At 43.1% G+C, this 461,373-nt stretch carries 388 protein-coding genes, 4 tRNA genes, 1 other RNA gene, 1 pseudogene and 1 riboswitch (2 of these 395 running past the window's edge); of the genes and pseudogenes, 184 read left to right on the top strand and 210 right to left on the bottom strand.

Going from position 1 to position 461,373, the window contains the following annotated elements; genetic code table 11:
• The 3 genes from Q6344_06330 to cysE all read left to right on the top strand — a co-directional run.
• Positions 1 to 373, top strand: partial view of an RNA methyltransferase gene (locus tag Q6344_06330; protein WLG14946.1) — the 3' portion only. 521 nt of this gene lie to the left of the window's left edge; only the last 373 of its 894 coding nucleotides appear in the window; the start codon falls outside the window, past its left edge; its stop codon occupies positions 371 to 373.
• Positions 374 to 488: 115 nt separating this feature from the next.
• Positions 489 to 932 (top strand): YtoQ family protein, encoded by a 444-nt coding sequence (locus Q6344_06325; GenBank protein WLG14945.1) that lies wholly within the window; start codon positions 489 to 491, stop codon positions 930 to 932.
• 149 nt (positions 933 to 1,081) lie between these two features.
• On the top strand, positions 1,082 to 2,023 hold the full coding sequence (cysE, locus tag Q6344_06320; protein WLG14944.1) for a serine O-acetyltransferase: 942 nt from the start codon (positions 1,082 to 1,084) through the stop codon (positions 2,021 to 2,023).
• 110 nt (positions 2,024 to 2,133) lie between these two features.
• Here the strand turns inward: cysE and Q6344_06315 are convergent, their stop codons facing one another.
• On the bottom strand, positions 2,134 to 2,679 hold the full coding sequence (locus Q6344_06315; protein WLG14943.1) for a DUF924 family protein: 546 nt from the start codon (positions 2,677 to 2,679) through the stop codon (positions 2,134 to 2,136).
• A gap of 174 nt (positions 2,680 to 2,853) precedes the next feature.
• On the opposite strand from Q6344_06315, the gene Q6344_06310 reads away from it, so the two are divergent.
• A complete protein-coding gene (locus Q6344_06310; GenBank protein WLG14942.1) occupies positions 2,854 to 3,588 on the top strand; it encodes a glucose 1-dehydrogenase in 735 nt (244 codons plus the stop codon).
• Between the two features lie 138 nt (positions 3,589 to 3,726).
• Here Q6344_06310 and Q6344_06305 read toward each other — a convergent pair whose 3' ends face one another.
• From Q6344_06305 to pheA, 6 genes are all read right to left on the bottom strand, one after another.
• On the bottom strand, positions 3,727 to 4,290 hold the full coding sequence (locus Q6344_06305) for a 2-amino-4-hydroxy-6-hydroxymethyldihydropteridine diphosphokinase (GenBank protein WLG14941.1): 564 nt from the start codon (positions 4,288 to 4,290) through the stop codon (positions 3,727 to 3,729).
• On the bottom strand, positions 4,283 to 4,693 hold the full coding sequence (folB, locus tag Q6344_06300; GenBank protein WLG14940.1) for a dihydroneopterin aldolase: 411 nt from the start codon (positions 4,691 to 4,693) through the stop codon (positions 4,283 to 4,285). Before folB ends, Q6344_06305 begins: the two co-directional genes overlap by 8 nt.
• Positions 4,694 to 4,743: 50 nt before the next feature.
• On the bottom strand, positions 4,744 to 5,706 hold the full coding sequence (rarD, locus tag Q6344_06295; GenBank protein ID WLG14939.1) for an EamA family transporter RarD: 963 nt from the start codon (positions 5,704 to 5,706) through the stop codon (positions 4,744 to 4,746).
• Positions 5,707 to 6,013: 307 nt separating this feature from the next.
• Complete coding sequence (locus Q6344_06290) at positions 6,014 to 8,326, bottom strand: bifunctional prephenate dehydrogenase/3-phosphoshikimate 1-carboxyvinyltransferase (protein WLG15161.1); 2,313 nt, start codon at positions 8,324 to 8,326, stop codon at positions 6,014 to 6,016.
• 180 nt (positions 8,327 to 8,506) lie between these two features.
• Complete coding sequence (hisC, locus tag Q6344_06285) at positions 8,507 to 9,649, bottom strand: histidinol-phosphate transaminase (protein WLG14938.1); 1,143 nt, start codon at positions 9,647 to 9,649, stop codon at positions 8,507 to 8,509.
• A 154-nt stretch (positions 9,650 to 9,803) separates the two neighbouring features.
• Entirely contained in the window at positions 9,804 to 10,985 is a 1,182-nt protein-coding gene (gene pheA, locus Q6344_06280; GenBank protein WLG14937.1) for a prephenate dehydratase, read from the bottom strand.
• Positions 10,986 to 11,560: 575 nt separating this feature from the next.
• On the opposite strand from pheA, the gene Q6344_06275 reads away from it, so the two are divergent.
• Together Q6344_06275 and Q6344_06270 are read left to right on the top strand one after the other, a co-directional pair.
• Positions 11,561 to 12,502 carry a transaldolase gene (locus Q6344_06275; GenBank protein WLG14936.1) on the top strand — a complete coding sequence of 314 codons (942 nt, stop codon included), beginning with the start codon at positions 11,561 to 11,563 and terminating at the stop codon, positions 12,500 to 12,502.
• Between the two features lie 142 nt (positions 12,503 to 12,644).
• A complete protein-coding gene (locus Q6344_06270; protein ID WLG14935.1) occupies positions 12,645 to 13,121 on the top strand; it encodes a hypothetical protein in 477 nt (158 codons plus the stop codon).
• Between the two features lie 98 nt (positions 13,122 to 13,219).
• Here Q6344_06270 and Q6344_06265 read toward each other — a convergent pair whose 3' ends face one another.
• Complete coding sequence (locus Q6344_06265) at positions 13,220 to 13,789, bottom strand: adenine phosphoribosyltransferase (GenBank protein WLG14934.1); 570 nt, start codon at positions 13,787 to 13,789, stop codon at positions 13,220 to 13,222.
• 355 nt (positions 13,790 to 14,144) lie between these two features.
• Between Q6344_06265 and Q6344_06260 the strand changes: the two genes are divergently transcribed.
• Together Q6344_06260 and Q6344_06255 are read left to right on the top strand one after the other, a co-directional pair.
• Positions 14,145 to 14,309: a rubredoxin gene (locus Q6344_06260; GenBank protein WLG14933.1), complete on the top strand. Its 165-nt coding sequence runs from the start codon at positions 14,145 to 14,147 to the stop codon at positions 14,307 to 14,309.
• A 27-nt stretch (positions 14,310 to 14,336) separates the two neighbouring features.
• Positions 14,337 to 15,365 (top strand): alpha/beta hydrolase, encoded by a 1,029-nt coding sequence (locus tag Q6344_06255; protein WLG14932.1) that lies wholly within the window; start codon positions 14,337 to 14,339, stop codon positions 15,363 to 15,365.
• Positions 15,366 to 15,497: 132 nt separating this feature from the next.
• Here Q6344_06255 and Q6344_06250 read toward each other — a convergent pair whose 3' ends face one another.
• The gene (locus tag Q6344_06250; protein WLG14931.1) at positions 15,498 to 16,499 is read right to left on the bottom strand and encodes a WG repeat-containing protein; all 1,002 of its coding nucleotides are present in this window, start codon (positions 16,497 to 16,499) and stop codon (positions 15,498 to 15,500) included.
• Positions 16,500 to 16,903: 404 nt separating this feature from the next.
• Here Q6344_06250 and Q6344_06245 point away from each other — a divergent pair, with 404 nt between their 5' ends.
• Positions 16,904 to 17,836, top strand: coding sequence for a DMT family transporter (locus Q6344_06245; GenBank protein ID WLG14930.1), 933 nt, complete (start codon positions 16,904 to 16,906; stop codon positions 17,834 to 17,836).
• 133 nt (positions 17,837 to 17,969) lie between these two features.
• On the opposite strand, the gene Q6344_06240 is transcribed toward Q6344_06245, so the two are convergent.
• Positions 17,970 to 19,403, bottom strand: coding sequence for a solute carrier family 23 protein (locus Q6344_06240; GenBank protein WLG14929.1), 1,434 nt, complete (start codon positions 19,401 to 19,403; stop codon positions 17,970 to 17,972).
• Between the two features lie 540 nt (positions 19,404 to 19,943).
• On the opposite strand from Q6344_06240, the gene Q6344_06235 reads away from it, so the two are divergent.
• On the top strand, positions 19,944 to 21,377 hold the full coding sequence (locus Q6344_06235) for an L-serine ammonia-lyase (protein WLG14928.1): 1,434 nt from the start codon (positions 19,944 to 19,946) through the stop codon (positions 21,375 to 21,377).
• Between the two features lie 191 nt (positions 21,378 to 21,568).
• Here Q6344_06235 and Q6344_06230 read toward each other — a convergent pair whose 3' ends face one another.
• The 3 genes from Q6344_06230 to xthA form a co-directional block, all read right to left on the bottom strand.
• Complete coding sequence (locus Q6344_06230; protein WLG14927.1) at positions 21,569 to 21,967, bottom strand: DUF4377 domain-containing protein; 399 nt, start codon at positions 21,965 to 21,967, stop codon at positions 21,569 to 21,571.
• 465 nt (positions 21,968 to 22,432) lie between these two features.
• On the bottom strand, positions 22,433 to 23,656 hold the full coding sequence (argJ, locus tag Q6344_06225) for a bifunctional glutamate N-acetyltransferase/amino-acid acetyltransferase ArgJ (protein ID WLG14926.1): 1,224 nt from the start codon (positions 23,654 to 23,656) through the stop codon (positions 22,433 to 22,435).
• 127 nt (positions 23,657 to 23,783) lie between these two features.
• A complete protein-coding gene (xthA, locus tag Q6344_06220; GenBank protein ID WLG14925.1) occupies positions 23,784 to 24,608 on the bottom strand; it encodes an exodeoxyribonuclease III in 825 nt (274 codons plus the stop codon).
• 221 nt (positions 24,609 to 24,829) lie between these two features.
• On the opposite strand from xthA, the gene Q6344_06215 reads away from it, so the two are divergent.
• The 5 genes from Q6344_06215 to Q6344_06195 all read left to right on the top strand — a co-directional run bounded on the left by Q6344_06215 (position 24,830) and on the right by Q6344_06195 (position 31,851).
• Positions 24,830 to 25,420: a thioesterase gene (locus Q6344_06215; protein ID WLG14924.1), complete on the top strand. Its 591-nt coding sequence runs from the start codon at positions 24,830 to 24,832 to the stop codon at positions 25,418 to 25,420.
• 72 nt (positions 25,421 to 25,492) lie between these two features.
• Positions 25,493 to 26,371 carry an ATP-binding cassette domain-containing protein gene (locus Q6344_06210; protein WLG14923.1) on the top strand — a complete coding sequence of 293 codons (879 nt, stop codon included), beginning with the start codon at positions 25,493 to 25,495 and terminating at the stop codon, positions 26,369 to 26,371.
• Positions 26,372 to 26,471: 100 nt separating this feature from the next.
• A complete protein-coding gene (gene fetB, locus Q6344_06205; protein WLG14922.1) occupies positions 26,472 to 27,263 on the top strand; it encodes an iron export ABC transporter permease subunit FetB in 792 nt (263 codons plus the stop codon).
• A gap of 552 nt (positions 27,264 to 27,815) precedes the next feature.
• On the top strand, positions 27,816 to 29,513 hold the full coding sequence (locus Q6344_06200) for an AMP-binding protein (protein ID WLG14921.1): 1,698 nt from the start codon (positions 27,816 to 27,818) through the stop codon (positions 29,511 to 29,513).
• Between the two features lie 637 nt (positions 29,514 to 30,150).
• Entirely contained in the window at positions 30,151 to 31,851 is a 1,701-nt protein-coding gene (locus Q6344_06195) for an AMP-binding protein (protein ID WLG14920.1), read from the top strand.
• A 126-nt stretch (positions 31,852 to 31,977) separates the two neighbouring features.
• Here the strand turns inward: Q6344_06195 and Q6344_06190 are convergent, their stop codons facing one another.
• The 5 genes from Q6344_06190 to sohB form a co-directional block, all read right to left on the bottom strand.
• Entirely contained in the window at positions 31,978 to 32,679 is a 702-nt protein-coding gene (locus tag Q6344_06190) for an SDR family oxidoreductase (GenBank protein ID WLG15160.1), read from the bottom strand.
• A 406-nt stretch (positions 32,680 to 33,085) separates the two neighbouring features.
• Positions 33,086 to 33,838, bottom strand: a complete 753-nt coding sequence (locus Q6344_06185; GenBank protein WLG14919.1) for a histidine phosphatase family protein — start codon at positions 33,836 to 33,838, stop codon at positions 33,086 to 33,088.
• Positions 33,839 to 33,906: 68 nt separating this feature from the next.
• Positions 33,907 to 35,184 (bottom strand): phosphotransferase family protein, encoded by a 1,278-nt coding sequence (locus Q6344_06180; protein ID WLG14918.1) that lies wholly within the window; start codon positions 35,182 to 35,184, stop codon positions 33,907 to 33,909.
• Positions 35,185 to 35,337: 153 nt separating this feature from the next.
• Positions 35,338 to 36,588 (bottom strand): acyl-CoA dehydrogenase family protein, encoded by a 1,251-nt coding sequence (locus Q6344_06175; GenBank protein ID WLG15159.1) that lies wholly within the window; start codon positions 36,586 to 36,588, stop codon positions 35,338 to 35,340.
• Between the two features lie 245 nt (positions 36,589 to 36,833).
• Positions 36,834 to 37,814 carry a protease SohB gene (gene sohB, locus Q6344_06170; GenBank protein ID WLG14917.1) on the bottom strand — a complete coding sequence of 327 codons (981 nt, stop codon included), beginning with the start codon at positions 37,812 to 37,814 and terminating at the stop codon, positions 36,834 to 36,836.
• 368 nt (positions 37,815 to 38,182) lie between these two features.
• Between sohB and aspS the strand changes: the two genes are divergently transcribed.
• The 11 genes from aspS (at position 38,183) to Q6344_06115 (ending at position 49,579) form a co-directional block, all read left to right on the top strand.
• On the top strand, positions 38,183 to 40,009 hold the full coding sequence (gene aspS, locus Q6344_06165; GenBank protein WLG15158.1) for an aspartate--tRNA ligase: 1,827 nt from the start codon (positions 38,183 to 38,185) through the stop codon (positions 40,007 to 40,009).
• A 67-nt stretch (positions 40,010 to 40,076) separates the two neighbouring features.
• Positions 40,077 to 41,036 (top strand): lysophospholipid acyltransferase family protein, encoded by a 960-nt coding sequence (locus Q6344_06160; protein ID WLG14916.1) that lies wholly within the window; start codon positions 40,077 to 40,079, stop codon positions 41,034 to 41,036.
• 299 nt (positions 41,037 to 41,335) lie between these two features.
• Complete coding sequence (locus tag Q6344_06155; GenBank protein WLG14915.1) at positions 41,336 to 42,136, top strand: glycosyltransferase; 801 nt, start codon at positions 41,336 to 41,338, stop codon at positions 42,134 to 42,136.
• A 16-nt stretch (positions 42,137 to 42,152) separates the two neighbouring features.
• On the top strand, positions 42,153 to 43,154 hold the full coding sequence (locus Q6344_06150) for a capsular polysaccharide biosynthesis protein (GenBank protein WLG14914.1): 1,002 nt from the start codon (positions 42,153 to 42,155) through the stop codon (positions 43,152 to 43,154).
• A gap of 41 nt (positions 43,155 to 43,195) precedes the next feature.
• Entirely contained in the window at positions 43,196 to 44,362 is a 1,167-nt protein-coding gene (locus tag Q6344_06145; protein ID WLG14913.1) for a nucleotide sugar dehydrogenase, read from the top strand.
• On the top strand, positions 44,362 to 45,384 hold the full coding sequence (locus Q6344_06140) for an NAD-dependent epimerase (protein WLG14912.1): 1,023 nt from the start codon (positions 44,362 to 44,364) through the stop codon (positions 45,382 to 45,384). The genes Q6344_06145 and Q6344_06140 overlap by 1 nt, the downstream gene beginning before the upstream one ends.
• A gap of 45 nt (positions 45,385 to 45,429) precedes the next feature.
• Positions 45,430 to 46,194: a glycosyltransferase family 25 protein gene (locus Q6344_06135; protein WLG14911.1), complete on the top strand. Its 765-nt coding sequence runs from the start codon at positions 45,430 to 45,432 to the stop codon at positions 46,192 to 46,194.
• A 10-nt stretch (positions 46,195 to 46,204) separates the two neighbouring features.
• Entirely contained in the window at positions 46,205 to 46,972 is a 768-nt protein-coding gene (locus tag Q6344_06130; GenBank protein ID WLG14910.1) for a glycosyltransferase family 25 protein, read from the top strand.
• A gap of 54 nt (positions 46,973 to 47,026) precedes the next feature.
• Entirely contained in the window at positions 47,027 to 47,881 is an 855-nt protein-coding gene (locus tag Q6344_06125) for a glycosyltransferase (GenBank protein WLG14909.1), read from the top strand.
• Complete coding sequence (locus Q6344_06120) at positions 47,817 to 48,842, top strand: capsular polysaccharide synthesis protein (GenBank protein ID WLG14908.1); 1,026 nt, start codon at positions 47,817 to 47,819, stop codon at positions 48,840 to 48,842. The genes Q6344_06125 and Q6344_06120 overlap by 65 nt, the downstream gene beginning before the upstream one ends.
• Before the next feature lie 104 nt (positions 48,843 to 48,946).
• Positions 48,947 to 49,579: a YrbL family protein gene (locus Q6344_06115; GenBank protein WLG14907.1), complete on the top strand. Its 633-nt coding sequence runs from the start codon at positions 48,947 to 48,949 to the stop codon at positions 49,577 to 49,579.
• Between the two features lie 130 nt (positions 49,580 to 49,709).
• On the opposite strand, the gene Q6344_06110 is transcribed toward Q6344_06115, so the two are convergent.
• Positions 49,710 to 50,639, bottom strand: a complete 930-nt coding sequence (locus tag Q6344_06110) for a branched-chain amino acid transaminase (protein WLG14906.1) — start codon at positions 50,637 to 50,639, stop codon at positions 49,710 to 49,712.
• Positions 50,640 to 50,922: 283 nt separating this feature from the next.
• A complete protein-coding gene (gene glnE / locus Q6344_06105; protein ID WLG14905.1) occupies positions 50,923 to 53,802 on the bottom strand; it encodes a bifunctional [glutamate--ammonia ligase]-adenylyl-L-tyrosine phosphorylase/[glutamate--ammonia-ligase] adenylyltransferase in 2,880 nt (959 codons plus the stop codon).
• Between the two features lie 216 nt (positions 53,803 to 54,018).
• On the opposite strand from glnE, the gene tusD reads away from it, so the two are divergent.
• The 4 genes from tusD to Q6344_06085 all read left to right on the top strand — a co-directional run bounded on the left by tusD (position 54,019) and on the right by Q6344_06085 (position 55,672).
• The gene (gene tusD, locus Q6344_06100) at positions 54,019 to 54,420 is read left to right on the top strand and encodes a sulfurtransferase complex subunit TusD (GenBank protein ID WLG14904.1); all 402 of its coding nucleotides are present in this window, start codon (positions 54,019 to 54,021) and stop codon (positions 54,418 to 54,420) included.
• Between the two features lie 71 nt (positions 54,421 to 54,491).
• A complete protein-coding gene (locus tag Q6344_06095; protein ID WLG14903.1) occupies positions 54,492 to 54,815 on the top strand; it encodes a hypothetical protein in 324 nt (107 codons plus the stop codon).
• A gap of 114 nt (positions 54,816 to 54,929) precedes the next feature.
• A complete protein-coding gene (locus Q6344_06090) occupies positions 54,930 to 55,304 on the top strand; it encodes a hypothetical protein (protein WLG14902.1) in 375 nt (124 codons plus the stop codon).
• Positions 55,305 to 55,357: 53 nt separating this feature from the next.
• Positions 55,358 to 55,672, top strand: coding sequence for a TusE/DsrC/DsvC family sulfur relay protein (locus tag Q6344_06085; protein ID WLG15157.1), 315 nt, complete (start codon positions 55,358 to 55,360; stop codon positions 55,670 to 55,672).
• 92 nt (positions 55,673 to 55,764) lie between these two features.
• Here Q6344_06085 and Q6344_06080 read toward each other — a convergent pair whose 3' ends face one another.
• The gene (locus tag Q6344_06080; GenBank protein WLG14901.1) at positions 55,765 to 56,337 is read right to left on the bottom strand and encodes a tRNA (cytidine(34)-2'-O)-methyltransferase; all 573 of its coding nucleotides are present in this window, start codon (positions 56,335 to 56,337) and stop codon (positions 55,765 to 55,767) included.
• 302 nt (positions 56,338 to 56,639) lie between these two features.
• On the opposite strand from Q6344_06080, the gene Q6344_06075 reads away from it, so the two are divergent.
• Complete coding sequence (locus Q6344_06075; protein ID WLG14900.1) at positions 56,640 to 56,780, top strand: entericidin A/B family lipoprotein; 141 nt, start codon at positions 56,640 to 56,642, stop codon at positions 56,778 to 56,780.
• A gap of 114 nt (positions 56,781 to 56,894) precedes the next feature.
• Here Q6344_06075 and hemW read toward each other — a convergent pair whose 3' ends face one another.
• Positions 56,895 to 58,193: a radical SAM family heme chaperone HemW gene (gene hemW, locus Q6344_06070; protein ID WLG14899.1), complete on the bottom strand. Its 1,299-nt coding sequence runs from the start codon at positions 58,191 to 58,193 to the stop codon at positions 56,895 to 56,897.
• Positions 58,194 to 58,469: 276 nt separating this feature from the next.
• Between hemW and Q6344_06065 the strand changes: the two genes are divergently transcribed.
• The 5 genes from Q6344_06065 to accC all read left to right on the top strand — a co-directional run bounded on the left by Q6344_06065 (position 58,470) and on the right by accC (position 64,178).
• Positions 58,470 to 58,964, top strand: a complete 495-nt coding sequence (locus Q6344_06065) for an EVE domain-containing protein (GenBank protein WLG14898.1) — start codon at positions 58,470 to 58,472, stop codon at positions 58,962 to 58,964.
• A gap of 148 nt (positions 58,965 to 59,112) precedes the next feature.
• On the top strand, positions 59,113 to 60,153 hold the full coding sequence (locus Q6344_06060; protein ID WLG14897.1) for a hypothetical protein: 1,041 nt from the start codon (positions 59,113 to 59,115) through the stop codon (positions 60,151 to 60,153).
• Between the two features lie 462 nt (positions 60,154 to 60,615).
• Entirely contained in the window at positions 60,616 to 61,983 is a 1,368-nt protein-coding gene (locus Q6344_06055; protein WLG14896.1) for an MATE family efflux transporter, read from the top strand.
• 250 nt (positions 61,984 to 62,233) lie between these two features.
• On the top strand, positions 62,234 to 62,662 hold the full coding sequence (gene accB / locus Q6344_06050; protein WLG14895.1) for an acetyl-CoA carboxylase biotin carboxyl carrier protein: 429 nt from the start codon (positions 62,234 to 62,236) through the stop codon (positions 62,660 to 62,662).
• Positions 62,663 to 62,816: 154 nt separating this feature from the next.
• Positions 62,817 to 64,178 carry an acetyl-CoA carboxylase biotin carboxylase subunit gene (gene accC, locus Q6344_06045; GenBank protein WLG14894.1) on the top strand — a complete coding sequence of 454 codons (1,362 nt, stop codon included), beginning with the start codon at positions 62,817 to 62,819 and terminating at the stop codon, positions 64,176 to 64,178.
• A 111-nt stretch (positions 64,179 to 64,289) separates the two neighbouring features.
• On the opposite strand, the gene Q6344_06040 is transcribed toward accC, so the two are convergent.
• Both Q6344_06040 and leuA read right to left on the bottom strand, forming a co-directional pair.
• Positions 64,290 to 64,910: a hypothetical protein gene (locus Q6344_06040; GenBank protein ID WLG14893.1), complete on the bottom strand. Its 621-nt coding sequence runs from the start codon at positions 64,908 to 64,910 to the stop codon at positions 64,290 to 64,292.
• A gap of 256 nt (positions 64,911 to 65,166) precedes the next feature.
• On the bottom strand, positions 65,167 to 66,951 hold the full coding sequence (leuA, locus tag Q6344_06035; protein ID WLG14892.1) for a 2-isopropylmalate synthase: 1,785 nt from the start codon (positions 66,949 to 66,951) through the stop codon (positions 65,167 to 65,169).
• 218 nt (positions 66,952 to 67,169) lie between these two features.
• Between leuA and Q6344_06030 the strand changes: the two genes are divergently transcribed.
• The gene (locus tag Q6344_06030; GenBank protein ID WLG14891.1) at positions 67,170 to 67,658 is read left to right on the top strand and encodes an Lrp/AsnC family transcriptional regulator; all 489 of its coding nucleotides are present in this window, start codon (positions 67,170 to 67,172) and stop codon (positions 67,656 to 67,658) included.
• On the opposite strand, the gene Q6344_06025 is transcribed toward Q6344_06030, so the two are convergent.
• From Q6344_06025 to Q6344_06005, 5 genes are all read right to left on the bottom strand, one after another.
• On the bottom strand, positions 67,655 to 68,911 hold the full coding sequence (locus tag Q6344_06025) for a YbfB/YjiJ family MFS transporter (GenBank protein WLG14890.1): 1,257 nt from the start codon (positions 68,909 to 68,911) through the stop codon (positions 67,655 to 67,657). The genes Q6344_06030 and Q6344_06025 overlap by 4 nt on opposite strands.
• Before the next feature lie 94 nt (positions 68,912 to 69,005).
• Positions 69,006 to 70,358, bottom strand: coding sequence for an AarF/ABC1/UbiB kinase family protein (locus Q6344_06020; GenBank protein ID WLG14889.1), 1,353 nt, complete (start codon positions 70,356 to 70,358; stop codon positions 69,006 to 69,008).
• Positions 70,359 to 70,444: 86 nt separating this feature from the next.
• Positions 70,445 to 71,239: a HesA/MoeB/ThiF family protein gene (locus Q6344_06015; GenBank protein ID WLG14888.1), complete on the bottom strand. Its 795-nt coding sequence runs from the start codon at positions 71,237 to 71,239 to the stop codon at positions 70,445 to 70,447.
• A 35-nt stretch (positions 71,240 to 71,274) separates the two neighbouring features.
• Entirely contained in the window at positions 71,275 to 72,186 is a 912-nt protein-coding gene (gene prmC / locus Q6344_06010) for a peptide chain release factor N(5)-glutamine methyltransferase (GenBank protein ID WLG14887.1), read from the bottom strand.
• Between the two features lie 51 nt (positions 72,187 to 72,237).
• The gene (locus Q6344_06005; protein ID WLG14886.1) at positions 72,238 to 74,154 is read right to left on the bottom strand and encodes an MFS transporter; all 1,917 of its coding nucleotides are present in this window, start codon (positions 74,152 to 74,154) and stop codon (positions 72,238 to 72,240) included.
• A 739-nt stretch (positions 74,155 to 74,893) separates the two neighbouring features.
• On the opposite strand from Q6344_06005, the gene katG reads away from it, so the two are divergent.
• The 4 genes from katG (at position 74,894) to Q6344_05985 (ending at position 79,825) form a co-directional block, all read left to right on the top strand.
• The gene (gene katG / locus Q6344_06000; protein ID WLG15156.1) at positions 74,894 to 77,071 is read left to right on the top strand and encodes a catalase/peroxidase HPI; all 2,178 of its coding nucleotides are present in this window, start codon (positions 74,894 to 74,896) and stop codon (positions 77,069 to 77,071) included.
• A gap of 249 nt (positions 77,072 to 77,320) precedes the next feature.
• Positions 77,321 to 78,250: a LysR substrate-binding domain-containing protein gene (locus tag Q6344_05995; GenBank protein WLG14885.1), complete on the top strand. Its 930-nt coding sequence runs from the start codon at positions 77,321 to 77,323 to the stop codon at positions 78,248 to 78,250.
• 354 nt (positions 78,251 to 78,604) lie between these two features.
• Positions 78,605 to 79,606: an LLM class flavin-dependent oxidoreductase gene (locus tag Q6344_05990; GenBank protein ID WLG14884.1), complete on the top strand. Its 1,002-nt coding sequence runs from the start codon at positions 78,605 to 78,607 to the stop codon at positions 79,604 to 79,606.
• Positions 79,607 to 79,654: 48 nt separating this feature from the next.
• Complete coding sequence (locus tag Q6344_05985; GenBank protein ID WLG14883.1) at positions 79,655 to 79,825, top strand: hypothetical protein; 171 nt, start codon at positions 79,655 to 79,657, stop codon at positions 79,823 to 79,825.
• Between the two features lie 148 nt (positions 79,826 to 79,973).
• Here Q6344_05985 and Q6344_05980 read toward each other — a convergent pair whose 3' ends face one another.
• The 6 genes from Q6344_05980 to ispF form a co-directional block, all read right to left on the bottom strand.
• Positions 79,974 to 81,005, bottom strand: a complete 1,032-nt coding sequence (locus Q6344_05980; GenBank protein WLG14882.1) for an ornithine cyclodeaminase family protein — start codon at positions 81,003 to 81,005, stop codon at positions 79,974 to 79,976.
• 61 nt (positions 81,006 to 81,066) lie between these two features.
• Positions 81,067 to 82,026 (bottom strand): AEC family transporter, encoded by a 960-nt coding sequence (locus Q6344_05975; protein WLG14881.1) that lies wholly within the window; start codon positions 82,024 to 82,026, stop codon positions 81,067 to 81,069.
• A gap of 216 nt (positions 82,027 to 82,242) precedes the next feature.
• Complete coding sequence (gene mnmG / locus Q6344_05970) at positions 82,243 to 84,138, bottom strand: tRNA uridine-5-carboxymethylaminomethyl(34) synthesis enzyme MnmG (GenBank protein ID WLG14880.1); 1,896 nt, start codon at positions 84,136 to 84,138, stop codon at positions 82,243 to 82,245.
• 279 nt (positions 84,139 to 84,417) lie between these two features.
• Complete coding sequence (locus Q6344_05965; GenBank protein WLG14879.1) at positions 84,418 to 84,948, bottom strand: hypothetical protein; 531 nt, start codon at positions 84,946 to 84,948, stop codon at positions 84,418 to 84,420.
• A gap of 217 nt (positions 84,949 to 85,165) precedes the next feature.
• Entirely contained in the window at positions 85,166 to 85,516 is a 351-nt protein-coding gene (gene grxD, locus Q6344_05960) for a Grx4 family monothiol glutaredoxin (GenBank protein ID WLG14878.1), read from the bottom strand.
• Between the two features lie 216 nt (positions 85,517 to 85,732).
• Positions 85,733 to 86,236: a 2-C-methyl-D-erythritol 2,4-cyclodiphosphate synthase gene (gene ispF, locus Q6344_05955; protein ID WLG14877.1), complete on the bottom strand. Its 504-nt coding sequence runs from the start codon at positions 86,234 to 86,236 to the stop codon at positions 85,733 to 85,735.
• A gap of 374 nt (positions 86,237 to 86,610) precedes the next feature.
• Between ispF and mnmA the strand changes: the two genes are divergently transcribed.
• From mnmA to purB, 3 genes are all read left to right on the top strand, one after another.
• Complete coding sequence (mnmA, locus tag Q6344_05950; GenBank protein ID WLG15155.1) at positions 86,611 to 87,723, top strand: tRNA 2-thiouridine(34) synthase MnmA; 1,113 nt, start codon at positions 86,611 to 86,613, stop codon at positions 87,721 to 87,723.
• Between the two features lie 53 nt (positions 87,724 to 87,776).
• Entirely contained in the window at positions 87,777 to 89,633 is a 1,857-nt protein-coding gene (locus tag Q6344_05945; GenBank protein ID WLG14876.1) for a hypothetical protein, read from the top strand.
• A gap of 149 nt (positions 89,634 to 89,782) precedes the next feature.
• The gene (gene purB / locus Q6344_05940) at positions 89,783 to 91,174 is read left to right on the top strand and encodes an adenylosuccinate lyase (protein WLG14875.1); all 1,392 of its coding nucleotides are present in this window, start codon (positions 89,783 to 89,785) and stop codon (positions 91,172 to 91,174) included.
• 124 nt (positions 91,175 to 91,298) lie between these two features.
• Here the strand turns inward: purB and Q6344_05935 are convergent, their stop codons facing one another.
• The gene (locus Q6344_05935) at positions 91,299 to 91,493 is read right to left on the bottom strand and encodes an NF038104 family lipoprotein (GenBank protein WLG14874.1); all 195 of its coding nucleotides are present in this window, start codon (positions 91,491 to 91,493) and stop codon (positions 91,299 to 91,301) included.
• 156 nt (positions 91,494 to 91,649) lie between these two features.
• Between Q6344_05935 and Q6344_05930 the strand changes: the two genes are divergently transcribed.
• Positions 91,650 to 92,822, top strand: coding sequence for a cupin domain-containing protein (locus Q6344_05930; protein WLG14873.1), 1,173 nt, complete (start codon positions 91,650 to 91,652; stop codon positions 92,820 to 92,822).
• Positions 92,823 to 92,996: 174 nt separating this feature from the next.
• Here Q6344_05930 and Q6344_05925 read toward each other — a convergent pair whose 3' ends face one another.
• The 3 genes from Q6344_05925 to Q6344_05915 form a co-directional block, all read right to left on the bottom strand.
• Entirely contained in the window at positions 92,997 to 93,689 is a 693-nt protein-coding gene (locus Q6344_05925; protein WLG14872.1) for a 1-pyrroline-5-carboxylate dehydrogenase, read from the bottom strand.
• 11 nt (positions 93,690 to 93,700) lie between these two features.
• Positions 93,701 to 96,955 carry a bifunctional proline dehydrogenase/L-glutamate gamma-semialdehyde dehydrogenase PutA gene (putA, locus tag Q6344_05920; protein ID WLG14871.1) on the bottom strand — a complete coding sequence of 1,085 codons (3,255 nt, stop codon included), beginning with the start codon at positions 96,953 to 96,955 and terminating at the stop codon, positions 93,701 to 93,703.
• Positions 96,956 to 97,679: 724 nt separating this feature from the next.
• A complete protein-coding gene (locus Q6344_05915; GenBank protein ID WLG14870.1) occupies positions 97,680 to 98,975 on the bottom strand; it encodes an NCS2 family permease in 1,296 nt (431 codons plus the stop codon).
• 445 nt (positions 98,976 to 99,420) lie between these two features.
• Here Q6344_05915 and tolQ point away from each other — a divergent pair, with 445 nt between their 5' ends.
• The 4 genes from tolQ to Q6344_05895 all read left to right on the top strand — a co-directional run bounded on the left by tolQ (position 99,421) and on the right by Q6344_05895 (position 103,047).
• A complete protein-coding gene (tolQ, locus tag Q6344_05910) occupies positions 99,421 to 100,161 on the top strand; it encodes a protein TolQ (protein ID WLG14869.1) in 741 nt (246 codons plus the stop codon).
• Positions 100,162 to 100,165: 4 nt separating this feature from the next.
• Positions 100,166 to 100,624 (top strand): protein TolR, encoded by a 459-nt coding sequence (gene tolR, locus Q6344_05905; GenBank protein WLG14868.1) that lies wholly within the window; start codon positions 100,166 to 100,168, stop codon positions 100,622 to 100,624.
• Positions 100,625 to 100,699: 75 nt separating this feature from the next.
• A complete protein-coding gene (locus tag Q6344_05900; protein ID WLG14867.1) occupies positions 100,700 to 101,671 on the top strand; it encodes a cell envelope integrity protein TolA in 972 nt (323 codons plus the stop codon).
• Positions 101,672 to 101,745: 74 nt separating this feature from the next.
• Positions 101,746 to 103,047 carry a translocation protein TolB gene (locus Q6344_05895; protein WLG14866.1) on the top strand — a complete coding sequence of 434 codons (1,302 nt, stop codon included), beginning with the start codon at positions 101,746 to 101,748 and terminating at the stop codon, positions 103,045 to 103,047.
• Positions 103,048 to 103,190: 143 nt separating this feature from the next.
• Here the strand turns inward: Q6344_05895 and Q6344_05890 are convergent, their stop codons facing one another.
• From Q6344_05890 to Q6344_05880, 3 genes are all read right to left on the bottom strand, one after another.
• Complete coding sequence (locus Q6344_05890) at positions 103,191 to 103,823, bottom strand: cytochrome c (protein WLG15154.1); 633 nt, start codon at positions 103,821 to 103,823, stop codon at positions 103,191 to 103,193.
• A 104-nt stretch (positions 103,824 to 103,927) separates the two neighbouring features.
• Positions 103,928 to 105,529, bottom strand: coding sequence for a flavin monoamine oxidase family protein (locus tag Q6344_05885; protein WLG14865.1), 1,602 nt, complete (start codon positions 105,527 to 105,529; stop codon positions 103,928 to 103,930).
• Positions 105,530 to 105,694: 165 nt separating this feature from the next.
• Positions 105,695 to 107,164 carry a cytochrome c gene (locus Q6344_05880; GenBank protein WLG14864.1) on the bottom strand — a complete coding sequence of 490 codons (1,470 nt, stop codon included), beginning with the start codon at positions 107,162 to 107,164 and terminating at the stop codon, positions 105,695 to 105,697.
• Positions 107,165 to 107,805: 641 nt separating this feature from the next.
• Between Q6344_05880 and Q6344_05875 the strand changes: the two genes are divergently transcribed.
• Positions 107,806 to 107,991 carry a hypothetical protein gene (locus tag Q6344_05875; GenBank protein ID WLG14863.1) on the top strand — a complete coding sequence of 62 codons (186 nt, stop codon included), beginning with the start codon at positions 107,806 to 107,808 and terminating at the stop codon, positions 107,989 to 107,991.
• Between the two features lie 103 nt (positions 107,992 to 108,094).
• On the opposite strand, the gene Q6344_05870 is transcribed toward Q6344_05875, so the two are convergent.
• From Q6344_05870 to Q6344_05860, 3 genes are all read right to left on the bottom strand, one after another.
• On the bottom strand, positions 108,095 to 108,697 hold the full coding sequence (locus Q6344_05870; GenBank protein ID WLG14862.1) for a flavodoxin family protein: 603 nt from the start codon (positions 108,695 to 108,697) through the stop codon (positions 108,095 to 108,097).
• 86 nt (positions 108,698 to 108,783) lie between these two features.
• On the bottom strand, positions 108,784 to 109,746 hold the full coding sequence (locus Q6344_05865) for a polyphenol oxidase family protein (protein WLG14861.1): 963 nt from the start codon (positions 109,744 to 109,746) through the stop codon (positions 108,784 to 108,786).
• A 106-nt stretch (positions 109,747 to 109,852) separates the two neighbouring features.
• On the bottom strand, positions 109,853 to 111,106 hold the full coding sequence (locus Q6344_05860; GenBank protein WLG14860.1) for an RluA family pseudouridine synthase: 1,254 nt from the start codon (positions 111,104 to 111,106) through the stop codon (positions 109,853 to 109,855).
• 781 nt (positions 111,107 to 111,887) lie between these two features.
• Here Q6344_05860 and Q6344_05855 point away from each other — a divergent pair.
• The 17 genes from Q6344_05855 to yfaE all read left to right on the top strand — a co-directional run bounded on the left by Q6344_05855 (position 111,888) and on the right by yfaE (position 129,682).
• A complete protein-coding gene (locus Q6344_05855; GenBank protein ID WLG14859.1) occupies positions 111,888 to 113,087 on the top strand; it encodes an outer membrane protein assembly factor BamD in 1,200 nt (399 codons plus the stop codon).
• A gap of 208 nt (positions 113,088 to 113,295) precedes the next feature.
• Positions 113,296 to 115,470 carry a CHC2 zinc finger domain-containing protein gene (locus tag Q6344_05850; GenBank protein ID WLG14858.1) on the top strand — a complete coding sequence of 725 codons (2,175 nt, stop codon included), beginning with the start codon at positions 113,296 to 113,298 and terminating at the stop codon, positions 115,468 to 115,470.
• Positions 115,471 to 116,001: 531 nt separating this feature from the next.
• Positions 116,002 to 117,918, top strand: coding sequence for an RNA polymerase sigma factor RpoD (gene rpoD / locus Q6344_05845; protein WLG14857.1), 1,917 nt, complete (start codon positions 116,002 to 116,004; stop codon positions 117,916 to 117,918).
• Positions 117,919 to 118,096: 178 nt separating this feature from the next.
• Positions 118,097 to 118,303, top strand: coding sequence for a ParD-like family protein (locus tag Q6344_05840; GenBank protein ID WLG14856.1), 207 nt, complete (start codon positions 118,097 to 118,099; stop codon positions 118,301 to 118,303).
• Entirely contained in the window at positions 118,296 to 119,069 is a 774-nt protein-coding gene (gene map / locus Q6344_05835; protein WLG14855.1) for a type I methionyl aminopeptidase, read from the top strand. Before Q6344_05840 ends, map begins: the two co-directional genes overlap by 8 nt.
• A 202-nt stretch (positions 119,070 to 119,271) precedes the next feature.
• On the top strand, positions 119,272 to 120,198 hold the full coding sequence (locus Q6344_05830) for a bestrophin family ion channel (protein WLG14854.1): 927 nt from the start codon (positions 119,272 to 119,274) through the stop codon (positions 120,196 to 120,198).
• Positions 120,199 to 120,507: 309 nt separating this feature from the next.
• A riboswitch (TPP riboswitch) is annotated at positions 120,508 to 120,627 on the top strand.
• Positions 120,628 to 120,765: 138 nt separating this feature from the next.
• Positions 120,766 to 121,413, top strand: coding sequence for a thiaminase II (gene tenA / locus Q6344_05825; GenBank protein ID WLG14853.1), 648 nt, complete (start codon positions 120,766 to 120,768; stop codon positions 121,411 to 121,413).
• A gap of 163 nt (positions 121,414 to 121,576) precedes the next feature.
• Entirely contained in the window at positions 121,577 to 122,275 is a 699-nt protein-coding gene (locus Q6344_05820; protein ID WLG14852.1) for a class I SAM-dependent methyltransferase, read from the top strand.
• Between the two features lie 256 nt (positions 122,276 to 122,531).
• Positions 122,532 to 122,852 carry a DUF493 domain-containing protein gene (locus Q6344_05815; protein ID WLG15153.1) on the top strand — a complete coding sequence of 107 codons (321 nt, stop codon included), beginning with the start codon at positions 122,532 to 122,534 and terminating at the stop codon, positions 122,850 to 122,852.
• Between the two features lie 537 nt (positions 122,853 to 123,389).
• Positions 123,390 to 125,666 (top strand): class 1a ribonucleoside-diphosphate reductase subunit alpha, encoded by a 2,277-nt coding sequence (gene nrdA, locus Q6344_05810; GenBank protein WLG14851.1) that lies wholly within the window; start codon positions 123,390 to 123,392, stop codon positions 125,664 to 125,666.
• A gap of 39 nt (positions 125,667 to 125,705) precedes the next feature.
• Positions 125,706 to 126,080: a hypothetical protein gene (locus Q6344_05805; GenBank protein WLG14850.1), complete on the top strand. Its 375-nt coding sequence runs from the start codon at positions 125,706 to 125,708 to the stop codon at positions 126,078 to 126,080.
• 293 nt (positions 126,081 to 126,373) lie between these two features.
• Complete coding sequence (locus Q6344_05800) at positions 126,374 to 126,955, top strand: SEC-C metal-binding domain-containing protein (protein WLG14849.1); 582 nt, start codon at positions 126,374 to 126,376, stop codon at positions 126,953 to 126,955.
• A 210-nt stretch (positions 126,956 to 127,165) separates the two neighbouring features.
• The gene (locus Q6344_05795) at positions 127,166 to 127,417 is read left to right on the top strand and encodes a type II toxin-antitoxin system Phd/YefM family antitoxin (protein WLG14848.1); all 252 of its coding nucleotides are present in this window, start codon (positions 127,166 to 127,168) and stop codon (positions 127,415 to 127,417) included.
• A complete protein-coding gene (locus tag Q6344_05790) occupies positions 127,407 to 127,694 on the top strand; it encodes a type II toxin-antitoxin system RelE/ParE family toxin (protein ID WLG14847.1) in 288 nt (95 codons plus the stop codon). Before Q6344_05795 ends, Q6344_05790 begins: the two co-directional genes overlap by 11 nt.
• Before the next feature lie 40 nt (positions 127,695 to 127,734).
• Entirely contained in the window at positions 127,735 to 128,118 is a 384-nt protein-coding gene (locus Q6344_05785) for a hypothetical protein (GenBank protein WLG14846.1), read from the top strand.
• Between the two features lie 77 nt (positions 128,119 to 128,195).
• Positions 128,196 to 129,329, top strand: a complete 1,134-nt coding sequence (gene nrdB / locus Q6344_05780; protein ID WLG14845.1) for a class Ia ribonucleoside-diphosphate reductase subunit beta — start codon at positions 128,196 to 128,198, stop codon at positions 129,327 to 129,329.
• Between the two features lie 86 nt (positions 129,330 to 129,415).
• Positions 129,416 to 129,682, top strand: a complete 267-nt coding sequence (gene yfaE, locus Q6344_05775; GenBank protein WLG14844.1) for a class I ribonucleotide reductase maintenance protein YfaE — start codon at positions 129,416 to 129,418, stop codon at positions 129,680 to 129,682.
• A gap of 126 nt (positions 129,683 to 129,808) precedes the next feature.
• On the opposite strand, the gene Q6344_05770 is transcribed toward yfaE, so the two are convergent.
• Positions 129,809 to 131,137 (bottom strand): trypsin-like peptidase domain-containing protein, encoded by a 1,329-nt coding sequence (locus Q6344_05770; protein ID WLG14843.1) that lies wholly within the window; start codon positions 131,135 to 131,137, stop codon positions 129,809 to 129,811.
• Between the two features lie 317 nt (positions 131,138 to 131,454).
• Here Q6344_05770 and Q6344_05765 point away from each other — a divergent pair, with 317 nt between their 5' ends.
• On the top strand, positions 131,455 to 132,288 hold the full coding sequence (locus Q6344_05765; GenBank protein WLG14842.1) for a Nif3-like dinuclear metal center hexameric protein: 834 nt from the start codon (positions 131,455 to 131,457) through the stop codon (positions 132,286 to 132,288).
• 1,075 nt (positions 132,289 to 133,363) lie between these two features.
• The gene (locus Q6344_05760) at positions 133,364 to 134,572 is read left to right on the top strand and encodes a transglycosylase SLT domain-containing protein (protein WLG14841.1); all 1,209 of its coding nucleotides are present in this window, start codon (positions 133,364 to 133,366) and stop codon (positions 134,570 to 134,572) included.
• A 139-nt stretch (positions 134,573 to 134,711) separates the two neighbouring features.
• On the opposite strand, the gene Q6344_05755 is transcribed toward Q6344_05760, so the two are convergent.
• The 3 genes from Q6344_05755 to Q6344_05745 all read right to left on the bottom strand — a co-directional run bounded on the left by Q6344_05755 (position 134,712) and on the right by Q6344_05745 (position 140,285).
• Positions 134,712 to 137,711, bottom strand: coding sequence for a LysM peptidoglycan-binding domain-containing protein (locus Q6344_05755; GenBank protein ID WLG14840.1), 3,000 nt, complete (start codon positions 137,709 to 137,711; stop codon positions 134,712 to 134,714).
• 350 nt (positions 137,712 to 138,061) lie between these two features.
• Positions 138,062 to 138,556 carry a nuclear transport factor 2 family protein gene (locus Q6344_05750; GenBank protein WLG14839.1) on the bottom strand — a complete coding sequence of 165 codons (495 nt, stop codon included), beginning with the start codon at positions 138,554 to 138,556 and terminating at the stop codon, positions 138,062 to 138,064.
• A gap of 445 nt (positions 138,557 to 139,001) precedes the next feature.
• A complete protein-coding gene (locus tag Q6344_05745) occupies positions 139,002 to 140,285 on the bottom strand; it encodes a hemolysin family protein (protein WLG15152.1) in 1,284 nt (427 codons plus the stop codon).
• A 539-nt stretch (positions 140,286 to 140,824) separates the two neighbouring features.
• Here Q6344_05745 and yajC point away from each other — a divergent pair.
• The 6 genes from yajC to Q6344_05715 all read left to right on the top strand — a co-directional run bounded on the left by yajC (position 140,825) and on the right by Q6344_05715 (position 148,009).
• Positions 140,825 to 141,154: a preprotein translocase subunit YajC gene (yajC, locus tag Q6344_05740; GenBank protein ID WLG14838.1), complete on the top strand. Its 330-nt coding sequence runs from the start codon at positions 140,825 to 140,827 to the stop codon at positions 141,152 to 141,154.
• Positions 141,155 to 141,738: 584 nt separating this feature from the next.
• The gene (gene secD, locus Q6344_05735; protein WLG14837.1) at positions 141,739 to 143,616 is read left to right on the top strand and encodes a protein translocase subunit SecD; all 1,878 of its coding nucleotides are present in this window, start codon (positions 141,739 to 141,741) and stop codon (positions 143,614 to 143,616) included.
• Positions 143,617 to 143,625: 9 nt separating this feature from the next.
• Positions 143,626 to 144,879 carry a protein translocase subunit SecF gene (secF, locus tag Q6344_05730; protein ID WLG14836.1) on the top strand — a complete coding sequence of 418 codons (1,254 nt, stop codon included), beginning with the start codon at positions 143,626 to 143,628 and terminating at the stop codon, positions 144,877 to 144,879.
• A gap of 485 nt (positions 144,880 to 145,364) precedes the next feature.
• Positions 145,365 to 146,780 carry an MATE family efflux transporter gene (locus Q6344_05725; GenBank protein WLG14835.1) on the top strand — a complete coding sequence of 472 codons (1,416 nt, stop codon included), beginning with the start codon at positions 145,365 to 145,367 and terminating at the stop codon, positions 146,778 to 146,780.
• A gap of 142 nt (positions 146,781 to 146,922) precedes the next feature.
• On the top strand, positions 146,923 to 147,654 hold the full coding sequence (locus tag Q6344_05720) for an AzlC family ABC transporter permease (GenBank protein WLG14834.1): 732 nt from the start codon (positions 146,923 to 146,925) through the stop codon (positions 147,652 to 147,654).
• Entirely contained in the window at positions 147,644 to 148,009 is a 366-nt protein-coding gene (locus tag Q6344_05715) for an AzlD domain-containing protein (GenBank protein WLG14833.1), read from the top strand. The genes Q6344_05720 and Q6344_05715 overlap by 11 nt, the downstream gene beginning before the upstream one ends.
• 181 nt (positions 148,010 to 148,190) lie before the next feature.
• Here the strand turns inward: Q6344_05715 and purF are convergent, their stop codons facing one another.
• The 11 genes from purF to Q6344_05660 all read right to left on the bottom strand — a co-directional run bounded on the left by purF (position 148,191) and on the right by Q6344_05660 (position 159,553).
• Complete coding sequence (gene purF / locus Q6344_05710) at positions 148,191 to 149,726, bottom strand: amidophosphoribosyltransferase (GenBank protein ID WLG14832.1); 1,536 nt, start codon at positions 149,724 to 149,726, stop codon at positions 148,191 to 148,193.
• Positions 149,727 to 150,043: 317 nt separating this feature from the next.
• Positions 150,044 to 150,541 (bottom strand): CvpA family protein, encoded by a 498-nt coding sequence (locus Q6344_05705; protein ID WLG14831.1) that lies wholly within the window; start codon positions 150,539 to 150,541, stop codon positions 150,044 to 150,046.
• A gap of 136 nt (positions 150,542 to 150,677) precedes the next feature.
• Complete coding sequence (locus Q6344_05700) at positions 150,678 to 151,712, bottom strand: quinone-dependent dihydroorotate dehydrogenase (protein ID WLG14830.1); 1,035 nt, start codon at positions 151,710 to 151,712, stop codon at positions 150,678 to 150,680.
• A 185-nt stretch (positions 151,713 to 151,897) separates the two neighbouring features.
• Positions 151,898 to 152,443 (bottom strand): hypothetical protein, encoded by a 546-nt coding sequence (locus tag Q6344_05695; protein ID WLG14829.1) that lies wholly within the window; start codon positions 152,441 to 152,443, stop codon positions 151,898 to 151,900.
• A gap of 165 nt (positions 152,444 to 152,608) precedes the next feature.
• The gene (gene gspM, locus Q6344_05690) at positions 152,609 to 153,184 is read right to left on the bottom strand and encodes a type II secretion system protein GspM (protein WLG14828.1); all 576 of its coding nucleotides are present in this window, start codon (positions 153,182 to 153,184) and stop codon (positions 152,609 to 152,611) included.
• 65 nt (positions 153,185 to 153,249) lie between these two features.
• A complete protein-coding gene (gene gspL / locus Q6344_05685; GenBank protein WLG14827.1) occupies positions 153,250 to 154,506 on the bottom strand; it encodes a type II secretion system protein GspL in 1,257 nt (418 codons plus the stop codon).
• A gap of 130 nt (positions 154,507 to 154,636) precedes the next feature.
• Positions 154,637 to 155,095 carry a histidine phosphatase family protein gene (locus tag Q6344_05680; protein ID WLG14826.1) on the bottom strand — a complete coding sequence of 153 codons (459 nt, stop codon included), beginning with the start codon at positions 155,093 to 155,095 and terminating at the stop codon, positions 154,637 to 154,639.
• A gap of 84 nt (positions 155,096 to 155,179) precedes the next feature.
• A complete protein-coding gene (locus tag Q6344_05675; GenBank protein ID WLG14825.1) occupies positions 155,180 to 156,475 on the bottom strand; it encodes an NAD(P)H-dependent glycerol-3-phosphate dehydrogenase in 1,296 nt (431 codons plus the stop codon).
• Positions 156,476 to 156,659: 184 nt separating this feature from the next.
• A complete protein-coding gene (locus Q6344_05670; GenBank protein ID WLG14824.1) occupies positions 156,660 to 157,304 on the bottom strand; it encodes a nitroreductase in 645 nt (214 codons plus the stop codon).
• Positions 157,305 to 157,492: 188 nt separating this feature from the next.
• Positions 157,493 to 158,593: a cell division protein ZapE gene (zapE, locus tag Q6344_05665; protein WLG14823.1), complete on the bottom strand. Its 1,101-nt coding sequence runs from the start codon at positions 158,591 to 158,593 to the stop codon at positions 157,493 to 157,495.
• A gap of 300 nt (positions 158,594 to 158,893) precedes the next feature.
• Complete coding sequence (locus tag Q6344_05660) at positions 158,894 to 159,553, bottom strand: alpha/beta fold hydrolase (protein WLG14822.1); 660 nt, start codon at positions 159,551 to 159,553, stop codon at positions 158,894 to 158,896.
• Between the two features lie 314 nt (positions 159,554 to 159,867).
• Here Q6344_05660 and Q6344_05655 point away from each other — a divergent pair, with 314 nt between their 5' ends.
• From Q6344_05655 to Q6344_05645, 3 genes are all read left to right on the top strand, one after another.
• On the top strand, positions 159,868 to 160,236 hold the full coding sequence (locus tag Q6344_05655) for a hypothetical protein (GenBank protein ID WLG14821.1): 369 nt from the start codon (positions 159,868 to 159,870) through the stop codon (positions 160,234 to 160,236).
• Between the two features lie 213 nt (positions 160,237 to 160,449).
• A complete protein-coding gene (gene xseA / locus Q6344_05650) occupies positions 160,450 to 161,964 on the top strand; it encodes an exodeoxyribonuclease VII large subunit (GenBank protein ID WLG14820.1) in 1,515 nt (504 codons plus the stop codon).
• 62 nt (positions 161,965 to 162,026) lie between these two features.
• Positions 162,027 to 162,275: an exodeoxyribonuclease VII gene (locus Q6344_05645; protein ID WLG14819.1), complete on the top strand. Its 249-nt coding sequence runs from the start codon at positions 162,027 to 162,029 to the stop codon at positions 162,273 to 162,275.
• 7 nt (positions 162,276 to 162,282) lie between these two features.
• Here Q6344_05645 and pncB read toward each other — a convergent pair whose 3' ends face one another.
• From pncB to Q6344_05620, 5 genes are all read right to left on the bottom strand, one after another.
• On the bottom strand, positions 162,283 to 163,524 hold the full coding sequence (gene pncB / locus Q6344_05640; GenBank protein ID WLG14818.1) for a nicotinate phosphoribosyltransferase: 1,242 nt from the start codon (positions 163,522 to 163,524) through the stop codon (positions 162,283 to 162,285).
• Between the two features lie 283 nt (positions 163,525 to 163,807).
• Complete coding sequence (gene msrAB / locus Q6344_05635) at positions 163,808 to 165,622, bottom strand: bifunctional peptide-methionine (S)-S-oxide reductase MsrA/peptide-methionine (R)-S-oxide reductase MsrB (protein WLG14817.1); 1,815 nt, start codon at positions 165,620 to 165,622, stop codon at positions 163,808 to 163,810.
• Positions 165,623 to 165,911: 289 nt separating this feature from the next.
• Positions 165,912 to 166,823: an ATP-binding cassette domain-containing protein gene (locus tag Q6344_05630; GenBank protein ID WLG14816.1), complete on the bottom strand. Its 912-nt coding sequence runs from the start codon at positions 166,821 to 166,823 to the stop codon at positions 165,912 to 165,914.
• Between the two features lie 75 nt (positions 166,824 to 166,898).
• Entirely contained in the window at positions 166,899 to 168,830 is a 1,932-nt protein-coding gene (locus tag Q6344_05625) for a glycine betaine ABC transporter substrate-binding protein (protein ID WLG14815.1), read from the bottom strand.
• Positions 168,831 to 169,236: 406 nt separating this feature from the next.
• Complete coding sequence (locus Q6344_05620) at positions 169,237 to 170,670, bottom strand: coniferyl aldehyde dehydrogenase (GenBank protein ID WLG15151.1); 1,434 nt, start codon at positions 170,668 to 170,670, stop codon at positions 169,237 to 169,239.
• Positions 170,671 to 171,323: 653 nt separating this feature from the next.
• On the opposite strand from Q6344_05620, the gene lipB reads away from it, so the two are divergent.
• The 3 genes from lipB (at position 171,324) to Q6344_05605 (ending at position 173,519) form a co-directional block, all read left to right on the top strand.
• A complete protein-coding gene (gene lipB, locus Q6344_05615; protein WLG14814.1) occupies positions 171,324 to 172,160 on the top strand; it encodes a lipoyl(octanoyl) transferase LipB in 837 nt (278 codons plus the stop codon).
• 199 nt (positions 172,161 to 172,359) lie between these two features.
• Positions 172,360 to 172,890, top strand: coding sequence for an inorganic diphosphatase (locus tag Q6344_05610; protein ID WLG14813.1), 531 nt, complete (start codon positions 172,360 to 172,362; stop codon positions 172,888 to 172,890).
• 161 nt (positions 172,891 to 173,051) lie between these two features.
• Positions 173,052 to 173,519 carry a hypothetical protein gene (locus Q6344_05605; protein WLG14812.1) on the top strand — a complete coding sequence of 156 codons (468 nt, stop codon included), beginning with the start codon at positions 173,052 to 173,054 and terminating at the stop codon, positions 173,517 to 173,519.
• Between the two features lie 131 nt (positions 173,520 to 173,650).
• Here the strand turns inward: Q6344_05605 and Q6344_05600 are convergent, their stop codons facing one another.
• From Q6344_05600 to Q6344_05590, 3 genes are all read right to left on the bottom strand, one after another.
• Positions 173,651 to 175,234, bottom strand: coding sequence for an ABC-F family ATP-binding cassette domain-containing protein (locus Q6344_05600; protein WLG14811.1), 1,584 nt, complete (start codon positions 175,232 to 175,234; stop codon positions 173,651 to 173,653).
• 432 nt (positions 175,235 to 175,666) lie between these two features.
• Positions 175,667 to 176,059 (bottom strand): Cu(I)-responsive transcriptional regulator, encoded by a 393-nt coding sequence (gene cueR, locus Q6344_05595; GenBank protein ID WLG14810.1) that lies wholly within the window; start codon positions 176,057 to 176,059, stop codon positions 175,667 to 175,669.
• A 65-nt stretch (positions 176,060 to 176,124) separates the two neighbouring features.
• Positions 176,125 to 178,602, bottom strand: coding sequence for a heavy metal translocating P-type ATPase (locus Q6344_05590; protein ID WLG14809.1), 2,478 nt, complete (start codon positions 178,600 to 178,602; stop codon positions 176,125 to 176,127).
• 151 nt (positions 178,603 to 178,753) lie between these two features.
• Here Q6344_05590 and Q6344_05585 point away from each other — a divergent pair, with 151 nt between their 5' ends.
• Positions 178,754 to 178,948 carry a cation transporter gene (locus Q6344_05585; protein ID WLG14808.1) on the top strand — a complete coding sequence of 65 codons (195 nt, stop codon included), beginning with the start codon at positions 178,754 to 178,756 and terminating at the stop codon, positions 178,946 to 178,948.
• 141 nt (positions 178,949 to 179,089) lie between these two features.
• On the opposite strand, the gene cadR is transcribed toward Q6344_05585, so the two are convergent.
• On the bottom strand, positions 179,090 to 179,494 hold the full coding sequence (cadR, locus tag Q6344_05580; protein ID WLG15150.1) for a Cd(II)/Pb(II)-responsive transcriptional regulator: 405 nt from the start codon (positions 179,492 to 179,494) through the stop codon (positions 179,090 to 179,092).
• 158 nt (positions 179,495 to 179,652) lie between these two features.
• On the opposite strand from cadR, the gene Q6344_05575 reads away from it, so the two are divergent.
• Complete coding sequence (locus tag Q6344_05575; protein ID WLG14807.1) at positions 179,653 to 181,806, top strand: heavy metal translocating P-type ATPase; 2,154 nt, start codon at positions 179,653 to 179,655, stop codon at positions 181,804 to 181,806.
• A gap of 114 nt (positions 181,807 to 181,920) precedes the next feature.
• Here Q6344_05575 and Q6344_05570 read toward each other — a convergent pair whose 3' ends face one another.
• Positions 181,921 to 182,901, bottom strand: a complete 981-nt coding sequence (locus tag Q6344_05570; protein ID WLG14806.1) for a GlxA family transcriptional regulator — start codon at positions 182,899 to 182,901, stop codon at positions 181,921 to 181,923.
• A gap of 108 nt (positions 182,902 to 183,009) precedes the next feature.
• Between Q6344_05570 and Q6344_05565 the strand changes: the two genes are divergently transcribed.
• The 4 genes from Q6344_05565 (at position 183,010) to Q6344_05550 (ending at position 186,208) form a co-directional block, all read left to right on the top strand.
• Entirely contained in the window at positions 183,010 to 183,555 is a 546-nt protein-coding gene (locus Q6344_05565; GenBank protein ID WLG14805.1) for a cysteine hydrolase family protein, read from the top strand.
• Between the two features lie 40 nt (positions 183,556 to 183,595).
• Positions 183,596 to 184,510 (top strand): MBL fold metallo-hydrolase, encoded by a 915-nt coding sequence (locus Q6344_05560; GenBank protein WLG14804.1) that lies wholly within the window; start codon positions 183,596 to 183,598, stop codon positions 184,508 to 184,510.
• 89 nt (positions 184,511 to 184,599) lie between these two features.
• On the top strand, positions 184,600 to 185,667 hold the full coding sequence (locus Q6344_05555) for an LLM class flavin-dependent oxidoreductase (protein WLG14803.1): 1,068 nt from the start codon (positions 184,600 to 184,602) through the stop codon (positions 185,665 to 185,667).
• A 262-nt stretch (positions 185,668 to 185,929) separates the two neighbouring features.
• Positions 185,930 to 186,208 carry a peptidylprolyl isomerase gene (locus tag Q6344_05550; GenBank protein WLG14802.1) on the top strand — a complete coding sequence of 93 codons (279 nt, stop codon included), beginning with the start codon at positions 185,930 to 185,932 and terminating at the stop codon, positions 186,206 to 186,208.
• Positions 186,209 to 186,578: 370 nt separating this feature from the next.
• Here Q6344_05550 and Q6344_05545 read toward each other — a convergent pair whose 3' ends face one another.
• Positions 186,579 to 187,466 (bottom strand): SDR family NAD(P)-dependent oxidoreductase, encoded by an 888-nt coding sequence (locus Q6344_05545; protein WLG14801.1) that lies wholly within the window; start codon positions 187,464 to 187,466, stop codon positions 186,579 to 186,581.
• A gap of 189 nt (positions 187,467 to 187,655) precedes the next feature.
• Between Q6344_05545 and Q6344_05540 the strand changes: the two genes are divergently transcribed.
• Positions 187,656 to 188,045 carry a DUF1622 domain-containing protein gene (locus Q6344_05540; GenBank protein WLG14800.1) on the top strand — a complete coding sequence of 130 codons (390 nt, stop codon included), beginning with the start codon at positions 187,656 to 187,658 and terminating at the stop codon, positions 188,043 to 188,045.
• 50 nt (positions 188,046 to 188,095) lie between these two features.
• On the opposite strand, the gene dusB is transcribed toward Q6344_05540, so the two are convergent.
• The 3 genes from dusB to Q6344_05525 form a co-directional block, all read right to left on the bottom strand.
• Positions 188,096 to 189,127, bottom strand: a complete 1,032-nt coding sequence (dusB, locus tag Q6344_05535) for a tRNA dihydrouridine synthase DusB (GenBank protein WLG14799.1) — start codon at positions 189,125 to 189,127, stop codon at positions 188,096 to 188,098.
• 132 nt (positions 189,128 to 189,259) lie between these two features.
• On the bottom strand, positions 189,260 to 191,305 hold the full coding sequence (locus Q6344_05530; GenBank protein ID WLG14798.1) for a BCCT family transporter: 2,046 nt from the start codon (positions 191,303 to 191,305) through the stop codon (positions 189,260 to 189,262).
• A gap of 319 nt (positions 191,306 to 191,624) precedes the next feature.
• Positions 191,625 to 192,065 (bottom strand): HIT family protein, encoded by a 441-nt coding sequence (locus Q6344_05525; GenBank protein WLG14797.1) that lies wholly within the window; start codon positions 192,063 to 192,065, stop codon positions 191,625 to 191,627.
• A 258-nt stretch (positions 192,066 to 192,323) separates the two neighbouring features.
• On the opposite strand from Q6344_05525, the gene Q6344_05520 reads away from it, so the two are divergent.
• From Q6344_05520 to Q6344_05510, 3 genes are all read left to right on the top strand, one after another.
• On the top strand, positions 192,324 to 193,085 hold the full coding sequence (locus Q6344_05520; GenBank protein ID WLG14796.1) for a hypothetical protein: 762 nt from the start codon (positions 192,324 to 192,326) through the stop codon (positions 193,083 to 193,085).
• 205 nt (positions 193,086 to 193,290) lie between these two features.
• Positions 193,291 to 195,177, top strand: coding sequence for a dihydroxy-acid dehydratase (gene ilvD / locus Q6344_05515; GenBank protein WLG14795.1), 1,887 nt, complete (start codon positions 193,291 to 193,293; stop codon positions 195,175 to 195,177).
• 209 nt (positions 195,178 to 195,386) lie between these two features.
• On the top strand, positions 195,387 to 196,634 hold the full coding sequence (locus Q6344_05510; protein ID WLG14794.1) for a cation:proton antiporter: 1,248 nt from the start codon (positions 195,387 to 195,389) through the stop codon (positions 196,632 to 196,634).
• 18 nt (positions 196,635 to 196,652) lie between these two features.
• On the opposite strand, the gene Q6344_05505 is transcribed toward Q6344_05510, so the two are convergent.
• The 4 genes from Q6344_05505 to Q6344_05490 all read right to left on the bottom strand — a co-directional run bounded on the left by Q6344_05505 (position 196,653) and on the right by Q6344_05490 (position 201,730).
• Entirely contained in the window at positions 196,653 to 198,068 is a 1,416-nt protein-coding gene (locus Q6344_05505) for a serine hydrolase domain-containing protein (protein WLG14793.1), read from the bottom strand.
• A gap of 262 nt (positions 198,069 to 198,330) precedes the next feature.
• Entirely contained in the window at positions 198,331 to 198,873 is a 543-nt protein-coding gene (locus Q6344_05500; protein WLG14792.1) for a sulfur transferase domain-containing protein, read from the bottom strand.
• Positions 198,874 to 199,051: 178 nt separating this feature from the next.
• Positions 199,052 to 199,969 (bottom strand): MaoC/PaaZ C-terminal domain-containing protein, encoded by a 918-nt coding sequence (locus Q6344_05495; GenBank protein WLG14791.1) that lies wholly within the window; start codon positions 199,967 to 199,969, stop codon positions 199,052 to 199,054.
• Between the two features lie 360 nt (positions 199,970 to 200,329).
• Entirely contained in the window at positions 200,330 to 201,730 is a 1,401-nt protein-coding gene (locus Q6344_05490; protein WLG14790.1) for a 3-oxoacyl-ACP reductase, read from the bottom strand.
• 577 nt (positions 201,731 to 202,307) lie between these two features.
• Here Q6344_05490 and Q6344_05485 point away from each other — a divergent pair.
• Together Q6344_05485 and ppk2 are read left to right on the top strand one after the other, a co-directional pair.
• A complete protein-coding gene (locus tag Q6344_05485) occupies positions 202,308 to 203,885 on the top strand; it encodes an acetyl-CoA C-acetyltransferase (protein WLG14789.1) in 1,578 nt (525 codons plus the stop codon).
• A gap of 248 nt (positions 203,886 to 204,133) precedes the next feature.
• Positions 204,134 to 205,147: a polyphosphate kinase 2 gene (ppk2, locus tag Q6344_05480; GenBank protein ID WLG14788.1), complete on the top strand. Its 1,014-nt coding sequence runs from the start codon at positions 204,134 to 204,136 to the stop codon at positions 205,145 to 205,147.
• Between the two features lie 286 nt (positions 205,148 to 205,433).
• Here the strand turns inward: ppk2 and Q6344_05475 are convergent, their stop codons facing one another.
• The 10 genes from Q6344_05475 to rsmG all read right to left on the bottom strand — a co-directional run bounded on the left by Q6344_05475 (position 205,434) and on the right by rsmG (position 215,557).
• Positions 205,434 to 205,781, bottom strand: a complete 348-nt coding sequence (locus tag Q6344_05475; GenBank protein WLG14787.1) for a PilZ domain-containing protein — start codon at positions 205,779 to 205,781, stop codon at positions 205,434 to 205,436.
• 55 nt (positions 205,782 to 205,836) lie between these two features.
• Positions 205,837 to 206,973, bottom strand: a complete 1,137-nt coding sequence (locus Q6344_05470; protein ID WLG14786.1) for a DNA polymerase III subunit delta' — start codon at positions 206,971 to 206,973, stop codon at positions 205,837 to 205,839.
• An 84-nt stretch (positions 206,974 to 207,057) separates the two neighbouring features.
• On the bottom strand, positions 207,058 to 207,870 hold the full coding sequence (gene kdsB, locus Q6344_05465; GenBank protein ID WLG14785.1) for a 3-deoxy-manno-octulosonate cytidylyltransferase: 813 nt from the start codon (positions 207,868 to 207,870) through the stop codon (positions 207,058 to 207,060).
• A gap of 37 nt (positions 207,871 to 207,907) precedes the next feature.
• Positions 207,908 to 209,053, bottom strand: coding sequence for a tetraacyldisaccharide 4'-kinase (lpxK, locus tag Q6344_05460; protein ID WLG14784.1), 1,146 nt, complete (start codon positions 209,051 to 209,053; stop codon positions 207,908 to 207,910).
• A gap of 87 nt (positions 209,054 to 209,140) precedes the next feature.
• Positions 209,141 to 210,928: a lipid A export permease/ATP-binding protein MsbA gene (gene msbA, locus Q6344_05455; GenBank protein WLG14783.1), complete on the bottom strand. Its 1,788-nt coding sequence runs from the start codon at positions 210,926 to 210,928 to the stop codon at positions 209,141 to 209,143.
• A 94-nt stretch (positions 210,929 to 211,022) separates the two neighbouring features.
• A complete protein-coding gene (locus Q6344_05450; protein WLG14782.1) occupies positions 211,023 to 211,454 on the bottom strand; it encodes a biopolymer transporter ExbD in 432 nt (143 codons plus the stop codon).
• An 86-nt stretch (positions 211,455 to 211,540) separates the two neighbouring features.
• Positions 211,541 to 212,275, bottom strand: a complete 735-nt coding sequence (locus Q6344_05445) for a MotA/TolQ/ExbB proton channel family protein (protein WLG14781.1) — start codon at positions 212,273 to 212,275, stop codon at positions 211,541 to 211,543.
• Between the two features lie 85 nt (positions 212,276 to 212,360).
• Positions 212,361 to 213,506, bottom strand: coding sequence for a ParB/RepB/Spo0J family partition protein (locus Q6344_05440; GenBank protein WLG14780.1), 1,146 nt, complete (start codon positions 213,504 to 213,506; stop codon positions 212,361 to 212,363).
• 157 nt (positions 213,507 to 213,663) lie between these two features.
• Complete coding sequence (locus Q6344_05435) at positions 213,664 to 214,443, bottom strand: ParA family protein (GenBank protein WLG14779.1); 780 nt, start codon at positions 214,441 to 214,443, stop codon at positions 213,664 to 213,666.
• A 397-nt stretch (positions 214,444 to 214,840) separates the two neighbouring features.
• Positions 214,841 to 215,557 carry a 16S rRNA (guanine(527)-N(7))-methyltransferase RsmG gene (gene rsmG, locus Q6344_05430; GenBank protein ID WLG14778.1) on the bottom strand — a complete coding sequence of 239 codons (717 nt, stop codon included), beginning with the start codon at positions 215,555 to 215,557 and terminating at the stop codon, positions 214,841 to 214,843.
• A gap of 339 nt (positions 215,558 to 215,896) precedes the next feature.
• Between rsmG and Q6344_05425 the strand changes: the two genes are divergently transcribed.
• From Q6344_05425 to Q6344_05415, 3 genes are all read left to right on the top strand, one after another.
• A complete protein-coding gene (locus tag Q6344_05425; protein WLG15149.1) occupies positions 215,897 to 218,752 on the top strand; it encodes an ATP-binding protein in 2,856 nt (951 codons plus the stop codon).
• Between the two features lie 165 nt (positions 218,753 to 218,917).
• A complete protein-coding gene (locus tag Q6344_05420) occupies positions 218,918 to 220,036 on the top strand; it encodes a WYL domain-containing protein (GenBank protein ID WLG14777.1) in 1,119 nt (372 codons plus the stop codon).
• Between the two features lie 88 nt (positions 220,037 to 220,124).
• Entirely contained in the window at positions 220,125 to 220,772 is a 648-nt protein-coding gene (locus Q6344_05415; protein WLG14776.1) for a TerD family protein, read from the top strand.
• Between the two features lie 113 nt (positions 220,773 to 220,885).
• On the opposite strand, the gene Q6344_05410 is transcribed toward Q6344_05415, so the two are convergent.
• Entirely contained in the window at positions 220,886 to 221,869 is a 984-nt protein-coding gene (locus tag Q6344_05410) for an ion transporter (protein WLG14775.1), read from the bottom strand.
• Positions 221,870 to 222,710: 841 nt separating this feature from the next.
• Between Q6344_05410 and Q6344_05405 the strand changes: the two genes are divergently transcribed.
• Entirely contained in the window at positions 222,711 to 223,352 is a 642-nt protein-coding gene (locus Q6344_05405) for an OmpW family outer membrane protein (protein ID WLG14774.1), read from the top strand.
• Positions 223,353 to 223,518: 166 nt separating this feature from the next.
• On the opposite strand, the gene Q6344_05400 is transcribed toward Q6344_05405, so the two are convergent.
• From Q6344_05400 to aceE, 3 genes are all read right to left on the bottom strand, one after another.
• Positions 223,519 to 224,271 (bottom strand): IS5 family transposase, encoded by a 753-nt coding sequence (locus tag Q6344_05400; GenBank protein ID WLG14773.1) that lies wholly within the window; start codon positions 224,269 to 224,271, stop codon positions 223,519 to 223,521.
• Between the two features lie 169 nt (positions 224,272 to 224,440).
• The gene (locus Q6344_05395) at positions 224,441 to 226,177 is read right to left on the bottom strand and encodes a 2-oxo acid dehydrogenase subunit E2 (protein ID WLG14772.1); all 1,737 of its coding nucleotides are present in this window, start codon (positions 226,175 to 226,177) and stop codon (positions 224,441 to 224,443) included.
• A 25-nt stretch (positions 226,178 to 226,202) separates the two neighbouring features.
• Positions 226,203 to 229,016, bottom strand: a complete 2,814-nt coding sequence (gene aceE, locus Q6344_05390) for a pyruvate dehydrogenase (acetyl-transferring), homodimeric type (protein WLG14771.1) — start codon at positions 229,014 to 229,016, stop codon at positions 226,203 to 226,205.
• 630 nt (positions 229,017 to 229,646) lie between these two features.
• Here aceE and Q6344_05385 point away from each other — a divergent pair.
• From Q6344_05385 to Q6344_05365, 5 genes are all read left to right on the top strand, one after another.
• The gene (locus Q6344_05385) at positions 229,647 to 231,662 is read left to right on the top strand and encodes a hypothetical protein (protein ID WLG14770.1); all 2,016 of its coding nucleotides are present in this window, start codon (positions 229,647 to 229,649) and stop codon (positions 231,660 to 231,662) included.
• A gap of 273 nt (positions 231,663 to 231,935) precedes the next feature.
• A complete protein-coding gene (locus tag Q6344_05380; protein ID WLG14769.1) occupies positions 231,936 to 232,400 on the top strand; it encodes a hypothetical protein in 465 nt (154 codons plus the stop codon).
• 51 nt (positions 232,401 to 232,451) lie between these two features.
• The gene (locus Q6344_05375) at positions 232,452 to 234,590 is read left to right on the top strand and encodes a hypothetical protein (GenBank protein WLG14768.1); all 2,139 of its coding nucleotides are present in this window, start codon (positions 232,452 to 232,454) and stop codon (positions 234,588 to 234,590) included.
• 127 nt (positions 234,591 to 234,717) lie between these two features.
• Positions 234,718 to 240,051, top strand: coding sequence for an SdrD B-like domain-containing protein (locus tag Q6344_05370; GenBank protein ID WLG14767.1), 5,334 nt, complete (start codon positions 234,718 to 234,720; stop codon positions 240,049 to 240,051).
• Positions 240,052 to 240,217: 166 nt separating this feature from the next.
• Positions 240,218 to 240,991, top strand: a complete 774-nt coding sequence (locus Q6344_05365) for a hypothetical protein (protein WLG14766.1) — start codon at positions 240,218 to 240,220, stop codon at positions 240,989 to 240,991.
• Between the two features lie 141 nt (positions 240,992 to 241,132).
• On the opposite strand, the gene Q6344_05360 is transcribed toward Q6344_05365, so the two are convergent.
• From Q6344_05360 to glpK, 4 genes are all read right to left on the bottom strand, one after another.
• Positions 241,133 to 241,825: a TetR/AcrR family transcriptional regulator gene (locus Q6344_05360; protein WLG15148.1), complete on the bottom strand. Its 693-nt coding sequence runs from the start codon at positions 241,823 to 241,825 to the stop codon at positions 241,133 to 241,135.
• 238 nt (positions 241,826 to 242,063) lie between these two features.
• Entirely contained in the window at positions 242,064 to 243,092 is a 1,029-nt protein-coding gene (locus tag Q6344_05355) for an endonuclease/exonuclease/phosphatase family protein (GenBank protein WLG14765.1), read from the bottom strand.
• A gap of 248 nt (positions 243,093 to 243,340) precedes the next feature.
• On the bottom strand, positions 243,341 to 243,853 hold the full coding sequence (locus Q6344_05350) for a hypothetical protein (GenBank protein WLG14764.1): 513 nt from the start codon (positions 243,851 to 243,853) through the stop codon (positions 243,341 to 243,343).
• Positions 243,854 to 244,119: 266 nt separating this feature from the next.
• The gene (glpK, locus tag Q6344_05345; GenBank protein ID WLG14763.1) at positions 244,120 to 245,712 is read right to left on the bottom strand and encodes a glycerol kinase GlpK; all 1,593 of its coding nucleotides are present in this window, start codon (positions 245,710 to 245,712) and stop codon (positions 244,120 to 244,122) included.
• A 622-nt stretch (positions 245,713 to 246,334) separates the two neighbouring features.
• On the opposite strand from glpK, the gene Q6344_05340 reads away from it, so the two are divergent.
• From Q6344_05340 to Q6344_05320, 5 genes are all read left to right on the top strand, one after another.
• Positions 246,335 to 248,044, top strand: a complete 1,710-nt coding sequence (locus tag Q6344_05340) for a TolC family protein (GenBank protein ID WLG14762.1) — start codon at positions 246,335 to 246,337, stop codon at positions 248,042 to 248,044.
• 210 nt (positions 248,045 to 248,254) lie between these two features.
• Complete coding sequence (locus Q6344_05335) at positions 248,255 to 249,121, top strand: YihY/virulence factor BrkB family protein (protein WLG14761.1); 867 nt, start codon at positions 248,255 to 248,257, stop codon at positions 249,119 to 249,121.
• A 48-nt stretch (positions 249,122 to 249,169) separates the two neighbouring features.
• Entirely contained in the window at positions 249,170 to 250,354 is a 1,185-nt protein-coding gene (locus tag Q6344_05330) for an efflux RND transporter periplasmic adaptor subunit (GenBank protein ID WLG14760.1), read from the top strand.
• 12 nt (positions 250,355 to 250,366) lie between these two features.
• Positions 250,367 to 251,695 (top strand): ABC transporter permease, encoded by a 1,329-nt coding sequence (locus Q6344_05325; GenBank protein WLG14759.1) that lies wholly within the window; start codon positions 250,367 to 250,369, stop codon positions 251,693 to 251,695.
• Entirely contained in the window at positions 251,695 to 252,897 is a 1,203-nt protein-coding gene (locus Q6344_05320; GenBank protein WLG14758.1) for an ABC transporter permease, read from the top strand. The genes Q6344_05325 and Q6344_05320 overlap by 1 nt, the downstream gene beginning before the upstream one ends.
• Before the next feature lie 129 nt (positions 252,898 to 253,026).
• Here the strand turns inward: Q6344_05320 and sthA are convergent, their stop codons facing one another.
• The 3 genes from sthA to Q6344_05305 form a co-directional block, all read right to left on the bottom strand.
• Positions 253,027 to 254,676, bottom strand: coding sequence for a Si-specific NAD(P)(+) transhydrogenase (gene sthA, locus Q6344_05315; protein WLG14757.1), 1,650 nt, complete (start codon positions 254,674 to 254,676; stop codon positions 253,027 to 253,029).
• 81 nt (positions 254,677 to 254,757) lie between these two features.
• Positions 254,758 to 255,162: a hypothetical protein gene (locus Q6344_05310; GenBank protein WLG14756.1), complete on the bottom strand. Its 405-nt coding sequence runs from the start codon at positions 255,160 to 255,162 to the stop codon at positions 254,758 to 254,760.
• Positions 255,163 to 255,249: 87 nt separating this feature from the next.
• Positions 255,250 to 256,146, bottom strand: a complete 897-nt coding sequence (locus Q6344_05305) for a pyruvate, water dikinase regulatory protein (protein ID WLG14755.1) — start codon at positions 256,144 to 256,146, stop codon at positions 255,250 to 255,252.
• A gap of 595 nt (positions 256,147 to 256,741) precedes the next feature.
• Between Q6344_05305 and ppsA the strand changes: the two genes are divergently transcribed.
• The 6 genes from ppsA to Q6344_05275 all read left to right on the top strand — a co-directional run bounded on the left by ppsA (position 256,742) and on the right by Q6344_05275 (position 262,238).
• The gene (gene ppsA, locus Q6344_05300; protein WLG14754.1) at positions 256,742 to 259,126 is read left to right on the top strand and encodes a phosphoenolpyruvate synthase; all 2,385 of its coding nucleotides are present in this window, start codon (positions 256,742 to 256,744) and stop codon (positions 259,124 to 259,126) included.
• A gap of 129 nt (positions 259,127 to 259,255) precedes the next feature.
• Entirely contained in the window at positions 259,256 to 260,251 is a 996-nt protein-coding gene (locus tag Q6344_05295; protein WLG14753.1) for an RDD family protein, read from the top strand.
• Positions 260,252 to 260,531: 280 nt separating this feature from the next.
• Positions 260,532 to 260,936, top strand: a complete 405-nt coding sequence (gene rpsF, locus Q6344_05290; protein ID WLG14752.1) for a 30S ribosomal protein S6 — start codon at positions 260,532 to 260,534, stop codon at positions 260,934 to 260,936.
• Positions 260,937 to 260,952: 16 nt separating this feature from the next.
• Positions 260,953 to 261,183 (top strand): 30S ribosomal protein S18, encoded by a 231-nt coding sequence (gene rpsR / locus Q6344_05285; GenBank protein WLG14751.1) that lies wholly within the window; start codon positions 260,953 to 260,955, stop codon positions 261,181 to 261,183.
• Positions 261,184 to 261,209: 26 nt separating this feature from the next.
• Positions 261,210 to 261,719 carry a 50S ribosomal protein L9 gene (gene rplI / locus Q6344_05280; GenBank protein WLG14750.1) on the top strand — a complete coding sequence of 170 codons (510 nt, stop codon included), beginning with the start codon at positions 261,210 to 261,212 and terminating at the stop codon, positions 261,717 to 261,719.
• 270 nt (positions 261,720 to 261,989) lie between these two features.
• Positions 261,990 to 262,238 (top strand): hypothetical protein, encoded by a 249-nt coding sequence (locus tag Q6344_05275; protein WLG14749.1) that lies wholly within the window; start codon positions 261,990 to 261,992, stop codon positions 262,236 to 262,238.
• Positions 262,239 to 262,315: 77 nt separating this feature from the next.
• On the opposite strand, the gene Q6344_05270 is transcribed toward Q6344_05275, so the two are convergent.
• Genes Q6344_05270 through cobT form a run of 3 tightly spaced genes read right to left on the bottom strand, consistent with a single transcriptional unit; the run spans position 262,316 to position 264,832 of the window.
• Positions 262,316 to 262,867 (bottom strand): histidine phosphatase family protein, encoded by a 552-nt coding sequence (locus tag Q6344_05270; protein WLG14748.1) that lies wholly within the window; start codon positions 262,865 to 262,867, stop codon positions 262,316 to 262,318.
• A 37-nt stretch (positions 262,868 to 262,904) separates the two neighbouring features.
• A complete protein-coding gene (cobS, locus tag Q6344_05265) occupies positions 262,905 to 263,780 on the bottom strand; it encodes an adenosylcobinamide-GDP ribazoletransferase (GenBank protein WLG14747.1) in 876 nt (291 codons plus the stop codon).
• Positions 263,780 to 264,832, bottom strand: coding sequence for a nicotinate-nucleotide--dimethylbenzimidazole phosphoribosyltransferase (gene cobT, locus Q6344_05260; GenBank protein ID WLG14746.1), 1,053 nt, complete (start codon positions 264,830 to 264,832; stop codon positions 263,780 to 263,782). The genes cobS and cobT overlap by 1 nt, the downstream gene beginning before the upstream one ends.
• Before the next feature lie 226 nt (positions 264,833 to 265,058).
• On the opposite strand from cobT, the gene Q6344_05255 reads away from it, so the two are divergent.
• Both Q6344_05255 and Q6344_05250 read left to right on the top strand, forming a co-directional pair.
• Positions 265,059 to 266,417, top strand: coding sequence for a GntP family permease (locus Q6344_05255; GenBank protein WLG14745.1), 1,359 nt, complete (start codon positions 265,059 to 265,061; stop codon positions 266,415 to 266,417).
• A 20-nt stretch (positions 266,418 to 266,437) separates the two neighbouring features.
• Positions 266,438 to 267,574: a glycerate kinase gene (locus Q6344_05250; GenBank protein WLG14744.1), complete on the top strand. Its 1,137-nt coding sequence runs from the start codon at positions 266,438 to 266,440 to the stop codon at positions 267,572 to 267,574.
• A gap of 39 nt (positions 267,575 to 267,613) precedes the next feature.
• On the opposite strand, the gene Q6344_05245 is transcribed toward Q6344_05250, so the two are convergent.
• Together Q6344_05245 and Q6344_05240 are read right to left on the bottom strand one after the other, a co-directional pair.
• Complete coding sequence (locus Q6344_05245) at positions 267,614 to 268,510, bottom strand: tetratricopeptide repeat protein (protein WLG14743.1); 897 nt, start codon at positions 268,508 to 268,510, stop codon at positions 267,614 to 267,616.
• A gap of 188 nt (positions 268,511 to 268,698) precedes the next feature.
• Positions 268,699 to 269,568: a LysR family transcriptional regulator gene (locus Q6344_05240; GenBank protein ID WLG14742.1), complete on the bottom strand. Its 870-nt coding sequence runs from the start codon at positions 269,566 to 269,568 to the stop codon at positions 268,699 to 268,701.
• A 107-nt stretch (positions 269,569 to 269,675) separates the two neighbouring features.
• Here Q6344_05240 and Q6344_05235 point away from each other — a divergent pair, with 107 nt between their 5' ends.
• Both Q6344_05235 and Q6344_05230 read left to right on the top strand, forming a co-directional pair.
• Positions 269,676 to 270,176 carry a lactoylglutathione lyase family protein gene (locus tag Q6344_05235; protein WLG14741.1) on the top strand — a complete coding sequence of 167 codons (501 nt, stop codon included), beginning with the start codon at positions 269,676 to 269,678 and terminating at the stop codon, positions 270,174 to 270,176.
• A 202-nt stretch (positions 270,177 to 270,378) separates the two neighbouring features.
• A complete protein-coding gene (locus Q6344_05230; protein ID WLG14740.1) occupies positions 270,379 to 271,191 on the top strand; it encodes an enoyl-CoA hydratase in 813 nt (270 codons plus the stop codon).
• A 623-nt stretch (positions 271,192 to 271,814) separates the two neighbouring features.
• Here the strand turns inward: Q6344_05230 and Q6344_05225 are convergent.
• The 6 genes from Q6344_05225 to Q6344_05200 form a co-directional block, all read right to left on the bottom strand.
• Entirely contained in the window at positions 271,815 to 272,156 is a 342-nt protein-coding gene (locus Q6344_05225; protein WLG14739.1) for a RidA family protein, read from the bottom strand.
• A gap of 56 nt (positions 272,157 to 272,212) precedes the next feature.
• Positions 272,213 to 273,460: an FAD-binding oxidoreductase gene (locus Q6344_05220; protein ID WLG14738.1), complete on the bottom strand. Its 1,248-nt coding sequence runs from the start codon at positions 273,458 to 273,460 to the stop codon at positions 272,213 to 272,215.
• Between the two features lie 316 nt (positions 273,461 to 273,776).
• On the bottom strand, positions 273,777 to 276,131 hold the full coding sequence (locus tag Q6344_05215; GenBank protein WLG14737.1) for a DEAD/DEAH box helicase: 2,355 nt from the start codon (positions 276,129 to 276,131) through the stop codon (positions 273,777 to 273,779).
• Between the two features lie 28 nt (positions 276,132 to 276,159).
• The gene (locus Q6344_05210; GenBank protein WLG14736.1) at positions 276,160 to 277,482 is read right to left on the bottom strand and encodes an ATP-binding protein; all 1,323 of its coding nucleotides are present in this window, start codon (positions 277,480 to 277,482) and stop codon (positions 276,160 to 276,162) included.
• Between the two features lie 48 nt (positions 277,483 to 277,530).
• Positions 277,531 to 279,939, bottom strand: a complete 2,409-nt coding sequence (locus Q6344_05205; GenBank protein WLG14735.1) for a TerB N-terminal domain-containing protein — start codon at positions 279,937 to 279,939, stop codon at positions 277,531 to 277,533.
• Between the two features lie 127 nt (positions 279,940 to 280,066).
• Positions 280,067 to 282,259: an ATP-dependent helicase gene (locus tag Q6344_05200; GenBank protein WLG14734.1), complete on the bottom strand. Its 2,193-nt coding sequence runs from the start codon at positions 282,257 to 282,259 to the stop codon at positions 280,067 to 280,069.
• Between the two features lie 362 nt (positions 282,260 to 282,621).
• On the opposite strand from Q6344_05200, the gene ychF reads away from it, so the two are divergent.
• The 4 genes from ychF (at position 282,622) to Q6344_05180 (ending at position 286,650) form a co-directional block, all read left to right on the top strand.
• Complete coding sequence (gene ychF, locus Q6344_05195; GenBank protein WLG14733.1) at positions 282,622 to 283,713, top strand: redox-regulated ATPase YchF; 1,092 nt, start codon at positions 282,622 to 282,624, stop codon at positions 283,711 to 283,713.
• A gap of 185 nt (positions 283,714 to 283,898) precedes the next feature.
• Positions 283,899 to 284,366: a hypothetical protein gene (locus Q6344_05190; protein WLG14732.1), complete on the top strand. Its 468-nt coding sequence runs from the start codon at positions 283,899 to 283,901 to the stop codon at positions 284,364 to 284,366.
• Positions 284,367 to 284,446: 80 nt separating this feature from the next.
• Positions 284,447 to 285,865: a deoxyguanosinetriphosphate triphosphohydrolase gene (locus tag Q6344_05185; GenBank protein WLG14731.1), complete on the top strand. Its 1,419-nt coding sequence runs from the start codon at positions 284,447 to 284,449 to the stop codon at positions 285,863 to 285,865.
• 104 nt (positions 285,866 to 285,969) lie between these two features.
• Entirely contained in the window at positions 285,970 to 286,650 is a 681-nt protein-coding gene (locus tag Q6344_05180; GenBank protein WLG14730.1) for a TetR family transcriptional regulator, read from the top strand.
• A 57-nt stretch (positions 286,651 to 286,707) separates the two neighbouring features.
• On the opposite strand, the gene gspK is transcribed toward Q6344_05180, so the two are convergent.
• The 6 genes from gspK to Q6344_05150 all read right to left on the bottom strand — a co-directional run bounded on the left by gspK (position 286,708) and on the right by Q6344_05150 (position 291,869).
• On the bottom strand, positions 286,708 to 287,775 hold the full coding sequence (gspK, locus tag Q6344_05175; protein ID WLG14729.1) for a type II secretion system minor pseudopilin GspK: 1,068 nt from the start codon (positions 287,773 to 287,775) through the stop codon (positions 286,708 to 286,710).
• Positions 287,776 to 287,814: 39 nt separating this feature from the next.
• On the bottom strand, positions 287,815 to 288,669 hold the full coding sequence (gene gspJ, locus Q6344_05170; protein WLG14728.1) for a type II secretion system minor pseudopilin GspJ: 855 nt from the start codon (positions 288,667 to 288,669) through the stop codon (positions 287,815 to 287,817).
• Positions 288,666 to 289,157 (bottom strand): type II secretion system minor pseudopilin GspI, encoded by a 492-nt coding sequence (gene gspI / locus Q6344_05165; GenBank protein WLG14727.1) that lies wholly within the window; start codon positions 289,155 to 289,157, stop codon positions 288,666 to 288,668. Before gspI ends, gspJ begins: the two co-directional genes overlap by 4 nt.
• A 3-nt stretch (positions 289,158 to 289,160) precedes the next feature.
• The gene (locus tag Q6344_05160) at positions 289,161 to 289,988 is read right to left on the bottom strand and encodes a prepilin-type N-terminal cleavage/methylation domain-containing protein (protein WLG14726.1); all 828 of its coding nucleotides are present in this window, start codon (positions 289,986 to 289,988) and stop codon (positions 289,161 to 289,163) included.
• Positions 289,989 to 290,163: 175 nt separating this feature from the next.
• Entirely contained in the window at positions 290,164 to 290,847 is a 684-nt protein-coding gene (locus tag Q6344_05155; GenBank protein ID WLG14725.1) for a TetR/AcrR family transcriptional regulator, read from the bottom strand.
• A gap of 233 nt (positions 290,848 to 291,080) precedes the next feature.
• Positions 291,081 to 291,869, bottom strand: a complete 789-nt coding sequence (locus tag Q6344_05150) for a TatD family hydrolase (GenBank protein WLG14724.1) — start codon at positions 291,867 to 291,869, stop codon at positions 291,081 to 291,083.
• A gap of 212 nt (positions 291,870 to 292,081) precedes the next feature.
• Between Q6344_05150 and Q6344_05145 the strand changes: the two genes are divergently transcribed.
• The gene (locus tag Q6344_05145; protein ID WLG14723.1) at positions 292,082 to 292,747 is read left to right on the top strand and encodes an acyltransferase; all 666 of its coding nucleotides are present in this window, start codon (positions 292,082 to 292,084) and stop codon (positions 292,745 to 292,747) included.
• Positions 292,748 to 292,800: 53 nt separating this feature from the next.
• Here Q6344_05145 and Q6344_05140 read toward each other — a convergent pair whose 3' ends face one another.
• Both Q6344_05140 and tsaA read right to left on the bottom strand, forming a co-directional pair.
• Positions 292,801 to 294,588, bottom strand: coding sequence for a GspE/PulE family protein (locus tag Q6344_05140; GenBank protein WLG14722.1), 1,788 nt, complete (start codon positions 294,586 to 294,588; stop codon positions 292,801 to 292,803).
• Positions 294,589 to 294,688: 100 nt separating this feature from the next.
• On the bottom strand, positions 294,689 to 295,582 hold the full coding sequence (gene tsaA, locus Q6344_05135; GenBank protein WLG14721.1) for a tRNA (N6-threonylcarbamoyladenosine(37)-N6)-methyltransferase TrmO: 894 nt from the start codon (positions 295,580 to 295,582) through the stop codon (positions 294,689 to 294,691).
• A gap of 506 nt (positions 295,583 to 296,088) precedes the next feature.
• Between tsaA and Q6344_05130 the strand changes: the two genes are divergently transcribed.
• A complete protein-coding gene (locus Q6344_05130) occupies positions 296,089 to 296,862 on the top strand; it encodes a ferredoxin--NADP reductase (GenBank protein ID WLG14720.1) in 774 nt (257 codons plus the stop codon).
• A gap of 134 nt (positions 296,863 to 296,996) precedes the next feature.
• Positions 296,997 to 297,082: transfer RNA gene (locus Q6344_05125), tRNA-Leu, on the top strand.
• 65 nt (positions 297,083 to 297,147) lie between these two features.
• On the opposite strand, the gene Q6344_05120 is transcribed toward Q6344_05125, so the two are convergent.
• On the bottom strand, positions 297,148 to 297,393 hold the full coding sequence (locus Q6344_05120; GenBank protein WLG14719.1) for a hypothetical protein: 246 nt from the start codon (positions 297,391 to 297,393) through the stop codon (positions 297,148 to 297,150).
• Between the two features lie 508 nt (positions 297,394 to 297,901).
• On the opposite strand from Q6344_05120, the gene dinB reads away from it, so the two are divergent.
• The 7 genes from dinB to infA all read left to right on the top strand — a co-directional run bounded on the left by dinB (position 297,902) and on the right by infA (position 306,439).
• Complete coding sequence (dinB, locus tag Q6344_05115; protein WLG14718.1) at positions 297,902 to 298,987, top strand: DNA polymerase IV; 1,086 nt, start codon at positions 297,902 to 297,904, stop codon at positions 298,985 to 298,987.
• 166 nt (positions 298,988 to 299,153) lie between these two features.
• Positions 299,154 to 300,374, top strand: coding sequence for a tRNA preQ1(34) S-adenosylmethionine ribosyltransferase-isomerase QueA (queA, locus tag Q6344_05110; protein WLG14717.1), 1,221 nt, complete (start codon positions 299,154 to 299,156; stop codon positions 300,372 to 300,374).
• Between the two features lie 111 nt (positions 300,375 to 300,485).
• Positions 300,486 to 302,240 (top strand): peptigoglycan-binding protein LysM, encoded by a 1,755-nt coding sequence (locus Q6344_05105; GenBank protein WLG14716.1) that lies wholly within the window; start codon positions 300,486 to 300,488, stop codon positions 302,238 to 302,240.
• Positions 302,241 to 302,291: 51 nt separating this feature from the next.
• Positions 302,292 to 303,920, top strand: coding sequence for a FimV/HubP family polar landmark protein (locus Q6344_05100; GenBank protein WLG14715.1), 1,629 nt, complete (start codon positions 302,292 to 302,294; stop codon positions 303,918 to 303,920).
• A gap of 162 nt (positions 303,921 to 304,082) precedes the next feature.
• A complete protein-coding gene (locus Q6344_05095) occupies positions 304,083 to 305,183 on the top strand; it encodes an asparaginase (GenBank protein WLG14714.1) in 1,101 nt (366 codons plus the stop codon).
• Between the two features lie 73 nt (positions 305,184 to 305,256).
• Entirely contained in the window at positions 305,257 to 306,096 is an 840-nt protein-coding gene (gene truA / locus Q6344_05090; GenBank protein WLG14713.1) for a tRNA pseudouridine(38-40) synthase TruA, read from the top strand.
• Between the two features lie 121 nt (positions 306,097 to 306,217).
• On the top strand, positions 306,218 to 306,439 hold the full coding sequence (gene infA, locus Q6344_05085) for a translation initiation factor IF-1 (GenBank protein WLG14712.1): 222 nt from the start codon (positions 306,218 to 306,220) through the stop codon (positions 306,437 to 306,439).
• Positions 306,440 to 306,743: 304 nt separating this feature from the next.
• Here infA and Q6344_05080 read toward each other — a convergent pair whose 3' ends face one another.
• From Q6344_05080 to leuC, 6 genes are all read right to left on the bottom strand, one after another.
• The gene (locus tag Q6344_05080; GenBank protein WLG14711.1) at positions 306,744 to 307,940 is read right to left on the bottom strand and encodes a L,D-transpeptidase family protein; all 1,197 of its coding nucleotides are present in this window, start codon (positions 307,938 to 307,940) and stop codon (positions 306,744 to 306,746) included.
• 433 nt (positions 307,941 to 308,373) lie between these two features.
• Positions 308,374 to 309,477, bottom strand: a complete 1,104-nt coding sequence (gene leuB, locus Q6344_05075) for a 3-isopropylmalate dehydrogenase (GenBank protein ID WLG14710.1) — start codon at positions 309,475 to 309,477, stop codon at positions 308,374 to 308,376.
• A 301-nt stretch (positions 309,478 to 309,778) separates the two neighbouring features.
• Positions 309,779 to 310,540 carry a hypothetical protein gene (locus Q6344_05070; GenBank protein ID WLG14709.1) on the bottom strand — a complete coding sequence of 254 codons (762 nt, stop codon included), beginning with the start codon at positions 310,538 to 310,540 and terminating at the stop codon, positions 309,779 to 309,781.
• A gap of 141 nt (positions 310,541 to 310,681) precedes the next feature.
• Entirely contained in the window at positions 310,682 to 311,332 is a 651-nt protein-coding gene (gene leuD, locus Q6344_05065; GenBank protein ID WLG14708.1) for a 3-isopropylmalate dehydratase small subunit, read from the bottom strand.
• Between the two features lie 47 nt (positions 311,333 to 311,379).
• Positions 311,380 to 311,844 carry a hypothetical protein gene (locus Q6344_05060; protein ID WLG14707.1) on the bottom strand — a complete coding sequence of 155 codons (465 nt, stop codon included), beginning with the start codon at positions 311,842 to 311,844 and terminating at the stop codon, positions 311,380 to 311,382.
• A 25-nt stretch (positions 311,845 to 311,869) separates the two neighbouring features.
• Positions 311,870 to 313,288, bottom strand: coding sequence for a 3-isopropylmalate dehydratase large subunit (gene leuC, locus Q6344_05055; protein WLG14706.1), 1,419 nt, complete (start codon positions 313,286 to 313,288; stop codon positions 311,870 to 311,872).
• Positions 313,289 to 313,764: 476 nt separating this feature from the next.
• Between leuC and Q6344_05050 the strand changes: the two genes are divergently transcribed.
• Positions 313,765 to 314,637 carry a LysR family transcriptional regulator gene (locus Q6344_05050; GenBank protein WLG14705.1) on the top strand — a complete coding sequence of 291 codons (873 nt, stop codon included), beginning with the start codon at positions 313,765 to 313,767 and terminating at the stop codon, positions 314,635 to 314,637.
• Between the two features lie 477 nt (positions 314,638 to 315,114).
• A complete protein-coding gene (gene putP / locus Q6344_05045; protein ID WLG14704.1) occupies positions 315,115 to 316,614 on the top strand; it encodes a sodium/proline symporter PutP in 1,500 nt (499 codons plus the stop codon).
• A gap of 88 nt (positions 316,615 to 316,702) precedes the next feature.
• Here putP and Q6344_05040 read toward each other — a convergent pair whose 3' ends face one another.
• The 7 genes from Q6344_05040 to Q6344_05010 all read right to left on the bottom strand — a co-directional run bounded on the left by Q6344_05040 (position 316,703) and on the right by Q6344_05010 (position 330,851).
• Complete coding sequence (locus tag Q6344_05040) at positions 316,703 to 318,253, bottom strand: porin family protein (GenBank protein WLG14703.1); 1,551 nt, start codon at positions 318,251 to 318,253, stop codon at positions 316,703 to 316,705.
• A 139-nt stretch (positions 318,254 to 318,392) separates the two neighbouring features.
• Positions 318,393 to 322,355, bottom strand: a complete 3,963-nt coding sequence (locus tag Q6344_05035) for a transferrin-binding protein-like solute binding protein (protein WLG14702.1) — start codon at positions 322,353 to 322,355, stop codon at positions 318,393 to 318,395.
• Between the two features lie 676 nt (positions 322,356 to 323,031).
• The gene (locus tag Q6344_05030) at positions 323,032 to 325,029 is read right to left on the bottom strand and encodes a transferrin-binding protein-like solute binding protein (GenBank protein ID WLG14701.1); all 1,998 of its coding nucleotides are present in this window, start codon (positions 325,027 to 325,029) and stop codon (positions 323,032 to 323,034) included.
• A 242-nt stretch (positions 325,030 to 325,271) separates the two neighbouring features.
• Positions 325,272 to 326,660, bottom strand: coding sequence for a hypothetical protein (locus tag Q6344_05025; GenBank protein WLG14700.1), 1,389 nt, complete (start codon positions 326,658 to 326,660; stop codon positions 325,272 to 325,274).
• A 504-nt stretch (positions 326,661 to 327,164) separates the two neighbouring features.
• On the bottom strand, positions 327,165 to 328,571 hold the full coding sequence (locus Q6344_05020; protein WLG14699.1) for a hypothetical protein: 1,407 nt from the start codon (positions 328,569 to 328,571) through the stop codon (positions 327,165 to 327,167).
• A 406-nt stretch (positions 328,572 to 328,977) separates the two neighbouring features.
• Complete coding sequence (locus Q6344_05015; protein WLG14698.1) at positions 328,978 to 330,372, bottom strand: outer membrane protein transport protein; 1,395 nt, start codon at positions 330,370 to 330,372, stop codon at positions 328,978 to 328,980.
• 206 nt (positions 330,373 to 330,578) lie between these two features.
• Positions 330,579 to 330,851, bottom strand: coding sequence for a SlyX family protein (locus tag Q6344_05010; GenBank protein ID WLG14697.1), 273 nt, complete (start codon positions 330,849 to 330,851; stop codon positions 330,579 to 330,581).
• Positions 330,852 to 331,092: 241 nt separating this feature from the next.
• On the opposite strand from Q6344_05010, the gene Q6344_05005 reads away from it, so the two are divergent.
• The 6 genes from Q6344_05005 to Q6344_04980 all read left to right on the top strand — a co-directional run bounded on the left by Q6344_05005 (position 331,093) and on the right by Q6344_04980 (position 337,539).
• A complete protein-coding gene (locus Q6344_05005; GenBank protein ID WLG14696.1) occupies positions 331,093 to 333,036 on the top strand; it encodes an ATP-binding cassette domain-containing protein in 1,944 nt (647 codons plus the stop codon).
• Between the two features lie 471 nt (positions 333,037 to 333,507).
• Positions 333,508 to 334,092 (top strand): ubiquinol-cytochrome c reductase iron-sulfur subunit, encoded by a 585-nt coding sequence (petA, locus tag Q6344_05000; GenBank protein WLG14695.1) that lies wholly within the window; start codon positions 333,508 to 333,510, stop codon positions 334,090 to 334,092.
• A 22-nt stretch (positions 334,093 to 334,114) separates the two neighbouring features.
• Entirely contained in the window at positions 334,115 to 335,320 is a 1,206-nt protein-coding gene (locus Q6344_04995; GenBank protein ID WLG15147.1) for a cytochrome bc complex cytochrome b subunit, read from the top strand.
• Positions 335,320 to 336,036, top strand: coding sequence for a cytochrome c1 (locus Q6344_04990; GenBank protein WLG14694.1), 717 nt, complete (start codon positions 335,320 to 335,322; stop codon positions 336,034 to 336,036). The genes Q6344_04995 and Q6344_04990 overlap by 1 nt, the downstream gene beginning before the upstream one ends.
• 196 nt (positions 336,037 to 336,232) lie before the next feature.
• Entirely contained in the window at positions 336,233 to 336,847 is a 615-nt protein-coding gene (locus Q6344_04985; GenBank protein WLG14693.1) for a glutathione S-transferase N-terminal domain-containing protein, read from the top strand.
• Between the two features lie 254 nt (positions 336,848 to 337,101).
• On the top strand, positions 337,102 to 337,539 hold the full coding sequence (locus Q6344_04980) for a ClpXP protease specificity-enhancing factor (GenBank protein ID WLG14692.1): 438 nt from the start codon (positions 337,102 to 337,104) through the stop codon (positions 337,537 to 337,539).
• Positions 337,540 to 337,646: 107 nt separating this feature from the next.
• Here the strand turns inward: Q6344_04980 and dcd are convergent, their stop codons facing one another.
• From dcd to Q6344_04940, 8 genes are all read right to left on the bottom strand, one after another.
• Entirely contained in the window at positions 337,647 to 338,222 is a 576-nt protein-coding gene (gene dcd / locus Q6344_04975; GenBank protein WLG14691.1) for a dCTP deaminase, read from the bottom strand.
• A gap of 136 nt (positions 338,223 to 338,358) precedes the next feature.
• Positions 338,359 to 339,507 carry a DUF2804 domain-containing protein gene (locus Q6344_04970; GenBank protein WLG14690.1) on the bottom strand — a complete coding sequence of 383 codons (1,149 nt, stop codon included), beginning with the start codon at positions 339,505 to 339,507 and terminating at the stop codon, positions 338,359 to 338,361.
• A 105-nt stretch (positions 339,508 to 339,612) separates the two neighbouring features.
• A complete protein-coding gene (locus Q6344_04965; protein WLG14689.1) occupies positions 339,613 to 339,864 on the bottom strand; it encodes a hypothetical protein in 252 nt (83 codons plus the stop codon).
• A 176-nt stretch (positions 339,865 to 340,040) separates the two neighbouring features.
• On the bottom strand, positions 340,041 to 341,264 hold the full coding sequence (gene apbC / locus Q6344_04960) for an iron-sulfur cluster carrier protein ApbC (GenBank protein WLG14688.1): 1,224 nt from the start codon (positions 341,262 to 341,264) through the stop codon (positions 340,041 to 340,043).
• A 171-nt stretch (positions 341,265 to 341,435) separates the two neighbouring features.
• Positions 341,436 to 342,788: a magnesium transporter gene (mgtE, locus tag Q6344_04955; GenBank protein ID WLG14687.1), complete on the bottom strand. Its 1,353-nt coding sequence runs from the start codon at positions 342,786 to 342,788 to the stop codon at positions 341,436 to 341,438.
• A 171-nt stretch (positions 342,789 to 342,959) separates the two neighbouring features.
• On the bottom strand, positions 342,960 to 343,760 hold the full coding sequence (locus tag Q6344_04950) for a 3-hydroxybutyrate dehydrogenase (protein ID WLG14686.1): 801 nt from the start codon (positions 343,758 to 343,760) through the stop codon (positions 342,960 to 342,962).
• 61 nt (positions 343,761 to 343,821) lie between these two features.
• A complete protein-coding gene (locus Q6344_04945) occupies positions 343,822 to 344,451 on the bottom strand; it encodes a CoA transferase subunit B (GenBank protein ID WLG14685.1) in 630 nt (209 codons plus the stop codon).
• 176 nt (positions 344,452 to 344,627) lie between these two features.
• A complete protein-coding gene (locus tag Q6344_04940) occupies positions 344,628 to 345,341 on the bottom strand; it encodes a CoA transferase subunit A (protein WLG14684.1) in 714 nt (237 codons plus the stop codon).
• Between the two features lie 347 nt (positions 345,342 to 345,688).
• On the opposite strand from Q6344_04940, the gene Q6344_04935 reads away from it, so the two are divergent.
• The 6 genes from Q6344_04935 to Q6344_04910 all read left to right on the top strand — a co-directional run bounded on the left by Q6344_04935 (position 345,689) and on the right by Q6344_04910 (position 354,311).
• Positions 345,689 to 347,104 (top strand): GntP family permease, encoded by a 1,416-nt coding sequence (locus Q6344_04935; protein WLG14683.1) that lies wholly within the window; start codon positions 345,689 to 345,691, stop codon positions 347,102 to 347,104.
• A gap of 398 nt (positions 347,105 to 347,502) precedes the next feature.
• Positions 347,503 to 349,602: a methionine--tRNA ligase gene (gene metG / locus Q6344_04930; GenBank protein WLG14682.1), complete on the top strand. Its 2,100-nt coding sequence runs from the start codon at positions 347,503 to 347,505 to the stop codon at positions 349,600 to 349,602.
• A 313-nt stretch (positions 349,603 to 349,915) separates the two neighbouring features.
• A complete protein-coding gene (locus Q6344_04925; protein WLG14681.1) occupies positions 349,916 to 350,968 on the top strand; it encodes an ABC transporter substrate-binding protein in 1,053 nt (350 codons plus the stop codon).
• Positions 350,969 to 351,114: 146 nt separating this feature from the next.
• Positions 351,115 to 352,155 carry an ABC transporter substrate-binding protein gene (locus Q6344_04920; GenBank protein WLG14680.1) on the top strand — a complete coding sequence of 347 codons (1,041 nt, stop codon included), beginning with the start codon at positions 351,115 to 351,117 and terminating at the stop codon, positions 352,153 to 352,155.
• Between the two features lie 430 nt (positions 352,156 to 352,585).
• A complete protein-coding gene (locus Q6344_04915; GenBank protein WLG14679.1) occupies positions 352,586 to 353,485 on the top strand; it encodes an ABC transporter permease in 900 nt (299 codons plus the stop codon).
• 31 nt (positions 353,486 to 353,516) lie between these two features.
• A complete protein-coding gene (locus Q6344_04910; protein WLG14678.1) occupies positions 353,517 to 354,311 on the top strand; it encodes an ABC transporter ATP-binding protein in 795 nt (264 codons plus the stop codon).
• 100 nt (positions 354,312 to 354,411) lie between these two features.
• Here Q6344_04910 and Q6344_04905 read toward each other — a convergent pair whose 3' ends face one another.
• Together Q6344_04905 and Q6344_04900 are read right to left on the bottom strand one after the other, a co-directional pair.
• Positions 354,412 to 355,089, bottom strand: coding sequence for a response regulator (locus tag Q6344_04905; protein ID WLG14677.1), 678 nt, complete (start codon positions 355,087 to 355,089; stop codon positions 354,412 to 354,414).
• Between the two features lie 36 nt (positions 355,090 to 355,125).
• Positions 355,126 to 357,231, bottom strand: coding sequence for a PhnD/SsuA/transferrin family substrate-binding protein (locus Q6344_04900; protein ID WLG14676.1), 2,106 nt, complete (start codon positions 357,229 to 357,231; stop codon positions 355,126 to 355,128).
• 254 nt (positions 357,232 to 357,485) lie between these two features.
• On the opposite strand from Q6344_04900, the gene Q6344_04895 reads away from it, so the two are divergent.
• The 6 genes from Q6344_04895 to Q6344_04870 all read left to right on the top strand — a co-directional run bounded on the left by Q6344_04895 (position 357,486) and on the right by Q6344_04870 (position 364,299).
• Positions 357,486 to 358,862 (top strand): cytochrome c, encoded by a 1,377-nt coding sequence (locus Q6344_04895; GenBank protein WLG14675.1) that lies wholly within the window; start codon positions 357,486 to 357,488, stop codon positions 358,860 to 358,862.
• Positions 358,862 to 359,830, top strand: a complete 969-nt coding sequence (locus Q6344_04890) for a c-type cytochrome (GenBank protein WLG14674.1) — start codon at positions 358,862 to 358,864, stop codon at positions 359,828 to 359,830. Before Q6344_04895 ends, Q6344_04890 begins: the two co-directional genes overlap by 1 nt.
• Positions 359,831 to 360,063: 233 nt before the next feature.
• Positions 360,064 to 362,436: an FdhF/YdeP family oxidoreductase gene (locus tag Q6344_04885; protein WLG14673.1), complete on the top strand. Its 2,373-nt coding sequence runs from the start codon at positions 360,064 to 360,066 to the stop codon at positions 362,434 to 362,436.
• 85 nt (positions 362,437 to 362,521) lie between these two features.
• Positions 362,522 to 363,619, top strand: coding sequence for a formate dehydrogenase accessory sulfurtransferase FdhD (gene fdhD, locus Q6344_04880; GenBank protein ID WLG14672.1), 1,098 nt, complete (start codon positions 362,522 to 362,524; stop codon positions 363,617 to 363,619).
• A gap of 396 nt (positions 363,620 to 364,015) precedes the next feature.
• A tRNA-Cys gene (locus Q6344_04875) sits at positions 364,016 to 364,089 on the top strand.
• A gap of 123 nt (positions 364,090 to 364,212) precedes the next feature.
• Positions 364,213 to 364,299, top strand: a tRNA-Leu gene (locus Q6344_04870).
• A 502-nt stretch (positions 364,300 to 364,801) separates the two neighbouring features.
• Here the strand turns inward: Q6344_04870 and Q6344_04865 are convergent.
• The 17 genes from Q6344_04865 to Q6344_04785 all read right to left on the bottom strand — a co-directional run bounded on the left by Q6344_04865 (position 364,802) and on the right by Q6344_04785 (position 387,403).
• Complete coding sequence (locus Q6344_04865; protein ID WLG14671.1) at positions 364,802 to 365,782, bottom strand: hypothetical protein; 981 nt, start codon at positions 365,780 to 365,782, stop codon at positions 364,802 to 364,804.
• A gap of 50 nt (positions 365,783 to 365,832) precedes the next feature.
• A complete protein-coding gene (locus tag Q6344_04860; protein WLG14670.1) occupies positions 365,833 to 366,570 on the bottom strand; it encodes a hypothetical protein in 738 nt (245 codons plus the stop codon).
• A gap of 358 nt (positions 366,571 to 366,928) precedes the next feature.
• Positions 366,929 to 367,990 (bottom strand): hypothetical protein, encoded by a 1,062-nt coding sequence (locus Q6344_04855; protein WLG14669.1) that lies wholly within the window; start codon positions 367,988 to 367,990, stop codon positions 366,929 to 366,931.
• Positions 367,991 to 368,057: 67 nt separating this feature from the next.
• Complete coding sequence (locus Q6344_04850; protein ID WLG14668.1) at positions 368,058 to 369,260, bottom strand: hypothetical protein; 1,203 nt, start codon at positions 369,258 to 369,260, stop codon at positions 368,058 to 368,060.
• Positions 369,261 to 369,262: 2 nt separating this feature from the next.
• Positions 369,263 to 371,875 carry a T6SS effector BTH_I2691 family protein gene (locus tag Q6344_04845; GenBank protein ID WLG14667.1) on the bottom strand — a complete coding sequence of 871 codons (2,613 nt, stop codon included), beginning with the start codon at positions 371,873 to 371,875 and terminating at the stop codon, positions 369,263 to 369,265.
• An 18-nt stretch (positions 371,876 to 371,893) separates the two neighbouring features.
• A complete protein-coding gene (locus Q6344_04840; GenBank protein WLG14666.1) occupies positions 371,894 to 372,808 on the bottom strand; it encodes a hypothetical protein in 915 nt (304 codons plus the stop codon).
• 48 nt (positions 372,809 to 372,856) lie between these two features.
• Entirely contained in the window at positions 372,857 to 375,577 is a 2,721-nt protein-coding gene (locus Q6344_04835) for a contractile injection system protein, VgrG/Pvc8 family (protein ID WLG14665.1), read from the bottom strand.
• 91 nt (positions 375,578 to 375,668) lie between these two features.
• Positions 375,669 to 376,823, bottom strand: coding sequence for a type VI secretion system protein TssA (gene tssA / locus Q6344_04830; GenBank protein ID WLG14664.1), 1,155 nt, complete (start codon positions 376,821 to 376,823; stop codon positions 375,669 to 375,671).
• Positions 376,823 to 379,786 (bottom strand): type VI secretion system ATPase TssH, encoded by a 2,964-nt coding sequence (gene tssH, locus Q6344_04825; GenBank protein WLG14663.1) that lies wholly within the window; start codon positions 379,784 to 379,786, stop codon positions 376,823 to 376,825. Before tssH ends, tssA begins: the two co-directional genes overlap by 1 nt.
• A 287-nt stretch (positions 379,787 to 380,073) precedes the next feature.
• Positions 380,074 to 381,114 (bottom strand): type VI secretion system baseplate subunit TssG, encoded by a 1,041-nt coding sequence (gene tssG / locus Q6344_04820; protein WLG14662.1) that lies wholly within the window; start codon positions 381,112 to 381,114, stop codon positions 380,074 to 380,076.
• Complete coding sequence (tssF, locus tag Q6344_04815) at positions 381,078 to 382,901, bottom strand: type VI secretion system baseplate subunit TssF (protein ID WLG14661.1); 1,824 nt, start codon at positions 382,899 to 382,901, stop codon at positions 381,078 to 381,080. The genes tssG and tssF overlap by 37 nt, the downstream gene beginning before the upstream one ends.
• 77 nt (positions 382,902 to 382,978) lie before the next feature.
• Complete coding sequence (gene tssE / locus Q6344_04810) at positions 382,979 to 383,470, bottom strand: type VI secretion system baseplate subunit TssE (GenBank protein WLG14660.1); 492 nt, start codon at positions 383,468 to 383,470, stop codon at positions 382,979 to 382,981.
• Between the two features lie 100 nt (positions 383,471 to 383,570).
• Positions 383,571 to 384,074, bottom strand: coding sequence for a type VI secretion system tube protein Hcp (locus tag Q6344_04805; protein WLG14659.1), 504 nt, complete (start codon positions 384,072 to 384,074; stop codon positions 383,571 to 383,573).
• 52 nt (positions 384,075 to 384,126) lie between these two features.
• Positions 384,127 to 385,617, bottom strand: coding sequence for a type VI secretion system contractile sheath large subunit (gene tssC, locus Q6344_04800; GenBank protein ID WLG14658.1), 1,491 nt, complete (start codon positions 385,615 to 385,617; stop codon positions 384,127 to 384,129).
• 3 nt (positions 385,618 to 385,620) lie between these two features.
• Complete coding sequence (tssB, locus tag Q6344_04795; protein ID WLG14657.1) at positions 385,621 to 386,133, bottom strand: type VI secretion system contractile sheath small subunit; 513 nt, start codon at positions 386,131 to 386,133, stop codon at positions 385,621 to 385,623.
• Positions 386,134 to 386,154: 21 nt separating this feature from the next.
• Positions 386,155 to 386,895 carry a hypothetical protein gene (locus tag Q6344_04790; GenBank protein ID WLG14656.1) on the bottom strand — a complete coding sequence of 247 codons (741 nt, stop codon included), beginning with the start codon at positions 386,893 to 386,895 and terminating at the stop codon, positions 386,155 to 386,157.
• Positions 386,896 to 386,956: 61 nt separating this feature from the next.
• The gene (locus Q6344_04785) at positions 386,957 to 387,403 is read right to left on the bottom strand and encodes a hypothetical protein (protein ID WLG14655.1); all 447 of its coding nucleotides are present in this window, start codon (positions 387,401 to 387,403) and stop codon (positions 386,957 to 386,959) included.
• A 215-nt stretch (positions 387,404 to 387,618) separates the two neighbouring features.
• On the opposite strand from Q6344_04785, the gene Q6344_04780 reads away from it, so the two are divergent.
• Genes Q6344_04780 through Q6344_04765 form a run of 4 tightly spaced genes read left to right on the top strand, consistent with a single transcriptional unit; the run spans position 387,619 to position 394,280 of the window.
• Positions 387,619 to 390,618 carry a contractile injection system protein, VgrG/Pvc8 family gene (locus Q6344_04780; protein WLG14654.1) on the top strand — a complete coding sequence of 1,000 codons (3,000 nt, stop codon included), beginning with the start codon at positions 387,619 to 387,621 and terminating at the stop codon, positions 390,616 to 390,618.
• 51 nt (positions 390,619 to 390,669) lie between these two features.
• Positions 390,670 to 391,257 carry a hypothetical protein gene (locus Q6344_04775; GenBank protein WLG14653.1) on the top strand — a complete coding sequence of 196 codons (588 nt, stop codon included), beginning with the start codon at positions 390,670 to 390,672 and terminating at the stop codon, positions 391,255 to 391,257.
• Between the two features lies 1 nt (position 391,258).
• A complete protein-coding gene (locus tag Q6344_04770) occupies positions 391,259 to 393,610 on the top strand; it encodes a hypothetical protein (GenBank protein ID WLG14652.1) in 2,352 nt (783 codons plus the stop codon).
• The gene (locus Q6344_04765) at positions 393,576 to 394,280 is read left to right on the top strand and encodes a hypothetical protein (GenBank protein ID WLG14651.1); all 705 of its coding nucleotides are present in this window, start codon (positions 393,576 to 393,578) and stop codon (positions 394,278 to 394,280) included. The genes Q6344_04770 and Q6344_04765 overlap by 35 nt, the downstream gene beginning before the upstream one ends.
• A gap of 45 nt (positions 394,281 to 394,325) precedes the next feature.
• On the opposite strand, the gene Q6344_04760 is transcribed toward Q6344_04765, so the two are convergent.
• From Q6344_04760 to Q6344_04710, 11 genes are all read right to left on the bottom strand, one after another.
• Positions 394,326 to 394,763: an integrase core domain-containing protein gene (locus Q6344_04760; protein ID WLG14650.1), complete on the bottom strand. Its 438-nt coding sequence runs from the start codon at positions 394,761 to 394,763 to the stop codon at positions 394,326 to 394,328.
• 302 nt (positions 394,764 to 395,065) lie between these two features.
• Positions 395,066 to 395,614, bottom strand: a complete 549-nt coding sequence (locus tag Q6344_04755; protein ID WLG14649.1) for an integrase arm-type DNA-binding domain-containing protein — start codon at positions 395,612 to 395,614, stop codon at positions 395,066 to 395,068.
• Between the two features lie 383 nt (positions 395,615 to 395,997).
• Entirely contained in the window at positions 395,998 to 396,492 is a 495-nt protein-coding gene (locus Q6344_04750; GenBank protein WLG14648.1) for a glycosyl hydrolase 108 family protein, read from the bottom strand.
• Between the two features lie 64 nt (positions 396,493 to 396,556).
• Positions 396,557 to 396,949, bottom strand: coding sequence for a hypothetical protein (locus Q6344_04745; protein WLG14647.1), 393 nt, complete (start codon positions 396,947 to 396,949; stop codon positions 396,557 to 396,559).
• 51 nt (positions 396,950 to 397,000) lie between these two features.
• Positions 397,001 to 398,476 carry an SGNH/GDSL hydrolase family protein gene (locus tag Q6344_04740; GenBank protein WLG14646.1) on the bottom strand — a complete coding sequence of 492 codons (1,476 nt, stop codon included), beginning with the start codon at positions 398,474 to 398,476 and terminating at the stop codon, positions 397,001 to 397,003.
• Positions 398,477 to 398,530: 54 nt separating this feature from the next.
• Positions 398,531 to 401,392 carry a host specificity factor TipJ family phage tail protein gene (locus Q6344_04735; protein ID WLG14645.1) on the bottom strand — a complete coding sequence of 954 codons (2,862 nt, stop codon included), beginning with the start codon at positions 401,390 to 401,392 and terminating at the stop codon, positions 398,531 to 398,533.
• Positions 401,367 to 401,741 (bottom strand): hypothetical protein, encoded by a 375-nt coding sequence (locus tag Q6344_04730; GenBank protein WLG14644.1) that lies wholly within the window; start codon positions 401,739 to 401,741, stop codon positions 401,367 to 401,369. Before Q6344_04730 ends, Q6344_04735 begins: the two co-directional genes overlap by 26 nt.
• Positions 401,738 to 402,265, bottom strand: coding sequence for a DUF1833 family protein (locus Q6344_04725; protein ID WLG14643.1), 528 nt, complete (start codon positions 402,263 to 402,265; stop codon positions 401,738 to 401,740). Before Q6344_04725 ends, Q6344_04730 begins: the two co-directional genes overlap by 4 nt.
• Positions 402,265 to 402,741 (bottom strand): hypothetical protein, encoded by a 477-nt coding sequence (locus Q6344_04720; protein WLG14642.1) that lies wholly within the window; start codon positions 402,739 to 402,741, stop codon positions 402,265 to 402,267. The genes Q6344_04725 and Q6344_04720 overlap by 1 nt, the downstream gene beginning before the upstream one ends.
• Positions 402,738 to 406,085, bottom strand: coding sequence for a lytic transglycosylase domain-containing protein (locus Q6344_04715; GenBank protein WLG14641.1), 3,348 nt, complete (start codon positions 406,083 to 406,085; stop codon positions 402,738 to 402,740). Before Q6344_04715 ends, Q6344_04720 begins: the two co-directional genes overlap by 4 nt.
• Positions 406,086 to 406,222: 137 nt before the next feature.
• Complete coding sequence (locus tag Q6344_04710; protein ID WLG14640.1) at positions 406,223 to 406,900, bottom strand: hypothetical protein; 678 nt, start codon at positions 406,898 to 406,900, stop codon at positions 406,223 to 406,225.
• A gap of 109 nt (positions 406,901 to 407,009) precedes the next feature.
• Between Q6344_04710 and Q6344_04705 the strand changes: the two genes are divergently transcribed.
• On the top strand, positions 407,010 to 407,231 hold the full coding sequence (locus Q6344_04705) for a hypothetical protein (GenBank protein WLG14639.1): 222 nt from the start codon (positions 407,010 to 407,012) through the stop codon (positions 407,229 to 407,231).
• Here Q6344_04705 and Q6344_04700 read toward each other — a convergent pair.
• The 31 genes from Q6344_04700 to Q6344_04550 form a co-directional block, all read right to left on the bottom strand.
• Complete coding sequence (locus Q6344_04700; protein WLG14638.1) at positions 407,228 to 407,500, bottom strand: hypothetical protein; 273 nt, start codon at positions 407,498 to 407,500, stop codon at positions 407,228 to 407,230. The two genes, Q6344_04705 and Q6344_04700, sit on opposite strands and share 4 nt — an antisense overlap.
• A gap of 17 nt (positions 407,501 to 407,517) precedes the next feature.
• Positions 407,518 to 407,874, bottom strand: a complete 357-nt coding sequence (locus tag Q6344_04695; GenBank protein ID WLG14637.1) for a phage tail assembly chaperone family protein, TAC — start codon at positions 407,872 to 407,874, stop codon at positions 407,518 to 407,520.
• Between the two features lie 76 nt (positions 407,875 to 407,950).
• Positions 407,951 to 408,448, bottom strand: a complete 498-nt coding sequence (locus tag Q6344_04690; GenBank protein WLG14636.1) for a phage tail tube protein — start codon at positions 408,446 to 408,448, stop codon at positions 407,951 to 407,953.
• Between the two features lie 62 nt (positions 408,449 to 408,510).
• Positions 408,511 to 408,873, bottom strand: coding sequence for a DUF3168 domain-containing protein (locus Q6344_04685; GenBank protein WLG14635.1), 363 nt, complete (start codon positions 408,871 to 408,873; stop codon positions 408,511 to 408,513).
• The gene (locus Q6344_04680; GenBank protein ID WLG14634.1) at positions 408,870 to 409,373 is read right to left on the bottom strand and encodes a hypothetical protein; all 504 of its coding nucleotides are present in this window, start codon (positions 409,371 to 409,373) and stop codon (positions 408,870 to 408,872) included. The genes Q6344_04685 and Q6344_04680 overlap by 4 nt, the downstream gene beginning before the upstream one ends.
• Before the next feature lie 2 nt (positions 409,374 to 409,375).
• Entirely contained in the window at positions 409,376 to 409,732 is a 357-nt protein-coding gene (locus tag Q6344_04675) for a phage head closure protein (GenBank protein WLG14633.1), read from the bottom strand.
• Positions 409,733 to 409,737: 5 nt separating this feature from the next.
• The gene (locus Q6344_04670) at positions 409,738 to 409,974 is read right to left on the bottom strand and encodes a hypothetical protein (protein ID WLG14632.1); all 237 of its coding nucleotides are present in this window, start codon (positions 409,972 to 409,974) and stop codon (positions 409,738 to 409,740) included.
• A 32-nt stretch (positions 409,975 to 410,006) separates the two neighbouring features.
• Complete coding sequence (locus Q6344_04665; GenBank protein ID WLG14631.1) at positions 410,007 to 410,315, bottom strand: head-tail connector protein; 309 nt, start codon at positions 410,313 to 410,315, stop codon at positions 410,007 to 410,009.
• A gap of 2 nt (positions 410,316 to 410,317) precedes the next feature.
• Complete coding sequence (locus Q6344_04660; protein ID WLG14630.1) at positions 410,318 to 410,506, bottom strand: hypothetical protein; 189 nt, start codon at positions 410,504 to 410,506, stop codon at positions 410,318 to 410,320.
• A 30-nt stretch (positions 410,507 to 410,536) separates the two neighbouring features.
• Positions 410,537 to 410,848, bottom strand: a complete 312-nt coding sequence (locus Q6344_04655; protein WLG14629.1) for a hypothetical protein — start codon at positions 410,846 to 410,848, stop codon at positions 410,537 to 410,539.
• 123 nt (positions 410,849 to 410,971) lie between these two features.
• Positions 410,972 to 412,168: a phage major capsid protein gene (locus Q6344_04650; protein ID WLG14628.1), complete on the bottom strand. Its 1,197-nt coding sequence runs from the start codon at positions 412,166 to 412,168 to the stop codon at positions 410,972 to 410,974.
• Between the two features lie 8 nt (positions 412,169 to 412,176).
• Complete coding sequence (locus tag Q6344_04645; protein WLG14627.1) at positions 412,177 to 412,851, bottom strand: HK97 family phage prohead protease; 675 nt, start codon at positions 412,849 to 412,851, stop codon at positions 412,177 to 412,179.
• Positions 412,823 to 414,073 (bottom strand): phage portal protein, encoded by a 1,251-nt coding sequence (locus tag Q6344_04640; protein WLG14626.1) that lies wholly within the window; start codon positions 414,071 to 414,073, stop codon positions 412,823 to 412,825. Before Q6344_04640 ends, Q6344_04645 begins: the two co-directional genes overlap by 29 nt.
• Entirely contained in the window at positions 414,070 to 415,773 is a 1,704-nt protein-coding gene (locus Q6344_04635) for a terminase large subunit (GenBank protein ID WLG14625.1), read from the bottom strand. The genes Q6344_04640 and Q6344_04635 overlap by 4 nt, the downstream gene beginning before the upstream one ends.
• Before the next feature lie 70 nt (positions 415,774 to 415,843).
• The gene (locus Q6344_04630) at positions 415,844 to 416,062 is read right to left on the bottom strand and encodes a hypothetical protein (GenBank protein ID WLG14624.1); all 219 of its coding nucleotides are present in this window, start codon (positions 416,060 to 416,062) and stop codon (positions 415,844 to 415,846) included.
• A gap of 34 nt (positions 416,063 to 416,096) precedes the next feature.
• Positions 416,097 to 416,573, bottom strand: coding sequence for a phage terminase small subunit P27 family (locus Q6344_04625; GenBank protein ID WLG14623.1), 477 nt, complete (start codon positions 416,571 to 416,573; stop codon positions 416,097 to 416,099).
• 123 nt (positions 416,574 to 416,696) lie between these two features.
• Positions 416,697 to 417,041, bottom strand: coding sequence for an HNH endonuclease signature motif containing protein (locus tag Q6344_04620; GenBank protein WLG14622.1), 345 nt, complete (start codon positions 417,039 to 417,041; stop codon positions 416,697 to 416,699).
• The gene (locus Q6344_04615) at positions 417,022 to 417,204 is read right to left on the bottom strand and encodes a hypothetical protein (GenBank protein WLG14621.1); all 183 of its coding nucleotides are present in this window, start codon (positions 417,202 to 417,204) and stop codon (positions 417,022 to 417,024) included. Before Q6344_04615 ends, Q6344_04620 begins: the two co-directional genes overlap by 20 nt.
• Before the next feature lie 90 nt (positions 417,205 to 417,294).
• The gene (locus Q6344_04610) at positions 417,295 to 417,651 is read right to left on the bottom strand and encodes a hypothetical protein (GenBank protein ID WLG14620.1); all 357 of its coding nucleotides are present in this window, start codon (positions 417,649 to 417,651) and stop codon (positions 417,295 to 417,297) included.
• A gap of 71 nt (positions 417,652 to 417,722) precedes the next feature.
• Positions 417,723 to 417,796, bottom strand: a tRNA-OTHER gene (locus Q6344_04605).
• A gap of 103 nt (positions 417,797 to 417,899) precedes the next feature.
• Entirely contained in the window at positions 417,900 to 418,340 is a 441-nt protein-coding gene (locus tag Q6344_04600; GenBank protein WLG14619.1) for a hypothetical protein, read from the bottom strand.
• A gap of 181 nt (positions 418,341 to 418,521) precedes the next feature.
• Positions 418,522 to 418,704, bottom strand: coding sequence for a hypothetical protein (locus tag Q6344_04595; protein WLG14618.1), 183 nt, complete (start codon positions 418,702 to 418,704; stop codon positions 418,522 to 418,524).
• A gap of 14 nt (positions 418,705 to 418,718) precedes the next feature.
• Complete coding sequence (locus tag Q6344_04590; protein ID WLG14617.1) at positions 418,719 to 418,937, bottom strand: hypothetical protein; 219 nt, start codon at positions 418,935 to 418,937, stop codon at positions 418,719 to 418,721.
• 28 nt (positions 418,938 to 418,965) lie between these two features.
• On the bottom strand, positions 418,966 to 419,310 hold the full coding sequence (locus Q6344_04585; protein ID WLG14616.1) for a DUF1064 domain-containing protein: 345 nt from the start codon (positions 419,308 to 419,310) through the stop codon (positions 418,966 to 418,968).
• The gene (locus tag Q6344_04580; GenBank protein WLG14615.1) at positions 419,307 to 419,507 is read right to left on the bottom strand and encodes a hypothetical protein; all 201 of its coding nucleotides are present in this window, start codon (positions 419,505 to 419,507) and stop codon (positions 419,307 to 419,309) included. Before Q6344_04580 ends, Q6344_04585 begins: the two co-directional genes overlap by 4 nt.
• A complete protein-coding gene (locus tag Q6344_04575) occupies positions 419,504 to 420,289 on the bottom strand; it encodes a DNA cytosine methyltransferase (GenBank protein WLG14614.1) in 786 nt (261 codons plus the stop codon). The genes Q6344_04580 and Q6344_04575 overlap by 4 nt, the downstream gene beginning before the upstream one ends.
• The gene (locus Q6344_04570) at positions 420,286 to 421,803 is read right to left on the bottom strand and encodes a DUF1376 domain-containing protein (protein ID WLG14613.1); all 1,518 of its coding nucleotides are present in this window, start codon (positions 421,801 to 421,803) and stop codon (positions 420,286 to 420,288) included. The genes Q6344_04575 and Q6344_04570 overlap by 4 nt, the downstream gene beginning before the upstream one ends.
• Complete coding sequence (locus Q6344_04565; GenBank protein ID WLG14612.1) at positions 421,803 to 422,525, bottom strand: phage regulatory protein/antirepressor Ant; 723 nt, start codon at positions 422,523 to 422,525, stop codon at positions 421,803 to 421,805. The genes Q6344_04570 and Q6344_04565 overlap by 1 nt, the downstream gene beginning before the upstream one ends.
• A gap of 46 nt (positions 422,526 to 422,571) precedes the next feature.
• A complete protein-coding gene (locus Q6344_04560; GenBank protein ID WLG14611.1) occupies positions 422,572 to 422,769 on the bottom strand; it encodes a hypothetical protein in 198 nt (65 codons plus the stop codon).
• Positions 422,762 to 423,211: a phage regulatory CII family protein gene (locus tag Q6344_04555; GenBank protein WLG14610.1), complete on the bottom strand. Its 450-nt coding sequence runs from the start codon at positions 423,209 to 423,211 to the stop codon at positions 422,762 to 422,764. Before Q6344_04555 ends, Q6344_04560 begins: the two co-directional genes overlap by 8 nt.
• Before the next feature lie 54 nt (positions 423,212 to 423,265).
• Positions 423,266 to 423,490: a Cro/CI family transcriptional regulator gene (locus Q6344_04550; protein WLG14609.1), complete on the bottom strand. Its 225-nt coding sequence runs from the start codon at positions 423,488 to 423,490 to the stop codon at positions 423,266 to 423,268.
• Positions 423,491 to 423,627: 137 nt separating this feature from the next.
• Between Q6344_04550 and Q6344_04545 the strand changes: the two genes are divergently transcribed.
• Positions 423,628 to 424,353 (top strand): XRE family transcriptional regulator, encoded by a 726-nt coding sequence (locus Q6344_04545; protein WLG14608.1) that lies wholly within the window; start codon positions 423,628 to 423,630, stop codon positions 424,351 to 424,353.
• A gap of 164 nt (positions 424,354 to 424,517) precedes the next feature.
• Positions 424,518 to 424,739 carry a hypothetical protein gene (locus Q6344_04540; protein ID WLG14607.1) on the top strand — a complete coding sequence of 74 codons (222 nt, stop codon included), beginning with the start codon at positions 424,518 to 424,520 and terminating at the stop codon, positions 424,737 to 424,739.
• Positions 424,740 to 425,142: 403 nt separating this feature from the next.
• Here the strand turns inward: Q6344_04540 and Q6344_04535 are convergent, their stop codons facing one another.
• Positions 425,143 to 425,463, bottom strand: coding sequence for a hypothetical protein (locus Q6344_04535; protein WLG14606.1), 321 nt, complete (start codon positions 425,461 to 425,463; stop codon positions 425,143 to 425,145).
• Positions 425,464 to 425,633: 170 nt separating this feature from the next.
• Between Q6344_04535 and Q6344_04530 the strand changes: the two genes are divergently transcribed.
• The 12 genes from Q6344_04530 (at position 425,634) to Q6344_04475 (ending at position 433,046) form a co-directional block, all read left to right on the top strand.
• Entirely contained in the window at positions 425,634 to 425,924 is a 291-nt protein-coding gene (locus Q6344_04530) for a hypothetical protein (GenBank protein ID WLG14605.1), read from the top strand.
• Positions 425,924 to 426,559, top strand: a complete 636-nt coding sequence (locus tag Q6344_04525; protein ID WLG14604.1) for a hypothetical protein — start codon at positions 425,924 to 425,926, stop codon at positions 426,557 to 426,559. The genes Q6344_04530 and Q6344_04525 overlap by 1 nt, the downstream gene beginning before the upstream one ends.
• Entirely contained in the window at positions 426,556 to 427,533 is a 978-nt protein-coding gene (locus Q6344_04520; protein ID WLG14603.1) for a hypothetical protein, read from the top strand. The genes Q6344_04525 and Q6344_04520 overlap by 4 nt, the downstream gene beginning before the upstream one ends.
• Positions 427,526 to 428,323, top strand: a complete 798-nt coding sequence (locus Q6344_04515) for a hypothetical protein (GenBank protein WLG14602.1) — start codon at positions 427,526 to 427,528, stop codon at positions 428,321 to 428,323. The genes Q6344_04520 and Q6344_04515 overlap by 8 nt, the downstream gene beginning before the upstream one ends.
• Complete coding sequence (locus tag Q6344_04510) at positions 428,316 to 429,029, top strand: hypothetical protein (protein ID WLG14601.1); 714 nt, start codon at positions 428,316 to 428,318, stop codon at positions 429,027 to 429,029. The genes Q6344_04515 and Q6344_04510 overlap by 8 nt, the downstream gene beginning before the upstream one ends.
• Positions 429,029 to 429,226 (top strand): TraR/DksA C4-type zinc finger protein, encoded by a 198-nt coding sequence (locus Q6344_04505; protein WLG14600.1) that lies wholly within the window; start codon positions 429,029 to 429,031, stop codon positions 429,224 to 429,226. The genes Q6344_04510 and Q6344_04505 overlap by 1 nt, the downstream gene beginning before the upstream one ends.
• Positions 429,227 to 429,228: 2 nt before the next feature.
• On the top strand, positions 429,229 to 430,080 hold the full coding sequence (locus tag Q6344_04500; protein ID WLG14599.1) for a hypothetical protein: 852 nt from the start codon (positions 429,229 to 429,231) through the stop codon (positions 430,078 to 430,080).
• A gap of 2 nt (positions 430,081 to 430,082) precedes the next feature.
• Positions 430,083 to 430,667, top strand: a complete 585-nt coding sequence (locus tag Q6344_04495; protein WLG14598.1) for a hypothetical protein — start codon at positions 430,083 to 430,085, stop codon at positions 430,665 to 430,667.
• Complete coding sequence (locus Q6344_04490) at positions 430,651 to 430,875, top strand: hypothetical protein (GenBank protein WLG14597.1); 225 nt, start codon at positions 430,651 to 430,653, stop codon at positions 430,873 to 430,875. The genes Q6344_04495 and Q6344_04490 overlap by 17 nt, the downstream gene beginning before the upstream one ends.
• A gap of 192 nt (positions 430,876 to 431,067) precedes the next feature.
• On the top strand, positions 431,068 to 432,222 hold the full coding sequence (locus tag Q6344_04485; GenBank protein ID WLG14596.1) for a tyrosine-type recombinase/integrase: 1,155 nt from the start codon (positions 431,068 to 431,070) through the stop codon (positions 432,220 to 432,222).
• A 138-nt stretch (positions 432,223 to 432,360) separates the two neighbouring features.
• Positions 432,361 to 432,660, top strand: a complete 300-nt coding sequence (locus tag Q6344_04480; GenBank protein ID WLG14595.1) for an excalibur calcium-binding domain-containing protein — start codon at positions 432,361 to 432,363, stop codon at positions 432,658 to 432,660.
• Positions 432,633 to 433,046, top strand: a complete 414-nt coding sequence (locus Q6344_04475) for a hypothetical protein (protein WLG14594.1) — start codon at positions 432,633 to 432,635, stop codon at positions 433,044 to 433,046. Before Q6344_04480 ends, Q6344_04475 begins: the two co-directional genes overlap by 28 nt.
• A 197-nt stretch (positions 433,047 to 433,243) precedes the next feature.
• On the opposite strand, the gene ssrA is transcribed toward Q6344_04475, so the two are convergent.
• Together ssrA and Q6344_04465 are read right to left on the bottom strand one after the other, a co-directional pair.
• Positions 433,244 to 433,621, bottom strand: a transfer-messenger RNA (tmRNA) gene (gene ssrA, locus Q6344_04470).
• An 85-nt stretch (positions 433,622 to 433,706) separates the two neighbouring features.
• Entirely contained in the window at positions 433,707 to 434,378 is a 672-nt protein-coding gene (locus Q6344_04465; GenBank protein WLG14593.1) for a dienelactone hydrolase family protein, read from the bottom strand.
• A 363-nt stretch (positions 434,379 to 434,741) separates the two neighbouring features.
• Here Q6344_04465 and Q6344_04460 point away from each other — a divergent pair, with 363 nt between their 5' ends.
• The 3 genes from Q6344_04460 to Q6344_04450 all read left to right on the top strand — a co-directional run bounded on the left by Q6344_04460 (position 434,742) and on the right by Q6344_04450 (position 437,722).
• Complete coding sequence (locus Q6344_04460) at positions 434,742 to 435,536, top strand: response regulator (protein ID WLG14592.1); 795 nt, start codon at positions 434,742 to 434,744, stop codon at positions 435,534 to 435,536.
• Positions 435,537 to 435,605: 69 nt separating this feature from the next.
• The gene (gene creC / locus Q6344_04455; GenBank protein WLG14591.1) at positions 435,606 to 437,405 is read left to right on the top strand and encodes a two-component system sensor histidine kinase CreC; all 1,800 of its coding nucleotides are present in this window, start codon (positions 435,606 to 435,608) and stop codon (positions 437,403 to 437,405) included.
• A gap of 116 nt (positions 437,406 to 437,521) precedes the next feature.
• Complete coding sequence (locus tag Q6344_04450) at positions 437,522 to 437,722, top strand: hypothetical protein (protein WLG14590.1); 201 nt, start codon at positions 437,522 to 437,524, stop codon at positions 437,720 to 437,722.
• 139 nt (positions 437,723 to 437,861) lie between these two features.
• Here the strand turns inward: Q6344_04450 and aroC are convergent, their stop codons facing one another.
• Both aroC and prmB read right to left on the bottom strand, forming a co-directional pair.
• On the bottom strand, positions 437,862 to 438,965 hold the full coding sequence (gene aroC / locus Q6344_04445) for a chorismate synthase (protein ID WLG14589.1): 1,104 nt from the start codon (positions 438,963 to 438,965) through the stop codon (positions 437,862 to 437,864).
• 104 nt (positions 438,966 to 439,069) lie between these two features.
• Positions 439,070 to 440,236: a 50S ribosomal protein L3 N(5)-glutamine methyltransferase gene (gene prmB, locus Q6344_04440; GenBank protein ID WLG14588.1), complete on the bottom strand. Its 1,167-nt coding sequence runs from the start codon at positions 440,234 to 440,236 to the stop codon at positions 439,070 to 439,072.
• A gap of 365 nt (positions 440,237 to 440,601) precedes the next feature.
• Between prmB and Q6344_04435 the strand changes: the two genes are divergently transcribed.
• Entirely contained in the window at positions 440,602 to 441,966 is a 1,365-nt protein-coding gene (locus Q6344_04435; protein WLG14587.1) for a L,D-transpeptidase family protein, read from the top strand.
• A 100-nt stretch (positions 441,967 to 442,066) separates the two neighbouring features.
• Here Q6344_04435 and Q6344_04430 read toward each other — a convergent pair whose 3' ends face one another.
• Positions 442,067 to 442,279, bottom strand: coding sequence for a hypothetical protein (locus Q6344_04430; protein ID WLG14586.1), 213 nt, complete (start codon positions 442,277 to 442,279; stop codon positions 442,067 to 442,069).
• Positions 442,280 to 442,569: 290 nt separating this feature from the next.
• Between Q6344_04430 and Q6344_04425 the strand changes: the two genes are divergently transcribed.
• The 5 genes and pseudogenes from Q6344_04425 to Q6344_04405 all read left to right on the top strand — a co-directional run bounded on the left by Q6344_04425 (position 442,570) and on the right by Q6344_04405 (position 449,821).
• Positions 442,570 to 444,339, top strand: a complete 1,770-nt coding sequence (locus tag Q6344_04425; GenBank protein ID WLG14585.1) for a DUF389 domain-containing protein — start codon at positions 442,570 to 442,572, stop codon at positions 444,337 to 444,339.
• Positions 444,340 to 444,501: 162 nt separating this feature from the next.
• Complete coding sequence (gene alaS, locus Q6344_04420) at positions 444,502 to 447,174, top strand: alanine--tRNA ligase (GenBank protein ID WLG14584.1); 2,673 nt, start codon at positions 444,502 to 444,504, stop codon at positions 447,172 to 447,174.
• Between the two features lie 325 nt (positions 447,175 to 447,499).
• Positions 447,500 to 448,786, top strand: a complete 1,287-nt coding sequence (locus tag Q6344_04415) for an aspartate kinase (protein WLG14583.1) — start codon at positions 447,500 to 447,502, stop codon at positions 448,784 to 448,786.
• A gap of 369 nt (positions 448,787 to 449,155) precedes the next feature.
• A pseudogene (gene csrA / locus Q6344_04410) lies at positions 449,156 to 449,323 on the top strand (carbon storage regulator CsrA).
• A gap of 123 nt (positions 449,324 to 449,446) precedes the next feature.
• Positions 449,447 to 449,821 (top strand): HopJ type III effector protein, encoded by a 375-nt coding sequence (locus Q6344_04405; protein WLG14582.1) that lies wholly within the window; start codon positions 449,447 to 449,449, stop codon positions 449,819 to 449,821.
• A gap of 86 nt (positions 449,822 to 449,907) precedes the next feature.
• On the opposite strand, the gene Q6344_04400 is transcribed toward Q6344_04405, so the two are convergent.
• Together Q6344_04400 and Q6344_04395 are read right to left on the bottom strand one after the other, a co-directional pair.
• Positions 449,908 to 450,219 (bottom strand): DUF1315 family protein, encoded by a 312-nt coding sequence (locus Q6344_04400; GenBank protein ID WLG14581.1) that lies wholly within the window; start codon positions 450,217 to 450,219, stop codon positions 449,908 to 449,910.
• Between the two features lie 67 nt (positions 450,220 to 450,286).
• Positions 450,287 to 451,291, bottom strand: coding sequence for an NAD(+) kinase (locus Q6344_04395; GenBank protein ID WLG14580.1), 1,005 nt, complete (start codon positions 451,289 to 451,291; stop codon positions 450,287 to 450,289).
• 299 nt (positions 451,292 to 451,590) lie between these two features.
• Between Q6344_04395 and Q6344_04390 the strand changes: the two genes are divergently transcribed.
• Positions 451,591 to 452,313: a Bax inhibitor-1/YccA family protein gene (locus tag Q6344_04390; protein WLG14579.1), complete on the top strand. Its 723-nt coding sequence runs from the start codon at positions 451,591 to 451,593 to the stop codon at positions 452,311 to 452,313.
• 207 nt (positions 452,314 to 452,520) lie between these two features.
• On the opposite strand, the gene Q6344_04385 is transcribed toward Q6344_04390, so the two are convergent.
• Entirely contained in the window at positions 452,521 to 455,301 is a 2,781-nt protein-coding gene (locus tag Q6344_04385; GenBank protein ID WLG14578.1) for a heavy metal translocating P-type ATPase, read from the bottom strand.
• A gap of 458 nt (positions 455,302 to 455,759) precedes the next feature.
• Between Q6344_04385 and mrcB the strand changes: the two genes are divergently transcribed.
• The 4 genes from mrcB to Q6344_04365 all read left to right on the top strand — a co-directional run.
• Positions 455,760 to 458,237 (top strand): penicillin-binding protein 1B, encoded by a 2,478-nt coding sequence (gene mrcB, locus Q6344_04380; protein ID WLG14577.1) that lies wholly within the window; start codon positions 455,760 to 455,762, stop codon positions 458,235 to 458,237.
• Positions 458,238 to 458,272: 35 nt separating this feature from the next.
• Positions 458,273 to 459,082 carry a tetratricopeptide repeat protein gene (locus Q6344_04375; protein WLG14576.1) on the top strand — a complete coding sequence of 270 codons (810 nt, stop codon included), beginning with the start codon at positions 458,273 to 458,275 and terminating at the stop codon, positions 459,080 to 459,082.
• Between the two features lie 122 nt (positions 459,083 to 459,204).
• Complete coding sequence (prmA, locus tag Q6344_04370; GenBank protein WLG14575.1) at positions 459,205 to 460,131, top strand: 50S ribosomal protein L11 methyltransferase; 927 nt, start codon at positions 459,205 to 459,207, stop codon at positions 460,129 to 460,131.
• A 196-nt stretch (positions 460,132 to 460,327) separates the two neighbouring features.
• Positions 460,328 to 461,373: the 5' portion of a DUF3426 domain-containing protein gene (locus Q6344_04365; protein WLG14574.1), read on the top strand. 247 nt of this gene lie beyond the right edge of the window; the window shows 1,046 of its 1,293 coding nt (coding positions 1–1,046); the start codon lies at positions 460,328 to 460,330; its stop codon lies beyond the right edge, outside the window.

Raw genomic sequence — 461,373 nt, 5'->3', positions numbered from 1 at the left:
AATTGATGCCAACCCTGCTTACCCTGTACTCAATGTCGCGTCAGCCGTGCAAGTAATCGCTAGCTTTATTTTTGCTTACGCGCAATCACACACTCAGACAGCGGATAGTTTAGATACTGCTTTGAGCACTACTACTCAGCCAATGCTCGATGTACATTTACGTCAGCAATGGGATGAACCCGCGATTACTCAGCAACAACTGCAACAGCTAACTCATCGCACGACCGAACTGATGGTTCAACGAGGTTTAGCCGATAGTGAAAACTTGAAGTCATTACCATCGCGACTGTCACGACTGGGCTCACGCCTACAGCTTGATCAAAAAGAGTATCAGCTACTCAGTGCTTTGATTGCCAAACTTGCAAAAGACTAAAGATTTTAATGTGCAAGGTTTCTGGCGTTGAGTTGCTATTGCATTAGCAGCCGTAGCATCTACAAATGCTATGATTTTAAAAATGATAGGATTCAATAATAAAAAGGAATTGATGATGAATTGGAATGTTTATTTGTCCGGAGAAATACACACTGACTGGCGACAAAAAATCATGCAAGGCGCGAAAGACCAAGGTTTAGACATTACCTTTACCTCAGCAGTCACTGAACATGAAGCCAGTGATGCCGCCGGTGACGTACTCGGTAAAAATGACAATGGCTTCTGGCGCGACCATCAGTCATCAAAGGTAAATGCGATTCGCACCAAAAACATGATTCAAAAGTGCGATATTGCTATCATTCGTTTTGGTGATAAATATAAGCAGTGGAACGCTGCATTCGATGCCGGCTACTGCGCGGCTTTAAGCAAGCCGTACATTACCCTTCATGCTGAAGATATTATCCATCCGCTAAAAGAAGTCGATGCTGCGGCAATGGCATGGGCGCAAACGCCAGAGCAAGTTGTTGAACTGCTAAAATATGTTGTCAGTGATAGCTAAATCATAAATAATTGCCTATAGATAAATTGTCAATGACTGGCATTTTATCTGTCAGTCGTCTGTTTTTATTTATCGCTCATCGCTATATTTTGTGCTGCAAAGCTGCTATAACTAAATAGATTGTAATCAAAAATATGATAGGACAATTTATGTCATTGCCAACTGCCTTATTCAAATCACTTTCACGCATCAAAAAAGACCTAAAAGAAGATATCGATGCGGTATTTAACCGTGATCCTGCTGCGCGTAATAGTCTGGAAGTCATCTTGACTTATCCTGGCATCCACGCGCTCATACTACATCGCGGTGCCCATTGTCTGTGGCAAAACGAGCAAAAGCTTGCTGCGCGAGTGATTTCTTATGGCTCACGTATCATCACAGGTATTGAGATACACCCTGCTGCCAAAATCGGTCGACGGTTTTTTATTGATCACGGTATGGGCATCGTTATTGGTGAAACGGCAGAGATTGGCAATGATGTGACCCTTTATCACGGGGTCACGCTTGGCGGCGTCTCTTGGAACAATGGCAAGCGCCACCCTACTTTAGAAGATGGGGTTATCGTTGGTGCTGGTGCTAAAGTATTGGGGCCATTTACTGTCGGTAAAGGCGCTAAAATTGGCTCAAATGCCGTCGTAGTAAAGGCAGTACCAGCAGGTGCGACCATGGTCGGCAGCGCTGCTCGGATGATATCAGACCATCACGACGAAAAAGGCAATCCAATTGTCAAAAAAGTCGATGATGCCAAGCAGCAAGAAAAAGTAGCGCAAGCTGCTTCTACAGATAATGGCATAGATAAAAAGGCAGTAGATAAAAAATCAATAGATGAAAAAGCCACCAACCGCTCAGCACGCGAAACTGCTTTTCAAGCTTATGGTATCGATCCAACCTCACAAGATCCCGTTGCAGAGGCGTTTGCTAAAATGCTCGAACACATTCAGCAATCAGAAAATCGCCTCGATCAACTACAAACAGCCATGTGCAAAATCGATCCTGACTTTTGTAAAAAAGAGTATGATAAATTATGCTTAGAGGATATCGATGTGATTGGTCGTGCTGATATGAATGTAGCAGGTACTGAACAGAAATGATCTGCTAGCTATAATCGATGATGAATACAAAAGAGGCCAAATGGCTTCTTTTTACATTTTAACCAATTGATAAATAGCGCTTTACTGACTAGCCATTTGACAAACAATATTTATAAAAAAGACGAGTCAGGCTGCGTCAAAAACGCTATTTCTTCGCTACTCGAAACCCGCCCTAAGATGTCATTACGATACGGATAACGACCAAAACGATCCATAATCACTTTATGTCTAAGCTCAGCATCCACAGTATCTGCATTGGTATACTGCTTAAATAGCTTTTCTGCTTGTTGATGAATCAGTTTTGATTCGCTGTGCATATAAGGCATCAATAAAAACTTACGTTCATCCATCGTTTCAAGTGTCTCTAATGCACCGGCAGCCACTGCCTTTTGCGCGAGCGCGAGACTCATCGCATCTTGGGCAAAAGCTGCTGGCGTATCACGGTAAATATTGCGTGAAAATTGATCCAATATAATAATTTCTGCTAAACGCCCCTTTATGCTGCTTCGCCATGTATAAAACTCTGCATCCGTCGCTTGCTCAAGTATATCGCTGTACCGCTCTATTAATAATTGATCAAACGCTATGTCTTTCTTAAAAAACTTCTCACTACTCACCTTATCAAAACAGAAATTTAATATGTCGTTGTACATCATTTCCTCACTACATTATTTAAAAAAAGTCAGCCAAAAGCATTATTCAAAGCTATGTTTAAAACTATCTTTTAAAAGCATCAAGCATTGACTTTTGGTTTCATAATCACTAAGGAGCATTTAGCGATTGTGTCCTATACTCTTTCATTATTCATAACTAAAAAAATAGGAAAACTCATGGCGCGTTTACAGAATAAAGTTATTATTATCACAGGTGCCGCCCAAGGCATGGGCGAGACTCATGCACGTTTGTGTATGCAAGAAGGCGCTAAAGTCGTCTTGACCGATATTAATTCTGATAAAGGCGACGCATTAGCAAAAGAGCTTGGCGCTGATGCGTTATTTATCAAACATGACGTCACCAATGAAGATGATTGGGCGCAAGTCGCTAAAGAAACACAGGAAAAATTTGGTCGAATTGATGTACTGGTTAATAATGCAGGTATCACTACGCACAAATCTATTTTAGATACGTCAGTAGAAGCGTATCGCAAGATTCTAGAGATTAATCAGGTGTCGGTCTTTTTAGGCATGAAAGCAGTCATTCCAACGATGAAAGCCGCCAAACAAGGTTCTATTATCAATATCTCATCAATTAATGGCTTGGTTGGCGGCGCTATCGGCTATACCGATTCTAAGTTTGCGGTACGCGGTATGACCAAAGCGGCAGCATTAGAGTGTGCCCCTCATGGCATTCGCGTGAACTCCATTCATCCAGGCGTCATCGCCACACCGATGATTATGCAAGGCGATACCAAAGATGCGGTTGAAGCATTTGCTAAAACTATTCCGATGAGACGTGTTGCTCAGCCCGAAGAAGTCAGCGGCATGGTGCTATTTTTAGCGTCAGATGACTCAAGCTACTCGACGGGTTCAGAGTTTGTCGTTGATGGTGGTTTGACGGCACAGTAGGCGTCATAGTTAAACTTTTTAAATGTGATATAGGCTGGGCATTTTGCTCAGCTTTTATTTTGAGAGGTTTTAAGAAAAACACTTGAGCGTGTCCTCAATAACTTTTATTTATTTAGAATAGCATCTGGGCTGCTTCATTTAACCTTTTAAAAAATGACCTTTAATCAACTCCTCTACCCCTGCTCTTTCATGCGCTTTGAATGGGTAACGGTCTGCCATTACAATCCAATTAGACTTTTCAAAATCCTTATTTTTGCTTAGGCTATTTTCATCAGAAACAACTTCTATTAATAGCGTTTCTATCAATAGAATATCGATATCCATCGTAACTTTTTTTATTGGCGTCTGAGCTTCTGTTAGACGCTGCCTATGACAGTCACCTTCAAGATCTTTAAAAACCTGCTGTAACTGTTGCAGTGTCATGGGCTCTACTAAGCGCAAATAAACGCACTGATTGGTATAATCGGGCTTTGGTTGCGCTTCGGTCGATGTAAAGTCAGGATTTTCAAATGCAGTAGATAACTGTATTCCCCCTAGCGCCGCTAGATCCTTTCGGACAAGCGGCAGATAATGTTCAGCTTGATAATTACTGCCTAAAGCCAATAATACTGCCGTCACAGATTGTGTTTGCAACTGTTCAGGCGTCTGCTTTTTTAGCGTTTCAAGACTCAAATCAGCCAAATTTTTATGCATATTATGCATCATCGTCCTTGCTTACAACTGGCTTATCTTCAATGGCCGTTGCATAACGCGTGATCTGTACCCCAACCGCATCGGCCTGCTTGATAGCAGTGGGCTTAGCAATGCTTAAAGTGATTTTATGACAGCTATATTTGGCAAGCAACTTATCAGCGATTTGCCCCGCTAAATGCTCTAGCAACTGCGCTTTAATGGCTTGGCACCACGCGCTCACATCATCGCAAACCGCTTTATAATTCAGCGCATCATTGACATCATCTGAGATAGCCGCACGGCTGATATCTGTTTCAAGTGCTATATCAATCAGCAGCGGTTGCGTGATTGCGCGCTCCCACGCGTAAACACCGATGACTGCTTCTACTGTCAAGCCTTTAACGAATATTACATCAGATTCGGTATGAAACATGCTCTCATCCTTGTTTGCTAAATTTTAATTAGATTTTGAACTCAGGTTTTTTAATTGGTTTTCTGCAATGCCTCTTCACATAAACGCGCAGCTTTTAGCGCTTTACTAGGGCGATGACGCCATAAGTCAATGCTGAATAATAACAGACCAAACCAAATCAGACCAAACACTGCAAGACGCTGTAAATCAAATGGCTCGTTATAATAGAACACCGCTAAAAAGAAAATAAAGGTCGGCGTCAGATAATTCATAAAACTTAAAATGCTATAAGCAACGAGCTTGGTAGATTTATTGAACAATAACAGCGGTATCAAGGTAATCGGCCCTGCAATCATTAGTAGCCAAATATTCGGACTAAACCAAAAACTCAATTGACTACTGACCACATCTGCTTGCCAGAACCACCATAAGCAAATCGGCACCAACATCGTTGTTTCGACAAACATGGCATCGACAGCTGTCAAAGGCGTCTGCCGTTGAATGGTGCCATAAGTACTAAAACTAAAGGCTAAAATCAGTGATATCCATGGCAAGCTACCAATCATAACTACTTGAATGACCACGGATAATAAGGCGAAACCGATGGCAACCCATTGCAGCGTACGTAAGCGCTCTTTGAATAAAATCATCGATAGCGCAACGCCCACCAATGGTCCGATAAAATACCCCAAACTGGCTTCGAGAATACGGTCGTGATTGACGGCCCATACATAAGTGAGCCAGTTGGTGGCAATAATCAAACCCGATATAAATGAGAACGCGATCCATCTCGGGTTTTTCTTTAAGGTATCGATCCACTGCCAGCGCTTGGTGACTACCAACACAATAAGCAAGCAAGCAAACGTCCAAATAATACGGTGACCGATAATCTCGGTCGCATCGTAGGCGGCCAATTGTTTAAAATATAATGGAAACCCACCCCAGATAAAAAAGGCAATGAGAGCGGTGATGATGCCACGTCTGGTTGTTTTAATGGGCGTAACTGGTTTTTTGATGACGTTTTGGGTGGTCATAGTACAGTACAACTTTTTAGAGCAAAGCGCACTCTTGCCCCATATTAATTTCTATATCAATTCAATGGCAAAAGCGCAGGGTCACTACAGATAGGATACAAGTTAAAAAGCAATGCACTCATGCCAATATAGGCATCAACACATTGCTAACGATAACAACTTTAAAAACAACATTTACATCAAGGCTAACGAGTAACTTTTTAGACTTTATTGAATGCTGTAGCCAGCATTTTACAAGTCAGTATTTTACAGCTCAGTGTTGCAAAAGCCAATAATACTATTCAGCAAGTTAATAGAGTTTGTGGTATTAAACCGCAGCATTATCAACTTTAATAGACATTCCAATGTGATTGGCAAGCTCTGCAAATCCTGGGAAACTGGTATTGACGGTCTCAACACCTTCAATAGTAATTTGCTTGGATGCACGTAAGCTGGCAATGGCAAAACTCATGGCAATGCGATGATCATGGTGCGAGGTAATATGACCGCCACCAAAGACAGGCTGGCTATTATTGATATTGCTATTTTGACCCTCAATACCTTCGCCTTCAATGCCCTTACCTTCAATAATCAAACCATCTTCCGTCACCGTACAATCAATACCCAGTGTTTGTAATCCTTCTGCCATGACTGCAATACGATCAGACTCTTTTACGCGCAGCTCTTTGGCACCAGTCAACACCGTACGACCTTGCGCACAGCTGGCAGCAATGAACAATACTGGGAATTCATCAATCGCTAATGGCACTAAATGCTCTGGGATTTCAATACCTTTTAGGCTTGAGCTACGAATAGTGATATCAGCGACTGGCTCGCCACCGACATGTGTCTCATTACTTAAGCTGATATCTGCTTGCATTAATTTTAAGATATCGATAATGCCCGTGCGTGTCGGATTAATACCTACTTGCATCAAGGTCAGCTCGCTATTTTGGCTGATCGCAGCAGCGACCATAAAAAATGCCGCAGATGAGATGTCAGCAGGGACAGCGATATCACCACCTGTGAGTTGCCCGCCACCTGCTACACTGATGCGGTTGCCATCGACCGTTACTGGATAACCAAAAGCTGAAAGCATACGCTCGGTATGGTCACGACTGACTTCCGGTTGGGTAACGGTTGTGGTGCCTTCTGCCCAAAGTCCAGCCAACAATAAGCAAGATTTAATCTGCGCAGAAGCCACAGGCATCTCATAATCGATACCTTGTAATGGCTTACCGATAGTCGCTCGACCAGTGATACTAAGTGGCGCCGTACCACTATGACCCGTACTTTGAATGACTGCACCCATCTCGCGTAAAGGTGCGGCTACACGCTCCATTGGACGCTTGTTCAGGCTGGTATCGCCTGTCAACACGCTGTCAAATGATTGCGCCGCCAAAATACCAGCCAGCAGGCGCATGCTAGTACCTGAGTTGCCCATATACAATGGTGTTTTACTCGGTTTCAGACCGTTCATACCCACGCCATGAATGGTCAATTTTCCGTTATCAGGCCCTTCAATGGTCACGCCCATATCACGGAATGCTTGCAAGGTGGCAAGCGCATCTTCCCCTTCTAAAAATCCAGTGACATTGGTCACGCCTGTCGCAAGGCTGCCCAGCATAATGCTGCGATGCGAGATAGACTTGTCACCAGGAATGGCAATAGTGCCCAATACAGTATTGCTAGGAGTAATATTATAAGAAGCTGACATGGCAGAAGTATCCGTATAAGGAGTGCTGGCTAACATATGGCCAAAATGTCGCCGTGCGGCTTGCGCGCGGCCCAAAAGTCCCATCAGGGCGGTTGAATCTTTATCGATGATAAGCTGACGCATAGTCTGTAGGTAAACGCCATACTCATCAAGGGCGCTAACAATCGCGCTTTCGTTGGCAAAAAATATATCGTGCCACATTTTAGGGTCACTGGCAGCGATACGGCTAAAGTCACGAAAGCCGCCCGCTGCGTAGCGAAACATATCTAAATTGTCATCATGGCTTGCCAGCTGCTCGACCAAATTAAAAGCGAGTAGATGTGGCAAATGACTGGTGTGCGCCAATATACGATCGTGGTGTTCCGCATCCATTGATATAACGTTTGCACCCACCGCTTCCCATAACTGCTGCAGCTTGGTAATCGCTACATTGCTTGTAGTAGGTAGCTCGCAGATAATGACACTATGATTAACAAACAATGTCGCGCGTCTGGCATGATATCCTGAATTCTCAGCACCCGCAATCGGATGTGCAGGCACCAATCCTGTCGGCAACGCACCAAACACCGCTTGAGCCGCATTAATAATATTGACCTTGGTGCTACAAACATCAGTAATGATGCAATCAGTAGCAAGTTGTCCATTATCCATCGCTGCTTTGATATCGACAAATACGGCGTGCACCGCTTGTACTGGTACGGCGATAACAATTAAATCACTACCAAACACTACCTCACTTAAGACAGCACTACCAGCGTCTAATAAGCCGTGCTGAATGGCTTCGTCGATGCTTGGTACATGTCTATCAACCGCCACCAAGCGCTCACTTAAACCATTGTCTTTAATGGCTTGGGCAAGGCTCGCACCGATAAGCCCTAGACCAATCACACAAATCTGTTTAAATAACGGCGGCTGAGTATTCATAGACTGCATATTATTGTTTTGATTGCTTATGTTTTGATTGCTTATATTGTTTTGCTGGCGACTCACGGCTTTTCTCGTTAAACAAACTAGCGTCAGAATGACTAAAACAAGCCGACGCTAGTGTCAGAAAAATGATTAATAAATTATTTACTTATCCAAAACGACCTAACATACTTCTGATCAATTATCAGTCAAGATTGAGCGCAGTGTATCAATCAGGCGCATATTTTCTTCTGCTACCCCTACTGTGATACGTAGCCAATGAGGTAAGCCATAGCCCTCTAATGGACGGACGATAACACCCTGCTCTAGCAATGCTTGATGAATAGAAGCAGCGGTGATGTCTTCCATCTCAACGGCTATTTCTACCATAATAAAGTTGGCATGAGACTTAATGAAACCCAACCCTAACGCGTCAAACTGCTTTTCTAACCAGCGCATTTGCTCATCATTCATCAGACGAGTTTTTTCGATAAAGTCTGAGTCAGCAAGTGCAGCCGCCGCCGCCGCTAAAGCCACCCTACTCACGTTAAATGGCTGACGGATTCGGTTGAGTAAGTCCGCGACAGCCACTGAGCTAAGCGCATAACCGACACGTAAACCCGCCAGTCCATAAGCTTTGGAAAAAGTGCGCACGATGACGACATTATCAAATTCATCTAACAACGCCCTATTATTACTTTCAGGGCTATATTCGATATACGCTTCATCTAATACCACCAATACCGAGCTTGGTATACTAGCCATAAATGCTCGTAACTCTTGAGGCTCAAGCTGCGTGCCAGTTGGATTATTAGGATTGGCGATAAAGACTATTTTAGTATTGGGGTTGTCTTGAACCGCTTGACTCATTGCTTTTAGATCATGCCCAAAGCGATGGGCAGGCACTTCTATACCTGTGGCCCCTTGTATTTTAGCCAACATCGCATAAACGATAAAGGCATATTGACTGTAAACGATAGCATCGTCAGCACCAGCAAAACTACGCGCTAAAATATCAAGCAAATCGTCAGAGCCATTACCCAAAGTAATCTGCTCCACACTGACATCATTGAAGTCAGCCAGTGCTTGTTTTAGATAGTAACCGTTGCCATCAGGATAACGTGCCAACTGACTCAATTGCTCAGTAATCGCTAGCGTGACGTGCGGTGAGCAGCCTCTTGGGTTTTCATTACTGGCAAGTTTTACCACATCTGAGACGCCATACTCACGCGTCAACTCTTCAATCGGCTTGCCCGTTTGATAAGGCACCAGCTCTAAAATACTATCGTAGGCAGGTACAAGCGGTGATAAATTTGACTCTACTGAATGAGATGACGGCATGATTTATCCTTAGATATGATTTTGGCAAGTGATGTGACCCATTCGGCGTTATATCGTTGGTTCAATTTCAAAGCGAGTCAAGGGTAACCAAGTGCAGATGATTATGTGATACTTCACACGAGGTAAACGCCATGACTCTTTTACAGTAGAGGGACTATAGCACTGCTTTTGGATAAGAACCTAGAACACGCACATCTTTTACCAACGGACGGATATCAGCGATAGCAGCGCTGACGTTTGGCTCGTCAATATGACCATTCATGTCGATGAAAAACACGTAAGCCCACTTATTCGGACGCTCAGGACGGGTTTCGATACTGGTCATCGACACGCCATGATAAGACAAAGGCTTCAAAATCTCGATCAATGCGCCCGCTTTGTCATGTGCTGATACGACGATAGACGTTTTATCCTGACCTGATGGCGCAATCGCTTCGTGACCGATGATAAGGAATCGCGTGGTATTACTCGGGTTGTCTTCGATATTTGAATATAGCTTATGCAAGCCATATTCAGCAGCAGCCACATCACCTGCAATTGCTGCTGAATGCCATTCATTTTTCAAGCGGCGGGCAGCTTCGCCGTTGCTCGATACCGCCACGCGCTCGACATTAGGATAATTTACATCGAGCCAATGACGACACTGCGCTAGTGACTGCTGATGCGAGTAAATACGGCTTAAACCATCAAGTTTGGTATGCTCAGCGACCAAGAAATTCTGATGAATCGGCAGCTCAACTTCTCCAATTATCTTTAAGGTAGAAGACAAAAAGCCATCTAACGTATGGTTGACCACACCCTCAGACGAGTTTTCGACTGGCACCACACCATACATCGCTGTGCCTGCTTCAACTTCACGGAATACATCAGTGATGGTGGTCATTGGTACGGTATCAGCGGCTTTACCGAAATGTTTGAGCGCAGCAGCATGAGTAAAAGTACCTACTGGTCCCAAGAAAGCAATGCGCTGCGGTGCCTCTAAGTCAAGGCAGACCGACATGATTTCACGGAACAACCGCGCCATTTTGTCATCAGCGATCGGACCTGTGTTACGTTCCATCACCGCTTTTAGCACTTGCGCTTCACGCTCAGGGCGATAAAAAATAGGATTGCTATTGTCGGCAGTCGGGTTATTGACAATGTGTTGTTTCTTTACTGCGGCCACTTGCTGAGCCAACTTGGCACGGTTATTAATCAGTGTCTGGATTTCGCAGTCTACTGTATCAATACTTTGGCGAATATCGTCCAAAAACGCTTTTTCAGTTGCAGTATCGTTAGCCCCTGCGATGGCTTGATTTAGCTTATCCATGTTTTGCTCTGATGACTGCTCACTCATTACCGCCTATCCTTTTTCTAAAATTATTACTGAGTTTTTTACTAGTTAGGTACTGCTTTTTTAACTTTGAAGGCTTTAAATATTGCTAATTATCGACAACCAATCATCTCATTATTAAATCAGCACTCAATGAAGGTCAAAGGTGTCAAGCATACTAGCAATGATATTCGATAGAAATCACACTAAATAGCAGATAGTTTCTCAAAATACCCTGCACGGCGAGCGCTATCGTCTACTATTGCCGTATGTTAGTCACACACACCAGCATGCAAATGTAGCAGCCAGATCGCTGACCCGCTCTACTATAACAAAAACTATCGACAGTGCCCATGTGTAAATGCGCGTAAATTCGTCAATATTGGCAAACAGAGGCAATATGGCAGCGATGTACGGCAAAACTATGAAGGAACATCCACTCAAAACTATGTTACAGTCTGAAACTGATAGCAAATAGCAAATAGCAAATAGCAAATAGCAAATAGCAAATAGCAAATAGCAAATAGCAAATAGCACTATAAAGTAGAAAATTACCACGTAACTGAACACAACCTGTTTTTGATAAAAAAGGATATCTGATGAGCGCATTACAACAGCTTCGTACCATGACCACCATTGTCGCTGATACTGGTGACCTTGCCGCCATTGCGCGCTTAAAACCTATCGATGCGACCACCAATCCAAGCCTCATTACCAAAGCACTCCTCCATCCTGACAACCAAGGCATGCTGTCAGAAACCATGAGTCGTCATAATGGCAATATAGATGCAGTGATTGACGCGCTGACCATTCAGGTTGGCTGTGATATTTTAGAGCTTATCCAAGGCCGCGTCTCTACCGAAGTGGATGCTCGTTTGTCTTATGACACTCAGGCGACGATTGATAAAGCCTTAGCATTTATGGAAGCTTACCAAAAAGCAGGGGTTAACTCAGAGCGCGTATTAATTAAGATGGCCGCGACATGGCAAGGTATTGAGGCAGCACGCTATCTTGAAACCCAAAATATTCACTGCAATTTAACGTTGTTATTTGGACAGCATCAAGCAATTGCCTGTGCCGATGCAGGTGTGACATTGATATCGCCTTTCGTTGGTCGTATTTTAGACTGGCAAAAACGCCAACAAAATCGTCAAAACGTGCCTGCTTCTGATGATATGGGCGTGCAGTCTGTGAAGCGCATTTATCAATACTACAAGCAGCATAACTATAATACGCAAGTGATGGGCGCAAGCTTTCGCTCGACTGAACAGATATTGGCGCTAGCAGGGTGTGATCTATTGACCATCGCGCCTGACCTTATCGACGCGCTGGCAGCGATGGATACTGAGGTGATACAGCAACTGTCACCTAGCATGTCATTAGATGTAGCCGACATGAAACGCGTGAGTCTAACGCGAGAGGAATATAGTAGCGCCTATCAACAAGACACGGTTACACAAGATTTATTACCAAAAGGTATCGATGGCTTTATTGGTGCTCGTGATGAGCTTGCTCAGATGTTAGCAGCGATGCGTCATTGATACGAGCGTCGAGCGATATAAACGGTGATGAATATGATCAACACTTTACAAACCTCAGTCGCAGGTTATAAAAGAAATTTGCCTGCTAATAGTAAGTTGGCTATCATGGCTCACTTCTCACAACAAGAAGCAAGGCTTGATTATGAAACGGCTATCAGTGTTATTAGTGGGTGGTGTTCTAGCAGTCAGCACGCATGCAGTGAACTGGTCAAAAATATCAGAAAGTCCTACTGGATCAATTTTTAGCTTAGACTTGGACTCTATTGAAAGCTCCGACATCAATATCATAGACGAAAAAAGTGTCGAAAACATCACTGTATCTATCCGCAGAACATACCCTGCACAAAAAGATGAAACAAAAGTAGATAAGGAAGGTCAAGAAAAAGCGATTCATCATAGCGATCAGCAATTGCTCATCTCTTGTAAAGACGCCAGTTACTATAGACGCGCTTACGTTAACTATGATGCCAATAACAAGGTGTTAGAATCTTGGCAATCAGAAAAACCCATATTAACCACCAAAGATTTTAAGATAACCAAGCCAAAAACGATCAGTCGCATGCTAATAGAACAGGCGTGTAAAACTTACCTTACCAGCAAGACAAGCAACGTACGTTAAGACAAAGCAAATACAGGCAATCAAAAAAGCGCGCTAAATTCATTCAGCGCGCTTTTTTGATTGCTTCATTTCACGCTATTCACTAAGCGTTGCCAGTTTTAAGCCTTTAAAACCGTATAGACAGGCACTGGAAATTCGCCATGCAAATCAACCAAATCTAGCAATACTAACGCCCCAACCACGGTATGGTCTGCCGATTTACACAGCTCATAAGCGGTGGTTAAAGTGCCGCCTGTGGCTAAAATATCATCGACCAATAGCACGCGCTCTGGCGGTAGATTGTTTTGCATCTCAAGCGTGTCTTTACCATATTCTAGAGCATACGCTTTATTGGCAACGGGCGGTGGCAGCTTACCGGGTTTACGTAGCAAAATCATCCCTTTTCCCAATCGACCTGCGAGCAAACTTGCAAAGACAAAACCACGCGCTTCAACTGCACCCAGACAATCTACCTCATCCATCACCCCTTCAGGCAGTGCGGCGAGCAATGCATCTATCACCTCATTAATATGACTGCGCAGTAACGGCGTAATATCATAAAAATCAATGCCGACTTTCGGGAAGTCTGGTACTGTGCGAATCACTTGCCAAAAGGGATGATCCGTATTGAGCTTATTAGACGACTCATTTTCGACATTTTTAGATGTAGCGGCAGCATTAATGCTCATGGTAACCCTTAGCGTATATGACTTAGATAATGTAATTTAGATAATAATATATCAACGATAAATGATGGCTAATACTGTGAATTTAGCGGCGCTTATTATAACATAATTGATAGAAATATCGCAGTTGAGCACGTAAGCGTACAGGTGCTTACTGACAGACAGAAGACCTAAACCCCTTGATAAAAACCAATCAATCTCAATATACAAGTGTAAACTTAACGACGAAAATCACGGTTATATGCTAAACTATGTGCGCTTTTACAGTCTCATCTAACGCCTATGATTGTAAATATGAACGTCAAAAACACCCTGTAACACGGATTATAAACACTGATAATGCTCGATAGGACTATTTATGAAACGTTATGAATGTATCGTCTGCGGCTGGATATATGATGAAGCACTCGGCTGTCCCGAAGAAGGGATTGCCCCAGGCACCAAATGGGATGACATCCCTGATGATTGGACCTGCCCAGAGTGCGGTGTGGGCAAGCTTGATTTTGAGATGCTTGAGCTGTAATAGACGACCCTCTAATTAGGACACTTCATGACAACATCGAATGACATCAAACCATCGGCAACCCTACAAGAAGACTTAGGTGGCTACCCTACTCCTGAGTGGCAAAAGTTTGGCGCGCACCAATGGCGAGACTCTGACCTTAGCAAGCATCTGTATCAATCAATGATTGATATCGGCGATGGCATTGAGCTGTGTGTTGAGGCAGGTGGCAATCCTAATAATCCACCACTGCTCATGATTATGGGACTTGGCTCACAGATGATATTTTGGCCAGATAATTTTATCAAGCGCCTTATTGATGCCGGGTTTTTTGTCATTCGTTTTGATAATCGTGATATTGGTCTGTCTTCTAAAGTGCAGATTGATGGACTACCGCGTATCAGTCAGCTAAAAATGATGATGCGCCTGCAAACGGGGTTGTCCAATAAAGGTACGCAAGTTGCTTATAATTTAACGGATATGGCAGAAGATACCGCTCGTTTGATTAAGGCATTGCAGTTGGGCAAAACCCATCTGATTGGCGCTTCGATGGGCGGCATGATTGCGCAAATCGTAGCGGCACGTTATCCAAGTTTAGTACAGCGCATGGCGTTGATGTTTACCACGACCAACCGTGCATTTTTAAAACCACCAAAACCTAAGCAGCTATATACCCTGATCAACCGCCCTGAAAGTCATTCTGAGCGCGATATCGTGCGCCATAGCGTGTGGTTTATGAAGACAGTCGGTACGCCTGGGCATGTCAACGTACGTATGGTGCGTGAAATTGCCAAATTGCGTTATCAGCGCAACTTTCATCCGCTCGGCACGGTACAACAGCTCAATGCTATCTTAGCGTCAGGCTCTATCAGCCGGTTTAGCAAGCAAGTCAAAGCACCTACTATCGTACTGCATGGTAGCGCAGATGGACTACTGCCCGCCTCACAAGGTCGCGTGGTTGCCAAGACCATTCCGAATGCCAAGTTTCATTTAATCGAAGGCATGGCGCATGATATTCCTGAATACTATCAACCTTATATGGTTGATTTAATCAGCAATCATTTATTAGACAAATAGTTTTAGTTGTCACACAATCCATAAAAAAGAGCATAAACCCTACTACTGACTCATAGGTTTTACGCTCTTTTTTATGCTGGTATTTTACCTAGGTCATTAGATCATGTAGGTCTTTAGATTTGGACGCGCCGCTTAATCACAGCCCACTCCTGTGCCCTCTTTGTCGATACACATTTTATTGCCGTTTTTTAGATTGCCAATCCACGCTTTACCACCAGTAAAGGTAAAGGCGGGTTTGCCTTGATAAAGATCACCAGCTGACACACCGCTATTGGCAAAGCGAAAAGGAATCACCAACTCGCCACCAAGATTAACAAAGCCCCAGTTTTCATCGATGCGCACGCCAGCCAAGCCTTCGGCAAAGGGACGCACCTCGTCAAAAGAATAGGTAATCATGGTCACATTATTGTCATCGATAAATCCCCATTTGCCATCTTGCTGACGCGGTTGTAGCATCGTAAAACGATTGGGAAGTGTCTGGTTGGATGAGGATGCATTGCCATTAGCGCTGGCAGGTGCTCGTGGCGTCGTGGATTGCTCGTTGTTACTACCATTTGGGTCACTGGTCGTTTTGCCGTTTTCATCAATCCAACTGATCGCTTGATTTTTACGTACACGGGCGATACCATTTTGGTAATCATCAATATCATTAATCGCGGACGAAAACGGCACGATGGTTTTATTACTAGTAGTAATGACCCCATATTTACCATCCTGCTTTACCACGATACGCCCATTAGAGACGGGACGCGCCCAACCCTGTCCTTCTTTAAGCACATCATACATCGCAGGCACTACTTCACGACCTTGCATATTAAGATAACCGACATGACCATTGCGCAGTACAGGCAGTAAACCTGCCGATATCTTACTGGCATCGACTTTTTGATAACGTGATAAATCAACGACGCTTTTGCCCTTACTATTAATCAAAGCAACTGGCGCGCCGAAATCTTTTGTCGCCAAAAAATAGCCGCTATTTGCCGTACAAGCCACGTTTTTATAATAACTTTTTGGAATTTTGCAACTGGCCGCTTGTACGCTTGGCGCCATAAATAGCGTAATAGCAAAGATGGCGATAGCAAAACCAGATATCAATGGTCGTTGTTGTAGGGATAATGAATGTCGCAACATAGATGAACCTAGGCTAATGATATTGAAGTACTTGATGTAAAGACTAATAAGAAACTATCCTGTTTTATTGTGCCACTACAGTGATTATAAACCACTAGATTAACAAATAGTGATATCCACGCCAACATCGTTCCTGTAAGAGTGTCTCCACCATATATTCGCATTGTTATAGAGGTTCTCTTATGTGAGCGAAGCTCAAGGGCGTCATTGACTTTATCCCTAATTTATAACGCGATAAAACCTGATACAGCAATAATAAATCAAACAATAAGCATAAATGATGGTTTGACCATTTCATTTTAGCGTCAAAACCTAGACAATACGGCTTGTATTAGCGTCAGTATTCATTGGCGTCATCGTTGATACAGTAAGATAAAATAATAATATGGATATAAGGACATTGTATGGCGATTGCTTCTTCACGCTCTGCCTCTACTGGGTTGGTCATTGGTTGTATTATCTTTGGTCTGGGTAGTTTGATTGTCGCTCACGTTGATATTGGCGGTTGGGCAATGGCATTTTGGCGCTTGGCTATTTCAGGTGTCGTATTCGCTGTATTGGCCAAAATCATGGGACAGCGTCTACCCCGCTCAAGGCGCGCTATTTTTTATGGTTTATTATCAGGTGTCTTTTTAGGCTTAGATCTGGCGCTCTGGCACGAGAGTATTTATGCGGTCGGCCCTGGCATCTCAACTTTATTGAATAGCCTACAGATTTTCTTTTTAGCCGCCATTGGGTTTTTATATTTTAACGAACGCCAATCTATATTGCAGCTCATCAGTTTGTTTTTAGCCATGTTTGGTGTGGCCATGATAGGCAGTCCTGAGTTTGCGCATAATAGCGCCGCCACTTGGGGGTTCATCACTGGTATCGTTTCAGGGGCAATGCTAGCGGCATCGATGACCTTTATCCGTAAGACCCATGATACTGAACCCACACCCATATTTATGCTGATGCAGCTGATTAGTATCGGTGGTGTATTGGCGATGATTATTCCTATGTTTGTGTTTGATATGGGTCATATTTTGCCAAATACTTGGTCTGAGATTGGCTGGGTGCTCATCTACGGCACAGTGATGCAGTGCTTGGCGTGGGGGCTAATTGCCTATTCCATTCCTAAGCTGTCTTTGGCGTTAACTGGGTTATTATTATTGACCGAACCGATTGCCGCACTGGTCATTGATTATAGCTGGCTGGACAAACCGATTAATAGCTTACAGTGGAGCGGTGCTCTGCTGACTATGTTTGCAATCTATTTGGGTTCACTGAAACCTAAGCCGCGCGCCCTACGACGTTATCGGTTTTTCTCAAAATTTTACAAGCGAGACTACAAGTAGCTTTTATTCTGCATTTGTTGCCACTCCATAAAAAGCACCCATGCTATCGGTAGCATGGGTGCTTTTTATGGAATGAATATGCTGTTACCATCATTAACTGATAGGTTTAAAACCTCAGCATCATACAAGCTGATTATTTAGCCAATGATTGATGAGCGGCCTTTGCTTCAGATCCTTGGTTAAATAACGCATTTAAGACAATCGCTGCTAAAGTCGCCGTACCGATACCGCCCAAATCAAAGCCGCCTAAATGCAAACTAAAGTTACCGGTACCCATAATAACGGTCACAGCCGCGATAATTAGGTTACTGTTTTTGCTAAAGTCGATACGACTGTCTATCCAAATTTTGACGCCTGCAATAGCAATCAAACCGAACACCACAATGGACGCACCGCCCAATAAAGCGGCTGGTATCGTCTGAATGATGGCACCAAATTTCGGTGATAGTCCCAATAAAATAGCCACCACACCTGCCACGACAAATATTGTTGTGCTATACACCTTAGTCACCGCCATCACACCGATGTTTTCAGCATAAGTCGTCACACCAGTACCGCCAAATCCTGCTGAAAAAGTGGTTGCCAAACCATCAGCAAAAAATGCTCGACCCATATAAGGCGTTACACGAGCTTTGGTCATACCTTCGACAGCCTTAAAATGCCCTAAGTTTTCAGCCACCAAAATAAAGGCCACAGGCGCAATCAGAATAATAGCACTCATCTCAAAGCGAGGCGTATGGATACTAGGTAAGCCAAACCACGAAGCAGCTGCCACACCACTAAAGTCAATCGCCGTACCAAAACTCATGACGTTGGTCATGATAAAATAGGCAAAATAGGATAATATTAAACCAACCAGTAATAGCAGACGACGCAGCATACCACGTGTAAAGACAGCCACACCACTGATGAGTAATACGGTCAAGGTAGCCATCCAAGCATCAAACTGATTGGCAGACACCCCTTGAATGGTCACTGGTGCTAAATTAAGACCAATGATCATCACGATAGCACCGGTAACGATAGGCGGCATCAAACGCTCAATCCAGCCAGTACCCGTTTTCATCACCAGCAGCCCAATTAACGCATAAATGATACCGCAAGCCATGATGCCGCCCAAAGCGACATTCAAATTACCATTGAACCCTGCGCCTGCATAAGCTGTCACAGCGATAACGGGACCAATGAAAGCAAAACTTGAGCCCAAATAGCTCGGCATGCGCCCACCAGTGATCATAAAGAACATCACCGTACAGATACCTGACATCAAAATGGCTAAGTTGGGATCAAAGCCCATTAACAGCGGCGCAAGCACGGTCGCACCAAACATCGCAAAAGTATGCTGTACACCTAATAGCACGCTTTTTGACGGTGGCAAATATTCATTGATACCGACCGGATCACGATCTAAATCACCTTGATAAGGACGCCATGTCGGAAACCAGCGTCCATTTTCAAAGTCTGGATTGTACGGAGGACTGATCGCCGCAGCCTCTAATCCATGTTCAGCAGATGGTGCTTGAGTGCTGTTTTCTAAAGGCGAGGAAGGGTCTTTTTGAGAGGGCATACACGCTTGTCCTATGTAAACTGGGCTAAAATAATAGACAACAGTAAATGAAAAATAAAAATTGAGTTAAATCAGAGCACCAATCGGCAAGAATATGTGGCTAGAAATTACGATAACGAGTAAAATCCGCATCTTTTCATTTATAATATGTCGCTCTGACTCATTCATTTATGTTGCAATATGGCAAACCAAAAGTATTATTTGGTATGATGACCATGTTTTGGTAGATGTATGTGGTCGGATATGTTTAACTAAAAAAATGGTTATGGTCGCTTATGACTCAGTGTACTCTGCAGCGACAATCAACTTACAGGATGTTACATAGCCATTAGCTCCGAGCATGATAGCGGAGTTTCAAAACAAATAAAAGTTATTATTCAATCACCATTTTTCCTCTTTTGCGTTAATACTTCCATGGGCGGTGCTTCCTCTACACCTTTGTCGGTGCTATAAGCGAGAGCTGCCTGTTATATTCTCAATGAAAGTGCATAAAGCAGCTATACAACATGTTAGTGCACTTAAAAAACTTGGTAAGTTATTATGATTAGTGTTTTTGATTTATTTAAAATTGGTATTGGCCCATCAAGCTCACACACGGTAGGACCCATGGTCGCCGCCAACCTTTTTTTGGGCTCATTAACCAAGCAAACAGAGCTGACGGCTATTACAGGCGTTGAAATTGAGCTTTATGGCTCTTTGGCAGCCACAGGCAAAGGGCATGCAACCGATACTGCTATATTGTTAGGGCTGCTTGGGCATGCTCCTAGTACGATCGATACCCGTTTGACCAGTCAATATTTGTCACCGATTTTTTCAGACAAACAGCTCAATATAGCAGGCACGCATGTTATTGCCTTTGAGACAGAGCGCGATATTCATTGGTATGACGAAACCGTTTTACCCTACCATCCTAATGCCTTGACTATCCGTGCATTATTGACCGACGGCAGTCATTATCAACAGACCTATTATTCGGTAGGTGGCGGCTTTGTTATCAATGAAGAAGATGCCACCAATCCGGATGAAGATAACGCCACGCCGACCATTGACGCCATTCCTTACCCCTTTAATAGCGCCGCAGAATTGCTGGAGCAATGTCGTCAACACCACTTAAGCGTGAGTGAATTGGTGCTGGCGAATGAATGTCATTACCGCAATCAATCAGAAGTTTTTGCTTATTTAGACTCTATTTGGGAGTCAATGCAGGACTGCGTGACGCGAGGCTGTCAAAACAGTGGCATATTGCCTGGAGGCTTGGATGTAAAGCGCCGTGCTCAAGCATTACATCTACAATTGTGCGCCGAGAAAAACCAACCCATTACCAAAAATGACAAACTCGCCGCCATGGACTGGATTGATTTATATGCCTTGGCGGTCAATGAAGAAAATGCCAATGGCGGAAATGTCGTCACTGCCCCCACCAACGGTGCAGCAGGTATTATTCCTGCAGTCATGCATTACTATCGCGACTTTTTATCAAGCTATAGCCAAGATGGTGCACGCAAGTTTTTGTTAAATGCGACTGCTATTGGCAGTTTAATCAAACAGAATGCCTCCATCTCTGGCGCTGAAGTTGGTTGCCAAGGTGAAGTGGGTTCTGCTTGTGCCATGGCAGCTTCTGCATTGGCAGAAATCTTGGGCGGTGATCCAGCTAAATGCCTTAATGCGGCCGAAATTGGTATTGAGCATAACTTAGGTCTAACATGCGACCCTGTAGGCGGTCTAGTGCAAGTGCCTTGTATCGAGCGCAATGCCATGGGTGCTGTCAAAGCTGTCAATGCGGCACGACTTGCTTGCCGCGGTAATGGACAGCACTTTGTCTCTTTAGATAAAGTGATTGAAACCATGAAAGTCACTGGTGCGGATATGCTAGATAAATACAAAGAAACCTCACGAGGCGGTCTTGCCGTTTATGCAGACAATCGTATCCCTACTGCCACTCATGGCGTCAGTGTAAAATATAGTCAGTGCTAGAGCGTTCTCTAAATTCGATTGACTGTTATCTAAATGGGGATACGTTCTAACATAACGATTGTTTAATATAGCTTATCCTGACATCACATTCCCAAGTATTTGCTAAAATAAAAAAGACCCCTAATACAGAATTAGGGGTCTTTTTTATTTTGGTCAAATATGCTCATTAACTAGACATGCTCAATGATTCATTACTCAGCTGTTTTTGAAACCACTTCGTTTAGAATCCAAACTGGCTTGGCCATGTTAGTATTTTCATCCATCATTACTTCTTGGCGAACATCTAAAATATAACGATAGTTTGGCTCATAAGTGAAGCCCTGAATATTGCCGTTTAAAGGTGTGTAGTTTTTCTGATAAGTCTGACGATACTGTAAGCATTCTGCTTCAACTTTAGTACCCTCAGCTGTTGACAGCTCACAGACAGCTTTCAGTGGTGCTACTTCTATTTCAAAACTTGGAATGTTAACCACTTTAACATTCATAGGTTGCCCATCGACAACCATGGTACGTTCGTTATCCATACCCATGGTAGAACAACCTGACAAGGCAAAGGCGGTCATTACTGCTGCAAGTACTAATTTTTTCATTATTAAATCCTCAGTTAATGGTTATAAATACATTATTGATGGTTTGAGATTATTGTTTTGGACACATCATGCTGGTAAATATATTTTAAAAATATCAGTCGATTTTTGCGATGGGTGTAATACTGGTGTAATGCTACTGTCGATATTGAGCCAAGCAAGAGTGTTCACTCTGATTTAGCTTTACCGGATAAATCTATTAAGTCTCAATAATGTCGTCTATTGTTTGTTTACTGAGATCAGTATAGAGCGCAACTCGTCTTCTGCTCTATAACTGCTTTGTAAAGTAACGTCAGCTTTTGCAACTGATGTTAATGGAACGTATGAAATAACAGGGTAAATTGATACATACTTATTGACACATAATTAATATGCACAATAAAAAGCCAGAGCGATACATGCTCTGGCTTGATAATAAATAGACCAAAAAAATGATTGGCTTTAGTTTTTAATAATTATCAATAGTTTTTAGCTGCGATAATCCGCATTAATTTTAACGTAGTCATAGGACAAATCACAAGTATAAACTGTGTCACTGGCATCGCCGCGAGCAAGATCGATATGAATGGTAATCTCAGGACGGCTCATGACGGTCTTACCCGCCGCTTCCGTATAACTAGGCGCGACGCCACCATTCTGGCAAATCATGACTTCATCTAGATAGACATCCACTTGTTCCGTATCCAAGTCTTCGATACCAGCATAACCAACCGCCGCTAAGATACGACCCCAATTGGCATCGCTAGCGAAGAACGCGGTTTTGACCAACGGTGAATGCGCGACTGCATATGCCACATCGCAGCACTCTTGCGTTGTCTTGCCACCAGTGACGTTGACGGTCATAAACTTGGTAGCACCCTCGCCATCACGTACGATTAATTGCGCCAGACGAACAAACACCTCGGTCAAAGCCGAAAATATAGCCTGATAATGCGAATGTTCTGGACTATCAATGATATCTGAGCTGGCAGCACCCGTGGCGATCAACACACAGCAATCATTGGTTGAAGTGTCGCCATCGACAGTGATGCGGTTAAAAGACTGTTCATTGATGGCACTTAGCATTTCTTGTAATAGGTCAGCAGCGATATTGGCATCAGTTGCCACATAGCCCAGCATGGTTGCCATATTAGGGCGTATCATGCCTGAGCCTTTCGACATACCTGTCACATGATAGCTGACACCCGCTACGTCGATTTTTTGGCTAGCGAGCTTCGGAATCGTATCTGTGGTGCGAATACCATTCGCTGCGGCAAGCCAATTATCAGCCCCCAAATTGGCAAGTGCATTATCTAAGCCCGCGATGACCGCATCGCTATTTAATGGCTCGCCAATGACACCGGTCGAGAATGGCAATATTGCATTACTATCCACGCCAGCCTTACTCGCCAGAGCGGCACAGATATCAACGGCGCGACGTTTGCCATCAGCGCCCGTCCCAGCATTAGCATTACCCGTGTTAGTGACCAAATAGCGCGGACTGGCCTTGGTAAAATGCTCGCGCAATACCCGTACAGGTGCTGCACAAAAGGTGTTTTTGGTGGTCACAACCGCAGTGGTCGCGGTATCAGCGATCTCAATCACTACTAGATCATCTCGGTCTTTATAGCGTACACCTGCGGCAGTGGCGCTTAGCTTGATTCCTTCGATAGGATAAATAATATCAGGTACTGCAACATTTCCGACTGCCATGGTTCAATCCTTATTGTAAAATTTTTATCATTATTTATAACAGATGATGCGGTAAATACTAAGATGCGTTGAGCGTTCAACCATGACGCTACTGCTAGTGAAATGCTAAACGCGACCTATGTAAATATTACCGTTTTTTTAAATCAAATGCCGACCAAATTGGCGCATGATCAGACGGTTTTTCCATCGCCCGTAGCTCATAACTAATCCCAGCATCAACACAGGCCTCAACAAGATCCGAGCTGCACAAAATATGATCGATACGCAAGCCACGTTTCGGCTCATCATTGAACCCACGGCTTCGATAATCAAACCAGCTATATAGCTCTGTGCTCTCTGGATAATGTAAGCGATAGGTATCTGTCAGCTCGCGTGACATCAGCGCCGCATACCACTCGCGTTCTTCTGGTAAAAACGAGGTCTTTCTATTTTTCAACCAGCGCTTAGCATTGACGTCGCCAATGCCAATATCAGTATCTTCTGGGGCAATATTCATATCACCCATGATTATGAGCGAGCGACCTTCTGCTTTTAGGGTATCGATATACGCCATTAAATCTGCATAATAAGCGCGCTTCATCGGGAATTTGGTCGGATGATCTTGGCTTTCGCCTTGTGGAAAGTAACCATTGAGCACATCAATTTCACGACCCTCAAACTCATATCGTGCATGAATAAAACGCTTCTGTGCCTCGACATCTTCACCAGGAAAACCCTTTTGCACAAATATAGGTGCAACCTTGGATAGTAGCGCCACACCATAATGGGCTTTTTGTCCAAAGTACTCTACGTGATAGCCCAGACTCTCTATGTTTTCCAGAGGAAACTGTTCATCATGTACTTTGGTTTCCTGTAGACCCATCACATCAGGATCGATCACTTCTCGCACGGCCTCAAGCTGATGTTGACGAGCGCGAATACCATTGATATTAAAACTGACAAAACGGGTCATAAATTATCCTATACTAATTGATGAAAATACGGTGCTAATATAAAGAAATGGGCTATGAAAGTGCATAATCCACTATCATAACAGACGTCGACCGACCTAACTGTTGCGCGCCCTGATATCTTAAGCTAGAGTAGTTGTGGTTAATATGACTGCTATCAAATTTTGGCCATCGAATCATGAACATCGAACAATATTTATTAAAACAATGACCGAGCATCTTTATGATAAAAAATAACAGCAAAAATACAAACACAGTGGCAAGTGTAGACGGCGAATATACGCCATTGTTTACCAAAAATTATAATGTCTATATTAACCATACTGATGCAGGCGGTATAGTCTACCATGCCAATCATTTGGTGTTTTTTGAAAACTGCCGCCGTGATTGGTTTGGGGAACTGAATTTAAATGGGTATTTTTTGCAGACTGACGATGGTGAAATCCAGCATTTTGTCGTCAGTCAAGCAGACTTGCAATATAAAAAAGCTATTTTGTTAGATGAAGTCATCAGTGTGCGCATCGATAAAGTCGAGTTAAAACCTGCCAGCATTATCTTTTACCAGAGCATTCATCGTCACAGCCCAGACAGCCTTTCTCCTGATCATGCTAATAGCAATGACAATGCTAGCAGCTTATTAAGTAGTGGCAAAATCGTCATTGCTTGTGTGCAAAACCAAGTCAAAACCAAACCGCTATCCAATAGTAAGGCAGATACTGCGGTTGCTAGTACCACGCCCATGCGCCCTATTCGTGTTCCAAAGCATTTACGCGATGCCATTGAGCAAGCGATTTACGAGCAGCTGAATGCTTAGTGGTTGGATAGTTAGTAGTTAGATACTTAATGATTGGATACTTAGTGGCTGAATAATTAGCGATAATGACTTATGCATCTCCATAATAACAAACCGATACTGATATTCGAGAATATTCAGGTGCACAGTAAACGCGCAGCCAGCATACCTGCCTGTAATGATAACAAGGTTGGCGATAAAAGTATTAATAACAAAAATATGGAAGCCATAGAAGCCACAACATCTGCGCTATCTACCATTTATCAAAGATGGATCAGCAAACTAAGACCAAACACTGTCTCTCAGCCAATCATACCTGTACATCAACGATTATTAATCGATGGTGCCACAGGCAAGCTGTTAGCAGGTCAAGTAACCGTGTTGACAGGCGCTTCTGGCAGTGGTAAATCGGTATTATTACGGGTATTGGCTGGACTATTGCCCATGAGCGGCGGCAATGTGCGTTTGCGCTCTGATGACCAATCAACCAGCAGTGCTTACTATAGTATCCATGATACTGCACCGATACAGTGGCGCATGAATGTTGCCCTACTCGCACAGCACCCACAATTATTAGAAGGCAGTGTACTTGAGAACTTGCAAATGCCTTATCAGCTACAAGCGCATCAGCACCTTGACTTTGATATCGACTGGCATATCGCACAGCTTGAGCAATTGCAACGCAGCGCTGACTTTTTGCAGCAAGAAGTCTATCATCTATCGGGCGGCGAGCAGCAACTGGTCAACACGTTACGCCTCTTACAATTGAACCCACGGGTGTTGTTACTAGATGAGCCTACTGCGGCCCTAGATAGTGACACATCAGCCCAGCTCGTCAATCTACTCATGGACTGGTTACAGGCAGATAAGCAGCGTACATTACTGTGGGTAACTCACGATACACAAGACATCATGCCGTTAGCCGATCAGCATTGGCAGATGCAAGCAGGGATATTAACTGAGATATTCTAACGTTGAGCTAATCCTGTCATGTCACTCTTTAAGATGACTTTTTCTAACAAATTCGCATTAACGTCTATCTTATATTCGTCAGTTTATATAATGAGCCACTATGAGCGGTACAGATGATATACAAGTATTTTTAACTTACGGTGATATTGCCCTTGCCAGCAGCTTAATTATCATCGTTCTTATTATCTCTTGGCGGCTACGCTTACAGCTGACCAAAACGCTGTTAATCGCGGCTATCCGCACGGTGCTCCAGCTTAGTTTTATCGGTTTAATATTGGCATGGATTTTCGCTCGTGAACAATGGTATGAAGTCCTGTTAATTTTGACCATCATGACCTTGATTGCAGGCGCTGCTGCCAAAAATCGCGTCAAACGTAGCTATAAAGGTTTGTTAACTGACACTTTGCTGGCAGTAAGCGCTTCGGCTATATTAGTCACTGCGATAGCCATCATGATTATTTTAAAAGTACAGCCTTGGTACACACCACAATTCGTTATTCCTATATTGGGGCTAATATTGGGCAATTCGCTCACCGCTATCTCATTGACCAGCAACCAGTTGATTGAATCCTTTCATGAGCAGCAAGGACGTATAGAGATGATGCTCAGCCTATCTGCTCGCCCATTTGAAGCAGTGCATGAGCCAATACGCGCCGCCATTGTCAATGGCATGACTCCAACGCTGAACTCTATGCTAGTCGTCGGTATCGTTAGCTTGCCCGGAATGATGACGGGTCAAATATTGGCTGGCGCTGACCCCACTCAAGCGATTCGCTATCAGATAGTCACTATGTTTTTGATATGTGTGAGCAGTACGCTCGGCTGTACGATCAGCGCTTTACTCATTTATCGACGCTTTTTTAATAAAAACAAGCAGCTGATATTACCTTAATAATTGAGCATAACTACATTCAGTTGGAGTGCTGACAAATCTCTAGTTGATATATTGATGTTGGCTATGATAAATTTTTTCTTAACTCATTCATTTCTATACTTATTAAGCGGCGAATAGCGTATCTTAAGTGACAAACAGCGCATCTATCTAATCACGTGAAATTCCATAAAAATCATATTTTTCAGCTTTATTTATGCACTGCTCAGTATTTCATATTAGTATAATATTTGATGATATTCATGCTACTGTATTGCTTAAATGTATCATTATTTTCTGATACCTTAGTGTTAGATAACAGGTAGAGCTTATTTAAGAGTAAAAATGCTCTTATGATTAAGCGATCTGTTCGTTCAATTGACGTCATTATCCTTTAATAATGATTAAGTCGTTTTGTACGATAGCAATAAAATCTAGCAGCCAGTCAATAGATAAGGATATTATCACGCTCAGCGGCAAACGATTTACGTCAGCGCTGATGTGTTTTATTGACACGGATATGACTGCTTTACGACAGAATTCACCCTATTTTAAACTTCAAGGACGCTGACTATGACGCCGAATAAACCTTGGCTTGCCCATTATCCTAATGGTGTACCAAAAACTATCAACCCCGATAGATATAGCAGCATCATGGAGCTGTACGAAGAATGCTTTGAGCGCTTTCGTCTGCACCCTATGAGTATCTGTATGGGCGTGACCCATACCTACGATGATGTTGATAAAGCTTCGATTGCCGTTGCTGCATGGTTGCAGGCGCAGGGGCTGCCTCAAGGCAGTGTGGTTGCACTCATGATGCCAAACGTGCCGCAATATCTGCCAACGATGATTGGTATTTTGCGGGCAGGTTATGTATGTACCCCTGTTAACCCACTGTATACTGGTCGTGAATTACGCCATCAATTAAATGATTCTGGCGCTCAGGTTATTTTTGTAGTTGATAACTTTGCTCAAGCGCTCGAACAAGTCATTGACGAGACCAATATTAAGCGTATTGTCCTCTCGAAAATGGGCGATATGATGGGCTTAAAAGGTATTTTAGTGAATACCATCATTCGTCAGGTCAAACGCTTAGTGCCTAAGTACAAGTTAAATGACCCTAAGCACGAAGTGACCAAGTTTCCTGATGTGCTGAAGAAAGGCCAAAGCCTTCCTTTCCACAAACCAAAAATGCAGTTAGATCAAAAAGCATTTTTACAGTATACAGGTGGTACAACAGGACTATCTAAAGGGGCTATCTTAACGCAGCGTAATATCGTCGCCGCGGCGATGCAATCAGAAGCATGGACCAAACCGATTACGTCAGAGATTAATGAGGTCTATATCAATATGGTGATGGCGTTACCGCTCTATCATATTTTTGCCTTTATGCTCAGTCTACTTGGCATGCGCTCAGGCTACACCTTTATCTTGATACCTAATCCACGTGATATACCAGGATTTATTAAAACGCTGTCAAAACAGCCGTTCCATATATTACCAGCGGTGAACACCTTGTTTAAAGGCTTACTTGATCATCCAAACTTTAAAGAGTTAGATTTTAGCTCATTACGTATCTCGCAAGCAGGTGGTATGGCAGCAACTGAGCAGACAGCTGCTCGCTGGTTGGAAGTCACTGGTTGCGCCATGATTGAAGGTTGGGGTATGACAGAAGGTGTCGCTGTAGGTACCGCTAACGTCATCACTGATCGCAAGTTTAACGGTACGATTGGCGTCCCTGTTCCTAGTGTCGATGTCATTGTCATCGATGATGAAGGCAAGCGCGTTGGTGTCAACGAAGCTGGTGAGATGTGTGTAAAAGGTCCTAACATAACCTCAGGTTATCTTAACAGAGACAGTAGTGATGACTTTACGGCAGATGGCTACTTTCGCACTGGTGATATCGTCAGCATGGATGAAAAAGGATACTTTAGATTATTAGACCGTAAAAAAGACATGATTTTGGTTTCAGGCTTTAATGTCTTCCCAAATGAGGTTGAATCAGTGATGCTAGATTGTGATGGTATTATTGATTGTGCGGTGATCGGTATTCCCGATGAGCATCAAGGTGAAGCAGTCAAAATTTATATCGTCCCTGCCGATAACAATGTCACTAAGGATGTCATTAAAGAATTTGCATTGGACAATATGACTGGCTATAAATGCCCGCGTCATATCGAATTTGTCAGTGAGTTGCCAAAGAGTAATGTGGGTAAAGTATTACGTCAAAAACTGCGTGAAAAGCATATGTCTGACAACCCACAATTATAAATAAAGACATCATTATCAAAAAGCGTTTTACATCATATGTAGAGCGCTTTTTTTATGTGAACCTATGATTCTTATACAGAAAATCATTGCTTTGTAACTATAATGTTAATGCTTTTACATATTAACTTTTTCTACAAACTAGATGATTCGTATAATAATTCACAAATTTCCAAATAAAATGCCGTTCGCACCTTGTTGCTAACCGCTTATCCTCTATATAGTTACAACATATATTTTTTGCTTTATCAAACTTAATTATAAACTATCGAGTTCTTGTATAAAAACAACAATATCAATTGTAGTTATGTTAATGTGTTGCCAAAATAAGTCACGCTATTTTTTATTAGTGTGAGTCGATAGTCGTTCAATTCAGATCAGTTTATGAGCAAGTGGTGCTTTTCTTAGTAAGGATAATAGTAACCAGCTGTTTACTGTATTTAGAGCACTGCTTTTTATAGTGAAATGAGCTTGTAGTTAAATAATTTATATAAAGGTCACCGTATTTTAGCAGTCTGTGAATCGATAGGATAGCACGCGACAATCCATTGCTCTCAAGGCGATGATTTATATTGTTGACAAGGATGTGACTACTCTTTTATAGAACCTTAACGTATCACAACATTTAAGGACGCTAAGTATGACAGTAGATAAGCCTTGGCTGGCGCAATATCCAGAAAACGTACCCAAGACCATTAATCCTGATCAATATGAGAGCCTCATAGAGCTGTATGAGGAATGTTTCAATCGTTTTCGTATGCATCCTATGACTATTTGTATGGGTGTCACTCATACTTATGGTGATGTGGATAAAGCCTCACTGGCCGTTGCCGCATGGTTACAAGCGCAAGGCATTCCTAAAGGCAGTGTGGTCGCACTCATGATGCCAAACGTGCCGCAATATCTGCCAACGATGATTGGTATTTTGCGAGCGGGCTACGTTTGCACTCCAGTTAACCCACTTTACACTGGTCGTGAGCTGCGCCATCAATTAAATGATTCTGGTGCTCAGGTTATTTTTGTGGTTGATAACTTTGCTCAAGCACTCGAACAAGTCATTGAAGAAACCGACATCAAACGTATTGTCCTCTCGAAAATGGGCGATATGATGGGGCTAAAGGGTATTTTGGTTAATACGGTTATCCGTCAGGTCAAACGCTTAGTGCCTAAATATAACCTGAATGACCCTAAATACGATGTGACCAAGTTTCCTGATGTGCTGAAAAAAGGCAAAAACTTGCCTATCCAAGCACCAAAAACCACACTGCAACAAAAAGCAATTTTGCAATATACCGGTGGAACGACTGGTTTGTCGAAAGGCGCTGTTTTGACTCAGCGTAACGTCGTCGCCGCTGCGATGCAGTCAGAAGCTTGGTACCGCCCTATCACCTCAGATATTAATGAGGTCTATATCAATATGGTCATGGCGTTACCGCTTTATCATATTTTTGCCTTTATGCTGACCCTGTTAGGCATGCGCTCGGGTTACACCTTTATCTTGATTCCTAACCCACGCGATATGCCGGGTTTTGTTAAAACGCTGTCAAAACAGCCGTTCCATATATTGCCAGCAGTGAATACTTTGTTTAAAGGCTTACTTGACCAGCCAACCTTTAAAGATTTGGACTTTAGCTCACTACGCATCTCACAAGCAGGTGGTATGGCAGCAACTGAACAAACAGCGGCGCGCTGGTTAGAAGTTACTGGTTGCCCGATGGTCGAAGGTTGGGGTATGACTGAAGGGGTTGCAGCTGGTACCGCTAACGTCATCACTGATCGCAAGTTTAACGGTACGATTGGTATACCAGTCCCTAGCGTAGATATCATTGTCGTTGATGATGAAGGTAATCGTGTCGGCTTACATCAAGCTGGCGAGATGTGTATTAAAGGCCCAAACATTACCTCAGGCTATTTTAATAAAGACAATAGCAATGACTTTACCAGCGATGGTTACTTCCGTACTGGCGATATCATCAGTATGGATGAACAGGGCTATATCACTTTACTTGATCGCAAAAAAGATATGATTTTGGTTTCAGGCTTTAACGTCTTCCCAAATGAGATCGAGTCAGTCATGCTAGATTATAAAGGCATCATTGATTGCGCAGTGATCGGTATTCCTGATGACCACCAAGGCGAAGCAGTCAAAATTTATATCGTCCCTGCTGATAATAATGTTACCAAGAGTGATATTAAAGAATTTGCTTTGGACAATTTGACTGGTTATAAATGCCCACGTCATATCGAATTTGTCAGTGAGTTGCCAAAGAGTAATGTGGGTAAAATATTGCGTCAAAAGCTACGTGAAAAGCATATGTCCGATAACCCTCAAACCTTGTAGTGCATAGATTTTAGATTTTTAAAAAGAAGACAATAAAAAACCCTCAGCATTAAAGTTGAGGGTTTTTTATTGTCTTCTTTTTGACTTCATTGCTGTTGATACCAAAGCAATGAAGTCAACTAGTTACTAATTGACTTTATTGACCACTTGCAATGGCAAATGCTTCATTGCTTGACCGACAATCGACCACGGTAGACTTGGTACACAAGCTTCGTCGACTCCAGCCTCAATCGCTGCAACGATGGATTTGGTGCCCGTATCTGCATCCACTTCAAACGGTAGTGGTTTGGCATTTTCATTAATTTCAGTACGGATATAACCTGGATAAATGGTCGAGACTTTAATGGGCAATTTGGTTAATAACATATCAGCACGAATGCCTTCTGCCAGATGAGCCAGACCCGCCTTACTTGCGCCATAAGCGGTCAAATGCTTAGGCAGTCCACGCATTGCCGACATGCTTGATATCACCACCAGATGACCGCTGTTTTGTGCGCGGAATATATTCATCGCCGCTTCACATTGCGCGAGCGCAGAGACAAAATTAATCTCAACGGTGCGGCGGTTGGTATCGAAGCGCCCTTTACCAATACGGCGACTATCCCCGACGCCCGCATTGACCACCACACGATCGATATGACCAAAGTCAGTTGCGAACGCATCAAATACATCGAATATGGCATCATAGTCGCTGACATCTAATGCTCGATATTCAACACGAATATCAGGATACGCTGCCATTAACTCTGATTGTAGACTTTCTAAACGATCGGTACGACGCGCGCAAATCGCCAAATTATAGCCAAGCTTGGCAAACAATCTTGCCATGCCTTCGCCCAATCCTGAGCTGGCACCCGTGATTAATACTGTTTTACCACGACCAATCTGCTGCTTATTTAAACCTTTTAGGTATCGTGCGGGCTGAATTGCGCTAAATAGCTGATTTTTACTTTGTTTAGCGCTTTTGGTGACTAAATTGATCACTTTATTTTGCATAGAACGTCCTGTTTACATCCATATTATATGAAGTTGACAGTCTATAATATCGCAAATTGATAAGTGCGGCTTGTCTGTCATAAAAATACACAAAAAATACTCAACAATTATCATAGCCGATTTTAATAACATAAAAATCGGCTACGTGTTTAGAGTGATCATTTTATCCTGATGTTAATCACGGCTTAATCATTGCTGAATTATGACCTTGATGTCTCACCGGCCATCACATGCTATGTTATCGCCACGTCACGAAGCGTTTGCCATCAGCAAATAAGTGACTGTACTCATTTAAAGACAATAGCCGTGTACTCTGCGCTTTTAAAGTAATAGACGTCACGCCCGTATTAACCAAGCTTTTATTAATTTGATAGGCTGTTGAGCTGCCCTGCTGCAATAACTGCGCGGTAATAGCCGAAATAATGCCGCCCGAAGTAAACACCAGTACCGTACTATCACGCTCTAAATTCAGATTAGCCACTTGCAAACGCACTTGCTCAAGCGCTTGTTTTGCCCGCTCATTAAATTGTGACCAGCTCTCAACATAATCACTGTCATTGTCACCTGCATGCCAGCGCTGCATCGCAGCATCAAACAACTCCGCTAAACGCATAGATGGCACTTCTGCTTGCGCAATCTCAGCCGCAATAGCACCTTTACTCATAAAAGCAGGATTAGACTTTATAAACACGTCTTTATGATTAAATTCATCAAATTGTGGCAGTACATAGCTATCCGGCGCACTTATATCGATCGCAGGCTTACTAGAGATATCGCTATCAACAAATGACTGATAACGCTGCCAAAAATGATGTGCAGAGTCTTGCTGTCTAACCAAACTACCAGTAAAAATCGCATCGATTCGACGCTGAGTCGTCGCGTAATGCTGACCTAGCATCTGCGCTTGCTTGCCACCCAGCTCTGAGAGTTGATCGTAATTCTCTTGTCCAAATGACGCTTGACCATGACGGGCCAAAAGTATGGTTGTCATAAAATATTGCCTTATTAATCGCACTCTTATAATTTTTAAAAGCTCTAGATTTTTAATTTTTAATTTGCTTACTCTTCAGCTTTAGGTGCGCTTTGTTCAAAATAGCTCTTTGGCAAAATACCTTTAATAACAGCCTGTATAGGACTTGGCAACTGCTCAATCATCACAGCATCAACACCCATATCCTGTAGATGAGGCTGTACTCGGTTAGTAAATAGTGCCTCACCTTCATATTGAGCAATCAGTTTAAGACATTTGGCATGTAATACGTGCACAATAATCCAGAAATTTTTAAAGGCGGGATTGGTCGTTTGTTTATGATAGTAGCGGTAATAAATCTGCTGAACGATACCCGCTAGACGGAATAACCCAAACACTTCATAAAACGTCCAGTTGTCTATCTCTAGACCTGTCTGCTCAAGATAATAAGCAACCACCTCATCGCGAGTCATCATGCCTTTTAAATGGGTGGGCTGACGGCGTGACTGCTGCATAATGATGTTGTCATCTTCTTCAATCCAATACGCCAATGCGCTGCCCAAATCCATCAAAGGATCGCCCAAGGTCGCCATTTCCCAGTCGAGTACGCCGATCACCTTGGTCGGATCTGCTGCATCCAAAATCACATTATCAAAGCGCCAATCGTTATGAATGAGGCAAGTCTTACTATCAGCAGGCGTATGCTTACCGAGCCATTGACGGACTAAGGCAAAACTTGGGACGTTAGGTGTTTTGGCTTTGACATAACGCTTGTCCCAGCCAGTTACTTGACGTTCGCAATAACCTTCACCGCGTCCAAGATGGACCAAATCAGGATGCGCTTTATAATCGACTTGATGCAATTCAATCAAAGCATCAATAACATTGGTACATAATGCACGCGTTTGCTCTTCATTTAAATCGATGCCTTTTGGCAAATTGGCACGAGGAATGATACCTTCCATACGCTCCATGACATAAAAGTCTGCACCGATGACGGACTCATCCGTACATAGCGCGACCATTTTAGGTACATAAGGATAAGCATCTTTTAAGGATTTTTGAACCGTATATTCGCGCACCATGTCGTGTGCTGATTTGGCTTTGGTGCCTTTTGGTGGACGGCGTAAAATTAAATCTTGGCTTTTACCTTCGCCTTCATATTGCAAACGATAGGTCCAGTTTGATGCGCCACCTGAAAATTGAGTAACGGTAGGCTCGCCTTCTATATCGACGCCTTGAGCACGTAGCCATGAGCTGACCGCTTTGGCATCAAGCTCTTCGCCCTCACGAACCTCGCCGCCTTTATCTAGTAATTTATTAGATACTTCTTTGAAGGTAGTGTTGCTTTGATTAGCAGTTGCCATATGACATTCCTTATCGTGTGCTCAATTATGTTTTGTCAGTGAGTATAGGGCTGAAAATTCACTATTAACGGTGTAATAGTGAATTTCAATGAGAAATTAATTCAAGAAAATGCTCATTTAAACCAGTTTCTATACGATTATTGCCAATGAAAATTAGGCTTTCACAGGCTTTGAGGAACGGCTAAAACCTTGACGCTTTAATTCTAACTTAGCAATCATCGTTTTATGCACTTCATCAGGACCATCGGCTAAACGTAGCGCTCGAGCTTGGGCAAAGAATGCAGGTAGCATCGTATCTTGGCAAACGCCCATGCCACCATGAATCTGAATCGCCATATCAACCACTTCTTGTAGCACAGTTGGCGCAACCACTTTAATAGCAGAGATTTCAGTCAATGCTGCTTTTGTGCCTTGCGCGTCCATTTTTTGCGCTGCATATAGTGTCAATAAACGCGCTTGGTCAATCTTAATACGTGCCTCAGCGATACGCTCAAAATTACCACCCAGTTGTAATAATGGCTTACCAAAAGCGGTACGCTCCATGCCGCGCTTAACAGCCAGCTCTAGCGACTTTTCGGCAGCGCCAATACAGCGCATGCAATGGTGAATACGACCTGGTCCTAGGCGACCTTGCGCAATCTCAAAGCCCATACCGGCTCCACCAATAAAATGACTGACGGGCACACGTACATTATCAAAGCTGACTTCACCATGGCCGTGCGGCGCATCATAATCGCCAAAGACTTTGAGCATACGCTCGATGTTGACACCCGCTGTCTTTGCTGGGACCAATACCATCGAATGTTGATGATGACGATCTTTATTCTCATCAGGCGTATACGCCATCACAATCAAAATATCTACCGCAGGGTCACCCAGACCTGATGACCACCATTTACTGCCATTGATGATAATCTCATCGCCATCGACGACAGCCGTCGCCTGCATATTGGTGGCATCACTGGAGGCAACATCAGGCTCAGTCATACAAAATACCGAACGCGTTCTACCTTCTAAGATTGGCGTTAGCCATTTGTCTTGCTGCTCCTCTGAACCATAGCGCCATAAAAGCTCCATATTGCCGCTATCAGGGGCATTACAGTTAAAGACATAAGGCGCTAATAAACTGCGTCCAGTGAGCTCGGCAATCGGTGCATAATCGGTCACCGACAGCCCTGCCCCTAGCGTGTCATCTGGCAAAAATAAATTCCATAGACCGGCTTCGCGTGCTTGTTTACGCAAACTCTCGTATTTTTCTGGCCATTGCCAATTTTTCCAATTGCCGTCTGGGTTTTGCGTATGACAATCCGCCCAAAACTGCGCTTCTATTGGCTCAATATGGGTTTCGATAAATGCTTTGACTTTGGCATGCATGGTTTGACCATGTTCGGTGGCGGTAAACATCAATGTATTTTCAGACATAGCTGGCATCCTTTTCCTTGCTGATAGTTAATGATTTTCATCACATTCACATAAAACTTTTATAAAAAACGCAATGAAATTCTTATAGTGTACGTGCGTATACTCTGTTCTATACGCCACATTTATAACACAGCATTTATGAATAAACAGCAAAAAGGCGCGACCCGCTAGGACACGCCTTTTACAAAATACAAACAATGCTTCTATTTAGAGTGGAAAATTAAAAACTACTTTAGGATATTTAACCGACTATTAAAATCAAAACGTGCTAGCGCATCTGGTAGTTTATCAATAGCCATATTCACCGTTGCTTCGGCAGCTTGTGACAATCCCAACTTCTCGGCCAGCGTTGGCTTTTGACGTGAATGCAGCGCATAGACTTCATTGTCTTCCATACGCTCTAAAATATAACTGTCTGAGGTTTGCAGACTGTCAATTAAATTCAATTTTAGTGCATCTTCGCCATACCAATGCTCGCCTGTTGCTACTTTCGCGACATCCAATGCTGGACGATACGTGTTCACGAAATGTTTGAATAACTCATGCGTTTGCTCAAGCTCTTCCTGGTATTTGGCACGGTCGTCAGCGTCATTTTCACCAAACATAGTGACAGTACGTTTATAGTCACCAGCGGTAAACATCTCATAATCGACGTCATGATTTTTTAGCCATTTATGAAAGTTTGGTAACTGTGATACCACACCGATTGAGCCAATAATGGCAAATGGCGCAGCCACTACGTTATCTGCCACACAAGCCATCATATAACCGCCACTGGCCGCGACTTTATCGACACAGACTGTCAATTTTAAACCAGCCTCTTTTAGACGTGCCAATTGCGCTGCTGCCAAACCATAACCATGAACCAAGCCGCCGCCTGATTCAAGACGTACCACGACTTCATCGCCTTTATTTGCGCTGCTGATTAATGTGCTGATTTCTTCGCGTAAATGCTTGACTGCCGTGGCTTTGATATCACCGTCAAAGTCGAGAACGAAAACTTGTGATTTATTATCACTGTTTTTTTTCTTATTTTTGCTTTTTGCTTTCAATGCTTGCTTGGCTTTTTTAGCCATTACTTTTTTGAATTGCTTAAGCGCGGCTTTACCTTGAGTTGCCTCCATTAAGTCTTCACGGCGTTGTTCTTGGCTTTTATTTAGATGAACAACTTGTAGCTCAACAGGGTTCTTAGCAGGGTGAAAAAGCATGAGTAGCATTCCTTACATGATTAGAATAATTTTAATAAGATTTTATAAGTGAGCCTGATATGTGCACAGTGGCTGATATTTTCAAGCAAAATGACAATATTTAACCCAATGCAAATGTTACTGAATAAATACGCCCATTACTAATACTTTCCTACCCTTTGATTGGACGCCACTGGTTGTATAACAAGGGCAGATTAGGCATAATATGCGTTTACACCAAATTTTCTGTAGCCAACGTGATGACCATTTGTCTTAATCGCGTTATTTGTGCGTTTTTAGCGGATAGCTTGAATCGTACAGCAATGGCTGCATTATTGTATTTCGAATTGGGCTGACAACTGGATAATTATATTATGACGCAAAGCACTATGACGCATAGCGAATATCGAGACGAATATTGCGGAGCCGTAACCGAAAGCTTCATCGATCAAACCATTAGTATCGTAGGCTGGGTACATCGTCGTCGCGATCACGGTGGCGTGATTTTTTTAGACATGCGTGACCGCGCTGGTATCTTGCAGGTCGTCGTTGACCCTGATACACCAGAAGCCTTTGCTACTGCTGATGCGGTCCGTCCTGAATATGTGCTAAAAATCACTGGTCGCGTACGTCAACGCTACGCGGGTACTGAAAACAATAATATGACCAGTGGTCAGATTGAGCTGTTGGGCAAAGAAATTGAAGTATTGGCGAAATCTGAAACACCGCCTTTCCCATTAAATGATGAGAAAACCACGGTATCAGAAGACTTGCGTTTGAAATACCGCTATCTTGATATGCGCCGTCCGCAAATGCAAGAGCGTATGGTTTTCCGTGCTAAAGCCACGTCAGCCATTCGTCGTTACTTAGATGACCATGGTTTCTTAGACGTTGAGACCCCTATCTTGACTCGTGCGACACCAGAAGGCGCGCGCGATTACCTTGTGCCATCACGCACACGCCCAGGTAACTTTTTCGCCTTGCCACAATCACCACAGTTATTCAAACAGCTGTTGATGGTGTCAGGTTTTGATCGTTATTATCAAATCGCAAAATGTTTCCGTGATGAAGATTTACGTGCGGATCGTCAGCCTGAATTTACCCAAGTGGATATTGAGACTTCTTTCTTAAACGAAGAAGAAATCATGAACATCAACGAAGGTTTGATTAAGCATTTATTCAAAACCATGATGGATGTTGAGTTTGAGCAATTCCCACGCATGACTTACGCTGAAGCAATGCGTGACTATGCCTCAGACAAGCCTGACTTACGTATTCCATTAAGACTAATCGACGTTGCTGATTTAATGAAAGACGTTGATTTTAAAGTATTTGCCGGTCCTGCTAACGATCCTAAAGGTCGCGTTGCTGCCCTACGAATTCCTGGTGGCGCGTCATTAAGCCGTAAGCAAATCGATGCTTATACCAAATTCGTTAGCATTTATGGTGCACGTGGTTTGGCGTATATCAAAGTCAACGATGCGAGCAATATCAACAACGGCGTTGACCAAGAATCTGGTCTTCAGTCTCCTATCATCAAAAATATGACCGATGACGTATTGGTAAGCTTGATTGAGCGTACTGGTGCAGAAAGCAACGATATTATTTTCTTTGGTGCGGATAAAGCCAGTGTCGTCAATGACGCAATCGGCGCATTACGTCAAAAAATTGGTCTAGACCTTGAGATGACTACTCGTCAGTGGGCGCCACTTTGGGTCACTGATTTCCCAATGTTTGAGCAAACGGACGATGGTCGTTGGACGTCAATGCATCACCCGTTTACTAAACCTAAAGGTTCTGTTGATGAATTGAAAAACAACCCAGAATCTGCCCTCTCTATCGCTTATGATATGGTATTGAACGGTACAGAAGTTGGCGGTGGTAGCTTACGTATCAATACCTTTGATATGCAGCAAGCGGTACTTGATGCTTTAGGTATCGGCGAGCAAGAAGCTCAAGACAAGTTTGGCTTCTTACTTGACGCCCTAAAATTCGGTGCGCCGCCGCATGGTGGCTTGGCCTTTGGTTTGGATCGTCTGATTATGCTCATGGTAGGCGCAGACTCTATCCGTGATGTTATCGCTTTCCCGAAAACCAAAACTGCTGAGTGCCCACTAACTCAAGCACCTGCTGAAGTCGATAGCAAGCAGCTACGTGATCTTGGTATCCGTGTGCGCGAAAAAGCACAGGCTGACACCAACAAACCTGCGCAATAAATGGTCTAACGATGTCCGGATATTTTTTTCAGTACTTATTACGTGATTCATCACCGTGTGAATGGTTATGAATCCGTATCACATTTTTAAAATCGTGCCATTGTCTGTCTTGCAGATACTGGCACGTTTTGTTGCGTGGGTGATTATCAAGATACCCAATTTGAGTATCATGCGTACAGTCAGTATCAATATGGCGTTAATTGCTCCTAAGCTGACTGATGTGCAAAAACAAGTATTAACCAAAGAGATTATTTATCATCAGTGTTTGACCAGTATTGAATCGATCAAAAGCTGGGCCATGCCACCTGAGTGGAGTATCGCTCAGATTCGCGACGTTCATAATAAAGACATTTTATTAGAAGGACTTGCGAGTGCCAACGGCATGCTCGCTATCGTGCCGCATCTCGGTACATGGGAGATGATGAACGCTTGGCTCAATCAATTTGGTTCCCCAACCATTATGTACAAACCTGTTAAAGGTGACATTACCAACAACTTTGTGCTGCAAGGGCGTTCAAGACTTAATGCGACCTTAGTACCCACCGATGGTAGCGGTGTCAAAGCCATATTTAAAACACTTAAACAAGGTGGCTTTAGTATCGTCTTACCCGATCATGTTCCTGATCCTTCGGGCGGCGTGGTTGTGCCCTTTTTTGGTATTAAAACGCTAACCAGTACGCTTGCTTCTAAACTTGCTAGTAAAACCAGATGTGCGTTGGTCGGCTTATCTTGTATTCGCCGTGACGATGGTCGTGGATTTGACATCTATTGTTATAAGCTAGATGATCCAGCACTTTATGATCGTCATGCCGAGACCGCCGCTTATGCACTTAACCAAGCCATGCAACAGATGATTGAAGAAAAATGCAGTCACTATATGTGGGGCTATCGACGTTTCAAACACATTCCCACATTAGGGAATCCTTACAACGTTGATGAAGAAACTTTAGCCAAATTCATTCTTGACAACAAGCGGGCTCACGATCACAACGTTCATGATACAACCACACGCGCTGGCAATGAATAATGAACAATGACCTTACAATTAGCCAAACGTTTAGAGATATCGTGAATCCTAGCTGTGATAGTATTGGCTGACTTTTGTACCTTTAAACGTTACTAAGGCGTGTTCTCATTTCAATCGATCGTCCTATAAATGGATTAAAGATGGCTAAATTTTGCCAAATAGCGTCAAATAGTCAGTCAATAGCTCAATATTGTCTGCTCTATTTTTTCATTTGACGGCAATTTATCTCATTTTTATCACCATGTTAAAAATGAGAACACGCCCTAAATATTTTTTATTTATATTAATATGAGTGCATTATGGCAACTGACGTAACCAATACCTCATCGACAGACCACACGCATGCACGCAGCAGCACTGCTGAGCAGCGTTATGTTATCTGTATGAAATGGGGTGACAAATACGGCGCTGAGTACGTCAACCGTCTTTATAATATGGTCAGTCGCCATTTGACCTTAGACTTTCAAATGATCTGCCTCACTGATGATAGCAGCGGTATCGACCCTGCTGTGACTTGCCATCCTATTCCAGAGATGGATTTGCCTGCTGGGCCTGAGCGTGGTTGGAAAAAACTCACGACTTTCAAACCTGAACTATATGGTCTCAAGGGTGTGGCTTTATTTTTAGATATCGACATTGTTATTGTTGACAACATAGATGCCTTTTTTACCTATCAAGCTCAGCACAAAGACAGCGTGGTGATTATCCGTGATTGGAAAAAACCGTGGCGAATGATTGGTAATAGCTCTGTTTATCGTTTCAATATTGGCATGAACACCTATCCTGATTTGCTCGCAAACTTTGAGCGTAACTTTGCCACCATTCGTACCCAAGTGCGCCATGAGCAGGCTTATCTGTCTAACTATTTACGTGAGCATCATCATTTGGAGTATTGGGATAAAACGTGGTGTGTCAGCTTCAAGTACCAATGCATCGCCCCTATTCCCTTTAACTTTGTGCGCGCACCTACTCTGCCAGATGGTGCAAAGATTGTCATCTTTCATGGTGAGATTAATCCGCCAGATGCCATCAATGGCAGCGGCGGCAAGTGGTATCGTCATGTTAAGCCAAGCCCTTGGCTAAAAGATTATTGGCGATAAACCCATAGGAAATACCATGAAAGCAGATGATGAAAAGCAAATAGATATTGTGATTGCTTGGGTAGATGGTGATGAGCCACTGCTTAAAAAAAAGAGAGCGCTTTATCAGAAAACAACCAGCGCGGCATCTGATGCTATCAGCTCAACACGTTTCGCCAGTAACGATGAAATATATTACAATATTGCCTCCATCATAAAATACGTACCTTTCTGTCGACATATCTATATCGTCACCGACCAACAGCAACCGGCACTGATTGAAGCATTTGCTGAACAAGATATTTGTGCAAAAGACAAGATACATATCATCGATCATAAAGACCTCTTTGCGGGCTATGAGCAGTTTTTGCCTACTTTTAACACACGATCTATTGAAAGCATGCTATGGAATATCTCAGGTCTGTCTGATTATTTTATATACATGAATGATGATTTTTTCTTCAATCAACCTGCTGTTATTACAGATTTTTTAGATGACGACACGATTATCATTCATGGTCATTGGCGCAAGAATGCCCTTCTACAAGCCAAACTTCAATATCGAAAATCTCTACAAAAATTATCAGGCAAAAAAGTTCAACCCAAACATACAATTGCCCAAATGCTCAGCGCTAAAATCTTGGGGATGAATCAGTTTTTTGAAGTGCACCACTATCCCCATATTGTCGATAAGAATATTTTAAAAAACTATCTTTTGCATAACCCTCAGCTATTGATTGAGCAAATTCAATATAAATTTAGAGATGTGGCTCAGGTAAATCCCATCACCTTAATGAATCACCTAAAGATTCAACAAGGAAAAGCTTGTCTAAAGCCGCCCGTAGCAATCAACTATCTAAAAAATGAAGATGGTGTTGAGGATTTTTTAGCAGGTTTGCAAAAACAATCTGTCAAATATGGCTGCATACAAAGCTTAGACTTGCTGGACTCTAACTCCCGTAGCAATATTACCGAGGCGATGATTCAGAAGTTTTCCCAGCATCTGCCATCATCGTTATTGCTAAATCCCACTAAATAAAATTAATCTTATAATAATAAAAATATAACCTTGGAATTTTTATGAAAATAACAGTAGTAGGTACAGGCTATGTCGGCTTATCCAATGCTATGTTACTTGCCCAGCACAATAAAGTAATCGCTGTCGATGTCATAGCAGAAAGAGTGGAGATGTTGAATGCCAAGCAATCTCCTATTGAAGATCCAGATATTGAAGATTTTTTACTCAACAAACCCATCGACTTCACAGCCACTTTAGATGCCAAAGCAGCTTACAAAGACGCAGACTTTGTTATTGTTGCTACCCCTACAGATTACGACTCAAAGACCAACTATTTTAATACCCAAAGTGTTGAAAGCGTCATTAAAGAGGTGCTGAGTGTTAATAAAAATGCGCTAATCGTTATAAAATCAACAGTTCCCGTCGGCTATACCAATGACATTAGAAAACGATTTTTGACAGATAACATCATTTTTTCACCTGAATTTTTACGCGAAGGCAAAGCGCTATACGACAATCTTTACCCTTCGAGAATTATCGTCGGTGAGCAGTCGGAACGAGCTAGACAATTTGCAGATTTGCTTTTGGAAGGTGCGATAAAGAAAGAGGTTCCTCAGCTATTTACTGAATCTACTGAAGCTGAGGCCATTAAATTATTTTCTAATACTTATTTGGCGATGCGTGTTGCCTATTTTAATGAGCTGGATACGTATGCCCAGACTTTTGGGTTAGATACCAAGCAAATTATTGAAGGCGTAGGATTAGACCCGCGTATCGGCAATCATTACAACAATCCATCGTTTGGCTATGGTGGCTATTGTTTGCCTAAAGACACCAAACAGCTATTGGCAAATTATGATGAAGTTCCGAGCAACCTTATCAGAGCCATCGTTGACTCTAATAGCACTCGTAAAGATTTTATCGCTAATAAAATCATTGAAAAGCAACCAAAAGTCGTTGGTATCCATCGGCTAGTGATGAAAAGTGGTTCAGACAATTTCAGAGCGTCTGCTATTCAAGGCATTATGAAGCGTATCAAAGCAAAAGGTATCGAAGTGGTTGTCTATGAACCCGTGTTAAAAGAAGAGGAGTTTTTTAACTCAAAAGTCATTAAGGATTTGGACGCATTCAAAGCCATGAGCGATATTATCGTGGCGAACCGCTTATCTGCAGGCATCCAAGATGTGTCGCATAAAGTGTTTACTAGAGATTTATTTGGGAGCGATTAATGAAGATTTTAGTGACTGGTGCCGCAGGTTTTATTGGCTTTCATTTAATTAAAGCATTACTGGGCAATGATTGCTTTATTGTCGGTATTGATAACCTAAACTCGTATTATGAGGTCGCGTTAAAAAAAGACCGTCTCAAAATTCTAAGCGAACAATCAAACGAAGATACTTTTAGATTTATCACCTTAGATCTGGCTGACCGAGAAGCAATGGCCAGTTTATTCGCTGAACATGGCTTTGATATCGTGATTAATCTCGGCGCACAAGCGGGCGTGCGCTATTCTATCGAAAAGCCACATGAATACATTGATTCCAATGTAGTAGGATTTCTGAACGTGCTTGAAGGCTGTCGACAGACTCAGGTAAAACATTTGGTATACGCCAGCTCTAGCTCTGTATACGGTATGAATATCAAGCAGCCTTTTAGCACTGGAGATCGTGTAGATTATCCCATTAGCTTATATGCTGCGACCAAAAAATCTAACGAATTAATGGCACATACTTATAGTCATTTATACAACATCCCCACGACAGGGTTGCGATTTTTTACGGTCTATGGCCCTTATGGTCGCCCTGATATGGCCTACTTTTCATTCACCAAAAAAATACTGGCAGGCGAGCAGATAGATGTCTATAACAATGGTGAGATGCAACGTGATTTCACCTACATTGATGATATTGTCGAAGGCATCACTCGTATTATTGATAAAATCCCAGAACCACAACAATCTTTTGCGACCACAGCGATAGCGCCTTACCAAATCTATAATATCGGTAATAACCAACCCGTAACGCTGCGCCGCTTTATTACCGCGATTGAAAGTGCATGTGGTAAAAAAGCAAAAGAAAACTTGTTGCCCATGCAGCCAGGTGACGTCCCAGCGACTTATGCCGACATAGACGAGCTAACAGCCGACATTGGCTTTAGACCCGAAACCAGTATCGAAGATGGCATCTTGAAATTTGTAAATTGGTACAGAGCCTATTATTTAGAAGAACCAAAAGAATCACAGCAAGCATAAAACTCGATAAGTCGTAGAATAGATATAGCAAGGAAGAGTCAACCTATGAAGACATTGACATATTTGATTAATTTAGATGGAAGCGATACGCGTCTAGAGAGCGCAACTCAGCAGTTAGAGCAGATAGACTGGCCATTTGAAAGAATACCTGCCTTTGATGGTCGCGGCAAAGAGTTGTCTGATTTTGTAGATTATGATGACTCTCAAGCCAGAAAAAATCTAGGACGTGGCTTATTAAGCTCTGAAATCGGCTGTTATCTAAGTCATTACAATTGCGCTGAACAATTTTTGCAGACGGATGCTGACTTTTTGGTTGTACTAGAAGATGATATGACCTTGTCTACCAGCTTCAAGACAATAGTCAATGAAACCCTAGCGTTTTTATATGCTAATCCAACATTGGACTGGTACTTGATCAATCTTGCAGCAAAAAAGAAAAAGCTTGCTCGGGATATCGTTAGCTTCGATAAACATACATTATGGCACGCCTATTATTTTCCTATTCGTGGTCTTGGCCTCATTTGGTCACGTAAGGGTGCTGAAGCATTTATAGCAGCCGCCAAACCCATCTCCATGCCCGTTGATATATTTTTCCAACAATGGCTGAGTGACAATGGGAAAGGTTTAGGGATTTGGCCTGCATTGGTACAGCCCTTGGGGCTTGACAGCGATATCTTAGGAACCGAAGCTTCACAAAACATAAAACGCAAAGACAAAGAAAATCGAGACTTGTCCTATAATATAAAAAAGCAGAAAAGAATGTGGCAAAATAAAACCACAGCTGTTACCAACTTATACCTAAACAAGTAGTTTATATTTTATGAAAAATATCGTTATCAGTTTAGAATCTGCGGCAGAGCGCAGAAAACATATCACTAATGAATTTCAAAAAAACAACGTCGACTTTGAATTCTTCAATGCCTTAACACCAGACTTGGCTCATACTTATGCTCAAACTTTGCCCATTGATTTAGAAAATATCGATTTGACTGGTGGCGAATTGGCATGTTTTATGAGCCATGCTTCTGTTTGGCAACAAATGATTGATCAAAACATACCTTATTTAGCCATTTTTGAAGACGATGTATACTTAGGTGAAGATGCAGAAGCGCTATTAACCACCACGAGTTGGATACAACCTGAATGGCATATTATTAAAACAGAAGCCTTTTCTGAAAAAGTCTTTTTGTCCTCCAACTCCTCTGAGATTATCTCAAATAGGCGGCGCATTGCCCAATTAAAAGGGAAAAATTTAGGTACTGCCGGTTATATTTTGTCGTTGCGCGGTGCGCAAGTATATTTGGACTATATCTCAAAAAACAAACTGCGGCCGCTTGATGAGTTAATGTTTGACGATTTTATCAAACATGACGCTGAACCCGTCTATCAAATGACCCCTGCCCTATGCATTCAAGAAATGCTGTTAAATAAAGGCAATCCCTCGCTCCCAAGCGCCCTAATTACAGATCGTCAAGGTCGTATGAAGTCAGAGAAAAAACCTGCTATGTTTAAAGCGAAGCGCGAAATTAACAGGGTTACGATGAAACTTAAGAAATCCATATTTGCGACAGAAGTAGTTTTTAGATAGCATTTTTTATCGTTAAATATTTTATTATGATAATAATTTTGGAATGGGAAAGTAATGACGGAAGATAACAAACCATCTGTAGCCATATTATATATTGCCACTGGTCGATATACCGTTTTTTGGGATTACTTCTATTGCTCTGCTGAAAAACACTTACTTCCCAATAGTAACAAACACTATGTTTTATTTACTGACAACCTAGCATTAATCAGCAGGCAGACTGACTATCCGAATGTCACGATCATAAAACAGGAAGCTTTAGGATGGCCTTATAGTACATTGATGCGCTTTAAATTCTTTTTAGAGGCAAAGTCTATTATTGAAAAATATGACTTCATATTCTACTTTAATGCCAATACAGAGTTCCTTTCTGATATCACTGAAGATGAGTTGTTGCCCCTCGATCAGCATGAGGAGCTGAGTCTCGGCGTCCAGCCTCATATGTTTCATCTCAATAAACGTGCCTACACTTATGATCGTAACCCTCAATCACAAGCATATATTCCCTATCATAAAGGAAAATATTATTTCACAGGTGCGTTGAATGGTGGGAAATCTCATGCATATTTACAGATGTGCGAAACTCTCAACCAAAACACAGAATTAGATTTAAAAAATAACGTTATTGCACTATGGCATGATGAAAGTCAATTGAACAAATTTGCATTAGACCGCACAGATATCAAGGTTCTACCACCCTATTTCACACGTGGAGAGCACGAATACTGGAAAAAAAGCTCAAAAATAATGTTTTCGGATAAGACACATTACCGATTTGGCGGACATGCTTATCTAAGAGCTGAAACAAATGACAAAATTACAAAATCTGACTGGGAACAGAAGAATGGCAAACGTCGAAGAAAGCTCAACACTCGATTCAAGCAATATATCGCCTCACTTTTTTTCTGATAGTGAGAGCCATAAACAGCTTAAAAAGAAAAAGAAAAAGCCTTATCGTTATCTATATAACTTAATCACCCCTCACAGCAAACGCAAAGCGTTCGAAAAAGAGGCCAATCTTGAGCAACAAAACCAAGTAGCCACGTGTTGGGCATCTTTTATTGAGCTATATTACAGTGACAAGCTAGAATATTTTTCATTACAGCCAAAAAAAGAATTTGATGATGAAAAAATAATTTGGCAGTATTGGGGTCAAGGCATTAATGAAAGTCAGTTGCCTGAATCAGTTAAATTATATTTCAAATCGATAGACAAACACTGTCCAGACTATAAAATAATTCGGCTAGATGACAGCAATATTCATGAATATCTGGATCTACCTAAATTTGTTTGGGATAAAAAAACACTCTCGGGATTTAAACCGGCATTTTTTGCAGATTTATTACGCCTAGCATTACTTGATGTTTATGGCGGCGTTTGGTTAGATGCAACTATCTATCTCACCGAACCTTTGCCTAATATGTTAAAGGATAATGGTTTTTTTATGTACCAGCGCGCCACAGACGCACATAATAAACAACAATGGCATAAATTTAATAGCTACTATTTTAACTGGGATAGTAAGCACAAGGTAAACTTGCTGAATAGCGTTATCTTTGCTCACAAAAAAAATCCGGTCATTCATACGTGTTTGGATTTAATGTTAAACTTTTGGAGAACGCAAGAATATATTCCTCATTATTTTTTCTTCCAAATCTTATTTGACACGCTCATTAAGGGCAAACTTGCACAGTATCAATGCCCTATCATCGATGATACTAAACCTCATTTATTAGTTGCTACTTTGCATAACCTTTATGCTGAAGCCGATTATCAAAACATAGTCTCACAAGCTGGCATCCATAAAATGTCTTATATTAAACAAGTCAGACCTGATTCGTACTATGAATACTTATTAAAAAACACTTAAATACAGCTTTATTACTAATGCGGACTGTCACTATAATATAAATCACCTTTTTCTTTTGCTTAGACTATTCATTGAATTTTTTATATGACTAACTGAGATTTATTATGATTTTAATTCAAAATCTAAAAAGAATAGATGCAGGCACTCAGAAGTATATATATGAGCACCCATCTGATACTGATAAAATTATCAAAATAATGAAGCCTGAGCATACGACATATAATGGTGGTAGAAAGGGGCAGCATTACTTGCGCGGTCATCACTCTCAGGGCATATACAAACAGTTTCGCAGAGAGATATTGCAATATTTACAGCTTTGTAAGAATAACTATGGTCAGCAACGATTTACGTTTCCAATGGAAACCGTTTATGGCTTTATCGCAACGGATAAAGGGTTGGGTCTAGTGGCGGAAAAGGTCATAGACCCTAGCGGCTCAACCATGACACTTTATGAGCTTTCTAATACCAATATTTTTAATGACACACACGCAAAGGCGTTAAATAAATTTTTCGATGAGTGTTGTGAATTGCATGTGGTATTGGGTGAAGTTAATATTGCTGGCATTATGTATACCGAGCACAGACAAGGTATTCCTGAGTTTGTATTGGTTGATGGCATTGGTGAAAAATTATTCATTCCTTTTAGGGCAATGAGCAAAACGATTAATAGCCATAATGTTCGAAAGATTGAAAAAAAAATAAAATCCAAAATTAGCTATTATTCTACTAAGCATTAGAATTATAACCATGATAGTTATCAATGTGACCTTTATTTATTCGCAACCAATTTATAAATACAGCAAAAGACCCAAGACAACTAAGTTGTCTTGGGTCTTTTATTAAATTCTACTACCTCATGAATTAGTCTTAATCAATAAAACTTAACCAATCCATATACTGCTCATTGCGCCCATGAACCACATCAAAGTATAGGGTCTGTAGCTGCTCAGTCAAAGGTCCTCGGCCACCATTGCCGATAGTACGATCATCATATTCACGAATAGGTGTGACTTCAGCCGCCGTACCCGTCATGAATATCTCATCCGCCAAATAAAACTCATCACGAGTGATACGGCGCTCAACGACCTTGATGCCTAGATCATCGGCAAATTGAATGATAGTACGACGAGTGATACCGTCAAGTGCACCGCCCGCTAGATCTGGCGTATGCAATACACCATCTTTTACTAAGAATAAGTTTTCGCCAGCGCCTTGGCAGACGTAACCCTGCGGATCCATCAAGATAGCTTCGTCATAACCATTACGAGTAACTTCTTGGTTGGCCATGATGGACACTGGATAGTTGCTCGAGGCTTTTGCCTTACACATGGTCACATTGGTCATATGATGAGTAAATGACGAGGTTTTTACACGGATACCGTTTTTGATACCCTCTTCACCCAGATAAGCGCCCCAATGCCAAGCAGCAACCATTGCATTGATACTGTTATCACGTGACGATAAACCAAGCTTTTCTGCACCGACCCAAATTAGTGGGCGGATATAGGCTTCTGCCAAGTTGTTTTGCTTGACCACATCTTTGTGCGCCTGCTCCAGAGTCACTGCATCAAACGGTACATTCATTTGAAAGATTTTCGCGGAACCTAACAGGCGCTCGGTGTGCTCTTTTAGGCGGAAAATAGCCGTACGATTATCAGCAGTTTGGTACGCGCGCACACCTTCAAACACAGCCATGCCATAATGCAAGCTATGCGTCAGCACATGGACTTTGGCATCTGGCTGCTCAATCATTGTGCCATTCATCCAAAGCTTACCATCTTGTGTTGCCATATTCATTTTATAATCCTTATGTTAGCACTAACGGCTATTTTTTTAGGTATAGTCGACGCACGTATAAATGCTTCGACTAGAGGTTTTGTTTAATCGTATTTATCAACATCATATGATAACACCGCAGCGTCAAATTTTATTGCTAAAATATAGTGTTATCCTTACTCAGAAATAACCAACAACTGACAGATTTATCGTAATGTGTCGCCGATTATATCACTGGCGGTGCTAGCAAATGAAATCTTTTAGTTTGAGCATCACAGGCTATTATTTATAAGCAAAAACCTTTTTAAGAATTGGGCGAATCGTCATCTGCCAAATTAACACCCATCAAATGTTGCCATTGCGCTTGTACTAATGCTCGTGTTTCTTTCCACAGTGATTCATCAACCAATAGCGATTGCTCTGATAGTGCCAATTGATGAGTAGCAGCACGAATTCTGAGGTAGGCATCCGTTAAATCTTGGCAGACTTGCTCCTCCCAAATACCCAGTGATGCCACTTCTTCGAAAATACGAACGTTGTCGCTCCATTTGGTCAGGCTCGGATGCTCATGCGAATAAGCCAATACTGCAAATTGCGCTAAGAACTCAATGTCGATGATCCCGCCTGCATCTTGTTTAAGATGAAACTTACCTGCTTGTTGTTGCCATTGACTGGTACCCAGATGTTTTTGCATCTTAATACGCATACTGGTGACCTCTGTACGCACCTGCTCTATCGTGCGCGGTAATGATAATACGTCTCGGCGAATATCACAAAAGCGTGCCGTTACTCGTTTGTCACCGCAAATCGCTCGCGCCCGTACCAAGGCTTGATGCTCCCACGACCATGCCTTTTCTAGCTGATAGGTTTCAAAAGCATGACAAGACACCACCATCATGCCAGCATTACCTGAGGGGCGCAGACGCATATCAATCTCATAAGCGCGGCCATCTCGCGTTTGGGTGTTGAGATAGTTCATCAGCTTTTGTACCAAACGGGCAGCAAACTTCATACCGCTGACTGATTTTTCACCCGTGGTCATGCCCTGCTCTTTTATCTTATGCAAAAACACCAGATCCAAATCTGAAGAATACGACAGCTCTAGCCCGCCAAGCTTGCCATAACCAATGATGGCAAAACCGCAGTCTGCCTCGGTCACTGGGTCGCCATCTTGACCAATAGGATAGCCGTAGCGTTTGACAATTTCTGCAAAAGCCCGTTCTAATGCGGCTTCTAGTACTACCGCTGCGATATAAGTGAGAGAATCCGACACCTTCATAATCGGACGCTCAGCCAATACATCACTAGCGGCGACCGCCAACACTTGGTTCTTCTTAAATAGTCTTAATACGCTGAGCAGCTCTTCTTCGTCATTAGGCTCTACGCGCAATAGCTGTTGACGCAAAATATCACGCAACTCTGGCTTATCCGGCAAGTGGCGATAGCGCTGCTGTAAAAAAGTATCTAAGAGCACAGGATAATATGCCAACTCTTTGGCAATCCAAGGACTGGCCGACAGCATAGGTATCAGCTCAATCGTTGCATTGGGATTTTCTGCAATCATCACCAAATAGATAGAGCGACGACAAATCGCTTCGAGCAATGTAATGAGACGCGGCAAAGCGGTATTGGCCAATTGCTGCTGCTCTTGATGAGCGAGTAACGCATGGATAATCACAGGATAAGCATCATCCAACCGCTCGCGAGCTTCATCACTTAAGTTAGCAACCATCTTTGACTGCCAAAAATCTTGTAACAGCACTCGATTTTCTGCCGTTAACACATCATTCAATCGTGCAATCTGTTCATCAAGATGTTCGGGCTCAAGATCTGTGTCTTCATGATCCGGTACCTGACGTTCGGTCACCATACGCTCAAAGGGAACATTGACATTGTCTCGGTGGTGGTTAAGGGTATCTAACAGGGCGTTCCAATCGTCAAACCCAAGGGTAACTGCCAAGTTATACTGCCACTGCGGATCATGTGGCAGGCGCTGAGTCTGTTGATCATTAATCGCTTGAATGGCGTGTTCAAGCCGACGTAAAAAACGATACGCGGCTTGGAGCTCTTGATAAGTAGTCCTCTCTAGATACTCAAGTTTATGTAATACCTGCATTGCTTGTAAACAAGATTTCACCTGTAATTGAGGATGCCTGCCACCATAAATCAACTGAAAGGCCTGCACAATAAACTCAATGTCTCTGATACCACCAGCACCCAGCTTGATGTTATCCAAATCCTCCCGCTGAGCGACTTGGTTTTGAATAAGGGATTTCATCTCCCTGAGCGCTGAAAAAGCACTATAATCCACGTAATAACGGAAAACAAAGGGCTTGATGAGCGCTTGTATCTCATCATAAAACGGCTGTTCTAGCTGCCCGACTACTCTTGCTTTTAACCATGCAAAACGCTCCCATGCACGTCCATGTTGAGAGAAGTACTTCTGCAATGCGGATAAATGAATGGCCAAATCACTACCATCACCCCACGGTCGCAGACGCATATCGACCCGAAAGACAAAGCCATCAGCCGTCTTTTGATCCAATAATTTAATAATACCTTGACCAAGCCTTGTCATAAACCGCTTATTATCTATGCTGCGCGTGCCTTTTGATTTATCACCGCTGGTTACACCGCGAGCCTGATGAACAAAGATAAGGTCTATATCACTCGATAGGTTCAGCTCATGAGCGCCAAGCTTACCCATCGCCATAATCGCCATGTCATCAATTTGCACGTTACCTTTAGCATTGATAAAAGTCGGTTCGCCGTACTGTTTAATCAAATGCTGGTAGGTGTAATCTTTGGCAAATGAGATACAGCCGTCTGCAAACTCAGACAGCTCGTCGGTCAATTGCTCAAGTGCTATCAGTTGTAAGGCATCTTGCCAAATCCAGCGCATCATCAGCAGTGTACGTAGATGACGCAGGCCACTCATCACCTTCACTTCATCAGCAAGTTGGTAATTATCATCTAACGTATAATCTTGAATCAAATCATCGATTTGCTGCCGAGTTAAGGTTCGATCTAACGGGTAGCTGCGTAAAAACGTTTGGCATGAAACCGTTCGACTCTCCCAAATCTGATAAGCGAACTCGCTTGCCGTCTGCAATATTTGCAGCTGTTCGGTTGTATACTGACAATCTGTACCATGGGTCGCACGTGAAGGCATAGCGGGTGACATAGGGAACATAACTCCTTGCATAGAGTGATAAGACTACGTGAACTTAGAGCATAAGTTTATCGTTTTTTCTTACGAAGCAGTCACAGCATCAACTAACGATACGCAATATGTCAGTATTTAATATAAAACTACGTTTAATGACAGTGACCCTATTTGCTTTTGAGCGCTTTATGGTAGCATAAACAACTTTAGCGCAGATGATTGAAAAGAGCTCTTATGACAACCATAACCCCATTGCTTCTGATTACTGCTGATCCTAGCCACCCACTTGCCCATTTAGCGCTACGCTATGCACGCGCTTATCTCAAAAATACCGTCAATAATAAAGATACCTTAAACGTGTTTTTTTATGGCGATGCAGCTCATACTGCCAATGGTTTACGCTGGCAGTCGGCGGATCAAATTAATTTGACCAAAGAGTGGCAAACGCTCGCTGAGCAGTTCCAGTTAGCGCTGCCTGTCTGTGTCAGTACTGCACTCAGTCGCGGCATTAGCGACACGGATAACAGCAAACGCCATCAACTTAATGGTGACAACCTTGCCACCGGCTTTTCACTGGTCGGACTGAGTGAGCTGGCGATGATGATGCAAGGCGATTGCTGCTTGATGCAATTTTGATGACTTGCCGTGCAGACAGATTACATTTTATGATAATAACTATCAGCGACCAATTAGATTAGGAATTAACCATGAAATTATTAATTCAGCTGCTCACGCCGACTGAAATGGCCAGTTATGAAGGCTGTGCGCTTGCATTAACGCTAGCGACCTTTGGTCATGAAGTACAGCTGTATTTGGATGCGCCTGTTTTTGGCTTGTTGATGCAGCCTGCGTCGCGTTTGCATGGCATGATTCAGTCGCTTGAGCTATATGACATGCCAGCCGCTTGGCTACCTGACGATGTCTTTAGCGGGTGGGTCACGGGTATGCTGCCTATTGATTTGGCTTCACAATTGACATTGATACCTGAAGTGGTGAACGCTTCAGACTTTGAGCAAATACTACGCTTTTAGCCTCGCAAGTTTATTTGTAATACTTTAAATACTAGGGCTTGTCCTCATTTTAAAAATAGAGATGAGAATGAGGATACGCCTTATCCTAAATCTAGCAACGAATCGGACACTGTTATGGCAACTTTATATCAAATACACAGCACAATGGATATGCTCAGGCGCAGTGTCGATGAGATGTCACGGACATGGCGCACCGGTGACAGTATTCTCTTGCTTGGTAGCACCGTGGCTTTTATCAGTTGGCTTGATGCCTATTTGAGTGACAGTGAAATACAAGGCATCGCAAATATTTATGCCTTAGCCGATGATGTGGCGCAGCTGAGTACCAATACCAGTGCGAAGCTCAATCTAGAGACCAAGTTGAGTGGGCTGTTAACCGATGAAGAATGGGTCAATCTAACTCAGAATACCAATGCTAGTAATACCAGTGCTAATAATGCTGATGCTAATAATGCGGGGTTTGACAAAGTAGTGACCATCGCCCTATGAATAACGATAATACGATCAATCATGATATAACCAATCATGATATAACAGCGGCAATCAACGTTGAATTAGATCAAGACGGTCATTTATGTGACCATAATATCTGGACCCCTGATGTCGCTCAGCAATTGGCCAACACTCTAGAGGTGCATCTAGAAACTGAGCATTTACAAATTTTACAACAGGTACGGGCATTTTTTACTCAGTTTAATCACGCACCAGCCACGCGCCCACTGATTAAATGGTTACAGAAAACCTTGCCAGAGCATGATATCAGCAATCAGAAACTACAGCAGTTATTCAACACTGGCTTGGTTGCCCGCCATGTCAATCGCCTTGCCGGTCTGCCCAAACCACCCAACTGTTTATAAGATATATGGGATATATGATTGCTAAGGTGTTATGAATAGCGATGAATACCTGAATGTTGGATCATCGCCTGCAATCAGTAAAAAATGCACGGCTATTTTGGATCATATACCGTTAAGGTTTCATAACCGATACTACGACCTTCATCACCAGTGAAGCCTTGCTGACGCCATACCTCATACAGACATATCGCCACACTATTCGATAAGTTCAAACTGCGTGAATCAGCCAGCATAGGCAATCGCAACCAGTGATCAGCGCCGATATCTTCACGTATATCATCTGCCAAACCTGCTGTTTCAGAGCCAAATACTAAGGCGACATTAGGTATCTGCTCAGGCATCAGAGCACGATCAGATTCGGCAGCCATCTGTTGCCCACTAAAGTCATAGTCATAAAAAGGCTTGCTCAGTTTGGTGGTCAATGCTGTGACAATATGACAATCCGCTGCCTGTAGCGCCAGTTTTGCTGCCGCCCAATCATCATGTACTTGTAGGTGCGCATATTCATGATAATCCAAACCTGCACGCCGTAGCTTTTTATCATCAAGCTCAAACCCTAATGGCCTGACCAAGTGTAGCTGCGCGCCCGTGTTGGCACATAAGCGGATAATATTGCCCGTGTTACTAGGCATTTTGGGCGCTACCAACACAATATGGGTGGTCATATCGACTCCTTAAGTCGTCAAATCTGCGTATTATCGTCGATCCGAGATAACGTGGACAGACTCTACTAAAATGATGGTTATTTGAATTTCTGAGCAAAAGGTAATTAAAAGTTACAGTTTACTGCCAATAATTACATTTTGATACTTTGCACAGTTTTTAACTTTCACTATGATGTCTCTAACGGATATCGAGATAGTATTTATCAATTATTATCTTATCCAATAACCCCTCAGTGAGGCTTAAGCCTAATGCTTAGCATCACTGTTATTATTTATAACGACCCATTTTTGAGGATTCTATTATGAAAAAATTAATCATCGCATCTTTAACTGCTATGTTTGTTCTAACTGGTTGCAACACTTTTAAAGGTTTGGGCCAAGACGTATCAAGCGCTGGCGAAGCTGTTACTGGCGGCGCACAAGACGTACAAAATAAAATCTAAGTATTGATTTTTTTGCGTATTTGAAAGGCTTATCATTTATGTGATAAGCCTTTTTTTATGACTTTATTTTTCGATTGTGAAGACTGACATTAAAGACGCCGTGAATATCTCCAATTATAAGAAAGCTCGCAATATCTGATTGAGATAACGTTGACCCAATAGCGTTGGCTGTAGCCGCTCAGTATTGTCTACTAGTAATCCCTGAGCAATCAATTGCGCCACTTGTACAGCAATATCATCATCACTAAGCCCTGTCCTTGCGGTAAACATCGACCAAGCGACACCGTCATGTAGACGTAGCGCATTCAGCATAAACTCACTGACCAACTCCTCACTGTCAATTTCCTGCCAACCCACCATTTTTGGTGCGCTTTGTTTAACAGAAGAATCAGTGTTATCTTGATAATCCACATAATCTTTAGGCAGTCGTGACTTACTAAAACGATAAATACCAGAGTCTGCTAGCAAGTCATTCTTTAAGCCATTCTCTGTTAATGCTGATGCTTCATGAGCAATCGTTACTTTGCCATGCGCGCCCGCACCAATCGCTAGGTAGTCACCAAATTGCCAGTAATTAACATTGTGACAGCATGCCTGATCTGACGCGCCTGCCCACGCGGATACTTCGTAATTGCGGTAGCCCAACTGCTGCAACAACGCTTGACCTGCCTGCTCAATATCTGCCAAGTTATCCTCATCTGGTAAAATCGGCTGGCTACGGTAAAATACAGTATTGGGCTCAATCGTTAATTGATACCAAGAGATATGTGTCGCCCCAGCATCATGCGCCATCTGGATATCGTTCAGCGCCTCGTTCATCGTTTGCTGCGGCAGCCCATGCATCAAATCGACATTGACTCGCTCAAACCCAGCCTCGCGCGCCGCACGAATCGCTGACAATGCTTGTGCAGGGTCATGTATGCGACCAAGGGTTTTGAGCTTATCAGCCGCAAAACTTTGTACACCTATCGACAAACGATTGATACCCACCTCTAAATATTGAGCAAAAGGCGCATGCTCAAGCGTGCCCGGATTGGCTTCCATGGTCACTTCAATGCCATCAGCAAACTTAAAGATGTTACGTAGGCCAGTAAACAATCGCTGGTATTGTACAATGGGTAGCAGTGAAGGCGTACCACCACCGATAAAAACCGAACTGATTTCACGCTCTCGGGTTAACGACTGCTGCATGGCGGCATCTGACAGCAGCGCATCCACATATTCGTCATACATAGATAGCTGCATATCCATCGGCAGCTCATGCGAATTAAAATCACAATAAGGGCATTTTTTGACACACCACGGGATATGAATATAAAGCGCCAGTGGGATGGCGCTTACCTGTATCCCACTCGCAGTATTATTAGAGATGCTGAGATTATCAGAAAAATGAGCAGGTGTAATATTTGACATAAACGAAGGTATCTATAAAAAAGGTTACATAAATGGATGACTGCTGTCACTAGCAGAAAGTAGCGCTAGGATAACGGCTAATGTGATTAAAAAAAAGGCTATCTTAAAGAAAAGCCGATCAATAACAAAACCAGTCACAAACATCCATGTTAACCCTGTACTTTTATAGGCAAAATAGTGAAGAATGATGGCATAAAATGACATTGTATTAAATGACATTGCATATAGTGATATTGCAAATAATGAATGGCTGAGAATGATAAATAGGATAAAGATATGGCTTATTGGTTAATGAAGTCCAACCCCAAGTTTTTTGGTATTGGTGATTTGCAACGCCTAGAGACCGACAGTTGGGATGGTGTGCGTAATTACCGCGCTCGTAACTTCATGCGTGACGAGATGCAGGTCGGCGACAAGGTGTTCTTTTATCACTCTAGCGCTAAGCCGTCTGGCGTCGCTGGCATCATGACGGTAAGCGAAGCAGGCTACCCTGACCCTTGCCAGTTCCATCCTGAGCACCGTCATTACGATCCTATTGCCACCGAAGATGAGCCACGCTGGTATATGGTAGACGTCACTTTTGAGCAAGCATTTATTGATATTCTACCACTATCAGCCCTTAAATTTTTACCCGCACTTGAGGATTCATTATTAATGAGAAAAGGCTGTGAGCAACTTACCGTGATTCCACTAGACGCCAAACACTGGTACGCCATTATGGATATGGCAGAAACCCTTCATCTGCTATCTGAGCAACCAGTGGTTAGATAGTAACGATTGAGTAAGGTTTTTAGTGTTATCAACGAACATTTATTGATGCGCTGTCTGCAAAAAATTTGCTATATTTGCGATTTATGCTCAACAATTCATTTCTCGATTTTCTTTATCACACCTTTATCCCCATTATCAGGACCCGCTTATGAGCGCACCCAAACTACTATTATCTGTATTAACTGTCAGCATGTTCAGTCTGACCCTTAGCGCCTGTGGCAGTGACGGGGACAAGGTCAAAGAGGAATATGACCGAATAGAAGATCAGGTGAAAGATGAATATGATCGTGTGGAAGACAAGGTCAAAGAGAAGTATAAAGAAGTCGAAGATAAGCTGAGCGATGACGAAAAATCCATGGCTGAGATTTTGGAGTCGGTATTTTTACCAGAAGAATCACTCGATAATTTCTTGGATAAAATAACCCCAGAAGGCGGTCGCGGCGGTTTATATGTCGGACACTTTATTGAGATTGACGATGGTGACAGCGACGATATCGATATCGGTGCCGTCTACTTTGATATCAGTAAAGATGGCGCTGGCAGCGTCGATGGTAGCGTTAGTTATCAGCAGCAAGCCTGCCAAGAAAATAACACTTTGGGTATCAACTCAGCCATCAAGGTTGACAACTATATCGCGGGTAAAATAACAGGCAGTCTCGATACGTTAGCATTCTTAGACATTAAGTATGTCAATGATTTGGGCGTAGAAACACCAAACTTATTAACCACTTTTGCGGGGAGCTTTGAGGAAAAAGAAGCAGGATCACCTTGGAGAGGTAGCTTTGAGTATCAGGATGGCCTCGGCGGTAAAAAACTAACCAGTAGCGAAAAAAATTGCAACGTCACCTACACCATCAGCGATCGCTCTAATTTTAAGACGTACCCACTTGATTATAGTCTGGGCAAAATGACTCTTGATGTCATCGGTAATGGCAGTCAAAAGACCGTCACTTGGCAAAATCCTGCCAATACCAAGTATTTACTGGTCAGCCAAATTGATGTCAACAAAGCCGAGTCTGGTGCCAACGGCTATGTGCAGAATGTGATATTAAGTAATCTTGAAACACAGTTTGCCCCTGTCATTCCAGCCATGTCCACCAATTACGTGATTGTCGTGCAAGCATTTGATGCCAATAATACCTTGATTGGCTATCAAGCGGTGGTGCAAGATTTACCTGAGTCGCTATAAATGCCTGCTGATGTGCCTATAAGTTAGAATGGTTATCTTCAAGTGCTCACTCTCTTGAATCGATTACCTTTCACAGTCAGTTTTTAAGATCAATACAACGCTTTTAAAGCGTTGACATCATAGCGTGGCTTCTTTACCATTCTATTTATTTATGACCTGTCAATCCACTGCTTGGATTGACGGGTTATTTTTATTTTTGTGCCTGACTTTTTTTTGCATACTCTGTCTATATAGGCTTGCTCATATTATTTATCGGAGTATTATCGTCGGCACCACTCCCCCTTTTACATCCATCCAAAAAACTGGATTGGCTTGGTTAAATTTGTTTAGGGCGTGTCCTCATTCTCATTTGCTTTTCTGCTCAAGTTTTTGGTCATGGTATGACCGTCTCGCTATTGTTTTGTTGATGGCAATATTTGCTCATCTATCATAATTACCGCAAAGAATAAAAAGTTGCTCACTATGGTTTTCCCATTATCTTTTAGAGATTTTAAAAGCTACAGCTTACGCTTAGGCGTGCTCGCGCTTCCTATTTTAATTACTCAGTTTTGCCAAGCAGCTCTTGGTGTGGTCGATGCTATCATGGCAGGTCAAGTCTCCGCGCTTGATTTGGCGGCCGTCGCCGTTGGCTCTGGTATTTGGCTGCCGCTGTTTTTATTAGCCACTGGTATTTTAATCGCCACCACCCCTCTTATTGGTGAGGCGATTGGTCAAAATAAGCACCATCAAGTACCGCATATCACGCAGCAGTCTTTATGGACCGCCAGTGTCATTGGTATTATGGGCTTTATCATCGTTAATTTAGCACCCAATGTACTTGGGGTCATGGGTGTGCCTGAAAATATCCAACCGATAGCAACACAGTATTTGCATGGCGTGTCGTTTGGTTTTCCCGCTCTGGCTGTCTATGCGGTACTACGCAGTTATTGCGAAGCACTTGGGCGACCTGAGCCGGTGACAGTGATTAGTATTATCGGACTACTTGCCGATATTCCTCTTAACTATATTTTTATCCACGGTCTGTTTGGCATGCCCGAAATGGGCGGCGCAGGCTGCGGGGTCGCAACGGCTATTGTGTTATGGATAAATGTTTTATTACTGGCGGCTTATACCAGCTTTACTAAGCGACAGCAGTTTGCCAGCACGCGCTTCTTTTATGCCTTTGCCAGTCCTAATCGTGAACAGATTAAAAAGCTCCTTAAACTTGGTATTCCGATTGGTATCTCTATCTTTTTTGAAGCCAGTTTGTTCAGCTTGGGCGCTCTTGTTATCAGTCCATTAGGTGAGCTAGCAACCGCATCGCATCAGGTGGCATTAGCAGTGACTTCCCAGCTGTTTATGATTCCGATATCGGTCGCGATGGCACTGACAATAATGGTATCCAATCGTTTTGGCGAAAAAAACCTCATGGCGTTACGTCAAGTGCAAGCCACTGGTCTTATCTGGACAGTATTGATTGCACTCACGTGTATGCTTGGTATTTGGCTATTTAGGCCGCAATTGGCAGCCGCATTCTCTGATAACCCAGCCGTTATCACGCAATCTATGCATTTACTTATTTTTGCCCTTGGTTATCAGCTGTTCGATGGCTGGCAAGTCAACGTCGCTGGTATATTGCGCGGCATGCAAGACACCACGATCCCAATGTGGGTCACATTGTTCTGTTACTGGCTGGTGGCATTGCCACTCGGTGTTTATTTGGTGCGCTTCACCGATATAGGCGCACAAGGGTTTTGGATGGCATTAATCACGGGTTTATTCTTATCGTCTATTCTACTTACCCTACGCCTGCGCTACCAACAAAAGCGTCTGACGGCGATGTGGGGTTAATGCATCAGCTATACTGATGTAAATGCAGTATCTACTAACCATGACTAGCGCTACATGGTCACATAGACTATGATAAATCATTAAGCATTTCTTACTCGTAAGAAATGCTTACGTCATAATATGTAAAAAAACTCAGTTAACAACTGTACATCGATTGCTCATTGCCATGAATATAGGTATCATTAGCAATTACCTACACAATATTTAGTTACACTATTTCTTGAAATTAGTAGAAGGCAAAATTAAAACTATGGATATTGAAAAAATACGCACCCTAATCGCCCTCATGGAAGAAAGTGAACTGGTTAATTTAGAAATCAGCTCAGATGATGAACACATCAGCTTAACTCGTCACTATGATGCGCCTGCACCGACCATGATGGCCGCACCTGCTGCTGGCATTGCCCCTATCACTGCTGAAGCAAAGCCAGCGGTAAAAGCGGGTAGCGTTGAGACATCGCCGATGGTTGGTGTTTATTACTCAGCACCTAGCCCTAATGACCCGCCATTCGTAAAGGTCGGACAAAAGGTGCAAGCTGGTGACACATTGGGCATCATCGAAGCCATGAAAATTATGAATCCTCTTGAGGCAACGCAAAGTGGTGTCGTTGACGAAATCTTAGTCGATAACTCTGAAGTGGTACAGTTTGGTCAACCCGTCATACGCTATAGAGCTTAACGACACTGTTTACCAACCTTTACCTCATTATGATAGAGATTTCGTTATCATTTGGCATTTTAGCTTGAGTTATTTTATCTTTATTGTAGCTCAATTTAATGGTGCCTAAAATAACGACTCTATCAATGACCGCCGCTTCGACAAGGATGACCCCATGATAAAAAAACTGCTCATCGCCAATAGAGGTGAGATTGCCCTACGTATCGTTCGAGCCTGCAAAGCCCTTGGCATAGAGACCGTCGGTGTCTACTCCACAGCTGATGCAAACTTGATGCACCTGCGCTTTGTTGATGAGGCAATCTGTATTGGCAAACCCAATGCCAATCAAAGCTATCTTGATATCAATACTATTTTAACCGCAGCTGAAATCACTGGTGCCGACGCTATCCATCCGGGTTATGGTTTTTTGGCTGAAAATGCTGAATTCGCTGAACGCGTCGAAGAAGCAGGTCTCACTTTCGTTGGTCCTAATGCTGACCATATTCGATTAATGGGCAATAAAGTCTCTGCCATTAATGCGATGAAAAAAGCTGGTGTACCGACCGTCCCTGGTTCAGTGGGCGCGGTAACGTTGCATAATGCTGAAGAGCAAGCACGCCATATCGGCTTCCCGTTATTGATTAAAGCCGCTTCTGGCGGCGGCGGTCGCGGTATGCGCGTGGTTGAGCGCTTCGAAGAAGTCATTGGTCAAGTACAGGCTGCTAAGCAAGAAGCTGAGCTGTGGTTTGGCGATGATACCGTGTATATGGAACGCTACCTACAAAATCCGCGCCACGTAGAGATACAAGTGCTTGGCGATGGCAACGGTAATGCCATTCACTTATATGATCGAGATTGTTCATTGCAACGTCGCCACCAAAAAGTATTAGAGGAAGCCCCTGCGCCTGATATCCCTGACGATGTACGTCAGCCTATCTTGGACGCTTGCGTCAAAGCATGTGAGTTGGTGAAATATCGCGGTGCGGGTACTTTTGAGTTTTTATTTGAAAATAATGAATACTTTTTTATTGAGATGAATACTCGTGTGCAAGTTGAGCATCCGGTAACTGAGATGATTACTGGCATCGACGTGGTCGTCGAACAGCTAAAAATCGCAGCAGGCTACGGTTTGTCTTATCGTCAAAGCGAGATTGAGATTCAAGGCCATGCCATTGAATGTCGTATCAATGCTGAAGATCCAGCCACCTTTATGCCTTGTCCTGGTACAGTCACTCAGTTATTTGCCCCCAGTGGTGCTGGTGTACGCTTTGACTCGCACCTCTACCCGGGCTACGAGATTCCAAGCTATTATGACTCATTGATTGGCAAGCTTATTTGCCATGGTCAAACGCGCCAGCAAGCTGTCTCTAAAACGCTACATGCACTCGATGAATTGGTGATTGAGGGTATTAAGACCAATATCCCGCTGCATCGCGATGTCATTTTGGCAGATGACAATTTTATTCACGAAGCACAAAATATTCATTACCTTGAAAGAGAGCTTCTAACTGGCAATAAAAAGAAGGCGGATGTATAACCTGCTTTGATTTTTGTCAAACATAAAAAAAACCGCTACCTATTTAGATAGCGGTTTTTTATGTTTCTATTTTAGAAAAAGTGGTTTTAAGTTTTATAAATAAAGAAAATGCTACGGTAACACTCTATTAAAATTCATAAAGCATTCATTACCATCAGGATCCGCACACCATTGCATTTGGTTGCCATCGTGATTTAAAAACGCAATCAACGCTTCGTCAGTTTGGTCGATTTGGTTACCTGAACAATCTACCTCGTTATTGTCATAGACTGTTTTTAGCGCAATAATGGGCAGCCCTTCTTCTCGGTGCGTGATTAGGTAACGACCATATGTCCACTCTTTGCCACTCACTGCCCACATCTCATTATCAGCCGCAAAATTATATAGCTCGCGGCACTGATTTGCTTTTTTGGCAGAGGCCGTTAACTGGTTGTTAGTATTTGGCTTAATATTAAGGACGCGCTTTTCACTTTGCACAAGGACACCGCCTTCTGTGCCCGCAGTCACTTCTGGCTCATCACTTTTTGTCTGTTTCAGCTCTTTTGCTGCAGCTTGTCTGGCTTTTGCTTCTTTGGTCATCGTGATACTACTGTCTAAGTCGATTTCCCATTGTCCTGCGATAGCTGGGCTGATATGAGTGGTAATAGTCGGTTTAGTGACCACCTCGCCATTTACTGGCAATGACGCCAAAATAGCAGCCAATGAAAATGAAGCAAGTGAGATAGGTTCCATAATTAACCTTTTGTTTATAATAATATAATATGAGTTATGTACATTAGCGTAAGTCTTAGACATCAAAAACACAAGTAACATTATGCTATTAGTCGCGATGCTTTAACCAACTGCAAGATAGGTGATAGTTATAAATGTCTACTTTCTGCATATAGACTGTCGTTTTTCATGCAAAAAATAACGCCATCGCTTTACTTGCCAAAGACAAGAAGCGACAGCGTTATAGCGACAAGTTATTAAGACGATCATAAAAACATTAAGCAGTGGCAGTACTCACTGCTTGAGCAAACGCTGATAATGCGCCTTTAAGCATTGCTGATACAGTACTACTGCAACTGCCAATACCAGAATAAACTTCACCATCTACATTTAGTTGGATATAAGCCGCCGCATTCGCATTAGTTTTGTTGTCATTATTGGTATCATCATCGATGCCATCACCGCTATTGTGCTGCGGATTAATCGCATGCTCAGCGTAGTTGATGACATGTATCGATTTACCAGTGTGCTGGGCAAGGCCGTCAATAAACGATGATAATGGACCATTACCAGTGCCATCAATATTAATAATGTCCCCATTCATTTGTACTTGACCAGTAAAGTAGACTTCACCGCCTTTATTATTGACCGTATAATCTAACAGCTCAAAACTGCCTTGCTGTAGATACGTATCTTCAAAGGTTTGTAAGATTTCATCATTCTGCAATTCACGAGCAGCTGATTCAGCTTGCTTCTGTACCACACCGCTGAAGTCAATTTGCATCCAGCGCGGCAAATTAAAGCCATAGTTGCGCTGCAAGATATAAGCCACACCGCCTTTACCAGACTGGCTATTGATACGTACCACATCCTGATAACTACGACCAATATGCGCCGGATCAATTGGCAAGTAAGCCACATCCCAAACGTTATCCGTCTCGTTTTGATGCTTTTCGTTATAATCGAGAGATTTTTTGATGGCATCTTGATGTGAGCCACTAAAGGCCGTAAAGACCAATTCGCCGACGTATGGATGACGCGGATGTAAGGGCAAATTGTTACATTCGCTGACCACTTGTACAATTTCGCTCATGTTACTAAAATCAAGCTCTGGATCGATACCTTGGCTAAACAGATTCATCGCCATGACCATGATATCCATATTACCCGTGCGCTCACCGTTACCCAATAGCGTACCTTCGATACGATCGGCACCCGCTAACATCCCAAGCTCTGCTGCTGCAACCGCACAGCCACGGTCATTATGTGTATGCAAGCTGATAATGACATGCTCGCGCTGGGCAAGATGACGGCAGAAATACTCCACTTGATCGGCAAAAACATTGGGCATAGACGCTTCAACCGTCGCTGGCAAGTTTAAAATCACTTCCTGCCCTTGTTGTGGTTGCCATACTTCACAGACCGCATCACAGACTTCTACTGCATATTCAGTTTCTGTTTGACTAAAGCTCTCTGGTGAATACTGGAATACCCATTCCGTCTCAGGATACTGTGCCGCATACTGCTGTAATAGCTTGGCACCAGTGATGGCAATTTCTTTAATCTCAGCTTTGTCTTTACCGTAGACCTTTTCACGTTGTACACGGCAGGTTGAATTATAAACATGGACAATCGCACGCTTCGCGCCTTTCAATGACTCAAACGTACGAGCGATCAAATGCTCACGAGCCTGTACCAATACCTGCAAAGTTACATCGTCTGGGACATGATTTTCTTCGATAAGTTTGCGAGCAAAATCAAACTCAACCTGCGCCGCTGATGGAAAGCCAATTTCAATCTCTTTAAAACCAACCTCAACCAACGTTTTAAAAAAACGCATTTTTTGTTCGATCGTCATCGGATCAATCAGTGCTTGGTTGCCATCACGCAGATCCACACTTGCCCAGATTGGTGACTTTTCAATCGTTTTGCTCGGCCAAGTACGATCTGACAGCGATGGCGCAAAAGCAAATGGACGGTACTTTTTATAATCAAAAGCAGCATTTTTGGGTGTAATCTTTGCAGTCGTTGAGGCTACAGTGCGTTTGGCTTGGTCAGACATAATCAATCCTTAGATGATATGGGAATTTATGTTTTTAGCTGGACGGCTGGTGATTAGATCAATGTTTATCATACGAGATAACCAATGTTTATACCATAATAATATCAGAGTTTATGCAATAGAAATCAGCTTTCTTTTATAATATATCGCGCTATTTTAGTGAAAAAGTACAATTTACTCAGTATAATTAGATGAATTCACTAATAAAGCAACAGATCATGCCAAACAGTCATCTGGATAGTCCACATTTAGCCGATATTGATGAGATCGATCGACAGCTCTTGCGCGTATTGCAAACTCAGGCACGTATGAGTATCACCGAGCTTGCCGAACGCGTCAACCTGTCAGCCACGCCTTGTGCACGCCGTATTAAACGCTTAGAAGATGCTGGTATTATCACGGGTTATCACACCAAAACGGATGCGCAAAAACTTGGCTACCCGCTCGCCGTCTTTATCGCGATTAGTATGGATCGCCATACGGCTGAACGCTTTGAGCAATTTGAGCGTAAGATTCAGAGCTTTGATGAAGTCATTAGCTGTAGCATTGTCACGGGTCGTACGGAAGACTACCTTATCAAGGTAAGAGTACGCGATATGGCACATTATGAGGAGTTTTTATTACATAGGCTCAATCGTATCGAAGGTGTCGCTCAAGTGCATACCAGTTTTGAGCTGCGAGAAATATTTAATCGTAGTGTGGTTTAAATGGTAGTCGGTGGCTGTCGACGAAACAATAGCAACAGCACCAATCCAACCATCAATCCAGCGGCGGCAACGAGTAACCCTGCATTGAAATTGTCGTCCTGCCCTGCCAATGCTACCGTCACCAATGGTCCCAAGAATTGACCCAATGCATAAGCCAAAGTTGCCAATCCTATCAGCAAATTTGAGTAAGCAGGATTGATATTTTTAATCAAAGTGAGCGTCATCGATACCATACCCACAAAGGTCAAACCTAAAATAGCAGCATTGCCGTACAAACCAATAGCGCCGCCGAACCATATGGGCAAGCACATCCCAAATGCTTGTAATATCGTTAAGCCTATTAACGTTTTAATTTCACCAATTCGCTTGGCAAGTGCGCCCCACAGTGGATTTGATAACATCGCAAACACACCAACGACTAGCCAAATGAGCAATCCAGCATACGTCTGCGTCGTGAGGCGCTGTGCTGCCATTACTGGCAAAAAAGTCGCAGAGGTAATATAACCAAAGCCTGCCAGTATATAGCTCGCTGATAGCAAAGCAATAGCCTTACGATGACCAGCAATGGCCTCATACAAAGCGCGCTTAAAGCTCAAATAGGTTTGATGCACTGACACGTGCTGTTTAGGATCAGTCCGCAGCGAGACGGAACCCTGTGCTTGTCTTGGTTTTACCGCATAGAGTAGCCATACCAGAGGTAAGCTTGTAAAGCCTGCTACTAACCAAATGACATCAAAATGATAGCCCAATATTAACAACCACCACGTCAGTATGGCAGAGGCACTGATGCCCACACCAATACCTGCGTAGTGTACTGCCGACAGTACAGAGCGGCGTTCAGGACTTAAGCTTTGAATCACAAACGATGAGCTCAAAATCATCGCTACCCCGCTTGCAATACCTGCGATTAGACGAATGAGATACCATACAGTTAATGACATATCAGGTACGACAAGTAGCATCGTTGTGACGACACTTACAATCGCCCACAGTGTCAGCGCTTGCCACGTCGAGCGCTGAGGCACAAACATGGCGATGAGGGCACCGATAAAATAACCGATGTAATTGATAGAGGCAAGCCAGCCTGCAATCGTCGTTGAAATCGACAGTTGCACCATAATATCGGGCAAGGTGGCAGTAAAGAGGAAGCGTCCATAGCCCATGACGACTGCCATGCAGTACATACCGATACAGGCAATGGCAGCTTCATTGGTAATATGAGGAAAAGCACGGCTTTTGAGAGCAGTCATCATGACAGAGCCATTTTTGCGGCAATTAGCACACAATCCTTTGTGTTAGAGCATTCAAGAGCAGCGGCGGATTAATAATCAAACATACAAGCGAAAACTACGATACGTTTACTGTTGGCGGCATGGTCACATCTGTTTCTGTGTGTCCTAGCATTTGTACGCGTTGATCACTAAACATATCCATATCAGGTGCCAGCGTACGCATAAAACGATCAAAATACAGCATCTGCTTGGTCAATAAAGCAAAGTCACGTGGGAAATGTATGCCATGGCGCTTACCGACTTCTACAATCTCAAGCATCATTTTATTTAGCTCATCGGCTTGCTCTTTACTATTAAAAGGCACACCACTGGTAAAGGATTTGTCCTCCGCCATAATAGTCTTCATCATACGCTGCAAATCATTACCCAATGCCACTACATCGACTTCATTGCCACCATGAGTCATTTCCATATCAATCATATGGCGCGCCATCGCTTGATAGTCACTGTCCTGCATGGCTTGCATCATACCCATGCACGCACGCCAACTCTCAGCTTTTAGCTTACCGACAATACCAAAATCCAAGAAGCCAATACGACCATCGGTTAATAGCATCAAATTGCCCGCATGCAGGTCAGCATGGAAACTGTTGCACAGCATGAGACTGGCAAACCACGTATTCAAGGTATCCGCCATGACTTGCGCAGGATCAGCACAATACTGACGCATGAGCGACTCATCGACCATAGATACGCCGTACAAGCGGCTCATAGTTAGTACACGCTTGGTCGTCAGCTCTTCATATACTTTGGGTGCTACCACGCGCGTATTACCTGATACGGCTAAGAACTGCTGAAAATCGCGGATGTTTTGTGCCTCAGCGATAAAGTCCGTCTCGGCAAGCATACGCAGACGAATCTCATCGATAATCGGTGCAATACTGGCAAACTTCATCGACGGCATCAGAATCTCAAGTAACTTAGTCACCCCATGCAATACGCCCAAATCCGTTTGCATAATGGTCTCGACGTCAGGCTTTTGCACCTTTAATACGACTTCATCGCCATTATGCAACCGTGCCGCATGCACTTGAGCAATAGAGGCTGACGCTAGTGGCTTTGAGTCGATATGGGCGAACTTATCATCAAGCGTCATGCCATCAACGGCCAACTCTTCTTTCAATACCTGCTCGATATAAGCGTAAGACAGTGGCGTGGTCTGATCCAAACAGCTCTGGAAAGCTTTTACATATTCGCGTGGAAACAGTGACGGCGTACTGGCGATAAACTGACCAATCTTGATATAAGTCGTGCCCAACTGCTCAAACGTTTCTTTTAATAATGTGGCATCAGGCTTTTCACCTTTTGCCACTCTCAGCGCAGATAAACCTGCCACGCTGGCTGTTTGGCGAACACGGTTCATGACATTGAAGGTATGCTTTAATAAATGCGGACGATGAATTTTCATAAAAAACAACTATAGTCATAAGAAAGGTTTTTGAGAATAGGCGATTGTAAATAATGACAAGTTACACAGCTACTAATGAACAATCACTAATGACTACTACAGACAGGACACGCAGCATCTTGGCGATAGCCCATTAGCCGCTGCTGCATATGGCTACCATCCCATATTAATAGCTTATTTGTCAGTGGATTTTTGGTTAATCCCAAATACTGCAGGGCAGCATTCGCTTGCAAATTACCCATGATAGCAGTGGTACTCGCTAGCACACCTGAGTTGGCACACGTACGCTCATCAGCCGCTGCATCAAGTACTACCGAACCAAACACGCAGTGATAACAACCATTGTCGAGCTGAGGTTCGAACAGTGCTAACTGTCCTTGCATCGCAATCGCTGAGGCAGATAATAGCGGGATTTTATAGCGCACGCTAATACGATTGATGACATCACGCGTAGCAAAATTGTCGGTGCAATCTAAAAGCAAATCAGGCTTGCCTGTCGCCATCTCGAGCAATTCATAAGCATTGTCTTCGCTTAGTCTTGCAACTGTACCGCGAGCGGTGATTAAAGGGTTAATACGCTCTAACATGTGCGCCGCTGTTTGCGCCTTAGTTTTACCGATATCTTCAGGTAAAAACAGCGTTTGGCGCTGCAAGTTGCTGGCTTCAATGATGTCATCATCTATCAGATGAATTTGCCCAAGTCCTGCACGCACCAGCGTCTCAGAAGCAGGACAACCAAGCCCGCCTGCCCCTATCATAACCAAACGAGCTGATTTTAAGCGTAGTTGAGCGTCAATATCCCAACCATCTAATAATATCTGCCTCGCATAACGCAGCAGCTCTTCATCCAACAACTGCCCTTTATCTGATGTGTGCGCCATATTTATTACCAATAACCTATTATTAAAGAAGTCTATTAACAAAAATCTGATGACTTAATTTGACCCAGCGTAACACGATCATTACCACCATAATCTTGTACTGTACGCACAGATTCAAAGTCACTGTCTACAAACAACTTGCGAACGGCATCACCTTGGTCAAAACCATGTTCGATAGCCAGTAGCCCACCGACACGCAAGTATTTCGGTGCCTGTGCTACGATATGCTCTATATCGGCAAGCCCATGATTGGTGGCACTTAAGGCACTAATAGGTTCGGCTACAAGGCGTGCTAAATGCTCATCTTCCTCATCGATATAAGGAGGGTTGGACACAATCACATCAAATAATAGCTCGTCATGACTGGGCAGCTCGTCATACCAACTGCTTTGTATAAACTTAATATCAGCAACATCATTGATAGCTGCATTATGCTGAGCAACCTTGAGCGCTTCTGGCGACATATCCACCGCAACGACTTGCCAGCTTTCTGCCTCACTGTCTGAACGCTGCGTATTTAACTCATGTGCAAGACTAATCGCAATACAACCTGAACCCGTCCCTAAATCCAATAACCGTTCTGGGCTGCTGACACTGTTTGGCTGAGATTTTATCCAAGTTAATACTTGCTCAATCAGTATCTCAGTATCAGGTCGCGGAATTAAAGTGTGCTCATTGACAGTAAATATCAGCGACCAGAACTCTTGCTGACCCGTCAAATACGCAAGTGGCATTCCTTGCTGCATCTTCGTTACACCTGCATTGAACTCCGAAAGCTCGCTGTCTGTTAGCTGGTAACCTTCATCCATCATTAAGAATATCGCAGGCTTATCGATGACATATAATAGCCAATCGGTGAGCCAAAATGACGGTAGCTTGCTATTTGCAGCCTCATTCGTCAACTGCTGAATGTACTGCTTGATTTGACGAATGGTCGATGCTGTCATAAGTAGCTCTTAAAAATATTATGAATCAATGAGAATAAAATACTGCTTAGCTTAATTTGACGCGCGGGGTGGTTCTTTGGTATCGGTCAGGTTTGGATTCGCTTTGGCCAACTTATCACTGCTTCCATTACCGCCGCTTCCATCATTATTGTCATCGCCATAAATATCATCGTTATCACCAATGACGATATGTTTATCAACAAAGTAAATCAATGCCAAAATCGGAATCCCAATAGCGAAAGTAAAGATAAAGAAAAATGGATAGCCCATATTATCGACGATAGCACCTGAATAACCACCCATCACCTTGGGAATGAGCGTCATTAATGAAGAGAAAATCGCATACTGCACTGCCGTAAAACGAATAGACGTTAGAGCAGATAAGAAAGCAATAAACACGGCACTCGCCAGCCCTGCTGCCAAGTTATCAAATATGACCGCAACATACATAAACGGCAAACTGCCTGGGTTGTAAGTTAGTAGTACAAACAATAAATTGGTCGCACACGCAAGAATCGCCCCAATCATCATGGCATGCATCATACGGAAACGCTGTGCCAATAGCCCACCTAAGAACCCACCTGCAATCGCCATAATCACGCCGACGAGTTTCACTGCATTGGCAATATCTGTTTTACTAAAGCCCATGTCTTGATAAAAAACGTTGGAAATAACGCCTGCCACAATGTCTGAAATTCGATATAGCCCAATGAGCGCCAATAGTAATAACGCCTTTTTGCCATAGCGTCTAAAAAAGTCCAAGATCGGCTCGACCCAAGTGGTCATGGCTACTTCTTTTTTCACCAACCCTACTTGTACCAATGCATAACCTGCTACTATCGCTACACCCAAGCTTATCAGCAGATGCAATGTTTCAACAAAGAAGCTAGGAAACGCCCCTTCGAACTCTGGCAATACTTGTCCCATTAATATATAAGCGGCGATAAAAGCGATCACAGAAAATACAAATAGCGCCACCAATCTCACATAATCTTCACGAGTTTCCGCAACCAATGGGGCTTTATTAATAATTTTTGGTTGATTGATGATGAAATACAACAGCAGCAACGGTGCGCAAGCGACCAATGCCAAAAAATAAAACTTAATCGCTGGCATGACCATTAACGGTATCATCGCCAATGTGCTATCGAACACTGTATTAATCAAAATATTGATCAGATAAATAATGCCAAAAATCAGACCTGGGATAAGTAATAAAGCAGAATAAATAAGAAATACTTTTAAATTGCCCTTTTGCTTTTTACTTTGCAACGTTTCAGCCGTTGGCTCATAGCTGGCAAACGTGGTTAATACCCCTAAAGTCATGACACCTGCCATAATGTAGTAAGTATTTCGCCATGCCTCATAACTATAAAAATTCTCATTCGAGCCAAAAAAATCTGCCAAATATAACGCGCCTGCCCCCGCGACGATCATGCCGATACGATAACCCGACACATAAATAGAGGATAGAATAGATTGCATCGATGGCGGCGCAAGCTCGATGCGGTAAGCATCAATAACGATATCTTGGGTGGCAGAAGAAAAGCCAAGCAAAACCGCAGCGCCTGCCATGTAAACTAAAACGTCTTCACTAACTGGATTAACATTTGCCATCAAAAAGATAGCAAATATGATAAGCAGCTGTGATACCACCATCCAACTGCGACGACGACCCAACCATTTAGTCAAAAATGGCACAGGAAGCGCATCTATTAATGGCGCCCAAATAAATTTAAACGAATAACCCAGTGCCGCCCAACTAAACATGGTCACAACACTACGATCAATGCCTGCCTCTCTAAGCCAAAGTGATAAACTTGAAAAAATAAGCAGTATAGGAATACCCGCTGAAAAGCCCAAAAACAACATGATAATGACACGAGGGTCTAAATAAGCCTTTGCAGCCTCTCCCCATGATTTTTTGACAGCTGGTTGATTGGGTGGCACAGATTTGACAGCAGACATAATCGCTCACTAGCACTTAAGAAAAAGAACACAACCGCGCACAATTTTTATCAATCATTAGCATCATCTATCGGTAACTGACACTGATAAATAGCACTGATAAACGGGATCGATAAAAATTGCTTAACGTTGCACAAATACAGCCATTACAACAAAATTGAATTATGGTACTTGAGAACGCTGACCTTGACTAGACATTCTAACGATATTTTTGCATTAACCTTTCTTTCTACTGGTTAATAAAACCTAGCTTATAGACTAGGGTTTGCTTTCATATTAAGAATGGGTATAAAAATAAGGAAAATATCGCATTTTGCATCATAACCGTTTTATATAAACCCCTTTCTCTTGTGATTAGCCAATCATTATCCTGATAAGTCATTAATAATTAATGCTTTAATAACCAAAACTTCTTGCTACATCCTTACTTTTATATATTTAAAAAATATTATTTTATTTGATATGTCATTTATTTTATAAAACAATGTGTTTGTATAAATTGGTTCCCTGAATCAATCATTATTCTATATGCTAGAGATGACAAATGATTTTTGCAAACAATAGTAAATAACACCCTCGATTGCCATTTATCTGATTACTGCCTAGGAGCCATATGATGACTAACTCAAACTCAACATCAGATGCTGCAAGTAACACCACTTACGATAAAGGAGATGGTCATGGACCAACCATTCATAGTGAAAATGTAGATACTTCGCACGAGCCACAACGTCCAAGCATGGGTGGCTGTCCTGTCATGCACCAAGCGCATACTACGAACGCCTCGGCAGCAACCGACTGGTGGCCGAATAGCTTAAATTTAGATATCTTGCATCAGCAGGATCACAAAACCAATCCAATGGATCCTGACTTTGATTATGCAGAAGCCTTTAAGCAATTAGATTTAGAAGCCGTCAAGCAAGATTTAAAAGATCTAATGACTGAGTCACAAGCATGGTGGCCAGCAGATTGGGGTCATTATGGTGGGTTGATGATTCGTATGGCTTGGCATTCTGCCGGTACTTATCGGCGCTCTGACGGCCGCGGTGGTTCTAACACTGGCAATCAACGCTTTGCGCCATTAAACAGTTGGCCGGACAATGTCAACTTGGACAAAGCACGTCGTCTATTATGGCCAATCAAGAAAAAATATGGTAACAAACTTTCTTGGGCAGATTTGATGATACTAGCGGGTAATATGGCTTATGAATCTATGGGCTTTAAGACGTTAGGTTTCGCTGGTGGACGTACCGATATTTGGCATCCAGAAAAAGATATCTATTGGGGTTCTGAGCGTGAATGGCTTGCGGCTACCAAAAATCGTTATGAAGATGATAATCAGCGTGAATCACTAGAGAACCCTTTAGCAGCGGTACAGATGGGCTTGATTTATGTCAACCCTGAAGGCGTCGACGGCAACCCCGATCCTATTAAAACGGCACAAGATATTCGTACAACTTTTGCGCGTATGTCAATGAATGATGAAGAAACGGTCGCCTTGACTGCTGGCGGTCACACGGTCGGTAAATGTCATGGTAATGGTGACGCTACCTTATTAGAAGATGAGCCAGAAGCGGCTGATATCAAAGAGCAAGGTCTAGGTTGGCGCAACCCTAAAGGTACAGGCAATGCTGACGACACCGTCTCAAGTGGTATCGAGGGCGCATGGACCACGCATCCAACCCAATGGGATTATGAATATTTCGAGTTATTGCTAAATCATGAGTGGGCACTGACTAAGAGCCCTGCTGGTGCTTGGCAGTGGGAACCTATCGATATCAAGGAAGAGGATCGTCCTTTAGATGCACATGATCCAAGTGTACGCCGCAACCCAATCATGACCGATGCTGATATGGCAATGATTAAAGACCCTGCTTACCGTAAAATTTCAGAGAACTTTCATCAAAATCCAGAATATTTCGATGAAGTATTTGCAAAAGCTTGGTTTAAGCTTACCCATCGTGATTTGGGGCCAAAATCTCGCTATTTAGGGGCGGATGTGCCAAGCGAGGACTTCACTTGGCAGGATCCAATTCCACAAGGCAATGTTAATTTGAGCGCTGATGATATTTCGATCTTAAAAGCACAGATACTAAGCAGTGGTATCGACCATCGCGAATTTATTATTACCGCTTGGGATAGCGCTCGTACATTCCGCGCCTCAGACTATCGCGGCGGCGCCAATGGTGCACGCATTCGTTTAGCCCCGCAAAAAGACTGGCTAGGTAATGAGCCTGAGCAATTGGCTCGTGTACTTGAGGCGCTCACTGCCATCCAGACGAACTTTGATAAAGACGTCAGCATCGCGGATTTAGTGGTACTCGCTGGTAACACCGCCATTGAAAAAGCAGCAGCTAATGCAGGTGTGCAAATTGAAGTGCCATTCGATGCAGGTCGTGGCGATGCGAGCGATGAGATGACTGAAACAGAGAGCTTCTCTGATTTAGAGCCACGACATGATGGCTACCGTAACTGGATCAAAGGCAGCTATGCCATATCACCTGAAGAGATGCTATTAGATCGTACTCAGCTGATGGGCTTGACTGCACCCGAAATGGTCGTTCTAATCGGTGGTATGCGTGTCTTGGATACCAACTACGCTCAGAGCCAACAAGGGGTCTTTACTGAGCGTGCTGGGACACTTAGCAATGACTTCTTTGTGAACTTGACAGACATGAGCTATTCTTGGCATCCCGTTAAGACAGACAATAATGACGTCCCTGCCCTCTATGAAGTGCGTGAGCGTGCTACTGGCAATGTAAAATGGCAAGCCAGCCGCGTAGACCTAGTGTTTGGCTCAAACTCCATACTACGCGCTTACGCTGAGCTTTACGCACAGGACGACAACCTAGAAAAATTCGTTCATGACTTTGTAAATGCTTGGAATAAAGTGATGAATGCGGATCGTTTTCGCTAAAACCCACTGAAATAGATACGCCTTTATCTTAAAAAAACCCTCTTTAATCGAGGGTTTTTTTATTGTAATGGTTTACTTCTAGCAACGGACAAACGACTTATTGTATATTCCAAATAAACATAAATAGATAACCATTAAGTATATACAAGAATAAACGCTTTGTTTTACACTACCTGCTTACTGCATATTTGTACATTTTCACTTTTGTATACAGACAGGGTTTGTATATTTATACAATAGGATTTAGTTATGGCAATCGACGTAGTAGTCAATCAGCGGCATTTACAGATCCAGCTCAAGCAGTTGGAGACAGTATGGCATACGGTGATTAATGGCTATAACTTAAGTCAGGCGGCGACCGTACTGCACACCAGTCAATCTAGCCTATCAAAACATATTGCGGCACTTGAAAATCAGCTCAAAACGGAAGTATTCGTCCGTCAAGGCAAACGCCTAACGGGTCTTACGACCATGGGCACAGCACTAATGCCGCATATCGAATCTATCTTCGCCGAGATCCGTACGATTGAAAACCTAAGTCTCGATTTTAATAATCCGAATATTGGCACGCTGACGATTGCCACCACTCACACGCAAGCGCGATATGTATTGCCGCAAGTCGTCAAAGAGTTTAAAGAGCGTTTCCCCAAAGTCAACCTAATACTACAACAAGCGGATCCAGAGACCATCGCACAGATGGTCATTCGCGGGCAGGCAGATATTGGCATTGCAACCGAGTCTTTACTTCATAACAATTATTTACGCTGCTATCGCTATTATGACTGGACGCATCGCGTCATTGTGCCAAGCGATCACGAACTGGCCAATCACGAGTCTGTGGATTTGCCGACCCTCGCCAGCTATCCGATTGTGACCTATCACGGTGGCTTTACGGGGCGCGGTGCAATTGACAAAACTTTTGAAGAAGCAGGATTGGAGCCAGATATCGTACTAGCAGCACTCGATGCTGATGTAATCAGTACTTACGTAGGTCTGGGCTTGGGTATCGGTATTATCGCAGAGATGGCGTTTGAGCCAAGCCATTATCAGAACTTAACTGCCATACCAGTCGATCATTTTGGACGATTTACCAGTTGGATGGCGGTACGGGATGATGCGGAAATTCGTCAGTATGGTCGGGCATTTATGGAGCTGTGTCAAAAACAATTTAGCCAGTAAAGAACCATTCATTCATATTTTCACTAAACGTCAATGGCATCGTTATCAACAGATAATGATGTCATTTTCTATTCTCATTTCTACTCAAAATCGACTGCCGCGCATGTGATTCTTATAACTCTATCCCATTATTAAGATTTGTTATCTTCTTAACTTATAACCTTTATATTCAATAGAATCGCCCCATTATATGAACTATTGAGCGACTAGTTACAGCAATATTGAATTAGCACTAGATTCTTGAGGTGCTGGTTTATCATTGCTGTCGCTAGTCTCTTTGATAACTAGAATCAAATACCAATATAACCATATAACCATGTCGTTGAAAGGCGGCATCATAAAAACAGGTGATTTATGAGTAACGCTATTCCCTTATCCTTTTTAGACCTAGCACCCGTGCCTGAGGGTAAAACCATCGCTGAAGGCATTGCCCAAACGGTTGAAACAGCACAACAAGCAGAAAAATTCGGCTTAAACCGTTATTGGATGGCAGAGCATCACAATATGCCAGGCATTGCCAGTGCAGCGACGTCGGTACTACTAGCGCATATCGGCAGCCAAACCAAGCATATACGTATTGGTGCTGGTGGTGTGATGCTTCCGAACCATGCACCGCTCGTCATCGCTGAGCAATTCGGCACTTTGCAGGCATTATATGGTGATCGCGTAGATTTAGGGCTGGGTCGGGCGCCGGGTACTGATGGCGCAACCTTTCAGGCACTACGCCGTCAGATGCAAGATGCTGATCGCTTTCCGCAAGACGTCCAAGAATTGATGTACTTTTTAGGGAACGGTACAAATAATAGCCCAGTACAGGCATTTCCTGGGGCAAAGTCAAACGTTCCTATCTGGATATTAGGCTCTTCTCTTTTTGGGGCTACGTTAGCGGCGCATCTAGGACTTCCTTATGTGTTTGCCTCACACTTTGCACCGCAAATGCTTGGGCAAGCGATTACAGCTTATCGTGAACAGTTCAGACCATCAGCCTATTTAGATAAGCCTTATGTCATGCTGGCAGCCAATTTATTACTCGCCGATGACGATGCTACTGCACAGTATCATTTTACCTCTGCGCAGCAAAGTTTCGTACGCTTGCGCCGTGGTGAAACAGGTCAAATGCCGAAACCTACTCACGATATGGACAGTATCTGGAGCCCTGCTGAAAAAATGATGGTGGATAGCGCATTGTCAGTGTCATTCATCGGTTCTGTGGAAACTGTCAAGCCGAGACTGGCGGCATTCCTTGCTCAGTATCAGCCAGACGAGCTGATTGTGACGGCTAACGTTTACGATCAGGCAGCGCGCATACGTTCACTGGAACTTACACCTGAGTTAAATTTATTTACTTTACAATGAAATCAGACACTTGCATAATTATTGATAAACCTTAGCTGGATGTTTGACATGGATGCAACTCCTATTATCGGTGCCTCACTGCTTATCGGCTCATCAATATTTATGTACATTGTTGCCTTTCTGGCGGTGATGGCTGTCGGTGGTTATTTGACCTATCGCACCAGCCCAAAACGTAAGCAGCGGCGCGAAGACCAACGTAATAAAGACAATCCAAATTAATAACCGCTCTAAAAATATGCTAGGGGCGTATTAATTTAACGTTTAAAGCAATATAAAAAGCCCTCTTTCTTATTTAGAAAGAGGGCTTTTTTTGGCTTGCTACATAATAAAAATACAGCAATCTTTACGTACTGTTATTCAGACGGCTTTACCATTCAATTGACGAGCCAAGATTTTTTTTTGCGGCTTGTTGTGCGACATATAGAGCGACTGCTGCATCAAAACTGGCTGCACCAACCGATTTAAATAACGTAACACCATGATTAGACTTAGCGGTTTTTTCTTGTAGCGCCCCTGTGACTAGCGCTTGTAAGTCACCACTGAGGTCGTCCCATGTCCATGCACAATCGACACTATCGTGAGCTTGGATTAAATCGCCCGCTTCATGACGACTGCCAACCAAATCATCGACAACGACCATGCGACTGTTTGCAATGACATCATTGCTTATCTCTTTCATTGAAGGCTGATAGGCGCCGACTGCGTTGATGTGTGCATCAGATTTAATATGGTTGAGATCAAACAAACCTTCTGTTGCGCGGGTTGCGACATTGATAACATCTGCATCACGGATAGCATCATTGATATTTTCGCAAACCGTTATAGTAACGTCCCATTGCGGATACTCACGAGTAAATTTCACTTTGAAAGTCTCAGCGCCTTCCCTGCTTCTATTCCATAAATATACTGTTTTAATCTCAGGACGTACCGTCAAAACCGCATGTAATTGCTCATAAGCCATGCCACCACAACCGACCACCGCCACACTTTGACAGTCAGCGCTTGCCATATATTTGGTCGCAATGCCTGACAATGCTGCCGTACGCACTTGGGTAATATAAACCCCATCCATAATTGCCAATATCTCACCAGTATCATTGTTTGACACGGTAATAATCGCCGTTGTGGTTGGTAAATTTCGGCTCGGATTATCAGGACAAATGGTGACCAATTTTACGGCGGTATACTCGTTCTTACCATCATACATCGTGGCTGGCATGGATAAATGCGAACCTGAGCTATGGGCGTCATCTTCACTAAAAGTTTCAATGACCAAACGTTCAGGCGCTTTGATCCAATTGGGATGCGCTGCCTGTTGATGTAACAATGCTTCTATCGCCCCAATGGCAGATTGCATATTGAGATGTTCGGTCACGATTGCTTTGTTTAGTAATTGCAATTTGAGTACTCCTATTTATAGATTTATTATTAGAACATGTTTTATCACGCCAAAACGGCTACTACATTAATCCCAACCCGCGTAATATTGCCGCACCAATCGCCATTCCAAACATACCTACCACGGTGGTAAAAGCCAAAATATTAGCAGCTAACACATCATTGCCACCCATGGCTTTTGCCATTACATAGCTGGCGGCGGCTGTTGGTGAGGCTGCCATCAAAAACAACACACCCATATGCACACCTGATAGACCAAATCCTAATCCAATAGCGATGGCAATCAATGGCGCAACAATAATACGTCCGATACTCGCCTGCATGGACAGCCCTGAAGGGTGCAACATCGACTTCAAATCAATACTGGCACCGGCGCAAATCAATGCTAAGGGTAATGCCACTGCGGCCAGTAGATCGCCAGTCGTATGAATCACACCTGTAATAGGCGGCAGCGGTGACGCCTTATAAGCAAATGCTGCTACCAATGCGATAATCAGTGGGTTGGTAAATAGTTTTTTGATAATCATGGTACTGCGACTGAGCCAAGTATCATCCACACTTTTGGACACACGGCTGAGAGTGATAACCGCTAAGATATTAAACAGTATCGTCACCACACCCATATAGACAGCACCGATGCTTAAGCCACGTTCTCCGTAGGCATTAGCAACCGTTGCCAGTCCAATAATAGCCATATTACTTCGAAATATCCCTTGTACAAACACCCCTTGATCAGCCGGTTTGCTCACAAAATATTTGGCGTAAATCTCTGCACCTATAAACAAGATGAATGTCACCAGAATACCAGCCATTATCAGCGTGATTTGTTTGCTGTAATCGACATCACTATCAACGACGCTAAAAAAAAGCAAACAGGGTAAACAGTAATTAAAGACAAAGCTCGATGCTTGATCAATAAAAGTCTGGCTCGCCTCACCGCGTCTCTGCATAAAAAAACCCAACCACATTAAGGCAAGGTTGGGCAAGACAATGGTAATAGCAAAGACAATAGCATCAATCATAAATAGGCTCAGTTCGTTGACAAGCCCATCATAATATGGACATCAGCGAGATAAATTGACAAGTAATCATTAAGTTTTCTAACCTAGTATAGAGACAAAATAGCAAGTAAGACAAGCGCCTGCTCTATTTTCTTTTAACAGCGGATGTATTATAAACAAACAAAAGCCCATAACGATATATCGTTATGGGCTTTTGTTATACTAGTTATACTACTATTACGAATCTAGCGCGGCCTTTGCTTTTTTCTGTTTCTTCACCGTCATGGCTAGCAACTGAATGGCGGCAGGCGTCACACCGCTCACGCGTCCAGCTTGAGCAAGCGTCGCAGGACGTACTTGTGTCAATTTCTGTACAATTTCATTCGATAATCCCGATACCACGCTATAATCAAAGTCCAGTGGCAGCGCCGTATTTTCTAGGCGCTTCATCTGATCAATGTCTTCTTGCTGACGATCAATATAGCCTGCGTACTTCACAGAGATTTCTATCTGCTCACCCACTTGGGCATCGACTTGCGAATCAGTGATGGCAGCGATATCAGCAAAATGAATCTGCGGACGCTTGAGCAAATCAAAAGCAGTCGATTCTTTTGACAGCACCTCGCCCGTTTGCTCTGTGACTTTTTTGCCTAGCGCGTTAGCAGGGGTTGCCCACATATCTTTGAGACGTGAGGTCTCTGTGGCAACTGCTTCCATTTTTTCTTGATAAGCCTGCCAGCGCACATCGTCAACTAGACCAAGCTTACGACCTGTTTCAGTTAGGCGTTGATCGGCATTATCTTCACGTAATAATAGACGATATTCTGCGCGGCTCGTAAACATACGATATGGCTCAGTCGTACCATGGGTAATCAAATCATCAACGAGCACGCCAAGATAGGCTTCATCACGGCGCGGTGTCCACACGTCAAAATCGCTGTTATTAGTCGTAACCAATGCCGCATTAGTACCTGCTAGCAAACCTTGCACGCCAGCTTCTTCGTAGCCAGTCGTACCGTTAATCTGACCCGCGAAGTACAAGCGATCGATGGACTTAGTTTCGAGCGTTGGCTTTAGATTTTGCGGATCAAAATAATCATACTCAATGGCATAGCCTGGACGAGTAATGTGCGCGCTTTCTAAGCCTTTCATACTATGAATAAACTCTAACTGCACATCAAACGGTAAACTTGTTGAGATACCATTTGGATATAGCTCATGTGTCGTCAGACCTTCAGGCTCGATAAAGATTTGATGGCTGTCTTTATCCGCAAAACGATGAATCTTATCTTCGATAGATGGGCAATAACGTGGACCCACGCCTTCGATTTTGCCAGAGAACATCGGCGAACGGTCTAAGTTTTCACGGATAATATCATGGGTGCGCGCATTGGTATGGGTGATGTAGCAATTGACCTGCTCAGGATGCATAGACACATCACCCATATAACTCATCACTGGTAGCGGCGTGTCGCCCGGCTGTACGGTCATCACACTAAAGTCAACGCTACGCGCATCAATCCGCGCGGGCGTACCTGTCTTTAGACGACCGACTGGCAGCTTAAGCTCACGCAAACGATCTGCCAACTTGATAGAAGGTTGATCGCCTGCGCGACCACCTTTTGAGCTTTCGAGACCAATATGAATCACACCGCCCAAGAAGGTTCCTGAGGTCAGTACCACCGTTTGCGTATTAAAGATAATACCCGTTGCAGTAACCACTGCCGTCGCACGACCATTTTCAACTAAGATATCATCAGCCGCTTGTTGAAATATATCAAGATTTGGCTGATTCTCAAGCGTATGGCGAATGGCGGCTTTATATAAAATACGATCTGCTTGCGCACGCGTGGCACGAACGGCAGCACCTTTACGGCTATTTAGTACTCGAAACTGAATACCTGATTTGTCCGTCGCTAGCGCCATTGCACCGCCAAGCGCATCAATCTCACGTACCAGATGCGATTTACCGATACCACCAATTGCTGGATTACAGCTCATTTGCCCAAGCGTCTCAATATTATGTGTCAATAGCAAGGTCTGCGCGCCCATACGTGCGGCTGCCAAAGCAGCTTCTGTGCCAGCATGACCGCCACCGATCACTACCACGTCGTAATTTTTTGGGTATTGCATATACGCCTCACTTGACTCATAACGCCGCTTTTAGCCAAAAACTATTATCACCAGAATGTTATGGCTAAATAGCATGGTCATCAGCAAATAAACGTCAGTCGGATTTAAAAAGTTAACGACTTGGAAAAGCCGCTAGATATTGGATTACTAACCCACCATTATAACAATTTTTTGATGCTTAAAAAACGCCGCAGTAGAAACTATTTACATTAAGTGTTAAGCATCATTTTTAAACTTAGTAACTAGCAACTTAATAAATAGCAACTTAATAACTAGTGCCTAGTTACCAGGGCTCAGCGGTACGATTTGATCTGATTGACCAGTGCTCAGCATATGCTGACTGCCATAACCTTCTGGATTGATCTGCAAATAAGCATTCATCAAGCCAATGGCATCGCCATCATTACTGGCCAGAACTTGCTCTTTAATCATGTCCACTGGCGGTAGCAGCAAGTTTTTTAGCAATGCCAAACGCTGCTGGTTATCGCCTTTATTAACGACCATCTCGATAAGTTGACGCGCATCGATGGGTAAATCTGGCGTATTCTGTGCCAATAATGCCAAATGATAAGCTCCCGCAGAATCTTGATCCGCAACGATACGCTGCTCAATCGCAATATAAGTGGCTTCTGTTGCGCCGCCTGCCACGCTAAGCTGATGAATACATTTCAGGGCTGAATGTGGCTCATTGCCAGCAATTTCAATGATGCGCGTGGATTCATTTTTTAAATGCTCACGGCGTTTTTCGATTACCGCTTGCTCAGCAGCTTCTTTTTGCACGTCCGGCTGTTCCGTTGCTTGACTATTCATAAAGCTCTCTCACTCGTATGATAATTATTATTTATATCGCTGATATCTTGCACACTATATGGGGGTAAATTCGATAAAAACAACGAAGCCTAAAGACACTAAAGCGTAAAGACAATAAAAAACCCAAATAGCCATTAACTGACCATTTGGGTTTACTGTGCTTTATCTTATCAAGTTTATTTGAATATCAAAGACATCCAAAGCATACTCTCAAGTATTAAGCAGCAGGGCTGTTTGCTTCAACCAATGGCTTAAGCTCGCCTGATTGATACATTTGCAAAATAATGTCTGATCCGCCCATCAATTCGCCGTCAATCCACAACTGTGGAAAAGTCGGCCAATTGGCGACTTCAGGTAACGTCGCACGGATTTCTGGGTTTTCTAAAATATTTACAAACGCAAATGGGCGACCGATTTGAGTAAGAACTTCAATCGATTTAGCAGAAAAGCCACACTGCGGAAATTGCGGCGTGCCTTTCATATAAATAATAACTTTATTGTCACGGATTTGATCACGGATCAATTGTTCAACGTCGTTTGCAGCAGTATTTGGGGTTTGCTCACTCATAAAAGCTCCTATTGATAAAGCGGTTCATTGAAAACAGTGATTGATATTACAAAATGATTGAGAAAAGAGATGGCTGATACATGGGGCAAGCGCCACGGTATTACAAGTACAAATCTATAGACTATATATATAAAATCTGCATATATAAAATCTGCGCTCAACTCACCAAGTCAATATGACTCGGAGTGCTCAAGCAGCGATGACACCCGATCCAAGCTATCTAGATTCGACAACATTAGGGACTAATAATACCACGGCATTGGCCATAATACCCTCTTGCCGACCGGTAAAGCCTAACTTTTCAGTGGTAGTGGCTTTAACGCTGATATTATTGACCGCCGTCTGCAAATCACTGGCAATATTATCACGCATGGCTTGACTGTGCGGTGCCAGCTTTGGACGCTCACACATCACAGTGATATCAGCGTTGCCTAGACTATAACCAGCCTCTTGCACTTTACTGTAGACATAACGTAGCAGCACCCGCGAGTCCAACCCTGCATGGGCAGCATCTGTATCAGGAAAATGCTGACCGATATCGCCAAGCGCCAATGCGCCGAGCAGTGCATCAGCAAGCGCATGCAGCACCACATCTCCATCAGAGTGTGCCAGCAAACTGTGCGTGTGTTCAATAGGCACACCTGCTAGCACCACATATTGCTGCTGCTGACCATTATTGTGAAAAGCGTGAACGTCGATACCTTGACCAATTTTTATCATTATTATTCCAAGATGAGTGAAACGTGATTAAAATAATTCAAAACCACTATCTAAATTTCTAAAGCGATTTTACCAATGCCTAGACACCATCGGTCGCCACCAGTTTCAATTAACTGGTATAATATGACGTTTATTTTATCATAATACCAGATCCAAAAGATAAGCTGACGTCGTTCTGCTAAGACTACCTATTGTAGCAATGGCATAATTTTTGGCGTCAATATCTATTTTGGAGAACGTACAAATAGTTGAGCCGCTTTATGTCAGCCATACAAGATACCTCAAGCATAGCCGTTTCTGAGTCTTTTACGCCTCATCGTCCATTAACACTTGCCGATATCGAAAATCCTAGCGCCAAGCACGTGATTGTCGGTATGTCAGGTGGCGTTGATTCTTCTGTATCAGCCGTTTTACTTCAACAAGCAGGCTTTAAAGTCGAAGGTCTGTTTATGAAGAACTGGGAGGAAGATGACGGCACCGAATACTGTACGGCAATGGACGATCTAGCGGATGCACAAGCGGTATGTGACAAAATCGGTATGAAGCTACACACGGCCAACTTTGCCATGGAATATTGGGATCGGGTTTTTGAGCATTTTTTAGCAGAATACAAAGCGGGTCGTACGCCCAATCCAGATATTTTGTGCAACAAAGAAATCAAGTTTAAAGCGTTTTTAGACTATGCTTTGACGTTGGGCGCAGATTATATCGCCACCGGTCACTACACGCGCCGCAGTATGAACTATACGAATGCTAACGGCACTGAGGTTGCGCAGCTATTACGCGGGCTTGATAACAATAAAGACCAAAGTTACTTTTTACATGCGGTTGGCGGCGATAAAATCGCTAAGACGCTGTTCCCAGTCGGTGAGCTTGAAAAGCCAGTGGTTCGTCAAATCGCTGAAGAACATGATCTTATTACCGCCAATAAAAAGGATTCAACGGGTATTTGCTTTATTGGTGAGCGCCGTTTTAAAGACTTTTTACAACAGTACTTGCCCGCTCAAAAAGGCGATATCGTCACGGATGATGGTCATATTATCGGTCAACACGATGGTTTAATGTATTATACCTTAGGTCAGCGTGGTGGTATTGGTATTGGCGGTGTCAAAGATCGCCCAGAAGAGCCTTGGTTTGTATTGGCAAAAGACTTGGACAATAACCGTTTGATCGTTGGACAAGGTCATGAGCATCCCATGATGCTGAGTAATGAGCTGCAAGCTTATAAGCTCGATTGGGTCGATGGTTTACCGCCTGCAGATATATTTAGCGAAGACGGCTTACGTTGTATGGCAAAATCGCGCTACCGTCAGCCAGACCAAGCGTGCCGAGTGTTTGCTCTTGATGATAAAGGTTTAGAAGTACGAGTGATATTTGATGCGCCGCAACGGGCAGTGACGCCCGGTCAATCAGCAGTATTTTATATCGATGAGGTTTGTTTGGGCGGCGGTGTCATTGCCTCTATTGACGCGCCTTGCGGGATTTGACATCTCATTTAACGTTAATTAATACAATGATTTGTCTTTTTTTAGGATACTGAATGACCGCTCGCCTTTTTGCCTTGCTGAATATCTCATTTTCTTGTTCGATATGGCTGAAGCGAGGTCTTACGCTTACTTTCATTACTGCGTCATTTAGTGCACAGTCAGCACCAGCAGAGATGGGTAGTATTACGGTTACCAGCTCTAATGCTTCGACTGGTAGTGCTTCTGGCACCTATATCGCAGCAGGTTCTGGTGCTACCGGTAGTTTTACTTTGGTGCGCAATGAAAATATTGGTTATAACAGTAATGCTGAGATAACACCATCTAGTGGTACGCGTACCAACGGTATTGAGATCAGGAATGATTCTAATACTAGTATTGATAAAGATAAGTTTAAGTACACTTTTACTATTACGCCTAATGATAACGCCTCTATACATACCATAAAAATTGGTCAAGCCAGCTATTCAATGGGTGGTAACTCAGAAATTGCACGTCAAACATTAAGTTTTACTCAAAATAGTCAAATCAGTATACCTGCGCAAGCCACTATCAAAAACAACCCAGATGTCCCCTATTACTATAATGCAATGGGCGACTACTTTATGGGCAGCAAAGTCAATAGTACCCAGCTGAATTCACAAAATGCTGTGTTCAACCCGCAGCTGCGTACCGATAGCTCAAATGTGAATGGTAGTGGTTTATTTTATTATAATATTACTAATCTAGCGGGTGCTACTGGTAGCCAAAATCCATATAGTCCTACCTTGAATACGAATAAACAAGTAAGCCTCAGTTCAAATAACGGAGTTTTACCACCGACGCCAACTTTTGAAAATATTATTAAAAGTATCAATAATGGCAGCACGTATTCTGCACTCTCATCTAATACCGCTATTTCCAATGGCGGTACTTATGTCAGTTATGGCATCGAAAACAGTCAAAGCAATTATGTTGTCGCGGTAAGAAATTCGAAAGCCGTGACTTTGACCTATGAAGGGATTATGAATGGTAATATCGGCATTGCGCGTAACGTAATCGGTGAAACCTATAACGAATGGATCAGCTTTGGGGTAGAAAGTGAACCGTTCAATTATGTCTTTTCAGGCACTGTATTCAATGATAATGGCGGTATAAATGATAGCGACATCAATGTCAAAAAAGATAACGCTACGATAGACAGCGGTATATATAACAATACCAACTTCTTCAATGGTACTTTTGACTCTGCTGAAAGCGGTATTGCAGGTAGCACTGTCAAGCTGGTTGATTGTACAACCAATGCTCCTCTTGAAACTATCAATATTCCTACTAATATTGTCGGTAAATATGAGATTAAAATACCTATCGCTTCTCTAACTCGCAAAAGTACTGTCTGCCTGATTGAAGAAAATAGTGGTAGCACTTATCCCATTCGTACTACTAATGAAAAAACGGTTATTTCCTTGACTACTAACAAGTATAACTATGAAAATAATAACTTTGGCAGAGTGATTGATAAAAACGCAGCTTTAGTCCTTGAAAAAGAACAAGCACTTAACGATTGCAAAATCTCCTCATTGTTACCAAATCTAGAAAACAAGCTTGCCTATAGTAAAGCCGCCCTATCTGAAGTAACTCCAGGACAATGTATTGCCTACAAAATTACTGCGACCAATCGAGCCAACCTTAGTATCAATCACTTTGTTCTACAAGATGTCTTGCAAGAAAAAAATGTGAATGGCGCAATAGTGACGTCAAAACTTGCGAATCCAATTCATCAAGCAAGCGAATATGCCGCAGACAGCGTCGCTATCGGCAATAACGGTACTGTCAAAACGGTAACCTCAATTTTAGATCCAAGGACAAAACGTAGTTTTTACTTTAATACTAAGTATGGCACCACACACTCTAATACACCCGATACCCCTTAATAATAGCGTTATATGCATATTTTGATTTTATCAACGGCTACATTTGCTACACTACCCGTATTTTTTTGACCACAGTCTTATATGATGTGTTCATTTGTGGGATTTCACAGTTTTCATCACTTTTACTTTTTTAATTTAAAGGCATTATTATGAACTTACTTACCGCACTCTCCCCAATCGATGGTCGTTACGCCTCTAAAGCTGACAGCTTGCGTCCTTATTTATCAGAATTTGGTCTCATTAAAGCCCGCGTCACTGTCGAGATTCGCTGGTTACAGTCATTGGCAGATAACAATGCGATTGGTGAATTGGCAGCATTTGATACCGATACCAATGCCTTTTTAAACAGCATCGTTGATGACTTTAGTGAAGCAGATGCCCAAGCCATCAAAGACATCGAGGCGACGACCAATCATGATGTAAAAGCCGTTGAGTACTTCATCAAAGACAAGTTCCGTGGTCAGGCAGCGCTTGAGGATTCATTAGAATTTATTCATTTTGCGTGTACCAGTGAAGATATCAACAACTTGTCTTATGCGTTAATGCTAAAAGACAGCCGCGAGATTGTGGTTGCGAAAATGCAGCAATTGATTGATAGCATCGTTGATTTGGCGATTACTCACGCCGACCAACCGATGCTATCACGCACCCATGGTCAAACCGCTAGCCCAACAACGCTAGGCAAAGAAATGGCAAACGTCGCTTATCGCCTAGCCCGTCAAATTAAGCAAGTCGGTCAAGTAGAGCTATTAGGTAAAATCAATGGCGCGGTTGGTAACTATAACGCTCATTACGCCTCATATCCTGACGTTGATTGGCAAACACATGCAGAACGCTTCATTGATGAAAGTCTTGAGCTGACTTTTAACCCTTATACCACGCAAATTGAGCCGCATGATTATATCGCTGAGCTATTTGATGCAGTCAAACGTTTTAACACCATCCTAATCGATTTTAACCGTGATATTTGGCAATACATTAGCTTAGGCTATTTTAAACAGCGCCTAAAAGATGGCGAAGTTGGTTCTTCTACCATGCCGCATAAAGTAAATCCGATTGATTTTGAAAACTCTGAAGGTAACTTGGGCGTTGCGAACGCGATGCTGGCTCATTTGGGTGAAAAACTGCCTATTTCGCGTATGCAGCGTGATTTATCAGACTCTACCGTACTTCGTAATATCGGTGTTGGTCTGGCACAAAGCATGATTGCTTATGATGCTTGTTTAAAAGGTGTCAGCAAACTTGAATTGAATGCCCAGCGCTTAAATGACGATTTGGATAATGCACAAGAAGTATTGGCAGAGCCGATTCAAACCGTCATGCGCCGCTACCGTGTTGAAAACCCGTACGAGAAACTAAAAGCCTTGACTCGTGGTAACGCCATGACTCGTGAAGCCATGCTGACATTCGTTGAAAGTGATGAGCTATCTGCGGTGAGCGATGCGGATAAAGCGCGCCTACGTGAGATGACGCCTGCCACTTATATCGGTAATGCGGCGGAGCAAGCGCGCACGATTAAAGAGTGGATTGCTAAGATTTAGCTGGTAACAATCTTATCTTTATAAAATGTAAAAAAGATATAAACGAGCATTCATTTATATCTTTTTAAAAAAACCTTACTCTAAACACTATGATTTTTTAAATACATAGTTAATGGGTGAGGTTTTATTCTTTATCGTCTTCATCTTTTTTATCACTGCTATCACCCGGTATAATCGCTTTGGTAACAGCAACAGTACCTTTAACGACGCCTTTAGTGGTTTTGTAGGCGACTTTTACAGGTACAGTGACGATTTTATGCACACAAGCTTGCAGCATAAACATACTGGCGATGATGACGATAAACTGTAATTTTTTCATAAATTTCCTACGGATAATGAGAGGCACTGATGGCTATATTTTGACCATCAGCTAGACGCTAATCATAAACCAATACACGTCAGCTATAAAGCACTGTTCTAGTTTTATATTCTGTCTACCTTGATATCCTTTCTACTTAAACACACGGATCTACCCATGACTTCTATACCGCTTTGTTTACCCGACTCTATCACGCCTGAGCAATTTTTAAGCGAATACTGGCAAAAAAAGCCACTCTTAATTAAACAAGGCTTACCACAGCTAATTGGCATGTTTGAACCTGACGACATGCTCGGTCTAGCCCTAGAAGAAGATGCCGCAGCGCGCCTGCTGACTCAAGCAGCAAGTAAAAAAGAAGGTCAGGCGCAGTGGCAACTTAAAAAAAGCCCATTGACTGAAACTGATTTCGATAACTTACCTGAGCAATGGACCGTACTGGTGCAGAATATGGAACAGTGGTCACCTGAGCTTGGTCAATTGTGGCAAGCCTTTGACTTTATTCCACAATGGCAACGTGATGACATCATGGTTTCTTATGCGCCAAAAGCTGGTTCAGTCGGCAAACACTATGATGATTATGATGTGTTTTTAGCACAAGGCTACGGCACTAGACGTTGGCAACTGGGCAAATTCTGTGATAAAGATACTGAGTTCGTCGCCGATGAGCCGATTCGCCTCTTTGATGACATGGGTGAGATTATTTTTGATGAAATATTAGAAGCCGGTGACGTGCTTTACGTACCGCCGAAGCTGTCGCATTTTGGTGTGGCACAAGACGATTGCTTAACCTTTTCATTTGGCTGCCGTCGTCCTAACTTGATGCAAATCATCGACAGCTTGGCTGATATTGCCACCAACGACAGCGATTTATTTATCCCAATGCTGTTGCCACAAGCGCTGCAAGCATCAGGTGAATTGCAAGCAAGCAGCATCAATGCGATCAAAGATCAGCTATTACAAATGCTACAGTCTGAGCGTGGTGATGATATCATTCGTCAAGCAGTTTCTGAAGTCGTCAGCAAACGCCAGTATGATGCGCTGATGCCAGAGGATACATTAGATACCGATGAGCTCATGCAAGCTCTAGCAGAAGGTGCCACCTTGCAAGCGGATTATAGCAATCGTTTGCTCTATAGCCAGACTAATGATGGCATTGTGCTATATGCCAATGGTCAGCGCATTGACGGGCTTGATGATACAGCAGTAGCGGTATTGGTGCGTTTGGCTAATGGCGAACACCTAAATAGTCAAGATGTCACCGATGTTGATGCAGATGATTTGAGCGAATGGCTAGAGAACGGCTGGGTGTGGATTGATATTGCTGAATAATATCTATTAATCAGACATTAATCAAATAACGCAAATAAAAAAACCGCTATCTGACAATTACTCAGATAGCGGTTTTTTCTTATACATCCTACTCGGTATTTATAGCTATACCAAACACTGCTTCGCACTTATCAAAACGGATATAAGAGCGAAGCGGGTTTGTAATTAATACAGTTATTCTGTACCAAGTTCAAGCAAGCTAGCATTACCACCGATCGCTGTGGTATTGATTGTTTTGACACGCTCAGTGACAAAACGATGCAAATAATCAGGCGTTAGCATCTCTGACAAGCCTTCCATATCAGTGACGCTGATGACTTGCGTTAAGATACCGTCTGTATTGGCAAGCTCTTGACTGATGGTCTGCACTTCGCTTCGATTACCAGAGACTGCAACCTGTGCCAGACGATCGATATATAAAAGCGTGACGGTTTGCGAGTCATTCGCCACACTCAATACATCTTCGCTGATACCTGTATCGTATAGTATCTTGGCAGCTTCATTGCACATCTCATCTTGGCTTGGGCAATGCAGGATGACTTCATTACCTGTCAATAGTGCGGCTACCAGCTGTCCTAATACTGCCATGGCTCTAGCAGATTCACCACCAATAACCATGGTCTTACCACGACCAGTGACATATAGATCGTTGGACTCACCAGTTGCACCAGTCATGCGATGCACCTCATCCAAGCTAGGCGCGGCGCTCAATAGATGATTGAACAAACGCTTTGCTTTATTGGCGTCACCAGTCAGCAGCGCCAATTTTGGAATAGCCGCTTGCAGATATGTTGCGCGATTCACTGCGCCAAGTAATCGCCAAGATTCACAAACCTGGGCATGATTTTTTTTGAATTCAGTCGCCATGTTGCTACTCCTTATGCGAGTTCTGTTTGAGTGGTGGTTTGGGTAGTAGTATTAGCAGTTGTCTGGTTTCCGCTATTTGACTCTGAGCTAAGCTGCATCAAACGTGCGACATAATGCGGGCCACCAGCTTTAGGACCCGTACCAGACAGACCACAACCACCGAATGGTTGTACGTTTACGACGGCACCGATTTGGTTGCGGTTGATATAAGTATTACCTACAAACGCACGGCGCTCGATGTGCTCAACGGTATTTTCGATACGGCTATGAATACCTAGGGTCAAGCCAAAGCCTGTCGCGTTGATGGCATCAATCAACTTATTCAGATCACGTGCTTGATAACGCAGTACGTGCAAAATTGGACCAAAATGCTCACCACCGATCACGTCGATACTTTTCACTTCGATCGCTGTTGGTAATACAAAGGTAGACTGTTCTTGACTGACAACTGAGCTTGAACTCATTGGCGTCTGTGCCAAGATAGTCGCCGTTGGCTCAGCGTCCATACGCTCGATATGCGCTTCAAGACTACGTTTGGCATCCGCATCAATCACTGGGCCCACATCTGTAGCAGCATATAAAGGATTGCCGACCGATAGCTCAGCCATATTACCTTGTAATAGCTCAATTAAATTATCAGCCATTTCTTCTTGCACGCACAATATACGACAAGCTGAGCAACGCTGACCTGCTGAACCAAATGCAGATAAGACAGCGTCTCTAACCACTTGTTCTGGCAATGCCGTTGAATCGACAATCATAGCATTCTGACCACCAGTTTCGGCGATAAAAACAGGTAGCTCACCACTGGCTTGTGCATGATCATTTAAGCTTTGGTTAATACGTTGAGCCGTTTGGGTTGAACCCGTAAATATCACACCTGCTATATTGTCAGCCGCTGTCAATGCACCACCAACATCGCCAGCACCGATCACTAACTGTAAGGCTTGTGTTGGTACGCCTGCTTGGTACATTAGCTGAGCACCAAAATGGGCAATCAAGCTGGTTTGTTCGGCAGGTTTCGCCACCACCGTATTACCTGCTGCTAGCGCCGCTACGATTTGACCCGTATAGATAGCCAATGGGAAGTTCCATGGGCTAATACAGACAAAGGTGCCACGTGCTTTATAAACTTGACGAGATTGCTTGCCAGCCAAATCGGTAAATTCATGCACGACGTCGTCTAAACGCTCTGCTTCATCGGCATAAAAACGGCAGAAATCAACCGCTTCTTTAATTTCATCAATACCGTCTTGAAGGGTTTTGCCCGCTTCGATTTGGCATAGCGCCATTAGCTCAGCGTAGTTTTCTTCATAGAGATCAGCTATCTTACGCAATATTTCAGCACGCTTAGCAGCTGATACTGCTTGCCAGACACTTTGCCCTGCCACTGCGGCATCGATTGCTTGACCAGCTATTTCAGCATTGGCATAAGTGACTTCACCAGCACTTACTTCGTGGTTCCAAGGTGCACGTACGGTTTGAGTCTCAAGCTTATGCGTTATGCCTTCTACTTCATATTCATCAATTGCTTTGCCATTGACGATTGACGTCGCTGACCAAGTTTTATGCAGATGGCTATCGATAGCAGATTTAAAGGGCAGCCATTGTGACTCTACGAATATATTAGGACCAAAACTGGCACGGCGCGCACCATAAATCTCTAACGGCAACGGAATCTCTGGATTGTGTAACGTCGCATTAGCCAGTAGCTTGTCATAAGGATGTACTGTTAGCTTCTCAATCGGATAAGACTTGTCTAGCAGCTGATGGACAAACGAGCTGTTGGCACCGTTTTCGAGCAAGCGACGTACCAAGTACGGCAGCAAGTCTTTATGCGCGCCAACTGGGGCATAGATACGTACCGGAATTTTATACGCTTGTAAGATATGATCATAAAGCGCATCGCCCATACCATGTAGACGCTGAAACTCAAAGTCTCTATGCTTACTCATGGTCATAATTGATGCTAGGGTGTGCGCATTGTGTGTCGCAAACTGTGGCCAAATCAAGCCGCGCAGATGATCTGACAATAAGAAACGCGCACAGGCAAGGTAAGCAGTATCCGTGCCTTCTTTGCGTGTCCAGACAGGATAGCCTGACAGACCTTTTTGCTGGGCAAGCTTGATCTCAGTATCCCAATAGGCGCCCTTTACCAGACGTACTGGAATACGATCTCCCACCTCAGTCGATAGCCGTGCCAACCACACCAAAATAGCGATGGCACGCTTAGAGTAACCTTGCACGACCAAGCCAAGACCATCCCAGTCAGCCGTCAAATTGTCACGGTACAAAGACTCAAACAGTTTTAAAGAAATTTCAAGGCGGTCGGCTTCTTCGGCATCGATACTAAGATCCACATTGACTTCACGTGCCGCTTCGATGAGCAGCAAGCAGCGTTGACGTAATAAACCCATGACTTGGGCTTCTTGCGTGGCTTCATAGCGAGGGTGCAATGCTGACAGCTTGATAGATACTGATGGCTTAGGCATGCCTTCTTTGACTTTAATACTGGCAGTGGCTCTGATCGCATGCAGGTAGTCATTGAAGTATTTTTCAGCGTCTTTATGCGCAATAGCCGCTTCACCGAGCATATCAAACGAATAGGTATAGCCTTTATTACGATAAGGTTGGCTATTTTTATTGGCGTCCTCGATGGTCTCGCCCAATACAAACTGATGACCCATGATACGCATGGCTTTTTGCATGGCACTACGAATAACAGGCTCGCCCATCTTTTTAGTCATGCGATCCAAAAAGCCTGATGCTGTGGTGCTACTATCAATACTGACGACACGACCTGTCATCATCATTCCCCATGTCGAGGCATTGACCATAAAACCGTTGTCATTTTTGATGTGCTTTTTCCAATCAGCCACACTCATTTTGTCATGAATCAAGGCATCAGCAGTATAATTGTCTGGCACTCGAATCAAAGCTTCTGCCAAGCTCATCAGCAAGATACCTTCTTGGGTATCAAGACTATACTCAAGCAATAACGAGTCGACCATCTTGACCGCTTTGCCATCATTACGTACATGCTCAACCAGCTGGCGCGTTTGCTCAGCAGCGGCGTCACGTTCTTCTGTGCTGGGTTTAGCAAGTGGCAATAATTTGGACAACCAGCGCTCTTCATCAACGCTATACAACGGCGAAATACGGGCGTGCAGAGTTTCTGCCGACTGGGCAATATAATCTGGCGATAGCAAATCGACAGGATTAAAAAAAATCGGCTCTTGCGGGGTAAACTGGTCTACTGGGTTCATAACAACTCCATAACTATCGTTTAAAAACCATCATAAATAGTGCTTTAGGAAGTCTGATCGTCTGGTATAACTAGCCATCACCATCATTCATTTAGATGATGGCTATCGATAGATACTTATAACAATAATCAAAAGTCCAAACGGCGCCATCACAAAACGAGAAAATCCAGCGTAGGCTGGAAGCGGTTAAGTAGGTCGTTCGACTGTTAAACGGGCTACGTTAACAATACAAAGGCAACAACGAACAGCTAAGCGGCATTAGTGCCTTCTTCTTGTTTGTAGTGAAAGGAGTGTGATGATCAGATATCGCTACATTAAAACGAAATAATCGCTTTAGCAAAAAAATCTGCCATCTTGGGTGCTGCTAATTCACTGTAAGAAAAACCTCTACGGCGTTGATTGAGGTGATGCGCTTAACTCGGCTATAATATCATGAAAAAAAATTTCAAACTAACGATATTGCTTATTTTCACAAATTAATATATTTCTAAAAAACAATCAGTTAACGGCACTTTATCCCTTATGACGCACTGGTTATACTTTTCTATTTACTATTGACGATTAATTGTTTTATTAAATCAAACACTTGAATAAATTTAGGGAAATTTGAGCCATTTTAAATCAAAAAAAACCCCTTTATCGTTTCCGAATAAAGAGGAGTTTAACGTAACAAAACTCAAAAACAGTAAAGTAATATCGAACGCTCACCGCATCCTAGTAAAACTTATAAAACCACCAACTTGGTCAGCAAAATAACGGTCAATACCCAAACTGGGATCGTAATTTCAGAGAATTTACCGGTCATCAGTTTTACCGCGGTAAAGGTGATAAAACCAAGCGCAATACCATCAGCGATAGAGTACGTCAGCGGGGTCAATAACAGAACAACCGCTACAGGAGCCGCCTCTGTCAAATCTTCCCAGTTGATTTCTTTTAGGGTAAATAACATCAGTACCGACACATAGAAAATCGCGCCAGCTGTGGCGTAAGCAGGAATCATACCAGCCAATGGTGCAAAGAAAATACTCAGCACAAACAATACGCCAACCGTCACTGCCATCAGACCTGTACGACCACCTGATGCCACTCCAGAAGCACTCTCAATATAACTGGTGGTCGATGACGTACCCAACATTGCACCAGCGACCGTAGCAGTAGAATCCGCCAGTAGCGCTTTGTCCATATTAGGAATATTGCCGTCTTTATCAATTAAACCCGCTTTATTTGCAATACCAACCAAACTACCTGTCGTATCAAATAAATCGACGAATAAGAAGGCAAAAATAACGCTGATCATACCAACGTCAAACGCGCCGGCAATATCAAGCTCCATCAATGTTGGTGTGATAGATGGCGGCGCAGACATGATGCCAGCAAACTGTGTATGGCCTGTCAACAAGCTAATCACGGTGATAACCAAGATACCAATCGTCACGGCACCTGGGACTTTTTTATAGACCAAACCAATAATAATAAAGAAACCCAAAGCAGCCATCATAGGCGCAAATGAGGTCATGTCACCTAGCATCACCAATGTCGCATCACGACCGACAATGATACCTGAGCTCTGTAGCGCAATAAATGCTAAGAAAGCACCAATACCTGCCACAATACCTTGCTTAAGACTGTTTGGAATGGCGTTGATAACCCATTCGCGAATCTTAAATAAACTCAAAATGATAAACAAGCAGCCTGATAAGAAAACAGCACCTAGCGCAGTTTGCCAAGCGTAGCCCATACCCAATACAACGCCGTAGGTAAAAAAGGCGTTCAAACCCATACCTGGTGCGAGTGCCACCGGCAGTCTGGCATAAATACCCATAATAAAGCAGCCTATTGCCGCTGCTAAACAGGTGGCAACAAATACCGCCCCTTTATCCATACCAGCTTCCGCCAATACGTTGGGGTTGACAAAGATGATATAAGCCATGGTCAAAAAGGTGGTTATACCGGCAAGGATTTCCGTTTTGACTGTGGTGTTTTCACCATTAATCCCAAAATAGCGTTCAATTGCATTCATAAGTGTCGCGCCCAGCTTGCTAGTGAAAGAACAAATTTATTGATGCCTAAAATAAATATGACGTCAGCCAATGGATGGCGACGTCATTATCAAAAGACAGCGGTAACAAGGTGCAACATTTTAGAGAAGTTGCGGTACAAATTCAATCATTACCAGTGCCTTATGGGTACAAACCCACCTTTTCAGTCAATTGAGACATAACAGCCAGACAATATTTCAGACATCCGCATATAAATTAACCTTATACTATGAATTCTACAAACAGCTGTTAATTATTTGGTATTTAACACTTTAACAAATGACCTTTTCGACATTTAGCAGTACACTAGGCGGCTGATAGCAATATGCATCATGACTGTCATATTATATTTTCGTTATTAAAGATCCTATCTGGTCTGCGTGTCGCGCCATGCCAGCTATTATTAATTACCCATGAGTCCCATACATGCCTGAATCATTAAATATTATCGACCTTATTACCCAAGCCAGTCTCTTGGTGCAGATTGTGATGGCATTATTGTTATTGGCGTCTTTAGTCAGTTGGGTAATTATCTTTCGTATGAGCGCGCGGCTTGGTACGGCCAAAAATTTCGATCAACAGTTTGAAACTTGGTTTTGGTCAGGTGAAGACTTAGCCAAGCTTTACCAAGGCGTACAAGGCTCGCCTGAACGCCAAGGACTTGAGCAAATATTTTATGTGGGATTTTCTGAATACTTAAGAATGCATAAAAAGCGCCAACCCAAAGATGACATCATCGATGGTGTTGAGCGCAAGCTACGAGTCGGTTTAGGACGTCAGCAGCAACTATTAGAATCAGGACTGACCACGCTAGCGAGCATTGGCTCAGTCGCGCCTTATGTTGGATTGTTCGGTACGGTTTGGGGCATCATGAACGCCTTTTTAGGGTTATCACAAACGGAACAAGCAACCCTCGCCTCTGTCGCACCTGGTATTGCCGAAGCACTAATCGCAACCGCTATGGGCTTGTTTGCAGCGATTCCTGCCGTACTGGCATATAACCACTTTACCGCCAAATCTAGTCGCTTGTACGATTCACGTGCTTTATTTTGTGATGAAATGACGGGCATGCTCCAGCGCGAGACAAGTGCAGAAAGCACTGTTGGTAGAGACAATATCGCTACGAGAGAAACGACATCTACAGCCAATCAGGCACAAGGACTATGAAATCATGAAACAGAGTCCCTATCGCCGTGAAAAAAAAGCGCTAAATGCGGAGATGAATGTCGTTCCTTATATCGATGTGATGTTGGTGCTGCTCGTCATATTTATGGTCACAGCACCCATGCTGATTACGGGCGTCGATGTTGACTTGCCAAAAGAGCAAACCAATACCATGAGCCAAAGCCAACTACCCGTCATTGTGTCCTTGACCGATAGTGGCGATATTTTTATCAGTTATGAAGACAATGTCGACCTGCCGATTAGTGAAACAGAGCTGATTGATACGCTCGCCAATCTGCAAAACCAAAGCAGCAATGTAGGTGCTCAGCCCGTACAAGTGATGATTAATGCCGATCAAAACAACCAATATGGCGCTATCATGACACTCATGGCCACCTTACAACAAGCAGGCATTCAAAAGGTGGGATTATTAACAGGCGCACCCTTGCCCACACCATCATTGTAATAAATCCTATTCCTCGCTCAGCTTGCTATAATAAAGTAGATAATTTGATGAACCTCGTCCTTGAGTATCTTTACCATGCATAATGCTCCTGTCGTTTACGTACCGACCCAACCTGAAGGCAATGGGCTAACATTGCCTACGCTACTTAGCGTGCTGGCACATGGTCTCGTGATTGGGATACTCGTTTATACTTATCAACATACTAAAACCGACACTGTGGAAAGTATTGAGACGGTCATGGTCTCCCCTGAGCAATTGGCTGAAATGCAAGGTCAAATCCTTGCCAATCGTGCAGCGGCAGCTAGCGCGATGCAAGCTGAAACTAGCACAAGCAGTGCATCGAGCACCTCATCATCAGAAAGTTTTAGCGATAGCGCCAGTCAGCCAAACTCGCAGCGTGTGCCTGTCTTTACGCGCTCTAACGATCCTGCCAGTCAACCAATGCTGATGAGTGAAGAGCAGCATCAACGCTTACTTGAGCAAAACCAAGACTACGAACGTCGAATGGCAGAGTGGGCAGCACAATTAGATGAGTCGGTGACAGAAGAGCATGGTCAGGTGGAGCAAAACAAAAAAGAGCAGCTAATAGAAGAACAAAAACAGCTGGGCGATTTCCGTAATAAACAAAATAACCCGCCAAAGATTACACGCCCGACTGCGACTGATAAAAATTTAAAGATTAATACAGGTGATTCTGGTAGCGCAGGTCAGAGATATGATCTAGAAGCAGACGGCAACTCAACAACATCTAATGGTGGTAGTAGCAGTACCTCTGGTTCTACTGGTGCTAGCGATAGTGATATAAAAGCACTAATCAAAAAGAATCTTATATCACCAGAAGGAGCTAAGGGGCAAACTGTCTTAGCAACTCTGACTATTACTGTTGATAGCAGTGGTATTATAACTGGTTACAATGCATCAGGAAGTAACCCAAAATATAACAAAGCACTAGAAGATGCAGCTAGGGTTACCAGAAAATTACCCATTGGTCCTGACGATCCTAAATACCCTACTTTTAGCATAGAATATATTGGAACAACTAAATAAAACTCAGTATATAAAAATCTCATTTCTTAAATTTTAAAAGTATCAAGATTCTTTATTAATTTTAGGAGAATAAATTGTACAATTATATTTACAAAAAAAAGCTGACAACTCTGTGTATTAGCGCATCATGTTTACTTGCTTCTACTAGTTTGTTTGCCAAAGAAATAGTCGTACTACAGGATAGTTTCGAAATTCCCGTTCAACAAAACCAAGTCGCGTTTGTGCCATTTGCTGGTGATTCTGTATTATCGCCGATTATTCTAAATGATTTAAGCAAAACAGAGCTAAAAGTGACTAGCAAGGATCTACCACAGCAGCCGCGCAGTAGCAGCGAGCTGGCAGGCACATTGCCAGTATGGCAAAGCATGGGGATTCCTTATCTAGTGGTCGGCAGCACCCGCAGCAATCGCGGTAAAATAGTAACCGATTACGAAGTGATTGACGTTAAATCTGGTAGAGTAATCGAAGGCAAACAAAGCTTAACGGCTGACAATAATAAAGAAAGCATGCGCTATGCTGGTCACGTCATCGCTGATAAAGTATATGAGCTAATTACTGGTACGCCAGGTGACTTTTCAGGGCGTATTGCTTATATTGAAGAGATTGGTGCTGGTAAAGAAAAAGTCTCACGTTTAAAAGTGATGGATGCCGATGGCGAAAATGCCAAAACCATTACTGAAGTAACCGGTTCTATCTTTTCACCAACATGGTCGCCAGATGGCAATCGCATTGCTTATTCCGTACAACGTGATAAATCTTATCCCGTTATTTATGTACAAAGTGTGAGCGGTGGCGGTGCAACCCCGTTAACGCCCTTCCCTGGCAGCAACCTCAGTCCATCATTTTCACCTGATGGCAGCAAGATATTATTTTCTAGCAGCTTTGAAGGCAGTGCCGATATTTATGAGATGAGTGCCAGTGGTGGTCAACCTAGAAGGCTTATCAATTGGCCAAGCAGCGAAGTGCAACCAAGTTATGCGCCTGATGGCAAATCCTTTGTTTTTGTATCAGACAAAACTGGATTTAACAAACCACAGATTTATCGTTATGAGTTTGGTTCAGGACGTACTACTAAGGTATCAAGTAGCGGTTATGCCACTAGCCCGCAATTTAGTAACGATGGCTCACAAATTGCATTTTTAAGTGGTCGCTCAGCGGCGATCATGAATAGCGGCGGCACGGTCACTACTAACTTGGGCAATACCGGTATCGATGAAGCGCCAAGCTTTTCGCCTAATGGTAAGCGTGTTGTTTACGCCTCAAAGCAAGGTGGCAAAGGCGTATTAACCATCAAATCATTGAATGGTGGCGAGTCGTTTGGTAAGTCTGGTCAAGGCACGATTCGCTCACCAGTCTGGTCATCTAGTCCTAAATAAATCCTCTTTCTTAATCCATAAAGTCTTGCTCATAAAAAAGCGCCTAATAAATAATTAGGCGCTTTTTTATATTGCGAAGCACGGTTAAATCATTTTGCTACTAGGATATATTGGACAATTATTGACTAAAATAGTAAACACGATTAATCATCACTCGGATCACCCGCTGATGGATTTGGATGCCGCAGTTTTGCCACATCTTCAGCAGTCACGGTATCGGTAAAACCATTTAAGTCACTGACCACATATTGAGTAACCGCCGCCATCTGCGCATCGTTCATCATCCCATGGAATGAGGGCATACCACGAAAGCCATTAATCAAGATATCGATGATGTAATACTTTGATTGCATCTTACTGTTATTCGCCAGTGGCGGATAATAGCCTGCACCGTAAGCACCCTCGCCTTTGTGCATGTGACAAGCCGCACAAGAGTCGTGATACAGCTTTTTGCCATCTGTCGTTACAAAGCCATTTGTGCCTTCAAACTTTGCGTCCCATTCAGTAATACTTGGGTCGTCTTCCATATTGGGCAATGAGCTGTCGTCGACAATATTGATAGCAGGTGCAGTAAGCTCTTCACGGCTCATATAAACGCCGCCCCATGCACCCGTATTTCGGCTTGCTTGATAGTCATTGGTTGTCAAGGAATCCTGATCTTGTACACTGGAAACCGTCACTTCATCATCTGACCGTTGACTACAGCCCAACAGTGCTGCACTGCTGATCCCACTCAGCAGCATCACCGTCAGCAGTTTGAGTGTCATTTTTTTCATGACTTTTTTCTTCAAGATTGCTTTCTCCACGATTGCCTTCTTCACAATTGCATTGTCCATGATAGCCTCTGAATCTTATAGTTATTTATATAACCCAAGCGTTATTAAACAAGCATTTTTGCTTTTTTATGTAGGCGCTTTGCGGCATCCATACCAGATAAAATAGCGCCTTCTTGCCATGCCGGAATATGTGAGCAATGCTCGCCCGCCAGCACAATACGATTATCAATACTGCACAAGGTATCGTAATGCTGACGACGGGTCGACTCATTCCAAATACCGTAACAGCCGAGCGTCCATGGGATGCGGTGCCAGACAACTGATGTCCCTGCACGGAATTCTTTTGGATACTGAGGATGGATGTATTTACCATAAGCAAGCGCAACATTAATACGCTCTTGCGGCGTTAAGCTATTAAACTTATAAGACGTCGGACCATAACCATACGCACCGAGTAGCACGCCCGTACCATCTTTAAACATATTTTGTGACGGGTAAGCAATCTGAGCAATGGGCATGTCGGTATAAGTCAGACCACCAAATATCCATTCATCCTCTTCCCAAAAGCGGCGGTTGAACTCTAGACCAACTTTATAAGAGGTTTCATAAGGCACGGCGGCCATCGCCTGCTTCATTGGTTTTGAGACATTGATATCCATCTGCGTCAATACAGTTAATGGAATATTGCACACGCACCAGTCTGCACGAATGGTCTTGGTGGCACCATCTGGGCTGTTGCTGTCTACATAATCGACAGTGACGCCACTGTCATCTTGATGAATTTTAGTGACCTTTGCATTAAACTCAATCATATCGCGGCATTCACGGGTGAACGCATCCCCAATTTTCCCCATACCACCTACTGGCTGAAACATCGTCGGTTGATGACCATAAGTCATATGGTTGCCATAAATATCTGCCCACATACCTGAATCTAGTATCTCACTAATCGGCAAAGGTTTTGATGGCGTCGCATCAGGCATCAAGCCACCACCCGGAAACACACTAAAGCCGCGATGTTTACTGGTTTCATTACTGGCGCGATAACGATAATCTTTATCTAGCACCCCCCAGCCTTTTAAACCTTCTAATAGCTTTTCTTTGTCCTCAGTATTGACCGAGCGATCAAGACCACCGACGTTAACTGATTTCGATAGCAGCTCCGCGACATGACCTTGGATATCGTTTTTCACATCACCCAAACGCTGCGGCACGCCGTCGAAATGAGTACTGCGATGCAGATAAGCACGATCATTGGTTTGAATAAAGGGCTGCATTTCAACGCCAAACTGTTTGCAATAATGGAAGACGGCATAATGATGGCTTGGCAGACGCCACGGTCCACCATTAAAATAATTGCCCTCTTCAAAATCACAAGTGACTTCTTCGCCGCCAAGCTCGGTATATTTGTCCCCACTGTTCAATGTCCAGCTACGACCGCCGCCACGATTTTGATATTCAAGTACTTTGACATCGTAGCCTGCTTTACGTAACTCATAAGCCGCGGTCAGCCCGCCAAGACCCGCACCAAGAATGACGATACTAGCGCCCGGAGGTGCACCTTTAAGATCCATGGTCTCTTTAAAACTCGACTCTGACGCAAATCCTAATGTCGTCATCGCCTGATACATCGCTGTTGCGCCTGCGGTTTTACCAATCATCGAGAGCAGTTGGCGCCGCGTTGGTGATTGAAGCATGTCTTTCATAATAATGTCCTTGAAGTAGACGTTCCTGCAAGACGGTAGGCATATATATCATTAATCAGCTCGACTTAGTTCTACGTCTGTTTTTCGAGCTGTTGTGCCTTACCATGTTGCCTGTAGATCTTGTCCTATAATAAATATGTAGATCGTCTTTATAGAATCAATGAATTAACGACGGCGCCTAGACCGCAAGATGGCTCGTATAATAAACACAATGATAATAATAGCCACGATGATACCGATTACTGCCAGTAAGCCCGCATATTTGATTAAGAAGGGCTTGTCAGTACCTGTCGTTGCGATACGGTCAACATCACTAGCACTCACCTCACTACTGTTGAGACCACCAAAATTCACACGCACATAATTGGTAATACCAGCGATTTGCTCGCTATTTAGCTCATCTGAGAACCCTGGCATGATAGGTGATGTGTTAGTCGCGCCTTCTACCCCATGAAGGATCATATTGACCAGCGCATCAGGTTTCTCACGGCGAATACTGCTGAGTCCAACGATAGGAGCGTAACGCGCATCAGGCTGACCATAACCGTCAACGCCGTGACAGCTACCACAGGCTGCCAAATATAGCGATTCTGGTGAATTGCTGCCATTACTCACCTGTGCTTTGGCTTGGGCTAAATAATCTTTTTGCGCCAGTAAATCGTGAGTGATAGATTCGCTAATGGGTGTTGGTAAACGCGAGACATCAACGGCTGCGACCTTATCATCTGTTTGGATAGCAGGCACCGCTTTTAGATAAGCAGCAATGGCATTCAAATCTTCATTTTTTAAGTAGCGCGTACTATGTGCAACCGCCTCACCCATAGGACCACCTGCATAGGCACGCTGGTCAAGCTCACCAGTACGCAGATAAGTGACGATATCTTGTTCACTCCAACTACCGATACCGCTCGACTCGTCAGGCGTGATATTTGGTGCATGCCAATGACCAAGCTGAGCACCTGATAGATACATTTTTTTATCGAAACCCATGGTGCTATTACGCGGGGTATGGCAAGTGCCGCAGTGCTCTAAGTTATTGACAATATATTCACCACGTTGCTGCGTCTCGGTGAGACCATCACGGTTTTCAGTAGACGGGACATTAAGAAAATTCCAGCCAATCATTAAGCTGCGAATGTTAAAGGGAAATGGCAGGTCAGTTTTATATTTCGGTGCTTCATCGATAGCAGGTACGGTTTGCAGATAAGCAAACAACGCACTGATATCTTCTTCTTTCATGCCACTATAAGAAGGATATGGCATGGCAGGGTAAAGCATATGGCTTGGCGTACGACCTTTTTGCAACGCGTTCTTTAGGTCCGTTTCGGTATAATCACCGATACCATAACGTTTAGACGGGGTGATATTGGTTGAGTAGATATCTCCCATCGGCGTTTCGATCGCTGTACCGCCAGTATAATCTTCGCCATGACATGCCATGCAATCGGCCGCACGGGCAATGTAAGCACCGCGATTGACAAGCTCGCTATTGGCTGGACTAATATTAGGTAAACTGGCATTAGGCAGGCTAGCATTCGCTAGGCTGGTATTGACGACGCTTGCGCCTTCAGCCATCGCAGCGCTGGAGGTCATACCGATGACGAGCATCGATAACATCACAGAAAGTGGCTTCATAATATCCTCATATAGCTGGCACCTAGGGTGTTGTAATTATTATTAGGATGAATGATTGAGATGAAAGATTTAATATTGAGCAAGCCTTAATGAGTGATGACTTGTTATACTCAATTGATAGTCCATTAAATGAGGTAGCAAATCATCCAGTAAATGCTTAATACAGTAGCGTGGTAAAAGTAATTTCATAAGCATAGTTACTAAATGATGTCTACTCACTCTACTAATGTAAGACTATTTCGCTACTATTACTTAGCGAGTAACGTATTGGTCTCAAATTTTTACAAAACGTAAAGAACTGCGTTATCATTATCAGTTTTTGATAACGTAATATATTTTTTTATATTATAATAATAGGTCATTTAAATAATACCTTTAAAATCAGTAACTAAAGTCCAATTTTTTGGGTGCGTATCTTTTATAAAAAAACCTATCATTGTAGATAGCTGTCAAAAATTTGCTTCATTTTTTGTCATCATCGATTTTAGTTGTACATAATAGATACATAGACTTAAGTTAGCACTCGCTTTTTTTACCAGTCATATTTTTATAATGCTACGAAACAAGCTATTGCACCGCACCATATTTTGTTTATGATAGGCGCTATTTCCACGTTGCCGATCGCCGCCTGAGACACCACTATGAAGTTACCGATTCTTGCTTATATACTTACATCAGCCCTGTTAATCACAGGCTGCCAATCATTTCAGTTTGTCGACAGCCCTATCCCTGTGAATACCACCCCTACCAATAGCATCTTGGTCAAAAATACGCCTGCCACTACTGTGCAGGTTCAAAATAATACCAGTACAAAAAATCAAAAATAGTGCCATCACACTCATAAAATAAGCAAAAAAAAGGCAGATATCGGTTTGATATCTGCCTTTAATGTTTAATAAATTACCTTGAATGACTCAATAGCCATTCATTTCAAGGGCGCGCCGCCGGCTGATGCTTGATAATTGTCTTGGCCAAATGATCGCCGAACCAAATAGCCGTATCAATATCTCCCCGTCCTGGCGTTTCCTCAGGGGGACCATCAAGCGACTGGGTCATCAAGCCCAAAAAGCTAGATAAACGGTTTAAATCATGAGCCTCATGACCTGTCGGCATCAGCGGTAATCCAATCCAGTTCATGCCATGCTGCATCGCATATAAAGAAATCTGCTGCAATACCGCCAGCTTATCACCGCTCAGCCCACCAGAGTTGGCAAAAGCGGCTGCCCACTTACCTTCCCATTTACGATGATACCAGCGCTTTGAGGTTTCATCCATAAAAGTCTTAAATTCAGCAGTGACACTACCCATATATACGGCACTACCGAAAACCAGCAAATCCGCCTGATCCAAATAATCCCAGTCGACCTTGTGGACATCAACGGCTTTGGCCTGTGCTGCTGGCAATTGCTGATGCGCCCCTTCGACGATCGCTTCAGCGACGCGCTTGGTATGACCGTAGTTGCTATGATAAATAACAGCAATAGATACAGTCGGTATGCTATCAGTAGTGGACGATTTGGCAGGTGTATTCATACAAACTCTAATAATGGCTATAAATGGTTAAATAAAAACAATATAAGTTCAACAGTTAATTGCGCGCAACAGCAAATAGCGTAATCCTACGCAGCGCCACGTACAATGACCAGCGCCATTCGACCCGTAGCAGGCTGCTGCAAATGCGTTTGACGCCGATAAGAGTAATAGTGGTCATCAGTATAACTACAGCTGCTAGATAAGGTGTCATCTACTATAACGCCCGACGCACTAAGCTGATCCGCTGCCAACTTTGGTAAATTTAGCTTGATTTTTCTCGCGTCAACTGTGTTACAGCTTGACCGCTTATCAACCGTATCCTGTACATGTTGAGTATTGCTATCGCCTTTAATAATAGCTACAGAATCTATGACATATAACGAATCAAAATGTTCAATACTTGCTGTGTTCAATAACTTATTTTCTGTGCAACCTTTCAATAATTGATTGCGAACTTGAGCGCCAACTTCATAGCTGTCTTGACTGATACAAACACCAATCCAAGCTTTGATTTGTCCTGATTGCGTAAAGCATTGCACAGTCGCTTGAATAACCCCGCAAGCCAGACCTTGCCAACCCGCGTGAATCGCTGCCATTTGACCACTAGCTGGCTGATATAAAACTATCGGCACGCAGTCAGCCGTCATTATCGAAAGCCCAAGCCCTTGTTGCCGACTGACCATCGCGTCAGCAGACATTGGCGTCATACCTAGCGCTGTGCCATCAATATCATGAATTTGCTTACCGTGAACTTGGTTAACCCAGTGTAAGCGTTTGATGGGTACGTGTTGGCATGTCGACGATAAGGGTGCAAGCTGCTCATTGATGGCAGATAATAAACGCATGCGATTGCTCAGTACTTTTGCAGCATCGTCATTGACATGCAAACCTAAATTTAGCTCACCGTAATTCGCTTGACGTTGCTGTCGTACTAGCTGTTCTGTGGGCTGGTCTTGTGAGTCAACATCATCGCTTGAAAAGGCAGCTGTTTGAAAAACAGCCACATCATCAATCTGTGCAAGCAATGTCATAGGAAACTGATGAGTCATGGCTGATTTACCGTCTTAATGAGTCATTTTTATATCATGGATCGCTATTTACTACTAGGCTCTGTTTTTTATAAGCGACTTTACGCTCTCGCCTACAAGGAGCGGTCTACTCGTCATCATAGCCATCACTTAGCACAGCCATTAACTGCTGCATATCTTCAGGCAGTGGTGTGGTGACTTCAATATCTTCACCAGTCGTTGGATGCACGAAACCCAATGTATAAGCATGCAAGGCTTGACGTGGAAAATTATTAATCGCTTGACGTTGTGCTTCTGTCAGTCCTGCCCGCAATTGACGACGACCACCATAGACACGATCACCCACTATCGGATAAGTAACATGACTTAAATGCACACGAATTTGGTGAGTGCGTCCCGTTTCAAGACCTACATCCAACAGGCAATAATTGCCATTAAGCGCGGTCACATTCAGTAAATGAGTCACAGCTTCGCGTCCTGCCGTCATTACCGTCATTTTAGTACGCTGGTTGCGGTGACGACCGATTGGGGCGTCAATACGGCGATGGCGCGATAGACTCGCTGCATCCCCTGCTACCACACACTGATAATGACGATAGACCGACTTGTCCTTTAGTTGCTCCATCAGCGCAAGCTGTGCTGGCTTGGTTTTACCAATCAACAATAGCCCTGAGGTATCTTTATCGATACGGTGCACCAGACCTGCACGCGGCAGATGGTGCTGCTGCGGATAGTGATACAGCAGTGCATTGACCAAGGTGCCGGTTTGGTTGCCCGCACCAGGATGCACTACCATGCCAACAGGTTTATTGATGACCAATACTTCATCATCTTCATAGACCACATCGATGTCTATATTTTCTGGTTGATCTTCACTATGCTGCTCTAATGTGGTGGTTAACTGCAGCACATCACCCGCTCTGACACGAATTTTCGGTTTTTGCACGCCACCGTTATACAGCAGGCTGCCATCACTGATCCAACCTTGTAATTGAACACGTGAGAAATCGGTAAATATTTTTGAAGCCAATTTATCAATACGTAAACCAGCTTCGTCTTCTATAACCGTATGCGTCATATTAATAATTACTGGCACCACTTGACCGGCGGCTGATGCTTCATCATCTTCGCTATCATCAATGTCGTCAGCATCTTCATCGCTGCTATCTATCATATCGTCGTCAAGCACATCACTATCTTTTAACATAGCTTCTTCTGACACAGCGTCTTCTAAAACATGATCGCTATGGCTTTGCTCATCAAGCATCGACTGATTATCGTCAGGTAATTCACTATTATTTAAAACGTCATTTGGCATCGGTGACTCTTGTGCTGATGAATCAGTCTGTCGTGATTGATTCGGTGGTAAATGGGTAGTCATAGCATTATTATTCATAGCAGATTTATATATGGCAAAGCGCCTGACATGGTTTTGAAAGGTAGCTTTTGAGAAATTTCTAATAAAGTATTAAGCGTAACGCTATAAAAAACAAAAGGCCATTCGCTATCAATCGCTTATCATAAAAGCGATCGTCGTCGAAAAAAGCGGAGGCAATACCGTGCTAGTGTATCACGCCAAGCGCCTAAGCCCTATAGAAGCTGTGTGTTATCTGTCATTTTTTGATTATACCGCAGCGAGCGTCAGCGCCGTACTTAACTCTCTAAAATATGACATTGCTGTAATTTACTGTATATTTATCAGTGTCAGCGACATTCGATATCGCTCGTGACAGCAGCTCATGTTAAAATGCCAAACTGACATGCGCTAGTGTACAGCTCATTGCGAGCAGCAGCATATCGTATATGCGTTGCAGTAGACTAATAACTGTACGATACTGACTCAAATCCGATGAGCACGATTGGATTAAGTACAATATAGATGGCGAAAAAATAGACGAAGCAAACGTTATTCTATAAAGTATAGCCATATTTTGCTGTATGCTATGCCACTGTATGCTTATCGAATTTTTTATTAAAAGCATTTGGTTTGATATAAACCCTATGCCATCAAGCGTTTTTTAATAACGATAACTGGTATGTCCGATGATTGACATAGTAGATGACAGACCACTATTGATGCCTACGCATCGTTTTTTATCATTAACCTAATATCTAGTATGATAGCGTCGCTGCTATTATACGTCTTGTGTCGGAGAAGAAGTATGCAAGCTGTTGGCAATACGTTTATCAAACTGTCCTCAATAACCCTACTTGCGCTAAGCGTAAACTTAGTGGGCTGTCAGACTTTCAAAAATCTGACTGGCGGTAAAGACGTCGATGCGGTAGAAACTGCCGAAAAATCAGAGCAGAACTATTATAACGACGCCATTACCCAGATTGATAAAGGCCGCTATACACAAGCCATCGAAGATTTGACCAATCTGCGCACTTTTTATCCTACTGGACAATACGCTGAGCAAGCATTACTCGACATGATGTACGCACAATATGCCAGTGGTAAGTATGAAATGGCCGCCGCCAGCGCTGAGCAATTTATTAACCTATATCCTTCTAATCCGCAAGTCAGCTACGCTTACTATGTGCGCGGCGTCGCCAATATGCAAGGCTCATCAGAAGGTCTAAAACTGTTTAAGCTCAATCAAGCTGAGCGTGATACCGCCTATTTACGTATTGCCTTCGCTAACTTTCAAGAGCTTATTAATAAGTACCCTAACAGCCCTTACGCGCCAGATGCCGCTCAGCGCATGACTTTCATTTACAATCAGTTTGCTGAAAGTGAGATGAGTGCCGCCAACTGGTATATCGAGCGCGAAGCTTATGTCGCTGCTGTTAACCGTGCCAAATGGGTGTTTCAATACTATCCACTTAGTGAATCCATCCCAGACGCAATCGCGGTCTTAGCTTATAGCTATGACAAATTGGGTATGTCTGATTTGGCAGCAGAATACAAAACTCTATTGCAGATTAATTATCCCAACATGTTAAGTGCTAATGGACGCGTTAAACTCGACACCAAACGTGAGCGTTCTTTCATCAACAAATTGACTTTTGGACAGTTAAGTCGTTTTAACAAAGATACTTCATCAGTTGCGACAGGCGACTATAACGGCGCGACCAAAACTCAGGTTATTCGTAACGCCAGTCAATTGAGACTGCCAAGCGATAATGCAGCAGCCAGTGCAGCGCAAGGTACTTCACCTGTGCGCGCCAATACTGGCATTAACGTCGGCTTGGGTCTGCCTGAAGCTTCCGCTGAGCGCATTACTAGCCAATCGAGCACTGGCTCTACGGCAAGAGAAGCCAATGTCGATCCGCAAAACACCAATCCTGTACGCCGTACGACATTGCCTGTTCAAGGGATTGATATCATGCCAGCAGATGTCGATATGAATGATGAATAAATGCGCTGGATTTGAGGCAACGTCTTTTCTTTAATTAAGAGAACGTTTCTTCTTTTTAGTACATCAACGCACATCATGAAAAAAATAAGGTCAACGACAGAGTTGGCCTTATTTTTTCTGTTTCTGTTTCATTATCTATGCCCAATATTGTTTGTGCCCGATATTGCCTATGCTTAAGATAATACACCTATGGTAAACTGTTTTTTGCATGAGTATTCCAAATTACATTCTCGACCAATTAAATAGCCAAGCTGACTTAATCAGTATCATTGGGCGTCATACTACGCTTAAACGTGCTGGTAGTGAGTTTAAAGGCTGCTGTCCGTTTCATGGCGAAAAATCGCCCTCTTTTTATGTCAATCCACAAAAAAACATCTATCACTGCTTTGGCTGTAGCGTCGGCGGTAATGCCATCAGTTTTTTACGCGATTATGAAAATTTAACGTTCATTGAAGCGGTCAATGAGCTATCAAAGCAGACGGGCATCGAAGTCCCAAAAGAAGAGCAACAAAACGTCAGCTACCAGCGCCGTGCACCAAAACCGATTGCACCACCGTCAATACCTAGTCCGACTATCGACGCTAAAAGTGACGCTAAAAGTTTGGCTCAAACAATTAATGCGCCTTCTATTAACGCTACTTCAGCTATTCAGCAACAAAACCAGTACGGCGATACCGATCAACCCGTTTATCACGATAGTAGCAACGGCTACGATGAGTATCCACCGCTAGATGCTTACGACTCAGCGCCTTATCCAGAAGATTCTTATGGCACAGACTACCAAGATAATAATAGCTATCCGCCAGCATGGTTGACAGGTGGCGATACTGATGCTGCGGCATTGTACGATGATCATAGCGTTTCCGATAAAGACGGTAACCTGTATGAGCTGTTAGAGCAAATCCAGCAGTTTTATCAGCACAATCTCACCCTTCATCCGCATGCTAAGCATTACTTTTTATCGCGTGGTATCACAGAAGACATCTTTGAGACCTTTGGCTTAGGCTATGCGCCCTTTGGGTGGCAGCATCTTGAGCATCAATTTCCACAGGATATTGAAGGGCTCAAAGCGTTAGGCTTAGTGCGCCAGTCCGAGTCTGGACGCGATTATGATCTACTGCGCGATCGGGTCATTTTCCCGATTCGAGACAATCAAGGCCGTACGATTGGCTTCGGTGGTCGAGCGCTGGATGATGAAGTAAAACCTAAATACATCAACTCCTCTGACTCACCCGTTTTTCATAAACAGCATGTGCTGTATGGCTATTACGAATCACGCCAACAACGTGCCGACAGCTGGCTGGTGGTCGAAGGCTATATGGATGTGATTGCCCTCTATCAAGCAGGTATCTATGGGGCAATCGCCTCGATGGGTACGGCGATCAATGAGAGTCAAATATCACGACTTTTAACATTAAACCCTACCCTAACCTTGAGCTTTGATGGCGATAGCGCGGGACAAAAAGCAGCTTGGCGTACTTTAGAGGTGGCGCTACCCGTGCTGGCCGATGACAAAGAGTTGCGGTTTTTGACCCTACCAAATAATCATGATCCTGATACGTTTATTAAGAGTCAGGGCGGCGATGCCATGCGTGAGCAAATCGCGAATGCCATGCCATTGTCACAGTATATTTTTGCCTATTTAAGCGAGCGTTACGATTTAACCTTGGCAGAAGGCAAAGCCAAGCTCATGTCACAAGTACGTGCCTTGACCACTGCATTACCTAAAGGCAGTAGCTTTCGCTATTTGCTGAACAATGACGTCTATCAGAAGCTGGGTGGTAAACGTAGCCAAAATAAAGATGCAAGAGATGCGCTGGTAGATTTTGATGGTGACATGACCATCAGTCAGCAATTGCAACTTTGTTTTTTGTTTCAGCCACGCGCCTTAATTGAAGACCCTATCGAAGCCATTTGGCAGCAGGCAGGTATTAATGATTTACAGCTGCCAGCACACATCAAGCAAAAAGCCGCGCCTGACATCTTGCGTCCGCTTGCTTGGGAAGATTTGCAAGATATCGCCTTGCTGGATATCGTTAGCACCATCAAACGCTGCCTGAATCATTTACCCAAAGATGCCAACGCCGCCGCACACTTTATATTGTCTAATGTCAAGCCAATCACCCAAGAGACACTTAGCCGTAGCTGGGGCGGATTTTATAAGACATTGATTGGCAGAAATATTTTGAGCTTGGATGAGTTGATCGAAAACTTGGTGATGCAGTTGCTCAAGTTACATCTGCAAAAAAAGATGCAAGAGCTCATCAAAAATCCTGATCATATCAAGCTGGCGATTGTCCGTAAGCAGTCGCAATTATTAAATGATTGGCTACGCGCGCAGCAAGCTGAGCAGTCAGCGCAGATGGTTACCGTCAAATCTTAACGTTTGCCATTATTTTTGCTAAAAAATCTCCAACCCTTTAAAAGTATAGCGGCTGCCCCCACTACTAATGATTATGCCCAATAGCATGTATTGCCATTTAATCATTTGGCTGATATAAAATAATCAGTAAAAAACGGTCGGTAGATATCACTACCTCGTGCTTGATTACGCTGGTGTGTGTTAAACTGTGTCGCTAACTATTTATAGCCCAATTTAATAGATGGCGATACTCCGCCTCATTAAGCACAAATTTTAGATATTATTTTGAAGTATCCGTTTTTAGGTACCGTTATCTTTATATATTATTTTTTAGATAATGTTATCTTGAAGACTTTTTAGCGTTACTAATTTCTAGCAGTTTTTTAGCATTGTAATTGTAGTATTTTGAGCCTTTATTCATATCAACTCATTTTTGATATTATTGACAACCTCTACGCCATATATTGATGAATCGATTGATTATATCAACGCACTGAGCGAGCGATAGCGCGTCACAATATAAAAATGTCCGATGCAAGTAAGCGAGTATTTATGAACGATAAGTCAGTTTCTAAGTCCACATCTCAACTGGCCACCTTAATCCAAATGGGTAAAGAGCAAGGGTATCTTACCTATGCTGAGGTGAATGACCAACTGCCCGACTCTATTACCGAAAGCGATCAGATCGAAGATATTGTGCAAATGCTGACCGACGTTGGTATCAAAATCTTTGAATCTGCGCCTGATGCCGATGACATCTTGATGAACGACGATTCAAGTGATGATGACATGGCAGCGGATGAGGCAGCGGCGGTATTGGCCTCTGTTGAGACTGAGCCGGGTCGCACCACTGACCCTGTGCGTATGTATATGCGTGAAATGGGTACGGTTGATCTATTGACCCGTGAAGGTGAGATCGCCATTGCCAAGCGTATCGAAGAAGGCATTCGTGACGTACAGCATGCGATGTCTTACTGGCCGGGTACCGTACAGTTCGTCCTTGATGAGTATCAAAAAGTACAAGATGGCGAAAAAAAGCTTTCTGACGTCATTACTGGCTTTTTAGATCCTGAGACCGAAGCAGACAAAATCGCTGCCCAAGAAGCAAAAGAGGCAGCAAAAGAAGAACGTGAACGCATAAAAGAAGAGAAAGAAAATCCACCTGTGATCAAAGCAAAAGCCAAAGCAGCGGCGCTTGATGATGAGGACGAGGATGAAGACGACGTTGAAGAGGAAGCTGAAGAAGAAACCAGCGGTATCGATCCTGAAGAAGTACGTCTGCGTCTAGAAGAAATCGAACACTTATTTATTAAAGCCAAGCAAGCCTTGCTAGATTATGGCCGTGGTAGCACAGAAGCAGATACTGCTTATGCTCTACTTGCCGAACGCTTTATGATGCTCAAGCTAAACAATCGCTTGTCAGATCAAGTCATGGCCATCATGCATGATGTCTATGATGATGTGCGTAAGCAAGAACGTCAAATCATGCGTTTGGTCATTCGCCGTGGTCGTATGCCGCGCGAAGAATTCCGTAAGACTTTCCCTAGCAACGAAACCAACGTTGATTGGCTGATTGAGCGCATCAAAGGCAAACCTGCATTTGCTGGTACGCTAGAAAAAGTCACTGATGATGTTATTTTATTGCAACGTCGCATTCGTGACTACGAGCAACAGCTCGACATGAAAATCCACGATATGAAAGACGTCGCGCGCCGTATGGCAGTCGGTGAAGCAAAAGCTCGCCGCGCCAAAAAAGAAATGGTCGAAGCTAACCTGCGTTTGGTTATTTCTATCGCGAAGAAATATACCAACCGTGGTCTACAGTTCTTGGACTTAATCCAAGAAGGTAACATCGGTCTGATGAAAGCGGTTGATAAATTTGAATACCGCCGTGGTTATAAGTTCTCGACCTATGCGACATGGTGGATTCGTCAGGCGATTACCCGCTCTATCGCTGACCAAGCGCGTACCATTCGTATTCCTGTACATATGATCGAGACGATTAATAAAATAAACCGTGTATCTCGTCAATTGCTACAAGAAATGGGACGCGAGCCAACACCTGAGGAATTAGGTGAACGCTTAGAGATGGACGAAGTTAAAGTCCGTAAAGTACTGAAAATCGCCAAAGAGCCTATTTCGATGGAAACCCCTATCGGTGATGATGAAGATTCACACCTAGGTGATTTCATCGAAGATGGTACTATCTCAAGCCCTGTTGATGATGCGACCGCAGCTGGTCTGCGTGAAGCGACTCGTGATGTATTGGGCAATCTGACTGAGCGTGAAGCACGCGTACTAAAAATGCGCTTTGGTATCGACATGCCAACTGACCATACCTTGGAAGAAGTAGGTAAGCAGTTTGACGTAACACGTGAGCGTATTCGTCAGATTGAGGCAAAAGCACTGCGTAAATTGCGTCATCCGTCACGTTCTGAGCATCTGCGTTCGTTCTTAGAGAATGATTAATCATAAAGCAAACTAAGCACCAATAAAAAAGCCGAGTTTATCTCGGCTTTTTTGTGTCATCGATTTGATGGCTCGAATGCTATAACTACATGTCTTCATCAAGGAATACAAGAACGAGCTTGCAATGGCACTATACAATATATATGATTCGTATATATTTCATATACTAGGTAAAACAATGGGTATTGTTAAAATTGATGATGCGCTACACGAAGAGCTTCGTAAAGCCAGTGCGGTAATGGTACGTTCGATTAACGCGCAGGCAGAGTATTGGATAAAGATAGGTATGTTGGCCGAGGCCAATCCTCACGCATCTTATACCGATATCATCAGCGAGCAGTTAAAACGAGCAGAGGTTAATATAGGAAATCTTATCGATGGCTAAAATCGCGCTAAAAACACCTGAAGAATTGGCCATCATGCGTGAGTCTGGACGCTTATTGGCATCGGTTTTTGCTTACCTAGATACGCACATGGTTGCTGGCATCTCCACAATGACTGTCAATGATTTAGTCGAGCGCTATATTGTGGATGTTTTGCAGTCACGACCTGCCAGCAAAGGTCAATACGGCTACCAATACGTTCTCAATACTTCTGTCAATCAAGTAGTTTGTCATGGTGTACCCTCAAGCAATCAAGACCTAAAATCAGGCGACATCATCAATGTGGACATTACTTTAGAAAAAGGCGGCTTTATTGCCGACTCTAGCAAAATGTATATGATTGGCGATGTGATGCCCTTAACAAAACGCCTCGTCGATAACACTTATGAGGCCATGTGGGCAGGTATCCGTATGGTCAAACCGGGCGCAACGCTCGGTGATGTCGGGCATGCCATTCAAAGCCATGCCGAACAGCACGGTTACTCTGTCGTTAGAGAATACTGCGGGCATGGTATCGGTCGCGAAATGCACGAACAGCCTGAAGTTTTACATTATGGTCGCGCAGGTACAGGCTTGGTTTTAAAACAAGGCATGACCTTTACTATTGAGCCAATGATTAATCAAGGCAAAGCCAAAGTAAAAATGAAAAAAGACGGCTGGACGGTGGTGACTGCAGACAAAAAGCTTTCTGCCCAATGGGAGCATACCATCGCGGTGACTGCCGATGGTTATGAAGTGCTGACGCTGCGTGAAGAAGAGACCCGTTAGAGCGTGCTTACAGTTTTCCTTGCTGCTGCGTAATACAAGAGTGATTCAAGTATTTAAGTATTTAAGTATTTAAGTATTTAAGTATCATCTTATTATTGCCATATTGGTAACTACTGATATCATAGGTCGCGATGATTTGAGTATACGCTGATTGATACCCTTGCCATCGCTTTTTTATACATGCCATCGATAGGAAACTGACATGATTGTCCGGCAAACCCCAAACGCTCTCAAGATACTTTTTACCCTGCACGGCTCTGTCATTCCAAAAATTTATCCGCAAATTTTGCTGATCGCGCTTCTCAGCACACTTATAACAATTATTCAGCACTGGCTTCCTGACTCTTTTCCTTATTATGGTATGGCTCCTTTTACCTTGCTAGGAATCGCGTTGTCGCTATTTCTTGGATTTCGTAACAATGCCAGTTATCAACGCTGGTGGGAAGCTCGAGGGCTTTGGGGTCAGTTGGTATATGATGCGCGTAGCTTAACCCGTCAAGTGCTTTCTTTTATAGATGCTGATACCGAAAATGGGCGCGAGACTGGGCGAACGATGGTTTACCTGACCATTGCTTTTGCGCATGCTGTGCGCCATCGCCTGCGCGGCTCGTCACCTTGGCATGATGTCGAGCCTTTTGTCGCATCAAAACACCATGATAGTATGCGCCAAGCGCGCAACCTCCCTGATTACATCATGCGCCTCATGGGTAAGCAGCTCGGCGACATTCGGCGTCAAGGACTGGTGTCAGAGCAAGTCATACAGAACATGGACGAGCGCCTGACGTCTATGACCATTGTATTGGCGGCCTGCGAACGCATTCATAATACACCGCTGCCGTTTGCTTATATGCTGCTGGTCCATCGCACGACCTATCTGTATTGCATCATGTTGCCTTTTGGCTTGGTGGCCTCGCTCGGTTGGGTGACCCCACTGATTTGTGCCGTGATCGCTTATACCTTTTTTGGTTTGGATGCCCTCAGTGAAGAGCTAGAAGAGCCTTTCGGCTTAGCCGCCAACAAGCTACCCCTGACTGCATTATCGCGTACTATCGAGATCAATCTGCGAGAAGCATTAGAAGAGGCAGATATTCCGCCTGAGATCACTCCTATCAATGGCTATTTACCATAAGCGTGTTGCCTTAATTTATCAGATATTTTTTAATATCCTACCGTTGGGTAGCTAAATAATACAGGCAATAGTAGAGCTTTTATTAATACAAAATGCATTTGAAAATAGTGATTTCTCTCGCCATTCTCGTGTTACTTGACCAGCTTAATAAAAAGTAAAATCTTGCCTATTTACGCTTGCAAGACAACCTTTATTCATGGTTTTTTGCGCATTACTTGCTAATGATGGCTGAATTCGTCTAACATAGAGCCGATTGCTTAAGTACGAGCAGTTTAAACTTATGTAAACTTTATATTTATTTCTGAAAAATAAACCTTGTCGGGGTTCTTTGATTTTTGATGCTTTAACTACAATTCAAAATCATGGCTGAGAGTTACCCGCGAACCTGATGCAGTTAGCACTGACGTAGGAAACAAGCGTGACATTTTATAGCACACCTCTTAAGCATCTATTGCTAAGCAAGCCTTGCCAGTTTATTCACATAATCTAGTAAGGTTTTTTTGTGCCTGCTTACTGATCACCTCCTACTCTTTGCTTACTCGTATTTTATAACAGTAAGTGAACACTATGAACTACCAAACATTACGCCATAATTGCCCAACTTGGGATGGCTATATTCAGCATGATTTTGTCAAACAGCTAACGGCAGGTACGCTCGCCGCTGACAGCTTTCGTCACTACCTTGTACAAGACTATTTATATCTTATTCACTATACCCGTGTGATGGCGTTGAGCGTGTATAAGAGTGATACGCTGGCACAAATGCGAGTCGGTCAAGCAGGCATCAACGCTATGCTCGATATGGAAATTGGCATGTATCTCGATTTATGTCATGAGTGGGACATCCCACTTAAAGAAGTAGAAAGCAACCCTGAATCTGCCGTGACTATCGCCTATAGCCGCTACCTATTGGACGCTGCGATGTCAGGCTCATTGGCTGAGCTTTATGCGGCGATTGCTCCTTGTTTGATGGGTTATGGCGAAATTGGCAAACGCATTAAAGAACAAGGTTTTGTCGCGGACAATCCTTACCAGCCATGGATTGATGTCTTTGCCAGTGACGAATTTCAAGCGATTACCGCGCAGAATGAAGCGCAGATTAATACGCTACTAGGACAGGCTAACCCCGCTCAGGCAGACAAATTCCAACAGTTATTTAATACTGCTTCACGTATGGAAGTGAATTTTTGGCAGCAGGCGCTTGATCTGTCCTAGCCCCTATGCAAAGTGCTAGCTTTATGGCAAATTTAACGTCACGTACTATTCAATATAATTGATTCAATTTAAAACAGTGATAAGGCAACCGAGTGCAGATGAACGCTGTCACTCTTTTATAGTGGATTAACGATACAACAAAAAATACTCAAGGAGAAACACCATGGCAGCATTCGATGAACACGCAAGCGCGTATGACAGCTGGTTTTTTGACAACCAAAACTTACTGACCAGTGAGCTAAAACTTGTCGCTCATTTCTTAAATAAGGACAGTGAGATATTGTCTATCGGCTGCGGTAGTGGACTGTTTGAGTCACTATTGACGCAGGATTATGATATCCATATCAGGCACGGCATTGAGCCTTCTAAAGACATGGCTGAAATCGCTAAAAAGCGCGGCTTACAAGTGGATATTAGTCCTGCCGAGACTTGCGATATTGAGCCAAATAAGTTTGATATCATCATGTTTAACGGCAGTGTCAGTTATATTAGCGATTTGGATATCTGTATTAAAAAGGCATTTGATGCTTTAAAAACGGGCGGCAAATTGATTGTTATCGATGTGCCAAAAGAAAGCGGTTTTGCGAGCTTATATAACTTGGCTAGCTCATTAAATACTTGGGAGCATCCGCTGCTTGCTCATATCTCTCCTGCTGACCCCTATCCTATTGAGCTGGTTAAATCAGCAAATTGGCGCACCTCTGATGAAAAAATCGCGCTGATGCAAGCCAATGGTTTTGTCGATTTTGAGTATGCACAAACCTTACTGACCCATCCTATGTATGCCAATGACAAAGTGCAAGAAGTCATCGAAGGCTATGACCGTGGGGATTACGTCGCTGTTTGTGCTTATAAAAAATGAGCTGATGTGTGTATTAGCATTTGATTATCATGGATGACTGAGCAAAATTTATGACAGATCATAGTGATCCATAGCATACTGTCATTGCCATTTTAGCACTTGAATTATAAGTTTAGTGCCACTATAAATGGTGAATAAAGCTCTTATGCTAATAGCTAACATTTAATAAAGCGAGGCACACATCATGACTGACGATCCAAAAGACAGCACCAATCAAAACAACAACCAAGCACCAACAAATGAAAAATCAGTAAAAATGACCAACCTAACGCCCAATCAAGGTGTGATAACAGGCAAAAGGACGGATATTCAAAATCCTGAGCTTTGGGACTTTCCAATGAACTATCCACTTAGCATCATTGGTCATGAAGGCGAGCGTGAGAACTTACTCAATGAAGTGAAGCTTATTTTGGGCAGTCAGTTCCCTGATTTTGATTTGGCCTCGATAGAAGTGAAACCGTCTAAAACGGGTCGCTTCCATTCAGCACGGGTCAATCTATATCTTACAGCAGCCGATCAGGTCAATGTGCTGTATGCCTCACTCGACGCTGCCAAAACAGTTCGTTTGGTCGTATAGACAGATAACTGTCGTTTAAAAAAAGCCAGCCGCTTTTCCGTCGAAATCGTCACTCGCTAGTAATCACATACGGGTGGCGATTTTTTGTGGTTTGCTGTACAATCTGCGCCCTCATTATTATTGTTCTATGTCCCCTTATTGGTGGGTCATTTACTCGCGAATGAAAAGCAAATGATCATACGATTTTTACAAAAAACTTATTATTTGAGTCAATCGCGTCTAACCCTTACCCCATCGTCCTTTGCTAAAATTCGGACACAGCACAACCTCACAGCAACATAGTTTGATCCTAAAATCAATATAGTATTTTCAAAATTTTCCCGCTATATTGTGCCTACCTACTAACAAACACGCTATATGTAGTACTCAGTGAATTTAATTGTCACTATGAGTAGCGGTAGATTTTTGCCTAAAAAAACACCTATCGCGGCGCAAGCATCGTAGCATTATAAAGAATGCCTGCCGTTTACTGACTGTGCAGCATCACTATAAGCAACATTATAAATAATTACCAAGTTATCAACTTAAGAGGGCAACATGACACACATCGACAAAATCAAAGTGACCAAACGTGACGGACGATTAGAGCTTATTGATTTGGATAAAATTCATAAGGTAATCGAGTGGGCAGCTCACAATTTGGATAATGTGTCTGTGTCGCAAGTTGAGCTAAAGTCGCACATTCAGTTTTATGAAGGCATCAAAACCCGTGATATTCACGAGACCATCATCAAGTCGGCAGCTGACCTTATCTCTGAAGAGACGCCTGACTACCAGTATTTGGCAGCGCGTTTGGCCATCTTCCATTTACGTAAAATTGCATATAATAAATTCACCCCGCCGCACCTGTATGACCATGTCAAAAAGCTGACTGAGGCTGGTAAATATGATGAGCATATCCTAGCCGACTATAGCCGTGCCGAATTTGATGAGTTAGAAGAATATCTTGATCATTGGCGCGATATGAATTTGGCTTATGCAGCCGTTGAGCAAATGGCAGGTAAATACCTCGTCCAAGACCGCGTTAATAAGACCGTCTTTGAAAGCCCGCAGTTCTTGTACATGCTGGTTGGTATGTGTTTGTTTAGCCGTTATGACAAGTCAGACCGTTTGGACTACGTAAAGCGTTTTTACGATGCGACGTCGCAATTCAAAATCTCGCTACCAACACCCATCATGGCAGGCGTGCGTACCCCATCGCGTCAGTTTAGCTCATGCGTATTGATTGAATGCGGTGATAGCCTAGACTCGATCAACGCCACCACCAGCGCCATCGTACGCTATGTGTCACAGCGTGCTGGTATCGGCATCAACGCGGGTCGAATCCGTGCCCTTGGTAGCCCTATCCGTGGCGGTGAAGCCCAGCATACTGGCTGTATCCCATTCTATAAATTGTTTCAGACAGCTGTTAAATGCTGCTCACAAGGCGGCGTCCGTGGCGGTGCGGCGACGTTATTTTACCCATTATGGCATTTAGAAGTTGAGTCATTATTGGTACTCAAAAACAACCGCGGCGTCGAAGACAACCGTGTGCGTCATATGGATTATGGCGTACAGTTAAACAAAACGATGTACACCCGCTTGATCAAAGGTCAAGACATCTCGCTATTTTCTCCAGGTGATACCCCTGGCTTGTATGATGCGTTCTTTGAAGATCAAGACAAATTCGAAGAGTTATACACCAAGTACGAAAATGACCCAAGCATTCGTAGCCGTCAAATCCCAGCAGCTGATTTGTTTAGCCTAATGATGCAAGAGCGTGCGAGTACGGGTCGTATCTACATCCAAAACGTCGATCATTGCAACACGCATAGCCCATTTGACGCGAGCGTTGCGCCGATTCGTCAGTCAAACCTATGTATGGAAATCGCCCTACCGACTAAGCCACTGGATAACATCAATGACGAAGAAGGCGAAATCGCCCTTTGTACGCTATCAGCAGTCAACTTGGGTAAAGTCGATAACGTCAGCGACATCGAAGAGCCAGCTGAGCTAATCGTCCGTGCGCTTGATGCCCTGCTCGACTATCAAGACTATCCAGTAAAAGCGGCTCAAAACGGCAGCATGCGTCGTCGTACGCTAGGTGTGGGCGTGATTAACTATGCTTATTACTTAGCTAAAAATGGCGTGCGCTATTCAGATGACAGCGCGCTTGGTCTAACGCATCAAACGTTTGAAGCATTGCAATTCTATCTATTGAAAGCGTCAAACAAATTGGCAAAAGAGCAAGGCGCGTGCCCTGCGTTCAATGAAACTACCTATTCACAAGGTATCTTGCCGATTGATACGTACAAGAAAGACTTGGATAAAATCTGCCAAGAGCCACTACATCTCGATTGGGAAACGCTACGTGGCGAGATCACTGAACACGGTCTACGCAACTCTACCCTAACCGCCTTGATGCCGTCTGAAACCTCTAGTCAGATCGCCAACGCGACCAACGGTATCGAGCCACCACGCGGTCTGGTCTCTATCAAAGCGTCAAAGGACGGCATCCTAAAGCAAGTCGTGCCTGAGATTGATAAGCTAAAAAATCAGTATGAGCTACTATGGCAAATGCCAAACAATGACGGTTACCTAAGGCTGGTCGCTGTAATGCAGAAATTCGTTGATCAAAGCATCTCTGCCAATACCAACTACGATCCCGTTCGTTATGAAGGCGGCCGTGTACCAATGAAGATATTGCTAAAAGATCTGCTAAACGCGTATAAGCTTGGCGTGAAGACGTTGTACTACCATAACACTCGTGATGGTGCGAATGATGCGCAAGCGGATATGGAAGATGATTGTGCTGGTGGGGCATGTAAGATCTAAAAAACTATAAATTCAACTATTAAAAAAATGAGATAGAAAATGAATAATATATTCAATGATGCAGAAAAAAAGATTACTATTCCTTCAACTTTAACCTTTAAAGATGATTCAGATGCTGAGTATGTAGTTACTAAAGAAAACTTCAACTGTGAGGCAGTTATGCACGACTACCCATTTGAAGATAAAATTCTTGCTATTAATATAACCGCTGAGACAGATGAAGGTACAGTTACTAACAACATTATACTTCATGATGAAATAGATCATAATAAGAAAAAAATAGTATCTACAGCACTGGCTAATGTTGGCTATTACAAAGAAGATCCTGATAGTAGTTATGATAACAGTTCATATGACACTGCTTTGACTCTATCAGAAAAAACTTTAAAGGGAATAAAAGTCAAACATAAATAGAGTTATAACCACTGTTGCTGCTTCTAAAAGTCAGCTTTTACGGATGAAAACGCTACTCAAAGATTTGTCGACGGCTTATAGAATGAGCGTGAAAACTTTGTATTACCATAACACTCGTGATGGTGCGAACGATGCGCAAGCGGATATGGAAGATGATTGTGCTGGTGGTGCGTGTAAGATTTAAGCAAGTGATGAATGGCGGGTTTGGCTTTTGAGTTAAGCCCGCTGTTTAGTAAAGTTTGCTTTAAATAATTATGCATTTATAAAGGCAATATTATAATTGGGTGTTTTATATGAATGTTCCAGCTGTTTGCGATAACTGTGGCAATATTTTTCCTTCAGGTTTTAGCGCAATTAATTCTACTAATATCTCTTTTAGTAATTGTCGCGCAGGACCATGTCCTGTATGTGGCGGTAAGGGACATATACCTGATGGTGTGTACAACTCTATTGGAAATACAATCGAATTTCTTAGCGGACCCGAAAGGAGTCTAATCGAATTAAAAAAGTTGGCTTCTATACTGGAACGTGCAAAGAATAACAATTTCGATTCAAAGTCTATAGGTAGAGAAGTAGATGAGGAAATTCCTGAACTTTCATCAATAAAAGATTTACTTCCAACAAACCGTTCCGAATTATATGGATTTATAACCATATTACTCACAATTATATCTTTGATAATGAGCCAAACTCAATCTAGTAGTTCTTCGAAGATTGAAATTAATACTGTTATCAACAATGTTTATTATCCAACATCAGAAGCTCAAAGCTCTAATAGCTCTACTCCTAAAGTTAAGGCGGAAAAAAAGATCGGTAGAAATGAGCTATGTACATGTGGTAGTGGGAAAAAATTTAAGAAATGTTGTTTACCTTGAGCATATAAATATACAAACTTAGTATAGCTTATACAAATATTTGATAAGAAAATCTAACTATACCCTAACAAGGCTTTTTAGCCCCAACTATAGCTATAGGCGGGATTGGCTACTTAAAACATTTAAAATTAATACAGTAACAAATATGACCTAATTTTCGTGCTAATATTGTCCCTATATTTAGAGCGTAATATTAGCGGAGAATGAATCATGCAACCGATATTTGCGACACAGACAGCCAGTATCTCAGAACTAAAGACCAACCCTTCGGCACTGATTAAACAGTCAGACGGTGAGTCTATTGCTATTTTAAACCACAATAAACCTGTGGCTTACTTGGTTTCCACAGATATGTTTGAGCGCATGATGGAAGCAATGGACGATATGGCATTAAGTCAAACCGTTAGCGCACGGATGAATGACGGTCAAACACCTATAAAGGTAACGTTGGATGACTTATAATCTTGAGTTTCATCCTCTCGCGTTAAAAGAATGGAAAAAGTTAGCGCCCAGTATTCAGCAGCAGTTCAAGAAAAAATTACAGCAGCGGCTAGCAAATCCGCGTGTTCCTGCGTCAAAACTCTCAGTACATACCGATGCCTATAAAATCAAACTACGCACCATAGGCTATCGTCTAGTATATACCGTCAAAGATGATGTAGTCGTGGTTTATGTATTAGCAGTAGGTAAAAGAGAGAATAACAAAGTATATGATGCGCTTGCGACACGCCAACCATAATTAAAACACAGACAGAATAAAAATGACGGAGGTCATAGACGTGCAATATACCGCAATCATCAAAGACGGTGGTTTGTTTATCCCAAACGTGTTTTCCGACCTAAACGATGGTGGCTCGCATATCGTACAAGTGGAAGTCGACATCGCAGACGTCCGTGAGCAATTAGGCGAAGGCATAGCAGAAAAACCAGAAGCATTAAAGAAAGTCGCCACAAAAGTATTGAAAAAACCAGTAAAGAGAGCGACTAAAAAAGACGTACAGAAAGAAATGCAGCAACTATCAGATGATGATGGCTTGAGTGCGCTGCGTAAGAGTGCGATCGATGAATTGGAAGGTTTGGACGATAGCGAGCTGAGTGAGATATTTAAAGCGTATATGAATGATGGACAGACGTCAGAACAGATATCTTTAGAGAACTTGTAATATAATCCTATCCAATAAAACCAAATCTAGTCAAAACCCTATAACTTAATAACCATATCAATGATAAAGGCAGTCTCATGACTTATTCGATTTTTTCCCAAACGCCAAACAATGCGCTAACAGAGCCGATGTTTTTTGGTAATCCGGTCAACGTGGCGCGTTACGACCAACAAAAGCACCCTATCTTTGAGCAATTGATTGAAAAGCAACTGTCGTTCTTTTGGCGTCCAGAAGAAGTCGATGTGTCACGTGATCGTATGGACTACGGCAATCTGTCGTCACATGAGCAGCATATCTTTATCAGTAATCTGAAGTATCAAACGCTACTCGACTCTATCCAAGGTCGTAGCCCAAACGTCGTGCTATTGCCACTGGTATCGATTCCTGAGCTTGAGACATGGATTGAGACGTGGACGTTTTCTGAGACCATTCACTCGCGCAGCTATACCCATATCATTCGTAATATTATCAATGACCCTGCTATCGTCTTTGATGACATTATGCAAAACGATCATATCCTAGAGCGCGCCGCAGACATCGCCAAGTACTACGATGACTTGTATTATAACTCATCGCTATACAACCTATACGGTGCAGGCACGCACACGATCAATGGTAAGCAAATTACCGTCGATTTAAAATCGCTGAAAAAGCAGCTTTACTTGTGCTTGATGGCAGTCAACGTCTTAGAAGCCATTCGCTTTTATGTGTCATTCGCTTGCTCGTTTGCCTTTGCCGAGCGTAAGTTAATGGAAGGTAATGCCAAGATTATTAAATTGATTGCTCGTGATGAGGCGCTACATTTAACGGGCACGCAGCATATTCTTAACCTCATGCGCATCGGTCGTGATGATCCTGAGATGGTCGACATTGCCAAAGAGTGCTATGAAGAAAGCATCGAGATATTTCGTAAAGCGGCTGAGCAAGAAAAAGAATGGGCAGGCTATCTGTTCAAAGACGGCTCAATGATTGGTCTCAATAAAGACATTCTGTGCCAATATATCGAATATATCACCAATTTACGTATGGAAGCGGTTGGCTTACCAGTCGCATTCCCGAATTCTAAATCAAACCCAATCCCGTGGATTAACACATGGTTGTCATCTGACAACGTACAAGTGGCACCGCAAGAGACGGAAATCAGCTCATACTTGGTGGGTCAAATTGACTCAGATTTATCAGACAGCGATTTTGATGATTTTGAGCTTTAGAACTTATGTGTTCATTTAAAAAATAGTTTTTGAAAGAGTATTGTTTAGAAAGTACAGAATGATAGGGAAACAAACAGGATAAGACTATGACTTGGGTAATGACGAGTAAGAAGCAATTTTACTTGCATGATGACGAAAGCTTGCTTGATGGATTGCTACGCACCGGACATGATATCAATTATCAATGTAAAGAAGGCTATTGTGGCAGCTGTCGCATCAAGCGTATCGCCAGCTCACACGTCATTGACTATCCGTTTGCGCCCCTTGCCATGATTGATGAAGACGAGATACTGCCCTGCTGTTGTCGTGTACAGGGTGTGATTTACATCAATCACGAGCCTACTATAGAGTAGTACTAACAAAAATAGTGCTAAAAAAGTCGAAACAAAAAGCGCGTTATCTTCAAGATAACGCGCTTTTTTATTGTCTATAAATCCTTCAAGCCATTTTGATTAAGCTTTATGTGATGAAGAATGACCTTATAAAGGCGCACCATCTCTTTCAAATAACTGCAACAGCTCTTCACGCATACGGTCACGCTCGGCTTCTGACATCATCGGTACGTCTTGTCTCTCACCTTGTAGATTTGGATCTTCTATACCACCAACATTTTCATCAAGAATCACAACCGGACGTTCCATCGGCTCTTGCGCTGGACGCTCTTCTAACAGTATTTTGACTTGCGCATTTTTACCACGGCGTAATATTTGCGCATTCAGCGTGGTATTCGGTGCTTTACGAGCGACATACTGAATCAAGGTATTGGCATCCGTCATCTCAACGCCGTCAATCGTCAAAATAATATCGCCGATACGAAGACCACTCTTCGCAGCAGGACTCTTAGGAACGACATTAAGCACTTCTACCCCAGTCGAGGTTTCAAGCTGAGTTGGGTCACGTAACTGTGACTGTATCTCAATCCCCAACCAACCACGGCTCACCTTACCATCTTTGATAATGGCATTCATCACTTGCTCAACGATAGCGGTAGGAATAGCAAAACCGATACCCATAGAGCCGCCAGAGCGTGAGTAAATAGCCGTATTAATACCAATTAATTCACCAAAAGCATCAACGAGTGCGCCGCCCGAATTACCTGGGTTAATCGCTGCATCGGTCTGGATAAAGTCTTCAAACTTGTTGACCCCAAGCCCAGTACGTCCTGTTGCTGAGATAATTCCTTGCGTTACCGTTTGACCGACACCGAACGGATTACCAATCGCTAATGCAACATCGCCAACTCGGATAGGTTCTTTACGGAAACCAAGTGGTGCCAAACCAGTCATATCTACTTTAATCACTGCCAAATCACTGTCTGGATCTGTGCCAACGATTCTAGCGCGGCTCTTACGACCATCATTAAATGCGACCGTAATTTCATCGGCTTTTTCGATCACATGGGCATTGGTCACGATATAGCCATCTTCTGAGACAATCACCCCAGAGCCTAAATTGGTATTGCCCTGCTCTTCTGACGGTGCACCATGGAACTCAAAAAAGCGGCGCAATACAGGATCATTCATATAAGGATGCTCTGCCATCGTTTGCGTGGTGTAGATATTCACGACTGATTGTGAGGCGCGAGCAACCGCATTATGATAAGAAGAAATCGCTGCAGGTGTATCAGAAACCGGTGCTGACGCTTGCTGCTCAGCAGGTGTGGTTCTGGGCGGCTCCCATGCCTGCTCTGATGCCGTCTTCATACTCGCAAACAACCAAATAAATGCGGCAATCACGACTAGCAATAAAACCCAAGGTAACCATTTTAATACAGACGCCTTGCTGCTGGTGTTCCGAGATGACGACATATAAAACCTCTATAAATTTGATACAAACAGACGAAGATAAATAAGGTAAGAAGCATGGTAGATATTAGGACGCATTGAGCAGCATTTACCAAACATTTACAGCCCACTGTATAGCTACTTTTTTATGCACTATCTGTACGGCACGCTTACATGTATAAATTATAACCGCCAATACTACCCAGTTGTAACGTATCGTGTACCATTTCAGTGAGTAGGATTATCTATCCTAGTGTAGCCACATGTTAAAATACTCATTATCAAAAGCCACATGTTAGCCATAAATGCTTGCGCCACTGAATCAATTATAAGGGAATACCATGACCACACACAATATCGCAACCGAGCCCTCAAACACCGCCATTACCGTTCAAGCGCTGACCACATTCTGTGATGACTATTTATCAGCAGATGCTTTTAAAGATTATGCCCCTAATGGTTTACAAGTAGATGGGGGTCGACCTATCAAACGAATCATCACTGGTGTAACGGCTTGTGAGGCGTTGATTGATGCAGCTATTGCTGACAATGCAGACGCCATTATGGTGCATCATGGTTATTTTTGGAAAGGCGAACCTGCCCCCATCACTGGTATGAAAGGTCAGCGTATCCGTAAACTTATGCAGCATGGTATCTCTTTGATTGGTTATCATCTGCCGCTCGATGCCCATCCCGTCATTGGTAATAATGCCAAGCTGGCTGACGCATTAAACATGACCGTTATCGGCGCTTTATACCCTAGTGAGTCTCATCCAGTGGGTAATATCGCCACTTGTACCCCGCAGAATGCTCAAAGCCTCATTACTCACATTACTCAGACGCTAGGACGATTGCCATTGCATATCTCTGCCAATTATAGCGCACCGAATAGTACAAGCGCTCATATCGATAATAACAGAATTATCGAACACGTGGGCATTTGTACGGGCGGCGCACAGGATATGATCGAACAAGCTGCATTGATGGGCTGTGACGCCTTTATCTCTGGCGAAATATCAGAACGTACCACCCATATTGCCCGTGAGCTGGGCATTGATTATTTCGCTTGTGGACATCACGCGACAGAACGCGGCGGTATTCAAGCACTCGGTCACATAGTTTCTCAAGCATTTGGCATACCCGTGACCTTTGTAGATATTGATAACCCTGCTTAAGCTGTGTCCTCAACTCTACTCATAGCTATCTAATAGCTATCTAAATTTAGAATAATTTTCAGAAAACAAGGCTAATAACAATCAGTATGGTTGTCCAATATACATAATTTTTGCGGCTTCAATTTTCAATAGTGTATCAATAATAATGGCCTTTTTAACCGTCTATAGCCCAATTGTTAAGTTTTATCGCTAATTTCTTAACCACACTTGAATAATCCAAGGAATATCCGCATATTAATATCCGAAGAAAGAATGTCTTGTCATGAGGCTTCCCATTTATTACAGCTTCCGGTTATGGTACTTAAATGAGTATAACCGCCTAAAATTTCACTATGTCGTATAGCTATTGACGTCATGTAGATAGCGAGGTTTTGGACGGTTCACTAATAGATACACTGTGCGTGATATATTTTCAGCAGCATGGTCTATCTTGATTTAAGTGTCGCGATACTGGGTTAGCAACCGCTGATTGATAGAATGTTTGAGTAAATTTTCTCTCATTTTTTTATTAATAATGAAAATAGCGACTTGCTTACCCTTATTGCTGGACAAAAAATTAATCACTGTTGACTCTATTACAAATGATTTAAAGAGGACATGGTCATTAATATCAGCACAGAAAAGCTGAGTGCATAAGCACCCCGCTCATTCTACGTTTTGTCTCAATAACTTAGTTCATGACCTTACCTATGTTTAATATATAGTTGTTTAATTCTTAGCCCTATCTATGCATCGATGAAGGAATCATCCGATTTATATCCTTCGCGGTGTTGTGCGTTCATCATTTTGTATTGATACTTTATATCGATGTTTTATATTGATATTTTGAGAGATTTTTTAGCCCTCTTACCTGATACGCCGAATACGCCAGTAGATAACCAGCTAATTAAAAACTGCACCGCTACATCTGATAAAAATTCATTAGCGGCACTATTATTAAGCAAGATGACGACGCACTTATCCTATTAAGAAGTGCGTGGTTGTCTAAAATGCGACATCGATGTATGACTACTTTATAAGCATACATTCATAAGCGTTTTACGGTAAGCAGGATGGCTAAAATCAGGAGACATCCATGCAGCGTATTACTTATCGTGTGAAAGTATCTGCGCAAGGGGCTAGACGCCGTATTTCTTATTTACTGCGTCCATCTAAACGCCTACCGAACACTGAAAGTAACATCGTTTCATCCGTTACCCCGACGACATCGAGTCGTTTTTCTAGAACCAAAAAGCTTGCGCAAATTTCTAGTATTGCCCTTCTCTCTTTACCTGCTGAGAGTCTGACGACGATGCGTGCGCCAGTGCCAGCCTATGATAACGTCATGCTAGAAAGCACGTTAACCATCGCTGCCGTCCCCGGTGACAGCACTTATTTTGCGACTGACGGTTTTCAACATGGCTTTGGTTTTGATTTGGTACGTACTTATGCTGACGAGCTTGGCGTTGATATCGATCTAAAAGCGTATGCCAATGAAGAAACTGCCCTAAAGGCGCTGAGATCGGGCGAGGTAGACATGGCATTAACAACGGCCAGTACGCAGTTAAAGAGCAAGTTTAACTTATCGTCTATCAACATCAGTTGCGGCTATGACGCCAGCTTAACAAAGAATGGTTTACATCCAAAAGTCAGTTGGACGTTCAATTCATCCAATGACCCATTATCACAAAAAGCCAGTTACTTTTTATGTGACAGTATTAAGCTGAAAAACACACAAAAACTTGCTGCCTTTTACAATCAAAACTTGCTAAAAGATGCCTATAGCCAAGATCATTTCCAAAAAACGTTGACCGAAAAACTGCCTGATTATCAATCGTCTTTTGAAGAGCAAGCACGCAATTATAATCATGATTGGGAATTATTGGTGGCCATGGGTTATCAAGAATCACACCTTGATGCCAATGCCGTATCGCCAACGGGCGTGCGTGGGCTTATGATGTTGACCAATAATACAGCCAAAGCAATGGGCGTCTCAGATCGCGTCGATCCCTACCAAAGTATCGGCGGCGGCGCGCGTTATTTAGAGCAAATGAAAGATGACTTTGCTGATGTGCCAAAGACAGATCGTATTTGGTTTGCGCTTGCCGGCTACAACATGGGACCAAATGCAGTAAAGAGTATTCAGCGTAAACTGCGAGATCAAGGTATTGATGATAAAAGCTGGGCGAACGTTTATGCGTACTTAGCTGATAATAAAGCTGCCAATAGTCGTTATGGTCAAGCGATGCATTATGTTAGCAATATTAGAAGTTATCTTGAGACTATAAAAACTCAAACCGTCTAGTTGATAAATATTATTAGATCTTTTGAGAATTGAATGTCACAGATAAAAAAAGCTGCTCTTATAAAGAGCAGCTTTTTTGTGCAGAATGATCTGTCTTAATCGTATTTACTTGGCTATTATTTCACTAAGCCACTTACTCTTAACGATTAGGTACGGTCAGGCGCTGACCGCGCTGTAGCATCGTATCCGCCGCGATATTATTCATCTCAGCCAACTCTTGCGTAGAGACGCCATATTTACGTGCTAAGCCAATCAAACTGTCTCCTGACCCAACGGTGTAACTCACTGTGAGCTTTGGTACTTTAAGCGTTTGCCCACGCTGTAATTGGGCATTGGTCGCGAGATCGTTGGTCGCAGCCAAGTCGTCTATCGAAACACCAAATTGACGTGCCAAAGCAATCAAACCATCACCAGATTTAACTTTATAGCTCTCGGTGTTGCCCAATTTTTTGCCACTGCTCGCTGTGCTAGTCGCGGCAGTGCTACTAGCCGAACTACTGCTTTGATTATTGCTACTAGAGGTCGTTACAACGCTGCCACTGGCAGGAATCGTAATCGTACGACCGAGTATCAAATTAGAGTTGGTTTTCAGGTTGTTCGCTGTTGCCAAGTCACTAAGACCGATATTATAACGTTGAGCCACGCCTGTTAACGTATCGCCTGATTTTACTTTATAACTGACAGTTTTATCATTTAGCTGACGATCAACCAATCCTTTAGACACGGGTACTTTGATGGTTTGACCACGTTGTAAGCGTGCTTTTGCATCAAAGTTGCTATTCACCGCCGCAAGCTCAGCTGGACTGATACCCACGCTATTGGCAATGCCGATCAAAGTATCGCCAGATTTTACTTTGTAATTGGTGGTTGCCACCGAACTTGAGCTACTGTTACGGCTACTAGAGCTTGAGGTGTTTGCTGCATCGAAATCGACACTTGCAGGTACTTTTAGCGTTTGACCAACATATAGTGAGCTTGTAGTGCTCATATTATTGAGGCTGGCAAGTGTATCAGTTGAAACACTAAACTGACGTGCGAGAGCAATCAATCCATCGCCCGCTTTTACTTTATAGTTCTTAGTAGCGGTGCTTGATTTACTTGGCTTGGTCGAGGGAGCGGCAGGTGTGGTCACTGGCGCAGTCACCTTACCTGGTATCAGCCATAGCTTTTGACCGCGTAGTAAATCCGCTCTACTACTCAAATTATTGTATGTTGCCAACTGAGTCACCGATAGACCAAAGCGGTTAGCAGTACCAATCAGCGTATCGCCACTTTGTACTACATAGCTCTCTGGTTGGCTTGCCGCGGTATTGTTAGCTGTGCTCAACGGTTCGATGGTTTTTGCATTATATAAGTATAAGGTACTGCCTGATAGCAGCTTAGAGCTGGCATCTATTTGATTCCATTCAGCGATATCGCGCCAACTGACACCCGCACGGCTGGCGATATTAGACAAGGTATCACCACGCTTGACGGTATAAGTGGTACGTGTACCTTGCGGTTTTGGCTTGCTTACTGATGTTTTTGCAAAGCTAAGCTTTTTCTCTTCGCCACTGGCTTCTAGAATAGACTGCTGTGTCTGTACTGCGGATAAATTAATATTACCATCAGCATTGATTACATTGGTTTCAGGCGTGTTACTGCGAATTTGATTGGCAATAAAATCACGCTCTTCTTTGCTCAGTGGTGGTTCTTGGACAATCGTATTATTCTGTGTAATCTGAGCAGAGGTGGTCGGTAGACTGTTGCTGCTTTTTAGCTCAGCATTGATCTTGTTGGTTTCTGCCGTGCTCAATGGTGGCTCAGTACGCACCGAGGCGTTATTACTGTAGACAGAGCTGCTAGTAGGCGTGGCTGACGGTGATATATAACTGGTCGTTTGCTGCGGCACACTAGCACTTGCAGCATAATCAGCCAAGGCGCTACCTGTCGATGGTAATGAGGAGCCAGTATAGGGTTTGTTGTTATAGCTTGGCGTCGTGGTCGTGCTACTTGGTGTGCTTGTATTACTCGATGCCAGTATATTGCCCGTACCATTGCCTCTCAATGAGCTCAATTTAGCATCGGTATTAAGACTCACATCATTAGGAATAATAATACGCTGGGGACCAGAAGAATCTACACGCCCTGACGTTAAGGCCGTATTTAACCTTTCTAATTCGTCGTAACTAACGCCTGTCATTTGTGCGACTTCAGCTAAGCTCACGCCATAATTCACTGGCACACTACGGAAATGCTGACGGTTGGCAATAGCAGGCAAGTAGACACCATATTGCTCAGGCTTAGCAACAATTTCTGCTACCGCCAAGAAGCGCGGCACGTAGTTCATCGTTTCAGTAGGCAATCTCAGAGACCAATAATCTGTCGGTAAACCCTGAGCTCTATTAGCATCAATGGCCTTTTGCACGCGACCAGGACCCGCATTATAAGCGGCCAATGCTAACTCCCAACTGCCAAACTGATTATGTAGTGCGGTCAAGAAGTCATAAGCGGCGCGAGTTGATTCGATGACATCACGGCGACCATCATAGGTACTGCTTTGATTCAAACCATAAATACGACCCGTACTTGGAATGAACTGCCATAAGCCTGCTGCTGCCGCACTACTGGTACCGCTTGGATCGTAAGAGCTCTCAATAACAGGTAATAAAGCCAGCTCTGTCGGGATATTACGACGCTCAGCTTCTCGTACGGTGTGATAGATATAGCGACTGGCACGTGCAGTCAAACGGTTTAAATAGTCTTGTCGACTGGTAAACCAGCTTTTTTGCCCTTCAATACGCTGATTATAAGTCGGCTGACCGCCATTCATACGATAGCCAGCACGTAAGCGACTCCATAAATCACCATACTGCTGAATAGCAAGTTTGTTGCCTTCCACCATAGTCATGTCAGTGGCTTCGAGTAAATCGGCTAACTCATCCAAGCTATCTGCATCTAAATATGCCGTTGAATAGTCCGTACTGCTGCTTGCTGCAGGCGCTTTAGTAGCTGGGCGTTTAGTAATAACAGATGAGCTATTGGTCGCACCCTTTTTTACCGCTGACGTATTGCTACAAGCACTGATAAGTAGAGTTGATACCGCAAGCGTCAATGGCAACGCAATAAATGAGCGAGATTTTGATAGCACAGTAGACATGATATTGGAAGTTTCCTAACGACAGAAAGTGATAAGATAAAGTTGCTTGCTAGTATAGTATGCAATGTGAAGCAAAGACCAGTCTAATATAAAAAGATAATCATCATAAGTTGAGTCGATTTTCAGACCATTCACGAAATGCAATCAATCATTTAATTATTCAACATTGTGAATCTGCATAGTTATTAATGATGGAATGCTTTGCCTTCGAAGAGCCTGATTAATGCACTATCTTTTTTGATCATCCACTGATAAAGACGTTTCTTAATCAATGCTTATCCATTAATACCTAATTGTTGATAATGACTAATTGCTGACTAGCTAGTACTGGGTTATTGGTCGAGTAACGATTAATTAATCGTTACTTGTGATACGGCACGTAGCAGCACCGCATTACCAGTCGATAACGTCAGCGTCACTCTTGAAGTGGTGACAAATGAGACATTTTTACCATCTTTTACCCAGCTCTCATTGGTCGTTACATTGGCTTTGGCCTGATCGCCCGTAATGACGATGTTATCCACAGAAATATCATAACGGTAATTAGAGGTGTTATTCCAACTATTTTGCAACAACTTCAAATAAGCATCTTTATCTAAACTGGTAGACTTACCTTTTCTAGATAATGAAATCAGTGCATCGTCAGAGACAAGACGCGCGACCTGATTGACATTTTGGCTATTCGCTGATGACTTCATTGCTGCTATATAGTTCTGCACCAAAGCTTCGGTCATGGCTGCCGCTTGTGCACTGATACTCACAGTACTTACAACGGCCACTACCGCCGCCACGCTGGCACTTTTTAGCAATAATGCCAAAAGCCCTTTTCCCCATAATCGTTTCATCATAATCCTTAGCAATGCTGTTATCGTTGTTGCCATCTTTTGATGACTAACGTTTTTTATTGATTAAATATAGTAGTCGTTTATTACTCATTAACATCATGATAAATGAAGCGAGCACTTGCTAGCGTGTGCCCTCTTCATTTTAATAGTAAAAAATATCTGTTTAATCATCACCTACTTATTAATGATGACAGCGTACTTTTACCATAGAGTGAGACTATCATTCAATTCTCACAGCTATGTGACACCCTGTGTAATTATTGCGAATACTAAAATACCAACCATATGGCACAATTATTTCTGAAAATATGAGTCACTGCCCATCGTTATCATAAATACAAAATATACTAACTGAGCCTCTTACGCAGTACACAGCTCAGTTTTTGCTCCAGTTTTGATTAACTTTCTGTCAATCTAATCTCAATTTAATAAGCCAAACGGAATCTTACTTAGCGTCCGTACTATTATCTTCGTATTGTTGTTCATCATCACTAAGCTTCATACCCAATCGCTCTACTCGTCTGTCCATCATTTGTCGAGCCAGTGCTTGCATGTCTTCGACGCGGTCTATTTCATCCACAATCTCAAGTCCCAATAAAGTCTCAAACACATCTTCTAAAGTAACCAAACCTTTGACTTCGCCATACTCACCGACTGTAATAGCGATATGAATACGGTTTTTTAGCATCAGCTCTAACAAATCAAACAGTTTCATTTTTGAAAAAACAAAAGTAATGTCACGTTTGAACTGAGTCAATGGCTTGTGCATCGCATGATTTACTTTTGCTAATAACATGTCTGTTTTTAATACAAAACCTGTGATGTTATCTAAGTCACCATCATAAATTGGCAGTCGTGAAAATGTCAATTTTGGGCGATCAACCAATAATTCAGCGACTGTTTTGTTTTCTTCAAACGCCAACATCACCGAACGCGGGGTCATGATATCTTCGACTTTAATCGCACCAAATGCCAGTAAATTGCGAATAATGCGCGATTCTAATGGGTCAATCTGTCCTGACTCTTCACCGATACTGGCAAGTGCCGCAAATTCACGACGACTGAATGCTTGGGGTTCTTTGCCACGTACTAGCAATTTGGTTAACTTTTCTGAGATCCAAATAAGTGGATACAACAGCAGGATAATGCCTCGCACGAAATAAGCGACCATACCGCTTAGTTGACGCCAGTATAGTGTCCCAAGCGTTTTTGGAATAATTTCAGATAAAAATAAAATCGCCAAGGTCATAATGGCAGAAAACAGTCCAAACCATGCACTACCAAACACAATCGTGGCTTGGGCACCAGCACCGATAGAACCTAATGTATGAGCCACTGTATTCAAAGTCAAAATAGCCGCCAATGACTGATCGATGTTATCAACCTTTAAGCGTCTTAGCATATTTGCTTTTTTCGGATTGCTTTCTTGAACATCAGCGATATAAGACGGCGTCATGCTCAGTAATGCAGACTCAGCCAATGAACAGACAAACGAGATACCGATGGCGACAACCACAAAAAGTATGAGTAATAACACACTGATCGCGGTCGGCTCTGCTAAAGCATCAGCGGCAAAAGCTGGATATGGCAATAGCAGCATCGCCGTCAGCGCTGATAACCCAGCAATTGAATTGGTACGACGAAGACGCTTTGAATAGCGTGATGTCGGAGGAGGTTTAGCAGACGCTTCTTTACAAGCGCGCGGACGACATAAACGAGGTACAAACATAAAAGTGGTAAACAAGTTAGGTAACCTAAACAGAAAAAAGTAAAAGGGATAATAATATAATGAGCAAACGATACTAAATCACTAAAAACAAACATGATTAACTAGCTATTAGTTATCTGCTAAAACGATGGTAACTCGCTGCTCAAAACTGATTTAGCAGCAGATAATAGGATCTATTATATACTAATAAACTGTGCGCTAAATGCAGGGGATTATTGCCATTTGATAGTAGCATTGATGATGCCATTTCACAATAAGACGCTATTGTTAAGTCTTTGTTTTTTGGTATCCTTGACCATACCTTTTGCTACGCTACTACTACCTAGCATCCATTCGCTGCTTGAATTTTGTTATACTCTCAGCGCTTTGGCGTCACTTATATGATGTGGTAAAAATATTGCTGCGAAAAGTAATGACCGCTAGCATGCCATTACCTTAAGAAAAACATACTCAGCCTATGATTAACAGTTACCAAGTCTGGGATTTTTTGTTACTATGCGTTTAATTTTATTATTATCTATGACTTACTGAGAGAAATTATGTTGTTATTTATCCAAGCTGCCCATGCTGCACCAGAAGCTGCTGGTGCGATGTCACTATTTAGTCAAATACTATTGCCTGTTGCTTTTTTTGCGATTTTTTACTTCTTAGTCATTCGTCCGCAATCTAAGCGTACCAAAGAACATCGTGCCATGGTCAATGCATTGACTGTCGGTAGCGAAATCATTTTTGCTGGTGGTTTGATGGGTCGTATCAAAGCCATTGAAGGTGACTATGCTGTGGTCAGCCTAAACAATAATACTGATGTCAAAGTACAACGTGCTTCTGTTATTTCAGTGTTACCTGCTGGCACAATTGAAAGCGTTTAATGATTGATTGAAATATTAGTCGCGTTTTATTGATGATTACTAGGGCATGTCCTCATTTTAAAAATGGTGGTAAAAATGAGATAAATTGCCGTCAAACAAGGAAAGTAGCGCAAATAATATCGAGATATTAATAAGCTATTTGACGATGTTTGGCAAAATTTAGCCATTTTTAGCCCATTTAGAGGATAATCAATTGAATTGAGGACACGCCCTCATCTGTCATTAATAAATATAGTGATTAATACAGTGCCTAAGAATGACCGTACCTTATTTACGGTCATTTTTCGCTATAGAGCAATGATGTAAAAACAGTCTCATAGAGTATAGACAATTTATGTTTATGCTTTTGACGATGCTGTCTTTATTGATTTTATCAGTGATATTTTGCTGACTATATATTTTTGATGACTATATAAAGATACGTCTGTATTATTTGCTCTACTGTTTTACTATCATCGCGGATGATCGCAATGGTGCATGATGACGACTGCTAGATACAGCACTCAACCATTGCTATCGCTAACTTCCCATCTGCTAACTTGTGGCCTACGTCGCCAGTCGTTTATCAACCTAAAGAAGTGATTATGCAATATCCCGCTTGGAAATACTTACTTATTGCCGTCGTGCTAATCATTGCCGGTCTATATGCTGCTCCTAACCTCTATCCTGATGAACCTGCCGTGCAGATTACAAGCGCCGCTGCAGGTACACAGCTGTCTGAAGGTATCTTGACTGAGTCTCAAAGCTTGCTTGAAGAGGCTGGCATCAATAACCACGATGGAACCTTTGAGGGCAACAGTGCGCTGGTACGTCTTGACAATCCAGTCGATCAGCTCAAAGCTCAGGAAGTACTGCGTCAAAACTTGGGCGAAGACTATGTCGTCGCGCTTAACTTGGCGCAAACGACGCCGCAGTGGCTACGTGATATCGGTGCAAAACCGATGAAGCTCGGCCTTGATTTACGTGGCGGTGTGCGTTTTGTACTAGAAGTCGATATGGATAAGGCGCTTGAACAGCGTTTGACCAGTGCCAGTCGTGACATGCGTCGCGAGCTACGTGCTGAGCGAATTGCGATCAAAGGCATTAAGACCGAAGATCGAAGTGTGGTATTACATTTCGCTGATACAGATACTCGTAACCGTGCACAGAATGTTTTGCAAGGCTCAATGGGCAATACGTTTAGCTTGCAATCCTCTATTGATGAGCAAGGTCCTGCACTGATTTTAGCGTACAACGATGCAACGCTTGATGAAATCAATAGCTATGCGGTTAATCAAAACTTGACCACCCTTCGCAATCGTATTGCTGAGCTTGGTGTGACTGAAGCTTTAGTACAGTCTCAAGGTGCTAGCCGTATTGTCGTTGAGCTTCCTGGCGTACAAGATACTGCTGAGGCAAAACGTGTCTTAGGGCGCACCGCAAACCTTGAGTTCCGTATGGTTGCTGAAGACAGCGAAAACTATACGGGCGGCATCCCTCCAGCGGGTACCGAAGCTTTCCCGTTTGAGACACTTGATGGTCCGCCGGTACTGCTTGAACGTCAAGCGATTGTCACTGGTGATAAAGTCACCAATGCTCAAACTGGTGTGGATGAAAGCGGCTCTCCTGAAGTCAGCATTACTTTAGATAGTGCTGGTGGTAAGCTCATGCAAAATGCCACTCGTACCGCCGTTGGCAAACAGATGGCCGTGTTGTTCATCGAAAACAAGCAAAGAATCACTTACGAAGAAGATCCGAAGACTGGCGAAACTGTCGAAGTTAGAACACCTTATGCTGAGACTAAAGTCATTAACCGTGCCAATATTCAAGCGGTCCTTGGCTCCTCTTTCCGTATTACTGGGCTAGATAGTAGCGCGGAAGCTGCCGAGCTTGCACTACTGCTACGCTCAGGCGCACTTGCCGCACCGATGTACTTTGTAGAAGAACGCACTATTGGCCCATCATTAGGTCAAGACAATATTGATAAAGGTCTATTCTCTACGCAAGTCGGGTATCTATTAGTGTTTGCGTTTATGATTATCTTCTATCGTCTATTTGGCGTGATTGCCAACGTGGCGCTGGCCGTGAACGTTATTATCATCATTGCTATTATGTCAATCTTAGGCTCTTCACTTACCTTGCCTGGTATTGCTGGTATCGTTTTGACCATCGGTATGGCCGTCGATGCCAATGTACTGATCTTTGAGCGAATACGTGAAGAGCTAGCAAACGGGGTACGGCCCAAATCCGCCATCGTGGCAGGTTTTGATCGAGCCTTTAGTAGTATTTTCGATGCCAACATCACCACCCTATTGATTGCTTTTATTCTATTTGCAATTGGCACGGGTCCGATTAAAGGCTTTGCGGTTACATTGGCTATTGGTATTGTCAGTTCACTGTTTACCGCTATTATGGTGACACGTGCGCTGGTACAGATTGCTTATGGTAAGCGTAAATCTATCAAACGTTTGAGCATCGGTTAGGAGAACATTATGACGATTGATAAGAACAATCCTTTAGAACAGCAGAATAATCCAGATCGAGATGGTTCAAGTGGCTCAAATGTTGAGGCAAGCACACACCGCCGTAAAAAACCACGCCGTGATGGGAAAGGTAGTAATACCAAAGCCAATAACCCAACTACCGCTAAATCAAAAAAAGACAAAGCTCTGAGCAGTGGTAAGGATGCGGGTAAAGGCAGTCAAGCACTGTCAGCCAATCCTGAGATAGAATCGGGTGATGCCGCTGATGATGCTGCTGCAATCGCTGAAGGCGGTATCAAAGCCGTTGGCAACCAGCGTATTATTCCGTTTATGAAGATAGAAAAGCCAATGGCACTTTTATCTCTATTGATGGTTATTGGTAGTATCATTGCAATTGCAGTAAACGGTCTAAACTTAGGACTTGATTTTACGGGTGGTGTGTCCGCAGATGTGCGTTACGAGCAGCCTGTTGAGCAAGTTGAAGTCGTACAAGCATTGGCCGATAATGGCTTTGATGATGCCGTGGTACAGTATCTTGGTACGCGAGAAGAACTCCTCGTACGCTTGCCACCACAGTCTGATAACGTAGACGGCCTAAATAGTAGCCTGACTAAAGCATTAACCCTGCCTAATAATAATGTTGAAATCAGTAACGTTAATATTATTGGCAGCCAAGTTGGTAATGAAATTTATCTAAACTCAGTCATGTCACTGGTATTAGCATTGGTCTGTATGTTGGGCTATGTTGCCTTACGTTTCCAATTTAAACTCGCTCTTGGTGCGGTATTATCGCTGTTTCATGATGCTATCGTGACCATTGGTGTTTTTGCCTTGTTTGGCTTTCCTTTCGACTTAACCGTCTTGGCGGCCGTCTTGGCACTGGTTGGTTATTCTATCAATGATACAATTGTTGTGTATGACCGTATTCGTGAGAATTTTCGTCGTGTCCGTGGTATCACACCTCGCCAGACCGTTGACCTGTCTTTGACCGAAACGTTGCGCCGTACCATTATGACCATTTCCACTGTTTTACTGGTTGTACTTGCCATGCTATTCTTAGGCGGCGATGGACTGTTCTGGTTCTCAGTAGCGCTCTTCATTGGTCTGCTTGCCGGTACTTACTCATCAACGTATATTGCAAGCTCGATTCCATTACGTATGGGTCTATCACGCGATGACTTTATTGTGAAAGTAAAACCTGAGTTTGAAGAAGAAATTGTCACTTTCAATGATCCAAAAATGTTTGAACAAGACAATGCTTAATAAATTTTATACTTTCTCAAGCTAATAACTAGGGTGTGTCCTCATTTTGAAAATGGTGATAAAAATGAGATAAATCGCAGCTAAACAAGGAAAATAGTACAGTTAATATCGAGATATGAACCAGCTATTTGACGCAGCTTGGCAAAGATTTAACCATTTTTAGCCCATTTAAAGTTTTATGCTCAGATTGAGGACATACCTTAGCTAAGATAGTATTTAAGCAAGCATCAAAAAAAGCACCTGACTCGTGAATAATGAGTCTAGGTGCTTTTGTCTTTGTAGCTATTTTTGCCTTGAATATCACACCTACTAGAGCTAACTCCATTTAAAACAGAGTCAAGGCAACAAAGTACAAATATATAATTCATACTTCAAGTAAGGTTAACGCCGTAACGCCTTTATAGTGAATTGACTATACGGTAATGTCATAGCGTTAATCACATTAATTCTGCCCTTCTTGTTTTTCAGCGATAAACGAGCCAAAAATGCCAATGACCACCTCGCCACCTAGTGCTATGCCACCGATTGATACTCGCTATACACGTATCATTGCTATTGCGTTGCCCGTGTTATTGGCCAACCTAGCTATGCCACTACAAAGCGTCATCGATACCGCGATCGTGGGTAACATGAATGACACGGCTAAACTTGCTGGTATGGGCTTGGCGATACAGTTATTGTCTTTATTACTCGTGAGTTTTAACTTTTTGCAATATGCCTCGTCTGGGCTATCGGCTCAAGCGCTAGGACAATCGGTCAATCATGCTGATAATCCTACTCATACCACCAAATCGTTAACCCCATCACCCCTACTATCAATCTTGCAACGTGCCTTGTTATTAGCGTTTGCTATCGGTAGCATTCTGTTATTGGCAAAGCCTTGGTTGATAGATTTTGGCTTGCAAGCTCTATCAGCCAACCCCGAAAGTGGGCAAGCGGCAAAGACTTATTTGGATGTACGCTTTTGGGGTGTCATCGCTGAGCTAATGAACTTTGCCTTTATTGGTTGGTTTGCTGGTCAAGGTAAGACTCGTTACATGCTTTACCAGCAAGGCTTTATCGCCATTCTGAATATCATTCTAACCTTGTTCTTTGTCTACGGGATGCAGATGGGATTGGTTGGGGTGGCGTTAGGAACCACTATTGCCTTTTGGCTAGGCGTGATACTAGCCTTGTGGCTCAGCCGTCAGCATTTGCAAATATCTTGGCAAGCCTTATTCACTGCCGATAAGCAATATTTTTCTAAAGAAAAAATGCTTAGGCTATTTTCATTAAATAAAGATATTTTTATCCGCACTCTAATCTTGACGTTGAGTTTCGCTTGGATTACCCGCTTGTCGGCTCAAAGTGGTGACGTCATCCTAGCCGCCAATGCTATTTTGCTTCAAGTATTAAGTATCTCAGCCTTTGCTCTTGATGGCGTGGCAGTATCAGCTGAGACGTTAAGCGGTCAAGCAGCAGGACGACGGGATTGGCCACGTTTTCGTATTATCATCAAGCGCACTGGTATCGTCAGTTATGGTCTAGCGATTACGTTAAGTGTGATATGGTGGCTTGCGATGCCAACATATTTGCAATTTATGACCAATATCGAGTCCGTTTTTACGTTGGCATATGAGTACCACCTTTATGCGGTGTTACTACCTCTCGTTGGCGTTGGTGCCTATTGGCTAGATGGTATATTTTTTGGCTTAACTGCCGGCAATGTGATTCGTAACGCAGCTTTGATACTCGCCGCTATCTTTTTTCCACTCAGCTGGTTGCTCTACCAACAGTGGGATATGACTGGTATTTGGCTAAGCGTGTGGTGTTTGTTATTACTTCGGCTGGTTATTTTGGGTGGCTTCTTGTACCGAGCTCATCAAACAGCCAGCTATGAAAAGCTCCAGCCGACTGTGTAATGTTCTTTAGATGAAGTGCATTTTTTCTAGGGTGTTTTTGCCATTGCTCGGGCTATGCTTCATTTTAAAACCAGTTTTCTAACATTAATCTTTCAGCAAAATATTAATAATAATCAAAAAACAGCAAAAATTAGGATGTCATGTGACTACTCATTCAAAAGAATTACATCAACAGCATGAGACCAGCTACGACTGGGCGGCGGGGCTCAAAAAAAGCCTACCTGTGGCGATGGGCTATTTACCTGCGGGTATCGCCTTTGGTGTGCTGGCACAAGTTGCCGGTATCCCTGTGTGGGCAACGATTATGCTGAGTGTTGTACTGTATGCGGGCGCCGCTCAATATGCTTGTTTGCCGATGCTGAGCGCTGGTTTACCGATTGGTAGCATCGCAACCAATATTGCCGCTATTAATCTACGTCATGTATTTTATGGTATGCCATTATTGCAATACCTACCAGAACATAAGCTTGCCAAAACCTATTGCCTATTTGCCTTGACTGATGAAACTTTCTCTGTTATGACTAGTTTACCCAATGAGTCAAGACAAGCGTTGATACTACCATTGAGCTTATTTAATCAAAGCTGGTGGGTACTAGCGAGCACGGTTGGTGTCATAATCGGCAGTACTCTGAGCGATTTGGTACCACATTTGGATTTTGCCTTAGTCTGTCTGTTTGCGATCTTAGCTTATGAGCAGTTCCAAAGTATCAAACGTTATTTCCCCATTGCTATTGCTGTCATTTCTTTAGCGGTGGCATCTTTATTTACTAGTAATTGGTTGTTATTGGTGGCAATCACCATCTGTATGCTATTGATTTTAGCTCGTGGGTTTTGGACGCAGCGTAATATGACAGGAGCCAACAATGACCAGTAGTTACCTTATTTTCGCAACCTTTGCGATGGCCGCCGTGACCTTTATTACCCGTGCGCTACCCGCCTTAATACCCAGAAAGCTGTTAGACACACCTTGGCTGCATCGGCTCAATGAGAGCTTGCCACTATCAGTCATGGTATTGCTTATTTTAACCAGCCTTTCTTATCAAAATTTATCGGCAACGACTAGGCTAAATAACGCTGAACTCCATTTATTGATGGCACAAATTGGTGCCCTTATTTTGGTGTTGTTCGTTTATCATATCAGCCGTCAATTATTGGTCAGTATGGTCGTTGGCATCGCTGCCATTAATGGCTTGCTATGGGTATTTACCAATTTTTTAAGTGGATACTAGGGCGTGTCCTAGAAAATTGATGAACACATGAATGGATGACAGCATATAGTTCATATGAATAATTTTAAACCCTGTAATTGAGCTATATTTAAAATAAAAAAAGGCTGGATTCTTATGAGAATCCAGCCTTTTACTTTCTAACAGTGCTGCAAAAAACTGATACTTTTAAGAAATTGATAACTTAAAGCTCTTCGACGCCCATCATATCAACTGGGGTATCAGCCACTATCTGTACGCCTTTTTTACCTGTTTTGGCAGTGTCATTGCGCTGCTCTTGTAAGTGCTCAAGATACGCTTCATTGATCTGCCCAGTGATGTAGCAACCATTAAATACGGCACAATCAAAACCTTCAACTTTGCTGTACTTGGTATCTTTTACCGCATCAATCAAGTCGTCCAAATCTTGGAAAATCAATCTATCAGCACCGATGATATCGCGTACTTCTTCTACCGTATGACCTGAGGCAATAAGCTCACTGCGTACTGGCATATCGATACCATAGACGTTTGGATATTTAACTGGTGGCGCGGCGCTAGCAAAAAATACTTTATTCGCACCAGCATCACGTGCCATTTGGATGATTTCATGGCAAGTGGTACCACGAACGATAGAATCATCAACCAACAGTACGTTTTTACCTTTGAACTCAAGTGGTACGGCGCTGAGTTTTTGACGAACTGATTTTTTACGTTGTTGTTGACCTGGCATGATAAAGGTACGACCGATATAGCGGTTTTTCATAAACCCTTCACGGTACTTAATATTCATTTTTAGTGCCAGCTCCATCGCTGACGTACGCGAGGTATCTGGAATAGGAATCACCACATCGATATCGTGATCTTCACCCCATTCAGCAAGGATTTTATCAGCCAGCTTTTCACCCATACGTAAGCGTGCTTTGTAAACTGAGATGTTGTCCATGATAGAATCTGGACGGGCAAAATACACATATTCAAAGATACAAGGTGTGTATTCTTGCTGCTCAACACACTGATGGGTATGTAATTTATGATCTAAATCAATGAATATGGCTTCGCCAGGTTTTACATCACGGATAATACTAAATCCTGATCCTGTCAGCGCAACTGACTCTGAGGCAACCATGTACTCGGTGCCGCCATTCGGTGCCATGCGCTTACCGAAAATAAGCGGACGAATACCGTTTGGATCACGAAATGCGAGCAAACCATGACCCGTAATCAAAGCGACCACGCCATAAGCGCCTTCGACGCGACCATATACAGCCGTGACTGCTTCAAAGATATCAGCAGGCGTTGCTTTGGTTTTACCCAAGTTTTGCATTTCATGGGCAAGTACGTTTAGCAATACTTCTGAATCTGAATCGGTATTAAGATGTCGGCGATCTTCGATGTATAAAGACTTGGCTAAACTCTCAGCATTGGTCAAGTTACCATTGTGTGCAAGGGTAATACCATAAGGTGAGTTGACATAAAATGGTTGAGCTTCGGCACTGCTTGACGTGCCTGCTGTTGGATAACGCACATGACCAATACCAAACTTACCAACCAATTTCATCATATGACGATTCATAAATACGTCACGTACCATGCCATTTTCTTTACGTAGATAGAGTCGTCCATCTTGCAAAGTGACAATACCCGCTGCATCTTGCCCACGATGCTGTAGCATCGTCAAACCGTCATAAAGAATCTGATTGACTGGTTCGTGAGCTGCAACTCCAATGACTCCACACATAATAGCTATATCCTATTTTGACTCATTAATTAGTACTACAATAGTGGCAAGACTGCTAACAGTAGATTATCAAAAATGCGTACTGTCACTCACCGACGACCTGATGATTGTTGTTCAGAATTTAACGAATATTTATCTTTTGACTATTAGAAAAATGCACTATTTATTGGCATTTGTGGTCTCTAAATGCGATTAAATAATTTTTTATCAAGGATAACTCACAAAGAGGATATGATAGAAGCGATAACCTCTAGCACCATAAACCCAAGCTATCAGCATCGAAGCATTGAGACATTAAAGGTTAACCGTAAAAATACTTACGATTGATTGACTTGATCCCAAGCCATACCTAACACATCTGAGACCAACGCTTTACCCATCGGGGCATAAGGCAATAGCTCAGGCGCGAGCACTGACGTTTGCCATTGTGGCATTTGCACCAGTAACGGCGCGCTGACGCTAAGCACAACTAAGACCATCAGTACATTTTTAGCAGCACCCAGTACACCACCTGCCATTTTGTCAACGACACCCAAGCGTAAGGTTTTAAGTACGCCTGAGAATACAAATGCCACTAAGTGCATGATGGCCAATATGATTATCACCACCAATAAAAATGCCATTGCCATTTGTAAAACAGGGTTTTGTACCATGCCTGATAGTTGCGGCGAAACCACTCCTGCCAAACGCGTGGCAGCAATCAAGGCAATAAACCAACCGACTAGACCAACGGCTGTTTTAATCAATCCGACTTGAAAGCCGCGCCATAAGCCGATCAAAACAACAATAGCAATCACGATATCCAGACCACTCATGTTCTACGCCTCATACCTTATTGATTTTTATCGGATGTTTACTTTCGTTTTCGTGACATATTAATTTTTGATGACTCAGCTCAAAATACAGTCGTCTTGTGCATCTGATAGGTAATGAGCTAGGAATACTGATCCGCTATAGCTCCATCGCGTCGTAATAGCCACCGATTGCTTGAATACAAGACTGTACCAGCCCAGGACCACGATAAATGAGCCCCGTATAGAGCTGCACCATATCTGCACCCGCTTCGATTTTTTTGACGGCTTTTGCACCACTGTCAATACCGCCGACGCCTATTAAAGCGACTTTACCATCTAGCTGATCGGAGAACTGTTGTAAAATTTGGGTACTAATGTGGCTGACTGGGCGACCGGATAGACCACCTGCTTGCTCACCATCAGGTAAATCTTCAACACCAACACGGCTCAACGTTGTATTGGTCGCAATCAACCCATCTATCTCAAAGTCGAGCAATTGCTGCGAGATATAATCCACTTGTAGCGGCTCTAGATCAGGCGCAACTTTCAATACCAGTGGCACATAAAAACCATATTCAGTGGCTAATTGGCTGTGACGATTTTTAATCGTATCCAAAAGCTGAGTCAATGCCTCGCCACTTTGTAAATCACGCAGATTCTTAGTATTTGGTGAGGAGATATTAACGGTGATATAGGAGGCATGCGGATAAGCACGCTCTAAACAATAGACATAATCATCGGCAGCTTGCTCTACTGGCGTATCGGCATTTTTACCAATATTAATCCCAATATTGCCTTTGTATTGGCAGCGCTTGACGTTTTCAATCAGATAATCGATACCTTGGTTATTGAAACCCATTCGATTGATGATAGCGTCTGCTTGCTTGATTCTAAACAACCTTGGCTTATCATTGCCTATTTGCAGTCTTGGCGTGACCGTGCCCACTTCTATAAAACCAAAGCCAAGCTCAGCCAACGCATCTATATAATCACCATTTTTATCTAGTCCTGCCGCTAGGCCGACCGGATTGGCGAATTGCAAGCCCATGCAGTCTGTGGGCTGCATTGATTGACCGTATACCAAACCTAAAACACGTGCTTTATGAGCTTTATCTAATAAAGATAAGGTCATCTCGTGGGCGTGCTCTGGATCCATCTTAAACAAAAAAGGGCGAAGTAAGGCATAAGACATAGTAATGGCAGACCCTGCTCGAAAGAAATAGTGAGTGAATAGTGCGAATAAAATCAAGCGCTGCGATTATATCAGCTTAACAGAAATAAGAGCAAAGTTTCATGCGCTAAATTTCTGTATTAGAGTACTACTAATAGCTATACCTACATATTGGCTAAGGAGCGGACAGATGTATTCTACTGCCCCTAAGGTACAGGACGACCATCCGTCAGGGCGATCCAACCACGGACGATACGATAAAGATGCCATATGAAGGTAAAAATCATGATTAGCAGGCCAAATACCGCTAACAATACCGAACCAATGGCAATATTATTGCTATCAGCCAGCATACTGATGCCAACACCCCCTAATGCAAAGGTAATGATAATAATACCTAAGAAGAAAAACACGATGCTATACCAAAAGGTCTTAATCTGCCAATCGAAATGCGTGGACAACCACGAACCCTCTGCGTCATGGCGCTTCGCATAGTTCATCACAATTGGTACAACCCACAGTAATCCAGCGGTAAAATAGCTGATTACGTATAAAAAATAAGTAATGTGATTATAAGTGATTAAAGAACGGCGCTTACCAGTGCTCATATTGTCACTCGCCCCATAGCTCTGCCTTTGCTGAGTCATTTCATGATCAAATGCAGCTTCAACTGACGCATTACTCTGGTGTTCAGCAGTTCTGGTCTGCTGATGGCTATGCGTGTCAGGTTTGCGATCAGAAGATTGATTCATCTTAAATATCCATCTCTGGCTGTGTGATAGTTAATTAATTGTGTCAAACGTGCAATTTTTCAATGATGCTAATGATAAATGGCTATTTTAGAAACTGATGATCAGTTAATTTGGGGCAATAGTAGATAAGGATTAAAATACTTCAAGTTTCCACAGCATATCGATTTATGAGGTGACAGTCGCTTGTACTTGAATGGCTTTGGTAACCAAGTCTTGCTGTATCGATAGCTGACTGAACTGCCAACCTTGTTGTTCGAGTTTGCCAAGTGCGGTGCTGACCACCGCTTGACTGGCATGATTGAAGCTCAGTTGCACGGCATCACCCGTCGCAACGACTTGGGCGTTGGCAATACCTGAGTTGTTTAACAATGCACTGATAGCATTGGCAGGTGGCATGGCGGCTTCACCATCCGCCGTGTTTGCCGCATTGATCGCATTACTATCGATATTGCCCGCTTGGGCACGCAACCAAAAGTAATCAGCCACTTGCTCTTGATAGTCGCGCTTACTGTCGTTTGCCGCTTGATGAATACTATAACCACCATAGCCACCAATGAACAATAATAAGAACATAGACAATACGGCCAATGCCAACTGATCACGCGGCGAAAGTGCCTGCCAGCGTAACGATAGCATCTGTTGAAAATTATTTACACGCGTTGACAGCACATTGGTTCCAATACTATTACTGGTCTCTGGCGTGATGTTATTACGTTTGGTGCGGCGCTGTAATCGTTTCATTTTCCAACCTTTTTGACTTTTATTACCACTGCCTATTTATTACCGTTGCCTAGTTGGCAAATAAATTATGATGCCGCTACATTGGTTTGCGTCGTGTCATTATTTTCTACGACATTCACCGTAACCTGACCACTAAACTGCCCTTGCTGATTACTGTTTACCTGTGCAAGCTTGGCATTTAAACCCTGCGCAACAAGTGTGCTCGTAAACTTATCAAGACTATTACGATCAGGGGCAATTAAGGTAAAGCTGAGTGCTGATGGCTGCATCACTAACGCTTGCGCCCGCAGTGAAGACTGCTTGATTAACGGGGATATGCGAGTCAATGCTGCCATATGAGAGGCTGGTGCTTGGCTGTCACTGCGTAGCTTTGGTTGCAATTGCACTTGCAGTTTGGTGCGCGAGCTTAATGGCTCATTTGGAAACCAAGCTTGATACTGCGCCGCAATCTCAGCTTTGGTCGCTACCGCCGCCTTATTATACTGATACCACTGCAGGCCATCGGTCGCCATCTGTAATACCAGTGCCGATAACGCGACCATCGCTGCCACACGCAAATACGGTGAGAGCTTTGAGTCCGTTGATTTAATAAAGAAATTAAGCGCGTGACGCTCAGGGCTGTCAACAGGCTTGGGCGGCGTGGTTAATGTGGTTAATAATAACTGATGATCTGCAACAAGCGCGGCCGTTTGTGCCATAAAGCTCGTGGGCATTGACGAATTTTTTGGCTTTGAAGAATCATCTAAAGCCGTTATGGGCGGCAATATATTCACTTCACTTAAATGCGGGAAACGTTCAAAAATCAAGGGCAAATAACTGACAGCCATACCCTGTCGCAATGACTGACGCAGTAGCATGGTTTGCTCATCTTGATACAGTGTTACTTGCTGACCTGCCCCTTCATCTGGCGTTGGTAGCAATAAAAAATCAGGCAGTAACGCCGTTATGCTCATGCCAGCGAGCTTAGCACTCTGCTGCCATGACTCGATATCGCTTTGCGCCAGTGCATACAGTTGGTGATTATCGGCTTCACTGATTTGCCGAATCGCCAATTGCTCAACAGGGGTCAAGGATGTCTCTTCAAACAAGTATTGCTTGCCGCTATTGCCCAGCTGTTTAAGCTGAGTCGCATTCAGCTCAGTATCTACCTGCAATATATGGCTTGATGGAAAATATAGACACAAAGTCTTCTGTGCATTGGTTTTATAATTACCATAGATTGTTTGCAGCTGTTGCCAACCATCAACCGTTTGCCATTGCTGAATATCTTCATGCCAGACAGCTAGCGGGCTATGCTGCGCTCGTAACCAAACATGTAACACTAAGCGTGTCCTTAATTATTAAAGCTGTTTTAAAGGTAGGATTCATACAATTTCATTCTTTAACCAGTTTAACACCACTAAGCGTCAATAGACTAAGTGTCAATAGTATCACTGACGATTCGACCTAATCTCAATACGGCTGCTCAGGCACAAAACGATCAATCTCTTTTGCCATACCTGCCATTACAAAGTCCATCTCAAACACCCTTGCTTCTGCAAGAGAAAATGATTCAGGATAATCGCCATTTAATAGACCAGCGAGATAAGCGACGATAGACATATGACACACCACTACCAGACACTCAGCGTCAATATCCGCAATATCTATTAAAGCCTGACGCGCATCATCAGAAGGCGTGATATTTTCCTGTACGATTACTGGAACCTTGGGCGCGCGCGTTTGAAATGCTGCTAGCGTCTGCTGCGCTCTATCATAGGGACTGACGACAAAATAGTCAGGATAATAGTGAGTCATCACATACTCTGCCGTCTGCATTGCTTGCTGTTGACCAAAGTCAGTTAACTGGCGCGCGCTGTCTGGACGTGATTCATCTTCTGCTTGACCATGACGTACTAGTATAATTTTCATAACCTTCCTTTATGCATTGTCATGATGACGTTGTTTGCAGAATAATCATTCTTAGAACAAAGTCATCATTTAACATTGGGGTTTTTACTGACTGTCAGTATCGCCACTTTCATCATCAATGCTATCGCTTGACGACTTCATCTGCGCAGTTAGCGCCGCATTACTATGATCATGTGCCATTACAAATTCAACGTCACTACGAAAGCCCGCTTCCATGAGATGTAACGCCACACCTAATGCTGCTTTATCTTCATAAATGACCGCATACAATGCATGGGTAATAGGCATGTAAATGCCTTGCTTGGTGGCTTTCTCATGCACTTGCTGAATGGTATTGACCCCTTCAGCCGTTTGACCGAGTTTTTTCACCGCAGCCTCAATACTCATACCGCGACCGAGCATGTTACCGATACGATAGTTGCGACTGAGCTCTGAGCTACAAGTGGCGTATAAATCACCCACACCAGACAATCCTAAGAAGGTAAGCGGATTCGCACCCGCCTCAACCCCAAAGCGGCTCATCTCTGCCAAAGCACGAGTCAATATCATCGCTTTGGTATTTTCGCCAACATCATAAGCCGCTGCCATTCCCATGGCAATCGCATAGATATTCTTTAGCGCGCCGCCAAGCTCCACACCTTTGACATCATCACTGGCAAACACTCGAAAAAACGCACTATGTAATGCGGCTTGTACGGCATGGCGCAATGGCTCAGACTCACTGGCGATAACGGTCGCCGATGGCATGTTTTTCATGATCTCTATCGCAAGGTTTGGCCCCGACATGACACCAAAATTCACTTCAGGTAGCTCATCTTTAATAATATCGCTCATCATGGCAAAAGTATCTTTCTCCATACCTTTGGTCAATGACACAATAGACTGACCACTGATAAATGGTGCAATATTTTTTAGGGTCTCACGAAAAGCCAAACCAGGCACCGCAATAAAAACGATATCTTTATCTTTGACGGCTGCTGCCAAGTCATGGCTGTATTTAAGGCTGTCATCAAGCTTATAACCTGGTAAATATTTTTTATTGGTCTGTGTTTTTACCATCGCCTTTACCGTACGCTTGTTACGTACCCACAGCGTGGTATCACAGCCATTGCGTGCAGCCAAGTTTGCCATTGCTGTACCAAAACTACCACCGCCTAAAAATGCCAAACGTAGCTTGGTAGGATTACTGTGAATATCCGCCATGTTTTTTGCCACTGCTGATTCTACCGCGCTAGGATTGAGTTTTTTACGACCAATACCCGATTTGGTAGCACGTTCGATGATACCTGCCAGCAGACTGTTTTGCTTTTCAGGGGCATTCGTATTCACCTCAGTATTATCGCTACTGATGTCTTTATTGCTATCATTAGGGCTGGTCATTTGCTGTTATCCGTATTGGCTGATTTATTATTAATAGAATTTATCATGGTTTATTTATCATGACTTATGACGCTTTAGAGCTTAGAGTATTGAGGCTATCTATCTTTTTGCTACACGACCGACTGTCTTTTTAGAGAGTGGTATTCGTCAAGAGAAAAGCGCCACTAAACAGCGCTTAGATATATTATGACTCAAATCGCACTAAAGACTCGATATCAATCGGTTTACGGGCGGGTTCATTTTTGGGGCTGGTGCCAGTATAAACAAAAGCCGTCACATAATCATCTGGACCAACGTCAAAATATGATTTAACAGCAGGTTCATTACATAGCAGTCCCGTACGCCACACTGTACTAAAACCTTGGGCTTTTAGCGCCAAAATCAGGTTTTGTACAGCCGCTCCCGCACTTAGCATTTGTTCAAAAGGAGGAACTTTTTTGTGCGCTTGTATTTTTGTGACAACCGTGATGATGACGGGCGCTCTTAGTGGCATGGCTTGAGTTTTTGCGATGTCCTTTTCGGACAGCGTTTCGTCCTCTTGCACCGCTTTGGCTTGAGCCGCTGCGACCAAGGCATTGCCTAATTCATGACGGGCGTCCCCCTGTGTCACTATAAAACGCCATGGACGCAGTTTTTTATGATCTGGCGCTGTCGCCGCACACTCAATCGCTGTTTCGATTTGGGTCTGTGTGGGTGCGGGCAAATCCAAATTACCCATACTGCGCCTTGAATTGATCCAGCCAATCATTTCTTCACTGCTAATCTGCATACTGTCTGTGGTGATATCTTGGGTCGACAGTTTTTTATTATTTTCTTCGGATGTAGTCATTACCGCTCCTTATTTATTATTATCTTTTATGCAAAAAACCAATGCTTTGGTTTACTCTCAATACTGTCAAAAAACACGTTATGTCAAACGAATATATATCAATATTGAGTGTGAGTGACTTGAATGGAAGACCATGAGTGTTTTAATCGACAACTTGTAGATTATCATCGGCTATGAAGAGGCTTTAATTATGCCGCATCATCGACCCGATGCTCCATGCGCAGATAATCCTCTGACTGCATCTCAAGCAAGCGCGAGCGTGTCCGTTCAATCTCAAACGCCAATTTCTCTCCTTGATATAGATCCAAAATCGACTGCTGCGCTCTAACCAGCAACTTAACACGGCGATCATAAAACTCATCAACCAGATAAATAAACCGACGGGTCGGATCCCGTAAGTCATCGTCTAAAGCAGGCACGGCATTGACCAATACTGTGCTGAACTGCTTAGCGATTTCGATGAAATCAGATGCTGATCGTGGCTCCATACATAAATGACGGAAATCACAGAATAAAATATCCTCAGTGCGAGCATTAATTCTAATTTCGCGACCATTAATCGTAATTGGCTCATTACTGATTTTTTGGTTATTGGATAAACTGGCAAAACGGTTGGCTAACCAATGATGATTCGCTTTCGTCATAGGCGACTCATATAGCTCTGCCTGCTGCAATACGCGCAAACGATAGTCGATACCAGAATCGATATTCATCACCTTAGTATGACGCTCCACTTCAGCGATAGCGGGCATAAAACGGTCACGATGTAAGCCGTCTTTATACAATCCTGATGGCTCAATATTTGAGGTGGCGACCAATGTAATACCACGATTGAATAGCATGGTGAACAAATCACCTAAAATCATGGCATCAGAAACATTAGAAACAAAAAACTCATCGAAACAGATAATAACCGCTTCTGCATAAATGATGTCGGCGACTTTTTCTAATGGGTCACTCTCACCTTGCAGCTTGTTTAGCTCTTGATGAACGCGCTGCATGAAATGATGAAAATGCAGACGCATCTTGCGATCAATGGTCAATGAATCATAAAACATGTCCATCATCCATGTTTTACCACGACCTACCCCGCCCCACATATACAAACCCGTTGGTGCTGTCGGCTTGGACTTTAGAAAGCTAAAAAAGCCTTTCTTCTGTGGCGCACTATTGATGAGCTGATGATGTATCTCATCAAGATAGCTCATGGCCTTAAATTGCTGCTCATCTCGAGTAAACTCATCTGTACTGACGGCTTGCTCGTAACGTTGCAATGGAGATAAACTCATAATACGACTCATCATTAGACAAAATAAATAGTAAGGTAATGGTTGATTCTGCATGAACTCGTCAAAATGAAGCGATCAGAGCTCATTACTTGATAGCGGTTCTCTATCCTAATATTACTAGGGTGTGTCATCAATTAGATTGTGAGGCTTAAAATGAGAAAAATTGTAGATAAACAAGGAAGCAATTGCCGTTAATATGAACATATTGACAAAATTGCTGACGATGTTTAGCAAAATTTAGCCATTTTAAGACCACTAAACGTACTAATGTGCTAATTGATGACACGCCCTAGGTAATAACTAAGAGTCGCTACCAAAGGTATGCTTTTCTAATAGGCCTTTCAACTCTGACAGACGTCCATGAAAAAAGTGCCCTGCGCCATCTACAACGCTGACAGCAATCCCTAATCGCTCCGCAAATACTTGCATATTATCAGGGTCAATCACTTCATCAGCATTGCCATAAATCTCAAACGTTTTATCGGCTGGTAAGCTTATGTCACTGCTGTCATTTTTTTCAACGGATGGAGCAATAAGGGCGATTTTAGTAATCTCAAAATCGCCTAGCCCCCAAATATGAGGGGCTTCAAGCACCTGCTCAGCCACCCGTGCTGTCACATAACCGCCAAAAGAGAAACCACCCAACCATAACTTGCGCGCATTGGTTTGCTCTGCAATCCATTGTAGCACGGTCATTGCATCTACGACTTCACCATACGCATAATCGTGCTCGCCAGTCGACTGCCCGACACCGCGAAAGTTAAAGCGTACCACGTGCATACCATTATCACGAGCAAAGCGATACATCGTCGTCACCACTTTATTATTCATCGTGCCGTCGAATAACGGATTGGGATGACACAGTAACGCCACTGTATCGGTATTTGGATTGTTAGGATTATCTTGTTGCCAAAGCGCGTCGACTTCGAGCACGCCAGCAGGAGCAGGAATTAATGGCATAAAATTACTTATTGATTAAAAATGAATAGGTCAATTATCCTAGATATGGTTTATATTTCAAGTGATTTGCTGTGTCATAGTACCGCTTATTTTCATTTTCGCTCATCATAAGTAAACGTCGCCCATGAATATATGATGAATATGTGCGGTCTCTGCAATACCGTACACAATAACCGACTAGACACCCCAGAGCCGAATAGGGTAGATTCATCATAGTTGTTGAGCCACCTATGGACGGATACGTGCATAGCGTATCCTCAATTTTGCTGTGATATTCAACTTTATGTATGACTGACAGACATTAGGAATCGTTTATGAATACTATTAATAAAACCGCTGCACTGACTGCTACTTTGGCGGCAGCACTCGCCCTAAGTGCTTGCCAAACTACGCCTTCATCACCAGTTATCCAGCGTGCCAACTCTATTTATGAGACGACTGGCATCGCCGATAGCAAAGTAAAAGCACAGCAAAATGCGATAGACAGCGCACAAAAAACTTGCAGAGGTAAGCAAGTTATTATCGTCGATGACAAAGTCACTTATAACGGTATTTTAGATGAAAATACCGGTCGGATGATTGGGCAAGCCAGTGCCGTCCTCGGTACGATCCTTGGTACGGGCTCGCCGAACTTATCACGTGACGACGATTACGAGTATAAAATCAACTTTCGCTGCCAATAAAATAATTATTATTTCATAAAGCACTTATTTGGCGGCTTGTTATTTAATAAAGTATTTAGCCAACCAATCAGCGATAAGAATATATTAGTCGCTGACGGGTTGGCTTCTCTTTTTGTGTGCTCGCTTTTGGGGTAAACTACCCTTTCTGATTTTTTATGACTCTTACTCTATAAACAGCCCGTTTTTAAGCTCCCTCACTTTTGGTCTATTATTATGCGCAAACCCAACCTGTCAAATATGAAACCAGCTAAGGTATTAGCGCCTGCTAAAGATTTAGCGACCTTGGAAGCCGAGTTAGCTGAGCAAGAAAATAATATTGAAGTCAATTTAGAAGATACCGTTCTGCGATTGAGTGACTATTTATCAGCCGTTGATATGGTTATCAAACAGACCTTTAACCACCGTGTATGGGTAAAAGCAGAGATTCGCAATCTATCTAGTAAAGGCGGGCATTATTACTTTGAATTGGCAGAAAAAGATGATGACGGTAAGGTCATTGCTAGCTGCCGCGGCAATCTTTGGCGCTTTAAAGCCGCGCGGGTATTAGCAAAATTTGAGCGCGCAACTGGCATGCCCCTTGATCGTGATTTGACAGTATTGCTCAAAGTATCCGCAGGCTTCCATGCGCAATATGGCTTCTCTCTCACTATTGAAGATATTGACCCTAGCTACACGTTAGGCGACTTGGCGCGACAATATGCAGAGATGGTCGATCGCTTGACGGGAGAAGGCTTATTAAACCTGAATCAACAGCTGCCTGTTCCGTTTGATATTGAGCATGTGCTGGTCATTGCCCCTGAAAAAGCCGCTGGATTAGGTGATTTTCAAGCCGACGCTGATCGCTTAGCGCGCACAGGTGCCTGTCATTTCCATTATCATAACGCGACCTTTCAGGGTAATCATGCGCCAAGCGAAATCCGCCAAGCAATCGTTAACGCCCAGCAGCAGTTTTTTGATACTTATGAGCGCCTGCCAGACTTATTAGTCATTATTCGTGGCGGCGGTGCGGTCGGTGATTTAGCCTATCTAAATGATTATGAATTGGCAGCATTGGTTGCAGAGCAGCCTATCCCTGTCTGGGTTGGCATTGGTCACGAGCGTGATAAAGTGATCTTAGATGAAGTCGCGCATACTAGCTTTGATACCCCATCAAAGGTGATTGCCGCTATCATGACGCATTTAGCCCAGCTCGTCACTCAAACGCTGCAATACCAAGCGCAAATCAAGCAAGCAGCCCAACGTCAATTAAACACCGCTGAGCAGCAAACGACACGCCAGTTGAGCCAAATACAATCGCAAACAATTGGTCAATTAACCGCTCTGCAAAAAGACAGTGATTATGCGTGGCGTAGTATTCAGCAAAGCGCTCAGCGACAGGTCAAGCAAGCCGCCAGACTCACCAGCGAGCTACGCACACAGACTCAAGCAGCGGCCTATCAGCAGTTAACAGTGGCTGCTAGTGCCAGTCAAAATAACCAAAAAACGATTATGCATTCGGCACAGCAGCAGTTAATACAAGCACAGCGTGATAGCGAACATCTGCGTGATATTGTGCTCCTGCATCGCCCTTCTCGGGTGCTCAAGCAAGGCTATACCATGCTTACTGATGCAAAAGATAAGCAAATACTGACCAGCGGTATGCAGCTCCATCCAGAACAAACGGTGCACATCCTCTTAAAGGACGGTAAAGCAAAAGCACAGATTATTGACGTAAACATTAATAAATAAGAAGTACAACCTACCGTCGATTCAACTTAATCAAAGACTTTATTTTAAAATTAGGAAACCTTATGACAACCCCTACTCGCAAACGCAAAAAAGCCGCCCCAAAAACCTTTAAGGCGGCTTATGATATTCTAAAAACCAATGCCGCTGAATTACAGCAACAAGATGAGCCAGATATTGATAATCTGATGACCACAGTGGAAGAGTCAATTGCTGCTTATCGCGTTTGCGAAACCCGTATCAATGCGGTACAGCAAGCACTAGATGCCGCTTTTGCTGAAGAAGAAGATAAAACAGAGAATAGCGACAGTTAAGTCAATTCTATTCAGGCTCGTCGACTTCAAATACTTGGCGCAAATAGGCAAGATACGTGTCGTTATTAATCATGGTCTTGCCTGGACTGTCTGACAGTTTAGCGACTGGCTGCCCATTGCATTCCACCAACTTTAAGACGATATTTATCGGGGTGATACCCATATCATTGGTGAGGTTGGTACCAATACCAAAGCTGGTCTTTATTTGACCTTTAAAATACTGATGTAAATTCCAAGCTTTATCCAAATCTAAGCCATCACTAAAGGTTAAAATCTTCGTTCTTGGGTCTATTTTAAGGTTTTTATAATGAGCAATCGCCTTATCACCCCAGATATACGGGTCGCCGCTATCGTGACGTAAACCATCAAACAGCTTAGCGAAATACAAATCAAAATCGCGTAAAAACGCATCCATGCCAACGACATCGGTCAGCGCAATACCCAAATCGCCGCGATACTCATGTACCCATGCTTCAAGCGCCGCTTTTTGTGAATCACGTAAACGCACATCCAAAGCCTGAAATGCCTGCATAAACTCATGTGCCATCGTACCGATTGGCGTCATTCCGAGCTTTTTCGCTAAATACACGTTGGAAGTACCGCTTACTATTTTTGGTTCAGCTTTATGCAAAGTCTCAACCACATGGGCTTGCCAAGCTTTGCTAAAACGTCTACGAGTACCAAAATCAGCGATGATTAATGGCGGCGTATTAGCATCACATTTTTCCTGCTCTGTCGCATATTGATGCAACAATGTGACTTTTTCATCCAATCTGCGCTGACCTTCTTCAATCACACTGGCATTCGATAGCGCATCAAAATACAGCTCATTAACGATGGCGAGTACAAACACTTCAAAGAACATCGCTTGAATCATCGGACCTTCGATGTCGATAAATAAGCGACCTTTATCATCCGTACTGACGGTAATAAAACGACGTTTCAACTTAAACAATTCTAGATAGTCAACGAAGTCTGAGCGCATAAAGCGCAAACCACGTAAGTACTCTAGTTCATCCTCTAAAAATCGTAATTCACATAAATTGTCTAACTGCTGCTCTAGATCATCCTTAATATCAGCCAATGGATACAGCGTGTCTTTATTATTACGGCAGCGAAAGCGATAAACACCATGTGTCTGTGGAAACTGATGCAGCATGGCTTGCAGCATCGTAAATTTATATAAATCATTATCGAGTAAAGAGGTAATAATAGGTTCAAAAGGTTTAGAGGTATGAGTAACGGTCATGTTACAGCCTTAAATACAAAAATGAAAAGCCGCCAAACAAATCCAGCGACGAAATAGGTATACATAACTATAAAAGTATTAATAATAGAAAACGCTCAGCTTTTGAGTATAACGAAGTTTGGTTGGTTTTTCATAATTCAACGGCTATAACAGCAAAAATACAACGATAATAAAACGAACCATCATGCTGTGATAGTAATTATGCTCAAGGCATCAATCATAAAAAAGACGCTAAGAATTATCTTAACGTCTTTTTTATAAAGTCGATTATCAGTATTAATAATTAAGGTTTTGCAGGCTTAACCAACTTCACTAATGGCGCATAGCCTGACTGCGGCATCACATCGACTGGAATAAACTGTAGCGCCCCGCCATTGATACAATAGCGCAGCCCGCCACGATCTTTTGGCCCATCAGGGAATACATGACCCAGATGTGAGTCTGCTACTCGCGAGCGAACTTCAGTGCGTACCATATTAAAAGCGGTGTCTTCATGCTGAGTAATGACTTGCATATCAATCGGCTTAGTAAAGCTTGGCCAACCACAGCCAGACTGGTACTTATCGGTTGATAAAAATAATGGCTCACCGCTCACCACATCGACATAGATACCCGGCGCAAATAAATTATCATATTCATGGCTAAAGGCGCGCTCAGTACCGGCATCTTGCGTGATATTGTACTGCGCTTTGGTCAAGGTGTTTTTGAGCGCGCCTTTATCAAATCCTGCGTAACGCTTAGGATTTAAAGTCTCAGCAACGGTACTTACAGGTGCAAGCTTGGTACGCGCAGTACCTTCTAGTTTATCATCGGCAAGGCTTAAATCAACATGACAATAACCGTTTGGATTTTTTGCCAGATAATCCTGATGGTACATTTCAGCTAAGTAGAAATTGTCTAGCGGCTCATTTTCTACCACAATTTTTTGTTTATACTGGCTTTGCACACGTTTGAGGGCAGCATCAATCACTGCTTTATCTTCTTTATCGGTGTAATAAACGCCTGATCGGTACTGCACACCGCGATCATTGCCTTGTTTGTTGAGGCTGGTTGGATCAATCACGCGAAAGTAGTATTTTAAGATAGTATCAAGGTCTGTTTTATCCGCATCGTAAGTGACTTTGACGGCTTCGGCATGACCTGAGCCACGAATCACTTGCTCGTAGCTTGGATTAGCCGTCTCGCCATTGGCATAACCTGATACAGCATCGACGACGCCTTCGACGCGCTCCATATAAGCTTCTACGCCCCAAAAACAGCCACCTGCCAAGTAGATTGAGCGCGTATTAATCGCTTTGCCTTTATCGTTATAATAAACGCCATCTTTTTGTTTGATGGTTTCAATCTTGCTGTTGTTGTCTAAGGTTTGCGCATTTGCTGGTTTAGCACTCCCTGCTTTAAGCTCAGCAAAATCATTATTGGCATTTTCAGCAAGGGCATAGGCTTGCTCTGCCGATATATTACCTTTTACCAAATGCACCAAGTTGCCGCTTTTATCAAGTATCGCCCAGCTTGGATAAACTTGCACACCAAGTTTATTAATCAGCTCGCCTGAAGCGTCAGACAATACTGGTAGCTTTGGATAGTCTGCTTGGACGCCTGCATACCAAGTGCTAAAGTCGCCATCGGCTTTTTCATTTAGATGGCCGGGACTGACAACAGTCACGACATTTAAATCAGCGAACTTGGGATCGGTGCGCCATTCTTCGGTTTCTGCCAACGTGCCCAAGCATAATGGGCACCAGCTTGCCCAAAATTTAATCAAGGTTGGTTTATTAGGATCAATGACTGCTGTGCCCGTGTCACCTAAGCCTTTTGTCAATTGCGGCAGCGCTCGCATTTGTCCAAGCATATCGGAAGGCAACATGTCACGTGAGCTAGTCACTCCACTGTTTTGCTTGGCTGATTTAGTCGTGCTACTTGCATTGCTCTCCGCACTACTCATCTGTCCACAAGCGACCAATATGCCAGCACTCAGCACTGTCGTGACACCAACGGCACTGATGCTCTTTAGCCAACGTGATGAATCACATGGTGAGTCTGTCGCTAACTTATTAGTATGACTACGATCATTATGGCGAATTTTCTTATGCGGCATGCGAGGTCCTTTTTACGAAGTCTTACGATCATAAACTGAGTTTTTATGCTCGCTCATGGTCTTCTTACGTGGTCAATGAAAGTAGATAAATCGAGATTTTAGCAAAGCTAATACACTATTAGAGTATCTTAATAGTATACATCGATGATGGAGTTTACTTTAATAGTAACTAATGGGTTGCTACACTTTTTTAACAACAGTGTAAGAATAATGATATAGACAGAAATCTATCATTTTGCAGGTGTAATTTATAAAACAACATTTAAAAAAACGTCGTGTCATTTTTAAATTAAATTTTAGCACCCATAAATTGAGCCACATACTCATCAGCTGGGTTGTGGCGCAATTCACTGGGTGTATCCGTTTGTACCAAACGCCCGCCATTTAAAATACTAATCCGCTGACCGACCTTAATCGCTTCATCGATATCATGAGTGATAAAGACGATGGTTTTGTTTAGCCGTGCTTGTAGCTCAAGTAGTTGGTCTTGTAATTGGGCACGAATGAGGGGATCAAGGGCAGAGAAAGCCTCGTCCATCAGCAATATCGGATTATCGGTTGCTAAGGCACGCGCCAGCCCGACACGCTGCTGCATCCCTCCTGACAGCTCATCAGGGTAACTTTTCTCCAAATTTGCTAGCCCAACTTCATTAAGCCAATGCCGAGCAACCTCGTGGCGTTCTTTGATACTCATTTTTCGCACTCGCAAGCCGTAAGCGACGTTTTGCAGCACCGTCATATGTGGCACCAAACCAAAATGCTGAAAAACCATACTGATTGTCTGCTGGCGATAATGCTGTAGCGCTTTATCATTTAGCTCTAAAATATTAATAGCAGGCGATGATTTTCCATTTTCTAATAAATCAGGAGAGAGTTTGGCATTAGTGGAGGGCTTAGTACTACTAGTAGACGGCTTGGCATTAATAGAAGTATCAACCCATATTTTACCGCTGGTTGGGTCAATCAAACGATTGATATGGCGTATCAAGGTTGATTTTCCCGAACCTGACAAGCCCATAATACAATGCAGCTCACCTGCTTTAACGCTCAAATTGATGTCATAAAGCCCGACCGAATAGCCTGTTTGTTCCTTTACCTGAATGCTATCCATACCTTCTGCTAATAATCCCAATGCAGACTTTGCTTGCGAGCTATTGGCATTATAAATCTTGCTGATATTTTCCAATTGAATATGATTCATGATGGCTCTCATTTTTATTTTTCTAGTTATCATTATGATTAGGGCATGTTGAACATTCGACCATGGCACTGATAATTAACCAGTGGGATGCCTACCCGCATCGATGGTTTTTTGCCGAGCACGCTTGCCTTGACCAAATGCTTGGGTGATACGGTCAATGATAATGGCAACGATGACAATCGCCGTGCCTGCTTGTAAGCCTTGACCGATATTAAGCGTTTGAATCGATTGCAACACATCTTCGCCAAGACCCGGTGCGCCAATCATAGAAGCGAGCACCACCATAGAGAGCGACATCATCACTGCTTGATTCACGCCCGCCATGATACTGGGTAATGCTTGCGGCAATTTAATCCAAATGAGCAGCTGCAAGTGTGTGCTACCGAACGAGCGCCCTGCTTCGACCATCTCGTGATTGACTTGGGTAATCCCCAATGTCGTCAGCCGAATCAGTGGCGGCAAGGCATAAATAATAGTGGCAAATAGCGCAGGCACTTTGCCAATCCCAAATAGCATCAATACGGGTATCAAATAGACAAAACTTGGCATGGTCTGCATCACATCCAGTATCGGCGTCACAACCTTGCGAAGAATTTTACTGCCCGACATAGCAATGCCAATAGGAATACCAATCACAATGGTCACCAACACTGATACGATGAGCAGTGCCAAGGTATCAATTAATGCGCCCCATAATCCAAATGCGCCAATGAGAAACAGTCCGGCGGCGCATGCCAGTGCAAACCAGATTTTACGGACGCCAAACCATGCCAATACGCTCACAAGCGCAATGATGAGCCAAGGCGGCATAGTGGTTAATAGACGCTCAATCGGCAGCAATAGATAGGTTAACGCCATGGTACTGACGGTACGAAACACATCGCCATAATTTTGGACAACGCTTGCCAATGTATTATTAAGCGGGTTTTCAAGTGACCAAGCAGGAAAGCTCGATAATGAGGTCGATCGATTAGTGCTAGAGGCGGTTGCATCCGCAGTAATAGCCTCGCCCGTTAAGCTGATGCCTAGCTTAGCCGCAAGGTTACTGGCTGCTTCATCAGACAACCATGCTTGCCAGACGCTCGGATATTTACGCAAAAATGCTAGTGCTTGCTCATCGCCACTACGTTTATTTTCACTCATCTCCAAGATAGCGCCATTGAGCTCATCGGAGCTAAACTGAACTTTTTTAAAGACATCAGCAAGCTCTGGATTGGATTTAATAAAGGGGGTAGATACTGCGATACCTAAAGGTGAGACAGGGAAACCAGACACACAATCGGCGGTGCCATCCGCTCGTAATAAGTCTTGCCAACAGGCATCTTTATGAGCAGGGAACTCTAATGGCGCAAAGTCATATTTTGCTATCAAGCCCGTAGGCTGCCAGTAATAAAATAGTAGTGGTTTATGTTGCTCAAAAGCAGAAGCAATCTCAGCGTCGAGCGCCGCCCCAGTACCGGGATGGGCATTGTTAAATATACTATCTAAACCAGTATTTTTCAGCAAGCGAGTATTGAAAATCTCACACGTCCAACCAGACGGACAATTCATAAAGCGTGATTTGCTAGGGTCTTCAGGATCTTTAAACAGCTCAGCATATTTAGGCAAATCTTGATAGCGGCGTAGACCTGGGTTTTCTTCTAATACATATTTGGGTACATACCAACCTTGAGTTGCACCGCCTTTGAGCGTATCACCGATGACTGCTACTTTATTCTGTTCGATGGCTTGTTCCATGATTGGCGAGCGTCCAACCCACTGCTCCCCAATCACTTGAATGTCGTTTTGTGACAATGCCGTTTCGAGTGCAGGACCAGCACCCGGCACTTCTTCAATTGTACAATCATAGCCATCTTCAGCGATGTACTTGAGCACCCCAGAGATAAACTGACCGCTCTCCCATGTCAGAGCGCCAAATTTGATTGGTGCATCACAAGCTGCTGATGCCGATACTGGCAGTAACAATACGCTCATGCATAGTAAACTTAACGCAATCCATTGGCGCATAAGATGTCCTATTTATAATTTTTATTATGGAAATTAACGCCCAAGTCAATAATATTATTGCTTTACGCCAAGCGTGTACTGCTTATGACTCATTCAGTCGCTGATGGCTCATTCAGTCGCTGATGGCTCATTCAGTCGCTGATGGCTCATTCAGTCGTTGAAGACTAGGCAACGTCTTCATCTAAAACTAATATTGCAATCGTTTAGACTCACTACAAAGTGTAGCGATTTATAGACAAGATGACAAATGCTCATTAATTTTTTATCGTTTACTTTTATACAAAAAAATAGCACCTATTGAGATAGATGCTATTTTTTGACGTTGCTTATATGATTGCTCACAATGATTAAGTATTTTTGTTTGCTTGAAAGAAAGCTATGTCAACTTTTCTCGCTTTAGCATTTGTTATTTTAAAAACATTGCCATGGCTTTTTTAAACAACCCGCCATAAGGTGGCAACAACAAATTCAACCCATTCAGCTTGGATTGTACAAATACTGGTTTCATATGGCTAAGACGCTCGAATCCCGCTTTACCATGGTAAGCCCCCGTTCCTGAATCGCCAACCCCGCCAAACGGTAAGTCATGCTGGGCAACATGTATCAGCACTTCATTAATACATAGGCCACCAGAGACCGTATTGTTACGTACTTTCTCTAAGGCGTTATAGTTATCACCAAAAACATATAGCGCCAGTGGGCGTGGTCGCTCGTTGACAAAATGAATGGCATCATCAAGCGTATCGTAATGCATCAATGGCAAAATCGGCGCAAAAATCTCGTCCTGCATCACATCACTATCAGGGGCAGGCTCACTCACGATGACAGGCGGCATTAGACGCGTTTCGATATTAGACTCAGCATCAGTAAGCTTATGAATCCCATCGCTCGATAATGCATCTAGATAGCCTTTGACACGCTTAAATTGCTCGCCATTGATAATACGTGAGTAATCTGGATTGCTCTCAATATTTGGATAGTGCTTTTCCATCCACTCTTTTGCTAAACGAATAAACTCTTCATGATATTGGCGCTGAATCAGTACATAATCAGGGGCAATACAAGTCTGACCCGCATTTAGTGTTTTGCCCATCATCACACGATTGACGGCGTTTTCTAAGTTTGCGCCCTCTAACACGACGACCGGTGATTTACCGCCCAGCTCGAGCGTGACGGGTGTTAAGTTAGGAGCCGCCGCCGCCATGACTTTTTTGCCCACAGCCGTAGAGCCCGTATAAAGCAGATGATCAAAAGGCAGCTCACTAAAAGCAACTGCAATGTCTACCTCACCCAGTACGACACAAATCATGTCTGGTGAAAAATAACGAGCAATCGCACTGGCAAATGCTTGGGCGAACTGCGGTGCCGCTTCACTCATCTTGATCATAACTCTGTTGCCAGCAGTGAGTGCATCAATCATCGGTCCTACTGCTAAAAATAGCGGATAGTTCCAAGGCACCATGATACCAACCACGCCCAATGGCTGAGGCTGGATTTCATTATGAGCTGGCATATACAGCGCTGAAATAGAAGCCCGCTGAACTTTCATCCATTTTTTACCGTGCTTTTTGGCATGACTGATACCAGTAAAGCTAGGAAACAACTCGGCAAACTGGGTCTCTGATTCGCTACGATAACCAAAGTCGGCACTGATCGCTTTGGCGAAACTGGCTTGGTTATCGCTAAGCATAACCTCTAGACTGTCTAGTTGGGTTTCACGAGTGGCCCAGTCATTGATTGGCTGCGTGCGACTGAGTGTTTGTAAGCGTAAAAATTGCGCTCGCATCTCATCAACCGTATGAGCAATACTAGGCGATTTTGGCACTGGTTGCTGCAACATATCCGTGTCGATTGAGGTCTGCTCATTCATGTTTTGATTATTATCTGTCATTTATCTTCCTTGTCATCTGCGTTGGAGTCAATATACTATATTGGGTTAGAGACTCTGTATTTCTAGGGCTTGTCCTCATTTTAAAGATGGTGATAAACATGAGATAAATTGCCGTCAAACAAGGAAAGTAGCGCAAATAATATCGAGATATTAAGAAGCTATTTGACGATGTTTGGCAAAATTTAGCCATTTTTAGCCCATTTAGAGGATAATCGATTGAATTGAGGACACGCCCTAGTCAGCGGGTTACATTGATGGCAACCCCTGAACATAAGTAATGCGATTCCATTCATTGCACTTTAATGTAGCGCATCAACGAATCAATGAACAGCACATTAAGTTGACTCCTGCGTCTGTATGAAATAACTGTCTATAAACACGCATCACAATGCTAGAAATTTCATATTAAGCACTGAGAAATTTTGCTTATTATGGCTACTCCGTTAGGGCATTTATCAGTGTTTTGATTGTTGAGTTTTACAGCGTGACCAGAGATAATCTTGGGTACCAATCGCAAAAACTGCTACACTCACTATCGATATCACGACTGAATATCAGTGATACACCTCTTCGAACCAGACCACAATAAGACTGCGACTCTCATGCAAAACACCACGCAACAGCTTAATGACACACTGATCAGCAAATCTCTAACAACAGCCGATTACGTTCCCACTCTCGATGCGATGCTAGCACGTACACTTGCGCGTATTGACTTAAAAAAACAGCAAGGACTGCGCACACCTGACGAATTATGGATTGTCGATCACAATGATGTCTATACTTTAGGGCAAGCAGGTAAAGAAGAGCATATCTTGCAACGTACCAATACGCCTATTATAAAAACGGATCGCGGCGGTCAAGTGACATGGCATGGTCACGGCCAGCTGGTTATTTATTGGTTGTTCGATTTGAATAGCTTGGGCTGGAGTGTGCGCAACTTGGTCTCGCATGCCGAGCAAGCAATCGAAGATGTCATTAATGACTGTTTGCAAAATCCTGCTTCATCAGACACAACAGCCATCAGCGCCCATGCGCGCCGTGACGCACCCGGTGTTTATCTATATGCTGATACATCTGTAGCGGATGACAATACCGATACCGATGCACCAGCCAACAGTACCTCCGTCGATGATAAAATTATGCTTGGAAAAATGGCATCGTTAGGCTTCAAAATTAAACATGGATTTAGCTATCACGGTATTGCGCTTAATTTAAATTGTGACTTGTCCGCATTTAATGCGATTAATCCGTGCGGCTATGCGGGGATGCAAATGTTACGGTTATCCGACTTTGTGGCTATGCAAAAAGAGTCAGATGAACAAACTGGTGAAGCCTTAAGCTATGAGCAAGTGACCCAAAAACTTATTGATAACATTGCTAAGCGTCATGCCGGACTCATTGAGCTACGTGCACTCGTACCCAAGTGGGTTCTTTGAGTCCATTTTTGCATAATCTTTTTTTGCATAATATCGTGCACGCTTAGACTTAAGCATTGTGAGAAAATTTGAGTCAAACTTGTTATAATCGCAGGCGGCACATATTGGGCACAGTGATAATATCGCAGTGCCGCGACGTTATTCTTTTATCATCACTTATTATTCAAGCACTTAAAACAAAAGCAAATTGGAGTACTTTATGGCAGATTTTAACAAAATTTTGGACGCAGGCGATGTAGACGGCGGCATTATCAACGTAGTAGTAGAAATCCCAGCTGGTAGCAGCCATAAAATTGAGTGGAATCGTGAACTGGCGGTATTTGAGCTTGATCGTATTGATCCACAGATTTTTGCCAAGCCTTGTAACTATGGTTTTATCCCGCAAACGCTTGACGAAGATGGTGATGAGCTTGATGTGTTATTACTGACTGAGCAGCCGCTACCAACTGGTATTTTCTTAAAAGCCAAAGTCATTGGTGTGATGAAGTTCGTTGATGATGGCGAAGTCGATGACAAGATCGTCGTCGTACCTGCTGACGACCGTGATACAGGCAATGCTTATAACAGCCTAGCGGATCTACCAAAGCAGCTAATCAACCAGTTAGAGTTCCATTTCAGCCACTATAAAGATCTGAAAAAACCAGGCACTACGGTCGTTGAATCTTGGGGCGATGTTGCAGAAGCAAAAGAAGTCATCAAAGAGTCTATCCAACGCTGGAAAGACCTATAGGCTATCAAAAATTGGCAGAAATACTAATAAAGGATAGCTATCAAAATACCGCAGTCATTATCGTGATTGCGGTATTTTTTTGATTGAATATTACTGCTGTAAAATGGTTATAATAATCAACACTATCGATACCTATTTTTCATATCGCCATAAGGACAGTCATGTTTAACCCCGACCCTAGCTCAAAACCAGTCAACCCAAAGCTGCCAAGAGACGTCATCATGATGATCGAAAAAAACAATTTAGTGATGGCGATCAAGGCTTTGGCGGCAGATGAAGGCATTAGTATGGATGACGCCAAGAATAGGATTGATGCCTATGAGACACAATTAAAGGTAAAGCAGCAGCAAAAACTCAACACTATCGCCAGCAAGCAAGGCATTCCTAACCATGCTATTAGCTTTGATAGAGAGCAAGGTGCTGAGGATGAAACTGGACAGCTGATCAAAAATCGCGTCAAAACGACTAAGCAAAGTCGAGGATTCAAGAGCCTGCAAAATGGTGTGGACAGCCAGCTTAATGATTTAGGCTATAAAAAACCGCTGATGCCCTATTGGCTGAAACGGCTATTGGTTATTGCCATCATTATGGCTGGATTATTTTGGATATTATGGCGGGTATTTGGTTAAATAGGACAGGAGGTTGTCGTGTTAAATTTTTTATAGTCTGTTATAAGTGGTTCCATTATAGCAGTCTATTTTAAGTAGTCTACTAATACGCATGAGGGCTGAAATAGCTGGTTCCCTTGGGGTATGCCATTCTAAACTGTATTCTCTAATTTTATGTAATCCATATTACCAATAGCTTCTATAAATTTTTCGTCATGAGAAACTAAAATGAGCGCGCCTGTGTAATCATGTAATGCTTGCTGAAGCAAATTTTTTGATTCTATGTCCAAGTGATTGTCTGGCTCATCTAATAGTAATAATGCAGGCGCAGTAGCACCACAAAATAAGCACGCCAAAGCGACTTTGAGTTGCTCACCACCGCTTAGGGTATGAACTGGTTTTATTGCAGCGTCACCTTTGATTCTAAGCTGTGCTAATCGAGTCCGATATAAGTCTTCTGTCCAGCCAGGTGATTGCTGATGAAAATTATCTAGTGCTGATAACTCCTTATCAAGAAAAGAAAAATTCTGATCCATAAAACGATAGGACTCAGTCACTGCTACTTCACCTTGCTTTGCCTCAAGCTGACCTGATATTACTTTTAATAGTGTAGATTTTCCGCTGCCGTTTTTACCAGTGATAGCAATACGTTCACCTTTATTCATAATTAGGCTAATAGGCGCTGTCGCACCAAACGGTAGAACGATGTTAGATAAATGCAAAAGAGGATTGCTAGCAGCTTCAGGGGGTGCGGTGACAATTGCTAGCGGCTCTATGATCTCTAGCTGAGCCTTAGCACTGGCTGCTTGATCAGCTGCATTTTGTGTTCGATCATCATGAAGCTTAGCTTTGCGTGATTGTGTAGCTTCAGAACGTCCTAATTCACGGTCTAAAAAAATTTTACTTTGATTGCTATCTTTGCGCTGATTTTTACCGCGACTTTGACGCTGTTCAGTTTTCTCTTGAGCAATTTGCTGATCACGTTTGGCTTGTTGCAACTCTTTTTTTGTTTGAGCTGCCTCTCTTTGAGCGCCTAGAAGCAATTGCTCCTGACTTTGTAGCCAATCATGCCAACCACCATGACTAACAGATAGTCCTGTGGGAGTTAGCTCATAAACAATCTGTACATGCTCTAGCAAGATGGTATCGTGCGTTATTAATAAAACGCCACCGCTAAAATTTTTTAACCACTGCGCAAGCCACGTACGCCCATCACGATCTAAATGATTGCTTGGCTCATCAAGTATTAAAAAATCACAACCTTGTTTTTTAAGTGCCAATAGCTTTAGACGTGTTTGTTCGCCACCGCTTAGCGTCTTAAACGGACGATCAAGTATATCTAGTGTTAGCTCCCCTTCTGCTAAAAGCGCTTCTGTTTCAACCTCCCAATTCCATTTATCATCCATAAAGCTAAAGTCTTCTAGTGTGCCTTTACCATCTAGGACTCGGTTGCTGATTTGCTGTATCTGACTTGTACCTAAAATATCACCTGCTGTTCCTGTTAATACTGTCTCACCTTGAGCCACATAACCTATATTGCAAAAGCGATGTACGCTTCCTTCACTAGGTTTTAATTTATCCGCTAATATTGCTGCTAAATAGGATTTTCCTACTCCATTTCTGCCAATAAGTGCTTGTAATTCATCAGTCAAGAATAGATCAATTCCTGAAAACAATGGCAAAGGCGAATCAGGGAAGTTTAAGCTTAACTGTTTTGCTTCGATTAAATTTTGCATTTTTACTCTATTTTTTAGAATTATAAGGTTTGTGACTGATAATATACCTATTATAATCAACGCCTAACATGCTTTTTGATAATTAACTACTGTCCAATCGCACCACATTAGTGTTAAAGCCTAACAGCTGAGCGCAATAAGCTATTGATGGGATACAATGATCTGACAAGAAAATAAGCTTCGCTTAACAGACGTTATGATAAATTAAAAGTAACTTGAAATACCCTCGAAAATCCCAATGCATGTACACACCGAAGTACACTTTAATTATCTAAATATCTCAAACCATTGTCATCTTTAAACTACAGCCGAGTGTTCAAGTCCTCACTAGGGAACCATAGCCTTAATTTTTTCTGAAAGTATTCTTTTAGACACATGTTTTTTCAGACTGAGATATGCATAAAAAACAGGTAAGATTATATCTAATTTATTTTATTTACTCTTTTCAAGATCTTTTAATATGGCACAATCTGCGTTTGCATCACCTGAGCAATGATCAGCTGAAATCTGTAGTGAGCTCACCATATCTTGCAATTGAGCTATTTTTTGATTTAAGGTTTCTATGTGTTTCAGTGTCAATTGTTTAACATCAGCACTCTGCCGATCTGTATTTTTCCGCAAATCAAGCAACTCTTTCATCTGTTTGGACGAAAAACCTAAATCACGAGCCTGTCTCAAAAAGCATAAGTCTTTTATATCTTGTGTAGAATAGATTCGATACCCTGAATTTGAGCGTTTTGCGGCATCAAGCAACCCGATCTGTTCATAATAGCGGATCATTTTGGGAGAGATTCCCGATTGCTCTGACGCTTGACCGATATTCATAACTTTGCTCCTGATATAAAAAGGGTTAAAGCCAAACGGCTACTTTAACCCTATCTTAATATAATCTATGCTTTAATCGTTGGCACCTGAAAATACTTTAAGCGTAAGGCATTACCTAGCACAAAAACAGAGGATAGCGCCATTGCGCCTGCTGCAAAAATAGGTGACAACAAAATTCCAAATGCTGGATATAAAACCCCTGCGGCAACTGGAATTAAAGCAATGTTATAGAAAAATGCCCAAAATAGATTTTGTCGAATATTTTTGATGGTGGCCTTACTTAAAGCAATCGCATTAGGAACCCCTTGTAAACTACCTGACATTAACACTACATCTGCGGCTTCAATTGCCACATCCGTCCCTGTCCCAATCGCCAGACCGACATCAGCTTGAGCAAGAGCGGGCGCATCATTAATACCATCACCAACAAAAGCCACTCGTCCATATTGTTGTTGCAGTTGATGTATCGCATCTACTTTTCCATCAGGCAACACTTCTGCGATCACTTGATCAATATGTAATTTTGCTGCAATCGCTTGCGCAGTATGCCGATTGTCGCCTGTAATCATGGCTACTTTTAAGCCCAGTTGATGTAAACCTGCAATAGCGGCATAAGTGGTGTCTTTAATAGGATCTGCAACGGCAATAATGGCTGCTAGCTTCTGGTCAATCGCGACATATATGGGGGTTTTAGCTTCTTGTCCTAAGTGCGCGGCTTCGTCTTTAAAGGAAGTAACATCAAGTCCTAATTGCTGCATATAACGATCAGCACCAATATGAACGGCTTGACCTGCCACTTCTGCTTTGATTCCAAATCCCGTCACAGAGTCAAAAGTAGTAATTGGTAATAAGCTAATATTTTGTTGCTCTGCGGCCTGAACAATGGCTAGGGCAATGGGATGTTCAGATTTTGCTTCAACCGATGCCACAATACGCAAGACTTGCTCACGTTCGAACCCTGGTTGGACATAAAAATCTGTTAAGGTTGGTTTGCCTTCAGTCAATGTTCCAGTTTTATCGACCGCAATGACTTGAACGTCTTGTAAAGCTTGTAATGCTTCACCTTTGCGGAATAAGACGCCCATTTCTGCACCGCGACCTGTCCCCACCATAATCGAGGTAGGGGTTGCCAAGCCCATTGCACAGGGACAAGCAATGATTAGGACGGCAACGGCATTGACGAGAGCAAACGTCAAAGCAGGTTCAGGACCAAAAATAAACCAGACTATAAAAGTTAGCATTGCCAAGAGCATGACTATGGGGACAAACCACATAGTGACTTTATCAACCAATGCCTGAATCGGTAATTTAGACCCTTGAGCCTGTTCAACCATGCGAATGATTTGCGCCAATACCGACGATTCTCCAATGGCAGTTGCCCGAAAATTTAAGTTTCCATTCTGATTGACCGTGCCTCCTACCACTTGATCACCGACTTGTTTTTTGACAGGAACGGGTTCACCTGTAATCATGGATTCATCAATATAACTTTGACCTTCAACGACTTCACCATCGACTGGAACACGCTCACCGGGACGAATCTCAACAATCGTTTCTGTGGTCACCTCTGCAATCGGCACTTCAATCACTTGCCCATTGTGGTGAACACGTGCTGTTTTTGCTTGCATACCCACTAGGTGTTGAATGGCTTGAGAGGTACGCCCTTTGGCTTTTGCCTCAAAATAACGCCCTAATAAAATTAAGCTCACAATCACAGCCGCCGCTTCGTAATACACATTCACAGTGCCCTCAGGTAGAACTTGTGGAATAAATGTTGCGACTAGCGAAAAACTATAAGCTGCCAGTGTGCCAACCGCCACCAATGAATTCATATCTGGGGCCAAGCGCCATAATGCTGGAATACCTTTTTGATAAAAACGTCGCCCTGGAAAGATAAGTACCAGCGTGGTCAAAACAAATTGAATCAGCCAGCTTTGTTGCGTGCCGATATTGTCCATAACCCACATATGAAAAGCTGGAATCATATGTGACCCCATTTCTAGAATAAAAACAGGCACGGCTAGAATTAAAGAGATCGCTAAATCTCGTTTCAGCTGCTGCTGTTCCGTGGCTTTTTTATCCTGTTGAACACGCGCATTCTGCTCAATCTGCTTAGCCGTGTACCCCGCTTTTTTAACGGCTTGAATCAAATCACTGCTCTGTACTTGAGCGTTGCCTTGTACCCATGCGCGTTCAGTAGCAAGGTTGACGTTTGCTTGTTGTACGCCCTCGACTTTTTTTAAGGCTTTTTCTACCCGTCCAACACAGGAAGCACAAGTCATACCTTCTATCGACAACTCAATCGGCTGAGAGGCCAAGACCTTATAACCGGCTCGTTCTACGGCTTTGGTTACTGCAATTAGATCTAAAGGTTGAGACGAGGAAATCATGGCGTTTTCAGTCGCTAGATTCACCTCAGCATTTTCAACACCTTCAACTTTTTTTAATACTTTTTCCACTCGTCCCACACAGGAAGCACAGGTCATACCCTCAATTGGCAATGTTTCATTGTAAAGATAAGACTTACTATTTTCTGAGTTCATAACACCCTCTATCATGTTCAATCTGTTATCAACAGCATAGAGGTTGACATGATGGTAAGGTCAAGCCTGTTTTTTTAAAATGTGTTTGACCTTACCATCATGACAAGGCTTAAGCTTAGTGATGAAATAAAAACTTATTTGGAGAAAGGCTATGAAACTATGGATTGTAAATATGAAATGTGGCGGCTGTGCTCGTGGTGTGACAGCAACCATTCACGATATCGACTCAAACGCCAAGATTGACATTGATTTAGTAGCCAAAGTGGTCAGTATCGAAACCATCGCAAGTGTTGAGCAGATGACGGCTGCTTTAGCAAAGGCTGGCTTCCCTGCACAAGTGCAATGAGTCAGTCTGATAGACGCGCAGTCTATACGATTAACAGAAAGGATTATGGGCTGAATCATTTTGAATTTATTGACCACGCGCGTTTGGTGATAGGTCTACTTTTACGTATAAAAAGTGGATAATGTTACCAAAATGAATACTTTATTTATGACAGGAGTTATCGGCAAGCGCATGCAATATTCCGCAGGATTCAGCCAGCGCTTCACTTGCGCATTTTTGCCGCAACGCTAGTAGATGTTGCTTTAACTGAACCAATTCTTCCATACGTGTTTCTACCGCATCGATATGCTCATCCAATAGCACATTGACCTCACCGCAGTTTTCATCAGGTTTGTCTCTATATTGAAGCAGGGTTCGTACTTCATCCAAAGTCATATCGAGCGTACGGCAGTGCAGGATAAATTGTAGACGCTCAAAATGCACCTCATTGTACAAACGATAATTGCCTTGGCTACGCGCAGGCTCTGGTAATAACCTCTCTTTCTCATAATAGCGAATGGTTTCGACCGTCGCCCCTGTGCGCGTGGCAAGCTCACCAATTTTGATTAGCATGTGTATCTCCTTAAATAGTATTTTCTATTATCTAAAACAATAAAGTAACTATAAGGTTTGCTGATAAAAAATCAAACCCCTTTGTCGTTAAAAGCCTTGACCCTGAAGCTACTATAGGGTTCATAATGTCTTTAATAAGAGGATAAATAACTATGCAATATCATATTGAAGGTATGGACTGTGCCAGTTGTGTTGGCAAAATTGAGCGGGCACTAACACGTATGCCTGGTGTCTCTGAGGTTCAGCTAAATTTTGCGACTCAAAAGCTAGAGTTAACCCTAGAACCTGATACGAGTACTGACGTTAAAGATATCGAAAAGACTATTAAGCGCTTAGGGTTTGGTATATTGGCGTTAACGAGTCAACAAAATGAGATAGGAATTGATGGTGGACCAGAAACAGTAAACGATCAGCGCTGGTGGCAAACCATAAAAGGCAAACAGGTCGTTGGTATTGGACTTTTGATGAGTGCCGCATATATGTTGTCTTTAATTTTCCCTGAATATGGCGCATGGGCTTTTATTGCCGCTGTGGCTATCGGAGTCCTACCATTTGCCCGTAAAGCTTTTGCACTGGCGTTAGTAGGCTCACCTTTTTCAATTGAAATGCTCATGTCTGTTGCGGCTATCGGCGCCCTTATCATTGGAGAGGCAGAAGAAGCTGCTGCCGTGGTCTTTTTATTCTCAGTTGGTGAGCTATTAGAAAGCGTCGCAGCTGATCGTGCGCGCGCTGGCATCAGAGCGTTATCATCACTAGTGCCAAAGACGGCTATTTTATTGGACGCGCAAGGACAACAATGTCAGGTGGCAGCGACTGCATTACAGATTAACGATAAGGTGCTTGTGCGTCCCGGTGATAGAGTTTCTGCTGATGGGGTGATTATTCAAGGGATATCTAGCCTTGATGAGTCACCTGTGACAGGAGAATCTGTTCCTGTTGCCAAGACCATAGGCGATGAGGTCTTTGCTGGATCTATCAACGTTGATGGGGTACTACAAATACGCGTAGAAAAGACAGCGGCAGATAATACGATTGCGCGTATTATTGAACTTGTAGAGCAAGCGCAAGCGTCTAAAGCACCGACTGCACGATTTATTGAGACATTCAGCCGCTACTATACGCCTATCGTGATGGCGATTGCGGCTTTAGTGATTATTATCCCACCTCTACTGATGGGAGCAGAATGGGGAATATGGCTATATCGTGGTTTGGCGCTATTATTGATAGCTTGTCCTTGTGCCCTTGTGCTGTCAACACCTGCTGCTATTGCCTCAGGTTTGGCGGTCGGCACGCGCCATGGACTGCTTATCAAAGGCGGTAATGTCATGGAGTTGGTGGGTCAGGTCAGTACTGTCGCTTTTGATAAAACGGGTACTTTGACTGAAGGAAAACCACGCGTAACCGATGTTATTGGTTTTAAAACAGCGCATACCGCTGCTGAGGGTCACGATAAACTACTGTCACTATTTGCAAGCGTCGATGCTGCTTCTAGTCACCCACTTGCTATCGCTATTGTGGATCATGCCAAAGCCGCTAAGGTAGTAATACCTGATGCCTCTAATGCTTTTGCTACGGCAGGCAAAGCCGTTCATGCCACTGTCGCTGGACGCTCTTTGGCCATCGGCTCACCAGTCTACGTCGCTGAGAAATTGATGTTGCCAACTGAGCAGCAGATTCAAATTGAGATGCTACAAAATGATGGTAAAACTGTTTCTATCTTGTTTGATGAGCAAACGAGGGAGGCGCTCGGATTGGTCGCTCTACGTGATGAGTTACGAGAAGATGCACAGCAAGCCATTGCCCACCTCAATAAGATGAACGTGCGCTCTGTCATGCTCACAGGTGACAATAGCCGTACGGCAAAAGCGCTTTCTAGTCAGTTAGATATAAAGTGGAAAGCGGAGTTATTACCTGAAGATAAGCTACGTCTACTCAGTGAGATGCAAAGCAATAGTAAAATAGCGATGATTGGTGATGGTATCAATGATGCACCCGCTTTGGCAGCGGCAGATATTGGCATTGCGATGGGCAGTGGCACGGATGTGGCGATCGAAACGGCTGATATTGCCCTATTAAAAAGCCGCGTGATAGACGTTGCTAACCTTATTGCCTTATCCCGCGCTACCATGAGAAATATCCATCAAAATGTCATATTTGCACTTGGGTTAAAAGGCATATTTCTGATAACCACTGTGCTCGGCGTGACAGGACTTTGGATTGCTGTGCTAGCGGATACTGGTGCTACAGTACTGGTGACACTTAATGCATTGCGTTTACTGCGTTTTAAAGGAGTGTCTTCCCGTTAATGATAGTTAAAGAATAAAACGGTTATGGCTACATCAGTGGCCGTTTTATTACATCTAACTCTTACCTATAAGCAGTCAATGTGCCTACCTTTAAAAAATCATTACCTAAACCTATCACGCCTTATTCGTATTAAATCTGCGTCGATACTCACTTGGCGTCAAACCAACAATGCGCTTAAATATTTTACGAAATGCACTGGCATCACTATAACCCACCTTCCACGCTATTTGCTCAACAGGAGATGACGAGAACTGTAGAAAGTCTTTTGCTTCTCCGATGCGTAATCTCTGACCGTATTCTGTCGATGTCATACCCGTCGCCTTATGAAAACGACGCAGAAAAGTACGCTCCTCTAACTGCGCACAATTGGCTAGTGTGGACAAATCAATATCTTGCGCCTCTGTTTTTTGCAGCCAATGCTGTACTTTCAATATGGCTGCGTCACCATGGGTGAGTATTGGCGAAAACGCGCTGTAATAGCATTGTTCACGCCTTGAAGGGTCAATTAATAACATACGAGCGGTCTCATTCATCACCTGAGAACCAAGAAAGCGATCAATCATCCTAAGCCCCAAATCTGTCCAAGCCATCGCGCCACCAGCGGTCACAATATCACCGTCTTCGATAATAATACGATCCACATCAAGCTCCACATCAGGGAAACGCTGCTTAAAATCCTCTGCATAACCCCAATGCGTGGTTGCCTTTCGCTTGGAGAGTAGTCCTGTTTCGCCCAATAAAAAAGCACCGGCGCAGACGGACGACAGTATCATCCCTGTCGAATGCTGCTCTTTTAGCCATTCTAGCCAAGGTTCTGCCACTTGCTTTGCAATCGGTGCTTCTAACGTGGGTGGAATGATGACGGCTGTTAATTTTCCTACGCTATCAGGATTGCTCGAAAAAGTGCAAGTAGGCTGCTGCTCAGCACCCTTAATCTCCCAGTGACTCACTTGTAGAGGCAGATCTGTTATATCTTGACGTTTGACGGCGATTTTACCGGCAACTGTTAATAAATCAGTTAGTCCAAGGACAGCGGCCATTTGTGCTTTCTCATAGACGATCAAGCCAATTTCAATCGCATGTTTTTGATTCATATGTCGTTATTAACCTCTTATGTGTCGATGTAGCCACTCGTTAGTGTAGCATAGTACTTGTAAAATATACGCCTATACAGTCACTTCCATAAACAAAAAGGAATTATCATGAACACACAAGCACTGATCGTTGTCGACATTCAAAATGAGTACTTCCCACAAAGTAACTTATCACTCGTAGGTATTAACGAAGCCGCTGATAATGCCGCTTTGGTGATTGCGGCTGCGAGAGAAAAAGGTCATACCGTCATTCATATCCGTCATGAAATGCCTGCTGATGCCCCGATCTTCACGCCTGGTACTGATGGTGTAGAGATCAATGAAAAGGTAAAACCGATAGAGGGTGAGGCTGTCATTACTAAGCACTATCCCAATTCGTTCCGTGAGACCGATCTGAAAGAGCTATTGGATAAAAAAGGTATCAAAGAAGTGACTGTGATTGGCGCCATGAGCCACATGTGTGTCGATGCCACCGTTCGTGCGGCAGTAGACTTCGGTTATACCACGACTACCGTCCATGATGCCTGTGCCACGCTTGATCTTGAATTTAATGGCACGAAAGTACCTGCAGCGCAGGCTCATGCCACCATCATGGCAGCGATTGAGTTTCTATATGGCGAAGTGATTGATACCCAAACGTGGATTGCGCGTTAATCCAAAGTCTTCAGACAGATTTATTGATAAGGTAATCATTATGAATATCGCAAAATCGCTGACCGGCACCACACTATTAAGTGGCATGATATTGTTAACGGTATGTACCACCTTTGCCAGTCCAGCAGCACATTCTAACGCTGTAAAAAAGACAGCGACCAATACCGTTGAATTTCAGCAAATCCGTAATGCCACGATCAAGCTTGATTATGACGGGACCACATTTTTAGTGGATCCGATGCTAGCGGCTAAAAACGCTTATCCAGGGTTTGATGGCACAGTAAATAGCCAAATACGCTATCCAATGGTCGATCTGCCAATGTCTGTTGCCGAAGTGCTTAAGGCGGATGCCATTATCTTGACGCATCTTCATGCTGACCATTGGGATGATGCCGCACGCAACCTCGTGCCTCGTGACATGCCAATTTTCACCCAAGATGCAGCCGATGCGGCAATCGTACGTAAAGATGGTTTTACCGATGTTAGAGTATTAACCGAGCAAGGCGTTGTATTTAAAGGTACTAAAATAAATAAAACCATCGGGCAGCATGGCACTGATGAGATGTATAAAGTAGCGCCATTGGCTGAACTGCTGTGCAAAACGATGGGGATTGTGTTCCAGAAACCAAACTATAAGACCGTCTATGTAGTAGGGGATACCATTTGGAATAAAGACGTAGAGAATGCACTCACTCGCTATAATCCTGATGCCGTCATCCTGAATACAGGCTATGCGAAGCTAACTACCTTTGTGGATGACTCGATCATTATGGGTAAAGACGATGTATATCGTGCGTATAAATACTCTCCTAACGCGCAGATTGTTAGCGTGCACATGGATACGGTGAATCATGCCACCCTCACAAAAGCAGAGCTGCGCCGCTTTATCGAAGAAAAGCACTTAGACAAGCAGCGTGCGCTTGTTCCTAATGATGGTCAGATCTATAAATTCTAGTGCTTGATGGCTGAGTCTTTAAATCTTTCTTATATGGCAATACCCAAGAGGTGTTATACCTCATTAATACGCTATAACTGCGATCGTTTATGAATATTCCAAATAATTCTGGCACTGCCCCTTTTGTTCTTTCGGTGCTCGACAATGCCTCCACCAGCGTTGGTCACACGGTAGAGGACACCTTTCAAGAGATGATTGCTCTTGCAAAACTGGCAGATAGTAGAGGCTTTCAGCGGTATTGGATGTCTGAACATCACGCCATGCCTGGTGCTTCGGTGCCTTCGCCGCAGATGATGGTGACTCGGCTTACTGGGGAAACTGAGCGAATTAGACTTGGTGCAGGCGGCATCATGCTACCGAATCATGTGCCTTTGGTCATTGCTGAACAATTTGGTATGCTCGATGCGATGGCGCCAGGACGAATTGATCTTGGTTTGGGACGGGCACTGGGTACGGATGGTGCAACGGCTTCCGCTTTGCGTCGGCATAAGGCAGCAAACGATGAATTTCCTCAGCAAGTCGCAGAGTTGTTGGGCTTTTTAGAAAACAGTTTTCCAAAAGACCATCCTTATAATGCGGTTCATGCGGTGCCAGGCCCATGGCAAGCCGAGCAAAATAGAGTACCCCCATCAAAGACTGCTGCGGATGTCTGGATCTTGGGGTCCTCGACTTACTCGGCGCATTTGGCAGCACAGCTTGGCAGACTATATGCGTTCGCTCTACAGTTTGGCAATGCTGATGTCTTAAGTGCCATGCGCATTTACCGAGAGAATTTCCGTCCTTCAAAAATTCTAGCCAAGCCATACTGCTTAGTCAGCATTGGCGCGATTGCGGATGAAGATCCTGTAGAGGCACGTCGCCAGTCAACATCCTCTGCCATGGCAATGTTAAGAATGTTTCAGCGTAAGCCTTTTGCTTTACTGCCTCCTGATGAAGTGGCCGCTTTTCAAGGCAATATGCAAGAGCGCCAGATTATTGAGCAGTATACCGATCAAACCCTTCATGGTACTGCTGATGAGGTCGCAAAAGGTTTAGAGGATCTTCAGGAGCAGACAGGGGTGGATGAGATCATGATAGTTGTTCAGGGTTATTCGCGCCGCGCCCAATCGCGCACTGTTGAGCTAATCGCAGATCACTATGGTATGCCAAGTCACTAGATCCTGCTGAGACTAACGATATTAAAAAGTTAGCAAAGCGCTTAATGCCTAACCATTAGGCTTGATTGGGCTCATAAACTACCCAAATGCATTGCACCGATGTAATAACAGCAACATTCAAAAGACACCGATTCTCATCCAAATAGTAGCCCCTGTGTAGATAATGACTTTTGAAAAAGTAGCGCATACAAGTGAAGTTAGCAACCAAGATAAGCCGTGATATAATGCCCCGATAATCGATATTTTATGAAAGGTTTACATTATGGCTCGTACAGCTAGCGCATTACACATTTTAGTAAAACACAAAGAGCAGGCTGAAGATATTATTGCCAAGCTTCAAAAAGGCGCTAAGTTCGATGTGCTGGCGAAACGACATTCAACCTGCCCATCAGGTAAAAAAGGCGGCAGCTTAGGTGAGTTTCAACAAGGCGATATGGTACCAGCATTTGATAAAATCTGCTTTAGCGGCAAACTCTTCACCCCACATTTGGTAAAAACCAAATTTGGCTGGCATGTGGTTAAAGTACTTTACAGGACATAAGTGTTAGAGACGGAGCTTTAATGATAAGCCGACTGACATATGCCTTAAACATTATCCTGACTCGTACAGGATCTAACATCATGGCAATCACGATTTGAGCTGCCATGATTGACTCATTTATGACCCGAAACGACTTATGACTTAATGTGAGTGCTAAATCTAAATTTGAGTTGAATAAACTTTAGTTCTCATAAGAATGATTATGGTAGACAGTTATAAATAGATTTTGATCATAATAAAGCGTTAAGAACAAAAGGCTGCTACTGCCCTCTCTCCTATTTTGCATCAACAATAATAATTTTTAAGGCATTAAAAAAGAACACTGCAGCGTCCTTTTTTATTCTAAATTAAGGCTCATACACAGCCTATTCTAATGATGCTCACCAGGAAGTATTCTGGCAAAGGCACGCTGAGCAAGGTTTGGCTTCTTATCAGTAGTCAGTCCAGCGCGGGTGCTTGGAAAAATACGATAACCCATCGACTGAATACCAACGTTGATTGCTGGTGCCAGTGAATAAGTAGCTGACGCAAATTTACCCATGTTGCTGGCAATACTGTTTGGTTTATGGACAATCGCTTTGGCAACCATCATCGCGGCTTCATCAGGCATTAACGCAGGCATGTAGCGGTACAACTTAGTAGGCTCAATCATAGGCGTACGCACCAATGGCATAAAAATATTGGTGATCGTCACATTATCGCCTTTCACTTCAGCAGCTAAGCAGCGGCTAAAAGCATCCAATGCCGATTTTGAGGCAACATAAGCGGCAAAACGCGGACTGTTTGCCAATACGCCAATAGAGGAGATATTCACAATTTGACCAGTCTGACGTTCAATCATCGTCGGCAAAAACCCAAGAACTATTTTAACCGCGCCAAAGTAATTGATATCCATAGTACGCTCAAAATCATGGAAACGATCAATAGACTCGTGAACCGAACGCCGAATTGAACGACCAGCGTTATTGACCAAGACATCAACATGTCCGAAATCTGCCAAAATTTGCGTGCTAACTTTTTCGATATCATCCATATTGGTCAAATCACAAGGGTAATAACTGGCATTGCCACCAAGCTCCTCGATACTTTCTTTAACGGCTTTTAGTTTGTCTTCGGTACGTGCTAATAAGATAACATGCGCACCGCATTCACTAAGTAAATACGCGGTACGCTCACCAATACCGCTTGATGCCCCTGTGATAATGATATGCTTATCTTTGACCGCTTTGTTGATTGCTTTTTTTGAGGGATTGGCCATAAAAAATCCTTTTTGTTGTTTCTATGCCTATGAATGTTCGATTACAGCATAGCAAAAAATTATGGCTTAAAGTGAACAAAACCGCCGTCTCAGCCAGATAATTTGCCGATTATAAGGATCGATAAACGTATAATCGCAGTATTGCTCAGACTTACGCTTTTCACCGAGCATCGATAAGGAGTATCTATTTTGATTGCAACTCTAGCTCATTACATTGATTTAATTGCTAAGATAGTCGAAATCATAGGTGTGCTTATTATGTTTTTTGGACTGTTTTTTGCTTTTTATCGAGGGATTCGCCTAACCAGTGGTTTTAATCACGAGACCTATATCGAAATCAGACAAACCGTCGGTAAATCTATTTTGTTAGGATTAGAAGTCCTCATCGCCGCTGATATTATGGCGACTGTCGTCACAGAACCGACGTTACGCAGCGTCCTAGTACTAGGTTTTATCGTACTCATTCGGACTTTTTTGAGCTTGTCACTACAAGTAGAATTAGAAGGCAAATTTCCTTGGCAAAAAGAAAATACCACACTCAAAAAAGAACCTCATACCGCTAAAGTGGACGAGCTTTAAAGCTTTTTTATCATTTAACAGACGCTTAGCATGAGCCGTTTGCTCACTTACTATTCGTGCGCCTGCAAAAAATCTTCGACCACGCGAAACTGTCCAGCGGTACTTTCTTCGCCATACATTGCTTGGCGAAAAGCATTAGAATTAGGAATGCCTGTGGTATACCAAGCAATGTGCTTGCGAGCGATACGGCAGCCAGAGTACTCACCATAAAAGTCATATAGCTCTTGCAAATGCGCCAGTACGATCTCTTTTATCTCACTGACGCTCGGTGCATCAAGACTCTCACCAGTGCGTAAGAAGTGCTCGATATCACGGAATATCCACGGTTGTCCTTGGGCAGCACGCCCAATCATCACAGCATCACAACCTGTCAGCTCATAGACACGCTGGGCTTTTTGCGCGCTATCGATATCGCCATTGGCAATGACGGGAATATTGATGCTTTCTTTGACTTCGCGTATCAGCTCATAACGCGCCTCGCCAGTGTACATATCCTCGCGCGTGCGCCCATGAATGGCAATCGCCGCAATACCTGCTTGCTCAGCACGCTTCGCCACACGCAAGATATTCTCACGACCGTTTTCATAACCCAATCGCGTTTTTAAGGTCACGGGGGCATTTACGCTATTTACCGCCGCATCTAACAAGCGCGCAACCAAATCTTCGTCTTGCAACAGTGCCGAACCTGCCAGCCTACGGCAAACTTTTTTGGCAGGGCAGCCCATATTAATATCAATAATTTGCGCGCCATTATCAATCTGATAACGTGCCGCCTCTGCCAATTTATCAGGCTCAGCCCCTGCAATTTGCGCTGATATAGGCGCAATTTCATTGTCAAAATTGGCACGATACAAGGACTTTTTGCGCGCGTAAAGCGCCGTGTCAGCGATAATCATTTCACTCACCGCATGACCGGCACCAAAGGATTTACACAATCGCCGAAAAGGATTGTCCGTCACGCCCGCCATAGGAGCAACCATGAGGCGGTTTTCAATCGTCAAGCCACCAATGACCAATGGCTGCAATAAAGGATGATCAGATACTGGTAAAGACGACGGTAAATCAGGAGAATCAGTAGACATAAAAAGCGGCTTGCCATTAATTAAAATAAGATAATAAAAACAAGCCGTTATTCTAAGGAATCGCACACATATTGCAAGCTATTAACGTGAATAACTTGCATTAAGAAACACGACTTTTTCAACAGTACACCCTTACTTATCAAACACACTGCCCTGCTCTAGTGTGATGTCCTCATCATGCTCCTGCATACGCCACGGCAAACTATCTGGCGACACATTTAAAAAGTGTAGATATTTTTCGAACTGATCAATAATATCGTTAATCACCGACTCTGATTGATAGCCATATAAATCATAGGTTTGGCCGCCACGACGCAAATATACCTCAGCACGATGATGGTGCTCTTGTGGTAATTCATTGGCCATATCTTCGGTATAATAATCAGGAATTTCATGCTCTGACAAACGAACTTCATACCAGAACTCTACATTATCACCGCGTCTCAATTCCAATACAGCACGGTTATTGACCTCATCATAGTTTACATCAGGCAACCAGCCTGTTTCGGCAAACTTCTCTGCCACCTCATGCATCGATGATAAAACCGTACCTTTGATATAACCCAGCACTTTTTCGCGCGTTGGTTGATTGGTGATATAGTCAATACGATCACGCCATGCGTCAAGCTTAAGTAGATGTGGCGGCAGATGGTTGTCATTGGCTAGGCTTTGATTGCGATGTCCTTCAATACGTAGTGCACGCCACATACCAAATGTCGAAATTAATATAATGATTGCAAACGGTAAAGCACTAACGATAGCTGCTGTTTGTAGTGCACTCAGACCGCCTGCGATAAGTAGAACCGCCGCGACCGCCCCTTCGGTTACCACCCAAAACGAGCGCTGCCACCAAGGCGTATCACTACGTCCACCCGCAGCGAGCGAGTCAATCACTAATGACCCTGAATCCGATGACGTCACAAAAAAGGTAATAATTAACAGTACTGTCAATGATGAGACAATCTGCGTGAATGGTAAATTCTCTAGCAATTTAAATAACGCAATCGCTTGGTTGTTTTGCACTTCGCTAATCAGCGCGTCGTAACCATCAACCATAATCATATGCAGTGCCGTATCGCCAAACACCGAAAACCAAAAGAAGGTAAATAGCGTTGGCACTAACATGACGCCCAATACAAACTCACGAATGGTGCGACCGCGACTGATTTTGGCAATGAACAGACCCACAAAAGGCGCCCAAGCAATCGTCCATGCAAAAATAAATAGTGTCCAACTACCGATCCAATCACTCGATTGATACGCTTGCAAGCTAAAAGTACGCTCAACGATATTGCCCAGATAGCTGCCCGTATTTTCCATAAAAGCATTGAGAATAAAAATCGACGGACCAACGATAAAAACAAATAACATCAGTGCCGTTGCCAATACCATATTTAAGATAGACAAGCGCTTGACGCCTTTGTCCATACCTGCCAACACGGACACCAAGGCAGCTGCTGTTACTAAAGCAATGATAATAACCTGCACGGTCGTATTAACTGGCACCATCTCTGGTAGCAAATAATTTAGACCCGCGTTAATTTGCGCCACCGATAGACCCAAACTGGTGGCGATACCAAACATCGTGCCCACGATCGCAAACACATCAACCGTATGTCCGATAGGGCCATAGATTTTGTCACCGATTAATGGATATAGCGTTGAGCGTACCGACAATGGCAAGCCATGACGAAAAGAGAAATACGCCAGCGACAAACCTACTACGCCATAAATCGCCCAAATATGGAAACCCCAATGGAAATAGGCAATTTGCATGGCTTCTTTAGCAGCTTCAATCGTCTGCGGCGTGGAAAGTGGCGGACTGGCAAAATGTAATACCGGCTCTGCTACGCCATAAAACAATAGCGCGATACCGTAGCCTGCGGAAAAAAGCATGGCGAACCATTCCAGAAACTTATACTCAGCCTCCGCATGGTCAGGGCCCAATTTAATACTGCCATAAGGCGAAAATGCCAAGGCGATGATAAACATCAAAAATATGGCGACTGCCAACATATAAAACCAGCCGAAAGTGTCGGTGGTAAATGCCAGCACTTTGCTGAACAGCTCGCCAGCAGCGTCAGGGTTGATGGCTGTACCGATCACCAATAACAGCATAATCGCTGCTGCCGGTACAAAAACCGGCAACAAAATAGTGGAGCGAGGTAATTTACTCATAGAAAGTGATATCCCCAAAAAGTAGCAATAAAAAATAATCTTCGATATCAAGATTAATAATCAGAAGGAGCAGTGCCTTTTTTATAAAAAGTTACTTACAAAGGCGAAAATGCATCAGTTATTATTAAACAAATACAATTTTTATCACACTATGTTCAAAAACCCCAGACAAGCGCCCAACTTGTAACATGACTTTAACGATTGTTACATGACTATTACCAAGTAATAAAAAAGGCCGCTTGTTAGCGACCTTTTTATTTTATTCTGGAACAATTTATGTTTTGCTTGTTAATTCGACAAATATCTCGGTTTTTTATTATTAAACAGTAATGGCAGCAGCAAGTTGCTTAGCCGTTTCAGCCAGTTCTGTGTGATCAGCTTGGGTCACTGCATGTCGACCGAGCTCATGAATACTCGATGGAATGAGATGCACGTGATAATGAAAAACGGTTTGACCCGCCTCGCTACCATTTAATTGCATCTGAATAATGCCTTCACGCGCAAACACTTGACGCTGTGCTTGCATGACTTTTTTAGCGGTCATTAACACCGCGGCAGCATACTCTGGTTCAAGATCCGCCAAATCAACGGCTTTTTGCTTAGGAATCACCAGCACATGCCCCTCTGCTTGTGGCATGATATCCATAAAGGCAAGGGTTTTATCATCTTCATAAACTTTGTGATAGGGAATGTCACCGTTTAGCATTTTGGCAAAGATATTGTTATCGTCATACGCGGCTTGCTCATTGGCTTGGGTCATTATTTTTTCCTTTACTTGTTTGATTATTGGTTGCTCAACAGCTTTTAGAAGGGATGAAATAGCCTGTAATATAGTGGACGAAATGTCGTTTAAGCACAAGTTGCGATAGCACTCGTTATTAAGAATTAGCAATACGTAAGCTAATCGCGGTAGCTCACTAATTTGGTTGGCGAGTCAGGCGCTTTAAATGTTATATTAACCCTCTACTTTAACAACACTACGTTTATGGATTCGTCTACTTTGCCAACTCAATCAAATATGAGTAACATTTATACAGAACCTGCTCAAGCAGCGCAAACGTCTGTCACAGCTGGCTCTGTATTCAATAATGAAAAACAACCAAGCAACACTGAGACTGAAAATGAGACTCAAGCCCCTACTCAAAGCATTGAACCTAACGCGCTCATTCTGGCCGAAGCACTGAGCGACAAGACGATTGGTTGGAAAATACACAATTGCAAAATCACTAAAAAGACGGTCACACAGGATTTACCATTACCGTTTTTATATCATTACGACAGTTTAAATGATGCTATTAAGCAAGCGAATCCGCTCACACCTGCCCTCCTGTCACAGTTCAATACGCCCATGAGCGCTCATGAAGCAGCCAAGCTGATTGGTATTAACGAAGCACTAATCATCAGCCCTTGGCATGTCAAAATCATCGGGTCATTGGTGGTTTTTAGCGAAGCGTTGCAGTTAGCCGTACGCTTGCATTGGACCAATACGGGCAAAGACACCCAACAACTTTATACTCAGAATGAAGCAGATGCTATTACAGCCGCTTTTAAAGATTGGCAGTTTTTTGGTCGTATCGATGTACTCTACAAAAATAATAAGCAAACCTTAATCAGTATAGATGAACAAGCTGAAGGCAATGAGCAACTACTTCGTATTGAAGCAAATGCTGATTATCAATGCTTGCCAGCGACTCATGCGTTAGTGGTTATCGCTAAATTGGAAGCGGACAAAACAGAGCTACCTTGGTTTGAGGCGGCGATAGTAGAGCGCGTCGAATAACACCTTATCTTCCAATTATTTACGATGTTATGACTACTATTGACTTGGCATTATCAATGAGTAGTTTTCAGTGACTCATATCTAATGGTATGGTAACGACCTAGTATTATTCACTAGTCCTCGCATTTTATAAAAAGCACACTATCAATATTAAAATTGAGGGTGCACATTTTCACAAACCTCGCCTATTTGTAAGGAATATCACATGGATTATCGCTCAAAAACCTCTACTGGCGGCCGTAATATGGCAGGCGCGCGCGCATTATGGCGTGCGACTGGCATGACCGATGGCGACTTTGGTAAACCAATCATTGCGATTGCCAACTCGTTTACCCAGTTCGTACCCGGCCATGTGCATCTAAAAGACTTGGGGCAACTGGTCGCACGTGAGATTGAACAAGCAGGCGGCGTGGCTAAAGAGTTCAATACCATTGCGGTCGATGATGGTATTGCCATGGGTCATAGCGGTATGTTGTACTCACTGCCAAGTCGCGATTTGATTGCCGACTCTGTAGAATACATGGTCAATGCCCATTGCGCAGATGCCTTAGTTTGTATCTCCAACTGCGATAAAATAACGCCGGGTATGTTGATGGCAGCCATGCGCCTAAATATTCCAGTAGTGTTTATTTCAGGTGGCCCAATGGAAGCGGGCAAGATTTTAGCCAGTACAGTTGGTAAGAGCCATAATACCGATGGTAGTGACAGTAGTGCCATTCGTAAGCTTGATCTTGTTGATGCGATGATGGATGCCGCTGACGACAGCATTAGTGATGCAGATGTAGCCGCTATCGAAGCCTCAGCCTGCCCAACTTGTGGTTCATGCTCTGGTATGTTTACTGCTAACTCAATGAACTGCTTGACCGAAGCGTTGGGCTTAGCACTACCAGGTAATGGCTCACTACTAGCGACTCACTCGCTGCGTCGCGAGTTGTTTTTAGAAGCGGGTCGTACCATTGTATCGCTTGCCAAACGCCGTTATGAACAAGATGACGATTCAGTATTGCCACGCTCAATTGCTAGCAAAGCAGCTTTTGAAAACGCGATGACCTTAGATATCGCCATGGGCGGCTCAACCAATACTATTTTGCATCTGTTAGCGGCTGCCAACGAAGCAGAAGTCGATTTCAAAATGTCAGATATCGATCGTCTAAGCCGCGGTGTACCTTGCCTTGCAAAAGTCGCCCCTGCCTCGCAGAAATACCATATGGAAGATGTGCATCGTGCTGGCGGTGTCTTTGCGTTATTGGCCGAGCTTGATCGTGCTGGGTTACTGAAGACTGACGTACCGACCATCCATAGTCCAACGATGAAAGCCGCGATTGATAAGTGGGATATCATGAACCCTGATAATCAAGAGGCTCGCGCACGCTTCCTTGCAGCACCGGGTGGCATACGTACCACTGAGGCATTTTCACAATCAAAAGAATGGTCGAACCTCGACGTCAATCGCGAGTCAGGTTGTATCCGTAGTGCCCAACATGCCTATTCTACAGATGGTGGATTGGCCGTATTGTATGGCAATATCGCTGAGCGTGGCTGTGTAGTCAAAACCGCAGGTGTGGATGACAGCATTCTAGTATTTACTGGACGCGCGCGCCTATTTGAGTCACAAGATGATGCTGTCGCTGCGGTATTGGCTGATGAGATCGTGGCAGGTGATGTGGTCATTATCCGCTATGAAGGCCCTAAAGGTGGCCCTGGCATGCAAGAGATGCTATATCCGACCACTTACCTTAAGTCTAAAGGCTTGGGTAAAGAATGCGCCCTACTCACTGATGGTCGTTTCTCGGGTGGAACATCAGGTTTATCCATTGGTCATGCAAGCCCAGAAGCAGCGGAAGGTGGCGCCATTGGCTTGGTTGAAGAAGGCGATACCATCCATATCGACATTCCTAATCGTACGATCAACATGCAAGTCAGTGATGCCGATTTGGCCACTCGCCGCGAGGCGATGGAAGCTCGTGGCCGCGATGCGTGGAAGCCTATAAGCCGTGACCGTCATGTGACCCCTGCGCTACGTGCCTATGCTGCTATGACTACCAGTGCCGATACTGGTGCGGTACGTGACGTGAGTCAAGTTGAGCGTTAAGCCTTCAATTATTAATCGTTAAAGTATATTGGTAAAAATCTATTAAGCCTGCGCTATGCAGGCTTTTTTTTCACCAAAAAACAACGCATATGTCGTTTTGATAACGATTTTTTGCGGTAATCATTATTTTTTAGCGTCATTATAATGGACTAGTAAATATGACCTCACTCTAACTTTTTAAGATAAACATAACAGCGTGCACCTACCTTATGATTGAAAACTACAATTTATTTTTATTGGTCTGCGGTATCGCTTTTTTACTGGGGGCGTTATTCCCCATTATATTTAAGCGCACGCCTATCTCTTTGCCTATGTTGCAGGTCAGCTTTGGGCTGCTGATGGGGTACTGGTGGACGACCTTATCATTTTTAGACCCTATGAATAACGGCTTAATTATCGAAAAATTAACCGAAATTGTGGTGCTCGTATCCTTGGTTGGTGCTGGTATCAAAATTGATACGAAGCTCTCTTGGCAATTGTGGCGGCCGACCGTGCGTCTGTTGCTTATTACCATGCCGATTGGCATCTTTGCGATGGCGGTACTGGGCTACTATGCATTTGGTCTCAGTCTGGGAGCTGCTATATTGCTGGGCGCAGTACTGGCTCCAACCGATCCCGTATTGGCTTCTAGTATTCAAGTAGGGCCACCCAATACAGGTCGCGAAGACACACCGCGCTTTACTTTGACCTCAGAAGCAGGATTGAATGACGGACTCGCTTTCCCATTTGTTTATTTGGCCATAAAAATAGCGGAAGCTTTTAGCCAAGGCAATTCCTTTACCCTCGAGATGCTCTGGTCATGGTTCACTCATGATGTCTTATGGAAAATTGGTGCTGGGCTGGTGGTGGGAATTGTCGTTGGTAAAATTATGGCCAAGCTGGTATTTTCAAAATACAGCCAAAACACCACTATTTCTCAAGGCTATGTGGTCATTGCGCTAACGTTAGTGGCTTATGGACTTGCCGAATTTGTACATAGTTATGGGTTTATCGCCGTATTTATCGCGGCATTTGCCTTTCGCCGCTCAGAACATGAGCACAGCTATCACCACAAGCTCCATGATTTTGCAGAACAATCAGAAGGCTTACTCATGTCTCTAGTGCTGGTCACTTTCGGCATGTTTCTTGGTCAAGGATTGCAGTCGGGCGTTGAGCTCACATGGCGTGTTTACATCGTCAGCTTCACCTTCCTCTTGTTGATACGTCCCATTGGTGGGTTTATTGCTTTATCAGGACTAAACATGGCACACACTGAAAAATATGCCATCTCTGCTTTGGGCATCCGTGGTATTGGTACGCTATATTATTTATCTTATGCGCTCAACCAAGGTTTTTTCGGTGATGAAGATGCGCTTAAACTGTGGGTCGTCTGTTCAATTGTCATTTTGGCGTCAATCTTTATTCATGGTCTTAGCGCCACAAGGTTGCTTAAAATGACGCCGAATAAATCACATTAACCTTACTCATAGAGCTATCTAGCGTTTTGAAAGCTCTGAATCGACTAAGTTAAGTACCGCTTCCGTTAGTGCAAACTGACGGACATCATTCAGCATCGTGGTGTCAAAATTATGAATAAAGGCAAATGACAACTGACGCTCTGGGTCACACCAAGCCACCGAACCGTTATAGCCCATATGTCCAAATCCTTGCTTGTTTGCATCAACTTTTTCATTGTCTGTATGCTGACAAAGACTAAATAACCGATGATAACCCAAGCGCCAATCCATGTTTGCTGGCATAACAGCATCTAGCCCTGTGACTTGCAGTTTGGATAGTTGCTCAAAAGTGGCGCTATTAATAAACGTGTGTCCTTGCCATGTTCCGCCATTGGCTAACATGGCATAGATGGTCGCCAATGCCTGAGCTGAAGCGACACCATTTGCTGCTGGAATAATGGCCTGTAGTGTCTCACGACTGTGATAATCGATCGCTTGTTTGCCAGCAGGTATGAGTGCTGCCTTATAATTTTTTAGATTAAGCTGACTGCTATTGAAATACAAACGATTAATATGAGCCGTGTCTAATATCGGTAAAGTGTTTTGCTCATCATCTGAACTTAGGTCTACCGCTTTGCCATCCATTAAAGCTTGCTGCTGCCAACAAGTGTAGCTAGGCAGACTAGCATAAGTACGTAAAGTACTTTGTGAGTCGGCTTTTAGCGTTGGTTTATGACGTTTATTACGCAGTTGTGAGCCAGCCTCATTTGATGCTTCGAAGTCTTTGGCCAGTCTTGCTACTTGGTTGACTTTATTCTCTGGTACACCAAAATAGCAACTATCGGCAATACCTAAAGGCTCAGTGAGATAATAGCGCAATGCCTCAGCTAAAGGCATTTCAGTAACGACTTCTATGACCCCGCCCAATACCCAACCATAGACCAGAGCACTATAAGCGCTGTCATATAGCTCGCCATGGTCTGGTGCTGTGATTGGCATCGCGGCAACTTTATTGAGCATTTGATCCCAATCAAGCAAAGCTTCGCTATCCGCATCGATACTCTGAATTGAGAATAAGTTGGCTTGATGTGACATCACGCTACGTAGCGTAATATTCCCTTTATTCTGTGCAGAAAATGCAGGCCAATAATGGGCAATAGGCTGGTCATAATCAAGCATCTGCTGCGAAACTAATATATGTACGAGCGTCGCCAATACACCTTTACCCGTCGAAAAGTTAATCGCCAAAGTATCAGGCTGCCACGACATCTCTGGACGTGCCATCCCCACACTCGCCTGTGCAATGCATTCTCCTGCCTGATAGACAACCACGGCACCCCCTGCTGGTACATCATCAAGCTGTAAGTCGGTGAGTATTTGCTGCAAACGTTGCTGCAACGTTATATTTATCTGATGATCAAACATCTGCGTAGTTTTATTATTATTGTCGATCATGGCTACCCTGCTCCATTTCTATAAAAAAGCTAAACAGTAAAAAACTATTTAGCCCCCAATATTAAGTGTTCATATGATAAAAAATACATTATTTGCTAAGGCGTAACTGTTCAATATCTCAATATTAGCAATTTATCTTTTCGTTTGCTTAGGGCGTGTCCTCATTTTTAAAATAACAACGCGCCTTAATAAAAAAGGCAACCTAGTGGTCGCCTCTCAGTCATTCAATGCTGCTCAATAATACGTTGTCATCTTTATGGTCTTAGCGCGGTACCAACAGACGATTATGAACTTCTTGCTCAAGCTTTGTTAAACCATGACTGCGCCCACGTTCCATAGCGGTGTCCATTTTACGTCCACGTAGCCATCCTGCGCGTAGCGCCATTGCGGCACCCACTCTATTTCCTGAGCCACAATGCACTGCTGTTTTTTTGCCATGATGTTGACGCAATATATTATCAAATGCCAATATATTGAGCTGCTTTAAGTCTGCAGCACCGTTAATAGGCAGATGCTCATAGTGCATGCCAGCTCGCTCGACCGCTGCGGCTTCATCAAAGCTCAATTCATCATCTGGCTGTAAGTTAATCACTAACTCAACCCCTGATTTCGCTAAGGCAACCACTTTTTCGTCATCGAGTGCACCGCATACAATGGTAGTGTCATCAGGACGAAAATAAGGCTCAAGAATAGTACTAAGATCAACGCCATTGTCTAAAACGCTATTGCCAGCATTCGATACTGTGTCAATAGCTACTGAATGATTCAGTTGATCTGAGTTTGGTACAGCGGTATGTGAAGTCATAATTATAAATTTGTTCGTTATATTGACTATGGTCAATTCCAGTTAAAATAAGTACAAAGCAACCGCGTGTCGATGTATAAGCAATACTTCAAGCGAGGTTAACGCTATCACTTTTCTATCAAGAAAAGTGACCATATTGGGATATTTTTTAGTTAAATGACAGTCGTTCTACTGGCTTTTACTCATTGCCACTCTGTAATTTAACCGTACCTGCCAAATGCGGCTTGTCATTTTTAGAGCTAAATAAGCCAAACTCACAGGTATCGTCTGTGTCTTTAAGTGCAGCTACCGGATCAGCGATCAGCTCTACTTCGGCTGGCAAAAAGATAGGCAGTTTAAATGACACATCAACCGTACACGCATCTGGCAACTCGTCCATCATAGCAAGGCATTTGGCCTTTGACCACATGCCGTGAGCAATCGCTTTAGGAAAGCCAAACGCACGCGCAGATAATGGATGGAGATGAATGAGGTTAAAGTCACCTGAAACAAAAGCATAACGACGTCCGATATCTTCTGGCACTTCAAAGATACTATGCACGCCTTCTGGGTTGACTGATGGCTTAACCGTTATTGGACGTGGAGTGCTTTTTTTGTCTTTGCTGCTGATTGGTTTTTTGCTACGTGACAGATACGTCGAAGTACCTTCCCAAATCACCTTATCTTCTGACTTGACCGTCGTCACAAAATCAAACTGCTGACCCTGAGCATGGTCACGCAAATTATCAAAGGTGACTGACAGAGCAACCGTTTCACGCTCACCGATAGGACGATACTGAGTCACACTATTATCGACGTGCACTAGACCCAACATAGCAAATGGAAATGGCTCTTTGACCATCATATTCATTTGCAGCGTTTGAGACAGCACTGAAAAGTAAGTAATAGGTACTTTGCCATTATCTGCAAAACCACAAATTTTACGATAATCGTTTAAGTTACTCTGGTCAATGTGCAAATCGTCCACATAGTAAGTCGCTTGCGGCAATTGGTCTTTACTGATTTTGCCGTTATTACCAATAGGCAATAAACTTTTAACGATATTGGCATAGGTCGTATGCGCTTTCGGCAACGCATCATAATGTTTGTCTGACATAATAAATCCTAAGTGGGGCTTGAGCAAATTTTCTTGGTGTATCTAAAGATGCTATGACATTAGTGGTTACAGCCTATCATTGAGCAATGCCACCAGTATTATGCCTAAATTAGGCACAATTCATAGGCGTGGTTTTAGACAATGTAAGCAACTCTCACAGCAAAAAATAATTTGGCTACTGGTTCTCTGTGTTTTTATCATAAAAAAGCCACCCTTGGGCAGCTTTATTACGATTTATGAGCAATTTTTTCGTAAGCATATGTGAGGAAAATTAAAAATACTGATTAATATCAAGCATTTATCATCATCTAAATCATCATTTACACTTACTTATAATTGACACTTACTTATAAAGTGATATTAAGCACCCAATAGGCTTTGACCACAAACGCGAACGATGTTGCCATTTAAGCCACCAGAAGCAGGTGATGCAAACCATGCGATGGTCTCAGCCACGTCTACTGGCAAGCCGCCTTGGCTCATAGAGTTCATACGGCGACCCGCTTCACGGATAGCAAATGGAATAGCTTCGGTCATTTGCGTTTCAATAAACCCTGGAGCAACAGCGTTGATCGTCATGCCTTTGGCGTTGTCTTCTAACTGCTTAGCAGTGGCATTCACCAAACCAATCACCCCTGCTTTAGAGGTGGCATAGTTGGTTTGACCCAAGTTGCCAGCGATACCTGAAATCGATGACACACAAACGATACGTGCATTGTCTTTTAATACGTCGTTGTCTAGCAAATAGCGGTTCAGCCTAGCAATACTACCTAGGTTAATATCGATAACCATGTCCCACTTTTTCTCGTCCATGTTTGCCAAAGTCTTATCACGAGTGACGCCAGCATTATGGATGATTGAATCTAAGCCGCCACGCTTTTGTGCAGCTTCGGCGATTTGTTTGCCAGCGTCATCACTGGTGATGTCGACGGTCAATACTGAGCCACTAATTTCGCTAGCGACTTTTTGTAGGTCTGCTTGCTGCTGCGGTACATCAAGGCAGATAACGTGAGCGCCTTCGCGAGCCAATACACGAGCAATTGCTTCACCAATACCGCGGCTTGCGCCAGTTACCAGCATGGTTTTACCGCCAAGAGGCTGTGTCCAATCGACATCAACGTTACTACCCTTACTAACGCGTACGACTTGTCCTGAGACATAAGCTGAACGAGCTGAGGTGAAAAAGCGTAAAGTCGAATCTAGATTTTGCTCTGCGCCGTCTTCCACATAAATAAGCTGTGCCGTAATACCGCGTTTGAACTCTTTACCGACAGACTTCACAAATCCTTCAAGCGCACGCTGAGCCAAAGCTGTATCAATGTCAGTGATATTTTCTGGTGGGCGACCAATAATAATAACGCGACCAGACTTTTCTACACGACGAGCCACAGTATGGAAGAACTCATACACTTCTTTTAATTGATCGGCATTGCTAATATTGCTGGCATCAAACAACAAAACTTTAAATTTATCATCGCCGCCCGTATTGGCTTTTGCTTCGACGCCTGCATCAGCAAGGGCATCTTTGATATCATCACTGCTGTTTACATAAACATCAGCATGTACGTCTGACAAAATTCGCGCCACAGACTCACTGACGCTTTTATCATCGCCATTAGCACGACCAACTAATACGCTACCACGTACTAAAGGCTCACCGCTTTCGAAGCGATCAAGGGTAACAGGTAACGGTAAACCCAAATTTTTGGCCACTTTTTTGCCAATAGAAGACTGAACAAAATCACCATAACGGTCTGACATAATATAATCCCTATAACGAACGGTTAGAATAATAGTAATAAATGTAATGTGCCTATTATATAGACTCAACAATCTCATAATTATTGATATTTAGTAAATGAGTCTAAAGCTGGCCTAACTATACACTGCCATCTTAAACAAGTCCAAAAACCGATAATGTCTACAACAATCTGTAAACAACTCAGTATACAAGACGGTCACTTTTTCTGGATTTAAAAATCACCACATTGTGCTAAAATCAGACCTATAAGTTATAGCAAATGCAATTATCGATAACAATATATTATCAAATCTATCGTTATGCAATGCCAATAATTGATACTAGCCAGTCTACGAAAGTCATATTGATGTCTTTCAAAGCTGATACCGACCTTAGATAAGCGTCACATAGTTTGCCAAAGATATACAGTAAGGTCGTAAAAACGTCTTATCATAAACAGTTATGCTGCGTAATAAGTGATAATATTTGCTTCTTGTTTATTTTCGATTATTGAATTACTTAATATAATCATTTTTATTATTAGCTTTACTATTGTTACCCTCTTTTCTTCTGCCCATATTTTTTAAGGATAATATTATGAGTAATAAAAACAATCACCCTGATAGCCCTGTTGTTGAAAGTACAGTGGTAAAAGCCAGTGCGTCAAAATCTACTGATAATAAATCAGAAAACGGTAAAACAGAAACGGCTGTTAAAAAAGCTAAAAGCACGACAGCAACAGACACGTCTAATAAAGAGTCTTCTAGTAATAAAGAGTCTTCTAGTAATAAAGAGTCTTCTAGCACCACAGAAGCGAATGATAAATCACCAGCTTCTACTACGAAAAAGCCAGCGTCTGCTGCCAAAAAAACCAGCAAAACCAAAGCCGTTGCTGGTCAAAATCGTGTGGCTATCTTAGGTGGCAACCGTATTCCATTTGCACGCTCAAACGGTTCATACGCTGACGTTAGCAACACCGACATGTTGACAGCTGCATTAGATGGCTTGATTGAACGCTATAACCTACAAGACGAAGTGTTGGGTGAAGTGGTATCTGGTGCCGTCATGAAACTAAGCCGTGACATCAACCTAACTCGCGAAGCCACGCTTAACACAGCGCTCAACCCACATACGCCAACTTACGATATCTCACAAGCTTGCGGTACTGGCTTGCAAGCGACTTTTGCTTCTGCCAATAAAATCGCACTGGGTCTTATCGATTCAGCGATCACTGGCGGCGTAGACACGACCTCTGATGCACCGATCGCGATTGGTGATGGTCTACGTAAAGTACTGATCAAACTGGGCGCGGCTAAAGACAACAAACAACGCCTAAAAGCGTTAATGGGTCTAAATCCAAAAGACTTAATCGATTCGCCACAAAACGGTGAACCACGCACTGGTCTATCAATGGGCGACCATCAAGCCATCACCACTCTTGAGTGGAATATCAGCCGCGAAGCACAAGATGAGCTTGCTTTTAACAGTCATCAAAACCTAGCGCGCGCTTATGATGAAGGATTCTTTGACGACCTAATCACTCCATACAAAGGTCTGACGCGCGATAACAACTTGCGTCCAGATACCACTTTGGAAAAACTGGCTAAATTAAAGCCTGTGTTTGGTAAAAAGAACGCCAAGCCAACGATGACAGCAGCCAACTCTACACCGTTAACTGATGGTGCCTCTTGTGTCCTACTAGGAACCGATGAGTGGGCAAAAGAGCGTGGTCTTAAGCCATTGGCTTATATCGTTCATCAAGAAACGGCTGCCGTTGATTTCATTGGTAAATCTGGCACCACAGAAGGCCTGTTAATGGCACCTGCTTATGCCGTACCGCGTATGCTTGAGCGTGCAGGTCTAACACTACAAGATTTTGATTTTTATGAAATCCATGAAGCCTTTGCATCACAAGTGTTATCAACACTAGCTGCTTGGGAAGATGAAAAATTCTGTGAAGAGCGCCTAGGACTAGATGCACCACTAGGCTCTATCGATCGTAACAAGCTAAACGTTAATGGCTCGTCGTTAGCTGCGGGTCATCCATTTGCCGCAACGGGCGGTCGTATCCTAGCCACTGCAGCGAAGCTATTGGATCAAAAAGGCTCAGGTCGTGCACTAATCTCTATCTGTGCAGCTGGTGGTCAGGGCGTGACTTGTATCTTAGAGAAATAACTCTTTGACTGCTATTATTTGATTGGTATCATCAGTCAATAGTTAGCATAGATACTTTAAAGCACTCTTTAATCGATGGATTAGAGAGTGCTTTTTTATGCCCATTCACTACTCAAAACTGGATCTTAGTCATTGTCTTGCTAACAACACAATAATGAAACGTAGCCAACGCATAGCTCTATCGGTAGTTATGCTAAAGTAAGAGGATAACCAATAAAAATCATAACAACACTGATTAGGAGTTTTTTATGGGTAAGATACCTTCGTCCATCAATCCCAAATCCCTCACGCCACAAGAGCGTCAGGAACTTAGCTCACCTGAACAACACAGTTTTATCGAGCGTATGGATAAGGAGGTTTTTAATGATCAGTTGCGTCGTAAGATGCACGAAGACCTCATCGATACTTATGATGAAGAGCTAGAAAATGAGATAGATGATTATGTGCGTGACTTTCGTTTTGATGGGCGCGAAATGAGTGAGCAAGAAAGACTTGATCGTCGTATGTACTTTCAAGAGTTGGTAAGGCTACAGCGCGAGCTTATTAAGTTGCAAGACTGGGTCGTTGATCGCGGTGAGCGTATCGTCGTCATATTTGAAGGTCGTGACTCGGCGGGTAAAGGTGGCGCTATCAAGCGTATCACGCAGCGCTTAAATCCTCGTGTGTGTCGAGTGGCTGCCCTACCTGCACCGACGGAACGTGAGCAATCACAATGGTATTTTCAGCGTTATGTCGCCCATTTGCCTGCTGCTGGTGAAATTGTTCTGTTTGACCGCAGTTGGTATAACCGTGTGGGGGTTGAGCGTGTGATGGGTTTTTGTACCGATACACAGTATGAAGAATTTTTTCAGTCGGTGCCTGAGTTTGAACGTATGCTAGTCCGCTCAGGTATTCGCTTGGTGAAGTACTGGTTTTCGATCACTGATGATGAGCAGCATTCACGCTTTATGAGCCGTATTCATGACCCGCTCAAGCAATGGAAGCTCTCAGCCATGGACTTACAGTCACGCCGCCGTTGGGAAGACTATACCAAGGCTAAAGAGACCATGTTTGAGCGAACGCATATCCCTGAAGCACCTTGGTGGGTGGTTGAAGGTAACAATAAAAAACGCGCAAGGCTAAACTGTATTGCTCATCTACTCGAACAAATTCCTTATAAGGAAGTGCCACGTGATGAGGTAGAATTACCCGATCGTAAACGTGATGACGAATACTATCGTGAGCCTATCCCAGATGATATGTATGTGCCACCGCGCTATTAAAAGATATGGTGGCTTTATTTAGGGTGTTTCCTCAATTCAATCGATTGTCCTCTAAATTATTTAATAATGGCTACATTTTACCAAACATCGTCAAACAGCTTATTGATATCTCGATATTATTTGCATTACCTTTATTGTTTGACGACAATTTTTATCACCATTTTTAAAATGAAGATACGCCCTAGTCTTATGCTCATAAAAAAAGCCACCTTATTGATATATAAGGTGGCTTTTTTTATACTGTTTATTTATCGTTTAATACTTATCAAAACCATTACAAGTACAATTACATGGTATAGGTGGACTGCAAACCATCTATTTTACCCGCCAATAATCGCTCAACTTCGTTTTTAATTCTTTGACCTGCAATATCAGTTCCAATCTGTACCGCAAAACCTGCCGGTCGACCACCTTGAGTTTTGGCGTTAATCCAAACCACTTTGCCATTCATAGGCAAACGCTCGCTAGAATTGGGTAAAGTGATGGCGATAAATACCTCGTTACCTAGCTGCTGAGCGTCATTGGATGGCACAAATAATGCGCCATTACTGACAAAGGACAAGTAGCTGGCATATAACATTTCGATATTTTCAATGTGGCAGGTTAATATCCCGCCGCGTCCTGGCATGGCCATAGTCAGCTTCCTTCATTAAGTTTGGTATTTTTATTTGCTATCAAGGCAGATTTTCTTATAAACAAGCCAATTCTTGCATTAGCTTATCATAGGCAAATTTTTCTTGCACATTTTGTTGCAGAGCGATTTTTGTCTGCTGTAAGCTATTAGAAAAAAGTGCGAGGCCATTATTATCAGGTGGATACTTTTCTAAGGCAGCGGATAGATTGACGTCTTTTTGAAGCTCATTCAGCCCTAAGCAAACACGGCGCATATCAAGTAGCATCAGCTCAGACAGCTGAATAAATTCTGTGATACTCAGTTGGTTTTGCCAATAGTCACTGGCTGCCACACTACTACGTTTACCACTACGCAATGCCTGCCACGTCGTCAACCATAATGCACGTTTGCTATACCATGGCGCTTGTGCCATGGCTATCGCTGCCAAAGGTGCGCCATTTGCCAATTGGATAAGCTGCTCAATCGCAGCCGTTCCGACCGCTTCACGATTGACCGTAGAGCCAAGTGCCTGTGTCACATAGTCAACGGCGATTACAGACTGAATGGTCTGTAATGGCAACTGCTGCACCCGACTTTTAATGGTGGGCAGTAATTGTGCTGGAGTATCGCTGATCAAAAATAAATGGACTTGAGCTTGTGGTTCTTCCAAGGTTTTGAGTAGCGCGTTGGCTGCGGCAATCGTCATTTTCTCTGCATGCTCTAACACACAGATACGCATCCCTTGACCACCTTGGTAGATAAAAGGCTGCAAGTTACGGATATCATCCACTTTAATCTTAAGAGCACTGTTATTGGCTGTTTTGGGTGATTTTTTATCCTTTGCAGCGTTACTTAATTTCTCTTTATTATCAGCATTGTCTGCACTGATTGGCATACTGATCAGTGGCAATACCTGTAAGCTTGGATGCGTGCCAGACCTTAGCCATTGGCAACTTTCACACGCGCCGCAAGCCCCTGTGGGATGGCTATCACGCTCACGGCATAACAACCAAGCGACCAAACGCCATACAAAAGCCCGTTTGCCCATACCTTGCATACCAGCAGCTAATAGTGCATGTGGCAAAGATTGCTGTGATGTCAAAACTCGCTTGGTCAATTGCGACCACAGATTTTGCTGCCATGGCAATAACGCGGCAAAATATATGTGGTCTGTGCTATCCATTGTGCCTGTATTTTGCGTCTTATCACTCATAGCTAACGTCCTATCACTTCGCTTGATTATTCAGGATATAGCGTGTTCATGACGCTTTAGATGAAATATTTTTGCTTAGGCTATTTATCCAGTGGGGCTCTGAAATTCACTCAAGCTCATCGCATTTAAGCGGTCTAAATCTTCTTGGGTATCGACCCCTGCAGGTAGCTGACAAGCGGCAACTGCAATAGCAATCTGCGCTCCATTTTCTAAAACGCGTAACTGCTCTAGGCTCTCAAGTCTCTCAAGTGGCGTTTGCGGCCAATGCACAAACTGCTGTAATAAACGGACGCGATAAGCATATAACCCTAAATGACGATAAGCATTTTTTGGTGGGTTTCTATGATCGCCATCGGACAATACGACATCACGGTCGCAAGGAATGGGTGCTCGGCTAAAATAAAGCGCACGTTGCAAGTCATTAGCGTGTTGACTGACAACCTTAACCACTGATGGACGCATAAAGGTCTCATAGTCATCGATAGGCTCACACAAAGTCGCCATCACGCTATCACTGTCTGCGACCAAAAGCGCCTTTACCTGCTCCAATAATAACGGTGGTACTAACGGTTCATCGCCTTGCATGTTGACCACGATATCATGGTCAGCCCACCCTTTGATGGCGGCAACTTCTGCCAAACGGTCAGTGCCTGAAGCATGCTCGCTACTGGTCATCACCACATCAAACCCTGCATCTATGCATATCTTGGCAATATCGTCATCATCTGTGGCAATACACATATCATCAGCGAAGTGCGCTGTTTGCGCCTTTTCAGCAACCCAAAGAATCATCGGCTTACCATGTATTTCTAATAATGGCTTGCCAGGCAGCCTTGTGCTCTTAAGACGAGCAGGGATAACAATATGAGTTTTGGCGGGCATAATCACTGACGACATGGGGTTTCCTATAGCAATTTTTATACGGTTTAAAGCATCATCTATTATTTGCTTTAGTATTATTATTGGTACTGTTATTGTCATTGTTTGCGATATCAATACCTAGCTTTTTTAGCTGCTGCTGCAGATTATCATAACAGCTGTCAGAGAGTTCGGCAGTTACTGGCAGCACCCATAGTCTGTTTATCAGCGTTTGATACTCATCATTTAACGCTTCATCAGTAGTGGCTTTCGATAGCAACGCTCTCATTTTTACCGCATCTTTACTGGTGACTACGATTGGATATTCGGTATACAGCAATAATTCCGCCAACTCAAAATCATAATGATCAGGATAAGCATGTCCAACGACATCGAAGCCAAGCGAATTTAAAGTATCAAAAAACCGCTGCGGATAACCAATACCGCTCACCGCATGCACTCTACAACCTTTTTTAGGCATATCAATTTGAGAATAAGATAAAGTAGGTTGCCATAAGAGTTGCAGAGCATCCGCCTCTAAGTGCATTGTCAAACGATGGGCTCGGTACAGATTGCTATTATTTTTATTCTTGTCCACTGAATCTGTTGTTAGTGGTTCATGGTAGATGACAGTTGCACCCTGCAACCGCGACATGGGTTCACGTAAAAACCCTGTTGGCAGGAGTTGCTGATTACCAAAGCCCCGTGCTGAATCGACCACAATCCATTCAATGTCACGTTGCAGTGCATAATGCTGCAAGCCATCGTCGGCAATAATGAATTGCAAGTCAGGATGGGCAGCTAACAAGGTCATAATTGCTTGCTTACGATCAGGACATACTGCCATGGGTGCATTTGTCATATTAACAATCAAACAAGGCTCATCCCCTACCACATTGGGCAAACTGGCGGCATCGACCAAAGCGGGCATTTGACTGGTGTCGCCACCGTAACCACGGCTGATAACCCCTACCTTTATTCCGCGTTCTTGTAGATAATCAACCAAAGCAATAATCAATGGTGTTTTTCCACTACCGCCCACGCTAATATTGCCGATCACCATAACGGGAACAGGCGCACGATAACTTGCTAACAGCCCAGCTTTATAAGCTTGACGACGCAGCGTGGTGATAAGTCCGTACAACCAACTAATAGGTAGCAATAGCCATAGCCAAGCGGCTTGACGTTGCCAGGCACGCGTCACTGTCGTTTCAATACTCATGATAATTTGACCACTTACCTATTCAGCTAAACTTTAACTTAGCACGATTTGAACGTCAGAGCTGCTCAAAAAAATAGTCCAATAATTTTATTCAAAGTCGCGTTCATACATTTGCGCATAATGACCTTGCAATTGCATAAGCTCATCGTGCGTGCCTAACTCAACGATTTGACCGCTGTCTAATACGGCGATACGATCGGCTGATTCAATGGTGGTCAGTCGATGTGCAATGACTAACGTGGTACGATCTTTCATCACATTATCAAGCGCTTGCTGAATGTAATACTCTGATTCATTGTCTAACGCACTGGTTGCTTCATCTAAAATTAAAATTGGTGCATCTTTTAATAGCGCACGAGCAATCGATAAGCGCTGACGCTGCCCGCCAGACAGCTGCAAACCTTCAGCACCAATTTCACTTTGATAGCCATTTGGCATTTTCATAATAAAATCATGAGCAAAGGCATCTTTTGCGGCACGCTCAACCTCCGCTTGGGTTTTATTGGCTAAGCCACCATAAGCAATATTGTTAAATACCGTGGTATTGAACAGGACTACTTGTTGATTGACCATCGCAATCTGCGCCCGTAAGCTCTCAAGCTTAATGTCTTCAATCGGTATACCATCCAAGGTAATTTGCCCAGAAGAGGTCGATAAGGTGCGCGTCAATAAATTTACTAAAGAGGATTTACCAGCACCACTTCGCCCTACCAATGCAACCGTCTCACCCGCTCTTACATCTAACGTAAAGTCACGCAAAGCGACCGTTGAATCAGGATAAACCAGACTGACATTGTCCAGCTTGATTTCGCCCGTCAGAGCAGGGCTAAGCACACCAGTATCTGTTTCTTCTGGCTCATCTAACAAGGCAAAAATAGACTCACCTGCCGCGATACCTTTTTGCAGTTTTTGATTGATGTCAGTCAATGAGCGTACCGGCTTGCTGAGCAAACCTGCAGCCGCGATATATGAGATAAACTCACCCGCTGAGATATTGTCTATCACCGATGGGCGTAGTGCGAGCCACACCACAACTGACATGGCTATAGCCATTAGCAGCTGTACTGCTGGCGTATTGATACTGTTGGTTACCACGACCTTCATGCCTTGGCGTAAGTTCTTTTTCGATGTTTTATCGAAGCGTGCGGCTTCGTATGCTTGACCACCATAGTTTTTGACAACCTGATAGCCACCAATCACTTCATTGGTAATATGGCTGACATCACCCATCGTCTCTTGAATACCCTTAGACAACTTTAGATAACGCTTTGAGGCGATGCGAATAAGCCACAATATTGGCGGTAGTACAACGAATAAAATCAACGTCAAACGCCAATTGCTATAAAGCAAGAAACCTATCAAGGCGACGACTGTCAGACCATCACGCAGTAGCGTCTTCATAGAGTCTGTACTAGCGGCGGTGACTTGCTCAACATCAAATATCAGCTTGGATGAAATGGTACCAGCAGGATTGGCTAAGTAAAAAGAGCTTGGCAGACGAAGCAATTTATTAAAGACTTCCACTCGCAGCTCATATACCAAATTACGTGAGACCAGAGCAGAATAATAATTACCCAAAAAGCTACCAACACCGCGGACAAAAAACAGACCAATGATTAATAATGGAAATAAATCCTGTTTGCTTTGATCGTTCTGATTAATGGCATCGGTAATGTATTGAAGTAATTTGGCAATCCAAATCTCTGTCGCCGCATTAATTGCAAAGCCCAAAACAGTAAGCATTAATGCCCACCAGTATGGTTTTAAATAACTCAACAAACGCAGCAAGGTCTTATGTTTAGGTATGTTTGACGGCTCTGCTGATAGTTTTTTAGCAGCAGTTTTTGCAGAGTCAGGTTGATATGCTTGGCTCATAAAAGCCTCAATTTGGGGGTCATCATATGAATGGACTGCGTTAAAATCACAGTTTTATAAGAGCATCTATCAATGGCATTAAAGTAGCTATAGGCTACTGCGGTAACGGCTGACCAAGTGGCACGACCGTACTGATATTAAGATTCAAAAATCCCAGTTTACCCGCAATATCCATCACTCGCACAACCGATTGATGGGTGGCATTGGCATCCGCAGCAATAACAAATAGCATGTCACGATTACTACCAGCTTCTTGTTGTAGCATACTGGTCAACTCTGCCTCATTGCTACTAGCAAGCGTAATACCGTTCACCAGATAACTGCCATCTTCTTGTACCGCCACTTCGATACTGTTTTTCTCTTCTGTCAGCGCGACACCTTCAGCTTCAGGAAGAATAATATTTAAACGACTAAAATGATTAAACGACGTTGCCAGCAGCAAAAACACAATCAAAAACAACAAGCAATCAATCATCGGGGTCAAGTTAATTTCGAGCGGCTCAACAGTCGGTTTTCTAAAGCGCATATCACTCTCTTTAATTTACTGAATACTCATGTGCTTGATGGATTATTATAGCGTGTTGAACAGTCACAAATACTAAGAAATAAATGCTAAGAAGTGACAGCAACACCATTATTTGAGCTTAATCCATCCACTGCATACTCATTATCTACAACGTCAGCCGATGGCGCACGATGTGCAGGCACATTCAATCCAGCAGTAGATGTATTTTCCAGCAAATGATAATCATACAACTCTTGAATCATGAGTCCCGCTTGCGTCTCAAATTGGGCATTAATATCGATAATACGGCGCTGAAAATAACGATAGGCAACCAGTGCTGGAATAGCCACGATCATACCAGCAGCAGTCGTAATCAACGCTTGTGACACACCAGCAGCAAGCATCGTTGGGTCTTGCATCGCCCCATCGGTAATCGCCAAAAATGACGAAATAATGCCTAACACCGTGCCTAACAACCCCAGTAGTGGCGCAATCGCCCCTATGGTCCCAAGCATATTGATGTTTTTTTCTAACTGATGCACTTGTACGCTAGCGCGGTTTTGCATATGCATCGTCATCGAGTCTAAGCCATATTGACGATACAGTAGCCCTGTCGCTAAAATATCTCCCAAAGGTGTTTTTTCTTTGACATTCATCAACTGTGTACGACCAATATCCCCATTCTCACGTAAGCGCGTGATTAGCTGTTCGCGCAATCTACTCGGAGCAACTTTATTAAACTGTAAGGTATGACTACGCTCGATGATGATAACCAATGCCAATATTGAGCACACCACGATAGGCGTCATCAACCAACCACCCGCTTTTACCAACTCCCACATATTGACTCTCTTTTATATTTTTATAAAAATAGCGGTTATCAAAATATCTTAAATTTACAGCATCATGACAAACTCGTTAGCGATATCAAGCCTGTGATTCTATGTGCTTAATCAAAGCTGCTAACTGATCTTGGTTATGGAAAAATATCTCAACACTACCTTGACCATCTTTTTTGTGTTTGAGTTTGACTTCAGCCCCTAACATATCTGTCAGTCTTTGCGTCAAGCGCTCAACCTCACGAGATTGCGTTTGCTCAGCACGATTGGCTTTCGGTGCAGGCTGCAAGATCGATTTAACCAACTTTTCAGCGTCGCGTACCGTCATACCGCCATCGATAATTTTTTGCGCGATAATCGGCTGCTGCTCAGAGGATAATGCCAAGAGCGTGCGCGCATGACCCATATCTAGGGCGCTATTTGCCAAATGGTCTTTAACTGTATCATGCAGCTGATTGAGGCGCAGCAGGTTTGATACGGTGGTGCGCGCCTTGCCAACGACTTCGGCAATCATCGCATGACTCATACCAAATTCAGTATGAAAGCGTTGTAATGCAGCGGCCTGCTCAATCACAGACAAGTCTTCACGCTGGATATTTTCAATCAAGGCCAGTGCGATGGCAAGCTCATCAGATAAAGCACGTTCAATCGCTGGAATAACGGCTTTACCTGCCATTTTTGCCGCACGCCAGCGGCGCTCACCAGCGATGATCTCATGGGTAACGAATGCTTCACTCTTGTCTTCATTGGCCAATAACGGACGGATAACGATCGGTTGCATAACGCCATGCTGCTCAATCGAAGAAGCCAGCTCTGCAAGCGCCGTTTCACTCATATCACGGCGCGGCTGATACTTACCCGCTTGCAAACGCGTGACATCTATTTGCACCAAACTGATCTGGTCTTCAGAGGCAATGGAATCTGTTCCATTAACACGACTTTTATTAGCCGTACCTTTATTCATCGTGCGCGGCGACCGTGTGGTTCGACTGCTGGCAGTGGTGTCAGAGGCAATAGGTTTGGTCGTTGGTTTTTCACTGGTCTTTTTATTATCAGATTGAGCGGGCGTGCTAATATCTAACCTATCAGCGTTTATCGTTTCAGCTGGCAAAGTACTCTCACGCGCCGCCATGTCGTCTTGCAAGGCAGAGGCGGTGATTTGCTTTTCTTTTTTGATTGACCCCAATAAGGCATCTAAGCCTCGATTGGCAGCCAACCCTCTTTTCTTCGCCATGATTACCTATCCTCTAACGCTAAAATAAAAGCCAAATAATTATTAATACAGCTTACTCATTACTCATAAATACAATATTCAATGTTCAATATCTGTTTGCACGCTTTTGCTTGCAGTCTATCATTGGTGCTAAAAAACATGCATACATGCATGCATATTAGTCACTTTGTTTCATGATTTCAGCCGCCAATTTTTGATAAGCGCGCGCACCTTTTGACCATCTCTCATAAGCGATAACTGGCAAACCATGTGCTGGCGCTTCTGCCAAGCGAATATTTCTTGGAATATGAGTTTTATACATAATATCGCCAAAGTGTGCTTCCAGCTCGGCAGACACGTCGCGAGCCAGTGTATTGCGTGCATCAAATAATGTTCTCACCACGCCGCGGATATATAGCTTTGGATTCAATTCCGTCAAGCGCTCAATCGTCTGCGACAAATCAGCCAAGCCTTCTAGTGCATAGTATTCACACTGCATCGGAATAATAACGCTATCTGTAGCAACTAACGCATTAATCGTCAACAAATTCAAACTGGGTGCACAGTCTATAACCACATAATCGTAAGCAGGTTTTTTAGCAGCTATCTGATCATTGACCAATGCCACCATTGCTGTTTTAAGCAGCTCATGACTATTGGTCTTATTCATTAGGGTGATATCCATGCCAGCCAAATCACGATTGGCACCGATCACATCAAACCCTGCTGGACTGGTAATAATAGCATCAGATAGCGATATTCCATCAAGCAACACATCTGCTATCGTCAGGGCTAGCTCGTTTTTGTCCACACCTGTACCACTTGTCGCATTACCCTGTGGGTCTAAGTCAATCAGCAGTACATGCTTGCGCTTCGCAGCCAAGCTGGCGGTCAAATTTACTGCCGTCGTGGTTTTACCCACGCCGCCTTTTTGATTCGCAATTGCTATGATTTCCATACACTCACTCAATTTAATTAGGGTCTATTACTGTTATTTTACTTTTGGCTTACACAATCAATTTTTCGCTAAACTTTGCATAGCATCATAGGGCGTGTCTTTAATTCACTCAATAGTCATCTAAATGGGCTAAAAATGGATAAATATTGCCAAACATCGTCAAATAGCTTGTTAATATCCCGATATTATCTACGCTATTTTTCTTGTTTGACGGCAATTTATCTCATTTTTATCTCCATTTTTGAAATGAAGACACGCCCTACTCATAAGTGTAAACAGTACGAGTATCTCTATACAATTAGCACTATCTGTATCACCATATTTTGAATATCTTGCCATTCAGATATCAACAAAACTATGTGTCACCGACACGTATCATTTAAAAGGTGTTCATAGCTTAGACATTTTTATAGGACAATTCAATTAAATGACGACTATCATGTAAACGAGGCACTTTAAGCTTAATCGTCTTAATATGCCAGTCATTGTCTAGTGCTTGTAGTTCTTCATCACTTGGTGCTTTGCCTTTCATCGCGCATAGGTAACCTGTTTCTGCTAAGCGCGGCTGAGCCACTTCGACAAAATCGATCAAACTGGCAAAGGCTCTAGAAGTCACAACGTCATAGCTGGCTTCATGCGCCTCGATACGAGAAGCGATTGGCTGCATATTATTCAAGCCAAGCTCGCTGCTGATTTGCTTAATAAAACGAATTTTTTTCTGATTACTATCAAGTGCGGTGCATTGACGCTCTGGCTGACAAATCGCGATGATAACCGCTGGCATCCCTGCCCCTGTGCCAATATCTAACAGTGACCCTGACGGTAAATGCGTTATAATAGCCAAACAATCGATTATATGTTTGATCAAAGCCTCTTCTGGATCAGTGATGGCGGTCAGATTATACGCTTTATTCCACAACAAAAGCTGGTCTAAGTACAATAATAATGTGCGCTGCTGCGTCTCACTCAAGGATAACTTGAGCTCATTGACTGCTTGTGCCAAGGTATTCGCCAGCGCTGGCAACTGTGCGCCAAGCTTTACAAAGCCAGTCGGATCAATACGGATATTGCCCGTGTGAGCAGAAGATGAAGATGTTTTAGTAAAGTCTGACATACAACGAGTTATCCAGTTTTGACATGTGAACCGTCTATTTTATCATGCAGTCTGCCCATTGAATAGTTGCAGATTGCGCCAATGTGAGACATCTTATACTATCTGAGCCTATATTGAGGCGTTATTGTTCTTTGATCGTCCTAAATGATAGTGAATGATTGCTTATCCATACATTTTTAACAGACCTTGCTAATGATACAAAACTGCTTTTAATGATTTATCTAAAGCATGGCTATATCTTGTAAAATATCTGTATTAATAATCAAGCTCAGTACTAAAAATTTAGCACAACAATCAATATTACCACGCCACTTTCTACAAACGATATACTTTATGCCTATGACCGAACAGCCACACATCCCTACCTCTCAATTATCAAGAGACGCTAATAAAAAAGACGCTAATAATATGGCAACACCCATCATTGAATTAAAAAGCACCAAATCAGCAACACCGAATGCACCGCATCCATGCTTTATTGATATCAAGCAGCGCTGCCTTGTCACCGCTGAGCAACTAAAACGCTATAGCGACCCTGATGAATTACCCTCGGATACTCGCACGGCACCAGATCTAGACGTTGGCTTTGGTCAGCAGCGTGCACTAAAAGCCTTACAAACAGCTTTAGATATCAAAGCCAGTGGCTATCATGTGTTTGCGGCTGGTGAAAATGGCTTGGGCAAACGCACCGTCATCAGCCGCTTGCTAACGCGTATTGCCGCCGATGCACCCACACCTGACGACTGGGTATATGTGCATAATTTTACCGATCCACGTACCCCTTTAGCGCTGCGACTACCTGCGGGGCAAGCCTCCTTATTGCAGCAGCAAGTCAATCAATTATGGCAACAAGCCAAAAAACGATTGAGCCAACGCTTTCGTAGTGACCAATATCAAAGCAAAATCGAAGCCATCAAAAATGACACACATCAAAAAGAAAGTCAGGCTTATGATGTGCTCAATGCAGAAGGCAAACAATATGATTTGGCGTTGACGTTTCGCTCCTTTGATAATAAAGCAGTGTTTGTACATCCCAGTCAACTCGCGACAGAAACTAGTGGTGGTGATGATAAATTATCTGCTAGCCATAAAAATAAATCCGTGAGCGATAATAGTAGCAAAGCGAGCATTTCTAGCACCGAGTATAACGATCCTACGAATGCAGAGCAGAATGAAAGCAATACTGAATACGGCAATAGTGAATACGAAGCTGAGTTAAATAACTTTGTTCAAAAAAACCATATGCAAAAACGCTTAAGTCAGTTGACCATCGCGTTAGAGCAGTTAGAAGACGAAGCCAATAATGCGATAGAAGCCCTGCATCGCAATATTGCACGTCGTGCACTGCAACCTTTATTTGCCCCTGTTTATGAGCAATTTGCCAGTCACCCGCTGGTCATTGATTATCTCAAGACCGTATTTGCCGACATGGTTACGCATGTCGAGCGCATCGTCAATGGCGATGACGAAGAGTTTGTGACAGCAGTTTTGGCCACAACCCCAAGTCGCTATGCGGTCAACGTCATTGTCAGTCACATGCCGGACGACGGTGCACCCGTCATCTTTGAAGACTTGCCAACGCATTTGAACTTATTGGGTCATGTCGAGCAAATCACCCAATTGGGCACGGTCACCACTGATGTCAGTATGATTCGAGCAGGTGCTCTACACCGTGCCAATGGTGGTTATTTACTATTAGAAGCGAGTCACTTACTTGAGCATCCGTATGCTTGGCAGGGTCTCAAGCGGGCGCTACAATCACGCAAAATCAAACTCTCAAGCCTTGAACAAATGCTAACCTTAACAGGTAGCTTATCGTTAGCACCTGCCCCCATTGACCTTGATGTTAAAGTGATTTTGCTTGGTGAAGCAGACTTATATTATGAGCTGTTAGAGCTTGAGCCTGAGTTTGATGCGGTATTTAAAGTACGTGCAGATTTTCACGATGATGTGCCTCGCAGCAGTGAGCATGAATTGGCGTTAGTCGCGAAAATGGCTGACATCATTGACTATGCCAATCTCTATCCGTTTGATCGTAGCGCGCAAGCTGCCCTACTTGAGCATTTAAGCTTACAAGCAGAAGACCAAGACCGCTTAAGCTTGCACAGTGATTTATTAATCAAGCTGTTGCATGAGTCTAACCGCCACGCGCATTTAAGCGGAAAAAACATTGTCAATGCCTATCATGTCACACAAGCCATCGATGATATGGACGAGCGTTCAGGATACCTGCGTGACCTCTATTGGGATGAGCTAAAAAACGGTCAGCAGCTTATTCAAACCACAGGCAGCGCGGTCGGACAAGTCAATGCGCTGACAGTGGTCAGCTATGCCGATAGCGAGTTTGGCATGCCCGCCCGCCTGACTGCCGTCATTCAACCAAATATCGGTACCGGTGAGATTCTCGATATCGAGCGTGATGTAGATTTGGGCGGTAGTTTACACGCCAAAGGCATGCTGATTATGACCAGCTATTTGCGCGCCTTATTCAGCCAACATCATGCGCTCAACTTTAGCGCCTCGCTCGCTTTTGAGCAAAGCTACGCCCACATCGATGGCGATAGTGCCACCGTCAGCGAAGGCTGTGCGCTGCTATCTGCCTTAGCAAACGTACCGATTGATCAATCATTTGCCATTACTGGCTCTATGAACCAATTGGGCGAAGTGCAAGCGGTTGGTGGCATCAATTCTAAAATCGCCGGATTCTTTGATGCATGCCGCGAGCAAGAATTGACTGGGCAGCAAGGCGTGGTCATTCCAATGGCCAATGTCAAACAGCTCATGCTGCGTGACGACATCATTGCTGCCGTCAAAGCGAACGAATTTCATATTTATGGTGTCTATACACTGAGCGAAGCCTTGACGCTGATGACTGGTTTACCTATCGATACCATGAACAAGAAAGGTCGCTATCGTAAAGACACGTTATTTGGCAAAGTTTTAAGTCGTCTGATGTTATGGGATGAAAATCAAGATAACAATGACGATGATATTAATGATAAAAAGTCCAAAAAGAAAGATAAAAAAAAGCAGAAAGCAAAACGTCAAAAAAAACGGGACAAGAGAAAAAAGGAAAAACACAAAGACAAGGCGGAGCACAACGAAGTCAGTATAAATGATGATCAAGGTATCAACCAAAGCATCAATCAAGGTATCGATAACAATGCCACTAAAACGCCCATTGACGCCATATAAGCTGATTTATAGTGAAATTTAGCCTTGTCAAAACCAATCAATAAGTCAGTGTGCTAATTTAAGACATGCCCTAGACGCTACGATGCTTTTCTGCGATGATGAATGGTTAATACTCCGCTAAGCTATACAAAAGCCAACTCGTAATTTCATAAAGGTTATCGCTTAATGACTGTACATTCTACTGACGCCGACCACTCTCATGCTCAAACGAGCTCTGTTGAGCAAGCTAATACTGTAGCGGCAGCGGACAGTCATGTCTCAGAAGATAATAACGATAATCGCCATGGCGCGGCGACGACAGCGCGCCAGTGGCAAGTGCTATCGCAACTACAGCGCAACCGCTGGGTGGGCACAACCCATATCTACGAGCAGCTGATGATGGCAGGCTTTGACATCAGCCTACGCACTGTCCAGCGCGACTTAAATGCGCTGGCAAAACGCTTTCCCATAGAAAAAAACAACGCCAACCCGCAAGGCTGGCGCTGGCGTGATGACGCGCCACTCCAAAGCTTACCGCACATGAATCTATCGCAAGCAGTCGCCTTTAATATGGTTGAAGCCAATCTAACTCAGCTACTACCACCTGTTATTTTAGATGAATTATTCCCGTGGTTTGACTTGGCAAGGCGGCAGCTAAAAAACAGTAAAGTCACCCATTCATGGATCGACAGAGTGCGTATCGAGCCTGCCACTCAGCCACTAATCGCGCCGCATATTGACTTGGATAGCAAAGACAATATTTACCATGCGCTATTTTATCAATTACAAATCAAAGCCAGCTATACCCGCAGCAATAAATCACAGGCCAGTGAATATCTTTTGAATCCCATCGCTATCATCCAGCGCGGTGTGATTATTTATCTGCTGGCAACTCGTACTGATGATCCAAACTTTACCATTCGTACCTTTGCCCTACATCGATTTGCTAGCGTTGACATTCTTGAAAGCGCCGCACAAACACCTGAGAGTTTCCAACTCGATACTTATTTGGATGCGGGTGGTATGGGCTTTAGCCATCCCTTATTCGGTGAGCTGCCTAATCATGGCAAAAACACCGCTATTGAGCTACAATTCACCAAACAAGCGGGCAAAAGCCTGACTGAAAGCAAGCTCAGTGACGATCAAACTGTTACGTTGGATGATGACACGCTGACCATTCAAGCCACTGTCAACCTAACGTCGCAACTGGTTTGGTGGTTGCGTGGTTTTGGCAATGGTTTATTGAATGCCAAACCAGCATTGTTACATCAAGCCGTATTGGATAAGTTTTTTGATCATAAATAACAACTGCGAGTAATGACGCTCAAATCTAACCGTATTCAGACGATTACCACTATTTAAAAATAAAGAACGAAAATAGATAAGGAATGTTATGCCGACCACTGCCTCATTGCCATTACTGTCAGACAGTTTAAGAGGACTGGGCTTAGATGCTGGAACCTTATTTTTTGCGCTAAACTATGAATTTACCAAGATTGAGCCAAAAGGCATGTTTAAGCGCTTTAAAAAAAACCAGAGCGCTATTGATATTGATTTGGCTTGCGTACTATATGACGAAAATTGCACCATCAGTGATATCGTTTGGTTCAAACAATTGCGCGATAAAGCGGAATCAGTGAAACATCAAGGCGACAGTCTCAATGGCAAAGATCGCGGCGAACAAGCGATGTATTTGGCACCTCTTGACCAAGAGCAAATCAGGCTTTACTTAGATAAAATCCCAGCACATATCACCCACATTGCTATGATAGCCAACTCTTACCACGGTCATCCGTTTTCAAGAGTCAAAAAAGGCGAGATTCATCTAAGCGATGATGAAGGCAATCGATGTTTTGAAGTCAATCTAAAGCAACTGCCACGTGATTGCACGACGCTTTGGGTGGCACATTTACGCCGAGAAGTGGATGATTGGCATCTCACACTGCAAAACTTACCCCTTCCTGCCGAAGATTTAGCAACGGCGGCGCAGCAAGTCGCCCATGAATTGGCACGTGCGCTACCCATTCCACAAGCTATCTAAATACCATAAACTATCCTTTTATTGCTAATAAAAAGGGTGCAACGTTCTGATCACGTTGCACCCTTTTCTTACATATCCATTTTTTGAAACCTAAAATAATTACTATAAAAGACTTACAGTGGTTCACCGCAATGTGGGCAAAAGTTCTTTTGTCGTTCTTCCACTTCTCTTTCGCGGCGCTCAAGCTCTTGTTCGCGTAATACCTGTAATACGATATTTTGCGCCTGCTCTTTATCCAGTCCCAGCTCACGGCGAATTTTATCGATCATCATCTGATTTTTCACCAAATCAAAATCACTATCAATCAACTGTGCTCGAAAGTCCTGTTCAAGCTCTTCACGGCGCTGAGCAAGCTCATTTGCCAAACCAGTCGCTAAAATACCTGCAGGTAATGCCGCCAGACCCACACCTAATATGGTAATAACCGCACCCAATATTTTACCCGCATTGGTAATCGGCGTAACATCGCCATAGCCCACCGTCGTTAGCGTCACCACCGCCCACCACATCGCTTTAGGTATCGACTCAAATTCTTCTGGCTGGGCGTGGTTTTCAACCAAGTAAATGCCGCTAGAGGCCGTCACAATCATAATTATTAAGATAAAAATAACCGCTTGGAACGAGCCTTTTTCTTTGCTAATGACCACCAATAAGATGCGTAACGAAGCAAAATAGCGGGTCAGTTTGAGAATTCGGAATAAACGTAAAATACGTAAGAAGCGTAAATCAATCGTAACAAAGAAATTCAGGAAAGCTGGCGCAATGGCGACTAAATCAATCAACGCAGAAGGACTTTTTAACCACTCCCAGCGCTGACGCCAAGTGGTGTTATCTGGCTTTTCCTCTGCCACACTCCACAAACGCAGCAAATACTCAATAGAAAACACCACGATAGAGAAATTTTCAAACCAAGTAAAATACTCTTGATAAGGGTAATACCAACTGTCAACCGACTCAGCAATGACCGCTGCTACATTGGTCATGATTAAAAATATTAAAAAATAGTCAACGCAACGGCTAAACAGCGTATCGTGCTCATCATTTTGCAGAATATCGTAAACGAAAAGACGCAAGCGCCGTATAGATTGGAATAGCATGCCGTCCCTATGCGGTGAAACACCGGTCTTATATTAATATAATAAAGCAGTCATCACAGAATATGACATTAATGCTCGGTCACCATCAGTATTTCATACCCATCACTACTTAGCGATTTAGTGCTCTTAGAGTATTACTAATGAAAGGACTGGCTTATTTAGTATGAATCATGATCGATGATTATACTAAATTTAAATAATACATGTAGGCAAACAAAATTAGTACCAGCACAATGGCGATGATAGCGAAGCGTAAGAATCGTTCATCAGCACGTAATTGCTCACTGATATCTTGAGCAGGCAGCAAAAATAAGTTGCATTCAGGACAGCAAGAGTCCATCCGATCCAATATCGTTACAGAACGTGCGTTTGTGCAGCGTAGAGGAGAATTACTACAATAGCCAAGCATAATATATTACCCCTCTTTTCCCACTCTCGTTATTCATTCGAAAAGTAATGAGACTATCATTACCGACTCTAAGCTTTTGACATTTTAACATTCTAAAAATATCAGCGAGAGTTTAGCATCATTGACTATCGACCAAATTCTAGCACCGCACCTCTGTGTAACATCGTATAATAGAATCTAAGTCCTGCCTCACAAATACTAACTGTCCTAAGTAATGTTTAATTACCTCAACAAATATACCTTTAACGGTAAATTTATGCCATAAAAGCCATTAATATGCGTTTAAAACCTTACAGTAAATATGGTTTTGTATTATAATGGCGTTGTAATGTTACAGGTTAGTCAATAATCATAACATTGTGTATCGGTACCTAATGTCATCCCTCGTTAGATAGCCACCGATAATCTTCTATCACGTTAAGGAATCAAATGATGAAACTACAATCCCTAGTTTTAGCCACTGCTGCTGCACTTACTATGACCACAGCATTTGCTGTACCAGCTGGTACTTGGTCTGTCGCTGCTGGTGCTCACATGGTTGACCCAAAGAGCGATAACGGTACACTTGCAGATGGCACTATTGGTGTCGACGTAGACAGTGATGTCCAACCAACCATTAGCGGCGAATATTTCGTTGCCAATAACATTGGTATTGAATTACTAGCGGCTACACCATTCCATCATGACATTACCTTAACTGCTGGCGATGCTACTATCGATGCTAAAACTCAGCATTTACCACCGACTCTATCGGTACAGTATCACTTCGATGGCTACAACATGCCTATGAATGTGAAACCATTTGTTGGTGTTGGTGTGAACTATACAACTTTCTTTAAAGAAAAAATCTATAGCGATGCTTTCGAAAAATTAGAACTTGATGATAGCGTCGGCGTTGCTGGTCACATCGGTCTTGACATACCTTTTGCCCCAACTGAATACTTCCGTATTGATGCTCGCTATATGGACATCAAAACAGACGCCAGCGTAAAAGCTAATGGTGAGACCATTGACCTTGGTGAAGTTGACATCAGCCCTTGGGTATATGGCGTTGCTTTTGTTAAGACTTTCTAATATAACATAAAGTAATGTGAATAAAAAAAGCTGGCTTAATCGCCGGCTTTTTTGTGCTTAAAGCTCAAGCGGTAATGATTATAGATAAAAAGATTATAGATAAAAACGATTGTGCTAAAGTCATTAACTGCTAAAAATTTGGTGACTATTAGGGCGTGTTGAACATTCATAATTTCAGCCAGATATAGGCACAAGCGAGAGCCACTGTGTTCTCATAACTTTGTTTGAGCTTATCAAATCTAGTTGCAACCGCCCTGTAGTTTTTTAACTTAGCAAAAGCATTTTCTACTAAGTGCCGAGCCTTGTACAAGTGCCAGTCCATATGGTTATTGGTGAACTTAGTATTCTGTTTTCTAGGAATATTATTGAAGCAACCCGCTTGTTCAATATGGTCTCGCAGCGGATCAGAATCATAGCCCTTATCGGCACATAGCATGTCTGTACCACTTAAATTAATCTTATCCACTAAATCTGGTGCTACCTTTACATCGTGAGTCGTGCCATCTGATAAGATAAAAGTAATAGGATTACCGTGAGCATCAACCGCTAAATGAATCTTGGTGGCGCGTCCTGCCACACTTTTACTAATGGCTTGTTCCACCTCATTGCTACCATTACTGTGCTGATGCGCTTTAATGTGTGTGCCATCGATAAATACCCATTCACAGTCTGAGTCTTTAATTAATAAAGCGAACAGTGCAATCAGTTTATTGCTACGAAACCAGCGCTGATAAGCCTTGTAGACGGTATTAGGCTTACCAAAGTAAGGTGGCAGATCACGCCAAGGACAGCCAACACGCATACGATATAATACGCCTTCGACTGTTTGTCTAAGATTTCCTTTGTCATAGATATTAAGTTCTAGTAATATAGGTCTTAGTCTTGTCCAGTGTTGATCTTTGAGCATTGTACGAGGCATAGCAAACGAGGTCTTTTTTGTGTGAGAACTTAAAGACTAACCGTTTGCTATTTTTTTGCCATCGTTTTATTCCCAATGTTCAACACGCCCTAGTATCAAATTTTAATCATAAAAAAAGACCATCCTAAGACAGTCTTCTTTTTTCAGAGCCTTTTAGTACAAACGATTCTTATAGCAAAATACGGCGCGGATCAGCCAGCAATGTTGCGATATAACGGGTAAATACGGCAGCATCTGCGCCATTAATCACACGGTGATCGTAAGACAGTGACAATGGCAACATGAGACGCGGCTCAAAGCTTTGCTTCTTAGCATCCCAACGTGGCTGCATGCTTGCCTCAGACACACCTAAAATACCCACTTGAGGCCAATTTACTAATGGCGTAAAGGCAGTGCCACCCAAGTTGCCTTGGCTTGATATGGTAAAGCTTGCGCCTTGCAAATCTTTAGTAGTGAGTTTTTTGTCACGCGCTTTTACCGCAAGCTCACCAATTTCAATGGCGATTTGCTTCAAGCCTTTATCCTGCACATTTTTGATAACAGGTACGATGAGACCATCATCCGTTGCCACCGCGATGCCCATATTGACGCTTTTACGCAAGATAACTTGCGTATTGTCGTCGCTTAAATGACTGTTAAAGCGTGGATGCTGCGTTAAAGCATAGGCCGTCGCTTTGACCACGAACGCTAAAATCGTGAAGCCGATACCTTCTGCTTTCATGCTACCTTTTAGCTCGCCACGCAGTTTTTCTGTCTCAGTGATATCAGACAAGTCAAACTGGGTCACTTGTGGCAACAAGGTATTGTAGTTGAGCTGCGGTATCGAGACTTTTTGTAGACGGCTAAGGTCTTGGGTTGTTGTTTCACCCCAAATCTCAATGTTGCTCATATTAGGTAAGCTTGGCAGGCTAGCGCTGGCTACATTGCCATTGGCAGGTGCCGCTTTTTGAGTGCTTAAGCTTTCTTTAACATGCGCAAACAAGTCTTCCTTTAAGATACGATCATTCAGCGCCGAACCATTCACTTGGGTGATATCGACACCTAACTGACGCGCCAGCTTACGTACGGCTGGACCTGCATATACGTCAACCAACTTTTCATTGACCTGTGCTTCAGTCAACTTGTCAGCTTGCTTACTAGCGACCCCATTAGGCGTTGTAGATTTTTCTGCCTGTTTTGGCTCACCCGTTGTTTTAGCAGCAGCTTTTTCTTCTGCTTTGGCTGGTGCTGAAGGCTTTGGCTCAGCGCTATCTGATGTAGACTCACTTTCATCAGCAGCATCTGTACCACTACTCATGATAACGATAAAGTCTTGACCATTAGCAACCATGTCACCTGTTTCAACCAGTATTTTTTCAATCTTACCAGCGACTGGTGCGGGTACTTCTACCGATGCTTTATCAGATTCAATCAATAGGATTGATTGATCCGCAGTCACGATGTCACCAACACTGACCATGATTTCAGAAACTTGCGCTTCATCAACACCTAAATCTGGCAATGCATGAGTGGTCGATTTACCAGCGTTAGACGCAGGCTTGTCATTAGAGTCAGACGAGGCTGATTCAGTTGCCGCAGGCTCAGCCTTTGTTTCTGGCTTAGCAGCCGTTTCATCTGCCTTTTGCTTCTCGTCAGCAGCGCTATTTTCTTTAGTGTCTACATTGCTTTCTGCACTGTCTTCTACGCTTTCAAGCTCGATAAGCACCATACCTTCACTGACCTGATCACCAACAGCAACGCTGATTTTGGTGACTTTGCCAGCAGCGGAACTTGGTACTTCAACCGAGGCTTTGTCAGATTCTAATAGAATGATGTTGTCATCTTTTGCGATGACATCACCCACTTCTACCATAATTTCGCTGACTTCGGCGCTATCAACACCCAAATCGGGGGCTTTAATATCCATGATTTATCTCCTAGTCTTATGATTATTATTCTTTGACATCACCGTTATTAAGTAAAGTCGCATCCGCTTGGTCTTCAGCTCGACCTTCATTACTGATTTCATCATCATCTTCAGCGACAAATTCAGGAACAGGATTTGGATTGACATTACCAGGTGCTGGTGCATCGGGAGAATGATCATAATAAGGCTGTTGTTGCCAAGCAGGTGGTTGATCCACATCGATGCCTAAACTTGAGATGGCATCTTTCACCAAACGCATCTCGACTTCACCCTCATCCGCTAGGCGTTTGAGCGTCGCAACCACGATATGAGCCGCATCAACGTTGAAGAAACTACGCAAATTTTCACGGGTATCAGAACGACCGTAGCCATCTGTGCCTAGCGTAGTATAAGGACGATTATCTGGCAACCAAGCACGGATTTGCTCCGAATAATTGCGCATATAATCCGTCGCAGCGACGACGATACCTTCATGCGGCGCTAACTGCTCAGTCACCCATGGCACCCGCTCTTCATCCATTGGATGCAAGCGGTTGTAGTCATCACAGACCATGCCGTCACGAGTCAACTCGTTAAAGCTGGTCACGCTCCAGACGTTGGAGGTGATATTGAACTCATCTTTTAGAATCTGCGCCGCTTTTTGTACTTCACGTAAAATAACGCCAGATCCTAATAGCTGCACTTGGGTTGAACCATTGTCTTCAAGCAAATACATACCGCGCTTGATGCCTTCTTCGGCACCTTCTGGCATCTCAGGTTGCTCATAGTTTTCATTCATGAGTGTTAAGTAATAATAAACGCGTTCGCCTTCACCATACATACGGCGTAGACCGTCATGCATGACGACTGCTAGCTCGTAACCGAAGCAAGGATCATAAGTCACACAGTTAGGCACAACGTTGAATAGAATCTGCGAATGACCATCTTGATGCTGCAAGCCTTCGCCGTTCAAGGTGGTACGACCAGCTGTTGCACCTAATAAGAAACCTTGTGCTTGACAATCACCTGCCGCCCAAGCCAAATCACCCACACGCTGGAAACCAAACATCGAATAGTAGATATACATCGGAATCATCGGTAGCGCGTTCACAGAATAACTGGTTGCAAGCGCAATCCACGTACTCATTGCGCCTGCTTCGTTGATACCTTCTTCTAACATGTGACCGTCGATGGCTTCTTTATACCCCATCAAAGCTTCACTGTCTTCTGGCGTATATTTTTGACCAACAGCTGAGTAGATGCCCAACTGACGGAACATACCTTCTAAACCAAAAGTACGCGCTTCATCAGGTACAATCGGCACGACGCGATCTTGGATGTCTTTGTTTTTGAGCATGGCTGACAACAAGCGTACGAATACCATGGTCGTCGACTGCTCTTTACCATTGCTGCCTTTTAATACCCGATCAAACATCGACAATTCAGGAATATTCAATGGGATATGACCACTGCGGCGATTTGGCAAATGACCACCTAGCGCTTCGCGGCGACCTTTAAGGTACTTCATCTCCGCTGAACCTTCTTCAGGGCGATAAAATGGTAGCGTCTCTAGCTGCTCGTCAGTAAATGGTAAATCAAAGCGATCACGGAAATACATCAACGCTTCTTGATCGAGTTTCTTAATCTGATGTGATTTATTGACCGCTTGTGTTTGAGCCGATAAGCCATAGCCTTTAACGGTTTTGACTAAAATAACGGTTGGCTGACCTTTGGTTTTCATCGCTTCACTGAATGCAGCATACACTTTCATTGGATCATGACCACCACGATTCAAGCGCGAGATATCCTCATCAGATAGCGCATCAGCCATCTCTTCTAACTCAGGATATTTACCAAAGAACTCTTTGCGAGTGAACTCAGCTGTACGGGCTTCGTATAGCTGATACTCACCATCGACCACTTCTTCCATACGATGTTTGAGCACGCCCGTTTTGTCATTGGCAAGTAAGCTGTCCCATTTACCACCCCAGATAACTTTAATCACCCGCCAGCCGGCACCGCGGAACACAGACTCTAGCTCTTGGATAATTTTACCGTTACCACGGACTGGACCATCAAGACGCTGTAAATTACAGTTGACGACCCAGATTAGGTTATCTAGCTTTTCACGACCAGCGAGAGAAATCGCACCCAAGCTTTCTGGCTCATCCGTCTCACCATCACCCAAGAATGTCCAAATCTTACGACCTTCTTTCTCTAGCAGACCGCGGTTTTCCATATAGCGATGTACATGCGCATGATAGATAGACATGATCGGACCAAGTCCCATCGATACGGTTGGGAATTGCCAATAATCTGGCATGAGGTACGGATGCGGATAGCTTGATAAGCCTTTGCCGCCGACTTCACGACGGAAATTATCCAGCTGATCTTCGGTCAATCGACCTTCTAAATAAGAACGCGCATAAATACCGGGTGCTGAGTGACCTTGATAATAAATCATATCACCACCGAAATGATCGCTGGCAGCACGGAAAAAATGGTTAAAACCTGTCTCGTATAGCGTGGCACTAGAAGCGAACGTCGCTAAATGCCCCCCCAAATCGTCGTCATTTTTGTTCGCGCGCATGACCATGGCCAATGCGTTATAGCGAATCAAAGCACGAATTTTGCGCTCAATGGTTAGGTCGCCAGGGTACATCGGTTCATCTTCAACGGCGATGGTATTGATATAAGCGGTATCAAGACGATTGAACGGCAGATCTTCTTGAACTGCCATATTGTATAAAGCTTTTAGCAGAAACTGAGCACGATCTTTGTCTGCATGTTTGATAACAGATTCAAACGCTTCCAGCCACTCTTGGGTTTCGGTGCTATCAGCATCCTTATAATAATTCATCACTATTGTCCTTTTTTATCAGTCAGTCCTGCCCGAAAACAGGATATTATTAAATCAAAGTGTTACTTCAATATTGTCGTGCGGGAATAATTTTCTCAATGACTTCCTTGTTAATTTTAAGAAGTGAGATTTATAGTAGGGTGCGGTTATGCAGCAGTATTTAACCGACTCATCATCTGGAGCAGCCTCACATAGCCAAAATAAAAACAGCGCTACTATCCATCGCATATGAACTGAGTATTTAAAAGTGGTTAGATAATAAAATGCCAACCCAACTTTTATATTCAATTATCAAATGATAATAACTCTTTATTATAGGCTTTTATGCTGCAGTTGTTTATAGCTGTAAAGAAATGGTGATATGACAAGTATTTTTGAAATAAATAATCATTAGTTTTTTTAGAAATGTTTCAAAGAAATATAAGGATTGTTTGCTAACGAGCTGACATCTATAACTAGATACTGTAGCTGGTCATGAAATATCTGCCATTCATCTACTTCGTAGGACTTTTACGAAATTATTGCTTAATATGTTAAGTTACGTAATATATACATTAGTTTAGTTAGTGAAATAATTAAGAACTAGTTAAACGCTTATAGCAAGTTTTAGCTTCTTATAGGGATAACCATATGCATAGAATGCCATACGTTCTAAATTCAATAATTTCACAACTATTCAGTGAACATATATATCGGGTGCTGGCATTGATAGCCGCTATGGGCTTGCTGTTGGTTAGTAATGGCGCCTTTGCGGCTGACCCTAATCCTTTTGAGTCTTCTCCAACTTCTGAGTTAGCAAGTTGCCCTGTGAATCATAAAATGTACTATATTGGAGCTAACGCCCCAGCCTCTACTCAAAGTAAGCCTGTAACCTCTCAAGCTCTTAATTGGACTCCTGGAAGTGATAATAGAACTTTTACTTTTACCGAGGGCTCAGGTAACAAAGAATTTGTCATTATTTTCCCTATACTCTTAGATTTAAATAATTTTTTTGCTAGCCCACCTTTTTATGGTTCTCTCAATGGCATTACCACTACAGCGATTAATCTAGATCATGATTCTCCTGGGGTCAAAACCAATCACAGTATGAATGTGAGTATAAATAGAGCAGTAAGTAAAGTTGGGTACAAGATACAAGATTTAGATTCTACAGTTAGTTCTAGACAAGTACCTTATATCGAAGAAGTTGATATTTCTGCTAATCAAGGACAGTTGACATTTAATACAAGTTTTCATACGAGAAATCTTGCTGGTAATGTTGTGACAGCTCGCTCAGGTCTTAACTGCGGTGTTGGAGAATGTACTATAGATGCTGCTTGGAACTACAATCTAGCTAATATTTCCCTTAACTTGAAGCATAACAATACTTTTACACAAAGAAACAGCCCTCACACTATTGGTTACTCCGACTTTTATTTTTGTCTAGCACCACCGAAACTCATTGTGAAAAAAGCGTTAACTGGTACTCGAATCAATGATACTAATACTAAACGCGATCAGTTTGAAATAAAGGTGACTGGCGGCTCCATAGCAGCCAATAGTTTTACCACGACGGGTACTGGATCTAATATCACCAGTGGTACCAGTTCATTACTGACCTTAACAGAAGGTAATAGCTACACGATTACTGAACAAGTTATGAATGGTACAACACTTGGCGAGATAGCAAATTATAATGCGACCTACGTTTGTACTAATGCAACGACTGGTAGCACCTCCAGCATGCCTTCTGGAAACACAAGCTCTTTTACGTTATCAAACTTAAATTATGGTGACGAGGTTACTTGCATTATTACCAACACACCAAAATCTTATAACTTTTCAGGAACCGTTTTTGATGACAATGGCGGAATTACTGCTGCAGACGCTACTAAACAGAATATCACTAGCACCTTTATTGGAAACAGCGCTTATTTTAATGGCATCTTAGATAGTAATGAGTCGGGAATATTCGATAGCGGTTTGCAAGTTACTTTAACAAACTGCAGTGGCGTTAGAGTTGACACAAGCTCAGCCAATCCACAAACAGTATCAAGCTCAGGTAAATACAATTTTGTTGTTCAATCAGGTGCACTGCCAGCCAGAGTCTGCTTAGTAGAAACCGAGCCAACTTCGTGGAGTTATAGTGTAGATACCACTGCTAATACCAGAGAAGTAACGCTTACTAATAACACATACATATATAATAATTTAGACTTTGGTGAAGTAAAAGCCGATAACACTGCATTGGTGCTTATCAAATACCAGTATGTGCATGAGTGTAATAGTAGTCTAAACTATACATCTATTACAAACACCTCAGACCCAAGTACAGGCTTTAGCACATCTGCTCCTAGTAGCAACGTAATTCCAGGAAAATGCATTGCTTATAAAATCGAAGCTTACAATCGCGGGCACATTAGTTTGACAGATATACAAATTTCTGATGTGTTACAGAACGTCAAAGTGAAATCCGAGTTTCATCTACCTAAAGCATTAGGAGTTCCTCCGTCGACATTTCAGTCAACAAATCAAACAGGGTCGATAGGGCAAAATGGAACTATTATTTCTGATAAATTTACCTTAAGCAATACTGTCTCAAGCACCACAACCTCGAAAGCAACTTTGTATTTCAATACCAAATATGGCACTACTGTGAATCCTTAGTAACTATTCCCCCTTGCTATATTATCAACTCTAAAAAATATTTTTTACTGACAAAAGCCCTATCTCTATAGATAGGGCTTTTACCGTTTGTGTACTCCAAAATACCATTTGTCGTTTTTGTGGTGAATATTTGTATTGTTTGCGTGACAATCACATTAAGGAACAATTCTAACTTTATCAGCATCTCTTATTCATAGTTGATTGCAGTTTTTACATTGCATGGGACGAAGTCAAGATTGACTTGATAATAATGGTTTAAGCAAGGAATACGATATGAAAGGTTTTAATTTTTTACGCAGTGCCATATTAGCAAGCTTAGCGTCGGTAATAGCATTAAGTGCCGCTCACGCCAATGATGCCTTAAAAATGGATTTAACAGCCAATCAAGTCACCAAAAACGCCGAAGGTAAGATCTCTTATCTACCAGTTCGTAATGCTCCAGCGGGTACGGTCATTCAGTACAAAGCAACCTATAGCAATATAATTAACAAAGATATCCAAGATCTGGCGGTCGTATTGCCTATCCCTGCCAATATGTCTTTCACTGGTGAAGCTAATCCTACTAGTGCTCAAGCCAGTATCGATGGCAGGAACTATGCCGATATGCCACTGATGCGTAAAGTCAATGGCAAAATGGTCAAAATTCCGTTTTCTGAGTACCGTACCCTGCGCTGGAATATCAAGTTATTACCAGCACAGAAGTCTGCCGCCGTGGCACTTAACACGATTGTCAACTAGCCCTCTCCTTCAACTCACAAAATATTGCTCTTCTAATTTTAGGATATCTATATGAAATCAAATAATTTTAATTATAGCCTGTTAGCCGTTGGTGTTGCTGCGGTAATGGGTATCTCTACTGGGGCTATGGCTGGAACCACTTCGGGAGCTACAAGCAACGGCGCAGCTGCTATCGAAAACCAAGCGACAGCAAGCTATAGCGTTGGAACTGTTGCCCAACCAACGGTCACTTCTAATAAAGTCATTGTTAATGTTACAGAGACAGCAAACTTCTCACTATTCGCCATTGATGGTGTCTCTGCTACTGACGATAAGAACGAAAATGTATCTACTACTCCAGGTAGTAACGTTGAATTTAAGCATGTATTGATTAACGAAGGTAATGTTAGTGACACCTATACTATCAATACTACTAGTAGTAACGATACTGCCATTGATACTGCCACGCCTAACTACACTCTTCCCGCCAATGTAGACGTCGCATTTGTTATTCGCCAAAAAGGTGGTGCTGCTTTAACAACTGCTCAATCACAAGCATTATCAGCAGCTGGGCAGGCTCAGAATGGAACTCTAACAGGCTCTAATAGAACGGTTAAATTATTACCAGGCTTAGAAGCAGGCCTTAGTTATACAACGACTACACCTAGCACACGTACTGGTGGTGACATTGCAGTTGGCACTTTAACTGCTACTAGTACTTTTATAACTAATGCAACTACAACTCCAAAGGTACCTACCCTAGTTAATGAAAACCAAACTATCGTTAGACTACCTACCTTCAAAATCGCCAAAACAGCGACTAGTAATGTCGATCTATCTGTTGCTAGTCCTCAGATTGATTATGGTATTACCGTGACTAACGTAACGACTGACTATAGTGATACTGCAACTAACTTCGTTATTAGAGATGTACTGCCTTCAGGCATGACATTGACTAGTGCTGGCGTTACAGCGAATGGTGCGACTGTTACCTCTACTGGTAGAACTGCTGATGGTCGCGTCATTATCGATATCGCAGTACCAAGTTTAGCGGTTACTGCCATTCAGAATGTTACTTTCAAAGTTAACGTTGATAAAGCTAAATATGCTGGAGCGAATGAATCTGCCACTAACAACGTGGTGGTTTATGATAAGTTTGTTGGTGCTGTTGGAACGCTACCTGTTAATCCTGTAGTTAATACCAACTACGATATCTTAGACAGCACAGTCACTGCCAATGATGTTACCAGAGTTCCCGGTACTGCTGATGAGACTGGCGGAGTTGGTGAAGATACTGCGGGAACAACTAGCTTTAGTAATCGGGCGCTTGTACTAAGCAATCCAACAACTAGAGAAATTGCCACAGCATCAGGTACTGCAAGTCAAGTTACACATACCACTATCATAACCAACAACGGTCAAGATGTTGAGGGTACTGACAATAGTCCACTGACCTTTACGATTGCTGATGGTGGTAACAATGCAAATGTCAGACCTGTTACTGGTCCTGTCAGTATCACTTATACACCACCTGGTAATAATCCGACACCTGTTACAACAACTATTACTCCTGTCAATAATGTATACACTATCAACAACGCTGCATTACCTGGTGGTATCGCAAAGGGTGGCACAGTAGCGATTAATTATAATGTTTCTTCGGGTAATGTAACTTCTCCTACAACTGTAGCTGATCGTGCAATTGAAGGCACCACTGAAACTACTGTCGTCACTTTAACGCCTACTGGTAATGGTGCACCTGCTGCTACTACAGTTACCGATACGACTAACGTTAAAGGGTTAACTTTAGAAAAGTTTCAAGCATTAGATAGCAATTGTAACGGTAGTGTTACAGATACAGGTGATATTGATTTCACTAAAAATGCAGTTGATGCAAAACCTGATCAATGTATTATTTATCGAATTGATGCAAAAAACACCTCATCTGCTATACAAACAACGAACCCTGCTAATGCTTCTGGATTTAACATTACAGGTTTGACTATTTCAGATGCGCGTTCACAGTTCGCAGCTGGAGCTGAGTACGTAAGTGGTACGGCTACTTCTTCTGCTACTACTAGCTCTTCTATTGGTAATGCCACTGCAAATGCTACTGCTATTGCAGCAGCCATGAATATTACTACTGATAAATTATCTCCTCAGGGTACAGCGACGTTAAGGTTTACAGTTAAAGTTAAAAATAACCGTTAATTTGAATGTCTATAAGCAGCAAAAGTTGCTTATAGATCCCCTCTAGCTTGACCTAATTCTTTTATATTAGCCAAGCTAGAGAATCTCTACCCTTACCCTCACTGATATTTTATTGGATAAGCGACATATGACTCTATCTACCATGACACCGTCTAATCGTACTGCATTGTGTTCAGCGAAGATCTCTGCGCTGTCATTGGCAATGTTGCTTATGCAATCAAATATCGCGATTGCAGCTGATGCAGCAAACCCTAATCTGCAAATCATCAACAATATTGCAAATGCTAGCTATAACGTCAATAATCAGACTGACGTCACAATATCTAGCACCTCAAACCAAGTACAAGTCAAAGCCTCAGACCTTCCTGAATACGGTATTGAACTCACTCAACAGCCGTTACTCACCGTTATGCCTAACGCCTTGGTTAACTGGGTAAACGTCCTAAGCAATACCAGCTATAGCAACCAGACTGTGGAGCTAACATTAGCTGTATCTCCAACGCTCTCAAACTTAAAAGTCTATCAAGATCTAAATAAAAACGGCGTCGTTGATAGTGGTGATACTGAAGTTATTTTCGATAATTTAAGCGCACAAATCAAACTTGGACACAGTGAAAGTATCCAGTTTATCGTGCAAGCTTTATCAGATGTTAACGGCAAAAGTGGCGATACTGCAGATATTAAAATTGGCGCTGTCGTTCTAGAAGACCCATCCGTATCGAGTGTCAACGCAACGGATAGACTAATCATCGTTGAGCCTGAAATCAAATTTACAACGCCTAAATTTGACGCAAACAAAACCACCTCACAAATCGAGGAAAACGTCTATATCGATGCCAGCTATGCGCAGTGTAACGCTCAGCTAGATAAGCCAGATCAAGTATGGGTCACGATTACCTCTTTGTTGACGGGTGACAAATACGCATTGAAAGCGATTGAGACGGGCAATAGTACTGGTAAATATCAGCTATCAGCACCAACACAAAACAATGCCAACGCTGTCAATGACAAATTTATTCAGACTCTAGCAAATGATACGTTGACTGCAAGTCTAGATGCCTGTATCGCGCCTTCTGTCGGCACTGGCGCTGAGCAGCTACCAAGTGAAGGTGACTTCACCGTACGTATCGATGACTTAGATACACAAATCAATATCGTCGATGATAGCCCAAGCTTAGTCGTCACCAAAGAAAGCGACGTTAAAAGCGCTGAATTTGGTGATTATGTTAGCTACACCATTAATATCACCAATAGTGGCAACTCTACCGCTTACGATGTACAACTAAAAGACGCCCTACCACGTGGTTTTGCTTATGTAGATGGTAGTGTACGTGTCAACCAAACTACTGATATCAATATCGACCAAGCGCAAACCACTGAGTTTAAAGCTGATGGTAAATATCAGGTGCTAAATTTAGGTAATATGGCAAATGGCGAAAGTAAAAAAATCACGTATCGTGTCTTAATCGGTGCTTCATCATTAGGCGGTGATGGCATCAACCGCGCGACTGCCGTTGCTAGCAATGAACAAGGTAAAAGCTTAGTTTCAAGAGAAGCACAGTGGAAGATTGAAGTAGAGCGCGGCGTCATGAATACTGATGGCATCATCATCGGTAAGGTCTACCACGATATCAACCGTGATGGCATTCAACAAAAAGAAGATGGCGAACTTGGCGTTGCAGGCGTGCGTATCTACATGGAAAACGGTAACTTTGTCGTGACTGATCCTGAAGGTAAATATAACTTCTATGGTGTCAGTGCCAAAACTCACGTCTTAAAAGTTGACCGCACCACCATCCCTCACTCAACCGAGATGGTCACCCAAAGTAATCGCAATGCTGGCGATGCTGGCAGCCGTTTCGTTGACTTAAAATATGGCGAATTACATCGTGCCGATTTCGGTATCGTGGTCGGTATGGGCGATAGCACTGAGCGTTTGAATACGGAGCTTGTCGCTCGTAGCAAATCAGTGAGCGCTAAGAATGATAGCCTTGAGCAAGCAGTAAAAACCGAGCTAACCCTAGATCCTGACTACAATCGTGACTACGATGATAATGTAGACGCCAGTGGCTGCAACATCAATGGCGACTTAGATCTGGGCAGCAACTGTGACTCTGCTATCGTCAATGAGATGATCAATCCAGCCGCCAATCGTGTTGATATGACCGTAACTACGGTAGCACCGCCAGTAGAAAAAGAGCTAGAAGAATATCTCAAAGAAGTGGCTAACAATGACGTGGCTTTTATCAATTTAAACGAAGGTCAACAGCTCAGCACTTATAAACAAATGGTACAGGTACAAGCGCCACTGGGTTCAATATTTACCCTATATGCCAATGGAAAAGCAGTATCAGAACAACAAATCGGCAAAACAGCTGAGCAAGAAAAACAGAATGTGACTGCCTTTGATTACTATGCCGTCGACTTAAAGCGTGGCAACAATACCTTGCGCGGTGTCGCTACTGATGTGAATGGCAAAATTATCTCTGAGCAAACCATTAAAGTATCAACGCCAGACAATTTACAAGCCATTGACTATCGCACTCAAGCGCAGCTAGTACCGGCAGATGGCGTTAGCGATTATCAAGTCGTTATTAGCCTAAAAGACCGTGATGGCCGTCCGTATATCGCCTCAACACCTATCACTATCGATACCAATATCGGCCGTATCAATCTTAATGACAGCAGTAAAGATCAAGCTGGTACGCAAGTTATTGTCTCAGGTGGTGAGCTACTCATACCCGTGACTGCACCGAGTGTACCGGGTAAAGGTGAGTTGGTCATCGACACTGGTAGCAGTAAACAGATTATCCCGTTACAATTTACCGCGCAATTACGTCCTCTCATTGCCGTCGGCATCGTCGAAGGCGCGATCTCACTTAAAGACTTTGATGGCAGCAGCATTACTGACGCCCAAGGCGCTTTTGAGCAAGAGCTCAATGATTTCGCTGGTAACGATGACTATACCGCTTCTGGTCGCGCCGCGATGTTCCTTAAAGGCAAAGTACGTGGCGATTATTTGCTCACTTTGGCTTATGACAGCGACAAAAAAGGCGAGCGTCTGTTCCGTGATATCGAGCCTGGCGAATACTATCCTGTCTATGGTGATTCATCAGCCAAAGGCTTTGATGCACAATCTACCAGCAAACTCTATGTGCGCTTGGACAAGGGTCGCTCATTTGCTATGTATGGCGACTTAAAAACTCAAATTGATAACGATGAAGGTATTAAATTAGGTCAATATAACCGTACGTTGACTGGCCTAAAAGCCCAGTATGAAGATAGCAATACTCGCATTACCGCCTTTATCGCGGAGACCAGTTCCAGCCAACGCGTCAATGAGACTCGTGGTCTTGGTATCTCAGGCCCTTATCCATTGGCTGAAAACTTTGACGCCGTATTAGAAAACTCGGAAACTGTCGAAGTGATCACTCGTGACGCCAACAATCCAGGCTTGATCATTAGCCGTGAGACCCTTACCCGCTTTGCCGATTATGAAATTGACCCTATCAGCCGCAGCTTATTTTTAAAAGCCCCTATCGCTAGCCAAGACATCGATGGCAACCCTATTTATCTACGAGTCACTGTAGAAGTAGACGAAGGCGGCGAAAAATACTTGGTCGGTGGCATTGCTGCCAAGCAGCAGTTGACTGATAAAATCGCCATCGGTGGTAGCTATGTCAACAGTGCTGACCCTCTTAACAAAGAAGAGCTGGCTAGCGTCAACAGCGTTATCAAGTTTAACGATAAGCTAAAACTGGTCGCTGAATACGCGATGAATAAAGCTGAGAATCCAAATTTTCAGCCAAGCAATCAAATCAATGCAACAGAATTAGACGGTCAAGACGCAGAAGGTAATGCCTTGCGTATCGAGCTTGACTTTGATAACAAGAAAAACACTCGTGCCAAAGCTTATTATAACGATACTGACGAAGGTTTCGTGACTGGTGCCTCGCCGCAGACTGCTGGGCGCGCTGAATCGGGCGTCGAAGTCACTCATTTAATTAATGACAAAAAGACCGCGCTAAAACTAGAAGGCGTACGCACTAAAGATCATACCACTGATGCTAACCGCCAAGGTGTCTTAGCCAGTATTGAACAGCGTTTGAGCACCAACATCGTTGGCGAGATTGGCTTACGTTATTATAAGCAAGATGCAACGGCAGCTTCACGCAATATCCAAGCGGTAACAGACGTCGTAGATGTGACTGACAACACCATGTTTAATGACGATATTATCAATCAATCGGCGCTAAATAATGTCAGTGATTCTGAAAAAGATATTGAAGGTACTACCGCCCGCGCTCGTATCACGGCACGGTTGCCCAAGCTCAATGACTCTTTAGTATTTGCAGAATATGAGCAAGATATTGATAACAGTAATCGTAATGCCACCTCCATCGGAGGCGAGACGCCGCTAGGTGGTTTAGGCCGCTTATACGCCCGTCATGACTTGATCAACAGTCTATCTGGTAGCTATGGTCTTGATGATACTGAAGAACGTCAGCGTACCGTATTTGGTTTTGACGCCAACTACATGAAAGACGGCAAAGTCTATAGCGAATACCGCATGCGCGATGCTATCAGTGCTCTCGAAGCGGAAGCGGCCATTGGTCTTAAGAACAAATGGTATGTCCAGCAGGGTTTAACCATCAATACTTTATTTGAGCGTGTTGAATCATTAGAGGGCGATACCGAAAACACCGCAACGGCAGCTGGCATTGGTGTAGAGTATCTTGCGAAAGAAGATTACAAAGCCTCAGCCCGTTTTGAGAAGCGTTGGGGTGAGACTAGTGACACATTGCTAGGTAGCGCTGGTATTGCTTATCGCTATACCGATGATGTGACTCTGTTGGCCAAGGACATCTACTCACGCGTCGATTATGACGATGGCAATCGCACGATTAATCGTTTCCAGCTAGGAGCTGCCTATCGTGATTATGATAGCAATCAGTTAGACATGTTAGCCAAGCTTGAGTATCGCTTAGATGATAACAGTACTGGCGATGACGCCTATCAAAAAGATGCCGTTATCTGGTCATTGAGTGGTAACTATCATCCAACGCGTCCGTTGACGTTGTCAGGTCGTTACGCGGGTAAATATACTCAGTTTGATGCTGATAATATCAGTAGCGACAATACAGCCCATGCGCTTTATGCTCGTGGTCTATATGACATCAGTGAGCGCTGGGATGTGGGCTTGCAAGCAGGCACTTATTGGAACAAACAAGCAGATGATATGTCTTATATGCTCGGTGCGGAAGTAGGCTATAGCCCAATGACCAATCTTTGGTTGTCACTAGGTTATAACTTCATGGGCTTTGAGGATGAAGACATCGCTTATGACGATAGCACTATGGAAGGCGCTTACTTTAGATTACGTTTCAAGTTTGACGAAGACCTATTCAAACGTGATGATCCACGTAAGAACCAGCGTTTGACGACTCACTCTACATTGTAATTTATCCCCATTGTCGTGTTATCATCTGACGACAATGCGGGCGTTATCGCGCTGTTCATCATATTATATGACAGATATATTTTAATAAGCGATGAGATCAGCGCCAAAAACCGCAAGTACCAATACCAATATTGATACTGATCCGCTTAATATGAGGTTTTGCATCATGCCTAATCCTGCCAACAAAGCAGCCTATTATAAACAGCCCATAAAGGCTTTATTATCAACCGTTTTCTTCCTGACAATGACCTCGGTTGCATCAGCGAGTCATCATACTCCTGAAGTGGCAGTAACCCATGACGCTACTCACTGTGCCAATGATGTTCAAACTCAGTCTCACCACCCAAAATACCAAAGTATGCGCCAACGTGCTATGAGCTGTATGTTGAAAGAGTTACAAGCGTATCAACAAAAAAACATGAGCGCACGTCAACAATACTTTGCCTATAAAGCTCAGGCTTGGCTTAACTACGCCATCCATCAAGACAGCATGAATAGTCGTTCACCTGCTGGACAGCAAGCCGCACAGGCGGCAGAGACGATTTTAACTACCTTAAAAAATGGCAAGGAACAAGATCTCAACCTTATTCAAGACATACCCTCAAACTCTGCTCTCATGCGCGCCGATCTATGGGCAACCTTAAGCGCGCTAAAAGATAGCGGTGGTATCGAGTCAGCACCACGAGAGATAGCTTTCAGCGAGGTCGCTTTAATTTGGGCCGCTACGAACCAATGCGAGCGCGGCTGGCGGGAATCAGGCATCCATTTTCGCATGGCAGATCGTTGGCTTGAACAAGCTCGCGAAGCATACGTCAATACCCATGATTCACAGACCAACGTCGCTTTGGAAGAGCTGATCGTCAGCTATTATAAGCAATATGAGACATTAGATGCGAGTGCTGATATTTGCCGTGGGCAAGTATTAACCCCTATCCGTTAAGTCTATTACTACCACTGCTCATCAATGCAGTAAATACAAAAAAGCCGACATATGATGTCGGCTTTTTTGTATTTGCTTAGCAGACATTAGGGCATCTTAATCACACTCTAATGTCTATACATCATCTAAATAGCGAAAAAACTAGCGATTCTTACGCGGTAGCTTTTCTGGTAGATAGCAACGCAAATAAGCGATAAACGCAGTGTTTGCTTCTTGGATATATTCATTGGTAATGCTTTGGTGACGACGATAAGACAATGTGAATATCGCATTAATAATGCTATAAGCAATCAATAGCGTGTCTTGAATATCGTGGAAACTCGGCATCTCATAGCGCTCTGATAAACGCTTATAAACCAAATCGACGATCTGATGATCGATATCTTCACCAAAACTATCACCTTCAAAATCAGGCGTGTTCGTGTCATAAATGAGCTTGGCTTTGGTTTCGTCGTTATGGAATATCGTCACACAATTATCAATAAGCGCCGTCAAATAGCCCTGCCATCTGTCATAATTACCAATATCGACTGTTTCTACTATTTCTAATATTTCGATAGCATTCAAAAAACGCAATGCTAAAAATATCGCTTCGATGTTAGGAAAAAAGTGATAAGCAGAAGCTCTTGGAATGCCTGCTTCTTCACATACAGCCGCCAAAGTAATGTCATTGATAGGTTGTGTTTCACTTAACTTCTTAGCACCAGCCAAAAGTTTTTGACGGCGCGCACGGCCTTGTTGGCTGGTAAACTTGAACTTATTCGGTACCAGTTTTTTTGCCAGTTCCGAATCTACCAACACATCTTCAATCTTTTCGTCTTTATTTTCGCTCATCATAAGTCTCTTAATGTTACACCCTATTTTATAAATATAATCTTCAATAGATAGTATTCGCCCTAAATTGAAGAATTACATCCTATTAGCTAATAATGTAGCACTGATATTAGCACTACTATGTCTAATGGAGAGGCATCATAAACGCTTGTACACTATCAAGCAAGGGAGATAAATGGGTTAAAAATTAATGTATAGGTCAACCGTTTAATAGCGTTAACCACGTAATGTAAAAAATTTAATCATTGAGTTTAATTTTCGCTCTTATAATACCATGATCGATGACTCTATCTGCATAGTCCCACTTTAAATGGTCATTGAAATAGTCTACTCTTTCAACCTGACCCAGTGAAAATTTACTATCAGGAAGAAACTCTTCTGAAACAAATAATTGATCAATCACTTCTGGCATACCTTGATATATATGGGTATATGCCACATCTTTCATCCATCCATAGCGTGCTTGGATACGCGCAGCATCGAATAATGCAACATCGCGCATGCCTTTGTCATAATTAACTTCACCAGTCTCAGCCATCAATTGGGTGGTGACGCTACCGGTGACATCATTCATATCGCCTAACAAAATCAATGGCTCACGAGTATGACGTAAGCGCTCTATAATAGACATGCGAATAGAGGCTGCTTCTGCGGCGCGCATACATAAGCTACGGAGCTTGGCACGGACTCGAATATTTGGATCGTCCATGTCTTCTAACAAATTGCCACTTTCATCACGCAAGAAAAATGCCCGTTTGCTTTTTAGATGCGCCGTAATAATCGTTATCGGTTGACCAAAGGCATCGACCCGTACTACTAATGGTGGACGATTAAAGCGCTGGTAAGGACCAATATCAGGGATATCAATCACCGCTTTTAGCGCAATATCTTCAAGCAAGCGGCTTTCTAATTGCTCAAAGCGACTAATAATACCAACGGCAGGAGTGTTTTGCGCCCCTTTGCCATGGGTATAAGGGCTTGAACGGTCGTTGCTTGCCAACGGAACAACAACATGCTCGGGGTTAAATCCCAACGACACCGCCAATGCTTCAAGCGCATTACTATCCCAGACTTCTTGCACCGCAATAATATCAGCATGTGCTTTTGCTAATAAATCGGTGATGCCGCTTAGCTTGTGCTCGTATTCATCGTTACTGTAAGCTGGCGCATTGTCATAATAAATTCGGTTAGGGTTGGCAAAATTGAGCAAGTTGGCAGTGGCAATATAAAATTGTCTGGCGCTTTTAGCTTCCGCATTATTGTTCATAGATTACCTATTATTTTTATTCTAGAATATTGCTTCCAAAGATGATTGGCTGCTTAATATATTCATACTTAGTAATATACAGCAAAAAAGCCTCCAAAGAAATCTTTGAAGACTTTAAAATAGCATAAATTGAAAGTATTTAGTCTATCAGCAGACCCAAGTCTACAATCAGACTAAGCGCAGTGATAAGGTAGTAAGCTTATATACTGTCTACTTACTTAAATCAAATGTGCTGTTAGTTTCGCTTATTACGATACACGATTCCATGCGTCATACGATGCTTTGCGTGCTTCTTCCCACTCCATGCGTGATTCACCTTTTACTTCATGCCATGAGCGCTCTAATTCAGCTTCATGGTCTTCAAAACGTGCATCCGCAGGATAACGAGCACGGTTGGCGTACCCTACTGCATAAGCTGGATGTAGATCACGGTCGAAGTCATAACCTTCTTCGTAATAATCGACATTTGCATATTCTGCACGCCAGTAAGCTTCTTCACGTGTTGGATCAATCGCTTCTGCTGCTGCATGTCCTGCACCGCCACCAACGATAGCACCAATCGCACCGCCAATGAGTGTGCCAAGTGGTCCTGCCATTGTACCGATTGCTGCACCCGCTGCTGCGCCGCCAAGACCACCAATAGCTGTGCCTACTGGATGCGAACCTGGCTCACCTGTGATGATATCAGCATTCAGATCCTGCTTAGCTTCTTTTGACATATGTTTTACTTCACTGCGATCAATACCGTCATAGTTACTCATAATTTTATCCTTAAATTAATTTGTTATATTTTAGATTTATTAAGTGCTAAAAATTAGCGGTCTTACTCGATTCATGTGTTACTTGAGTCGCCTAAAGTATAGAAATTTATGGATGACAACAGATAGATAGGTTGTGTAAATTGTGTCCAGATTGCGATTGCCTTGCGTTACAGCCTGTATCTTTATAATGATTTTGTAGGACAGTGAAGTGTTTTAAGTAATTTTTCATTGAGTTGTTACAATATTTTAATGTGTTTATTCAATACTTATAAGGATGTCAGTGCTCTATCGATGGCTCGTTGCCACTTATTAAGATGCTGTTCACGGATATCACTGGACATTTGGGGTTCAAAAACACGATCGACTTGCCATGATGCTTGCATCGTCCCTTCATCATATAACCCCGTTTTTAACCCCGCGAGTAATGCTGCACCTTTGGCAGTGATTTCTGTATCTCTGGGACGCAGGACAGGCACATCGAGTAAATCAGCTTGAAACTGCATCAATAAGTCATTGTTAGCCGCGCCACCATCTACTCTTAGCTCAGTTAATGGATGAGGACTGTCTTTTTGCATGGCAATGAGCACATCATAAGTTTGATAGGCAACTGCCTCTAACGCAGCACGAGCAATATGGGCTTTAGTCGTGCCGCGGCTCATACCAGTAATACTCGCGCTGATATCGGAGCGCCAATAGGGTGCTCCTAATCCTGTGAATGCAGGCAGTAACACCACCTCTTCACTGCTATCAACTTGGCGGGCTAAATCTTCGACTTCACTGCTTTGTTGAATCATACCCAGATTGTCCCGTAACCATTGGACAATAGCACCTGCCATAAAAACACTACCCTCCAAGGCATAAGTAACTTCCTTTCTGGGTGGCTGCAACATGCGTTTGCCTGACTGTACAATTTGATCGAACGATAAATTGTCTGGACGAGCCGATGTGGATTTTCGTTGCCAAGCGATTGTCGTTAGTAGTTTATGCTCGCTAAGTTTGGGTTTTTGACCAATATTCATCAGCATAAAACACCCAGTACCATAAGTGTTTTTAGCCATGCCAGCATCGAGGCAGCCTTGTCCAAAAAGTGCCGCTTGCTGATCGCCCAATACCGCTTGAATAGGAATTTGTTTGGCAAATAGTCCTTTTTTGGTTTTACCAAAGTCACCATCAGATGGTAGGACTTTAGGCAAAATATTCATGGGTATCGCAAAACGGGCGCACAGCTCTTCTGACCACTCAAGCTTGTGGATATCATATAATAAAGTACGGGAAGCGTTGGTCACATCAATGACATGCTCGCCACCGGTTAGCTTATATATGAGCCAACTGTCTATAGTACCAACCGCTATTTCTCCTCTGCTGGCTCGTACGCTCAATTTCGGATTGTGCTCTAGTAACCAAGCGATTTTGCTGGCACTGAAATATGGATCTAAACGTAGCCCTGTAATGCGTTGCACTTCGCTTGCCACATCATCATGGCTGTCATTCATCATGCAGCTGGCACCCTCAGCCGCGAGTGTTTTACAGTAGCTCGCCGTACGGCGATCTTGCCAAATGATGGCAGGGGCTAAAGGTTTACCCGTTTGCTTATCCCACATGACAATAGATTCACGCTGATTGGTGATCGCGATACTGGTGACGTCGGTAGCAAGTAGCCCTGCTTGATTAATCACATCATGGGCACAGCTAATCTGCGTTTGCCAAATTTGTTGTGCATCTTGTTCGACAAAGCCCGCTTTTGGGGTTTGTAAAGTGGTAGGCTGCTGTGCCATTTTTATCGGACGCGCACGATCATCGTACAATATCGCTCGACTCGATGTCGTCCCTTGATCCAAAGCCAAAATATATCCTGCCATTACTCACATCCTATTTTGTCGCATTCATTTTTTACAATTATATTTTATAGCTGAGTTTTGATTGATAGTACGTACTTTTTGCGAGTAACGCCTATCGCAATAGCCAGTTTTATTTACATTAGCACTGCGCTAATGAGCAACTGCCGACAGTTAAAATAAATGCCGTTCATTTTAATCTTGCTCAACGCTATAAGGTGCTGAAATATAGCACACACCACTATTATGTATAGTTTATAAGCTGCTTTGTAATACAACAATCATCACTAACCATCATTTTCGCTAAAAGCTTTTAAAAGTGATCTAAAATCGATTTAAGTGCTAATGACTTGATAAACCTTTTATTATTAATTAACAAATGATGTTATTATTTGTCTTAACACCCGACCTCTAACATAAAATCACGGCTTATTCAACGCACAGTAAGCAAATACTGAGCATTGACCCGTCACCATTGTGCCACTACAGTGTAGCGCTTGTTACCCATAACAAAATATTGGCTTCTGTTAATGGTTGCCCATATTGAACTGTTTGGACAGGGTTTGACCATAACAGTTGATATTTTTGATACTTTTTTGCCTGACTCTAAAATACTTTGCATTCTAATTAATGGCTTATGTGACTTATGAAATTTGCTTTATCGACTCTGTCTACTGCGGTGATGACGATTACGTTCATGGGTTTAGCGGCGCCTACTTTTGCAAGCGCTACTGATCATAATATCGAGTCACCGAATGAGGTCACAGCCGTTGCAGTGACGCAAATTATCGACGCTGACACTCAAAAAAGTACTCAAAGCAGCGTTCAAGACAGCGCTCAAAACAGTACTCAAAAAAATGAGATTCAAAATAGAAGGTCAACGACAGATACAGACATGGGTCAAGCCGAGCAAAAAACTGGCTTAACAACGCTTATCGATCCCATTACCCATAAAAGTATTGATAATAGTTATCCATTAGCAGTATCTAGCCTGTTAAGCCTTGAGCAAGCTCAAAATATTTTATTGCAAGTGTCACCGAAACTGGCCGCCAATCAAGCGGCGATTACTGCTAGTGAATACCAAACGGATGCGCTCAAAACCTTAGACAATCCATTGGTGTTTGCCCAACTATCAGCCAACGCTTACAACTTAGACGCGGATCTTGACTTATCATCATTGAAAAACGGTATTGTTAATGACGTTAACAATGGTGTCGATAATGTGATTCCGCCTATTCCACCGCTACCAGATTTGCCAAATTTTGGTGAATTGGTCGGTGAGCGTATCCCAGATTCTTATGAGTTAAAGCGCTCAGGCTCAACGGCTGGTGCAGGTCTGGGCGTGGTTTGGCCCATCTATACTGCTGGACGTACCAACGCTTTGACAGGTGCTTCCAATGCCCGTACCCAAGAAGCCGTCGCAGACAGTCTATTGGATAAAAACGAGCTTTATAACACCCTGATTGAGCGTTATTTTAAGGCACAGCTGGCCATCATTGCCGCTTATTTACGCGAAGATGCTTATGATACCTTGCAGCAGACTGACCATGTGGCGCAGCGGCTTTTTGAAGAAGGTTTTATCTCACGTGTTGATCGCTTAGAAGCACAATCTGCGCTTGCCGATGCAAAAAGTGAGTCCGTCAATGCCAATAACGATGCTCGTCTTGCGATGATGGCTTTACAGCGGCTATTGCGTACCGATTATCGTATCAAACCCACGACACCGTTATTCGTCTCTAGCCGTCCTTTACCCGATGTAAACTATTTTCAGAATTTATCACTCACCAATCACCCAGGTCTACAAAAAGTCGCCGCCAAACGCGCACAAGCTGAGCAGCTACACGCGCTATCAGATACTGGTCACAAGCCTACCGTCATGCTCTATGGCTACGGACAAATTGAAAAAGACCCCAGTTGGGTAGCCGGTATATCAGCCAGCTGGAAGCTGTGGGGTGGTCTTGATAAAAATGCATCACTCGCATCGAGCAATGCCAAAATACGCCAAGCGGATCTGTCTGAAATCGAAGTCAGTGACAATTTATTATTACTGGTCGAAAAAAACTGGCACGATGTTAATAATGCCCAATCTCGTTATCAGGCATTACAAAGCAATGTAGATCTGGCCGCAGAAGTATTGCGTTTGCGCCAGTTGGGGCTACAAGAAGGTGTAAATACACCGATTGAGGTAGTCCAAGCACAAACGCAGTCGCTTAAAGCACGTACTGAACAAGCGCAAGCGGCGAACAGCTATGTACAATCGCTGGCCGCACTCATGCAAAGCTGTGGTACACCTCTTGCCTTTAACGCCTATCTTAATGCTGCTGATATTCGATTACCGACTTTGTATACTGAGTAATGATTTAATTTGAAAATGATAGATAGTGTGGATAAGCGTTTATATAGTTGATTCAATTTGAAAGTATGACAAGGCAGCTGAGCGAAGATATATATTTGATACCTCAAGCGAGGTTAACGCCGCAATACTATTACAGTAGCCTGACCATACTAACTATCATGAAGCTGCCATTAACCATACTATTGCTAACTCTATTGTGAATACTGTTTTATGAAAAACCCGACTTCTAAATTAATAAGTAACTGGCTGCAGCCTTCATTAAAGACGTGGCGTATTGCGAACAACTCTAATGTTTGGGCACACTGCGCGAGCGTGGGATTTTTTGGTTTCTTATCAATTTTTCCAGTAATGGCGGTGTTTGTGCTGCTTTATGGTCTCGCGTTTTCACCAGCTGAGATGCAAGAGCAAATCTCGATTTTGCGTCCGTTTATACCTGATACGGTGTATGAAGTCCTCAATTCACGCCTAAGCGCATTGGTCTCTAATACCACATCCGCACTCACGTTCAGTCTTGTCTTATCGACCTTACTCGCCCTTTATGCTGGCTCTAAAGGTGTTAAATCTTTAATTATTCTTATCAATCTTGCCTTTCATATCACTCAAGAGCGTAACTTCATACAAGGTAATATTTTAGCAGTCAGCTTAACCTTTGGCGCGGTAGTAATCTTGATTATATCGGTCTCTTCTATTGCTATTATTCCTGTAGGGGCAGCCTATTTCCCCTTCCCGCAAATAGCTAAAACGATTGCGCTTTGGAGCAGGTGGCCTATATTGGCTGGTATCATATTTTTGAGCTTTTTAAGCCTCTATCGTCTAGCCCCAAACCGTGACGCCGTCGCGCTAAAAAAACTGGTGCCAGGAGCAGCTCTGGCGACCATTCTTTGGATTGTATTGTCTGTGCTATTTTCGATTTATGTGCAAAACTTTAATAACTATAGCGCTGAGTTTGGCGCGCTTTCAGCTGCCGTGGTCATTATGCTTTGGCTTTATTATTCAGCATTTATCGTCGCCTTTGGTGCGATTTTTAATTCTGAAGCCTTAGAAAGCGCCAAACCTTATGCTGTACGAATGTACTAATAACATACCCTTTATCCTCAATTTTGCTGCTTTAGGAATCTCACTGTCATGACTGAATCTACCAACGAATCAGACGACTCGCGCAAGTTAAACGACTCAGAGCAATCTACCGACTCAGTCAATAACCATAACGATCAAGCAACTGATGCTGAAAATGAGCAAGCAGTGCCTACTTATAAGCGCCATGCAGAAAAAGCGGATAAATCTGCCATGATAAAAAAGGCACTTCTGGCGCTATTGGTTCTGATTGTATTAGGTGTTATTGCCTATGGTCTATATAAAAGCAATCAGCATAGCGAGCCTGAAGTCGTGACTTTGCAAGGGCAAATGCAGATGCAGCAAACCTCCATCGCGGCAAAAGTGCCGGGACGTATTGCCAAAATTCTGGTCACAGAAGGTGATGCAGTGACAGTCGGGCAACAGCTGATTGAAATGGACTCGCCTGAGATTAACGCAAAGATCAATCAAGCGCTGGCTGGCAAGCAAATGGCACAAAGTCAGTTAGATAAAGCAGAAAATGGCGCCCGTCCACAAGAGATCGCTCAAGCAAAAGCGGCGTGGCAAGCCAACAAAGCTGCTTCTGATTTGGCAGAGAACACTTACCAGCGTGTCAACCGCCTTTATGAAGAAGGTCTTATGGCACGGCAAAAACGCGATGAGGCATATGCGCAATATCTGGCCACTCAAGATCAAACTGAAGCGGCGCGCTTACAATACGACTTGGCAAAAGAAGGCGCACGCAGTGAAGATAAATCAGCGGCGACAGCGCAAGTAGCGCAAGTCGATGCCCAACTAGAAGAAGCACTGGTGGCAAAAGAAGAAGCCAATTTAAAAAGCCCTATTGCAGGCATTGTGGACAATGTCATTATTAGCGCGGGTGAAGTCATCGGACAAGGCGTGCCTATCTTGACGTTGGTCAATACCGATGAGCAATGGGTCGTACTTAATGTCACCGAATCCTACTTAAACCAGTTTGCGATTGGTCAGAAATTTACTGGTACGATTCCTGCGCTGTCATCAGCAAATAAGCCTTATATCAAACAGTTTACCGTTTATGCTACGTCAACATTGTCTGACTTTGCCACTTGGCGCCCGACCAATAATGATGATGGATTCGATGTACGTACCTTTGAAGTAAAGGCACGTCCGACGACTCCCGATGCACGTATTCGCTCAGGTATGAGCGTTATTGTACGCGTCAATCCAGCACTTACTAATGCAAGCCAAGAGTAAGCCATGCACCCGATGAAGTTAAGTAAGGCTTTTTTACGTAGTGCTGCCTATGAGCGACGGTTTTTGACCAAAAATCCGTGGGACTTTAGTATGGTGGTCTGGATACCACTGGCAACCGTTTTACTGATTTGGTGGATATTTTCACAAACACAGATTACGGATTTGCCCATTGGGGTGATAGACCAAGACAATAGCACGATTGCCAATACCGCGGTACGCTATTTGGAAGCCAGCCCTACTCTAACGGTTAAACAGCTTTATTACTCAGAGGCTGAGGCAAAAGCGGCTATTTTGCAGCGTGATATTTACGCTATTGTCATTATCCCTGAAGATTTTTCTCGGCATATTTTATCTGGTAAGCCTGCTCCATTGATTTTACAAGTAAATGCTCAGTACGGCACACATTCGGGCATTATCCAAACCAGCGTTCAAGCGGTCGCTGGGACGTTATCGGCAGGCGTTGAGATACAACGTTTAGTCAAACAAGGCATGGCACCGTCGCAAGCTGCGATTGCTTACTCACCGATTGGCATACAGCGTATCAGCCTGTTTAACGCAGCCACTGATTATCAGCAGTTTTTGGCTTCAACCGTCATACCCGCGCTGCTGCATATTTTAGCAATGGTGATCGGTGCAACGACGATTGGTCGTGAGCTGCGGGATAAACGACTAGGCCACTGGTATCGCTTTATCAGTACAGGTCATCCTGATTTGACGCGAACCACGCAAAACGAGTCAACATCAGGGCAAATATTAAATGCCGTAGAAAACAACCAATACTTGAGCAAAAATGATCAAATCTCTGTCTCTAGCCATGCGAATGAAGATATGATGGAAAGGGCAAACGTTTTAGTATTATTGTTTGGTCTGTTGGGCAAATACTTTTGGCCGACATTGGCCTTTAGCATTTGGGCGATTTTGGCTCTATGGCTTGCCACGCCGCAAGAATCTGTTGCCATGAGCTCAGTGCTTGCAACTTATGCTGGTTTGATATTATTAATAATGCTATCGTTTTGGCTGGGTGCTATCTTTACCTTAGGCTCATTTTCATTACGCATGGGCTTGTCTGCTACTGGTTTTATTTCAGCACCTTCTTATGCCTTTGCTGGTGTGACTTTTCCTTATATTGCTATCAGTGACAGTGCTCGGCATTGGTCAGATGCACTGCCACTCACTCACTATCTAAAGCTGCACATTGCACAATTACAGATGCAAGCGCCTGTTGCTGTGTCATTACCGATCGTCTATGGTCTGGCTATTGCCACGACGATTGCGATGACCCTGACTACTTTATTAACCAAACGCGCGCTGGCGCATCCTGAACGTTGGGGGGCGCGCTAATGTCATTACCACCAAAAGACCATTTATCTTCGACAACGTCAGATTCAACCAAGCAGTCTTCAACACCAAGTTTCTTAGGTAGTTTTTTACAGACCATTAAGGACATCTTTTCTGATAAAGGTGTGCTATTACTCTTACTGATTGCCCCTATTATTTATGGTTTTTTTTATCCTTGGCCGTATTCGACAGAAGTGGTCAACCATGTACCTGTTGGTATCATTGATAACGACAATAGTAATCTAACACGAACCATCGTTCGCTATGCGAGTGCCAGTCCGCAGTTAGACACACAGCTTTTTCTCAACGAGCAGCAGGCTAAAGAGGCCATGTGGTCAGATGAAATCGCTGGGTACATGGTCATTCCAAGTGGGCTTGAGCAGCAAGTACTATCGGGAAAAGCGGCGAACGTCAGCGTATTGGGTAATGGCGGCTACTTTCTGTTAAATAAAAACGTACAGATGGGGTTTTTGAAAGCAGTCAGTACGGTATCAGCAGGGATTGAAGTCAAAAAAAATGTGGCACAAGGTGCTTATTCAGCAACAGCGGCTGCTAATACTCAAGCGGTGCCATTAGTAATTATCCCTTTATACAATCAAACGGAAGGTTATGGCGCTTACGTGGTGCCAGCGGTCTCTATTCTAATTTTGCAACAAACCTTATTAATCGCCACAGCGATGCTAATTGGTACATGGTATGAGCAGCGGCGACATGCGACGAGTATCCGTGGTTGGCTTGGGCGAATTGCTGCGCTCAGTATGTTTAGCTTCATTATTGGCTGCTTTTATTATGGCTGGACATTTGAGCTACACCACTATCCGCGCGGGCAAAACATGCTTGGCAGTTTACTGTTCCTTTTGTTATTTTGTCCAACCGTGGCGACACTTGGTTGCGTGCTTGGACTCTGGTTTCGCCAGCGCGAACGTAGTATGCAAATCCTAATTTTTAGCTCACTACCGATGTTTTTTGTCAGTGGTTATCCGTGGCCAGCAGATCAGCTGCCCACAGTTTTACAAATCATACGTTGGTTCGTACCCACGACACCGGGTATCAACACCTCCGTTCAGCTTAATCAAATGGGAGCTAGTATCTCCCAAGTTTCTACTGGATTTTATGCACTAGCCGCCTTATGGGTGTTTTACTTTGCGCTACTTATGTGGGTGCGCTGGCATGATGCGAATAAAGCACTTAAAACAGTGTCCTAAAGCAAAAGACGATTGCATGTCATTAGCGACTGCCATCAATAAAAGCCAAATCAATAATCCTGAATCAAAAAAAGCGCCTGCTAACATAGCAGACGCTTTTTTATTTATAACGTTTCAATATTCTATCACTTAAAAAACACGATTAAGACCATTTAGTGCCGCCACGCGATACGCTTCTGCCATCGTTGGATAGTTAAAAGTAGTATTCACAAAGTACTCAAGTGTATTATTACTCTTACACTTCATCACGGCTTGACCAATATGGATAATCTCTGATGCATGGTTACCGTAGCAATGGATTCCTAAAATCTCCAACGTATCACGATGGAACAAAATCTTTAGGACACCTGAGCGTTCACCAATGATTTGTGCTCGTGCCAAATGCTTGAAGAATGCTTGACCCACTTCGTATGGGACTTTTTCGTCGGTTAGCTCTTGCTCAGTTTTACCGATACAAGAAATTTCAGGAATCGTATAGATACCAGTTGGCACGCTTGACACTGGTTCCGCATCGCTATCACCAACCATAAAGGCCGCCGCACAGCGTCCTTGGTCATAAGCGGCAGAAGCCAAAGATGGCCAACCAATCACATCGCCTGCCGCATAGATATTTTCGATTTCAGTACAATAGGTATCATCAACTTTTAATTGACCACGGCTGTTTGCTTTTAGACCAATCGCTTCTAAGTTTAAACCTTCCGTATTACCTGAGCGCCCATTTGACCAAAGAATGGCATCAGATTTGATGCGCTTACCACTCTTTAGATGCAAGACGACATAATCGTCATGCGTTTCAAGATGATCAATCTCTTCATTACTACGAATCAATACGCCAAATTGTCTAAAGTCATGCGCGATAGCATCGCTAATCTCGCTATCGAGATAACTGAGCAATTGATTTTGGTTATTAATCAAATCAACCTTATAACCAAGACCTGTAAAGATAGAGGCATATTCACAACCAATCACGCCCGCCCCATAGATGATAATTTTTTTGACCACATAATCCATTTGCAAAATTTTATCAGAATCAAAAACGCGCGGATGGTTAAAGTCTAAAATTTCAGGGCGATAAGGACGACTACCAACCGTTACGATGGCTTTATTAAAGGTAATGGTTTCAAAGACATTGTCATCGGTTTCAACACGCAAAGTATGAGCATCAATGAAACTTGCCCAACCTTGAATCACTTCAATGCGATTGCGTTCATAGAATCGTGTGTGCGTACTAACCTGATTGCGAATGACTTTTCGAGCATTGGCAAGCACTCTATTTAGAGGAACTTGCTTGTACTCCATCGCCTTGGTAAACATAGGATCACGGCGAAAGTTAATGAGGTTAAATACCGATTGGCGCAGTGCTTTACTTGGAATCGTACCCACATGGGTAGAGTTACCACCTACCTGATCACGTGGATCAATGACCACCACTTTTTTGCCAGATTTAGTCAGTTTCATAGCTGCCGCTTCGCCAGCAGGACCTGCTCCTAAAACGACCGCATCATACTCATACTCGTGATTATCGCCTTTTAAGCGACGTGAATCTTTCGTATAACCAGACTTGATATCGATTCGCGTATCATCGAGCGGATTAATAAGATCAGGATGGTGCATGACATCATCAGTGACCTGCTCATGGGTTTGTTCAATATTTTGTTTTTTATTTTTGCCTTCAGTATGCTCAGGATTCGGCACGCGACCGCTTTCTTTATTCGATACTTCAGTATGAATGTCTTTACCAATATCATTGGTCGCGTCGCTTGGTTTTTTAATTCCCATCGTGTCCTCTTTACATTTACTTATTTATTTGATTTTTAGACTGTGTATGAATCAACAATTGCTTGAGTCAAAACCACACGACTAAGGCGTGCCCACCATACGTTGTGACACAATATTTTGCAGTGTCCAATGCCCAGTCGCGATTTTCTGACCCTCGTCAATCTGCGGACGCGCACTAATCACATATTCTGTGCCAAGGCTTGGTTTAAAGTCATCAATCCAATCATAAGGTACCTGAAACACGCTGCCATCTTTGCTTGATTTGGCCAGTAAACACTGCATCGGTAATGCCGAGGCGCAGGCCACACGATTGGGCATGATTGTTAGCGTTTGCGCTTCACCCAATACAATGGTTGGGATATAACGTGGCTCAGGCACTGGCTCACGTGAAAAAGGTGACGTTTGGCAAGCACTCAGTAAACTGACCGCACTCAGCAAGCTGGCCAATAATAAAGGGGTCTTGCTAGACTTATAAGATGAACTCATAATATTCTCTATGTGATAATGAGATGGTATTAAATGATGATTATTAATAATAGTGATGCTTTAAATACTGGTTCTTTTCATATTTTATTAGCCGATACGGCGTTTGAGACCCGTCATCTGCAAGATGCGCGTAGCGATTTCTTCAACAGACATCTCAGAGACATCAAGGCTTGGAATACCATGCGTGATATAAATCCCTTGTATCGCCCGTTGCTCTTGCTGACATTGCTGATAGCTCGAATAACGACTGCCCGCACGGCGCTCTTGACGGATTTTCACCAAACGATCGGTATCGATCAATAGACCAAACAGCTTGTCTTTGTGCTCGCGCAATGCTTTTGGTAATTGATTATCGTACAAGTCATCTTCGGTCAAAGGATAATTTGCTGCTCGAATACCGAACTGTAAGGCTAAGTATAAAGAAGTCGGTGTTTTGCCTGAACGTGATACGCCCACCAAAATAATATCGGCCGCATCGTAATGACGCGTACGCGCACCATCATCATTGTCTAAAGCGAAATGCACCGCGTCGATACGTTCTTTGTAAGTCTCAGAATCCACATCGTCGTGTGCATGACCCGAATGTCCGTCAGGCTCTACACCTGTTTCTTCAGCGACGCGACCTATCAAACCCTCATACATATCCAAGTTACAGCTTTGGGCAGAATTGATCTTTTCACGAATATCAGGGTTAACAATCGTATCAAAGACCAATGGCAACAAACCATCTCGTTGATACGCCATGTTAATTTGCTCAACGGCGTCTTCTGCACGCTCTAAGCTATCAACATATGGCAACACTCGTGTTTCAAAAGGTACTGAAGCAAACTGACTCAAGATAGCGCGGCCAAGCGTCTCCGCCGTAATCGCTGTGCCATCTGAGATAAAAAACGCGGTTCGAACGGCTTGAGAGCTGTCTAAGTTTAATGCGTTGCAATTTTGAATAGTGGGATTCAGTTGTTCAGCTGGATTACTTGAGTACATAACGTTGGCACCTCGATTGAAAACACAATGGTAATCTTCATTTGGCTTTTATTTTTGATCGGCTTTAGACTTGATTTTCAGACGTAATTTTCGTTTTGTATAAGCGCTAATATTGCACATTTATATCAGGATAAACCGCTACTATTTATGCTCTACATTATACGCATAATAGCGGCCTAATAGAAATCAATGTTACAGGCGTACACTTAGAAAGCCACAGTGCCCTTAATCTTATCATGCCGATTAATAACCATTATTGTGCTGACTGGTTACTCATACTAGCGCAGCATTACCTGCTATATATAAAAGGCAAATATTATAAGAATATCCTAAAGCTCTTCTGTTATTTATTTTAAATCCCCTATTTATCAACCGATTTATAAACATATCTTGATAATTAGAGTGATCTTTACTCGCATTTTTACGTCATCTCAAAAATAGAAAAATGAATAACCTTCTACTAATTATGTAGCAAAGCCCACAATTTGTATCTTTTTGACAAAAATATTGGTTCAACCCCTCGAAATTCTCCAAATATAGCGGTATAATTCACCGTTATAATCTTTACTAAATAACCTTATTTTCTGGAGTTATCATGGCAGCGCAATCTACAGCACTTGTAATTAATCTTGATCAGCTAGGAAAAGACGACATTGAAATGGTCGGCGGCAAGAACGCCTCATTAGGTGAAATGATCAGCCATTTGTCTGATTTGGGTGTTAGTGTACCAGGCGGCTTTGCCACCACTTCAAATGCATTCAACCGTTTTTTGAACGAAACTGGCTTGCTTGACAAAATCAACAACGAACTAAAAACGTTAGATGTTGATGATGTCAAAAAACTTGCAGAAACGGGTAAAAAGATTCGTACTTGGATTATTGAGCAAGAGCTGCCAAGTGATCTTGAGCAAGAAGTACGTCAATCGTTTGAAACGATGAGCGGCGGCGAAGACATCGCGGTTGCTGTGCGTTCTTCTGCTACTGCTGAAGATTTGCCAGATGCCTCATTTGCGGGTCAGCAAGAGACATTCCTAAACATTCGCGGCATTGATAACGTCCTAATTGCAATTAAAGAAGTATTTGCATCTCTTTATAACGACCGTGCCATCTCTTATCGTGTACACAAAGGTTTTGAGCATGAAGGCGTTGCATTATCTGCTGCTGTACAGCGTATGGTACGTTCAGAAACTGGCGCGGCGGGTGTGATGTTCACGCTAGATACCGAAAGCGGTTTTGATCAAGTGGTCTTTATCACCTCAAGCTATGGTCTAGGTGAAATGGTTGTACAGGGTGCGGTTAACCCAGATGAATTCTATATTTCTAAGCAATTACTAGCCAATGGCAAACCATCGGTGATTCGCCGTAACCTAGGCAGCAAGCATAAGAAAATGGTTTATGGTGATGAAGGTAGCACCACTAAATCAGTAAAAACTGTCGATGTTGAAAAGCAAGATCGTATGCAGTTCTCATTATCAACTGAAGAGCTAACCTCTCTTGCTAAACAAGCCGTAACAATCGAAAAGCATTATGGCCAAGCGATGGATATCGAGTGGGCAAAAGACGGCGATACCAACGAAATCTTCATCGTTCAGGCGCGTCCAGAAACGGTTAAGAGCCGCCAAGACAGCAATGTTATGGAACGTTATATCATCGACACGACTAACGCTAAAGTATTGTGTGAAGGTCGTTCAATCGGTCAGCGTATCGGTTCAGGTAAAGTCCGTATCGTTAGCAACTTAAATGAGATGGACAAAGTACAGGAAGGCGATGTATTAGTATCAGACATGACGGATCCGGATTGGGAACCAGTCATGAAGCGTGCTTCTGCTATCATCACTAACCGTGGTGGTCGTACGTGTCACGCAGCGATTATTGCTCGTGAACTAGGTGTTCCAGCCATTGTTGGTTGTGGTAATGCGACTGAGCTATTGGTTGATGGTCAAGACGTCACTGCTTCTTGTGCCGAAGGTGATACTGGCTTCATTTATGAAAGCCAAATCGACTTTGAAGTACAGACCAACTCTGTTGAGTCTATGCCAGAGCTTGCCTTCAAAGTAATGATGAACGTTGGTAATCCAGATCGTGCCTTCTCATTCACGCAAATGCCAAATGAAGGTATTGGTCTTGCGCGTTTAGAATTCATCATCAACCGTATGATTGGCGTGCATCCAAAAGCACTACTGAACATGAACAGCTTACCACGCGAAATTGCCCAAGCCATCCAAGAGCGTATTGCTGGTTATGCGTCACCGGTAGATTTCTACGTGGATAAGTTGGTCGAAGGTATCTCAACGCTAGCCGTTGCCTTTATGGATCAGCCAGTTATCGTTCGTATGTCAGATTTTAAATCAAACGAATATGCTAACTTGCTTGGTGGTAAATTATACGAGCCATCAGAAGAAAACCCAATGCTTGGTTTCCGCGGTGCCAGTCGTTATGTGTCTGACAACTTCCGTGACTGCTTTGAGCTTGAGTGTAAAGCACTAAAACGCGTACGTGATGAGATGGGCTTGACCAACGTCGAGATTATGATTCCATTCGTTCGTACCGTTGGCGAAGCCAAAGAAGTCATCGAATTACTTGAGAAAAACGGTCTAAAACGTGGCGAAAACGGTTTACGCGTTATCATGATGTGTGAGCTACCAACCAACGCCCTATTGGCAGATGAATTCCTAGAGCATTTCGATGGTTTCTCAATCGGCTCTAACGATTTGACTCAGTTGACACTTGGTCTTGACCGTGACTCAGGTATCGTCTCACATCTATTTGATGAGCGTGATCCTGCGGTTAAGAAGCTATTGACCATGGCGATTGATGCGTGCCGTAAAGCAAACAAATATGTCGGCATCTGTGGTCAGGGTCCATCAGACCATCCAGATCTTGCGTTCTGGCTGATGGAACAAGGTATCAGCTCAGTGTCGTTGAACCCTGATTCTGTACTAGATACTTGGTTCTTCTTAGCTGGTGAAGAAGCGAAGTAAGCCGTAACGTTCAGTCACAGCAGTAATTCACACAGTCATTAAAGAAACAATGATTAGGGTCTATTTGAAAAATATTAAATAGACCCTAATATTATGTATCATATATAGTGACTTAAGATATGACTAACTATGCAGGCAATTATGCAGATTTTCCTTGCTCGAAATAACGTACAAGCTGGTCCTTACAATTTGGAGCAGCTGAATATCATGTTGGCATCTGGTGAAGTACTGCTGGATGATTTGATGTGGCATGAAGGCTTAGACCAATGGCAGCGTGTCGGTAACTTGACCAATAATCAAACGGTTTATCGACCTACCAACTTTGGCAAGCCTAAGGTTAATGACTCTATTATCAATAATGTAACTGTTTTTCCTGAAGACAACGCTAGAAATAGCTCGGATAGCAAATCAGTTTCATTAGATAGATTGTATGGCAAGCCTGAACGTCCGAAAGACACGGATAAAAATGTGAAAGCTGACATGACCACCAATCGTCAGCACACACCGCACAATAATGTGTCACTAAACAAGGCTAATAGCAATCAGGCTGCGTCGAGCAAAGACAAAGTCGTCGGCAATGTGGTACTTGCACCGATTATGTCGCGAGTATTAGCAACAGCCATCAATGGACTACTCTATCTACTGGCTATTTTTCCGCTAGTGATGGCATTGACAAAAATGGACGTGGATTATACCAAATTCCAAAATATCCAAGACATGGATGCGGCTTATCAGTATTCAATGACACTGATGGAGAGTCTTCCTAGTAGCACATTGATGATGTCGCAAGTGATGGTATTTGGCTTGTTTGCGCTGCAATTGGTATTTATCACACTGCGTGGTCAGTCACTCGGTAAGCTGATTACGGGTATTCGCGTGGTGGATCAAACCACCCATCGGTTGCCCTCTTTTACCAAGCTTATTGGTGTGCGTACTTTGTTATTGTTTATTATTTATAACTTATTGTTCTCGTTTACCAGCTTCTTAGGGTTCGTGATTATTGCTATTCATTATTACATGGCATCGAAAAGCCCTGAAAATATCGGTTGGCATGACAAGTTGGCCAAAACCTTAGTGGTAAAAGCAGATAGCAGTCAGTTAGTGAAAGAACCAAAAATAAAATAGCTTGTTTATTAACAATCCATCTTATTATTTTGATAAAAAAGCAGCGCGATATCGCTGCTTTTTTATGAACCGAGCATTTTTAATTATTGTTATAATTTATTAACGGTGGCTCAGTGATTAACCTTTGTGTTAGTTGCCGAGTACTGTTATAATACGGCGCTTTATAAACTAAGCTTATTTCTTATTATTTTTTATAATAATAGCTAGAAATCGGGCTTACCTTATAAATCTCCTTGCTATTAACATAGGGTTAATAGCTACTAATCCGTAAGGAGTCATAATGCGACATTACGAACTGGTGTTACTTGTACACCCAGACCAAAGCGACCAAGTGGTCGGCATGGTTGAGCGCTACATCAAGTTAGTTCAAGACAACAACGGTGTTATTCATCGTTTAGAAGATTGGGGCCGCCGTCAATTGGCATATCCAATCAACAAGATTCACAAAGCTCATTACGTTCTTTTCAACATTGAAACTGACGGTGAAACTTTAGCTGAACTTGAAGAATTATTCCGTTATAACGACGCGATCATTCGTAGTCTAGTTATGCGCCGTGACGACGCTGTCACTGAAGAGTCGCAGTTAGCCAAGAATGCCGATGAAAAACGCGCACGCAAAGCAACTACTCGTCGTCCAGACAGTCGTGAAAACGATAATGACGACAACGACAACAGTGAAGACTAATTAAAGGAGAATACTCATGGCACGTTTCTATCGCCGTCGCAAATTCTGCCGTTTCACTGCTGAAGGCATCACTCACATCGATTATAAAGATGTTGAATTGCTAAAACAGTACATCAGTGATAATGGTAAAATCGTACCAAGCCGCATTACCGGTACATCTACTAAATATCAGCGTCAACTAGCTACTGCTATCAAGCAAGCTCGTTATTTATCGCTACTTCCATACACTGATAACCATCAGGGTTAACCGTTAATTTTAACTAGGAATGACTCATGCAAATTATTTTGTTACAGCGTATCGTCAACCTTGGTAAACTCGGTGAAACTGTCGATGTGAAACCAGGTTACGGACGTAACTTTCTTATCCCTTTGGGTAAAGCACTACCTGCTACTGCAGCTAACATTGAAAAGTTCGAAGCACGTCGTGCCGAGCTTGAAGCTGAAGAAGCGAAAGAAGTAGCTGTTGCTCAAGAACGTGCTGATGCGCTAACTGACGTTAATGTCATCATGCGTGCTAAATCAGGCGACGAAGGCAAGCTATTCGGCTCTATCGGTACTCGCGATATTGCTGAAGCATTGACTAACTCAGGTCTAGAAGTAGACCGTGCTGAAATCAAGCTTCCTGAAGGCACTTTACGTCAAGTTGGCGAATACAATGTTGATATTCAGCTACATCATGACGTTACCGCTACTATTCTAGTTACCATTCTTTCTGAAGATGGCGACAACGAAGAGTCAGCAACAGAAGTTGAAGACGAGAACGAAGATTATTCAGAAGAGTAATTTTTTGAATATCTAGATCTAGTCTAAAAAAGCCAGTAACGTCATGTTGCTGGCTTTTTTGCGTTTTGCTATCGCGTTTAATTTAAGATTTTATCAGGTATCTTGAACAGTGATATATTCTAGCAACTATTTGTAATAAATAGCTTGGAAAGCCTATACTTAACAATAAGATACTACCTATAAAGTCATCTTTATTATTGTCACCTGACTTGATATGCTCGTTGTATTTGATTGATAGATTTTATTTAGATAACGATAGGCTGCAATGACATGATAAATACTGACGACAAATTACGATGTACCCAAGGCAATCACTTTTATAGCGAAGGTGAAATTTATAAGGTGGGTAGAATCGTTAATAATAAATACTTTCAAATCCTAACTGATAATGATGCAGACCACTGGTATGCAACACTGGATGATAGAGGCATTTATGTGAGCTTTGATTCAAACCTAGGATTAGCAGAAAACGAGAGAGCCTACTTTGAAAAAATCGATGAGCTACAAGCTGAAAGCTAGCAGCCTCCTAAATTATTCAAAAGCACTCAAAAGCATTCAAAATTTAAAAACGGTCAACATAATGGCCGTTTTTTTAATTAAATATCAATACGATTACAGGATAGATATGCGACAGAGCGCGGCCACTCAGCGGCTGTTTTCGGCACTTCTTGGTCAGCAGCTATTATCTTGGCTGCATTTATCCAGCCTGTATGACCGATGACTAATACTGGGCTATCTTCTTGTTCAGCTGAAATCTTAACCAACCAACCTTCAACACGCTCAAATAGCTGCTGCAAGCTCTCTCCATGACTGGGGGCAAAATGTGCAAAATTATGACACCACTCATCAATCTCTTGCTTGGTGATTTGCGCCCACCGACATCCATCCCATTCGCCAAAATTAATCTCAGCCAATTCAGGTGCGACTCGACACTCAAAACCACGTTGCGCTAATATTTGCCCGACTTTTAGTGAACGTTGTAAGGGGCTGACCCAAATTGTTTTTGGCAATTGATGCAAACGCACAAAGCGCTCGATTTTATTGGCAAGACGTTTCAACTTACGTTTATCGACGCCGACATCAGTTTGTCCAATACAAATTCCTTCAGTATTCATCGGTTTGGGATGACGCCAAATATGAAAAATCATTTGCTGTTACTATCCTATTTTGAGCATCATTTTTATATCAGATAAACGGTATAGAAGCAGCCAGTCCGATATAAATAGCAATTTCACTAAGCTGCTGCGTCGCGCCGAGCCCATCGCCCGTGTAACCATCCAAGCGCCTGCGCAATAAACGTCGCATGTAGTCAGTGGCTATCAGCGCCAATATAAATGCTAACAACCATTGAGCAAGCCCAATCTGCTGCATCGTATTGGGAAATATAAGGGCGACTAAAATAATAGCCAATATTAGCCAGCCACTGCTATATAGCCCTTGTATTGGCGTCAACTGCTGCGCCATCGGTTTGGCTTTTGCGTGTTCTATCTCTCCACCATAAGGCAGTAAAGACAGCAGGCTAATGCAAAGTAAACGCGACGCGGTATGTCCTATGATAAGCGCGATGACAGCTATCGGTATGGGCATCGAGGCAAGTAAGCTAATTTTGAGTAATAGCGCCGACACCAAACCTAATACACCATAAGTACCTAGGCGTGAGTCTTTCATAATAGTCAGTGTGCGCTCGCGAGTCAGACCACCGCCTAGACCATCACAGCTATCCGCAAGACCATCTTCATGAAAAGCGCCAGTGAGCTTAATTCCAAAAGCTGTGCTCAGCACTGCAGCAACTAGGGGCGTAAATAACAGACTGCCCAGCCAAAACACGCCAGCACAGAGTAAGCCAACCAGTAAACCGACTGCGGGGAAATGGCGGCTACTCTGATGCAACCATTGCGGATCATAATGTTTAAATGGCGGTACTGGTAATCTTGTTAAAAATTGAACGGCGACCAGTAACAAGATCCATTCATGCTTTATCAATTGAACAAGGGTTCGTCTAGGCAAAGACGGTTTTGATGGCTCTAGCTGATTTGATGGTTTGTTTAATGATTGTGACATCAGTTGTTTTGCTCACTGATACCGGCGTCACTAAAACTTGCCATCTCATTGATAATGGCGCAAGCGGATTGCAACAATGGATACGCGAGCGCAGCCCCGCTACCCTCGCCTAAGCGCATGCCCATATTAAGTAAAGGCTCAGCATTTAGTGATTTCAATAAATGCGCGTGCCCCGGCTCAACAGAATGATGAGCAAAGACCGCGTATTGAGCAACACCGGGCGCTAGGCGTTCAGCCACCAATAATGCGCTACTGGCAATAAAACCATCAATCAGGAGAATACGCCGTTCACTAGCAGCCTGAATCAGCGCACCCGCCATCATAGCAATCTCAAGCCCGCCCAATGCAGCGAGTACATCAAACGGTGCTTGTGCCTGTTGATGACGCTCTAATACTTGCGTCAAAATATCCGTCTTATGCTTTAATCCTGCATCATCAAGTCCTGTACCGCGACCGATACAATCAGCAATAGACAAGTCGCCCAGTCTTGCGAGCAAAAGACTCGCTGCTGAAGTATTACCTATGCCCATTTCACCAACAATCAACAGATTGCCCGCTAGATTCTTGACGACTTTCATGCCGTTTTCTAGCGCTGCTAAACACTCTGTTTCTGTCATCGCAGGCTCTGTTAGCGCATCACGACTACCATGACGAACCTTGTAATCCAGCAATTTTGGATGAGGAGCAAAGTCGGCATCCACCCCAGCGTCAACAACCTTTAACTCAATATTATGCTGGCGTGCCAGTACGTTGATGGCGGCACCGCCTTGCAAAAAGTTATGAACCATTTGCGCAGTGACAGCACTAGGAAACGCTGATGTACCATGCTTAGTTAAACCATGGTCTGCCGCAAACACTCGTATTTGCGCTTGCTCAATATGCGGTGTGATCGTTCCTTGAATCATGCCCAACTGCACAGCGAGTGCCTCTATTCGCCCAAGCGCGCCCAGCGGCTTGGTTTTTAGGTCTATAATCTGCTGTAGCTGCAGACGTAATTCATCATTTTCTATATTGGCTATAGTAGGCGCGGTAAATATGGTCAAGGTAGGCATCCTGATAATGGTACGTGTGAAGCAAAAAGCACATACTAGCAGAGTATCTAAGCTTTACCATGAATAAAATCAAATATGAGCCGAATAGATTCCCTAGCAGCTTGGATTTACTATAGAATATGCCCCTTTAAAAATCCATATACCTATTGATGCTGCTATTAATGAAATAATAGCTCAGTAGCAGCATCCACAATTATCGCTATCAACCCTACATGTAGAGACAGTAATGATCGTATTTTGGCTTGTGCTGACCATTCTTTTTATTATTTTTGCCACAGCAAAGTTAAAGTGGCATCCTTTTTTAGTATTGATATTATCAGCCTTTTTAGTAGCGCTATTTTACCAAGTGCCGCTTAATACTGTTGCTAAAACCATCTCGGATGGCTTTGGCGGTATTTTAGGTTACATCGGTCTGGTTATTGTCTTCGGTACTATCATAGGGCTAATCCTTGAAAAAACAGGTGCCGCCATTGTAATGGCAGAAACGGTCATCAAAGTTTTGGGACCACGCTTCCCTACTTTGACCATGTCTATCGTTGGTGCTGTGGTTTCAGTGCCAGTATTCTGTGACTCTGGCTACATTATTTTAAACTCATTGAAAGAAACATTGGCCGAGCGTTTACACGTGTCCAGTGTGGCGATGAGCATTGCCTTAGCGACAGGCTTATACGCAACCCATACCTTTGTACCACCAACCCCAGGTCCAATTGCCGCAGCAGGTAACTTAGGGTTAGAGTCCAATTTAGGCTTGGTTATTATGGTCGGTGTGGTGGTGACAGCGGTTGCTGTACTGGCTGGCTGGTGGTGGTCTAATCGATTCTTAAATGTCGCTCCCGACAATATCGACGCACTGGACGCGCCAGCAGCGACTTTGCCTGAAAACATGAAGACACGCGACGACTATAGCAGCATGCCGTCAGCAACAATGGCGTTTTTGCCTATTATTGTCCCTATCCTATTGATTTGCTTATCGTCTGTTGCTAACTTCCCAAGTGCACCATTTGGCAGTGGCACGTTGACAGATATTTTAGTGTTCATCGGCAATCCACTCACGGCATTACTGATTGGTTTATTCTTGTCTTTCTTACTAATTAACACTGAGCAAAAAACACAGCAAATTAGCGACAGCATCTCTCAAGGTTTGGTTGTGGCAGCCCCTATCCTATTGATTACTGGCGCAGGCGGTGCATTTGGTGCCATGCTAAAGGTCACACCGATTGGCGACTATTTAGGTACGACATTGTCTGCGTTAGGGCTTGGTATTTTTATGCCATTCATTGTCTCTGCTGCGTTAAAAACGGCACAAGGCTCAACCACAGTCGCCTTGGTCACCACCTCTGCGATGATCGCCCCGTTATTGGATCAAATTGGTCTCGACAGTGAGCTTGGTCGCGTATTTTGTGTGATGGCCATTGGTGCAGGTGCCATGACTATCTCGCACGCCAATGACAGCTTTTTTTGGATTGTCAGTCAGTTTAGTCGTATGAGTGTGGCGCAGGCTTACAAAGCCCATTCTATGGCAACGGGTATTCAAGGCGTGACTAGCATCGTCTTTATCTGGTTATTAACCTTGGTATTTATTTAAAGAGATTCAAAGAGACATTCATGAAAATTTTAATTGCTCCCGACTCATTTAAAGAAAGCTTAGAAGCACTGGATGTTTGCCGCGCCATTCAGTCTGGTTTTAGTCAGGTGTTTCCAAACGCTGACTATACGTTATTGCCGATGGCAGATGGCGGTGAAGGCACCTCTGCGGTATTGTCTTATGTATTAGGCGGACGCTGGAAAGAAGTGGTGGTACACGACCCACTCATGAGATCGATAACGGCAAAGTATTTGTTATTGCCCGACGCTACGGCTGTCATCGAAGTTGCTCAAGCGTGCGGATTACATCTACTGACAAGCGATGAACGCAATCCTGTCATTGCTAGCAGTTACGGTGTCGGCGAGCTGATTGCTGATGCGTTAGAAGAAGGGGCTAAACGTATCGTGATTGGTCTAGGTGGTAGCGCAACCAATGATGCAGGTCTTGGCATGCTAATGGCATTAGGCATCACATTTCACGATATCGATAACACTCTACTCACTCATGGTGGTGGTGCACTTGCCAGCCTACATAGGCTTGATAATATAAATCTTCATGCAAAGGTATTAGACACAGTATTTGAAGTCGCTTGTGATGTGACCAATCCATTATGTGGTCTTTTGGGTGCGAGCGCAGTATTTGGTCCACAAAAAGGCGCTTGTCCAGAGCAAGTAAAAGCTTTAGATAAAGCACTCAGTCACTTTGCCACCATGTGCGGTCATCACGGTTATGAGGACTGCCAACATGTCGAAGGCGCTGGAGCAGCTGGTGGTCTTGGCTACGCGATGATGACGTTCTTTCAAGCTCAGCTAAAATCAGGCTTTGACACAGTTGCTGAGGTGGCTCATTTATCGCAGCATATCGCAGAGGCTGATCTCGTTATCACTGGCGAAGGTAAGCTTGATGCGCAGACAGCCATGGGTAAAGTTGCAGGTGGCATCAGTCAGCTTGCCAAAGCCAGCCATACGCCGGTCATTGCTATCTGCGGCAGTGTTGACGGACTCAAACCTGCGCAAACTAGCCAGTTCGAGGTCATCATGCCCAGTATTCAAAAAGTAGATACCATCGAAAACGTACTGAGTCAGGCTTATGACAATATTGAAACCACGGCTGTCAATATCGCTGCGGCTATGCGCTTAGGTATGAATATGAGATAGATGTTTTTATCATTTTAAAGCAGAACAGAGCCAAACCATTTAATCTGTTTTTTGGCTCCATTCTGTATACATATCACAATATTTCTGGATGCCAGTGTCACAGATACGCTTTAACCCTGCTAACCCACCTACTCTATCGCCATAGACACCATCACTTAGAATATAAATTTTTGCTAATTCGTTTTGCACGTCTTGATATCCTAGCTGACTATAGCTTTCAAACCAATGCGCTGCTTTGCTATAGTCTAATTTTACACCCTCGCCTTTATAATACATAAAACCAAGGTTAAACTGAGCTTCTGCCATGCCTTGCTTAGCTGCTTTTTCGAACCATTCAGCCGCTTTTGCGTTATTTTTAGAAACCCCTTGACCCTGCTGATACAGAACACCTAAATTAAATTGAGCACCAGCAACGCCTTGTTCAGCAGATTTTTTGTACCATTTAAACGCTGCTATATTATCTTTAGGGACACCTTTCGCATCGGCATAAGCAATGCCTAAATTAAACTGTGCTAACTTGTTATTTTGCTCAGCTGCCTGTTGCCAATGTTCAAGGGCGCTGATATCGTTTTGAACGACACCTTCACCTTTAGAGTAAAGATTACCAAGATTATATTGCGCTCTGCTATAGCCTTGTTTAGCAGAATTGCTATAGTAGGTAAAGGCTTTTTCATGGCTTTGTGGTACAGCTATACCTTGATTGTACATAACACCGATATTATATTGCGCTTCAGCTAATCCTTGACTGGCAGATTTATTCAACCACTCAAAAGCTTTGACATTATCTTGCTCAACATCTGAACCTGCTGCATACATAACACCCAAATTATACTGAGCAATAGCATTTCCTTGCCGTGCTAGCGACTCAATAGTAGCCAAATCACTTATCAACACTGAATCTTCGGCAATAGCAGGTATTGGTAGTCCAGCTATCATATAAATCATTACAATATTAAAGCATGTCTTTTTTAATAGCTGTATATTCATTATTAGTCCATAGATGTAGCATAAATCGAAAATATATCTAAATAAATTATGGCGTGTTTAACGTTCATATATAGATACTGTTGCTAGCCAAACTGTATTACAAACAAAATGTAAGGCTAATTATTCATGTATTAATGCTATAGCCATTTCGTTACTTCATCAATGACAGTATGCATTCTATTAGAGAGTGTATGCCGTCGTCTTACTGCAAGATATAGCGTCTCGCTAACTGCAACAGGCAGATGATGGCTCTTAATAAGCTCAGGCTTTGGATAAGCAGCCACTGCATGTGCAGGTAGCACCGTAAAGCCTATACCCCTACTGACTGGCTCTAAAATTAAACCAATCTGATTAGAAAAGCCTTTTTTCTCAAAGTCATTGATGTGCTGGAATTCAGGATAATTAGCGCTTAGCAGCATACCTGCATGGTGTGCACCATCTGGATGATCAATAAAACCAAGCTCGGTGAGATACTCCCAGCTCGGCTCTACCGTAGTTGCAGGTGTCACTAATATTAGCGCTTCTTGAGCCATAGACTTACAACTGACTGTCTCCTCATCTGAGACATCCGTCATAAAACCAATGTCAATCTCATGATTGGCAAGTGCCCGCTCTATATCAGCATTGGGTGCAAAGCGATAATCAATCACTAGTTTTGAATGCTGCTGCTGTAGTGTCAAAAGCTGCGGATATAGCTTGAGTCCCACACTACCAGGCGACATCAAACGTACCAACCCTTCATAATGAGGATCTTCACCGATGCGCTGCTCCAGATTTGATAAGCGCTGCAATATCTCCCCTGCTTCTTTATAGAGCTGTTCACCTGCATTGGTCAGTGAAAACTGCTTTCCTTGACGAATCAGTAAGTCTGTGTCCAACTGATCTTCTAGCTTACGTATATGCTGACTCACACCAGATTGGGTCATGTGTAAGCGTTCAGCCGTACGAGTAAAGTGCCCGAACTCGGCAAGCGCACAAAAAGTGCGCAACCATGTGATATTTATCATTACGATACATAATTATTTATATAATATTTGATAATTTTATATAATAATCGTATGTTTGTATACTGGCCTCATGTTAAATAAGAGTACAACTAACAGGAGCAAAAGCTATGAACAACGTTTATCCAAGGAGTTTTTCGCACATCGGCCTTTCAGTTCCCGACCTAGAAGCCGCCGTAAAATTTTATACTGAAGTAATGGGTTGGTACACCATCATGGAGCCAACAGAGATTGTTGAAGATAATAGCCCGATTGGTGAGATGTGTACTGAAGTATTCGGTTCAGGTTGGGGCAGTTTCCGTATTGCTCACCTATCTACTGGTGACCGTATCGGTGTTGAGATTTTTGAATTTAAAAATCAAGAAAACCTTGAAAATAACTTTGAATATTGGAAAACAGGTATCTTTCACTTTTGTGTTCAAGATCCAAATGTTGAAGAGTTGGCTGAGCGCATCGTTGCAGCAGGCGGTAAAAAGCGTATGGAAAAACCACGCTATTATTACCCTGGTGAAAAGCCTTACCGCATGATCTATATGGAAGACCCGTTTGGCAATATCGTCGAGATATACAGCCACAGCTACGAGCTTATTTATAGCGAAGGCGCATACTAAGTTCAGTGTAAATACAGCTTAATACAGCCTTGACTTGTATCTGACTGATAAACAAATAGCGACCTCAGAATATGAGATCGCTATTTTTATTTGTCTGCTTTCTACATGAGCAACCTATTATATAAGAGGTAAGCCATGCTACTATTTAGGTAGCTATACATAGCATCTACCAAATGAAACAACCCATTATCAAGGATGATAAATGACAAACTCTGACGTTGCCTTAGACATGGACGACTTTCCCGTTATTAGAAAAGACGATAGAAAAAGTGGTGTGGTCACTCTCACCTTAAACCGACCAAAGCAATTCAATGCCTTATCCGTTGAGCTACTCTCTGCGCTACAATCGGAACTGGACAGTATCGCTCAAGATGACAATATCCATGTAGTCGTCATTGCAGCAAATGGTAAAGCGTTTTGTGCCGGTCACAATCTAAAAGAGATGCGCGCACATTCAGATGAAGCCTTTCAGCGCGCCCTATTCCAACAATGCAGTCACATGATGCTCACTATTAACCGTATGCCACAAGTCGTGATTGCAAAAGTGCAGGGCATCGCGACAGCAGCAGGGTGCCAACTGGTCGCTGCCTGTGATTTAGCCGTTGCCGCTGATGAAGCCAAATTTGCCACTTCAGGGATAAACGTTGGGCTTTTTTGCTCCACACCTGCTGTAGCCGTCAGTCGCAATCTACCTCGTAAGCAAGCGTTTGAGATGCTGATTACTGGTGAGTTTATCGATGCACATACCGCCCTACAATATGGATTGATTAATCGAGTTGCACCATCAGAGCAATTAGAACAAGTCTTGCAATCGTTGATAACGGCGATTACTACCAAATCTCCAGTAGCGGTAAGAACTGGCAAAGATATGTTTTATAAGCAATTGAATATGAGCGTCGAAGATGCTTATGACTATGCCAGTGAAGTGATGACTTGTAATATGATGGCAGGCGATGTGAGTGAAGGTATTGACGCCTTTGTTGAAAAGCGCCAAGCGGTATGGAAAGGATGCTAACTGTTTGACGAAAATACTCTGACTAAAAAAAGATGACGTTGCTATTATTATGAAGCCATCAAAGCGCCCACAATCATAAATGCAACGGCTATGAGTGATCTCAAAAATGGTGAACTGCACTCTGCCCAGCGAGTGATAATAAAGTATAAATTGGCAAATGGAAGAAATAGATATAACAGCCCCCAGAGCACCGACTCTTGGAAGGCTATAATAATTAACTTAATGCTATAAATAATGCACATGATGCTTGCGATGACAAGTAAAATAACACCTATGAATTCCACGTGAATTTCCTCAAAATGTTCAATAAGAAACAAACTATTATTAATTTAAAAAGACATTGAAAATATAACTACCAGCAGTTTGCTTAGCCATCAATGCTAAAAAATGATGGTTTTGAGAGGCTGTTTATTATCTCAGAACTGTTGCTGGCGTATAATAACAGGTAACGTGAGAAAAACATAATATTATAAAACATAAGTTGAATAAATATAGCTTAATCTACTTTGATCGCTTATAAAAACATATTCACAACCAATCTATGAGAAAACAGGAAAACAAAAAAAGGCCATGATAGCGATATCATGGCCTTTTTTAAACAACTACTACAATCAATCTGTTACTTACTCAGCGGCGATGGCAATCATCTCAACCAACAGCTCAGGACGTGCCAATGCAGACTCGCCACAAGCACGAGCTGGCGGCTGAATGCCTTCAAACCACTGGTCATAAACTTCATTCATAGCAGCAAAGTCTGCCATGTCTTTTATCCAAACCGTTACTGACAGTAGTTTTGATTTATCGCTACCCACTTCTTCTAATAACGTTTGAATCTTTTCTAGACAAGTCAATGTTTGCGCTTTGATATCGTCTTCTGCATTACCTACCTGACCACATAAATAAATAGTCTGATTATGGATTACAGTTTTGCTCATACGTTGATTGCTATGCAGCTTCTTTATCATGTTATATACCTTCAATTTATTAATTTAAGTCTGTGCTAAATCTGTCAAATGCGCTGTTAATTAGAAAAACGCTGAGCACTGAATGGCGCAACATCTACTAATAATGGCTTGTCATGAATCATCTCTTCAACCAGACGCCCTGTCATAGGCCCTAAAGTAAAACCTTGATGACTGTGACCAAAGGCAAACCATAGTTTTTCATGCTTGTCTGCAGGACCAATAACTGGCTTCATATCAGGCATACAAGGACGCGATCCTGCCCATGCTTCAGACTCTACTGCATCTTCTAATGGTAAGATTTTTCTTGCCAGCTTCAGAACCGTTTTTAATTGACCAAAGTTCTTTGGTGCATCCATGGTAGTCATCTCAGCACCGGTCGTGATACGGATACCCTGCTGCATTGGCCCCATCACAAAGCCTTTGTCCATATCAAACATACTGTGATTGATGGTGTTCTTTTCTGTCACTTTGAAATGCTGATGATAGCCACGCATTGGGAACAATGGCAGATTATAGCCAAGTGGCTTGATCAAATCATTAGACCATGGACCTGCTGCGATAACCAACTTATCACTATAATAAGTGTCATTATCAGTAATGATTTTCCAACCTTCACCGTCTTGTACGATTTCTTTTACATCGCTCTCTTTAATCGTACCACCCATCTCTTGGAAATTTTTTGCATAGGCTTTTACGAGCGAGCTTGGGTTTGACACTTGCCAAGAGTTTTTCCAATGAATCGCACCAACGAAACCTTCAAAATTAGCGCTAGGCTCCATGGCTTTTAGCGCTTCAAGGTTCAATACGTTATGCTCAACTCCTTGATTGCGCGCATCAATGGCTGATGCTTGCGCTTCTTTAAACGTCTCTTCAGAACGATGCAGTTGTAACCAACCATCACGAGTAATTAGCTCGTCAGCACCAGATGCTGAAATCATTGTTTGATGCTCATTGGTACAATGCGCAATCAATGTCTGCCATTCTGATTCTATTTTTTTGACCGAAGCGGGCGTAGAGTATTTCCAATACTGCAACAACGCTTGGTGATAACGCAAAATTGCTGGGATACGATAACGAATATCAGTGCCTTGGTTCGGTAATACTCTGATCATTTCAGTCAATTGACGAGGAAAAGGATGGGTATGAATGGCTTCGCGCTGAATCAATCCTGCATTGCCATACGAGGTCTCTGAGCCTGGCAACTTCTTGTCTAACATCAGTACTTTTGAATTATTTTTTTGTAAATGCCACGCGACTGACGTGCCAACCATACCTGCACCGATAACGATCACTTCATAGCGCATAACCTATCCTTTTCTTATGGTGTTAATACAGAGTATCAAATATGAGGGTCTAACGGAATAAGGTGGTAATAGTAACGTATTGAGCTGAATATTAAACCCCAATCTCATAAATATTTTTGCTATTAAATACTTTTGGTTATGGGGTTTTTGAAAAGGTATTTTTGATAGGAATAATTTAATAAGTTAACGAAGGTTTTGTCTTTAAATTATTCTTTCTAAACTGAATATAGGTAATTCTAGTCGGTTATTTAGAAACGCTATTGAAGTAATAAACATATTTTACAAAAAGGTGGTGCGTTGCGTAGCTTCCAAAATTTTATTTGTAGTCAACTTCTCTTTCAAATAATAGCTGCAACCAGTCACTGAGACCATCAGTATCAAAAGCCTTTGCACCGTAGCCAAGATTTAATAAATCCTCAGGCAAATATTCATCAAATTTCTCAATCATCTTGTTGGGTACGTTTTCGGCAAGCTCAGTCGCAGACGGCATATTACTGGAGGCTAAATCTCTCAAAAACCTAATAACCTGAACCGAATTGACTTTATGAACACAGATAACTCCTGCATATACCTCAGTAGAGAAATCATGCTGCATAAGCAAAGCTGCTAGGGTATGAACGACTTTGTCTCCGCGCCATGTAAAAATATAAGTATTACCGTCTTGATCTATTATTGGCCGATGACGCAATTGACACCTATCAAAAGTCTCAATGCTTTCTGTAAACAATTCACGCGCCGTTTTATCAGCAAAATCGACTTTTTTATCGCCGACTGAAATACGATAGTCACCTTTAGTTAATATGTCATACATCTCTTGACGGACTCGGTCGTGTATCGACATATCTCCGCCGCCATCAAATTTTGGAGGCTGACCGCCGCCTTGGACAGCAACCACATAAATGACCTTTTTATCCATATCGATATCTTTGACTTGCCAGCGTATACCCGCAAAGATGATGTATTGTTCGGGTAGCAGCAAAGTAGTGACGGGTAATGTGCCTAGTGTTTTACTACCAGCCACAAGACGATATTCCTCTGGCGTTTTAAACACCGCATAAAAAGTATAATGACCAACGATACGCTCGCCTACTATCCCTAATACCAATTGCTGATTGCCAAGCTGAGTAATCAGTTGCATCGCGCCCATTTGTGATAATAAGGATTTAAAGTGAGTAGGCGTTATCTTTTGAAAAGGTCCTTGTCTACATAGCAAAGTATAAATTTGGTCGGCACGGATACCACCCCATTGACCGATAGTCGCGAGCACTTGATGAAGGAGCGTTGAGAAGTGATAGAGCGACGTATCGGCAGGCTCAAACCATCTGCTAGCGATAAGCAGTCTTATCATTGCTAATGACTGTATAAGCTGTAGTCGCAGTCTATCCACCAAACTGGTATCGATATCGATTTGCTTTTCGGTGATAAGCATACGCAGCACTGACGAACCACCGCGCCTACCCGAGCGCCCAAGCCGTTGCCGTAAGCTTGAAACTGAATGCGGAGCTGTCACTTGTACGACAGAATCAACTTTACCAATATCTATACCTAGCTCTAAAGTCATGGTACAGACGGCGGTAGTCGGCAAATCCTCTTTTTGCAAACGCTGCTCTAAACCTTCTCTTAATTCTTTTGCTAACGAGCCGTGGTGGGGGAAAAACTCATTGGGAACGATATTATGCTCACACTTGTCACTTAGCAATGCAGCTATGAGTTCAGTACGCTTACGGCTATTGGCGAATATAAGATGATTACCGCCACGGCAGAAGCGATATAAATCCGTGCATATTTGTGATTGAGCATCATGAGCAAGCTGATAACTATGAATTAGAGAATTATCATCCTTAAACTCACTAATCTGAGCACTTTCGCTTTTCGAATCAATAGCTATATAGCTCTCATCAATGTCATTATTATCATAATAGCTCTTAGACCCATTGCTTTGAAGCTTGTGCATTACTTGGTTAGGGTCTACATAACCTTTTAGCTGAACTTTGACGTTGGAAGTCGATTCAGTATCCTTAATAATGACACAAGGTAAAGAATTATTGGGGCGTAGTGATAAAGGCACAGTTTCTATATCGCCCAAAGTTGCACTTAATGCCACTCGTGGAATAGGCGCGTCTAGCCGTCCAGCTACATGCTCAAGACGGGTCAAAAGTGACAATAGATGCTGACCACGCTCGCTACCCAAGAAGGCATGAAACTCGTCAATGACAATATATTTGAGCTCGCCAAAAGCTTGTTTCACCCAGCCTGCATCTCGTATTAGTAGAGACTCAAGCGATTCAGGGGTAATCAAAATAATACCCGATGGCGACTTTTTCTGTTGCTTCTTTTTAGCTAGCGCACTGTCACCATGCCAAGGCGTCACTTGCATATCGAGCAGCTCTGCTAGACTTTGCAAGCGTCGATACTGGTCATTAATCAAAGCTTTTAACGGACTGATATAAAGAATACCAACGCCCTTGTCTTGATGAGCGATAGCGCTACAGGCAGGCAAAAAGAAAGCTTCTGTTTTACCCGCAGCGGTTGCCGCACTAATAAGCACATCCGTTTGCCCTGATAAAATGGGCGCAATGGCTTTGGCTTGTACTTCCCGGAGTCCATGCCAGCCTTGGTCAAATATCCAGCGTTGTATACGCTTATCAAGCTCAGTATGGGCATCTCTCAAATTAAATCTCTCAAAGTAGGCATTCGTCTTATAAGCTAAAGTCTGCTAGTCCATCATCTTCATCCATGTCACTAAGGTCGCTCATATCGATGTCCATATCTGAAGGTGTTTCAGGGTCGATAGCTACGGATTGAATCAGATGATTCCATGAGATAGTAGGATTTTGGTCGATGACAGCTAGCATATCTAAAAATGCCTTGATGGTATTACGTGGCGTTCTGAAGTAAGCATCGCCAATCGTTTGGCTACAGTGTTGCAAGAAAGCTTGTAGTGATTCATCAGGCACTAGATATGCAGACTCATCGCCGCCTGCATAAACATGACGTAGGTTTTTTAGCAAAATATACAGCTCCTCTGGCGTTAGGCTAGCCAAATGTAACGCTGGAGAAGAATAATCAATTACCCCTGCCTGCTTGGCAAAGCTGTTGTCCGCTAAGCGAGTTTGCAAAGCATCGTAGCTGTATAAGCCTTTGCGCGGATCGAGTAAAAACTCAGGCGTACCCCCTAATAAAAACCCTAAATGCTCAGCTGTACCTTGCAAACAATCATTTAAGATACGCAATATTTGCTCATAGTTACCTTGGCGCGCTTGAGTGCTGTTAAGCTTGTATAGATTGACCATCTCGTCCAAATTAACGAGCAATCCTTGATAACCAGCTTGACGGACGAATAAACTCATGATTTTTAAAGAGTCATAAAAGGATGAGTCGGAAATAATAGTGCGCACACCTAAGTCGCGTCTGGCATCAGTCTTAGTAGCGTATTCTGCACGTAACCAGCGAATAGCGTTGGCTTTTAACTCGTCATTACCTTCTTCGTGCCCTTGCCAATAAGCTTCAATGACTTTTGCAAAATCATAACCACCTACCAACTCAGTCAATTCAGCTAAATTTTGCTGGATAACGTCACTGATAGCCTCTCCGCTACTGTCCGCTTGTTTTCGTGCTTCGGTAATAAAACGCTCAACCACACTAGCAAGCCCATTGCCATCAGGCTTATTGCGCGTCGATAAGTTACGCATCAGCTCAGAATATAAATTCCTCGCTTGGCCTGACGATGCTTGAATGCGTCTGTCAGGCGATAAATCCGCATTCACCGTGACCAATTTACGCTCAAGTGCAATGGCGCGAACCACGCTCAAAAAGAAAGTCTTGCCCGACCCATATTCCCCAATAATCAGCCGAAACGCAGAACCGCCATCAGCCACACGTTCAATATCATCTATCAAAGCTTTGAGCTCATTAATACGTCCCACTTGGATATGCTGAATACCAACTTTGGGGGTAACGCCAGCCTTGAGCGACTGGATAATCGCGTCGCGTTCTTTGGCTCTAATTTTTTTACCACTCATCTTTATTCCTTTTTAATCCACTATTTTTAGTGTGCTAATTTTTATGTGCTATGAATTCAACGCTTTTAACTCGTCGACAATCTCAAAATCAACGACCACTTCATCATCATCTTCTAATACGGGTGCATCAACTTTATCGTATGCCCAGTCGTTAATGGTTTCGATAGCGCCATTTATCATTAGATTTAACGATTCGCATAATTCGTTGACGGCTTCACGTTGCCATACTTCGGCACTAATAAGCTCTTGATACAGTTGGCTGTGACTACGATCTAGTCCCTTTATGACCGCCTCATTACCTGAACTATGCTTGTTAACAGGCACGTTACTCTGATGCTCAGTCGCCGTCTTACTGCTTATTTTTAATAGTACACTATCTTTTATATCATCTTCGCTTTCTTCATCTTCTACAGCAAAGATCTTACTTAGCATCGCTTTAGCCACTGCAGTCTCACGTTCATGTAGCGCCAACAGTTCAGCATCAAAACTAAATGAACGGCTACTTTTGCTGCTATTATCTTTGGTTTCGGGCTCATTTTTTATGCCTATGTTTACTTTTTTATTCGTCGTTAGCTGATGAATATCACTAGTCACTAACGTTTTATCCAGACCTAAAGCTTGATATAATTTTTCGATTTGTTTGATTTGACTGGGTTCAATATTGCCATTCGCTAAAGCAACAGTAATGATAAAACGGCTGATAAAGCCAATATATTGCGCGTCAAGATCAGCCAATGTCGCTTTTAGACCTGCCATATTTGCTGGGGTATTTAACTGCCATAGCAAATAAGCGGTCAGCGATTCTTTTTCAATAGTGGTCAGTTGACTGTCTTGATTGAGCAGCGTCAATAGTGTATCCACTTCCCTTTTATCAACATAACCATTAATAGTCGCTACCATTGCCCCTAATCTCATAGCTAGACTGATTTGATAGAACGACGAGCTCGGTTCGAAACCTTCACAATGCGCATCATGATCGCAAACAAATAGCACGGCATAACCGTCCGATTGCAAGCGCGTCTGATGATAACGTTGGTCTGGAGCAATACCAAAACCAGCAAGCTCTACCAAATTAATAATCAGCTCATTTTGTTTTTTACTCAGCGCTTTGCTAGATGTTGGCGACAAAGTTTCATCCAAATATGCCCATAACTCTTTAGTCGTTGTCAGCCCTTCATCGTTTTCTATAATGGACTGTGCCCATGTTTTAAATTTTTCAATTGCAGGATGGTGATAGTTATGAAGCAAGGGTTTCGGCAGTAGCATAACAGCGGCAATATCATCAGCCGAGCGGCCTTCTTTTCCCAGATAACGACTGTAAGCATCTAAAGCATCATTGCATTGTTCAGCGATAGTTATAAGTTTTTTGACAGGTGCTCGCAGGATGCTTGGGTCTGGCAAGTCATCAAGTGTAAGATCTACGCTAATGATAGAACGACTAGCAGCGTTATAGATGAGCTTGAGCCTAGTTTTATTGGCAGAAACTACAAAACCGTTTGGATAAGCGTCATGGTAAAGAATTTTAAATAAATCTTTGAACGTATCTTCACAGCGCTTGGCGGGAGTTTTAAAATTGTATTCATTAGAATATACCAACCACTCCCATGCTAATGACGCAGGAATAGGCAATTGCAACGCTACCGTCTTTGCCAAATGCATCTTAAAGTTTAGGTTTTGGCTAGTGACAGGCGGTGGTAGTAAATGCCCTGTTTGCGCTTTGTCTTCAAATAACAAGGACCGAATAAGAGTCATAAATGCTAAAAAATGTGCTGAATAACTGTCGAACGAAGCAGACTGGCTGCCATAAATACGATTGAGTCGTGTCACTTCTTCATAGATAGCCATAAACTCAGTATCGGAGACAACATCATCGTTAATATGTTCAATGATACGGCGCTCAAAACCGCCAAAATAAATGAATACATAGCCAATAGGCGTACTTGGATGCGCGCGATTTGAAGCTAGCCAATCAAGATAAGCGCCTCGGCATTTAATGGACAAACGCTCATAACTTGGCCAATAACCAAGCGACTCATCATAATAAATTTGCGAAATACTGTGGATGATGTTTGGAGAGCTGGCAGGTAAACTGTCATCGACTAGCGAAGGTTCAATACCAAACCCCGTTAGCATTGTAAGCTGACCACCAACATAATAAAAACCGCGGTCAATAAAGCGTCCTTTAATATCAAAGGATTCATTTTCTTTGAACCAGCGTCCTAACTGCTTATTGGCTGAAACACCAGAAACATTGTTAGATTTACCAGATGAGATGATAAATGACGCGAAATCATCTGTATCATCATTTTGACTAGACTGACTTACTCTATGCCGGTTATCGGGCTTGATATCAGGTGGTAAGTCTATAAAGGCGGGCTTATTTGCTTTATTACCTTGAGCGTCGGCATCATATTTTTGTCTAAAAAGTGCCTTCACGTCGGCAATAAAATTCTTCATTAATGATAAAGTCCATGCTGAGTAGTACGAAGGTTGGTGTAAAGAATCGGTCGCCGATACCATTCTAACAACAAACGTGCATTATTTATGCCTGTATTTTTACATTATTTATCGATAAACAAAAAAATCACCACCACACTGGATCATCACTCTCTTCTCTCACTTGTTTAGAATTTTCTACCGTCACTTCATCAGCAGACAGCTCCGCGATAAACCGCGACGGCTTGTCAAAATACCCTGAATAACTGGCAAAGTAATCAGGTGCCGTTAGATACAGTCTGCTCTTGGCGCGACTACAAGCAACGTAGAATAATTTTCGTTCTTCTTCTAGCGCCTCAAAGTCATCCAAAGAGCGATAGTGCGGCGTGATACCATCGACCAATGAGTTAACAAACACCACTGGCCACTCTAAACCTTTGGCACTGTGAATGGTCGAAATCGTCACTTTATCTGTGTCATTATCTTCTGGTTTATCCATGGCTGCGACCGAATCATTGGGCGGATCGAGTGCCAAATTTTCTAAGAAGTTATCAAGGCTACTGTGTTCTATTGCCAAATTTTTGAGCACACGAAAGTCTTCGTTGCGCTCTCGCCAATTTTCTTCAATTGTTTTTAAGACAGGAATATAGAACTCTAAAATATGCTCAATGACCCTCTCGACGGATTCAGCCTGATTTGCCTTAGTCAGCGTATTATATAAAGGCTCAAGCTGTGCGCTTTTTTTAGCAAACTTTGGCGTGAGTAGTGGCTCAAAGGAGTTGTTATCGGCATTAATCGCTTGGGTCAAACACGTCGCGGTGACTATTCCCACGCCTTGGAATAAGGTTAAAATACGATGCCAAGCAATCGTATCATTCGGGTTATAGAGGACTTTAACAAAGGCCAAAACATCTTTGATATGTCGCCTTTCAATGAACTTGATACCGCCCACCACAATGAATGGAATATGACGCTCCATAAACTCTAATTGGACATAGTTAGATTGAAAAGATGTGCGGCACAGTACCGCAAAATCATCGTAGTCATGATCCGACTTTAGCTCGATGATTTTATCGGCGATATATTTCGCTTCTTTTGTCTCATTGCTTAGGCGGCTAAACACTGGCTTATGCCCACTTATCAATGCACCAGAGTACAATTGTTTTTGATACCCTAACGTGATTTGCGCGGACAATGCATTGATAAAATTTAAAACAGCAGGCGTACTACGATAGTTTTGCTCAAGTTTAATCAGGCTTGCTTCTGGATAGGTCTCACCGAAGAGCAAGATGTTCTCATAATTAGCACCGCGAAACGCATAGATACTTTGATTATCATCGCCAACGACCATCAGCGAGACCGACGCAGGTGCGCAAATCAGATCGATAAGCTGCTTTTGCGGAATATTGGTGTCTTGATATTCATCGACCATGATGTAGCGATATTGGTTTTGTAGCATTTGGCGAAAGGTATCATTCGTCTTCAAATGGCGCACGACCTGACTGATAATATCGTCAAAGTCGTAGAGATGATTGGCACGCTTGTACTCATGGAAATCAACTGCCAATTGTTCGATAATAGGAATATGCACAGCGATGTCAGGATAACTGCTTTCGATTAAATCACAGATGTGAATACGTCTATTCCGAGAGCTAGAAATGATATTTTGCAGTGTCTTTTTGCGCGGGAATGCTTGGCTCTTATTTTGCGCGGGATACTTTTTTTCTTTGTGAATTAAGTCGATGGCATCTTCACTATCGCCCGTGTCTAAAATCGTAAATCGCGGATTAATGCCCAATAAACCTGAATATTGACGCAGCAGCATATTGCAAAAAGAGTGAAAAGTACCACTGGTGATATCGTTGAGCCGTTTATCAGTTGGCAGCTTATCCTTTACCAAGTCTTCATCAGACTGTTTATCAAATAAGGTATTCGCAAGCAAAGACTTAGCTCTATCTTTTATTTCATTGGCGGCTTTACGCGTAAAGGTCAGTAGCAAGATGCTTTTGGGCGTGACCCCACTCTCTAATAAATAACTGGTACGATACGTAAGCGTTTTAGTCTTACCTGAGCCAGCTCCTGCTATAACCAAAACTTTGCCTTCGATAGTTGTGGCTGCTAATAATTGGTCAGGATTTAATTCACGAGCGTAGTCTACTTTTAACCCTAATTCACCATTCAGCCTTTCATTTAGTAGCTCAATACTTGCATCATTATTAGCATCGATTAAATTTTCCTCTAGCTTTTTAATGGCCTTTTCCAGACGCGCCAGCTTGGGCTTAATCTCGATGAAGTTCTGCGGATAATTGTAGTGGCGCGTGTCAAAGATCGTGGTAGTCATTATAAGGTTTTGCCTTTCATTTTATTTTAGCGGCCTATATCGATATGGCGTATTTATACATAGTGGTTTGCAGATTTTACTGAGAGCGCTTGGTATTCATAATGAAGATTACTCGTACAGTGTAACGAGTCGTAGGCGCTTACCTGTCATACACCTACAAGCCAAACTATCGTTTTATAGCACAGCTTACCATAATCGATAAAACAGCAAAATTGCCAGTCATGAGAAGAAGCAAAATCTCAGTATACAATACAACAACCTCACCCCTATTCAGGTAAATTTGCTACAATGTGCCCAATTTTGATTTATCATTTAACCAATCTTTATACCAACTGATTTTATTATTATATTGAGAGAATGTTATGGGTTTTAATTGCGGCATCGTCGGCCTACCAAACGTGGGTAAATCCACCTTGTTTAATGCGTTGACCAAAGCGGGTATCGCCGCTGAAAACTTTCCATTTTGTACCAAAGATCCCAACACAGGTATCGTACCAGTACCTGACCCACGCCTTAAAAAACTGGCTGATATCGTTAAGCCTGAGCGCGTATTGCCAACGACGATGGAGTTTGTGGATATCGCAGGTCTAGTCGCTGGTGCTTCAAAAGGCGAAGGTATGGGCAACCAGTTCCTAGCCAATATCCGTGAGACTGATGCGATTGCGCACGTCGTACGCTGTTTTGATGATGACAACGTCGTCCACGTTGATGGTCGCGTCAGCCCTATTGATGATATCGAAACCATTAATACTGAATTGGCATTGGCAGATTTAGAGGCCGTTGAGCGTGCCATCCACAACCAAACCAAAAAGGCTAAAGGTGGCGACAAAGACGCGCAAGCATTGCTTGATATCTTTAAAAAAGTTGAGCCTTTATTAGCCGAAGGTAAAGCGGCACGCGCAGCGAACCTAGATGCTGATGAGAAAAAACTCATCAGAAGTTATGGTTTAATCACCCTAAAACCAACCATGTATATCGCTAACGTCAGTGAAGATGGCTTTGAAAACAACCCTTACCTTGATGCGGTACGCAACTATGCGACTGGCGAAGATTCTATCGTTATCGCTCTATGCAACCAAATCGAATCTGAAATCGCTCAGCTTGATGAAGACGACAAAAAAGACTTCTTAGCTGAGATGGATATGGAAGAAGCCGGACTTGATCAAGTCATTCGCGGTGGTTATGATTTGCTAGATATGCAGACTTACTTTACTGCTGGTGTTAAAGAAGTGCGCGCTTGGACGGTTGCAGTTGGCGCAACGGCTCCGCAAGCAGCTGGCGTGATTCATACCGATTTTGAGCGCGGTTTCATTCGTGCCGAAGTCATTGCGTATGATGACTTTATCGAGTATGGCGGTGAAAAAGGCGCAGCTGCCGCTGGCAAATCACGCTTAGAAGGCAAAACCTATATCGTACAAGATGGCGATATCATGCACTTTAGATTTAACGTGTAACGTTAAGCGGTACATCCTGACTGATAGTTAATAAGCCGATGTTGGAAATTCTCCATCATCGGCTTTATTTTATCTTATAATTGTTATATTATAACATATCTTTATTTTACTATTTGAGGACTTATACTGTGACTGACTATTTCTCTTTTTCTAGATTTGCCAGTGTTGCGCTTGTAGGAAGTATCATGACAGGCTCTCTATTGGGCTGTCAGCCTAATAAAGAGACACCAGAATCTGAAAATGTAGTACAAATCGATGAGCATGAAACACATGAGCACGAAGAACACGAGGGAGAAGGACATGATGAGCACGATCACGAAGAACATGAAGGCCACGATCATGCAGAACATGCCAGCAACAGCACACCATTCTCTTGTGAGCCTACTGCTACTATCGGCGTGTCCTACCATGATGATACTACACCACAGACAGTGCACCTACTCATCGATGGTATCGAATACGATTTGACCGCTACCTCTGATAGCGACGCCAGTACCGAAAAAACTATCTATACCAGTGATATCGGATTGGATAACACCCATGGCATTATATGGCAGGTAAATGGTGACAAGGCAACGTTGCGAAATAAAACATTGGGCAGCAATGTAGCTATCGAAGAGGAAGAAGTGCTTTTCAACTGCCAGAAATCTTAATGTAGTTCTCTGACTATATATCTGTACCAAGGGCGCTATTTTGCTATGCTAGAGGCTCCCTTGGTTTCGGATGTTTCAATATGCTAACTACTCCAACCTCTTTGCCGTCTCCTACCACGCAATGGTCTCACCTTCTCAACTCACAGCGCCTTGGTGCTGCCAAAAAGCTTAACGCCAATACGAGTACTCGCTCTCAGTTTCACAAAGACTACGACAGACTGGTATTTTCGCACTCCTTTCGGCAGTTGAATCAAAAAACCCAAGTCCATCCATTAACCAATCAGCTCGGTATCCATACACGTCTGACTCATTCGCTTGAGGTCTCCTCTATTGGACGCTCTTTAGCAATGATGGCAGCAGAAAAGCTCCATGATAAATTAGCCAGCGGTCTACCAGCAGGCGTATCGCCAGCCGATGTCGGTGTCATTGTACAAGCCGCCTGCCTCGCTCACGATATTGGTAACCCGCCTTTTGGTCATGCGGGAGAGTATGCCATTCGAGATTGGTTTAGGCAGCCTGACACTCAAGCGATATTACAAAAGTTAAGTAGCAACGAGCGCTTGGACTTGCTGGCCTACGAAGGTAATGCACAAGGGTTTCGACTGTTGGCGCGTAATGAGCACCATCCTGATAAAGGTGGCATGCGTCTCACTTGTGCGACCTTAGGCGCTTTTATGAAGTATCCGTGGCTTGCCACTCACAGCAACGATGTCAATGATAAATACCATCAAAATGTACAAAAATTTGGCTGTTTTTATAGCGAAGCAGCTCAGTTAGAAGAGTTGGCAGCCTGTTTGCATTTACCACGTTCAACACAGCACGATGGTTTTGCGCGTCATCCGCTGGCTTATTTACTAGAAGCGGCAGACGATATTTGCTATGCCTTGATCGATTTAGAAGATGGTATCAATCTCAATATGCTGACCTATAGTGAGGTTGCCGCCATATTTTATGAGCTGATTGGTGAGCGCCCTAACAGTATCAATCTGCCCGTACACATGTCTGTCAGGCAGAGCTTAGCGTCATTGCGAGCCCGCGCGATGATGCGCTTGGTCAATACCGTGACCGATGCTTTTGTCGCCAACAGTGATGCATTGCTGGCTGGTACACTGCAAGGCAGTTTATTTGACCACTGTGATATCAGTGTGCAAAGTGGCATCAACCAAGCCAAACAGTTGGCACGTGAGAAAATATTCAATCACCCAAGCAAAGTCCGAATGGAGCTAATGGCCAATCAATGCTTGCATCGTTTATTAGATGCTTTTATGCCATTGGCTTGGACAGGTAGTAGAGCAACATCTGATCCTCAATTCATGTCCTTTGAGCAGCAGCGCCTACTAATGTTGTTACAGCCACATCTCGATGAGCATCGGCGGCTATTATCAGATAATGTCTATCACAATATTTTAAATATATTGGACTTTATCACTGGGATGAATGATCATGAGGCGTATCGATTGGCACAAGAGTTACAAGGCCATTGGGGTACAATGGTTTAACAAACCTATGCAGGTCTAGTAAATTAACACAAGTTGCGTATTTCAGTCGTATTTTTACGCTGAAATGAGTATGATAAACCCTTATTGGACAATTTTGAAATATTATGAGCAGTCGCGAACAAAAGAAACTTCAAACTCGGCACGCCTTTTTTAATGCCGTGCTTGATTTATGTATGACAGGGCAGTCTTTTAGCTCAATCAGCCTCCGGCAAGTAACGCGTGAGGTTGGCGTGGTGCCGACCGCATTTTATCGGCATTTTGATGACATGGAATCGCTTGGTCGAGCATTGGTGGTAGAAGAACTAGGCGGTACGCTGGCGATTCTAAGCGATAGCTTGCAAATTGGGCGTAAACGTAGCTTTGATCGCCAAATTGCTAAGAGCATTCAGCTGTTCTTGTATATGGTCAGTGATCAGCCTTATTACTGGCAATTTTTAGTCAGTGAGCGCTACGGTGGCTCAGAAGCTGTACGCAAAGCCATTAATGAACTTGTCAAAAAACATGCTCAAAGCTTGGCTGATGATTTAGCGCTACAGCCTGCTTTTACTCATATCAACGCCTATGACCGTCGCCTACTGGCTGAAGCTGGGGTAAATATGTTCTTTTCTTGGATTATCGATTGGTTGGAGCTGACTTATACTGAAGACCATGATGATGAAATCGATCTGAACGAGATTGAAGAAAATAAACAGCTGATGCTCCATAATTGTACTCGCCAAGCACAGATGCTGTTTTATGGGGCTTATAACTGGAAATCTACGGAAGAGACGCACTTAGGAGATTAAGTGGCGTCAGCTATTCTACCTCGGCACTGATTGAGACTCTTTTTAGGTGGCTCAACGTTAGAAACTGGGTCTAAATGCCCATAAACGTTGTGTCACCACTTTAATTTCTTTGGCTTTTTTATTATTGCCATTCTCATTATTACCATTATTATTGTTAGGCGTGCTGCTATTCGCATTACTCCCTGCTGCCGCGCCAGTATCAGTCGCAATTTTACTAATCAATACGGTTGCAAACCGTTGTCTTTGTTGACCAAGACTTGCACTATCCGTTGCGGTAATAAGCGCCATAAAGGCTTGGCTATCGACTGCGAGCAGTGGTTTTAACGCCTTTCGCTGATCATCATTTAAGCTGCTCAACATCGGCAATTGCCACACATCATCGATAGAGGCTAACGCCTGCTTTGCCCGCATATCGACCAATCCCTGCATCTGTTGGCTGGTTGCGCCATCTATCAGTGCAGCCAGCAAAACTGGACTGGCAGTATTGACATTAATAGGCACATAATAAGGAACCGCCGTAATATAAGGACGTAGTGCTGCTAGTACTTCAGCATTTACCCCTCGAATCTCTTGCAACTGATCGACACTCACCAATGCTTGATTGGGCAAAGTCTTACTCGCTGAGCCACTTGATTGCTGAGAATAAACCACACTCTCATCACCACCATCTTGATAAACGTCGCTATCCGTATCTTGATAATCAAGAACAGCAATGGCAATATCAGGTTCCAGATTTAATTGTGTCAATAGTCTTTGAAATATGGCTACAGCGGCGCTATCAACCGCGCCATTCTGATATAAATTATTAATATTAAAACGACTGGCTTCATCGCGCAATTCAATACTGATGCTATGATTGGCTAAAAGATAAGGCGGTAATGGCTGCGCCCAAATATCTTGCTCACTATCTGTGTCATTCAGCTTATCGTCAGCACGAATCATCGTGATGGCTAATTGCTGACCAGCATTGATATCTTGTGACAGCTGATTTTGATCAAACAATAAACCGCTACGCCTAATAGCAATCTTTTGACTGGCAAGCATCGCCCCCGCCACCACGGTAATACTGACCACCAATAGTAAGATAGTGAGCAGCGCTACTCCGCGCTGAGAGTGCGTTGTCATTGACTTAAGCCGCTTTTATTATTGACCCAGTTGTACATGTTAAATATTACTTCCTGCATTGTTATTTACATTACTATTCGGGTTGTCATTATTAGTATTATCACTACTATCGTTATTGCTACCATTGCCATTATTAGCAGCATTGTTATTGCTTTTGTTGGTATTGTTAATTGGTATTGGTTGGGGAGCAAGCGCCCACTGCCAAGTGATAGGCATATCCTGATAAGTAAAATTGACAGCAATACCTTTGGGCAATAAAACCACTGCCGGCTTGACGTTTATGGCATTGGCCGTCTGCCCAGAGGTTGTCTTTGTACTGCTATTGCCGTTATTACTGCTGTCTGCATCTGGGAATTTGGTGCTCAGTTCAGGTAAATATGCTTGCCAACGCCCTGCGGTGACGCCTTCTAGCAATACACTGTCTAGGCTGATGCTATCGCGCCCACCATCGATGCTGGTATATTGGCGGCGAATTAAACGCTCATCTGCAAAAATGTATTCGATATGCTGGACACTCATGCTACTTTGATAACGTGGATCGGGGTCGGCAAAACGAACAAAGCTGACATGCTCACCATCCAAGCTCATAAAAGGCTCAGGCACTGTTTCATTGGCTTGGGCGCTATTGTTTGTGCTATCACTGGCATTTGTACTGTTATTTGTCACACTGATATTTTGAGTATTTGGTATTTGATAAGGGATAATTTGACCCATGTCTTGCTGTAGCTGCAAATAAGCATATTGCAAAACAGCTAAGTTATCAGCATGAAATTGTGCACGTTCTCGGGCGCGGTTGACGCTATCAAACACTTGCCAGCCAGCCACCGCCAGCATCGCAAATATTGCCATGGCGACCATCAATTCAAGTAGCGTAAATCCACGCTGCGACTTCACGGATTGCCTCCAGACTGCCCTGCAATATCAGCACCCAAACTGCTTAAGTCCAAACTGCCAACGTCTTGCTCCGCATTGCTCAATATTACGTTGATATCAGTCACGGCGGTGCGCGTCTGTCCATCTATAATGGGTGCGACAGCGATATTCACCTCTTTTAAAGCAGGCGTAATGGCATCACTGACCGTCATCACGACTTGCCAATCACGCCCTTGAGCATTGATTGTTTGTGTGCGATTGGCCGTCAGCCAAGTCTCTTGAATACGCAAATCAGCGGCCGCATTCTGTGCGACAAAATGTGCCAGTGTGCGTGTGCGTAAGACATCCACTGAGCTGAGATAAGCACTACTGGCACGGCTAGCAGCCACAGCAACAACCGCTAAAATCGCTAACGCTACCATTACCTCAATCAGAGTAAAGCCGCTTTCATGCGATAGCATTGGCTTTTTGTTTATATCAGCAGATATAATGTCATCCTTATCTATCATCAGTTACAGTCCTTGTCCGATCGTCATACTACCATCAGGCATAATAGTAATGACCTCGCCCACCAGACGCGAATTGTGCAGCACCTCAATGGTGACGGGCGTTGCTTGCCCTGTACCAAACCATAATATCTGTGGGACTGCTTGATTAGCAAACCAAGGCTGCAATGTTTGCCCCTGTTCAGGCATTGATAGATTGCCAGCCTCCAAGCTTTGCACCCTTAAACTAACCCCAGCAGGTAACTCTGGCAAACTGACTTCTGGCTCAATCTCCCAGCTAGGCACTGGTTGTTGCTTTCCCATCGCCCCCGACCTACTTGTCAGGTCAGCAGACAATTCCATCGAATTTTTAGGCATGCTGTCCATGCTATTTGACGGGGTATCATTGGTCTGATAGGCAATATAAGGATTTGATAAAGTAACAATCACAGGAGCTACTTGACCTTGTTTATCCGCTTGTAAACTTAAACCCATCGGCTGCATACGCTCAGCAGACAACAACCGCACATAGCTCAGTGAATCCGTTAAATACTCATAAAAAGCACGGTTTTTACGCGATTCACTACTGCCCACCGACAAGCTCATCATGCCAGCAAAGATAGATAGAATAACGACCACCACTACAATTTCGACAAGGGTAAATCCCTGTTGTGCCTGAGCAAGGCTTGAGGATTTATAAGGGGAAACGTGAGCGTTTTGTACTAGAAAGGATTTATGCTGATAAACCAGAGGTAAGAGATATCTATCCGTGTTTTTATACTGCAAATATTGATGACTTAAGTGTGAATAGCAAGTGACCGCTGAGCTGGACGGAATCTTGGCAGTGACCGGCATATTGCACCTATAAACCTATGAGTAGGTTGTGGTATGAAGAATAAAACTATGATTGGGCGCTAAAGCTGGTAAGCATATACCCATTTTTAGCATGGATACACCGTGCTGCGATAATGAATATAGCAACACGAATTTAAAAAACTTGCGTTAAAAGACCATAAGTTGAATAAAGATATTAATAACTGGTATTACGGTGCTCTTCTGACTCAGTATCGATTTGCTCGACCAACTCCTGCATATCTTCATCCATCACCTCATCGTCAGCCGCAGGATAATGGCTCGGCAACTCAAGCATTTGCTGAACGAAGGCATAACGTAGGGTATCACGGCGACCCAAATACCGCTGGTAAAAGCTTGAATTTAATAGTCCAGCACCGCCCTGACCCATCGCCCAAATCGAGGACAAATAGTCGCGCGTGCTCAAACTACTATGCTGCTCTTGTAAATACGCACTGATAATGTCAATCAAGCGTTTCATACGCTGACGGCGAATATCATATAGCTCACCAAACAAGCGATTAAGACCCGTCACTGATGCCGCCAAACGCTCTTCGATTTGATTGAGCAACATGGCTTTTTGTGGATTAAATAACTGCTGAAAGATCATACGAGCAACGCCTGCTGATGGACAATCATCAATACGATTAATCTCAAACAGTTGTTCTTCATAGCGGATAATAATACGCAAATAGAGTTCATCTTTACTGGAGAAATGCTTATACAGTGTACCTTTAGCCAGATCCAGCTGGTCTGCCAAACTGTCTAAAGTAATATCACCATCGCCTGACTCAAGTAGCAATTGCTCTGCCATCGCTAAGATATTCTCTTCTCGTGCCTTGAACTGATGCTGACGACTCATAATCTCTCCTAAAACCTGACAAGATTAAGCATATGACCATCGTGTGGATGAATGCATCGGCGACAAGCGTATAACATCATACAAAGTCTGCTCGAAAACCACCAAAGGAGATATGCTTATGTTTGCTAAATAGTCATTGATAATCATAGGCTTACGCTCCACATCATAAATACAAATAACGTAAAGCAATAGGACTGTATCATAAATGACTGAGTGGTCATAGCATAACCATTTTAGTGATACTGTGCCAGTAAATTCTCAAAGTTTTTTGCAGTTAATGCCCCAACATCATTGCTACTACAGCCATACATCTCTGCCAGACAACTGGCGACATACGGTACGTAGGCAGGCTCATTCGGTCTACCACGCTTGGGCACCGGTGCTAGATAAGGGCTATCGGTTTCGATAAGCAGTCTATCTCTAGGCATGTTTTTTGCTGCATTTTTAATCATTTGAGCACTCTTAAAGCTAACAATGCCCGAAAATGAGATATAAAACCCTAAGTCAAGTGCACGCTTGGCCGTCTCCCAATCTTCGGTAAAGCAATGAATAATGCCATGTTCAGCGCCTTCTGATTTTAGTATATCAATCGTATCTTCTTTGGCATCACGCATATGAATGACGAGTGGCTTTTTCAGGCTTTGACTGGCATGAATATGGCGAGCAAGACTGGCTTGCTGCTCTTTTTTATTTTCCGTTGACCAGTAATAATCTAATCCTGTCTCCCCAATCGCCCATACATAGTCAGCATCAGCCGTTTCGATCAAACGCTCAACTGTCGCTGATTGCAAGACACTGATATCTTCACAAGGATGAATACCGACACTCATGCCAAGATTTAGCGCCTCATCACCATAAGTGCTGACAATATGAGCAATCTCATCATATTCGGCAAAATCACACATAATCGCCATTGCGCGGGTGACATTAGCAGTTTTCATCGCGTCAATCGCGCCAGACAATTTACCATCATACTTGGTTAAATCTAAGCGATTAAGATGGCAATGGCTATCAGTAAACATAAGTAATCTCGTTATTAAAAATGAATGAATAAAAAATATTGGGTTTAAAACCTTAGAGTATTGATTGCTCCAAAGGCAGCTGTTTTCAAGCAAAGTTTAGCTGTACACTATCAACACGCTCCTCAACCATATTTAAAACAGCCAATCAATCATAAAAGTCATCGCTAGTAAAAACATTACACCTTCTACTCACTTTTCATAAGCCCATCATTATGAACCATAAAAAAACCATCAGCCTTTCTCCGATTATAAAAACATTATTACCCAAACAGCTCTATAAAAAGCGGTTTTTATTACAAGACAAAGGGCTCAATAATCATATCAATATTGCCAAAGATGCACGCATCATTGGCAATTCGACCATTACCATTCGTAAAGGTCATGACAATCAAATTACTATCGGTAAGGGCGGCAAATTTAATCAGTTAAAAATTGACATCAACGGCAATCACAACCAAGTCACGATTGGAGAGCACGTTAAATTCTCGGGGCAATTATTGGTTGTCGGTAATCATCTGCATATTTATATCGGCAATCATACCACCGCTATTGATTGCTATATTTTGGCGCGCGATAAAAGTGTGGCCATTGGTCAATCATGCATGATATCACGTGGTATCGAAATTCGAGCGACTGACGTTCACAAGGTCTATGATATAGACACTAACGCGCGAGTGAATAAGGCACATACAGACGTCATTTTAGGAGACCATATTTGGATTGCCGCCAATGTGACCATTTCTAAAAATGTCTCTATCGCCAGTGGTTGTATCATTGCAGCAGGGGCATTTGTCAATAAACCAGTTGAGACGCCCAACTGCATGATTGCTGGTACACCAGCCAAAATTATTCGCCAAAATGTACGCTGGGAGCGTTAAAGAGTTAAGTTACAAGGCAACGTTTTGCTAAAGCAAGCACTGGCTATTTGACATCAATGCAATGGCACCACTCTCATTACTTCTTCTATGGTCGTTACCCCTTCACTAATACGCTTTGCGCCCGATAAGCGCAATGGCTGCACACCTTCGCGGTACGCTTGCTGCTTAAGCACATCTAAATTGGCATCGGCGGCGACCAGTTTTTTTAGCTCATTCGATAATGGCATGATTTCATATAAACCAACGCGACCTTGATAGCCCGTATGGCGACAATGCTCGCAGCCTTGCGCCGTATAAATTTGCGCTGGAGCGGGCGCACGCCAAGGCTGAACCAGTTCCTGCCACTGAACAGCAATTTCACTGTCTGGGACTACGTCTAGGGCTTTTTTGCAATGCGGACATAACGTGCGCAGCAAACGCTGCGCCATGACGCCTAATATCGTCGCTGAGGTCAAAAACGGCTGAATGCCCAAATCATGCAAGCGAGTAAGTGAGCTTGGTGCATCATTGGTATGCAACGTCGAGAGTACCAAATGTCCAGTGAGTGATGCTTGTACTGCCATATTGGCGGTTTCAGCATCGCGAATCTCACCGACCATAATGATATCTGGGTCTTGGCGCATCAAAGAGCGAATACCATCTGCAAAATGCAAATCAACCCCTGGATTGACCTGCATTTGGTTAAAAGCAGGCTCAATCATCTCGATGGGATCTTCAATCGTACAGACGTTAACTTGCTCGGTGGCGAGCTGCTTAAGCGTACTGTACAACGTTGTAGTCTTGCCTGAACCAGTCGGACCCGTAACCAAGATAATTCCATTTGGATGCGCGGTCAGCTCATGCCAAGTATCGAGCTGCTTACCTGACAAACCAAGCTGAGCAAACGAGCGCACCAGCACTTCAGGATCAAATACCCGCATCACCAGCTTTTCGCCAAAGGCAGTCGGCATCGTCGATAGGCGCAGCTCAGTTTCTAGACCCTTTGGAGTGCGGGTTTTCAACCTACCATCTTGTGGTTTGCGTTTTTCTGCCACATTTAGTCGTCCTAATATTTTAATCCGCGCCGTCACCGCGACAATGATTGCCAAAGGCATCTCATAGACGGTATGCAACACGCCATCGATACGAAAACGGACTTTACCCGTCTCACGGCGAGGCTCTAAATGGATATCACTGGCTCGCTGCTCAAAAGCGTATTGCAACAACCAATCGACAACTCTGACAATATGTTGATCGTTGGCATCAGGGTTGGTATTGTCGCCCAGTTGCAGTAATGCCTCGACATTGGTGACATCAGCCGCCGCCCGCTTATAGACACTATTTGCTCCTGCAATCGCTTGGGTGACTTGGTAAAATTCTTGACGGTAGCGATTGATTTGCTCAGGATTGATATAAACCGTACGATAAGTTTTAGACTTGATTAATTTTTCGATACTTGTCTGCCACTCAGTACAGAACGGCTGGTCTGTACCGATGACGACTTCATCATTCGTCACTTCAATGGGCAAAATATGCTGTGAGCGTGCATATTCAAAGGACATCAACTGAGTGACGGCTGGGACATCGACTTTTAACGGGTCAATACGGACAAGTGCCATGCCTGCTTTGGCAGCTAACCATTGATTCAACCATACCAAAGTCAATTTATGCTCAACATTTTTATCCAGTGCATGACCGTTTGGCAGACCAAATTCACTGATGGTCAGGAGTGGATGCTGCGCTTTATCACGGCGGCTCGTCATCACTAAATTGTAGCCACGCTGATCAATTACCTTATCTGCCAATAGTTCATCTAAGCACCAACGTAAATCAATCACGATTGAATATTTCTGAGCAGACATATTTTTCTTCTTTTATTATTGATGCATTATTTATTGATGCGTTATTTATTGAGGAGTGATTTATGGATAATTCATGCGGCAGTAATGGCGTCACTGGGCACTATAAGCTCACTTTGACAACAGCCGTTATCTGCAATTGCCCTGATTCTATCAACTGGAAGCTCACATCGACAGACTTATAACGCATGACAAACGGCGTATTTATCTCCGCGCGACGATAAGCTGGACGCGGGTCTTGTGCAATTAACGCTTTAATAGTCTCGATATCAGCAATGAGCAACTGCTCTTGCATTTGTTGAATAAGCGTCGCTACACTATTATTTTTTGCATGAATAGCTTTCTTATTATTTTTACTCTCAGTCTCAGTCTCAGTCTCATTGTCATTGTCATTTTTATCGCATCGTCCAGCATCAACCAACGTCATAAATTGCTCGTAAGCAGACTCCGCAATAATTACCTCTAATAAGTCTGGCGCAGTTGGCGCAAACCCGCTTTTTGCATTACTGAGCGCATCGCTATAAGCGACATAGGGCTTAATATCGATAATCGGCGTACCATCTATCATATCGGCACCGCTAATAATAAGTAACACGCGCCCATCGCAAACCTCGATACTTTCAAGCTTGACGACAGATAACCCAAGCGCTGAAGGTCGATACATACTGCGACTGGCGAATACCCCTATTTTTTGATTGCCACCGAGCCTTGGTGGGCGGACTTGCGCACGAAAGCCAGTGCCGCCTTTGCCAATATGAGTGTCTTTATTAGTATAGTTATGATGAAACTGCCAACTGATCCAGATATGGCTGAACGCGTCTAAACCGGCAAATGCTACTGGCGAGTCATAAGGCGCTATCATCTCAATGATACTGATGAGCGCAACCAAATTCGGCTGGCGTGGCGCACCAAATTTCTGTGATAGCGGCGCACGATGGTAGCCAATCATTGGCGCATGGTGGTAACCCGCCAAAGAGATATTATCATCGGACATCATGTTTCTCCAAAAAGCCGTTCAATAGTAAGCATCTGCTTTTATGAGAACGTTTAGCGCATATTATCCAGTGATACAAAATTACTCACTAACGATATTCCATTTTATCATGCCGCATCGCCGCTGCTAGACGGATTTTTATTTTAAATTTTGGTATTATGAGCCATAAATTCGATGAGAGCCTTTATTTTTCAACCCTTATAAGCCATCTACAGCAACAGCCATTGTCGTGGTTTGACAGGTGACAGATTCAGTCGTATCTATCCTTAGACCTTATCAGTCCCTCTCCTAATTTTAAATGCTTAATAAGGTGTTAGAATATCGCCCCATAACATTGGTTAAAACATCGGCTATGCTACTTACTTTGCATGATAGATGTTTTAAACGATTGGCTGTTCCAATAGTGATTGAAAATTTACTACCTTTCTATACCCTTTTTCATTGAAAATTTTAATTTAACACTCATTTAAACTTAATAAAACCGATAGCAACTTATTAACGAGGACTTTATGTCAAAACTTCGCACCGAAACGGTCACAGAGGTTCATCACTGGAATGACGCTCTATTTAGCATCAAGACAACTCGCGACGATGGCCTGCGCTTTCGTAATGGCGAATTTGCGATGATCGGGATCGTTGTCGATGGCAGACCACTATTGCGCGCTTATTCGATTGCTAGCCCGAACTACGAAGATCACTTAGAATTCTTTTCTATCAAAGTTCAAGATGGTCCATTAACCTCGCGCTTGCAGCATATTAAAGTTGGTGACGAGCTGTTGGTGAGCAAAAAACCAACGGGCACTTTGGTACTAGATGATTTACTGCCTGGCAAAAACCTTTATATGCTCTCTACAGGCACTGGACTGGCGCCATTTTTATCGTTGGCACGTGATCCTGAAGTCTATGAACGCTTTGAAAAAATCATCTTGGTACATGGTGTGCGCCATGTCGATGATTTGGCGTATCGTGATATGTTTGAAAATGAGTTACCTAACGACGAGATCTTTGGTGAATGGTACCGTGAAAAATTCATCTACTACCCAACAGTGACTCGTGAGGATTTCAAAAATCAAGGTCGCGTGACTGACTTAATGACCTCAGGAAAGCTCTTTGAAGACATTGGCTTACCACCGATGAATAAAGAAGACGACCGTGTCATGATCTGCGGTAGCATGCCATTTAATGCTGAAGTTTCAGCGATTTTGGATGATTTTGGTTTGACTGTTTCACCACGCATGGGTGTCCAAGCAGATTATGCCGTTGAACGTGCTTTTGTAGGCTAAACCAATTTAATTGAAAATTATATAAAATAATTCTTGACGGATAAAAATAGGCTGCTATAATACGCAGCCTATACAGAGTTAACCCTGTAGCCCAATTCGATAATCTCTATCTAATAGACCTTATCTTCTAACATGCCAGTGTGATGGAATTGGTAGACATGACGGATTCAAAATCCGTTGCCTAATAAGCGTGTCGGTTCGAGTCCGACCACTGGTACCAATATTAGTAACAAATCAGCCTCCTCATTAGGAGGTTTTTTTGTGCCGGTAATATTATTGCTTCACTTACTTCTCTATTTCAGATTGCAGCACCGCAATTATCTTAATGGGCACGGCAAACTCCCACGGCATGCCAGCATTACAATAAAAATGTCCGTCACGAAATGACACGATATAAGCCGTAAAATCATTACCACAATGATCCATCATTGCTTGCTCATCACTATCATCACAAACCGCACACCATACTTTTTTATCGCCGCGTGCTAGCATCGCCCTTGTTAAATCACTCCCTTTTAGTTCATTATTCATCATCAGCTCCTTAGTCATTCTAAACTCTCTAACATCAAGCTCTTAAAGAGTTAATTTTACCAAAACTCCATTTTCGACCTTGGCATGAGCGATAAGCAATGTCTTTTTTACATGGTCATAGAGGCGCACAAGGCATTACTTATTGTTTTACAGTCATCCATTAGCGCGGATACTATATTGTAAAACACCAGAATCAAAACTGTAACATCTAAATGTGAGATTTATGACAAACGGTGAGGTGGATACGACAGGTGGTGCAAGAGTACAAATGAGTTTGATTTACAGTAGACTTAGATAATTTAAGAGCAAAAATATGTTTGCTAAATGCGATTTTTTTGAATGAATACTACTGTTTATTATTAACTAACTCTATGATATATAAGATTTATGACATATAAAATTATTCATATATCATTGCTAGCGTCCTGCTAACCTAGCAAAGGAGTCTATCGATAAATCCAAATTTTGACACTCAATCAAAGCGCTTGAATCAGGTAAAATAGTGAGTATGACAACTTCTATAAATGCTAGCCCTCGTAAAATCATTCATATAGACATGGATGCTTTTTATGCCAGTGTGGAGCAGCGTGACTTTCCTGAACTGCGCGGTAAGCCACTGGTGGTTGGTGGCGATCCAAGTGGTCGCGGCGTGGTCGCGGCAGCCAGCTATGAGGTGCGTAAATTTGGTGTACGCTCTGCCATGTCTTGTTATGAGGCGCGTAAACGTTGCCCAGAAGTCATTTTTGTAAGGCCACGCTTTGAGGTTTATCGCGCAGTTAGTAGCGATATTCGCCAGATTATGTACCGCTTAACGCCACATGTTGAACCATTGTCTCTAGATGAGGCGTATCTCGATGTTACAGGGCTACAAGTCCATAAAGGCTCAGCGACCTTGATGGCGAACTGGCTAAGGGCACAAATACTAGCGCATACTGGATTAATGGCCTCAGCAGGTGTGTCGTTTAACAAGATGCTGGCTAAAATTGCCTCTGATATCAATAAGCCCAATGGTACGGCTATCATCACGCCAGCGGACGCTGATGCCTTTATCAGTACGCTACCTATCGAGCGCTTTCATGGTATTGGTAAAGCCACTGCCAAGCGCTTACATGCGATGGGTGTAAGTACTGGCGCGGATCTTAAGCGAATGCAAGCAGCTGTCTTGGTGCAGGAGTTCGGCAAGCGTGGGCAGTTTTATCACGATATTGCCCATGGGCGTGATGAGCGTGCTGTTAAATCTGAGCGCGCGCATAAATCTGTGGGTTCTGAGACCACATTCAAAGACAATCTAAGTGATAACCATGAATTACGTATACAAATTTATGAACAAAATGCCGATGCCTTTCATCAACTACAACAAAAACAGCTGGTCGCCTATACCATTACTCTAAAAGTTAAATACGCAGACTTCACTCAAATCACCCGCTCACACACGCTATCGACTGCCTTTAACAGTGCTGATTCTGCCCATTATTGGTTAGACAAACTGTTTTTAGACATTCCTCGTGAGCTACCTATCCGCTTAGTCGGTGTTACTTTCTCTTCATTGGCACCTGCCGCCCAATTGTTGCCGCAGTTAAATTTGTTTGAATAACATACTGACGCTCATTGCTTTTGTTAATTATTCATTCTAACAATTAATGTTTAGGCTATTTAATATACAAACCGTTTTGTGCGCATGAGTCGTTACTAAACTGTCCTTTCATGACATCGTTTCTGCTACAATTACGCCAAAATTTACATTCATTTAAAGATTGATTATGACCGATTTTCACACTATAGACTCTACTACTGCCGCCTCAATTGATGCCAAAAAAAACAACAATGGTTTGAATTATTTGAGCGTTGATGACTATGATTATGAGCTGCCAGATAGCCTGATTGCGCGCTATCCTCTCTCACAGCGTTCTGCCTCAAAACTTTTGTATTTGCCCGCCAATAATCAAAAAGACTCTACGCTTGTAGAAGATCGCTTATTCACTGAGTTACCTGAGTTATTAAATGAAGGTGATTTGATTGTCTTTAATGATACAAAGGTGATGAAAGCGCGCCTCTTCGGACAAAAGGATACTGGCGGTAAGCTTGAAGTATTGATTGAACGTTTGGTTGATATCTCAGATTTAGAGACAGCGACTTTATATGTAGAGGCTGAAAAATCTGTAGAAGCTGCAAATGACAAACCCGTGAATCAAGAACATATTGCACTTTGCCATGTTAAAGCCAGTAAAGCGCTCAAACTTGGACAACACTTGCAGCTTGCTGACGGTCATATGAAGGCGGTGATGATTGGTCGTCAAGACAACTTATTTATTTTAGCATTTGATGCGCCGATCTTGCCGCATTTAGAGCTTTATGGTGAGCTGCCTATTCCCCCCTACTTTGAACGTCATGCGGATGAGACAGACAATACTCGTTATCAAACGGTTTTTCATGATCCAACCAAGCTTGCGAGCGTGGCTGCACCGACTGCAAGCTTACACTTTGATGAATCGGTACTGAGCAAACTTGCGGCAAAAGGTATTCGTACGGCTTTTGTGACTTTACACGTTGGCGCTGGTACATTTGCGCCAGTAAAAACGGACAACTTGCTCAATCACACCATGCATAGTGAATATGCACATTTACCACAAGCAACTGCTGAGCTCATCAATCAAACCCATGCGAATGGTAAACAAGTCATCGCTATTGGTACCACGGTCACACGCGTGCTCGAAACGGCTTATCAAAAAACAGCCGTTAATGGGCAGCCTCTCTCCAGCTGGTCAGGTGATACCGATATATTCATTTACCCAGGGTTTAAGTTTGGTGTGATAGATCGACTGTTGACCAATTTCCATTTACCCAAATCAACGTTATTAATGCTGGTGTCGGCATTTTCGGGTAAAGATGCCATTGAGCATGCTTATCAACATGCGATTAAAGAACACTATCGCTTCTTTAGTTATGGTGATGCAATGCTGCTCGATAGAAAGCGCGATTAAACAATACTCAAACATTTTTTGTATTGTCCACAACAGTTGTGAAATAAACTGGTAAACTAAATGGTATTTTGTTATAACAGCACAGATAACTTATATCTTAAAGGTCTGCACATGTCTTGTCATTTATCTCATCGGTTGACTACGGTACATCGCGCGGTCTCGATGGCACTACTTTGTTCCGTAGGCTATGCGGCTCTCGTATCGAGTGCACAAGCTGCAACGATTGGTAAGACTGTAGTCACCTCTGCCCAACATGAGCCGCTAGCTGCGAGCATTGTGGTCAGTGATATTCGAGCCGCTGACTTTTCAGCAAGTTTGGCAAACTCTACTATTTATCAGCAAATGGGCTTGGCCCAAACTGATTCGATGACCGTACGTTTCAAGCCTACCTCAGCGACCAGCGGTCAAGTATTTATTACTACCTCAAAACCTGTATCTACACCTTTTGCTGATGTGGTTTTAAACATAAATGATAAGGGTCAACGCAACGTCATTCCCAAGACATTGTTGATGCCGCTCAATAGCCGTTTGCCCATTGACGCGCCTAAAGACATCGTTACTGGCGCAAAAAAACCGAATCTACCCAGCGTGTCCTCTAATACGGCTAAACCGTTGACTGTTAGAGAAGGTGCACCGCCGCCATTAACATTATCGCCCATACTAGCGACTACTCACTCGTCAACGAGCGAGTTGGTGGCGTCTAAATTGCCAGCACCTAATATCCAAGCACCTACAACGACTCCTACCTCGCAAGGCAACAATCTTGCTTATGCGCCTAGCCGGCTAGATAACGGTCGTTTAAACAACGTTAACAACACTCTTAACGCTAACGACAATAATCGTAATCCAACCAGTCGATTAGACAATGGTCGCTTGAGTGCAAATGGTAACGTTACCACAATAGGTAACAGCAATATCGACCTCAATTCTGCTAAGAATGTAGCGAATGGTACAGCCCTAGTCAATAACAACACCATGCCAATAGATAATAGTCTATCAGCTACAGCTGTCACTGATAAACAGCTCGATATTTTGAATATTCAAGTCACTCGCCAGATACAGCCGAGTAGCAAATCAGAAGCTGGCATGATGACTGCTTCTCCTATTATGCCAACGCCGAGTGACAACAAAGCGAGTACGCCAAAAGCCAGTCTTGATACCAGTAATACAGCTGTCGCCACTGTCCCATCTAGTGTCACCAACAACGCCTCTATCAGTACGGCAGCCCGCACTACTACTGCGTCCCAATATCAAGTACAGCGCAACGACAGTCTATGGGTTATTGCACAGCAAATTGCGCAAGAAAATGACTTAGACATTCAAACAGTAATGAAGCAGATTCAAACGCAAAACCCTGATGCCTTTATTAATAAAGACGCGGGTCAACTCAAAGCGGATGCCAAGCTTAGCTTGCCCAGTTACGATGTTGTACCATCACAACAAAAACTAGAAGCGGCTATTAAAGCGCAAAGACAATATAGCCGCAGAGCAAACACACCTGTGGTAAAAAAGGCTGCAAAAGCACCCTCTAAAAAACCGTCTGAAACAAATCAAGTCGCTAAACAGCGTAAAAAAACCATGATTACTAAAACGCAAACGCTGCCAAAAGCACAGTTTTCAGTGCTCGCACCTGGTCGTAATGGCAACGCAGATGGCACCCAAGCAACATCAGCAGCGACAACAGGCAATGGTCTCAGCACAGATATATTAGCCACGCTCAAGGCCTCAAGACAAAGTACGGCAGCTCAAGCTCAGCAGCTGTCAAAAACCAGCAGTGCACTTGATAGCTATACAAGAAAAATTCAATTACAAAACCAAAAACTGGCTGAGCTCCAAGCTCGTCTCAAAAAACTACGCAATCAATAATTGCCTAACTGATCAACGCAGTGTGCTGTGATCATAGGCGTGGGAGTAACTATGGACAATATGCTATATATCATCGCCGGATTGGTACTTATTCTAATAGTAGCCGGTTTACTATTGTACAAAAAGAAAGCGCAAAAGCCCTCAGCGCAGCCGGGAATGAGTACCGCTACGCCAGCTCCGATGCCAAAAACGGATCACAACACTCCTGCCCAAAGCCACAAAGATGATGACAATAAGTTTGATCATATTACGATTGCCCAGCGCTTCATGGATCAACAGCGTTATGACAAAGCCATTGAAACCCTCAGTCGCGGCCTAAGCGAAAAACCGAATGATGGTCAATTATCTGTTAAATTACTCAGCATATACGCGACTATTAATCAACCAGAGAACTTTAACAAGGTTTATGATGCCATCAAGACGCAAAGCGACCCAAAAAGTCTTGCGCTAGCTGATGAGTTAAAAGCTTTATTTTCGGAAGAGCAAAATCAAGTCGCAGCAAAAGAGGCACCCGTAGAAGATAATAGCCATTTTGAAAGCATAGATTTTGACTTACCGATTAATCAAATCGATAGTAAGAACGCGCTATCTGATCAGCCAGCAACCTCTGAAGATAACCGTAGTACGCTGATAGACGACAGCATGTCTAATTCGGCAGTAACAAATACATCTTATGAGGCCAGTCTTACTAGCGACAATGTAGAGGATAACTTTGATCTTACGCTGAGTGATTTAGAGAGTAATATTAGCGCATCTGAGGCGACTGATACGGCACCAGTCACATCACCATTAGAGATGATGGACGATGAAAGCCTGAACATTGCCAATATCGACATAACTGATAATGATGTCGCAGTGTCCGTAGAAGATAATGATCTCAATGATCTTAGTGATTTTGACTTCAGCTTTGATTCATCTGAAGACACTGATGCGCAGGCAACGGATTCTGTCATTCCAGAACGCCCTGATAGTATTAACGAGGAAATGACGCTAGAAGATGACTCGTTCATTTTAGACTTTGATGATCTAGCAACTGATGTCGATAAAGATATTGACGAAACTGCTGAAGCATTGTCTATCAACACTGTCCAGAATGACGAAGAAAATGATTTCACTTTGTCTTTAGACAGTCTCGATGCGCCAAACAACATAGAAACATTAACAGAAAGCGAAGCGCCTGTAATTGAAGAAAATAGTGATAATGATAACTTCATTATTGAAGAAGGTCGTTTCGAAACTGAGAGCTTTGAAACTGAAAGCTTTGAAAATATTAATCTCGAAGCACAATCGCTTGATAATAATGATTCAGAATATACTCTTGCTGAAGAATCTAGTGTCACACCGACAGCCCCGTTGCTATTCGATGATAACTCTTTATTAGACAATGAATTCGATACTCACTCTTCAACAGCACTCAGCCCAGTTGCTCCAATTGAGGACGAGTCTGCCCTTACAGCCGAAGATGCCGCTGAAACAGCAGAAGACTTTTCCTCACGCTTTGCGGCCGACTTTGACTTTGTGAAATCATTAGATAGCACTCAAGTTACGCTAGATTTGGCAGGCCAATATTTACAATTGGGTGAATACGACAGTGCCAAACGCTTATTGAATGAGGTATTAATTCAGGGCACTAGTGAGCAACAGAACCAAGCAAAAGTATTACTAGATCGTACTGCGTAAAAGCCCCATCGTTCTTTTGTCAGCAAGTATTCTATAACACTAAGAATACTTGCTGATTTTTTTTGCATTTAACCTTTATACTATTTATTATTACTGAGCGCTATTAGCATCCAACCTTAAACTCTCTTTTTTATCACATACTTCTTTATTACGGCTCATACTATGCCATTTTCTGCTATGACAAATACATTGTCCAATCCTGTCCAACTCATTTATGCTGGCGGTACTTTTGGTAGCTATGGACGACCCTTAGCACCGTTATCAGCAGAAGTATTCTTACCGACTTTACAAAAGCTATTGACTGACCAAGATAACGCTAACCACTTGCCTCAAATCTCATGGTTGGATAATTCCTTAATTAAAGACAGTAGCCAACTTACCCCTAACGACTTGGTACATTTTTATCAGCTTTTGCTAGCAGCCTATGCACAAGGCGACAGGCGTTTTGTGCTTATCACTGGTACAGATACTTTGAGTTATTTGGGTGCGTTTTTAGCAGAAGCGTTTGCTGGCAGTGATATTTGTATAGTCGTCACTGGTAGTATGCGCCCATTGTTAGACAGTGAGGTGATACATTCCTATGATATCGATGCCCATAGCGACGCATGGGATAACCTCAGCGATTCACTAAAAATGGCTGCTGCTGGTGAGTCAGGTGTGAAGATTGCTTTTGGCGGTGAGTCTTGGCCTGCGCAAACGGTACAAAAAATTCATAGCCATGATTTGATGGCATTTACGGGTCACTCCAGAGCTGCCTATCCTGCCAATAGTTATATAAAAAACTTACCGGATACCCGCCGCCAGCATTGGCTCGATGATCAGCAAGCAATGATTGACCATATTGAATCTCGAGCTAAGCAAGCACGCATTCATGCTTTATATTGCTTGCCAAACGACACTGAGGTAATGACTAGTCAGCTACAGGCATTATTATCACAGCCGCCATGTGGCATTATCCTATTAGGATTTGGCGCAGGTAATGTTCCTTATTCACAAGCACTAGCAGAGGCACTAGAGCTTGCTTATAGAAACGGTCACATGGTGATATGCGCTAGCCAATCTCCATTTGGCGGTGTCAGTGACAGCTATGCGGCTGGTAGTTGGCAATATGAGTATCATGTAATTGCTGGCGGACGCTTAACGATTCCCGCTATCTATGCACGATTATTATGGCTATTGCTGCGTTATGACAATCCCACTCGGCGCAGACAACGTTGGTTGAACAATGTCAATCAGGCGAGCACCACTATCAAAAAACGTTAGACTATCGTTAAATATGTTTACTTTATAAGAACCAATACGAAAATGTCCAATACCAACCATGTCCGAGATTAACATGTCCGAGATTAACAGCATCAATGCTGAAACGCCCCCAACCTATACATTAGCCATTGCAATTGAGTTTTTGGGCACGCGCTATCATGGCTGGCAGCGGCAACGAGAAGTATTAGGCGTACAAGAAGCATTAGAAGCCGCTATCGGTAAAGTTGCAAATGAGGCGGTAGAGGTCGTCGCGGCTGGTCGTACCGATGCAAGCGTCCATGCCAGCAATATGATTGCCCACTTTACGACACGTGCCTATCGTCCTACTCATAACTGGCTGCGCGGGGTAAACAGTCTATTGCCTGATGATATCGCCCTGCGGTGGATTCAACCTATGCCTGACGACTTTCATGCGCGTTTTGGTGCCATTGCCCGTCGCTATCGCTACATCACGCTGAATCAAGCACAGCGCCCTGCTATTTTGAATCACCAAGTCACTCATATCTATGAACCGCTCGATTTAGCAGCGATGCAACTGGCGGCGGCTGAGATCGTCGGTACCCACGATTTTAGTAGCTACCGCGCCGCTGCTTGCCAGTCTAATCAACCAGTACGCTCAGTCAGTCACGCAAGACTCTTTGCCCATGGTCAGTTTATCGTTTTTGACATTCAAGCAGATGGATTTTTGCATCATATGGTTCGTAACTTAATGGGCACCTTGTATGCCATCGGTCGACACGAGTTGCAACCAGAAGCCTTTTTAGATATTTTATCCAAAAAAGATCGTACTATCGCACCACCTACTGCCTCTGGTGATGGTCTATATTTTATCAACGCTTACTATCCTGAGCATTTTCAACAACGACTGCCAAATGCTCCTTTAACCCCCATTTGGCTAAATTTACCTGACTGAATAAATAGAAGTTGGCATACATAACGGTTACAGGCTGTCAAGTAAAAACCTAGTGCTGTATTGCTTTAATCCGCTAACTTACGTATAATATGGGCTTATTTTTAATTGATTGATACCAACTATGGCAAAAGACGATATTATTGAATTTGAAGGCGAAGTCATTGACACCCTTCCAAATACCCTGTTTAGAGTTCGTTTAGAAAACGGACACGAAATCATTGCTCACATCTCAGGTAAGATGCGTAAGCATTATATCCGTATCTTGACAGGTGATAAAGTTAAGGTCGAAATGACACCTTATGACCTATCAAAAGGTCGTATTACTTATCGTGGCAAAAACTAATTTCTTATAAACTAAAATGGTTATAAAAGCATTTATATAAATACAGCTGGTTGCTAAATGGCTTCTTTTCGCTGATAGCTGATATAGACGCTTGGGTGGTTTAACTGATAATAATAATGAAAATGCTAACCTGCTCATTATTGCCTATCAATATTTTAGTTATTCAGTCTTAGTTATTTGTTTTTATCATAAAAAATACCGCTAAATTTCAGCGGTATTTTTTTGTCTAAATTTTATGAGTTGACTTACTTTTAAATTTTTAAATCATGGTTAAGAAGTAGCATGGTTAAGAAATAGTGAGGCACTATTTAAACTCAACAGTCGCACCGTTTTGAATCACCCCTAGCAAAGCAAGTGCATCCCAATTTGTCAGGCGTATACAACCCGCTGAGGCTTGACGGCTGATACGATCAGGATCTGGTGAGCCATGAATACCATAAGAAGGCTTACTAAGCCCAATCCATACCGAGCCCACTGGATTATTAGGGCCAGGTGGAAGAATAGACTTGCTACCGTCTTTAGCAGTATAAGTATAATTAGGCTCATGCACCTTCACCTCTACCGTATGTGTCCCTGTTGGTGACGGTGTTGCCGTACTACCTACTGTGGTCGGATAGCTGGCAACTAAGTTGTCTTTATCATCATAGGCATATAGCGTTTCAGTGGCTTTATCAGCAACGACTCGACTGACAGGCTTGTTATTTGGGTTGCCAGGATTATAAACTGTGATGGTTTCACCCGCCCTAAAGCTACCCTTAGGGTTTAACGCTTTGAGATAGCTTTCACTGATATGGAATTTTTCTGCTAGCCCTTCTGTGATGCTCTCGTAATACAATCCCTCAAGTTTGGATTTGGCTTCAGCACCAGCTGGTATTTCTGTCATCTTAATATTAACATCCGCATCAGTTATCTGATAGCTGACTAGCACTGGCTGCACCGCGAGTTTTTCATTCTTTGTCAGCGCTTGCCATGTTTCGTTGTTTAGCGTGTCAGTGACTGCCAGACCATTTGCTTGTTGAAACGCTTGCATGGCCTTGCGGGTATTTTTGCCCCAATAACCATCAACAGGGCCTACACCATTGTGATGCCAATTTAATAAGGCTTGCAATTTAGTACCGATGACACGGTCGATACTCATCCCCTCTTTCCAAGTGGCATCATTCACCTTTTGCGCAGCAACTGATAAATTGTCTGTCGTATACTTGATAGTAGGTAGGAATTTGTTCGAAGCATTTGCGGTTTTGCTATCACGTGCTAGCTTTTGGCTAACGCCATTGGTCACAGGGCTGACTTCTTCAGCAGCATTCGCCTTATTAGCATTATTTTTGCTAATACTGGCTTCATCGTTATTGGTCGGTGTTTGGTTGTCAGAGTTATTGGTCGTTGCTTGATTGTTGGCATTTACACTATCCAGTGGTGCTGCAACGCTCTGCCCTATAAAAACTGCCGTAGAAAAACCAATCATCGCTACTGCCGTGCTGATTTTTTTTAATTGATACACCTCATGCTCCTAATTTTTTATAAAAATAATAAGTTTTATTTTATTATGTTGTCATCAAGGCTTGTTATTTTGAGTTTTAACGCCTTACTAACCAACTTTACTCAAACACCTTTTCATCAGCTCTCTTCTAACGTGAAAGTCTGTGGTTCTAGTGGTTTGTAAGCTGTTAATAGTGCCATATTACCTTGTGAGCATATAACAGCTTTATGTTAATAAAGCCCTTGTCCTACGGTGTCTGTGTTAAAACAAGTACTTTTTTACAACTATCTGGTTTAGTGTGTTACCGCTGGAAAGTGATTAAAATGAACATAAAAAAAACCCATAATTTGCTGAGCAAACTATGGGTTTAGAACGACGATACATGATAAAGATGAGAATTTTTCCCTATCGAAATAAAACAGGGGAAAATTTAATCTATATCACTATAGTAAGACTAGAGTAATTTAGCCAACACTGCTTGCCCCATCTCTTGGCACCCCACTTGCTTCAATCCAGCTTCACTACTGTCCAAGATATCAAGCGTACGCAAACCGTCATCAAGGACATCACTCACTGCTTGCTCAATAGCTTGTGCCGCTGCTTCTTGCTTAAAGGTATAACGCAGCATCATCGCAACCGATAAAATAGTCGCCAATGGGTTGGCTTTGTCCTGCCCAGCAATATCAGGCGCTGAACCATGACACGGCTCATACATCCCTTTGCCTGCTTCATCAAGACTGGCTGATGGCAACATACCGATAGATCCAGTGAGCATAGCAGCTTCATCAGACAAGATATCACCGAACATATTGCCTGTCACCATGACATCAAACTGCTTAGGATTCTTGATCAATTGCATACAAGCATTGTCAGCATACATGTGCGATAACGCCACCTCGCTATAATCTGCTTGCTGCATTTGAGTCATCGTTTGCTTCCACAGCTCGGTGACTTCTAATACGTTTGCTTTGTCCACTGAGCAAACTTTCGCTGCTGTACCTGCTGCTTGCGCACGGGTTTTTGCCAATTCAAACGCAACTTTACCGATACGCTGAATCTCGCTTGTGCTATAGACCATGGTGTTGTAGCCCTGCTGTTCACCATTCTCTAGTGTGCGGATTCCACGTGGCTCACCAAAATAGATACCACCGGTCAACTCACGAACGATAAGCAAATCCAAGCCTGAAATAATCTCAGGTTTGATACTAGACGCATTGACCAACTGCGGGTAAAGCTTTGCCACACGTAGATTAGCGAACAAACCAAGCTCACCACGTATTTTAAGTAAACCACGTTCAGGGCGCTTGCTGCGTTCAATACCATCCCATTTAGGACCACCGACCGCTCCTAACAATACCGCATCTGCTGCACGGGCACGGTCTAGCGTTTCATCTGGCAAGGGCTCACCCGTTGCATCAATGGCCACACCACCAATCAATCCAGATTCAAGTGTCAAATCTAACGCAAATTTCTTATTGACCGCATTCAGTACGCCAATGGCTTGAGTCATGATTTCGGGACCGATACCATCGCCCGCTAATGTTAAAATCGTTGCCATACTAATCCTTGTGGGTAGGTAGTTTTTTATTTATGTTAGGGCATATCCTCATTTTAAAAATGGTGATAAAAATTGCCGTCAAACAAGGAAAGTAGCGCAAATAATATCGAGATATTGATAAGCTATTTAACGATGTTTGGCAAAATTTAGCCATTTTCAACTCATTTAAAGGATAATCAATTGAATTGAGGACACGCCCTAATACTACAAATTTACGATATTTTCCTAAAAACGATTTTTAGTGCCTTCAATAGCACAAAAAACCGTGGTCTATTTGCTATTTTTAAAAATCAAATAGGCTTTAAGCTTTGGCTTTTACTTTCGATGACGCAGGCAATGCGTTCACAATACGAGTTTCTACAAACTCTCCTTGATGCTCAGCAGACAGCTCTTTACAAAAGCGGCGCTGTACAGTGTTGCCTTGATACAGGTCAACACATAGCGGCTGTGGTGAAGCGGTGTCTAATAAACTGCCAGAATTATCGTTAGACTTTTTCTGATAAGCCCGTAATTGATAAGTATCAGCGTCAATAAAATCGTGAATTAAAGTAAAACGCTCAACATAGCCCAGATTGTTTTCTGGATAGAAATTCACCTGTACTTCGCGTTTTGCAGGTTTTACCCGCGCATAATAATTGGTTAGACCTGGCATGCCTGAGGCAGACAAAGGTACAATTTTAATCTCATTTTTATGAGCGAGTGGTGTCATATCTATGTTTGCGTGCATTGATGTTTGTGCATGCTTATTGTTGGTATGACTGCTGGTATGACTTTTGCCCTTTGCACTCATATCTTTCATCGCGACCAGCATGGCAGGATTGATAGGCTCATGCGTATCAGCCCCTATCACTCGTGTCTTATCTATCCGTGCAATTTCACAATGATAAGTTCCTATACAGGCAATATTGACTTCACCCGCAATCGGTTGAATCTTACCTGCCCATGCTTTGGCGTTTTCTGCCTCATCTATTTTCTGATACCCAGTCAATAGCTGACAGCCTGACAACAATAAGCTTGCGGCAACAACCGTACTTGTCCATAAAGCATAACGTTTTTTATTCATAATGGCGGCTACTATTTATGAGAGAAATAATAAAATATCGTAAAAAAACTACCCTTCATTTTAGCCAGTTCACCGCCATAACTCAACGCTACATTATTACTGTTCAGCAGTTTTATAAGTAATGGCTTGCAGATTCATTATTTATGCTCGTACATCGTTAAATATCCATGGTGTTTTTTGCATCATCTTATGCTCATAATCTTTAATGGCATCGCTTTGCTGCAAGGTTAAACCAATATCATCAAGCCCATTTAACAAGCAATGTTTACGAAAAGCATCTACGTCAAATGCATATTCTTCACCTGTTGAGGTGACGACGACTTGGCATTCAAGATCTGCGGTTAGCTCATAGCCTTCATTAGCAAGCGTGTCTTTCATTAATGTATCTACAATTGCCTCATCCAAGACAATTGGTAGCATGCCATTTTTAAAGCAGTTGTTATAAAAAATATCGGCAAAGCTTGGCGCGATCACTGTACGAAAACCATATTCAGACAACGCCCAAGGCGCATGCTCACGACTAGAACCACAACCAAAGTTGCGGCGTGCCAGCAAAATAGTCGCGCCTTGATAACGTGGCTTATTTAGCACAAATTCTGGATTGATAACGCGGGTGCTATTGTCTTGACCCGGATATCCTTCGTCAAGATAACGCCAATCATCAAACAAATTGACGCCAAATCCTGTGCGTTTAATAGACTTTAAAAACTGCTTGGCAATAATTTGATCGGTATCGACGTTTGCGCGATCTAATGGGCAAACGATACCCGTTTGAGTGTTATAAGCTTGCATGGTTTTTCCTTAAAATATCGATTACTAACGTAAATTTTTTTGACGGTCTAATGAATCTTAAAAGAGCGTGCCATTTGTTTAACAATACTTGTCATTTTAGTTTTTTCACTTTCAGGATAGTTCAGATGTAATACTGCTTCCTGACCATCCTTAACTTTAATAACATGATAAAAAACTTGACCGTCTTTTCTATAGCCGCTTGCTGTATAGGTTTTATCTTTTAACAGCTCGTAAGTAACTGTCATGCCTGTTTTATATCGATGCTGCTTCTCTTTTAGATAATCGCTATCGGTATAAAAGAAAACAGTTGGTGTATTACTCCCAAAGACCAAAATAGTGGCATTAGAGTTGGGTAACTTAAAATGACGACCATCACCATTATCTGCCTCAGGCAACCATGTCAATTGATTTGGCACATCGACACAATAGGCAAATCTTCCATTACAGTAATCACGAGCCATTGCTAGCTGAGAGCTACCCAATAAGCAAAATAAAACAAACAGCCTTTTCATTTTTATGCTCTATAGAAATGCAAAGTTAAAACGTCCGTACATCGACAAAGTGACCCGCCAATGCGGCGGCAGCTGCCATTGCTGGGCTGACCAAATGGGTACGACCACCATTGCCCTGACGACCTTCAAAGTTACGGTTAGACGTTGAAGCGCAGTGTTCTTGTGGCTCAAGCTTATCCGCATTCATAGCAAGACACATCGAACAACCCGGCTCACGCCACTCAAAACCCGCCGCAGTAAACAAGGCATCTAAGCCTTCTGCTTCAGCCTGCAACTTCACTTGCCCAGAACCTGCCACAACGATGGCTTCTTTGATATTGTCCGCGACTTTACGACCTTTAATGACTGCGGCGGCATCACGCAAATCTTCGATACGCGAATTGGTACATGAACCAATAAAAATGCGATCAAGCTGGATATCGGTAATCTTTTGTCCAGCGTCTAAACCCATATAGGTATAAGCACGTAACCAGCCTTCTTCTTGTGCTTCATCTGCCGCTTGATCAGGTGTTGGTACAGATTGAGTGATATCGACAACCATTTCAGGAGAGGTTCCCCAAGAGACTTGTGGCGCTATTTGGCTACCATCCAACTCAACCACAGTATCAAATACCGCGTCATCATCTGAATATAGGGTACGCCAGTAAGCTTCCGCTTGCGCCCATTGCTCAGAGGTTGGCGCATAAGGACGACCTTTGACATATTCAATGGTCGTGTCATCGACTGCAACCATACCCACGCGAGCACCTGCTTCGATCGCCATGTTACAAACGGTCATGCGACCTTCCATACTCATGTCTTCAAATACTTGCCCAGCAAATTCGATAGCATGCCCTGTCCCGCCAGCCGTGCCAATCTTTGCAATGATAGCCAATACCACATCTTTTGAGGTCACGCCAGCACCAAGCTTACCAGTGACGCGAATTTGCATATTTTTTGATTTTTTCTGAATCAAGCACTGAGTTGCCAATACATGCTCAACCTCTGATGTGCCGATACCGTGCGCTAAGCAGCCCAGCGCGCCATGAGTAGCAGTATGAGAATCACCGCAAACAACCGTCATACCCGGTAACACCAAACCTTGCTCAGGGCCAACGACGTGTAAAATGCCTTGACGAGCATCATTAATCGTAAACTCAGCGATATCAAATTTGGCGCAATTTTCATCCAATGTCACTACCTGCAAGCGTGATACCTTGTCCTTGATACCAGGCACGCCTTCTAAACGCTCTTTAGTGACTGTGGGTACGTTATGGTCAGGACTGGCGATATTAGCCGACAGGCGCCACGGTGCTCTATTGGCTAACTCCAAGCCTTCAAATGCTTGCGGACTGGTCACTTCATGCAACAGATGGCGGTCGATATAAATCAGGCTCGAACCATCGTCACGCTTGGTGACTTCGTGAGCATTCCAAAGTTTGTCATATAACGTTTGACCTGCCATGTTGCTATCCTTTATTGGTTGCTAATTACTGGTTTTTTTACTTGCTTATAGTCATTCCACTATAAAATTATTACAGCGTTAACCTCGCTTGAAGTATTTAATATACATCTACACTCGGTTGCCTTGTACTACTTTTAAATTGACTCGACTATAGCCTATGGTAAAAATTTTATACGTCGCGATACTTTATCATCAGCGGCATCGTCAGCGGCGCTTGTATCAAAATCGATATTTTTATATTGGTGATTTTACATTGATGACCATTATCAGCGCTTAAAACCTGCGATGAGCTGCGAATAGTCAATTTAATAGAATAAATATGTCACAATACGTCTTGATGTCTTGTGATTATAGCAGGCTAATCCTATAATAATAATTGATGATTTTTGCCCAGACGCAAACTTTTATTTCTAATACATTGTGATTGGGTCAGCCAACTTTTATTTATAGCTCGCAAAGTAGCTAAGGACATCCGTTTGAACACCACAAACTTGACGACATTCGTTACCGTTATGCACACTGGCAGCATCTCAGGTGCCGCAGAAAAACTGTTCATCACACAGCCTGCCGTCAGTAAACGCATCAAAAATTTGGAAGATGAATTCAACATTACTTTGTTTGATACGGTGGGACGCGGCATTGTACCAACCCAAGCAGCCAATGAAATGCTGCCGCACGCCAAGCGTTGGCTAGAAGATTATGAGAATTTTAAGATTAATCTGCAACACTCTCAGCATATCGTATCTGGCAAATTAGTGATCGGTACCAGTCATCATATTGGCTTGCATCATTTAGCGCCTGTACTTAAGCATTTTATCCAAGCTTATCCTGCCGTACAACTAGAAGTACATTTCGTCGATTCAGAAAAAGCGCACAAAGCCGTACTCGATGGCGATTTATCATTAGCATTTTTAACACTGCCGCCCGTTTATGATAAGCGCTTGACCTATCATACGCTATGGTCAGATCCTCTTTACTTTATGACAGGTACGCTATCGCCTTTAGCGACCAAATCTAATGTAACACTAGAGCAATTGGCACGCTATCCTGCTATTTTACCGTCTGCCAACACCTTTACCAGTCAAATTACCTTGGCTGAATTCGCTAAGCACAATTTGAAACCTTATGCCACGATGAGCACCAATCCTCTTGAGTCTATTCGCATGCTGGTTTCTGTTGGTCTGGGATGGTCTGTATTACCGCAAACCATGATCAGTCAGGATTTAGAACGTATCGATATGGCAGACAATATAGAGTTACAGCGCTATTTGGGTGTGGTTATCAATCCGAAATTGACGCAATCTAGCAGCGTTACAGCTTTGTTAGACTTGTTAGCACCTATTGAATAAGACTCTCGCTAAATGAGGATTAGAGCGTGCTATGGGATATAAAAAGCACGCTATTCGCATTTACGACCCTCATGCGTTATAATACGCTTGACGTTGTTTTTATAACAAAAATTTACTATAAGAACACTGATAGTCATATATTGAACACTTCGAGTAATATATGATGGTTAACAGTAGGTTTAATGGTTTTAAATGATTGGTTATATAGGTGGCCGATACTGATAAATGAGTCGCAAATGCGAGCAATCGATATGATGTAATATGACATTCTTATTGATCTCTAAGCACTGCGAATTCGTATTAGCCCTAGAACAGCATCAATCATATAAAACTAACAGCAGATATTGAATAAAAGCCATTATGTCCTACTTAATGGCTTTTTTCGTCTTTAGATATTGTTTGGGACATCGTCTTATAACACTTAATCTTTATAGTTAAAATAATTACCGCCAACCATGTTGGTTAAGGACAATTTATATGAACGGAGTTTCTAGTGGCGTGCTGGTATCACTTGGCGCCTATTTTTTAGTGATGATTGGTATTGGCATTTACGCTTACTTTAAGCAAGCCAATGATACTGAAGGCTATATGTTAGGAGGACGCAGTTTAGGTCCAGCAGTCACTGCACTATCGGCAGGTGCATCAGATATGTCAGGTTGGTTACTACTTGGCTTGCCCGGCTATATGTATGCTGACGGTGTCGTGAGTATATGGATCGCACTTGGTTTGACACTTGGTGCATTTTTAAACTACCTTATCGTGGCACCGCGCCTTCGCGTTTATACCGAAGTGGCTGACAATGCCATCACTCTACCCGATTATTTCGCCAACCGCTTTGAAGATAAGTCGCATATGCTGCGTGTTATCTCAGCCGTGGTTATCATTTTATTCTTCACGGTTTATACTGCTGCAAGCCTAGTAGGCGGTGGTAAACTCTTCGAAAGCTCACTGAATCTTTCTTATAGCACTGGTCTATGGGTCACCGCTGGCGTTGTCGTTGCTTATACGTTATTCGGTGGTTTCTTAGCCGTTTCAATGACTGACTTTGTACAGGGTATCATCATGCTATTTGCGATGGTCATTGTTCCCGTCGTCGCTTTCACTGATCTGGGTGGTATTTCAGCCACCACTCAAGCGGTTAGAAATATCGATCCAAGCTTGCTTAACATTACTAATGGGATGAGTATCCTTGGTATTGTGTCATTGATGGCATGGGGTTTAGGTTATTTTGGTCAGCCACACATCATTGTACGTTTTATGGCCATTCGCTCAGTCAAAGATGTCCCTACTGCCCGTAACATCGGTATGAGCTGGATGATTGTCAGCCTTATCGGGGCACTGATGACAGGTTTTGCTGGTCGTGCGTATGTGCAAAAGACAGCGATGACTTTAGATGATCCTGAAACCATCTTTTTAGTATTTACGCAGTTTTTATTCCATCCATTGGTTTCAGGCTTCTTATTAGCTGCAATTTTAGCTGCGATTATGAGTACCATCTCATCACAGCTATTGGTGGTATCAAGCTCATTGACTAAAGATGTCTATAAGTTGTTTTTTGATCAAGATGCACCTGAGGCGCGTCAAGTATTGGTCGGCCGCATTTCCGTAATCATTGTCGCCGTTGTTGCCATTTTACTGGCTTCTAATCCAGAAAGCTCAGTATTGAATTTGGTTTCTAACGCTTGGGCAGGGTTTGGTGCCGCATTTGGACCGTTGGTTATTTTCAGCCTCATCTGGCGCGGTATGAACCGTAATGGTGCAGTTGCTGGTATGGTCGTTGGTGCATTGACGGTTATCCTATGGATTTACGGTCCTTTCCAGATGAATGGCATGGCACTCAATAGCTGGTTATATGCTATCGTTCCGGGCTTTATCTTAAGTACAATCGCCATTTTTGCGGTAAGTATCATGACAGGCGGTCCAAAAGCCTCTGTTACTGCGAAATTTAAAGAAATGGAACTTAATTTAAATAAATAAGCTTATCGATATAATTATCACTATAAAAAAACCTCGACATTATTGGCGAGGTTTTTTATTACTGGCTCAAAGCGTCAAATAGGTTACGTCAAAAGGTCTTTGTTAACAACACCGTTGCAGACTTTTCATCACGATCATCATAGTAAGCAAAGTTGCTTGAAGTTGTTTCATAATCAAAGACCAAACGCGGTGTCAAACCATACAAGGTAAAGTCACGTTTCCAGACTTGCAAACCTAATGAAGTGGATTTGTCTTCTCTGGTTGAGCCCGGCACGCCGCCTACCGCATTATAATAGCCTTTCCATGCGCCACTTCCTGCTGGATAAGCATCTGCAGGATCGTCATAGTCCTTGATACCATAACCTACTGTTGCTAATGTGGAGAGTCCACGCCTCCATTCACGACCCCAACCAGCGTTTACAGAATTACGATCATAGCTAATAATACTCGATTTGGGCACATCGTTTCGATAATTACCTACACCCCCATAAAAGTATTCCTTGGCATCCTTAATATAAAATGCATTTAAACCAAGGAATCTACCATCTGTTTCGCGATTTGCATTGCTATCATCTTCAAAGGTTTCTTTGGACAAAATACCAGTCGCTGACAGTTTTAGCTTTGGCTTAACCCAGCGTGAGCCGCTGACAGTTGCGCCTTTACGCAAACTATAGGGCGCTTCATCATAATAGCGTTTGGTGATAAATGGGGTCAAAGAAACGTCGTTTTTGGCATCATCGTAGCCGACTCCCGTAGAGGCAGTGAATAGATAATCGTTATAGTCAGGCTCATCCCAATATCCTTTTAGGGATGCATTACCACCCACTGTAGCATAGAAATTATTCGGTAAGTTAAAGCGTTTATTCGCGCTAGCAGACACCTGAAGGCCATTGGCTGATTTTTGCTCAATCGAGCGCCCTAAGTCAGATTGAATAGATGACGATGGCGCGTCATTAATATTAGTCTCTCTTACATAACTGGCAGAGGCATTGAATTGCCATTTTTCTGAACTATTGATCTGCGCCAATGAGTTTTGCACCCTAGCCATGACGGGTGCTGGTAACTCAACTGCCTGCAATTTTAGAAACTGCTCCTTTGCCGCCACATACTGCTTGTCTGCTTGCATGGCAATGGCCATATTCAAACGTACCGGATGAAAGTCTGGATCAGTTGCAAGCATGTCACGATAAATGGCAATGGCTTGTTTGTTTTTGGCTTCACTGCGATATATGAGCGCATCAGCGAATTTGATCAGCATTGGATCATTGGTTTTTAACGCTTTGTAATGCGGCAATAACTCTTTAACCGTTACCATATCTTGTGCAGACAATGCATCATTTAAATACTTGCTAAACGCTGCTGGATTGGCTTTTAGCGCTTCTAGATTATAAGCCGTTGCCTTGGCAAGTTGCTGACGACTTCTAATAGCATCTTGTGCTTCAGAATCTGATATAGCGGTAGAGGGTGCAGTAGGATCTGACACAGAAGTCTGATTTTCGCGTCTAAGCAACTCCGCAGCTTGATCAAGATCGGGTTTTATTTCTGGTAATTCTGGTGCTGCCATAACGGGTAGAGAAATCGCCATCATCGATAGTAAAACAGAAGCGGTGAGCGGTTTACGTATATATTGATTATTCATGGGTATCCTTACCTAAGTACGATCATTAACTTTCCAAACACTTTCCCAACTTTAGTCATCCTAAGGGATTTTAATGGTTTAATCGAGCAAAAAAGCGCCCTAGGACGCTTTCTCTTTTGTATCATACAGTCATATTATCTTATTGCTTTGCCGCACCGAACGTTCCTTGGAATTTAGTCCCCGTACCAGCTGCAGTTCCTTTTCCACCTTGATCAGATACATCTTGATAAATACCGCCTAAGAACTTCGCACCTTCACCATAGAAACCACCTGCGGTATCGATGCCATTTTTATTACCCACAAAAGTATTGCCCGCAATATCTGCATCAATTTTGATCTGATTGCCAGCAGGCATATATTTATAGTCCGTACCAGTAAATGATAATGTGCCATCGACTGAGCCATTGACAAAATCAACGTTGAAAGCAGAAGTACCATTAACTGGGGCTGTCGAAGCATTATCCGCTAAATGGATATTTTCAATATAAGTCGCACTGCCTGTATATTGAGCCTTACCATCATTAACACCTTTCAGACTGTCCATACCTGCTTGCGAGGTTAAGTAGCCTTGTACATATACATTGGCTGCACGTGAGACATCGCCTGCAAACGATGAGTTAAGATTGCCATATACATGACCAATCTGCATTTGATTGTCAAAGTTCTCATAAACAGCGCTGTATTGATAACTTGGATTAAGGTTACCTCTCCCTGCATCAACTGTGACTGCGCCAGTTGCATTGGTCAAAGACACCTCTATTGGTTTAAGGACCGTGTCTGGCTTAACCATATCAGCAAGTACTTTGCCTTTACTAAAGCTATTGAAATTGTTGCCTTTGCGATTGTCTATTGGGACATTAGAACCATCCTTAACGTTCGTTTCTGTCCATGCCGATTTATCATCTCTGATTTCCAAATAACCAATCGCGTCTACCAGTTGACCTTGACCCAATGGTAATGTTTTATTTTTGCTACTTAAGGCGGTAGATTGGAAGCCTGTCATTGTAGACTCTACTGGAGCAGGAGCAGCGCTTGGATCTACTTTGCTAGCGCCATAAGTGCCTTTACCACCAGAAACTTGATAAACACCACCTAATAGACCTGCATCTTCACCAAAGAAACCCCCTTTAGTATCAACCCCATTCCAATTACCAGCAAAGGTATTTCCAATAATCTCGGCTTTGATTTTCTTCTCACTGACATTAGAACCTTCAAATGATAACGTACCATCTATTTGACTGTCGACAAAGTCCACATCAAACTCAGAGGTACCTATAATCGGATTAACACCAATGATTTCTTGCTCACTATTACCAATATAAGTGGCATCACCTTTATAAGCTACTTTGCCATCATTAATACCATTATCAATATTGTATTGTGACAAGCCTTTCATGTACTGCATATCGTCAGTGCTTGTACTGTTACCTTGTACGTAGACATTAGATAAGGTGTCTAATCGAATTCCATTGTTTGTCGTTTTGAGATCACCGTATAAATGACCGATTTGCATCTGATCATTGTAGTTTTTATAAAAAGACGTATATTTGAAACGTCTGTTCAAATACCCTGCTGGCAATGAATATAAAGCACTCTTTTTAAATCCTGCTTCGTAGTCCTCATCACCTGCATCTCGTAACTTAAAGTTAGTAGTAGTATTTTTATCAAAACGTCCAGACCCAGTTTCTAATAAATTAACTTTAAGCGTATCGTAGTTAGCAGAAGTATTGGTATTGATAGCGCTATTGTCACTACCTGAGATCGTATTTTGGAAACCACTTATTGTTGCATTCACTGGAGACTGTGGATTGGTTGGTGCTGGTGGTAACTGCTGCGATGCTTCAAGAGCCTCTTCTGCAGCTTTTGCTCTAGCTTCTGCATCTGCTTTCGCTTGTAAAGCTTCATCAGCGCGCGTTTGAGCAGCAGCAGCTTGTGCTGTCGCATCTGCGGCTTGCTGATTGGCTTCTGCGACTTTTTTATCCGCTTCCACTTTGGCCTCACCAATCGCTTTGTCTGCAGCATTTTGTGCTGCTTGTGCAGCTTGTAATGCGGCGTCTTTTGCAGTCTCCGCAGCTTTTCTTGCAGCTTCTGCCGTCGACAAGGCTTGTAATGCAGCGGCTTCAGCCATTTCTGCTGCGGATGCACGTTCTAGGGCAGCAGCTAATTGCTTTTCACCATTACCAGCATTGGCTAGAGCGTCTTCTGCTCTTTGTAAGGCTTCTTGTGCTTTGACAGCGTCTGCTTGAGCTTTATCAGCAGCAGCTTTAGCAGCATTTGCCTGTGCCTGAGCATTAGCGATGGCAGCATTAGCAGCAGCTGCGGCTGCTTGAGCGTTTTTGGCAGACTGCTCAGCAGCGGTTTGTTTATCGCTGGTCGCGCCATAAGTTCCTTGGGCATTATTGCCAGCGTAAACACCGCCTAGGTACTGGGCATCACCACCAAAGAATCCACCTTCGGTTGTATAGCCTGCATTGTTAGCAGCAGTCCCTGAGAATTGGTTGCCATTAATGCTGGCGGTTAAACCAATTTTACCGGCTTTATTAAATGTGAGATCCCCTTTTACGTTTTTAGCCACAAAGTCTGCGGTGAATACTGATTTGCCAAATTCGATATCATTACCTAAACCAAGTTCACGATAAGTAGCATCACCTGTATAACCTACTTTACCTTCGGTTGGTATATTGGCAGCTTGAGTAGCATTACCAGTAACGACAACGCCATTCACAGGTAGGGTTGAGCCTAACAATGCTACTTCAGCGGCACCATCGATATGACCGATGCGCATGTCATCGCCAAAGTCTTTATAAGTTGAGGTGTAGTTAAGTGGTAAGGTTTGACCAATTGCTGCGACGATAATTTCAGTATCGCCTTCATAGGTTTTAAACCCGCTCTGAGTTTCAGTATCGTTGGCCCCTGATGTTACGATAGCGACTTTAGGTAGTAGACCAGGTTGATCTGGCGTGGAGGGATCTTGTGAAGCGATGTCAGCTCTAGCATCTACTGTGGAACCATCTGCGCTGATGTCAAAGTCGCGGGTGGTGGTATTAAATACACCCAATGATCCAGCGTTGATATTCAGCGACTGCACGCCAGATTTCTCTGCTTCAGGGGCATTCTTAATGGTGGCGGCAGCTAAGGCATCTTTAGCCGCTTGGGCGGAAGCTTGAGCCGCAGTTACTTGGGCGGAAGCTTGAGCAGAGGCAGCGGCTTGAGCTTGCTGAGCTGCAGCGGCTTGGGCATTAGCGGCGTCAAGAGCGACTTGGCGACGGTCAACTTCTGCTTGTAAAGCTTCGGTGTTGCCACCTGAGGCAAGTGCGGCGGCTAAAGCTTTCTCTGCAGCTGCTAGATCATCTGTTGCTTTCAATAAATCAGCTTTAGCTTTGTCTGCTTCGCCTTGGGCTTTATCTGCTTTTTGTTTCTCAAGCGCAGCTTGGATTTTGGCAGCTGTGGCTTGTTTTTCTGCTTGAGTTTTGGCTTCTTCTGCAGCTTTCAAAGATGTCTCAATCTCTTTAGCCTTGGCCTCTGCTACGGTTGCACGATTATCTGCGGCTTTAGCCTTTTCTTCAGCCGCTTTCACTTTGGCAACTGCATCGGCGGCGGATTTTTTAGCGGCTGTTATTTCCGTTTTAGAAGCTTTTGCAGCCGCTTCAATTTTTGTTACCGCCTCTACTCGAGCGGCTTCTGCAGCGAGCTTGGCCTTTGCAGCTTCATCTTTTGCAGCATCTATCGCTGTTTTAGATGCCACCATTACCTTCTCTGACTCTTTTCCAAAACTCTCTTGGGCTGCTTTAAGAGCATCTTGCGCAGCTTTGGTTTTTGCTTCTGCAACCTTGAGCGCTTCTTGTGCAGCTTTAGTTTTTGCTTCTGCAGCTTTGATAGCCTTTACTGCGTCAGCATTGCTGACATTGCCTCCACTACCAACATTTTCGCCACTTTCTGATCCTATTACAGGTGACGACTTAGGCGTAACCGTGCTATCACTACCGCTCGTTGAACACGAAGCTAAAATGACAGTGGTTAAAATAACCACGCTGGCTTTGAGCGGTGTCTGTAGTTTTTTTACGGCAGATATCGCTGGTATTGAATGATGATTAAATGACATTCGTCTTCCTCCATGAAGAACTGGTAATATTCCATTATTTACTAACTTAGACACAACATATATTCAGTGCCTTGAATAGATAAACAAATGTAATATAAAAAGTCAATTAATATTATTCAAATATTAATGCCAGTAACTTCTAGTTACTAAATAAATTTAATCAATAGTTTAAATGATATAAATCGTATTATATAAACAATAAACAACTAAATTTTAATATGATATACAAATATATTTTAGAAAAAATAAAAACGAGTTATCATTAAGTAAAATCCTAAAAAACTACCCTTAATATTCAATAAAATCATAATTTTAACTATAAAAACCACTAAAAATTTATTTCATTTTAAAAATTTTGATACCAGCGACAGATAGCGTTATTTTATTAAAATAGATAAAAAATAGAATATCAGCCAATAAATACATTAAAAAGTTATATTGATTATTAAAAAAACTACTTCAAAAATAATATCCTTAAATTTTATTATTATTATTTATATAATATAACTAAAATCTGACTATATAGACAAACATTAGTTAATCAATAAAATTCTTATCATTTTAGAAGAACCCTCTGCTCATCTTCACAGTCACAATATCAGGTATATAGATTCAGACATAAAAAAAGCACCCTAAGGTACTTTTTTTATGTCTGAATTAAGAATTTATATGATCTTTATTTGGAATTAGGCTGCTTCTCAGCACCAAAAGTACCTTGGAAAGTAGTACCTTCACCTGGCTGAGCACCTTTACCCCCTTGAGTTAGAGCCTCTTGATAAACGCCACCTAAGAAGTTAGCATCCTCACCGTAGAAACCACCTGCTGTATCGATACCATTCTTATTACCAGCGAAAGTATTTCCTGTAATATCTGCATTGATATCAATCTTGTTACCAGTAGGCATGTAACTATAATCACCTGCTGCAAAAGACAGCGTACCTGCAACTTTACCACCAACAAAGTCTACGTCAAATGCTGAAGTACCATCAACTACTGGTCCACCACGAACACCATCTTTTAGATGTAGATTTTCCATGTAGGTAGCAACACCGCCATAAGCCACCATACCGTCATTGATATTATTATCGATATCGTATTGTGCTAAGTCTTTCATGTACTGCATGTCGTCAAGATTGGTACCGTTACCCTGTACGTAAACAGTAGAAACACGAGCTAGGTCACCTAAACCAAATAGGTCAGTTCTAGGATCACCATAAACATGACCGATCTGCATTTGCGAATCAAAGTTCTTATAAACAGATGAGTAATTGAGGTCTAATGCTACAGGACCTTGAACTTTAGTAGACTCAGTATGCAACTTAAATCCATTACCGTAATCTGTGTCTGCGTCTCCACTTATATTGATTAAAACTTGCTCTTTCACAGAGTCAGGTTTGGTCATGTCAGCACGAGCTATGAATTTATCATAACCAGTGAAATTATTTCCAGCATGATTATCTACTGGCACCTTAGAACCGTCTACATCTACCGTTTCTTTAAAGTCAGACTTGTCATCACGTATTTCTGCATAACCAATGGCGTCAGCTGTAAAGTTACCTTTTTTACTACTTAACGTATTGCTTTGGAAGCCAGTAAACTCAGTATCCACTTTAGCATCTGGATTAATAGGCGCTGTTGGCGTTGGTGTTGGCGTTGGTGTTGGTGTTGGTGTTGGAGTCGGCGTTACAACCTTATCTTTTTCTGCCCCATATGTACCTTGAGCACCGTTACCTTCGTAAACACCGCCTAGGTATTGGGCATCACCACCGAAAAAACCACCTTCGGTCTTGTAACCATTATTAGCTGCTGCTGTGCCTGAGAACTCATTGCCTGTGATATCAGCGGATAAACCAATGTTTTTATCACTAAAAGTGAGATCGCCTTTGACGTTCTTAGCAACAAAGTCTGCGGTGAATGCTGAGGTGCCATATTCAATAGCTTTGTCTAGACCAAGCTCACGATAAGTTGCGTCTCCAGTGTAGTTGACCGTACCATCCATTGGCATGTTTTCAGCTGTGGTCGCATTGCCTGTGACGATAACGCCATTTACGGGTAATGTTGAACCTAAAGCAACGACTTCTGCTTTACCATCGATATGACCGATGCGCAGGTCATCGCCAAAGTCTTTATACGTTGAGGTATAGTCTAACGGTAGTGTTTGACCAAGAGCAGCAACAACTATATCGGTACTGTCTTTATGAGCTTTAAAACCATTTTGAAGCTCGGTGTCATTCGAGCCTGATGTGTTAATAGCAACTTTCGGTAGTAAACCAGGTTGGTCTGGTGTGGCTGGATTTTGTGAAGCAATATCTGCTCTTGCATCGACAGTAGAGCCATCTTCATTAATGGTGAAGTCTCGGGTAGTTGTGTTAAATACACCGAGTGAGCCTGCGTTGATATTTAGTGACTGAACGCCAGTTCTTGTGTCTTCAGGCGTTGGCGTTGGTGTTGGTGTTGGTGTTGGCGTTGGTGTTGGTGTTGGTGTTGGTGTTGGTGTCGGTGTGATTACTGGGCTACTACCATCAAAAATATCATTTAAGGTATATGAATCGCTTCCACTGCTTCCGCATGCGGACAAGATGACAGAAGTTAGTATGACAACACTGGCTTTTAAGGGGGTTTTTAGTTTCTTGGCTGTAGGTACAGCTGATATTGAATGACGGTTAGGTGACATTCGTCTTCCTCCATGGATGATTGATAGATATTCCTTTATCTACTAATTATAGAATTAGTATTTGGGCAATATTTGTAGATGACCAAATTTGATTCATACAAATTATTCATATTCGAACATGTCCTCGATTCAAACGATGAATGTTTAAATGATGACATACCCTAAATAAAGCTTACCTAACTCAATGGTTAAACAAGCTGTTTTCTAACATTTATTTTGAGAGGCTATAGTCAGATGATAAATTACTGGCTCTGATAAGAGAGTTTTACACCAGCGATGTAGCCATCGTTATCTTGAAACTTGCTAACGATACTACCGTTAGGTAGCTGTCCTGTAGCATCGCCAAATTTTAAATATTTTCCGCCCACTGAAACTGCCCATTCAGGTGTCACATTGTACTTAACACCACCACCAAGACTGTAATATCCATCAATAGTACCAAGTGAGCTTATAGGGTCACCTGCACCAGAGTCATAACCAACGACCACTGAGCCAGCTAGCTTCTCATTAAAACGTTTAGCTAAGCCAACATCCACTTTCCATTGGTCTTTATCATAAGATAGTAGAGGTAATCCCTCTGGAACAGCTGCTTTTGAGTAGGCATTGTAAAGTGGCGGCACAATAGAAAAATCACTCCACGGCACCCAACGTACATCCAACGTACCTAATAACTGATACTTTTGACTTAATCCAGTTTCAATATTTAAATTAACAGATTCTGGCGTAGTGACAGTAGCATCAGTCGTAGCATACTCACCAATCGATTTTCCAAGATCAGAATTTGGATCAATTCCAAGCTTATCTAGTACTACGCCTTTTAGAGGTGACCCTAATAGTGGCACTCTTTCACCTATTGGTGTCTCATGCTCGATTTCAGAGCGATACGTTAGTGCGGCCTTTAATGCAATCTCAGGTTTACTATAAGCAAGACCAGCTGCCCAACCATAAGCAGTATCGTTATTTACATTTGCATCATAGCCAGTCAATGGTCCATACGCCTGACCACGCAAGTGTACTTCCGCTTCCGCTTTTTGCAATACTGGACCACCATATACTTGGAAGCCATTAGATTTAAAACCAACCAAGCCTGTCCATGTCTCGGTATGGACGCGAACATTAGTATTTTTATCGTAGTCAGGATCTAGTACTGAAGGATTGATAACTTCATTTGGCACTGAAATACCTGAAGATGAGTCCGCTATGGTATCTTTTCCTGCTTGAGATACAAAAGTGCTGTTTCCAGTATATTCTACTTCTGCACCCCAAGGTTCATCATAAAATACACCGATACTAACGTTGTCATTGATATCCGTTTTTACACCGTAGCGCATAAAAGAATAGGTATCACCAGTAATATTACCAGTAGGCGCACCTTTCTCATATGAAGCTTCATCCGACGTTATGCCATTTCGTATTTCTGTAGTGGGAGAGGTACGAATAGCACCTGCATTATCGTTACCAGAAACATCACTATCAATATAAGCGTAATCAATTTCGGCATAAGTGCCAGAGTTAAAAAAGCCCTTAATATCTTGACCTGAACGATCAAGACCAGCCGCCTGCGTCAACGATGCAGCCGATAAGGTAATAAGAGCGAGAGTGAGTTTAGAGATAGGGAGCTGATGAGACACTTAGATATCCTCCATGAATAAAATAACTGGCAAGTAGCTTAGTTGCTATATAACGACTAGTCACTAAAGCTTATGCTGAGCAATCCTTTGCCAAACGACTTTTATACTTAACGATTGAATGTAACTATCGCTTACACGATCACACTTTCGTTGTTATCAGACATTTCTACTATGTAAGATAACGTAACTGATTTCAGTATCATAATTAAAGTTCAACACTATAGCAACACCCTTTTTAATTTTTTGTGAAGATAGATTTATGTTAACTAATTTAGTATTAAAATCATAATGATTTGGACTATGTAAACCATTATTTTCTATGAGCAGTCATTAAAAAAACTTGCATTTAGTTCTCGAAATCTATATAAAGCATTGATTAACAGTAGTATTTTTTGATAAAAAACAAAATTAAAAAAAAGCAGCCTCAAAGGGCTGCTCTTTTTCAATCGTGCTGAATACAATTTTATTAAAACAAGTGTTCACTTAATATTCGATATTTTCTCACTATTTAACATCTTGATAGGACAATTTCACACCAAATATGTATCCATCATTATCCTGAAAATCACCAACAATTTTACCACTTGGCAACACACCTTGGGCATCACCGAACCATAAGTATTTGCCACCCGCTGATACTGCCCAGTTTTCTGTCACGTTATACTTTGCACCCAAACCAGCGCTGTAATAACCTTCGATAGGACCTAACGAAGTGACAGGGTTGCCAGCACCACTATCCCAACCAACGGTACCACTAATTGCAAGTGCTGGTGCAACACGTTTGGCAAGACCAAGCTCAACTTGCCATTGATCCTCTTCGTACTCAACCAAGTTCAAACCATCAGGTCCATAAGATCTTTTACTAACTTCATTATATAATGGTGGCGTAATCTTAAAGTCACCCCAAGGTACCCAGCGCACTTTTGCAGTTGCTAAAGTTGTAGGGTTAATACCCGTTTGAAAATCAAAGTTTACGGATTTAGGAGTAGTAATTTCCATATTACTGGTACGATTGGCTGCAGCTGGATCACCAGCTAAAGCACCTGCAATCGGGTAGTTTTCAGCAATCTTCATGTTGTGGTCGATTTCAGAGCGATAGGTCAGCGCTGCTTTTAAGGCAATTTCAGGTTTGCTATAGGCAATACCAGCTATATAACCATAGTCCATATCAGGGCTGTTACGTGAGGTATAGCCAGTAGCAGGACCATAAGCCAAACCTCGTAATTTTACTTCAGACTCAATACGCTGAGCAACTGGACCACCGTATACTTGAAACTCTTTATTGGCACCAAATTTTGCCCCAAGAATAGCTGTCAGGCTGTTACTACGTACTTCAACATTAGTACCTTCCCCTGCATTAGCTGCTTCAGCATTTGCGATACCTACTGCTCCACGCAAACCATCTAACTGCGCTTGCTGTTCATCTGTCAAGACTCCAGCCGTTTCTCCTGGCGTGAGCGCACCTATTCCAGCCAAAGCTGCGGCATAAGTGGGAGCTTGATTGTTAGTAATGGCAGCGACAGAAGCATCAAGGTCGCCTTTCGACACAAAATTGTTGTCGCCAGTATATTGCGCTGCTGCGCCAAAGGGCTCATCATATAAGATACCAACACTAAAGGTTTCATTGATATCTGTTTTTACACCATAACGAAAAAAATCATAATACTCAGCGATATCGCCAGTCTTATCACCTCTAACATAGGTATTGTTGCTAGGAACGTTATTGGCACTATCATAACCACTAACGTCAGCATCGATATAGGTGTAAACAGCTTCAGCATAGGTGCCATCTTGGAGGAAGGCTGTGACATCTTGACCCGAACGATCAAGACCTGCAGCATTGGTCATAGTAGCTACAGAAATAGTAGCAATAGCTACGGCAAGAGTTTTTAAGTGAAAAGTAGCGCGCATTGTTTATCTCCAAACATCCCAGTTGTTTAACCATTTACATAAACTATAAGCGACATTAATAATCGCAAGATTGCTTTACATAAAAGGTGTCCTGCTTTCGATAGTAATGACTTTTCAATCGTAAAACAATATTTAAAAGAAATTATTTTATCTTTTATAATGTTATCGTTTTATCTTGTTAGCAATTATCTAAACAATTGTTTTACTATGAGCCGAGGCATAAACACTTATATACAACAATTAAACTATAGTTCATTAATTTTAGCCTCTGAGAATGCCCAATATATTCAATAAAAAACTCTCTAAGTCGAAATTGCTTTACTTTAGGCATAAAAAAGCGACCCAATCAGGATCGCTTTTTATTATTTAGACTATGGATTTATAATTTAGCAAATTACACATCAAATTAGTTTGCTTGGTAAGAAAGCTTCACGCCAAGTGCAAAACCATCGTTGTCTTCAAAGTTACTAACCACGGCTTTAGTCGGAATTTGGCCTTTAGCATCACCGAACCATAGGTATTTACCACCAGCTGATACTGCCCAGTTTTCAGTCACATTGTACTTGGCACCCAAACCAGCACTGTAGTAGCCTTCGATAGGGCCTAGCGAGGTTACAGGGTTACCAGCACCACTATCCCAACCGACAGTACCTGTCACTGCTAATGCTGGCGTCATGCGCTTGGCGAGACCTAGCTCAACTTGCCATTGATCTTCATCGTAACTAACTAATGCCAAGCCTTCATCATCTTTTGTCGATACTTTACTGACATCATTGTATAGTGACGGTACGATAGCAAAATCACTCCAAGGCACCCAACGGACTTTCGCAGTAGCTAGCATGGTAGGATTGATACCCGTCTGGAAATCAAAGTTGACTGATTCTGGTGTGTTGATTTCAATATCAGAATGTCTGGTAGTCGGCAACGCTAGGCCAGCGGTAGCACCTGCAGCCGTAGCAATTGGAAAAGTCTCAAAAGCTTTTGCATTGTGCTTGATTTCAGAGCGATACGTCAAAGCAGCTTTAAGTGCAATTTCAGGCTTGCTATAAGCCATACCAGCGATCCAGCCATAGTCTTGGTCATTACTGATGTGAGTGGTATAACCCTTGGCTGAACTGTATGCATCACCGCGCAATTTTACATCTGCCTTTACGCGCTGAGCAACTGGACCACCATAAGCTTGAAACTCTTTGTTAGCGCCAAATTTAGCACCAAGAATACCAGTAATGCTCTCAGTACGTACTTCTACTTGCGTCGCTTCGCCGGCTACTGCTGCTAGACCTTTAGCGGCTTCAAGACCAATAAGCTGACCTTGAGCGGCTTGTAACTGCTCAGCAGTTAAACCACCTGGATTACCTGGAGCAAGCGCCCCTTGCAATTGTGGTATTAATACGTTATCGACATAAGCTTCGGTAATATTAGGGTTTTTTGTAAAGTCTTGAATGATAGCGTCACGATCACTGTCGGTAACGAAATCGTTTTGACCGTTATAATCAGCGGCGGCACCAAAAGGCTCATCATATAAAATACCGATGCTAAACGTGTCGTTAATATCTGCTTTTACACCATAACGGAAAAAATCATAAGACTCTGCGATATCATTGAGCTTATTGCCTGACAAGTCTTTACCACTCACATCGGCATCGATATAAGTATAAACAGATTCGGCATAGGTGCCATCTTGTAAGAATGCAGTGATATCTTGACCTGAACGATCAAGACCAGCAGCACTAGCAACGCTAGCAATAGAAAGAGCAGCAACAGCTACTGTGAGAGTTTTCAAATGAAAATTTGCGCGCATTATGTATCTCCAAACGTCCGCATTGTTTTACTACTTTACTTAATTTTAATAAGCAAGCAGCATCCGAGGTGGAGGATAGTAATGATTTTCGAACATTAAAACAACTGCAAAAACACATTATTTCCTGATTATGACTGAACAGTATCTGTATCTCACAATGCGGATATAATAGTTATAAATTTTCAACCATTTAGTTTTTGCAGATATTAATAATGAGGGGGTCTTTCTGCCATTACATCAAAAGGTGCAATGCCGCCTTCAGGATCCTGACTTTCCACTTGTTTATAAATCAGCTGCAACTGTCGTTGTAATGTCTGAATATCTTTATCTTGCCGCGCAATCACCTCATCGAGTCGCTCTACTGTCATCTCTAGATGCGCCATACTCATCTGTAAATCAATGACTTGTTGCGTTTGTAAGTCAGCATGCACAGCTAAAGCCTCGTTCTGAGCCTTATCTTGAGGATTAAATTGATTCATATTTTTCTCTGAATTATCATAAACATAAGACTGGTAGGATTCATTAATAAAATGGCTCGATGACCGATAAAAAGTAGCAATTAGACGACGATGCTCTTTATAAAATAGCAGCCTTGAACAAAAGTCATAAATAGTGCGGATAAAATCATTTACGCTCACTACAGTCACGTGATGGCATGTTATACTGCTCGCAATTTTGCAGCAACCCCTACCTCACTATTATATAAGCTTAAGATATTCTATGGCTCTGATACATTTAAAAGATATCCACCTCGCTTTTGGCGTCGCTCCTGTTCTTGATGGCATTGATTTTGCTATTGAAGCAGGTGAACGTGTCTGTTTAATTGGCCGTAATGGCGAAGGCAAATCCACCTTATTTAAGCTAATTAACGGCACCTTACAACCTGATAGCGGCGAAGTCATTATCAATAGCAGCGTGCGCGTTGCGATGCTAGAACAAGACGTTCCCGAGACAAGCGGACGTATCCTAGACATCGTTATGGGTGGTAGCAGCCGCACGGCTGAGCTGCTTATCAACTACAATGCCCAAACAGATTTATGTGCTAATGGCGACATGGATGCTTGTGAGCGTATGGCCGATTTGCAGCATGATATCGATGCGGTACACGGTTGGGATTTAGAGCGCGAAGCCACCCGCCTGATCAAAACCATGGGGCTGGATCCAGATGATGATTTGTCTTCATTATCAGGTGGGCGTAAGCGCCGTGTACTACTAGCACGCTCATTGGTCACCAAACCTGATGTCTTGCTGCTCGATGAACCAACCAACCATTTAGACGTTGATAGTATTGAATGGCTAGAGCGCTTTTTATTAGATTGGCAAGGCCTGACATTATTGTTTGTCACCCACGATAGAGCATTCGTTAATAAACTATCGACGCGCATCATTGAGCTAGATCGTGGTCAATTGACCAGCTATGACGTCACTCAAGGCGAAGGTGGCTATGCCCGCTATCAAGAGCTCAAAGAGCTACAGTTATTGGCTGAGGAAAAAAATAATGCCAACTTTGATAAAAAACTGGCGCAAGAAGAAGTATGGATTCGCCAAGGTATCAAAGCCCGTCGTACCCGTAACGAAGGCCGCGTCCGTGAGCTAAAAGCTTTACGTGAAGAGCGTAGCGATCGCCGTGAGCAAGTGGGTAATGTGAACATTACGATGGGTCAAGGCGAGAAAAGCGGTAAGCTGGTCTGTAAAGTCAAAAACTTACATCTTGAGTATGATGGCAACGTATTGGTTGATGACTTTACCACCACTATCATGCGCGGCGATAAAATCGGTATTGTCGGACCCAACGGTGCGGGTAAAACCACACTGATTAAAGCCCTACTCGATATGTCTGATGATGAAGTCACCAAAACTGGTAGTGTTGAATTAGGCACTAACTTAAAAATCGCTTTCTTCGACCAGTTACGCGATCAGTTAGACCTTGAAGCCAGTGTGGCGCAAAACGTCTCTGAAGGCTCAGACTTCGTCGAAGTGGGTGGTCGCAAGACACACATCATGAGCTATCTACAAGATTTCTTATTTGCCCCAGAACGTGCGCGTACCCCTGTCAAAGCACTATCAGGTGGTGAGCGTAACCGCGTATTACTTGCCAAGCAGCTATTAAAGCCTGCCAACATTCTGGTACTCGATGAGCCAACCAACGACTTGGATATGGCGACACTTGAGCTACTAGAAGAGTCAGTCGCCAGCTTTGGCGGTACGATTTTGCTCATCAGCCATGACCGCTCATTTATGGACAATGTCGTTACCTCTACTTGGGTATTTGACCAAGATGAAGACGGCAAAGGTATCGTCAAAGAGTATGTCGGTGGTTATCAAGAATACTTGGTACAAAAAAACCGTGAGCAAGCCGCACAAGCTGCTAGAGCACCAGCTAATAATGCAAATACTGCCAGTAAAGTTACCAATAAGACAACCGCAGCAAAACCTAACAAATCTGCCAAAAAGCTCAATTTCAATGAACAGCGTGAACTGGACAATTTGCCAAAAGAAATCGCTGCATTAGAAGCTGAACAAGCCCAATTGCAAGAGAAATTAGCAGATGGCTCCTGGTTCACCACTGACGTTAATGCAGCGACTGCTGCCAGTGAGCGCCTATTGACGATTGAAGATGAGATGATGAGCAAGCTTGAGCGTTGGAGTGAGCTTGAGAGCTAACGTTAGCGACTGAAGCGATGTTTTATAAAACTTGGAGTTTGATAAGACATAAAAAGTAATGAAATAATCACCGTTTTGTTCTTATAAAGCGGTGATTATTGGTTTACGACTACTTACATAGTAGTTAGATAGTGAAAGTTAGTGAACATTACCTTAATTTCGAGTATCATTCGCTATTGCAAAATATCCTTATTAATTATAAGGTCATCACGCTTATAACCCTTGCCAAAAAATCTATGTGAGACATTGATAATGCAGCTATTTTGCATCAATTCTCCTATTCAACCTTAGAGTATGTTCTATCAAGGTTGCTTTATTTTTAACGCAATAATTTATTTTATCACCGAAATAGCTTAGAATAGCAACAATTAGCAAAATTAGGCACAGCCAAAGTGGCTTGATATTGTACATTTTCTAAGCCACAAACCCAGTGTGGGATAATCCCATTTCATTCACCTGGAGGAAGTATTAATGAGCCAAGCCGAAGGCGTTAACGTACAACGCCGTAGAGTTCTTATTGCCTCGACTGCCGCGATTGGTGCAGCTGGGGTAGCTGCTGTGGCAACACCTTTTGTCCGTTCTTGGTACCCAAGCGCTAAAGCTGAGGCTGCAGGGGCTGCAGTGACCCAAGATATTGGTTCTATCGAAGCAGGACAGATGATCGTTGTCAAATATCGCGGTAAACCCATTTTTGTGGTCAAACGCACAGAAGACATGCTAGCGACTTTAGCGTCAGTAAAACCTTTACTGTCTGACCCTGAATCTGATGCATCATTACAACCTGAATACTGTAAAAATCCAGAACGCTCTATCTCACCAGAAGTCTTGGTAGTAGAAGGCGTCTGTACACATTTAGGTTGTGCACCAAACTACCGTCCTGATGTTGGCGCGGCTGACTTGGGTGGTAATGATTGGTATGGCGGATTTTTCTGCCCATGCCACGGGTCTAAATATGACTTGGCGGGTCGCGTTTATAGTGGCGTTCCTGCACCGCTTAACTTACCTGTCCCAGATTACAACATGGATGGTACCATCTTGACGATTGGGGAGGCTTAATATGAGCATGGGTAAAAAGTTAATGCATTGGGTGGACGCACGCTTTCCAGCGACCGAAACCTATGAATACCATATGTCAAAGTACTATGCACCAAAAAACTTTAATTTTTGGTACTTTTTTGGCGTGTTATCAATGGTGGTATTGGTTAACCAATTGGTAACAGGTATTTGGCTGACCATGATGTACAACCCAAGTGCCGAAGGGGCATTTGCATCTGTTGAATACATCATGCGCGATGTCAAAGGTGGTTGGCTCATCCGTTATATGCACTCAACTGGCGCATCTGCGTTCTTTGTGGTCGTATATCTGCATATGTTTAGAGCACTGCTATATGGTTCATACCAGAAACCACGTGAGCTTATTTGGCTTATCGGTATGGGTATTTACTTAGCATTGATGGCAGAAGGTTTCTTCGGTTACCTACTTCCTTGGGGCAATATGTCATTTTGGGGTGCACAGGTTATCTTGAACCTTCCTGCTGCTCTACCTGTGATTGGTGATGGGCTTGCAGAATGGGTACGTGGTGATTATATTATCTCAGGTATCACCCTAAACCGCTTCTTTGCTCTACATGTGGTTGCTATCCCGCTCGTACTTGTGGGCTTAGTATTCATGCATATTGTAGCGCTACACCATGTGGGTTCGAACAACCCTGATGGTATTGATATCAAGAAGCTAAAAGATAAAAATGGTGTGCCGTTAGATGGTATTGAATTCCATCCGTACTACACAGTACACGATATGATTGGTATCGTGGTCTTCTTTATCTTGTTCTTTGCAGTGGTATTCTTCTTCCCAGAAGGCGGCGGATTCTTCCTTGAGCCACCAAACTTTGAGACAGCGAATTCATTGAAAACACCAGCACACATTGCACCAGTATGGTATTACACGCCATTCTATGCCATTTTACGTGCGGTTCCTGACAAGTTGGGTGGTGTGATTGCGATGGGTGGTGCGATTGCCGTACTATTCTTGATACCATGGTTAGACAGATCGCCTGTACGCTCTATACGTTATAAAGGCATTTTATCTAAAATTGCTTTAACCGTGTTTGCGATTAGTTTCTTAGTTTTAGGTTACTTAGGCGCGACGCCAACGACACCAACAGCAACATTGATGGCTCGTATCTTCACTGTCTTGTATTTCTTGTTTTTCTTACTGATGCCAATTTATACCTCTATTGAGAAGTGTAAACAGCCACCAGAACGCGTTACCGGAGGTCACTAATGAACACGCTAATTAAATCCCTAGCGGGTCTAGGCTTAGGCGCGGCATTAACCTTGACGGCTGGTACTGCACTGGCAGCTGGTGGCGGTGGATGTGGTACATTCACCAATGCTGAGGGTGTTGAAGAACATTTAGCTTGTAGTACTGCCCCTATTGATTTTACCAATAAGGGCTCGCTACAAAACGGTGCGAAAATCTTTATGAACTACTGTGCTGGTTGTCACTCTGCCCAGTATGTTCGTCACTCGCGCATTGCTAAAGATTTAGAGATACCACCTGAGTTGGTCGAAAAGTATTTGATGGTCACCACCGATCAAATCGGTGATCATATCAATGCTGAAATTGATCCTGAAGTACAAGCATCATGGTTTGGCGCAGCACCACCAGACTTATCACTTGAGACCAGACTACGTGGCGATGACTGGGTATATACTTACCTGTTATCGTTTTATGAAGACCCAAGCCGTCCTTGGGGTGCCAATAACTTAGTACTTGCCAATGCGGCGATGCCTCATGTATTGCATAATATGCAAGAAGAGCTGAGTGCTGAAGAGTTTGAATCCGAAGTGGGTGATTTGGTTAACTTTATGGCGTGGATGGCAGAGCCTAACCGTCATGACCGTCAAGTGATTGGCTTCTTTGTAATTTTATTCTTATTAGTATTACTCATTCCAGTTTACTTATTGAACAAAGAATTCTGGAAAGATGTAAAATAATTAAGTATTAAAAAATATATTTTTATCGAAAAAAAGGGCACTACTCTGGTAGTGCCTTTTTTTGTCTCTTAAAAGACTAGAAAACACTGAACCATTATTTAAAACAAGGCTCACCCGCAATGTTTACGTACCTTGCCTTGATAATCAGGGCAACTTTGTTTACGATGATAGGCTTTACTATTAACATTAGGCTTTCATGATTGATGCGAACGACATTCCAAGTAGTCAGCTGATTTTATACGCTGATGACGGCTACGACAGTCATGTAGTGCGCCTATTGCTTGAGGAAAAAAAGCTTGCCTATTATCTATCACGCTTGCACTCTGAACGGCCTGAAGATTTAACCGAGCTGAATCCCTATCACACCTTGCCTGTTCTGCAACAACGTGAAATCGCACTGTATGAGATCAACGTTATCTTTGAGTATCTTGAAGAGCGTTACCATACAAACAAGCTACTGCCAGATACCCCGCAAGAGCGTGCCCAATTTCGCCAGCTGGCTTGGCGTATTCAGCACGATTGGCTGGTACTCGGTAAGCGTCTACTCATGCACCCTAATAGCTTTAATAAAGCACAAGCTGCTATTGCGAAAAAACAGTTAAGCGATTCTCTGATTACGTTGTCACCACTGTTTGCTCATAAACCTTATTTTATGGCAGATGATTTTGGCTGGTGTGATGTATTGTTAGCACCTTTGTTATGGCGACTTGAAGAAATGGGAATTGAGCTGCCACGTGCGATTAGTCGCCCTTTATTTGATTATCAACAGCGGGTCTTTGAGCGTACTAGCTTTCAAAAAAGTGTGCGTTAATTAGGGTGTACCCTCAATCTGAGCATTAAACCTTAAATGGGCCAAAATGACTAAATCTTTGTCAAACTGTGTCAAAGTAACTTGCTTATATTTAGATATTATCAGCACTACTTTCCTTGTTTGGCTGCAATTTTTATCACCATTTTCAAAATCAGGACACGCCCTAGACAATGCTTAACCGCTGTCTTAAAATAGAAAACAACAAAATACCTTTAAGTTATTATCTTCAAATTATCAGTATAGGAAACCCTTAGATGAGCGAAACCACCTCTATTACCCCAACACGTCCTTATATGGTGCGCGCACTTTATCAGTGGATAGAAGACAATCAACTAACGCCTTACCTGATGGTTGATGCCACTGCCGAAAACGTACAGATTCCAAGGGAACACGTGCAAGATGGTCGTATCGTATTGAATATCGCCAGCCGTGCGACTGGTAATATGAGTATGGAAAATGATTATATTCATTTTAGTGCGCGTTTTGGCGGCGTGTCACAAGAGATTTGGGTACCAATGACGTCGGTGTTAGGTATTTATGCGAAGGAAAACTCGCAAGGGATGTTTTTTGACCCCAATGAATATGACAACTATCAACCTGAAGATGATGCGATAGTAAGCTCACAGAAGAGCCCTACTGCGACACCTAAAGCCAAACGTGATAATAAAGCTGGTTTAAAAGTGTTGAAATAGTCAATTTTTCGGTATAAAAAAGGCTGGTCGTATTATATACGGTCAGCCTTTTTGTGATTAATCTAAAAGATTTATCATTGTGCACTTTCAGTTAGCATATAAGATTACTAGGTTCTTGGCAATGTCACGCCACGTTGACCTTGATACTTACCGCCGCGATCTTTATAGCTGGTTTCACATACGTCATCAGCATCACTTTGGAAAAACAGCATTTGTGCCACCCCTTCGCCTGCATAAATACGTGCTGGTAGATTGGTGGTATTACTAAATTCCAAAGTGACATGCCCTTCCCACTCAGGCTCCAGCGGCGTCACGTTGACGATAATTCCGCAACGGGCATACGTTGATTTACCAAGACAGATCGTCAATACATCGCGTGGAATGCGGAAATATTCCATGGTGCGTGCTAGCGCAAACGAGTTTGGCGGAATAATGCACTCGTCACCGATAACATCAATAAAGCTTTTTTCATCAAAGTTTTTTGGATCTACAATCACTGAATGAACGTTGGTAAAAACTTTAAATTCAGGCGCGCAGCGTACATCATAACCATAGCTTGACGTACCGTAGCTAACCAAACGCTCGCCTGCATCATTAAAACGTACTTGGCCCGCTTCAAACGGCTCAATCATGCCGTGTTCTTCAGCCATTTTACGAATCCAGCGGTCAGACTTGATAGACATTGTTGTTCCTTAGCAGCTATAAAATAAAATTTACGATATGAACGGTATTTTGATAGCGACGATTATACGGAATTGAGCGCTCAATTTATAGGCTTGCCTGCGTTTAATATAAATCTACAATCAACATGACAACCGCCTACCATTTTGCGAAATGATCTTCTGCTAAGCCCGTTATCTTATCGATTTTAATCACGTCATCTTTTACACGAATCTCACCACTATAAAAGCCAAGCCATTGCTCAAATATACTGGCAAGCACACCAAAGTTATCCGTCTTTTTATAAACGGTTATCGGCGTGAAGGTTAAGTCAATATCAACATTGCTCCAGCCTAGGTTTTGATGATAGATGCGCCAAGGCTGTCGCGTATTATCTATGGTTTTAGCATTATCATCTTGCCCATTAACTGGCAAATTTGAACCATCACGGACAAACATCACAGGCGGTAAATAATAAATCTGCCCATCCAGCCAGCACGCATTTTCGCTAACCCCTGTTTCATTGACGCCCATCGCTAGATTTAGGACAAAATGACGACCGTCTGGCAAATAACTATTGATACAACTCCAAAACCAATTGGTCTTGTGACGCATATAACCAAGCGTCCAATCGAGATTGGCGATAGTCGTTTCGGAAAAGTGGATTTGTTTGGCTTGAGCATCAGTGTTAAATTTTGAATGGGCTTTAATAAGCAAACAACCAGATATACCCGTCAACGGTTCTTTTTGGGTGAAGGTCCAGCCGCGCCTGCCCGTTGGTGTGCAGACTGCTAATGGCACTGCTTGCCGCTGTAGCGTCGCATCAAGCGTAATGTGTTTACTGTCCAATGCTACTGCGATTTGTGAAGGCGTAAAATCCAATGTTAATGTGAGATTACTATGGGTAAATGCCATTTTCCCTTGATAGCAATCGCCTTCTAACTGTGTTTGCCGCGTCAACGGCTGCAATGCTTCACAAACCTCTAACTGCTTAGTCTCATCGTTATAAAGATAAACAAAGGCACTGGTTGCCAACTTAATCGTTGCCAATGCCAGACAAACCCGATAAGGCGGCTGGATAATTTGAATAAAACAGAATTGATTGGCTTTTAACTCTTTGCGCCAGTTTGGCAGCGTCTTTTGCGAAATAAGATGACTGTAGTAGTCCAAATAGTTGATATTTTTAACGTGAGCAAAGATGCCAAAAGTAGGCTGACCGTTTTTAATCAGCTCATTGAGAGCAACTGGCTTACTGCTGGTAGATAGTTGTTGCTGATCTTGGTTATTAAAGTTTTTATTCATAGTCATGGCATCCTAGCCAAATATCATTGTGAGATTAGCTGTCCTTGGTAGCTGACGGTGGTACTTACGACTCTTCTTTTTGTCTTTGCGGACGCCACCCAATTTGCTTCTCTAATCGCTTTTTTCTATCATCTGCAATCCATCTGCCAATTCTTCAGAGACATTGACTACTGCAAAAGCACTTATTCCAAACGGATGCTTAGGAAATTTAAGTAGTAAATTGGCTAGCGCTTGTACCGCTTTAAAAAAATCAGCAATCACCATGCGGCGATTACTAAAGTCATCATTAACTTGATGCCGTTTGCTACTTCCATCTTTATAGTAGCAAACGGCAATGACTTGATTGTTTGAGAGATCAATCACGTATAACGGCGGGCGGAATAATTTAGGAGATTATACTGTTTGGGAATATTATCTAAATGTCGTTGATAAATCGATAAGCTCACAATATTCCCTTTTTAAAACCCAAATCCTTGCAATTTTTTATACTTAGGCTATTTAGCTATCGCTAAAAATCATCGAGAACCGTTATAAAACTATTAAAAAATACGTTTATCATCGACAGGCTTGGCGAATTTATTAATATTGGCTTCGATATTTTTAGCAATGCTAAGATAGTACGGCGCAAACTCGTCATCGGCTAATACGCTTGGCTCACCTTTATCCACTTGTGCACGAATACCGCTGGCCAATGGCAACTGACCTAACAGCGGCACCTGATATTGCTCAGCAATTTTTTCGCCGCCACCTGTGCCAAAGATAGCTTCGGTATGATTACAGTTGCTACAGGTATGCAGTGCCATGTTTTCGACCACGCCGAGTACTGGGATATTGGTTTTGTTAAACATCTCAATGCCTTTTTGCGCATCAAGTAAGGCAATATGCTGCGGCGTCGTAACAATCACGGCACCCGTCACGGGAATACGCTGAGCTAATGTCAACTGAATATCGCCCGTACCCGGTGGCATATCAATCACTAAGTAATCCAGCTGCGGCCAGTTGGTTTGATTATACAGTTGCATCAGCGCACCAGTGGCTTTTGGTCCGCGCCATGCGACAGGCGTATTGTCACCATCGAGTAAGCTACCAATCGATAGCATTGCCATGCCGTGCGCATTGATAGGAACAAACTGCTCGTTTTCCAGCTCAGGTTTGACATTATCGACGCCCAGCATCGTTGGCATACTAGGACCATAAATATCGGCATCAAGTACGCCAACACGGTTGCCTAGCTTTTGTAATGCCAAAGCAATGTTGACCGTGGTAGTGGATTTACCAACACCGCCTTTACCCGACGCCACGACGATAATATGACGAATACGCGGATGCGCGGCGAGTGACGCTTGTGTCGGCGCGGCTTTAGTAATTGGTGGTTCAACAGTAGTATTGCTATCAGCATTTGCCGCTGGTTTATGTTGATTGTCCATGGCATTAGTGGTTTTTGGCATTGCTTTTGGCAGACTTGACCCCGAGCCTTTCGTCGGTGCGGGCAGACGAACATTCATATGAATAGTCTTGATCCCGTGTGGATGTAACAGTTGCCCAAGTTCTTGTTGGATAATTTCAGGATTACTATTTACGGGTAGACGCAAGTCTAAGGTGAGCTGGTCACCATCACGCTCTAGCCCCGTTACCATGGTGGCAATACTGACAGTACCTACCTCATAACCAAGCAGCACCTTGTCCACGGCACTATCGCGCTCTGCTCGCTGCTCTGGTGTTTCTGATTTTTTGGTGGAGGTTTTCTTCATAAAGTTAAACATAGCGACTATTACTGCCTATACAAGTGAGTGGGCATGGCAAAAACTCAGCGAATACTATCGTGAACAATACCGCTCGTGAGCGTGTTAGCCAGACCTTTTATAGTGACAGTGTAGCTGAATTGCCACTATAAAAAAACCACAACGCTAGTAGGACTAGGCTTTATAGCAGCGTTAACCGATAGATAAAAACTGTGAAGCAATAAACAAATAAATAAGCACACCCGAGGCATCACAGACAGAGGTAATCAAAGGTGCACTGGCAGTGGCAGGATCAAAACCCAATTTATTAAGCACAAAAGGTAAGCTCATACCAATCACACAACCAATCATCACCACCGACATCATACTCAGTGCCAGCACTAACGACACCACTGCATCACCACGTACATAACCGATGATTGAGATAGCCACCGCCATCGTCGCCCCAAGCATCAACGCAACCACTGCCTCTCGACCCAATAATGAAAACCAGTCACGCATGACCACATCGCCAGTCGCCAAAGCTCGCACCATCAAGGTCGCTGACTGCGAGCCAGCGTTACCACCACTGTCGACCAATAAAGGCAAAAAGAACACCAATACCAAATTGGCGGCAATCACATCTTCAAATTTTGCAATACTAAAGCCTGAGAGCAAGTTGCCAAATACCAAAAACACTAGCCAGAATACGCGCTTACGGTATAACACTCGAACGCTTACGTCCTTTAATTTGCCAACCATGGTCGAGACACCGCCCGACTTATGGAAATCATCGGTTGCCTCATCACTCGCCACATCCATCGCATCGTCGTGGGTAACAATACCGACCAAAGCACCACTATCATCGGTAATAGGCAGCGCAATTAAGTCATAGCGAGCCACGACTTTCGCAACGTCTTCTTGATCATCATTGACATTACAAGACACTACTTTACTCATCATAATGTCATTAATCAGCTGTTCAGGAGCCGCTAAAATAAGTACTCGTAAAGAGACAACGCCTAATAACTTACGCTCGTCATCAATCACATAAGCATGATAAATAGTCTCGGCATCAGGTGCTTCTAGGCGCAGTACTGCCAATGCCTCAGAGACGGTCATATGAGCAGCTAAAGTCGCATAATCAGACGTCATCAACGCACCAGCAGTGCGCTCCTCATAGGCAGATAACTTACGAATATCTTCACGTTGTGCCTGTGCCAATGCGGGTAACAAAGCATCCCGCTGCTCCTGATTGAGGTGCTTATATAAGTCGGTACGCTCATCTGCGGGCATCTCGCCTACTATCTTTGCTAATGCAGCCCGAGGAAATACATAGGCAAGGGCAACCTGAATATCCGTTTCTAAATAGGAGAACACGGTAGAACGATTGGGCAGATGCTCAAGTAGCTGCCATGCAAGATTTGGCTCCATGAGTGCTAGAACATCGGCAATATCAATCGGGCGCAAATTTTGAAGTTGATTGATTGATTGCTCAAACTGCTGTTGTTCGATAGCACGGCTTAATTTTGCTGCAAGCGTTTTTGCAAAATCCTTATCATTCATTATACTTACTCCGTGCGACCCGAAACGCTATTCAAGCGCTCATAAAAAAGAGCCAATCTAATTGGCTCAAATTAATATAAAACTAGATGCTAATGGATTGGTCTTTTATTAGCAAGCCCATGATTCTTAAACCAACCAAACAGCCCGCGAACCTATTCATTGACCACTCTGTTAATTCATAAACCAACCATGACTGGCAACGATAGACTGACCTGTGAATACATTGCTCGGGAATGCTGCCAAAAACAATGCCAATTGGGCAATATCATCGACGGTCGTGAATTCTTTATCTACCGTATTGACCAACATAATATCATTGACTACAGATTCTTCGCTAATGCCTTTTTCGGCCGCTTGTTGCGGAATTTGCTTTTCGACCAATGGCGTTTTGACAAACCCTGGGCAAATTACATGCGTGCGTACATTATGCTCAGCGCCTTCTTTGGCCAACACACGGCACAGCCCAAGTAACCCATGTTTCGCTGTGACGTAAGGCGCCTTAAACATGGATGCTTCATGCGAATGGACTGACCCCATATAAATGACCGTACCGCCTTTGTCATCTTTATACATGTGCTGTATCGCCGCTTTGGTGGTCAAAAATGCCCCATCCAAATGAATAGCAAGCATCTTTTTCCAATCATCAAACGCCATTTTATGAATCGGATCGATAATCTGAATACCAGCATTGGAGACGAGAATATCAATAGCACCAAAGGTATCGACAAGCTGCTGCACACCAGCGTTTACCGCCTCCTCTGAAGTCACATCCATGGCAATGGCCAGTGCGCGTCCGCCTGCCGCTTCAATAGAATCAACAGTTTTCTGAGCTGCTTCAAGATTAATATCAGCAATACCAACCGCTGCGCCTGCTTTGGCATAAGTTTCAGCGATATCACGTCCGATACCGCTGGCAGCGCCTGTGACCAATGCCACTTTGCCGGTCAAATCTTGTTGTAATGTGGTCGCCATATTTTATAGTCCATTATCAAATAGGTTTTTTAGAGGTTTGTGCCAAATATATCTAACAAGCTTATTGAGCAATGCTCACTGGCGTTTTTTCTTGTAGCTCATCAAAGCTAACACCTTCTGCCAGCTCAACTAGCTTTAGACCGTTGTCAGTAACATCTAGTACAGCAAGTTCGGTAATAATCCGATCAACCACCCCTTTGCCCGTCAATGGTAGCTCGCAATTGGCAAGGATTTTTGGCTCGCCGTGTTTATTGACTTGTTCCATTAAAACAATCACGCGCTGCACGCCAGCGACTAGATCCATCGCACCGCCCATGCCTTTAACCATTTTCTTAGGAATCATCCAGTTGGCCAAATCGCCTTTTTCTGACACTTCCATCGCACCCAATATCGCAAGATTAACATGACCGCCTCGAATCATCGCAAACGACTCTGAGCTACTAAAATAACTGGCACCCGCTTCGGCAGTGACGGTTTGTTTACCCGCATTAATCAAGTCTGCATCGACATTTTCTGCCGTCGGAAACTCGCCAATACCTAATAGACCATTTTCAGACTGTAGCCAAACATCGACATCTTTAGGGATATAATTGGCGACTAGGGTTGGTAGTCCAATACCTAGGTTTACGTAATAGCCGTCTTGTAGCTCTTGTGCGGCACGCTGTGCCATCTGCTCTCTTGTCCATGCCATGATAACTTCCTTATTTTTATAACGACCCCAAAAAATATGATGAGCGGTGTCAAACTCACTTAGTCTACTAGATGTAGCACTTTCACTCGTTTTCCTTGCCACTCAAATTTTTAGGAATAGTATTACAATATTCTATTATTAATTTAACACTTTAAAAAATCCTATAAAGCCTTTAACTAAGCGCTTTCGACTGCTTTAGTCGTAGTCTTTTCAATACGCTTTTCAGGATTACTATTCAAGACGATACGCTGCACAAAGATACCCGGCAGGTGCACGTCATCAGGATCAAAGGTGCCCGTCTCTACGATTTCTTCGACTTCAACAATGGTAATTTTGCCTGCCATGGCGCAATCTGGATTAAAGTTACGCGCCGTCTTGTTAAAAATTAAATTGCCCGCTTTGTCCGCTTTTTGCGCTTTGATTAATGACACATCAGCGCGCAATGAATGCTCAAGTATATAAGTACGACCGTCAAAATCACGGGTTTCTTTGCCTTCAGCGACTAGTGTACCAACGCCAGTTGCGGTATAGAAAGCAGGAATACCAGCACCGCCCGAACGTAGTTTTTCCGCTAACGTCCCTTGCGGCGTTAATTCAACTTCTAACTCGCCTGCCAAGTATTGACGCTCAAATTCTTTATTTTCACCGACATAAGATGAAATCATTTTTTTAATCTGCCGCGTTTGTAATAGCAACCCTAAGCCGAAGTCATCGACCCCAGCGTTATTACTGATGCAAGTTAACCCTTTAACACCACTATCACGCAATGCGGCGATTAACGCTTCCGGAATACCGCACAGACCAAAACCACCGATAGCGAGTGTTTGTCCATCGCTGACGATACCTTTTAGCGCTTCTTCGGCACTGCTATATACTTTTGATTGACTCATGCTTATCTCCTTGCAAGTCTATTTTTTGTTATTAACTTCTATCATCAATGATTATGAGTGGGTGATATCACTCAATATTTCCATATTTATATTAATACAATTTCTATCGATATATCATAATTAAAAATCTTGTGCTAACTTACCATATTATTCTCGTAGCGAGAAGAGAATAACCATAGGAATATACAAGCCAGCGCAGTAGCGGTATATATGATGGGTCAATATCTTATTAAAACAGGATTTATGTTTAATAAAATATCAAATATTGCCTATTTTAAGTAATTTTATTGACCAATATCACTATGCTCTGCATACTCGCTGATTGAACTTTGCCAAGGAGGGCGATCATGTTTAGTACCTTTGCTATTGTCATTACTTTATTATTATTGATGTTTTTTGCTTATCGCGGTTATTCCGTGCTGATATTAGCACCGATTATGGCGACATTAGCCGTACTATTATCAGGTGATTTTTTAAGCACAATTCCTGCCTATACCGATGTCTTTATGGGGGCGCTAAGTGGATTCTTACTTAAGTTTTTCCCTATATTCTTGCTGGGTGCACTATTTGGGCGTTTGATGGCAGACTCTGGTGCGGCGACCGCGATTGCCAAAACTGTGGTCGAAAAGCTTGGTGCTAGCAAAGCCATCTTAGCGGTTATCTTAGTTTGTGCCATTTTAACCTATGGTGGCGTCTCGTTATTTGTCGTGGCATTTGCTATTTACCCAATCGCCAAAGACTTGTTTAAAGCCGCTGATATTCCTAAGCGCTTGATTCCGGCAGCGATTGCCTTAGGCTCATTCACCTTTACGATGACGGCATTGCCAGGTACGCCTGCCATTCAAAACGCCATTCCGATTCCTTACTATAATACCAACGTTTTTGCCGCGCCTATCTTGGGTATTATCGGCGGCACCATCATGTTTATTTGCGGTTGGTTATGGCTACAATCACGCGCCAGAAAAGCCAATGCAGCAGGCGAAGGCTATGGTCAGCATGACGAAGAGGATGTGGGCGGCGTTGGCGCAGCTAAAAAAGAAGCTGAGGTATTAAATACGCATCACACCTCATTTACCATTGCTATGATTCCACTGGTGTTGGTCATTGGCTTAAATGCTTTATTAACTTACGCTGTCTTTCCATCAGTGGATTTTAGCGGCTTACAAGCTCAGTTTCCTGATCTAAATATCGCAGGCTCACTGGGTTTATGGTCAATTATCATCTCGTTAGTCGTGGCTTGTGCGGTGTTAATTTTGTTACGTATCGGTCATTGGAATAATCTGCAAAAAACCATCAACCGTGGTACTTATGATTCGATGTTGCCTATTTTTAATACCGCCTCAGAAGTTGGTTACGGCGCGGTTATCGCCTCGTTAGCAGGCTTCCTTATCATTCGTGATAGTATCTTAAATCTAACGCCTGACAATCCTTTAATCTCAGAAGCGGTGGCGATGACCACGCTGGCTGGTATTACTGGCTCGTCATCTGGAGGTTTAAGCATTGCCCTCTCTACGTTGGGTGAAGACTATTTAAGAATGGCGGTCGCAGCGGGTATTGACCCAGAGCTCATGCACCGTGTTGCTGTGATGGCAGCGGGTGGTTTGGATACGTTACCGCATAGTGGCGCGGTCATCACCTTACTTGCGATTTGTGGTTTGACCCATAAGCAGTCTTATCTAAACGTCGCCATGGTAACGATGGTGATTCCACTTATTGCTGTGGTCGCCGTTATCATTTTAGGGACGATATTTGGCTCGTTCTAATGTCCTGAAATGAGGTATTTATTAAACCTTAAAGATAATTAAATTTAACGATTATTGCTTGATACCGAAGAGCCCACTAAGCGATTGCTTGGTGGGTTTTTTATGGACGCTTTCTCATTACTACCTCTAAATACAACCGACTATTTATCTCTCATAATTGATTGACACTCTATATACCGTATAGAGTTAATCGCTTTATTAACGACTATATTAATTACTCAGGTAATGTCACAAATTTGGCCGAATTACGGTATCATAGGCACACTTTTTTAAATTTTTATTTGCTTAATACGTTTTAGCATTGATAGTTTGATATTAATAGTATCGCGTCTAATAGCTCAAAACCGCTTAAGACGTTTGATAACCAACCCGTTTATATAAAAATATAGGTGATAAAAGTGCGTGAGATTCTAGTAACCAGTGCGCTGCCCTACGCCAATGGCTATATCCATTTGGGGCATCTTGTAGAATATATTCAGACCGACATTTGGGCACGTGCCATGAAAGCGCAAGGCCATCAGGTCACTTATGTCTGCGCAGACGATGCACACGGTACGGCAATCATGCTCAAAGCAGAAGCCAATGGCGTCACGCCAGAGGAACAAATTGCCTCGGTGAAAGCGTCGCATGAAGCAGATTTTGCTAAATTTTTGATTAACTTTGACAATTATCACTCCACCCACTCAGAAGAAAACAAACATTTCTCTGAGCTGATTTATCGTCGTTTAAATGATGCTGGGCATATTAGTACCAAAGATGTCGAACAATTATTTGACCCTGAAAAACAGCTATTTTTAGCCGATCGCTTTGTCAAGGGTACTTGCCCTGAATGCGCAGCGGCAGACCAATATGGCGATAACTGTGAAGTTTGCGGTACGACCTATGATGCAACGGATCTTAAAGACCCGCATTCAACGTTATCAGATGCCACGCCTATTCTAAAAACCTCCAAGCATTACTTCTTTAATTTGCCTGAATTTGAGCAATTCTTAAAGGATTGGACGCGTAGTGACAATCGCTTGCAAACATCGGTCGCCAATAAACTACAAGAATGGTTTGAAGCAGGTCTGGCAACGTGGGACATTTCCCGTGATGCGCCCTACTTTGGTTTTCAGATTCCAGATACCCCAAGCGATGAGCCAGACAAATATTTTTATGTATGGCTCGATGCGCCAGTCGGTTACATGGCGAGCTTCAAAAATCTCTGCGATAAGCGCGCAGGTACAGACAAGGCGCTTGATTTCGACCGTTATTGGACGCAAGAAAACGAACATAAAACCGAGGTGTATCACTTCATCGGTAAAGACATCGTTTATTTCCATGCGCTATTTTGGCCTGCCATGCTAGCCGGTAGTGAGTTCCGTACACCAACGGGTGTTTTTGCTCATGGCTTCTTGATGGTCAATGGCGAAAAAATGAGTAAGTCACGCGGTACTTTTATTAAAGCCGAAACGTATGCTGATCACTTACATCCTGAATACTTGCGTTATTACTTTGCTAGCAAACTGTCTGATAAAGTCGAGGATATCAACCTTGATTTAGAAGATTTCATGCAAAAGGTCAACTCTGATCTAGTCGGTAAAGTGGTCAATATCGCCAGTCGCAGCGCTGGATTCTTGGTCAAAAAGTACGATGGCATGCTCACAGAGGTCTGCGCTGAGCCAAGTTTATTAGAAGACATTACCAAAACCGGTGATGAGATTGCTGCCGCTTACGAGAACCGTGAGTTTTCGCGTGCCATGCGTTTGATTATGCAATGTGCTGATAAAGCCAATGAATATATCGATGAGAAAAAACCGTGGGCGCTTGCTAAGGTCGAAGGCGCAGAGCAAGAAGTTCAAGATGTTTGCTCGGTCGCGATTAATATCTTCCGTCAATTGATGGTTTATCTTGCGCCAGTATTGCCTGAGCTAACCGCCAATGCCAAAGAGTTTTTGAACATTGACGACTTAAGCTTTGCCAGCCGTAATGAGTGGCTACTGGGTCATAAAATTAATAAGTTCAAGCCTTTGATGCAGCGTATCGAAGAAAAAGACGTTGCCGCGATGGTTGAGGCGTCAAAAGAGTCTTTGGCTCAAGCTGCTGCTCCTGTGGCTAGCAAAGCCGTTGCTAAAAAAGATAACAAGCCCGCAAAAGAAGCTGATGCTGATATAAATACTGAGCAAGCTGACTATATCGGTATCGAAGACTTTGCCAAAGTTGAGATGAAAGTCGCTCACGTTTTAGCCTGCAATCATGTCGAAGGCGCAGATAAGCTTTTACAATTTACCCTAGACGTTGGCGAAGACAAACCCCGCAATGTGTTTAGCGGCATCCGTAAGTTTTATGAGCCTGAGCAGTTGCTAGATAAAAAGGTCATTTGCGTGACCAATCTTGCCCCGCGCAAAATGAAGTTTGGTGTCTCAGAGGGTATGGTGCTATCAACTGGCAATCCAAAAACCCAGCTGACGGTGATTACCTTGCCTGACAACTGCGTGATTGGCGATGTGCTTGCTTAATAGTTAGGCTTACTCAACAAACAAAAAAGATGTCCAGCTGGGCATCTTTTTTATTGTCCCAAAACTATCGCTGGTCAATCGCCAAAATCAGTGCTTATATAGAAGATAATATCGATGAATATTGACTCAGCACGTTCTTTATAGAAGTAATGACAAACGCGTTTTAATTTCTTATTGCCATAAGTTACATTACTGTCATAATATGGACGTAATGATCAATGGATTGATTACTTTGATGTTAGCCCGTTATCTCAGCATGCACATAACATTGACTCGGGTAACCTGCACTCTCTAACCTATGAGCCCCAATAAAATGACCTTTGCTACTACTTTACGCTTCAGCCTATTCGGTGCTGCTATGAGCGCCGCGCTTGGATTAATTGGCTGCTCAAACACGACCGACACTGCTGCAACGACAGATACAAGTGCCGCCGCAGATTCTGACAAGCCTGCCAAGACATTAGCCATCACTCAAATCGTCGAACATCCTTCATTAGATGCGATGCGCCGCGGCATTATTGATGAGTTGGCAGATAATGGCTATGTGGAAGGCCAAAATCTAACCATTAATTTCCAAAGTGCTCAAGGCAATACAGCGACAGCAGGTCAGATTGCTAAGCAGTTTGCAGGAGACAACCCTGATGCCATCGTGGCAATCTCGACGCCATCAGCTCAGTCTATCGTTGCGTCAACTAATACGGTTCCAGTTATTTATACGGCTATCTCAGATCCTGTCGCAGCAAAGCTCATTAACGAAAACAATACGCCTATCCAATCTAATGTGACAGGACTGTCTAGTGAGCTACCTATCGAGCCGCAACTAGACAATATTCAAAAAATTGTACCTAATGCAAAAACCATTGGCTATGTTTATAGTCCAGGTGAAGTCAATTCGGTGGTGGTACTCAATCAACTTAAAAAAGCTGCGCCTGCACGTGGGCTTAAGATATTAGACGTCACCGCCAATCGCCCGACGGATGTGGCCATGGCGACTCGTAGCCTTGCTGGTCGTGTTGATATGATTTATACCTCACTAGATAACAATGTGGTATCCGCCTTTGAAGCGATGGCAGGTGCTGCCAATGAGCTTGATATTCCTGTCATTGCCTCGGACGAGTTTAGTGTGCGACGTGGTGCAACTGCGGCACTTGGTGTCAATGATTATGACTTTGGTCGTACCACAGGCAAAATGGTGTATCGTGTGTTAAATGGCGAAGCAGTTAGCAGCGTCAAGCCTGAAGTGATGAATACCTTAACCTTATATGCAAGCCCGAAACATGCTGCTGAGCAAGGCGTCAGCCTGACTGATGAGCTGCTAAAAAATGCCATTAATGTCGACAAACAAGCGCAGAGTGCGGATAAATAATACGGATAAATAGTTTTGACAAGTAGCACTGAAAAATAACATTTAGCCTTCTATACAGATAACTGCTTTACCCTTTATCCATCTATACCTTTTATCTATAAATTAAATAATGTACGGACACATTATTATTTTCAGGAGTGAGACCCATGTTGTATCAAAATCGTTTTGGTCATTTTAACTTTAGTAAAGCACTATTATTAGGTGGCGTTTGTACTGCCATCTTGACTGGCTGTAATCAATCAGCACAAGATACCAGCACTACTGATACAGCTGCTACTGGCGATGCAGCCACAGCGATGAAGACCGTCGCTATTACGGCTATCGTCGAACATCCAGCGCTTGATGACGTCCGTAAGGGCGTTATCGACGAGCTCAATGAAGCAGGCTTTAAAGATGGTGAAAACTTAACGGTTAATTTCCAAAGCGCACAGGGTAACACTGCTACTGCTGGACAGATTGCTAAGCAATTCGTCGCAGACAATTCAGACGTTATCGTTGCGATTGGTACTCCATCAGCGCAGTCAGTAGCTGCTGCTACTAGCAGTATCCCTTTAGTATTCTCAGCAGTCACTGACCCAGTTGCCGCCAAACTAGTGACAAAACTAGATGGCTCTGGCACCAATGTCACTGGCGGCTCTGATGCACTGCCTTATGAGCCACAAATTGAGCTGATGCGTCAAATCATTCCTAGTCTAAAAAATGTCGGCTATGTTTATAGCCCAGGCGAAGTCAATTCAACGATTATCTTGAAAAACTTAAAAGAAAAACTGACACCACTAGGTATCAATGTACTCGAAGCGCCTGCCCAGCGTAGTACTGATATTGCGATGGCAGCACGTAGCCTCGAAGGTAAGGTCGATATGATCTACACCTCAACCGATAATAACGTCGTATCGGCTTACGAATCACTATATCAAGTCGCTAAAGAGAGCAAAATCCCACTGATTGCGTCTGACACTAGCTCAGTTGAGCGTGGTGCCGTTGCTGCATTGGGCGTGAATTACTACGAGCTTGGTCGCGAAACAGGCAAAATCGTGGTACGTATTTTAAATGGTGAAAAAGCAGGCGCTATTCCTGTCTACACCCCGCAAATGTTGGATCTATACGTTAGTCCAAAGCATGCCAAAGAAGAAGGCATTACTTTGTCACAAGCGGTTATCGATAAAGCAAAAGAAGTGGTAGAATAACGCACTTTTATAGCTAGCTCATTACAGCTATCATAAGGTAGATACCGAGTTTGATGGATTTGGTGTCAGCCGTCATCTACCTTTATGCGATGAGGCTAAATGTTTAACATCAGAAACCCAGCTATGAAGCAGTAGGCTGGGCTTCTTATTTAAACCACATTGATTAAATATAAAGTATTTGCGTCATTTCTAAATTTGCCCTTTTTTTAATCAAAGCTTTGAACCTAGGTAGCTTATGATAGCTGTTGATCGTGACATGTTTTGGTTTACCCTAACCGCAGATTGTTTAATCTGTTAAATTCACCGCTTAGTCGTTTAGCTAAAATTGACGTATAGATGAGACAGCGCTGATCTATCTCACGCACTCATTCTATGAATCGATATTAGAACGTTAGTGGCTAAACGCTTGGTTATGACTTACTGATCTCTTATGTCTTTAATTGCTTTTTTTGGTGCACTTGAAAGCGGTCTGATTTATGGCCTAGTAGCACTTGGTGTGCTGATCTCATTTCGCACCCTCGACTTCCCCGACTTGACCGCTGACGGTAGTTTTCCACTAGGTGGCGCTGTCGCTGGTATTTCTATCATCGCTGGTGTCAACCCATGGCTTGCCTGTGCTTTCGGTATGTTGGCAGGTTCCGTTGCTGGTATTGTTACGGCATGGCTACACGTCAAACTTGGCATCCTGCAACTACTTGCCAGTATCTTGGTAATGGTCGCACTATATTCTATCAATTTACGGATTATGGGTGCACCGAACTTGCCATTATTGGGTGAAACCACGGTCTTTAGCACCTTGGTCACGGATGGCAACGGTTATTGGATGCGCTGTCTAATTATTGGTGTCGTGGTGATAGCTGCCATGTTATTTTTAAACTGGTTCTATAGTACCGAAACGGGTCTTTCGATGCGGGCGACGGGTTCCAACCTCCGAATGGCACAGGCGCAAGGCATTAACACCTCATGGATGACCATCATTGGTATGGCGATTTCTAACGGTTTGATTGCTCTAGCAGGTGCATTGTTTGTGCAGACTCAAGGTGGCGCAGATATCTCGATTGGTATTGGTACCATTGTCATCGGTTTAGCAGCGGTCATCATTGGTGAAACCATCATTCCTGCCAAGCGTATTTGGCTGATTACCTTTGCCGTGGTCGTCGGTGCGGTGCTATATAAGCTATTTATTCAGGTGGCGCTATCGAGCGATACGCTACGTAGTATTGGTTTTGGCCCGCAAGATTTAAACTTGATTACAGCGCTACTCGTCGTATTTGCCTTGGTATTGCCAAAAGCTAAAAATAAATTTTTAAGTCGTAAAGTTCGGGCTTAATGTCAATGTGCAACCATAAGGAATAATTATTATGATGCAAGCTACAGATTTGCGGTTGACCTTTAATCCTGGAACGCCCATTGAAAACCCTGCCCTACGCGGTATCAATCTCAACATCGCTGATGGTGAATTTGTCACTGTCATCGGTACCAATGGTGCGGGTAAATCAACTTTTTTAAATGCGGTCAGTGGTACCACGCGCGTCGATAGCGGTTCAATCTTATTAAATGGTATCGATGTTACCAAAAAGACCGCGCACCAACGCGCCCATTGGGTAGCTCGTGTCTTCCAAGATCCGATGGCGGGAACTTGTGAAGCATTAACCATCGAGGAAAATATGGCGCTGGCTTATAAGCGCGGCGGCAAACGTGGTTTGAGCTTTGCACTCAACCAAAATAACCGTGATTTATTTCGCGAAAAATTATCAGTATTAAAATTGGGGCTAGAAAATCGCTTGACTGACCGTATGGGTCTGTTATCCGGTGGTCAACGTCAAGCTGTTAGCCTATTGATGGCTTCACTGCAACCTTCCAAAATTTTATTGCTAGATGAGCATACTGCTGCCCTCGATCCTAAGACTGCTGCTTTCGTTTTAGAATTGACCGATAAGATTGTGACGGACAATCAGCTTACAACGATGATGGTCACGCATTCAATGCAGCAGGCATTGGCGCATGGCACCAGAACAGTGATGTTACATCAAGGACAAGTAGTATTAGATGTGGCTGGTGATAAACGTCAAGGCATGACTGTACATGACTTACTTGATATGTTTGAGCAAACGCGCGGCGAAAAAGTCGAAGATGATAGCTTGATATTGAGTTAAATAACTTAGCAAAATTCTTCAACTCTTGAAAAAATAGAACGTCTGTTTAATATCAGGCGTTTTTTTATGACTGCTTTAATTGGTACGACTGTCTTAATTTTTAAGCATCAAGCAATACTAACTTTTGAATCAACTCACTGACATGTTGTGACTGCATTTTTTTCATCACTTGTGAACGATGCACCTCTACCGTACGGACAGAAACGTCTAAATGATCAGCGATATTTTTATTCAAATTACCTTCTAACAATTCATTGGCAACCTGCTTTTCTTTATCGGTCAGCTGCGCATAGAGCTTTTTAATATCATAAAGCGTGGCGCGTTTTAGAGTGAGGTCTTGCGCACATGCAAGCGCTTCTTGTAGCCGGCGGCTATTAATCGGTTTTTCCAGATAATCAGCCGCACCTTGCTTCAGCATATTGACAGCATCAGCAATCTCGCCATTTCCAGTTAGCGCTATCAATGCCATAGGGCTATCCTGTTGACTGAGATGTACCTGTAGCGCTTGACCACTCATCTCTGGCATCATCAAATCACTCACAATCACTGCTGGACGATAGATATTAACTTGTTGCAAAAACGTCAGTGCACTTGCCCACACTTTGGTCGATAGCCCTAAGCTGCTAATCAAAAAATCACAGGACATGCGCACACTTTCTTCGTCATCAATGATATGAATGATAAGCGATTCTGGCGTAATGCCTGATAAATCGTCAGACAGATGACTGCTTTTATCTTGCCAGCACGTAGACTCATTTGAGAGTTGATTAGACGTCATATGTGACCTTATGGCTAAATACATTATTGATATTCATTAGAGTTTTTCATCATTATTCGCTAAAGATAATGGCAGATAAAAAGATATTTGTGCGCCCACCGTGTTTGACATCTGATAGTTAGCATTGATTTGTAGTAGCTGGATTTTACCATTTAAGCTACGTTTAAAGCGGCGCTGCTCACTGCTCATTACTTGGTAAACTTGCTCAATTTCACATTCGGCATCAATATTATTTAGCTGCATCATACCGCCCAATGACTTGCATAAACGCTGACATATCATCAGTCCTAATCCTAGACCGTCTGCTTTTGTTGATTGAGTAGCATACTGACTGGGTAGGTTCTCTGGTAGGTGCTGTGCTTTAAGCTGGGCTTGATCAAAGCCGCCAGCATCATCGCTTAGATGCAATACCAACCATTGCTTGCCATCGTGTTCTTCTGCCTGACAGCGTAGCATGATATTGGTCGCCCCTTGCTGCGCAGCATTGGTCATGCTATTTATCAGTAACTGATCTAATAGTAAATTTGGCAAGGTTAAATGCTGATAATCACTTGCCAGCCAAAAATTGACACCTACTGCTTGCTCACCCAATAATAAAATGCACTGTTGATAGATAGCTGAGATATCGACACGAGTTTCATTCGCTTGCGACCGTCCAGCCCAGCGGCGAATATTAGTCACTACAGCAGCGACACGTTCTGTTTCATTGACAATCTGCTGTAGAGCATTCTCTGTTGCCGCATTATCAAGTGGCGCTATGCCGATAGCATTTTTAGACAACCTTGCATGTCGACTGCGTATCAATAACCCTTGCGCATAATTTTGAATGGTTGCCAGCGGCTGATTGATTTCATGAGCAATAGCACCGCTCATCTCACCGATGACCGCAAAGCGCTCTGATTGGTGTAACTGCTGATCATAATCACGGATTAGTCTATTTTGCCGCACTATCTTTTTTTGCCGCCGCCATGTTAGCCAGCTCATCCAAGCATAATTTACTGTCGATATCAGGATAACCAAAATAATCACAGCCATCCACAATCGATGCGCCTTTATCCAGTCGATCATATGCGCGCTCAGCTGCTTTTGGGCGGGATGACGATTCATCTCATAAAGAATGCGCTCAGCATCGCTACTCGATTCTGCTGGCAACCAGCGCTGCTCTAATTGACTCTTGCCAAATAGATGTTGATTGATCTGGCGCACCAAAGCATCTGGCGCTTGCTCGGTCGCGGCCAATGTCCAATTTGGGTATATTCTCGTTGAAGAGTGGCAGCTGGATACAGTGGTGACTGGATGAATGAGACGGTATTGCTTATCATTGATTTGACCGCGCCTTGCCATCTCCTCCATCAGACAAAGCGGCGTAATAGCAGCGTCTACCTTGCCGCTAGCCAAGGCATGCAAAGTGCGCTCTATCGGATAACCGACAAACTGTGTTTGGTAATGATTTGGCATAATGCCATTTTGCTGTAATAAATGCGCGCCCAATAAATAACCGCCAAATGCGTCAGTGTCGACGGCAGCAATATGCCGTTGCTCCAAATCCTGCAAACGATAAATATCACTGTCGGCAGCGACCCATAAAGCACTGGCGACCTCTTCCATCGCACTCGGCTGTTTTAATGGCGTATATTCATTTAGCTTATTAAATTCATTGGCGAGGGTGACTGTCGTCGATAGCTGATTTTGCGATTGTTGCCCATTAACACCCTCAGCATCAAATCCTTGATTGCTAAAAATTTTATCACGAGAACTTTTATCACGAGCGTTTTGCGCATTGCTATTTAATTGAGCCGTCTCTGTTTGTAAGGTAGCCAGCCAGCGCCACCTGATGGTATTCATTTTTATAAACTGTACTTGCGGGCCAAGCACTAGCGCAAACTGCTGTGCTTCTATTTGCTGTTGCCAATTCTCCAGCGCCAAAGGTACCAATATCACGGTGTCATCTGATAACTGATCATTAAGCTCGTCAAGCCAGGGCTGCCAGCGATTTTGTGCGGCTGTCTCGCCTTGCGGTGCCAACACACCTAAATAGTAAGTCTGGGCGGTGGCATTAGATAGCGGCAACCAAGCAGCCCATGCTACCACGGTAATAAAACAAGCCTTTAAGATAGTCCAAATTTTAGACTTTTTATGCATACACCTAGCCTTATATTTGACCTACCAAACGTACATTATAAGCAAAAACCTTAATTATAATGTGGTTTTCCACAATATCACAATATTACCCGCTACCCTATACTATATGACAGTCGTGTAACTTTTAATTCGCTGAGCTTAAATCACAAATATTCGATTTCAATTTTGATTTCAATAAGAATGATTAATACACCTCATGAAATATGGGTGATGAATTATAAGCTTAGTAAAAATATCTTATGGAGGGCGGGCTTATGAAAAAATGGCCACTGATTATAATCATAGCAGCCATCATCGGGCTGGTGGTTGCCTTTATTATTGGGCAATTATTGCCAAATATGCGCACCAACAGTAGCGATATCGAGGTCAATATCACTGATCCTGCTCTCATCAAGCAGGGCGAATATATCGCGCGCACTGCTGACTGTGTCGCGTGTCATACCACGCTCGATGGCGAGACTTATGCAGGCGGTCTGCCTATGCTAACGCCACTTGGGGCAATTTACTCGACCAATATCACACCCGATAAAGAAACTGGCATCGGCAACTATAGTTTCGACGACTTTAAAAACGCCGTGAAGCATGGGGTACGCAGTGATAATAAAGCCTTATACCCTGCTATGCCGTATCCCTCTTACCAGCTCATGCCAGACGAAGACTTAGCCGCGATGTACGCTTTCTTTATGTCCGATGTCAAAGCCGTCAAGCAAGCCAATCTAAAAAGCGAGCTCCCTCCCATAGCAAACTGGCGCTGGCCATTGGCATACTGGCAGGTCTTATTTGATCGCAAGCGTGACTTTGTCCCTGAAACAGACGATGCCCTATTGACTCGTGGTCAATACTTAGTCGAAGGTCCTGGGCACTGCGGCTCTTGTCACACTGGGCGCGGTATTGGCTTTCAAGAAATCACTCTAAGTAATGCAGATTCTAACAAGTATTTGAGCGGTGCAATCATCGATGGTTGGCGCGCCAAAAGTATCCGCGGTGAGCATCGCGGACTTGGCACTTGGACGGTCGCAGAATTAAATGACTTCTTTAAAACTGGTCGTACTGATACCACTGCTGCCTTTGGTGCCATGGCCGAAGTGGTTGAGCATAGCACTCAGTATATGACCGACTACGACATCAACGCCATGTCATCTTATCTTAAAACATTAACGCCAGCACCAAACAAAGAAGCCACACTGCCTGCGAAAAAAGACATCACTACGCAAAAATTACTAGATGGCGACTATGATTCACGCGGTTCGATTTTGTACGCCGAATATTGCCAAATTTGTCACCGTGTCGATGGTAAAGGAGTCGCGCGTATTTTCCCAGCGCTTGATGGCAATAGTGCGGTTTATTCTAACAATGCCGATTCGGTCTTACAGATTACCTTAAGCGGTGGTCGTATGCCTGAAACCCCACATGACCGTATGGCGTTTACTATGCCTGAATTCAGTAATCTTAGCGATGCAGATGTGGCAGAGGTGGTCAATTATGTCCGTAATAGCTGGACCAACCAAGCGCCTGAAATCGATGTCGATGACGTGGTAAAAATGCGGGCTTTCCTCGCCAAAAAACCAAAAACCAGTACGGATATTGCCCCAGACTTAAGTATTGATGCGCAAACAAAAGGAGCAGAATAATGAAAAAATCTCCACTCAACTTGCCTACTATTGCTAGCGTTATCTCTCAAAAAATCAATATGGGCAACTTAACCACCGCTATCCTTACTGCTTCAGCGTTCAGTATCGCCGCTATCAGTAGTGGTTGCTCACAGCCCGAGCCTATCGAGCAGAATGCGCCTGAGTACGGCTTAGTCACTGCTGATGATGCCAACGAAGATATCGGCACTTATGTGCTGCCGCAAGATACCTCTATCTTGGATGAACCAAATGCTGATGAGATATTTTATGGTAAACGCTTATTAAACGAAACCAAGCGCTTACTCCCAGAGCACGTTGGCGCGCAAATGAACTGTAACAGTTGCCATATCTCACAAGGTAAAATCCCACTTGGCGACCCGTATATCAATAGTTATAACTTCTATCCGCGCGTGATGCCAAGATCTGGTAAGGAAGTTGATTTAACCAAACGTATTAATGGCTGCTTCCAGCGCTCAATGAATGGCAAACCGTTGAAACCTGAATCCCCTGAAATGCTGGCAATGTTGGCTTATATGAAGTGGCTGTCGCAAAACACCCCAAAAGAGCAAAAAGTCGATATCCAAAATGCAGGTAAAGTGGATGAATCACTAATCCCAGATCCTGTCCGCGGCGAACAAATTTATAAAGCTCAATGTGCAACTTGTCATGGTGATAATGGCGAAGGCATCAAAGACAGTCGCGGCGATATCGTGTTCCCGCCATTATGGGGCGATGAATCCTTTAACATCGGTGCTGGTATGGCACGTACTTACAAGGCGGCTGCCTTTGTAAAATACAACATGCCGATGGGTATTCAGACCAAAGGCTTATGGGGTCACGGAAATGTGCTGAGCGATCAAGATGCCGTCGATGTGGCGCACTTCTTTACTCATCAGCCGCGCCCTGACTTTGCTGGTAAGGTCAATGATTGGCCAAATGGTAAAAAACCTAAAGACGCGCGTTACTGATATATTAAGAAGACGGTATTTATAAAGACTTCACTTAAGAGGACTTTACTTAAGCAAACATCATTCTATGCTCGCTTGTGAGCGAGCATAGACACGATAAACCTTTAAGAAAATACATTTTTCTTAAAGGTTTTTTTGTTATCTATAGTTAATGCTTCTACAAACTTCTCGCTCGTCACTATATAGTTGCTGTATATCAAAGTTCGCTACCGCCATTTACTATGAGGTCTGTCATGCGCAAAATTCCTGTCTACTCCCACCCTGCTGCCGGTTGGCCTGCGCTGATTTCCTCTACTCGTAAATTGATGGATTATCAGACTTTTTTACGTGGTGGTTTGAGTGTGTTAAAAAGCAATCAGCCCAAAGGCGGGTTTGATTGTCCAGGTTGCGCTTGGCCAGATCATAAGTCACATAAAGCCATTGATGTCTGTGAAAACGGCATCAAAGTCATCGCCAGTGAGACCATGACTAAAAAAGCCGATGCGCAGTTTTTTGCGCGACATAGCGTCACCCAACTACAAGGCTGGTCGGGCTATGAGCTTGAGCATAGTGGTCGTTTATCAGAGCCTGTATATTATGATGCCGCGCAAGAGCGCTACTTACCAATCTCTTGGGAAGCCGCTTATACATGTATCGCTGAACAGTTAGGACAGCTTGACTCACCAGATGAGGCGCTATTTTATACTTCAGGGCGTGTCACTAACGAGCCCGCCTTTATGTATCAACTGTTTGTGCGCTGTTTTGGCACCAATAATTTACCAGATTGTTCCAATATGTGTCACGAACCAACGTCGGTAATGCTCGGTAGACAGTTGGGTATTGGTAAAGCGACCGTGAAACTGGAAGACTTTGAGCAAGCCAAACTGATATTGATGTTTGGACAAAATCCTGCGACCAATCATCCACGCATGCTTGAAATGCTTGCTCATGCTCACGAGCAAGGCTGTCGAATCCTCTCAATCAACCCTATGCGCGAACAAGGCTTACGTAAATTTAGAAATCCGCAAAAGCCCACGCATATGGCGGCAGGTCAAAGTGATGAGATGGTCGATGAGGTCATTCAAATTCAGATCGGCGGCGATGCAGCACTCTTAACCGGTATCGCTAAGTGGCTGACTAAAAACAATAAAATCGATCAGAGCTTTATCGATGAACATACCTCAGGATATGAGGCACTCGACGCGTGGCTGCGCCAACAATCATGGCCTGATGTGGAACGTGGGTCTGGTATCAGTAAAGAGGAAATCATTAATATAGCAAAACTGGTAGCGGCGAGTCCTGCGACCATTTGCACGTGGGGCATGGGCATCACTCAGCACGTCCAAGGCGATGACAATGTAGCGATGATTACCAACCTATTATTATTAATGGGGATGATTGGTATTGATGGCGCAGGCGCGTCTCCTGTTCGTGGTCACTCTAACGTACAGGGCGACCGTACCATGGGCATCCATGAGCGCCCTGCACAAAAGCTACTAGACAGCCTTGAGCGTGTGTTTGAACGTCCGATGCCGCAAGAAAATGGCTTTGATGTGGTCTCTGGTGCGAAAGCATTGATTGCTGGTAAGCTTAAGGTCTTTATGAGTATGGGCGGTAATTATGCCGTGGCAGCACCTGATACCAGTGCAATTCAGCAAGCTTTAACCACCACTCAGCTCAATATTTTTGTCGGTACTAAACTTAATGAAACTATGCTGTATCCGGGCGCGAACAATCTTATTCTGCCTTGCTTAGGTCGTACCGAACGTATTATTACTGCCAAAGGTGAGCAATTTGCCACTATCGAAGATTCCATGTGTCAGATTGTACCCACTCGAGGCAACCTGAAACCCGTCAGCGATACGTTGAAATCTGAAGCACAAATTGTAGCAGATATCGCCACTCATGTGCTTGGTGCTGATTCGTCCATTCCTTGGCAAGCAATGAGTAAAGACTTTGACATCGTTCGTGATTATATCGCCCAAGCGATTGATGGCTTTGAAGACTTTAATCAGCGTATTCGCGAAACCGAGCGTGGCTTTCATTTGTACCATTCTGCGCGTCATCGTGTATGGAATACTGATAGTGGCAAAGCGCAATTTGAAGTACCAAAATACCCTATCACCTACATTGCAGCACAAATGGCAGAGACCTCCTTAGCCTTTCACCATGACAAAAAACCCGCTGATAATATTAATAGTGCGCCAAACAATGAACAAAAGATTTGGCAATTGACCAGTGTCCGTAGCCATGACCAATTTAATACCATGATTTTCGGATTTGAAGATCGCTATCGCCAAACCAATCGCCGTGATGTGTTGTTTATGCACCCAGATGAGATGACTCGTTTGGGTTGGCAAGCAGGTGACCGAGTAATGGTATCCCGCCATGCCAGCTCAAATAATTCAAATAACACAGACGGTACCGTTCAGCCACGCACGCTAGGGCCGTTAGTATTGACTGATATGGATATCGCCGCTAACGCTGTCGCAACTTATTATCCTGAATGTAATGATATATTTGATTTAGACACGCATGCACCAGACTCTCACATACCAGCGTATAAATCGACGACCGTTGTTTTGCAACGCGTTGAGGCAAATGCTGGTACGACTAGTCATGCATAGTCAGCAACGGGCAGATCATTGAATGATGCATATATTTAAAGGAGATGATAACTTTGGCAATGACCATACGATATAACGAGGTATTATGATTGCCCAAAGTGATACTGAAACTGACGCAAAATATAGCGATAGTTTTTTGGTAAATACCCTAACAGATAAGACATCAGAAACTCTAAAGGCATCTGCAACGCCGCTTGCACGTAATCATTGGGCGCAAAAGCATCATTATCCGACAGATAAATATAACCCTAACAACATTATTGAGACCCGTGTTGCTAAGACCAATATTGCACAGACCCATATGCAGCAAATCAGTATCGATTGCCAATCAGCGAGCTTGGCAGTGGAAGCTGCGGTTGCTATCGTTATCAATGGTATTCACTATGCGGTATTGATGGCAAGCCCTCACCAGTTAGAGTATTTAGCCGTCGGATTTTTGTTTAGCGAAGGCTTAATTCAACATAGCCATGAGCTGCTTGATTGGGAAGTTACCCAACTGAATGATATCGAAAATTATCAACAATTCACGCAAGATTCATTTATAAAGGAACGATTTATAAGAGATGCTACGGATGAAAGTTTTGAATCTGCAGCATTTGAACAAAGCTTATCGTCACTGCAAGATTATGACATTTATGTGGTGGAGCTATTACTAAACCAGCGTTGTCATCAGCGTATCCAAGCGCAAAAACGTCAGCTAGCAGGGCGTACAGGTTGTGGTATGTGCGGCATCACAGGGCTAACACAAGCACTGCCTGACTTGAGTATCTATCGTCAAAACAGACAAAAGACAGATACACCAAGTCTTGACTGTCTATTAGCAATACGCCAGCAAGTCGATGCGATGCAGCATACTCACCAATTGACTGGTGCCGTACACGCCGCTGCGACGATGTATAATCAGCAGCTATACCTATTCGAAGATGTAGGACGCCATAATGCGCTTGATAAGCTGATCGGTTGGCAACTGCGCAATAAAATAGAGATTAGCTGCGTCCTTATGACCTCGCGCCTATCGATTGAACTGATACAAAAATCGATTCGTGGGCGCATCCCTTGGCTAGTCGGTATGTCTGCACCTACCAGTACCGCAGTGCGTGTCGCTGAGCGTTATGGCTTAGGATTAGCGGGTTTTTTGCGTGATAACAGAGTCACTTACTATTCAAATTATTCAGACCTATAAAGTTTTATGCTCGACTCTCTCATTAAGCGCACTTATTCATAAACTCTCATTTGCAGCGCTTTAATGACAGACATATAACGCTGATTTTTCGATAATAAACGGTCTCCTTTTTAGCTCAAACAAGACCTTTTTAAAACACTATCTATTCCCTATCTCGTTTTATCAAACACACAACGAAATAATAAAGATATTATTTCGTTGTGTGTTTGATAATTATGATGTTTTTTGACGAACCATTCCTAATTTTAAGCTTGATAATAGCTTAATTTGACCTCTTAATACTTTGAATAGCCATTAATTTATGGTCAAATAAGGAGAATTGAGTAGATAATTCGCATTTAGCTAAAAAATAACTTGTAATTTAAATTATATTTGCTAATATAGGCGTCCTTGATTGGCTGGGTGGCAGAGTGGTCATGCAGCGGACTGCAACTCCGTTAACGCCGGTTCGATTCCGACCTCAGCCTCCAATTATTTAGGTTAAAATTTTATTCATATTATATTAATTTTAGCTTGCTTTATTAATATAAATGCTTATAATAGCGACCACTATCTAACAAGTAGAAAGCTTACTTTTAGATAATACAAGTTTTGCCCGGGTGGTGAAATTGGTAGACACAAGGGATTTAAAATCCCTCGCTAGTAATAGCGTGCCGGTTCAAGTCCGGCTCCGGGTACCATTATATTAAAAGGCTTCCAAGCAATTGGAAGCCTTTTTCTTATTGTGCACTTTCTCTTATTAAACTAAATTTTTTCCACTATTTAGACAATTTACTAGTAATGAACTGCTAGCTTTACTGTTAAACGTCCTTCTCACGTTTAGGGTAATAAGCTATATCAATTGTATATAATCAATAGTTAGCCACATCCTGTTATCCTATTCTGAAAAGGCAAACCTTGTGTCGTAATAAAAAATAGATAGAACGACCCTAACATGATAAAAAAAGCAGCCACTTTCATAGTACTTAACGGCCTATTGGTGACACTAGCCAGCGCAAGCATTAATTTGGAATCCGTGAGCATAAATAAACGCAGTGCCTGCATAAAGATAGCCTTTAATAATTGCTCATAGATAGTGGCTCCACAGTTTTGTTTAACAAACAGCAGAATCGATATATCGACGATGACTGTAGTAAAAAAAGTATATTTAACATAGTTATTTAAATACGCATTTCCATTGTGTCATTTATAAGCTTTAGGTCGCCTGGCTCTTTTCCTTTTTATATAACTCGTGGTAGGTTGAATAGTCATCGGGTTGGTTGCGTTAAAATACCAAATGGTTTCCCACCTTCCTTTAGTCATGTCTGGCATGATGTCTTCTGCTTGAAAATGCTGCAACTCCTGACTGGCAGGTGACCACCAATATCCTGTCTGCGGACAAGGATGGTCTGCTTCACAACGTGAAGATTCCGATACTACACTACTACTGCCACCACCACTACCCGCGATACGCTCAACGAGCATCCAAGTAACAGGAGCTCTACCGACAGCATGTGTCGTATCAGGGTCATAACCGACATTAGCTTCATTCGCTAACATGCCATCTAATAGCACTTGAGCACTGGCATCTGCTCGATTTGGTACATAAATGCCAGCGACAGGGACGACCTCATCTACCTTAACGCTATATTGTTGATTGAGACTATAGATAGGCCATGATTCAGGCGCATTAAGCGCTCCTCTTGATTCAATGCTATAATTTTCTATTAAGTCGTATAAACACCAACCAAAATAACTGGTTATTCCCATGTTAAAAGCGCGTAAGCTTGCCTCTCTCCGCCATTTTTCATAATCCAGTTGTTGCTGCTTTGGCATCCAGTCGAAATCATAATCCGTACTGATAGCGCGAAAATCACTTTGTACATTACCGCCATATCTTATTGCCGCTAGATCCCCTTTTAAAAGCTCTTGATAGCCAACATTGAGACTATCTAAAGTATCACGTAAATTCGGTAATACCCGCTCACCCCAAACGATATCAGGCTGTCTATTGATAGGACGCGTACGGTAATCAAACGGCAAATCATTGACAAATAGCTCTAGCGCATATTCAGCAGCTTCTAGCATATTCGCAAAAGCATCACGCATCTCTTTAAAGTAGGCGGGTGAGCTGTAACGCTCTAATAAATAAATCTCTTGCGGTCTGATGATGTAGTTGTTCATTTTTAGTGGTTCTCATACTGTTTAATTGATGTTAGCTGATAAGTTTTTATCTAAGCAATCACCAGCATCACATACAGTATCGAACCGATAAACCACGTTGCATTCACAGCAATGCCTGAATACCATTTCCGCTTAAAGGCTTGATTTTGGTTTGCAAATGCGGCTTGGCGCTCTGCGGTGACAGGCAAGATGTTATACGGATTGTTTATGCCATCCCACATGAGCCGTCGCTGCACTTCAGGATGCAAAGCAGGATTGGCGCTTGATTGATAGATATTACCTTCGGCAAGGTCTAAAAAGCTAACTGTACAGGCTCGCAACCATCCCATAACTGTCACTTCATGGCGTAGTCCTGTTAAGCCCTTGTTTTTCTTCTCTTGAGCGATATCAGCACAGGCAAGCAGTGAGGTACTGATATCGGTGGGACAGGCGTGGGCATATCGAGGATCAAGCGGTAAGTCATCGGCTGGACGCTCCATGTAGGTGCGGATAAAGGTCCATTGGTCATAGGGGTTTAGCTGCATATCTTCACAGTTAATAGATAAGCTTGGTTCTCTTGTTGCCTTATCTATTACATGTAGATTCAGTACTTCATACACCAAACCTTCATTACGCCTTATAGAGGCTGTGATATCTTTATAATTAATCAGATGAAAAATAGGGGCTTGCTTGCGATTATGCTCGTAGTAAGCAATCTGCTGGGTATTTTTTAGTAGTAAGATTTTGTGGTATCGAGATTGCTTTCTTTTTAGTTGCTTTAGAGTTAAATATGGTGAAAAGCCAAGCATTGTTAGGAATATTATAAGCATAATAATTGGAAATAAAACTATTAGCTCAAACTCTTCAATAAAAAAATATTTAAGAACTACATATAAAAATAAAAATAAAAACTGACCAAACAACCATAATGACCCATAAGAAGCTAAAAGCCATACATTTTGAATAGAATTAATCACTGGATGAAACAGTAAATAATCTGGGTTGACCTCATGAATAAGATTACTTAGTCTATCAATACTGTCATTTTTTTCTTTAAAGCTGGATATCTTACCTTCATAGGGGCGACTGATTATTTTGAACACTGGGGGCTTAGGTGGAAGTGGTAGGAACATAATAGAACTCAACTTAAATATATGCTAATTTTTGCTAGCTATTATAAGCCACCACCGCCCATACAAATAAACCAACGTTAATGAGTATGATACACACCCATCTGACATTAACTTCCCAATTTCTACCGTCAAAAGCTAATTTGGCTTCATCAGTTATAAGCTGAATGGGGTACGGGTTGTTTTGACCGTTCCATGTCAAAAGCTTTTGCACGTCAGGATGTAAGATGGCTCGCTTGGTACATTGGTAATGATTAGCCTGAAATAGATTACCTAAAGCTATTATTGAGCCTATTATAAAGAGCATGATCTGACCACCGCCAGAATGATCACTCGGCAGTATACCGTTTTTGCGAAAGACAATATCAGCGTAGGCAAATAGTGAACCACTTGTATCAGCTGGATAAGCCTCACAGAACTGAGCGTCTATTGGCAGATCATCCGCAGGGCCTTCCATGTAAGTACGAATAAACGCCCATTGTACGCGTGGGTTTACTCTGTAATCTTCTAGCTTGAGATGATGGGTGATATCGCCTGTCTCAGGATCAGCGACATACAGATTAAGCGGTGTGTAGGCTCGATTATATGGGTCTTGATGTAAGTCTGGATGCACATCTTTATAGTCGACTATCTTAAGCGCATAAGGCTGTCTAAAATTCCATAATGGACGGTAATAATAAGCTATTTTCTGTTCTTTTTTTAAAAAGTAGTACTGGGTACGAATGAAGCGCTTTCTGATGAGTTGATAGAGAAATAAAATTAGTGGCGTACCAAATACAACAATCCATAAGAAGCTGAATACTATATCAAAAATACTAAATTCACCATCTATAAAGACAACCTCTCCAATATCTTGAAGAAAATAATTACCTAACCAAAATGAAGAAAAATAAACCCAGCCAACAGCAAAATAAAACACCCAGAAGTATGCGGGTAGGAAGGTTAAGTAATCAGGATTAACATCATGAATTTCTTTGTTAAGATGTTCAATCTCTTCAGTGCTCTTTAATAAGCTTTTGTCTATACTGGCGGTATAAGGACGGTCAATAGGATTGTGAAGCTTACTAAGGTGGGTAGCGAAATCATCGCGTAGTTGCATGTTATTATCCCTAATTACTTTTATCTAAGCAATCACATACAGTAATAAAAAGGTAGCCAATGATTTATTAAGACAACCACCCCAAACCAATCACATACCAGAGTTTATCGACCATGCTCGGATAGTCACCATGTGGTCTTGCCGCGCCTATCATGTCTATAATAAATGCACCGATAAACAGCATGATAATAGTAGCAATAATAATACCTACACTGTAAACAATGGTCTTCCAAATAGGCTGGTTATTCTGTTCAAGGTTGCCCTCTGGTAAATGTTTGTTTAAATCATAAGGGTCATTGGGATCAATCTGACATTCCGCTTCAATAGCTTTGCTAAACTGATGGCGGTAGCTGGTCAGCATTGAGATCACACGGCCAACATAACGCAGAGCTAATAAAGGTAGAATAACTATTGTCACTGGGTAAAACCTAAAAGTTCGTTCAGGGTACTCCATGTTTTCGTGAGAGTAATGTACTACGTTCAATATCAAACGCTTAAATGACATCAGCGGGGTTTCACGTTTCTTATGTATGGGATAGATGTAACGTATGGCCTCTTTGACTTCTTTTAGTTGCTGATCGTCACCTTCCATATAACGACGGATAAACTCAAAATAACTGATTAAACTTTTATCAAAGACATTGTTTTGAAAGGCAAGTGCAAACATACCCGTAATGGTTTCGCCGTTTTTATCAAAGGTCACGGCTCTGATGTCTCTATCTTCATTGATATAGGCAATAAAAAAAGTTAAGTCATCCCAGTTATATACTTCTACTTTACGATTGTATTGACGGACATAGACCTTACGGGTTTTACGATTAAAACGGATGGGATAATGCCATGTGGTAAATAGTTCGGTTGAGAGCACATTGATTAATGGAGCGAAGAATAGAATCATAGAAAAAGCGAGAATAAGACCAATACTAAGAAATACGATGTCAAAATCTATTGTGGATTTTACAATCAGATAGAGGATACCATTACTCACAGATAGCCCCACAAACCCTAAACATAATCCCCATCCTACCGCATCACCACGTCGTCTTTCATTGCGCCCTGTAGTCTCAAGATAAGTCGAGTTAAACTGTACCACCGTTTGTTGAGGGTGCAATGGCACATCATAGTTTTTATATTTATCCAAAGGCACTGTCTCATGGATGCCTTTAACGTCTGCAAGCTTCTGCCCTACCGCTTGATAACCTGGGGTCAAAAATGGCGGTTTCTTTGTCAGTCGAAACCGCCCTTCCATGTCTACAACGAATCCACTCATTTTTAGTTGTCCTTAATGTCAATTTCTATGCCTTCAGAAGCTTTTTCCAGCTGTGCCTTCTCAAAATCTAATGACCACTCATTAGAATCTATACCCCAAGTACCATACTTGACCCATTTTTCTAGTGGTGTTTTTTGGAACCACATGATAGCCAAACCAGCGACAATAGATACACCCAAAATGACCCATCCAGCTATAGGTACCCATGAGCCACTAACGCCAAATACGAGCAAAGTAGTTGATATAACGCCCGAACCAGCAGACGTTAAATATAGTGTTCCCATTACGACATCATCATTAGCATAATTCTCCTGAGCTGCTTGATAATCATAATAAGCAAAAACGGCAGCCCCACCTATATTGAGCCCCCTAGCACCTGCTTTTAGACTTGAGTACGCAACTTCAGTACCTTCTAACATTCTAGCCAATTTAAGCTGTCTATGAGAGCTATCAGTTGGTACTGCCCCATAAAGCTCTCTTCTTAAGCCAACAACATCAGCTCTATGCTGTACCACACCGCCTGCAAGTATCGCTATACTACCACCGAACTTATGTAAAGGCTCTTTTGCATCAGTACCGGCAGACTCTATAACGCCTTTGAACAAACTCAAACAAGACAATACTTGTAGTACACCGCCAAAATTACCAACACCTGACTGAGCTGCTTGGTTTTTATAGAAGCTTTTAAACTCCTCAAACTGTAGTCTTCGGTCAGTCAACATAGACTTTGCTATACCTGCTGAACTTTTAGCATCGTTAGCACTAGTCAAAGCATCTATACTCACAAATGCGGTCACTTTAGTAGATATATTTTTATCTACATCAATTCCTTCACTTTTCATTTGATCGACAAACTGTGAAGCGGCATCTTTAAGTTTATTGTTACTTAATTGACTACCTCCATTTTTGCTCAACTCTGTTTTCAATAGTCCATAAACACCTTTAGTAATATCTCTAATGTTGCCCTCAACAGTAACTACAGACAAAGGCCTTCTAGTAAATATACTCATTAATAAATCACTGCGTCCAAGCCGTATGTTAGGGTATGAAGTACTGGTTGCTTTTCTCTCAATGCCCTTTTTACGAATATAGAGATATGGATCAAAAATAAGATTTTCTAGGGTGATAGTAGTACCAGACATTTTTATTTTTTCTAGATATTGATTTTTTATCTTTGATAGTACTTCACCTGCAGCAGCAGACCATGACAAAGTGACAATACCGTCAATAGTCATACCATTACTAGTAGAGATAGACTCTACTTCACTAATAATGGTTTCATTATTAAAACAGCAGGCGCGCCCTAGATAATTGTAAGGTTCTAGGAGCGAATATAGTGACAACATATACATATAACTTTTTGCTACTTCCGAGTACTTAGCTGTTGAACCAACAAAATTTTGTACGGTAAGCGTATAGCTGGCACAACTATCAGTATCAGTATTATCAAAATTATAAGTCATTTCATTATTTAAATATTCTGAAAACCACATGTTGTTATATCTTTCAACTATCATTGCTAATTGCTTTTTTCTTTCTTCATTATTGCTAGCCTGAGTTGAACTATAAAAAGATAGCCATTTCAACATTTCATCATATCTTATTGAATCTTTGAATCCATTTTCCCAGTTTCTTTTATAATAACCTCTTATCAAATCCTCTCTAGAGCTCAATAAAGTTGCATCAGAACCATAAGGTTTCCTCAACGCTTCAGATTTCTGCTTGGCAACATATGCTGGAGCATTAGCTTTTATTTGTTTTTCTATATCAAGTATGGTGTTGGCAACTAATTGTTTCTGATTTAATTTATCGAATGAATTAGTAAACATACTTTTTAATAATTTTGAGTCATAGTAATCTTCAATATTCAGCATCATTTCATTTAAATCAATTAGCTTTCCAACTTCGTCATTGAAATAAACATTCAAAACACGATTTCCACTTTCTTCTATCTTCGATAATTCAGTTGTGAGACTCTTTTTTTCATGTGATTTATCTGGAGCATAAGGCTGTTTAGTGAACGGATTGATATAATTTAAATATTCAGTGGCATAATACTGAGTGATTGGCTCTTTTCCTTCCCCATCTGGGTCATACTCCCATAAGTTATAGCCTCCGCCATTTTGTGATTCACTAAGTTCTAAAGATGATTTACTACTTGACTGGGTGACAGATACAGGTACTTCAATCATATTGTTAGTTTTAGCGCCATCAGTATTATTTTGATGTCTTTCAATGACTGCTTTCGTCCATTTAACAGGGCTATAAGCGACCCATAATGTGTCGATATCTTTGTTTGGATTGGGAATACGGATAAAGCTGTTTAATGCTTGACAGTTACTCCCTGCCAAGCATGTTGAGTCTGCATATGGCAAGTCTGGCTCATTTGAATATGGCGGCATACCTGATATACCAGTCACCGTAAAACTTTTTAAATAGCGACCTTGTGTGACAACAAATCCATACCACTCTCGATTATTATCAAGAATATAAATATAGCCTTCATGAAGCAATCTCGATACAGATTTCAATTCTTTTTCTTTAAAGCGGTATCCCCAACGTACAGGCAATATCGTAATCCCCTGCGCTTGACACTGCTCACATCTCTCTGCCATGGCCTTATTCCTTATCCTTTAACTATCCATTTCTGCTGAACCAGATTGTTCATAGCACTCATACAGCCACCTGTTAATCATTGTCATACGGTCAACAGGATTAGTCAGATGCGTGGCAGCTTTTAATTGAGTATTCACTTTGTCTAACCAGCTAAGTAATGTCCCATAATGGTTTAGTATCAAATCGCTACTCTCAATACCTTTCTTAGCGAAGAAGCGATTAATGATGCTAATATCATCTAAACAGTTTTGCGTCAGTGGGCAATAGCTTGACTGACGTTGAATATAATTCGTATGGTCAGGGATATAGTGATGAATATTATCTAAGCTGTGCCAGTGGTTATCTAATGGCAACCAAAGCCGCTTGGGATAAGCATAGCGATTAGCGATATAGTGGTGCTGTTTCAGCGGTAACAGGTGAATAAGTACCTGCGAATCTAAGTAGCGAAAATGCTTTTTTTGACGGCCTTTTTGAATGATTTGATTAAGGCCTAATGTTTTAGCCAGTTGTGCTGTGTCTAGCAACCATTCATCTTCGTCAGTTGTGTCTGACTGCTGCCATTCAGGTAACTGTGGTAGATACTCTGCGGCACTAATTCGAGTTTTATTCGCTCTTATATTGGGCGGAGTGTAGTCCAGTAGTGCAAGCAATCCATTATTACGAGATAACAGTTCACAGTGTTGTAGATGTGCTTCTAATATATTAATAATGTCTGAGGTTAGGGTAATCATGACTGGACTATCAATCATATGATAGCTAAGCAACTCTTGTTCTAATGTATAAACAGCATCAGGGTATAAATTACTAATCTGTTCAATCAGCTCTGTTTGACGATGATGGATAATAGCAACATCAAAAGTGCTAAAGGCTCGATAATCAAGCTCATTTGGTTGTGGTGTCATAGTCAGTAGTATTGGCGGCGGTATAGTCATAGTATCGTTGCTAATATTGGTTTAAAAGTCACTAATTCGTGAGGTCAATTATAAGTCGGTACTGGCAGCGTTATTGTCTTCAGCTTGTTCAGATAGCTTCTCACAAGCTTCAAACTGCATCTGCTTCATGACTAAATTTTTGGCTGATCCACCCCCACTGCCCCAATCCACCTTACTTGCCTTATAGCCCACTTGACTTGGCGTAATAAAGGTCACATTGCCACCCGATATCTCAATGCCACTGCCTGCGGCTTTCAGCGTTAGCGTATCAGGCGCGATAATCTCTATACTGTCTCGACTATGGATCCGCAGTACTTGCTCACTATCGAGTCGCATTTGCGCTTGATGCGCTTGTATGGTCACATCGCCATGAGCGGCGGTATGAGTTTGGGCTTTATTGCTGTAGTAGTGAATATCCCCTGCCACCAATTGATTCATCTCGGTTTGACTGTGATGATGGGTGTTGTCTGTCGCATGGCTGTGCACGCTTTGGGTACTGGTATGCTGACTGTGTTGTCCGCTTAATAGTGCGAGATGACGCTGAGAGTCGATCAGCAGATGGGCTTGTTGCCATTGACCTGCTTCGTTTAAGGTTGCGTCATTAGTGTCTTTGCTAAATTGACCAAATGCGGTTTGTTGTTCTCCTCCTTTGTTATTATTTAGGCTACTGCTTTGACTGCTACCATTTATGCCTACTGGTTGATGCGTTTCTGCTAGGCTTTGATAGGCTATTTGATGTTGGTCAGCGGTTTGTAGTTTGCTATGCCTGTCATGACTCATGTGAGGGTTTGATGAGGGGTCTGACTGGCTACTACTGATATGAATACCTTTGCTGCCTTGGATATTGGCAGCGGCCTCAGTCTCTAAACTGATACCTTGCCCACGTGCTTGACCACGAGTATGGTCGGTATGCTGATACAGATGACCAATGGTTAGGCTGGACTGGTAGCTGCTGCTATAGGCGTTGATCTGCGGACTCTCAGGATGGGCATCAAACATGAGCTGGTTGTAGCCATTAGTGACGCTGTCTTTGGTCGCCTCCCCTGTGCGGCTACTGTCGATGCTTTGAGTTTTGATACCGTCTATGGGATAGGCATGGCTTTGATTGATAAACCAAGCGGGACTGGTGGCATCAATGCTACCTGAGTCACTGACGATGCTATTGTGCTGAGCATCAGAATTGCCTTGGCCGTTATGGGTGCTGCCAAGGATGATGGGATGAGTAATGTCACCGCCGATGAAGTCGATCAGAACATGTTGCCCATGACGCAGAGGATGGGTTTGTCCCATGTGATCGGCGACGAGGTGACTGGCGATGGGTATCCAGTGTGCGCTATCGTCGCCTTCGCTTTGCCAGTGATATCTAATATGCGCACGATGATTACGATCATGAGTAATGGCGCTGCTGTCTGTGTCAATAATACTGGCACTCATCAGACCTGTCAGACTCGGATGCGGTTGTCCTAGTTTGTCCAGCTGTTCCCCATAAGGAATATGGTGATGATGCGGAAACGGTAGGTAGCAGGCATTGATATGATGGACGTTGTCGTCATTGTCGTCATCATTGTCATAGTTGGTATTTGGCTGTAAGGTAATGGGATCAAAGGGTACTACCCCCAACCAATCTGCTGGAATATGATTATTAATATGCTGATGAAGAGACACCAGACTGATCGGATCGGTCAAATAAGGGTTGCCATCGATATAGTGGCTACTTGGCAAACTCAGATGACGGATGTTACCGGTTAGGCTGCCTAGATTGGCACGCTGCTGTGCGTTCTGCTGGTAGCGAGTAGCAAGCTTATCGAGACTGTCATCATCAAAACGGCTATGACTGTGTAAAAAGCGCTGATGCGTGCTGTTTGATGAATCGATCGGTTGCTCACTACTGCTACTGCCAGTATAGATACTCATCAAGCGACTGTCATAACGATGTAGGTCGCTTTGCTGAGTATGCTGAGCAATACGCGGACGAATGGCAGTAATGCGGTCTTGTCTATCAGCAAGGTTGGCAGGGTTTTGACTGAGGATGCTTTGGATATCATTGACATCAGGACGCAATTCTTCTCCATCACTAGGTAGTAAGACTAGAGTGTGCTTGTCGATGTCATGACGGTAATAGCCTGTGATGCCATAGAGAGCAAGGTATTGGGTTAGATAAGCAAGATCGGTTTGGTTGTATTGGACGCTATGCTGTATATGATAGTTGCTGTCATCACTGAGGCGCTCGTCAATCTCAACGTTCATATCGTATGGACTGATGATTTGGGTAATGAGTTCACTGAGACTGAGATGATGATGACGGCGATTATGACTGTTCAGGCGTAATTGACCTAAGTTAGGTTCACAGATGATGCGATAAGCGGCCATACCACTGTTGCTACCGAGGGCAACGACTTCGGTGATGATACCATGACGGGTTTGGCTTGGTAGTAGCGTATCGCCGGTATGCCAATGTATCGAGAGACTTTGCCCTAGCCATTGCTTTATATCCAGTCCTGCTCGTGGATGCAGTAGAGTAATGCTAATACGGTAGCCGCAATAGAGGGCGAGCTGGCGCTGCTGATAAGACTGCGCCCGTTGGTCTTGATGATACGGGCTTGGATAAGCGTCAGGCGTTGGCATAAGAGCGGGCTTACTCCAAACGCTGTCGGGCAATGGCATCCCGAGTAAGCTTTCAACCAAGTCAGCCTGTTGAATGAGGCTGGTGGCAATATCAGGATGGGCACTACTCAGTTGCACATGCCGCTTTGTTTGAGTCCATACCATGACAAGCCCTTCTCTATCAGTCCAAAGGTGTAAACATATATTAAAAATGACACACAGAGTGCCAGTTAAGCCGCAGCCAAATTAACTACATTTAGTTATAGCTATCGTCAGATGAGTCGCGTTTTGGCTGAATACCAATCATGTCAGAGAGCATCGATAATTGATCTTCGTTCTTAATGATATGAGCCAACCATTGATCGAGTGGCATATCGGCCCAATCAATCGCCCGACCAAGTAAAAATGTCACGGGACTGTGCGGCTCATTGGTCGCAAAGTAATCTTGGATTTGACCCAATAGTTTAAGCGCTTGCCGGCGATTGCTTTGATGATCGCGGTTACTCGGATTAAAGCTGGTTAGTGCGATATTTTTTGTACCAGTTGCTTGCCCATCATTCAGCATCGTACTATCAGTAGCAAAGTCAGCATTTATATCATCAGCTGCACTCTCTTTATCATTACTGTCTGCTGCATCAGCTTGCTCCGGTATTAGTGGGCGCAAATGCTGTTTTAGAGATACCAATAGATCTGTCACGGGCGCAAACACAGGCGCATCCATACCCATCAGATTGTTTAGCTGATCCGTGAGCGCTTGCCATTGCTCTGTGATGCTATTGAGATGAGTCATGAGTCCTTGTTGCCACGCATCACTACTGTTCTTGATAGCGCTGTTATAGTCACTAAGCGTTAATTGGCTAGACGATTCGCTATCAGGATTTTGCTGACGCTGCTTATCATGATCTCGAGCCGTTAAATAATAATTGTAATTATATTTTTCTGTCTTTGTATCAGAGAGCGACAGCTGTTTTAGATCATCAGTGAGCGCTTTTACGAACCATGAGAACAGCCCTGCCCTGATATCCATACTGTCTTCTTCGCCATCTAGTGGCGGATACATAGTGAGCCAATACTCGTCATTAAGTGCCTGTAGTAGACTAAGACCTTGGCTGATACCCGCTAAATGATCGGTATGACTCAACGCATCGACATACCAAAGCGCCAGCTTCATATCTTTACTGGTATGAATCAACAAATCTGCACACTGATCCTTCACAAAGTCCCAATCAGCCACTTTTAGCTCAGTGACCCAATTACCTTGCGCCAATAACGGATCGTCCTCTTGACGAGCAGCGACGATGGCATCGATACGCATGTCAAAGGTGAGGTCTTCACCCACACCATGACGACTGCCATCAATAGGGGCAATGAGGGCATCTATATTCGCCACTAAGGCATTATTAGTGTTCATTATAGAGATTCTTCCTTAATCGATTTTTTACTGGGTGCTTTTTTGCTAGCTGCCTGTTTGACTGGTACTTTTTTGACTGGCGTTGCTGTCGTAGCTTTCTTGGCACGCGGTTTTTTAGCAGCTGCTTTGGTAGCTGTTTCCTCACCATGGCTCTCACTGCTTTGCGCCATCTGATTCAAAGGCACAACCGCATCAATATCCAGACGATAAGCAAAATTATCATCGGCATCGACGAATACATTAATTTGCTTCAACACACTCTGACTGTCATCATGAGCCAGTAGCTGACCTGCCAGCTGCGGCAGCAAGGTATGACTGATAATGGCATCGGCGTTACGTGCACCAGAATCAACCTCATGACAACGCGATAAAATCAGCTCAACCACCTCGTCATCAATGACACAAGGCACATCATAATTATCACGGATGCGGCCAGTGATTTTGTCCAGCTTAAGGCGAATAATTTCTGCGAGCGCATCATCTGTTAACGGATAATAAGGAATGACCGTCAAACGACCCAAAAAGGCAGGCTTGAATGATTTATATAAATGCGGATTAATGACCTGTTTTAGACTGTCGCTGTCTGGCAAGCTAAAGTCAGTAATGGCTGGATCTGTATTGATACATGCCTGCATAATCGCAGATGAACCAACATTACTGGTCAATAAAATAAGCGTGTTTTTGAAATCAATTAAACGCCCTTCGCTGTCTTCCATCACCCCTTTATCAAAGACCTGATAAAACAAATCCAGTACGTCTGGATGGGCTTTTTCTACTTCGTCGAGCAAGAGCACGCTGTAAGGACGACGGCGAATCGCTTCGGTTAATACACCACCTTCACCATAGCCAACATAACCTGGAGGCGAGCCTTTTAAGGAGGCAACACTATGGGCTTCTTGATACTCTGATAAGTTGATCGTAATAAGGTTACGCTCACCACCGTACAATACTTCTGATAGTGCCAGTGCCGTTTCTGTCTTACCCACACCACTTGGCCCGACGAGCATAAACACCCCTTGCGGGCGATTAGGATCGTCTAGGCGTGCTTTCGCCGTTTGGATACGTTTGACGATAGCCGCCACCGAGTGATCTTGACCAATGACGCGCGATTGCAAGGTGTCAGCCAAACCCAAGATATGGTCTTTTTCATTGCCTGCCATATCGGTCAGTGGAATCCCTGTCCAATCTGAGATAATCTGCTTAATAACCTGTCTATCTAATACCGCATGAATCAGTCGCTGCGTCTCTTGCACCTGTTTTAGCGATTGCTCAATATTTTGATACTCAGCTTGTTTGTCTAAACGCTCTTTTGCACTAAGCGCATCAGAACCATCTGTCTTGTCATTCAACTGCTGATTTAAGGCATCAAGCTGATCATTAAGCTCGCGCTGTTCGTGCCAGCGACTGGTCATATCAGCGATGCTTTGTTGATTAACTTGGCGCTGCTCATCTAGTACGGCAATTTTTTGACTGACTTTTTCTTTTTCGTCCACACCGCCAATACGCTCAAGCTGCTGACTGAGATTATTAATATGCTGCTCTAACTGCAATCCTTTCGCTTTTAATCTATCAAGTTGATTAGGTATCGCGGTCTTAGACAAGCTCACCCGTGCAGCTGCCGTGTCTAATACGCTAACCGCTTTATCAGGCAGTTGTCGATCGCTGATATAACGTGCTGACAGCTCAACGGCTGCTTGTAACGCATCATCGTCTATCAATATGCCAAAGTGCGCCTGCATCTTAGCACTCAAACCACGAATCATCGCCACTGCCGTATCGATATCAGGCTCATCGACTTTGACCACTTGGAAGCGACGTGACAATGCTGCGTCTTTTTCAAAGTATTTCTTATACTCTGACCACGTCGTCGCGGCAATCGTTCTAAGCTCACCACGAGCCAGCGCAGGCTTAAGTAAGTTCGCCGCGTCGTTTTGACCCGCTTGCCCACCAGCACCAATCAAAGTATGCGCTTCATCGATGAATAAGATAATCGGCTGTACCGAGGCTTGCACTTCTTCGATGACTTGCTTGAGACGGTTCTCAAACTCCCCTTTGACGCTCGCCCCTGCTTGTAGCAATCCCATATCGAGACTGCGTATCGTCACGTCTTTGAGCTGATCAGGTACTTGACCGGCGACTATCTTTTGCGCCAATCCTTCTACCACTGCTGTTTTACCTACCCCTGCCTCACCCGTCAAGATAGGGTTATTTTGACGACGACGAATCAAAATATCGATCAACTGATGAATTTCAAACTCACGGCCAATGACTGGATCTATTTGCTCAGCGCTGGCTTTAGCAGTCAAATCATAAGTATATTTATCCAACGCAGGGGTTGGCTTAGCTTCAGTTTGCTTAGTGTCTAAAGATTCTTGATTGTTAATATCATTGTCTGCACTATTCGCACCATCATCAGCACCCTTATTGACGCCTTTACTATTGGTAATTTTATTACTGCTTGATCCACTGCCCTCAGTACTACCGAGACATTGACGCTCATAATCATCTTTTAGGGTAAAGCGGTCGATATACTGTAGTGGCTCAGGGAGGGTGTTGAGTAGCGACTGATAACGCTCATAAGCCAATAGCACGAGCAGTATATGGCCAGAGCGGATTTCTAGTGGACTGTTATTATCAGCACTTTGATTATATTGGCTACTGGCTAGCTCCCACGCATCTTCTAGTAATGCCATCAAACCTTGACTAAACACAGGCGTTGAACCTGTTGCCTGACCAAAGGTATTTAGTAAGTCTGTGATGTCGGCTAGTAATGACTGCTGATTAATCTTATTTACTTTTAAAATTTGAGCCACATCATTGTGCGGCGTTGCAATCAGTTCGTGCAGCAGATGGACGGTATCGACTTCACGATGCCCATTATTAATACAAAGCCTAGCAGCCTGCTGCAAACACTGTCGACAGCTTGGGCTTAAGCGAGTAATTACAGCTTTTAACTGGCTCATAAATCTTTTCCTTTAGCATTCTTATTAGACTTAATACCAAACCCAAAAAGCAAGATTAGCTGTGTCAAACTCGCTTAGCCTACAAGGCGTAGTACTTTCACTCGTTTTCCTTGCCACTCTAATTTCTATGAATGGTATAAAATTATTTTTATTAAACGGCGATATAAAACTGATATACAAAATTAGAGCAGCTATTGAGCATTATTAGTAAACAAGCAATTTATAATTGATTCACTTTAAAACTGCTTATATACACCTATTAACCGTGTTTTTTTAGTAATACCTTTCTACTGAATCGGCAGCACATAGCGGGTGTCATCATGATGCTGCGTCGCAGGCTGCGATATCAAAAACCCACCCTGACCCAAACTACCAAAACTGCTCTCTGATAACGACAAAGGGGTAATATATTTCTTGTCCAACTCGAGTTGCATCTCGACCGCCAAGCAAACACCGCACCATTTACGGATAAAATCAATAATGACTTGATACATATCCCCTGCTGGTAACAGTCTTAAATAACGCTTCGCGTCCAACTGATGAAAGATAATTCTAATTTTGCTATCAAACTGTACGACGCGCGCACCGCAAAATGCGGACAACCCAAGGGCAGCATGCTGACCACCAAGTGCTGTCTGTTCACTAGCTGGTAGATCAAACCACTCCGGTACGAATTGCTCGACACTGACGGTGCTATCTAAAAAATGCGACAGTACATGTGACAACTGATCGGCTGTCAGACGTCCTGGGGCGATCATGCCAGCATAAGCAATCAAGCTATCGATGGCGGTTAGCTTCTTCGGCTGACGCGCCAATGCCCGCAAGCTCAGTAGATAGTTGTCTTTTTTATTATTTATCTCATACTGTAATGGCAAGTTATAAAACCAACTCGCTTGCACGTACAAATCCGTCAATCGATGGTTAAATAAATCTAAAAATGCTGGTGCCGCTTTATCTTTTGCATGATTGACTCGCGAGGCTAGATGGTCGGTATACATCGCTGGCAAGGCTGACAACGGGCCAGTCAATCCGATAACTGCAGGGCAAACCTCTATCCGCCTAGCATTTAATGAACTGGTTTTTACTTGACCATCCTTTAATGAGCTGCCACTGTCTTCCATATTGTCCTGAGCAATGAGCGCCATCGACTCAATTTCAGCTTGCGGATAGGCCAATGACAACGAGGCACGGTAACGTACCTCAATAGGTGCATGTCCCATACTGACTTCATGCTGAACCAAACGTAGTGCTTGTAATAACTCATAGGATTGCGGCGCCGCTATTAGATCCGTTAAATAAGAGGACTGAGACCGCTGCGTGGCTGACATCTGTATATCTCCTCTTTGGTAATGGCATCACTAATGGACACTTCAACAAAGCTGTTTAAGCTGGCGTGATAGCCAAACACATGCGCCAATAAATGGGCAAACTGGCGGATACTCACTCCAGCAAAATTCTTTTGGCTGATTTGAATATTGATCAGTGTACCGCGCACAAAACCAGGCTGTGGCAAGCGCTGAATACGTCGAGCTTCGATACTGGTTTCGACAGACACAATACCTTCGACCAACAGTTTATTAGAAGCAGACTGGGTAATGTCATATAGCGATAAATACTCCTTCATCAGCTCAGCATCTTGGGCGGCAAGCGATAAAAAATTCAGACTAATCAGCGATATCAAGCGCCAACGCTCTTCACCGGTATAGTCAAACCTTGCCGTCCGAGTTGGCTGCTTTAATAAAGACAAACTGCTAAAGCCAGTCATCCCTTCGCTAAACAAATCGCCACGGCTTTGACCGAATACCACTTGAGCCGGCAAATCTCTATTGGTACACAATAAAGACGCACTCATACTCACCGCGCCAGCTAAATCTTCGCGATTTTTTTCTACAAACATAATCTGATATTCAAAACCCTGCTTGAACTCAGCCATATCCTTATCACGTTTGATATGATAATAACGACCATCATCTTGCTGCTCATAGTGATTGAGCGCATAAAACGGATGATATTCACGTTGTATCAAACGATTGTCGCTTTGCTTCGACTCTATGACTTTATTAACCTCATAGATTTCATGTTGAAACAGCGCACGAGTATCAGGCACCAAATCGTAATAGATCGAACGATGGGTCACTTGAATAGGCTTAGCAGCCGCCTTGAATAAATTGACGACGGGCGTGCAAAACAATTTAATACTGCTGGCACTGAGCTGCTGCAAGTTTTTTAGGCGGATGGTATTTTTTTTATCAAATCTAAAGTAACAGCGAATCTCAAAGCCATTGCTATCGATCTTTAAATTTGGACAAACCTTACCAAGATTAAGGCGCAAGAAATTGAATTTTTCAGGGAAATAGAAGTATTCCTTTAATAAGGCAGAGGCAGCATTACTCACTCGATGACTCGGAAGAATTTGCTGCTCAGGATCGAAGCCTATAATCTCAAACGGACTACCCGTAATCTTATTGACCTGCCTACCATGCAGATGCGTTTGCTTGACATCACACCCTAGTAAATCCCATAGACTAGTACCCTGACTGGCGTCCTCGTCTATATACAAATCTAACGAGTGGTTTAATAAGGCTTGATAGTCAAAGCTTGAATTAAGCCCCTTAAATTTGATACTGATACAGCCATTCAGCAGTCCATGCTGATTGTCATACACCTCTTGACGAGTTTCAAAGTCGACGCTATCTATCTGTAGCGGCAGCAAGGTCACATCTTGGGTTGACTGAAACTGGCAAGGCGTGCCATTTATTTTTTGGCTGGCGAACGCACTATTTTTAGGGACTAAGACTGCCTCGCTCATCGCATTGCCCTGTACGCCTAGATTAAACTGTGCAATAGAGACCGATGGAAAAGGTTTGAGATAATCGGGATAAACGACTTCTAATAGAGATTCGGTAAAATCAGCGTATGAATCGTCCAATTTTTTATTGATGCGCGCACTGATGAGCGAAAAAGCCTGTATCAACCGCTCTATATGCGGATCATCGACGGTATCGTGCCCCATCAACAACCGATTGGCTATTTTGGGATATTTTTTGGCAAATTCTTTTGACTGTTTATTAAACAGGCTAAGCTCATGCTCAAAGTAAGGAAGTAAACTGTCCATGACGCCTCAATATATTGATCGCTGCTAACTGTATAAATTGAGCGGTAGTAGTAGTTATTTCATTAATGGGATAATGATTATTTTATTAAGTAACGCTGAGAGCTTGGCTCAAAGAACGCATCGAAGCTGACCAGCTCTTGTGCTGGATAAACCTTTAATAATGCTTCAATAGAAAAACACAGTTGATTGACATCAACAGCGCCAATATCTAGCGATACGCGAACGTTTTTTAGCCGGGTATCTTGTTGCTCGACTGTTTGGGCTATTTGGCGACAGATATAATCACAGTCAGTAGGATTGGCACTGCTGAGTCCCACAAAATCTAATATGCCAAAATTCAATATCGATGAGCGCACGTGTTGATAGGCCTGAAGCTTACTTGACACCACACAACGCGTATTTAATAAAGCTTCAAGGTCTCGTGCGACCGAAGACTTTAGCTCATCGATATTAAGACGACGAACCACGAGCTCATGCGACAAATGACGGGGCTGATCATCAAATAACTGCTCGAACAAATTTGGACGAAAGCCAATTTCTTTGTTAGAGGCGTTAGTGGCGTAATTCATTGATATAATCATTCCTATTTAACAAACAAAAAAGAAAGGCCTAGATATAAACCTTTCTTTTTCGGTACGACACAATAGATGACACCTGATACAACCTAAATTAGGCGGTATAAGTAGCAGTGTTGTTGGCTAGTGACCATTTTTTAGTCACAGCGCCTTTAGCAGTACCATCGATATCTTGCTGGGTGTAAGTCCACTCAACAGCAGCATATTTGATACCGACTTTTTCGATTGGTACGCCTTCAGAACGTACCGTTGGCTCGACACTTGCGATCAGCGCATGCTTAAGTTTTACTTCAAGATATTTAACGCGTTTGTCACCGTTGGCACGATAAAAATCAATTTGAATCTCATCAAAAGTATAACCAGCAGAACACGCTTCCCATAGTTTAGGACTGGTTGAGTCCAAATCTTTCATAAACGTCATGTCAGCATGCTCACAACGCTCAGAAGTATGGCCACCAACGCTACTTGCTGTCGCTGATTTTGGCTGACGGATCAAGTGATCCCAAGTATTTACTTCAAGCCAACCTTTATGCTCGCTATCACGAGACTCGCCATCAATTTTATATTTACCGCGGAACTGAATATAAATATCTTTCATATCACATACCTTTTTTTAAAATTTAAATTTCACGTTAGTTTTTAATAAACGATTAGCTGTTGCTAGATTGCGGCAGTTGAGTGACCAGACGCAAAGAAACAGACAATTCGTCAAGTTGAAAGTGTGGTCTCAAAAAGACCACGGACTTGTAGACACCAGGCTTACCCGGCACTTCTACAACTTGTACAGAAGCTTCGCGCAGTGGGTACTGGGCTTTTGCTTCTTGTGAGGCGCCGTCATCTAGCAAGACATAACGAGAAATCCAGTCATTTAAAAACGACTCAACATTACCAGGTGCTAAGAAGCTACCTACCTTATCGCGCATCATTGCTTTTAGGTAATGGGCAATACGTGACACCGCCATAATGTATTGGATCTGCGTCGATAGCGCAGCATTGGCATTGGCATCATCGTTTTGATAAGTTTTGGCTTTTTGCACGGATTGCGCGCCAAAAAAAGCAGCGTAATTGGTATTTTTGCAATGGACTAACGGGATAAATCCTAAGTCGCTCAACTCTTTTTCTCGGCGATCGGTGATAGAGATTTCTGTTGGACACTTAAGTGCCAAATCCCCTTCATCCGTCTTAAAGGTATGAACAGGTAACCCTTCAACCAAGCCACCACCCTCAACGCCGCGAATGGCAGCACACCAACGATAGTCAGAGAAAGCAGCCGTCAAGCGTGAAGCAAAGGCATAAGCTGCGTTCACCCATAGATAATCGTCATGATTATTACCAGAGACTTCCTCCGTAAAATTAAATCCTTCAACCACCGTGCCATCTTTAGGATCGTAAGGCAGACGACCTAAAAAGCTGGGCACGGTTAACGCAACATATCGCGCATCTTCTGACTGTCTGAACGCGCGCCAGCGGATATATTCAGCGGTTTCAAATATCTTTGACAAATCTCGCGGGCGACCAATGTCGGTAAAGGAGTCGAGACCAAACATTTCAGCGGAAGCCGCCGACACAAAAGGTGCATGAGAAGCGGCCGCAACATGAGACAATTGCTCAAGCAGATACATGTCTGAGTTTTGGCGAGTAAATTCAAAGTCACCAACGATAGCGGCATAAGGTTCACCACCGAAGCTACCGAACTCTTCTTCGTATATTTTTTTAAACAGCGTGCTTTGATCAAAATCAATTGACGATTGAAAATCTTTAGTCAGTTCGCGCTTCGTAGTATTCATCATACGAATCTTTAGCATGGATTCCGACGGAGTCTGGCTACATAAATAATGCAAGCCACGCCAGCTGGACTCTAACTTTTGAAACTCGGGCGCGTGCATGACGGTGGTCAGCTGCTTGGAGATCAATGCGTCAATTTGGGCAATACGCGCGTCAATCGATGCAGCCAAATTATCTGACAACGTTACGGTGCCTTGCATGACTTCATTGGCAAGCTCTGCAATTTGCGACTTGGCACGATTTTTTTCGTCATCAGACTTGGCAACGTTACTTTTATTGACGATTTCTTCGAGTAAGTCGTAACTATCATTATTTAACGCATCAGGTGCTAGATTTTGCTGGGCTTGGGCACTCATCGTTTAATCCTCACCGTCGGTTTGATTTTGTTCCGCCATTTTTTTGACTTGCTCAGTATTTTTAAGCACGTCATCTAATAGGTCTTCAAGTTTTTCGTTGGCTGATATTTTGTTGCGTAAATCTGCTAAGCGATCTCGTGCTTGTACCAATTGCTTTAGTGGCTCAATTTGATCAGCAACCGCTTCAGGACGAAAATCGTTGATACTATTGAATGCCAAATCAACCGCGAATTCGCCGCCTTTATCACTTAAGTCATTGCTTACTCGAAAGGTCGCACGCGGTGCTAGACCTGACATCACCTCATCAAAGGTATCCAAGTCCACTTCGACAAACTTTTTGTCTTTAAAGCGTGGTTGTTCAAGGGTTGAATCTCCTGAAAACTCCCCCAAAACGCCAACGACAAAAGGAATTTCCTTGGTTTCGATCGCATCGCCTACTTCAACGTCATAAGTCAGATGCACCCGAGGCGCACGTACTTTTGCGAGTTTCTTTTGTACACTGTCTTGCTTTGCCATAATAAGTTACCTCAGCAATGTCTAGTTTGAACGCAATATACTGAATGGATCAGTCGATTTGGCGTTACTTTTTTTGGTAGGTGAAGGTTTAGTAACAGGCTTAACTTTTGGTGGTCGTGGCGGTTTTTTTACGGCTGTTTTTTTCTTAATAGACTTCGATGCTTTTTTTACAGACACGTGGGGCTGAGGTTTTGATTTAGTGCCTGATTTACCGCTTCTAGGCTTGACGACTGGCGCTGGTGGTTTCGGCAAAGACTCATCGTAATTGAAACCATAGATATCACCATATATTTTACTTAAAGCGTACTGATACTCCTTCAAAAACGCTGCATCCACTTCATCAGTGAGATAATCTGATTGCAGTTGGCTTTGGGAGACGATAGCGCTGCTATTGAGTAGTATCTTTTTTAGCTTAGCAGTGCTTTGACCCAGATCAATGGCTTCACTGGCTGCATAAACAGCATAAGCATGATAGCCATTGTTAGAATAAATCTGCGCCAAAATCTCCCATGCTAGCGAGTCATTAGGATTACGAGATACTCTTTGGTTCAAATCCGTGACCAGTTGATGCAGTTGCGGTGATTTTGCATCAGCATTTTTGAGTGCCGAAAATTGATTTATGATGCTAGAACCGGGGTCTTTCTCTTGTATGACAAGCTCACTATGGGCGGTAGTCATTGCTGAACCCATGATGAACAGACCTGCCAAAAACGCTTTGGATAGCGTAAAACTGACTCTAATATTGATTCTGATACTGGTCATTGTAAGTCGGTGCTCGCCATTATTGGTGTGAGATAAATACATGTGCCTGCTCAACATTATTTTAATTAGACGCGTTAACTAAAGTGGTGATATTGGTGAGCGTTTCATTCAGTGTTGCCTTATCACCACTATTCATCAAACTATTATCGTGATAAGCATCAATATTACTTTCCATTACTTTAACTGCTGAGAGCATGGCAAGCTGACGTGCGTCAAGTCTTTCATTATCAACGCTTAGAGCTTCATTAGCTTCTCTCAATGCCCGTGCATAGCGTTTTTTTTCATAGTCATTTTTGGCAATAATCATCCACGCTTCACTGCTAAGTTGATTGCCGTTTGACAAATAGGCAAGCGAAGGCTCACTCAACTGCTTCACTATTGGTTTGCTGACCGTGGTTTGTACATTTTTCTGAGCAGTGGTGCCACAACCCGCTGTCAATAAAGACGCGCTAAGTAAGACTGATAGCAGACCTGCGGTGGCAAGTTTAGTACGATAAATAGGATTCATAACAACAGTATCATCACTAAAAATATAAAAGGATAGATTTTTTAAAGAAATAAATATAACTAAAGTTCATTAATCATAAAAAATCAATGAGGTTGATTATACATATACTTGACAATATTTCAATAAACTCTATACTTTTCTTAATAAATAATTTAGTAAGTCACCCATTCAAGCCATTTTCTTGGTATAAAATAAGCAGTAACGGTACCCTTCTTATGCCTTCTAAGACCAATCGTCTACATAATATTACCGTTCATACTGATAATCCAACGATAAACACCTTTTACCCTGTTGCGTTTTGCGGTGCAAGCGGCATTAATCAATCTGACAATATTGACATACTAGTGTTTGGTTATAATTTTATCGAATCGAACGCTTGTTTATCATTAATCAATGCTCCGATATGCTTAACCACGTTTTCCGCTGATCGTACCGCTAGCTGTCGTACTGGGCTGATACGCGGCATCCGTTATCAGCAATCTGATGGCGTGATACACTTTTATACTTTAGAAGTTGTTAGCCCCGATTGGCAGTTGGCACAGTCGATACATACCCGCAGTTTTATCAATCAATCGACGCTCGATATTATTACCCTCATCCTTAGTGATTACGATTTAAATTGGCAAATATCTGAGTCTCTTTTGTCATCAGATGATGAATCGTCAGCGCGTTTATCGGCACCTTTATCCATGCGCACCCAGTCGGATGTCAGCGACTATGAATTTGTTACTGGACTGCTTGCTGATATTGGTATATCGACTTTATGGGTGTCAGGGAATTGCGTCGATGAGCTTGGTACGTGGTGGTTGGTTGATGGTTTAGACACAGGCGAGCTCATACCGCTGACCTATAGTTATGCTCAGTCATCCGTACAATCAGGTCAAGATAGTGTCCATACGCTACAAATGAGGTCGCAGCAACTTGGCAGTTATGAGGTAATCGTACGAGCGGATGGCTTAGCTGCTGATACCATTTATGAAGGACAAGCAGTAGACGAGTCACCGCTTGCGATAGATGACACGACTTTACTACTCGGTGCACCATCTCGCGTGCACAGTGATGATGCCGCCGCTCATCTTGCACAGCAATGGATATCTGCAAATCACTGTCAGCGCGAAACTTATCAAGCGACTGGTGCTCTGCGTGGTCTAAGTGTCGGTAGCCCAGTGAGTATTAACAACCTACCCTCTATTGGAAGCTTATCGACGCATTGTATCGCGGTTACCTTAATCGGTATTGAGCCTGACAACGATAGCGTTTCATACCATCATCAAATATTTATCAAACAGTGGTTACAGCGCACTGCTCAGCATATGCACTGTCGTACAATGAATCACAATCACTTTTCAATACCCGATCATGGCTTTGACATCGCCCGCGATACTGGGGTTTGGGTATCAGCGACGTTACTTGACGCTGCTATTCCTTATTGCCCTTATCCCAGTTCTTTATCCTTTGCCAGTAGCACTTACACGGGTCTCGCCCAAGCACGTACTGGTGACACAGGTTTATCAGCTTCCCCTAGCTATGACTCCAGTGTCAGCACTGACAACCTACAACAAACTATTACTACGCCTGTCTGGTCAGGCATCAGCCCTCATGATGACGGCACTACCACGCCCCTGCGCTCATTGCAGCTGTCATCGGGTAGCACTCATGGTTGGCAGTTTGCGCCAAGGCTGGGACAGTCGGTACTGCTTAACCATTGGTACGGTGATATAGACAGTCCTGTGATTAGCAGATCGCTTTATGACGGTATCGGTATGGGCGATGTCGATGACAAAGACATCACCACTCGTGACGCAGGCTTATCGAATAGACATAACTTGCAAGGCGGATCTTCTCCTAGATGGCATGGTGGTGGCCTCGGACATTCGCAAATCAATGACGATGATGGACACAGCGGCTGGATATCAGGTATTGCTCAATATGGACTGACTTCTGAGTCTGAAGTGACCATGAGCTTTGATGATACGCCGAACCAGATAGGACTGCAGTGGTCAGTGAATACTGGGGCACGTGCCAATGCTGAGACGCCAACCATCACTTCTAGCACGACCTTTGCCTCTGATGAGCATGTGCTTGAGCTTGGCATACTGCTTCATCGCTTTAGCAATCATCAATCAAGCGATAGCGGTCAAGGCATTAATCTAGCCACCGACCATGGTTTGCAAATCACAGGTGAGTCTGGAGTACTGCTATCCACCTTTGATATCAGACATAGTCAAAGCGAGCATGAGTCAGCGTGGGTCAATGATGCAGGACAGCGGCAATTAGGCTTAGGAGCTGAGCTGAGCGAGACCTTTCAAGAGGCCAAGCAGGCACACTTGCAATCCACGGCAGCACTTAGCGATGCCAACCAAACGATAGAAACCTTTAAAACCAGTGCGCAAATCATCGATGAGACGCTAAATACGGAAGTATTGGGCGCTGCTGATGTGATGCTGGTCAGTAAAGACAGTATCTTAGCGTCAGCAAGTAATACCCTATGGACGGCGAAAACAATCGTCAGACAATCAGGCAGTACCCAGTCGGATGTGGTGGCAGGCAATTATACGCTGACGGCAAATACGATTGATTCGCTCTCTGGGGTTGGTGGTCAAGCCGATCGGTCAGGTCTACATATCAGTGCCAATAGAGAGCAACTTGGTATTCAGGCACAAGGCGGTGAGATGCAATTGCACAGTCAGCAAGGTATGACGATTGGTAGTGAGTCAGGACAGGTGAATGTGTCGAGTCCGAAGCGGATCAAGCTGCAGACCTCAGCAGGAGCATCCATTACGATTGATGACAGCGGGATTAAGCTGGTATGTCCGGGGACGATTAAAGTGCAGGCGGTGAAGAAAGAGCTGGTTGCGGGGGCAAAAATAAATGCGCCTGTTATTGCTCTGCCGACTTCGGGATTGTTTAGCAAGGCATTTGATCTTAAAAAGCTGTTACCGCAAGATTTTATAGATCAAGGTATTAGCTACAAACTGATAAATCACTCTAAAGGAACAGAGTTTGAGGGTAAGCTTGATGAAGATGGTCAGACTTTAAGAGTGTTTGGGGATAAGGCTGATAAGGTTGAGTTTGTGTTTGAACAGGGCGCTTACTTCTCTAAACAATGTGAGAACGCACATAACGAGGAAGATATCATTGGTTCATTTAATCCTTTTGATGGAGAACAATCTAATTCTGATATTGAAGACGATGATGACGATTTCTGCTGTTAAATATTTTTATTTTCAAGAAACATTCTTAGTAAGCTAGAAAATGGAGCTAAAATGAAAAATATTGCAAAAATAGCTGTATTATCAACTTGTTTGATAACACAATTTTGCTTAGCGCAAGATGCTGAGAATTTTTCAGTTATAAAGACTTGTTCACAAGATATATGTTCTGTATATCGTATACTTGAAGGTAAGAGTAAAGAGATAGTCAAATTTGATACTAATAAAATCAGTGATATAAAAAAAATTGATGATAATCTCTATTATTTCCATATATCCTGTGGTAGCCCTTGCGGATATGGACATTACATCACAAGTAAAGATTTATTCTTAACAAAAGACAATGAAATTTTATTCGATAAAAATAGGAAATGTATCATTTATGCAGACTGGAATGAACATAAAGTATTCTCTCGAATTTTAAGTGATAAAAAACCCTTCAATAAATTACTCTATGATTTTTCAAATATGGCAATGTATAAGGATAATGAGGATTATCAAGAACTTCTGAATACAGAACCATTACACCAGATATTTAAAGAAGATGCATTTATTGATAATAAAGGAACTCTACATCTATATGCTTTCGGAAAGCAATCTAATTTAATCACACTCGAAATTGAAAACGCTTGCGAGAGTTAATATGAGCTATAGTAAAGAGTTTAAAGTTTTTGTAGCTACTATTTATGGTGAAGCTGGTGCTAGTAGCACGCGTAGTTGGGAAGTAATCGCCCACTCTATAAGAAATAGAATTGGATTTGGGAATTGGACAGATTACAGTACTATTAATGGTATCGTTACTACAACAGGTTTTGATGCCTACACACACAACACTAAACCTTACCGTAACGCAATGACTAAACTTAATGCCAACAATTTTAACTCAGATAAAGTTGGTCGAATTGTCAAGAATATTATTAATACTGTTCAGCCAATTTATGAAGGTAAAGTTAAAGATGATACTAATGGCGTTGTATTTTATTGGAGTCCAAAGGCTCAGAAACAACTCCATAGAGATCAACCAAGTCTTTATACTACTGAAATACCTGTTTGGGTAAATGATAATAAAAAAGAAATTGTTTCAATTAGTGGAACTGAAAAGGATGATTTTCAATGGTTACGATTTAAACGTTCAAAAATGTTTGTTACTTTGCATGACAATAAAGGTTTGTCAATGGATGGGGTAAGCGTTGACATAAGATTCGCTTCTGGCAAAAAGGTCCCTGTCTTATCTAACTTAAAAACAAACAGTAAAGGACAATTACCCGTCTTTTTTGCTCGAATAGAGATGGGTGTTAGATTTATAGTTAATGGAACTTATCTAAAGGATAAAAAAGGTAGTAATCTAAAAATTCTACCTACTGGCAAAGACATTGTGGCAACAATAATAGTAGATACAGGCAATGGCTTTAAGTCTAGTTTAGAAAAACATGAAACAGATATAAGAGATAGTCAAAACCAACATGATACTACAAGCAATGAAGTATCAGTCGCAACTTCTGAAAAAGACGATGATATATTAAGTGAAGTTACTTTCAACATAAAACTAGTAGAAGGCGACACAGGTAAGCCCCTATCCAATACAACCTACCATCTTGAGTACAAGAACAACATTAAACCCCATAAAACGGATAGCTCAGGTATTGAATCAGGTATAAAAGCTGATGTTAGCCAATCTATTGGCGTCTACCTTGATGATGATGGCGGTAAAAAGCAATCCATCTACAGTATGGCATTTCCAGTGACAGGCGACTTGAACGGACAGACCAAAGTACTCAAAGTTCCTGTGGTAACCCTACAACTTATATTCATTGATAAGAACAAAAAGCCTGTACCTAACTATGAGTTCAAAACCGTCTATCGCGGTCGCACCTCTGAGATCAGAAAAGCGAATGCTAGAGGCATAACCACTGTAAAAGCGCTAGCAGGTCAGCAGATAAAAACCATCCATCAAGCGACAGGTAAAGTATCAAGTAATATCGTCACCGATGGTAAAAATGAATGGATATATAGCGTTGATAAACTGATCGAAGACTCTAACAGCTCAATAAGTTCTACCGCTTCTGATACCGTACCATCTAATACCTCACCTTCTTCTCAAAATCCTAATGATACAAGCGATGTCGATAAGGGTAATGTTATACGCAATGATAAAATAACACAACAAGGCCCAACGCATGAGGTCACAACAGATAAAGCAAGAATTACTATTAAGTTTGTAGATGAAGCAACAAATAAGCCCTTATCAGGACTCTCGTATTGGACGCAATCAGATAAATACGGTAAAAATCCGTCAGTAACGGGTAGTGACGGTACAAGAGGTCGAACACATGATTCAGATGTCGGTATCCGCATTAAAGTATTAGTCCATGAGAACGGCAAAGAAATCGAGAAAGGTACTATCATCGCTAATAGCGATAAAAACGGTGTTGCTTATGTCTATAAGGCTAAGAAGCCTAAGCTGGAAGTTAGTGGAGCACATTGGCATAGTAAGTTTGAAGCAAGTACAAGCTTAGATGACTTATTAGAACCGTTTAAGTCCAATGCTAAGAAATTTATTAGTGCATTGAAAGCTGCTAACATTTCAGTCCGTATTTCTACTACATATCGTCCTGATGCAAGATCTTATCTAATGTATTATTCAACTAATATAAAACGAGGCAAAATTAGTCCAGAGAAAGTTCCTCCATGGCCTGGTGTTAATATTGATTGGACTCATGGTGGAAATAAAAGTAAAGCTGTTGAAGGTGCTAGAGCTATGCATGCTGCTTATGGAATTGGAAGTAACCCTGTTGGAAAACCATCTAATTCTAACCACAACGTAGGCCTTGCAGTAGATATGACAATCACTAACTATTCAGGTAAGACAATTAGTTTAAATGGTAACAAATATAAGATACATGGATTTAATGATTTAGTTGCTGCTGGGAAAAAAGTATCAATTATTTGGTATGGAAGTAATGACAAACCGCATTGGTCACAAACTGGAAGATAAAATGAAGCTGAAATATGTAGTAATTAAATTAATGTTATTAAGTCTCATAACAGGTTGCACACAATTAGAAGAAGTAGATCAGGAGGCTGATTTATTATTAGAAGAAAAAGTGAATGAAGAAACTGCTGTATTACTAGAAAACTTGAATAAAGAAACTATTGTACTTAAAGATAGTGAAAGCTATACAATTGGTGGAAGCTTCAATACTATAGGAATAGAAGAGGATGATAAGACGCTTGCTTGCATTAACTATCCTGAACATATAAAAAAAGGAGTTTTTATAGATTTAGACACATCAGAAGTACCTATAATCAAAGTTCAAAACATTGAAGTTAATCCAGATCAAATAAATTTATGTAATGAATATTTTAATAGTCAAGAATACACGCATACAGCAATATTCTCTGAAGCCTTTCAATATACGACAAACGGCTACGTGTTTAAAAATGAAGATACCAAAATCCTTACTAAAAATGGCAAAATAATTGGATTAGATCTAAATACTGATAACAATTCTGATTATTTAAATACTTGTTCAAGTATAGAGTCTGAGCACCTAAGTATTTGGGATAATGAGTTAAAGGAGGTTAGACTAGCTTATGCGTATCGACGCGTAGATGCAGATCTTATCGAAACCTGTGAAGATATTGATTATCCTGATGTAAAATGATTCTTATATTAAAAATATAGTATTATGTCTACTTGTAGTGGTCAACTAATTTAGGACATCTGATAAGAGGTTTTGATTAAAGTAGCGTCTCTCTTGTTCTATTGGTGTTAAACAATTATTGAAGCTGTGCGGTCTCACCGTTTGATAATAGCCCCAAATATAGTCAGTGATGGCACTTTTAGCTTCAAAGATATTCTCATAGCAACCCTTTGGTATCCACTCGGTTTTAAAGCTTCTAAAGAAGCGTTCAGTAGGCGCATTGTCCCAGCAGTTTCCTTTTCGACTCATACTTTGCTTCATATCATCACAATTAGCAATGGATTCGGCAAATACCTTGCTAGTGTAATGCGTGCCTTGACCAGAGTAAAACAGCACACCATTTGGTTTGAGTCTCGTGTGATACGCCATCTGTAGTGCTTTACTGGTAAGTATGCTATCGGGTGAGTCTGAGACAGCAAAGCCCGCGACACGACGTGCAAACAAATCTAACACTACCGCTAAATAGCATCAGCCACCTTTAACTCTAACGTAAGTCACATCTCCTGTCCAGACTTGATTAGGCATGCTTGGACTGAAATTGTGCCTTAGGATATTTTCATAGGTTCTATGCATCTGATCCGCATGCTTATATTTGTGCATCTTTTGCTGACAGCTTTTCAGTCCCATGCTTCTCATAAGCTTACCTGCTAGATAGCGGGTCATTCTGACGCTGTGCTGATACCATAGAATAGCGGCAATGGTGCGAGCACCAGCTGATTGCTTTGAGTCATTAAATATCTGACGTATCAAGGCCTTGGGGGCTGTAGTAGATAAGCACTATGATTGACGGTTTTGTGTGGCTTGATGGCTTCGGCTAGGTCGGTGGCTAGTCTATTGCGGATAGCGTGCTTAAATATCTGCACTATCTCTCTAATAGTCCGCCTTGCCATTTCATTAGCGCCGCGGCTCTCTACTGCTTTACCAATAGCCAATACATCAGGCGCGGTAATGTCGTTTATGTTCTTTTGACCGATAGAAGGCTTAACATCGCACATATAGGCGGAATAGTTACGGGAAAAGGTGCTTTCTGCTAGGTAGGTTTTGCGCTCGCTATACCATGACTGGGCTATGTTATCGAAAACATTTAAACCGTCTTGGCTGGCTTGCTGCTCTCTCTTATGGTCTTTAGGGTTCACACCATCAGCTATTAAGCGTTTGATCTCAATATTGCGCTGGCGTGCATTTTGGAGGCTCATTACTGGATAAGTGCCAATAGTGAGGGTTTGCTGCTTACCTTGCCAGCGATAGGCGCTGATCCATGACTTAACGCACCCATAATTGCAGCCCGTTACCATCACTATGTTTATCAGGTCGCTTTGTATGAATCGAGGTGCTACTGGGCTGTAGCTTATTGATAACGGTATGAGTTAAGGGCATTGGACTATCCTTTGTTGGTATTGAGAGCGTGTATAAACTCTAATACCAACATTCTATATAGGACGCCATACCCCTATATAACCCTCAATACCTGAAAAACGCCCAAAATAAAGGGCTAACAGTCTATGACGGTCAGCCCTTTATCGTTGTTTGGTGGAGATGGCGGGAGTTGAACCCGATTACATCATATACAATCACACGCTATCAAACTAGGGCTTATTAAAATCAATGACTTACGATTATGTAATGTGATTAGATGTGATAGTGTTTGACGGTAGGCTGTCAAGAATCATGTCACAGCTTAATTGTCTGCTGCTGCAAATCGCAAGTTACCAGCTACTCGTCTCGCCCAACCTTTACCAAAACTGATCCATCCGCGCAGCCCGGTGTAGAACTCAATGCGTTCCGCATTAAACAATAGTACCACATCATTTTTATCCATTGCTGCAACGGCCTTCAATGTTCTGTCACCAATCAAACCGTCATCACTAGCACCAACTGCACGCTGCAAGAATTTAACGGCTTGTCGGTTGCCATGGTTATATGCTGCATCTGTCAACTGCCATGCAATTAATCTATCTAACTGATCACCCTTCACTGCTTTATAGTATGAATTTTCAGTAATCTTTTTTGCTAGCGACTTTGGTAGCTTACGCATGTCGCCGTGATAACCATGTGCATTCGCAACACGCTTGGTAACGCCGTACATTGTTTCACCGCCCGGATCATTAGGATGATTAACGTAACCACCTTCATGCTTCGTTAATCGCTCGAATATCGTGTCGAATACACTCATAGCTTTTACCTTATTTTAGACATTAAAAAAGCCCCAACTAAGGGGTTGTATTTAATGTTGATAATTATTTGCCAAAGATCGCAAACGCTGCGTCTTTAACTTCTTTGATTACTTCAGCAATCGTCTTACCCTGCCATAAGGCTACGGCTTGATAAACAATGCCGATGGCTAACATACCGAACACTGCCCAGACGAGCATGATTGCGCCCTGTGTCATAACGCTATAATCTTGGTAGCCCATAAATTCGATATGCGCTGCCCCGCCAAACAGCGAGATTGTGACAGCGATAGTAAACTTGACTATCACTGACATATTCACTTGTATCTTACCGTCTTTGCCGATGTCGCCTGATAGCATCAATCCAAATATTGCACCAATCACGGCTGCAAAAACTTTAGGTAGGAATACCATCAACTTTAGTATGATGAGTTCTAAAAACGGTGTGTTCTGTGGCATAACGCCCCCTCAAATTTTAGTCGTAAAAAAACCGCCTTAATTGGCGGTGTGTTAAATAGACTCCAGAAACGCTTTGACTTTATCGGCAATAACCCTGTGTCCTGCGTCGTTTGGATGCAGACCATCCGGCGTGCTGCTCGCTGGTGCTGTGAAGTAATATGCATTTCCTGCCGCTACCCATACCGTTAGATTGCTGCCATGATATAAATCTAAGCAAGGTAGTGAGTAATGTGCTGCGTACTGCTTAATTAGATTACAAAGTTGCTCTAACGTATACCCTTTATTGTTGCTTTCCGCATCACTGCCCCAGTTTTCTAAACGTGGCAATGGTGTGAGTATAGCTATTTTTTTAGTGGGAAATTTATTAAGCAGTGCCGTGAACAAGGTGTTTACACAACCGCTAACAGTTGTTGTTCCTGTTTCCAGAAATACACCCAATGGTTTGTTGCTTGCAGCGCTCGTCAAACCCCAGTCGTTAGTCCCTAGAAATACTGTAACAATATCAATGTCGGTTTCTATTATTGTGCTAACCATGTTATTACGATCAAAGTAACCCGTGCTACTTATGCCATAGTTATATACTGTTAAATCGCCAACATCAGCCTTGATAAAATCATGGTAATTGTTATTTGCTCTAAAGTTTTTAGCTGTAATGCTGTCGCCAATTACCGCCCACTTTTTACCTCTTAAGGATGAGTCGAGATTGTCGATTCGTTTCTGCGCAAGCGAATCTCGCAGCTGTGTATCGCCAATTTTATCTGCTGTTTTTTCAATGTCATGCGTTGATGTCGTACCCTCGTTAACATAAAAATCGGCACGCACATCAAAATTAAGAGACTGTATGTGGGTTGTTGCAAAAGCAAAAAACATACCACTCGGTACTGTAAAGTTTTTAACCAAGGGGTCTACTGTATCTATCAGTGTTAAAACCGTGGTTTGTTTTGTTGGTTGCACGTCCCCAGTTATTGCAACACCTATTTTAAATAAATTTGCAGCAAAATTAGTTGAGTATATTGCGTATGTTTGATTAGGTATAACCGCAAAAACTTGTATTGCAGAGTTAGATAAAGGTACTAATTTCCCAAGACTTGTACCGCCCGCTCCAACATAAAATCCAGCTACCTCATGCGTTGCGATGTTGGGTTTGTAGTTATCATCTGCGCTTAAGTCTGATTTTTTTATTGCATCAGCTGTCTCTATCTTAGCTTGAGCCGACGGATTCCACTTGAGATAAACCCATGTACTACCAACTTTCTCGTAAAATCCGTTAATCATAGCGTTTGCATCATTAGTTACTATCGCATAACTATCAGACGTCAAGGCGCTAGCGGTCATCGCCGCATAGGTAGTGAATGGCGTAGCACCAAGCAAACCATTTTCCACAACCATTCTTGATGCCATTGGCGCAGATGGGTAATCTAACCCCGATCGGCTTATGACAATTTTATCTTCATTTGCAAACTCCCCTAGAGTGTCGCTATCTATGCTCGCGTCAAGCAATTTTTGTATCGTAATCGGCTCAGCCATTTCTTTTCCCCGCAAAAAAGCCCTCATAATGGAGGGCGTATGTTTGAATTAATTTTAGGCTATCAAGCCGTTTATGTAGTCTTTATCGTTTGGATAGTATCTGCTGTCATAAGCTATTGCGCTTATCGATGACTCAAACACACCTTTGCCAGCCTTCTCGCTGACCAGATAAGCGTCAGCCTCTGCATCAGTGGCTTCGGTGATGTTAAATACTGCATGTGTCACACCTGAAGTTACCAATGCCATCATTGGTATGCGTGCCAGCTCAATCTGATGGTCACCAATCTGACCAACGATTTCAATCACGTCAACCGTGCTGTTTTTAAGCTGTAGATGAACGACGTAGCTCTTGCCAGCATCGAGCTCAACCGGATAGTCGAGTGTCAATACTGTATTTTCTTGATATTCGATTTGACCGCTACACAGTATCGGTACCGTAGAATCAACGACAGCAATTCTATCCATGCGCGTCACCAAATCACCCTCTCCATATGCGGTAAACTCTATCGCTTTACGGTTGTATTTCAGCTTATTCCATGCTCGATGTGCTAAAAAATGAGCCTGAGCATTATTGGTGACGCCTTGGCTATCAATCGTCTTGTAGTTGGTTCGCAAGTCGTCAGGCAGCCTAACAATCGCCTCGCTGTAATTATCTGACGGATCGCGCCATTTAAACTCAATGCCGTCATAATTATCTTGGATGCCGAAGAACTCAGTAACCACCATGCTCTCTGGTGCGATATTACGATGATTAAATAACGCGAGGCTGTTAGGTGTTTCGCGCTCAAAGCTAAAATAGTGCAAGCCACCTTCACGACGAGCAGTGCAAAAAACTGCTTCCGCAACTGTAAATATCATCTCTTGATAGCTAGCGTATTTATCATCAAACGTATAGTTAAACTCACAAGCTTTATCGGTGCCAAAGTAAACCGCTATCTCATTACTGATATCATAAAAAGACTGGTTATCAACTTCGGTAGCATCCATACGACCAATGTAAGGATCGAGCGCCATTGCTATCGCAATATCAGCAAAGTCGCTCGTCGGAAGAAAGCCTCCAATCGTATCAAGCTTACGATGGGCGATCATATTCAGTTCACTAGCATTGGTACCAGAACCAATGGCCATGCGCCGCAATCGGACAATGGTGTCATGCTCATAGACTGATTTCTTAGTTTCGTAGTAGCTGTATGCACTCTCAAAAACCACATCATCTATTAAACTTGCGCTATCACCGTTATCATTTTCGCGCTTAACTCTAAACCTGAACTGCCCAGCTTGCGGCAAATCTTTTCTAAGCGTAATACCAATTGGATTTCTATTATTTGCTACGCCTTGCATGACATCGCCGTAGCGATAGACCTGACCTGTGGGCACACCGTCAACGACCATTTGATACTCAACCTCAATGGTCACCTGCTTACTGTCGTCACCATCATATATGCCGTTTTGCGCTAAAAAGTTAAGGATGAAACCAGTGCTGTCTTTGCTACCGGCGTAATACCAACCAATGAAATTATCCTTTGAGCCCTTGATTAAAACCTGCCTGCTCAGAAATTGTTGTTTTTGAGCGGCGGTCAAGCTATCGACCTTGCCCCAATCCGCATTGGTCGCCACGGGATTCACTAACTTTAATACCCCACCGTTTGTACTAGCGACTGTATATGTGCCACTCAAATCCACATTATTGCTATTACCCGTCAATACTGACGCTGTAAGTGCAACAGCATCTTCTGTCAGTAATGAAAAACCAGGGTTAGTAGCAGCAAAGCTGTCCGACAATATGACCTCGTAAAAATAAGCGCCCGATGAACCTGACTTTGTTATTGAAGCAACATCATACTCGCCCGCCAAATCGAGCGCACCGCTTACTGGGTCATTGATTAATAACGACGCAATTCGAACCCTTTTATAATTATCTGGATTGACCACATCGATAGAAGTTGCAATGGTTAGTACACCATCCATCGCCACATTGGTGTTACCCGACAATCTAATGTCTTCGACCGTGCCATAAATGGCATTGCTAATCGTTACTTTTTCGCCAGCAGTAAATTTATAAGAAAAATCAACAGAGCCTTCAATTTTATAATCTACCCAGCGCCCAAAATCTTCGCTCCATCTGCGGCCAGACTCATTTATCGTGTCGCTGGGCACGCTGATTTCATTTGGACTGGTGACGGTTACTGAGCGCGTAGATATTCTTGCACTGTTAGGTGATAGCAGCGTTTGCTTGCCGTCGATAGCGCTTACCTGCTTAGTGACAATCTGCAACTTATCAAAGACAGATCCGATTTGTATTTGTGGATTTGGACTTATGGTTGATTGACCAGGTTCATAGATACTGATGGACGCACCATCAATCGTATTGATTGGTGTTTCGCCTTCTTTGATCGTATCTTCGTTTACAGCAAAGGAGCCGGTACCAATAGACAGTAAGCACTCTTCTACCTGCACACTACCTTCATAATATCGATAAACGGTTGATACCAAATCTGGGATAACTTTAGGCTTGCCATAGATATCTGGTACACGTTCATTGACACGATGCTTGTTTTGACGCTGTGCAAGGCTATTATTTGGAGAGCCTGCTATATCTTGCGGCGCATTCATTTCTGGCATATTCATGTAAGTATAAACTGCCACACCTACTGATATGACCGCGGCGATAATACCAAAGGCAAGTGGTGTGCCAGCATGACACAATACTTGATAGTCCCCAGTCACGTCTTTGAGCGCCCATGCGTCCAGCTTGGTCTTTGGGGTGATATCGTTCTGTACGCAAATTGCGCCTTTATACAAACGGGCTTGCGGATACTGTTCGCGGACTGCTATCCATTCGGTTAATAAGCACGTATAGAAATGCTCAGCAAATTCGCTAGCATCAAGCTCATTGTGAAAAATTTTTAACATCATAAAATCGCACCTTTTTATACTGTCTCTTGATGCTCCGAAGGGTTTCAAAACGTGGACCGCTTTCTGATAGATGCAGTATGCGTCCGCAATAGTACAAGCCCACATGATGTCTATTGTCTAGGGTCATCATGAGGATGATAGTGCCGTCACGTGGCGTAGCAACTAAATCACCCTGCCCCATGCCTTCTTTGGTTGGTATTAATGTATCGTCAAGCGAGCCAGTCAATCCCAAAAAGCAATGGCTAAAGTCATAACTAAATAGGTGCTTGCCAGCATCTATGAGCAAGTGGACACAGTGATAATTGTCACGGTCAAACTGACGATTCAATAAAGGATCAATGCTTTTCATAACAACGCCTTTAAATCAGGATATTCCTCAAGGCTGTAAGTTCGACCTGTGGGCACAGTGTTCTTATCTGGCGTCTTAGCATCGAACGTTGTTGCCTGATGGTCACGGCTCATTTGTTCAATGAACAAGCCTTTTACAACATCGATAGGTTTGTCCTTAGCAAAGGACATGGAGGTCACGTCGTAAGCATATTGACGGTAAATTACTTGTGGGTACTCGTCGCTATCAGATGCTCTTATCTGCTTGATTAGCGGTGGTACAATCTCACCCAAGTCGCCCAAGGTAATGTTGAAGCTTTGATCAAGATCATCAGAGGTTTTACCGCGGTTGATTAACAATGGCGCAAACTCAAAGTTCACCACTTCGCCCGTCTCAAGCATGGCATCAACACCATCGGCGTGATTGGTTACGATACGTATTGGCGTTGGCCATAAGCTGTGACTGACCTCTATTGTCTCGAGGGCGGCGATACTGGGAGAGCTGTCAAGATGCAGGTCTTTGATATCATCAATCGTTACTGCCATTACAAACTCCCTAGTGCATCTGGCAAATCTTCATTAACCAATTTAGCAAGCAAGTTAAGGAGTTTGCGCGGGTCGCCATCGTTCCACAGACCGATGATAGTTTCGTCAAAATCTTTGCCAGTATTATTTGGCTTTAAACGCAAACCAAACGACACGCTATAGACTTTACCGTCACGCTCACCAAGCTGTAGCGAGCCAGCGACAAACTGACAGACGTAGGTAGCAACACTGGTTTCATCAACAATCAAGCGCCAAAGAAACGGACGTGGATTTGTCTGATGGCTGCGCCAGAATGCCCAAAAGTACTGCTGCTTAATTTTCTCATCGAGCATGACAGATGCGGTTACGGTATGTACGTTATTGACAAACTGCACGCGCTGACGGGCGAAACCGCCCATCAGTGCTTGCTCTAATAAATTGTTTGCCACTTCTGGCGTGTAGCCGCGCTGTAATGGACAGAGTGCAAAATTATTCATCGGCGATTCACCCTTGCTGTTGTGCCGCGCTGTATACTCTTGCTCTCGAGTGAGTTGGCGGTGCGAATACGTTTAAATGATTTTTCAATCATCTTGTCTACCATATCGACCGTTACCGTGCCGTCAGGATTATGCCTAGCACTTACCTCAGCGCTTGAATTGTTGTTGATAGTGATGTTGCCGGCACTGGCTTTTTGACCATTTTCCATAAAGTTGGCTAGGTCTTTGTTTTGGCGTGGTGACAATACGCGTTCGCCTTTATCGAGTAAGTAGGTAGATTCTTTAGGTACATAATCAAGACCGCCGTGGGCAATGCCGGCTATGCTTGGTGCTGACATACCTTGGATTCTGGTGGCGCTAGCTACTTGTAGTCCAGCAGCAACTGCCGCACCTGGCGCTGCAATGTATGGGCCAATAAGAGGGATGGCTGACAATGAGTTAAAGGTATTGGAATAGGTCTCTTCGACATTCATGAGCGCTTTATTTACCGCGTAAGCTTGCTCAGCTGCAAACGCAAGCTTGTGCAGTCTTGAGTTTTCGCCAAAGAATACAGAGGCAGCATTGGTCATGCCAGCGAACAACCCTTGATAAATAGCTACGCGCTGCGCAGCCTGCTGTTCCGCTAGCGTCTGGTCTTTTAAAGCATATTCCTGTTCCATTGCCCACATACTGTCTAGGTGTTCTTGACGTGCCAGCTCCAGCAACTCATTGCGTTCAAGCTCTGGCAACGCAAATTCACCGCGCTCATCCACCGCATTGATTTCAGCTTGTCGATTGGAGTACTGACTGTTAACGGAGTTAAATGACTCATCATGATCTTGAGCTAAGCGCCAGACTTCATAATCTTTATTGCTCATAGTGCGCTGAGCCATTGCATCAAGACCAGTGCTAGCAGCAGACAAACCATTGGCCTTCATGCTATTGGCAATACTTTGGTACATCTTGTCTTGGGCGCGCGCCTTGGCTTGTGATGCAAATTTGAAGTTGGCTAAATCTTCTTGATACGCTGCATTTTGCAAGTCAATGAGCAATTGTCTTGACTGGTCATCTTCTGCAAACTCAACGTTGATACGCTCAATTTTTTTGTTATGCGCGTATGTCAGCTTCTCCTCATCCTGCATGTAGCTTTCGAGTATTGATTTTGCGGTGGCGGTGCGTTTTGCGTCATATTCTGCTTTCGCACGATTCAGCAAATCAGTGCGTTCAAGCGAACCTTCGGCATACAAAGATTCAATCTCGGTGACATTGGACACGTAATCACGATCGAGTTTTTCACGCTCAGTGGCGTACTTTGCTTGTATCGAACCTTGACGGCGAAGCGTCTCCTCTTGCAACTTCTGGGCATCTTGCGCTTGCTTGGTCACGGTGTCATAAACCAATTTACTTGTATCGGTCGTGGCTGACTTCATGTAAGCAAGTACGTTTTTAGTGTACTCTTTGGTTTGTCCAATCCCTGTTTTCTTGTTTCTAGCCCATCGGTCAGATAATATCAATGACATTGGGTTTTTATCTACATTGCCCTCGCCTGTATTGTATGCCGCGATGGTTTTAGCCAGGTCGCCATTGAAGTGCTTGTATAGATAACTTAGATACTTGGCGGCACCCTCTGTCGCTTGCTCCATGTTGTAAGCGTTATCAACTTGGAATCTCTTGGCAGTGGCATCTATAAGCTGAAATCCACCTTTTGCTGTTCCCCACTTGGTAGATGGCCCAGTCGCTTTAGTATTACCATGTGACTCCTGCATATGAATGCCGGTCATCAATCCTTGTGGTAAACCATATTGAGCCTCATAGTTTGCAAAGCCATAGTTCTCAGCGTTATTCAGTGCTTTAGTATTCACACTCAGCTTGACAGTCGCTAAACCTTTAAGCGACTTTGCAGTTTTATCGTTAGCCTTAGCAAGCTTTTCTTGCGCCTTAGCCTCTTCTTCAGCAGCGTCAGCCATAGCTCTTGAAGCTATAATCTCTACATCTATTGCACCCGTTCGATAGGGAATACCGTCATTTCTATAAGGGAACGCAGCATTATTGCCCTTAGGGGTTAAAACGCTACCAAACGAAGTGTTTGCTACTGGGCGCTGTGTATTAATCTTATTCATTTTGCTAGAAGCGCCATCTAGCAATTTATTTATAGTTTCCATATCTCTAGCCCATTGGCTAGAGATATCTAACATACTTCCACTAGCTAAAGCTCCAGCAGAAAAGAAACCAGTAAATAAAGCCTTACCTTTATCAGCCAAATTATCAGCATTATAAAAATTTTGCGCTGTTTGTCCTATGTTGGCCATTTGACGACCAACGGCTGAGAATGAATTGATCAGTAGCCCCATGCCAGCTGCTAGCCCAACGACTGATGCTGCTGTAATATTTATAGCTTGACCCACACCACTGATTTCATTTTTGAAGCTACCGCCTTGGGTAGTACCTTCTTTGAAATACTCTATTAGCGTAGCCATGGCTGGTAGAGCGGCAGTGACTAGTTGATTGGATACACCTTCAAATTTAATCTGCAAGCCTTCGACCTCATTTGCTAAGAGCTGAGACTGCTCTATGGACTCCTTAGTTCTTATCACGCCAGCTTCATTGAGGTCATGCTCATAATTACGCAAGGCTTCACCGTTGTTGTCCCAGAGCGGTATTATGTCGCCTAAGCCACTTGCTAATGACTCAGTAACGAATCTTACTTCTTGTGTTGTCGCTCCTGCCTGCTCCATTTCGTTAACTACGGCTTGGATAGCATCTACGCTGTCCATCGTAGATAAGCTTTTACCAAATATTTCTAGCTCCGCATCAGTCTTCTTGGTAGCGTTTTGCATAAGCTCCAAGGTGTCTACTAGACCACCACCACCGGTCGCGCTAAACTCGCCTAGCTTCTCTTGAGCGTCTGCCAAGATATCACCGACGCTTTCCATCTCTAGCCCATACGCACCAGTGGCGGCCGTCAAAACTTGTAGGTTGGTAATAGAAGTGTTTGCTCTTGTGGCCAATCTTTCTAATTGCTCGTCTGCTTCTGCTGTTTGCAATGCTAACGTTACTAACCCCACACCTATAGCAGCGACTGACCCTATAATAGAAGCAGCGCCTATTGCCGCCGCGCCTGCTAAACCTCCTTCGCCAAAAGCGTCAGTAATGGAAGAAAGTTTTTCATTAAGAGAACCTACAGCATCGCCGATAGCCGTGCCACTGAGATCATCTATTAACTTTTCTTTAAACTTACCAACAGACTCACCCATATTTTCAGTACTGTCACGTGTCTCACGTTCAGCACGCGACAGACCATCGGTAAACTCACTCAGGCGTACCGCCAAGTCGAGGGTTAGCGTGCCTAGTGAAGTACCTGCCATAACGAATTGTCCTTATTTTTAGCAATAAAAAACCCCATTGGCGTTTTAAACGCTGATGGGGTTCTTATTGCTATTTTAGTTTATTGAATTATTTTACCACTCTAAACATTTAGCTATTCAAGCTCTCAAAAATACTATTACTTATTAAAGCCTTTAGTAACTTTATATTTAATTTGCTTGTTATCGGCATCTATGACATCTATCAAGGCACCTTTGTACCCAATTTCCTTGGATTGAGACAAGTCGTATTCAACATCATTATTAAAGGCCGGTCTTGCTGTATCACTACTAAATTCACGATAGCCAATATTTATCTTATTACCTACTTTACCGTTATAGAGCAATGTTTGTTGAAAGCTATTTTTATTAGCAGTCGCCCAATTGGTTTTTTTGTACGGAACGTCTGCGGTACAACTGCTGACATAGTTATAAATCGTCATAACACAAAGAGCATTATCCTCTTTTCTAACAGCCAACAAAGCAGGTGGATCTTTTAATAGACCCTTTGTAACTTTACCAGCACCAACGTCATTAGAGATTCTGTACTGCTCATACTTTTCATCTTCACCTTGTTTCGCAAAATAGCCTGAAGATACTCTATTGCCAGACATATTGTAGTCGCCATCTATATAGATAGCATCTTGCTCAACCATCATTCCTTGAGTCAGCATATGATCTCCAAGGCTTGCAGTAGTCACCTGTCCAATTGGTGGGTTACTTATCTCTTTGAGTTCAGGAGTATAATTATAGTTAGGTGTAGCACAAGCAGACAAGACGCCAGCTGTTATAACCGATGTTAGTAGTATATTTTTCATAAAACCCTCTAGATAATTAGTTACTTAAGAGATAGTATTACGAAACAATACAAATATCTAGTTTTACCCTTGTATCAAACGAAGAATTATTTTAAATAAGGTAGGTCGTATGGCAACCGTAGTAGAACAAAGATTACTCCATTGCTCAAAACAAGGCAAAAAAACTATTCACCATCGTAATGCTGAAAAGTTTAATTGGATACTACATATTATATTGGTGATAATTACTTTAGGCTTGTGGTTGTTTGTATTAGCATTTCTATTATTAGCCAATCTATTTGTCAATCATGGCAATTGGGAATGCTCAGAATGTGGTAAATCATACCCTTAACTCTCAACCTGATCTTCAAAACTCACCACGACATCATCTTCATTTGGCATAAACTCAAGCGGCTCCACCCAATCTTCAACTTTAAGCCCTTTATTAATATTCATTGCAATGATATTTGCAGCAGCTTGCTCGACACGCCTGCCAATATTTAAACTACCACGACGCTGACGATATACTGCCCACTGGCTAATCTCAACCATAGTAAGATTGGTTTTAACCTGATGAACTGTATTGCCGCCGATACCAGCCAGCGCAAGCTCAAACAGCAATTCATCTTCACCAGCGATTACCCCTCTTTCTTCTTGGCCGTCTGCTCCGCCACCGCCTTTTTTACACTATCAAGCCCCCATACTTTATTAAATACAGCGTTCGCCAATGGTTGAATAAAGTTTTTTTCGACTTGCTGCTGCGTGAACGTCGTCTTACCTTTTTCATCGACCAATGCCTTACTTATCCATTCAGCAGCAACATCTTCATTGTTATTCATACGTTTATGTAACGAATCACTTTCTAAAAATGGAAGCGTTTTGTACTTGATATCAACTTTGCACAGCTTGCCCTTGTGGTAAAACTCAACTGTATCTTCATGTATCTCTCCAACCAAGCTACCTGCTTTGATGTCTGATAGTTCATACTTTTCCATCTTTCCAATCCTCTAAAAATAGTTAAGCCTCAATTAAGAGGCTTAGTGTTAGTGATCATTACTGATTACAGCACGTTTACGGCGTAGTCTTGTATGCCGTGATAGCTCGAGACTGACGCTTCATAGAGACAGTGTGCTTTACCAACGAATCAGGGTCGAATGTAGGTGCGCTATTTTTCAGCAGGGCTGTGAACGATGTCCAAGTACGACCTTCAGGCAGCGTGACTACACCAGTCAAAGCCTCAAGCGTTGGTACAATCTTACCGTCAGACCAGCCAACGAATACTTCTACGCCTTCACGGTCATCCGCAAGCTGCAGTAAAGTAATATGAGTGGCGTTTTCAGGATCGGTATTAATCGTGATAGACCCTTCACCCGGTGTATTCAGTCCATAAGTGGACGTTGCTGAATCTTCTTCCTCCAGACACGTATCAGGGATATCAGTGGGGCTATCATCACCCAACACAATGCCTGTGATACACATCATTTTAGTCAGTACCACTGCACCCTCTTCACCGTGTTTAATCCAAACATTGGTACCTTGCGTGAATACGCCTTTTTTAATCTTAGCCATAACGAGTTGTCCTGTAATTTGATGGAGTTTTGATTGTGAATTGATGGGGTTTTGATTAACAACTAACGCTCTAAGATCCAATTTGCATCGAATCCGCGACCGTATAGCTTGGCTTTGCTGTCATGCTGACTGATTGATGGGTTTAATATCCAAGAGTGTTTCTCTAGCACCGCTCGTACCGCATCACGAATTTCATTGGCTTTGCGTGGACTGGTGTCATACACCATCACCTGATATTGAGTATCGTCAAAATTTGCGGGTTCATCCAAATGATTGTTTGCTTGCCCTGATATGGTTTGCCAGACGATGTACGGTGGCGCTGTACCAAAGGGCGCTACATCCTCAAACGCTTTACTCTCGACATTGATAAGCAATGCCAAGTCGATATCAGCTTTAAGTGTGCGGTATATCGGTAAAAAGCTCATAGTTTGGCAATCTCCTTATCAAGCTCTTCTTTGTATGCTCTGGTAAATTCAGCCTGCACCGCGGCCATATTGTTATTTAGTGCCGGTCGCAAAAAAGGAGTAGCGTTATTGGTAGCGCTTCCATACTCTACCAGTCTGAAGTACCAAGTATCACCGCCGGGGTTTTTCTTATCGCCCTGCGTCTGATAAGTTCGACCTATTCGGTTTGCACGTCGATTGTCTGCATTGGTACCGTACTTTCTCGCACCGCCTTTTACACCGACCTTCATCACAACATTATCAACGCCCTTAGTTTTACCGGGCTTAGTAACGATGTTTTTCCAAATCTTTTCGGGGCTGTCTTTGTCATCGAGCGCTTTGGCATTGATTACAGCTGCTTTTTTGACGATGTTCATTGCTTTTCGTGAAGAGCGTGTGGCAGCATTTTTGGCTTTACGTTGATTGCCAAGCTGACGTAGCTTTGCTTGCACTTCATCAAGCCCGGTAATTTCGTTTGCCATGATTAGTCCTTGAATTGCTCAATGCCGCCTGAAAGAGCAAATGTAAAATACTCCAAACCGCTATCACTATCATCAAGCCCTTGGCTATCTATTGCATACAATCGACCCTTCCAAATAACACGCATAGTCGTATCGATATCAAGACCAGTGCGATAGCGGACTTTCATTCGAGCAGTGATTTCAGAGTCAGCAGCTTGGGCGCTAAGCAAATCCTTAGTAGATAGAGGCGTGATTTTGGCATAGGCTTTTTTGTAGTCGATCCACTCTGACGGCAAATCATATCCATCTTCATCACGCCCACCCTTAACATAGCTTTGGATAGTGACGCGGTGCTTTAACTCGCCAGCATTGACTGCCATATTATTCACCCATCTAAAAAGGTTGAGCCTGTTTCGTCATCGTCGTCTTGTTGCTCGACGAGCTCGTTTAATATCTCATCGTGCTGATCAAGCAGTCGCAATATGATTTGCTCTTTTTCACTGGACTGCTGGATGAGTACGTTATTTTGTTCGACCAGTTTGGTCGTCAGTGTTATTAAGCTTGGCAATAAGCTGCTTAGCTCGTTTTCTGGCTTCATCGGTTCTTCGTTTGATCCACTCACGGCGTGCCTCGCATCCTTTACATGACATAATATTAAATTCCCATATTTCGATAGGGCTGTAGCAGATGATAAGCACCCATTGGCATCTCGGTCATCGATGATTCAGACACTGCTTCACGATGGGCGTACCAGTGGCCAACGATGAGTAACATCGCTTGGTCAATAGAGGCATTATCAATAACACCATTAGGGTCATCATCTGGCACCGCCAATTCGTAAATGGTGCGGTCAAGGTGCATTTGAACATGGTCACGAGCAGCTGCCATGTATCCTGACAGCAGCACATCTTCATCATCATGCTCGATGCGGCATTGAAATTTCACCTGCTCGAGTGTGACCATGGTTAATCTGCCTTGTCTTTGGTGTCGGTTTTCACTGCTGCCGCTTTGGTTTTTGGCGTTTCCGCTTTTGCTACATCAACATGAGGTGCATCAACTTCGACAGCGTAGCCTTTATTGATCAGTTTTTTACCTTCTGCTTTGTCGACTTCAACAGTGGTATCGCGCTGCAGAGGGGTTCGGTTGACTATCATGTATCTCAAAGTACGTATAAACATAACGGTTTACTCTGATTTGTTAGCTGGCTCTTTTGCCATCTTGTTTTTGGTTTCAGGTGCTGCCTTCTCTGCCTCACCAGCCTCTTTCTTAGCCTGTTCAGCATCAGCCTTAGCCTCTGCAGCTTCCTTTTCAGCTTTTTCTGCAGCCGCCTTAGCATCAGCGGCAGCTTTTTTCTTATCTGCTGCAGCTGCTTTAGGATCGATAATCAACCCCATTCTTAGAAGCTCTTTAGCGTCTGAGTCGTTTTTAACTTCGCGCGTATCGCCTTCAAAGTATTGCTTGTCACCCCAGTGCTGCTTAGTTACCTTGTATTCCATGACCTACTCCTTTTAGTAAGACAAAATCAGCTTAATAAACTGGCTTTGGCTTAATAAAAAAACACGCAACTTGATAGACAAGTTGCGTGTTTTGTATTTTTAAGGATAAAAGTTTCGTGATTACTAAGGCGTAGTTTTCGCCGCTAGCGTTCCAGTGATGAATGCTTCTGGACGATAGACTGCAAGTGCCAAGCGCTCTTCACAAAGAATGGTAATCATATTCTTCACAAAGTCATCTTCGTTCTCAGTCGCAATGGCAATTGATGCTTGCTGACGGTCAAAGACTTGGGCTCCCATATTAAATGCGCCAGTCAAGAACTTACCAACACCCATCGCTTGAGTGGCAACGACTGGCAGACCCCACATGGTTGGGTTAGCAGTACCTTGCGGCTGCCCAATGATGTAACGACCTTCTGTATCTTTCGATAATTCCATCAATGTCCAGTCAATTGGGTTCAGGACGTGACCACTTGCCGGATATTCAGCCAATACCGCTTGCAGCATTGCCAAGCGCAATTGATCCATGATCGTATAGTTAGCCATGCCAGTAGGGTCAGCAAAGGCAGTCGCTTGTGGCACAATACCTTTTAGATTACCCGTCAATCCGTCACCATTTAGCAATTGACGGTCTTCAACCAATTTCAAGCCATACATCAATCGGCCGCCGATATAGGATTCAAGCTGCGCCGCGTCGTCCAAAATTTGACGAGATGCCTTGATGTGGTGAGCAATCGTGCGAACGGCAGATGTTTCATCAGCGAATTGGATATCAGACTTAGCTTTCAACGCACCTTCAGCACTTTGCGCAGCTGCGTTATTGGTAAAGCCAGTTTCACGAATGTACTCAATAGAGTTGCTATCGGTGGTGCCAGATGCAATCAAATCGCGGATATGCAACATTTGATTGGGCGGTGCAATGATGCCAGCTTGGCGCTGAGGCGTAGTCAACGCGCCAGCCGAACCAGGCGCAGCAGTCGTTGCGCTAGTAACGTCTTTAATATGCAAAGTCGCGCGGCCGCCATTTCGTGGGTTTTCAGCGAATGACTTAAACTGCTCACTTTCAAACATCTGCTGACCAAGTGATTTTTGCTCAACCTGACCATCATCACCACGACGTGCTTGCTTCTGCTCAAAGTCATCAAGACGAGTCTTAGCTTCATTCATCGCCGTTAATGCATTATCGACCTGATCTTTTAGGTCGCCCATATTCTTTTCGCCCGCCTGCATTTTGCCTTTTAATTCGACGCCTAACGCTTTTACGCTGTCAGTTGCTTTCGCAAATTCAGTGGCGAGCTCTTTTACTTGATCTTCAGGATCCATAACAACCTCTATAAATTAATGTTTTTTAAGATAGTGAGCGTGGCGCTCATATCGGTATTAGCTGATTGTTTTGCTTCAGGCTCGCCCTGAATCAGTGAGCGCAGACCATGCCCAGCTATGGCAGTAGCTTGCGATTTGGAGAAGCCACCAGCATCGCGCAGGAACTTCTCAAATTCGGGTAGTGTGGGCATCTTGCCCTTTTCTAAAATAGATTTAACGCTATCAATTCGGCTCTCTTCATTAGCGGGAAAGGTCACAACGCTGACTTCTTTTAAGTCAATGGCCAGTAATTCCAGTACCGACTCGTCTTCGTTATAGGACCACTTCTGCAACCGATAACCGATAGACAGACCATCAATGGCTCCGTGCTTCATTAGCGCATGAGTCTCACGTGCTCGAGCAACATCTTTGATAAGCAAGCGACCTTCACCATATAACCCGTGATCATCTTCGGTCAGCTTGGTCCAAACGCCAATCACTTCGCTACGATTGTGTTGCCATAGAATTGGCGGCATCTTACCTTTGTCTGCCCATGCCTTGATGCTGTCAGCGAATGCACCTTTCTTAACAACTTCACCGTAACTGTCTTCAACGTCATTGACGCTGCAATAACCACTGAAAAGGCCCTCATCGTCGATGGCTTTTACGTCAAAGCTAATCGCTTTCGTTTTTAGTTGACTCATTGTTTTTTCCTAATAGTTCGATAGGTGTGAGGTTGAGCTGTACGGTAAGTTGATCAGCACCAGCATGTGCTGGTAAATCCTCTAATGCTCGTACTTCGTTACGGGTCATCACGCCATTTTGTAGTAGCTGACTATAGAAAGCTGAACGAGCTGCACTATCTGCACGCAACAAACCTTCAACCGAAAACTTCGGTGAGTATTTTTTACGCTCTTCAGGTGTCAGCAGCTTGCGCGTAACCATTTGCTCAATACGTACCAGTGTTGGCCGTAAGCCATACGTTAGGTAACCCAAGTTCATTTGCTCAAGACTAGACGCCCATGAGGACGCCTTATCCATGTGATAGATAAGCTGTGGCGGGGTTTTGAAGGTTCTACATATCTCTTCGATACCAAAGCGGCGGTTTTCAAGCAACTGAGCATCTTGTGCACTAATACGTATATGTGAAGCACTGGCTGGTTCCATACCAGCTTCGAGTACCATCCACTTGCCAGCATTCTGAGGCTCACCAAATGTCGCTAAGTTTTGGCGTAAGCGTTCACGCTGCTCATTGTTAAGCGTTTTTTCGCCAGTCTTAAGAAAGCCGCCCGCCTTGAGATTGTTTTTAAATTCAGAATTAGCGGCATTGTTTGCATCGATCTGACCACCAATAACATCGGACTGATATTTGATAGCCGACAAACCAACCAAGCCATCAAGAGAAAATCCTTTTAGATGCAAGATGTCTTCTTCGTCATAAACAACTTCGTTCTTAGTGCCTTTCTTATATGTGTAATCGATTTTACCCACATTACTGCGACTTACGTGCATATGTTCTGGGTCTAAAAACTCTAAAGCGATGACTGTTTTTAAAGTGTTTCTAAGTATGAGTGCATATCCATTGCCATCCAGCTCTTGAGAAGCAACCATCGCTTCCCAAAACTCACTGGCAGTCATGTCAGCGTTGGGCTGATCGTGCAAAATTCGATACAAAGGATGGTCTTTTGCTAGGTCTTTATTTTCATCACGAAGGTGGAACGGCAAGGAAGCAATGGTTTCACTACGTAATCGGACACATGCCCACACAGTTGCAAGCTTCATCGCCTTATCTGGGCTGATGCTATTACCACCAGCAGTGCTGCCGCCCGTAAAAGGGATAGAAGTATCTCCCTTATCTAAGCGGCTCTCATTGCGCCACGAACCTCTGAATCGTGACCACCAGTTACTGTCATTAAGTGTACTCATGCGATAATTGGGTCCATTAGAAAGTCGTTTAAGTTGCCAGCGTCATGGTCATGCACCGTCGCACGTGCCAACGCCATGATTCCAGCAACTGGCCCATCAATTTTGTTTTCAGCTCGCTCTTTGTTTGGATAGATATTGTCTTTTTTGTCTAAGGTCGCAGTCACGTTCGATATCATCCAAGTCATGATTGGGCAATCGCCATGCGCCCATCGCTGTGACAGCACCAATGCTTCCATCTCTTTCATGGGTTCAGATATCATCTGCACGGTATGGCGTATCTCAACCATTGTTACGCCATCGTTTTCCATGTTTTGAGCGAGTTGTGCGGCTTGCCATGGGTCAAACGCCACCTCTTGCACATCGTGAGTCACCATGTCATCACGGATATCATCTTCAATCACTGAGAACTGAATGACCTCACCATCAGTCACGGTAAGCAAGCCAAGCTTGTCCCACTCTTGGTATCGCTCACTATTAACCTCACCCTCTTCGTAGAGGCGTGCTTCTGGAATGTAGTACTTGCCGTGGACGTGGTAATCAGGATCCCCACCATACGGAGGAAAGATCATAATCTTAGCGACCATATCAATCTTAGTTGCCAAATCGAGGCCGATATAACACGGACGGCCCTGTAATTCATCAAGAGATAAACGTGCCGGCGCTTGATTCCACTTGGACATATTCATCCAAGCAGACTTGGCACCGACAAATTCATTGACGTGCTTGGTTCTGAATGTGTTTTGCTTGCGTGCTGACTGCACAGCATCACGGCACCGCGCTTCTAAGAAGTCGCCACTGACCGATATGTCGTAGTTTGGATTGGCTTTACGTAAAGCAAGCTCGCTTGTCCAGTCGTCATCTTCGTCTTTGGTGTAGATCATCGCCCACATATCAGGGATATCCATCACACCTTCAAGCATTTTTTGTGCGTCACGAATGAGTAGGTAGCAAGGTCCACCAATGCCGCTACCGGCAGTGGTGATAACGACCATCATTGGCTGCTCACGCGAACCCATGCCCGTTTCCATTGTGTCGTACAATGTGCTGTCTTTGTGCTCATGGTATTCATCAACCAACGCACAAGACGGACTTGAACCGTCACCTGGTGTACCAATGATTGGCTCGAATCGACTGCCATCACGTGATACATTCATGTTGGATGCATTGGATTCAATGCCATACCACTCTTTCATTTGTGGTGTGCGGTCAACCATTTGCTTAGCAGGTCGGAACACTTCCCATGCTTGCTTCTCAGTGGTTGCGCCCGAATAAACCTCAGCACCAAACTCACCATCAGCGACGAACATATACAAGCCGATACCAGCAGCAATGATTGATTTGCCGTTTTTACGTGGCACAAAGATGATGACTCGTGTATAGCGACGCAGCTTAGTTTTCTTGTGTATCCAACCAAACGGAATGCAGATACTGAATAACTGCCAAGGCTCGAGCGTGATCAATAAGCGATCTTGTGCCCATTTGCCTTTGGTGTGCGGTAGTAATTGGATGAATTTGGCTATCTTTTCGGCTTTTGCAGGGTCAAACTTGTACGGAAAATCCTTTGAGCGACTGGATTTTTTGTCATCAAGGTGACGTTGGCATGCTAGTTTTACCCACTTACATGCGATGATTTTGCCCGCAACAACGTCGCGTGCATACTTTTCAGCTTTAGCAACATTGGTGTATTTGGTACGGGCCATTTCATAGTTTCTTGTCTTTTATTAGGCGTAAAAAAACCACCCTATGGGTGGTGTGTTTTATTTTGCAAGCTTATACAACTATCTGAAAGCTATCTATCAGCGCTATTTCAACAGGGAGACCGAAGAACGTATCTCGAGGCTCTGTTTTTAGCGACTGATAATGAGCCTCATGTAAAAGCGCGTCTCGCTGTTGCTCTGACATTCTTACGGACTTAGGTTGATGACCTTTAGCGCACATGAGCGTTATCTTATCAATGATAGCTTCTGCAGCAACTATTTCAGCACTCATAATCAATACCTTTGGATGTTAAAGCTTAATCATACTACAAATCAGCAAATGGATTACCACTACCTTGATCACCTTTTGGACCCATTAATCTTTGACGACTGCTAGGATCAAGTCCAAGCAAACTACCAAACTGCACCATCTGACGCTTGGCTTCATTGACTACTGTTACCGCTGGATTTTTAATGACAGTCTTTTCAGTATGGAGGGTAATGCCGTTCTCGTTAATATCTTGTTCAGCTTCACGCCAGCGACAGTACGCCATACAAAATGATTCAACATTATGCAAATCCGGTACCGTCAAAACTTCATTGGCCAATAAGTCCGGCATGATAGTTTCCCACATACCAATAGCGATATCAGGCATCCAAGCAGGTGCATCAACTTTGGTGAGCTTCGTAAATTCAGGCTCATTATTATTCAGTGCACGCTTACCGGGATTACCCGCCAGCTGTTTTTGCTTCGTGGGTTTTGGCTTGCGACCACGACCTGATACCGTTGCAACGCCGCCCATCTCAATCTCCAATTTTGTAAATTTTGCTTTTGACCTAAGTTTTTAATTACGCGGAGTTTTAAATGTGACTTAGGGGGCGGTCACATGGGGCTTCCGGCTGAAGGATTGATGTACCCTCCCCCTTTATTCATTGGCTGTTTTGGTTCGGTGACATTTTTTACAGAGCGATTGGAGGTTTTCAAGCTCGTCGGTACCGCCATTTGCCTTATTGATTATGTGATCGACGTCGGTGGCTGGCACGTATCTACCTGAGCGCTTACAAGCCATGCAAAGATTACCATCACGATCAAGTACTTGCGCACGAAGCTTACGCCAAGCATGTCCATAACCGCGCTTGGTTGTGCTGCCTGTTCTGTCTGGTCGCTTGGTCCAGTTGCTTCGTTGGTCTGCATGCTCATCACAGTATCCTTTGTCTTTACGAGTGGTTAGGTTTGGACAGCGATACTGTCTACATGGCGTGGATGGCATGAGTACTTTCCTTGGCTTCGATAAACTTAATGAGCTGCTTAGCTTCTGTGTTGCCACGGTCAGCACGGTCTTGCAACAGCTTGCGTTGATGCGCCTTGAGTGTAGGAGTCTCAGCCTTGTCGTAGCTGTCATAGAGCTCTTTGCCTGAGTATTCGTACAACATGACAGCAACTCCATGACCAAACGTTAGATATAAAAAAGCCCACGCTATTTCTAACGTGGGTAAATCGATTGGATGTTATTAAATTAATAGCTATTTTTTGTGCGTACCTTCTACACCGCGACGCATACGCTCAATAGTTCTCTGCTGCAACCAGTGCTGCGCTTCTTCAATGTGAGTCAATGCACAAGCATTTTCTTTGCAGCGATATTCACCGTCTTGAAAACCGCGTAATCGGTCTGCAACAATCTCAAGCAACACTTCGTTTGTTAATCCGTTTACGCCGTGCTCATTAATAGGACCATTCTGGAAACGAACATCAACTAGCGTGCTATTACCATGCGTTACTTGATAATGATGATTAGAGTTACCCTGCCCTTTTTCATCCATCGCTACCAATGATAATGTGTCATTAGTTGGATTGATGATGTGACCTTTAATCTCTCTCATAATAATACCTATTAAATACTGGGCATAAAAAAGCCCACGCTATTTCTAACGTGAGCAAAGGAACAATAATATGGCCCGTTGGGCAGGACTCGAACCTGCGACCTCATACATCAGTGTAATGCGCTCTACCTGCTGAGCTACCGCCGGGATAATAAGAGCAATAAAAAAGGCGCTTAGAATTAACTAAACACCTTTTCGCTGCGGATGCAGACAATATAACACATTTATACTATGTACCTCGGTCAAAGTCAAACGGTTTCGGATGCAAGTAATCGCTCAACCTCAATCTCTGCTGCATCGACCAGCTTCTTACAATGCTTATCACACATCTTCATCCCTGCCTTAGTACCACCCCGTCTATACTCAGGCTCCGACTTAGTGAGCTTTTGCGCCAATCGCTGATAACTATAGCCGTATCGATACTTGAGCTTGATCAACCGATAGTTATATCTGTCATGCGCTTTGAGATATGTCATAGCATGCTCAATATCCAGCATAGCCTCATCACAACCAACATCAACGCCACCGCCACTATCTGGCAATATAAGACTCCATGCTGATTTATAACCTAGCGGACTGCAACTACCCACACTGCCACCGCCCACTGGTGATGCTGCGATATTGCCACGACCTACCCAACGACCCCACATTGCCAACTTTGCCTTGATACCCAATTCATCAATTATCACTCGCTCACCTCACTTACTGGATCAAAATTATTCAAGAAATAAACGATGTCAGAATGGCACTCTTTAGAACCCATGTCATAAAAAACACAGCGCTGTGGCAATGATTTTACAATCGCCAATTCACCACTGTGCTTACATCGCCACTCGCTTTTAAGCTCTACACCCCTCACAGCCCTTCTCCTTAATCCCGCTTAAAACCAACTCTTGCAACCATCAGCAGCGCTAAGAACCCAAGTAATGCAAACAATGAGTCTGATAGCTTGTATAGCGATATAACAACCCATGACACAGCTAGCACCAATACCACGTTATAAATCATCGCCATTAGCGCATGCCAGCATTCTGGCCAATATCTCCAATCCATAATCATCTACTCCTTTAATCTGAGTTGGTGGCATGAGCTGCCCATTCTGTTTGTATTAATTCATAATCCAGCATGCCTGATGGTGGGTTAAGGTAATCGCAATCTGAGCACCTGATCATTAAAAAACCATTAGGATAATCACTGCCGGCAGGTCTAGGTCTGAGCTCTAAATCACTAATTGAAAACTTTATAACTTGATGGCAGTTGCCGCATGTTGCTTGATGGTCATTCATGGCTCACCTTTCATGTGCTTTATATACGTTAAAAGTCTCGAACATCCCAACCACCGCCATTCCTTTTGGTCTGCTTCATGATTGCAATAAACTTAAACGGAAATTTATCAGCAGCGACTTTAATCTTCACAAGCGCATCGTCAGTCCAATGACCTTTAACTTCGTGTATTTCTAATTGCCCGTCTGAGCGCATCACCAAGAAGTCTGGCTTGTAAAACGTGTTATCTGCTAACCGTAGGTTGATGCCGTCGAAAGAGTAATAAGAAATCTCACCTGCGCGGCGCTGCATTTCTAAGTGCTGGGCATAGGCTTTTTCAGTGTTATTCATCGTTCCCGTCTTCATGCGGCCTAATGCTTGTATGTTCTTATTCATCTCTTACCATCCTTTAAATTAATGTCGCCATATTCGTGATCTATAGCGTTTCCAAAATCGTCCCACTTAGCATAGTCATCATGGAAAGGATCTCCAGCAACTACTCTTACCCGTCCTGACCAGCCTTTGTGAGCAAATACCTTTGTGTCATATGCTTTCTGTAATCCTGAGACATTGAGATCCTTTGTGGTTTTCATAAAAACTCGCCACTCAGTATTCGATAAGCCGTTGCCATCACGATTGGATCTTGTCCGTTTCCAATCGCCGTAAGCTGCTGGCGCCGATCGGGTAATTCATCATCCATTCCGCAAAATACGGGCTCAGGTACGTTTGATTCTGATAACAACTGCTCAAAGCTTCTAATTCTGGCATTGCTAAATTGCTGATTGCTGTTTCTAGATTCCGATGCTGATTGCTTCTTATGCTGGGTAGTTTCAGTTCCGCATGCATTGCGCGGCTGCTGCGCGGGGTCGGTAGCGTAAATCCAGACTCGTTTCCGCTCATGTATGTTTCCGCAATCGTCACTTCCAAGCAATAATGGTGCGCTAAGCTGGTATCCAAGACCTTCGATAATTCTGCAAACATCAATGATGGCTGCATCGCTGAGCAAGCCTCTGACGTTTTCAAAAAAGAGCCTTTCCGGTCGTACAATCTCAATTGTTTTTTCAATTTCACACCAGAGATAACGTTCGTCACTTGCTCCCTCGCGCTTTCCAGCCACTGAGTGCGGCTGACATGGAAATCCGCCTGTAATAACGTCGATGAGTCCTCTGTACTTATGAGCGTGGTTTGCGTTGAATTCTGTGATGTCATCATAAATTTCTCCGTTATCAAACCACCCGTCTTGCATGCGTTGTCTTAATACTTTTTGACAATATTTATTTTTCTCAACGTACGCGACTGTATTCCAACCCAGTATCATTGATCCGTAGATGCCACCACCTTGACCGGCAAACAAAGCGAGTTCTTTTACGCTCACACCGCCTCCTTCATTTCTCTTGATAAACGATCATATGCTGTTACTCGAGCTTCACCAGACTGAACATATCTATCTACATAAGCCTCGGTTTCCGCAGTGGTCATACCTTCCAGTGGTGGGCGCTTACAACCATTCAGAGATAAAGGCGCATACTCATCAGCGGCATCACTAGTGCTGTGACTGGGGTGGTAGATAGGCGGTAAATCACTGTCAAAATTTGAGCTGCCTTTATTGGCTGTGGTGCCCCAATCTTCGTTATCTGTAGAGAAGCGACCTTTGGCTTTTTCCTGACGCGCTTGGTCGGCTTTTTGGTTGTTTGCTTCACGTATCATCCATTTGATTAGTTTTACTTTGCGATAAGATTCTGTGGTCAGTGGATTGCCTTTGAGCGCTTGCTCAGCGTAATGAGCTTTGAATGCTGAGATTTCAAACTGATACTGTTCATCGGTTAGCTGAATCATCTTGCCTGCTTTGAATAATTCACCGCGCATCTGGTCAATGGTTGGTGCTTCCCAATTCTCAATATCATCAGCACGTTGGTCGCGTATCTGGTCAGCTTTGGTTGCTGGCTGGTTGACTGATGGCTGTGATGCTACTGGTTCAACTGGTACTGGTTGGCTGTCTGATGGTTGATTGTCATCAGTAGAGTTATCCACAGAACCATGATTAAACTTATCCACAATCACCTCGCCTGTGTTTGTGTGTGCGTCTTCACTAACTGGTTTCTGGTTATTGGTTTCTGGTTCATGGTTCGTAGTTATGGTGTCATTTTCCGCATTAATTTCATTCGTGATTGCATTCACTGCATTCGTCATTGGATTAGCGTTAGTGTTCGTCATACCATTCGCTTGATGGATAGCGTTAGTAGCATCTGTTTTGCTATCACTGTTAAAGCGCTTGCTATAAAGCTCTCTAAGCGTTGTTATAGAAGTCTTGAGCGTGACTGATTCGCCAACACCTTTAAGGCTATCAACCATAAATTTACGTTCGTCATTAGAAGTTAGCTTGTATTCGCCCTCGTTCGTCATGACACTCGCTTTATCATTCGCCCTATTCGCTTTCACATTCGCTTCATTCGTCATGACATTAGCGTTATTCGTGATTCGTGTTAGCTTGTCGCCACCAAAGCGCTGGATGTATAACTCTCTAATAGCTGACATGCCAGCATTCGATTCGACAGTTACACCAGCTGCTCTAAGTCGCTTAGTCATATCACCAAGTGCAGTAGAGATCTGCTGAAATTTATAATCTTTGATTATCTTGTCCCATACTGGATGCTTGAATAGCTTGCCAGCCTTGGTGAATTTGTCTTTTAGTACGAATACCAGCGCTTGCTGTTCAGCGTCGTCAGTGACAGATAAGCGGCGCTGTAATAGGTCCATATCACTGCCATCGATAGGCTTTTCTTCTGATAAGTACAATGAGCGCAAATCAAGATATATGGTTTTCTCGATGCGGCTCATGTGCTTGGTTTCAAAGTCGATGTCAGTGAAGTTATGATTGACGAAATGCATTACGCCACCTCATGAACGATGGCGAATAGACGCGCTAGATGGGTTAAGCCCTTTGGCGTGAATAGTGGCTGTGTTGTAGCGCGTGTTTCGTAAACAGTGACACCATTGCGATTAACTGGCACGGTGTAAGTTACTGGGCGTTGTGACATGAAGCCTTGTTGTAAGCGATTGCTACACATTTGCAGCTTGTCTTTGTTATCGCGGTACATCCAGTTGTGAGCAATACACCATGCATTGAACTTCTGTGGTTGAACGCCTAGTGTTTTAGCTGTATCACGCGCGTTAAGACTACCCATAGCGCTGTCGATAACATCCAATGCAGCTGCTTTAGGCTCAGCAAGTGCTAAGCGTGATTGCTGATCTTCAATAAGCTCAGCTTGGTCAGCAGCAAGGCGTAATGCTTCAGATAGTGTGGCTGGAATAACTGGCGCGCTGGCTTGCGCTTCTAACTCTTGCCAGCGCTGAATGATTAGATAGCGAATTTTTGCGTTATAACCCGATACCAAGGTAATAGTTAAGTCTTTATTGAGCAGGTATTCGGTTTGCTGACGGTTCATGTTGTCAATAAAGATACGCTCAAATATGAGCGCATCTATTTCGAGCTCATCAAACATAACCAAGCAATCACGCTTCACGTTCTTGTGCTCTTTATTTGTCAGCTCTGCGATTTCACGGCTAGACATGCGCTGATTATTATTTATTTGCAAATTCTGAATATTCATTGTAAAATTCCTTCAACAATTTTAGTTTATAGCTCTAAAGAAACACCTAAACCCCATCAGCTCGAACTGATGGGGTTTTTGCTTGTTTGGCTCTCAGGTAATCAATCGCTTCTAGCTTCTCACCCAAATCAATAATCTTTTGATTGCGCTCGATGCGCTCAAACTCACGTTTGATATCTGCATCATTTATTGCGACTTCTACTCTCGCTCTTAAACGGCAGATTTTGCACTTGTCGTTACACATGGTCAGCCCCACAATGCTTTGCGATTTGAACGCTCAATGTGCGAAACGTTACGATGGCGTTCTGAATAGCCGTTTGAATTGCGTCATGCTCATTACAATCGATACGACCGTCTTCTAACGCTTTGTGCATCTCAGACATAATGTCGCCCTGGCATGCTGACGTAGATAGTGCTGTCATGAGTATGCTTGCCTGCGTCGCCTCACCATCAACCTGATAAAACACACCGCCAAGACGCTGGGCCATGGCTTGGATGATAGCCGTGTCGTTGGTGTATTCCATGATGGTCAAAGCTTCGTCTAAGCGCAGATGATGACTATCAGTGTTTGGATTAACCTTATTGTTTAATACTGTGCTCGACATACCCATGCGTGCGGCAATGGCTGTTGAGCCGCCATGCTTTGGGTTATGTACTGTGCTGTGTGCTGCGTCTATTACGTCCATCGTGTCCTACCTATTTATAAAAACGTGTTGTTGATGAGTGCGTGGTTGTATTATCTACTTAACGGCTTCAAGTGATGCTAGTGCTGGACAAAGCTCGGAAGAAGATATTTCGCCATTGGTAAGTCTTTCTGCCTTTAAAGCCAATACCGCAGACATATGCGCATTCCCTTGTAACCAAGCCCAAACTGAAGGCTGAGTACAACCAAGAGCGTCTGCTGTCTTTTGCTGTCCGCCAAAATGAGCAACCAGCCGCTTGTATGATTTTTGGGAAGGTGTCATTTATATTGTCCTAACTATTGATTTTATAAGATTATATTGTTTTAACTATAAATAATCAATAGTTATAACTGTTTGTTATTGTATAGTCTTGACTATAAAATGGGATATTGACTATTTATTTTAATATCGAGGAAAGTATGAACACGCTACCGGATAGATTGAAGTTTGCTCGAGAGCAACTGAACCTGTCGCAACAACAGGTAGCAGACGCTGTGGGCATGAAGCAACCTAGTTACTATCAGCTTGAGGCAGGCAAGTCGAAACGCTCACGATTTATTAGTGATATCGCTAGGGTGCTAGAAACCAATGCTGATTGGCTGATGTACGGAGAAGGTGATAGTGCGCCTAAGCCAAGCCGTGATGACTTAATCCAAAAAATAAGGGATATTGAGAACGGCGGCGTAAGGGACAGTAGTACAGCTCCATTGGGAACTTCCAACATGGCAATGGCTGAAAACTCAGACGAAGTACCTATTTTGAGCTGGGTAGCTGCTGGCAGTTGGTCTAACGTAGATGCTGTTTGTTTTGATGATGCTATAGGTAGAGTATCAAGACCAAAAAATCTATCAAAAAATGGTTTTGCCTTAATTGTACGAGGTGAAAGCATGCTTCCTAAGTTTGACCCAGGCGATATTATCTATGTAGAGCCAGAAACAGGGTTGTTTGCATTAAAGAACAACGATCTTGTGATAGTTCAATGTAATCATGATACCGAAGCCACATTCAAGCAACTGGTACTAGGTGAGACTTCAGATGACATGTATCTAAGACCTCTTAACCCAAACTGGCATGAGCAAAAAATGCTGCCGATGGGTGAATGCAATCTAGTTGGTAAGGTGGTGGGTAAATATGTCGAATACTAATGATTGGGCGTATGTATGGGTATGCCATTTTTTGAAGCATGCAAAGCCAGTTGATACACCACCATTAGGATGGTGCGTGTATCGTGAGGCATTGGATTGGGATTAGTTTTGATGCGTACTAGCCAGCACGCTTGAGACTGGCTAAAACTGATGAAGAGAATGATATGGATATTAAATTTTCAGGCTCACCCACTGACGGCATGGCGCTAGTTAGCGTTTATTTGGATGGCGATCTCGGTGAAGATATGCCGTTGCAGTCCGCCCAAGTGGACTTGTGGGTGCCTTTTGATGACTCGCTCGAAAAAATGCACGCAAACGCTCGTTCCGCATTAGCCACTTTTCTAAAACAAGCGCTAGAGGCCCTTGAGAGTCCAGATCCTGAATGATGGATTCAATAATTATTTTTGGCTGGCAAGTTGTTCGTACTTGATTGCCATCAATAACAAAGCGGGATAGTTTATCAGCGGACTCAATAATACGATCATGATCGATATTATCCGCTGATGAATTCTGTAATAAAAGGCGGACTATCTCTAGTCTGATTTCTGGATTGGGTTTCATATAAACTTCCTATTGTTGGTTAAAGTAATTTAAATGATTAGATGGATCGCTTTAAAGTTCCAGCGCTTGGCGCAGATTATTAGCCGCTGGTATAACGGAACTGAAGTCCCTTATAAGAACTATGGGTCACTTGTTTTTTTGACACCTATTATTAGATATCACTGGACAGCGGCACTGCTACACCGTTTTATTCGTTGGTATAAATTCAACTGGTTCAATCTTTGGATGCTAATAATCACTACGCTTGGTGTTCTGGTTGCACTTATCGCGCTCTTTAAATAGTTTTTGCACAGCCTGAGCGTCACTTGGTCGCACGATATAAATAGTTTTTTTATTCAAACTATCTTCTGAAAGCAATGTATTGGCGACATGCTTGGACATCTCTTCAATACTTCCTACATTTTTTACCTTAGGTTCGCTTAGCAGCAACGTGGCATCCTCATTGCGAGCCTGCTGGTAGCCATGAGACTTGCCTACATTGAAAGCAATCCTGATAAAATTAGCGATCGCCAGTAAGATGAAACAGATTCCTATAAAAATTAACTCCATAACCCACCTAATCGTCAATTCAAACCGCCTAAATGGCGGTTTTTTTGTGTGTGATTAATAATTATTATAACGACAATTTAAAGTTAAAACTATTTTTATTGTTAAAACTATTGACAGTTACTTATAGTTAAAACTATAATAATTCATCACAACGACGCAGAGTAACTGTTATGAACTCAATCAAAGACTTTCTAGCCAGCATCGGCATCCTTGCACTACTAATCCTTGGTATGACGGCAGCAACGGCTGGCGTGCAACACATCAATGACGCATTTAATCGCTCACAAGCAGGTCAAGACGCGCTGATTGCTGAACATAAAGCGTATCTAGCCCAAGACGATGACAACTACGTTACTGACCCTATGAATGGGTTTGACGAAGAAGTCTACGAGGCATCTGAGCAGGCAAAAACAGCGAGTCATGCCAATCTTTTTATTTCTAATGCGTATGGGAGGGAGTGATGACGACCTATCACTTAAAGCAGTCTATAGCAGGATGTCTTCGAAACAACCGTGTTGGCACTATCGATTTTTTGGAAGATGGAAACGGTAACCCTCTATCTGATGCTGAAGCAAGAGTTGAACTAAACAAGCTGTTAGAAGCAGGTCACACTGTTATGCCGGTTGGTGACGACTGCGAAGGTTTTGATGTATTTGGTGGCGGTTGTCCTGGTCATGAGCCGCTGGCAGGTAGCGACCTTGCCAACGATCTAATGGAAGAGCGTCAGCAGGCATTCCTAAAATCAAAACCCATTGTTGGTCAAAAGTTACTCCTAACTCAGCGTCAAAGAAATGCACCACCTATCACAGATAATGTGACCGTTAAGAAGGTTGGAACAAAGTATTTCACGTTGGACAAAGCTTTCCATCGTAGATTTCATATTGATTCTAAACGCGAAGCAGACACTCATGACTCTCACTTAACTTTGTATGCTAGTAGTGATTGCTACGATCATGAAAAGGATAAGGATAAGCTAGCATACGAGATAAAGGATGCTATCAACCAAGTTGGTAATCGTACTTTAAAGGCTCTGACAATGGTGGAGCTTGGAGTTATCGCCAACCTTGTACTGAATAATAAGGATGATAAAAGATGAACACGCCAGCAATGATTATAGATTTTGAAGCAACGGATGTTAGCAAAGAAGCGGAAGCGACGCAGCTTGGGTGGCGTAACGTGCGATTTAATAAACAAGGTTTTCTATGTGCAGACTTAGATCATCTGGCAAATGCGCCTTGCAGCCCATCCATTCTTTGTACGCCTGATCGTATTATTGGTTATGGCGCTATGGCTGTCAGTCATATAACGATGGATGACTTAAAAGGTACTTACAACCATAAAGACCTTATACCAACGCTGCTACCTGAAGGTGAGGCTTATATCATCGCTCACAATGCAGATTACGACATTCAAGTCGCTGCCAATGCCGGTGTCGATGTTAGCCAGTACAAACGAATTTGCACTCAAGCGCTGGCACGCGCAATGCTACCCGAATTAGATAGTCACTCACTAGGCGCACTCACCTACGCGATCAATCCTGAGCTGGCACGTAAGTATTGCCGCAATGCTCATGACGCTGGTTACGATGTGACGTTTACGCTGTGGCTGCTAGAGCACTTATGTGAGCTAGGTAATATCACCAGTATGGAACAGCTATATCTTGCCAGCGAGGAAGTTAGAACGCCTATCATCTTTGATTTTGGTAAACACAAAGGCAAGGCTATTAAAGATATGGCTTGTCACGCTAAAGATCGTGAATACTTTGACTGGGTGTTCGACAATATTGATGATAAGCCTTATTTAATTAAAGCGTGCCGATACGCAGTAGATAACATTCGATTGCTTAACTGGGTTCGTGAGATGCCTTCGTCTAATTTATTTCCACTGATAGCAACTATAGATAATGGCGATAGCTATCATGTTTACACAACCGCTGCTACATCATCACCCTACACCGCCCTTAAAAAAGTAGGTGATCAGGTCGTAGATGATGGTCTTTTTGACACGATAGAAGAAGCTAAAGCTTGGTGCGTCAAGCATTTCAATATAGGAGTTTTTCCTCATGAGTAACACAAAAGAACGTCCAATAATCTTGACCGCGCAAGAAGTAGCGGCTATGCGTGACCGTAAAAAATTGCAACACAGAATGCCATTAGAGCCACAACCTTATCTTGATTCACAAGGTCACTGGACATGGGAAAGTAAAGGCGTCCATATCTGTGTACGTTTTGCTACTGTAAGACCTTTTCTTGATGCTATGCGACGACGCGCTATAGGTAGTAAAGCCGCACCCTTCAAGGTTGGCGACATAATGTGGGCGCAAGAAGAACACAGACCGATTAGTTGGGCTTTTGAAGATGGTGAAGTGACTATTGAGTACCGAGACGGCTACGCTACCTCACATCACTATCTGACCGAAGAAGAAATGGAAACGAATCCCAACGATAATTATCCATTTGCGGTGGTTGAAGAATTGTTAGCGCGCAATGTGCCAATAATGGAAGATAAGGACCGCTTCGATTTCAGTAACCCCGAAAACCTACCTCATTGGCGCAGTGCTGAAGAAATGCCGCGGTTTGCTTGTCGTAGCTTTTCGGAAATAACCAGTGTGAGAATTCAGCGCATTCAAGATATCAGTGAGGTTGAGGCGCTAGCAAGTGGTTTATTAATCCAGTCTTGCGAACAAGGATCACAGTGGTTTTTAAACCCTGCTTCTAGAATGAAAACCAATGTTTTTCATCGGGATGAATGGCGCAGCGCTTTTTCAGTCTATTGGGACTCTCTTCATGGTGTAGGTGCATGGGATAGAAATGATTGGGTATGGGTTTATGATCTTAAAAAGGCAAATACTTATGAATAATACAACTGAACGTCCAGTAATATTTAGCGCGCAAGAAGTCAACGCAGTGCTGGTAGGTCATAAGACGCAGCATAGAGTGATTGTTGAAAATCCTTCTAATGGTTTTGAGTTTGACTTTAATCTGTCTGGCTTAACCACTCCAGCTATCGGTTATATGAATAATAAATTTGGTCTACTTACTAAGCGAGAAATACACCCTAATTCGAATAAATTTGAAAGAGGTATTACGCCTTGCCCGCTTGGTAAAGTCGGTGATCGGCTGTGGGTGCAAGAGGATTTCATACCTGACCCGCCAGCTGGTCATGATGCGTGGGAAGATGAAGATAGCGTCACTAATTATTTCCAGTGGGATGGGTGCGGCAGTAAGTTATCAGAAATTCCCAATAGATTGCGCACTTCTGAACACGTCATATACAAGGCAGGACGGGACAACCCAGACTCCATGATGTGGTTTAACGCTTTGCAGATGCGCAAATGGGCTAGTCGCCTACTTTTGGAGATAACCGATATTCGTATCGAGCGTGTGCAGGATATTGACGCAGCTAGTGCGGAGGTAGAAGGTTGCTTTGATTTTTCTGGTTATGAAAGGTTAAAGCCAAGACCTTTATCTGCGTTTATTACCTACTGGATGGCAAAGCATGGCGATGACGCATGGTTTACAAACCCGTGGGTTTGGGTGATTGAATTTAAAAAGGTTGATGACTAATGGCTGATGATATTGATCGCGCTGGTGAGCGCATAGATGCTGAGATGGCAGCTCGTCTGCGTGTCTTACCAACGTTTAGTATGCCGTCATTGCTTGATCGCCAAGCATGCGGTGAAGAAATACCAAGCAAGCGACGCGCCATTGGTGGTGTTACCAGGTGCGTTGACTGTCAAAATCATTTTGAAGGGCGGAGATAGTTATGGACCTAATCGAATTAAAAACAGCTTACTTAAAAGCTATGTTATGCGCCGCTGCCAAATCAGATGTTAGATACTACTTGGAAGGTGTTTACTTCGTCGGCGGTGACAACAAAGTGTTGGCTTACTCTACTGATGGTCGTCAACTATTGCGCTGGATCGTTAGTGAGAACTATCAAGGCGATGACTTCTCTTACATCCTTAATCGTCGCTGCATCAAAGATGCTATCAAGACCAAGTACCACATTCATTTAGAAGCCTCAACTGGTGATCTTGTTTGCGCTAAAGACGAAGACTTCAGAAGATTTAAAGGCTTGATTGATGGCAAATATCCAGACGTTAAGCGTGTTATTTCAGGCTACATCGACAATATAAATTCAGAGAAGGACGAAAATATATTGATCAATGCCAGCTACTTAAAGAGCTTAAGCAAGATAGGTAAAACCGTTGGAAAACATTACAAGCTCAAAGATGTGCCAATACGTCTCTACAGCTCAAAACCATTGAATCATATTACTAATATATTTACATTCAACGGCAACAAAAACCTTATGTATATCATGACCAGCTGCCAATCTGCAGGTGCTACAGATGAAGAACATCATGCGGTTCTGCTTGATGAGCATCCAATCCCAAAGAACGAAGCTCAGCAATGGCTTGATGAAGGTTTTGGGGCGATATGTGGATTTAGTAATGAGTCACCAGACGCTGCAAAAAACATGTCTGAATACCGGGCAAAGCTCATTGTTGATTATGATGATGACGGTTATATGGATATGAACGGTGATATTTGGCGCTTCGTTCATTTTATTGACCCTGTTGAGCCAAACCCAAATTTCGTACAAGGAGCGTGATTGTGAGTACAACTGAAATATACGGCTTTAAAGCCGATGGCTATGCAGAGTTTATTGGTGAAACACAAAACGCATGGCGTGGTGCTATGGCCGTTTGGACAGCCTTAGAAGAAAAGTATCTGGGATTGCTGCCATCGTCTATTGATGCTAATCATAGTTATTCCAGACTGATGTCAGTATTTAATGCCGAAAAAGATACTCAGGCAATATGGGATTTGGCGAGGGATGAAAGGTTGACAGATAGTGAGCGAATTGCGCTTAAATCAACATTCGACTATCAGCTTTTTAAATCCAAAGATGTTGATAAGGTTGTAAGTGCATACAAAGCGTTCGACGCTGATGCTAATTGCGATACGACGCTCAGAGAGCAAGCAGAAATAATAGAGCAAAATAAAGATAAATACATTGCGTTTGGCTTCAATCAAACCTCGGTCAATTCCGCGTTTTGGACTGAAGATAGGAACACTTGCGAATGTGAATATTGTGAACACTGCAAAGAAGATTATTACAACATCAACACGGAGTCAGAGCATTTTTACCTCTCTGTTGATCTGCATAAGGAGAGCGATTGTGAAACGAGATATTAAGACGCTTGATGATGCACATGATATTTTAAGCATACATGGCATTGAGAAGTCTCGAAGTATCGTGCGTGACGCTCCCGATGGCGTAGAGTCATACTCATGGGTACTAGGCGAATCGCGTATTAGAGATAAGGAGGTTTGGATATGCGACCTGAAGGACGCGCTAAAAATCAACGACAATGCAAGCGAGGTGACCACTAATGCCAAATGAATCTCAAGCCATAATCGACCTACTTCGCCAAATGGGCTTAACGCCCCTTGACTGGGTGGACGCCAAGCAGTTCTCTGAATTAACGGGCATTGCTGAGCAGAAACTTCCTCACCGTAAGCAACACTGGCCAGAAAACGTTGTTTGGACGCGAGAAAGTAATAATATATATTACTCAATAAGAGGATATAACAAGTGGATGACACAGCAAGCAGACATACGTTACCGCAAGGCGTGCGGCTTAGATCGGGACGCATTCAGATCTACTTTAGCAGAGACGGTAAGTCCCATCACGTCACGCTCCCACACCCAGTCACTGCGGAAGGCATCAAAGCAGCTGCTAAAATTAGACGCGACCTAATCACAAAAGCCGAATGGGGTGTGCTCACAGAAGTAGACCTCGCCAGCGCTAAAGGCGAAATGGTTAATGATGATAGCGTTATCGTCGGTGATGGCGCCCTATTCCAAGAGATAGCCCAAAAGTATCTGAAGCACTGTGAAGCCAATACTGACTCCAAAAAAGACTACGTGAGTGCATTGAACAAGCACTGGATGCCTGAAATGGCGCTGATACCCATTCACGAAATAACGTCTGACCTAATACGTGACATCATTTCTGACATTAACTTCAAGTCTGACAAGACTTTTAATAATTGCCTGGTGCCACTGCGCGGTGTCTTTGACAAAGCCATTGAGCTTCGATTGATCACACCTGCAGAAAACCCAATGGCCATGATTAAAAATAAAAAGGTGCAGTCAGGACTGCCTGACCCATTCACTCGAGATGAAATGAATGCCTTGCTGAATTGGTTAGATAAGAACTTAGTAGATAAGGACCATTTTTATTATTGGTATTTTGAAGTAGCGTTTTGGACTGGATGTCGCCCTAGTGAGCTGAATGCTCTAAGATGGAAAGATATCGACTGGTTCAACGGCTCAGTGATCATTAATAAAAGCCGTGTGCGCGGCATTGAGAAGCAAGTCACAAAAACTCATACAGCGCGTGAAGTATATTTGAATGACCGCTCGAAGCGTGCATTTGAAGCACTGGACGCTATGAAGCTGAGTGATGACTATGTGATGATATGTCCAGAAACGAATGAGCCTTTCTACAATGAAAAGCCTGCCCGCATGAGATTGATTGAAGCAATGAAGTCTACAAGGGTAAGACATCGCCCAGCATATAATGCCAGGCATACTTATGCCACGATGTTGCTCATGTCAGACGTAAACCCAGTATTTGTCGCCAACCAATTGGGCCATAGCTTACAGATGCTCATTAAGCGATATGGTCGTTGGCTGCATGGCGATCAGAACAAGCTTGAGATATCAAAGCTCACAACTAACTGAATAACCTATCATAGATTATAAGCAGTCATCAACATTGCCCTAATCCTGCTAATAAGTTAAAGTTGATGAATATTTTTTTCTTTATTATCACTATAAACTAATAATTATTAGAATAATTCACAGAAAAGGAATCTACGCTTGAAAAAAATAATACTAGCCGCTGTGCTATCTATCTTCGCACTTTCATCTAATGCTGCAATTAATACAGTAGATAATCCGTTTCAAAGCAATAGCAATACAGTGTTGAAGGAGTCTGTCGAAGTCGATCATCCACTATTTGTCAAAGGTGCTGGCGGTTCGCAGTGTAAAGGCTTACCTAGTACTTGCGGCCAGATGGCCAACTGTGAGCAGGCTAAGCAAGCACTGAAGTGCGGTCATAAGCAACTAGATAGAGACAAGGACGGAGTACCATGCGAATCAATTTGCCCAGGTGGTTAATTGGCATTGCCGTTTTATCGTTAGCTGCATGCACCTCTTCCCAAAATGACAGTTACGCTAGTCAATTTGTTTCTGGCTATGTTGTAGTGCATGAAATATTCTGGTCCGCTGATCATGATACCCCCTACCCCTTTACCACATCAGGTGAAATATCCTGTGTCTACTATCCAGAGTTTGGTACTGAGGTGTATTTTGAGCCTGCAGGCTATATTGATGATTCCTCTATTGGCACTCCGCTTAATAAGGCGGCTGCAGAGTCTCTAAAGAAAGCAGGTCTGGTTCCAAACGTACCTTATAGTATTAAGAAGGGTGCTGATTTGAGCGAGGTTAGAGAGGTTGGGTTGAAGATGTGTGATGAGCAGAGGGATAAGCTTGAGGGTGTGTAAGGCAATTGGCGTAGATTTAGCAGATTATAGGCAGTGCGCTAATGAATAATTCATTATTGATAAATTATATAGCTTGATAATAAACCTGGAACCACTATACAAAAATGGACAGTGACATACTCTTGCCAGCCAATCATGTCAAAATCATGTCATAAAAAAAGCCAGCCACCTAAGTGACTGACTTTATTTAAAATATTTGGTGGAGATGGCGGGAGTTGAACCCGCGTCCGCCAGCATTACGCTCATGAATCTACATGTTTAGTTTCTGTCTTTAGTTTTAATCCGCACCGATCCGACAGTCAGGATGGATTGGACGATTCTCTACTTTTGAACCCAAGCGATTGAGACAATCACTTGTGGCGAGCCTACATGCGGACGCTTCAACTTAGTTGACCAACTGTAGGTGATCAGCAACTAAGTAAACAGGTTTAAACCATGTAAACAGGGTTTAAGCTGCTAGAGCGTAATTTTCGTCGTTTGCGACTATAACAATATATGTTTGATTAACGAGAGGACATATACTCTCGACATGCATCATTGAGTTTCATTACCAGCGTCGAAGCCAGAACATCCCCAATAAGGTCGTCTATTATATAGGACTTATACGTCGACTTTCAACCTATATAATATCTGTATTACATTACGTTACAGCTGAACTCTCTAAGCCAGTACTTTATTAAGCCATTTACCGATATTTTGAATCTGCGGCATGCAAACTTGATGTGCCATCGGATAAGTATGATAAACAACATTATAGCCTTTAGCGGATAATAACTGCTGCGCCTGCTCGCCCAAAATTACAGGAACAACTGGATCATGCGTACCATGCTCAATCAATATTGGCATGTCTTTATTAGCAGCGCTATAGCTAATATTATCATTAGTCGCTAGATAAGTAGAGAGTGTCATCAAACCAGCTAAACGATGCGGGTAGCCAAGTGCCACATGATATGCCACTGCCCCACCTTGCGAAAATCCTGCGATTACAATGTGTTCAGGCTTAACACCACGCTCTATCTCACGGCTGATCAAATCAAGGATTTGCTGCGCAGACTCTTCAATCTGAGCGACATCGACTTTACGCTCTAGGCTCATCTCTAAGATGTCGTACCATGCTGGCATGACCATACCACCATTCACCGTCACTGGGCGCTTTGGTGCATGCGGGAAAATAAAACGCACTGCCATATTATCCGCTAAACCGAGCTGTGGTACCACTGGCTCAAAATCATGACCACTCGCGCCTAAACCATGTAGCCAAATAACGGCTCTATCTATCTTTTTTTGCGTTGGATTATGCTCAACGATGACCGCATCTAAATAGTCACTCATATTTTTAAATTCCTTTAAATAAAAATGGTAGGTACATCAAACTTATTTTTAGTAAAACTGACATTCGCACTATATTTCAATATTTTTTATAATAATACTGATTATTTTACAGCCTTTCATCAAAACCGCTAGTCAAAAAAGTCTTCGCTAATAATGCCTATTTCCATCAACTTTTCACATCTTTTAAGGCCTGATAGCAAAAGCGAGTGCGACTTTTGTGCTACGATAAATTTATCAACCTAGATAACACTCTAGCTACTACTGTATGATGCCCTACACTCATTTTTCAATGTTCGTATCTCATTAGATATTAATAACCCCTTCATCTTAAATAGTTTTTCTTTATATAGCGATATAACGCTTATGACCCATATTTTACTGGTAGAAGACGATCCTGCTATCGCGATGTCACTGAAAGTCACTTGCAAGCGTGAAGGCTGGCAAATCACTTGGCTCGATAATGCGAGCAGTGTATTACCAATGCTGCGCAATTTACATAAAAGCGCTGAAGCGCAAAATCTATCGGCGATTATTTTAGATGTTGGGTTGCCAGATGGCGATGGTCTCAGTCTCTGTCAACAAATACGCCACACCCCTGATATTAACGGCTTAAAAGACATTCCTATCATCTTCTTGACGGCTCGTAGCGATGAGGTCGATCGTATTTTGGGTTTAGAAATGGGCGGCGATGACTATTGTGCCAAGCCCTTTAGCCCGCGCGAGTTGGTTGCCCGTCTAAAAGCCATTTGGCGACGTGAGCAATTATTGTCTCAGTCCTCCACCTCCCATACAACAGAAGCAAGCGATACAGCCAACCCTGCCTCTCCAAATACTATGTCGGGGCAGGCGTTAACCTTTGAATGTCAGTCTGGCATCTGGCACTACCAACCGCTTAATTATTCGTTAATGTGGCAAGAGCAGAAGCTTGAGCTAAGTAACACCGAACGCAAAATCTTATTGACCTTGTTAAAAGCGCCCAATCAAGTCTTTAGTCGTGAGCAACTGCTCGGCGCTGTGAGCGACTATCCCGATCATCGCTTAGCGAGAACTATAGACAGTCATATCAAGTCCATTCGTAAGCAACTAGCGACCGTCGACGCGAGCATTGATGTTATCCATACCCATCGTGGCTTGGGTTACGCCTTGTGTCCCGCCTAGCTGCACTACCCATAGCCATATTTTTATTAAAACCGATATTCTATAACATCAAATAATACACCTAAAAATATGAATCATAAAACCAACGATAGTGCTAACAGCCATTCTAATACTCATATTAATAAGGCTAATAACAGCGCGCATGTCAGCCAAAGTAATTGGTATGCAAAACTGCATCCTATCGGCACCGCGCAGCAAACGACTAAACCAAAACGACTGCTGAATTTAAGTATATTTTTTAGGATTTGGCTCGCGTTGGCGTTAGTGCTGATTATCTGCGGTGTGGTCGCATTTACTCAGCTATTTGGTTATGTCAAACCGACGGCGCAGCAAGTCATCGAAGATACGTTGTTAGATACCAGCAAATTGCTGGCAGCAAGTTTGCAGATACCGTTATCTTCAGGACAATTATACGATGAAGAGTACCAAACTAAACTCGATACGGCATTTATCGGTGCGCCCACGATAAGTAAAACAACAGATCCAGAATATAAAAATAAAAGCCCTAGCAGCTTTCGGATATATGTCACCGATAATAAAGGGATTGTCATATACGACTCACTACCCGAACCTGACAATGATGAAGGACAAGATTACAGCCGCTGGAATGATGTCTATCTAACGTTAAATGGTCAGTATGGCGCGAGAAGTACAACGCTAGATCATAATCAGCGAGATGGTACGGTGATGTATGTGGCACAGCCGATAAAGGATGAAACTGGCAACTTGATTGGTATCATCAGCGTTGGCAAACCTGTCGCTAGCGTGTTGCCTTATTTGGACGATACGCGCAATCGCATGCTTATCACAGCACTGCTCATGAGTATTGCTGCCCTTATATTAGCAGGACTGGTCGCATGGTGGCTCAAGCAAAGCATCAGTTTGGTGACCCAATATACCAGTGCACTGGCAGAAGACACCAAAAAGCCCTATTTTTACTTAGGTCATGAACTTAATAGCCTAACGGATACCATTGAGTCTATGAAACATCGATTGGAAAATCGCGCCTATGTCACCGACTACGTTCATACCCTGACCCATGAGCTCAAAAGCCCGTTAACCGCCATTCGTGCCAGTAGTGAGTTGCTAGAAGATGATGGGCTCGATAAAGAAGATCAACAGATGCTCATCCAGTCCATTGGTGAACAAAGTATCAAAATGCAGCAATTGATTGATCGGCTGCTATTACTTGCTAAGGTTGAGCAACCGACTTTTAAGCTGAATCGGCAGCTGACCCCTCTACTACCGTTGTTGCAAACTCTTGCAAAAGACAACAGCGCTAAATTGCAACAGCAGCACCTAGCGCCTATCGACATCTATCTTGATGATAAACGAGTGACTGAAACAGCGACTTTATCACCAAATGCCTTGGCAAATACCAGCGTTTTCGCTGACCAGTTTTGGTTGGTACAAGTGCTGCAAAATGTATTGGACAATGCCATTCATTTTGCCGATAGCACAGTCGTTATTTATCTGCACAGCATCGAGCAACATGGTTCAGCGCAAACTGTGACTATTGATATCTTTAATAATGGTAAATTGCTCCCTGAGTATGCCGTTGATAAAGCGTTTGACCGTTATTTTAGCTTATCGCATCAGAGTCAAGCTCCTGAAAAAACCTCAGAGCATCTATCAGACTTTTCAGCAGAGAGTCACTCAACATCCGATACTACGCAAACACAGTCTAGCATGGCTAGCAATACCTTAAAAAAAGGAACTGGCCTTGGTTTAACCCTTGTGAAGCAAGTTATTGAGCATCATGGCGGTCAGGTAACTATTAATAACGTCCATGATGATAACAATAAAATTGGTACTGATAAGAATCAGCGTTCTGGTGTCATGGTTAGCTTAACCCTACCATTGGCTTAAAAATAAACATCTATGCCAGTTCATGAATTTTCCATCGTTCCTACACAGGTTTTCTATCTGCTTATTTTAAGATAGCGTTATTCAAATTCGTAATCCATATTAAGGATAGAAAGGCCATGAAAGATGCTATTGAACAAAATCAAATTATAAAAAACTGCTTAGGCGGTAGTCGTCATTTTTGCCTACAAGCGCTGTCAGGTGAAGGGATTGATAGTATCGCTTTTGGGCATTGGTTAGCCATTCCCAGTCAACAACTGCTATTGGTATTTCGCCACCAGCAATGTGTGGCTATTGACCACTATCAAGTAGCGGCTTAAAATTTCATTCAATTTACTGATTAAATCTTATCAACTAAGTTGCTGGCTTGTTAATTATTTATAAAAAATCAGTCAAAAAAAACCCTCTATCATTTCTAACAAGAAATGATAGAGGGTTTATAATTTTGCGACAAACAATCTAAGTAATCGATTCAACCGGCGGCTTAACATCTGCATTTTGGCCGCGATGGCGCAAATAGTGATCGAGCAAGACAATGGCCAGCATGGCTTCTGCGATGGGCGCGGCACGTACACCAACACAAGGGTCATGACGACCTTTGGTCAGCATATCAACCGACTCACCTTGTGTATTGATACTCTTGCCAGCCGTCGTAATACTAGAGGTTGGCTTAAGCGCAATACTGACACGGATATCTTGCCCTGACGAGATGCCACCCAAAATACCACCAGCATGATTGGCAGTGAAACCGTCTGGCGTCAGCTCATCACGAGAGCTATGACCGAACTGCCCTGCCACTGCCATGCCGTCGCCGACCTCAACGCCTTTAACAGCATTGATGCTCATCATCGCATGGGCAATATCTGCATCTAAACGATCAAATACTGGCTCGCCAAGTCCGACTGGCACACCACTGGCAATAATTTCAAGGCGTGCCCCGCAGCTAGTGCCTTCACGGCGCAAACTGTCTATCAAGGTCTCAAAACGACTGACAGCATCGGCATCGGCGCAAAAAAACGGATTGCTATTCACAAAGTCCCAATCAATTTGGCTTGGGTTTAGGACATTACTGTACTCATTGCCAATTTGGGTGACGTGACCACGGACTTGCACACCTAAGCGCTCTTGTAGATATTTTTTAGCGATAGCACCTGCCGCCACGCGCATCGCAGTCTCGCGCGCTGAGGAGCGCCCGCCGCCACGATAATCACGAAAACCATATTTCATGCTATAGGTATAGTCGGCATGACCGGGGCGAAACGTGTCTTTAATCTCGCCATAGTCTTTGGATTTTTGATTGGTATTACGAATCAGCAGGCCAATAGACGTACCAGTCGTCTTACCCTCAAACACACCAGAAATAATCTCAACTTCATCGGACTCGCGGCGCTGGGTGGAGTATTTAGACGTGCCCGGTTTGCGGCGATCTAAATCTATTTGTAAATCATCTGCAGATAAGGCTAAACCCGGTGGCACGCCATCGACGATTGCCATGAGACCTGCACCATGCGACTCGCCGCACGTGGTGACCGTAAAAACCTGTCCAATGCTATTGCCTGCCATATTTATCCTTAAATAAATGAAGTCAATTTTTGAGTATCGCGTAAATCTCGATGGTTCTATTACTCAACAGTTCTAGTACTCGATAGCTCTATTACCTGACAGTTCTATTGAATGCTATCTAACAGTTGCACGTAAGCATTGAACAGCTCACGATGCGCCATGAGCTCATCATAGGTAATCGCAAAGACACCGTGACCACCGTGGGCAAATTTCAACCAGTCAAACTGGATTTCAGGATAGGCTTGCTTTAATGCCCACTCACTATCACCCACTTCGCAGACAAGCAAGCCTTCTGGACTTAGATAATCTGGCGCTTCAAACAAAATACGATGCACCAAATCCAGCCCATCTTGACCCGCGGCTAGCGCATGCTCTGGCTCATATAAAAATTCAGGTGGCAGCTCTGCCATAATAGCCGCATCGACATACGGCGGATTGGTGACGATCAGCTCATACTGGTGTTCAGCAGGAATCTTAGCAAACAGATCGGACTCAATCACATTAACCTGATGCCCAAGATCATGATGATCGACGTTAACCATGGCTACTTCAAGCGCGCTTTTATCGATATCAACAGCATCAACCAGCGCATCAACGAAACGCGTCGCAAGTGCAATAGCAATACAACCAGAGCCCGTGCATAAGTCTAAAATACGTTCAGGCTGCGACAGCTGCTTGACCTCTAAACCGTGATCATAAAATGCAGCAGCTTGTTCGTTGACGCTCTTACCAAGTGGCTTGGCAAGCTCATTGACATCAAAATATGGATGGAACTGCTGACGAATCAATTCTGCGATAGGCGATCTTGGAATTAGTACACGCTCATCGACATAAAAAGGCAAATCACAGAAGTATGATAAGTTAATCAAATAGCTTAATGGTTTACGCTCAGCGATACGCTCTTCTAATAAACTCAGTACCAACTGCTTCTCTGAGGTGGTCAAGCGACAATCGAGAATCTGCTCATTGGCTGACCAGTCTAAAGCCAGAGAATGCAAAACAATGGCGGATGCTTCAGCAAACTCATCGGTGGTGCCTTGTGCAACGACCACATCATAATTACGAAGCTGTGTGACCGAAAAGCGAATAAAATCACGAATACTGACCAATTGCTCGCGGGCCTCTTCTAATTCTGCAGGCAAATTGGCAAATTGATCGTCTTCACCCAGAATCCCACTCTCTAAATCAAACACCATTTCACTCTCTAGACCATCGTCATTGAAGTATTGATTTTGAAACTCTTCTGCGCTCATTGTTTGGTCTTCTGACATATCGCACCTTGCTGATTACATGTTCACTGACTACATGCGGATGGGTTAAAACGCCTTTTATTAAAAGCCGATCTATTAAATAAAAATTTATTCACCATTATAGACATAAACGCTAAGTTGCGCCAATTTTTGCAGTTTTATATTCATAAAAATGGTTCTAAAAACAACGTGAATAATGAGGACTGCAAGTAAGAATAGCGCATCATCTTATGCATACCCTCGCTCAGTTATTGCCCAACTGTAGTGAATACGTCAACGGTTGACGTTTGGCAAGACTTTAATGAAAAAAGATGTGTCAAAAGTTTGCGAAGCATTAAAATTATGCGCATAATAGCCCCATTAGTTATAACCATAAGTATCCCAACATGATGAAAATGAAGCCTCTTATTACCGCTATCTCAATTGCTATCGTTACTGCCAGTGTCAGCGCCGTTGCCGCACCTGCTGATAATACGCGCACCCTGCCAGTACGAACCGCTGACTCAATGCCTAGCATTGCCAAAAAAGTTAGCCTTGATGTACAAGAGAATCGCAGTAGCTCAATCGATGGTCGTGCTCCTGTCGTGGCCACGCCTGCTTTAAAGCCTAATACGCCTGACCGTATGACTCAGCTGATTGACGAAAAGCAGGAAGTCGATGTAGAGACAGCGCAACAAGCAGTCAGTGCTGATAATATGACGGTAGAAGAGCTGGCTCGTAAAGATGTGCAGTCTGATAGCACTGACGATATTAGTGAAGGTCAAGCTGTCGCTGCCCCTACCGCAGCCATATCTGATGCTAGCCCAGCAGATACGTCTATCAAAAGCATCGAAGATGTTAATGGTAAAAAACATACTACGCTGAATTTGTCGAATTACGCCAAACAGGTAAACGGTGCCACATGGACACCGAATATGAAAGTTAACTCGGCAATGACGATCAAAATGCAGGCACTGCTTGATTGGAACCATGCTTCTCCTGGCGCCATCGATGGCGGCTGGGGCATGAACAGTAAAAAAGCCCTCATCAACTTCCAAACCATGAAAGGTCTACCAGCCACAGGTAAAATGGATCAAAAAACATGGGATGCGTTAAATAAAAATATCCCTGCCAACAAGCCTGTGCTCGTGACTTACACCATCACTGAAGATGATATCAAGACCAACTTTGCCAGCACACCTGCAGGTTCAGAAGCCAAGTCAAAAATGAAAGGCTTATACTATCAAGACATTAAAGAGATGTTTGGTGAGCGCTTCCATATGGATGTGCGTTATTTAGATAAGCTGAATAAAAATAAGCAGTATAAAGCGGGCGAAACCATCACTGTTTTAAATACCCGTGCACCACTTAAGCAGCGCATTAACCGTGTGGTTGCCAATAAAGCCGATAAGACATTATATGCTTATAACGGCGATAAGCTGGTGGCTACTTACCCAACGACAATCGGTAGCGATGCCACACCATCGCCACAAGGTTCGTTTAAAATCATTAACAAGGTGAAAATGCCTTGGTATAAAGCAACCGTTGGTAAAGGCGCAGACAAACAAATACATATGCTACCACCAGGACCAAATAGCCCTGTTGGCGTCGTATGGATGGGCTTGTCTAAACCTTCATATGGTATTCATGGTTCACCAAAGCCTGAAGGCATCAGTCGCCAAGCCTCTGCAGGTTGTGTGCGTTTGACCAACTGGGATGTGTTAGAGGTTTATGCCAATATCGAAAATGGCGCGACCGTTGAGCTTAAATAATAAGTTATAAATGATCAATAAAAAAAGACCTTGATAGCAAGGTCTTTTTTTATGGCTGATAATCGGATTTATTCATTTAAATTGACAACATTATTCGCTTTTATGCTTTATAGCCTTCTTCATTACCAGTGATGCTACCAACTTTTTTGGTAAAAAACATGCCTGCAGGGATAGACACCAAAATGCCTAATGCTACTGCTATTTGAATATGAGGTATTTCATTAAAACCTGTGACTAAAGCGCCAATCATAAAAACGCCAATGGTAACGGTTGCTGCGATTGAATAGATAACAGAGAATAATGGCCAGTTCATAACTTATTCCTCATTTTTATTGTGGATATAGTACCTTTATACACTAAACCCACAAAGAAAGTAAGTATTTCCTATAAACCTGCGAGCCAGCTATAGTAGGTGACTAAGCATAAAAACCCTGTTAAAGTTAAGGTTTTTATTATCGTTAGTTAATGATGCATAATTTTACTATTTTAAGTATTACTATTTAATGACACTGCGCTCTATTTAGTCGTAAAAAACCCATACGTTGTCCTCTTTTTATCATTACAATAATGTCTTTCTTTTACTTTTTAAGAAAGCCATCTGCCATGACCTCACCTGAAAACAAACCCTCTAATGATTCTTCAGTTATAAAAGATGCCTCAAGCACGGCCAATTATCCAGACAAAAAATTGGTGCTAACTGACGCAGATGATAGCTCTGTACTAGATAGCACTGTTGAACATACTGAGTCTTCAAAAAGCTCAGAGACTCGTGATGACAATGACTGTGGCGAGGATATGGCTTGTGCGCAGCCTCCTGAAACAACGATAGCGATAAAGTCCATTGGTGCTGACGAGGTAGTGGCAACGTTAGAAACCGCCAAGCCCAACAATGAGTCTGAAATAACTAAACTTGAAATAACTGGGCTTGAGACACCACTATCCAATGAATCGTTAAAATCCACAACAGCGCCCAATCATAAAAATCTAGAAAATGCATCAGCAGAACATGCTCAAGCAGAAGAAGATAACGCTTCCGAGCAAACGTCTCAAAAAGATGCTGACGCTGAGGTAACGGTAGAGGGTATTGCCCCCGCTGATGCACAGTGCACTTATCCTATCGCTGATAGCCCTCAGCAAGAAAGCAAAGCAAATAGTGACAACACAAAACCGTCCTCAATTGATAAACAGCCAGACACGCCTAAAAATAATGACACTGTCGTAAAAAATACTGTAAAAGATAAAGTCGATAATCAGGAAGAACTAGAAGACGAGATTAAAGAAAAAAAGGAAGCCAAGCTCGAGTCTTATAAGCAATTTGTTGCCGAGCAATTTAGCAATCAAAAGGTAGACTATCCAGAAGTACGGGTCAGAATCGAGGCCAACGCTCTGCCTAGCAAAATGTATTTCATTATGAATATACTTTCTGCCATCATCGCCAGTTATGGGTTAGTGACCAATTCAGCTGCCGTCGTCATTGGCGCCATGTTGGTTGCCATGATGTTAGGCCCCATTACTGGCATAGCGTTAGCGATTATTGATCATCGTATGCCATTGCTACGTAAATCACTGATTACGGTTATCGTTGGTGTGTCCTTAGTGGTATTGGTTGGTTTTATCGTCGGCTGGTTACACAAAGATCAGCCACTGACCGCAGAGATATTATCGCGCACTCAGCCAACCTCGATGGATTTAATGATTGCTCTAGCGGGTGGTACTGCTGGCGCTTACGCGATGGTTTCACCGCACCTATCAGTGGCAGTGGTCGGCGTGGCGGTAGCCACTGCATTGGTGCCACCTCTTGCCGCGAGTGGGATATTATTTGCCAATGGCGAGACGCAGCTTGGACTTGGGGCACTGCTACTGGCGCTAACCAATATTATTGCTATCCAGTTTACCAATGCTTTAGTACTTTGGTTATTAGGCTTTCGCCGTTTGGTCGATGACGATTATAAATCCAGCACCTATTTGACTTTTTTACGCCGTAATGCGGTGACGTTATTATTGTTAGGTGGCTTAGGGACATATTTGACCATCAACCTACAAACCAATGCCAAACAACAGGTTTTTGAGAGTAGCGTCAAAGAAGCCATCAATAGCTACTTTATCGACAAAGGCAACGTGCTGACCAATACGCAATTTGATACCTCAGAAGAAAATAAAGTCGTACGTGCGGTCATTCGCGGAGAGACGACGCCTACCTCATACGATGTACGGCAAATTGAAACCGTCATTACTGAAGATATGGCAGAGAATTTCCCTGAGTATCTACCCATTAAGCTACAGCTACGCTACTTGCCAGTACAAGTCATTGAGTCCAATCCATTGATACAAGATAAACTGGACGAGACTGATGCGGCGATTTTGACCAATTAGCTTTTTTGACCAACTGGCTTTGATGCGCTAAAAATCCATCGAGCATCTACATGCGCAGAATAACCTAGCCGTTGTAACTCTTGTACCAAGAGCTTGGGCGTTTGTGCTAAAATCGTTTGCAAAATTATTTTACTCAATTCTATTCGCCAGTAAGGAGCCGCTGTGAGCCAGCCATTTCGCTCAGCCGATATTCGTCAAGCTTTTATCGATTTTTTCATAAGCAAGCAGCACACCCCCGTCGCCTCATCGAGTTTGATTCCACACAATGACCCGACATTGCTATTTACCAATGCCGGTATGAATCAATTTAAAGAAACGTTTTTGGGTATGGAGCCACGTGATTATACGCGTGCAGTGACGTCGCAAAAGTGCGTGCGTGCGGGCGGCAAGCATAATGATTTGGACAATGTTGGCTATACCGCACGTCATCATACGTTTTTTGAAATGCTCGGTAATTTCTCTTTTGGTGACTACTTTAAGCAAGCCGGTATTGGCTATATTTGGGAGTTTTTGACCTCAGATGAATGGCTAGCAATCGATAAAAACCGCTTGTATGTGACCATTTATGAGACTGACGACGAAGCCTTTGATATTTGGCATAAAGACATCGGCATCCCAAGCGAGCGCATTATCCGTATCGGCGATAATAAAGGTGCGCCTTACGCCTCAGACAACTTTTGGACGATGGGCGATACCGGTCCTTGTGGTCCTTGTACCGAAGTCTTTTATGACCATGGTGCTGATATCGAAGGCGGTCTACCGGGCACACCTGAAGAAGATGGTGACCGTTATATCGAGATTTGGAACTGTGTGTTTATGCAGTTTAATCGTCAAAAAGACGGCTCTATGCTGCCGCTACCAGCGCCAAGCGTAGATACTGGCATGGGACTTGAGCGTATCAGCGCCATCATGCAAGGTGTCCATGGCAACTACGAGATAGATTTATTTGTACATTTGATGGATGCGGCGGCTGAGATTTTAGAGATTGAAAACCAGCAACAATCGTCATTAAAAGTCATCGCTGACCATATTCGCGCTGTTTCATTTTTGATTGCTGATGGCGTTACTCCAAGCAACGAAGGTCGTGGTTATGTACTGCGCCGTGTTATCCGCCGTGCAGTACGTCATGGTAATAAACTTGGTGCAGATAGCGATTTCTTTTATAAAATGGTCGCGCCGTTGGTTGCTGAGATGGGCACCGCCTACCCTGAGCTAAAAGACAAACAAAGCGTCATCGAAAATGCTATTCAAAAAGAAGAAGCACAGTTTGCCAAAACTTTGGCACAAGGCTTACGTCTACTTGCCAGTGAGCTGGAAGGTCTAAAAGATGGCGACACGCTATCTGGGGAAGCCGCATTTAAACTGTACGATACTTATGGTTTCCCGGTCGATTTGACTGCGGATATCACTCGTGAGCGCGGTATTGTGATTGATGAAGCTGAATTTGATGAGCATATGCAAGCGCAACGTGAGCGTGCGCGTGATGCTGGCAAATTTGACGTCGATTATAGTAGTGTCATTCAAGTAGAAAACCCAACCACCTTTATCGGTTATGAGCAGCTTGCAGAAGAAGGCGTCACGATTGATGCGCTGTATCAAGATGGCAGTCCAGCCGATAGCTTAGCTGAGGGCATGGAAGGCGTCGTGGTACTTGACCGTACACCGTTTTATGCTGAAGGTGGTGGTCAAGTTGGTGAGCTTGGCGAAATCCGCACCGCGACTGGCGTTTTTGAAGTGCAAGATACCAAAAAATCTGGTCAAGCCATCATCCATTATGGTGTCGTGACCATGGGTGACATTAACACCAAACAAACTGGCGATGCGCAAGTCTTGTCGAGTATTCGCGCAGCCAGTGCCAAAAACCACTCTGCCACGCATCTATTGCATGCCGCATTAAGAGAAGTATTGGGCGACGCGGTCACGCAAAAAGGCTCGCTAGTATCAAGCGAAGTCTTACGCTTTGACTTCTCATATGATAAGCCCGTCAGCACTGCTGATATTACGCGTATCGAACGCTTAGTCAATGAGCAAATTCAAGCCAACACCCCTGCTCGCATCGAGAATATGTCTATTGACGAAGCGATGAAACAAGGCGCTATGGCATTGTTTGGCGAAAAATATGGCAGTGACGTTCGCGTCTTAACCATGGGCACTGACAGTATTGTCGATGGTCAGCGCAAGCCCTTCTCTATTGAGCTTTGTGGTGGTTTGCACGTTAAACGTACTGGTGATATTGGTGTGCTAAAAATTACCAGCGAATCAGGTATTGCTGCTGGCATCCGCCGTATTGAAGCGGTCACTGGCATGAATGCAATTAAAAACATTCAGCAAAGTGAGCAGCAGCTGAGCGAGCTTGCCAGTCAGCTAAAAGTAAAACGTCCTGAAGTGGCACAGCGTGTGCGTACCATGGCGGATAAGCAGCGCGAACTTGAGAAACAATTAGAGCGTCTAGAGCAAAAAATCGCTAGAGCCCAAGCAGCCAATTTACTCGATGAAGTACAGACCATCGCAGGCACGCCCGTGCTTATCAGTACCTTAAGCGGTATCGACGGCAAATCTATTCGCACATTGATGGATGATATTAAATCTAAACTTCCTGATAGCGTGATTATATTAATTGGTGATAAAGACGAACAGTTAGCCTTAGCCGCAAGCGTGGCAAAGTCTGTGACTGCGAAAGTAAAAGCTGGTGATATCATTCGTCATTTGGCAGGTGAGCTGGGCGGTAAAGGGGGTGGTAAGCCAGATTACGCACAAGGCGGCGCGCCAAAGTCTGCCAACAGTACCGCAGTTATCAACGCCCTACCTGCTTGGATTGAAACTCAGCTTAGCTAGTCCTAAAAAAGACATGAATACAGAGCATCACTTAGGTCTACTACGCATAAGATACGCGATTGGTTATAACGGTCATAACCAATCGCCATGTATCTAAGCGCTACGAGCACTTAACGTTGTGACGTAGATATGATATAAAGGTCAACGTTTATATGCATCGTGCGTGCATTACCTAGTCAGCACTACTGAATACATAAACAAAAAGCATGGGCGCAATTCTTATAATACGGCTTTATCTATACAAGCATTGATTGAGCGTCACATCCGCATATTGGCTCTCATTGATGATAATAAAAGGCCATTAATGAATAATAGGTAGATTTTTATGGCGTTAATAGTACAGAAATACGGCGGCACCTCGATGGGCAGTATCGACCGCATCAAAAACGTCGCCAAACGAGTCAAACGCTGGCATGACAACGGTCATCAAATAGTTGTTGTGGTCTCTGCCATGAGCGGCGAAACCAACCGTTTGATTGATCTAGCACGCCAAATTAGCACTCAGCCTGATCCCCGTGAATACGACCAAATGGTCTCAACCGGTGAGCAAGTATCGATTTCATTGCTTGCTATGGCGATTAAAGAGCTTGGTGTAGGCGCTCGTTCATTTACTGGTCGTCAAGTAGCGATTAAAACGGACAATGCCCACAATAAAGCCCGTATCGAAAGCATTGATGACAAAAATATCCGTGAGCAACTTGATGCAGGCAATGTCGTTATCGTCGCAGGCTTTCAAGGTATTGATGACGAAGGCAACGCGACCACATTAGGGCGCGGTGGTTCTGATACCACAGGTGTCGCTATTGCTGCTGCCTTGGGTGCTGATGAATGTCAGATTTATACCGATGTTGATGGCGTTTATACCACTGACCCTCGTGTAACCTCAAAAGCCAAGAAACTTGAAAAAATCACCTTTGAAGAAATGCTGGAGATGGCAAGTCTTGGCTCTAAGATTTTACAGATTCGTTCGGTAGAATTCGCCGGTAAATATGGTGTACCACTGCGCGTATTATCTAGCTTTGATGAAAACAACGATGGTAGCTTCGACCAAGAATTTCAAGACAATGTCGGCACCCTAATTACGATAGACGAAGGAGACAATATGGAACAGGCAATCATCTCAGGTATCGCTTTTAATCGAGACGAAGCAAAAATAGTCGTGCGCGGTGTACCTGATCATCCTGGTATTGCCTCTGCTATTCTCAGCCCTATCGGTCGTGCCAATATTGAAATTGATATGATAGTGCAAAACCTCTCTACCAACGGCACCACCGACTTTACTTTTACTGTCAACCGTACTGACATGGACAAAACCATGAAAGTACTAGAAAACGAAGTCAAAGATGAGATTGGTGCTAAAGAGATATTGGCTAATGATGAAGTCGTTAAAGTCTCTTTAGTCGGCGTCGGCATGCGCTCTCATGCTGGTGTTGCGAGCCTCATGTTCCAAACCCTTGCTGAAAACAATATCAATATTCAAATGATATCAACCAGCGAAATCAAAGTGTCTGTCCTTATCCAAGAACAGTATTTAGAAAAAGCCGTTAAATCACTACATACCGCATTTGGTCTGGATCGTGAAGATGGCGAAAGTAAAATCGCTGGGCTATAACTTATTTTAAAACGCTTAAAATAATCGATTTAGCATCAACAGTTATCCATTAAGTCAGTATCAATTACTTCCAACAATGTATTAATTTAAATAGGGTCTTTTTAGATCCTATTTTTATTTTTTATTATTGCTAGGGTAACTATTTATCCAATAGTTTTGTGAAAACCCGTGACAGTCTCTGTTATGCCCCCTATAATGGGGCTTTCATTTGGGCTAAATGAATCTACCTATCATTACCGCTATTGGCACAATAGTAAGCATTGTAGTTGTCATTGATACATTGTCTTTCTAGTGCTGCGGTAATGTCCTGCAATTGAGAAGTAATCTGATGAGTAATAATTTGTTGATGCGACATAAGGAGTGTGACGCATGTTAATTTTGACACGCCGCGTGGGCGAAACGCTAATGATTGGTGATGAGGTCAGTGTGACTGTCCTAGGTGTCAAAGGCAATCAAGTACGTATCGGTGTAAATGCACCGAAAGATATTGCCGTACACCGCGAAGAGATTTACCAACGTATTCAGCATGAGCGTTCTGTACAGTCGCAAATGCAACATCTTGAGCAAGGCAATTTTGCGCCTTCATTCGATGACGAAGACTATTTCAATCGCTAAGTTACATACTTTCACTTTTTTAATCTGCTCTGAGGTCATTTATTTATGAGTATCCGCCAATCAGATGTATCGGCTCTACTTAATGGTTTGGATAAAAAAGCCATTGGATTCAATGATGTCATCAGTTTTATTGATGATTTTTATCGCTACGCACCTGCCCCGTTTGTGAACGGTATGGTACACAATGCAGCTGGTGAAAATGAAGGTAGTGCGAAAATTTTTGGCTTTGCCAAACACCATGGTCTAAATCAATTGGACACGCTAAAACTGTTTGGCGAGCATTATGCCAAAGTTCAAGCAACTCCTAACGGTACTGATCATGCCAATATCCGCAACTTTTTACATTGGGGCTGGCAAGGGTTTTTGATGCAAAAAAACCCATTAACGGTTCGTCCTAGTGTTGATACGACGGCGCTTTAAAAAGTTATTAAATAAGAAAAGGCCACGCTGATTAGCGTGGCCTTTTTTATGTGCTTCATTTTTTATTAGAAAATTTAGCCATCAGTCTATTTATCACGAAACTTGACGGGTTGGACTGCGCCTTTCGGATTAGGCATGTTTGGATAATGATGCTCGTGCTCGACATCACATTCTGCCCCGACGATAGAACCATCGTCTTTGACTGGCTTATGAATATAGCCTGTGCGCTCAGCAGGTGGCAGATGCTCGTGCTCCCACACCATCACCGCTTGCATACAGGTCTCGCGCTGCTCAGCGGTCAGCTTGCGGCCATCAGGCCACTTACCCAACTCAATCGCCATGCGGAACTTATCCACCACTTCTGGCGTTAAACTTGCTAATATCGTTTGCTTATCCATCCTGCCTATTCTCCACCACTATTTTTTATAACATATTTTTTATAACGTTTTTATATAAAAGAGACACTTATTCGTCGTCCATAATATCATCATCCACGTCAAGACTGAATTCCTCAGCATGGACGTTCCAGTGCAATTTGGTGCGACAAGCTTCATAAAAATCAAAGCCCGGTGGATGGAGTAAAGTTAACTTATCAGGATGCTTACGAATATAGAGCCGTTGCTCTTGCTCAAGTGGCACGCTTGGCTTGCCGTCTGCGCTAACCATCGGCTGAGTGCGATTGTCTTCATGAATGCGAATGCATACTTCGCTATTACCGCTCACCACAATCGGTCTGCTAGACAAAGTATGGGGATGCATGGGCACCAAACAGATAGCATCCATACTCGGATGGATGATGGGACCGCCGCCAGAGAGTGCATAGGCCGTCGAGCCAGTAGGCGTGGCAGCAATCAAACCATCACTATGCTGACGGTAGACATCTTGACCATCGATTTTCATCTGAAAATCTATCATATGAACCGATTTTCCTGCATGCAATACGATATCATTGAGCGCCATATCTTCATGAATGATAGTGCGCCCTTCTCGTATCTCCATCGTCAATAGAAAACGATGATCCAGCTGGTAATCACCCATCAATACTTGGCGCAACTTAAACGCCGCTTCATCAGGTTTTACATCCGCTAAAAAACCAAGCCGACCACGGTTGACGCCAAGTACAGGCACACGGTAGCGTGCCAACGCTTCAGCCGCGTGCAATATCGAGCCATCACCGCCAACAACGATGACCAAATCACAAATCTCGCCGATTAGACTACGCTTAACGATTTTGACCTTTTCAATCTCAGTGAGGTTCAAAGTGGGCAAGTTTGCCGTTTGCACATCCATAATCAATGTGAGATTCATCTCATTGATAGTCTGGGCAATTTGCACCAAACTTTGAGTGACACTGCGTTTACCAGCGCGGCCCATAAGCCCAATACGCCTAAAAGCAGGGTTTTTGATAGCGTGGAACAGCTCTGATTCATGTAAGTGCGGCAATCTTGCGGATTGCGCTGAGTTTTCCATAAAACGACTCGGCATAACGGTAAAGTACTCGCCAATGATAGCGATAAACGAGCGTTTAGACTAGCATGTTTATGAATTATCGTTGTTAACTGTCGTAATCAACCCCATATAAAAGCCATCACACGTTACTCTTAAACGTGTTTGTTTAGCTAGGCAATACGCCAAAATACATCAACTAATAATAGCTCTATAAGGTCGTGAAGCCTTGATGGCTGTCACGTAAACACAGTTGACAATAATGGCGGTTTTGCTAAAGTAGCTAGCATCATTATTATTTATATTTTATTAAGGACAACTTTATGGCCAATCCTATTGTCAGTCGCGCAGAACTTGCGATCGGCGGTAAGCCAATGACGGTCAAGGGCGTGATTCAAAAGACCAGTCTATTACTTGGATTATCTGCGATCACTGGTGTGGGCTTTTTCTTTTATGCCCTTATGGCAGGCTTGTCGCAAGGCTTTATTACGATGGCTGCCTTCGGTAGTATGTTTGCCGCTTTTGGTCTCGCGCTTTTTATCACTTTTAAACCACACAAAGCCAAAACCTTTGCGGTGCCTTATGCACTGTTAGAAGGCATATTTTTAGGCGGCATCTCGCTGTTCTTTATGCGGATGTATCCGAGTGTACCAGTGACCGCTATGTGTGCCACTTTTGTGACGGCAGCCGTTATGCTAGGGCTATATCGCTCAGGTCTGGTCAAAGTGACTGAAAAGTTCCGCTCAATTGTGACTTCAGCATTGATTGCGATTATGCTAGTTTATGTGGCGCAATGGGTACTTTCTTTAGCGTTTGGTTCAAGCTTACCCTTCTTATTTGAAGGTGGTGCTATCGCTATCGGCTTTAGCCTATTTGTGATTGTTATCGCTTCTTTCACGCTGTTATTAGACTTCGATAATATCGATCGCGGTGTGGCAATGGGCGTATCAGAAGATTACGAATGGTTATTTAGTATTGGTATTCTTGCCACGCTCGTATGGATGTACATTGAATTTATGCGTCTGCTTAGCTACTTACAAGACTAATTTAAAGACCAGTTAATCGTTATTTAAATAAAAAACCGCCTTATCTATTCATATAGTTAAAGGCGGTTTTTTTATGGGTAAAGTTAAATATTTATGATAGACATACTATCTGGAAAAATGTGAGCAGCAAGGAAGATGAGTCTCAGTACTACATTAATTAGTAGGCTAAGTAAGTTTGACGCAGCTAATCGTTTTTTTGAATGGGTATCAAGCGCGTTTTAAGCGTAGCGCATTTAAGACCACAAACAATGAACTTAGCGACATACCAATAGCAGCTAGCCAAGGTGGCACATAGCCTAACGCTGCTGGTATTAGCACACTGCCATTATAAATCAGAGCCCAGCGGAAGTTTTGTTTGATAATACGTTCCGTTTTATCAGAGATACGTTTGGCAGCAGTAATAGCGTCGATTTGACCATTTAAGATAATACTGTCACTCGATACTTGTGCCAAATCTGCCGCCCCCGCAATAGAAGTCGATACATCTGCTGCTGCTAGCACTGGCGCATCGTTGATACCATCTCCCACCATCAACACTACGCCACCTTCCGCCTGTAGTTTTTGAATGTGAGTGACCTTGTCTGTTGGCGACAGACCGTTGTAAGCAGAATGCATCCCTAAACTTTCAGCCAATACCAGCGCTTGCGGGCTTGGGTCACCAGTCAACATAACTGTCTCAATACCCAACTCTTTAAGCGTATCGAGCATGGCTTTGGCACTATCACGCACCTTATCATTGAAATAGAAGCATGCCAGCGCTTGCCAAGTGACCGAATCATTTTGTTGACAAGATAAAACCACCGCTGAGCTGGCGCGCTGTGATACTAAATCAATGACCATATCATTATCAGCATCGTTTAACGCAAAATCCACATGACCAATTCGATATAATACGCCATCAATCATTGCCTCGACACCGCCTGCTGGATAATGCTGTAAGGCCTGCGTCAATGGCAAATGCAACTGATAGGCAGCGGTAAGCAGCGCGTGTGCAATAGGATGGCGACTGCCCACTTCTAGAGCCGCAGCGATTGCTAATAGCGTATCTTTTTGCTCGTTCGTAGCCGTTGCAGTATCATTATCTTTAAGCAGCTCAATATTTAATAAATTCGGCTTACCATAAGTTAAAGTGCCTGTTTTATCAAAGGCGACATGAGTGATTTCAGCGAGCGTTTGTAGGGTATGACCGCGAGTCGTCAAAAACCCATAGCTTGCCAGTCGATTGGTCGCTACCGTCAGTGCAATCGGTGTCGCTAAAGACAGTGCACAAGGGCAAGTCGCGACCAATACCGCGACCGTAGCCCAAATCGCTTGGCTTGGATCAACGATATACCAGCCAATGAATACCAAGACAGACAATACCAAAATACGCGCAACAAACCAGCGTGCCAGCTTATCAGCCTGCTGTGCCAGTTTAGGCTTTTCACTCATGGCACGGTTCATCAGCCGATCAATCAAGCCAATTTGGCTGTCTGCTGGCAATGCTGTGACCAGCATCTCAAACGGTTGGCTATCGTTTTGTGCACCGCCGACGATATAGTCACCTTGGCTCTTGATAATCAAGTCGCCCTCACCCGTCAATAGGCTTTGCGACACGGTAGCACTCTGACTCAGCAAAATACCATCGCTGATGATTTCAGAGCCAGCCTCAATTAAAATGATATCACCCACTTGCAAACTATGGGCGGTGACCATTTGTTTTTCTTTTGCCTCATCTGCTGTTGTCGATAAAGCTGATTGTTGAGTACGTGCGCGTTGCCAATCTTGTGCAATTTTTGATGTGAGCTGATGAACATTGGCATCCATGCTTTGCATAAAATTAGGCGTTGGATTGGCTGATGTGCTCGCCTCATTTGTATCCAAATTACTGACTTGATTACTCACGTCTTCATTTATAGCTGTTTTCTCGAGCTCATTTTTCTTTAACTGCTGTAATATAAGCTCGGCGGCTTCTTTATCTTCCGCAATTTTTTGTACCAGTACTGGCTCAACCACGACCAAGTCATTGGCCATGGTGGCGGCTTTTAGGCGGGCATTATGCTCAATGTAACGCCCTGCCAGTAAAAAGAAAATAAACATACTGACCGAATCGTAATAGGTTTCCCCTTGCCCAGTGATGGTGGCATATAGGCTCGCAAAAAAGGTCACAATCAGCGCAATACTGACGGGCACATCCATATTGACTTGACGGGCACGAATTGCCGACCACGCTGAGGTAAAGAACGGGATACCCGCATAGAAGAAAACGGGCGTACTGACAAATAAAGACACCCAGCGCAAAAAATCACGCTGAAATATTAGCATATCACTGTATTCACCAAAATAGATGGCAACGGCATACATCATCGCTTGCATCGAGCCCAACGCGGCAATGCCCAATCTTATCAGCATTTGGTTGTTATGACGCGCCAGCATCGCCTCATGCGTATCTTGACGATAAGGCTTGGCTTCATAGCCGATTTCATTAATCACTGCTAGAATGCGGCTAATTGGCAGCTTATCCTCGTTCCATATCACTCGCATACGCTGATTGGTCAAATTCACCTGACATTTACTGATGCCCTCTAGCTCATCGAGCCGCGACTCAATTAGCCAAGTACATGCCGCGCAGCGTAGGTTATTGACCGACAGCTCTGCAACCGACAGTCCGTCTTGAGCATAGACGAATTGTGATTTGATCTCGTCATGGTCATACGCCTCAAGGCGAGTCAACTGCGTTGGTAGACTTGCCGTGCGATTAATCTCTGAGCGGTCCAGATAATACTGCTCCAGCCCTGCCTCTACGATACTTTGAGAGGCTAACTGACAGCCCATACAGCACATCTCACGCGGCTTACCCAATATCTTGGCATGGAACGGCGGCTGCGGTACAGGATCACCGCAGTGGAAACAGTGACCTGCGAGTGGCAGTACTAAACCTTCGATGATAGAGTTATCTTCATAATGCTGGCTGGTGGTCGATGCCATTGATGATGGGACATTGGACATAATCGCGCTTACTTCCTTTAGACAGGTTTGCTCGAACCTTATTCGCTTTAAGTAAACTTACTATCATTAACGAGACTCAACGCCTATGCAGAAGACCTATCTAAAACAGCTATTTTAAATAACTCTCAGCACGGCTCACAAAAAATAAAACAATAACAGTAGCGGTTAATTCATAAAAAACACATCGTTGGTGCGTCTCTAAACTGCTATCGTGTATGGCTATGTGACATGGTGACATGACACTTATATAACAATGATACTGCCAATCTAAAGCTTTTAATGCTTTGTTAGCAATGACCGTGTTTTAACAGAGATTATACTATAAGCAAGTGCTGTGAAGAGCATAACCACGCACAGCTTAAAATCAATGAATGCCTGCGTTGACGATGATAGATTGAAAAATTTGTCAATTTGCGTCATTATGAGGCAGTTTTTTATACCAAAATGGTGCGACATCAGTGCAAACATCCAATTCCAAGTTACCAAATACCAAGTTAACACAGTCCTCTAAATCTGTTAACCACACGCTCCCTTCACAGCAGCGTGGGTTGGTATTTAGTAGTCTTATCTTAATTGTCATTATTGCTGGCATGGTGCTCTTGGCGCTATATTTAATCAAACTTGATCGCACCATTACTCATAAGTTTGAGGGTAAGCGCTGGGATATTCCTGCTAAAGTGTATTCGCAGCCGCTTGAATTGTATCAAGGCGCGAGTGTCGACAAAGATACGATGAAGACATGGCTGGAGTTGCTGAACTATCAAAGCAACAAAGCTTATGATCGCACGGGAACTTATCATAGATCAGGTAATACCTACTTTATTCATACTCGCGGTTTTACTTATAGCGCCAACGATGTGGATAAAGAGCAAGTCATAAAAATGACCATTGCTGGTAATAAGATTGAGTCCGTACAAAGCACTTTGCCTGCCAAAAGCGGCATCATTCGCTTAGAGCCGGTGAGTATCGGTGGTATTTATCCTGACAGTAATGAAGATCGTTTGGTCGTCTCGTTAGATGAAGTGCCACAACCACTCATTGATGCGTTAATAGCCACGGAAGACCGTGCGTTTTATGAGCACAAAGGCGTCTCTATACGAGGCATTGCACGTGCCGTACTGAACAACTTCTCTGGTGGCTCTAGACAAGGCGGCTCGACCATCACTCAGCAGCTGATTAAAAACTTCTATCTCAATTCAGACCGTACGCTGAAGCGCAAAGCCAACGAAGCGTTAATGGCAGTATTGCTCGAGCTACATTATAGCAAAGATGAAATTCTACAAACGTACCTCAACGAGATTTATTTGGGTCAAAACGGCAACCGCTCTATTAATGGTTTTGGCTTGGCATCACAGTTTTACTTTGATAAACCACTGAATGAGCTGCGCTTGGATCAGCAAGCCCTGCTAGTCGGTATGGCAAAAGGCCCGAGCATCTACAACCCACGTCGCCATCCAAACGATTCAAAAGCGCGCCGTGACGTCGTGCTGGGCAACATGTTAGCTGTTGGCTCACTCAGTCAAGAAGACTATGAGAAAGCGCTAAAGCAACCACTTGGTGTCGTGGACAAACCTGTCGAAGGCAAAAGTCAATTCCCTGACTTTTTGGATATCGTCAAGCGCGAGCTGAATACCGTGTACTATTCTGATGACCTCAAGAATGAAGGTCTTATCATTATCAGTACTTTAGACCCTATTGCACAATTAGCCGCAGACAAAGCGGTTGATAGAAAATTGGGTGAGCTGCGTCGTAACAGTGGCAAAACCAAGGACTTACAAGGTGCCTTAGTGAGTGCCAATCCTGAGACTGGTGAGCTGGTCTCTGTGGTGGGTAGTGGCAGTGAATTTACCGGCTTTAACCGTGCTGTCGATGCCAAGCGCCAAGTGGGTTCGTTATTGAAGCCTATTATTTATATGACAGCGCTTGAAAGTGGGCGCTATAATCTTGCAAGCTCAGTCGATGACTCACCGATTACCGTGAATCTAAGCGATGGTACTAAATGGAACCCCAAGAACTATGACAATCGTGACCATGGTTATGTGCCATTTACCACTGCTTTATCAAAGTCTTATAACCAAGCAGCGGTACGCTTAGGTATGGAGTTTGGGGTCGATACCTTTGCCAAGCAGTTACAGCGCATGGGAATCAAAGAAAAAATACCACCCTACCCGTCAGCACTGTTAGGTTCTGTTAACCTTAGTCCAATGGATATGCTTGGTGTCTATCAAGTCTTTGCAACTGGTGGCTTCCGTACGCCTATCCATAGTATTCGCACCGTCATTGATGACCGTGGTCGTATTTTACAACGTACTGGACTCAACACTCAGCGTAGTATTCCGCCTGAGACCAACTTCTTAATTAACTATGCTTTACAAGATGTGGTCAAAAATGGTACTGCCAAACGCGTGCAATCACTTGGTAGTAATCTAAATCTTGCTGGCAAAACAGGTACCACAAATGATTACCGCGACGCTTGGTTTGCAGGCTACAGTGGCAACTATGTCAGTGTGGTTTGGGTTGGCCGTGATGATAACAAGCCAATTGGTTTAAGCGGCGGTACTGGCGCATTGCCAGTTTGGGTTGACTATATGAATCGCTTGAAGCTGACGCCTGTAGCACTACCAGAGCCTGAAGGTATTGAATGGTTGTGGTTAGAGAACAACTCAGGCAAGTTGTCTAATGAGCGCTGTGCAGATGCACGCTATCTGCCTGTCCTGTCGGCATATTTACCAGAAGAAGCCAGCAGTTGCGCTGTCGGCTTATATCAACAAGATCGTGCTCGTGAACAAAACCAGCAGCGCCGTAGTGAAGGTTTAGAGATTCCAAATGGCGAAGCTGTTGATAGCGACAACCAAGAAAACAGTGATGGGTCAAATGGTAATGATGCAGAAAGTCGTGCCGATAATTGGTATGATCGTGCCGTTGAATGGTTCTAAAGTTATTTGTGAAACTTAAAAAAGGTCTCAACTTAATGTTATCTCTCAAGCAAACTGTATCAGCTAGGTCAGCCGTCATAACGCGGTCTATCAAAATCAAGCCAGCCAATACGATGCTGGCAGTCAGTGCTCTAGCTGGCATGTTGAGTTTGAGCGCTTGCCAGACTGCGCCGACTGCATCTACCGCTATGAAAACCGTACCGACTCAAACGCTGCCATCATCGCAGACAGCTAAAGCCCCCATAGCGACTGTGACGCAAACGCCCATTGTCAGAACAGAGGACGAGGATGACTACCCCATTGAGCCTTATAACTCCTATGAACCAGCCGAATCAACCAATCCATTGACTCAAGAGACGCCTGTATTTACACCATCTAATCCTGTGTTGACCCAACCTGATCCAGTTATTATCATCCCTTCGCGTGATGACTACATCATCTCTGAGCCGTCAGCACCGTCACACAACGAATTGCTAGAACAGGCAAGAAAAAACTCGCAGCAACGGACACAGCAAGCTACCACCAACAATAGCAACTTGCCAGCATTTCGCAATTTGATGCAAGCAGGTATCAGTCAACTAAAAGCTGGCAAACTGACCAATGCTGAAAACAGCTTTACCCGTGCACAGCGCCTAGCACCTAAATCTTCTGCGGTGTATTTCTATTTGGCACAAGTGGCATTAAAAAAGAACCAGCCGCGCAAGGCAGAAGCTATGGCACGCCGTGGTCTGAGTGTTTCTCAAGATACCAGTCGTCGCCGCGCGCTGTGGCAAATTATTTTGCAATCAGGACAAGCCCAAGGCAACGCTCGCGTCATCAGTGAAGCGAAGCAAGCCTTACGCTAATATCAAGACATAGCGAAGTGAATAGATACCAAGTGATAAACTTGGTATCTATTCACTTTTTATATTCTGCACACGTATCATTTATCCAAAATAGACATTTATTTTTAATTAAGGTTATCGTTATGGCATGGCAACAACTGCATTTACAATGTGAAAAAGCAAACGTCGATTTGGCTGAGGCACTGCTCCTAGAAGCAGGTGCATTATCCATCGCCTTAGACGACGCAGGTGACCAGCCTTTATTTGAGCCCTTACCTGGTGAATCACCGCTATGGGATGAAGTTATCTTGACAGGGCTATTTGATGCGACCACCGATGCTGGCAGTCGTCAGGCGGTCGAGCAGCTCAGTCATGAAATCGCAGCACAAGTGCAAGCCACTCGTATCTGGCTCACGGCTGTCGATGATAAAGATTGGGAGCGCGAATGGATGAGCAATTACCATCCTATCGAATGTGCCAATAATTTATGGATTGTACCCAACTGGCTGACGCCGCCCAATCCTGAGGCGACTAACATTATTATGGATCCTGGTCTAGCCTTTGGTACAGGCTATCATGCCACTACCCGCTTATGTCTTGACTGGTTAACAGAACAAGATCTAAAAGACAAAGTGGTGATTGATTATGGTTGCGGTTCAGGTATTTTAGGCATCGCTGCTTTGTTATTAGGTGCACGCCACGTGTATGCTGTCGATATCGACCCACAAGCAGTGCTGGCAACCAATCAAAATGCCGCACGCAATCACGTTGGGGATCGCCTGCAAGCGTTTTTACCAGAAGACTTCACTGACTACTGTGCACAAAATGATGTGTTACCTGTAGACGTAATCGTTGCAAACATTCTAGCCAAGCCGCTCATTGGCTTAGCGCCTTACTTCGCCACCTTAATCGCACCAAAAGGTCGCATTGTCTTGGCCGGTCTAATAGAGTCACAAACCGAACAAGTAACGGCGGCTTATCAACCTTATTTTGCGCTTGATGCAAAGCATGCTTTTACAGCGCAAGAAGACCAACATTGGCAGCGTTTATCTGGTACATTTACAGGCTAGCAACATTTAATTACATCTGTTACGATAGAGGGCAGTCAAATGTCATGCATTTGACGCCACTCTGTCCTTACTCATGATTTATGGACATTTACAGCTAATATTTAAAGCTGATACGAAAGGCAGTATTAGCACTATAGGCAACTATTAGCGAGTGGCTAAGCGGTATTGATAACCATAATTTTTTGGATTCGACCCTATGACCACGCCCATAAAAACTCAGTGCCCTCATTGCCAAGCTTGCTTTAAAATACAGCAAACACAGTTGAATAAAGTAAACGCCACTGTTAGCTGTGATCAATGCCAACAGAGTTTTTTGGTCAATAAACATCTTATCCTCACTGCCGATGCTGTCAGTACTTCCGCGATTCAAGAAAATACAACGACTGACACCAATACGACAGCCGATTCAAATAGACATTCTACACAAACCGCTGACAATCATAATAAAAATCAACATGCAGCAGGCACTGCTAAGTCACCACTCACTCCTCCACATTCAAAAAATGTTTCATCTGATACTTTAATTGAGGATGATTTGATTCATGACGGCTTAATCTATGATGATATGGATAGCGATGAACCAGAAGAAAGTGTTTTAGAGTATGATTCTCTAGATAGTATGGATGCTTGGCTGACTCAAGCCAGCAATATGAACAATAGCAGTTATACTTCTACAGCAGACAACCAACCAACAAGTAACCTCTCTAAAAAAACAGATAAAAACAACGGGTCATCAGTGAAAGTATCATCTGATGCTACAACAGAAAATTCCTCATCAGCACAAATAGCGCTTAGTTCAGCAGCCGCTAATGATATTCATGCCAATGTGGATGATACTGCGGACAATTCTTGGCTCGAAAAACTCCTAAAAGAACAAAATAAAAGCGAAGAGGTTCGACAAGACGATACCGACTTATCACAACTATTGCTCGATATGGGTGTACCATTGAAAGATGAAGCGTTAACCTCCGAAGAGCGTGTGAGAAAAGCACAAGCAAAGTTTACACCTACGCCGCAGAGACGTTCTATCGCATCCTTACTATGGACGCTAGGATGCTTAGTATTAGCACTGCTACTTTTTGCTCAATACGTCATTTTTAATCTAGAAACTTTGATGAAAAACCCAGTGCATGCAGAGCGCTTACAATCAGTATGTGCAGTCGCTGCCTGTAGTTTACCTAGTGCCGATCTAACAGCATTTACGATTACTAACCTTAATCATAAATCGAGTAAGATTAAGAT

This window comes from Psychrobacter cibarius (assembly GCA_030686115.1).
GTDB classification, from domain to species: domain Bacteria; phylum Pseudomonadota; class Gammaproteobacteria; order Pseudomonadales; family Moraxellaceae; genus Psychrobacter; species Psychrobacter cibarius_C.
This window is presented reverse-complemented; position numbering and strand designations above follow the sequence as displayed.

Coding starts and splice junctions, on each gene's coding strand:
- leuD (WLG14708.1), bottom strand. CDS start 311,332: ATGCAAGCTTATAACACTCAAACGGGTATCGTTTGCCCATTAGATCGC.
- hemW (WLG14899.1), bottom strand. CDS start 58,193: ATGTCAAATATTACACCTGCTCATTTTTCTGATAATCTCAGCATCTCT.
- Q6344_06250 (WLG14931.1), bottom strand. CDS start 16,499: ATGTTGCGACATTCATTATCCCTACAACAACGACCATTGATATCTGGT.
- Q6344_04385 (WLG14578.1), bottom strand. CDS start 455,301: ATGTCCAATGTCCCATCATCAATGGCATCGACCACCAGCCAGCATTAT.
- Q6344_04690 (WLG14636.1), bottom strand. CDS start 408,448: ATGGCTAAGATTAAAAAAGGCGTATTCACGCAAGGTACCAATGTTTGG.
- Q6344_06145 (WLG14913.1), top strand. CDS start 43,196: ATGAAAATAACAGTAGTAGGTACAGGCTATGTCGGCTTATCCAATGCT.
- Q6344_04400 (WLG14581.1), bottom strand. CDS start 450,219: ATGGATAAGCAAACGATATTAGCAAGTTTAACGCCAGAAGTGGTGGAT.
- accC (WLG14894.1), top strand. CDS start 62,817: ATGATAAAAAAACTGCTCATCGCCAATAGAGGTGAGATTGCCCTACGT.
- Q6344_05990 (WLG14884.1), top strand. CDS start 78,605: ATGAGTAACGCTATTCCCTTATCCTTTTTAGACCTAGCACCCGTGCCT.
- Q6344_05870 (WLG14862.1), bottom strand. CDS start 108,697: ATGAATACACCTGCCAAATCGTCCACTACTGATAGCATACCGACTGTA.
- Q6344_06310 (WLG14942.1), top strand. CDS start 2,854: ATGGCGCGTTTACAGAATAAAGTTATTATTATCACAGGTGCCGCCCAA.
- Q6344_06185 (WLG14919.1), bottom strand. CDS start 33,838: ATGACAACCATACTTTTGGCCCGTCATGGTCAAGCGTCATTTGGACAA.
- Q6344_04655 (WLG14629.1), bottom strand. CDS start 410,848: ATGGAATACAAGGTAACTAAGCAGCACTGGGGTGACAAGCAATACTTT.
- xthA (WLG14925.1), bottom strand. CDS start 24,608: ATGACCCGTTTTGTCAGTTTTAATATCAATGGTATTCGCGCTCGTCAA.
- rplI (WLG14750.1), top strand. CDS start 261,210: ATGCAAATTATTTTGTTACAGCGTATCGTCAACCTTGGTAAACTCGGT.
- Q6344_04895 (WLG14675.1), top strand. CDS start 357,486: ATGAAAAAATGGCCACTGATTATAATCATAGCAGCCATCATCGGGCTG.
- Q6344_05375 (WLG14768.1), top strand. CDS start 232,452: ATGAAATCAAATAATTTTAATTATAGCCTGTTAGCCGTTGGTGTTGCT.
- lpxK (WLG14784.1), bottom strand. CDS start 209,053: ATGAGTATTGAAACGACAGTGACGCGTGCCTGGCAACGTCAAGCCGCT.
- msbA (WLG14783.1), bottom strand. CDS start 210,928: ATGAGCCAAGCATATCAACCTGACTCTGCAAAAACTGCTGCTAAAAAA.
- Q6344_05015 (WLG14698.1), bottom strand. CDS start 330,372: ATGCGCGCAAATTTTCATTTGAAAACTCTCACAGTAGCTGTTGCTGCT.
- Q6344_04620 (WLG14622.1), bottom strand. CDS start 417,041: ATGCCATCCACGCCATGTAGACAGTATCGCTGTCCAAACCTAACCACT.
- Q6344_04645 (WLG14627.1), bottom strand. CDS start 412,851: ATGAGTCAACTAAAAACGAAAGCGATTAGCTTTGACGTAAAAGCCATC.
- Q6344_06235 (WLG14928.1), top strand. CDS start 19,944: ATGATTAGTGTTTTTGATTTATTTAAAATTGGTATTGGCCCATCAAGC.
- Q6344_05670 (WLG14824.1), bottom strand. CDS start 157,304: ATGACTACATCCGAAGAAAATAATAAAAAACTGTCGACCCAAGATATC.
- Q6344_05795 (WLG14848.1), top strand. CDS start 127,166: ATGCAACCGATATTTGCGACACAGACAGCCAGTATCTCAGAACTAAAG.
- tusD (WLG14904.1), top strand. CDS start 54,019: ATGACAACCATAACCCCATTGCTTCTGATTACTGCTGATCCTAGCCAC.
- Q6344_05610 (WLG14813.1), top strand. CDS start 172,360: ATGGCAGATTTTAACAAAATTTTGGACGCAGGCGATGTAGACGGCGGC.
- Q6344_05590 (WLG14809.1), bottom strand. CDS start 178,602: ATGAACTCAGAAAATAGTAAGTCTTATCTTTACAATGAAACATTGCCA.
- pheA (WLG14937.1), bottom strand. CDS start 10,985: ATGAGTGAGCAGTCATCAGAGCAAAACATGGATAAGCTAAATCAAGCC.
- tssA (WLG14664.1), bottom strand. CDS start 376,823: ATGAACACTAATAATGCCTTAGTGGCGAATATAGATGCCCTCATTGCC.
- prmA (WLG14575.1), top strand. CDS start 459,205: ATGGCATGGCAACAACTGCATTTACAATGTGAAAAAGCAAACGTCGAT.
- Q6344_06135 (WLG14911.1), top strand. CDS start 45,430: ATGAAGACATTGACATATTTGATTAATTTAGATGGAAGCGATACGCGT.
- Q6344_05860 (WLG14860.1), bottom strand. CDS start 111,106: ATGACTACCCATTTACCACCGAATCAATCACGACAGACTGATTCATCA.
- Q6344_05035 (WLG14702.1), bottom strand. CDS start 322,355: ATGTCATTTAATCATCATTCAATACCAGCGATATCTGCCGTAAAAAAA.
- ilvD (WLG14795.1), top strand. CDS start 193,291: ATGGATTATCGCTCAAAAACCTCTACTGGCGGCCGTAATATGGCAGGC.
- Q6344_06065 (WLG14898.1), top strand. CDS start 58,470: ATGGCTTATTGGTTAATGAAGTCCAACCCCAAGTTTTTTGGTATTGGT.
- Q6344_04560 (WLG14611.1), bottom strand. CDS start 422,769: ATGTGTAACGACAAGTGCAAAATCTGCCGTTTAAGAGCGAGAGTAGAA.
- Q6344_05985 (WLG14883.1), top strand. CDS start 79,655: ATGGATGCAACTCCTATTATCGGTGCCTCACTGCTTATCGGCTCATCA.
- Q6344_04680 (WLG14634.1), bottom strand. CDS start 409,373: ATGGCAAACGAAATTACCGGGCTTGATGAAGTGCAAGCAAAGCTACGT.
- Q6344_05070 (WLG14709.1), bottom strand. CDS start 310,540: ATGAATAAAAAACGTTATGCTTTATGGACAAGTACGGTTGTTGCCGCA.
- Q6344_05415 (WLG14776.1), top strand. CDS start 220,125: ATGCCGACCACTGCCTCATTGCCATTACTGTCAGACAGTTTAAGAGGA.
- Q6344_06180 (WLG14918.1), bottom strand. CDS start 35,184: ATGGCAACTGCTAATCAAAGCAACACTACCTTCAAAGAAGTATCTAAT.
- tssB (WLG14657.1), bottom strand. CDS start 386,133: ATGGCAAAGCAAGACAGTGTACAAAAGAAACTCGCAAAAGTACGTGCG.
- Q6344_04535 (WLG14606.1), bottom strand. CDS start 425,463: ATGGAGTTAATTTTTATAGGAATCTGTTTCATCTTACTGGCGATCGCT.
- Q6344_05750 (WLG14839.1), bottom strand. CDS start 138,556: ATGAAACGATTATGGGGAAAAGGGCTTTTGGCATTATTGCTAAAAAGT.
- Q6344_04715 (WLG14641.1), bottom strand. CDS start 406,085: ATGGCAGGTACTTCACTAGGCACGCTAACCCTCGACTTGGCGGTACGC.
- Q6344_05790 (WLG14847.1), top strand. CDS start 127,407: ATGACTTATAATCTTGAGTTTCATCCTCTCGCGTTAAAAGAATGGAAA.
- Q6344_06230 (WLG14927.1), bottom strand. CDS start 21,967: ATGAAAAAATTAGTACTTGCAGCAGTAATGACCGCCTTTGCCTTGTCA.
- Q6344_05420 (WLG14777.1), top strand. CDS start 218,918: ATGACTGTACATTCTACTGACGCCGACCACTCTCATGCTCAAACGAGC.
- Q6344_04465 (WLG14593.1), bottom strand. CDS start 434,378: ATGAGTGACTATTTAGATGCGGTCATCGTTGAGCATAATCCAACGCAA.
- rpsR (WLG14751.1), top strand. CDS start 260,953: ATGGCACGTTTCTATCGCCGTCGCAAATTCTGCCGTTTCACTGCTGAA.
- Q6344_04730 (WLG14644.1), bottom strand. CDS start 401,741: ATGAAAAGCATTGATCCTTTATTGAATCGTCAGTTTGACCGTGACAAT.
- leuA (WLG14892.1), bottom strand. CDS start 66,951: ATGTCTGACCAAGCCAAACGCACTGTAGCCTCAACGACTGCAAAGATT.
- Q6344_06080 (WLG14901.1), bottom strand. CDS start 56,337: ATGACCACCCATATTGTGTTGGTAGCGCCCAAAATGCCTAGTAACACG.
- Q6344_04850 (WLG14668.1), bottom strand. CDS start 369,260: ATGAGTGGATTCGTTGTAGACATGGAAGGGCGGTTTCGACTGACAAAG.
- Q6344_05145 (WLG14723.1), top strand. CDS start 292,082: ATGAACCATAAAAAAACCATCAGCCTTTCTCCGATTATAAAAACATTA.
- Q6344_04900 (WLG14676.1), bottom strand. CDS start 357,231: ATGCATAAAAAGTCTAAAATTTGGACTATCTTAAAGGCTTGTTTTATT.
- Q6344_04935 (WLG14683.1), top strand. CDS start 345,689: ATGTTTAGTACCTTTGCTATTGTCATTACTTTATTATTATTGATGTTT.
- Q6344_05840 (WLG14856.1), top strand. CDS start 118,097: ATGGGTATTGTTAAAATTGATGATGCGCTACACGAAGAGCTTCGTAAA.
- Q6344_04665 (WLG14631.1), bottom strand. CDS start 410,315: ATGGTCACACTCGAGCAGGTGAAATTTCAATGCCGCATCGAGCATGAT.
- Q6344_05305 (WLG14755.1), bottom strand. CDS start 256,146: ATGTACTCAAGTAATCCAGCTGAACAACTGAATCCCACTATTCAAAAT.
- Q6344_05425 (WLG15149.1), top strand. CDS start 215,897: ATGACCGAACAGCCACACATCCCTACCTCTCAATTATCAAGAGACGCT.
- glnE (WLG14905.1), bottom strand. CDS start 53,802: ATGTCACCCGCTATGCCTTCACGTGCGACCCATGGTACAGATTGTCAG.
- Q6344_05715 (WLG14833.1), top strand. CDS start 147,644: ATGACCAGTAGTTACCTTATTTTCGCAACCTTTGCGATGGCCGCCGTG.
- Q6344_04705 (WLG14639.1), top strand. CDS start 407,010: ATGGCAACCGTAGTAGAACAAAGATTACTCCATTGCTCAAAACAAGGC.
- Q6344_04640 (WLG14626.1), bottom strand. CDS start 414,073: ATGAGTACACTTAATGACAGTAACTGGTGGTCACGATTCAGAGGTTCG.
- Q6344_05900 (WLG14867.1), top strand. CDS start 100,700: ATGCATAATGCTCCTGTCGTTTACGTACCGACCCAACCTGAAGGCAAT.
- Q6344_05255 (WLG14745.1), top strand. CDS start 265,059: ATGATCGTATTTTGGCTTGTGCTGACCATTCTTTTTATTATTTTTGCC.
- Q6344_05435 (WLG14779.1), bottom strand. CDS start 214,443: ATGGAAATCATAGCAATTGCGAATCAAAAAGGCGGCGTGGGTAAAACC.
- rarD (WLG14939.1), bottom strand. CDS start 5,706: ATGACCACCCAAAACGTCATCAAAAAACCAGTTACGCCCATTAAAACA.
- Q6344_05200 (WLG14734.1), bottom strand. CDS start 282,259: ATGACTACCACGATCTTTGACACGCGCCACTACAATTATCCGCAGAAC.
- Q6344_04500 (WLG14599.1), top strand. CDS start 429,229: ATGGACCTAATCGAATTAAAAACAGCTTACTTAAAAGCTATGTTATGC.
- Q6344_04950 (WLG14686.1), bottom strand. CDS start 343,760: ATGGCGACCACATTACAACAAGATTTGACCGGCAAAGTGGCATTGGTC.
- Q6344_04750 (WLG14648.1), bottom strand. CDS start 396,492: ATGAGTGTATTCGACACGATATTCGAGCGATTAACGAAGCATGAAGGT.
- Q6344_05725 (WLG14835.1), top strand. CDS start 145,365: ATGCCAATGACCACCTCGCCACCTAGTGCTATGCCACCGATTGATACT.
- Q6344_05755 (WLG14840.1), bottom strand. CDS start 137,711: ATGTCTACTGTGCTATCAAAATCTCGCTCATTTATTGCGTTGCCATTG.
- Q6344_06150 (WLG14914.1), top strand. CDS start 42,153: ATGAAAGCAGATGATGAAAAGCAAATAGATATTGTGATTGCTTGGGTA.
- Q6344_06125 (WLG14909.1), top strand. CDS start 47,027: ATGACGGAAGATAACAAACCATCTGTAGCCATATTATATATTGCCACT.
- fetB (WLG14922.1), top strand. CDS start 26,472: ATGAGCGGTACAGATGATATACAAGTATTTTTAACTTACGGTGATATT.
- Q6344_05370 (WLG14767.1), top strand. CDS start 234,718: ATGACTCTATCTACCATGACACCGTCTAATCGTACTGCATTGTGTTCA.
- Q6344_04450 (WLG14590.1), top strand. CDS start 437,522: ATGAAAGATGCTATTGAACAAAATCAAATTATAAAAAACTGCTTAGGC.
- Q6344_06200 (WLG14921.1), top strand. CDS start 27,816: ATGACGCCGAATAAACCTTGGCTTGCCCATTATCCTAATGGTGTACCA.
- Q6344_06315 (WLG14943.1), bottom strand. CDS start 2,679: ATGATGTACAACGACATATTAAATTTCTGTTTTGATAAGGTGAGTAGT.
- Q6344_04505 (WLG14600.1), top strand. CDS start 429,029: ATGGCTGATGATATTGATCGCGCTGGTGAGCGCATAGATGCTGAGATG.
- Q6344_04945 (WLG14685.1), bottom strand. CDS start 344,451: ATGGCATGGACAAGAGAGCAGATGGCACAGCGTGCCGCACAAGAGCTA.
- Q6344_05880 (WLG14864.1), bottom strand. CDS start 107,164: ATGAAGCCACTTTCTGTGATGTTATCGATGCTCGTCATCGGTATGACC.
- Q6344_04685 (WLG14635.1), bottom strand. CDS start 408,873: ATGAGCTTTTTACCGATATACCGCACACTTAAAGCTGATATCGACTTG.
- secD (WLG14837.1), top strand. CDS start 141,739: ATGCAATATCCCGCTTGGAAATACTTACTTATTGCCGTCGTGCTAATC.
- Q6344_04805 (WLG14659.1), bottom strand. CDS start 384,074: ATGAAAGATATTTATATTCAGTTCCGCGGTAAATATAAAATTGATGGC.
- Q6344_05295 (WLG14753.1), top strand. CDS start 259,256: ATGCAGGCAATTATGCAGATTTTCCTTGCTCGAAATAACGTACAAGCT.
- Q6344_05765 (WLG14842.1), top strand. CDS start 131,455: ATGACCACACACAATATCGCAACCGAGCCCTCAAACACCGCCATTACC.
- aceE (WLG14771.1), bottom strand. CDS start 229,016: ATGAATTATTATAAGGATGCTGATAGCACCGAAACCCAAGAGTGGCTG.
- Q6344_05700 (WLG14830.1), bottom strand. CDS start 151,712: ATGTCTTATGCCTTACTTCGCCCTTTTTTGTTTAAGATGGATCCAGAG.
- Q6344_05180 (WLG14730.1), top strand. CDS start 285,970: ATGAGCAGTCGCGAACAAAAGAAACTTCAAACTCGGCACGCCTTTTTT.
- Q6344_05190 (WLG14732.1), top strand. CDS start 283,899: ATGACAGGCTCTCTATTGGGCTGTCAGCCTAATAAAGAGACACCAGAA.
- Q6344_05820 (WLG14852.1), top strand. CDS start 121,577: ATGGCAGCATTCGATGAACACGCAAGCGCGTATGACAGCTGGTTTTTT.
- ispF (WLG14877.1), bottom strand. CDS start 86,236: ATGATAAAAATTGGTCAAGGTATCGACGTTCACGCTTTTCACAATAAT.
- Q6344_06020 (WLG14889.1), bottom strand. CDS start 70,358: ATGAAAATTCATCGTCCGCATTTATTAAAGCATACCTTCAATGTCATG.
- Q6344_05445 (WLG14781.1), bottom strand. CDS start 212,275: ATGTGGGAGTTGGTAAAAGCGGGTGGTTGGTTGATGACGCCTATCGTG.
- Q6344_04390 (WLG14579.1), top strand. CDS start 451,591: ATGGCCAATCCTATTGTCAGTCGCGCAGAACTTGCGATCGGCGGTAAG.
- Q6344_04970 (WLG14690.1), bottom strand. CDS start 339,507: ATGACTATGAATAAAAACTTTAATAACCAAGATCAGCAACAACTATCT.
- gspK (WLG14729.1), bottom strand. CDS start 287,775: ATGACAACGCACTCTCAGCGCGGAGTAGCGCTGCTCACTATCTTACTA.
- Q6344_04625 (WLG14623.1), bottom strand. CDS start 416,573: ATGGGCGGCGTTGCAACGGTATCAGGTCGTGGTCGCAAGCCAAAACCC.
- Q6344_05660 (WLG14822.1), bottom strand. CDS start 159,553: ATGCCATTAATTCCTGCTCCTGCTGGCGTGCTCGAAGTCGACGCGCTT.
- tssE (WLG14660.1), bottom strand. CDS start 383,470: ATGAATTACGCCACTAACGCCTCTAACAAAGAAATTGGCTTTCGTCCA.
- accB (WLG14895.1), top strand. CDS start 62,234: ATGGATATTGAAAAAATACGCACCCTAATCGCCCTCATGGAAGAAAGT.
- Q6344_06190 (WLG15160.1), bottom strand. CDS start 32,679: ATGGCAAGATTGTTTGCCAAGCTTGGCTATAATTTGGCGATTTGCGCG.
- folB (WLG14940.1), bottom strand. CDS start 4,693: ATGTTTCATACCGAATCTGATGTAATATTCGTTAAAGGCTTGACAGTA.
- cueR (WLG14810.1), bottom strand. CDS start 176,059: ATGAATATCGGTCAAGCGTCAGAGCAATCGGGAATCTCTCCCAAAATG.
- Q6344_06055 (WLG14896.1), top strand. CDS start 60,616: ATGGTTTTCCCATTATCTTTTAGAGATTTTAAAAGCTACAGCTTACGC.
- Q6344_06075 (WLG14900.1), top strand. CDS start 56,640: ATGAAAAAATTAATCATCGCATCTTTAACTGCTATGTTTGTTCTAACT.
- Q6344_04910 (WLG14678.1), top strand. CDS start 353,517: ATGATGCAAGCTACAGATTTGCGGTTGACCTTTAATCCTGGAACGCCC.
- ppsA (WLG14754.1), top strand. CDS start 256,742: ATGGCAGCGCAATCTACAGCACTTGTAATTAATCTTGATCAGCTAGGA.
- Q6344_05040 (WLG14703.1), bottom strand. CDS start 318,253: ATGAATAATCAATATATACGTAAACCGCTCACCGCTTCTGTTTTACTA.
- Q6344_04395 (WLG14580.1), bottom strand. CDS start 451,291: ATGGAAAACTCAGCGCAATCCGCAAGATTGCCGCACTTACATGAATCA.
- Q6344_05850 (WLG14858.1), top strand. CDS start 113,296: ATGAGTATTCCAAATTACATTCTCGACCAATTAAATAGCCAAGCTGAC.
- Q6344_05945 (WLG14876.1), top strand. CDS start 87,777: ATGACCGCTCGCCTTTTTGCCTTGCTGAATATCTCATTTTCTTGTTCG.
- Q6344_04610 (WLG14620.1), bottom strand. CDS start 417,651: ATGAGAGAGATTAAAGGTCACATCATCAATCCAACTAATGACACATTA.
- Q6344_04855 (WLG14669.1), bottom strand. CDS start 367,990: ATGCAACTACGCGATGATTTCGCTACCCACCTTAGTAAGCTTCACAAT.
- putP (WLG14704.1), top strand. CDS start 315,115: ATGAACGGAGTTTCTAGTGGCGTGCTGGTATCACTTGGCGCCTATTTT.
- Q6344_05575 (WLG14807.1), top strand. CDS start 179,653: ATGCAATATCATATTGAAGGTATGGACTGTGCCAGTTGTGTTGGCAAA.
- cobS (WLG14747.1), bottom strand. CDS start 263,780: ATGTCACAATCATTAAACAAACCATCAAATCAGCTAGAGCCATCAAAA.
- Q6344_05320 (WLG14758.1), top strand. CDS start 251,695: ATGTCATTACCACCAAAAGACCATTTATCTTCGACAACGTCAGATTCA.
- Q6344_05510 (WLG14794.1), top strand. CDS start 195,387: ATGATTGAAAACTACAATTTATTTTTATTGGTCTGCGGTATCGCTTTT.
- Q6344_05030 (WLG14701.1), bottom strand. CDS start 325,029: ATGTCACCTAACCGTCATTCAATATCAGCTGTACCTACAGCCAAGAAA.
- Q6344_05830 (WLG14854.1), top strand. CDS start 119,272: ATGATTGTCCGGCAAACCCCAAACGCTCTCAAGATACTTTTTACCCTG.
- rpsF (WLG14752.1), top strand. CDS start 260,532: ATGCGACATTACGAACTGGTGTTACTTGTACACCCAGACCAAAGCGAC.
- Q6344_06015 (WLG14888.1), bottom strand. CDS start 71,239: ATGGCGCACACATCAGATAAAGGGCAGTTGTTGGATGAAGAGCTGCTG.
- Q6344_06155 (WLG14915.1), top strand. CDS start 41,336: ATGGCAACTGACGTAACCAATACCTCATCGACAGACCACACGCATGCA.
- Q6344_04435 (WLG14587.1), top strand. CDS start 440,602: ATGATGAAAATGAAGCCTCTTATTACCGCTATCTCAATTGCTATCGTT.
- leuC (WLG14706.1), bottom strand. CDS start 313,288: ATGGCAGGTCAAACGTTATATGACAAACTTTGGAATGCTCACGAAGTC.
- Q6344_04995 (WLG15147.1), top strand. CDS start 334,115: ATGCATTGGGTGGACGCACGCTTTCCAGCGACCGAAACCTATGAATAC.
- Q6344_06040 (WLG14893.1), bottom strand. CDS start 64,910: ATGGAACCTATCTCACTTGCTTCATTTTCATTGGCTGCTATTTTGGCG.
- tssF (WLG14661.1), bottom strand. CDS start 382,901: ATGGACAGTTTACTTCCTTACTTTGAGCATGAGCTTAGCCTGTTTAAT.
- Q6344_05705 (WLG14831.1), bottom strand. CDS start 150,541: ATGAGTGGTCTGGATATCGTGATTGCTATTGTTGTTTTGATCGGCTTA.
- Q6344_04785 (WLG14655.1), bottom strand. CDS start 387,403: ATGAATCCTATTTATCGTACTAAACTTGCCACCGCAGGTCTGCTATCA.
- Q6344_05210 (WLG14736.1), bottom strand. CDS start 277,482: ATGAGTGGTAAAAAAATTAGAGCCAAAGAACGCGACGCGATTATCCAG.
- Q6344_05240 (WLG14742.1), bottom strand. CDS start 269,568: ATGATAAATATCACATGGTTGCGCACTTTTTGTGCGCTTGCCGAGTTC.
- Q6344_05365 (WLG14766.1), top strand. CDS start 240,218: ATGCCTAATCCTGCCAACAAAGCAGCCTATTATAAACAGCCCATAAAG.
- Q6344_05495 (WLG14791.1), bottom strand. CDS start 199,969: ATGTCAGACAAACATTATGATGCGTTGCCGAAAGCGCATACGACCTAT.
- Q6344_04570 (WLG14613.1), bottom strand. CDS start 421,803: ATGCATTTCGTCAATCATAACTTCACTGACATCGACTTTGAAACCAAG.
- Q6344_05500 (WLG14792.1), bottom strand. CDS start 198,873: ATGACTTCACATACCGCTGTACCAAACTCAGATCAACTGAATCATTCA.
- Q6344_05340 (WLG14762.1), top strand. CDS start 246,335: ATGAAATTTGCTTTATCGACTCTGTCTACTGCGGTGATGACGATTACG.
- tssC (WLG14658.1), bottom strand. CDS start 385,617: ATGAGTGCCCAAGCCCAGCAAAATCTAGCACCTGATGCGTTAAATAAT.
- Q6344_04695 (WLG14637.1), bottom strand. CDS start 407,874: ATGGAAAAGTATGAACTATCAGACATCAAAGCAGGTAGCTTGGTTGGA.
- hisC (WLG14938.1), bottom strand. CDS start 9,649: ATGCCGTCATCTCATTCAGTAGAGTCAAATTTATCACCGCTTGTACCT.
- Q6344_06025 (WLG14890.1), bottom strand. CDS start 68,911: ATGATGACTGCTCTCAAAAGCCGTGCTTTTCCTCATATTACCAATGAA.
- tolQ (WLG14869.1), top strand. CDS start 99,421: ATGCCTGAATCATTAAATATTATCGACCTTATTACCCAAGCCAGTCTC.
- Q6344_04540 (WLG14607.1), top strand. CDS start 424,518: ATGGATATTAAATTTTCAGGCTCACCCACTGACGGCATGGCGCTAGTT.
- Q6344_05645 (WLG14819.1), top strand. CDS start 162,027: ATGACAACCCCTACTCGCAAACGCAAAAAAGCCGCCCCAAAAACCTTT.
- Q6344_04720 (WLG14642.1), bottom strand. CDS start 402,741: ATGAATAATTTTGCACTCTGTCCATTACAGCGCGGCTACACGCCAGAA.
- Q6344_05915 (WLG14870.1), bottom strand. CDS start 98,975: ATGAATGCAATTGAACGCTATTTTGGGATTAATGGTGAAAACACCACA.
- Q6344_06305 (WLG14941.1), bottom strand. CDS start 4,290: ATGCATAATATGCATAAAAATTTGGCTGATTTGAGTCTTGAAACGCTA.
- msrAB (WLG14817.1), bottom strand. CDS start 165,622: ATGCCGCATAAGAAAATTCGCCATAATGATCGTAGTCATACTAATAAG.
- mnmG (WLG14880.1), bottom strand. CDS start 84,138: ATGCAATACCCAAAAAATTACGACGTGGTAGTGATCGGTGGCGGTCAT.
- Q6344_05120 (WLG14719.1), bottom strand. CDS start 297,393: ATGAATAATGAACTAAAAGGGAGTGATTTAACAAGGGCGATGCTAGCA.
- Q6344_05450 (WLG14782.1), bottom strand. CDS start 211,454: ATGCGCTTTAGAAAACCGACTGTTGAGCCGCTCGAAATTAACTTGACC.
- Q6344_04920 (WLG14680.1), top strand. CDS start 351,115: ATGTTGTATCAAAATCGTTTTGGTCATTTTAACTTTAGTAAAGCACTA.
- Q6344_05545 (WLG14801.1), bottom strand. CDS start 187,466: ATGGCCAATCCCTCAAAAAAAGCAATCAACAAAGCGGTCAAAGATAAG.
- Q6344_05270 (WLG14748.1), bottom strand. CDS start 262,867: ATGATTTTTCATATTTGGCGTCATCCCAAACCGATGAATACTGAAGGA.
- dinB (WLG14718.1), top strand. CDS start 297,902: ATGACAACTTCTATAAATGCTAGCCCTCGTAAAATCATTCATATAGAC.
- Q6344_04845 (WLG14667.1), bottom strand. CDS start 371,875: ATGGCAGAGAGATGTGAGCAGTGTCAAGCGCAGGGGATTACGATATTG.
- Q6344_06245 (WLG14930.1), top strand. CDS start 16,904: ATGGCGATTGCTTCTTCACGCTCTGCCTCTACTGGGTTGGTCATTGGT.
- Q6344_04940 (WLG14684.1), bottom strand. CDS start 345,341: ATGAGTCAATCAAAAGTATATAGCAGTGCCGAAGAAGCGCTAAAAGGT.
- Q6344_04660 (WLG14630.1), bottom strand. CDS start 410,506: ATGATAGTCAACCGAACCCCTCTGCAGCGCGATACCACTGTTGAAGTC.
- Q6344_06120 (WLG14908.1), top strand. CDS start 47,817: ATGGCAAACGTCGAAGAAAGCTCAACACTCGATTCAAGCAATATATCG.
- cysE (WLG14944.1), top strand. CDS start 1,082: ATGTCATTGCCAACTGCCTTATTCAAATCACTTTCACGCATCAAAAAA.
- Q6344_05250 (WLG14744.1), top strand. CDS start 266,438: ATGAAAATTTTAATTGCTCCCGACTCATTTAAAGAAAGCTTAGAAGCA.
- Q6344_05560 (WLG14804.1), top strand. CDS start 183,596: ATGAATATCGCAAAATCGCTGACCGGCACCACACTATTAAGTGGCATG.
- aroC (WLG14589.1), bottom strand. CDS start 438,965: ATGGCAGGCAATAGCATTGGACAGGTTTTTACGGTCACCACGTGCGGC.
- Q6344_05380 (WLG14769.1), top strand. CDS start 231,936: ATGAAAGGTTTTAATTTTTTACGCAGTGCCATATTAGCAAGCTTAGCG.
- Q6344_06115 (WLG14907.1), top strand. CDS start 48,947: ATGATTTTAATTCAAAATCTAAAAAGAATAGATGCAGGCACTCAGAAG.
- Q6344_04890 (WLG14674.1), top strand. CDS start 358,862: ATGAAAAAATCTCCACTCAACTTGCCTACTATTGCTAGCGTTATCTCT.
- Q6344_04915 (WLG14679.1), top strand. CDS start 352,586: ATGTCTTTAATTGCTTTTTTTGGTGCACTTGAAAGCGGTCTGATTTAT.
- Q6344_05875 (WLG14863.1), top strand. CDS start 107,806: ATGAAGTTACCGATTCTTGCTTATATACTTACATCAGCCCTGTTAATC.
- Q6344_04765 (WLG14651.1), top strand. CDS start 393,576: ATGACAAACCGCATTGGTCACAAACTGGAAGATAAAATGAAGCTGAAA.
- Q6344_04510 (WLG14601.1), top strand. CDS start 428,316: ATGAATAATACAACTGAACGTCCAGTAATATTTAGCGCGCAAGAAGTC.
- Q6344_05275 (WLG14749.1), top strand. CDS start 261,990: ATGATAAATACTGACGACAAATTACGATGTACCCAAGGCAATCACTTT.
- Q6344_04520 (WLG14603.1), top strand. CDS start 426,556: ATGAACACGCCAGCAATGATTATAGATTTTGAAGCAACGGATGTTAGC.
- Q6344_04585 (WLG14616.1), bottom strand. CDS start 419,310: ATGAATAAGAACATACAAGCATTAGGCCGCATGAAGACGGGAACGATG.
- Q6344_05890 (WLG15154.1), bottom strand. CDS start 103,823: ATGAAAAAAATGACACTCAAACTGCTGACGGTGATGCTGCTGAGTGGG.
- Q6344_05385 (WLG14770.1), top strand. CDS start 229,647: ATGCATAGAATGCCATACGTTCTAAATTCAATAATTTCACAACTATTC.
- Q6344_04405 (WLG14582.1), top strand. CDS start 449,447: ATGAGTATCCGCCAATCAGATGTATCGGCTCTACTTAATGGTTTGGAT.
- leuB (WLG14710.1), bottom strand. CDS start 309,477: ATGGCAACGATTTTAACATTAGCGGGCGATGGTATCGGTCCCGAAATC.
- Q6344_04650 (WLG14628.1), bottom strand. CDS start 412,168: ATGGATCCTGAAGATCAAGTAAAAGAGCTCGCCACTGAATTTGCGAAA.
- pncB (WLG14818.1), bottom strand. CDS start 163,524: ATGACCGTTACTCATACCTCTAAACCTTTTGAACCTATTATTACCTCT.
- Q6344_06195 (WLG14920.1), top strand. CDS start 30,151: ATGACAGTAGATAAGCCTTGGCTGGCGCAATATCCAGAAAACGTACCC.
- Q6344_05355 (WLG14765.1), bottom strand. CDS start 243,092: ATGAACAATAATGCGGAAGCTAAAAGCGCCAGACAATTTTATATTGCC.
- Q6344_04515 (WLG14602.1), top strand. CDS start 427,526: ATGAGTAACACAAAAGAACGTCCAATAATCTTGACCGCGCAAGAAGTA.
- Q6344_06240 (WLG14929.1), bottom strand. CDS start 19,403: ATGCCCTCTCAAAAAGACCCTTCCTCGCCTTTAGAAAACAGCACTCAA.
- Q6344_05335 (WLG14761.1), top strand. CDS start 248,255: ATGAAAAACCCGACTTCTAAATTAATAAGTAACTGGCTGCAGCCTTCA.
- Q6344_04770 (WLG14652.1), top strand. CDS start 391,259: ATGAGCTATAGTAAAGAGTTTAAAGTTTTTGTAGCTACTATTTATGGT.
- tolR (WLG14868.1), top strand. CDS start 100,166: ATGAAACAGAGTCCCTATCGCCGTGAAAAAAAAGCGCTAAATGCGGAG.
- Q6344_05525 (WLG14797.1), bottom strand. CDS start 192,065: ATGACCCAAGCCAATGAGCAAGCCGCGTATGACGATAACAATATCTTT.
- Q6344_05965 (WLG14879.1), bottom strand. CDS start 84,948: ATGAATAGTCAAGCAACGGAACAGCCGGACGTGCAAAAAGAAGCTGCT.
- Q6344_05405 (WLG14774.1), top strand. CDS start 222,711: ATGAAACTACAATCCCTAGTTTTAGCCACTGCTGCTGCACTTACTATG.
- Q6344_04740 (WLG14646.1), bottom strand. CDS start 398,476: ATGGCTGAGCCGATTACGATACAAAAATTGCTTGACGCGAGCATAGAT.
- Q6344_04555 (WLG14610.1), bottom strand. CDS start 423,211: ATGGACGTAATAGACGCAGCACACAGCACAGTACATAACCCAAAGCAT.
- Q6344_05655 (WLG14821.1), top strand. CDS start 159,868: ATGAATACTATTAATAAAACCGCTGCACTGACTGCTACTTTGGCGGCA.
- Q6344_04710 (WLG14640.1), bottom strand. CDS start 406,900: ATGAAAAATATACTACTAACATCGGTTATAACAGCTGGCGTCTTGTCT.
- Q6344_05100 (WLG14715.1), top strand. CDS start 302,292: ATGGACAATATGCTATATATCATCGCCGGATTGGTACTTATTCTAATA.
- Q6344_06260 (WLG14933.1), top strand. CDS start 14,145: ATGAAACGTTATGAATGTATCGTCTGCGGCTGGATATATGATGAAGCA.
- Q6344_05770 (WLG14843.1), bottom strand. CDS start 131,137: ATGTCGTCATCTCGGAACACCAGCAGCAAGGCGTCTGTATTAAAATGG.
- Q6344_06090 (WLG14902.1), top strand. CDS start 54,930: ATGGCAACTTTATATCAAATACACAGCACAATGGATATGCTCAGGCGC.
- Q6344_05475 (WLG14787.1), bottom strand. CDS start 205,781: ATGGCCATGCCAGGACGCGGCGGGATATTAACCTGCCACATTGAAAAT.
- Q6344_04925 (WLG14681.1), top strand. CDS start 349,916: ATGACCTTTGCTACTACTTTACGCTTCAGCCTATTCGGTGCTGCTATG.
- Q6344_06130 (WLG14910.1), top strand. CDS start 46,205: ATGAAAAATATCGTTATCAGTTTAGAATCTGCGGCAGAGCGCAGAAAA.
- ppk2 (WLG14788.1), top strand. CDS start 204,134: ATGGGTAAGATACCTTCGTCCATCAATCCCAAATCCCTCACGCCACAA.
- petA (WLG14695.1), top strand. CDS start 333,508: ATGAGCCAAGCCGAAGGCGTTAACGTACAACGCCGTAGAGTTCTTATT.
- tsaA (WLG14721.1), bottom strand. CDS start 295,582: ATGATGTCCGATGATAATATCTCTTTGGCGGGTTACCACCATGCGCCA.
- Q6344_04525 (WLG14604.1), top strand. CDS start 425,924: ATGACGACCTATCACTTAAAGCAGTCTATAGCAGGATGTCTTCGAAAC.
- Q6344_04745 (WLG14647.1), bottom strand. CDS start 396,949: ATGCCACAGAACACACCGTTTTTAGAACTCATCATACTAAAGTTGATG.
- Q6344_05855 (WLG14859.1), top strand. CDS start 111,888: ATGCAAGCTGTTGGCAATACGTTTATCAAACTGTCCTCAATAACCCTA.
- Q6344_05815 (WLG15153.1), top strand. CDS start 122,532: ATGACCAACCTAACGCCCAATCAAGGTGTGATAACAGGCAAAAGGACG.
- Q6344_05330 (WLG14760.1), top strand. CDS start 249,170: ATGACTGAATCTACCAACGAATCAGACGACTCGCGCAAGTTAAACGAC.
- Q6344_04430 (WLG14586.1), bottom strand. CDS start 442,279: ATGAACTGGCCATTATTCTCTGTTATCTATTCAATCGCAGCAACCGTT.
- Q6344_04550 (WLG14609.1), bottom strand. CDS start 423,490: ATGACACCTTCCCAAAAATCATACAAGCGGCTGGTTGCTCATTTTGGC.
- glpK (WLG14763.1), bottom strand. CDS start 245,712: ATGGCAGGATATATTTTGGCTTTGGATCAAGGGACGACATCGAGTCGA.
- yfaE (WLG14844.1), top strand. CDS start 129,416: ATGACTTGGGTAATGACGAGTAAGAAGCAATTTTACTTGCATGATGAC.
- Q6344_05220 (WLG14738.1), bottom strand. CDS start 273,460: ATGCGCTATGAAGTGATCGTTATCGGTGCAGGTATGGTTGGCACGTCA.
- Q6344_05975 (WLG14881.1), bottom strand. CDS start 82,026: ATGATTGATGCTATTGTCTTTGCTATTACCATTGTCTTGCCCAACCTT.
- Q6344_05410 (WLG14775.1), bottom strand. CDS start 221,869: ATGCTATTCCAATCTATACGGCGCTTGCGTCTTTTCGTTTACGATATT.
- Q6344_05060 (WLG14707.1), bottom strand. CDS start 311,844: ATGAAAAGGCTGTTTGTTTTATTTTGCTTATTGGGTAGCTCTCAGCTA.
- sthA (WLG14757.1), bottom strand. CDS start 254,676: ATGGGAATTAAAAAACCAAGCGACGCGACCAATGATATTGGTAAAGAC.
- Q6344_05350 (WLG14764.1), bottom strand. CDS start 243,853: ATGAGTAACTATGACGGTATTGATCGCAGTGAAGTAAAACATATGTCA.
- sohB (WLG14917.1), bottom strand. CDS start 37,814: ATGCTTTTTCACCCTGCTAAGAACCCTGTTGAGCTACAAGTTGTTCAT.
- Q6344_05470 (WLG14786.1), bottom strand. CDS start 206,973: ATGAGTGATAAGACGCAAAATACAGGCACAATGGATAGCACAGACCAC.
- Q6344_05605 (WLG14812.1), top strand. CDS start 173,052: ATGTTTAACCCCGACCCTAGCTCAAAACCAGTCAACCCAAAGCTGCCA.
- Q6344_06325 (WLG14945.1), top strand. CDS start 489: ATGAATTGGAATGTTTATTTGTCCGGAGAAATACACACTGACTGGCGA.
- Q6344_05935 (WLG14874.1), bottom strand. CDS start 91,493: ATGAAAAAATTACAGTTTATCGTCATCATCGCCAGTATGTTTATGCTG.
- Q6344_04885 (WLG14673.1), top strand. CDS start 360,064: ATGCGCAAAATTCCTGTCTACTCCCACCCTGCTGCCGGTTGGCCTGCG.
- Q6344_06060 (WLG14897.1), top strand. CDS start 59,113: ATGAGCGCACCCAAACTACTATTATCTGTATTAACTGTCAGCATGTTC.
- Q6344_05140 (WLG14722.1), bottom strand. CDS start 294,588: ATGTCTGCTCAGAAATATTCAATCGTGATTGATTTACGTTGGTGCTTA.
- nrdB (WLG14845.1), top strand. CDS start 128,196: ATGACTTATTCGATTTTTTCCCAAACGCCAAACAATGCGCTAACAGAG.
- Q6344_05160 (WLG14726.1), bottom strand. CDS start 289,988: ATGCCGGTCACTGCCAAGATTCCGTCCAGCTCAGCGGTCACTTGCTAT.
- Q6344_05005 (WLG14696.1), top strand. CDS start 331,093: ATGGCTCTGATACATTTAAAAGATATCCACCTCGCTTTTGGCGTCGCT.
- Q6344_05020 (WLG14699.1), bottom strand. CDS start 328,571: ATGCGCGCTACTTTTCACTTAAAAACTCTTGCCGTAGCTATTGCTACT.
- Q6344_05095 (WLG14714.1), top strand. CDS start 304,083: ATGCCATTTTCTGCTATGACAAATACATTGTCCAATCCTGTCCAACTC.
- Q6344_05675 (WLG14825.1), bottom strand. CDS start 156,475: ATGACCAGCCCTAATGATAGCAATAAAGACATCAGTAGCGATAATACT.
- Q6344_05395 (WLG14772.1), bottom strand. CDS start 226,177: ATGGATATTAAAGCCCCCGATTTGGGTGTTGATAGCGCCGAAGTCAGC.
- grxD (WLG14878.1), bottom strand. CDS start 85,516: ATGAGTGAGCAAACCCCAAATACTGCTGCAAACGACGTTGAACAATTG.
- Q6344_05925 (WLG14872.1), bottom strand. CDS start 93,689: ATGGCGACTGAATTCAAAAAAAATCATGCCCAGGTTTGTGAATCTTGG.
- Q6344_05505 (WLG14793.1), bottom strand. CDS start 198,068: ATGATCGACAATAATAATAAAACTACGCAGATGTTTGATCATCAGATA.
- Q6344_04790 (WLG14656.1), bottom strand. CDS start 386,895: ATGACCAGTATCAGAATCAATATTAGAGTCAGTTTTACGCTATCCAAA.
- Q6344_06265 (WLG14934.1), bottom strand. CDS start 13,789: ATGAGCATTAATGCTGCCGCTACATCTAAAAATGTCGAAAATGAGTCG.
- secF (WLG14836.1), top strand. CDS start 143,626: ATGACGATTGATAAGAACAATCCTTTAGAACAGCAGAATAATCCAGAT.
- Q6344_05885 (WLG14865.1), bottom strand. CDS start 105,529: ATGAAAGACATGCTTCAATCACCAACGCGGCGCCAACTGCTCTCGATG.
- Q6344_04530 (WLG14605.1), top strand. CDS start 425,634: ATGAACTCAATCAAAGACTTTCTAGCCAGCATCGGCATCCTTGCACTA.
- Q6344_05760 (WLG14841.1), top strand. CDS start 133,364: ATGCAGCGTATTACTTATCGTGTGAAAGTATCTGCGCAAGGGGCTAGA.
- kdsB (WLG14785.1), bottom strand. CDS start 207,870: ATGTCGTCAGTGATTATGCCCGCCAAAACTCATATTGTTATCCCTGCT.
- Q6344_06030 (WLG14891.1), top strand. CDS start 67,170: ATGCCAAACAGTCATCTGGATAGTCCACATTTAGCCGATATTGATGAG.
- Q6344_05245 (WLG14743.1), bottom strand. CDS start 268,510: ATGATAGCTGGACTACCAATACCTGCTATTGCCGAAGATTCAGTGTTG.
- yajC (WLG14838.1), top strand. CDS start 140,825: ATGTTGTTATTTATCCAAGCTGCCCATGCTGCACCAGAAGCTGCTGGT.
- Q6344_05555 (WLG14803.1), top strand. CDS start 184,600: ATGAATATTCCAAATAATTCTGGCACTGCCCCTTTTGTTCTTTCGGTG.
- fdhD (WLG14672.1), top strand. CDS start 362,522: ATGATTGCCCAAAGTGATACTGAAACTGACGCAAAATATAGCGATAGT.
- Q6344_05625 (WLG14815.1), bottom strand. CDS start 168,830: ATGCGCCAATGGATTGCGTTAAGTTTACTATGCATGAGCGTATTGTTA.
- rpoD (WLG14857.1), top strand. CDS start 116,002: ATGAACGATAAGTCAGTTTCTAAGTCCACATCTCAACTGGCCACCTTA.
- Q6344_05805 (WLG14850.1), top strand. CDS start 125,706: ATGAATAATATATTCAATGATGCAGAAAAAAAGATTACTATTCCTTCA.
- tssG (WLG14662.1), bottom strand. CDS start 381,114: ATGTCAGCCACGCAGCGGTCTCAGTCCTCTTATTTAACGGATCTAATA.
- lipB (WLG14814.1), top strand. CDS start 171,324: ATGCAAAACACCACGCAACAGCTTAATGACACACTGATCAGCAAATCT.
- Q6344_04565 (WLG14612.1), bottom strand. CDS start 422,525: ATGAATATTCAGAATTTGCAAATAAATAATAATCAGCGCATGTCTAGC.
- tenA (WLG14853.1), top strand. CDS start 120,766: ATGAACTACCAAACATTACGCCATAATTGCCCAACTTGGGATGGCTAT.
- Q6344_04590 (WLG14617.1), bottom strand. CDS start 418,937: ATGAATGACCATCAAGCAACATGCGGCAACTGCCATCAAGTTATAAAG.
- Q6344_04735 (WLG14645.1), bottom strand. CDS start 401,392: ATGATGTTAAAAATTTTTCACAATGAGCTTGATGCTAGCGAATTTGCT.
- Q6344_05400 (WLG14773.1), bottom strand. CDS start 224,271: ATGCCTCGTACAATGCTCAAAGATCAACACTGGACAAGACTAAGACCT.
- Q6344_06160 (WLG14916.1), top strand. CDS start 40,077: ATGAATCCGTATCACATTTTTAAAATCGTGCCATTGTCTGTCTTGCAG.
- gspI (WLG14727.1), bottom strand. CDS start 289,157: ATGATAGATAAGGATGACATTATATCTGCTGATATAAACAAAAAGCCA.
- apbC (WLG14688.1), bottom strand. CDS start 341,264: ATGTTTAACTTTATGAAGAAAACCTCCACCAAAAAATCAGAAACACCA.
- Q6344_06290 (WLG15161.1), bottom strand. CDS start 8,326: ATGAATACTCAGCCGCCGTTATTTAAACAGATTTGTGTGATTGGTCTA.
- truA (WLG14713.1), top strand. CDS start 305,257: ATGTCCGAGATTAACAGCATCAATGCTGAAACGCCCCCAACCTATACA.
- Q6344_05565 (WLG14805.1), top strand. CDS start 183,010: ATGAACACACAAGCACTGATCGTTGTCGACATTCAAAATGAGTACTTC.
- Q6344_05225 (WLG14739.1), bottom strand. CDS start 272,156: ATGATAAAGAAGCTGCATAGCAATCAACGTATGAGCAAAACTGTAATC.
- Q6344_05130 (WLG14720.1), top strand. CDS start 296,089: ATGTCAAAACTTCGCACCGAAACGGTCACAGAGGTTCATCACTGGAAT.
- Q6344_06110 (WLG14906.1), bottom strand. CDS start 50,639: ATGAATATGGCAACACAAGATGGTAAGCTTTGGATGAATGGCACAATG.
- Q6344_04460 (WLG14592.1), top strand. CDS start 434,742: ATGACCCATATTTTACTGGTAGAAGACGATCCTGCTATCGCGATGTCA.
- Q6344_05800 (WLG14849.1), top strand. CDS start 126,374: ATGAATGTTCCAGCTGTTTGCGATAACTGTGGCAATATTTTTCCTTCA.
- Q6344_05520 (WLG14796.1), top strand. CDS start 192,324: ATGAGTAACATTTATACAGAACCTGCTCAAGCAGCGCAAACGTCTGTC.
- Q6344_04980 (WLG14692.1), top strand. CDS start 337,102: ATGAGCGAAACCACCTCTATTACCCCAACACGTCCTTATATGGTGCGC.
- Q6344_05230 (WLG14740.1), top strand. CDS start 270,379: ATGACAAACTCTGACGTTGCCTTAGACATGGACGACTTTCCCGTTATT.
- Q6344_04780 (WLG14654.1), top strand. CDS start 387,619: ATGCCTTCTAAGACCAATCGTCTACATAATATTACCGTTCATACTGAT.
- Q6344_04985 (WLG14693.1), top strand. CDS start 336,233: ATGATTGATGCGAACGACATTCCAAGTAGTCAGCTGATTTTATACGCT.
- Q6344_06215 (WLG14924.1), top strand. CDS start 24,830: ATGATAAAAAATAACAGCAAAAATACAAACACAGTGGCAAGTGTAGAC.
- infA (WLG14712.1), top strand. CDS start 306,218: ATGGCAAAAGACGATATTATTGAATTTGAAGGCGAAGTCATTGACACC.
- Q6344_05360 (WLG15148.1), bottom strand. CDS start 241,825: ATGAGCGAAAATAAAGACGAAAAGATTGAAGATGTGTTGGTAGATTCG.
- Q6344_05695 (WLG14829.1), bottom strand. CDS start 152,443: ATGAATCAATCTTCTGATCGCAAACCTGACACGCATAGCCATCAGCAG.
- Q6344_04905 (WLG14677.1), bottom strand. CDS start 355,089: ATGACGTCTAATCAACTCTCAAATGAGTCTACGTGCTGGCAAGATAAA.
- Q6344_04580 (WLG14615.1), bottom strand. CDS start 419,507: ATGAAAACCACAAAGGATCTCAATGTCTCAGGATTACAGAAAGCATAT.
- Q6344_04840 (WLG14666.1), bottom strand. CDS start 372,808: ATGACTATACCGCCGCCAATACTACTGACTATGACACCACAACCAAAT.
- zapE (WLG14823.1), bottom strand. CDS start 158,593: ATGAGTTTATCTCCATTGCAACGTTACGAGCAAGCCGTCAGTACAGAT.
- Q6344_04415 (WLG14583.1), top strand. CDS start 447,500: ATGGCGTTAATAGTACAGAAATACGGCGGCACCTCGATGGGCAGTATC.
- purF (WLG14832.1), bottom strand. CDS start 149,726: ATGTGTGGAGTCATTGGAGTTGCAGCTCACGAACCAGTCAATCAGATT.
- Q6344_05440 (WLG14780.1), bottom strand. CDS start 213,506: ATGGCGAAGAAAAGAGGGTTGGCTGCCAATCGAGGCTTAGATGCCTTA.
- Q6344_05155 (WLG14725.1), bottom strand. CDS start 290,847: ATGAGTCGTCAGCATCAGTTCAAGGCACGAGAAGAGAATATCTTAGCG.
- Q6344_06275 (WLG14936.1), top strand. CDS start 11,561: ATGAGCGCATTACAACAGCTTCGTACCATGACCACCATTGTCGCTGAT.
- Q6344_05325 (WLG14759.1), top strand. CDS start 250,367: ATGAAGTTAAGTAAGGCTTTTTTACGTAGTGCTGCCTATGAGCGACGG.
- queA (WLG14717.1), top strand. CDS start 299,154: ATGACCGATTTTCACACTATAGACTCTACTACTGCCGCCTCAATTGAT.
- Q6344_04635 (WLG14625.1), bottom strand. CDS start 415,773: ATGGCCCGTACCAAATACACCAATGTTGCTAAAGCTGAAAAGTATGCA.
- Q6344_04675 (WLG14633.1), bottom strand. CDS start 409,732: ATGGCAGTCAATGCTGGCGAGTTAAAGCACCGCGTCACTATCCAAAGC.
- Q6344_04630 (WLG14624.1), bottom strand. CDS start 416,062: ATGAGTGCTGAAATAGTTGCTGCAGAAGCTATCATTGATAAGATAACG.
- mgtE (WLG14687.1), bottom strand. CDS start 342,788: ATGAATGATAAGGATTTTGCAAAAACGCTTGCAGCAAAATTAAGCCGT.
- Q6344_05150 (WLG14724.1), bottom strand. CDS start 291,869: ATGTTTACTGATAGCCATTGCCATCTTAATCGCTTAGATTTAACCAAG.
- Q6344_06270 (WLG14935.1), top strand. CDS start 12,645: ATGAAACGGCTATCAGTGTTATTAGTGGGTGGTGTTCTAGCAGTCAGC.
- rsmG (WLG14778.1), bottom strand. CDS start 215,557: ATGTCAGACTTTACTAAAACATCTTCATCTTCTGCTCACACGGGCAAT.
- Q6344_04615 (WLG14621.1), bottom strand. CDS start 417,204: ATGTTGTACGAATACTCAGGCAAAGAGCTCTATGACAGCTACGACAAG.
- dusB (WLG14799.1), bottom strand. CDS start 189,127: ATGTCTACTGATTCTCCTGATTTACCGTCGTCTTTACCAGTATCTGAT.
- Q6344_05550 (WLG14802.1), top strand. CDS start 185,930: ATGGCTCGTACAGCTAGCGCATTACACATTTTAGTAAAACACAAAGAG.
- Q6344_04425 (WLG14585.1), top strand. CDS start 442,570: ATGACCTCACCTGAAAACAAACCCTCTAATGATTCTTCAGTTATAAAA.
- tssH (WLG14663.1), bottom strand. CDS start 379,786: ATGAGCCAGTTAAAAGCTGTAATTACTCGCTTAAGCCCAAGCTGTCGA.
- Q6344_04725 (WLG14643.1), bottom strand. CDS start 402,265: ATGGCAGTAACGATTGATGATATCAAAGACCTGCATCTTGACAGCTCT.
- prmC (WLG14887.1), bottom strand. CDS start 72,186: ATGACAGCATCGACCATTCGTCAAATCAAGCAGTACATTCAGCAGTTG.
- Q6344_05310 (WLG14756.1), bottom strand. CDS start 255,162: ATGAGTTCATCTTATAAGTCTAGCAAGACCCCTTTATTATTGGCCAGC.
- Q6344_05745 (WLG15152.1), bottom strand. CDS start 140,285: ATGTTTGTACCTCGTTTATGTCGTCCGCGCGCTTGTAAAGAAGCGTCT.
- creC (WLG14591.1), top strand. CDS start 435,606: ATGAATCATAAAACCAACGATAGTGCTAACAGCCATTCTAATACTCAT.
- cobT (WLG14746.1), bottom strand. CDS start 264,832: ATGCCTACCTTGACCATATTTACCGCGCCTACTATAGCCAATATAGAA.
- prmB (WLG14588.1), bottom strand. CDS start 440,236: ATGTCAGAAGACCAAACAATGAGCGCAGAAGAGTTTCAAAATCAATAC.
- Q6344_05185 (WLG14731.1), top strand. CDS start 284,447: ATGCTAACTACTCCAACCTCTTTGCCGTCTCCTACCACGCAATGGTCT.
- nrdA (WLG14851.1), top strand. CDS start 123,390: ATGACACACATCGACAAAATCAAAGTGACCAAACGTGACGGACGATTA.
- Q6344_06095 (WLG14903.1), top strand. CDS start 54,492: ATGAAATTATTAATTCAGCTGCTCACGCCGACTGAAATGGCCAGTTAT.
- Q6344_05570 (WLG14806.1), bottom strand. CDS start 182,901: ATGAATCAAAAACATGCGATTGAAATTGGCTTGATCGTCTATGAGAAA.
- Q6344_04865 (WLG14671.1), bottom strand. CDS start 365,782: ATGAACAACTACATCATCAGACCGCAAGAGATTTATTTATTAGAGCGT.
- Q6344_05010 (WLG14697.1), bottom strand. CDS start 330,851: ATGAATCAATTTAATCCTCAAGATAAGGCTCAGAACGAGGCTTTAGCT.
- ychF (WLG14733.1), top strand. CDS start 282,622: ATGGGTTTTAATTGCGGCATCGTCGGCCTACCAAACGTGGGTAAATCC.
- Q6344_05630 (WLG14816.1), bottom strand. CDS start 166,823: ATGAATCATATTCAATTGGAAAATATCAGCAAGATTTATAATGCCAAT.
- Q6344_06255 (WLG14932.1), top strand. CDS start 14,337: ATGACAACATCGAATGACATCAAACCATCGGCAACCCTACAAGAAGAC.
- map (WLG14855.1), top strand. CDS start 118,296: ATGGCTAAAATCGCGCTAAAAACACCTGAAGAATTGGCCATCATGCGT.
- Q6344_04755 (WLG14649.1), bottom strand. CDS start 395,614: ATGGTAACGGGCTGCAATTATGGGTGCGTTAAGTCATGGATCAGCGCC.
- Q6344_05680 (WLG14826.1), bottom strand. CDS start 155,095: ATGAAAATTATACTAGTACGTCATGGTCAAGCAGAAGATGAATCACGT.
- Q6344_04375 (WLG14576.1), top strand. CDS start 458,273: ATGTTATCTCTCAAGCAAACTGTATCAGCTAGGTCAGCCGTCATAACG.
- Q6344_04775 (WLG14653.1), top strand. CDS start 390,670: ATGAAAAATATTGCAAAAATAGCTGTATTATCAACTTGTTTGATAACA.
- Q6344_04545 (WLG14608.1), top strand. CDS start 423,628: ATGAACACGCTACCGGATAGATTGAAGTTTGCTCGAGAGCAACTGAAC.
- Q6344_05600 (WLG14811.1), bottom strand. CDS start 175,234: ATGCAAAATTTAATCGAAGCAAAACAGTTAAGCTTAAACTTCCCTGAT.
- Q6344_05995 (WLG14885.1), top strand. CDS start 77,321: ATGGCAATCGACGTAGTAGTCAATCAGCGGCATTTACAGATCCAGCTC.
- Q6344_04835 (WLG14665.1), bottom strand. CDS start 375,577: ATGGTATGGACTCAAACAAAGCGGCATGTGCAACTGAGTAGTGCCCAT.
- putA (WLG14871.1), bottom strand. CDS start 96,955: ATGAACCCAGTAGACCAGTTTACCCCGCAAGAGCCGATTTTTTTTAAT.
- Q6344_05490 (WLG14790.1), bottom strand. CDS start 201,730: ATGTCAGACCGTTATGGTGATTTTGTTCAGTCTTCTATTGGCAAAAAA.
- xseA (WLG14820.1), top strand. CDS start 160,450: ATGCGCAAACCCAACCTGTCAAATATGAAACCAGCTAAGGTATTAGCG.
- Q6344_05485 (WLG14789.1), top strand. CDS start 202,308: ATGAGTAATAAAAACAATCACCCTGATAGCCCTGTTGTTGAAAGTACA.
- gspM (WLG14828.1), bottom strand. CDS start 153,184: ATGAAACGATTACAGCGCCGCACCAAACGTAATAACATCACGCCAGAG.
- Q6344_05865 (WLG14861.1), bottom strand. CDS start 109,746: ATGACTCATCAGTTTCCTATGACATTGCTTGCACAGATTGATGATGTG.
- Q6344_04990 (WLG14694.1), top strand. CDS start 335,320: ATGAACACGCTAATTAAATCCCTAGCGGGTCTAGGCTTAGGCGCGGCA.
- Q6344_05930 (WLG14873.1), top strand. CDS start 91,650: ATGACTTCTATACCGCTTTGTTTACCCGACTCTATCACGCCTGAGCAA.
- purB (WLG14875.1), top strand. CDS start 89,783: ATGAACTTACTTACCGCACTCTCCCCAATCGATGGTCGTTACGCCTCT.
- katG (WLG15156.1), top strand. CDS start 74,894: ATGGGTGGCTGTCCTGTCATGCACCAAGCGCATACTACGAACGCCTCG.
- aspS (WLG15158.1), top strand. CDS start 38,183: ATGACGCATAGCGAATATCGAGACGAATATTGCGGAGCCGTAACCGAA.
- argJ (WLG14926.1), bottom strand. CDS start 23,656: ATGGCAGTCGGAAATGTTGCAGTACCTGATATTATTTATCCTATCGAA.
- Q6344_06210 (WLG14923.1), top strand. CDS start 25,493: ATGCATCTCCATAATAACAAACCGATACTGATATTCGAGAATATTCAG.
- Q6344_05530 (WLG14798.1), bottom strand. CDS start 191,305: ATGAGTAAATTACCTCGCTCCACTATTTTGTTGCCGGTTTTTGTACCG.
- Q6344_04860 (WLG14670.1), bottom strand. CDS start 366,570: ATGCTTGGCTTTTCACCATATTTAACTCTAAAGCAACTAAAAAGAAAG.
- Q6344_05105 (WLG14716.1), top strand. CDS start 300,486: ATGTCTTGTCATTTATCTCATCGGTTGACTACGGTACATCGCGCGGTC.
- Q6344_05620 (WLG15151.1), bottom strand. CDS start 170,670: ATGTTGCAGCAACCAGTGCCAAAATCGCCTAGTATTGCTCATACGGTT.
- Q6344_04475 (WLG14594.1), top strand. CDS start 432,633: ATGCGAATCAATTTGCCCAGGTGGTTAATTGGCATTGCCGTTTTATCG.
- Q6344_05585 (WLG14808.1), top strand. CDS start 178,754: ATGAAACTATGGATTGTAAATATGAAATGTGGCGGCTGTGCTCGTGGT.
- Q6344_06140 (WLG14912.1), top strand. CDS start 44,362: ATGAAGATTTTAGTGACTGGTGCCGCAGGTTTTATTGGCTTTCATTTA.
- Q6344_05235 (WLG14741.1), top strand. CDS start 269,676: ATGAACAACGTTTATCCAAGGAGTTTTTCGCACATCGGCCTTTCAGTT.
- Q6344_05205 (WLG14735.1), bottom strand. CDS start 279,939: ATGAAGAATTTTATTGCCGACGTGAAGGCACTTTTTAGACAAAAATAT.
- mnmA (WLG15155.1), top strand. CDS start 86,611: ATGTCAGGTGGCGTTGATTCTTCTGTATCAGCCGTTTTACTTCAACAA.
- dcd (WLG14691.1), bottom strand. CDS start 338,222: ATGTCTATCAAGTCTGACCGCTGGATTCGTAAAATGGCTGAAGAACAC.
- Q6344_04595 (WLG14618.1), bottom strand. CDS start 418,704: ATGGATTGGAGATATTGGCCAGAATGCTGGCATGCGCTAATGGCGATG.
- Q6344_06005 (WLG14886.1), bottom strand. CDS start 74,154: ATGTCTGCTGTCAAATCTGTGCCACCCAATCAACCAGCTGTCAAAAAA.
- Q6344_06175 (WLG15159.1), bottom strand. CDS start 36,588: ATGTTTACCGCCACCGAACATGGTCAAACCATGCATGCCAAAGTCAAA.